Annotated in this window: 442 protein-coding genes, 9 tRNA genes and 9 pseudogenes (2 of these 460 cut by a window edge); 211 read left to right on the top strand and 249 right to left on the bottom strand. The window is 61.1% G+C overall.

Annotation, left to right across the window (positions count from 1 at the left end; all coding sequences use genetic code 11):
- Positions 1 to 780, bottom strand: partial view of a dihydroxy-acid dehydratase gene (ilvD, locus tag N2600_RS08350; RefSeq protein ID WP_260298579.1) — the 5' end (the start) only. 1,059 nt of this gene lie to the left of the window's left edge; the window shows 780 of its 1,839 coding nt (coding positions 1–780); it begins with the start codon at positions 778 to 780; its stop codon lies off the left edge, out of view.
- Between the two features lie 431 nt (positions 781 to 1,211).
- Between ilvD and msrP the strand changes: the two genes are divergently transcribed.
- The 3 genes from msrP to N2600_RS08335 all read left to right on the top strand — a co-directional run bounded on the left by msrP (position 1,212) and on the right by N2600_RS08335 (position 3,971).
- A complete protein-coding gene (gene msrP / locus N2600_RS08345) occupies positions 1,212 to 2,159 on the top strand; it encodes a protein-methionine-sulfoxide reductase catalytic subunit MsrP (RefSeq protein ID WP_260298578.1) in 948 nt (315 codons plus the stop codon).
- The gene (gene msrQ / locus N2600_RS08340; protein ID WP_260298577.1) at positions 2,159 to 2,815 is read left to right on the top strand and encodes a protein-methionine-sulfoxide reductase heme-binding subunit MsrQ; all 657 of its coding nucleotides are present in this window, start codon (positions 2,159 to 2,161) and stop codon (positions 2,813 to 2,815) included. Before msrP ends, msrQ begins: the two co-directional genes overlap by 1 nt.
- Before the next feature lie 209 nt (positions 2,816 to 3,024).
- Positions 3,025 to 3,971, top strand: a protein-coding gene (locus N2600_RS08335; RefSeq protein WP_260298576.1) for an IS630 family transposase whose coding sequence is annotated in 2 segments (ribosomal slippage) — positions 3,025 to 3,363 and positions 3,366 to 3,971 — 945 coding nt in all. Because the reading frame shifts where the segments join, the coding sequence is not laid out codon by codon here.
- A gap of 12 nt (positions 3,972 to 3,983) precedes the next feature.
- On the opposite strand, the gene N2600_RS08330 is transcribed toward N2600_RS08335, so the two are convergent.
- The 32 genes from N2600_RS08330 to rpsL all read right to left on the bottom strand — a co-directional run bounded on the left by N2600_RS08330 (position 3,984) and on the right by rpsL (position 23,665).
- The gene (locus N2600_RS08330; protein WP_260298575.1) at positions 3,984 to 4,382 is read right to left on the bottom strand and encodes a ribosomal maturation YjgA family protein; all 399 of its coding nucleotides are present in this window, start codon (positions 4,380 to 4,382) and stop codon (positions 3,984 to 3,986) included.
- A gap of 84 nt (positions 4,383 to 4,466) precedes the next feature.
- Positions 4,467 to 4,889 carry a 50S ribosomal protein L17 gene (rplQ, locus tag N2600_RS08325; RefSeq protein ID WP_003558556.1) on the bottom strand — a complete coding sequence of 141 codons (423 nt, stop codon included), beginning with the start codon at positions 4,887 to 4,889 and terminating at the stop codon, positions 4,467 to 4,469.
- A gap of 177 nt (positions 4,890 to 5,066) precedes the next feature.
- A complete protein-coding gene (locus N2600_RS08320; protein WP_003547579.1) occupies positions 5,067 to 6,077 on the bottom strand; it encodes a DNA-directed RNA polymerase subunit alpha in 1,011 nt (336 codons plus the stop codon).
- 97 nt (positions 6,078 to 6,174) lie between these two features.
- Positions 6,175 to 6,564, bottom strand: a complete 390-nt coding sequence (rpsK, locus tag N2600_RS08315; RefSeq protein WP_003547577.1) for a 30S ribosomal protein S11 — start codon at positions 6,562 to 6,564, stop codon at positions 6,175 to 6,177.
- A gap of 133 nt (positions 6,565 to 6,697) precedes the next feature.
- The gene (rpsM, locus tag N2600_RS08310; protein ID WP_003573772.1) at positions 6,698 to 7,066 is read right to left on the bottom strand and encodes a 30S ribosomal protein S13; all 369 of its coding nucleotides are present in this window, start codon (positions 7,064 to 7,066) and stop codon (positions 6,698 to 6,700) included.
- 222 nt (positions 7,067 to 7,288) lie between these two features.
- The gene (locus N2600_RS08305) at positions 7,289 to 7,939 is read right to left on the bottom strand and encodes an adenylate kinase (protein ID WP_131589481.1); all 651 of its coding nucleotides are present in this window, start codon (positions 7,937 to 7,939) and stop codon (positions 7,289 to 7,291) included.
- Positions 7,936 to 9,276 carry a preprotein translocase subunit SecY gene (gene secY / locus N2600_RS08300; protein ID WP_018067985.1) on the bottom strand — a complete coding sequence of 447 codons (1,341 nt, stop codon included), beginning with the start codon at positions 9,274 to 9,276 and terminating at the stop codon, positions 7,936 to 7,938. The genes N2600_RS08305 and secY overlap by 4 nt, the downstream gene beginning before the upstream one ends.
- 234 nt (positions 9,277 to 9,510) lie before the next feature.
- Complete coding sequence (gene rplO / locus N2600_RS08295; RefSeq protein WP_260298574.1) at positions 9,511 to 9,987, bottom strand: 50S ribosomal protein L15; 477 nt, start codon at positions 9,985 to 9,987, stop codon at positions 9,511 to 9,513.
- Between the two features lie 16 nt (positions 9,988 to 10,003).
- Complete coding sequence (gene rpmD, locus N2600_RS08290; RefSeq protein ID WP_003547566.1) at positions 10,004 to 10,213, bottom strand: 50S ribosomal protein L30; 210 nt, start codon at positions 10,211 to 10,213, stop codon at positions 10,004 to 10,006.
- A 14-nt stretch (positions 10,214 to 10,227) separates the two neighbouring features.
- A complete protein-coding gene (gene rpsE / locus N2600_RS08285) occupies positions 10,228 to 10,797 on the bottom strand; it encodes a 30S ribosomal protein S5 (RefSeq protein WP_017963908.1) in 570 nt (189 codons plus the stop codon).
- 131 nt (positions 10,798 to 10,928) lie between these two features.
- A complete protein-coding gene (gene rplR / locus N2600_RS08280) occupies positions 10,929 to 11,291 on the bottom strand; it encodes a 50S ribosomal protein L18 (protein ID WP_003547564.1) in 363 nt (120 codons plus the stop codon).
- Positions 11,292 to 11,303: 12 nt separating this feature from the next.
- Positions 11,304 to 11,837 (bottom strand): 50S ribosomal protein L6, encoded by a 534-nt coding sequence (gene rplF / locus N2600_RS08275; RefSeq protein ID WP_017963907.1) that lies wholly within the window; start codon positions 11,835 to 11,837, stop codon positions 11,304 to 11,306.
- Between the two features lie 42 nt (positions 11,838 to 11,879).
- On the bottom strand, positions 11,880 to 12,278 hold the full coding sequence (gene rpsH, locus N2600_RS08270) for a 30S ribosomal protein S8 (RefSeq protein WP_003547562.1): 399 nt from the start codon (positions 12,276 to 12,278) through the stop codon (positions 11,880 to 11,882).
- A gap of 12 nt (positions 12,279 to 12,290) precedes the next feature.
- Positions 12,291 to 12,596 (bottom strand): 30S ribosomal protein S14, encoded by a 306-nt coding sequence (gene rpsN, locus N2600_RS08265; protein ID WP_003547561.1) that lies wholly within the window; start codon positions 12,594 to 12,596, stop codon positions 12,291 to 12,293.
- A gap of 32 nt (positions 12,597 to 12,628) precedes the next feature.
- Positions 12,629 to 13,186 (bottom strand): 50S ribosomal protein L5, encoded by a 558-nt coding sequence (gene rplE, locus N2600_RS08260; protein WP_260298573.1) that lies wholly within the window; start codon positions 13,184 to 13,186, stop codon positions 12,629 to 12,631.
- Positions 13,179 to 13,487: a 50S ribosomal protein L24 gene (rplX, locus tag N2600_RS08255; RefSeq protein ID WP_003547559.1), complete on the bottom strand. Its 309-nt coding sequence runs from the start codon at positions 13,485 to 13,487 to the stop codon at positions 13,179 to 13,181. The genes rplE and rplX overlap by 8 nt, the downstream gene beginning before the upstream one ends.
- Positions 13,488 to 13,498: 11 nt before the next feature.
- Complete coding sequence (rplN, locus tag N2600_RS08250) at positions 13,499 to 13,867, bottom strand: 50S ribosomal protein L14 (protein ID WP_003547558.1); 369 nt, start codon at positions 13,865 to 13,867, stop codon at positions 13,499 to 13,501.
- A 258-nt stretch (positions 13,868 to 14,125) separates the two neighbouring features.
- Positions 14,126 to 14,365 carry a 30S ribosomal protein S17 gene (gene rpsQ, locus N2600_RS08245; protein ID WP_003547557.1) on the bottom strand — a complete coding sequence of 80 codons (240 nt, stop codon included), beginning with the start codon at positions 14,363 to 14,365 and terminating at the stop codon, positions 14,126 to 14,128.
- 12 nt (positions 14,366 to 14,377) lie between these two features.
- Positions 14,378 to 14,578, bottom strand: a complete 201-nt coding sequence (gene rpmC / locus N2600_RS08240) for a 50S ribosomal protein L29 (protein WP_003558545.1) — start codon at positions 14,576 to 14,578, stop codon at positions 14,378 to 14,380.
- 12 nt (positions 14,579 to 14,590) lie between these two features.
- Positions 14,591 to 15,004, bottom strand: a complete 414-nt coding sequence (rplP, locus tag N2600_RS08235) for a 50S ribosomal protein L16 (protein WP_003547555.1) — start codon at positions 15,002 to 15,004, stop codon at positions 14,591 to 14,593.
- A 36-nt stretch (positions 15,005 to 15,040) separates the two neighbouring features.
- Complete coding sequence (gene rpsC / locus N2600_RS08230; RefSeq protein ID WP_003547554.1) at positions 15,041 to 15,772, bottom strand: 30S ribosomal protein S3; 732 nt, start codon at positions 15,770 to 15,772, stop codon at positions 15,041 to 15,043.
- Positions 15,772 to 16,161 carry a 50S ribosomal protein L22 gene (gene rplV / locus N2600_RS08225; RefSeq protein ID WP_003547553.1) on the bottom strand — a complete coding sequence of 130 codons (390 nt, stop codon included), beginning with the start codon at positions 16,159 to 16,161 and terminating at the stop codon, positions 15,772 to 15,774. Before rplV ends, rpsC begins: the two co-directional genes overlap by 1 nt.
- A 2-nt stretch (positions 16,162 to 16,163) precedes the next feature.
- Entirely contained in the window at positions 16,164 to 16,442 is a 279-nt protein-coding gene (gene rpsS, locus N2600_RS08220; RefSeq protein ID WP_003547552.1) for a 30S ribosomal protein S19, read from the bottom strand.
- 15 nt (positions 16,443 to 16,457) lie between these two features.
- Positions 16,458 to 17,294, bottom strand: a complete 837-nt coding sequence (gene rplB, locus N2600_RS08215; RefSeq protein ID WP_003547551.1) for a 50S ribosomal protein L2 — start codon at positions 17,292 to 17,294, stop codon at positions 16,458 to 16,460.
- 11 nt (positions 17,295 to 17,305) lie between these two features.
- Complete coding sequence (locus tag N2600_RS08210) at positions 17,306 to 17,599, bottom strand: 50S ribosomal protein L23 (RefSeq protein WP_003547550.1); 294 nt, start codon at positions 17,597 to 17,599, stop codon at positions 17,306 to 17,308.
- Positions 17,596 to 18,216 carry a 50S ribosomal protein L4 gene (gene rplD / locus N2600_RS08205; RefSeq protein WP_260298572.1) on the bottom strand — a complete coding sequence of 207 codons (621 nt, stop codon included), beginning with the start codon at positions 18,214 to 18,216 and terminating at the stop codon, positions 17,596 to 17,598. Before rplD ends, N2600_RS08210 begins: the two co-directional genes overlap by 4 nt.
- A 13-nt stretch (positions 18,217 to 18,229) precedes the next feature.
- Positions 18,230 to 18,871 (bottom strand): 50S ribosomal protein L3, encoded by a 642-nt coding sequence (rplC, locus tag N2600_RS08200; protein ID WP_003547548.1) that lies wholly within the window; start codon positions 18,869 to 18,871, stop codon positions 18,230 to 18,232.
- Between the two features lie 39 nt (positions 18,872 to 18,910).
- Positions 18,911 to 19,219, bottom strand: coding sequence for a 30S ribosomal protein S10 (gene rpsJ / locus N2600_RS08195; RefSeq protein WP_003547547.1), 309 nt, complete (start codon positions 19,217 to 19,219; stop codon positions 18,911 to 18,913).
- Between the two features lie 154 nt (positions 19,220 to 19,373).
- The gene (tuf, locus tag N2600_RS08190; RefSeq protein WP_017963897.1) at positions 19,374 to 20,549 is read right to left on the bottom strand and encodes an elongation factor Tu; all 1,176 of its coding nucleotides are present in this window, start codon (positions 20,547 to 20,549) and stop codon (positions 19,374 to 19,376) included.
- 67 nt (positions 20,550 to 20,616) lie between these two features.
- Positions 20,617 to 22,716, bottom strand: a complete 2,100-nt coding sequence (gene fusA, locus N2600_RS08185) for an elongation factor G (protein WP_017963905.1) — start codon at positions 22,714 to 22,716, stop codon at positions 20,617 to 20,619.
- 29 nt (positions 22,717 to 22,745) lie between these two features.
- Positions 22,746 to 23,216: a 30S ribosomal protein S7 gene (gene rpsG, locus N2600_RS08180; RefSeq protein WP_003547538.1), complete on the bottom strand. Its 471-nt coding sequence runs from the start codon at positions 23,214 to 23,216 to the stop codon at positions 22,746 to 22,748.
- A gap of 77 nt (positions 23,217 to 23,293) precedes the next feature.
- Positions 23,294 to 23,665: a 30S ribosomal protein S12 gene (rpsL, locus tag N2600_RS08175; protein ID WP_003547537.1), complete on the bottom strand. Its 372-nt coding sequence runs from the start codon at positions 23,663 to 23,665 to the stop codon at positions 23,294 to 23,296.
- 497 nt (positions 23,666 to 24,162) lie between these two features.
- Here rpsL and N2600_RS08170 point away from each other — a divergent pair, with 497 nt between their 5' ends.
- Positions 24,163 to 24,456, top strand: a complete 294-nt coding sequence (locus N2600_RS08170) for a hypothetical protein (RefSeq protein WP_003547528.1) — start codon at positions 24,163 to 24,165, stop codon at positions 24,454 to 24,456.
- Between the two features lie 142 nt (positions 24,457 to 24,598).
- Here N2600_RS08170 and rpoC read toward each other — a convergent pair whose 3' ends face one another.
- From rpoC to N2600_RS08100, 14 genes and pseudogenes are all read right to left on the bottom strand, one after another.
- Complete coding sequence (rpoC, locus tag N2600_RS08165) at positions 24,599 to 28,807, bottom strand: DNA-directed RNA polymerase subunit beta' (protein ID WP_017963904.1); 4,209 nt, start codon at positions 28,805 to 28,807, stop codon at positions 24,599 to 24,601.
- Positions 28,808 to 28,997: 190 nt separating this feature from the next.
- A complete protein-coding gene (rpoB, locus tag N2600_RS08160; RefSeq protein WP_170278542.1) occupies positions 28,998 to 33,137 on the bottom strand; it encodes a DNA-directed RNA polymerase subunit beta in 4,140 nt (1,379 codons plus the stop codon).
- Between the two features lie 263 nt (positions 33,138 to 33,400).
- Complete coding sequence (gene rplL, locus N2600_RS08155) at positions 33,401 to 33,778, bottom strand: 50S ribosomal protein L7/L12 (protein ID WP_017963902.1); 378 nt, start codon at positions 33,776 to 33,778, stop codon at positions 33,401 to 33,403.
- A gap of 58 nt (positions 33,779 to 33,836) precedes the next feature.
- A complete protein-coding gene (rplJ, locus tag N2600_RS08150) occupies positions 33,837 to 34,355 on the bottom strand; it encodes a 50S ribosomal protein L10 (protein WP_003547522.1) in 519 nt (172 codons plus the stop codon).
- Between the two features lie 328 nt (positions 34,356 to 34,683).
- Complete coding sequence (rplA, locus tag N2600_RS08145; RefSeq protein WP_017963901.1) at positions 34,684 to 35,385, bottom strand: 50S ribosomal protein L1; 702 nt, start codon at positions 35,383 to 35,385, stop codon at positions 34,684 to 34,686.
- A gap of 4 nt (positions 35,386 to 35,389) precedes the next feature.
- A complete protein-coding gene (rplK, locus tag N2600_RS08140; protein ID WP_003547518.1) occupies positions 35,390 to 35,821 on the bottom strand; it encodes a 50S ribosomal protein L11 in 432 nt (143 codons plus the stop codon).
- Positions 35,822 to 35,997: 176 nt separating this feature from the next.
- On the bottom strand, positions 35,998 to 36,528 hold the full coding sequence (nusG, locus tag N2600_RS08135) for a transcription termination/antitermination protein NusG (protein ID WP_003547516.1): 531 nt from the start codon (positions 36,526 to 36,528) through the stop codon (positions 35,998 to 36,000).
- Between the two features lie 17 nt (positions 36,529 to 36,545).
- Positions 36,546 to 36,748 (bottom strand): annotated as a pseudogene (gene secE / locus N2600_RS08130) (preprotein translocase subunit SecE).
- Positions 36,749 to 36,943: 195 nt separating this feature from the next.
- Positions 36,944 to 37,019, bottom strand: a tRNA-Trp gene (locus N2600_RS08125).
- A gap of 167 nt (positions 37,020 to 37,186) precedes the next feature.
- Positions 37,187 to 38,080, bottom strand: coding sequence for an NAD-dependent epimerase/dehydratase family protein (locus tag N2600_RS08120; protein WP_170283009.1), 894 nt, complete (start codon positions 38,078 to 38,080; stop codon positions 37,187 to 37,189).
- Positions 38,081 to 38,251: 171 nt separating this feature from the next.
- On the bottom strand, positions 38,252 to 38,386 hold the full coding sequence (locus tag N2600_RS08115; RefSeq protein ID WP_017963898.1) for a hypothetical protein: 135 nt from the start codon (positions 38,384 to 38,386) through the stop codon (positions 38,252 to 38,254).
- 202 nt (positions 38,387 to 38,588) lie between these two features.
- Positions 38,589 to 39,764, bottom strand: a complete 1,176-nt coding sequence (tuf, locus tag N2600_RS08110; RefSeq protein ID WP_017963897.1) for an elongation factor Tu — start codon at positions 39,762 to 39,764, stop codon at positions 38,589 to 38,591.
- Between the two features lie 347 nt (positions 39,765 to 40,111).
- A tRNA-Gly gene (locus N2600_RS08105) sits at positions 40,112 to 40,185 on the bottom strand.
- A gap of 24 nt (positions 40,186 to 40,209) precedes the next feature.
- A tRNA-Tyr gene (locus N2600_RS08100) sits at positions 40,210 to 40,294 on the bottom strand.
- A gap of 201 nt (positions 40,295 to 40,495) precedes the next feature.
- Here N2600_RS08100 and rlmB point away from each other — a divergent pair.
- From rlmB to N2600_RS08085, 3 genes are all read left to right on the top strand, one after another.
- Positions 40,496 to 41,386 (top strand): 23S rRNA (guanosine(2251)-2'-O)-methyltransferase RlmB, encoded by an 891-nt coding sequence (gene rlmB, locus N2600_RS08095; protein WP_017963896.1) that lies wholly within the window; start codon positions 40,496 to 40,498, stop codon positions 41,384 to 41,386.
- 27 nt (positions 41,387 to 41,413) lie between these two features.
- Positions 41,414 to 42,106, top strand: a complete 693-nt coding sequence (locus tag N2600_RS08090) for a protease inhibitor Inh/omp19 family protein (protein WP_260110650.1) — start codon at positions 41,414 to 41,416, stop codon at positions 42,104 to 42,106.
- 128 nt (positions 42,107 to 42,234) lie between these two features.
- A complete protein-coding gene (locus tag N2600_RS08085; protein WP_003558513.1) occupies positions 42,235 to 42,393 on the top strand; it encodes a hypothetical protein in 159 nt (52 codons plus the stop codon).
- Between the two features lie 235 nt (positions 42,394 to 42,628).
- On the opposite strand, the gene N2600_RS08080 is transcribed toward N2600_RS08085, so the two are convergent.
- Positions 42,629 to 43,060 carry a hypothetical protein gene (locus N2600_RS08080; RefSeq protein WP_260298571.1) on the bottom strand — a complete coding sequence of 144 codons (432 nt, stop codon included), beginning with the start codon at positions 43,058 to 43,060 and terminating at the stop codon, positions 42,629 to 42,631.
- Positions 43,061 to 43,172: 112 nt separating this feature from the next.
- Positions 43,173 to 43,248 (bottom strand) — tRNA-Thr (locus tag N2600_RS08075).
- A 158-nt stretch (positions 43,249 to 43,406) separates the two neighbouring features.
- On the opposite strand from N2600_RS08075, the gene N2600_RS08070 reads away from it, so the two are divergent.
- From N2600_RS08070 to N2600_RS08060, 3 genes are read left to right on the top strand one after another with little or no spacing between them, the layout of a single operon-like run.
- Positions 43,407 to 44,180: an NAD kinase gene (locus N2600_RS08070; protein WP_170256828.1), complete on the top strand. Its 774-nt coding sequence runs from the start codon at positions 43,407 to 43,409 to the stop codon at positions 44,178 to 44,180.
- 4 nt (positions 44,181 to 44,184) lie between these two features.
- The gene (locus tag N2600_RS08065; protein WP_260110647.1) at positions 44,185 to 44,700 is read left to right on the top strand and encodes a hypothetical protein; all 516 of its coding nucleotides are present in this window, start codon (positions 44,185 to 44,187) and stop codon (positions 44,698 to 44,700) included.
- A 34-nt stretch (positions 44,701 to 44,734) separates the two neighbouring features.
- Positions 44,735 to 45,754 (top strand): alpha/beta hydrolase family protein, encoded by a 1,020-nt coding sequence (locus tag N2600_RS08060; RefSeq protein ID WP_222384788.1) that lies wholly within the window; start codon positions 44,735 to 44,737, stop codon positions 45,752 to 45,754.
- 57 nt (positions 45,755 to 45,811) lie between these two features.
- Here the strand turns inward: N2600_RS08060 and prfB are convergent.
- The 3 genes from prfB to N2600_RS08045 all read right to left on the bottom strand — a co-directional run bounded on the left by prfB (position 45,812) and on the right by N2600_RS08045 (position 51,135).
- Positions 45,812 to 46,943, bottom strand: a protein-coding gene (gene prfB / locus N2600_RS08055) for a peptide chain release factor 2 (protein WP_112902571.1) whose coding sequence is annotated in 2 segments (ribosomal slippage) — positions 45,812 to 46,873 and positions 46,875 to 46,943 — 1,131 coding nt in all. Because the reading frame shifts where the segments join, the coding sequence is not laid out codon by codon here.
- Between the two features lie 102 nt (positions 46,944 to 47,045).
- The gene (locus N2600_RS08050) at positions 47,046 to 49,505 is read right to left on the bottom strand and encodes a penicillin-binding protein 1A (RefSeq protein WP_170280156.1); all 2,460 of its coding nucleotides are present in this window, start codon (positions 49,503 to 49,505) and stop codon (positions 47,046 to 47,048) included.
- A 373-nt stretch (positions 49,506 to 49,878) separates the two neighbouring features.
- On the bottom strand, positions 49,879 to 51,135 hold the full coding sequence (locus tag N2600_RS08045) for an N-acetylmuramoyl-L-alanine amidase (RefSeq protein ID WP_260110644.1): 1,257 nt from the start codon (positions 51,133 to 51,135) through the stop codon (positions 49,879 to 49,881).
- 624 nt (positions 51,136 to 51,759) lie between these two features.
- Between N2600_RS08045 and N2600_RS08040 the strand changes: the two genes are divergently transcribed.
- Positions 51,760 to 54,642: an Rne/Rng family ribonuclease gene (locus N2600_RS08040; RefSeq protein ID WP_260298570.1), complete on the top strand. Its 2,883-nt coding sequence runs from the start codon at positions 51,760 to 51,762 to the stop codon at positions 54,640 to 54,642.
- Between the two features lie 189 nt (positions 54,643 to 54,831).
- Complete coding sequence (locus tag N2600_RS34610) at positions 54,832 to 54,990, top strand: type II toxin-antitoxin system VapB family antitoxin (protein ID WP_441005670.1); 159 nt, start codon at positions 54,832 to 54,834, stop codon at positions 54,988 to 54,990.
- Positions 54,991 to 55,045: 55 nt separating this feature from the next.
- On the opposite strand, the gene N2600_RS08035 is transcribed toward N2600_RS34610, so the two are convergent.
- Positions 55,046 to 56,704, bottom strand: a complete 1,659-nt coding sequence (locus tag N2600_RS08035) for an acyl-CoA dehydrogenase family protein (RefSeq protein WP_260110642.1) — start codon at positions 56,702 to 56,704, stop codon at positions 55,046 to 55,048.
- A gap of 178 nt (positions 56,705 to 56,882) precedes the next feature.
- On the opposite strand from N2600_RS08035, the gene N2600_RS08030 reads away from it, so the two are divergent.
- The 9 genes from N2600_RS08030 to rpmG all read left to right on the top strand — a co-directional run bounded on the left by N2600_RS08030 (position 56,883) and on the right by rpmG (position 68,405).
- Positions 56,883 to 57,839 (top strand): aspartate carbamoyltransferase catalytic subunit, encoded by a 957-nt coding sequence (locus tag N2600_RS08030; RefSeq protein ID WP_017963884.1) that lies wholly within the window; start codon positions 56,883 to 56,885, stop codon positions 57,837 to 57,839.
- Positions 57,836 to 59,125: a dihydroorotase gene (locus N2600_RS08025; protein ID WP_260110641.1), complete on the top strand. Its 1,290-nt coding sequence runs from the start codon at positions 57,836 to 57,838 to the stop codon at positions 59,123 to 59,125. The genes N2600_RS08030 and N2600_RS08025 overlap by 4 nt, the downstream gene beginning before the upstream one ends.
- 75 nt (positions 59,126 to 59,200) lie before the next feature.
- Positions 59,201 to 59,821, top strand: coding sequence for a glycerol-3-phosphate 1-O-acyltransferase PlsY (gene plsY, locus N2600_RS08020; protein WP_170280151.1), 621 nt, complete (start codon positions 59,201 to 59,203; stop codon positions 59,819 to 59,821).
- Positions 59,821 to 60,963 (top strand): DNA-processing protein DprA, encoded by a 1,143-nt coding sequence (dprA, locus tag N2600_RS08015; protein WP_170280150.1) that lies wholly within the window; start codon positions 59,821 to 59,823, stop codon positions 60,961 to 60,963. The genes plsY and dprA overlap by 1 nt, the downstream gene beginning before the upstream one ends.
- 248 nt (positions 60,964 to 61,211) lie before the next feature.
- Positions 61,212 to 63,866, top strand: a complete 2,655-nt coding sequence (topA, locus tag N2600_RS08010; RefSeq protein WP_222384784.1) for a type I DNA topoisomerase — start codon at positions 61,212 to 61,214, stop codon at positions 63,864 to 63,866.
- A 1-nt stretch (position 63,867) separates the two neighbouring features.
- Positions 63,868 to 66,240 carry a ribonuclease R gene (rnr, locus tag N2600_RS08005; protein WP_170256824.1) on the top strand — a complete coding sequence of 791 codons (2,373 nt, stop codon included), beginning with the start codon at positions 63,868 to 63,870 and terminating at the stop codon, positions 66,238 to 66,240.
- A gap of 19 nt (positions 66,241 to 66,259) precedes the next feature.
- A complete protein-coding gene (locus tag N2600_RS08000) occupies positions 66,260 to 66,712 on the top strand; it encodes a DUF983 domain-containing protein (RefSeq protein WP_260110639.1) in 453 nt (150 codons plus the stop codon).
- Positions 66,713 to 66,961: 249 nt separating this feature from the next.
- The gene (locus N2600_RS07995; RefSeq protein WP_170262789.1) at positions 66,962 to 68,146 is read left to right on the top strand and encodes an MFS transporter; all 1,185 of its coding nucleotides are present in this window, start codon (positions 66,962 to 66,964) and stop codon (positions 68,144 to 68,146) included.
- A gap of 91 nt (positions 68,147 to 68,237) precedes the next feature.
- Entirely contained in the window at positions 68,238 to 68,405 is a 168-nt protein-coding gene (rpmG, locus tag N2600_RS07990) for a 50S ribosomal protein L33 (protein WP_003547442.1), read from the top strand.
- 743 nt (positions 68,406 to 69,148) lie between these two features.
- Here rpmG and N2600_RS07985 read toward each other — a convergent pair.
- Positions 69,149 to 70,522 carry a PleD family two-component system response regulator gene (locus tag N2600_RS07985; RefSeq protein ID WP_260110637.1) on the bottom strand — a complete coding sequence of 458 codons (1,374 nt, stop codon included), beginning with the start codon at positions 70,520 to 70,522 and terminating at the stop codon, positions 69,149 to 69,151.
- An 18-nt stretch (positions 70,523 to 70,540) separates the two neighbouring features.
- A complete protein-coding gene (locus tag N2600_RS07980) occupies positions 70,541 to 70,912 on the bottom strand; it encodes a response regulator (protein WP_003547430.1) in 372 nt (123 codons plus the stop codon).
- A gap of 132 nt (positions 70,913 to 71,044) precedes the next feature.
- On the opposite strand from N2600_RS07980, the gene N2600_RS07975 reads away from it, so the two are divergent.
- Together N2600_RS07975 and N2600_RS07970 are read left to right on the top strand one after the other, a co-directional pair.
- On the top strand, positions 71,045 to 71,353 hold the full coding sequence (locus tag N2600_RS07975) for a DUF3572 domain-containing protein (protein ID WP_260110636.1): 309 nt from the start codon (positions 71,045 to 71,047) through the stop codon (positions 71,351 to 71,353).
- Positions 71,354 to 71,355: 2 nt separating this feature from the next.
- On the top strand, positions 71,356 to 72,030 hold the full coding sequence (locus N2600_RS07970; protein WP_260298569.1) for a hypothetical protein: 675 nt from the start codon (positions 71,356 to 71,358) through the stop codon (positions 72,028 to 72,030).
- Here N2600_RS07970 and N2600_RS07965 read toward each other — a convergent pair.
- Positions 72,005 to 72,592, bottom strand: coding sequence for a GNAT family N-acetyltransferase (locus tag N2600_RS07965; RefSeq protein ID WP_260110635.1), 588 nt, complete (start codon positions 72,590 to 72,592; stop codon positions 72,005 to 72,007). The genes N2600_RS07970 and N2600_RS07965 overlap by 26 nt on opposite strands.
- Before the next feature lie 76 nt (positions 72,593 to 72,668).
- On the opposite strand from N2600_RS07965, the gene N2600_RS07960 reads away from it, so the two are divergent.
- Together N2600_RS07960 and N2600_RS07955 are read left to right on the top strand one after the other, a co-directional pair.
- Positions 72,669 to 73,961, top strand: a complete 1,293-nt coding sequence (locus N2600_RS07960; RefSeq protein ID WP_260298568.1) for a DNA polymerase IV — start codon at positions 72,669 to 72,671, stop codon at positions 73,959 to 73,961.
- 92 nt (positions 73,962 to 74,053) lie between these two features.
- Positions 74,054 to 75,310, top strand: coding sequence for a L,D-transpeptidase family protein (locus N2600_RS07955; RefSeq protein WP_260110633.1), 1,257 nt, complete (start codon positions 74,054 to 74,056; stop codon positions 75,308 to 75,310).
- A 74-nt stretch (positions 75,311 to 75,384) separates the two neighbouring features.
- Here N2600_RS07955 and dnaE read toward each other — a convergent pair whose 3' ends face one another.
- Entirely contained in the window at positions 75,385 to 78,879 is a 3,495-nt protein-coding gene (gene dnaE / locus N2600_RS07950) for a DNA polymerase III subunit alpha (protein WP_260110632.1), read from the bottom strand.
- Positions 78,880 to 79,380: 501 nt separating this feature from the next.
- Here dnaE and N2600_RS07945 point away from each other — a divergent pair.
- Entirely contained in the window at positions 79,381 to 79,845 is a 465-nt protein-coding gene (locus tag N2600_RS07945) for a DUF5680 domain-containing protein (RefSeq protein ID WP_222384775.1), read from the top strand.
- 233 nt (positions 79,846 to 80,078) lie between these two features.
- Here N2600_RS07945 and N2600_RS07940 read toward each other — a convergent pair whose 3' ends face one another.
- From N2600_RS07940 to N2600_RS07815, 26 genes and pseudogenes are all read right to left on the bottom strand, one after another.
- Positions 80,079 to 80,762, bottom strand: coding sequence for an ABC transporter ATP-binding protein (locus N2600_RS07940; protein ID WP_017963867.1), 684 nt, complete (start codon positions 80,760 to 80,762; stop codon positions 80,079 to 80,081).
- Between the two features lie 14 nt (positions 80,763 to 80,776).
- Positions 80,777 to 82,081, bottom strand: coding sequence for a lipoprotein-releasing ABC transporter permease subunit (locus tag N2600_RS07935; protein WP_260110631.1), 1,305 nt, complete (start codon positions 82,079 to 82,081; stop codon positions 80,777 to 80,779).
- 15 nt (positions 82,082 to 82,096) lie between these two features.
- On the bottom strand, positions 82,097 to 83,419 hold the full coding sequence (gene proS, locus N2600_RS07930; protein ID WP_260298567.1) for a proline--tRNA ligase: 1,323 nt from the start codon (positions 83,417 to 83,419) through the stop codon (positions 82,097 to 82,099).
- Positions 83,420 to 84,009: 590 nt separating this feature from the next.
- Positions 84,010 to 84,285 carry a DUF1467 family protein gene (locus N2600_RS07925; RefSeq protein WP_017963864.1) on the bottom strand — a complete coding sequence of 92 codons (276 nt, stop codon included), beginning with the start codon at positions 84,283 to 84,285 and terminating at the stop codon, positions 84,010 to 84,012.
- Between the two features lie 135 nt (positions 84,286 to 84,420).
- A complete protein-coding gene (gene mce, locus N2600_RS07920) occupies positions 84,421 to 84,825 on the bottom strand; it encodes a methylmalonyl-CoA epimerase (protein ID WP_170278529.1) in 405 nt (134 codons plus the stop codon).
- Positions 84,826 to 84,827: 2 nt separating this feature from the next.
- A complete protein-coding gene (locus N2600_RS07915) occupies positions 84,828 to 86,498 on the bottom strand; it encodes a ribonuclease J (RefSeq protein WP_260110629.1) in 1,671 nt (556 codons plus the stop codon).
- A 17-nt stretch (positions 86,499 to 86,515) separates the two neighbouring features.
- Positions 86,516 to 87,280 carry a biotin--[acetyl-CoA-carboxylase] ligase gene (locus N2600_RS07910; RefSeq protein ID WP_260110628.1) on the bottom strand — a complete coding sequence of 255 codons (765 nt, stop codon included), beginning with the start codon at positions 87,278 to 87,280 and terminating at the stop codon, positions 86,516 to 86,518.
- Positions 87,280 to 88,725 carry an NADH-quinone oxidoreductase subunit NuoN gene (gene nuoN / locus N2600_RS07905; RefSeq protein ID WP_260110627.1) on the bottom strand — a complete coding sequence of 482 codons (1,446 nt, stop codon included), beginning with the start codon at positions 88,723 to 88,725 and terminating at the stop codon, positions 87,280 to 87,282. Before nuoN ends, N2600_RS07910 begins: the two co-directional genes overlap by 1 nt.
- 18 nt (positions 88,726 to 88,743) lie before the next feature.
- Positions 88,744 to 90,255, bottom strand: a complete 1,512-nt coding sequence (locus N2600_RS07900) for an NADH-quinone oxidoreductase subunit M (RefSeq protein ID WP_260110626.1) — start codon at positions 90,253 to 90,255, stop codon at positions 88,744 to 88,746.
- Positions 90,255 to 92,255 carry an NADH-quinone oxidoreductase subunit L gene (gene nuoL / locus N2600_RS07895; RefSeq protein ID WP_170280136.1) on the bottom strand — a complete coding sequence of 667 codons (2,001 nt, stop codon included), beginning with the start codon at positions 92,253 to 92,255 and terminating at the stop codon, positions 90,255 to 90,257. Before nuoL ends, N2600_RS07900 begins: the two co-directional genes overlap by 1 nt.
- Before the next feature lie 7 nt (positions 92,256 to 92,262).
- Positions 92,263 to 92,571: an NADH-quinone oxidoreductase subunit NuoK gene (gene nuoK / locus N2600_RS07890; protein ID WP_027685143.1), complete on the bottom strand. Its 309-nt coding sequence runs from the start codon at positions 92,569 to 92,571 to the stop codon at positions 92,263 to 92,265.
- 23 nt (positions 92,572 to 92,594) lie between these two features.
- Positions 92,595 to 93,209: an NADH-quinone oxidoreductase subunit J gene (locus N2600_RS07885; protein WP_017963856.1), complete on the bottom strand. Its 615-nt coding sequence runs from the start codon at positions 93,207 to 93,209 to the stop codon at positions 92,595 to 92,597.
- A gap of 144 nt (positions 93,210 to 93,353) precedes the next feature.
- Positions 93,354 to 93,845: an NADH-quinone oxidoreductase subunit NuoI gene (gene nuoI, locus N2600_RS07880; protein WP_017963855.1), complete on the bottom strand. Its 492-nt coding sequence runs from the start codon at positions 93,843 to 93,845 to the stop codon at positions 93,354 to 93,356.
- Between the two features lie 40 nt (positions 93,846 to 93,885).
- Positions 93,886 to 94,929 carry an NADH-quinone oxidoreductase subunit NuoH gene (gene nuoH, locus N2600_RS07875; protein ID WP_260110624.1) on the bottom strand — a complete coding sequence of 348 codons (1,044 nt, stop codon included), beginning with the start codon at positions 94,927 to 94,929 and terminating at the stop codon, positions 93,886 to 93,888.
- Between the two features lie 12 nt (positions 94,930 to 94,941).
- Positions 94,942 to 97,023, bottom strand: coding sequence for an NADH-quinone oxidoreductase subunit NuoG (gene nuoG / locus N2600_RS07870; RefSeq protein ID WP_260110623.1), 2,082 nt, complete (start codon positions 97,021 to 97,023; stop codon positions 94,942 to 94,944).
- Between the two features lie 218 nt (positions 97,024 to 97,241).
- A complete protein-coding gene (locus tag N2600_RS07865; RefSeq protein ID WP_017963852.1) occupies positions 97,242 to 97,910 on the bottom strand; it encodes a 5' DNA nuclease in 669 nt (222 codons plus the stop codon).
- Between the two features lie 2 nt (positions 97,911 to 97,912).
- Complete coding sequence (gene nuoF, locus N2600_RS07860; RefSeq protein WP_260298566.1) at positions 97,913 to 99,217, bottom strand: NADH-quinone oxidoreductase subunit NuoF; 1,305 nt, start codon at positions 99,215 to 99,217, stop codon at positions 97,913 to 97,915.
- 10 nt (positions 99,218 to 99,227) lie between these two features.
- Positions 99,228 to 100,394: an NADH-quinone oxidoreductase subunit E gene (locus N2600_RS07855; RefSeq protein ID WP_260298565.1), complete on the bottom strand. Its 1,167-nt coding sequence runs from the start codon at positions 100,392 to 100,394 to the stop codon at positions 99,228 to 99,230.
- Between the two features lie 16 nt (positions 100,395 to 100,410).
- On the bottom strand, positions 100,411 to 100,680 hold the full coding sequence (locus tag N2600_RS07850; RefSeq protein ID WP_260298564.1) for a hypothetical protein: 270 nt from the start codon (positions 100,678 to 100,680) through the stop codon (positions 100,411 to 100,413).
- Positions 100,680 to 101,870: an NADH-quinone oxidoreductase subunit D gene (locus N2600_RS07845; RefSeq protein WP_260298563.1), complete on the bottom strand. Its 1,191-nt coding sequence runs from the start codon at positions 101,868 to 101,870 to the stop codon at positions 100,680 to 100,682. Before N2600_RS07845 ends, N2600_RS07850 begins: the two co-directional genes overlap by 1 nt.
- Positions 101,871 to 101,949: 79 nt before the next feature.
- Positions 101,950 to 102,274 (bottom strand): annotated as a pseudogene (locus N2600_RS07840) (four helix bundle protein).
- An 84-nt stretch (positions 102,275 to 102,358) separates the two neighbouring features.
- Positions 102,359 to 102,961: an NADH-quinone oxidoreductase subunit C gene (locus tag N2600_RS07835; protein ID WP_260298562.1), complete on the bottom strand. Its 603-nt coding sequence runs from the start codon at positions 102,959 to 102,961 to the stop codon at positions 102,359 to 102,361.
- Positions 102,962 to 102,979: 18 nt separating this feature from the next.
- Positions 102,980 to 103,564 carry a NuoB/complex I 20 kDa subunit family protein gene (locus N2600_RS07830; RefSeq protein ID WP_003547368.1) on the bottom strand — a complete coding sequence of 195 codons (585 nt, stop codon included), beginning with the start codon at positions 103,562 to 103,564 and terminating at the stop codon, positions 102,980 to 102,982.
- The gene (locus tag N2600_RS07825) at positions 103,555 to 103,920 is read right to left on the bottom strand and encodes an NADH-quinone oxidoreductase subunit A (protein WP_010055493.1); all 366 of its coding nucleotides are present in this window, start codon (positions 103,918 to 103,920) and stop codon (positions 103,555 to 103,557) included. The genes N2600_RS07830 and N2600_RS07825 overlap by 10 nt, the downstream gene beginning before the upstream one ends.
- A 246-nt stretch (positions 103,921 to 104,166) precedes the next feature.
- Positions 104,167 to 104,243: transfer RNA gene (locus N2600_RS07820), tRNA-Asp, on the bottom strand.
- Positions 104,244 to 104,327: 84 nt separating this feature from the next.
- Positions 104,328 to 104,404, bottom strand: a tRNA-Asp gene (locus N2600_RS07815).
- Positions 104,405 to 104,809: 405 nt separating this feature from the next.
- On the opposite strand from N2600_RS07815, the gene N2600_RS07810 reads away from it, so the two are divergent.
- Together N2600_RS07810 and N2600_RS07805 are read left to right on the top strand one after the other, a co-directional pair.
- Positions 104,810 to 104,885, top strand: a tRNA-Val gene (locus N2600_RS07810).
- Between the two features lie 99 nt (positions 104,886 to 104,984).
- The gene (locus N2600_RS07805; RefSeq protein WP_260298561.1) at positions 104,985 to 105,383 is read left to right on the top strand and encodes a hypothetical protein; all 399 of its coding nucleotides are present in this window, start codon (positions 104,985 to 104,987) and stop codon (positions 105,381 to 105,383) included.
- 59 nt (positions 105,384 to 105,442) lie between these two features.
- Here the strand turns inward: N2600_RS07805 and N2600_RS07800 are convergent, their stop codons facing one another.
- Both N2600_RS07800 and N2600_RS07795 read right to left on the bottom strand, forming a co-directional pair.
- Entirely contained in the window at positions 105,443 to 105,991 is a 549-nt protein-coding gene (locus N2600_RS07800) for a glutathione peroxidase (RefSeq protein ID WP_260110618.1), read from the bottom strand.
- A 132-nt stretch (positions 105,992 to 106,123) separates the two neighbouring features.
- Complete coding sequence (locus tag N2600_RS07795; protein ID WP_260110617.1) at positions 106,124 to 106,477, bottom strand: hypothetical protein; 354 nt, start codon at positions 106,475 to 106,477, stop codon at positions 106,124 to 106,126.
- A gap of 164 nt (positions 106,478 to 106,641) precedes the next feature.
- Here N2600_RS07795 and N2600_RS07790 point away from each other — a divergent pair, with 164 nt between their 5' ends.
- Entirely contained in the window at positions 106,642 to 107,247 is a 606-nt protein-coding gene (locus tag N2600_RS07790) for a class I SAM-dependent methyltransferase (protein WP_017963844.1), read from the top strand.
- Here the strand turns inward: N2600_RS07790 and N2600_RS07785 are convergent, their stop codons facing one another.
- The gene (locus tag N2600_RS07785; protein WP_017963843.1) at positions 107,248 to 107,649 is read right to left on the bottom strand and encodes a (R)-mandelonitrile lyase; all 402 of its coding nucleotides are present in this window, start codon (positions 107,647 to 107,649) and stop codon (positions 107,248 to 107,250) included. It lies immediately after the preceding gene.
- A 233-nt stretch (positions 107,650 to 107,882) separates the two neighbouring features.
- Between N2600_RS07785 and N2600_RS07780 the strand changes: the two genes are divergently transcribed.
- Positions 107,883 to 108,869 (top strand): aldo/keto reductase, encoded by a 987-nt coding sequence (locus N2600_RS07780; protein ID WP_260298560.1) that lies wholly within the window; start codon positions 107,883 to 107,885, stop codon positions 108,867 to 108,869.
- Positions 108,870 to 109,087: 218 nt separating this feature from the next.
- Here N2600_RS07780 and N2600_RS07775 read toward each other — a convergent pair whose 3' ends face one another.
- The 5 genes from N2600_RS07775 to clpP form a co-directional block, all read right to left on the bottom strand.
- Positions 109,088 to 111,286: an esterase-like activity of phytase family protein gene (locus N2600_RS07775; protein ID WP_260298559.1), complete on the bottom strand. Its 2,199-nt coding sequence runs from the start codon at positions 111,284 to 111,286 to the stop codon at positions 109,088 to 109,090.
- A gap of 212 nt (positions 111,287 to 111,498) precedes the next feature.
- Entirely contained in the window at positions 111,499 to 111,774 is a 276-nt protein-coding gene (gene hupB / locus N2600_RS07770) for a DNA-binding protein HupB (RefSeq protein ID WP_003558438.1), read from the bottom strand.
- A gap of 206 nt (positions 111,775 to 111,980) precedes the next feature.
- Complete coding sequence (gene lon / locus N2600_RS07765; protein WP_170256797.1) at positions 111,981 to 114,398, bottom strand: endopeptidase La; 2,418 nt, start codon at positions 114,396 to 114,398, stop codon at positions 111,981 to 111,983.
- A gap of 400 nt (positions 114,399 to 114,798) precedes the next feature.
- Positions 114,799 to 116,076, bottom strand: coding sequence for an ATP-dependent Clp protease ATP-binding subunit ClpX (gene clpX / locus N2600_RS07760; RefSeq protein WP_017963839.1), 1,278 nt, complete (start codon positions 116,074 to 116,076; stop codon positions 114,799 to 114,801).
- A gap of 303 nt (positions 116,077 to 116,379) precedes the next feature.
- The gene (gene clpP / locus N2600_RS07755) at positions 116,380 to 117,009 is read right to left on the bottom strand and encodes an ATP-dependent Clp endopeptidase proteolytic subunit ClpP (protein ID WP_017963838.1); all 630 of its coding nucleotides are present in this window, start codon (positions 117,007 to 117,009) and stop codon (positions 116,380 to 116,382) included.
- Positions 117,010 to 117,474: 465 nt separating this feature from the next.
- On the opposite strand from clpP, the gene N2600_RS07750 reads away from it, so the two are divergent.
- Positions 117,475 to 118,728, top strand: a complete 1,254-nt coding sequence (locus N2600_RS07750) for a sensor domain-containing diguanylate cyclase (RefSeq protein ID WP_260298558.1) — start codon at positions 117,475 to 117,477, stop codon at positions 118,726 to 118,728.
- Between the two features lie 59 nt (positions 118,729 to 118,787).
- A complete protein-coding gene (locus tag N2600_RS07745) occupies positions 118,788 to 120,032 on the top strand; it encodes a cytochrome P450 (RefSeq protein ID WP_017963836.1) in 1,245 nt (414 codons plus the stop codon).
- 236 nt (positions 120,033 to 120,268) lie between these two features.
- Here N2600_RS07745 and N2600_RS07740 read toward each other — a convergent pair whose 3' ends face one another.
- The 4 genes from N2600_RS07740 to N2600_RS07725 form a co-directional block, all read right to left on the bottom strand.
- A complete protein-coding gene (locus N2600_RS07740; protein ID WP_260298557.1) occupies positions 120,269 to 122,398 on the bottom strand; it encodes a bifunctional diguanylate cyclase/phosphodiesterase in 2,130 nt (709 codons plus the stop codon).
- 256 nt (positions 122,399 to 122,654) lie between these two features.
- Positions 122,655 to 122,999, bottom strand: coding sequence for a cupin domain-containing protein (locus tag N2600_RS07735; RefSeq protein WP_260298556.1), 345 nt, complete (start codon positions 122,997 to 122,999; stop codon positions 122,655 to 122,657).
- A gap of 22 nt (positions 123,000 to 123,021) precedes the next feature.
- Complete coding sequence (locus N2600_RS07730; protein WP_222384757.1) at positions 123,022 to 124,305, bottom strand: O-acetylhomoserine aminocarboxypropyltransferase; 1,284 nt, start codon at positions 124,303 to 124,305, stop codon at positions 123,022 to 123,024.
- A gap of 117 nt (positions 124,306 to 124,422) precedes the next feature.
- A complete protein-coding gene (locus tag N2600_RS07725; RefSeq protein ID WP_170261164.1) occupies positions 124,423 to 124,851 on the bottom strand; it encodes a CoA-binding protein in 429 nt (142 codons plus the stop codon).
- Positions 124,852 to 124,971: 120 nt separating this feature from the next.
- Between N2600_RS07725 and N2600_RS07720 the strand changes: the two genes are divergently transcribed.
- Both N2600_RS07720 and N2600_RS07715 read left to right on the top strand, forming a co-directional pair.
- The gene (locus tag N2600_RS07720; protein ID WP_260298555.1) at positions 124,972 to 125,295 is read left to right on the top strand and encodes a hypothetical protein; all 324 of its coding nucleotides are present in this window, start codon (positions 124,972 to 124,974) and stop codon (positions 125,293 to 125,295) included.
- 475 nt (positions 125,296 to 125,770) lie between these two features.
- Entirely contained in the window at positions 125,771 to 126,607 is an 837-nt protein-coding gene (locus N2600_RS07715; protein ID WP_260298554.1) for a DMT family transporter, read from the top strand.
- Here N2600_RS07715 and N2600_RS07710 read toward each other — a convergent pair whose 3' ends face one another.
- Together N2600_RS07710 and N2600_RS07705 are read right to left on the bottom strand one after the other, a co-directional pair.
- On the bottom strand, positions 126,608 to 127,438 hold the full coding sequence (locus tag N2600_RS07710; RefSeq protein WP_260298553.1) for an enoyl-CoA hydratase: 831 nt from the start codon (positions 127,436 to 127,438) through the stop codon (positions 126,608 to 126,610).
- 96 nt (positions 127,439 to 127,534) lie between these two features.
- Complete coding sequence (locus N2600_RS07705; RefSeq protein ID WP_170278509.1) at positions 127,535 to 127,765, bottom strand: DUF1127 domain-containing protein; 231 nt, start codon at positions 127,763 to 127,765, stop codon at positions 127,535 to 127,537.
- A gap of 73 nt (positions 127,766 to 127,838) precedes the next feature.
- Between N2600_RS07705 and N2600_RS07700 the strand changes: the two genes are divergently transcribed.
- The 7 genes and pseudogenes from N2600_RS07700 to N2600_RS07665 all read left to right on the top strand — a co-directional run bounded on the left by N2600_RS07700 (position 127,839) and on the right by N2600_RS07665 (position 134,634).
- The gene (locus N2600_RS07700) at positions 127,839 to 128,738 is read left to right on the top strand and encodes a LysR family transcriptional regulator (RefSeq protein ID WP_260110609.1); all 900 of its coding nucleotides are present in this window, start codon (positions 127,839 to 127,841) and stop codon (positions 128,736 to 128,738) included.
- A 316-nt stretch (positions 128,739 to 129,054) separates the two neighbouring features.
- Positions 129,055 to 129,519 (top strand): 50S ribosomal protein L13, encoded by a 465-nt coding sequence (gene rplM / locus N2600_RS07695; RefSeq protein WP_003558420.1) that lies wholly within the window; start codon positions 129,055 to 129,057, stop codon positions 129,517 to 129,519.
- 1 nt (position 129,520) lies between these two features.
- Positions 129,521 to 129,988: a 30S ribosomal protein S9 gene (gene rpsI, locus N2600_RS07690; protein WP_017963826.1), complete on the top strand. Its 468-nt coding sequence runs from the start codon at positions 129,521 to 129,523 to the stop codon at positions 129,986 to 129,988.
- A 307-nt stretch (positions 129,989 to 130,295) separates the two neighbouring features.
- A pseudogene (gene cml, locus N2600_RS07680) lies at positions 130,296 to 131,482 on the top strand (CmlA/FloR family chloramphenicol efflux MFS transporter).
- A 221-nt stretch (positions 131,483 to 131,703) separates the two neighbouring features.
- Positions 131,704 to 132,666 carry an agmatinase gene (gene speB / locus N2600_RS07675; RefSeq protein ID WP_018494132.1) on the top strand — a complete coding sequence of 321 codons (963 nt, stop codon included), beginning with the start codon at positions 131,704 to 131,706 and terminating at the stop codon, positions 132,664 to 132,666.
- Positions 132,667 to 132,726: 60 nt separating this feature from the next.
- Positions 132,727 to 133,659, top strand: coding sequence for an N-acetyl-gamma-glutamyl-phosphate reductase (gene argC / locus N2600_RS07670; RefSeq protein WP_260298550.1), 933 nt, complete (start codon positions 132,727 to 132,729; stop codon positions 133,657 to 133,659).
- A gap of 183 nt (positions 133,660 to 133,842) precedes the next feature.
- Positions 133,843 to 134,634, top strand: a complete 792-nt coding sequence (locus N2600_RS07665) for a sulfite exporter TauE/SafE family protein (protein WP_170256789.1) — start codon at positions 133,843 to 133,845, stop codon at positions 134,632 to 134,634.
- A 25-nt stretch (positions 134,635 to 134,659) separates the two neighbouring features.
- Here N2600_RS07665 and N2600_RS07660 read toward each other — a convergent pair whose 3' ends face one another.
- Entirely contained in the window at positions 134,660 to 135,763 is a 1,104-nt protein-coding gene (locus tag N2600_RS07660; RefSeq protein ID WP_260298549.1) for a COX15/CtaA family protein, read from the bottom strand.
- A 115-nt stretch (positions 135,764 to 135,878) separates the two neighbouring features.
- On the opposite strand from N2600_RS07660, the gene N2600_RS07655 reads away from it, so the two are divergent.
- Both N2600_RS07655 and N2600_RS07650 read left to right on the top strand, forming a co-directional pair.
- Positions 135,879 to 136,088, top strand: coding sequence for a DUF2842 domain-containing protein (locus tag N2600_RS07655; protein ID WP_012756929.1), 210 nt, complete (start codon positions 135,879 to 135,881; stop codon positions 136,086 to 136,088).
- Positions 136,089 to 136,313: 225 nt separating this feature from the next.
- A complete protein-coding gene (locus tag N2600_RS07650) occupies positions 136,314 to 137,552 on the top strand; it encodes a GNAT family N-acetyltransferase (protein ID WP_260298548.1) in 1,239 nt (412 codons plus the stop codon).
- Between the two features lie 4 nt (positions 137,553 to 137,556).
- Here the strand turns inward: N2600_RS07650 and N2600_RS07645 are convergent, their stop codons facing one another.
- Entirely contained in the window at positions 137,557 to 139,749 is a 2,193-nt protein-coding gene (locus tag N2600_RS07645; RefSeq protein ID WP_260298547.1) for a GumC family protein, read from the bottom strand.
- Positions 139,750 to 139,940: 191 nt separating this feature from the next.
- On the opposite strand from N2600_RS07645, the gene N2600_RS07640 reads away from it, so the two are divergent.
- The 4 genes from N2600_RS07640 (at position 139,941) to N2600_RS07625 (ending at position 144,560) form a co-directional block, all read left to right on the top strand.
- Positions 139,941 to 140,516, top strand: coding sequence for a polysaccharide biosynthesis/export family protein (locus tag N2600_RS07640; RefSeq protein WP_017963818.1), 576 nt, complete (start codon positions 139,941 to 139,943; stop codon positions 140,514 to 140,516).
- A 3-nt stretch (positions 140,517 to 140,519) separates the two neighbouring features.
- The gene (locus tag N2600_RS07635; RefSeq protein ID WP_260298546.1) at positions 140,520 to 141,686 is read left to right on the top strand and encodes a glycosyltransferase family 4 protein; all 1,167 of its coding nucleotides are present in this window, start codon (positions 140,520 to 140,522) and stop codon (positions 141,684 to 141,686) included.
- A gap of 73 nt (positions 141,687 to 141,759) precedes the next feature.
- Positions 141,760 to 143,322 (top strand): undecaprenyl-phosphate glucose phosphotransferase, encoded by a 1,563-nt coding sequence (locus N2600_RS07630; RefSeq protein WP_260298545.1) that lies wholly within the window; start codon positions 141,760 to 141,762, stop codon positions 143,320 to 143,322.
- On the top strand, positions 143,319 to 144,560 hold the full coding sequence (locus tag N2600_RS07625; protein ID WP_260298544.1) for an O-antigen ligase family protein: 1,242 nt from the start codon (positions 143,319 to 143,321) through the stop codon (positions 144,558 to 144,560). Before N2600_RS07630 ends, N2600_RS07625 begins: the two co-directional genes overlap by 4 nt.
- A gap of 57 nt (positions 144,561 to 144,617) precedes the next feature.
- On the opposite strand, the gene N2600_RS07620 is transcribed toward N2600_RS07625, so the two are convergent.
- The 3 genes from N2600_RS07620 to N2600_RS07610 all read right to left on the bottom strand — a co-directional run bounded on the left by N2600_RS07620 (position 144,618) and on the right by N2600_RS07610 (position 147,806).
- A complete protein-coding gene (locus N2600_RS07620; protein ID WP_020486073.1) occupies positions 144,618 to 145,451 on the bottom strand; it encodes a carbohydrate ABC transporter permease in 834 nt (277 codons plus the stop codon).
- Positions 145,451 to 146,344 (bottom strand): carbohydrate ABC transporter permease, encoded by an 894-nt coding sequence (locus N2600_RS07615; protein WP_170256836.1) that lies wholly within the window; start codon positions 146,342 to 146,344, stop codon positions 145,451 to 145,453. The genes N2600_RS07620 and N2600_RS07615 overlap by 1 nt, the downstream gene beginning before the upstream one ends.
- Positions 146,345 to 146,468: 124 nt before the next feature.
- Positions 146,469 to 147,806, bottom strand: a complete 1,338-nt coding sequence (locus tag N2600_RS07610; protein WP_260298543.1) for an extracellular solute-binding protein — start codon at positions 147,804 to 147,806, stop codon at positions 146,469 to 146,471.
- A gap of 177 nt (positions 147,807 to 147,983) precedes the next feature.
- Here N2600_RS07610 and N2600_RS07605 point away from each other — a divergent pair, with 177 nt between their 5' ends.
- The 3 genes from N2600_RS07605 (at position 147,984) to N2600_RS07595 (ending at position 150,703) form a co-directional block, all read left to right on the top strand.
- Complete coding sequence (locus N2600_RS07605) at positions 147,984 to 148,598, top strand: GNAT family N-acetyltransferase (protein WP_020486072.1); 615 nt, start codon at positions 147,984 to 147,986, stop codon at positions 148,596 to 148,598.
- Positions 148,599 to 149,142: 544 nt separating this feature from the next.
- Positions 149,143 to 150,324, top strand: coding sequence for an ROK family transcriptional regulator (locus N2600_RS07600; protein ID WP_017963810.1), 1,182 nt, complete (start codon positions 149,143 to 149,145; stop codon positions 150,322 to 150,324).
- A gap of 85 nt (positions 150,325 to 150,409) precedes the next feature.
- Positions 150,410 to 150,703 (top strand): helix-turn-helix domain-containing protein, encoded by a 294-nt coding sequence (locus N2600_RS07595; RefSeq protein WP_017963809.1) that lies wholly within the window; start codon positions 150,410 to 150,412, stop codon positions 150,701 to 150,703.
- A gap of 92 nt (positions 150,704 to 150,795) precedes the next feature.
- Here N2600_RS07595 and N2600_RS07590 read toward each other — a convergent pair whose 3' ends face one another.
- On the bottom strand, positions 150,796 to 151,008 hold the full coding sequence (locus N2600_RS07590) for a hypothetical protein (protein WP_032985048.1): 213 nt from the start codon (positions 151,006 to 151,008) through the stop codon (positions 150,796 to 150,798).
- 196 nt (positions 151,009 to 151,204) lie between these two features.
- Between N2600_RS07590 and N2600_RS07585 the strand changes: the two genes are divergently transcribed.
- Positions 151,205 to 151,438 (top strand): DUF982 domain-containing protein, encoded by a 234-nt coding sequence (locus N2600_RS07585; RefSeq protein ID WP_026154105.1) that lies wholly within the window; start codon positions 151,205 to 151,207, stop codon positions 151,436 to 151,438.
- A 6-nt stretch (positions 151,439 to 151,444) separates the two neighbouring features.
- Here N2600_RS07585 and N2600_RS07580 read toward each other — a convergent pair whose 3' ends face one another.
- Entirely contained in the window at positions 151,445 to 151,663 is a 219-nt protein-coding gene (locus tag N2600_RS07580) for a hypothetical protein (protein ID WP_017963806.1), read from the bottom strand.
- 536 nt (positions 151,664 to 152,199) lie between these two features.
- Here N2600_RS07580 and N2600_RS07575 point away from each other — a divergent pair.
- Positions 152,200 to 152,832 (top strand): class I SAM-dependent methyltransferase, encoded by a 633-nt coding sequence (locus N2600_RS07575; RefSeq protein ID WP_017963805.1) that lies wholly within the window; start codon positions 152,200 to 152,202, stop codon positions 152,830 to 152,832.
- A gap of 185 nt (positions 152,833 to 153,017) precedes the next feature.
- Here the strand turns inward: N2600_RS07575 and N2600_RS07570 are convergent.
- From N2600_RS07570 to bcsN, 7 genes are all read right to left on the bottom strand, one after another.
- A tRNA-Pro gene (locus N2600_RS07570) sits at positions 153,018 to 153,094 on the bottom strand.
- Positions 153,095 to 153,192: 98 nt separating this feature from the next.
- Complete coding sequence (locus N2600_RS07565) at positions 153,193 to 153,861, bottom strand: HAD family hydrolase (RefSeq protein WP_222384741.1); 669 nt, start codon at positions 153,859 to 153,861, stop codon at positions 153,193 to 153,195.
- A gap of 75 nt (positions 153,862 to 153,936) precedes the next feature.
- Positions 153,937 to 156,291, bottom strand: coding sequence for a cellulose synthase (locus N2600_RS07560; protein ID WP_260298542.1), 2,355 nt, complete (start codon positions 156,289 to 156,291; stop codon positions 153,937 to 153,939).
- Positions 156,288 to 157,334, bottom strand: coding sequence for a glycosyl hydrolase family 8 (locus N2600_RS07555; RefSeq protein WP_222281010.1), 1,047 nt, complete (start codon positions 157,332 to 157,334; stop codon positions 156,288 to 156,290). Before N2600_RS07555 ends, N2600_RS07560 begins: the two co-directional genes overlap by 4 nt.
- Complete coding sequence (locus tag N2600_RS07550) at positions 157,331 to 159,820, bottom strand: cellulose biosynthesis cyclic di-GMP-binding regulatory protein BcsB (protein WP_017963801.1); 2,490 nt, start codon at positions 159,818 to 159,820, stop codon at positions 157,331 to 157,333. Before N2600_RS07550 ends, N2600_RS07555 begins: the two co-directional genes overlap by 4 nt.
- Entirely contained in the window at positions 159,817 to 162,009 is a 2,193-nt protein-coding gene (bcsA, locus tag N2600_RS07545) for a UDP-forming cellulose synthase catalytic subunit (RefSeq protein ID WP_032985274.1), read from the bottom strand. Before bcsA ends, N2600_RS07550 begins: the two co-directional genes overlap by 4 nt.
- A gap of 58 nt (positions 162,010 to 162,067) precedes the next feature.
- On the bottom strand, positions 162,068 to 163,048 hold the full coding sequence (gene bcsN, locus N2600_RS07540) for a cellulose biosynthesis protein BcsN (RefSeq protein WP_020486071.1): 981 nt from the start codon (positions 163,046 to 163,048) through the stop codon (positions 162,068 to 162,070).
- A gap of 326 nt (positions 163,049 to 163,374) precedes the next feature.
- Here bcsN and N2600_RS07535 point away from each other — a divergent pair, with 326 nt between their 5' ends.
- Positions 163,375 to 163,689, top strand: coding sequence for a DUF1236 domain-containing protein (locus N2600_RS07535; RefSeq protein WP_260110596.1), 315 nt, complete (start codon positions 163,375 to 163,377; stop codon positions 163,687 to 163,689).
- A 39-nt stretch (positions 163,690 to 163,728) separates the two neighbouring features.
- On the opposite strand, the gene N2600_RS07530 is transcribed toward N2600_RS07535, so the two are convergent.
- Complete coding sequence (locus N2600_RS07530) at positions 163,729 to 165,375, bottom strand: ATP-binding protein (RefSeq protein WP_260110595.1); 1,647 nt, start codon at positions 165,373 to 165,375, stop codon at positions 163,729 to 163,731.
- 379 nt (positions 165,376 to 165,754) lie between these two features.
- Here N2600_RS07530 and N2600_RS07525 point away from each other — a divergent pair, with 379 nt between their 5' ends.
- On the top strand, positions 165,755 to 166,102 hold the full coding sequence (locus tag N2600_RS07525; protein ID WP_170256774.1) for a response regulator: 348 nt from the start codon (positions 165,755 to 165,757) through the stop codon (positions 166,100 to 166,102).
- A gap of 8 nt (positions 166,103 to 166,110) precedes the next feature.
- Here the strand turns inward: N2600_RS07525 and N2600_RS07520 are convergent, their stop codons facing one another.
- The 6 genes from N2600_RS07520 to N2600_RS07495 all read right to left on the bottom strand — a co-directional run bounded on the left by N2600_RS07520 (position 166,111) and on the right by N2600_RS07495 (position 170,603).
- Positions 166,111 to 166,650: a MerR family transcriptional regulator gene (locus N2600_RS07520; protein WP_017963795.1), complete on the bottom strand. Its 540-nt coding sequence runs from the start codon at positions 166,648 to 166,650 to the stop codon at positions 166,111 to 166,113.
- Between the two features lie 149 nt (positions 166,651 to 166,799).
- On the bottom strand, positions 166,800 to 167,138 hold the full coding sequence (locus N2600_RS07515) for an integration host factor subunit alpha (protein WP_017963794.1): 339 nt from the start codon (positions 167,136 to 167,138) through the stop codon (positions 166,800 to 166,802).
- A gap of 105 nt (positions 167,139 to 167,243) precedes the next feature.
- Positions 167,244 to 168,215: a beta-ketoacyl-ACP synthase III gene (locus N2600_RS07510; protein ID WP_260298890.1), complete on the bottom strand. Its 972-nt coding sequence runs from the start codon at positions 168,213 to 168,215 to the stop codon at positions 167,244 to 167,246.
- A 20-nt stretch (positions 168,216 to 168,235) separates the two neighbouring features.
- Positions 168,236 to 169,282 carry a phosphate acyltransferase PlsX gene (plsX, locus tag N2600_RS07505; protein WP_026154101.1) on the bottom strand — a complete coding sequence of 349 codons (1,047 nt, stop codon included), beginning with the start codon at positions 169,280 to 169,282 and terminating at the stop codon, positions 168,236 to 168,238.
- Positions 169,283 to 169,380: 98 nt separating this feature from the next.
- Positions 169,381 to 169,935: a YceD family protein gene (locus N2600_RS07500; RefSeq protein ID WP_170261186.1), complete on the bottom strand. Its 555-nt coding sequence runs from the start codon at positions 169,933 to 169,935 to the stop codon at positions 169,381 to 169,383.
- An 11-nt stretch (positions 169,936 to 169,946) separates the two neighbouring features.
- A complete protein-coding gene (locus N2600_RS07495) occupies positions 169,947 to 170,603 on the bottom strand; it encodes a ubiquinol-cytochrome C chaperone family protein (protein WP_260110594.1) in 657 nt (218 codons plus the stop codon).
- A gap of 136 nt (positions 170,604 to 170,739) precedes the next feature.
- Between N2600_RS07495 and N2600_RS07490 the strand changes: the two genes are divergently transcribed.
- Entirely contained in the window at positions 170,740 to 171,273 is a 534-nt protein-coding gene (locus N2600_RS07490; protein ID WP_017963789.1) for an outer membrane protein assembly factor BamE, read from the top strand.
- Between the two features lie 91 nt (positions 171,274 to 171,364).
- On the opposite strand, the gene N2600_RS07485 is transcribed toward N2600_RS07490, so the two are convergent.
- The 3 genes from N2600_RS07485 to ribH form a co-directional block, all read right to left on the bottom strand.
- Entirely contained in the window at positions 171,365 to 173,503 is a 2,139-nt protein-coding gene (locus N2600_RS07485; RefSeq protein WP_260298541.1) for a sodium-translocating pyrophosphatase, read from the bottom strand.
- A gap of 198 nt (positions 173,504 to 173,701) precedes the next feature.
- The gene (nusB, locus tag N2600_RS07480; protein ID WP_017959878.1) at positions 173,702 to 174,184 is read right to left on the bottom strand and encodes a transcription antitermination factor NusB; all 483 of its coding nucleotides are present in this window, start codon (positions 174,182 to 174,184) and stop codon (positions 173,702 to 173,704) included.
- Between the two features lie 3 nt (positions 174,185 to 174,187).
- Complete coding sequence (ribH, locus tag N2600_RS07475) at positions 174,188 to 174,643, bottom strand: 6,7-dimethyl-8-ribityllumazine synthase (protein ID WP_170261188.1); 456 nt, start codon at positions 174,641 to 174,643, stop codon at positions 174,188 to 174,190.
- 345 nt (positions 174,644 to 174,988) lie between these two features.
- On the opposite strand from ribH, the gene N2600_RS07470 reads away from it, so the two are divergent.
- The 3 genes from N2600_RS07470 (at position 174,989) to N2600_RS07460 (ending at position 176,605) form a co-directional block, all read left to right on the top strand.
- Positions 174,989 to 175,348, top strand: a complete 360-nt coding sequence (locus tag N2600_RS07470; RefSeq protein ID WP_162117198.1) for a hypothetical protein — start codon at positions 174,989 to 174,991, stop codon at positions 175,346 to 175,348.
- Positions 175,349 to 175,562: 214 nt separating this feature from the next.
- Positions 175,563 to 176,063: a cupin domain-containing protein gene (locus N2600_RS07465; RefSeq protein ID WP_162117197.1), complete on the top strand. Its 501-nt coding sequence runs from the start codon at positions 175,563 to 175,565 to the stop codon at positions 176,061 to 176,063.
- A 26-nt stretch (positions 176,064 to 176,089) separates the two neighbouring features.
- On the top strand, positions 176,090 to 176,605 hold the full coding sequence (locus N2600_RS07460) for a GNAT family N-acetyltransferase (RefSeq protein ID WP_162117196.1): 516 nt from the start codon (positions 176,090 to 176,092) through the stop codon (positions 176,603 to 176,605).
- 152 nt (positions 176,606 to 176,757) lie between these two features.
- On the opposite strand, the gene N2600_RS07455 is transcribed toward N2600_RS07460, so the two are convergent.
- A protein-coding gene (locus tag N2600_RS07455; RefSeq protein ID WP_222282285.1) for an IS630 family transposase occupies positions 176,758 to 177,704 on the bottom strand; the annotation gives its coding sequence in 2 pieces (ribosomal slippage) (positions 176,758 to 177,363 and positions 177,366 to 177,704; 945 coding nt in all).
- A gap of 268 nt (positions 177,705 to 177,972) precedes the next feature.
- On the opposite strand from N2600_RS07455, the gene N2600_RS07450 reads away from it, so the two are divergent.
- The 6 genes from N2600_RS07450 (at position 177,973) to N2600_RS07425 (ending at position 184,474) form a co-directional block, all read left to right on the top strand.
- Complete coding sequence (locus N2600_RS07450) at positions 177,973 to 179,949, top strand: glycosyltransferase family 1 protein (protein WP_162117195.1); 1,977 nt, start codon at positions 177,973 to 177,975, stop codon at positions 179,947 to 179,949.
- Between the two features lie 24 nt (positions 179,950 to 179,973).
- A complete protein-coding gene (gene rfbC / locus N2600_RS07445) occupies positions 179,974 to 180,540 on the top strand; it encodes a dTDP-4-dehydrorhamnose 3,5-epimerase (RefSeq protein ID WP_162117194.1) in 567 nt (188 codons plus the stop codon).
- Between the two features lie 17 nt (positions 180,541 to 180,557).
- Positions 180,558 to 181,613 (top strand): dTDP-glucose 4,6-dehydratase, encoded by a 1,056-nt coding sequence (rfbB, locus tag N2600_RS07440; RefSeq protein ID WP_170256768.1) that lies wholly within the window; start codon positions 180,558 to 180,560, stop codon positions 181,611 to 181,613.
- 3 nt (positions 181,614 to 181,616) lie between these two features.
- Positions 181,617 to 182,504: a dTDP-4-dehydrorhamnose reductase gene (rfbD, locus tag N2600_RS07435; RefSeq protein ID WP_260298540.1), complete on the top strand. Its 888-nt coding sequence runs from the start codon at positions 181,617 to 181,619 to the stop codon at positions 182,502 to 182,504.
- 10 nt (positions 182,505 to 182,514) lie between these two features.
- Positions 182,515 to 183,384, top strand: a complete 870-nt coding sequence (gene rfbA / locus N2600_RS07430) for a glucose-1-phosphate thymidylyltransferase RfbA (protein WP_026154098.1) — start codon at positions 182,515 to 182,517, stop codon at positions 183,382 to 183,384.
- Between the two features lie 141 nt (positions 183,385 to 183,525).
- Positions 183,526 to 184,474, top strand: a protein-coding gene (locus N2600_RS07425) for an IS630 family transposase (RefSeq protein ID WP_162115351.1) whose coding sequence is annotated in 2 segments (ribosomal slippage) — positions 183,526 to 183,861 and positions 183,863 to 184,474 — 948 coding nt in all. Because the reading frame shifts where the segments join, the coding sequence is not laid out codon by codon here.
- A gap of 39 nt (positions 184,475 to 184,513) precedes the next feature.
- On the opposite strand, the gene N2600_RS07420 is transcribed toward N2600_RS07425, so the two are convergent.
- From N2600_RS07420 to N2600_RS07390, 7 genes are all read right to left on the bottom strand, one after another.
- Positions 184,514 to 185,125, bottom strand: coding sequence for a riboflavin synthase (locus N2600_RS07420; protein WP_162117191.1), 612 nt, complete (start codon positions 185,123 to 185,125; stop codon positions 184,514 to 184,516).
- Positions 185,125 to 186,432: a bifunctional diaminohydroxyphosphoribosylaminopyrimidine deaminase/5-amino-6-(5-phosphoribosylamino)uracil reductase RibD gene (ribD, locus tag N2600_RS07415; protein ID WP_260298539.1), complete on the bottom strand. Its 1,308-nt coding sequence runs from the start codon at positions 186,430 to 186,432 to the stop codon at positions 185,125 to 185,127. The genes N2600_RS07420 and ribD overlap by 1 nt, the downstream gene beginning before the upstream one ends.
- A gap of 3 nt (positions 186,433 to 186,435) precedes the next feature.
- On the bottom strand, positions 186,436 to 186,912 hold the full coding sequence (gene nrdR, locus N2600_RS07410) for a transcriptional regulator NrdR (protein WP_260298538.1): 477 nt from the start codon (positions 186,910 to 186,912) through the stop codon (positions 186,436 to 186,438).
- Positions 186,913 to 186,921: 9 nt separating this feature from the next.
- Positions 186,922 to 188,220: a serine hydroxymethyltransferase gene (gene glyA, locus N2600_RS07405; protein ID WP_260110589.1), complete on the bottom strand. Its 1,299-nt coding sequence runs from the start codon at positions 188,218 to 188,220 to the stop codon at positions 186,922 to 186,924.
- A 216-nt stretch (positions 188,221 to 188,436) separates the two neighbouring features.
- Positions 188,437 to 189,738: a L,D-transpeptidase family protein gene (locus tag N2600_RS07400; protein WP_222384729.1), complete on the bottom strand. Its 1,302-nt coding sequence runs from the start codon at positions 189,736 to 189,738 to the stop codon at positions 188,437 to 188,439.
- A gap of 444 nt (positions 189,739 to 190,182) precedes the next feature.
- Positions 190,183 to 190,698: a transcriptional regulator LdtR gene (ldtR, locus tag N2600_RS07395; protein WP_260298537.1), complete on the bottom strand. Its 516-nt coding sequence runs from the start codon at positions 190,696 to 190,698 to the stop codon at positions 190,183 to 190,185.
- Between the two features lie 128 nt (positions 190,699 to 190,826).
- Positions 190,827 to 191,264 (bottom strand): DUF6163 family protein, encoded by a 438-nt coding sequence (locus N2600_RS07390; RefSeq protein WP_026154097.1) that lies wholly within the window; start codon positions 191,262 to 191,264, stop codon positions 190,827 to 190,829.
- Between the two features lie 274 nt (positions 191,265 to 191,538).
- Here N2600_RS07390 and hemB point away from each other — a divergent pair, with 274 nt between their 5' ends.
- The 6 genes from hemB to N2600_RS07360 all read left to right on the top strand — a co-directional run bounded on the left by hemB (position 191,539) and on the right by N2600_RS07360 (position 195,615).
- Entirely contained in the window at positions 191,539 to 192,552 is a 1,014-nt protein-coding gene (gene hemB / locus N2600_RS07385; protein ID WP_260298536.1) for a porphobilinogen synthase, read from the top strand.
- Between the two features lie 73 nt (positions 192,553 to 192,625).
- On the top strand, positions 192,626 to 193,084 hold the full coding sequence (locus N2600_RS07380; RefSeq protein ID WP_017963772.1) for an RDD family protein: 459 nt from the start codon (positions 192,626 to 192,628) through the stop codon (positions 193,082 to 193,084).
- Between the two features lie 192 nt (positions 193,085 to 193,276).
- Positions 193,277 to 194,053 (top strand): arginyltransferase, encoded by a 777-nt coding sequence (locus tag N2600_RS07375; RefSeq protein WP_260110588.1) that lies wholly within the window; start codon positions 193,277 to 193,279, stop codon positions 194,051 to 194,053.
- Positions 194,054 to 194,941 carry a DMT family transporter gene (locus N2600_RS07370; RefSeq protein WP_260298535.1) on the top strand — a complete coding sequence of 296 codons (888 nt, stop codon included), beginning with the start codon at positions 194,054 to 194,056 and terminating at the stop codon, positions 194,939 to 194,941. It begins immediately after the preceding gene.
- 57 nt (positions 194,942 to 194,998) lie between these two features.
- The gene (locus N2600_RS07365) at positions 194,999 to 195,220 is read left to right on the top strand and encodes an AbrB/MazE/SpoVT family DNA-binding domain-containing protein (protein WP_003547144.1); all 222 of its coding nucleotides are present in this window, start codon (positions 194,999 to 195,001) and stop codon (positions 195,218 to 195,220) included.
- Positions 195,220 to 195,615 (top strand): type II toxin-antitoxin system death-on-curing family toxin, encoded by a 396-nt coding sequence (locus N2600_RS07360; RefSeq protein WP_222384727.1) that lies wholly within the window; start codon positions 195,220 to 195,222, stop codon positions 195,613 to 195,615. Before N2600_RS07365 ends, N2600_RS07360 begins: the two co-directional genes overlap by 1 nt.
- On the opposite strand, the gene N2600_RS07355 is transcribed toward N2600_RS07360, so the two are convergent.
- Positions 195,599 to 196,057, bottom strand: coding sequence for an SRPBCC family protein (locus N2600_RS07355; protein ID WP_017963768.1), 459 nt, complete (start codon positions 196,055 to 196,057; stop codon positions 195,599 to 195,601). The genes N2600_RS07360 and N2600_RS07355 overlap by 17 nt on opposite strands.
- Positions 196,058 to 196,213: 156 nt before the next feature.
- Positions 196,214 to 198,469: a DNA topoisomerase IV subunit A gene (gene parC / locus N2600_RS07350; protein ID WP_260110587.1), complete on the bottom strand. Its 2,256-nt coding sequence runs from the start codon at positions 198,467 to 198,469 to the stop codon at positions 196,214 to 196,216.
- A 235-nt stretch (positions 198,470 to 198,704) separates the two neighbouring features.
- Between parC and N2600_RS07345 the strand changes: the two genes are divergently transcribed.
- Positions 198,705 to 199,892, top strand: a complete 1,188-nt coding sequence (locus N2600_RS07345; protein WP_017963766.1) for a membrane protein — start codon at positions 198,705 to 198,707, stop codon at positions 199,890 to 199,892.
- A gap of 56 nt (positions 199,893 to 199,948) precedes the next feature.
- On the opposite strand, the pseudogene N2600_RS07340 reads toward N2600_RS07345, so the two are convergent.
- Both N2600_RS07340 and aspS read right to left on the bottom strand, forming a co-directional pair.
- Positions 199,949 to 200,061 (bottom strand): annotated as a pseudogene (locus N2600_RS07340) (TetR/AcrR family transcriptional regulator); the annotation flags it as partial.
- 65 nt (positions 200,062 to 200,126) lie between these two features.
- A complete protein-coding gene (gene aspS / locus N2600_RS07335; RefSeq protein WP_260298534.1) occupies positions 200,127 to 201,917 on the bottom strand; it encodes an aspartate--tRNA ligase in 1,791 nt (596 codons plus the stop codon).
- Positions 201,918 to 202,170: 253 nt separating this feature from the next.
- On the opposite strand from aspS, the gene N2600_RS07330 reads away from it, so the two are divergent.
- On the top strand, positions 202,171 to 203,562 hold the full coding sequence (locus tag N2600_RS07330; protein WP_222281025.1) for a multicopper oxidase family protein: 1,392 nt from the start codon (positions 202,171 to 202,173) through the stop codon (positions 203,560 to 203,562).
- Positions 203,563 to 203,723: 161 nt separating this feature from the next.
- Complete coding sequence (gene rnd, locus N2600_RS07325) at positions 203,724 to 204,869, top strand: ribonuclease D (protein ID WP_162117182.1); 1,146 nt, start codon at positions 203,724 to 203,726, stop codon at positions 204,867 to 204,869.
- A gap of 72 nt (positions 204,870 to 204,941) precedes the next feature.
- Here the strand turns inward: rnd and N2600_RS07320 are convergent, their stop codons facing one another.
- A complete protein-coding gene (locus tag N2600_RS07320) occupies positions 204,942 to 205,199 on the bottom strand; it encodes a hypothetical protein (protein ID WP_260298533.1) in 258 nt (85 codons plus the stop codon).
- A complete protein-coding gene (locus N2600_RS07315; protein WP_260298532.1) occupies positions 205,196 to 205,624 on the bottom strand; it encodes a hypothetical protein in 429 nt (142 codons plus the stop codon). Before N2600_RS07315 ends, N2600_RS07320 begins: the two co-directional genes overlap by 4 nt.
- Before the next feature lie 228 nt (positions 205,625 to 205,852).
- Here N2600_RS07315 and N2600_RS07310 point away from each other — a divergent pair, with 228 nt between their 5' ends.
- Positions 205,853 to 206,914 (top strand): adenylate/guanylate cyclase domain-containing protein, encoded by a 1,062-nt coding sequence (locus N2600_RS07310; protein WP_170256752.1) that lies wholly within the window; start codon positions 205,853 to 205,855, stop codon positions 206,912 to 206,914.
- 152 nt (positions 206,915 to 207,066) lie between these two features.
- On the top strand, positions 207,067 to 208,425 hold the full coding sequence (locus tag N2600_RS07305) for an esterase-like activity of phytase family protein (protein WP_260298531.1): 1,359 nt from the start codon (positions 207,067 to 207,069) through the stop codon (positions 208,423 to 208,425).
- A gap of 121 nt (positions 208,426 to 208,546) precedes the next feature.
- Here the strand turns inward: N2600_RS07305 and N2600_RS07300 are convergent, their stop codons facing one another.
- The 5 genes from N2600_RS07300 to N2600_RS07280 all read right to left on the bottom strand — a co-directional run bounded on the left by N2600_RS07300 (position 208,547) and on the right by N2600_RS07280 (position 215,842).
- The gene (locus N2600_RS07300; protein ID WP_017963437.1) at positions 208,547 to 209,854 is read right to left on the bottom strand and encodes an IS4 family transposase; all 1,308 of its coding nucleotides are present in this window, start codon (positions 209,852 to 209,854) and stop codon (positions 208,547 to 208,549) included.
- A 353-nt stretch (positions 209,855 to 210,207) separates the two neighbouring features.
- On the bottom strand, positions 210,208 to 211,728 hold the full coding sequence (gene ppx, locus N2600_RS07295; protein WP_260298530.1) for an exopolyphosphatase: 1,521 nt from the start codon (positions 211,726 to 211,728) through the stop codon (positions 210,208 to 210,210).
- 12 nt (positions 211,729 to 211,740) lie between these two features.
- Positions 211,741 to 213,903: an RNA degradosome polyphosphate kinase gene (locus N2600_RS07290; RefSeq protein WP_445944944.1), complete on the bottom strand. Its 2,163-nt coding sequence runs from the start codon at positions 213,901 to 213,903 to the stop codon at positions 211,741 to 211,743.
- 108 nt (positions 213,904 to 214,011) lie between these two features.
- Positions 214,012 to 214,725 (bottom strand): DnaA regulatory inactivator HdaA, encoded by a 714-nt coding sequence (gene hdaA, locus N2600_RS07285; protein WP_260110582.1) that lies wholly within the window; start codon positions 214,723 to 214,725, stop codon positions 214,012 to 214,014.
- Positions 214,718 to 215,842, bottom strand: a complete 1,125-nt coding sequence (locus N2600_RS07280; RefSeq protein ID WP_026154094.1) for an AI-2E family transporter — start codon at positions 215,840 to 215,842, stop codon at positions 214,718 to 214,720. The genes hdaA and N2600_RS07280 overlap by 8 nt, the downstream gene beginning before the upstream one ends.
- 246 nt (positions 215,843 to 216,088) lie before the next feature.
- Here N2600_RS07280 and purM point away from each other — a divergent pair, with 246 nt between their 5' ends.
- A complete protein-coding gene (gene purM, locus N2600_RS07275; protein ID WP_170256748.1) occupies positions 216,089 to 217,162 on the top strand; it encodes a phosphoribosylformylglycinamidine cyclo-ligase in 1,074 nt (357 codons plus the stop codon).
- Positions 217,159 to 217,830 (top strand): phosphoribosylglycinamide formyltransferase, encoded by a 672-nt coding sequence (purN, locus tag N2600_RS07270; protein ID WP_170256747.1) that lies wholly within the window; start codon positions 217,159 to 217,161, stop codon positions 217,828 to 217,830. Before purM ends, purN begins: the two co-directional genes overlap by 4 nt.
- Positions 217,831 to 218,053: 223 nt before the next feature.
- Here the strand turns inward: purN and N2600_RS07265 are convergent, their stop codons facing one another.
- The gene (locus N2600_RS07265) at positions 218,054 to 219,202 is read right to left on the bottom strand and encodes an ISAs1 family transposase (protein WP_260298529.1); all 1,149 of its coding nucleotides are present in this window, start codon (positions 219,200 to 219,202) and stop codon (positions 218,054 to 218,056) included.
- A 159-nt stretch (positions 219,203 to 219,361) separates the two neighbouring features.
- Positions 219,362 to 220,531, bottom strand: coding sequence for an alpha-D-ribose 1-methylphosphonate 5-triphosphate diphosphatase (locus N2600_RS07260; protein ID WP_170256746.1), 1,170 nt, complete (start codon positions 220,529 to 220,531; stop codon positions 219,362 to 219,364).
- 179 nt (positions 220,532 to 220,710) lie between these two features.
- On the opposite strand from N2600_RS07260, the gene N2600_RS07255 reads away from it, so the two are divergent.
- Both N2600_RS07255 and N2600_RS07250 read left to right on the top strand, forming a co-directional pair.
- Positions 220,711 to 220,950, top strand: coding sequence for a type II toxin-antitoxin system Phd/YefM family antitoxin (locus tag N2600_RS07255; RefSeq protein WP_017963751.1), 240 nt, complete (start codon positions 220,711 to 220,713; stop codon positions 220,948 to 220,950).
- Entirely contained in the window at positions 220,950 to 221,354 is a 405-nt protein-coding gene (locus N2600_RS07250; protein ID WP_260298528.1) for a type II toxin-antitoxin system VapC family toxin, read from the top strand. The genes N2600_RS07255 and N2600_RS07250 overlap by 1 nt, the downstream gene beginning before the upstream one ends.
- Here N2600_RS07250 and N2600_RS07245 read toward each other — a convergent pair.
- Both N2600_RS07245 and N2600_RS07240 read right to left on the bottom strand, forming a co-directional pair.
- A complete protein-coding gene (locus N2600_RS07245) occupies positions 221,351 to 221,941 on the bottom strand; it encodes an NUDIX domain-containing protein (RefSeq protein WP_260110575.1) in 591 nt (196 codons plus the stop codon). The two genes, N2600_RS07250 and N2600_RS07245, sit on opposite strands and share 4 nt — an antisense overlap.
- Positions 221,938 to 224,142: a molybdopterin-containing oxidoreductase family protein gene (locus N2600_RS07240; RefSeq protein WP_260298527.1), complete on the bottom strand. Its 2,205-nt coding sequence runs from the start codon at positions 224,140 to 224,142 to the stop codon at positions 221,938 to 221,940. Before N2600_RS07240 ends, N2600_RS07245 begins: the two co-directional genes overlap by 4 nt.
- Positions 224,143 to 224,158: 16 nt before the next feature.
- Between N2600_RS07240 and N2600_RS07235 the strand changes: the two genes are divergently transcribed.
- Both N2600_RS07235 and N2600_RS07230 read left to right on the top strand, forming a co-directional pair.
- A complete protein-coding gene (locus N2600_RS07235; RefSeq protein ID WP_260110573.1) occupies positions 224,159 to 225,028 on the top strand; it encodes a 23S rRNA (adenine(2030)-N(6))-methyltransferase RlmJ in 870 nt (289 codons plus the stop codon).
- 59 nt (positions 225,029 to 225,087) lie between these two features.
- Positions 225,088 to 225,684 (top strand): glutathione S-transferase, encoded by a 597-nt coding sequence (locus N2600_RS07230; protein ID WP_170261213.1) that lies wholly within the window; start codon positions 225,088 to 225,090, stop codon positions 225,682 to 225,684.
- 84 nt (positions 225,685 to 225,768) lie between these two features.
- Here N2600_RS07230 and N2600_RS07225 read toward each other — a convergent pair whose 3' ends face one another.
- Positions 225,769 to 226,404: an outer membrane protein gene (locus N2600_RS07225; protein WP_017963745.1), complete on the bottom strand. Its 636-nt coding sequence runs from the start codon at positions 226,402 to 226,404 to the stop codon at positions 225,769 to 225,771.
- A gap of 365 nt (positions 226,405 to 226,769) precedes the next feature.
- On the opposite strand from N2600_RS07225, the gene N2600_RS07220 reads away from it, so the two are divergent.
- The 5 genes from N2600_RS07220 to N2600_RS07200 all read left to right on the top strand — a co-directional run bounded on the left by N2600_RS07220 (position 226,770) and on the right by N2600_RS07200 (position 231,271).
- Positions 226,770 to 227,537, top strand: coding sequence for an SDR family oxidoreductase (locus N2600_RS07220; protein ID WP_017963744.1), 768 nt, complete (start codon positions 226,770 to 226,772; stop codon positions 227,535 to 227,537).
- Complete coding sequence (gene uvrC, locus N2600_RS07215) at positions 227,534 to 229,579, top strand: excinuclease ABC subunit UvrC (RefSeq protein ID WP_017963743.1); 2,046 nt, start codon at positions 227,534 to 227,536, stop codon at positions 229,577 to 229,579. Before N2600_RS07220 ends, uvrC begins: the two co-directional genes overlap by 4 nt.
- 192 nt (positions 229,580 to 229,771) lie before the next feature.
- On the top strand, positions 229,772 to 230,362 hold the full coding sequence (gene pgsA / locus N2600_RS07210) for a CDP-diacylglycerol--glycerol-3-phosphate 3-phosphatidyltransferase (protein ID WP_260298526.1): 591 nt from the start codon (positions 229,772 to 229,774) through the stop codon (positions 230,360 to 230,362).
- Positions 230,359 to 230,613: a molybdopterin converting factor subunit 1 gene (gene moaD, locus N2600_RS07205; protein WP_017963741.1), complete on the top strand. Its 255-nt coding sequence runs from the start codon at positions 230,359 to 230,361 to the stop codon at positions 230,611 to 230,613. The genes pgsA and moaD overlap by 4 nt, the downstream gene beginning before the upstream one ends.
- A gap of 196 nt (positions 230,614 to 230,809) precedes the next feature.
- Positions 230,810 to 231,271 carry a molybdenum cofactor biosynthesis protein MoaE gene (locus N2600_RS07200; RefSeq protein WP_260298525.1) on the top strand — a complete coding sequence of 154 codons (462 nt, stop codon included), beginning with the start codon at positions 230,810 to 230,812 and terminating at the stop codon, positions 231,269 to 231,271.
- A 9-nt stretch (positions 231,272 to 231,280) separates the two neighbouring features.
- Here the strand turns inward: N2600_RS07200 and N2600_RS07195 are convergent, their stop codons facing one another.
- The gene (locus N2600_RS07195; RefSeq protein ID WP_260298524.1) at positions 231,281 to 232,177 is read right to left on the bottom strand and encodes a branched-chain amino acid ABC transporter permease; all 897 of its coding nucleotides are present in this window, start codon (positions 232,175 to 232,177) and stop codon (positions 231,281 to 231,283) included.
- Positions 232,178 to 232,241: 64 nt separating this feature from the next.
- On the opposite strand from N2600_RS07195, the gene N2600_RS07190 reads away from it, so the two are divergent.
- A complete protein-coding gene (locus tag N2600_RS07190; protein ID WP_260298523.1) occupies positions 232,242 to 232,787 on the top strand; it encodes a CGNR zinc finger domain-containing protein in 546 nt (181 codons plus the stop codon).
- Positions 232,784 to 233,287, top strand: a complete 504-nt coding sequence (locus tag N2600_RS07185) for a hypothetical protein (RefSeq protein ID WP_260298522.1) — start codon at positions 232,784 to 232,786, stop codon at positions 233,285 to 233,287. The genes N2600_RS07190 and N2600_RS07185 overlap by 4 nt, the downstream gene beginning before the upstream one ends.
- Before the next feature lie 84 nt (positions 233,288 to 233,371).
- On the opposite strand, the gene ndk is transcribed toward N2600_RS07185, so the two are convergent.
- Together ndk and N2600_RS07175 are read right to left on the bottom strand one after the other, a co-directional pair.
- Positions 233,372 to 233,794: a nucleoside-diphosphate kinase gene (gene ndk, locus N2600_RS07180; protein WP_260298521.1), complete on the bottom strand. Its 423-nt coding sequence runs from the start codon at positions 233,792 to 233,794 to the stop codon at positions 233,372 to 233,374.
- An 81-nt stretch (positions 233,795 to 233,875) separates the two neighbouring features.
- Positions 233,876 to 234,565 (bottom strand): glutathione S-transferase family protein, encoded by a 690-nt coding sequence (locus tag N2600_RS07175; protein WP_260298520.1) that lies wholly within the window; start codon positions 234,563 to 234,565, stop codon positions 233,876 to 233,878.
- 138 nt (positions 234,566 to 234,703) lie between these two features.
- Between N2600_RS07175 and N2600_RS07170 the strand changes: the two genes are divergently transcribed.
- The 7 genes from N2600_RS07170 to N2600_RS07140 all read left to right on the top strand — a co-directional run bounded on the left by N2600_RS07170 (position 234,704) and on the right by N2600_RS07140 (position 243,213).
- The gene (locus tag N2600_RS07170; RefSeq protein ID WP_260298519.1) at positions 234,704 to 235,213 is read left to right on the top strand and encodes a DinB family protein; all 510 of its coding nucleotides are present in this window, start codon (positions 234,704 to 234,706) and stop codon (positions 235,211 to 235,213) included.
- A gap of 184 nt (positions 235,214 to 235,397) precedes the next feature.
- On the top strand, positions 235,398 to 236,447 hold the full coding sequence (locus N2600_RS07165) for a GGDEF domain-containing protein (protein ID WP_260298518.1): 1,050 nt from the start codon (positions 235,398 to 235,400) through the stop codon (positions 236,445 to 236,447).
- A 114-nt stretch (positions 236,448 to 236,561) separates the two neighbouring features.
- On the top strand, positions 236,562 to 238,445 hold the full coding sequence (locus N2600_RS07160) for an ABC-F family ATP-binding cassette domain-containing protein (RefSeq protein ID WP_020486068.1): 1,884 nt from the start codon (positions 236,562 to 236,564) through the stop codon (positions 238,443 to 238,445).
- Between the two features lie 128 nt (positions 238,446 to 238,573).
- The gene (locus N2600_RS07155; protein ID WP_260298517.1) at positions 238,574 to 239,419 is read left to right on the top strand and encodes a polysaccharide deacetylase family protein; all 846 of its coding nucleotides are present in this window, start codon (positions 238,574 to 238,576) and stop codon (positions 239,417 to 239,419) included.
- 165 nt (positions 239,420 to 239,584) lie between these two features.
- Positions 239,585 to 241,627: a prolyl oligopeptidase family serine peptidase gene (locus tag N2600_RS07150; RefSeq protein ID WP_260298516.1), complete on the top strand. Its 2,043-nt coding sequence runs from the start codon at positions 239,585 to 239,587 to the stop codon at positions 241,625 to 241,627.
- Positions 241,628 to 241,716: 89 nt separating this feature from the next.
- Complete coding sequence (locus N2600_RS07145) at positions 241,717 to 242,643, top strand: Gfo/Idh/MocA family protein (protein ID WP_170278208.1); 927 nt, start codon at positions 241,717 to 241,719, stop codon at positions 242,641 to 242,643.
- Between the two features lie 72 nt (positions 242,644 to 242,715).
- Complete coding sequence (locus tag N2600_RS07140) at positions 242,716 to 243,213, top strand: hypothetical protein (protein ID WP_222384809.1); 498 nt, start codon at positions 242,716 to 242,718, stop codon at positions 243,211 to 243,213.
- 122 nt (positions 243,214 to 243,335) lie between these two features.
- Here the strand turns inward: N2600_RS07140 and N2600_RS07135 are convergent, their stop codons facing one another.
- Together N2600_RS07135 and N2600_RS07130 are read right to left on the bottom strand one after the other, a co-directional pair.
- Positions 243,336 to 243,785: a DNA polymerase III subunit chi gene (locus N2600_RS07135; RefSeq protein ID WP_017963728.1), complete on the bottom strand. Its 450-nt coding sequence runs from the start codon at positions 243,783 to 243,785 to the stop codon at positions 243,336 to 243,338.
- Complete coding sequence (locus tag N2600_RS07130) at positions 243,785 to 245,275, bottom strand: leucyl aminopeptidase (protein WP_222384704.1); 1,491 nt, start codon at positions 245,273 to 245,275, stop codon at positions 243,785 to 243,787. The genes N2600_RS07135 and N2600_RS07130 overlap by 1 nt, the downstream gene beginning before the upstream one ends.
- 144 nt (positions 245,276 to 245,419) lie before the next feature.
- Between N2600_RS07130 and N2600_RS07125 the strand changes: the two genes are divergently transcribed.
- The 7 genes from N2600_RS07125 (at position 245,420) to rsmA (ending at position 253,878) form a co-directional block, all read left to right on the top strand.
- On the top strand, positions 245,420 to 246,193 hold the full coding sequence (locus tag N2600_RS07125) for a phosphatase PAP2 family protein (RefSeq protein ID WP_260298515.1): 774 nt from the start codon (positions 245,420 to 245,422) through the stop codon (positions 246,191 to 246,193).
- 100 nt (positions 246,194 to 246,293) lie between these two features.
- Positions 246,294 to 247,475, top strand: a complete 1,182-nt coding sequence (lptF, locus tag N2600_RS07120) for an LPS export ABC transporter permease LptF (protein WP_017963725.1) — start codon at positions 246,294 to 246,296, stop codon at positions 247,473 to 247,475.
- The gene (lptG, locus tag N2600_RS07115; protein ID WP_017963724.1) at positions 247,472 to 248,560 is read left to right on the top strand and encodes an LPS export ABC transporter permease LptG; all 1,089 of its coding nucleotides are present in this window, start codon (positions 247,472 to 247,474) and stop codon (positions 248,558 to 248,560) included. The genes lptF and lptG overlap by 4 nt, the downstream gene beginning before the upstream one ends.
- On the top strand, positions 248,560 to 250,887 hold the full coding sequence (locus N2600_RS07110; protein ID WP_222384702.1) for an LPS-assembly protein LptD: 2,328 nt from the start codon (positions 248,560 to 248,562) through the stop codon (positions 250,885 to 250,887). The genes lptG and N2600_RS07110 overlap by 1 nt, the downstream gene beginning before the upstream one ends.
- 184 nt (positions 250,888 to 251,071) lie before the next feature.
- Entirely contained in the window at positions 251,072 to 252,016 is a 945-nt protein-coding gene (locus N2600_RS07105) for a peptidylprolyl isomerase (RefSeq protein WP_017963722.1), read from the top strand.
- A 6-nt stretch (positions 252,017 to 252,022) separates the two neighbouring features.
- On the top strand, positions 252,023 to 253,051 hold the full coding sequence (pdxA, locus tag N2600_RS07100; RefSeq protein WP_170280063.1) for a 4-hydroxythreonine-4-phosphate dehydrogenase PdxA: 1,029 nt from the start codon (positions 252,023 to 252,025) through the stop codon (positions 253,049 to 253,051).
- The gene (gene rsmA, locus N2600_RS07095) at positions 253,051 to 253,878 is read left to right on the top strand and encodes a 16S rRNA (adenine(1518)-N(6)/adenine(1519)-N(6))-dimethyltransferase RsmA (protein ID WP_222384701.1); all 828 of its coding nucleotides are present in this window, start codon (positions 253,051 to 253,053) and stop codon (positions 253,876 to 253,878) included. The genes pdxA and rsmA overlap by 1 nt, the downstream gene beginning before the upstream one ends.
- A gap of 63 nt (positions 253,879 to 253,941) precedes the next feature.
- Here the strand turns inward: rsmA and gmk are convergent, their stop codons facing one another.
- From gmk to fabD, 7 genes are all read right to left on the bottom strand, one after another.
- Positions 253,942 to 254,604, bottom strand: a complete 663-nt coding sequence (gmk, locus tag N2600_RS07090) for a guanylate kinase (RefSeq protein ID WP_017963719.1) — start codon at positions 254,602 to 254,604, stop codon at positions 253,942 to 253,944.
- A gap of 3 nt (positions 254,605 to 254,607) precedes the next feature.
- Positions 254,608 to 255,495 carry a YicC/YloC family endoribonuclease gene (locus tag N2600_RS07085; protein ID WP_260298514.1) on the bottom strand — a complete coding sequence of 296 codons (888 nt, stop codon included), beginning with the start codon at positions 255,493 to 255,495 and terminating at the stop codon, positions 254,608 to 254,610.
- An 18-nt stretch (positions 255,496 to 255,513) separates the two neighbouring features.
- Positions 255,514 to 256,731 (bottom strand): endolytic transglycosylase MltG, encoded by a 1,218-nt coding sequence (mltG, locus tag N2600_RS07080; protein WP_020486067.1) that lies wholly within the window; start codon positions 256,729 to 256,731, stop codon positions 255,514 to 255,516.
- Positions 256,732 to 256,912: 181 nt separating this feature from the next.
- Positions 256,913 to 258,175 (bottom strand): beta-ketoacyl-ACP synthase II, encoded by a 1,263-nt coding sequence (gene fabF, locus N2600_RS07075; protein ID WP_222384698.1) that lies wholly within the window; start codon positions 258,173 to 258,175, stop codon positions 256,913 to 256,915.
- 93 nt (positions 258,176 to 258,268) lie between these two features.
- Positions 258,269 to 258,505 (bottom strand): acyl carrier protein, encoded by a 237-nt coding sequence (locus N2600_RS07070; RefSeq protein ID WP_003547058.1) that lies wholly within the window; start codon positions 258,503 to 258,505, stop codon positions 258,269 to 258,271.
- Positions 258,506 to 258,791: 286 nt separating this feature from the next.
- Positions 258,792 to 259,529: a 3-oxoacyl-[acyl-carrier-protein] reductase gene (gene fabG / locus N2600_RS07065; RefSeq protein WP_017963715.1), complete on the bottom strand. Its 738-nt coding sequence runs from the start codon at positions 259,527 to 259,529 to the stop codon at positions 258,792 to 258,794.
- A 73-nt stretch (positions 259,530 to 259,602) separates the two neighbouring features.
- On the bottom strand, positions 259,603 to 260,547 hold the full coding sequence (gene fabD / locus N2600_RS07060; RefSeq protein ID WP_260298513.1) for an ACP S-malonyltransferase: 945 nt from the start codon (positions 260,545 to 260,547) through the stop codon (positions 259,603 to 259,605).
- A 214-nt stretch (positions 260,548 to 260,761) separates the two neighbouring features.
- On the opposite strand from fabD, the gene N2600_RS07055 reads away from it, so the two are divergent.
- The 7 genes from N2600_RS07055 (at position 260,762) to alr (ending at position 267,723) form a co-directional block, all read left to right on the top strand.
- Positions 260,762 to 261,805, top strand: coding sequence for an aldo/keto reductase (locus N2600_RS07055; RefSeq protein WP_260298512.1), 1,044 nt, complete (start codon positions 260,762 to 260,764; stop codon positions 261,803 to 261,805).
- Between the two features lie 314 nt (positions 261,806 to 262,119).
- The gene (rpsF, locus tag N2600_RS07050; RefSeq protein WP_003547040.1) at positions 262,120 to 262,587 is read left to right on the top strand and encodes a 30S ribosomal protein S6; all 468 of its coding nucleotides are present in this window, start codon (positions 262,120 to 262,122) and stop codon (positions 262,585 to 262,587) included.
- 14 nt (positions 262,588 to 262,601) lie between these two features.
- Positions 262,602 to 262,850, top strand: a complete 249-nt coding sequence (gene rpsR / locus N2600_RS07045; RefSeq protein ID WP_003547038.1) for a 30S ribosomal protein S18 — start codon at positions 262,602 to 262,604, stop codon at positions 262,848 to 262,850.
- A gap of 156 nt (positions 262,851 to 263,006) precedes the next feature.
- Positions 263,007 to 263,993, top strand: coding sequence for a DUF2232 domain-containing protein (locus tag N2600_RS07040; protein WP_017963712.1), 987 nt, complete (start codon positions 263,007 to 263,009; stop codon positions 263,991 to 263,993).
- Between the two features lie 22 nt (positions 263,994 to 264,015).
- Positions 264,016 to 264,594, top strand: a complete 579-nt coding sequence (rplI, locus tag N2600_RS07035) for a 50S ribosomal protein L9 (protein ID WP_168309791.1) — start codon at positions 264,016 to 264,018, stop codon at positions 264,592 to 264,594.
- 373 nt (positions 264,595 to 264,967) lie between these two features.
- Positions 264,968 to 266,464 (top strand): replicative DNA helicase, encoded by a 1,497-nt coding sequence (locus N2600_RS07030; protein ID WP_026154092.1) that lies wholly within the window; start codon positions 264,968 to 264,970, stop codon positions 266,462 to 266,464.
- A gap of 89 nt (positions 266,465 to 266,553) precedes the next feature.
- The gene (gene alr / locus N2600_RS07025; protein ID WP_260298889.1) at positions 266,554 to 267,723 is read left to right on the top strand and encodes an alanine racemase; all 1,170 of its coding nucleotides are present in this window, start codon (positions 266,554 to 266,556) and stop codon (positions 267,721 to 267,723) included.
- Between the two features lie 12 nt (positions 267,724 to 267,735).
- Here alr and N2600_RS07020 read toward each other — a convergent pair whose 3' ends face one another.
- Positions 267,736 to 268,371, bottom strand: a complete 636-nt coding sequence (locus tag N2600_RS07020) for a LysE family translocator (protein ID WP_222384693.1) — start codon at positions 268,369 to 268,371, stop codon at positions 267,736 to 267,738.
- 164 nt (positions 268,372 to 268,535) lie between these two features.
- Here N2600_RS07020 and radA point away from each other — a divergent pair, with 164 nt between their 5' ends.
- The 4 genes from radA to N2600_RS07000 all read left to right on the top strand — a co-directional run bounded on the left by radA (position 268,536) and on the right by N2600_RS07000 (position 273,112).
- Positions 268,536 to 269,936, top strand: a complete 1,401-nt coding sequence (gene radA / locus N2600_RS07015; RefSeq protein WP_026238923.1) for a DNA repair protein RadA — start codon at positions 268,536 to 268,538, stop codon at positions 269,934 to 269,936.
- Between the two features lie 89 nt (positions 269,937 to 270,025).
- Positions 270,026 to 270,652, top strand: coding sequence for a CvpA family protein (locus tag N2600_RS07010; RefSeq protein ID WP_260298511.1), 627 nt, complete (start codon positions 270,026 to 270,028; stop codon positions 270,650 to 270,652).
- Positions 270,653 to 270,800: 148 nt separating this feature from the next.
- Positions 270,801 to 272,291: an amidophosphoribosyltransferase gene (purF, locus tag N2600_RS07005; protein WP_260298510.1), complete on the top strand. Its 1,491-nt coding sequence runs from the start codon at positions 270,801 to 270,803 to the stop codon at positions 272,289 to 272,291.
- Between the two features lie 80 nt (positions 272,292 to 272,371).
- The gene (locus N2600_RS07000) at positions 272,372 to 273,112 is read left to right on the top strand and encodes an SDR family NAD(P)-dependent oxidoreductase (protein ID WP_222384691.1); all 741 of its coding nucleotides are present in this window, start codon (positions 272,372 to 272,374) and stop codon (positions 273,110 to 273,112) included.
- A gap of 9 nt (positions 273,113 to 273,121) precedes the next feature.
- Here N2600_RS07000 and N2600_RS06995 read toward each other — a convergent pair whose 3' ends face one another.
- Positions 273,122 to 273,871, bottom strand: a complete 750-nt coding sequence (locus N2600_RS06995; RefSeq protein ID WP_260110556.1) for a glycoside hydrolase family 25 protein — start codon at positions 273,869 to 273,871, stop codon at positions 273,122 to 273,124.
- Positions 273,872 to 274,224: 353 nt separating this feature from the next.
- On the opposite strand from N2600_RS06995, the gene cysS reads away from it, so the two are divergent.
- The 7 genes from cysS (at position 274,225) to rarD (ending at position 281,136) form a co-directional block, all read left to right on the top strand.
- Positions 274,225 to 275,616: a cysteine--tRNA ligase gene (gene cysS, locus N2600_RS06990; protein ID WP_170261230.1), complete on the top strand. Its 1,392-nt coding sequence runs from the start codon at positions 274,225 to 274,227 to the stop codon at positions 275,614 to 275,616.
- A gap of 208 nt (positions 275,617 to 275,824) precedes the next feature.
- The gene (locus tag N2600_RS06985; RefSeq protein ID WP_260298509.1) at positions 275,825 to 276,301 is read left to right on the top strand and encodes a GFA family protein; all 477 of its coding nucleotides are present in this window, start codon (positions 275,825 to 275,827) and stop codon (positions 276,299 to 276,301) included.
- A complete protein-coding gene (locus N2600_RS06980) occupies positions 276,298 to 276,786 on the top strand; it encodes a GFA family protein (RefSeq protein WP_162118503.1) in 489 nt (162 codons plus the stop codon). The genes N2600_RS06985 and N2600_RS06980 overlap by 4 nt, the downstream gene beginning before the upstream one ends.
- Positions 276,783 to 277,259, top strand: a complete 477-nt coding sequence (locus tag N2600_RS06975) for a GFA family protein (protein ID WP_170256720.1) — start codon at positions 276,783 to 276,785, stop codon at positions 277,257 to 277,259. Before N2600_RS06980 ends, N2600_RS06975 begins: the two co-directional genes overlap by 4 nt.
- The gene (gene pip / locus N2600_RS06970; RefSeq protein WP_260298508.1) at positions 277,256 to 278,218 is read left to right on the top strand and encodes a prolyl aminopeptidase; all 963 of its coding nucleotides are present in this window, start codon (positions 277,256 to 277,258) and stop codon (positions 278,216 to 278,218) included. The genes N2600_RS06975 and pip overlap by 4 nt, the downstream gene beginning before the upstream one ends.
- 187 nt (positions 278,219 to 278,405) lie before the next feature.
- Positions 278,406 to 280,022, top strand: a complete 1,617-nt coding sequence (gene cimA / locus N2600_RS06965; RefSeq protein WP_260298507.1) for a citramalate synthase — start codon at positions 278,406 to 278,408, stop codon at positions 280,020 to 280,022.
- Positions 280,023 to 280,224: 202 nt separating this feature from the next.
- Positions 280,225 to 281,136: an EamA family transporter RarD gene (gene rarD / locus N2600_RS06960; RefSeq protein ID WP_026154088.1), complete on the top strand. Its 912-nt coding sequence runs from the start codon at positions 280,225 to 280,227 to the stop codon at positions 281,134 to 281,136.
- Between the two features lie 78 nt (positions 281,137 to 281,214).
- Here rarD and N2600_RS06955 read toward each other — a convergent pair whose 3' ends face one another.
- From N2600_RS06955 to N2600_RS06945, 3 genes are all read right to left on the bottom strand, one after another.
- Positions 281,215 to 282,147, bottom strand: coding sequence for a hypothetical protein (locus tag N2600_RS06955; RefSeq protein WP_260298506.1), 933 nt, complete (start codon positions 282,145 to 282,147; stop codon positions 281,215 to 281,217).
- A 94-nt stretch (positions 282,148 to 282,241) separates the two neighbouring features.
- Positions 282,242 to 283,249, bottom strand: a complete 1,008-nt coding sequence (locus N2600_RS06950; RefSeq protein WP_260298505.1) for an alpha/beta hydrolase — start codon at positions 283,247 to 283,249, stop codon at positions 282,242 to 282,244.
- Complete coding sequence (locus N2600_RS06945; RefSeq protein ID WP_260298504.1) at positions 283,242 to 284,135, bottom strand: MBL fold metallo-hydrolase; 894 nt, start codon at positions 284,133 to 284,135, stop codon at positions 283,242 to 283,244. Before N2600_RS06945 ends, N2600_RS06950 begins: the two co-directional genes overlap by 8 nt.
- An 89-nt stretch (positions 284,136 to 284,224) precedes the next feature.
- On the opposite strand from N2600_RS06945, the gene N2600_RS06940 reads away from it, so the two are divergent.
- A complete protein-coding gene (locus tag N2600_RS06940; RefSeq protein WP_017963688.1) occupies positions 284,225 to 285,160 on the top strand; it encodes a LysR family transcriptional regulator in 936 nt (311 codons plus the stop codon).
- A 45-nt stretch (positions 285,161 to 285,205) separates the two neighbouring features.
- Here N2600_RS06940 and N2600_RS06935 read toward each other — a convergent pair whose 3' ends face one another.
- On the bottom strand, positions 285,206 to 285,829 hold the full coding sequence (locus tag N2600_RS06935; protein WP_003558142.1) for an LOG family protein: 624 nt from the start codon (positions 285,827 to 285,829) through the stop codon (positions 285,206 to 285,208).
- 155 nt (positions 285,830 to 285,984) lie between these two features.
- Between N2600_RS06935 and N2600_RS06930 the strand changes: the two genes are divergently transcribed.
- The 5 genes from N2600_RS06930 to N2600_RS06910 all read left to right on the top strand — a co-directional run bounded on the left by N2600_RS06930 (position 285,985) and on the right by N2600_RS06910 (position 292,330).
- Positions 285,985 to 288,009, top strand: coding sequence for a LysM peptidoglycan-binding domain-containing protein (locus N2600_RS06930; RefSeq protein ID WP_260298503.1), 2,025 nt, complete (start codon positions 285,985 to 285,987; stop codon positions 288,007 to 288,009).
- Between the two features lie 212 nt (positions 288,010 to 288,221).
- Entirely contained in the window at positions 288,222 to 290,099 is a 1,878-nt protein-coding gene (locus N2600_RS06925) for an ABCB family ABC transporter ATP-binding protein/permease (protein WP_017963686.1), read from the top strand.
- 131 nt (positions 290,100 to 290,230) lie between these two features.
- Positions 290,231 to 290,929 carry a phosphatidylserine decarboxylase gene (locus N2600_RS06920; protein ID WP_222384683.1) on the top strand — a complete coding sequence of 233 codons (699 nt, stop codon included), beginning with the start codon at positions 290,231 to 290,233 and terminating at the stop codon, positions 290,927 to 290,929.
- Between the two features lie 79 nt (positions 290,930 to 291,008).
- Positions 291,009 to 291,854 carry a CDP-diacylglycerol--serine O-phosphatidyltransferase gene (gene pssA, locus N2600_RS06915; RefSeq protein WP_026154087.1) on the top strand — a complete coding sequence of 282 codons (846 nt, stop codon included), beginning with the start codon at positions 291,009 to 291,011 and terminating at the stop codon, positions 291,852 to 291,854.
- 329 nt (positions 291,855 to 292,183) lie between these two features.
- On the top strand, positions 292,184 to 292,330 hold the full coding sequence (locus N2600_RS06910) for a hypothetical protein (protein ID WP_170280042.1): 147 nt from the start codon (positions 292,184 to 292,186) through the stop codon (positions 292,328 to 292,330).
- A gap of 224 nt (positions 292,331 to 292,554) precedes the next feature.
- Here the strand turns inward: N2600_RS06910 and N2600_RS06905 are convergent, their stop codons facing one another.
- Together N2600_RS06905 and N2600_RS06900 are read right to left on the bottom strand one after the other, a co-directional pair.
- Positions 292,555 to 293,319 carry an SOS response-associated peptidase gene (locus N2600_RS06905; protein ID WP_260298502.1) on the bottom strand — a complete coding sequence of 255 codons (765 nt, stop codon included), beginning with the start codon at positions 293,317 to 293,319 and terminating at the stop codon, positions 292,555 to 292,557.
- A 41-nt stretch (positions 293,320 to 293,360) separates the two neighbouring features.
- Entirely contained in the window at positions 293,361 to 293,681 is a 321-nt protein-coding gene (locus N2600_RS06900; protein ID WP_260298501.1) for a YnfA family protein, read from the bottom strand.
- A gap of 72 nt (positions 293,682 to 293,753) precedes the next feature.
- Here N2600_RS06900 and N2600_RS06895 point away from each other — a divergent pair, with 72 nt between their 5' ends.
- From N2600_RS06895 to N2600_RS06860, 8 genes are all read left to right on the top strand, one after another.
- Positions 293,754 to 294,170, top strand: a complete 417-nt coding sequence (locus N2600_RS06895) for an NUDIX hydrolase (RefSeq protein ID WP_260298500.1) — start codon at positions 293,754 to 293,756, stop codon at positions 294,168 to 294,170.
- A gap of 34 nt (positions 294,171 to 294,204) precedes the next feature.
- Positions 294,205 to 294,648 carry a TIGR02301 family protein gene (locus N2600_RS06890; RefSeq protein ID WP_260298499.1) on the top strand — a complete coding sequence of 148 codons (444 nt, stop codon included), beginning with the start codon at positions 294,205 to 294,207 and terminating at the stop codon, positions 294,646 to 294,648.
- 103 nt (positions 294,649 to 294,751) lie between these two features.
- Positions 294,752 to 295,009: a hypothetical protein gene (locus tag N2600_RS06885; protein ID WP_003546972.1), complete on the top strand. Its 258-nt coding sequence runs from the start codon at positions 294,752 to 294,754 to the stop codon at positions 295,007 to 295,009.
- 18 nt (positions 295,010 to 295,027) lie between these two features.
- Positions 295,028 to 295,786: a hypothetical protein gene (locus N2600_RS06880; RefSeq protein WP_260298498.1), complete on the top strand. Its 759-nt coding sequence runs from the start codon at positions 295,028 to 295,030 to the stop codon at positions 295,784 to 295,786.
- A gap of 98 nt (positions 295,787 to 295,884) precedes the next feature.
- A complete protein-coding gene (ygfZ, locus tag N2600_RS06875; RefSeq protein WP_260298497.1) occupies positions 295,885 to 296,739 on the top strand; it encodes a CAF17-like 4Fe-4S cluster assembly/insertion protein YgfZ in 855 nt (284 codons plus the stop codon).
- On the top strand, positions 296,736 to 297,344 hold the full coding sequence (locus N2600_RS06870) for a YfbR-like 5'-deoxynucleotidase (RefSeq protein ID WP_018070590.1): 609 nt from the start codon (positions 296,736 to 296,738) through the stop codon (positions 297,342 to 297,344). Before ygfZ ends, N2600_RS06870 begins: the two co-directional genes overlap by 4 nt.
- Complete coding sequence (locus tag N2600_RS06865) at positions 297,341 to 297,871, top strand: tyrosine phosphatase family protein (RefSeq protein ID WP_260298496.1); 531 nt, start codon at positions 297,341 to 297,343, stop codon at positions 297,869 to 297,871. The genes N2600_RS06870 and N2600_RS06865 overlap by 4 nt, the downstream gene beginning before the upstream one ends.
- A 58-nt stretch (positions 297,872 to 297,929) precedes the next feature.
- The gene (locus N2600_RS06860; protein ID WP_260298495.1) at positions 297,930 to 298,820 is read left to right on the top strand and encodes a mechanosensitive ion channel family protein; all 891 of its coding nucleotides are present in this window, start codon (positions 297,930 to 297,932) and stop codon (positions 298,818 to 298,820) included.
- Between the two features lie 8 nt (positions 298,821 to 298,828).
- Here N2600_RS06860 and N2600_RS06855 read toward each other — a convergent pair whose 3' ends face one another.
- A complete protein-coding gene (locus N2600_RS06855; protein ID WP_170256707.1) occupies positions 298,829 to 299,344 on the bottom strand; it encodes a superoxide dismutase family protein in 516 nt (171 codons plus the stop codon).
- Between the two features lie 128 nt (positions 299,345 to 299,472).
- On the bottom strand, positions 299,473 to 299,826 hold the full coding sequence (locus tag N2600_RS06850; RefSeq protein WP_170257615.1) for a hypothetical protein: 354 nt from the start codon (positions 299,824 to 299,826) through the stop codon (positions 299,473 to 299,475).
- A 439-nt stretch (positions 299,827 to 300,265) separates the two neighbouring features.
- Between N2600_RS06850 and N2600_RS06845 the strand changes: the two are divergent.
- From N2600_RS06845 to N2600_RS06835, 3 genes and pseudogenes are all read left to right on the top strand, one after another.
- Positions 300,266 to 302,169, top strand: a pseudogene (locus N2600_RS06845) (putative bifunctional diguanylate cyclase/phosphodiesterase).
- A 134-nt stretch (positions 302,170 to 302,303) separates the two neighbouring features.
- On the top strand, positions 302,304 to 302,963 hold the full coding sequence (locus N2600_RS06840; protein ID WP_260298494.1) for an HD domain-containing protein: 660 nt from the start codon (positions 302,304 to 302,306) through the stop codon (positions 302,961 to 302,963).
- Positions 302,964 to 302,972: 9 nt separating this feature from the next.
- On the top strand, positions 302,973 to 303,830 hold the full coding sequence (locus N2600_RS06835; protein ID WP_260298492.1) for an MOSC domain-containing protein: 858 nt from the start codon (positions 302,973 to 302,975) through the stop codon (positions 303,828 to 303,830).
- 68 nt (positions 303,831 to 303,898) lie between these two features.
- Here the strand turns inward: N2600_RS06835 and N2600_RS06830 are convergent, their stop codons facing one another.
- From N2600_RS06830 to rpoZ, 12 genes are all read right to left on the bottom strand, one after another.
- Entirely contained in the window at positions 303,899 to 304,894 is a 996-nt protein-coding gene (locus N2600_RS06830; RefSeq protein ID WP_260298491.1) for an aldo/keto reductase, read from the bottom strand.
- Positions 304,895 to 304,995: 101 nt separating this feature from the next.
- Positions 304,996 to 305,766: a DNA repair protein RecO gene (gene recO, locus N2600_RS06825; protein WP_260298490.1), complete on the bottom strand. Its 771-nt coding sequence runs from the start codon at positions 305,764 to 305,766 to the stop codon at positions 304,996 to 304,998.
- 96 nt (positions 305,767 to 305,862) lie between these two features.
- Positions 305,863 to 306,348, bottom strand: coding sequence for a hypothetical protein (locus tag N2600_RS06820; protein ID WP_260298488.1), 486 nt, complete (start codon positions 306,346 to 306,348; stop codon positions 305,863 to 305,865).
- A gap of 206 nt (positions 306,349 to 306,554) precedes the next feature.
- Complete coding sequence (locus N2600_RS06815) at positions 306,555 to 307,307, bottom strand: Crp/Fnr family transcriptional regulator (RefSeq protein WP_260298487.1); 753 nt, start codon at positions 307,305 to 307,307, stop codon at positions 306,555 to 306,557.
- 72 nt (positions 307,308 to 307,379) lie between these two features.
- Positions 307,380 to 308,321 (bottom strand): GTPase Era, encoded by a 942-nt coding sequence (era, locus tag N2600_RS06810; protein WP_260298486.1) that lies wholly within the window; start codon positions 308,319 to 308,321, stop codon positions 307,380 to 307,382.
- A 7-nt stretch (positions 308,322 to 308,328) separates the two neighbouring features.
- Positions 308,329 to 309,048: a ribonuclease III gene (rnc, locus tag N2600_RS06805; protein ID WP_017963665.1), complete on the bottom strand. Its 720-nt coding sequence runs from the start codon at positions 309,046 to 309,048 to the stop codon at positions 308,329 to 308,331.
- Positions 309,045 to 309,788, bottom strand: a complete 744-nt coding sequence (gene lepB, locus N2600_RS06800) for a signal peptidase I (RefSeq protein WP_131702305.1) — start codon at positions 309,786 to 309,788, stop codon at positions 309,045 to 309,047. Before lepB ends, rnc begins: the two co-directional genes overlap by 4 nt.
- A 248-nt stretch (positions 309,789 to 310,036) precedes the next feature.
- Positions 310,037 to 310,441, bottom strand: coding sequence for a holo-ACP synthase (gene acpS / locus N2600_RS06795; RefSeq protein WP_222384665.1), 405 nt, complete (start codon positions 310,439 to 310,441; stop codon positions 310,037 to 310,039).
- A gap of 38 nt (positions 310,442 to 310,479) precedes the next feature.
- Positions 310,480 to 311,070 carry a DUF2062 domain-containing protein gene (locus tag N2600_RS06790; RefSeq protein ID WP_260298485.1) on the bottom strand — a complete coding sequence of 197 codons (591 nt, stop codon included), beginning with the start codon at positions 311,068 to 311,070 and terminating at the stop codon, positions 310,480 to 310,482.
- A gap of 161 nt (positions 311,071 to 311,231) precedes the next feature.
- Positions 311,232 to 311,381, bottom strand: a complete 150-nt coding sequence (locus N2600_RS06785) for a DUF3563 family protein (RefSeq protein ID WP_003558084.1) — start codon at positions 311,379 to 311,381, stop codon at positions 311,232 to 311,234.
- A 184-nt stretch (positions 311,382 to 311,565) separates the two neighbouring features.
- Complete coding sequence (locus tag N2600_RS06780) at positions 311,566 to 313,800, bottom strand: RelA/SpoT family protein (RefSeq protein ID WP_017963662.1); 2,235 nt, start codon at positions 313,798 to 313,800, stop codon at positions 311,566 to 311,568.
- Positions 313,801 to 313,981: 181 nt separating this feature from the next.
- A complete protein-coding gene (gene rpoZ, locus N2600_RS06775; RefSeq protein ID WP_017959757.1) occupies positions 313,982 to 314,386 on the bottom strand; it encodes a DNA-directed RNA polymerase subunit omega in 405 nt (134 codons plus the stop codon).
- Between the two features lie 297 nt (positions 314,387 to 314,683).
- Here rpoZ and N2600_RS06770 point away from each other — a divergent pair, with 297 nt between their 5' ends.
- Positions 314,684 to 315,265 carry a LabA-like NYN domain-containing protein gene (locus tag N2600_RS06770; RefSeq protein ID WP_003546927.1) on the top strand — a complete coding sequence of 194 codons (582 nt, stop codon included), beginning with the start codon at positions 314,684 to 314,686 and terminating at the stop codon, positions 315,263 to 315,265.
- 118 nt (positions 315,266 to 315,383) lie between these two features.
- Here the strand turns inward: N2600_RS06770 and smpB are convergent, their stop codons facing one another.
- Both smpB and dapA read right to left on the bottom strand, forming a co-directional pair.
- Complete coding sequence (gene smpB / locus N2600_RS06765; RefSeq protein ID WP_026154084.1) at positions 315,384 to 315,863, bottom strand: SsrA-binding protein SmpB; 480 nt, start codon at positions 315,861 to 315,863, stop codon at positions 315,384 to 315,386.
- Positions 315,864 to 316,072: 209 nt separating this feature from the next.
- Positions 316,073 to 316,957, bottom strand: a complete 885-nt coding sequence (dapA, locus tag N2600_RS06760; protein ID WP_260298484.1) for a 4-hydroxy-tetrahydrodipicolinate synthase — start codon at positions 316,955 to 316,957, stop codon at positions 316,073 to 316,075.
- Positions 316,958 to 317,171: 214 nt separating this feature from the next.
- Here dapA and N2600_RS06755 point away from each other — a divergent pair, with 214 nt between their 5' ends.
- Together N2600_RS06755 and N2600_RS06750 are read left to right on the top strand one after the other, a co-directional pair.
- A complete protein-coding gene (locus N2600_RS06755) occupies positions 317,172 to 319,247 on the top strand; it encodes a lytic transglycosylase domain-containing protein (protein WP_260298482.1) in 2,076 nt (691 codons plus the stop codon).
- 64 nt (positions 319,248 to 319,311) lie between these two features.
- The gene (locus N2600_RS06750; protein WP_260110535.1) at positions 319,312 to 320,208 is read left to right on the top strand and encodes an alpha/beta fold hydrolase; all 897 of its coding nucleotides are present in this window, start codon (positions 319,312 to 319,314) and stop codon (positions 320,206 to 320,208) included.
- Positions 320,209 to 320,821: 613 nt separating this feature from the next.
- Here the strand turns inward: N2600_RS06750 and N2600_RS06745 are convergent.
- The 4 genes from N2600_RS06745 to N2600_RS06730 all read right to left on the bottom strand — a co-directional run bounded on the left by N2600_RS06745 (position 320,822) and on the right by N2600_RS06730 (position 325,234).
- Complete coding sequence (locus N2600_RS06745; protein ID WP_260110534.1) at positions 320,822 to 321,889, bottom strand: porin; 1,068 nt, start codon at positions 321,887 to 321,889, stop codon at positions 320,822 to 320,824.
- A 566-nt stretch (positions 321,890 to 322,455) separates the two neighbouring features.
- Positions 322,456 to 322,546, bottom strand: a tRNA-Ser gene (locus N2600_RS06740).
- A gap of 169 nt (positions 322,547 to 322,715) precedes the next feature.
- Complete coding sequence (locus N2600_RS06735) at positions 322,716 to 323,933, bottom strand: NAD(P)/FAD-dependent oxidoreductase (RefSeq protein WP_260110533.1); 1,218 nt, start codon at positions 323,931 to 323,933, stop codon at positions 322,716 to 322,718.
- Between the two features lie 185 nt (positions 323,934 to 324,118).
- On the bottom strand, positions 324,119 to 325,234 hold the full coding sequence (locus N2600_RS06730; protein WP_017963655.1) for a Gfo/Idh/MocA family protein: 1,116 nt from the start codon (positions 325,232 to 325,234) through the stop codon (positions 324,119 to 324,121).
- A 206-nt stretch (positions 325,235 to 325,440) separates the two neighbouring features.
- Between N2600_RS06730 and N2600_RS06725 the strand changes: the two genes are divergently transcribed.
- From N2600_RS06725 to N2600_RS06690, 8 genes and pseudogenes are all read left to right on the top strand, one after another.
- A complete protein-coding gene (locus N2600_RS06725) occupies positions 325,441 to 326,316 on the top strand; it encodes a MurR/RpiR family transcriptional regulator (RefSeq protein ID WP_222387266.1) in 876 nt (291 codons plus the stop codon).
- Between the two features lie 92 nt (positions 326,317 to 326,408).
- Positions 326,409 to 328,343: a bifunctional 5-dehydro-2-deoxygluconokinase/5-dehydro-2-deoxyphosphogluconate aldolase gene (locus tag N2600_RS06720; RefSeq protein WP_260110532.1), complete on the top strand. Its 1,935-nt coding sequence runs from the start codon at positions 326,409 to 326,411 to the stop codon at positions 328,341 to 328,343.
- A gap of 192 nt (positions 328,344 to 328,535) precedes the next feature.
- Positions 328,536 to 330,386, top strand: a complete 1,851-nt coding sequence (gene iolD, locus N2600_RS06715) for a 3D-(3,5/4)-trihydroxycyclohexane-1,2-dione acylhydrolase (decyclizing) (RefSeq protein ID WP_260110531.1) — start codon at positions 328,536 to 328,538, stop codon at positions 330,384 to 330,386.
- A gap of 167 nt (positions 330,387 to 330,553) precedes the next feature.
- Positions 330,554 to 331,471: a myo-inosose-2 dehydratase gene (iolE, locus tag N2600_RS06710; protein WP_260298480.1), complete on the top strand. Its 918-nt coding sequence runs from the start codon at positions 330,554 to 330,556 to the stop codon at positions 331,469 to 331,471.
- Between the two features lie 190 nt (positions 331,472 to 331,661).
- Entirely contained in the window at positions 331,662 to 332,459 is a 798-nt protein-coding gene (iolB, locus tag N2600_RS06705) for a 5-deoxy-glucuronate isomerase (RefSeq protein WP_260298479.1), read from the top strand.
- Positions 332,460 to 332,548: 89 nt separating this feature from the next.
- On the top strand, positions 332,549 to 332,776 hold the full coding sequence (locus N2600_RS06700; RefSeq protein WP_162119002.1) for a DUF1127 domain-containing protein: 228 nt from the start codon (positions 332,549 to 332,551) through the stop codon (positions 332,774 to 332,776).
- 164 nt (positions 332,777 to 332,940) lie between these two features.
- Positions 332,941 to 333,776: pseudogene (locus N2600_RS06695) on the top strand (helix-turn-helix transcriptional regulator).
- A 163-nt stretch (positions 333,777 to 333,939) separates the two neighbouring features.
- Positions 333,940 to 334,101 (top strand): hypothetical protein, encoded by a 162-nt coding sequence (locus N2600_RS06690; RefSeq protein WP_222387270.1) that lies wholly within the window; start codon positions 333,940 to 333,942, stop codon positions 334,099 to 334,101.
- Between the two features lie 44 nt (positions 334,102 to 334,145).
- On the opposite strand, the pseudogene N2600_RS06685 reads toward N2600_RS06690, so the two are convergent.
- Positions 334,146 to 335,512: pseudogene (locus N2600_RS06685) on the bottom strand (MATE family efflux transporter).
- An 85-nt stretch (positions 335,513 to 335,597) separates the two neighbouring features.
- Positions 335,598 to 336,038, bottom strand: coding sequence for a glyoxalase superfamily protein (locus tag N2600_RS06680; RefSeq protein ID WP_017963646.1), 441 nt, complete (start codon positions 336,036 to 336,038; stop codon positions 335,598 to 335,600).
- A gap of 354 nt (positions 336,039 to 336,392) precedes the next feature.
- Here N2600_RS06680 and N2600_RS06675 point away from each other — a divergent pair, with 354 nt between their 5' ends.
- Positions 336,393 to 336,725, top strand: coding sequence for a hypothetical protein (locus N2600_RS06675; protein ID WP_162118999.1), 333 nt, complete (start codon positions 336,393 to 336,395; stop codon positions 336,723 to 336,725).
- Here N2600_RS06675 and N2600_RS06670 read toward each other — a convergent pair.
- Entirely contained in the window at positions 336,676 to 336,927 is a 252-nt protein-coding gene (locus N2600_RS06670; protein WP_026154081.1) for a hypothetical protein, read from the bottom strand. The two genes, N2600_RS06675 and N2600_RS06670, sit on opposite strands and share 50 nt — an antisense overlap.
- Before the next feature lie 90 nt (positions 336,928 to 337,017).
- Between N2600_RS06670 and N2600_RS06665 the strand changes: the two genes are divergently transcribed.
- Complete coding sequence (locus N2600_RS06665) at positions 337,018 to 337,884, top strand: LysR family transcriptional regulator (RefSeq protein ID WP_260298477.1); 867 nt, start codon at positions 337,018 to 337,020, stop codon at positions 337,882 to 337,884.
- Positions 337,885 to 338,017: 133 nt separating this feature from the next.
- On the opposite strand, the gene N2600_RS06660 is transcribed toward N2600_RS06665, so the two are convergent.
- Positions 338,018 to 338,464, bottom strand: coding sequence for a baeRF12 domain-containing protein (locus tag N2600_RS06660; protein WP_170261289.1), 447 nt, complete (start codon positions 338,462 to 338,464; stop codon positions 338,018 to 338,020).
- Here N2600_RS06660 and N2600_RS06655 point away from each other — a divergent pair.
- The 3 genes from N2600_RS06655 (at position 338,451) to N2600_RS06645 (ending at position 340,544) form a co-directional block, all read left to right on the top strand.
- Complete coding sequence (locus N2600_RS06655) at positions 338,451 to 338,603, top strand: hypothetical protein (protein WP_020486063.1); 153 nt, start codon at positions 338,451 to 338,453, stop codon at positions 338,601 to 338,603. The two genes, N2600_RS06660 and N2600_RS06655, sit on opposite strands and share 14 nt — an antisense overlap.
- A gap of 319 nt (positions 338,604 to 338,922) precedes the next feature.
- Positions 338,923 to 339,324 (top strand): PilZ domain-containing protein, encoded by a 402-nt coding sequence (locus tag N2600_RS06650; RefSeq protein ID WP_170257633.1) that lies wholly within the window; start codon positions 338,923 to 338,925, stop codon positions 339,322 to 339,324.
- A gap of 104 nt (positions 339,325 to 339,428) precedes the next feature.
- On the top strand, positions 339,429 to 340,544 hold the full coding sequence (locus N2600_RS06645) for a pyridoxal phosphate-dependent aminotransferase (RefSeq protein ID WP_170257634.1): 1,116 nt from the start codon (positions 339,429 to 339,431) through the stop codon (positions 340,542 to 340,544).
- A 252-nt stretch (positions 340,545 to 340,796) separates the two neighbouring features.
- Here N2600_RS06645 and N2600_RS06640 read toward each other — a convergent pair whose 3' ends face one another.
- Positions 340,797 to 341,063: an SEL1-like repeat protein gene (locus N2600_RS06640; protein ID WP_018071017.1), complete on the bottom strand. Its 267-nt coding sequence runs from the start codon at positions 341,061 to 341,063 to the stop codon at positions 340,797 to 340,799.
- Between the two features lie 441 nt (positions 341,064 to 341,504).
- On the opposite strand from N2600_RS06640, the gene N2600_RS06635 reads away from it, so the two are divergent.
- From N2600_RS06635 to amn, 4 genes are all read left to right on the top strand, one after another.
- On the top strand, positions 341,505 to 341,843 hold the full coding sequence (locus N2600_RS06635) for a DUF2147 domain-containing protein (protein WP_170280458.1): 339 nt from the start codon (positions 341,505 to 341,507) through the stop codon (positions 341,841 to 341,843).
- A gap of 70 nt (positions 341,844 to 341,913) precedes the next feature.
- On the top strand, positions 341,914 to 342,183 hold the full coding sequence (locus tag N2600_RS06630; RefSeq protein WP_170280457.1) for a CopG family ribbon-helix-helix protein: 270 nt from the start codon (positions 341,914 to 341,916) through the stop codon (positions 342,181 to 342,183).
- 488 nt (positions 342,184 to 342,671) lie between these two features.
- Entirely contained in the window at positions 342,672 to 342,851 is a 180-nt protein-coding gene (locus tag N2600_RS06620; RefSeq protein WP_017963636.1) for a hypothetical protein, read from the top strand.
- Positions 342,852 to 343,024: 173 nt separating this feature from the next.
- On the top strand, positions 343,025 to 344,527 hold the full coding sequence (amn, locus tag N2600_RS06615) for an AMP nucleosidase (protein WP_222387274.1): 1,503 nt from the start codon (positions 343,025 to 343,027) through the stop codon (positions 344,525 to 344,527).
- A 46-nt stretch (positions 344,528 to 344,573) separates the two neighbouring features.
- Here the strand turns inward: amn and N2600_RS06610 are convergent, their stop codons facing one another.
- The gene (locus tag N2600_RS06610) at positions 344,574 to 344,741 is read right to left on the bottom strand and encodes a hypothetical protein (protein ID WP_170280456.1); all 168 of its coding nucleotides are present in this window, start codon (positions 344,739 to 344,741) and stop codon (positions 344,574 to 344,576) included.
- A gap of 155 nt (positions 344,742 to 344,896) precedes the next feature.
- Here N2600_RS06610 and N2600_RS06605 point away from each other — a divergent pair, with 155 nt between their 5' ends.
- The 4 genes from N2600_RS06605 to N2600_RS06590 are packed head-to-tail and all read left to right on the top strand — an operon-like array spanning position 344,897 to position 347,236.
- Positions 344,897 to 345,247 carry a YciI family protein gene (locus N2600_RS06605; RefSeq protein ID WP_170278253.1) on the top strand — a complete coding sequence of 117 codons (351 nt, stop codon included), beginning with the start codon at positions 344,897 to 344,899 and terminating at the stop codon, positions 345,245 to 345,247.
- Positions 345,248 to 345,259: 12 nt separating this feature from the next.
- Positions 345,260 to 345,619 (top strand): YciI family protein, encoded by a 360-nt coding sequence (locus tag N2600_RS06600; RefSeq protein WP_170278254.1) that lies wholly within the window; start codon positions 345,260 to 345,262, stop codon positions 345,617 to 345,619.
- Positions 345,620 to 345,621: 2 nt separating this feature from the next.
- A complete protein-coding gene (locus N2600_RS06595; protein ID WP_017963631.1) occupies positions 345,622 to 345,981 on the top strand; it encodes a YciI family protein in 360 nt (119 codons plus the stop codon).
- Positions 345,982 to 346,000: 19 nt separating this feature from the next.
- Positions 346,001 to 347,236, top strand: coding sequence for an RNA polymerase sigma factor (locus N2600_RS06590; protein WP_260298887.1), 1,236 nt, complete (start codon positions 346,001 to 346,003; stop codon positions 347,234 to 347,236).
- Here the strand turns inward: N2600_RS06590 and N2600_RS06585 are convergent.
- On the bottom strand, positions 347,226 to 348,194 hold the full coding sequence (locus tag N2600_RS06585; protein WP_260110519.1) for a flippase-like domain-containing protein: 969 nt from the start codon (positions 348,192 to 348,194) through the stop codon (positions 347,226 to 347,228). The two genes, N2600_RS06590 and N2600_RS06585, sit on opposite strands and share 11 nt — an antisense overlap.
- A 171-nt stretch (positions 348,195 to 348,365) precedes the next feature.
- On the opposite strand from N2600_RS06585, the gene N2600_RS06580 reads away from it, so the two are divergent.
- The 4 genes from N2600_RS06580 to N2600_RS06565 all read left to right on the top strand — a co-directional run bounded on the left by N2600_RS06580 (position 348,366) and on the right by N2600_RS06565 (position 354,012).
- Complete coding sequence (locus N2600_RS06580; RefSeq protein WP_260298476.1) at positions 348,366 to 349,859, top strand: ArnT family glycosyltransferase; 1,494 nt, start codon at positions 348,366 to 348,368, stop codon at positions 349,857 to 349,859.
- Positions 349,860 to 349,994: 135 nt separating this feature from the next.
- Complete coding sequence (locus tag N2600_RS06575) at positions 349,995 to 351,011, top strand: glycosyltransferase family 2 protein (RefSeq protein WP_222387275.1); 1,017 nt, start codon at positions 349,995 to 349,997, stop codon at positions 351,009 to 351,011.
- A 12-nt stretch (positions 351,012 to 351,023) separates the two neighbouring features.
- A complete protein-coding gene (locus tag N2600_RS06570) occupies positions 351,024 to 352,523 on the top strand; it encodes a glycosyltransferase family 39 protein (RefSeq protein ID WP_260298475.1) in 1,500 nt (499 codons plus the stop codon).
- 1 nt (position 352,524) lies between these two features.
- Positions 352,525 to 354,012 (top strand): ArnT family glycosyltransferase, encoded by a 1,488-nt coding sequence (locus tag N2600_RS06565; protein ID WP_222387277.1) that lies wholly within the window; start codon positions 352,525 to 352,527, stop codon positions 354,010 to 354,012.
- 6 nt (positions 354,013 to 354,018) lie between these two features.
- Here the strand turns inward: N2600_RS06565 and N2600_RS06560 are convergent, their stop codons facing one another.
- Entirely contained in the window at positions 354,019 to 355,386 is a 1,368-nt protein-coding gene (locus N2600_RS06560; protein WP_222387278.1) for an aspartate aminotransferase family protein, read from the bottom strand.
- Positions 355,387 to 355,467: 81 nt separating this feature from the next.
- Between N2600_RS06560 and N2600_RS06555 the strand changes: the two genes are divergently transcribed.
- Positions 355,468 to 356,820: a glutamine synthetase family protein gene (locus N2600_RS06555; RefSeq protein ID WP_260111114.1), complete on the top strand. Its 1,353-nt coding sequence runs from the start codon at positions 355,468 to 355,470 to the stop codon at positions 356,818 to 356,820.
- 17 nt (positions 356,821 to 356,837) lie between these two features.
- Here the strand turns inward: N2600_RS06555 and N2600_RS06550 are convergent, their stop codons facing one another.
- Positions 356,838 to 357,782 carry a diacylglycerol/lipid kinase family protein gene (locus N2600_RS06550; RefSeq protein ID WP_017963622.1) on the bottom strand — a complete coding sequence of 315 codons (945 nt, stop codon included), beginning with the start codon at positions 357,780 to 357,782 and terminating at the stop codon, positions 356,838 to 356,840.
- A 300-nt stretch (positions 357,783 to 358,082) separates the two neighbouring features.
- Between N2600_RS06550 and N2600_RS06545 the strand changes: the two genes are divergently transcribed.
- Positions 358,083 to 359,309, top strand: a complete 1,227-nt coding sequence (locus N2600_RS06545; RefSeq protein WP_260298474.1) for an MFS transporter — start codon at positions 358,083 to 358,085, stop codon at positions 359,307 to 359,309.
- Here the strand turns inward: N2600_RS06545 and N2600_RS06540 are convergent.
- Positions 359,268 to 359,672 (bottom strand): winged helix-turn-helix transcriptional regulator, encoded by a 405-nt coding sequence (locus tag N2600_RS06540; RefSeq protein WP_222293147.1) that lies wholly within the window; start codon positions 359,670 to 359,672, stop codon positions 359,268 to 359,270. The genes N2600_RS06545 and N2600_RS06540 overlap by 42 nt on opposite strands.
- A gap of 103 nt (positions 359,673 to 359,775) precedes the next feature.
- Here N2600_RS06540 and N2600_RS06535 point away from each other — a divergent pair, with 103 nt between their 5' ends.
- Entirely contained in the window at positions 359,776 to 360,789 is a 1,014-nt protein-coding gene (locus tag N2600_RS06535; RefSeq protein WP_260298473.1) for a zinc-binding alcohol dehydrogenase family protein, read from the top strand.
- Positions 360,790 to 361,095: 306 nt separating this feature from the next.
- Positions 361,096 to 362,469, top strand: coding sequence for a magnesium transporter (gene mgtE, locus N2600_RS06530; RefSeq protein WP_260298472.1), 1,374 nt, complete (start codon positions 361,096 to 361,098; stop codon positions 362,467 to 362,469).
- 24 nt (positions 362,470 to 362,493) lie between these two features.
- On the opposite strand, the gene N2600_RS06525 is transcribed toward mgtE, so the two are convergent.
- Positions 362,494 to 363,015, bottom strand: a complete 522-nt coding sequence (locus tag N2600_RS06525; RefSeq protein ID WP_222293140.1) for an Lrp/AsnC family transcriptional regulator — start codon at positions 363,013 to 363,015, stop codon at positions 362,494 to 362,496.
- Positions 363,016 to 363,112: 97 nt separating this feature from the next.
- Between N2600_RS06525 and N2600_RS06520 the strand changes: the two genes are divergently transcribed.
- The gene (locus tag N2600_RS06520) at positions 363,113 to 364,018 is read left to right on the top strand and encodes a DMT family transporter (RefSeq protein WP_260298471.1); all 906 of its coding nucleotides are present in this window, start codon (positions 363,113 to 363,115) and stop codon (positions 364,016 to 364,018) included.
- Positions 364,019 to 364,217: 199 nt separating this feature from the next.
- Here N2600_RS06520 and N2600_RS06515 read toward each other — a convergent pair whose 3' ends face one another.
- Positions 364,218 to 364,832: a L,D-transpeptidase gene (locus N2600_RS06515; protein ID WP_260298470.1), complete on the bottom strand. Its 615-nt coding sequence runs from the start codon at positions 364,830 to 364,832 to the stop codon at positions 364,218 to 364,220.
- A 136-nt stretch (positions 364,833 to 364,968) separates the two neighbouring features.
- A complete protein-coding gene (locus N2600_RS06510) occupies positions 364,969 to 366,633 on the bottom strand; it encodes an electron transfer flavoprotein-ubiquinone oxidoreductase (RefSeq protein ID WP_222293135.1) in 1,665 nt (554 codons plus the stop codon).
- 251 nt (positions 366,634 to 366,884) lie between these two features.
- Between N2600_RS06510 and N2600_RS06505 the strand changes: the two genes are divergently transcribed.
- Positions 366,885 to 367,673 carry an SDR family oxidoreductase gene (locus tag N2600_RS06505; RefSeq protein WP_017963613.1) on the top strand — a complete coding sequence of 263 codons (789 nt, stop codon included), beginning with the start codon at positions 366,885 to 366,887 and terminating at the stop codon, positions 367,671 to 367,673.
- A gap of 10 nt (positions 367,674 to 367,683) precedes the next feature.
- Here N2600_RS06505 and N2600_RS06500 read toward each other — a convergent pair whose 3' ends face one another.
- Positions 367,684 to 368,562, bottom strand: a complete 879-nt coding sequence (locus tag N2600_RS06500; protein ID WP_222293132.1) for a phosphotransferase family protein — start codon at positions 368,560 to 368,562, stop codon at positions 367,684 to 367,686.
- A 305-nt stretch (positions 368,563 to 368,867) separates the two neighbouring features.
- Between N2600_RS06500 and N2600_RS06495 the strand changes: the two genes are divergently transcribed.
- The 6 genes from N2600_RS06495 (at position 368,868) to N2600_RS06470 (ending at position 376,358) form a co-directional block, all read left to right on the top strand.
- Positions 368,868 to 370,178, top strand: coding sequence for an efflux RND transporter periplasmic adaptor subunit (locus N2600_RS06495; RefSeq protein WP_222293129.1), 1,311 nt, complete (start codon positions 368,868 to 368,870; stop codon positions 370,176 to 370,178).
- Positions 370,175 to 373,291, top strand: coding sequence for an efflux RND transporter permease subunit (locus tag N2600_RS06490; protein ID WP_170261273.1), 3,117 nt, complete (start codon positions 370,175 to 370,177; stop codon positions 373,289 to 373,291). Before N2600_RS06495 ends, N2600_RS06490 begins: the two co-directional genes overlap by 4 nt.
- Before the next feature lie 228 nt (positions 373,292 to 373,519).
- Positions 373,520 to 374,812 (top strand): Hsp70 family protein, encoded by a 1,293-nt coding sequence (locus tag N2600_RS06485; RefSeq protein ID WP_170261272.1) that lies wholly within the window; start codon positions 373,520 to 373,522, stop codon positions 374,810 to 374,812.
- 68 nt (positions 374,813 to 374,880) lie between these two features.
- On the top strand, positions 374,881 to 375,777 hold the full coding sequence (locus tag N2600_RS06480; RefSeq protein WP_222293119.1) for a uracil-DNA glycosylase: 897 nt from the start codon (positions 374,881 to 374,883) through the stop codon (positions 375,775 to 375,777).
- Positions 375,778 to 375,908: 131 nt separating this feature from the next.
- The gene (locus tag N2600_RS06475) at positions 375,909 to 376,100 is read left to right on the top strand and encodes a hypothetical protein (protein WP_017963605.1); all 192 of its coding nucleotides are present in this window, start codon (positions 375,909 to 375,911) and stop codon (positions 376,098 to 376,100) included.
- Between the two features lie 99 nt (positions 376,101 to 376,199).
- Positions 376,200 to 376,358, top strand: a complete 159-nt coding sequence (locus tag N2600_RS06470; RefSeq protein WP_164902133.1) for a hypothetical protein — start codon at positions 376,200 to 376,202, stop codon at positions 376,356 to 376,358.
- A gap of 91 nt (positions 376,359 to 376,449) precedes the next feature.
- Here the strand turns inward: N2600_RS06470 and N2600_RS06465 are convergent, their stop codons facing one another.
- Together N2600_RS06465 and N2600_RS06460 are read right to left on the bottom strand one after the other, a co-directional pair.
- Entirely contained in the window at positions 376,450 to 377,322 is an 873-nt protein-coding gene (locus N2600_RS06465; RefSeq protein WP_162118970.1) for a hypothetical protein, read from the bottom strand.
- A 244-nt stretch (positions 377,323 to 377,566) separates the two neighbouring features.
- Positions 377,567 to 378,505, bottom strand: coding sequence for a DMT family transporter (locus tag N2600_RS06460; RefSeq protein ID WP_162118969.1), 939 nt, complete (start codon positions 378,503 to 378,505; stop codon positions 377,567 to 377,569).
- Here N2600_RS06460 and N2600_RS06455 point away from each other — a divergent pair.
- The 4 genes from N2600_RS06455 (at position 378,504) to N2600_RS06440 (ending at position 385,295) form a co-directional block, all read left to right on the top strand.
- Entirely contained in the window at positions 378,504 to 378,761 is a 258-nt protein-coding gene (locus N2600_RS06455; protein ID WP_222293116.1) for a hypothetical protein, read from the top strand. The two genes, N2600_RS06460 and N2600_RS06455, sit on opposite strands and share 2 nt — an antisense overlap.
- A 90-nt stretch (positions 378,762 to 378,851) precedes the next feature.
- Entirely contained in the window at positions 378,852 to 379,958 is a 1,107-nt protein-coding gene (locus N2600_RS34440; protein WP_222293113.1) for a methyl-accepting chemotaxis protein, read from the top strand.
- A gap of 187 nt (positions 379,959 to 380,145) precedes the next feature.
- Positions 380,146 to 382,794 carry an aminopeptidase N gene (gene pepN, locus N2600_RS06445; RefSeq protein WP_260298468.1) on the top strand — a complete coding sequence of 883 codons (2,649 nt, stop codon included), beginning with the start codon at positions 380,146 to 380,148 and terminating at the stop codon, positions 382,792 to 382,794.
- A 191-nt stretch (positions 382,795 to 382,985) separates the two neighbouring features.
- Positions 382,986 to 385,295: a PAS domain-containing sensor histidine kinase gene (locus tag N2600_RS06440; protein ID WP_260057882.1), complete on the top strand. Its 2,310-nt coding sequence runs from the start codon at positions 382,986 to 382,988 to the stop codon at positions 385,293 to 385,295.
- Between the two features lie 12 nt (positions 385,296 to 385,307).
- Here N2600_RS06440 and N2600_RS06435 read toward each other — a convergent pair whose 3' ends face one another.
- The 13 genes and pseudogenes from N2600_RS06435 to N2600_RS06375 all read right to left on the bottom strand — a co-directional run bounded on the left by N2600_RS06435 (position 385,308) and on the right by N2600_RS06375 (position 400,581).
- A complete protein-coding gene (locus N2600_RS06435) occupies positions 385,308 to 385,958 on the bottom strand; it encodes a glutathione S-transferase family protein (protein ID WP_222387292.1) in 651 nt (216 codons plus the stop codon).
- A gap of 103 nt (positions 385,959 to 386,061) precedes the next feature.
- On the bottom strand, positions 386,062 to 389,019 hold the full coding sequence (locus N2600_RS06430; RefSeq protein WP_260298465.1) for a bifunctional [glutamine synthetase] adenylyltransferase/[glutamine synthetase]-adenylyl-L-tyrosine phosphorylase: 2,958 nt from the start codon (positions 389,017 to 389,019) through the stop codon (positions 386,062 to 386,064).
- Between the two features lie 134 nt (positions 389,020 to 389,153).
- Complete coding sequence (locus N2600_RS06425) at positions 389,154 to 390,563, bottom strand: sensor histidine kinase (protein ID WP_017963596.1); 1,410 nt, start codon at positions 390,561 to 390,563, stop codon at positions 389,154 to 389,156.
- The gene (locus N2600_RS06420) at positions 390,560 to 391,306 is read right to left on the bottom strand and encodes a response regulator transcription factor (RefSeq protein ID WP_017963595.1); all 747 of its coding nucleotides are present in this window, start codon (positions 391,304 to 391,306) and stop codon (positions 390,560 to 390,562) included. Before N2600_RS06420 ends, N2600_RS06425 begins: the two co-directional genes overlap by 4 nt.
- A gap of 76 nt (positions 391,307 to 391,382) precedes the next feature.
- Complete coding sequence (locus tag N2600_RS06415) at positions 391,383 to 392,975, bottom strand: Do family serine endopeptidase (RefSeq protein WP_222281076.1); 1,593 nt, start codon at positions 392,973 to 392,975, stop codon at positions 391,383 to 391,385.
- Between the two features lie 246 nt (positions 392,976 to 393,221).
- Positions 393,222 to 393,683: a cytochrome c-type biogenesis protein gene (locus N2600_RS06410; RefSeq protein WP_260110507.1), complete on the bottom strand. Its 462-nt coding sequence runs from the start codon at positions 393,681 to 393,683 to the stop codon at positions 393,222 to 393,224.
- Between the two features lie 179 nt (positions 393,684 to 393,862).
- Positions 393,863 to 395,853 (bottom strand): annotated as a pseudogene (locus N2600_RS06405) (heme lyase CcmF/NrfE family subunit).
- Positions 395,850 to 396,362: a cytochrome c maturation protein CcmE gene (ccmE, locus tag N2600_RS06400; protein ID WP_260298464.1), complete on the bottom strand. Its 513-nt coding sequence runs from the start codon at positions 396,360 to 396,362 to the stop codon at positions 395,850 to 395,852. Before ccmE ends, N2600_RS06405 begins: the two are co-directional and overlap by 4 nt.
- Positions 396,359 to 397,534, bottom strand: a complete 1,176-nt coding sequence (ccmI, locus tag N2600_RS06395) for a c-type cytochrome biogenesis protein CcmI (protein ID WP_441005717.1) — start codon at positions 397,532 to 397,534, stop codon at positions 396,359 to 396,361. The genes ccmE and ccmI overlap by 4 nt, the downstream gene beginning before the upstream one ends.
- Before the next feature lie 137 nt (positions 397,535 to 397,671).
- The gene (locus N2600_RS06390) at positions 397,672 to 398,094 is read right to left on the bottom strand and encodes a hypothetical protein (RefSeq protein WP_260298463.1); all 423 of its coding nucleotides are present in this window, start codon (positions 398,092 to 398,094) and stop codon (positions 397,672 to 397,674) included.
- A 118-nt stretch (positions 398,095 to 398,212) separates the two neighbouring features.
- On the bottom strand, positions 398,213 to 399,616 hold the full coding sequence (locus tag N2600_RS06385) for a sensor histidine kinase (RefSeq protein WP_017963588.1): 1,404 nt from the start codon (positions 399,614 to 399,616) through the stop codon (positions 398,213 to 398,215).
- Positions 399,606 to 400,277, bottom strand: a complete 672-nt coding sequence (locus N2600_RS06380; RefSeq protein WP_003546765.1) for a response regulator transcription factor — start codon at positions 400,275 to 400,277, stop codon at positions 399,606 to 399,608. The genes N2600_RS06385 and N2600_RS06380 overlap by 11 nt, the downstream gene beginning before the upstream one ends.
- Before the next feature lie 55 nt (positions 400,278 to 400,332).
- On the bottom strand, positions 400,333 to 400,581 hold the full coding sequence (locus N2600_RS06375; RefSeq protein WP_260298462.1) for a hypothetical protein: 249 nt from the start codon (positions 400,579 to 400,581) through the stop codon (positions 400,333 to 400,335).
- 354 nt (positions 400,582 to 400,935) lie between these two features.
- On the opposite strand from N2600_RS06375, the gene N2600_RS06370 reads away from it, so the two are divergent.
- Positions 400,936 to 402,162, top strand: a complete 1,227-nt coding sequence (locus tag N2600_RS06370) for an MFS transporter (RefSeq protein ID WP_260298461.1) — start codon at positions 400,936 to 400,938, stop codon at positions 402,160 to 402,162.
- On the top strand, positions 402,152 to 402,361 hold the full coding sequence (locus N2600_RS06365; protein ID WP_245268343.1) for a hypothetical protein: 210 nt from the start codon (positions 402,152 to 402,154) through the stop codon (positions 402,359 to 402,361). Before N2600_RS06370 ends, N2600_RS06365 begins: the two co-directional genes overlap by 11 nt.
- A gap of 43 nt (positions 402,362 to 402,404) precedes the next feature.
- Here the strand turns inward: N2600_RS06365 and N2600_RS06360 are convergent, their stop codons facing one another.
- Both N2600_RS06360 and N2600_RS06355 read right to left on the bottom strand, forming a co-directional pair.
- Complete coding sequence (locus N2600_RS06360; protein WP_007626707.1) at positions 402,405 to 402,710, bottom strand: Dabb family protein; 306 nt, start codon at positions 402,708 to 402,710, stop codon at positions 402,405 to 402,407.
- Positions 402,711 to 402,761: 51 nt separating this feature from the next.
- Complete coding sequence (locus N2600_RS06355) at positions 402,762 to 403,466, bottom strand: hypothetical protein (RefSeq protein ID WP_260298459.1); 705 nt, start codon at positions 403,464 to 403,466, stop codon at positions 402,762 to 402,764.
- Between the two features lie 157 nt (positions 403,467 to 403,623).
- Between N2600_RS06355 and N2600_RS06350 the strand changes: the two genes are divergently transcribed.
- The gene (locus N2600_RS06350) at positions 403,624 to 403,755 is read left to right on the top strand and encodes a hypothetical protein (RefSeq protein ID WP_003546730.1); all 132 of its coding nucleotides are present in this window, start codon (positions 403,624 to 403,626) and stop codon (positions 403,753 to 403,755) included.
- Between the two features lie 142 nt (positions 403,756 to 403,897).
- Here the strand turns inward: N2600_RS06350 and N2600_RS06345 are convergent, their stop codons facing one another.
- From N2600_RS06345 to N2600_RS06330, 4 genes are all read right to left on the bottom strand, one after another.
- Positions 403,898 to 404,458 carry a TetR/AcrR family transcriptional regulator gene (locus N2600_RS06345; protein WP_260298458.1) on the bottom strand — a complete coding sequence of 187 codons (561 nt, stop codon included), beginning with the start codon at positions 404,456 to 404,458 and terminating at the stop codon, positions 403,898 to 403,900.
- 20 nt (positions 404,459 to 404,478) lie between these two features.
- On the bottom strand, positions 404,479 to 404,940 hold the full coding sequence (locus N2600_RS06340; protein ID WP_260298457.1) for a nuclear transport factor 2 family protein: 462 nt from the start codon (positions 404,938 to 404,940) through the stop codon (positions 404,479 to 404,481).
- Between the two features lie 85 nt (positions 404,941 to 405,025).
- Positions 405,026 to 405,958, bottom strand: coding sequence for a pyridoxamine 5'-phosphate oxidase family protein (locus N2600_RS06335; RefSeq protein WP_260298455.1), 933 nt, complete (start codon positions 405,956 to 405,958; stop codon positions 405,026 to 405,028).
- Positions 405,959 to 406,017: 59 nt separating this feature from the next.
- Positions 406,018 to 406,629 carry a glutathione S-transferase family protein gene (locus tag N2600_RS06330; protein ID WP_222281962.1) on the bottom strand — a complete coding sequence of 204 codons (612 nt, stop codon included), beginning with the start codon at positions 406,627 to 406,629 and terminating at the stop codon, positions 406,018 to 406,020.
- A gap of 142 nt (positions 406,630 to 406,771) precedes the next feature.
- On the opposite strand from N2600_RS06330, the gene N2600_RS06325 reads away from it, so the two are divergent.
- On the top strand, positions 406,772 to 407,671 hold the full coding sequence (locus N2600_RS06325) for a LysR family transcriptional regulator (RefSeq protein ID WP_222386228.1): 900 nt from the start codon (positions 406,772 to 406,774) through the stop codon (positions 407,669 to 407,671).
- A gap of 98 nt (positions 407,672 to 407,769) precedes the next feature.
- Here the strand turns inward: N2600_RS06325 and N2600_RS06320 are convergent, their stop codons facing one another.
- From N2600_RS06320 to N2600_RS06310, 3 genes are all read right to left on the bottom strand, one after another.
- Positions 407,770 to 408,138 (bottom strand): DUF983 domain-containing protein, encoded by a 369-nt coding sequence (locus tag N2600_RS06320; protein WP_017963579.1) that lies wholly within the window; start codon positions 408,136 to 408,138, stop codon positions 407,770 to 407,772.
- Positions 408,139 to 408,457: 319 nt separating this feature from the next.
- A complete protein-coding gene (locus N2600_RS06315; protein ID WP_222281960.1) occupies positions 408,458 to 409,861 on the bottom strand; it encodes an aminotransferase-like domain-containing protein in 1,404 nt (467 codons plus the stop codon).
- A gap of 349 nt (positions 409,862 to 410,210) precedes the next feature.
- Positions 410,211 to 411,170 (bottom strand): SDR family NAD(P)-dependent oxidoreductase, encoded by a 960-nt coding sequence (locus tag N2600_RS06310; RefSeq protein ID WP_222281959.1) that lies wholly within the window; start codon positions 411,168 to 411,170, stop codon positions 410,211 to 410,213.
- A gap of 124 nt (positions 411,171 to 411,294) precedes the next feature.
- On the opposite strand from N2600_RS06310, the gene N2600_RS06305 reads away from it, so the two are divergent.
- The gene (locus N2600_RS06305; RefSeq protein WP_260298454.1) at positions 411,295 to 412,239 is read left to right on the top strand and encodes an AraC family transcriptional regulator; all 945 of its coding nucleotides are present in this window, start codon (positions 411,295 to 411,297) and stop codon (positions 412,237 to 412,239) included.
- Positions 412,240 to 412,394: 155 nt separating this feature from the next.
- Positions 412,395 to 413,300 carry a S1C family serine protease gene (locus N2600_RS06300; RefSeq protein ID WP_026154076.1) on the top strand — a complete coding sequence of 302 codons (906 nt, stop codon included), beginning with the start codon at positions 412,395 to 412,397 and terminating at the stop codon, positions 413,298 to 413,300.
- Between the two features lie 67 nt (positions 413,301 to 413,367).
- Here N2600_RS06300 and N2600_RS06295 read toward each other — a convergent pair whose 3' ends face one another.
- On the bottom strand, positions 413,368 to 414,369 hold the full coding sequence (locus N2600_RS06295) for a LacI family DNA-binding transcriptional regulator (protein ID WP_260298453.1): 1,002 nt from the start codon (positions 414,367 to 414,369) through the stop codon (positions 413,368 to 413,370).
- A gap of 206 nt (positions 414,370 to 414,575) precedes the next feature.
- Here N2600_RS06295 and N2600_RS06290 point away from each other — a divergent pair, with 206 nt between their 5' ends.
- The 3 genes from N2600_RS06290 to N2600_RS06280 are packed head-to-tail and all read left to right on the top strand — an operon-like array spanning position 414,576 to position 417,630.
- Positions 414,576 to 415,490, top strand: a complete 915-nt coding sequence (locus N2600_RS06290; RefSeq protein ID WP_260298451.1) for a sugar phosphate isomerase/epimerase family protein — start codon at positions 414,576 to 414,578, stop codon at positions 415,488 to 415,490.
- A 42-nt stretch (positions 415,491 to 415,532) separates the two neighbouring features.
- Positions 415,533 to 416,456, top strand: coding sequence for a sugar phosphate isomerase/epimerase (locus N2600_RS06285; RefSeq protein WP_260298450.1), 924 nt, complete (start codon positions 415,533 to 415,535; stop codon positions 416,454 to 416,456).
- A gap of 7 nt (positions 416,457 to 416,463) precedes the next feature.
- Positions 416,464 to 417,630 carry a Gfo/Idh/MocA family protein gene (locus N2600_RS06280; protein ID WP_260298449.1) on the top strand — a complete coding sequence of 389 codons (1,167 nt, stop codon included), beginning with the start codon at positions 416,464 to 416,466 and terminating at the stop codon, positions 417,628 to 417,630.
- Positions 417,631 to 417,725: 95 nt separating this feature from the next.
- Here N2600_RS06280 and N2600_RS06275 read toward each other — a convergent pair whose 3' ends face one another.
- The 4 genes from N2600_RS06275 to N2600_RS06260 form a co-directional block, all read right to left on the bottom strand.
- The gene (locus tag N2600_RS06275; RefSeq protein WP_260298448.1) at positions 417,726 to 417,893 is read right to left on the bottom strand and encodes a hypothetical protein; all 168 of its coding nucleotides are present in this window, start codon (positions 417,891 to 417,893) and stop codon (positions 417,726 to 417,728) included.
- A 65-nt stretch (positions 417,894 to 417,958) separates the two neighbouring features.
- Positions 417,959 to 418,351, bottom strand: a complete 393-nt coding sequence (locus N2600_RS06270; protein ID WP_260298446.1) for a hypothetical protein — start codon at positions 418,349 to 418,351, stop codon at positions 417,959 to 417,961.
- Positions 418,352 to 418,417: 66 nt separating this feature from the next.
- Complete coding sequence (groL, locus tag N2600_RS06265) at positions 418,418 to 420,052, bottom strand: chaperonin GroEL (protein WP_260298445.1); 1,635 nt, start codon at positions 420,050 to 420,052, stop codon at positions 418,418 to 418,420.
- A 49-nt stretch (positions 420,053 to 420,101) separates the two neighbouring features.
- Positions 420,102 to 420,341 (bottom strand): co-chaperone GroES, encoded by a 240-nt coding sequence (locus N2600_RS06260; RefSeq protein WP_017963568.1) that lies wholly within the window; start codon positions 420,339 to 420,341, stop codon positions 420,102 to 420,104.
- 511 nt (positions 420,342 to 420,852) lie between these two features.
- Between N2600_RS06260 and N2600_RS06255 the strand changes: the two genes are divergently transcribed.
- The 6 genes from N2600_RS06255 to N2600_RS06230 all read left to right on the top strand — a co-directional run bounded on the left by N2600_RS06255 (position 420,853) and on the right by N2600_RS06230 (position 423,626).
- Positions 420,853 to 421,116: a hypothetical protein gene (locus tag N2600_RS06255; RefSeq protein WP_170278297.1), complete on the top strand. Its 264-nt coding sequence runs from the start codon at positions 420,853 to 420,855 to the stop codon at positions 421,114 to 421,116.
- A complete protein-coding gene (locus N2600_RS06250) occupies positions 421,113 to 421,448 on the top strand; it encodes a hypothetical protein (protein WP_170278298.1) in 336 nt (111 codons plus the stop codon). Before N2600_RS06255 ends, N2600_RS06250 begins: the two co-directional genes overlap by 4 nt.
- Complete coding sequence (locus tag N2600_RS06245) at positions 421,445 to 421,774, top strand: hypothetical protein (RefSeq protein ID WP_222386218.1); 330 nt, start codon at positions 421,445 to 421,447, stop codon at positions 421,772 to 421,774. The genes N2600_RS06250 and N2600_RS06245 overlap by 4 nt, the downstream gene beginning before the upstream one ends.
- Positions 421,765 to 422,013, top strand: coding sequence for a DUF1488 domain-containing protein (locus N2600_RS06240; RefSeq protein ID WP_260298443.1), 249 nt, complete (start codon positions 421,765 to 421,767; stop codon positions 422,011 to 422,013). The genes N2600_RS06245 and N2600_RS06240 overlap by 10 nt, the downstream gene beginning before the upstream one ends.
- Before the next feature lie 54 nt (positions 422,014 to 422,067).
- Positions 422,068 to 422,910, top strand: coding sequence for a transglutaminase-like domain-containing protein (locus N2600_RS06235; protein WP_260110491.1), 843 nt, complete (start codon positions 422,068 to 422,070; stop codon positions 422,908 to 422,910).
- Positions 422,911 to 423,245: 335 nt separating this feature from the next.
- Positions 423,246 to 423,626 (top strand): VOC family protein, encoded by a 381-nt coding sequence (locus N2600_RS06230; protein WP_222386215.1) that lies wholly within the window; start codon positions 423,246 to 423,248, stop codon positions 423,624 to 423,626.
- Between the two features lie 4 nt (positions 423,627 to 423,630).
- Here N2600_RS06230 and N2600_RS06225 read toward each other — a convergent pair whose 3' ends face one another.
- Positions 423,631 to 424,593, bottom strand: coding sequence for a LysR family transcriptional regulator (locus N2600_RS06225; protein ID WP_260110490.1), 963 nt, complete (start codon positions 424,591 to 424,593; stop codon positions 423,631 to 423,633).
- 123 nt (positions 424,594 to 424,716) lie between these two features.
- Here N2600_RS06225 and N2600_RS06220 point away from each other — a divergent pair, with 123 nt between their 5' ends.
- From N2600_RS06220 to N2600_RS06205, 5 genes are all read left to right on the top strand, one after another.
- Positions 424,717 to 426,117 carry an MFS transporter gene (locus N2600_RS06220; RefSeq protein WP_260110489.1) on the top strand — a complete coding sequence of 467 codons (1,401 nt, stop codon included), beginning with the start codon at positions 424,717 to 424,719 and terminating at the stop codon, positions 426,115 to 426,117.
- Positions 426,118 to 426,212: 95 nt separating this feature from the next.
- The gene (locus N2600_RS06215) at positions 426,213 to 426,626 is read left to right on the top strand and encodes a hypothetical protein (protein WP_260110488.1); all 414 of its coding nucleotides are present in this window, start codon (positions 426,213 to 426,215) and stop codon (positions 426,624 to 426,626) included.
- A gap of 4 nt (positions 426,627 to 426,630) precedes the next feature.
- Positions 426,631 to 426,894, top strand: coding sequence for a hypothetical protein (locus N2600_RS34435; RefSeq protein WP_311202877.1), 264 nt, complete (start codon positions 426,631 to 426,633; stop codon positions 426,892 to 426,894).
- Between the two features lie 466 nt (positions 426,895 to 427,360).
- Entirely contained in the window at positions 427,361 to 427,504 is a 144-nt protein-coding gene (locus N2600_RS06210) for a hypothetical protein (protein WP_003546677.1), read from the top strand.
- 304 nt (positions 427,505 to 427,808) lie between these two features.
- On the top strand, positions 427,809 to 428,876 hold the full coding sequence (locus N2600_RS06205) for a fatty acid desaturase (protein WP_168724878.1): 1,068 nt from the start codon (positions 427,809 to 427,811) through the stop codon (positions 428,874 to 428,876).
- Between the two features lie 98 nt (positions 428,877 to 428,974).
- Here the strand turns inward: N2600_RS06205 and N2600_RS06200 are convergent, their stop codons facing one another.
- Positions 428,975 to 429,889, bottom strand: a complete 915-nt coding sequence (locus tag N2600_RS06200) for an SDR family oxidoreductase (RefSeq protein ID WP_260110487.1) — start codon at positions 429,887 to 429,889, stop codon at positions 428,975 to 428,977.
- 119 nt (positions 429,890 to 430,008) lie between these two features.
- Between N2600_RS06200 and N2600_RS06195 the strand changes: the two genes are divergently transcribed.
- Positions 430,009 to 430,569, top strand: coding sequence for a TetR family transcriptional regulator (locus N2600_RS06195; protein WP_260110486.1), 561 nt, complete (start codon positions 430,009 to 430,011; stop codon positions 430,567 to 430,569).
- A 6-nt stretch (positions 430,570 to 430,575) separates the two neighbouring features.
- On the opposite strand, the gene N2600_RS06190 is transcribed toward N2600_RS06195, so the two are convergent.
- Positions 430,576 to 431,049 carry a YcgN family cysteine cluster protein gene (locus N2600_RS06190; protein ID WP_222386210.1) on the bottom strand — a complete coding sequence of 158 codons (474 nt, stop codon included), beginning with the start codon at positions 431,047 to 431,049 and terminating at the stop codon, positions 430,576 to 430,578.
- 204 nt (positions 431,050 to 431,253) lie between these two features.
- Here N2600_RS06190 and N2600_RS06185 point away from each other — a divergent pair, with 204 nt between their 5' ends.
- The 3 genes from N2600_RS06185 to N2600_RS06175 all read left to right on the top strand — a co-directional run bounded on the left by N2600_RS06185 (position 431,254) and on the right by N2600_RS06175 (position 434,883).
- Positions 431,254 to 433,452, top strand: a complete 2,199-nt coding sequence (locus N2600_RS06185; RefSeq protein ID WP_222386209.1) for a transglycosylase domain-containing protein — start codon at positions 431,254 to 431,256, stop codon at positions 433,450 to 433,452.
- 302 nt (positions 433,453 to 433,754) lie between these two features.
- Positions 433,755 to 434,342, top strand: a complete 588-nt coding sequence (locus N2600_RS06180) for a DUF1214 domain-containing protein (RefSeq protein WP_260298441.1) — start codon at positions 433,755 to 433,757, stop codon at positions 434,340 to 434,342.
- Entirely contained in the window at positions 434,335 to 434,883 is a 549-nt protein-coding gene (locus N2600_RS06175) for a DUF1254 domain-containing protein (RefSeq protein WP_162118071.1), read from the top strand. The genes N2600_RS06180 and N2600_RS06175 overlap by 8 nt, the downstream gene beginning before the upstream one ends.
- A 13-nt stretch (positions 434,884 to 434,896) precedes the next feature.
- On the opposite strand, the gene N2600_RS06170 is transcribed toward N2600_RS06175, so the two are convergent.
- Complete coding sequence (locus N2600_RS06170) at positions 434,897 to 435,064, bottom strand: hypothetical protein (protein ID WP_222386207.1); 168 nt, start codon at positions 435,062 to 435,064, stop codon at positions 434,897 to 434,899.
- A gap of 539 nt (positions 435,065 to 435,603) precedes the next feature.
- On the opposite strand from N2600_RS06170, the gene N2600_RS06165 reads away from it, so the two are divergent.
- Entirely contained in the window at positions 435,604 to 435,810 is a 207-nt protein-coding gene (locus N2600_RS06165; protein WP_260298438.1) for a hypothetical protein, read from the top strand.
- 248 nt (positions 435,811 to 436,058) lie between these two features.
- Positions 436,059 to 437,108: a DUF2336 domain-containing protein gene (locus N2600_RS06160; RefSeq protein WP_260298436.1), complete on the top strand. Its 1,050-nt coding sequence runs from the start codon at positions 436,059 to 436,061 to the stop codon at positions 437,106 to 437,108.
- 70 nt (positions 437,109 to 437,178) lie between these two features.
- On the opposite strand, the gene N2600_RS06155 is transcribed toward N2600_RS06160, so the two are convergent.
- The 4 genes and pseudogenes from N2600_RS06155 to N2600_RS06140 all read right to left on the bottom strand — a co-directional run bounded on the left by N2600_RS06155 (position 437,179) and on the right by N2600_RS06140 (position 440,815).
- Complete coding sequence (locus N2600_RS06155; protein WP_017963546.1) at positions 437,179 to 437,523, bottom strand: DUF1491 family protein; 345 nt, start codon at positions 437,521 to 437,523, stop codon at positions 437,179 to 437,181.
- Between the two features lie 62 nt (positions 437,524 to 437,585).
- Positions 437,586 to 438,158: pseudogene (locus N2600_RS06150) on the bottom strand (methyl-accepting chemotaxis protein); the annotation flags it as partial.
- Between the two features lie 151 nt (positions 438,159 to 438,309).
- The gene (locus N2600_RS06145; protein WP_170262814.1) at positions 438,310 to 439,263 is read right to left on the bottom strand and encodes a peptidoglycan-binding domain-containing protein; all 954 of its coding nucleotides are present in this window, start codon (positions 439,261 to 439,263) and stop codon (positions 438,310 to 438,312) included.
- On the bottom strand, positions 439,235 to 440,815 hold the full coding sequence (locus N2600_RS06140; RefSeq protein ID WP_260298434.1) for a sensor histidine kinase: 1,581 nt from the start codon (positions 440,813 to 440,815) through the stop codon (positions 439,235 to 439,237). The genes N2600_RS06145 and N2600_RS06140 overlap by 29 nt, the downstream gene beginning before the upstream one ends.
- A 413-nt stretch (positions 440,816 to 441,228) precedes the next feature.
- Between N2600_RS06140 and N2600_RS06135 the strand changes: the two genes are divergently transcribed.
- Together N2600_RS06135 and N2600_RS06130 are read left to right on the top strand one after the other, a co-directional pair.
- Positions 441,229 to 441,723 (top strand): DUF5330 domain-containing protein, encoded by a 495-nt coding sequence (locus tag N2600_RS06135; RefSeq protein WP_017963542.1) that lies wholly within the window; start codon positions 441,229 to 441,231, stop codon positions 441,721 to 441,723.
- Between the two features lie 279 nt (positions 441,724 to 442,002).
- Positions 442,003 to 442,425, top strand: a complete 423-nt coding sequence (locus N2600_RS06130) for a SufE family protein (protein WP_017963541.1) — start codon at positions 442,003 to 442,005, stop codon at positions 442,423 to 442,425.
- Positions 442,426 to 442,822: 397 nt separating this feature from the next.
- On the opposite strand, the gene N2600_RS06125 is transcribed toward N2600_RS06130, so the two are convergent.
- The 9 genes from N2600_RS06125 to N2600_RS06085 all read right to left on the bottom strand — a co-directional run bounded on the left by N2600_RS06125 (position 442,823) and on the right by N2600_RS06085 (position 450,031).
- Positions 442,823 to 443,254 carry a MucR family transcriptional regulator gene (locus tag N2600_RS06125; RefSeq protein WP_003557810.1) on the bottom strand — a complete coding sequence of 144 codons (432 nt, stop codon included), beginning with the start codon at positions 443,252 to 443,254 and terminating at the stop codon, positions 442,823 to 442,825.
- Between the two features lie 440 nt (positions 443,255 to 443,694).
- Positions 443,695 to 444,027 (bottom strand): monovalent cation/H(+) antiporter subunit G, encoded by a 333-nt coding sequence (gene mnhG / locus N2600_RS06120; RefSeq protein WP_017963540.1) that lies wholly within the window; start codon positions 444,025 to 444,027, stop codon positions 443,695 to 443,697.
- Positions 444,024 to 444,368 carry a cation:proton antiporter gene (locus N2600_RS06115; RefSeq protein WP_017963539.1) on the bottom strand — a complete coding sequence of 115 codons (345 nt, stop codon included), beginning with the start codon at positions 444,366 to 444,368 and terminating at the stop codon, positions 444,024 to 444,026. Before N2600_RS06115 ends, mnhG begins: the two co-directional genes overlap by 4 nt.
- Positions 444,365 to 444,838 carry a Na+/H+ antiporter subunit E gene (locus N2600_RS06110; RefSeq protein ID WP_170280396.1) on the bottom strand — a complete coding sequence of 158 codons (474 nt, stop codon included), beginning with the start codon at positions 444,836 to 444,838 and terminating at the stop codon, positions 444,365 to 444,367. The genes N2600_RS06115 and N2600_RS06110 overlap by 4 nt, the downstream gene beginning before the upstream one ends.
- Positions 444,835 to 446,403, bottom strand: coding sequence for a Na+/H+ antiporter subunit D (locus N2600_RS06105; protein WP_260298431.1), 1,569 nt, complete (start codon positions 446,401 to 446,403; stop codon positions 444,835 to 444,837). Before N2600_RS06105 ends, N2600_RS06110 begins: the two co-directional genes overlap by 4 nt.
- A gap of 64 nt (positions 446,404 to 446,467) precedes the next feature.
- Positions 446,468 to 446,845 carry a Na+/H+ antiporter subunit C gene (locus N2600_RS06100; protein ID WP_032985038.1) on the bottom strand — a complete coding sequence of 126 codons (378 nt, stop codon included), beginning with the start codon at positions 446,843 to 446,845 and terminating at the stop codon, positions 446,468 to 446,470.
- A complete protein-coding gene (locus tag N2600_RS06095) occupies positions 446,845 to 447,264 on the bottom strand; it encodes a Na(+)/H(+) antiporter subunit B (protein ID WP_017963535.1) in 420 nt (139 codons plus the stop codon). Before N2600_RS06095 ends, N2600_RS06100 begins: the two co-directional genes overlap by 1 nt.
- A gap of 4 nt (positions 447,265 to 447,268) precedes the next feature.
- A complete protein-coding gene (locus N2600_RS06090) occupies positions 447,269 to 449,626 on the bottom strand; it encodes a putative monovalent cation/H+ antiporter subunit A (protein ID WP_260298430.1) in 2,358 nt (785 codons plus the stop codon).
- 189 nt (positions 449,627 to 449,815) lie between these two features.
- Complete coding sequence (locus N2600_RS06085) at positions 449,816 to 450,031, bottom strand: hypothetical protein (RefSeq protein ID WP_017963533.1); 216 nt, start codon at positions 450,029 to 450,031, stop codon at positions 449,816 to 449,818.
- Between the two features lie 187 nt (positions 450,032 to 450,218).
- Here N2600_RS06085 and msrB point away from each other — a divergent pair, with 187 nt between their 5' ends.
- A complete protein-coding gene (gene msrB / locus N2600_RS06080) occupies positions 450,219 to 450,632 on the top strand; it encodes a peptide-methionine (R)-S-oxide reductase MsrB (RefSeq protein ID WP_017963532.1) in 414 nt (137 codons plus the stop codon).
- A 133-nt stretch (positions 450,633 to 450,765) separates the two neighbouring features.
- On the opposite strand, the gene N2600_RS06075 is transcribed toward msrB, so the two are convergent.
- Complete coding sequence (locus N2600_RS06075) at positions 450,766 to 451,275, bottom strand: Hsp20/alpha crystallin family protein (protein WP_260298428.1); 510 nt, start codon at positions 451,273 to 451,275, stop codon at positions 450,766 to 450,768.
- A 41-nt stretch (positions 451,276 to 451,316) separates the two neighbouring features.
- A complete protein-coding gene (locus tag N2600_RS06070; RefSeq protein WP_260298886.1) occupies positions 451,317 to 451,793 on the bottom strand; it encodes an Hsp20 family protein in 477 nt (158 codons plus the stop codon).
- 210 nt (positions 451,794 to 452,003) lie between these two features.
- On the opposite strand from N2600_RS06070, the gene N2600_RS06065 reads away from it, so the two are divergent.
- The gene (locus N2600_RS06065; protein ID WP_162118085.1) at positions 452,004 to 452,225 is read left to right on the top strand and encodes a hypothetical protein; all 222 of its coding nucleotides are present in this window, start codon (positions 452,004 to 452,006) and stop codon (positions 452,223 to 452,225) included.
- 34 nt (positions 452,226 to 452,259) lie between these two features.
- On the opposite strand, the gene N2600_RS06060 is transcribed toward N2600_RS06065, so the two are convergent.
- Entirely contained in the window at positions 452,260 to 454,470 is a 2,211-nt protein-coding gene (locus N2600_RS06060) for an amylo-alpha-1,6-glucosidase (RefSeq protein WP_260298426.1), read from the bottom strand.
- A 15-nt stretch (positions 454,471 to 454,485) separates the two neighbouring features.
- Positions 454,486 to 454,759, bottom strand: the 3' end of a protein-coding gene (locus N2600_RS06055) for a glycosyltransferase family 4 protein (RefSeq protein ID WP_260298424.1). It continues 821 nt past the right edge of the window; only the last 274 of its 1,095 coding nucleotides appear in the window; its start codon lies off the right edge, out of view — the gene reads right to left on this strand; it ends in the stop codon at positions 454,486 to 454,488.

Here is a 454,759-nt window from a genome sequence, read left to right as displayed (position 1 = left end):
GGCGATGGTGCGCGGCAGCGCCTTGACGTCATCCTGCTCGTAATAACGACGGGCGAGATCGACGATCAGATGACCGGCCTCGACGAAGAGGCGCTTGCGGTCGAGATGGGTGGCAAGCGTCGAGCCGTTGCCGGGGAGCGACAGGCCGAGCGCTTCCGTCAGGCAGTTCATCGAATTGGCGGTGAACATGCCGGAGCAGGAGCCGCAAGTCGGACAGGCCGAGCGTTCGATGGTCTGGACGTCCTCGTCGCTGATTTTGTCATCGGCTGCGGCGACCATGGCATCGACGAGGTCGAGCGCATGCGTCTTGCCATGCAGCACGACCTTGCCGGCTTCCATCGGACCGCCCGAAACGAACACCGTCGGGATATTGAGGCGCAGCGACGCCATCAGCATGCCGGGGGTGATCTTGTCGCAGTTGGAGATGCAGACCATGGCGTCGGCGCAATGGGCATTGACCATGTATTCGACGCTGTCGGCGATGAGCTCACGCGAAGGCAGCGAATAAAGCATGCCGTCATGGCCCATGGCGATGCCGTCATCGACGGCGATCGTGTTGAATTCCTTGGCGACACCGCCGGCCGCCTCGATCTCGCGGGCAACGAGCTGACCGAGGTCCTTCAGGTGCACGTGGCCGGGCACGAACTGGGTGAAGGAATTCACCACCGCGATGATCGGCTTGCCGAAATCCGAATCCTTCATGCCCGTGGCGCGCCAAAGCCCGCGGGCGCCCGCCATGTTGCGGCCATGGGTCGTGGTTCTGGAACGGTAAGCTGGCATCGGTGTCTTCCTCAACGTGTCGGAATTATCAGGCGAAGCCGGGCGGCATGACGCCTGCGGGCCTGGCAAACGCTGCTTTTTGGAATTGTCCTAATCCAATCGACGGGGGCTGTCACTACCGGGAAGCCCAAATCCGGTACGCCGGCGAGAAGCGCCAGAAGACCCATCGATCACATACGCTTCGACACGGCGTTTTGTTACAGCCTATTCCATCACGACCGAACACAAAAAATTGGCTTCCCGTCAGCCATATTCAAGGCTTAGACACTACAGCGTCGCGCGTCGTTTCAGATGCGCGCAGGACGCAGTAGCACTTTGAATTGCTGCATAATTCCTAAATCGATTCTGATTAGGAATTATGCAGCAATATAGACCTGCCGGTGGTTCGTTTAAGGGCTATATTTCAGGATATCCGCCGAGGAGGTTTCGACATGCCAAGCTATCGCCCACCGAAGATCGCGTCGTCGGAGATCACGCCGCACCAGATCTATGTGCGCCGTCGTGAATTCCTGGGCGCGGCAGCGCTTGGCGCCATGGCGCTCTACGGCGCTGGCAAGGCAAGCGCTGCGGCCCTCTCCGCCGTTGAGAGCAAGTACAAGGTCGACGAGAAGGCGACGCCGATCAAGGACGTCACAACCTACAATAATTTCTACGAGTTCGGCCTCGATAAGGGCGATCCCGCAGCTCTTTCGGGCGATTTCAAGCCGCTGCCCTGGACGATCAAGGTCGACGGCATGGTCAACAAGCCAGGCACCTTCGACCTCGAGGCGCTGATGAAGGAATTCCCGATCGAGGACCGTACCTACCGGATGCGCTGCGTCGAGGCCTGGTCGATGGTTATCCCCTGGGACGGCTTTCCGCTGGCGTCGCTGCTCGACAAGGTCGAGCCGCTCGGCAGCGCCAAATACGTCGCCTTCGAAACCGTGGTGCGGCCGGAGGAGATGCCTGGGCAGAAGGGTTTCTTCCAGTCGCTTGACTGGCCTTATGTCGAAGGTCTGCGCCTAGATGAGGCGCGCCATCCGCTGACGCTGCTGGCCGTCGGGCTCTATGGCGAAACGCTGCCGAACCAGAACGGTGCGCCGATCCGGCTCGTCGTGCCGTGGAAATACGGCTTCAAGGGCATCAAGTCGATCGTCAGGATCACACTCACCGACCAGCAGCCGAAGAATACCTGGCAGGTCACCAACGCACAGGAGTATGGCTTCTACGCCAACGTCAACCCTGAGGTCGACCATCCGCGCTGGAGCCAGGCTAGCGAACGGCGCATCGGCGAGAGCGGCTTCTTCGGCGCGAGCCGCCATCCCACACTGCCCTTCAACGGCTATGCCGACGAAGTGGCAAGCCTTTATGCCGGCATGGACCTGAAGGCGAATTTCTGATGGCGGAACTGTCGCTCGCCATCCCGAAGCGCTGGCAACCCGCCTCCGTCTGGCTGCTTTATGTCGTTGGGCTCTTGCCTGCGGCCTGGACGTTCTATCTCGGCGCAACCGATCAGCTCGGCGCCGATCCGGTCAAGACCTTCGAGCGTTTCCTTGGGCTCTGGACGATCCGTTTCCTGATCGCAACACTTGCCGTATCCCCTGCCCGTGAGCTCTTCGGCTGGAACTATCTGCGCTACCGCCGCGCGCTCGGCCTGCTGACCTTCTATTACGCGCTGATGCATTTCACCGTCTACATGGTCCTCGACCAGGCGATGGATATTTCCGCCGTCATCAACGACGTGCTGAAGCGCCCCTTCATCATGTTCGGTATGGCCGGGCTTGCGATGCTCATCCCGCTGGCGGTGACATCTAACAATCTCTCGATCCGCCGCCTCGGCAAGAACTGGATCTGGCTGCACCGCCTCGTCTACATCATCGCCGCCTTCGGGGCGCTGCACTTCGCTCTCTCGACCAAGATCCTCAACCTCGAGCAATATATCTATGTCGGGCTGATCATCGCACTGATCCTCTACCGCTGCTACCGGCCGATCGCACGCAACAGGCAGAAGGGCAAAGGGCGGACGCGCAATCGCGCAGTGGCGTCGGTTTCGTGAGACGGCAGGTTTAGCGCATAACCGCGAAAATCGGAATCGATTTTCGGAAAGGATTATGCGCAGATTCATAGTGATAGAGCGTCCTTAGCGCGTCTGAAAAGACGCGCGGCGCTCTAGAGCGGGATTGTTTTAGTCGGAATCGGAATAGGGATTCCCTTTGAGGTGCAAATCAGATTCACCATTCTGGCCGGTGCAGGAGGCCGGCCTGGATGGCGAGACCTTTTTCGGATGATCTTCGTGAGCGCGTTGTTGGCGCAGTAACGCGCGAGGGCCTGTCGTGCCGAGCGGCGGCCAAGCGCTTTGGCATTGGCATCAGCACTGCGATCGACTGGGTCCGGCGCTTGCGCGAGACGGGCAGCGCGGCTCCCGGCCAGATGGGCGGGCACAAGCCACGGGCGATCTCAGATGAGCATCGGGTCTGGTTGATCGATCGCTGCCGCGCGCAGGCGTTCACCTTGCGCGGGTTGGTGGCGGAACTCGGAGAGCGCGGCCTGAAAGTGGATTATAGCGCCGTCCGGACCTTCGTGCATGAGGAAGGGCTGAGTTATAAAAAAAGACGTTGGTCGCCAGCGAGCGCGAGCGGCCCGATGTTGCCGCCCGGCGGGCGCGCTGGCTGAAGCATCGCCATCGCATCGATCCATCTCGCCTCGTCTTTATCGACGAAACCTGGACGAAGACGAATATGACGCCGCTCAGGGGCTGGGCGCCGCGCGGCGAACGGCTGTTGGGCCATGCGCCCTTCGGCCACTGGAATACCATGACTTTTGTCGCTGCCTTGCGAGCCGACCGCGTCAGCGCACCGTGGATCATCGACGGCCCGATCAATGGCGAACGTTTCCTGATCTATGTCGAGAAGGTGCTGGTACCGGAGCTCAAACCCGGCGACATCGTCGTCATGGACAATCTCGGCTCGCACAAGGCCGGCGCTATCCGTGCCGCCATCCGCAAGGCCGGCGCCCGATTGTTCTTCCTGCCGCAGTATTCCCCCGATCTCAATCCGATCGAAAAACTCTTCGCCAAGATCAAGCACGAGCTGCGCAAGGCGCAGGCCCGAACCCGACAGGCCATCGACGACGCGCTAGCAGCCACCCTTCAAACCGTCTCGCCGAAAGAGTGCCAAAACTACTTCAAGGAAGCCGGATATGAACGGACGTAAAACAATCCCGCTCTAACGAGGACGCAACGCGGTCCGGCGTGCCGGATCGAAGGCGCAGGCCGCAGCTATGCCGACTGCATAAGCCAGCATGTTCCAAAGCGAAAACACGCTCCCAAGCAGCAGGGCGCCTGCATCGAGCCAGGGCGTGTGATAGAGCCGGAACAATTCCACTGAGATCGCTATGAACAGCGCTGTGATCGCAATTGCTGTCGGCCGTGACCTTGCGACATAGAGCGCCACGAGCAGATAGACCATCGCTCCCCAGAGTGCCGATCCACCATATTTGACGACGGTGAAGGGCAGATCGGCTGCATAGCCAAACCGGCGGAGCACCAGCCCGAGAACGATGACAAGAAACAGGGCGGCAAGACGAAGGAACTGCGGTGAGCGAGCCTGAATGATTTTGCGCAATGGAGCCGGTCCCGTCACCATATCGGAAACAAAAACAGCCGGGCTTTGCAGCCCGGCTGTTTTGTTTCCGCCGAAGCGGAAGACTTAAGCGGCGACGGCCTGCTCTTCGGCAGCGACGCGGGCCTTGTCGGCTGCGCCCTTGGCATAGGCATCGCGGTCAACGAATTCGATCACAGCCATGGCGGCATTGTCGCCCTGGCGGAAGCCGGCCTTCATGATGCGCAGATAGCCGCCGTTGCGGGTGGCGTAGCGCGTTGCGATCGTGTCGAACAGCTTCGAAACGACGGCAGCATCGCGGATCTGCGAGATCGCCTGACGGCGAGCATGCAGGTCGCCGCGCTTGCCGAGCGTGACGAGCTTCTCGACGATCGGACGGATTTCCTTGGCCTTCGGCAGGGTCGTGACGATCTGCTCGTGGGTAATCAGCGAAGCCGCCATGTTGGCGAACATCGCCTTGCGGTGGCTTGCAGTTCTATTCAGCTTGCGGCCGGCTTTACCATGGCGCATTGCTATTCTCCTTTAATGCAGGTGCCCTTACGCTAAGTGGGCCTGCCGTTTCCTGGCACATGCAGGCGATCGGCCTGCTGTTTGACGGGGAAAGGCAGCCGAAAGAGCCTGCCTTTTGTTATATTCTTGCGATCGGCGTGCGGGCGGAAAACCGCTTTACACTTTTCCTCACGCCGCTCAGTATTGATCTTCGTAACGCTTGGCGAGATCTTCGATGTTCTCGGGCGGCCATGCCGGCACTTCCATGCCGAGGTGCAGGCCCATGGAAGCGAGAACTTCCTTGATTTCGTTCAGCGACTTGCGACCAAAATTCGGCGTGCGGAGCATTTCTGCTTCGGTCTTCTGAATGAGGTCGCCGATGTAGACGATGTTGTCGTTCTTCAGGCAGTTTGCCGAACGGACCGACAGTTCGAGTTCGTCCACCTTCTTCAGGAGAGCCGGGTTGAAAGCGAGTTCGGTGACTGCTTCCTCTTCGGTTTCCTTCTGCGGCTCGTCGAAGTTGACGAAGACGCCAAGCTGATCCTGGAGGATGCGCGCCGCAAAAGCGACGGCGTCTTCGCCGGTGATCGAGCCATCGGTTTCGATGGTCATGTTCAGCTTGTCGTAGTCGAGAACTTGTCCTTCGCGGGTATTTTCAACCTTGTAGGACACCTTCTTGACCGGCGAATAGAGGCTGTCGACCGGGATGAGACCGATCGGAGCATCTTCCGCACGATTGCGTTCGGCCGGAACGTAGCCCTTGCCGTTGTTGACGGTGAATTCCATGCGGATCTCGGCGCCCTCGTCGAGCGTGCAGATGACATGCTCGGGGTTGAGGATTTCGATATCGCCAACCGTCTGAATGTCGCCAGCCGTGACAACGCCCGGGCCCTGCTTCCGCACGACCATGCGCTTTGCGTCGTCGCCATCCATCTTGATGGCGATTTCCTTGATGTTGAGCACGATGTCCGTCACGTCTTCGCGGACGCCCGGAATCGAGGAGAATTCATGCAGCACGCCATCGATCTGCACCGCCGTGACGGCAGCACCGCGCAGCGAGGAGAGCAGAACGCGGCGAAGCGCGTTGCCGAGGGTGAGGCCGAAGCCGCGCTCCAGCGGTTCGGCAACAAGCGTCGCCCTGGTGCGCGAGCTCGAGGAGAACTCCACCTTGTTCGGCTTGATCAGTTCCTGCCAGTTCTTCTGAATCATGAGTTTGCCTTCCGTTCGTTGCCACCATCCAATCGTGGCAACCGAGCTTGAAAACCACCGGGAACGCGCAAGCGCTCACCGGTGACGAGAGCGATGATCAGACGCGGCGCTTCTTGCGCGGACGGCAGCCATTGTGCGGGATCGGGGTCACGTCGCGGATGGACGTGATCATGAAACCTGCAGCCTGGAGCGCGCGCAGAGCCGATTCACGACCCGAACCCGGACCGCAGACTTCGACTTCCAGCGACTTCATACCGTGCTCCTGGGCCTTCTTGGCGCAGTCTTCGGCAGCGATCTGGGCAGCGAACGGGGTCGACTTGCGCGAGCCCTTAAAGCCCTTGGCGCCAGCCGACGACCAGGCGATCGCATTGCCCTGCGCATCGGTGATAGTGATCATCGTGTTGTTGAAGGTCGAGTTGACGTGAGCGACACCCGACGAGATATTCTTGCGCTCGCGACGGCGAACGCGGACGGCTTCCTTAGCCATGGTATTCCTTTCGTTGATCTCTTCACCGCCGTAATGCCAGCGGCTACACCGGAACGGCGCCTATATGGTCCCGCACCAAACTCAAAAGAGGCCGGCGCATACCACCAGCCTCCTTACCCCGGTTTCCCGGAAATTACTTCTTCTTGCCAGCGATTGCCTTTGCCGGGCCCTTGCGGGTGCGGGCATTGGTGTGCGTGCGCTGACCGCGGACCGGAAGGCCGCGGCGATGACGCAGGCCGCGGTAGCAGCCGAGGTCCATCAGGCGCTTGATGTTCATCGCGGTATCGCGACGAAGATCGCCTTCGACCTGATAGTCGCGGTCGATGGCTTCGCGGATCTGAAGGACTTCTGCGTCCGTCAGCTGATGCACACGACGTTCGGCCGGGATACCGACCTTTTCGACGATTTCCTGTGCGAATTTCGGACCGATCCCGTGAATGTAGGTCAGCGCGATAACAACGCGCTTCGCAGTCGGGATGTTGACGCCAGCGATACGTGCCACGCCTGTTCTCCTTGCATTCCAGTTGCCATCCGGCAAGTGGGCTTCGTTATGCGGCTCTTGAGAACCGCCCGTTCAGATTTACGTCCGTAACATGTCAAAACGACCGCACCCGGACTTCCTTGGGAAATCCGCGCCGATCGCATGGAATGTCGCGAGTTGGCGCGGTGTTTAGCGGAATCACTGCTGAAAAGCAACCGTTCCGCCAAGTTTATTTTCAAAGCCTTAAAGCTTGGAAAGAATGCTTTCGACCTCGGCCGTCACCTGATCGATCTCGGCCATGCCGTCCACGGACTTCAGTTTGCCCTTGGCATGGTAATAGCCGATCAGCGGCGAGGTTTCCTTGTAGTAGACCTGCAGCCGGGCCGTCATGGTCTCCGGAGTGTCATCAGGACGGCGCTTGAAGTGCGTCGAACCGCACTTGTCGCACACGCCCTCAGCAGCCGGAACCTTATCGGTATCGTGATAGACGCTGCCACACTGTGCACAGGAGTAGCGACCGGCAACACGTCGAATCAACTCATCATCATCGACACGGAATTCAATGACGACGGAGAGGCCGAGACCCTTTGCCTTCAGCATCGCCTCGGTAGCATCAGCCTGGACGAGCGTCCTGGGGAAGCCGTCGAGAATGAAGCCGTTCACGCAATCGGGTTGATCGATACGCTCGGAAACGATGGCAATGACGATCTCATCCGAGACGAGCTTGCCGGCGTCCATGACCGCCTTCGCGCGCTTGCCGACATCCGTGCCGGCGTTGACCGCTGCACGCAGCATGTCCCCCGTGGAAAGCTGCGGAATGCCGTGCTTTTCCACGATCCGCTGGGCCTGGGTTCCCTTACCCGCGCCCGGCGGCCCCAAAAGGATAAGTCTCATCGCCCCCTCTTTCCTCCACGCAACTTCGATTTCTTGATCAGGCCTTCGTATTGCTGCGCGATCAGGTGACCCTGGATCTGTGCAACCGTATCAAGAGTTACGCTAACCACGATCAAAAGCGAAGTCCCACCAAGGGATAATGGGATGCCGGTTTGCGACACCAAGATCTCCGGAAGGATGCAGACGAAGACGAGATAGATTGCGCCGATCACCGTGATCCGGGTCAGCACGTAGTCGATATATTCGGCGGTGCGCTCGCCCGGACGGATGCCGGGAATGAAGCCGCCATGCTTCTTCAGATTGTCGGCCGTGTCCTTCGGATTGAAGACAATGGCCGTATAGAAGAAGGCGAAGAAGGCGATCAGCGCGCCGTACAGCACCATGTAGAGCGGCTGACCGTGGCCAAGGGCCGCGACGATCGAAGTCACCCAGGAGGGCATTGCCGAAGTGTTGGCGAAACCCGCGACCGTTGCCGGCAGCAGCAGCAGCGACGATGCGAAGATCGCCGGAATGACACCTGATGTGTTGAGCTTGAGCGGCAGGTGCGAAGTATCGCCCTGGAACATCCGATTACCAACCTGACGCTTCGGATACTGAATCAGCAGCCGGCGCTGGGCGCGCTCGACGAAGACGATGATGCCGATGACGGCGATCGCGACGATGATGACCAGCAGGATGAGGAAGGTCGACAGCGCACCGGTGCGGCCGAGTTCGAGCGTGCCGGCAAGAGCTGTGGGAAGGCCGGCGGCGATGCCGGCGAAAATGATCAGCGAGATGCCGTTGCCGATGCCACGCGAGGTGATCTGCTCGCCGAGCCACATCAGGAACATCGTACCGCCGAGCAGCGTCAGAACGGTGGAAACACGGAAGAACCAGCCCGGCTCGACGACGAGGCCCTGGCCACTCTCAAGGCCGGCGGCAATGCCATAGGCCTGGAGCGCGCCAAGGATGACGGTACCATAGCGGGTATACTGGTTGATGATCTTACGGCCCTGCTCGCCTTCCTTCTTGAGGTTTTCGAGCGCCGGCACGACCGAGGTCATGAGCTGCACGATGATCGAAGCGGAGATATAGGGCATTATGCCGAGCGCGAAGATCGCCATGCGCTGAACAGCGCCGCCCGAGAACATGTTGAAAAGGCCGAGAATGCCACCTGCCTGGCCGCGGAAAGCCTGGGCATAGGCTTCGGGATTGAGACCCGGAAGCGGAATATGCGTGCCAAGTCGGTAGACGAGGAGAGCGGCCAGTGTGAACCACAAGCGCTTCTTCAAATCCTCGGCTTTGGCGAAGGTCGAAAAATTGAGGTTGGATGCCAATTGTTCCGCTGCAGAAGCCATGCGTTTCTCCGCGCTACCAATTCCGGCGTCTCTGGGGGACAGACCGGACCCGGAATCAGTATGAAATTATTCAAAACCGGGCTCAGGACGGATTGCGGCGCAACCCCATGCCTCACCCTTGTTTTCGAGTCTTACCGGCATGACGCGGGCGCGCCAGCCAAGTTTTTGTGAGGCCCACATATGGGAGCAAAATCGCCCGGTGTGAAGCACCCCGGGCGATATATCATCAGTTTATTATTCGGCTGCAGCCGGAGCCGAAAGCAGCGTCACGGTGCCGCCGGCCTTTTCGATCTTCTCGAGGGCAGGCTTGGAAGCGCCTGCAACGACGATGGTGATCTTGGCCTTGATCTCGCCGTCGGCGAGAACGCGAACGCCATCCTTGACGCGACGGATGACACCAGCAGCCTTGAGCGCAGCTGCGTCAACGGTCGTCTTGGCATCGAGCTTGCCGGCGTCGATCGCCGTCTGAATACGGGCCAGCGACACGACAACAAAATCGGAAGCGAAAATGTTGTTGAAACCGCGCTTCGGCAGGCGACGATAGATCGGCATCTGGCCGCCTTCGAAGCCATTGATGGCGACGCCCGAACGGGACTTCTGACCCTTCACGCCGCGACCACCAGTCTTGCCCGAGCCCGAGCCGATACCGCGGCCGAGGCGCTTGCGGCTGTGTGTCGAGCCTTCATTGTCCTTGATTTCATTGAGTTTCATGAGCGTTTCCTCCGTCTCACTTCTCGTCGACGACGCGAACGAGATGCTGGACAGCACGGATCATGCCACGAACGGAAGGGGTATCCTCCAGCGTGCGGCGACGGTGCATCTTGTTCAGTCCGAGACCGATCAGCGTGCGCTGCTGGACATCCGGACGGCGGATCGGGCTGCCGATCTGTTCGATCGTGACAGTCTTCGCTTCAGCCTTCTTGGTAGCCTTGGCCATCTGTCAAACTCCTCTTATTCTTCAGAGGCGTTGCCGGAGGCGCCACGACGAGCCTGCAGCGTTGCATACTTGATGCCGCGCTGAGCTGCGATGTCCTTCGGGTGAACCTGGTGCTTCAGAGCGTCGAAGGTGGCGCGAACCATGTTATAGGGGTTCGACGAACCGGTCGACTTGGCGACGACGTCATGCATGCCGAGCGTCTCGAATACGGCGCGCATCGGACCACCGGCGATGATGCCGGTACCAACCTTGGCCGAGCGCAGCAGAACCTTGCCGGCGCCATGGCGGCCATGGACGTCGTGATGCAGCGTACGACCGTCACGCAGCGGTACGAAGATCAGTTCGCGCTTGGCGGCTTCGGTTGCCTTGCGGATGGCTTCCGGCACTTCACGTGCCTTGCCATGGCCGAAGCCGACGCGGCCCTTCTGGTCGCCAACGACGACGAGTGCTGCGAAACCAAAACGACGGCCGCCCTTGACGACCTTGGCGACGCGGTTGATCGCGACAAGCTTGTCGACGAATTCGCTATCGCGCTCTTCGCGGCTCTGGCGGTCGTCCCGCTGCGGCCTTCTTTCCTGTGCCATTGTCCTCTTCCTTTTTCTTTTCCGGGTGCAATCGGCAAACAAATGTGGACCGCATCAGCCTCCCCTTTCGGAGAGCGCCTGCGGTCCGGCGAAAATCCGGCCGGCGCCTGAGGCTTCCGGCCGGAAACTGATCAGAAGGTGAGACCGCCTTCGCGGGCCGCTTCGGCGAGAGCCTTGATGCGGCCGTGATAGATGAAGGCGCCACGGTCGAACACGACTTCCGTAACACCGGCCTTGGAGGCGCGCTCTGCGAGGAGCTTGCCCACAACAGTAGCGGCGGCGGTATCGGCACCGGTCTTCAGAGAACCGCGCAGATCCTTCTCGAGGGTGGAGGCAGACGCAAGCGTCTTGCCGGCCACGTCATCGATGACCTGGGCGTAGATGTTCTTCGAGGAGCGATGAACCGACAGGCGCGGACGGCCGTTGGCCACCGACTTGAGATGACGGCGCACGCGGTTGGCACGACGTGCAAGTGCTTCTTTCCTGCTAGCCATTTCGCGTGATCCTTACTTCTTCTTGCCTTCTTTGCGGACGATCCGCTCGTCAGCGTATTTGACGCCCTTGCCCTTGTAGGGCTCAGGACCGCGATATTCGCGGATTTCGGCGGCAACCTGACCGACCTGCTGCTTATTGATGCCGCTGACGACGATTTCCGTCGGCTTCGGAACAACGATCGAGATACCGACCGGCGGCTCGTAGATCACGTCATGGCTGAAACCGAGGGCCAGCTGCAGGTTCTTGCCCTGCATGGCGGCGCGGTAACCAACGCCGTTGATTTCAAGCTTGCGCTCGAAACCGTCCTTGACGCCCTTGAAGATGCCTTCGATCATCGTGCGGGACATGCCCCACTTTGCGCGCGCATCCTTGGTCTGGTTCACCGGCGTCACGACGACGGCGTTATTTTCAAGCTTGAGGCTGATTTCGTCGTTAGCAACGAAAAACAGCTCGCCCTTCGGGCCCTTTGCAGTCACCTTCTGGCCATCGACCGTAGCCGTGATCCCAGCAGGCACCTGAACGGGCTTTTTACCGATACGAGACATGTTTCAATCCTGTCTGTTCGCTATGGAGATCCCTGCTCGATCTTAGAAGACCGAGCAAAGAACCTCGCCACCAACGTTCTGTTCGCGAGCCTGGTGATCGGCCATCACACCCTTCGGAGTCGAAAGGATAGTGATGCCGAGACCGTTCGCGACCTGCGGAATGGACTTGACCGAGACATAAACCCGGCGGCCCGGCTTGGACACACGGCCGATCTCACGGATCACCGATGCGCCTTCATAATATTTCAGCTCGATGCTGAGTTCCGACTTGCCATTGCCGAAATCGACAACGGAGTAGCCACGGATGTAGCCTTCGGACTGCAGAACATCGAGAACACGTGCACGGAGCTTCGAAGCAGGCGTCGAGACCGACGACTTGCGGCGGGAAGCGCCGTTACGGATGCGAGTGAGCATATCGCCCAACGGATCAGTCATTGTCATGTAACCTGCTCCTTACCAGCTCGACTTGACGATACCCGGCACCTTGCCGAGATTGCCGAGTTCACGCAGCGCAATACGCGACATGCGCAGTTTGCGGTAATATGCGCGCGGACGCCCCGAAACTTCGCAACGGTTGCGAATACGGGTCTTCGATCCATCACGCGGCAGGGATGCCAGCTTGATCGAGGCCTTGAACCGCTCTTCGATCGGAAGAGCCTGGTTCATGATGATCGCCTTCAACCCAGCCCGCTTAGCGGCCTGGTTAGCGACCGTAGTACGGCGGCGCTTGTTCTTTTCAACTGCGCTTGTCTTCGCCATGTCAGGTTCCTTTTCTACGCTCGTCGTTACGGTTATTGACGGAACGGGAAGCTGAACTCTTTCAGAAGAGCCCGTGCTTCGTCGTCGGTCGTCGCCGTCGTGCAAACGATGATGTCCATGCCCCACATCTGATCAACCTTGTCGTAGTTGATCTCAGGGAACACAATGTGCTCCTTGATGCCCATGGCGAAGTTGCCACGGCCGTCAAAGCTTTTCGGGTTCAGGCCGCGGAAGTCGCGAACGCGCGGGAGCGCGATGTTCACGAGACGGTCCATGAACTCGTACATGCGGGCGCCGCGCAGGGTAACCTTCGCGCCGATCGGCATCTGTTCGCGGACCTTGAAGCCTGCGATAGAGTTGCGTGCGCGGGTGATGACCGGCTTCTGGCCGGCGATCGCTGCGAGGTCGGCAGCAGCTACCGTCGGCTTCTTCGAGTCAGCGGTCGCTTCGCCGACACCCATGTTGATCACGATCTTGTCGAGCTTCGGAATCATCATCTCGTTGGTGTAGGAGAACTGCTCCTGCAACGCCTTGCGGATGCGCTCGACATATTCCTTCTTGAGCCGCGGCTCATATTTTGCCTCAGCCATCGATCACTTCTCCAGAACGCTTGGCCACACGGACCTTCTTGCCGTCAACAACCTTGAAACCGACGCGGGTCGGCTTGCCGTCCTTGTCGATGATTGCAACGTTGGACAGGTGAACCGGGGCTTCCTTGTTGATGATGCCGGCTTCCTGGGTCTGCGTCTGGCGCTGGTGGCGCTTGACGACGTTGACGCCACGAACAACGGCACGATCTTCCTTCGGCATGACCTGAACAACTTCGCCGGTACGGCCCTTGTCCTTGCCAGCGAGCATGACGACCTTGTCGCCCTTACGAATCTTCTGCATCGCTTCGCTCCTTACAGTACTTCGGGAGCCAGCGAGATGATCTTCATGTGGTTCTTGGCGCGAAGTTCGCGCGGAACCGGTCCGAAGATACGGGTGCCGATCGGCTCTTTCTTGTTGTCGATGAGGACTGCTGCATTGGTGTCGAAGCGGATGACGGAGCCATCTGCACGACGGATGTCCTTGGCGGTGCGAACAACAACCGCCTTCATCACGTCACCCTTCTTCACACGGCCGCGCGGGATCGCTTCCTTGATCGAAACGACGATGACGTCGCCGATCGAGGCATACTTGCGCTTCGAGCCGCCCAGCACCTTGATGCACATGACACGACGCGCGCCGGAATTATCCGCGACGTCGAGGTTTGTTTGCATCTGAATCATATCAGGTCGCCTTCTTGGTTTACCGGAATGGTTGGGCTAGCCCCCTACTCCGGCTTATGAAAATTTTCGCCGGCCGAGCTGCCGTGAGGCAGCACAGACGCGGCAATAGCTGAATAGCGCGGGGTCGATCGTGCCAGGGTGGTTTCCCGAACGGGACCTTCCGTGCGCTCAAAGCAAAAGAACGCCCGGCATTCGAGCGTTCTGACGCTGCTTCATACAGATATTTCGGCGAGACGCAAGGCCTCGCGCAAAATTCTGTTACTTGCCCTGGGCGGAAATCACCGTCCAGCGCTTGTCCTTGGAGATCGGCGCGCATTCCTCGATGGATACGGTATCGCCGATCTTGTATTGGTTATTCTCGTCGTGGGCCTTGTACTTCTTGGATCGACGAACGGTCTTCTGGAGCAGCGGGTGAGCGAAACGACGCTCGACGCGAACCACTACCGTCTTCTCGTTCTTGTCGCCAACGACGACGCCCTGCAGGATGCGCTTCGGCATATTTTTCTTCCTTTAGGCCTTAACTTCTGCCGCCTTCTGGCGGGCAATGGTTTTCACGCGGGCGATGTCCTTGCGGACTTCGTTGATGCGCGAGGACTTTTCGAGCTGGCCGGTCGCCTTCTGAAAGCGCAGGTTGAACTGCTCCTTCTTCAGCTTGGCAAGCTCGTCCTTGAGTTGGTCGGCGGTGAACGCGCGAACATCTGAGGCTTTCATGAGCTCAATTCCTTACTCTGCAATGCGCTGAACGAAGCGCGTCTTGACCGAGAGCTTGGCAGAGCCGAGGCGAAGCGCCTCACGGGCGATTTCTTCGCTGACACCGTCGATCTCGAACATCATACGGCCGGGCTTGACCTTGCATGCCCAGTATTCAACGGAGCCCTTACCCTTACCCATACGGACTTCGGTCGGCTTTTTGGTTACCGGAACGTCCGGGAACACGCGGATCCATACACGGCCGGCGCGCTTCATATAACGCGTAATCGCGCGGCGGGCCGCTTCGATCTCGCGCGCATTGACGCGGTTGGGTTCCTGTGCCTTCAGGCCGAATTCGCCGAATGCCAGGTCAGAACCGCCCTTGGCGACGCCCTTGATGCGGCCCTTGAACTGCTTGCGGTACTTGGTACGCTTTGGCTGCAACATTTTCTTATTCTCCGAACTTCTCTGCCACGCGCGCTATCAAGCGTTGTCGCGGCGACGGTCTCTGTCGCGGTCACGATCACGGCTTGCAGGACCCTGGGCGTCACCTTCCATCGCGCGGCGCTCGGAAGCCATCGGATCATGCTCAAGGATTTCGCCCTTGAAGATCCAGACCTTGATGCCGCAGATGCCGAATGCGGTTTCTGCTTCAGCCGTGCCGTAGTCGATGTCGGCGCGCAGCGTGTGCAACGGCACACGACCTTCGCGGTACCATTCCGTACGGGCGATTTCAGCGCCGCCGAGACGGCCGGCGCAGGTGATCTTGATGCCTTCGGCGCCAAGACGCATCGCCGACTGGACGGCGCGCTTCATGGCGCGGCGGAAAGCCACGCGACGCTCGAGCTGCTGGGCGATCGACTGAGCGACCAGCGTCGCATCGACTTCGGGCTTGCGCACTTCGACGATATTGAGGTGCGTTTCCGAATTCGTCATCTCCGACAGCTTCTTGCGGAGCTTGTCGATGTCTGCGCCCTTGCGGCCGATGATCAGGCCCGGACGTGCCGAGTGGATCGTGACGCGGCACTTCTTGTGCGGACGCTCGATGACCACCTTGGAGATCCCGGCCTGCTTCAGTTCGCTCATGACGAACTTGCGCATCTTCAGGTCTTCGTGCAGCAGCTGGCCGTACTCGGCATTGTCCGCAAACCAGCGGCTATCCCAGGTACGGTTGATTCCGAGACGGAAACCGATTGGATTGATTTTCTGACCCATTATGCGGCCTCCTCTGCTGCCTGCACTTCACGAACGACGATCGTCAGGTGCGCGAAGGGCTTTTCGATGCGCGACGCGCGACCGCGGCCACGAGCGTGGAAACGCTTCATGACGATCGACTTGCCGACATAGGCCTCGGCGACAACCAGCGAGTCGACGTCGAGATCGTGGTTGTTCTCGGCGTTGGCGATCGCAGATTCAAGCGTCTTCTTGACGGCGCCCGCGATGCGCTTGCGGGAGAACTCCAGCTCAGCGAGTGCGCGCTCAACCTTCTTGCCGCGGATAGCCGCAGCAACCAGGTTGAGCTTCTGGGGGCTGACTCGGAGCGTGCGGGCGACTGCTTGCGCCTCGTTGTCCTTCAGCCGGCGTTCGGCTTTTGCCTTGCCCATTGTTACTTCCTCTTCGCCTTCTTGTCCGCGCCGTGACCGTAGTAGGTGCGGGTCGGAGAGAATTCACCGAATTTGTGACCGACCATGTCTTCATTGACGCTGACCGGGATATGCTTGCTGCCGTTGTAGACGCCGAAGGTGAGACCGACGAACTGCGGCAGGATCGTGGAGCGACGGCTCCAGATCTTGATCACTTCACTGCGACCGCCTTCACGAACCTTCTCAGCCTTCTTGAGAAGATAGCCGTCAACGAACGGACCTTTCCATACTGAACGAGCCATTGGAGACTTCCTCTCTTACTTCTTACGCTGATGACGCGAGCGCATGATCATCTTGTCGGTCGACTTGTTCGACCGGGTGCGCTTGCCCTTGGTCGGCTTGCCCCACGGTGTCACCGGATGGCGACCACCGGAGGTGCGGCCTTCGCCACCGCCGTGCGGATGGTCGACCGGGTTCATGACGACACCGCGGTTATGCGGACGCTTGCCGCGCCAAACGGTACGACCGGCCTTGCCGTCGTTGATGTTGGCGTGATCAGGGTTGGAGACGGCGCCGATCGAAGCAAGGCAGGAGCCATGAACGAGACGCTGTTCACCGGAGTTCAGGCGAAGGATCGCCATGCCCTGGTCGCGGCCGACGAGCTGTGCGTAGCCACCGGCGGAGCGAGCGATCTGACCACCCTTGCCCGGCTTCATTTCCACGTTGTGGATGATGGAGCCGACCGGGATGAACTGCAGCGGCATGGTGTTGCCGGGCTTGACGTCGACAGCCTTCTCGGAAGCGATAACCTTGTCACCGGCAGCGAGACGCTGGGGAGCGAGGATATAAGCCTTCTCGCCGTCAGCATAGTTCACCAGCGCGATGAAAGCCGTGCGGTTCGGATCGTATTCGATACGCTCGACCGTGCCTTCGACGTCGAACTTGCGACGCTTGAAGTCAATCAGACGGTAGGTGCGCTTGTGACCACCGCCGATGAAGCGGGCGGTGATGCGGCCGAGGTTGTTACGACCGCCGCTCTTGGTCAGACCTTCCGTCAGCGCCTTGACCGGCTTGCCCTTGTAGAGGGCCGAGCGGTCGACGATGACCAGCTGGCGCTGGCTCGGGGTGATCGGATTGAAAGTTTTCAATGCCATTTTCTTATACCTCAGAGACCGGTGGAGACGTCGATCGTCTGGCCTTCAGCCAGCGTCACAACAGCCTTCTTCACGTCCTTCTGCTTGCCGACGAAACCGCGGAACCGCTTGGTCTTGCCCTTGCGCAGCAGAGTGTTGACAGCCGTGACCTTGACGCCGAACAGCGCCTCGACCGCAGCCTTGATTTCCGGCTTCGTCGCCTGCTTGGCGACATTGAAAACAACCTGGTTGTTTTCGGATACCAGCGTGGACTTTTCGGTGATCGCCGGAGAGACGATCACATCGTAGTGGCGAAGATCGGTCACTTGAATCGCTCCTCTAGCGCTTCAACCGCGGCCTTGGAAAGCACGAGCTTGCCGCGGCGCACGATGTCGTAAACGTTGATGCCCTGGATCGGCAGAACATCGATGTTTGGGATGTTCTGAGCTGCGAGCTTGAAGTTGCCGTCAAGCTCTGCGCCGCCGATGAAGAGGGCGTTGGTCAGGCCGAGCGTCTCGAAAACGGACGCGAGAGCCTTGGTCTTGGCTTCGGTGGCAATCAGGTTGTCGATGACGATGACCTCATCGGCCTTGATCTTGGCCGAAAGGGCGTGGCGAAGGCCGAGTGCACGAACCTTCTTCGGAAGATCGTGCTCGTGGCTGCGGACGACCGGGCCATGAGCCTTGCCGCCGCCGCGGAACTGCGGAGCGCGAGCCGAATGGTGGCGGGCGCGGCCCGTACCCTTCTGCTTGTACATCTTGGCGCCGGTGCGCGAAACTTCCGCGCGGCCCTTAGCCTTGTGCGTGCCCTGCTGCTTCTTGGCAAGCTGCCAGCGGATGACGCGGGCGAGAATGTCTTCGCGGGGCTCGAGGCCGAAAATCGCGTCCGAAAGGGAAACCTTCCCGGCGTCTTTTCCCTCGAGGGTCTTGACGTTGAATTCCATTGATCTGGCTCCCTTACTTCGCGGCCGACTTGACGGCGTCGCGCACGATGATCCAAGCACCCTTGGAACCAGGAACAGCACCCTTGATCAGGATCAGACCACGATCTTCGTCGGTCGAAACCACTTCCAGGTTCTGCGTCGTGACGCGCGTCTGGCCCATGTGACCAGCCATCTTCTTGTTCTTGAAAACCTTGCCCGGATCCTGGCGCGAGCCGGTCGAACCGTGCGAACGGTGAGACACCGACACACCGTGCGTGGCACGCAGACCGCCGAAACCGTGGCGCTTCATGGCGCCGGCAAAACCCTTACCGATCGTCGTGCCCGTCACGTCGACGAGCTGACCGGCTGCAAAGTGACCCGCCTTGATCTCAGTGCCGACCTCGAGCAGCTGATCTTCCGACACGCGGAATTCCGTCAGCTTGGCCTTCGGCTCGACGTTGGCGATGGCAAAGTTGCCGCGCATCGCCTTCGACGTGTTCTTCACCTTCGCCTGGCCGGCACCGAGCTGAACTGCGGTATAGCCATTCTTTTCGACAGTGCGCGTGGCTACGACCTGGCAGCCTTCCATACGCAGTACCGTTACCGGGACATGCTCGCCGGCGTCGTTATAGACGCGGGTCATTCCCACCTTCTGTGCAATCACACCTGAACGCATCGGTTCAATCCTTCTCACTCAGCCCGAAGACCCGAGGTCTCAGAGCTTGATCTCAACATCGACACCGGCGGCGAGATCGAGCTTCATCAGCGCGTCTACCGTCTGCGGGGTCGGGTCAACGATATCGAGAAGGCGCTTATGCGTGCGCATCTCGAACTGTTCGCGGCTCTTCTTGTCGATGTGCGGGGACCGGTTGACCGTAAACTTCTCGATGCGGGTCGGAAGCGGAACGGGGCCCCGGACGCTTGCACCGGTGCGCTTAGCCGTCGATACGATCTCGCGCGTGGAGGCATCGAGAATCCGGTGATCGAACGCCTTCAGGCGGATGCGGATATTCTGGCCGTTCATTCGACTTTATCCTTGTGTCTGTTATCCGCGTGTCACCACTTAGGGACACGACTTACCTTCAGTTACGTTAGCGGGCCACCGGTTTCAAAGATCGAGAGGGACACCGAGATCGGCGTCCCTATCCTTTCCTTGGGCCAGGTGGCCCAGCCGCTAATTACTCGACGATCGAGGCGACGATACCGGCGCCGACGGTGCGGCCGCCTTCGCGGATGGCGAAGCGCAGCTTTTCTTCCATCGCGATCGGAACGATCAGCTCGACCGATACCGTGACGTTGTCGCCCGGCATCACCATCTCGGTGCCTTCCGGCAGCGTCACGATGCCGGTCACATCGGTCGTGCGGAAGTAGAACTGCGGACGGTAGTTGGTGAAGAACGGCGTGTGACGGCCACCCTCTTCCTTCGTCAGGATGTAGGCTTCAGCCATGAACTTCTTGTGCGGCTTGACCGAACCCGGCTTGCACAGAATCTGGCCACGCTCAACGCCGTCACGGGTGACGCCGCGGATCAGCGCACCGATGTTGTCGCCAGCCTGGCCCTGGTCGAGCAGCTTGCGGAACATTTCAACGCCGGTCACCGTCGTCTTCGTCGTCGGGCGGATGCCGACGATCTCGACTTCTTCGCCAACCTTGACGATGCCACGCTCGACGCGGCCGGTCACAACCGTGCCGCGGCCAGAGATCGAGAACACGTCTTCGATCGGCAGCAGGAACGGCAGGTTGATCGGACGCTCAGGCGTCGGGATATAGGCGTCAACCGCAGCCATCAGCTCGCGGATCGCGTCTTCGCCGATCTTCTTGTCCGAATCTTCGAGAGCAGCCAGCGCCGAACCCTTGACGATCGGGATTTCGTCGCCCGGGAAGTCGTAGGACGACAGCAATTCGCGCACTTCGAGCTCGACCAGTTCGAGGAGCTCGGCGTCGTCAACCTGGTCGACCTTGTTCAGGAACACCACGATTGCCGGAACGCCGACCTGGCGGGCCAGCAGAATGTGTTCGCGCGTCTGCGGCATCGGGCCGTCAGCGGCCGAGCACACCAGGATCGCGCCGTCCATCTGGGCAGCACCGGTGATCATGTTCTTGACGTAGTCGGCGTGGCCGGGGCAGTCGACGTGCGCATAGTGGCGCGCCGGCGTCTCATACTCGACGTGCGCCGTCGAGATCGTGATGCCGCGGGCCTTTTCTTCCGGAGCCGCGTCGATCTGGTCGTACGCCTTGTACTCACCGAAGTACTTCGTGATCGCTGCCGTCAGAGACGTCTTGCCGTGGTCAACGTGGCCAATCGTGCCAATGTTGACGTGCGGCTTGTTGCGCTCAAACTTACTCTTTCCCATTTTCGGGTCTCCGTTTTGCTAGTCCCCGAAGGGATCTAATTCTTGTTATCGGTCAATTGGTATTCCGTCACTTCTGACCGGAATACTTTGCCTGGATTTCAGTTGCGACGTTCGACGGGACTGGCGAATAGTGATCGAAGGTCATCGTGTACTGGGCGCGGCCCTGGGACATGGAGCGCAGGTTGTCGACGTACTTGAACATGTTCGCGAGAGGAACGTTCGCATTGATGACAACGGCGATACCGCGGCTTTCCTGGCCCTGGATCTGACCGCGACGGGAGTTCAGGTCGCCGATAACGTCGCCGACATAATCTTCCGGGGTGACGACTTCGACCCTCATCATCGGCTCGAGCAGCTGAGCGCCGGCCTTTTTGGCTGCTTCACGGAAGCAGGCACGCGATGCGATTTCGAAGGCGAGAACCGAAGAGTCGACGTCGTGGAAGGCGCCATCGATGAGGGTTGCCTTGACGCCGAGCATCGGGAAGCCTGCGAGCGGACCCGAAGACAGAACGCTTTCGATGCCCTTCTGAACGCCGGGGATGTATTCCTTCGGAACGGAACCGCCGACGATCTTCGATTCGAACTTGAATTCGTCGCCTTCCGGGTTCGGTTCGAAGACGATCTTGACGCGCGCGAACTGGCCGGTACCACCGGACTGCTTCTTGTGGGTGTAGTCTTCTTCATGCCTCCGGGTGATGGTTTCACGGTAGGCAACCTGCGGCGCGCCGACGGTTGCTTCGACCTTGAATTCACGACGCATGCGGTCGACGATGATGTCGAGATGCAGTTCGCCCATGCCGGCGATGATGGTCTGGCCTGATTCCTGGTCGGTCTTGACACGGAAGGACGGATCTTCAGCAGCCAGGCGGTTGAGCGCAAGGCCCATCTTTTCCTGGTCGCCCTTGGTCTTCGGCTCGATGGCGATCTGGATGACCGGCTCCGGGAATTCCATGCGCTCGAGGATAACCGGCTTCAGCGGATCGCAGAGCGTGTCGCCCGTCGTGGTTTCCTTGAGGCCGGCGAGAGCCACGATGTCGCCTGCGAAGGCTTCTTCGATGTCTTCACGCGAGTTGGAGTGCATCTGCAGCATGCGGCCGACGCGCTCGCGCTTGTCCTTGACCGTGTTGATGACCGACGCGCCCTTTTCGAGCTTGCCGGAGTAGATGCGGGCGAAGGTCAGCGAACCGACGAAGGGGTCGTTCATGATCTTGAAGGCGAGCATGGAAAGCGGCTCGCTGTCGTCGGCATGACGCTCGATTTCGGCTTCCGTCTTGAAGTCGATGCCCTTGATCGCCGGGATGTCCATCGGCGACGGCAGGTAGTCGACGACGGCGTCGAGCAGCGGCTGCACGCCCTTGTTCTTGAAGGCGGTGCCGCAGAACATCGGGTGGAACTTGACGTCGATCGTGCCGCGGCGAACCAGCGCACGGATCTGATCGTTGTCCGGCAGAATGCCTTCGAGGTAAGCTTCGGTGGCGGCTTCGTCGATGTCGACGACCGTCTCGATCAGCTTTTCGCGATATTCCTCAGCCTTGGCCTTCATGTCCTCGGGGATCTCGACGACATCCCACTGGGCGCCGAGCGACTCGTCGCGCCAGATGAGTGCGTTCATCTCGACCAGGTCGATGACGCCCTTGAATTCGGTCTCCGCACCGATCGGCAGCTGCATAACGACAGCCGTTGCACCGAGACGGGTCTTGATCATCTCGACGGAGCGGTAGAAGTCCGCACCGGTCTTGTCCATCTTGTTGCAGAAGATCATCCGCGGGACATTGTACTTCTCGGCCTGACGCCAGACGGTTTCCGTCTGCGGCTCAACACCGGCGTTAGCGTCGAGCAGCGCGATGGCGCCGTCGAGAACGCGCAGCGAACGCTCGACTTCAATGGTGAAGTCGACGTGGCCGGGAGTGTCGATGATGTTGAAGCGGCGCATTTTGCCGTCACGGCCCTTCCAGTAGGTCGTGGTGGCAGCAGAGGTGATCGTGATGCCACGCTCCTGCTCCTGCTCCATCCAGTCCATGGTGGCTGCGCCGTCGTGGACTTCGCCGATCTTGTGCGACTTGCCGGTGTAATAAAGAATACGCTCGGTGGTCGTGGTCTTGCCGGCGTCGATATGCGCCATGATACCGAAATTGCGGTAGTCTTCGATTTTATATTCGCGAGCCATTGTGGACTGCCTTTCGATACCGTTCGGAATTACCAGCGATAGTGCGAGAACGCGCGGTTGGCGTCAGCCATCTTGTGCGTGTCTTCGCGCTTCTTGACGGCGGAGCCGCGGTTGTTGGACGCATCGAGCAGCTCGCCGGAAAGGCGGTCAACCATAGTCGTTTCATTGCGCTTGCGGGCAGCAGCGATCAGCCAGCGAATAGCAAGAGCCTGGCGGCGCTCCGGACGAACATCGACGGGGACCTGATAGGTCGCACCACCGACACGACGCGAGCGAACTTCAACGTGCGGGGCAATGTTCTCAAGTGCAGAATGGAATACCGTGAGCGGCTCCTGCTTGGACTTGCCGTGGACGACGTCGAACGCACCGTAGACGATGTTTTCAGCAACGGACTTCTTGCCGTCGAGCATGATGGCATTCATGAACTTGGTGACGACGAGATCGCCGAACTTCGGGTCCGGATTGATCTCGCGCTTTTCTGCTTTATGACGTCTGGACATACTTTTGTCTCTTCAACCGTTAAGGCGCTTCATGACGCGGAGGACCTCGCGCAGCGCCGGATTATTCAAAACCCGAATTACTTCGGACGCTTCGCGCCGTACTTGGAGCGGCGCTGCTTGCGGTTCTTGACACCCTGGGTATCGAGAACGCCGCGGATGATGTGATAACGGACACCCGGAAGGTCCTTGACGCGGCCGCCACGGATCATGACGACAGAGTGTTCCTGAAGGTTGTGACCTTCGCCGGGGATGTAACCAATGACTTCGAAGCCGTTGGTCAGGCGGATCTTTGCGACCTTACGCAGAGCCGAGTTCGGCTTCTTCGGCGTCGTCGTGTAGACGCGCGTGCAAACGCCGCGCTTCTGCGGGTTCTCCTGGAGTGCGGGAACCTTGTTACGCTTTACGTTCGCCTGGCGAGGCTTGCGGATCAGCTGGTTTACGGTAGGCATTCAACCATCCCTTACGTTTTATCTCAGTACCCTTGCGGGCTTGAACTCGCGCCGTCTCCGGCAGTGACGTACGCTTTCCGTCAATGCGCAAAATATGGCCCGATCCGCTTCCGCAGATGGACCACAAGGAGCAGAGGACGCATAGAACATGCGTCGTGCGTGCAGCATCATGACTTCAACGTGCGTTTAGAACCTTGTTTGAGGTGAACTTCAGGGCGAGTCGCCCCGAACAGCCAAGCCTCACATGGGATCTGATGGCCGGGGTACTACTGGTTTCCACCCGTCTCGTCAAGGCCGGTTAAGAAATAAACTCGCCGTATCGCCTTGATATGCCGGCCGAACGCCCTGTTTCATCCTTCTAGACGAAATCACGGCCGTGCTCGAACATAAAAACTTGGGCATTGCAGCAAAAGCAGTTAAGGAATCAGCAATTGCGACGTTCGGCCCTCACCGCGGGATTCGAGCGACCGAATCGTCAAAGAGCCGAAGGACAGGCGATGATCACGACACCTGATAACGACAATAATTTCGACGGCCCGATGATCTTCATCATCATCGGCAAGGGCTACGAGTCCGACGCCAGCGAAGGTATCGACCTGCACATCATGCTGAAGGCGCCTGACGACGACACTGCCGTACGCGAGGCCTTGAACGCCCTTGCCGAGGAAGGCTTCATCGAGGCCGATCTCGACCAGATCGGCATGCTGACCGAGGTCCCGGCCGAAGAGCCGCACGCCTCTGCCTACCAGGGAGCCGTCGAAGGCGAAGTCGCGATCATCCGGTTCAACTGAAGGGAGCCGCCGCTTACGCAGTCAAGGCAGCATGAGCGAAAGCAGCTTCCCTCCCCGCCCGCCCAATCAGCGCAAACTAAAAATAAAGAAACCGCCCGGATCGCTCCGGGCGGTTTTTCAATTCGTCGACTTCAGCCGCGGATTATTCCGCAGCCGGAGCCTTTTCGGCCATGTCCTGCAGCATCGGCGTGGCGACGGCAGCACCCGTGCCCTTGCGGCGCTCTTCGAGGATCATCTCGTCGCGCGACGTGGCGATGCGGCGGATCTGGGTCATGGTGCCGCCGGTACCGGCCGGGATGAGGCGACCAACGATGACGTTTTCCTTCAGACCCTGCAGGCCGTCGGTCTTGCCGGCGATCGCAGCTTCCGTCAGCACCTTCGTCGTTTCCTGGAAGGACGCGGCCGAGATGAAGGACGGGGTCTGCAGCGACGCCTTGGTGATGCCGAGAAGAACCGGATCGCCATAGGCTGGCTTCTTGCCCTGCTCGATCAGGTGATCGTTGACGTCTTCGAGCTCGATGCGGTCGACATTGTCGCCGACGATATAGGTCGAGTCGCCTGCATCGGTGATTTCCACCTTCTGCAGCATCTGACGGACAATCACCTCGATGTGCTTGTCGTTGATGACGACGCCCTGCAGGCGGTAGACTTCCTGGATCTCGTTGACGAGGTAGGAGGCCAGAGCCTCCACACCCTTGATCGCCAGGATGTCGTGCGGAGCCGGGTTACCGTCGAGGATGTAGTCACCCTTTTCGATATAGTCGCCTTCCTGAAGGTGGAAGGGCTTGCCCTTCGGGATCAGGTATTCGACAGGCTCGACACCGTCTTCCGCCGGCTCGATGATGACGCGACGCTTGTTCTTGTAGTCGCGGCCGAGGCGGATCGTACCATCGATCTCTGCGATGATGGCGTGGTCCTTCGGACGGCGGGCTTCGAACAGCTCGGCAACACGCGGCAGACCGCCGGTGATGTCCTTGGTCTTGGCGCTTTCGAGCGGCGAACGGGCGAGAACGTCACCCTGGGAGACCTTCGTGCCCGGCTCGACCGACAGAATCGCATCGACCGAGAGGAAGAAGCGGGCGTCACCACCACGGGACAGCTTCGCGATATTGCCGCTAGCATCCTTGATGACGATCGCCGGCTTGAGGTCCGAGCCGCGCGGGGTCGAACGCCAATCGATAACCTGACGCTTGGTGATGCCGGTCGATTCGTCGGTCGCTTCCAGAACGGAGAGACCGTCGACCAGATCTTCAAACTGAACGGTACCGGCCACTTCCGTCATCATCGGACGGGTGTAGGGGTCCCACTCTGCCAGGCGCTGGCCGCGCTTGACCTTGTCGCCTTCGTCGACATGCAGTTTCGAACCGTAGGCCACACGCTGCGACGACCGCTCGACACCACGTTCGTCCAGGATCTGGACGGTCATGTTGCGGCCCATGGCAACGAGGTTGCCATCGGAGTTGCGGAGGATGTTGCGGTTCTTAATCTGCACCGTACCTTCGTACGAGGCTTCGAGGAACGACTGGTCGACCACGGTTGCCGTACCGCCAAGGTGGAAGGTACGCATGGTGAGCTGGGTACCCGGCTCGCCGATCGACTGAGCAGCGATGACGCCGACGGCTTCGCCCATATTCACCGGCGTACCGCGCGCGAGGTCGCGACCGTAGCACACCGAGCAGACGCCCGTCTGGATTTCGCAGGTCAGCGCCGAGCGGATGCGGATCGACTGGATGCCGGCCTTCTCGATTTCGACGACGTCGGGCTCGAGAATCATCCTGCCCGCATCGACGATCCGCTCACCCGTGACCGGATGATCGATGTCGTCGAGCGCCGTGCGGCCGAGGATGCGGGCGCCGATCGAGGCAACCACCTGGCCGGCATCGACGATGGCGGTCATGGTGAGGCCCGTCTGCGTTCCGCAATCGACGTGCGTGACGATGCAATCCTGCGCGACGTCGACGAGACGGCGGGTCAGGTAGCCGGAGTTGGCGGTCTTCAGGGCGGTGTCTGCCAGACCCTTGCGGGCGCCGTGGGTCGAGTTGAAATACTCGTTGACGGTCAGGCCTTCCTTGAAGTTCGAGATGATCGGGGTCTCGATGATTTCGCCCGACGGCTTGGCCATGAGGCCACGCATGCCGCCCAGCTGGCGCATCTGGTTCGGAGAACCGCGGGCACCGGAGTGGCTCATCATGTAGATCGAGTTCATCGGCTTCTGGCGACCGGTCTTCTCGTCGAATTCGACCGCCTTAATGCGGGCCATCATCTCTTCGGCGACCTTTTCGGTCGCCTTGCCCCAGGCGTCGACAACCTTGTTGTACTTCTCGCCCTGGGTGATGAGGCCGTCATTGTACTGCTGCTCGTATTCCTTCACCAGGTTTTCGGTGTCGGCAACGATCTTGGCCTTGGCGTCCGGAATGACCATATCGTCCTTGCCGAACGAGATGCCGGCGCGGCAGGCATGGGAAAAGCCGAGCTGCATGATGCGGTCGCAGAAGATGACCGTATCCTTCTGGCCGCAGTGGCGGTAGACCGTGTCGATCATCTTCGAGATGTTCTTCTTGGTCATTTCCTGGTTGCAGATATCGAAGGGCACCTTGCCGTTCTTCGGCAGCAGTTCGCCGATGAGCAGACGGCCAGGCGTCGTCTCGTAGATCTTCGAGTAAGGCTTGCCATCCTCGTCGACCGACTTGAAGCGGCCACGGATCTTGGTGTGCAGCGTCACGACCTTGCTTTCGAGGGCGTGATGCAGCTCGCCGAGATCGGAGAAGGCCATGCCTTCGCCCGGCTCGTTCTGATTGAGGATCGACAGATAGTAGAGGCCGAGAACCATGTCCTGCGAGGGAACGATGATCGGCGCGCCGTTGGCCGGGTGCAGGATGTTGTTGGTCGACATCATCAGCACGCGGGCTTCGAGCTGGGCTTCGAGCGACAGCGGCACGTGAACGGCCATCTGGTCACCGTCGAAGTCGGCGTTGAAGGCCGTGCAGACGAGCGGATGGAGCTGGATCGCCTTGCCTTCGACCAGGATAGGTTCGAAGGCCTGGATGCCCAGGCGGTGCAGCGTCGGTGCGCGGTTCAAGAGAACCGGATGCTCGCGGATGACCTCGTCGAGGATATCCCAGACCTCCGGCTTTTCCTTCTCGACCAGCTTCTTGGCCTGCTTGACGGTCGAGGAGTAACCCTTGGCGTCGAGGCGGGCATAGATGAACGGCTTGAAGAGCTCGAGCGCCATCTTCTTCGGCAGGCCGCACTGGTGCAGCTTCAGTTCCGGACCGGTGACGATGACCGAACGGCCGGAATAATCGACGCGCTTGCCGAGCAGGTTTTGACGGAAGCGGCCCTGCTTGCCCTTCAGCATGTCGGAGAGCGACTTCAGCGGACGCTTGTTGGCGCCGGTGATGACACGGCCGCGACGGCCGTTGTCGAACAGCGCGTCAACGGATTCCTGCAGCATGCGCTTTTCGTTGCGGATGATGATGCCAGGCGCACGAAGCTCGATCAGGCGCTTCAGACGGTTGTTACGGTTGATGACGCGGCGGTAGAGATCGTTCAGATCCGACGTCGCGAAACGGCCGCCGTCGAGCGGAACCAGCGGGCGCAGATCCGGCGGGATGACCGGAACGACCTTCATGATCATCCATTCCGGACGGTTGCCCGACTCCATGAAGTTCTCGACGATCTTCAGGCGCTTCATCAGCTTCTTCTGCTTGAGATCCGACGTGGTGTCGGCAAGCTCTGCGCGCAGGTCGCCAGCGATCTTTTCGAGATTCATCGAGGCCAGCATCTCGTAGATCGCCTCAGCGCCGATCATCGCGGTGAACTGGTCTTCGCCGTATTCGTCGACAGCGAGCATGTACTCTTCTTCCGAGAGGAGCTGGTGCTCCTTCAAGGCGGTCAGGCCCGGCTCGGTGACGATGTAGTTTTCGAAGTAGAGGACGCGCTCGACATCCTTCAGCGTCATGTCGAGCAGCGTCGAAATGCGTGATGGCAGCGACTTCAGGAACCAGATGTGGGCAACGGGAGCTGCGAGCTCGATATGGCCCATGCGCTCACGGCGAACGCGCGACAGCGTGACTTCGACGCCGCACTTTTCGCAGATGATGCCCTTGTACTTCATACGCTTGTACTTGCCGCACAAGCATTCGTAGTCCTTGATCGGCCCGAAGATGCGCGCGCAGAACAGACCGTCGCGTTCCGGCTTGAACGTACGGTAGTTGATGGTTTCCGGCTTCTTGATCTCACCGTAAGACCAGGAGAGGATCTTCTCCGGAGACGCGATCGAAATCCGAATGGAATCGAAATTCTGTGCAGGCACCTGCGGATTGAAAAGATTCATGACCTCTTGGTTCATGCCTGTCTCCTTCATGGGCTAAAGCGCCCTCAAAATGCGATGGTCGGCGGCAAATTCCCGGGAGCCGCCTCCCTCGCTTAAACGAGAATAACCGCTGGATGCGGCGAAACTTCCCTTCCGGGCCGACACGGATACGGCGCCCGGTGGGACCGGCGTGCGCCGCATTGGCAGCGCACGCCCTATCAAGTGCCTACTCGGCCGCGTCGGGCAGCTGAGCTGCCTGCGCCTCGTCAAGCTTGGTGTTCTCGAGCTCGACGCTGAGGCCCAGCGAGCGCATTTCCTTGACGAGAACGTTGAAGCTTTCCGGAATACCGGCTTCGAACGTGTCGTCTCCGCGGACGATGGCTTCGTAGACCTTGGTGCGGCCGGCGACGTCATCCGACTTCACCGTCAGCATTTCCTGCAGCGTGTAGGCCGCGCCGTATGCTTCGAGCGCCCAGACTTCCATTTCGCCGAAGCGCTGGCCGCCGAACTGCGCCTTGCCGCCCAGCGGCTGCTGGGTCACGAGCGAGTAAGGACCGATCGAACGAGCATGGATCTTGTCGTCGACCAGATGGTTGAGCTTCAGCATGTAGATGTAGCCCACCGTCACCTGGCGGTCGAACTGCTCGCCGGTACGGCCGTCATAGAGCGTCGACTGACCGCTATCCTTAAGACCTGCCAAACGCAGCATGTCGTTGACGTCGGCTTCGTTCGCACCGTCGAAAACAGGCGTCGCAATCGAAACGCCGCGCTTCCACTGGTCGGCGAGACGCAGAACCGAGTCGTCGTCGAACTCGTGGACCTGTTCGGCCTTGGGGCCGTCTCCGACAACATCGCCGATGGTCTTGCGCAGCGGCTCGATGTTCCCATTGGCCTTGTATGCGTCGATCAGTTCGCCGATCTGGCGACCCATGCCGGCGCAAGCCCAACCCAGATGGGTTTCCAGGATCTGGCCGACGTTCATACGCGAAGGCACGCCGAGCGGGTTCAGAACGACGTCGACATGCGTGCCGTCTTCGAGGAACGGCATGTCCTCCACCGGCACAATGCGCGAGACGACGCCCTTGTTCCCGTGACGGCCGGCCATCTTGTCGCCAGGCTGGATCTTGCGCTTTACGGCGACGAAGACCTTGACCATCTTCATGACGCCAGGGGGCATTTCATCGCCGCGCTGGACCTTTTCGACCTTGTCCATGAAGCGCTGTTCAAGGCGCGACTTGGATTCGTCGTACTGACCGCGAAGCGCTTCGAGCTCGCTCTGGACCTTTTCGTCTTCGACCGCGAACATCCACCACTGCGAGCGGGGATATTCGGAGACGACGGCGTTCGAAAGCTCGCTGCCCTTCTTGAAGCCCTTCGGGCCAGCAATAGAGGCCTGGCCGCGCAGCATTTCGATCAGACGGCCGTAGACGTTACGGTCGAGGATCGCCTGCTCGTCGTCACGGTCCTTTGCCAGACGCTCGATCTCTTCGCGCTCGATCGCCATCGCGCGCTCGTCCTTTTCAACGCCGTGGCGATTGAAGACGCGAACTTCGACGATGGTGCCGTAGGTGCCGGGCGGCATGCGCATGGAGGTGTCGCGCACGTCGGAGGCCTTTTCGCCGAAGATGGCGCGCAGAAGCTTTTCTTCCGGCGTCATCGGGCTTTCGCCCTTCGGCGTGATCTTGCCAACGAGGATATCGCCCGGCTGAACTTCGGCGCCGATATAGACGATGCCGGCTTCGTCGAGGTTTTTCAGCGCTTCTTCCGAAACGTTCGGAATATCGCGGGTGATTTCCTCAGGACCAAGCTTGGTGTCGCGTGCCATCACTTCGAATTCCTCGATGTGAATGGAGGTGAACACGTCGTCGGCAACGATACGCTCGGAGAGCAGGATCGAGTCTTCGTAATTGTAGCCGTTCCAGGGCATGAACGCGACGAGCGCGTTGCGGCCGAGCGCCAGGTCGCCGAGATCGGTCGATGGGCCGTCGGCGAGGATGTCGCCGCGGTTGACCTCGTCACCGACGGTGACCAGCGGGCGCTGGTTGACGCAGGTGTTCTGGTTCGAACGCTGGAACTTCTGCAGACGGTAGATATCGACGCCGGACTTGCCGGCTTCGAGGTCTTCCGTGGCCCGGATAACGATACGCGTCGCGTCGACCTGGTCGACCACGCCGCCACGGCGGGCGCCGATGGCAGCACCCGAGTCACGGGCGACGACCGGCTCCATGCCGGTCCCGACGAACGGAGCTTCGGCACGCAGCAGCGGCACTGCCTGACGCTGCATGTTCGAGCCCATCAGCGCGCGGTTGGCGTCGTCGTTTTCCAGGAACGGGATGAGCGCGGCTGCGACCGAAACAACCTGCTTCGGCGAGACGTCCATCAGGTTCATGCTGTCGCGCGGAGCGAGCATAACTTCACCGGCATGACGGCAGACGACGAATTCATCGACGAAGGACCCGTCAGCGTTCATCTCGGCGTTGGCCTGGGCGACGTAGTACTTCGCCTCTTCCATGGCGGAGAGGTAGAGCACGTCGCTCGTCACCTTGCCGTCGACGATTCGGCGGTACGGGCTTTCGATGAAGCCGTACTTGTTGACGCGGGCAAAGGTCGCAAGCGAGTTGATCAGACCGATGTTCGGGCCTTCCGGCGTTTCGATCGGGCAAATGCGGCCATAGTGGGTCGGATGCACGTCGCGGACTTCGAAGCCGGCGCGCTCACGGGTCAGACCTCCCGGGCCAAGAGCCGAAAGACGGCGCTTGTGGGTGATTTCCGAGAGCGGGTTGACCTGGTCCATGAACTGCGAGAGCTGCGAGGAACCGAAGAATTCGCGCACGGCGGCGGCTGCCGGCTTGGCGTTGATCAGATCCTGCGGCATGACCGTGTCGATCTCGATCGAGGACATACGTTCCTTGATCGCGCGCTCCATACGCAGCAGGCCGAGACGGTACTGGTTTTCCATCAGCTCGCCGACCGAACGGACGCGGCGGTTGCCGAGGTTGTCGATGTCGTCGATCTCACCCTTGCCATCGCGCAGTTCGACCAGCATCCTGACCACGGCCAGGATGTCGTCCTTGCGCAGGATGCGGACGGTGTCTTCGACGGTCAGGTCGAGGCGCATGTTCATCTTGACGCGGCCGACGGCGGAGAGGTCGTAACGCTCCGCATCGAAGAACAGCGAGTTGAACATGGCTTCCGCCGATTCCATGGTCGGCGGCTCACCCGGACGCATGACGCGGTAGATGTCGAACAGAGCGTCCTGACGGTTCTCGTTCTTGTCGGCTGTCAGTGTGTTGCGGATATAGGCGCCGACATTGATGTGGTCGATGCCGAGAACCGGGATCTCGTCGAAGCCGTTCGCCAGGATGATGCCAAGCGTCTTCTCGTCGATTTCGTCGCCAGCCTCGAGGTAGATTTCACCCGTCGAGTAGTTGACGATGTCACCGGCAAGGTAGTTGCCGTAAAGATCGTCGTCGGCGGCCTTGAGTGCCTTCAGGCCCTTGTCGGAAAGCTGGCGCAGCAGGCGCGGGGTCAGCTTCTTGCCGGCTTCCACGACGACTTCGCCGGTATCGGCGTCGACCATCTCGGTGATCGCCTTGGCACCCTTCAGCGTTTCCGGCTTGAAGGGAATACGCCAGCCTTCGCCGTCGCGCTTGTAGAGCGACTTCGTGTAGAAAGTGTCGAGGATTTCCTCGCCGTCCATGCCGAGCGCCATCAGCAGCGACGTCACAGGGATCTTGCGGCGGCGGTCGATACGGGCGTAGACGATGTCCTTGGCGTCGAATTCGATATCGAGCCAGGAACCGCGATAAGGGATGACGCGCGCAGCAAAGAGCAGCTTGCCGGACGAATGGCTCTTGCCCTTGTCGTGGTCGAAGAAGACACCCGGCGAACGGTGCATCTGAGAGACGATGACGCGCTCGGTACCGTTGACGATGAACGTGCCGTTGTTGGTCATGAGCGGCATGTCGCCCATGTAGACGGACTGTTCCTTGATGTCCTTGATCGACTTCGCGCCGGTATCCTCGTCGATATCGAACACGATGAGGCGCAGCGTCACCTTCAGCGGCGCCGCATAGGTCAGGTCGCGCTGACGGCATTCGTCAACGTCGAACTTCGGCGGTTCGAATTCGTAGGACACGAATTCCAGCATCGATGCGCCGGAGAAATCGGTGATCGGGAAAACCGACTTGAAGACGGCCTGAAGACCCTCATCGGGCCGGCCGCCCTTCGGCTCTTCAACCATCAGAAACTGGTCGTAGGACGCCTTCTGAACCTCGATGAGGTTCGGCATTTCTGCGACTTCGGGGATCTTACCAAAAAACTTGCGTACGCGCCTGCGACCGTTGAACGAAAGGGTCTGAGCCATCGTCGCTCCTTCAAAATCTTGCACCCGGGCCTGCAACGGACGGGAACCGATGGCCAGTCGATCCCGTCAATCAATGAGTAGTTCAATCTCGTCCGACCCCGGAAAACGCTCAGCTCGGATTGCTGTGCTGCCCTCGGTGGAAGACCATCCTTTTGAAGAACCCATTACCCAAAAGCCGTTTCGACGCGGCTTTTGGGTAATTCGTTCAGAAAAACGGCAAATGGGAGGCAGTAGAAATACTGCCTCCCAAAAGCAGTTCAAGATTACTTGACGTCGGCCTTGGCGCCAGCGTCTTCAAGCTTCTTCTTGATGTCAGCGGCTTCAGCCTTGTTGACGCCTTCCTTGACAGCCTTCGGAGCGGCTTCAACGAGATCCTTGGCTTCCTTGAGGCCGAGACCGGTGATGGCGCGGACTTCCTTGATGACGTTGATCTTGTTGGCGCCGACATCCGTGAGGATGACGTCGAATTCGGTCTTTTCTTCTTCAACGACAGCAGCAGCAGCACCGCCACCAACGGCAGCAACAGCTACCGGAGCAGCGGCGGAAACGCCCCACTTTTCTTCGAGAAGCTTCGACAGTTCTGCAGCTTCCAGAACGGTCAGCGAGGAGAGGTCGTCAACGATCTTTGCGAGATCAGCCATTTTACTAGTTCCTTTTGTTCGGTTCGAACCGGTTGATTATAAACAGCGAAAAACCGCCTTACGCGGCTTCGTCCTTCTTGGCGTAGGCCGCAAACACGCGAGCAAGCTGGCTTGCCGGTGCTGCAACAACCCCAGCGATGCGGGTAGCCGGTGTCTGGATCATGCCCAGCAGCTTCGCACGCAACTCATCGAGCGAAGGCAGGGTCGCAAGCGACTTGACTGCATCGGCGTTGAGCGTGGTTGTTCCCATGGCGCCGCCCAGAACAATGATCTTGTCATTGGTCTTGGCGAAATCCATGACGACCTTCGGAGCGGTGATCGGATCGGTGCTGTATGCAATCAGCGTCTGACCCTTGAAGAGATTGGACATCCCTTCCGCTTCCGTACCCTGAAGGGCAATCTTGGCCAGGCGGTTCTTCGCGACTTTGACGGTGCCGCCAGCTGCGCGCATCTTCGAACGAAAATCGTTCATCTGCGCGACTGTGGCACCAGCATAGTGGGCCACGACAACTGAGCCCGAAGCCTTGAAGACTTCGTTCAGTTCCGTGACGAATTCGCGTTTTTCCGCTCTTTCCACTGCCTATCTCCAGTTGGCGGGACCGAAAATGGGCCCGCCGGTTGCCTTTTGCCTCCTGGGATCATGAGGGATCCCAAGCGACGCTTGAGGATCCTGTCCCCCCGCGCTCTCGCGCCAATCAAGGCTAAAGAGGCACAAGGCATCCAAGGCTCGAACCGAGTTCCTAGAAGCGAACTTCTTGCAATTCGGGTCTTACCCGTCTCATGCAGGCACAGTGATTAAGGGAAAACCACCTGCAATCTCGGACAGGATTCCGGATTTCTCCGGAATATTCCGGCCCCTTGCGAGGCCGGAAATTCAGTCGCCGGACTTGAAGCCCGGCATAAACTTATGCGGTCGGCGCTCCGGTGACGGAGCCGGGCTCGATCTTGACGCCCGGGCCCATGGTCGACGAAATCGCCACGCGCTTGACGTAGTTGCCCTTGGCGCCAGCCGGCTTCGCCTTGATGACAGCGTCAGCAAAGGCGCGGATGTTTTCTTCCAGAGCCTTGGCTTCGAACGAGGCCTTGCCGATACCGGCGTGGACGATGCCAGCCTTCTCGACGCGGAACTCGACAGCGCCGCCCTTAGAAGCCTTGACGGCACCAGCGACATCCATCGTAACGGTGCCGACCTTCGGGTTCGGCATCATGCCGCGGGGGCCAAGAACCTTACCAAGACGGCCGACGAGCGGCATCATATCGGGGGTGGCAATGCAGCGATCGAATTCGATCTTGCCGCCCTGGACGATTTCGACGAGGTCTTCGGCACCAACGATATCGGCACCAGCGGCCTTGGCTTCGTCAGCCTTGGCGCCACGAGCGAAGACGGCAACGCGAACCGTACGGCCCGTGCCATTCGGCAGGTTGACGACGCCGCGAACCATCTGGTCCGCATGGCGCGGGTCGACGCCGAGGTTCATCGAGACTTCGATGGTTTCGTCGAACTTGGCGACAGCCCGTTCCTTGACCATACCAATGGCCAGGGTGAGAGCGTAGAGCTTGGTGGGATCAACACCTTCGTTGATCTTCTGCGTGCGCTTACCAGCCATGATCTTAACCCACCACTTCCAGGCCCATGGCGCGGGCGGAGCCCTCGATCATCGCCATTGCACCTTCGATATCCGCTGCGTTCAGATCCTTCATCTTGGCTTCTGCGATCGACTTGATCTGAGCCTTGGTGAGGGAGCCGGCCTTGGCGCCCTTGCCGGGCGTCTTGGAACCGGATGTGATCTTCGCTTCCTTCTTCAGCCAGTAGCTGACCGGCGGCTGCTTCATCGCGAAGGTGAAGGACTTGTCCTGGTAATAGGTGATGACGACCGGGATCGGCATGCCCTTTTCCATTTCCTGCGTGGCGGCATTGAACGCCTTGCAGAATTCCATGATGTTAATGCCACGCTGACCAAGCGCCGGACCAATCGGCGGGGACGGGTTTGCCGATCCTGCCTTGACCTGAAGCTTGAGCTGGCCTGCAACTTTCTTAGCCATATCTCTCTGCCTTTCATGAACGGCCGGTCACCCGGCCCGTGATGCCGGATCTCTCCGGCGGCTGCGGTTGCGTGGTGCGGATCATTAGGGTCCGGCTAAGACCCCTCACCTTCCACGCGGGTGCGGACAACGTCCGCAGGAAACAGGCCGCAAGAGCCAGCCTCCAATTTCTGCAATCAGACCTTCTCGACCTGAGCGTATTCCAGCTCGACTGGCGTCGCTCGGCCGAAGATCGACACTTCCACCTTCAGGCGCGAACGCTCTTCGTCCACATCCTGAACCGTGCCGTTGAACGAAGCGAACGGGCCGTCGGAAACGCGGACCTGCTCGCCGATCTCGAAGGTAATGGAGGCCTTCGGCCGCTCGACACCTTCCTGGACCTGGCCGAGAATGCGCTCGGCTTCATAATCCGGAATCGGAACGGGCTTATTGTCGGAGCCGAGGAAACCTGTGACCTTCGGCGTATTCTTGATCAGATGGTAGGCTTCGTCCGTCAGATTGGCACGAACCATGACATAGCCCGGGAAAAACTTGCGCTCGGAATCGACCTTGCGGCCGCGACGCACTTCCACCACCTTTTCGGTCGGCACGAGGATCTTCTCGAACAGGTGCTCAAGCCCTTTCTGGCGAGCCTTGTTCTCGATGTCTTCAGCCACCTTCTTTTCAAAATTGGAATATGCGTGGACGATGTACCAACGTGCCGCCATTTTCATCTCCACCCGTATCAGTTGCCGGTATTCAGCACGAAGCTCAGAGCCCAGCCGATCAGCTGGTCAGCGGCAAAGAAAAACAGCGCGGCGAAAACCACCATCACCAGCACCATGACCGTCGAGATCATGGTCTCGCGGCGCGACGGCCGGCCATAACTTTCGACGTCTCGGAGCGAACCTGCTGCAGAAACGCAAACGGATTGGATTTGGATGCCATCGACTGCCCACGCAATTACGGCGCGTAAAGCTGAAACTATCAGCCCCACGCACCGCGTGTCTGTTGAACCCTAAATAAACACCGATTTCCGAATACACAAGAGGGAAACCGAAGTTTAACGAAATTACCTACCACCAATCGATCCCCGACCGGAAATGCCGCGAGCATGTGCGCGCTGTCCCGCATCCAGGAAAATGGCAGGGGCAGTAGGGCTCGAACCTACGACCTGCGGTTTTGGAGACCGCCGCTCTACCAACTGAGCTATACCCCTTCATACCGATCATTCAGCGCCTGAGCCAAGGCCCGCAAATCGCTGCTGAAAAGCATGGCGCTCCCTTTAAGACGGCGACAAGGGATTGGCAAGCACGATTTTCGATTTTCAAAGCCATTCTCCTGATATGGGAACGATCGGCTTTTCAATCGGCGACCAAGGTCGGTTCAGACCTTCACATATTTCCGCCAATCGTGCTCTTCCTTAAAGCCCAGCACCTCGCGGATCTTGCGGTTGGAGAGCAGGCCCTCATATTCGCCGATCTCGCGGGTGAAGGGCACGTTCGGGAAGAATCGCTTTGCGAGCTCCTTCGATGGCGTATTGGCCGAGACGGTGTCGTTGGCGGCATTGAACACCTGGTAGCCGAGACCGTCCTTCTCGACGCAAAGATGGCAGATCTGCCCGAGGTCGCGGGCGTCGATATAGCTCCAGGCGATACGCTTGCGCATCTCGGGATGGGCGAAATAGGTCGGGAACTTCTCGTATTCGTCAGGCTCGATGACGTTGCCGATGCGCAGCGCATAGATGTCGAAGCCCGAGCGTTCGGCAAAGGCGCGCGCCGTCTTTTCATTGACCACCTTCGAAAGGCCGTAGGAATCCATCGGATTGACGTCGTAGTCCTCCTCCAGCGGGAACTGGTGGAAATCGCGATGGCCTTCGGCAAAGCAGACTCCATAAGTCGTCTCGCTCGATGCCACGATAATCTTCCGGATGCCGAGCTTCACCGCCGCCTCGATGACATTATAGGTGCCCATCGTGTTGATGCGGAAGGTTTCGTTGTCGGGCTTGATCAGGATGCGCGGGATGGCGGCGAAATGCACGACGGCGTCGAAGGGCTGCACGCCCCTGCCCGCGTCGAGATCGGGAAAATCGCGATGCATCGAAAGCGCGTTGAAGACCTGACCGCTATCGGTGATGTCGGCGATGAGATTGGTGACGCCGGGGCTATCCAGCGGCACGAGATCGAGGTTGTGAACCTCGTAACCTGATTTGACGAGCCATGGCACAGCATGGCGACCTGCCTTGCCCGAACCGCCCGTGAACAGAATACGTCTCTTCATGGAATATCCTCCGCGTCATGAAATCGGAGGCATAGATAGACGCTTCCGCGCGAAGAGCAAGCGAGCGTCCGGCAGGGGTTCACCCCCGCGTCGCCAGGAGCATCCTATCCGGGAGCACCTGGCCAATCATTTCCGGTCACCGCAGAACCCTGCGATGGCCTGTAAGGGTCGCTACTTGACGACACTTACCTCGTCGATCTGCACTCCGGCTGACTGAACAACCTCTTGCGGAATTGCAGCGATGAAAAACATCGTAAAAACATACATCGCGAATATCGTCGCAGCGAATGTGGCCTTGGGAATCATCCGGGCTCTCCTCTTTGCAAGGAGGAGTCTGGACTAAAATGGTCCAATCACAAACGGGTTTCTGAACGTGAGATGAACAAAATACTGTGACAGGCATATTTAACGATATTTTTACAACACCTGTTAAACCTACAAGAAGCCATGAAAATCAAAAACCCCGCTGTTTCCAGCGGGGTCTTCATAATTGCGGATAACTCGAAAGTTACTCGACGATGGAGGCGACGATACCGGCGCCGACGGTGCGGCCGCCTTCGCGGATGGCGAAGCGCAGCTTTTCTTCCATCGCGATCGGAACGATCAGCTCGACCGATACCGTGACGTTGTCGCCCGGCATCACCATCTCGGTGCCTTCCGGCAGCGTCACGATGCCGGTCACATCGGTCGTGCGGAAGTAGAACTGCGGACGGTAGTTGGTGAAGAACGGCGTGTGACGGCCACCCTCTTCCTTCGTCAGGATGTAGGCTTCAGCCATGAACTTCTTGTGCGGCTTGACCGAACCCGGCTTGCACAGAATCTGGCCACGCTCAACGCCGTCACGGGTGACGCCGCGGATCAGCGCACCGATGTTGTCGCCAGCCTGGCCCTGGTCGAGCAGCTTGCGGAACATTTCAACGCCGGTCACCGTCGTCTTCGTCGTCGGGCGGATGCCGACGATCTCGACTTCTTCGCCAACCTTGACGATGCCACGCTCGACGCGGCCGGTCACAACCGTGCCGCGGCCAGAGATCGAGAACACGTCTTCGATCGGCAGCAGGAACGGCAGGTTGATCGGACGCTCAGGCGTCGGGATATAGGCGTCAACCGCAGCCATCAGCTCGCGGATCGCGTCTTCGCCGATCTTCTTGTCCGAATCTTCGAGAGCAGCCAGCGCCGAACCCTTGACGATCGGGATTTCGTCGCCCGGGAAGTCGTAGGACGACAGCAATTCGCGCACTTCGAGCTCGACCAGTTCGAGGAGCTCGGCGTCGTCAACCTGGTCGACCTTGTTCAGGAACACCACGATTGCCGGAACGCCGACCTGGCGGGCCAGCAGAATGTGTTCGCGCGTCTGCGGCATCGGGCCGTCAGCGGCCGAGCACACCAGGATCGCGCCGTCCATCTGGGCAGCACCGGTGATCATGTTCTTGACGTAGTCGGCGTGGCCGGGGCAGTCGACGTGCGCATAGTGGCGCGCCGGCGTCTCATACTCGACGTGCGCCGTCGAGATCGTGATGCCGCGGGCCTTTTCTTCCGGAGCCGCGTCGATCTGGTCGTACGCCTTGTACTCACCGAAGTACTTCGTGATCGCTGCCGTCAGAGACGTCTTGCCGTGGTCAACGTGGCCAATCGTGCCAATGTTGACGTGCGGCTTGTTGCGCTCAAACTTACTCTTTCCCATTTGAATGCTTCCTGTGAACGAAAATGGTGGCCCCGGCGAACCGGTTTAGTGCCGCCGTTTAAGGCTTTCGGCGAGATTGCGCAAGACTTAATTGCAGACGCCATTCTTGGCCTGAGAGCGCATATGGGAGACAATTTGCCGCCTGCAAGGCGATTCGCCAAAGCCCCCTTGAAAATCGCTGAAATCTTAAAGAAAATCGCATCGAACACCGGGGACGCGCCATAGACGTTCGGCGTCGAGCGCCCTTCCCTGCCAGCCGATAACCGCAATCATCAGCGTCTCCGCCAGCGCCGGAGACATCTTGAGATGACCGCGGCAGCTGTCGTATGAAGTGGCTTAACGGAAAATGGAGCGGGTAGCGGGAATCGAACCCGCGTATTCAGCTTGGAAGGCTGCTGCTCTACCATTGAGCTATACCCGCGGGGTGGTCCGATCCGATGACGAATGGTGGAGAGAGTTGGATTTGAACCAACGTAGGCTGAGCCAACGGATTTACAGTCCGTCCCCTTTAACCACTCGGGCATCTCTCCAGTTTTCGTCCGGATCGCAAGACCAAGTTCGTCAGACTTCGAAGCGTTGCCGCCCGTCGTCTGCGCCGCGTATATGACCGGAGCATTTCAGTCTGTCAACACGATGACAACGGAAAAAACACGAAAAATTTCATTCGCCACCGAAAGCCGGCATATGAAAGAAAGCCTATGCGGCAGCGAGCGCCATGGCTATAAAGCTGCATGAGCAAAGACAACAAATCCGGCGGCAAGACCGCGACAGACCCATCCGCCAAGGATACGCATTACGCCACTCTGCGGCGCGCCCACCGTGACGCCAAGCGCGAACGCGGCGAGATTCCGACACCCCAGCCGCAAAAGCGCAAGCGCGGCGGCGAAGACTGGAAGCCGCCGGCGCTTGCGCCCGACCAGGTGCATCTCTATGGCCTGCATACCGTGCGCGCGGCCCTCGACAATTCCGAACGCAAGAAGATCAAGCTGTTCGTGACGCAGAATGCGCTCGCGCGCCTCGAAGTCGATGTCGAGGCGCTCGGCATTCCCTTCGAGATCGTCTCGCCGCAGGAGATCGACAAGGTGCTCGGCCCCGAGGCGATTCATCAGGGCGTTATGCTGGAAACACGGCCGCTTCCGGTACGCCGGCTCGAAGCGCTGAAGGACAGCCCTCTCCTGCTCGTCCTCGATCAGGTGACCGATCCGCACAATGTCGGCGCGATCATGCGCTCGGCCGTCGCCTTCAACGCGGGTGCGGTCATTACCACGCAGCGACACAGCCCGACCGAATCGGGCGTGCTCGCCAAGTCTGCCTCGGGCGCGCTGGAGCTGATACCTTATATACAGGTTACCAATCTCGCCGATGCGCTCGGCGAATTGCACAAGCTCGGTTTCTCCACCATCGGCCTCGATTCGGAAGGGCCGGCGCCGCTCGAAGGCACCTTCTCCGGCGAGAAGGTGGCGCTGGTGCTGGGATCCGAAGGCAAGGGGCTTCGGCAGAAGACGCGGGAAACCGTGAACGCACTTGCCCGTCTCGACATGCCGGGCGCGATCAAATCGCTCAATGTCTCGAATGCGGCGGCGATCGCGCTTTATGCGGCGCGGCTCCACTTGAAGGTATAGGCTGGCTGCGGGCAAAGGGTAATTGTCATGGTCCGTTTCCTCCCTAAACTGGTGGCTCCGGCAGCGGCGCTGCTTGTCTGTGGACTTGCATATGGACAGGGTATCGATCCCGATATTCTCAAAGCACAGGCCGGAACCTATCTCGTTGCCCCGGAAGACGGTGCGACCGGATGTCGGTTGACGCTGGAAACCGGCGAAGCGATCGGCGGCCATTCGCTCTCCGGCCAGGACTCTTGCATGATGCCGCTGCCTGCACTTGCCGAAGCCTACTCCTGGAATTTCGACGGCAATGGCGGCGTTATCCTGATCGATGCGACACGCAAGGTGCTCGCCCGTTTCGTCGAGAACGAAGGGCAGCCGATGAAGACTGAGGATGGCGCGCCGCTGTTGCTGATCGCCGCACCTGACGGCGTCGATCGCCTGCCGACTGTCGCCAGTCTTGCCGGGACATGGGCGATGCAAAGACCGGACGGCGAAAGGCTTTGCGGCGCGACGCTCAACGGCCGCGTCGATGCGGAGGGCAACGCGCCGCTGTCCCTTTCGGGAGACTGCGCTGCCAACGTCGCCAGACTGAAGCTCGCCCTCTGGCATATTGAGGGTTTCGGGCTGACGCTGATGAGCCTTGACGGTTCGTCGCTTGGCTTCGACATGCGCGCTGACGGCAATTTCGACAAATCGAAGGAGGAAGGCGGCAAGCCGCTTTCACTCGTTCGCCACTAACCCATAGTCAGTCGGCTCCGATGCCAGAAAAATCCACTTTTGCCTTGGAATGACGCCCCGGAGCACTATGATCGAGCAATGATCGGTTGCCGCAACCGGCCCAGAAGCAAGAAGGAACGATCTCTATCATGGCCATTCGACCACTGATTTTCGGTATCCTCTTCATCGCGGTCTTCGTCGTGATTATCATCAGCATCATCTGGGTGGACACGTCACACCCCATCCACCAGCCCGATCCTCTGTCGCCGACGGCGCCCGGCCCCGCGACGCCGGGACAGGTACAATAATTACTGGCAGGAACGCGGACTGCGATCATGCGTTAATCCCGGAATCGAACGAGGATTGAACGCTTATGCGCATAATGATAGCCGTCGTCTCCCTCATGGCTGCCTCCGTGCCCAGCATCGCGATGATGTCGCCCTCTCGCGCCGGACAGGCCGGCAATGGCGACAAGGATCGAGGCGAGCGTCAACGAACGCATCACTCAATGACTAGAGGCCCGGATGACCCGGGCCGTTATCGTCAGCTGCGGTAGAGCCAGAACGGCATGCCGCGATCGCGCCACTCGCGGCGCTCCTGCCAACGCTCGGCACGCCACCGCCGCCAGTGACGGCGATCATCGCGCCAGTCGGAGCGGCGCCAGTCGCGCTGATCGCGCCAGCCACGGTCGTCACGATAGTCACGATAGTCACGGTCGCGATCATATCGCCAGCCACGATCGTCACCGTCGCGATCACCTTGCCAGCCATCACGAATTTGAACGATATCGCCCTGCGTCGACACCGCCGGCCGCTCGGCCGGCATGGCGGCCGCCGGTGCGACGGACGCGAAAGCCGCACCGACGGAAATGGTTGCGGCGAGAAAGAGATGAGCGAGCTTCATGGCTGTTTCCTCATTGATGATGAGGCGAAGATATGCGGGCGCGCCTGAATTGGCGCTGAAGCAGCCCTTCACGCGCGGTTCATCAAGCGATGCGTGCTATCTGAAAAGATCTGCGGTGCGAGATTGAGCGAAGCAGCGTCGAACCAACGTCATGAGTTGGCAGGCCGTATCGCCCGGAAAAGAATGGTGCCCCCGGCAGGGTTCGAACCCGCGACCCCCTGATTACAAATCAGGTGCTCTACCAACTGAGCTACAAGGGCGATAGTTGCCCCAACTAGCAGATTCTGTGATTCTGTAAAGGGAAATCAGCGGTCGCGCGGACTGGTATGCTGCAGCTCAAAACGCTTCGCGATAGAAAACGTCCTTGTCGCGCAAGGCCTTTATCCTTTAGCTAAGACAGCATCATAAAGGGCATTGCATGGGCCGTTCATTTCAGACGCTTTCCTTTCTCGCTTCACCAACGACGGAGGCGCTTGCCGCGCGCGAGGAGTTGATTGGCATCTATGGTGACGTCCCGGCTGACGAAGCCGACGTCATCGTCGCGCTCGGCGGTGACGGTTTCATGCTGCAGACGCTGCACAACACCATGAACTCGGGCAAGCTGGTCTACGGCATGAACCGCGGCTCGGTCGGCTTCCTGATGAACGACTATCGCAGCGAACGACTTCAGGAGCGCATCTGCGCTGCCGTCGAAAACGTCTTCCGGCCATTGCAAATGACGACGGCCAATGCCGACGGGACCAACTCGACGGCGCTCGCCATCAACGAGGTCTATCTTTTCCGCCAATCCTATCAGGCGGCGAATCTGAGGGTCACGGTAGACGGGCGTGTTCGCCTGGAGGAACTCATCTGCGATGGGTTGATGGTGGCGACCCCTGCCGGATCGACGGCCTATAATCTTTCCGCCCATGGCCCGATCCTGCCGCTCGAAGCGCCACTGCTCGCCATGACGCCGGTGAGCGCTTTCAGGCCACGGCGCTGGAGGGGCGCACTGCTTCCAAATAAGGTGACCGTCGATATCGACGTCCTCGAGCCGGTGAAGCGGCCGGTGAACGCAGTGGCCGACAATACCGAGGTCAAATCGGTGCTGCATGTCCGCATCGCCCAGTCGGAGCATATGACGGCACGCATCCTTTCTGATCCCGACCGCTCCTGGTCCGACCGTATCCTCGCCGAGCAGTTCAAGGATTGAGACGATGGCAATGCGACGGGTATTAATGACGAGCCTCCTGCTTGCGGGATGGAGCATTGCAGCTGAGGCCGCGTCCCTCCAGGATGCCATCCTGCCGGCATCGGTGATTTTCGCGACCAGCACCGGCTACTGGGAGGATGACGGCAACGCACCGGCGATTGAGCGCGCGCCGACGGGCACCGAGAGCGTTGCCGACCCCGAAGGAAAGGCCGCGCAGCGCCACGGCTATTACAAACTTTTTGCCGTGCGCCAGCCGGACAGGACTTCGAAGGTTTACCTGCAGCAGATTGCCCAGACCGAGACCGGCCCGGTGATCGCCTCGACCATCGAGTTGCAGGAGTTCAGCGAACTGAAGCCTTACGTGACCGATATCCGCCCTGAGAATTCGAACGGCATCATCAAGGAACCAGGGCTCTTCGCCACGGTCTATCTGAAGACCGACCCTGCGGCGGAGCCGGATGGCTGGACCGTGCTGATCGACGAATTCGGCGACATCACCGTGGAGAAAGCGACGAATTGAAGGGCTTGGAAGTGTTCAGCGAGGCATCCAAGAGATGAAACTGGGCTTTCGTGACGGCGTCCTCTCCGACGAGAAAAGGTCGAACTGGGACGCAGCCGGCCCCAGACCCATTAGTTGGTCCCTCTGGTATCCCGCCGCCGATGACGCGCGAGAAAGCGAAATGCCGGAAAGAAGCTGGTTCCAGAAAGCGGCCGTCGCCCGCGATGCCCCGATCCGACCGGAGGCCGTGCCCTATCCCCTTGTTCTTCTGTCGCATGGCACCGGCGGATCCGCGGCCGGACTGGAGTGGCTGGCTCGACGCCTGGTCGATCGCGGATTTGCAGCGCTCGGCGTCAGCCATCACGGCAATACCGGCATCGAGCCCTATCGCGCTGAAGGCTTCGCCTGCCTTTGGGAGCGGGCGCCGGATCTAAGCTACATGCTCGACCATCGCGACGACTGGCTCAGCGATCTCTCAGGCCATATCGATACGAACAGTGTCTTCGCAGCCGGATTTTCGGCCGGAGCCTATAGCGTGATGCTGCTGCTTGGGGCTGTCGCCCAGTTCTCGCAGTTCGAACCGTCGAGGCTGAAGCCGGGTGGCGCGCGCGGACCACGGGAGTTTCCCGACCTTGCCAATCATATCCCGGCATTGCTGCGCACCAGCGATGTATTTCGCGATTCGTGGTCCCGGATGTCGAAGTACTACCGAGATGACAGAATCAAGGCCGCACTCATCTGCGCGCCGGGCCGGTCCGTTCTCGGGTTCAGCGAGAAAAGCCTGAAAGCTGTCGATGCGCCTGCCCTTATCCTGGTCGGTGATGCCGACAGGGCCGCTCCGGCCGAAGAATGTTCGTCGTGGCTGCATGCGCGGCTCCGGCGCAGCGCCCTTAAAATCTTCGGCGGCGGCCTCGGACACTATGTCTTCGTGCCAGAGGGCACAGCGCTCGGCCTCGCCTTTGCGGCAGAACTCTTTACCGATCCGCCGGGCATCGAACGCGCAGCCGTTCATGAAGAGATTGCCGATCTTTCGGCAGCGCTGTTTCAAAACGTCGATAAAGCCGCGATGGCTTGAACAAAACAAAAACCCGGTCTCCGGAGCTTTTGTTGTCTCAATCCATCGTCAATCCGATCAGTCGACATCCTCGACAACCGCGTCGGCGGCGCCGCTGATGCGGTGAGCGAGTGCTGCTTCCATGAACTCGTTCAGGTCGCCGTCGAGCACGTCATCCGGCGCGCTGCTGGCGACGCCGGTGCGCAGGTCCTTGACCAACTGATAGGGCTGCAACACATAGGAGCGAATCTGGTGGCCCCAGCCGATCTCGGTCTTGGAAGCGGCTTCGGCGCTGGCGGCATCCTCACGCTTCTTCAGTTCCGCTTCGTACATGCGGGCGCGCAGCATGTCCCACGCCTTGGCGCGGTTCTTGTGCTGCGAGCGCTCCTGCTGGCACTGCACGACGATGCCCGTCGGAATATGCGTGATGCGCACGGCCGAGTCGGTGGTGTTGACGTGCTGGCCGCCGGCACCCGAGGAACGGTAGGTGTCGATGCGGCAGTCGCTTTCGTTGATCTCGATCTGGATCGAGTCGTCGACAACCGGGTAGACCCAGATCGACGAAAAGGAGGTATGGCGGCGCGCATTGCTGTCGTAGGGCGAGATGCGCACCAGGCGGTGCACGCCCGATTCCGTCTTCAGCCAGCCATAGGCATTGTGGCCCTTGACGAGCAAGGTCGCGGACTTGATGCCGGCTTCTTCGCCGTCATGGACTTCGAGAAGCTCGACCTTGAAACGCTGGCGCTCGGCCCAGCGGGTGTACATGCGCAGCAGCATGTTCGCCCAGTCCTGGCTTTCGGTGCCACCGGCGCCGGAATGGACTTCGAGATAGGTATCGTTGCCATCGGCTTCGCCGGAGAGCATGGCTTCCACCTGGCGGCGCGCGGCCTCGGCCTTCAAGGCCTTCAGGGTATCCTCGGCTTCCTTGACGACGCTCTGGTCGCCCTCTTCCTCGCCAAGCTCGATCAGCTCGATATTGTCGTTCAGCTGCTGTTCGAGCTGCTTGACGCCATTGATGCCGTCATCGAGCTGCTGGCGCTCGCGCATCAGCTTCTGCGCTTCGGAAGCGTCGTTCCAGAGGTTCGGATCCTCAGCCTTGTTGTTCAACCAATCCAGCCGTCTTATTGCCTGGTCCCAGTCAAAGATGCCTCCTCAGCAGGGTGATAGCCTGCTTGGTTTCATCGACCACGTTTTCGATTTCCGCTCGCATTATCCTGCTTCTCTATCTCGGTCTTCTCAAGTGCTGGTGACATAGAGACGCCCGCCGCGGATGTAAAGGGCCGCGGCGGGCGTTCAAAAATTCGGGCCTCGATCAGAACAGGCCGGGCGTGCCGGTCTGGACGGCCTGGTTGGCCTGCGGCGAGGTCTTCAGGATTTCTTCAGGCGCCATGGTGCTGTCCATGCCGATGACAGAGAAGCTGTCGGCCGGGCCGGTGCCGGGCTTGAAGGCCTCGATGATGGTGTTCGGATCGCCGTCGACGGCCGCCATGCCGGTCTTGCGGTCGATCGGGATCAGATTCATGCCTGATGGAATGACGAATTTCGATTCTGGCATGTCCTTGACGGCCGCCTGCATGAATTCGTTGAAGATCGGGGCAGAGAGAACACCCCCGGTGCCGCCGCGGCCGAGCGGGGCCGGCGTATCGAAGCCCATATAGAGGCCGGCGACCAGATCCGGCGTGAAGCCGACGAACCAGGCATCTTTCTCGTCGTTGGTGGTGCCGGTCTTTCCGGCGACATCGCGACCGCCGAGATCGACCTTGCCGGCGGCGGTGCCGCGCTGGATGACGCCCTGCATCATCGAGGTGATCTGGTAGGCGGTCATCGGGTCGAGCACGGTTTCGCGGTTGTCGACGATATTCGGCTCTTCCTGGTTCTGCCAGTCGCCGGCATTGCAGCCCTCGCAGAGACGCTCCTCATGCCTGAAGATGGTCTTGCCGTAGCGGTCCTGGATGCGGTCGATCAATGTCGGCTTGATCTGCTTGCCGCCATTGGCAATAACCGAATAGGCCGAGACCATCCGCAGCACGGTCGTGTCGCCGGCGCCGAGCGACATGGAGAGAACCGGCAGCATGTGATCGTAAATGCCAAAGCGCTCGGCATATTCGGCGACGATGTTCATGCCGAGATCGTTGGCGAGGCGCACCGTCATCAGGTTGCGCGAATGCTCGATGCCCGAGCGCAGCGTCGACGGGCCGCTTACTTCGCCGCCGTAGTTTTCCGGCCTCCAGACCTGGCCGCCCGAGACGATTTCGATCGGAGCGTCCATGATGACCGAGGCCGGCGTATAGCCATTGTCCATCGCCGCCGCATAGACGAAGGGCTTGAAGGAGGAGCCCGGCTGGCGCATCGCCTGAGTGGCGCGGTTGAATTCGGACTGGCCGTAGGAGAAGCCGCCGACCATGGCGAGCACGCGGCCCGTCTTCGGGTCCATCGCGACGAGACCACCCTGCACCTTCGGGGGTTGACGCAGGCGATAGGAGGTCGAGGTGTTATCGCCGAGCTTCTCGACATAGACGACGTCACCGGCAGCTACGGCGCCGACCGGCGACTTCGTGGACTTGCGGGCGCCGTCTGCCGAACGGAAGGCCCATTGCATATTCTTGGCGTCGATCGTGCCGCGTTGACGGTCGGCCGCAACCTTGCCGCTTCCATCCTTGGCCGGCTGCAGGCCGATGTCGACGGTCGAGTCGGAAACTGCGAGTACGACGGCAAGCCGCCATTCCGGTACGTCGGACAGTGCGGGGATATCGGCAAGCGCCTTACCCCAATCGCCGCTTGCATCGATCTGCTTGATCGGGCCGTGGAAACCGCGGCGCTCGTCATAGGTAACCAGACCGTCCTGCAGCGCCTTGCGAGCAGCGAGCTGCATCTGCGGATCGAGCGACGTCCGTACCGAAAGGCCGCCCTCATAGAGGACTTTTTCCCCGTACTGGTCGATCAACTGGCGGCGCACGGCTTCGGCGAAATAATCCGAAGCAAAGAGCGAGGGGCCGGTGGTGCGGGCGGTGACGCCAAGCGGCTGTTTCTTGGCTTCCTCGCCGTCAGGCTGGCTGACATAGCCGTTCTCGACCATCCGGTCGATCACCCAGTTGCGGCGCTCGAGCGCAGCTTCCGGATGGCGGAAAGGATGATAATTGGCAGGTCCCTTCGGCAGCGATGCCAGATAGGCGGCTTCGGCGACGGTCAGTTCGGTGACGGATTTGTTGAAATAGGTGAGTGCCGCGCCAGCGATGCCGTAGGAATTCAGACCGAAGAAAATCTCGTTCAGGTAGAGTTCGAGGATCTTGTCCTTGCTGTAGGCCTGCTCGATGCGAAAGGAGAGGATTGCTTCCTTGATCTTGCGGTCGATCGTCTGGTCCGAACTCAAAAGGAAGTTTTTGGCCACCTGCTGGGTGATCGTCGAGGCACCGACCGGGCGGCGGCCGGAACCGAAATTCTGCAGGTTGACGAGGATTGCACGGCCAAGGCCGGTGAGATCAACGCCCGGATGATTGTAGAAATTCTTGTCTTCGGCCGACAGGAAAGCGGCCTTCACGCGGTCGGGAATGGCCTGGATCGGCAGGAAGAGACGCTTTTCCTTGGCGTATTCGGCCATAAGCGCGCCGTTGCCGGCATGGACGCGGGTCGTCACCGGCGGCGCGTAGCTGTTCAGAACGGCATAATCCGGGAGATCCTTCGCGACATTGGCGAGATAGATGGCAACACCCGCCGCCGCGACCAGAAACAGGACGCAGGCCATTCCGAAGAAATATCCAAAAAGTCTAACCATATTTCAGCTACCGGTCTCTTCGATCTTCAATCGGCGCAGCCGCAACGATTGCACAGATCAAGGCAATTTGCACGTTGCGCGGCTTACTCTATGAGCGCAACCGCCACAAGCCGATTTCGCGCCTCAGGCTGCGAAACATAAGCCGGAGTAACGGCGCGAATGTGAGCAAAATAGGGCTGTCTGCGCCGCATTCACCGCTGCGGCCGCGTTTCATTAGGACTGTCACATCCAAGCAACGCCGTCCCAACTGCCGATCTGGGTATCCTGCTCAGAATTTGATTCATGCGGCGGACTTAAATCTTTGTTTTTATGAATCTTTGTTTTTATGCGGGCCGCCGTGCCGCAACCGCTACAGATTTTTGGGCGGCGGCTGTCAGCCGCCATTCGCCATGACGGCGGCTCGGTATCGCTTCACTGCGTCGGTCAAGAGACCGGCGATCTTGCCGCGCCAGGCCTCGTCGAGCAGCAGTTTCTCGTCTTCGGCATTCGAGAGGAACCCGATCTCGAGAAGGATCGACGGCACGTCGGGGGCCTGCAGCACGCGGAAGCCGGCATGACGGTGCGGATTGTTGATGGTGCCGACCTGATCCTTGAAGGAATTCAGCACACTCTCGGCCAGCGATATCGAGAACGCCTGCGTCTCGCGCCGTGTCAGATCGAGCAGGATGTCGGCGACCTCGGGCGGCTCGGCAACCGTCTCCTTGCCGGCGATCTGATCCGAGAGGTTTTCACGTTCGGCGAGATCGGCGGCGAGCTTGTCGGATGCCTTGTCGGAGATCGTGTAGACGGTGGCGCCGCGGATATCCTTCTGCTTCAGCGTGTCGGCATGCAGCGAAATGAATAGGCCGGCATGGTTCTGGCGGGCGATCAGCACGCGCTGCGAAAGCGACAGGAACTCGTCATCCTCGCGCGTCAGGAAAGCCTTGATGCCCGGCTCCTTGTTCAGCCGGTCGGTCAAAGCCTTGGCGAAAGCAAGCGTCACCTGCTTTTCCTCGGTCTTGGTGTCGACGCCGATGGCGCCGGTATCGATGCCGCCATGGCCGGCGTCGACGGCGATGACAAAATCGCCGGGGGCAGCTTTTTCCGGTGCCGGAATGGCGCTCGTCGTCTGCTCCGCCTCAGTCCGATCGCTCCAGGATTGCGTCTTTACCAGTTCGGCAAAGGCCTTCTTGTCGATCATCTCCGCATCGAGCACGAGGCGATGGCCGTTGCCCGTCTCATCGGCCTGCACCTTGGCAAGCGCCAGCTTCACCGGCCCTGCCGTCGTCAGCACGATGCGGGCGCTCTCCTCGTCCATCTTGCCGTAGCGGATATCCTTGAACAGGCCGCGGGCGGCAAGATCCTTCGCCGGAAAACCGAAGGCGGTCGCCGGCAGGTCGACGACGATGCGTTCCGGATTGGCGATATAGTGGACCGAAAAACGCGGCTCGCGATCGAAATCGATGACGATGCGGGTCCTTGCGTCGTCGCCGACGATGCGCGCGCCATAGGCAAGCAGCGGATCCCTGGCCTCGACGGAGCTGACAGCGACCGGCAGGAGACTGGCGGCCAAAAGCGCCGCCAGAACCCGCCTTGCGATTATCGATCGCCGCGCTGCGGATTTCGTCGCGATCCGAGCCCTCTTAAACAATAAACCGCCACACCCTATTTGTAATGCGATGGACCCGACGCCGCAGCAGTGAACGTCGGTGTGACGAAACACCCGCTGCAGCCTGCCGAATCGCGATCACTTTATCCCCAGCTTCTATGCGTTGCGAAATCCATCAATATTATGGCACATTTGGCTTTTCCCTTGCTATTGTGACACAGAAAACATACAACGAATTTCAGGGTAAAGTGTTGACGGGATAGAGTCGCCGCAAAGGCTGCCAGCCAGATCAGGACCTGGCGCCACACCGGTCATCGTCCGCCGTCTCATGCGCTTAATCCCTAAAACTGGATCCTGATTTTCCGGCTTATTGTCGGAATTCATTGGTGGATCAGCCACCACGCTCTCAGGGAGCAAACTCATCGGACCCGAACGGGTCTTCACATTTGTCGATCACGCTTGGTTGTTGATGGTTTCGCAGCAGGTTTTATCTGAAGTGTACAGGCCCCGGACCGAAATGGTTCCGGCTGCGGTCTGGCTGCTGCCCTCCCCCTCGCATCAGGCGCGACTTTCATTATCCGGCGCGGCCACTGCGGACCGCATTCTTTCTGTCTCAACAGCAGTCGGGAATGCGCTCTCGCGGCCACGCCGAGGAGCACAGCTTACATGGCAGACAAAATGCTTATCGATGCGTCTCACGAGGAAGAGACGCGCGTCGTTGTCGTTCGCGGGAACCGCATAGAAGAATTTGACTTCGAGTCCCAGCACAAGAAGCAGATCCGCGGCAACATCTATCTTGCAAAGGTAACGAGGGTCGAGCCCTCGCTGCAAGCCGCCTTCGTCGATTACGGCGGCAACCGGCACGGCTTCCTGGCCTTCGCCGAAATCCATCCCGATTATTATCAGATACCGCTTGCCGACCGTCAGGCGCTGCTTCGGGCCGAAGCCGAAGAGCATCGCCGCGACGAAGACGTCGAGCATGTCGAAACCGCGCCGATGGTCGATCTTTCCAAGCAGGATCAGCCGGATGTCGGCATCGTTCCGGCAGAGGCGCCAGAAACCGATGCCGCAACGGAAGAGACGGCAGCGGTAGAGACCGCGGCGTCGCCCGCGGCCGCCGAGGAAGCGCCTGCGAAGAAAGCAAGGCCGCGCCGCAGCCGCAAGAAGGTCGTAGAACCGGCCGCCGAAACGACCGAGACCGAAGACGCTGTTCCCACAGACGTTGAAGCCGAAGGCGCTTCAACCGTCGACAATGAGGATGACGGCTCGACCGGCGGCGCAATGGCCGCGATGGTAGAAACCGACTCGATCTCCGAAGACGTCGATACCAGCAAGCGTCGCAACGACGATGACGACGATGATGACGATCACGGCGAAGAGGAAATCATCGAATCCGTCGGCGCCGAAGACGCGATGGAAGAGGTGCCGGACCGCGTGCAGCGCAAGCCACGCAAGCAGTACCGCATCCAGGAAGTCATCAAGCGCCGCCAGATCCTGCTCGTGCAGGTCGCCAAGGAAGAGCGCGGCAATAAGGGCGCAGCCCTTACCACCTATCTCTCGCTCGCCGGCCGCTATTCCGTCCTAATGCCGAACACGGCGCGCGGCGGCGGCATTTCCCGCAAGATCACCAATCCTGCCGACCGCAAGCGCCTGAAGGAAATCGCGCGCCTGCTCGAGGTGCCGCAGGGCATGGGCGTCATCCTTCGCACCGCCGGTGCCAACCGCACCAAGGTCGAGGTCAAGCGTGACTTCGAATATCTGATGCGCCTGTGGGAGAACGTGCGCACCCTGACGCTGGCGTCTACCGCTCCCTGCCTCGTCTATGAGGAAGGCTCGCTGATCAAGCGCTCGATCCGCGACCTCTACAACAAGGATATCAGCGAAGTCATCGTTTCAGGTGAAGAAGGCTATCGTGAAGCGAAAGACTTCATGAAGATGCTGATGCCGAGCCATGCCAAGGTGGTTCAGCCGTACCGCGACATCCATCCGATCTTTTCGCGTTCCGGCATCGAGGCTCAGCTCGACCGCATGCTGCAGCCGCAGGTGACGCTGAAGTCCGGCGGCTACCTGATCATGAACCAGACCGAAGCGCTGGTTTCGATCGACGTCAACTCCGGCCGCTCGACCCGCGAACATTCGATCGAAGACACCGCGCTGCAGACGAATCTCGAGGCTGCAGACGAAGTCGCCCGCCAGCTTCGCCTTCGCGACCTTGCCGGCCTGATCGTCATCGACTTCATCGACATGGAAGAGAAGCGCAACAACCGCGCCGTCGAGAAGAAGCTGAAGGAATGCCTGAAGAACGACCGCGCCCGCATCCAAGTCGGCCGGATCTCGCATTTCGGCCTGCTCGAAATGTCGCGACAGCGTATCCGCGCGTCGGTTCTCGAATCGACCACGCAGGTCTGCTCGCATTGCGGCGGCACCGGCCATGTGCGCTCGCAGTCCTCCGTCGCCCTGCATGTCCTGCGCGGTATCGAGGAATATCTGCTGAAAAACACCACGCACAACATCACCGTGCGCACCACGCCTGACATCGCGCTCTACCTGCTCAACCACAAGCGCCAGACGATCATCGATTACGAAAGCCGTTTCGGCGTCGCTATCGTCATCGATGCAGACGGTTCGGTCGGCGCACAGCATTTCGCGATCGATCGCGGCGATCCGGTGGAAAACCCGGTCAAGATCGAAACGCTCTTCAACTTCGCAGCCATTCCCGAGGATGACGACGACGATATCGTCATCGAAGTGGATGAGGAGGAAGACGAGGAACTCGAGGAAAAGCCGGCCGTTGCCGAACGGCCCGTCGCAGCACGCTCGGAAGGCGAAGCTGACGGCAACCGCAAGCGCAAGCGCCGCAGGCGCCGCCGTGGCCGCAACGGCACTGCCGAGCAGCCGGCATCGGCAGCAGGCGAAGCCGGCGACGAGGATGAGGACGGTGACGACGAGGGCAGCGAAGGTGATGAAAACGCCGAAGCTACGCCTGAGACACGCGCTGAAAGCGAGGAATCGCAGCGCCGCAAGCGGCGCCGTCGCGGCAAGCGTGGCGGCCGTCGCAATCGCGCCGAAGATGGTTCCGAACTGACGGCCGGCGAAGCCGGTGAAGCCGGTGAAGACAATGGCGGCGACGAGGACGAAGGCGACGACGTTTCGAACGGCGGCGCTCCGAGCGAAGCCGTGGCGGTCGAGGCGATTGCCGAACAGGCCGACGAGGGCCAGCCCGCAATGGCAGCTGTCGAGAGCGCACCTGTCATAACCGAAGAGGTGAAGCCCGCCCGCAGTCGCGGCCGCCGCAAACCGGCCGCATCGCCGGTCGAGGAACCGATTGCAGAGACGGTACCTGCGGTCGAGGCCGAACCGGAATTGGTGGAAGCCTCCGCCGATCTCGCACCGCCAGTCCAGGAAGAGGCAAAGCCGCTTCGCGCCAACCGTGAATCCAACATCTCCTCCTCCGAGCCGACGGTGAAATCCACCCGCGTCGAGAATGGCGAAGGCGATGACGGCAAGCCGAAGAAAGCCGGCTGGTGGCAGCGCCGTGGCTTCTTCTGAACGCTGATTTTCGGACGTATACACTGAAATCCGGCCGTGGCGACGCGGCCGGATTTTTGTTTATGCCGATGGAGATCGTTGCCAAACTTGAACCGTCGTGAGGTGGATGTGTATCTCTGATGATGATCACAAATTGGGCGCGATCATGCGGACGATATCGATATCGATGACGCCTTGCTCGACGCGGCAATGACCACCGCGCGATTGGCGACGAAAAAAGACACTGTTCGAGCAGGCTTTGCGAAATCTTGTCGAGAAATACCGGCGGAAAAATGCGATCGCGCGCGGATAGGCTGGGAAGGCGACCTCAACGAGAGGCGTCACGACCGGTCTGAAGATACAAAGTGATCGTCGTCGACAGTTCAGCGTCTCGGTGCTCGGGATCGCCTGACCCCGCTTATGATCAGGCGGCCGGGGGATAGAGCAGGTCGACGATGTAGCTGGCGTCGAAGCGGGAATCGAGCATGCCGTAGGTGGAGCGCCAGCCGCCGGCAAGACGCGTCTCGATGAAGGCATCGGCAATGCGCCCTGCCCCCAGCCGGTACAGTTCGGCGGCACCGGCGGCGAGCGCCAGTTGCTCGACGAGCAGGCGCGCGGCGCCCTCATCCTGTTCGCACAGCGCGATTGCGGCGCGCAGCACGTCGATGGTCTTCTTGCCGGCAGGGCCGAGATCGCGGGCAAGGCCGGCAAAGACCGTCTCGAACAGATCCTTGCCGCGGTTGAGCACACGCAGCACGTCGAGCGCCATGACGTTGCCGGAGCCTTCCCAGATGGCGTTGACCGGAGCCTCGCGGTAATGGCGGGCGATCGGGCGCTCTTCGATGTAGCCGTTGCCGCCGATACATTCCATCGCCTCATAGATCAACGCTGGCGCGATCTTGCAGCACCAGTATTTGGCGACCGGCGTCATGACGCGGGCATAGGCCGCTTGCTCGGCATTGCCGCGCGCCTTGTCGAAGGCGTCGGCCAGACGGAAGGACAGCGCCGTCGCGGCGGCGACGTCGAGCGCCATGTCGGCGAGCACGCGCGTCATGATCGGCTGGTTGACGAGCATCTTGCCGAAGACGCTGCGGCCGCGGGTGTGGTGCACGGCTTCGGCGAGCGAGCCGCGCATCATGCCTGAGGAGGCCAGCGCGCAGTCGAGCCGGGTCAGCGTCACCATGTCGAGGATCGTGCGGATGCCGGCATCCGGACCACCGAGCAGGAAACCAAACGTATCGGTGAACTCGACCTCGGCCGAGGCGTTGGAGCGGTTGCCGACCTTGTCCTTCAGCCGCTGGAACTGCAGCCCGTTGGCGGAACCATCCTCCAGAAGGCGCGGCACGAGAAAGCAGCCCATCCCCTCTTTCGTCTGCGCCAGCATGATGAAGGCATCGCTCATCGGCGCGGACATGAACCACTTATGCCCGGACAGCCGGTAGATGCCCTCGCTGACCTTTTCGGCAGCGCTCCTGTTGGCGCGCACATCCGTGCCGCCCTGCTTTTCCGTCATGCCCATGCCGATGGTCACGGCCGATTTCTGCATGGCCGGCTTGTTCGACGAATCATATTTGCGCGAGAGAATTTTCGGCGCCCAGTCCTTCTGGACCGCGGGCGAGGCCGAGAGCGCCGCGACGGAGGCGCTCGTCATCGTCAACGGGCAGAGATGGCCGGACTCCAACTGCGACGTCAGGTAAAACCGCGCGGCGCGAACTCTATGGGCCTCGTCCTTGGCCTCGGTATCGGCCTGGGGGTCCCAGACGGAGGAATGCAGGCCGACCGACATGGAGCGGCGCATCAATGCATGCCAGGCGGGGTGAAACTCGACGACGTCGAGGCGCTCACCGCGTGGACCATGAGTGCGCAGCTGCGGCACGCCCTGGTTTGCCATGCGCGCCATCTCCTGCGCCTCCGGCGAGGTGACGTAGCGGCCCATATTTTCCAGGTCTTCGCGGATGCCGCGCGGCAGAGCCGCCGTCAGATCGACGATCAGCGGATCGGATCGATAGGCGTTGATGCCGGACCACAGGCTCGGCTGGTTGAGTTCTGCGAGTTTGTCGTCAATCCGGTTGGCGGAGGTCATAATTCGCTTCTAGTGTAAGAACCCGGCAAAGGGAAACCGGAAGTTATGATTCGGTTCATTCTGCTCTATCGGAATTCGGGCAAAAATGCATGGGGACATAAGCCTTTGCCCACAGCGCATGCTTGCCCCGGCGGGCCGCACTCTTTATAGACCGCCAGAGACAGCAAGAGGCAGGGTCATGGTCTTTTTCCCCCACCGCCACCTCATCGGCATCAAGGGCCTCACCGAGCAGGATATCACCTATCTTCTCGACAAGGCGGACGAGGCCGTCAAGATCAGCCGCCAGAGAGAAAAGAAGACGTCGACGCTGCGCGGATTGACGCAGATCAACCTCTTCTTCGAGGCATCGACCCGCACGCAGGCCTCCTTCGAGCTTGCCGGCAAGCGGCTCGGCGCCGACGTCATGAACATGTCGGTCGGCAATTCCTCGGTGAAGAAAGGCGAAACGCTGATCGACACGGCGATGACGCTGAATGCGATGCGCCCCGACGTGCTGGTAATCCGCCATTCGAGCGCCGGTGCGGCCGCCCTTCTCGCCCAGAAGGTCTCCTGCTCTGTCGTCAATGCCGGTGATGGGCAGCATGAACATCCGACCCAGGCGCTGCTCGACGCGCTGACGATCCGCCGTGCCAAGGGCAAGCTTTCGCGCATCATCGTGGCGATCTGCGGCGACGTGCTGCATTCGCGGGTGGCGCGCTCCAATATCCTGCTGCTCAATGCGATGGGCGCCCGCGTGCGCGTCGTCGCACCGGCGACCCTCCTGCCCGCCGGCATCGCCGAGATGGGCGTCGAGGTCTTCCATTCGATGCAGGAAGGGCTGAAGGACGCCGACGTCGTGATGATGCTGCGGCTGCAGCGCGAGCGCATGTCCGGCGCCTTTGTGCCTTCGGTGCGCGAATACTTTCACTTCTACGGTCTTGACGCCGAAACGCTGAAAGCGGCGAAGGACGATGCCCTGGTCATGCATCCCGGCCCAATGAACCGCGGCGTCGAGATTGCCTCGGAAGTGGCGGACGGGCCGCAGAGCGTGATCGCCGAACAGGTGGAAATGGGAGTCGCGGTGCGCATGGCTGTGATGGAGACGCTGCTCGTCTCGCAGAACCAGGGTCCCCGAAGCGATGGAATGATGGCATGAGCAACCCGATCGTCCTCAAGAACGTCCGCATCATCGACCCGTCGCGCAATCTCGACGAGGTGGGGACGATCATCGCCGAAAACGGCGTGATTCTCGCCGCCGGCCACAAGGCGCAGAACCAGGGCGCGCCTGATGGCGCCGTCATCCGCGACTGCACGGGCCTTGTCGCGACGCCCGGGCTCGTCGATGCGCGCGTCCATGTCGGCGAACCCGGCGGCGAACACCGTGAGACGATCGCCTCGGCGAGCCGGGCGGCAGCGGCTGGCGGCGTCACCTCGATCATCATGATGCCGGACACCGATCCCATCATCGACGACATCGCGCTCGTCGAATTCGTCAAAAAGACGGCGCGGGATACGGCCGCCGTCAACGTCTATCCGGCAGCCGCCATCACCAAGGGCCTTGCCGGCGAGGAGATGACGGAGATCGGCCTGTTGATGCAGGCAGGCGCCGTCGCGTTTACCGATGCCCATTCCAGCGTCCACGACACGCAGGTGCTGCGCCGGATCATGACCTATGCGCGTGAATTCGGCGCCGTCGTCTGCTGCGAAACGCGCGACAAATATCTCGGCGCCAACGGCGTCATGCATGAGGGGCTTTTCGCCAGCTGGCTCGGGCTTTCCGGCATTCCAAAGGAAGCCGAGCTCATCCCGCTCGAACGCGATCTCAGGATCGCGCAGCTGACCCGCGGCCGTTATCACGCCGCGACGATCTCGGTGCCGGAATCGGTCGAGGCGATCGAGCGCGCCCGCAGCCGCGGCGCCAAGGTCACCTGCGGCATCTCGATCAACAATCTGGCGCTCAACGAAAACGACATCGGCGAATACCGCACCTTTTTCAAGCTCTATCCGCCACTGCGCCCGGAAGATGACAGGGTGGCCATGGCCGACGCCCTTGCCAGCGGCGCGATCGATATCATCGTTTCCTCACACGACCCGCAGGATGTCGATACGAAGCGCCTGCCGTTCGGCGAGGCGGAGGATGGCGCGATTGGCCTTGAAACCATGCTGGCGGCAGCGCTCAGGCTTCACCATGGCGGCCAGGTGAGCCTGATGCGCCTGATCGACGCCATGTCCACCCGCCCCGCGCAAATCTTCGGCCTCGCGGCCGGCACGTTGAAGCCGGGCGCTGCGGCCGATATCGCACTGATCGATCTCGATGAGCCTTGGCTTGTCGCCAAAGACATGCTTCTCTCCCGCTCGAAGAATACGCCGTTCGAGGATGCGCGCTTCAGCGGGCGGGCGGTCGCGACATACGTCTCGGGAAAGGTTGTCCACGCAATTTAGGATCGACCTCACCGTCCATCCCGCAGCGGGAGAAGGCTGACTCGAGGATAGGCCACGGAGGGGCTGAGGGGACATATGTTATCCAATCTCATGTCATGGCAGATCACGCTGCCGATCGCGCTTGCTGCCGCCGTTATCGGTTATCTCTTCGGCTCGATCCCGTTCGGCCTGATCCTGACGCGTGCCGCCGGCCTCGGCGACGTGCGCAGCATCGGCTCCGGCAATATCGGCGCGACCAATGTACTCAGAACAGGAAACCGATCGCTCGCCGCGGCGACGCTGCTGCTCGATGCGCTGAAGGCGTCGGCGGCGGCCTGGATCGTCGGTTATTTCCTTGGTGAGGAGGCCGCGATCATCGCCGGCTTCTTCGCCTTCATCGGCCATCTCTTCCCGGCCTGGATCGGCTTCAAGGGTGGCAAGGGTGTCGCCACCTACATCGGCACCCTGCTCGGCGTCGCGCCGATCATGGTCGTGCTCTTCGCCGCCGTCTGGCTGGCGGTCGCCTTCACCACCCGCTACTCCTCGCTATCGGCGCTTGTCGCCATGCTTGTCATTCCGGTTGCGCTGTGGATACTGGGTAACGAAAAGGTTGCGGCTGTCATGGCGATCATGACCCTCATCTCCTACTGGAAGCACAAGGCGAATATTTCCCGCCTGATGAGCGGGACGGAAAGCAAGATCGGGGCAAAGGGATAATGGATGCGCTGAGCGCCGGACCAAAAGGCGTGGTGCTGACCGAACGGCAAAGAATTGCCTGGCTGCGCCTTATCCGTTCCGACAATATCGGCCCTGCCACCTTTCGCGACCTCATCAATCATTTCGGCTCGGCCGAGGCAGCGCTTGCCGCACTGCCGGAGCTTTCGGCGCGTGGCGGCGCCACGCGGGCAATCCGCATCGCCAGCGAGGCCGAGGCGCATCGGGAACTGGAGGCGGCGCATCGCTTCGGCGCCCGCTTCGTCGGCATCGGCGAGCCGGACTACCCGCAAGCGCTGAAGCAGATTGACGGCGCGCCGCCGCTTCTCGCCGTCAAGGGTGCGCTTGCCGCTGCCAAACGCCCGGCCGTCGGCATCGTCGGCTCGCGCAACGCCTCGATCGCGGGCGCGAAATTCGCGGCGATGGTGGCGCGCGACTGCGGCCGGGCTGGATATACCGTGGTCTCCGGCCTGGCGCGCGGCATAGACACTGCCGCCCACCGGGCAAGCCTCGGCACAGGAACGATCGCGGCGCTCGCCGGCGGCCTCGACCAACCTTACCCGCCGGAGAATATCGACCTGCTCGAAGAGATAACCGGCGGCAACGGCTTGGCGGTGAGCGAGATGCCCTTCGGCTGGGAGCCCCGCGCCCGCGACTTCCCGCGCCGGAACCGGCTGATCGCCGGCATCGGCCTCGGCCTCGTCGTCATCGAAGCGGCGGCGCGTTCGGGCTCGCTGATCACCGCACGGCTGGCTGGCGACTTCGGCCGCCTGGTGTTTGCCGTGCCCGGCTCACCGCTCGATCCGCGCTGCCATGGCACCAACGGCCTGCTGAAGGACGGAGCTTCGATCGTCACCGCACCCGCCGATGTCGTCGAGGCCCTGGCGCCGCTTGCGCAATTCGACCTGTTCCCGTCATCGATGGCGGAGGAGCCGGCGCCTGGCGGTAAAGCAATGTCGGTGCCACCAGGCGATTCCGATCGATACCGCATCATCGATGCGCTCGGGCCGACGCCGGTCGAGATCGACGACGTCATCCGCCATACCGGCCTGTCGGCATCCGCGGTCTATCTCATCCTTCTGGAACTCGATATATCAGGCAGGCTGCACCGGCATCAGGGCGGCCTCGTCTCGCTCTCCGATTGAACCTGGGTACGACATCGGATGGCGGCTTTTCGCATTGTCGAACGCTGCGTCGAAAATCTTAGGACATATACTATAATCGTATTTTGCTGGTTTCCGCCCTTTGGTTGCAATAGACACAAGAGGTAAAATTGTAGCAAACCCCTTGACCGCGGCGATTTCCCTGTCCATGTCGGGTGGCCGATATCCATGTTGCGGTGTGTGTCGCGCTGGCTTCAACGCTGGCGTCGTTTCCCTTTTAGAGAATCATCATGAATGTTGTAGTGGTGGAATCGCCTGCCAAGGCCAAGACGATCAATAAGTATCTCGGTCCGGGATACAAAGTGCTCGCCTCCTTCGGCCATGTGCGCGATCTGCCTGCCAAGGATGGCTCAGTTCTTCCTGATCAGGATTTCGAAATGCTTTGGGAGGTCGATAGCGCCTCCGCCAAGCGGATGAAGGACATTGCCGACGCGGTGAAGTCCGCCGATGGCCTGTTTCTCGCGACCGACCCGGATCGCGAAGGCGAAGCGATTTCCTGGCATGTTCTCGACATGCTGAACAAGAAGCGCGTGCTGAACGGTAAACCGGTCAAGCGCGTCGTCTTCAATGCGATCACCAAGAAAGCCGTGCTCGACGCGATGGCCGATCCGCGCGACATCGACGTGCCGCTGGTTGACGCTTATCTCGCCCGCCGCGCGCTCGATTATCTCGTTGGCTTCAATCTTTCGCCGGTGCTGTGGCGCAAGCTGCCCGGCGCGCGTTCGGCCGGCCGCGTTCAGTCAGTGGCGCTTCGCCTGGTCTGCGACCGCGAATCCGAGATCGAGCGCTTCATTTCGGAAGAGTACTGGAACATCTCGGCGCTGCTGAAGACGCCGCGCGGCGACGAGTTCGAGGCAAGACTGGTTTCGGCGAGCGGCAAACGGCTGCAGCCGCGCGCAATCGGCAACGGCGAAGATGCCGGCCGGCTGAAGGCATTGCTCGAAGGCGCGAGCTATGTCGTCGACACGGTCGAGGCGAAACCGGTCAAGCGCAACCCGGGACCGCCGTTTACGACCTCGACGCTGCAGCAGGCGGCCTCCTCCAATCTCGGCTTCTCCGCTTCGCGCACCATGCAAATCGCGCAAAGACTCTATGAGGGCGTCGATATCGGCGGCGAGACGGTTGGTCTCATCACCTATATGCGAACCGACGGCGTGCAGATGGCGCCCGAGGCGATCGATGCTGCGCGTAGCGCCATCGTCGACCAGTTCGGCGAGCGCTACATGCCGGAAAAGCCGCGCCTCTACTCGACCAAGGCGAAGAACGCCCAGGAGGCGCACGAGGCGATCCGGCCGACCGATTTCTATCGTTCGCCCGACCGCGTACGCAAATTCCTCGATGCCGACCAGATCCGACTCTACGAGCTGATCTGGAAGCGCGGCATCGCCAGCCAGATGGCATCGGCCGAGATCGAGCGCACGACGGCTGAAATCACCGCTGACAACAAAGGCGAGAAGGCCGGTCTGCGTGCCGTCGGTTCGGTCATACGCTTCGATGGTTTCATCGCCGCCTATACCGACCAGAAGGAAGATGGCGAGCAAAGCGACGACGGCGACGAGGATGGCCGCCTGCCGGAGATCAATGCGCGCGAGGCGCTCGCCAAGCAGAAGATCAATTCGACGCAGCATTTCACCGAACCGCCGCCGCGTTATTCGGAAGCCTCGCTGATCAAGAAGATGGAAGAGCTCGGCATCGGCCGCCCCTCCACCTATGCCGCGACGCTCGCGACGCTGCGCGACCGCGACTATGTAACGATCGACAAACGCAAGCTGATCCCGCAGGCCAAGGGCCGGCTGGTGACGGCATTCCTCGAGAGCTTCTTCACCAAATATGTCGAATACGACTTCACCGCCGATCTCGAAGAGAAACTTGACCGGATTTCCGCCGGCGAGTTGAACTGGAAGCAGGTGCTGCGCGATTTCTGGAAGGATTTCTTCGCCCAGATCGAGGACACCAAGGAACTTCGCGTCACCAACGTGCTGGATTCGCTGAACGAGGCGCTGGCACCGCTCGTCTTCCCGAAACGAGAGGACGGTAGCGATCCGCGCATCTGTCAGGTCTGCGGCACCGGCAACCTGTCGCTGAAGCTCGGCAAATACGGCGCCTTCGTCGGCTGCTCGAACTATCCGGACTGCAACTACACCCGCCAACTCTCCTCCGAAAACGGCGGAGAAGCGGACGGTGCCGCCCTCAACGAGCCGAAGAACCTCGGCACCGATCCGACGACCGGCGAGGAGCTGACGCTGCGTTCCGGCCGCTTCGGCCCCTATATCCAGCGCGGCGACGGCAAGGAAGCCAAACGCGCTTCGCTGCCGAAGGGCTGGAAGCCTGAGGACATCGATTATGAAAAAGCGATGGCGCTGATCTCGCTACCGCGCGATATCGGCAAACATCCAGAAACCGGCAAGATGATCTCGTCGGGCATCGGCCGCTACGGGCCGTTCCTCCTGCATGACGGTTCCTATGCCAATCTGGAAACCGTCGAAGACGTGTTTTCGGTCGGTCTCAACCGTGCCGTGACTGTTATCGCCGAAAAGGCGAACCAGGCCCCGGGCCGAGGTTCGCGCGGGACACCGGCAGCGCTGAAGACGCTCGGCGATCATCCTGGTGGCGGCGCCATCACCGTTCGCGACGGTAAGTACGGCCCCTATGTCAACTGGGGCAAGGTCAACGCCACGCTGCCGAAGGGCAAGGATCCGCAGGCGATCACCGTCGAAGAGGCGCTTGCGCTGATCGCCGAGAAGGCCGGCAAGACCCCTGCGGGCAAGGCGGCCAAGGCGAAAGCCAAGCCAAAGGCCGCAGCCGCCGAAGCCAAGAGCACCAAGACGGCCGCCAAACCGAAGATAACGAAGGCGAAAGCGCCCGCGAAATCGAAAAAGGGCTGACGTGAGCAGAATACCGCGCGAGAGAACGAACCCTGCGGGCAAGCGCCCGGGCAAGACCGGCCGCGCCGGCAAGGATGCTCCCGCCGTCGAGCCGCTGAACATCGTCCACGGCGCGCTGCCTTCCCGCGAGGTGATCCTGCGCTTCATCGCCGATCATCCGCAGAAAGCGTCCAAGCGTGAACTCGCCAAGGCGTTCGGCCTGAAAGGCGATAGCCGCGTCGAGCTCAAGCAGATGCTGCAGGAGCTCGAGCAGGAAGGCATGCTGCAGAAGAACCGCAAGTCGCTGATCCGGCCCGGTGCGCTGCCGCCCGTCACCGTTCTCGACATCACGACGCGCGACAAGGACGGCGATCTGATCGGCCGGCCGGCAGAGTGGCCGGAGGACCAGGGCGTGGCACCCGCCGTCGCCATCCGCCAGCAATCGCCGGCAGGCCGCCAGGGCAAGGGTAAGGCGCCGGTCGCAGGCCTCGGCGATCGCATCCTGGCGAAGATCTTCCCGGCTGTCGATCGCGGTGGGCCGGCCTATACGGCACGGATCATCAAGGTGATCGACAGGCGCCGCGGCGCCTCGATGGGCGTTTTCCGCACTGCGCCGGGCGGCGGCGGGCGGCTGCTGCCGATCGAACGGCGCGGCGAGGAGATGGTGATCGATCCCGATTTCACCGGCGGCGCCACGGACGGCGATCTGGTCGAAGTCGAAATCGCCCGTCTCGGTCGTTTCGGCCTGCCGCGTGCCAAGGTGCTTTCCATCGTCGGTTCCGTCGGTTCGGAAAAGGCGATCTCGATGATCGCCATCCATGCGCACGGCATCCCGCATGTCTTCCCGCCTGCCGTCATCGCCGAGGCGGAGGCCGCAAAGCCCGCCACCATGTCGCATCGCGAGGACTGGCGCGACGTGCCGCTGATCACCATCGACCCGGCCGATGCCAAGGACCATGACGACGCGGTTTATGCCGAGCTCGATCCCTCGCCCGACAATCCCGGCGGCGTCATCGTCACCGTCGCGATTGCCGACGTCTCCTGGTATGTCCGCCCGAATTCGCCGCTCGACCGCGAGGCGCTGAAGCGCGGCAACTCTGTCTATTTCCCCGATCGTGTCGTGCCGATGCTGCCCGAGCGCATCTCCAACGATCTCTGCTCGCTGAAAGAGGGCGTCGACCGCCCGGCGCTCGCCGTGCGCATGAGCTTTTCCGGCGAAGGCCGCAAGATCGGCCACATCTTTCATCGCATCATGATGAAGAGCGCGGCCAAGCTGTCCTACCAGCAGGCGCAGGCGGCGATCGACGGCAAACCGGACGATCAGACCGGACCGATGCTCGAGCCGATCCTGAAGCCGCTCTGGCACGCCTATGAGGTGATGAAGCGCGGACGCGACCGGCGCCAGCCGCTGGAACTCGACATGCCGGAGCGCAAGATCCTGCTGAAGCCCGACGGCACGGTCGACCGGGTCGTCGTGCCGCCACGGCTCGACGCGCATAAGCTGATCGAGGAGATGATGATCCAGGCGAACGTCTGCGCTGCCGAGACCCTGGAAAAGAAACGTCAGCCGCTGATCTACCGCATTCATGACGGCCCGACGCTTGCCAAGCAGGAGATCCTGCGCGAGTTTCTGGCCACGCTGGGGATCTCGCTTGCCAAGGGCGGCAACATGCGCGCCAACAACTTCAACGGCATCCTGGCGAAGGCGGATGGCACGCCGCATCAGACCATGGTGAGCGAGATGGTGCTGCGTTCGCAGAGCCAGGCGATCTACGGTCCGGAGAATATTGGCCATTTCGGCCTCAACCTGATGAAATACGCCCACTTCACCTCGCCGATCCGCCGTTATGCCGACCTCATCGTGCATCGCGCCCTCGTCGGCTCGCTAGGCTTCGGCGAAGGCGGCATCACGCCCGACGAAGAGGCGGCGCTCGACGATATCGCCGCCGAAATCTCGACCTTCGAGCGCCGAGCCATGGCAGCCGAGCGCGAGACGGTCGACCGGCTCATCGCCCATCACCTCAGCGGCCGGGTCGGCGAGGAATTTGCCGGACGGGTCTCGGGCGTGACAAAATCGGGGCTTTTTGTCGCCCTGCCGGACTATGGTGCCGACGGTTTCGTCCCCATATCTACGCTCGGCACCGATTACTTCATTTACGACGAGGCACATCAAGCGCTCTCGGGTGAACGAACGGGGCTCGGCTATCGCTTGGGCGACAGCGTCACTGTGAAACTTGCCGAAGCGATCCCGCTTGCCGGCGCGCTGCGTTTCGAAATGGTCAGCGAGGGCCGCGAGATGCCGGCGGCAGTGCGCTCCTTCCACAAGGCAGGTCGCCGCGACAGGGGCCAGGTCCGCAAGAAGCCTGGGACAAGGCCGCCACGCGGACGCCACTAGATCCGAAGAGGAACATGCGATGAGCACACCGACCGATCCGGCCCTCCGCTACGGGGACACGCCCGAGGTCGAGCGCCCAGTTGGGCGCTCCATCATGCGCGGGCTGATGAATCGTTGCCCGGCCTGCGGCAGCGGCAAACTCTTTCGCGCCTTCCTGAAGTCGGTTGATCATTGCGCGGCCTGCGGCGAGGCGATGCATCACCAGCGCGCGGACGACCTGCCGCCCTATATCGTCATCCTCGTCCTCGGACACGTCGTGGTCGGCGGCTATATGCTGACCGACATGACCTTCGTGCTGCCGGTCTGGGCCCATTTTGCCATCTGGGCGCCGATCACCGTCATGACAGCGCTCGCCTCGATCCAGCCGATCAAGGGCGGGGTCATCGGCCTGCAATGGGCGCTGCGCATGCACGGCTTCGGTGGCGAGAGTGATGGCCCGGACGATTATGACATTCCCCAACGGCCTGATTGAGCGCCTTCACCTTCCAGACATATTTAACGTGTAGTGCCAGCCCTCCACCGACCCGCCGGGGTAGCCGGCGATCCTCAACGACTTGACAAGGTAAGCTTTTCTTGTCTGAACAAGCTTTACATTCCGCAGGTGGTCACTCACATCGGAAATACTGCGAAACGCTGCCCGTCACCTGGAATTGGCACGCCTGTGTCTTTCTATGCGAGGCGATCGGCCGATTCGCTCGCACAGCTTTCTAAGGATGCATAAATGTCTCAGCCGAGAAACGGCACACCGGGCGATGTCGAAGAAATCCATTGGCCTTCTCTGGTGGCAGCCATCTCGTCCATATCAGCCGTTGGCATAGCAATCGGCCTCGGTCTGCCCCTCCTCAGCATCATCCTCGAAAAACGCGGCATCTCGTCCACCCTGATCGGGCTCAACACGGCGATGGCTGGCGTCGCGGCGATGGCCGCCGCACCGATCACCACCAAGCTTGCCCATAAATACGGCGTGGCGCCGACAATGCTCTGGGCCGTGCTGATTTCGGCGCTGAGCGCGCTCGGTTTCTATTACGCCCAAGATTTCTGGATGTGGTTTCCGCTGCGTTTCGCCTTTCATGGCGCGACGACGACGCTCTTCATCCTCTCCGAATTCTGGATCAACGCCGCTTCGCCGCCGTCCAAGCGCGGTTTCGTGCTCGGCATCTATGCGACGGTGCTTTCCCTCGGCTTCGCCGCCGGACCACTGCTCTTTTCAATCCTCGGCAGCGACGGCATCTTCCCCTTCCTGATCGGCGCCGCCGCCATCCTGCTTGCGGCCATTCCGATCTTCATCGCCCGCGACGAGAGCCCGGTGCTCGAGGAAAAACCGGAACTGCATTTCATGCGCTATGTTTTCCTGGTGCCGACGGCGACGGCGGCGGTCTTCATCTTCGGCGCGGTCGAAGCGGGCGGACTGTCGCTCTTTCCGATCTTTGCCGTGCGCGCCCATTTCACCGAATCGCAGGCCGCACTGCTGCTCACCATGATGGGCGTCGGCAACGTCATTTTTCAGATCCCGCTCGGCCTGCTTTCCGACCGCATCGCCGATAAGCGGCCGCTTCTGGCCGGCATGGCGCTGATGGGCTTCATCGGCTCTATGATGTTGCCGCTACTGCTCGACAATTGGCTGCTGATGGCCGGGCTCCTGCTTTTCTGGGGCGGCTGCGTCTCAGGCCTCTATACGGTCGGCCTCAGCCATCTCGGCTCGCGGTTGACGGGTTCCGATCTTGCGGCGGCCAATGCTGCCTTCGTCTTCTGTTATGCGATGGGAACCGTAGCCGGGCCGCAGGCGATCGGCGCGGCGATCGATGTCGCTGGAAATAACGGTTTTGCCTGGGCGATTGCCGCTTTCTTCGGTCTCTACGCCCTACTTTCCGGCATCAGACTGATGTTCATTCGAAAACGGACTTGACTTTTCGGGCGGGATTCGTAGTTTCGCGCCAGAATTTGCCGTGGAGCCCTCCGGCTTCCACGGCTTTCATTTTCTTAAAGGCAGGACGACCATGGCCAAGGCTACAACAATCAAGATCAAGCTGCTGTCGACAGCCGACACCGGTTTCTTCTACGTCACGACGAAAAACAGCCGTACGATGACGGACAAGATGACGAAGACGAAGTACGACCCGGTTGCAAAGAAGCATGTCGAGTTCAAGGAAACCAAGATCAAGTAATCACTTGGCCTGACGGATTTCAAAAAGCGCGCGCCTTCGGTGCGCGTTTTTTATTGCCAGTTTGTGGTCTTTGAAAAATGATAGCGCAAACAGACAAAACGCCGCCCTTCCATCTTCGGGAAGTGGCGGCGTTTTCTTGAAAGGGGGTCGGCCAGCATGCAAAACGGCACGAGGAACCGCTATAACTTGCCTACTAGCCGACCGACCCCACGACCCAGGAGATGCGGCGGACCTGAGCATCATGGGGTATCGACAACTCCTCAACGGGAGCGCTTCTCTTATGAGCCGATAATTTGCGCAAAAATGAAAGAAAATCAACAAATTCTTAATGATGAATTTTCTTATCTTGATTCTATGGTTAAAAGTCCAGATTTGGGACATACAAAGATTGATCGGCTCTGCTTGAGCTTGAAGCGTAGCGCCTCGCCCTTCGAAGAAATTCGACAATATAGCTTAACAACTTACGCCTGCCCTACCCTTACGTGAGGTGACGTCGCCGCAATCTATTTGACACTGTCGGCGGCAGGCATTTTTTATAGTCTCCATTTCACTCTGAGCTACGGCCTGATGCTCGCAAGACTATCGCGTCGCACATCTCCGCAGCAACGCGGCGAGTCCATTTTTGGGCTATTGAGTTGCGAAATTTTCGCCCCGCATTGCCCAGGCGAAGATTAAAAATCGGTAACAATTCGCTTACCGCAGTGGAAAACTCGCAAATGGCACATATGGCGGCAGGTGATTCGTCACGCGGCCGCGGCGACCACACGGTTGCGGCCGGTATTCTTGGCCTCGTAAAGGGCCAGATCCGCCTGTTTCATCAGCTGGCCGGGGGTCAGCACCGACGCAATACGCGAGGCGATGCCGAAGGAAGCAGTGACATTCAGCGCTTCCCCGGAGTGTTTCAGCATGAAGGGAGCGCTTTCGATCGCCGCGCGCAGGCGCTCGGCGACGGCGGCGGCAATTTCCGGCGAGGTGTCGGGCATCACGACGACGAATTCCTCTCCACCGTAGCGGCAGGCGAGATCGGCACCGCGGATGGTCGAACGGACGCGATTTGAAAATTCCCGCAACACCTCGTCGCCGCCGTCATGGCCGTAGGTGTCGTTCACATGCTTGAAGCGGTCGATATCGGTGATCAGCACCGAAAGCGGCCGGCCACGCGCCATCGAACGGTTGAAGAGCACGTTCAGGTGATTGTCGAGATAGCGCCGGTTATAAAGGCCGGTCAGCGGATCGGTCACGGCAAGCTCGATCGTCTGCTTGACGCTGGCGCGCAGCCGGTCGTTGTAGCGCTTGCGGCGGATTTGCGTCAGGCTGCGGGCGACCAGTTCATTGGCATCGACCGGGCGGATGAGGTAGTCATTGACGCCGAGATCGAGTGCGCGCACGACCATGTCGTCAGCGCCCTGCTCGGTGATGATCAGGATCGGCAGGAAGCGCGTGCGCTCCAGAGAGCGCAGCTGTGAGCAGAGGCGAAGCGGATCGTAATCGTCGAAATTGGCGTTGACGATGACGAGATCGAACGCGCTTTCGGCCGCCTCGAAGAGGGCGGCCTGCGGATCTGAGAGGGCAAGCACGTCGGCGACGGGCTTCAACGCCTTGATGATGCGCTCCTGCGAATTGGCGCGGCCGTCGACGAGCAGGACCTGAGCGGTCTCGTCGGCGCGGCCCTCGCCTGCCCGCGTCAGGTCGTCGATACCCATCGTATGGGCGGTTTCGGCGCGAATGCGCAGCTCATCGCTCAACGTCTTCAGCCGCAGCAGACTCTTCACCCGGGAGATCAGTTGCAGATCGTTGACCGGCTTGGTGAGAAAATCGTCGGCGCCGGCCTTCAGGCCTCGTACGCGATCGGTCGGCTGATCGAGCGCGGTGACCATGACGACTGGAATATGGGCGGTCTTCTGGTTGGCCTTCAGCCGTTCGCAGACCTCGAAACCGTCTATGCCGGGCATCATGATGTCGAGCAGGATGAGATCGACCTGGTTGCGCTCGCAGATCGCCAGTGCCGTGTAGCCGTCCGCTGCGGTCATCACGTCGAAGTACTCCGCAAGCAGCCGCGCCTCGAGCAGCTTCACGTTGGCCGGAATATCGTCAACCACCAGTATTCGCGCAGTCATAAGCGTCTTTCCGATGCGTCAGGCATCGCCCAGATAGGTCTTGATCGTCTCGATGAATTTCGGAACCGAGATCGGCTTGGAAACATAGGCCTCGCAGCCGCCCTGGCGGATCCGCTCCTCGTCGCCCTTCATCGCGAAAGCCGTAACGGCGATGACGGGAATCACGTGCAACTCGTCATCTTCCTTCAGCCATTTCGTAACTTCGAGGCCAGAGACCTCGGGAAGCTGAATATCCATAAGGATGAGGTCGGGGCGATGCTTGCGCGCCAGGTCGAGCGCCTCCATGCCGTTTCTGGTCTGGATTGTCGTATAGCCGGACGCCTCGATGAGGTCGCGAAAGAGCTTCATGTTGAGCTCGTTATCTTCTACAATCATCACCTGTTTGGGCATGACATGCTGTCCCTACGTCCGTTCGCGCAGCGGTTCGTCCCATGAGAAAGGCACATGCGGACAAAAGCTGCGTGAAACCGATAGCGCACGCTACCGGTATTTGGTTGAAGAAAAGGTAACTTACCCCGCGAAATGCAAAGCAACTTCAAGACTTCGAAACAACAGGCTGCCGACCCGCACGAGACGGCGATCGCCGTGCTTGGCTGGCTTGCCGGTGATTCCGACATGTTCGGCCGCTTTCTCGCCCTGACGGGTGTGGCGCCCGGCCAGGTGCGCAACGCCGTCAACGATCCGGGATTCCTCGCCGGCATGATGGATTTCCTGATGAACCATGAACCAACGGCGATGGCCTTCTGCGCGGCGAGCGGTATCAGCCCGGAGACGGTGACGGCGGCCTGGCAGCATTTCTCTTCGCCGGGTCTCGATTCCGGAGAGGACTGACCGTGACCTCCGGGGAATTCGACATCTCGCATATCCGCCTCGGCGAGCGGCCGTTGATCGTCTGCGACGTCGACGACGTCGTGCTGCAGTTCATCGGTCCCTTCCAGCTTTTCCTTCAGAGCCAGGGCCACGCGTTTCTGCCGCGATCGTTCCGGCTTCACGGCAACATCGTCTCGCAAGCCGACGGCGTGGAGATCGAGGATCAAGAGGTCAGCCGGCTGATCGAGGAATTCTTCGAGGCCCAAGAACTGTGGCAGACGCCGCTCGATCGCGTCGTCGAAACGCTCGGCCGGTTTTCGGAAGAGGCCGATGTGCTTTTCCTGACAGCCATGCCGCCGCGGTTCCAAGACCAGCGCCGTCGCCTGCTCGACAGGATGGGCCTGCTTTTTCCGCTGCTTGCCACCGAACAACCCAAGGGGCCGATCGTTCACGCATTGCATGCCAGCCGCTCCCTTCCCGTCGTCTTCATCGATGATATGGCGCGCAATCTGCATTCCGTCAGGGATCACGTCGCCGATTGCCTGCTGATTCACCTGATGCCGAACTCGCCCGCCCATCGTTTCGCACCGGCCGCCGCTGACGACATCACGCGCGCCAGCGACTGGACGCATGCGGCCGCTCTCATCGAGGCGCATTTTGTCTCCGGCACTGTCAGGTGCGCAGTTCCAGCCGCATGAGCGGACGGCCGTCCTTGCGCCGTGCCACAGTCTCGAAACCGGCGGCTTCGAAAACTGCGGTCGAGCCGACGCAGAGCGTCACTGATTTCGACTGCTTGACATGATCGATCGGACAGGCTTCGAGCATCCGTGCTCCCTGGCGCCGGGCATGATCGATCGCGCCGGCGAGCAGACGATGGCTCATTCCCTTGCCGCGTAGCTTGGGCAGCAGGAAGAAGCAACTGACGGCCCAAATGGATGGATCATGCGCATCGCCCTCCTCCAGCGGTCGCGAGACGGTGCGCGGCGAATTGAACTGCGGCACGTCATGGCGCGGCCCGACCTGCACCCAGGCGACCGGCGCGCCGTCGGCATAACCGAGGATACCAGGCGGCGGACCCACGTTGATCCTCCCCCGCATATGCGCCTTGCGCTCGTCGGCCGCCATCTTCGTCCTGACTGCATGCGGCAGGCGCAGCGCGACGCACCAGCAATTATAGAAGGCACCCTGCGGCCCGAACACGATTTCGAAATCGTCCCAGCGTTCTGCCGTCACCGGCTCGAAACGAAGATCGTTATCCAAAGGCAAAGCTCCCGCCCTCTCTTGAGACTCGGAAGCATAAGGCGTAACCTCGCGACGTTCAATCTTTGTTCTCATCATGACACCCGCGCCTGACAAGACACCCGGCTTCTGTCGCGACTGCCTTGCCGAGCAGAAAGGCGAGGCGCGCCGTTGCGTTTCCTGCGGCAGCCCTCGCCTCGTGCGCCATCGCGAACTCTACGCATTGACGCTTGCGCATATCGATTGCGACGCCTTCTACGCCGCGGTGGAGAAACGCGACAATCCGAAGCTTGCCAACAAGCCTGTCATCATCGGCGGCGGCAAACGCGGTGTGGTTTCCACCGCCTGCTATATCGCCCGTATCCACGGCGTGCGTTCGGCCATGCCGATGTTCAAGGCGCTGGAGGCCTGCCCTGAGGCGATTGTCATCCCTCCCGATATGGAAAAATATGTCCGGGTCGGGCGGCAGGTGCGCGCAATGATGCAGGATCTGACGCCGCTGGTGCAGCCGCTGTCGATCGACGAGGCCTTCCTGGAGCTCGGCGGCACCGAGAGGCTGCATCACGATCCGCCAGCGCGCACGCTGGCCAAATTTGCCCGTCGCATCGAAAGGGAGATCGGCATCACCGTTTCGGTCGGGCTTTCCTATTGCAAATTTCTCGCCAAGGTCGCCTCCGATCTGCAGAAGCCGCGCGGCTTTTCCGTCGTCGGCCGCGAGGAAGCGGTCGAGTTCCTGGCACCGCGTCCCGTCACTACGATCTGGGGCGTCGGCAAGGCCTTTGCGGCAACGCTGGAGGCGGACGGCATCCGCACCATCAGCCAATTGCAGCAGATGGAGGAAAACGATCTGATGCGCCGCTATGGCAGCATCGGCCAACGGCTCGCGCGGCTGTCGCGCGGCATCGACGACCGCGAAGTGCATCTCAATGATGCCGCCAAGAGCGTGTCGTCCGAGACCACCTTCTTCGATGACATCTCGCGTTATGACGATCTGGTGCCGATCCTGCGCAACCTCTCCGAAAAGGTCTCCTGGCGGCTGAAGAAAAACGGCATTGCCGGCCAGACCGTGGTTCTGAAGATGAAGAGCGCCGATTTCAAATCGCGCACCCGCAACCGCAAGCTCGAAGACCCGACCCAGCTTGCCGACAAGATCTTCCGCACCGGGCTCGAGCTTCTCGAAAAAGAGACTGACGGTACGAAGTTCCGCCTGATCGGCATCGGCGTCACCGATCTCGGCGATGTCGCCCGCGCCGATCCGCCCGATCTCATCGACCAGCAATCGGGCCGGCGAGCGGCGGCCGAAGCGGCGATGGACAAGCTGCGCGACAAGTTCGGCACGAAAACGGTCGAGACGGGCTATACCTTCGGCAGCGGCAAGCGCGATCACTAACGCGTGAGGGCAGCCGGCGATCCGGCCTATAAAATCTTCCTTAAACTTCGTCTCATAATGTGCCGGGCAAGTATTGCGTATGGTTGGGTTTCATGTTCTCGCGTCTCGTCTTCGGCCTCGGCTTGCTGTCGGCCACCGCACTCGTGCACCCCGCTCTTGCCGCGGATGCGCGCACGCTGCAGATCATCGTTTCCAAGGATAAGCAGTCGCTTGTGGTCTATGACGGCACCGAGGTCGTCGCGGCCTCGAAGGTCTCGACCGGCAAGGACGGCCACACGACGCCAAGCGGCATCTTCTCGGTGCTGGAAAAGCAGAAATATCACGAATCCAATCTCTATTCGGCGGCGCCGATGCCGTTCATGCAAAGGCTGACCTGGTCCGGCATCGCGCTGCACGAATCCAATTCGGTGCCGCGTTATCCGGCCTCGCATGGCTGCGTGCGCATGCCCAGCGCCTTCGCAAAAATGCTCTATGGGATGACCGATCCCGGTGTCCCCGTCATTATCAGCGACGGTGAACTGGTGCCGCAACCGATCGATCATCCGACTCTTTTCCATCCGGATGCACCGGCGGCGATGCCGCTACTTTCGGATGTGGAACTGCGGCCCTCCATGCCCGACAGCCCTGAGAAGCCGGTGCAGGTGGCGATGAACGATACCGCTGCGATGCCGATGCCGGCAGTGCAGCCGATTGCAGCGCCCGAACCCAAGCCGCCGTCCGAGCCGATCAGCATGCTGATTACGCGCCGGACGTTGCGCGAGACGGTGATTGACATCCAGAGCCTGCTCAACCAGCTCGGTTTTTCCGCTGGCAATCCGGACGGCTTGCTCGGTTCGTCGACCATGCAGGCGATCAAGGCTTTCAAGACGCTACGGCCGGCGGAATTTGCCGGCGACAGGAGCCTGGTCTCCGACACGCTCCTCAGAGAAGTCTATGCCGCGGCTGGCAAGGGCGAGCCGCCGAACGGCGTCATCATGGTGCGGCAGGCCTTCAAGCCGATCTTCGAAGCGCCGGTGACGATCGCCGATCCGAGACTGGCGCTCGGCACACATTTCTTCACGCTGCATGCGGTCGATGAAAAGGCCGGCACCGCCGACTGGCTCGGTATCACGCTCGAGAACAATCTCTCGCGGGAGACTATGAAACGGCTCGGCATCACCAATCAGGAAAGCTCGATCGTCACAGGCGAGCCGATCGCTCGATCGCTCAGCCGAATTACCATCCCCGACGAGACCCGCCGCCAGATCGACGCCCTCGTCGCGCCCGGCTCGACGCTGACGATCTCCGATACCGGCCTCGGCCGAGAGACCGGCGAAGGCACGGATTTCATCACGATCACCCGCGGATGATGGCCATCACGCTCTTTGTTTTATGCATGTCGTTATCCCGGAACCGCTGCACACTTCCGAGGCACATACATTAATCAGACAAGCTCGACGTCGACGACGCCGGGGGCGGCGCGAAGGGCGGCGGCGATCTCCGGCGTGATGCGGTATTTCTCCGGCAGCGCCACCTCCACCTCGCGTTTGCCCTCTTCCTTGATGACGATGAAGGAAACGAGGCCATCGCCCTTGGCGTTCAAATGGCCGGCAACCATTCCCAGCGGTCCGGAATCGCGGACATAAACGCGTAGCGCCTTCTGCATCTGCAGCGACTTTTCCTCCAGCGACTGGATCGTCTGGATGCGCAGGCCAATGCCCTCCGGCCGCTCCTCGCCGGTCGCAGTCAGCACGAAGGATTTTCCAGACTCAAGCACGTCGCGATACTGGTTCAGCATTTCCGAAAACAGCACCGCTTCGAACTGGCCCGAAGAATCGGAGAAGACGATGATGCCCATCTTGTTGCCGGTGCGGGTCTTGCGCTCCTGCTTCGAGATGACGGTACCGGCAAGGCGCGCATTGGCCGCGCCCTGTTTGATGGCGGCGGAAAATTCGGCAAAGGTCTGCACCCGCATCTTCTGCAGGATATTGTTGTAGGAATCGAGCGGGTGGGCTGTGAGATAGAAGCCCAGCACCTGGAACTCCTTGAGCAGCCGCTCGGAGGGGAGCCAGGGCGAGAACGGCGGCAGTGAGATTTTCTCAGGCCCCGACGTCAACGTACTGCCGAAGATGTCCGACTGGCCGCTCAGCTTGTTCTCCTGGGCGCGTTGGGCATAACCGAGAATGCGATCAAGGCCGGCTGCTAGCTGGGCGCGGTCCATGTCGAAACAATCGAAGGCGCCGGCATAGATCAGGCTTTCGAGCACGCGACGATTGACCTGACGCGGATCGATGCGCAGGCAGAAGTCCTCGATGCTCGCAAAGGGCTTGTCGCCACGCACCTCGACAATATGGTCGACGGCGGATTCGCCGACGCCCTTGAGGGCGGCGAGCGCGTAGTAGATGCGGTTGTCGCCGGTCTCGAAATGACGGAAGGAGCTCTGCACCGAGGGTGCGATCACCTCGATGCCGAGGCGCTTAGCATCCTGACGGAAATCATTGACCTTTTCCGTGTTGGACATGTCGAGCGTCATCGAAGCGGCCAGGAATTCGACCGGGTAGTGCGCCTTCATGTAGGCCGTCTGGTAAGAGACAATGGCATAAGCGGCGGCATGCGATTTGTTGAAGCCGTAATTGGCGAACTTCGCCAGCAGTTCGAAGATATTGTCGGCCTGCGGCTTCGATACGCCGTTCCTGACGGCGCCAACGACGAAGCGCTCGCGTTGCTGGTCCATCTCGGCCTTGATCTTCTTACCCATGGCGCGGCGCAGAAGGTCGGCCTCCCCCAGCGAATAGCCTGATAGAACCTGGGCGATCTGCATCACCTGTTCCTGATAGACGATGACCCCTTGCGTTTCCTTGAGCAGGTGGTCGATCATCGGATGGATCGATTCCAGCTCTTCGTCGCCGTGCTTGCGAGCATTGTAGGTCGGGATGTTCTCCATCGGGCCTGGACGATAGAGCGCCACCAGCGCGATGATGTCCTCGATGCAGTCCGGCTTCATGCCGATCAACGCCTTGCGCATGCCGGCACTTTCCACCTGGAACACACCGACCGTCTCGCCGCGCGACAGCATCTCGTAAGTCTTCTTATCGTCGAGAGGAATGGCCGCGAGATCGACCTTGACGCCGAGCTTGGCGACGAAATCGACCGCGACCTTCAGCACCGTCAGGGTCTTCAGGCCGAGGAAGTCGAATTTGACCAAGCCTGCCTGCTCGACCCATTTCATGTTGAACTGAGTAACCGGCATATCGGAGCGCGGATCGCGATACATCGGCACCAGCTTGGAAAGCGGCCGGTCGCCGATGACGATGCCGGCGGCATGGGTCGAGGCGTGGCGGTATAGCCCCTCGATCTTCTGGGCGATGTCGAGCAGGCGCGCGACAACAGGTTCCTTCGCCGCCTCCTCCTGCAGCTTCGGCTCCTCCTCGATCGCTTTGGACAGCGGCGTCGGATTGGCGGGGTTGTTCGGCACGAGTTTGCAGATCTTGTCGACCTGGCCGTAGGGCATCTCAAGCACGCGGCCGACGTCGCGAAGGGCGGCACGTGCCTGCAGCGAACCGAAGGTGATGATCTGCGCCACCTGCTCACGGCCATATTTGGCCTGGACGTAGCGGATCACCTCTTCGCGGCGGTCCTGGCAGAAGTCGATGTCGAAGTCCGGCATCGAGACGCGTTCCGGATTGAGGAAGCGCTCGAAGAGCAGCGAAAAACGCAAGGGATCGACGTCGGTGATCGTCAAGGCATAGGCGACCAGCGAACCGGCGCCCGAACCACGGCCGGGGCCGACCGGAATGTCATGCTGCTTGGCCCATTTGATGAAGTCGGCAACGATCAGGAAGTAGCCGGGAAAACGCATGCGCTCGATGACGCTGAGTTCGAAATCCAGCCGTTCGCGATAATCCTTTTCCTCGTAACCCGGCGACATGCCGAGCGTCGCAAGCCGCATGTCCAGCCCTTCGACCGCTTGGCGGCGCAGCTCGCTCGCCTCGGCGCGTTCGGCCTCCTCGGCATCGTTGGTCGCACCGGTGAAGCGCGGCAGGATCGGCTTTCGCGTCTTCAGCACGAAGGAGCAGCGCCTGGCGATCTCGATGGTATTTTCAAGCGCTTCCGGCAGGTCGGCGAAGAGCTTGGCCATTTCGGCCCGGCTCTTCAGATAGTGATCCGGCGTCAGGCGAAAGCGGCTGTCGTCGGAGACGATGGCGTTGTGCGCGACCGCCATCAGCGCATCATGGGCGTCGTAATCGTCGCGCGTCGGGAAGAACGCCTCGTTGGTCGCAACCAGCGGCAGGTCGTGAGCATAGGCGAGCCCGATAATCTTCTGCTCGTGCCGCTTGTCGTAAGTGCCGTGCCGCTGCAGTTCGACATAGAGCCGGTCGCCGAAGAGACGCTTCAGCGTGAGCAGCCGGGCTTCCGCCTGAGCGGGATGGCCCTCCTTGATCGCCACGTCGACTGGCCCGGTCAGGGCGCCGCTCAATGCGATCAGCCCTTCCGTGCCTGCCTCCTCCAGCCAGGAGGTGCTGATATGAACAGCCTGGTTGCTCTCGCCGCCGAGATAGGCCCGGCTGACGAGATCGACCAGCCGTTCGTAACCGGCATCCGTCGCAGCGAGAAGAACGATCGCCGGCAGCTTGACCAGAGCCTGCTGACCGCCGCGCTTTTCGGTTTCCAGCCCGTCTTCCATGTCGATCGAGACCTGGCAGCCGATGATCGGCTGCAGGCCGTCCTCCATCGCCTTCTGGGAGAATTCGAGGGCGACGAACAGATTGTTGGTGTCGGTAATCGCAATCGCCGGCTGGCTGTCGCCGGTCGCCTTGTAGAGGATCTTCTTCAGCGGCAGAGCGCCCTCGAGAAGCGAATAGGCGGAATGGACCCTCAGGTGGATGAAGCCCGGCGTGCCGGCCGCCTCACCCGTTGAACCCTTTGCCGTATCCGCCATGACATGCCTTCCCAATCACCCGAATGAATCGGACGCATTGTCGGGCATAAAGGGCGATGATGTCCAGAAGAAGTCCCGCGTCCGGACCGCATGATTGCCATGCGATCCCCTGAAAACTTTAGAACGCCATGACGATGAGCGAGAAGCTGGCAACGAACATTGCGATGGAGGTGAATGCTGCGATATCACGGATCATGTCAGTCACCGGGCTCTCCTTTACTCGTTATGTTTTCAGTTTGTTCTATGTATGTTCTGTTGTCAACAGGAATCTTTTCCTTCTTTCTTGTGTTGGAAAAATGCCGGGATGTGCACCTGTGAATCGCTGCGAGCCAGCGCCCAATGTGACGGCTAGCAGGTTTCCCCTTCTCGGCCCGTCCCGGATCCTCACGGCGCCTAGACGGCCAGCCTCCTCGGCCGTCCGTCTAATTCCGGCCATCGTTCCCTTTTTGTTCTTTACACTTCGCAGCGTATTTGCCAGCATCTAGCGGAGAGGAGAATGGCATGTTGGATATTGCGATGCTGAACGCATTCGTGGTGGAGGCGAAGGCTGCAACCTATGTCGGCGGCGGCGTGGCGCGCCCGCCCTGCCGGCCAAGCTCCCACGACATCGGTTACGAACGCGGCAACTGGCGCTATCTCGACAGCTATTTCGGCGGCACCGATTTCGCCGGACAGGAAGTGGTATGGTTTGCCGACGAGCCCGTCTGGGCGATGAATTATTTCGGCTGCGTCATTGCGCCTGATCTCATCAACGGCGCAGCAGCCGGAACGGTGATCAAGGCGGCCCTTTCGGCGATGTATCGAGAGGGCCGGTTTCTCGGCGGAATGGAATTCGACCATCCGTTCGGCCGCTATATCGATCGCAGCGAAGGCGACTGCGCGCGGTTCGCCGGGCACGAATGCATCATGGTCTACGGCCAGAAGCCCTATATGCTCGACTATCGCGGCGGACTGATCATCCCTTGATCGCTGCCCACTGCTGTTCTGTCAAAAGTGCATATTGTCCGGCCAGGAGGTCGACGAGATCAGCCCCTCATCCGGCTGCCGCCACCTTCTCCCCGCTCGCGGGGCGAAGGGACATGCCGCAACGGCTTTCCCTACCCTCGACGCTGCGTTTGGCACGTCCCCTCGCCCCGTTTTTTACGGGGAGAGGGTGAGGGGCAGCCATCGGCGCAAACCGGACACCGTGAGCCGCAGTCTCAGAAATCGACGATCTTGCCGTCGGAGATCGTCACGCGCCGATCCATGCGGCGGGCGAGCTCGTGATTATGGGTGGCGATAAGAGCCGCAAGGCCGGACTGGCGCACCAGCGCTTCCAGCGCGTCGAAGACATAGCTTGCCGTCTCAGGGTCGAGATTGCCGGTCGGCTCGTCGGCAAGAAGCAGGGTCGGCGCATTGGCGACGGCGCGGGCAATCGCAACCCGCTGCTGCTCGCCGCCGGAAAGCTCGCCCGGGCGATGCGAGCCGCGATGGCCGATGCGCATATAATCGAGAAGCTGGCCGGCCCGCTCTCCGGCCTCCTTCCAAGACAGCCCGGCGATCAGCTGCGGCATCATGATATTTTCGAGCGCCGAGAATTCCGGCAGCAAGTGGTGGAACTGGTAGACGAAGCCGATTTCGCTGCGGCGGATTGCGGTGCGTTTCTCATCGCTCAAGCCGTCACAGGCATGGCCGTTGATGTTGACTTCACCGCCGTCCGGATGCTCCAACAGGCCGGCGACATGCAGCAGTGTCGACTTGCCGGTACCGGAAGGGGCGACGAGAGCGACAATCTCCCCCTTCGATATCGAAAAGTCCGCGCCCTTGAGGATCGAGAGCAGCGTACCGCCCTGCCCATAATGGCGCTCGACGCCGGTAAGCTTGAGAACGACGTTGCGTTTCATGAAGGCGGCATTCCTTATTCGTAGCGCAGGGCCTGCACCGGATCGAGCCTGGAGGCTCGCCAGGCCGGGAAGATGGTCGCGATGAAGGAGAGCGTCAGCGCCATGACGACGATCGAGATCGTTTCGCTGAGATCCATCTCGGCCGGCAGTTGGCTGAGGAAATAGACCTGCGGACTGAAGAGCACGGTGCCCGAAATCCAGGAGAAGAACTGGCGGACGGATTCGATGTTGACGCAGACGAGAACACCGAGCAGCACACCGGCAATGGTGCCGACGATGCCGATGGCCGCTCCGGTCATGAAGAAGATGCGCATGATCGCGCCGGCGCTGGCACCCATGGTGCGCAGGATGGCAATATCGCTGCCCTTGTCCTTCACCAGCATGATGAGACCGGAGATGATATTCAGCGCCGCGACAAGCACGATCAGTGTCAGGATCATGAACATGACGTTGCGCTCGACCTGCAGCGCCGAGAAAAAGGTCTGGTTGCGCTGGCGCCAGTCGGTGATGGCAATCTGGCGGCCGGCCGCCTCCTCCACCTTGGGCTTCAGATTGTCGATATCGTCGGGGTGGTCGACGAAGAGCTCGATCGACTGCACCAGTCCCTCGGCATTGAAATAGAGCTGCGCTTCCTCGAGCGGCATGAAGATGATCGAGGAATCATATTCCGACATGCCGATCTCGAAAAGGCCGGAAATCTTGTAGGACTTGATGCGCGGGCTGACGCCCATCGGCGTAATGTCACCATCTGGCGACGTCAGCGTAATGAGGTCGCCGACGCGCAGACCGAGTTGGTCGGCCATGCGGGTGCCGATCAGGACGCCGTCGCCGGAGGCATACCCCACCATGTCGCCGGATTTGATGTTGTCGGAGATCGTCTTGAGCTTGGTCAGGTCCTCGGCGCGGGCGCCGCGCACCAGAGCGCCGGTGCTGCCGCCGGCCTGGGAGGAGGCGAGCACCTGGCCTTCCACCAGGGGCAGCGCCATCTTGACGCCGGGCACGGCGGCGAGCTTGCCGCTGAGAGCGGGATAATCGGTGAAGGGGCCGTCGACCGGCTGGACGATCATGTGGCCATTAATGCCGAGGATGCGCGATACGAGCTCGGTTCGGAAGCCGTTCATGACGGCCATGACGATGATCAGTGTCGCAACGCCCAGCATGATGCCGACGAAGGAGAAGCCGGCGATCACCGAGATGAAGGCCTCCTTGCGGCGGGCGCGCAGATAACGCCACGCCACGAGTCGTTCGAAGGTGGAAAATGGCTTGCCAGCCGGACCCAAGCCGGATTTTGAACTCCGGTCCACTGCTGCCTCTGCCATTTCGCCTCCGTTTCCTTAAGCCACGAACCGATTGATCGCCGCTTCGATGGTCATCGTTTCGCGGGCGCCGGTCTTGCGGTCCTTCACTTCCACTTCGCCGTTTGCGACCGCGCGCGGGCCGGCGATGATCTGGACGGGTATACCGATCAGGTCGGCGGTCGCGAATTTCGTGCCGGCCCGATCGTCGGTATCGTCATAGAGCACATCCTTGCCGGCCTTGCTCAGCGCGGCATAGATCAGCTCGCAGGTATCGTCACAGGCCTGATCGCCCGCCTTCATGTTGATCACAACGATATCGAAGGGCGCGACGGATGCCGGCCAGATGATTCCGTTATCATCATGCGATGCTTCGATGATGGCGGGAACAAGGCGTGTCGGGCCGATACCGTAGGAACCCATATGAACGAAGTGTTCCTTGCCGTCAGGTCCCTGCACTTTCGCGCCCATCGGCTCGGAATATTTCGTGCCGAAATAGAAGATGTGGCCGACCTCGATGCCGCGTGCCGACAGGCGGTCGCCTTCGGGAACGGCGTTGAAGGCCGCCTCGTCGTGCATTTCCGAGGTCGCGGCATAGAGCGAGGTCCATTTGTCGAAGATCGCCTGCAGGCCCTCGACGCTATCGAAATCGGTGTGTGCACCGGGAATATCGAAATCGACGAAATCCTTGTGGCAGAAGACTTCGGATTCGCCGGTGTCGGCGAGGATGATGAATTCATGGCTGAGCTTGCCGCCGATCGGGCCGGTATCGGCGCGCATCGGGATAGCGCGCAGGCCGAGCCGGTCGAAGGTTCTGAGATAGGCGGCGAACATCTTGTTATAGGAATGCTCCGCCGCTTCGCGCGTCAGATCGAAGGAATAGGCATCCTTCATCATGAATTCACGCGATCGCATGGTACCGAAGCGCGGACGGATCTCGTCACGGAACTTCAGCTGAATATGATAGAGATTAAGCGGCAGGTCCTTGTAGGACTTGACGGAGGAGCGGAAAATATCCGTCACCATCTCTTCGTTGGTTGGGCCGTAGAGCATCGGCCGATCCTGACGGTCCTTGATGCGCAGCATCTCCTTGCCGTAGGCGTCGTAGCGGCCGCTTTCCTGCCAGAGTTCGGCCGATTGCAGTGTCGGCATCGACAGCTCAATGGCGCCGGCGCGGTTCTGCTCGTCGCGGATAATGGCGTTGACCTTGTCGAGCACGCGCTTGCCCAGCGGCAGCCAGGAATAAATGCCCTGCGATTGCTGGCGGATCATGCCGGCACGCAGCATCAGCCGGTGGGAGACGATTTCCGCCTCCTTGGGGTTTTCCTTAAGGATGGGCATGAAATAACGGGACAGACGCATGGCGGATTCCGGAGCAGTTGAGATCCCGCAGCAGGCGGAATCGAAAGACCATTGTTAATGTCGGGAGCGTTCATAGCCGCTTCGCGGCAGGAAGGAAACCCGCAACGGATGGCGGCAACCTCCCGGAAGCGCATGTTCGCACCCGCAAAATAAAAGGGCATGAAAAAGCGCGTGTTTATAAGGACTTGAACGAAAATCTTGTCAACAGAAAAATTTTACTAGAGTGTAGCAAAAATGCAAAAAAAGCTGATGACAAAGCCCAATGTTTGAGCTAGTTTTAGCTCACAAAACAGGCAGGAAGTTAAATTCTTGTCGAATTCGCGGTCAAGTCTTGGGAGGATCAGATCTTAGGCGCGCTCGTCGCAGCCCCGGCAACGGTTACAGATCACGCGATACTTAAAACAAGGCTTTTAGCCTTGTTTTTTTTTGGCTTTTCGTAATCCATCCCATCCAAAAACCCGACCGACTTCCGTAAGGGAATAGCCGTCATTCCGTTAGGCGAGCTCTTTGCCGCGACAGCGTGACGCTGGTATGACGAAACTCGCCTTCAATAGGTTGCATCTGCTCAAAGTTTGAGCAAAAGCTACGATTCAATAGAAGCTAGGACCGAGCTGCGGCAGGGCGTCGAAGCCCCAGCCGAAATAGGTGTCGCAGACGTACCAGAGGCCATAGACCAAGGCCGAAATCAGCGTCGTCAGCGAAAACACGAAAGCGGCGCGAAACCGGGTGGGCGCGCTCGGGACGGTGCCGAGCACGACATTATCATCTTCCGCCTGGGTGCGCAGGCCGATTGGCAGGACGGCAAAAAGCGTCATCCACCAGATGACGAAGTAGACGGCAAATCCCTGAAGAAAGATCTGGAGCATTATGGTTCCCGTTGATGCCGCGCTGATATCGCGTCGTTATACGGCGGAATCGCGACCAACTCAAAGCGAACGAAAGGTTTAGCCGTCTTCGGGTCACTCTGCCGCAGCAGGGCTATCATTCTGCCGTTGCAGGGCTCAGGCCTGTTCGAGTTCGATCAGCGTGCCGAAGAAATCCTTGGGGTGCAGAAAGAGCACCGGCTTGCCGTGCGCGCCGGTCTTCGGCCGGCCGTCGCCGAGCACCCTTGCGCCCGCATCGACCAGTCGGTCACGGGCGAGAAGGATATCGTCCACCTCGTAGCAGATGTGGTGCATGCCGCCGGACGGGTTCTTTTCGAGGAAGGCGGCGATCGGCGAGGTAGCCCCGAGCGGCTGCAGCAACTCGACCTTGGTGTTCGGCAATTCGACGAAGACGACGGTGACGCCATGCTCCGGCAGAGCCTGCGGCTGCGATACGGCAGCACCCAGCGTATCGCGATAGGCCGCCGTCGCCGCGGCCAGATCGGGCACGGCGATGGCGATATGGTTGACCCGGCCGAGCATGGTCAGACCTTGGTGACGAAGGCGGTGACAAGGGGTTTCTTGCCCCAGGTGTTGTTCGCGGCCGAGCGGATGGCGCGGCGCACGGCCTCCTGCAGCATGTCGATATCCTTGCGGCGGGCGCGCGGAATGCTCTCGATGGCGCTGACCGCCGCGTCGAAGAGCATATCCTCCATATCCTCTCCCTCATCATCGTAGGTCGGCAGGCCGATCGAAATGAGGTCGGGTTCGCCGACGATGTCATAGCGGGCGTCGAGCACGACGTTAACAGCGACATGGCCGACATAGGAGAGCTTCTTGCGCTCGCCGATCCCCATCTCGTCGAAATCACCGATCAGCGTGCCGTCCTTGTAGATGCGACCATGCGGCGCCTCGCCGATCACCTCGACCGGACCGGGCGCCAGCCGCAGGATGTCGCCGTTGCGCACCCGCGGCACCAGCGCGATGCCGGATTGCTCGGCAAGCTCCTTGTGGGCCGTCAGATGTATCGCCTCGCCATGCACCGGCACGACGATCTTCGGCCGCGTCCATTCATACATCCGCTGCAGCTCGTTGCGCCGCGGATGGCCGGAAACGTGGACCAGCGCCTCGGTATCCGTGATGATGTGCACGCCTTGCTCGACGAGGCCGTTCTTGATGTCCTGGATCGCCTTCTCGTTGCCGGGAATGGCGCGCGAGGAAAAGACGACGATATCGCCCGCCGCAAAGGCCACATTACGCATCTCGTCGCGGGAGAGCTTGGCAAGAGCTGCCCGCGCCTCGCCCTGGCTGCCGGTGAGAATGACGACGACCTTGTCACGCGGGATATAGCCGTATTCCTCCTCGGAGATGAAGGGCTTCACCCCTTCCATCAGGCCGACATCCTGGGCGACGTCGACGACGCGCTTCAGCGAACTGCCGAGCAGCAGCACTTCGCGGCCTGCCGCCTCGGCAGCCTCGGCTACGGTGCGGATACGCCCGACATTCGACGAGAAGGTGGTGATCGCCACCCTGCCCTCGGCATCCTCGATGATCTTGCGCAGGCTTTCGGACACATCCTTTTCGGAGGGCGAGACGCCGTCGCGCAGCGCATTGGTGGAATCGCACATCAGCGCCAGAACGCCCTCGTCGCCGAGCTGGCGGAAACGTGTCTCGTCGGTCAGGGGTCCAAGCGAAGGCTCGTGGTCGATCTTCCAGTCACCGGTATGGATGACATTGCCGACCGGCGTGCGGATCATCAGCGACATCGGCTCGGGGATCGAATGGTTGACGGCGACGCCTTCGATGCTGAAGGGGCCGACATTGATCGTATCGCCGGCTTTGAACGGCGTCACCGGCACTTCGCCGATCTTGGCCTTCTCGAAATTGCGCTTGGCTTCGAGCAGACCTGATGTAAAACCAGAGGCATAGACCGGCACGTTGAGGCCGGGCCAAAGGTCGGCGAGCGCACCATAATGGTCTTCATGCGCATGGGTGATGATGATCGCCTTGAGGTTCTTTCGCTCGCTGGCGAGGAAGCGAATATCGGGCAATACGAGGTCGACGCCCGGCAGGTCCGGCCCCGGAAAAGTGACGCCGCAATCGACCATGATCCACTGGCGATGCTCGGGCGGGCCGTAGCCATAGAGAGCGAGATTCATGCCAATCTCACCGACACCGCCCAGAGGCAGGAATACCAGTTCGTCCTGTTTCGCCATAATTTTTGTTTTTTCCGCTATCCAAAAAACACATCACCGGCAGCAATGGGCATTATCCTGCCAGTGCCGGTATCGAGCATCAACAAGCCATTATCATCAATTCCGGCGAATTGTCCGGAAATCGATCGGTCCGGCAAATTCACCGTAATCTTTTCGCCGATGCCGCAGGCGATCGCGCGCCAGAGCGCCGTGATCTCGCCGATGCCGCGGCCCTGGTCCCATATTTCAAGCACTTCCGCCGTGGCGGCGAAGAGATGCGCGAAGAGCTCCTCCGGCGAAGCCGCACTTCCCTGCTGGCGCAGGCAGGTGGCGGGGTAGAGCGGATTGTCCGGCATCACAGAGATATTGATGCCGATGCCGACGATCAGCGCGTAACGTCCGTCCGGCAGCCCCTCGCCTTCGACGAGAATGCCGCAGGTCTTCTTTCGGCCGATGAGAATATCGTTCGGCCATTTGACCTCGAGCGGTTCGGCACCGAGCGGCAGCACCCTGCGGATCGCCTGGTGCACGGCAACGGCGATCGCCAACGGCAGGGAGCCAAGGCGCTCCATCGGGGCGGGGTCGATCAGAAGAAGGGAAGCGTAGAGATTGCCGCGCTCGGAAACCCAGAGCCTGCCGCGGCGGCCGCGGCCGCCCGTCTGCCTCTCAGCGGTCACCCAGAGATTGCCGCCATCGCCCGCCCGAGCCCGGGCGAGGCATTCGCTGTTGGTAGACGATGTTTCCGACAGAGCCTCGTGCCTGAAATCGCCGAGCGATATCCGGCGCCGTCCGTCGGCAGCCATCAAAAGAGCGTCGCGGCGGCAAGCTCTGCCGCGCCGCCGATCGGGCCGCCGATGAGGACATAGGCGGTGACGAAGAGACCGGAGAGGCCGAAGACCAAACGCAGCGCTCCGGAGACACGGGCGAATTCGCCGGTGGCCTCATCGAACCACATCAGCTTGATGACACGCAGATAATAGTAAGCGCCAACGACCGAGGCGAGAACGCCAATGATGGCGAGCGCATAGAGCTTGGCTTCAATGGCGGCGACGAAGACGAAGTACTTCGCGAAGAAGCCGGCGAGCGGCGGGATGCCGGCAAGCGAGAACATCAGCGCCGTCAGCACCACGGCCATAAACGGGTTCGTTGTGGAGAGGCCGGCGAGATCATCGACATTTTCGACGATGGTGCCGTCCTTGCGGCGCATCGACATGATGATCGCAAAGCTGCCGAGCGTCATGACCATATAGATGACCATATAAAGCATCACGCCGGTGACGCCGGTCTGGTTGCCGGCGGCGAGGCCGACCAGGGCATAACCCATGTGGCCGATCGAGGAATAGGCCATCAGTCGCTTGATGTTCTTCTGGCCGATCGCGGCAAACGAGCCGAGCAGCATTGAGGCGATCGAGATGAAGACGACGACCTGCTGCCAGTCCGCCAGAACCGGCTGGAAGGCGGTGATGACGATGCGGGTCATCATCGCCATGGCGGCGACCTTGGGTGCGGCGGCCAGGAAGGCGGTGACCGGTGTCGGCGCGCCTTCATAAACATCCGGCGTCCACATATGGAAGGGAACGGCGGAGATCTTGAAGGCGATGCCGGCGAGGATGAAGACCAGGCCGAAGATCAGGCCGAGCGAACGCGCGCCCTCGACGGACAGCGCCTGGGCGATCTCGGAGAAGTGGGTATGGCCGGTGAAGCCGTAGACCAGCGACATGCCGTAGAGCAGCATGCCGGAGGAAAGCGCGCCGAGGACGAAATATTTCAGGCCGGCTTCGGTCGACTTCAGGCTGTCACGGTTGATCGCTGCGACGACATAGAGCGCCAGCGACTGCAGTTCCAGCGCGAGATAGAGCGAGATCAGGTCGTTGGCCGAGATCATCAGCAGGATGCCAAGGGTCGCAAGCACCAGGAGAACCGGGAACTCGAACTTGTCGAGCTGATTTTCACGGGCGTGGCCGATCGACATGAATATGGCGACCAGCGAACCGATCAACGCCACCAGCTTCATGAAGCGCGAGAAGCCGTCGGCCATGTAGACGCCGCCATAGGCAAGGCCTTCTGCCGGCACGAAGAGCAGCCACAGGCCGGATGCCAGGAGCAGGACGATCGCCAAGCCGGTGACGACAAGGCCCGACCGCTCGCCGGAGAAGACGCCGACCATCAACAGGACAAGGGCGCCGACCGCGAGGATGAGCTCCGGCGCGGAAAGATGCAGACTGAGGAGAATTGTTTCAGCGGTCATGTCCAATAAGTCCCGTCATCATTTCATAGACAGCGCAACATTCTGCGCTGCGTGCACGGCGGCCGTGTAATTGTTGACCAGCAGATCCACCGAGGCGGCCGTCGCATCGAAGACCGGAGCCGGATAAACGCCGAAGAAGATGGTCAGCGCGACCAGTGGGTAGAGGATCAGCTGTTCGCGCCTGGAAAGGTCGAGCAGCGCCTTCAGCTTTTCCTTCTCCAGCGCGCCGAAGATCACCCGGCGATAAAGCCAGAGCGCGTAGGCGGCTGAGAGGATGACGCCGGTGGCGGCAAAGAGCGCTACCCAGGTGTTGACGCGGAAGACGCCGATCAGCGTCAGGAATTCGCCGATGAACCCCGACGTGCCGGGAAGCCCGACATTGGCCATGGTGAAGACCATCATCGCCACGGCATATTTCGGCATATTGTTGACGAGGCCGCCATAGGCGTTGATCTCGCGGGTGTGGGTACGGTCGTAGACCACGCCGACGCAGAGGAAGAGCGCGCCGGAGACGATGCCGTGCGACAGCATCTGGAAGATCGACCCCTGAACACCCTGCATGTTGGCGGCAAAGATGCCCATGGTGACGTAGCCCATGTGGGCCACGGAGGAATAGGCGATCAGCTTTTTGATATCGTCCTGCATCATCGCCACCAGGGAGGTGTAGATGATGGCGATGACGGACATGGCGAAGACGAGCGGCGCGAAATAATCGGACGCGACCGGGAACATGCCGAGCGAGAAGCGGATGAGACCGTAGCCGCCGAGCTTCAGCAGCACGCCGGCCAGGATCACCGAGCCTGCCGTCGGCGCCTGAACGTGGGCATCAGGAAGCCAGGTATGGACCGGCCACATCGGCATCTTCACCGCAAAGGAGGCGAAGAAGGCAAGCCATAACCAGGTCTGCAGCGCCGGTGGGAACTTGTGGTCGAGCAGCGCGGCGATATCGGTCGTGCCAGCCTGCCAGTACATCGCCATGATGGCGAGCAGCATCAGCACCGAGCCGAGCAGCGTATAGAGAAAGAACTTGTAGCTCGCATAGACGCGGTCCTTGCCGCCCCAGACGCCGATGATCAGGAACATCGGAATGAGGCCCGCCTCGAAGAAGACGTAGAACAGCACGATATCGAGCGAGACGAAGACGCCGACCATCATCGTTTCGAGGATGAGGAAGGCGATCATGTATTCCTTCAGGCGCTTCTCGATCGAGAGCCAGCTCGCCAGCACGCAGAAGGGCATGAGGAAGGTCGAGAGGATGACGAACAGCATCGAGATGCCGTCGACGCCGAGGTGGTAGCCGATGCCGGTGCCGAGCCAGTCATGCTTCTCGAGCATCTGGAAGCCTGGATTGGCATTGTCGAACCTGGTCCAGACGAAGAGCGAAACGACGAAGGTGAAGACGGTGGTGATCAGCGAGATCCACAGCACGTTCTTGCGACCGCTTTCGCTCTCGCCGTTCATCAATAGCAGGAGCACCACGCCGACCAGCGGCAGGAAGGTGACCGTTGAAAGAATAGGCCAATCGGTCATCAGAAGGAACTCCCGAGCATCATCCAGGTAACGAGCGCCGCAATGCCGATCAGCATGGCGAAGGCGTAGTGATAGAGGTAACCGGTCTGCAGGCGAACCACGCGATCGGTGACGGCGACAACGCGAGCGGCGACGCCGTTCGGGCCGTAGGTGTCGATGACGCCGACATCCCCCTTCTTCCACAGGAAGCGACCGAGCGCCTTGGCGGAGCGGACGAAGAGGAAATCATAGAGTTCGTCGAAATACCACTTGTTCAACAGGAACTGGTAGAGCACGCGGTGCTGCTGCGCGAGGATGCGCGGCGTCTGCGGCGAGCGGATATACATGTACCAGGCGGTGACGAAGCCGAGAACCATGGCGATGAAGGGGCTCAAGCCGACGAGCGCCGGAACATGGTGGAACTCTTCGACGAGTTCGTTCTCTGCGCCTGTGAAGAGCGCCCCCTTCCAGAACTCGGCATATTCCTCGCCGTAGAACCGGCCTTCGAAGATCACGCCGGCAACTACCGCGCCGATCGCCAGAAGATAGAGCGGCACCAGCATGACCTGCGGCGACTCGTGGACGTGGTGCATCACCTCGTGCGAGGCGCGCGGCTTGCCGAAGAAGGTCATGAAAATCAGGCGCCAGGAATAGAAGCTCGTAAAGAGAGCCGCGATGACCAGCAACGCGAAGGCGAAGCCCGCGACCGGCGAATGCGATGCATAGGTCGCCTCGATGATCACGTCCTTGGAGAAGAATCCGGCAAAACCGATCGGCGTGAAGGGAATGCCAAAACCGGTGATTGCCAGCGTGCCGATGATCATCAGCACGGCGGTAACTTTAATATGCGGCCACAGGCCGCCCATGTAGCGCATGTCTTGCTCGCCATCGACGGCATGGATAACCGAACCGGCGCAGAGGAAGAGTAGCGCCTTGAAGAAGGCGTGCGTGAAGAGATGGAAGATCGCTGCGCCATAGGCTCCGGCTCCCAGTGCCACGAACATATAGCCGAGCTGCGAGCAGGTGGAATAGGCGATGACACGCTTGATGTCGTTCTGCACGAGAGCGACGGTTGCCGCAAAGAAGGCGGTGATGGCGCCGATGACGGTGACGACAACCAGCGCATCCGGCGACAGTTCGAAAAGCGGCGACATGCGGGCGACGAGAAAGACGCCGGCGGTGACCATGGTGGCGGCATGGATAAGGGCCGAGACCGGAGTCGGGCCTTCCATGGCGTCCGGCAGCCACGTGTGCAGCAGGAACTGCGCCGACTTGCCCATCGCGCCCATGAAGAGCAGCAGGCAGATACCGGTCAGTGCATGCGCCTTGTCGAGTTGCATGCCGAAGAGATTGAGGATCACCTCGCCCGCTTCGCCGCCGCCCTCATGCGGGGCGAAGTTCGAGGCATTGGCAAAGATCGTGTCGAGGTTGATCGAGCCGAACAGCGCGAAGACGCCGGCAATGCCGAGCACGAAGCCGAAGTCGCCGACGCGGTTGACGATGAAGGCCTTCATCGCCGCAGCCGTCGCCGACGGCTTCTTGAACCAGAAGCCGATCAGCAGATAGGAGGCGAGACCGACGCCTTCCCAGCCGAAGAACATCTGGGCAAGGTTATCAGCAGTCACCAGCATCAGCATGGCGAAGGTGAAGAGCGAGAGATAGGCGAAGAAGCGCGGGCGATGCGGATCGGTATGCATGTAGCCGATCGAATAGACATGCACCAAAGTCGAGACCGTGTTGACGACGATCAACATCACCGACGTCAGCGTATCAACACGCAGCGACCAGGAAACGTCGATGCCGCCGGACTGGATCCAGCGCAGCACCTCGACCTTGATCGGGCCGCCTTCGGCATGACCCATGCCGACGGTGAAGAAGACGACCCAGGACAAGATGGCGGCGATGATCATAAGGCCGCTGGTGACATATTCCGAAGCCTTGGCGCCGATCGCGCGGCCGAACAGGCCGGCGACGATCGCACCGATCAAGGGAAGAAAGACGATAGCCTTATAGAGGAACATGAGCCACTCAGCCCTTCATCATATTGACGTCTTCGACCGCGATCGAGCCGCGGTTGCGGTAGAAGACAACGAGAATTGCAAGACCGATCGCCGCTTCGGCAGCCGCCACTGTCAGGATGAACAGCGCGAAGACCTGGCCGACGATGTCGTTCAGGAAGTGGGAGAAGGCGACCATGTTGATGTTGACGGCAAGCAGGATCAGTTCGATCGACATCAGGATGACGATAACGTTCTTCCGGTTCAGGAAGATGCCGAAGACGCCGAGCGTGAAGAGGATGGCGCTGACCGTCAGGTAGTGGGAAAGTCCGATGACCATGTTCTTTGTTCCTTGACCTGCCTTTAGACGCCCTGCCCGGGCTTGACCGAAACCACCTCGACGGCGGTGGCGGGCGTGCGGGCAACTTGCCTCGGAATATTCTGCCGCTTGATGTTGGTGCGGTGTCTCAACGTCAGCACGATCGCGCCGATCATCGCGACCAGGAGCACCAGACCGGCGATCTGGAAGAAATAGATGTAGTTGGTGTAGAGCACGTCACCGAGGGCGGCGGTATTGGTGCGCTCGCTCAACGCCGGAATCGGCATGGCGACTGATTTGGCGATTTCAGGCGAGATGACGCTGCCGCCGATGACGACGATCAGTTCGGCCGCCAGGATCACCCCAATCAGCCCGCCGATCGGCGCATATTCGAGAACGCCGGCCCTCAGTTCGGTGAAGTCGATATCCAGCATCATCACCACGAAGAGGAAGAGAACGGCGACGGCGCCGACATAGACGACGAGCAGGATCATCGCCAGGAATTCGGCACCGGCCAGCAGGAAGAGGCCGGCCGCGTTGAAGAACACCAGGATCAGGAAGAGAACCGAGTGAACCGGGTTCTTCGCCCAGATGACCATGAACGCCGACGCCACCGCGACAAAGGCGAAAAGATAGAAAAATAGAGCCTGCAGACCCATGTTGGTGCCTTTTTCATCTTCCCCCGGGCAGCCGGGAGTTTCCCTGCCCGATGGAGCTTTCGCTGGTGCTAACCGGCAAAGCTCCTGTGCATGTTGACCACGACAGGAGCACTTAAGCTCCATCGCGGCATTTCAAAATCTCAATCAGCGATACGGCGAGTCGATCGCGATGTTGCGGGCGATTTCGCGCTCCCACCGGTCTCCGTTGTCCAGAAGCCGCGCCTTGTCGAAATAGAGCTCTTCGCGGGTTTCCGTCGCAAATTCGAAATTCGGGCCTTCGACAATCGCATCGACCGGGCAGGCTTCCTGGCAGAAGCCGCAATAGATGCACTTCACCATGTCGATGTCATAACGGACCGTGCGGCGCGTACCGTCATTGCGGCGCGGCCCCGCCTCGATGGTGATTGCCTGGGCAGGACAGATCGCCTCGCAAAGCTTGCAGGCGATGCAGCGTTCCTCGCCGTTCGGATAACGGCGCAGCGCATGCTCGCCGCGGAAACGCGGGGAAACTGGACCCTTTTCGAAGGGATAGTTGATCGTCGCCTTCTGGCGGAAGAAATAGCGCATCGACAGAAAGAACGCGCCGACGAATTCCTTGAGAAACAGCGAGCTGATGGAGCCGGACATGCTTGCCATCTTCAACCTCCAATTTTGCCGGAAACGAGAGCGGGCACCATCATGCCCAACCCATCAGTTTCAGCACGAATGCAACGATGACGACCATGCCGAGCGACAGCGGCAGGAAGACCTTCCAGCCGAGGCGCATGAGCTGGTCGTAGCGGTAGCGTGGAACGAAGGCCTTGACCATCGCGAACATGAAGAACACCAGGCAAGCCTTCAGCGTGAACCAGATGATGCCTGGGACCCAGTTGAGGATCCAGATATCAACCGGGGGCAGCCAGCCGCCGAGGAAGAGGATCGTCGTCAGCGCACACATCAGGCAGACGGCCGCATATTCGCCGAGCATGAACATCATGTATGGCGACGAGCCGTATTCGACCATGAAGCCGGCGACGAGTTCCGATTCGGCTTCCGGAAGGTCGAAGGGCGGGCGGTTTGTCTCGGCAAGTGCCGAGATGAAGAAGATGATGAACATCGGGAAGAGCGACAGCCAGTGCCAGTCGAGGAACGACGCCGGCAGGCCGAGCATGGTGCCGAGGCCGGTATGCTGCGCATTGACGATATCGGTCAGGTTCAGCGAGCCGACGCAGAGAAGCACGGTGACGATGACGAAGCCGATCGAGACTTCATAGGACACCATCTGTGCCGCCGAGCGCAGCGCGCCGAGGAACGGATACTTCGAGTTCGAAGCCCAGCCGCCCATGATGATGCCGTAAACCTCAAGCGAAGAGATCGCGAAAATATAGAGGATGCCGACATTGATGTTGGCGATTACCCATCCATCGGCCAGCGGCACCACCGCCCAGGTGGACAGTGCCAGAAGCACCGTCACCAGCGGAGCAAGCAGGAAGACCGCCTTGTTGGCGCCGGCCGGAATGATCGGCTCCTTGAAGACGAACTTCAAAAGGTCGGCGAAGGACTGGAACAGGCCGAAGGGACCGACGACGTTCGGGCCGCGGCGCAGCTGAACGGCCGCCCAGATCTTGCGGTCGGCGAGGAGCACATAGGCGATGAAGACGAGCAGGCAGACGAGAAGCAGCAGCGACTGGCCGACCATGATGATCGTCGGCAAGACATAGCTTGAAAAGAAAGAATCCATAGTCCCCTGCCCTTACTCTGCCGCGACTTTGAAGTTGTTGCGGGCCAATGCCGAGCACTCCGCCATGACAGCCGAGGCACGCGCTATCGGGTTCGTCAAATAGAAGTCTTTCACCGGCGACGCAAACCCGGATTTGTTCATCTTGCCGGCTTTTTTCGCAACTGCGGCAATTTGGGCGCTATTGGTTTCGGCGATCTCGTCGATGGCGGCGAAATGCGGGAAAGCGGTATAGAGCCGGACACGCAATTCGCTGAGCGAATCGAAGGGAAGCTTCTTGCCGAGCACATCGGAAAGGGCACGGATGATCGCCCAGTCCTCGCGGGCGTCACCCGGCGCAAAACCTGCGCGGTTGCCCATCTGGACGCGGCCTTCGGTATTGACCCAGGTGCCGGACTTTTCGGTATAGGCTGCCGCCGGCAGGATGACGTCGGCATGATGCGCGCCATTATCACCATGCGAGCCGATATAGATGGTGAGCTTGGCCTTCTTGGCGGTGAAGTCGAGCTCGTCGGCGCCGAGCAGGAAGAGCACGTCCATCGCCGTCAGCATCTCGGCGGCATCGACACCCTTGGCGCCCGGCACGAAGCCGAGATCGAGGCCGCCGACACGCGCGGCAGCAGTATGGAGGACGGCAAAGCCGTTCCAGCCTTCGACGACCGCGCCGACCGAGCCGGCGAGCTTGGCAGCACTGGCGAGAACGCCGGGGCCATCGGTGCGCGACAGCGCGCCCTGGCCGATGATGATCATCGGCTTGGCGGCGTTCTTCAGCACGTCCGCGAAGGCGTGGGTGCCGTCGACCAGATCCTTCAGCGTGTCGGGACCGCCGCCGAGGTAATCATAGCTGTAGCGCAGTTCAGCACGCTCGCCGATCACGCCGATCGGGAACTTGCCGCGGCGCCAGCGCTTGCGGATGCGGGCGTTGAGGATGGCCGCCTCGAAGCGCGGATTGGCGCCGATGATCAATAGCGCATCGGCCTGGTCGATGCCGGATATGGTCGGGTTGAAGAGATAGCTTGCACGGCCGAGCGAAGGATCGAGTGCCGCCCCATCCTGGCGACAGTCGAGATTGGCCGACCCCAGCGACTTCACCAGTTCGGAGAGCGCATACATTTCCTCGACGGAAGCGAGGTCGCCTGATATCGCGCCGATCTTGTCGCCCGAGGTTGCGCCGACGGCGGCCTTGATAGCGCCGAAGGCTTCGGCCCAAGTGGCGGGCTGCAGGCGGCCGTCGCGGCGAACATAGGGCCGGTCGAGGCGCTGGGTCTTCAGGCCGTCCCAGATGAAGCGGCTCTTGTCGGAAATCCACTCCTCATTGATCGCCTCATTGACGCGCGGCAGGATGCGCATGACTTCGCGGCCGCGGGTGTCGACGCGGATCGCCGAACCGACGGCATCCATGACGTCGATCGATTCGGTCTTGTTCAGCTCCCACGGGCGCGCGGTGAAGGCGAAAGGCTTCGAGGTAAGCGCACCGACCGGGCAAAGGTCGACGACATTGCCCTGCAGCTCGGAGGTCATCGCCTGTTCGAGATAGGTGGTGATCTCGGCATCCTCGCCGCGGCCGATCAGGCCGAGCTCGGAAATGCCGGCGACCTCGGTGGTGAAGCGGACGCAGCGCGTGCAGTGGATGCAGCGGTTCATTACCGTCTTGACGAGCGGGCCGATATACTTGTCCTCGACGGCGCGCTTGTCTTCCTGATAGCGCGAGGTGTCGATGCCGAAGGCCATCGCCTGGTCTTGCAGGTCGCATTCGCCGCCCTGGTCGCAGATCGGGCAATCCAGTGGATGGTTGATCAGCAGGAATTCCATCACACCTTCGCGGGCCTTCTTGACCATCGGGGTGTTTGTGAAAACCTCGGGCAGTTCGCCGTTCGGGCCGCCGCGGATATCGCGCACGCTCATGGCGCAGGAAGCCTGCGGCTTCGGCGGGCCGCCCTTCACCTCGACAAGGCACATGCGGCAGTTGCCGGCAACCGACAGGCGCTCATGGAAGCAGAAGCGCGGAACCTCGGCACCAGCATCCTCGCACGCCTGCAATAGCGTGTAATGATCCGGAACTTCGATCTCGTTGCCGTCAATCTTCAGTTTTGCCATCGTCGCTCAGTCCTGTTTCCCGTTTGCCTGATGACGGCAAACAAACCTATTTTTGCAGCACTCTCATTGCCAAGCCGGATCTTTCGTCCTGCCGGCAGCTGATGTCGCTCAAATTCTCTGTCGCGCGTTCCAGATCCGGAACCCGCACCGGCATCTTGAGGCCCCCGCCCGTCCGCCGACCTGCCCATCTTTCCGGCCGATCGACACGGCCGGACAGTTCATTTCTTCCTGCGGCCCCGCCCTGCCAGAACTTTTGCTTGACCGGTCCAGTCGTCACGGCCGATGCGGCCGTTGAAGCCGAGTTCGACGTCGAGCCGGGCGATTTCCTCGTCGGTCCAGGCGGCAATCTCGGCGAAGCTACGAATGCCCTTGGCGTTCAGCACCTGCTCCAGCTTCGGGCCGATTCCGGCGATCAGCTTGAGATCGTCTGCCTTTCCTGCCCGCGCAACCGGTTTTGCCTTCACTGCCGGCTTTGGCTGGCTGACGGATATCGGCGCGCTGATCGACCTGACAACAGTCAGTGTCGGCTTTGCCTTCTTCTCGGCCGGCGGCTTGGTGAAAGCCTTGACCTGCGAGCGAATATTCTCCGGCCGGATATCGACATCGGGCATCGGCTCGTCTGGCGGCGTGTCATCGAGTGCGGCCGCGACCTTGCCGGTGGTTTCCAGGGCGCTGTGCCAGGCACCGAAGAAAGCGCCGGCCATCTGGGTCGAGATACCGAATCCGATCGCCGTTGCGGCGGCAAAGGCTGCCGCGGGCTGCGCCATCAGCGGATGCACCGGCATCGCCCGTGCATTTTCCAGCATCTCGGCGGCTAGACGGCCGAAACCGGCCGCGAAATCGGCGACTTCTTCCTTCTTCCCATCCTTGGATGCGTTGTCCGCCATGATTATTCAGCCGCCTCCAGAACCGCACCGTGATCAAGCGCGCTTGCCGTATACTGGTCGATACGCTTTTCGATCTCGGGACGGAAGTTACGGATCAGACCCTGCACCGGCCATGCGGCGGCATCGCCCAGCGCACAGATAGTGTGGCCTTCAATCTGCTTCGTCACCTGGAACAGCATGTCGATTTCGCGCTTCTGGGCATTGCCCTTGGCCATGCGCTCCATCACGCGCCACATCCAGCCGGTGCCTTCGCGGCAGGGCGTGCACTGGCCGCAGCTCTCATGCTTGAAGAAGGCGGAGATACGGGCGATCGCCTTGAGGACGTCGGTGGACTTATCCATGACGATCGCGGCGGCCGTACCGAAGGAAGAGCCGACGCCGCGCAGGCCGTCGAAATCCATCGGGCAGTCGATGATGTCCTTGGCCGGAACGATCGGGCAGGATGCGCCGCCCGGAATGACGGCGAGCAGGTTGTCCCAGCCGCCGCGGATGCCGCCGGCATGGCGGTCGACCAGTTCGCGGAAGGTGATGCCCATTTCCTCTTCGACCGTGCACGGCTTGTTGACGTGGCCGGAGAGCATGAACAGCTTGGTGCCGACATTGTTCGGACGGCCGATGGCCGAGAACCAGCCGGCGCCGCGGCGCAGGATCGTCGGCGCGACAGCGATCGATTCGACATTGTTGACCGTCGTCGGGCAGCCGTAGAGGCCCATATTGGCCGGGAACGGCGGCTTCAGGCGCGGCTGGCCCTTCTTGCCTTCGAGGCTTTCGAGCAGCGCGGTTTCTTCGCCGCAGATATAGGCGCCGGCGCCGTGATGGACGAAGATATCCATGTCCCAGCCGAGCTTGTTGTTCTTGCCGAGCAGGCCATAATCATAGCATTCGTCGATCGCCGCCTGCAGCGCTTCACGCTCGCGGATATATTCGCCACGCACATAGATATAGGCCGCATTGGCGCCCATCGCGAAGCTCGCAACGACGCAGCCTTCGATCAGCGTATGCGGATCGTGGCGCATGATGTCGCGGTCTTTGCAGGTGCCGGGCTCGGACTCGTCGGCGTTGACCACGAGGTAGTGCGGGCGGCCGTCGCTTTCTTTCGGCATGAAGGACCATTTGAGGCCTGTGGGGAAACCGGCGCCGCCACGACCGCGAAGGCCTGACGCCTTCATCTCGTTGATGATCCAGTCGCGACCCTTTTCGAGGATCTGCTTGGTGCCGTCCCAATGGCCGCGGCTCATCGCGCCCTTCAGGGATTTGTCCTTGAGGCCGTAGATGTTGGTAAAGATGCGGTCTTTATCTTGTAACATGCTTCACCTCTTACCGCGGCTTCTTGCCGAAGACCTTGATATATTCCGCTTCCCCGCCCTTGGCGAGCGCCTTGGCCTGCTTGACCCAGTCGTCGCGCTCGATGCGGCCGCGGAAATTCAGATAGCCGTCGACCCATTCGCGTTCGGCCTTCTTCCAGCCTGCGACCTGCGCGAAGGTGAAGATGCCGATTTCGTTCAACGTCGCCTCGATCTTCGGGCCGACACCCGAGATCATCTTCAAATCATCCGGTGCGGCGGGCTTTTCGATGCCGGCCGGCCGATTCTTGTCGGTCAGAGCGGGCTTTGCCGCGGGGGCAGCTTCCGCTTTGACGGCAGCTTTCGGCGCCGGTTCGGCAGCCCCAGTGCCCGATATCGGCTGCTGCTCGGCTGCCTTTGAGTTTTTCGCAGCCGCGTTCGGCGCCGTTGCCGGCGTCTTCAGGGCGGCATTGGTTTCGGCATCGGTGCTTTTCGCGCGGCCGGCCTCGGAGGGCGGAACGGGAGCGCGGTCGACCGGAGCCGACACGGTTTCGACGTCGGCCTTCTTGGCGCGCGTCCTTGCCTTCGGCTCTTCGGTCGTCAGCGAGGTCAGGCCGCCTTCGGGCGCCGAAAACACCCGATCGATCTGGGTGCCGGGCTTGATGCTGGCGCCATTGCCGGCGGCAAAGATGTCGATGATCTCTTCGAGACGCTCGGGCGTCAGGTCTTCATAGGTGTCCTTGCCGATCATCACCATCGGCGCGTTGACGCAGGCCCCGAGACATTCGACCTCTTCCCAGGACAGCGTGCCTTCGGCATTGCGCTCGAAGGCATGGGCATGGATCTTGCTCTTGCAGACCGACATCAGCGCTTCGGAGCCGCGCAGCATGCAGGGCGTCGTGCCGCACACCTGGACATGGGCGCGCGTGCCGACCGGATGCAGCTGGAACTGCGTATAGAAGGTCGCGACCTCGAGCACTCTTATATAGGCCATGTCGAGCATGTCGGCGATCTTTTCGATCGCCGCGCGCGTGACCCAGCCGTCCTGCTCCTGCGCCCGCATCAACAGCGGAATGACCGCCGATTGCTGGCGGCCGGCGGGGTATTTCTGGATCGTCTTGTCCGCCCAGACCGCATTCTCATCGCTGAATGCGAATGCGGCAGGCTGGAATTGATCTTCGGCTAATCGACGAACGGACATTCTTCCTCACGCCTTGTCAGTTTAGGGTTCCACACCGCGAAGCGGTCAAAGACTGCATTTCGCAGGCATAGGCCGACTGGTCTTTTTGCAAAAACACTACGAATTTGCTGCCGTTCGGAATGGCAGCCTTGATCTGATAGCCCTTGGACAAAAGCTCGCCCATGGACGATTGCTGCGCCGGCAGCGTCTCTTCCTTACGGCCCAGCGGCGTGCCGAGACTATCGGAGTCCTGAGCCGAAACCCCGGATGCCGAAAGAAGAATTGCGATGGCCAGCAGAAGCTGCATCAGCGGTCCACCTCGCCGAAGACGATGTCGAGCGAGCCGAGCACGGCCGCGACGTCGGCAAGCTGGTGACCGCGGCACATGAAGTCCATCGCCTGCAGATGGGCGTAACCCGGCGCGCGGATCTTGCAGCGATAGGGCTTGTTGGTGCCGTCGGAGACGAGATAGACGCCGAACTCACCTTTCGGCGCCTCGACGGCGGCATAAACCTCGCCGGCCGGCACATGGTAGCCTTCGGTATAGAGTTTGAAGTGGTGGATTAGCGCTTCCATCGAGCGCTTCATCTCGCCGCGCTTCGGCGGTACGACCTTGCCGTCGATCGACGAGAAGGGACCGGTCTTCGCATCCGAGAGCAGGCGGTTGACGCATTGCTTCATGATGCGGACCGATTCGCGCATCTCGATCATGCGGATCAGATATCGGTCGTAGTTGTCGCCATTCTTGCCGATCGGGATGTCGAATTCGAGATCGGAATAACATTCATAGGGCTGGGCGCGACGCAGATCCCAGGCCGCACCCGAACCACGCACCATGACGCCGGAGAAGCCCCAGGCCCAGCATTCCTGCAGCGAGACGACGCCGATATCGACGTTGCGCTGCTTGAAGATGCGGTTGCCGGTCAATAGGTTGTCGATGTCGTCGAGCGCCTTCAGGAACGGGTCGCACCAGTTACCGATATCCTGCACAAGCTGTTCGGGCAGATCCTGGTGGACGCCGCCTGGACGGAAATAGGCGGCGTGCATGCGTGAGCCGCTGGCGCGCTCGTAGAACACCATCAGCTTTTCACGCTCTTCGAAGCCCCAGAGCGGCGGCGTCAGCGCGCCAACGTCCATGGCCTGCGTCGTGACGTTCAGAAGGTGCGAGAGGATGCGGCCGATTTCCGAATAGAGAACGCGGATCAGCTGGCCGCGAATCGGGATCTGGATGCCGAGCAGCTTTTCGACAGCCATCGCATAGGCATGTTCCTGGTTCATCGGCGCGACGTAATCGAGCCGATCGAAATAGGGCACGGCCTGAAGATAAGTCTTGGTCTCGATCAGCTTCTCGGTGCCGCGATGCAAAAGGCCGATATGCGGATCGACACGCTCCACAATTTCGCCGTCAAGCTCCAGGACAAGACGAAGAACGCCGTGCGCCGCCGGATGCTGCGGTCCGAAGTTGATGTTGAAGTTGCGGACGTTATGTTCGGTCATGCTGCGTGCTCCATGCCAAACGCGTTGCCAATCAAGCGAATAGCGAATGGCGAATAGCGAATAGTTTCGTTCGGTCTCATTACTTCTCCTGGAGACTCCGTATCAGCGCCCCGAATCATTCGTCCGATCTCGTCGCACTTTCCGGTCATCTACCTAAACTCACTCTCGTCGATCAGGCCGATGCGATGAGAAATGAGCATATGCGTTTCCAATTCCTTCAACGAACCCTGAGAGATACGCAGAAACTGAATGAAACTTCCCGTGACCTCACGTCCGTGTCCTTCAGCAATATTGGCTGCGATCGAACTCGCCGCCCTGCGTATCTGAGCTGTCAGACCGTAAACCTCCTCCCTGGGAAATTTTCTGGTCAGTTGATAACAATCCACCGCGAGATCGATCGCAATCTGCCAGACCTTAAGATCCTTGTAGGAGTTTATCGTCTGCCCGCCCCTTCCAACTATTCGCTATTCGCTACTCACTATTCGCCGCTACGGCTTCGCCTTCTCATCGCCCGGCAGCACATATTCCGTTCCTTCCCAGGGAGACATGAAGTCGAAATTGCGGAATTCCTGTTTCAGTTCGACCGGCTCGTAAACGACGCGCTTTGCCGCATCGTCATAGCGAACCTCGACGAAACCGGTCGTCGGGAAGTCCTTGCGCAGCGGGTGGCCTTCGAATCCGTAGTCGGTCAGGATGCGGCGCAGGTCCGGATGGCCGGTGAAGAGCACGCCATACATGTCCCAGGTCTCGCGTTCGAACCAGTCGGCGCCCGGATAGACCGGGCAGGCCGACGGAACCGGCGTATCCTCGTCGGTCGCGACCTTGACGCGGATGCGCAGGTTCTTCTTCGGCGACAGCAGGTGATAGACGACGTCGAAACGCAGCTCGCGCTGCGGCCAGTCGACCCCGCAAATATCGATCAGGTTGACGAAACCGCATTTGGCGTCGTCGCGCAGGAAGGTCAGCAGCGCGATCAGGTTCTCACCCGTCGTCGTCACCGTCAGTTCGCCATACTTCATCTGCGATGCGGCAATCAGATTAACGCGCGCTTCGCCAAGGTAGGACGCAAGCTCAGTCAGGGCTTCACTCATATGCCTTGTCCTTAACCCTTAGCGTTCGATCGTGCCGGTACGCCGGATCTTCTTCTGCAGCAGAAGCACGCCATAAAGCAGCGCCTCTGCCGTGGGGGGACAGCCCGGCACGTAGATGTCGATCGGCACGATGCGGTCGCAGCCGCGCACCACCGAATAGGAATAGTGATAATAGCCGCCGCCATTGGCGCAGGAGCCCATCGAGATGACATAGCGCGGCTCAGGCATCTGGTCGTAGACCTTGCGCAGCGCCGGCGCCATCTTGTTGGTCAGCGTGCCGGCGACGATCATCACGTCGGACTGGCGCGGCGAGGCGCGCGGCGCAAAACCGAAGCGCTCGACGTCATAACGCGGCATCGACAGCTGCATCATCTCGACGGCGCAACAGGCAAGGCCGAAGGTCATCCACATCAGCGAGCCGGTGCGGGCCCAGTTGATCAGTTCGTCGGTCGAGGTGACGAGAAACCCCTTGTCAGCAAGCTCGTTGTTGATCTCGCCAAAAAACGGGTCGTTGCTGCCGATCGGCTTGCCGGTCGAGGGATCAATGATCCCCTTCGGCTGCTGTGCCACAAGCGGCTGATTGCTCACAGGGGCTACTCCCATTCCAGGGCTCCCTTCTTCCATTCATAGATAAAGCCGATGGTCAGCACGAGAAGGAAGACCATCATGGACCAGAAGCCGAACCAGCCGATGGCGCCGAAAGACACGGCCCAGGGAAAGAGGAAGGCGACTTCGAGGTCGAAGATGATGAAGAGGATCGACACGAGGTAGAAACGGATGTCGAACTTCATGCGGGCGTCGTCGAAAGCGTTGAAGCCGCACTCGTAAGCCGAGAGCTTTTCCGAATCGGGCGCTTTGAACGCCACGGCGAACGGCGCAATGAGCAGCGCCAGGCCGATAACGAGCGCAATAGCAATGAAGATAGCGATCGGAATATAAGAACTGAGCAGTTCAGTCATCATGTTCATCCCTGCTTGCCGGTGACGCCAGGCGGCGCATTTGGGCAAATGCCCGGCAAGCGAATGTGCGTTGCAACAAGCCGTGGTTAGCGCAGCCGAGGCCTCGGCGCAAGACTTTTACGGAGGCAATTCGACGCGTGTCGCGCGGACATTATCAAGCAGGTGCAACGATGTCGCGACAAATCCGTGCAAGCCGCTTCAGCGCGCATGGCTGACCACTGGAAACTGCATGGCTTTCGGAAGAAATGGCGCGAGTGACGGGGCTCGAACCCGCGACCTCCGGCGTGACAGGCCGGCACTCTAACCGACTGAGCTACACCCGCGCATTGATCGGCCATTTTACGGCCGCGAGGATTAGGAAATCCGGACAAACGACAAATCGCATTTGCGTTTTACAAGACTTGAAATGGCGCGAGTGACGGGGCTCGAACCCGCGACCTCCGGCGTGACAGGCCGGCACTCTAACCAACTGAGCTACACCCGCAATTCATTTCAAGCAGTCCGGATGCCTTGGCACCCTCTCCAAAACGGCTGCCCGTTTCGATGAGCGGCTAACTACGGGGTTCGCCTTTTAGTGTCAAGCAGGTTTGGAGACAAAACAATGACAGTCGGTGAATTGTTTCGGCGGGTTGGGCGCCAGACGAACAAAAGCCGGCACTTCCGTCTTCCGCAGCGATGCTCAGCCGCAGACGCAACGCCTTCGAAACGGGAATGCTCGCCGCCCCTCCCCTCACTTTTCAACAGCCGAGCCCAGCCTAAGGGTCATTGCAAGACACGGGACCACCACCAAAAAAATCAAAAAATCTTCACAAACACTCTTGCGGTTTTGCCTCGATCCGCATAGATCACGGCCACCAACGCGGCAGGCCGATCCGGCTTCGTTTGCGATGGGCGATTAGCTCAGTTGGTAGAGCGCCTCGTTTACACCGAGGATGTCGGCGGTTCGAGTCCGTCATCGCCCACCATTTCTAAAGTTCCCGCTGCTTGTCCATCAGAGTGGGATTCCGAATTAGTTCGCTAATCCGGTCACGATCTGCGCAAGGTGTTTCGTCAGGAGACACTTCATGAAAATCGCTATCAAAATCTCTGCGCTGCTTCTCGCCGGCGTGGCTGCGCCCCCGTGCATTGCCAAAGAGCCGGCCCAAGAGGTTTTCCTGTCTGCCGGGGACCAGACGATCAAGACCTCGGGAGAAACCCCGGCCCGTGAAGCCAGGACCTATCTCCTGAGAATGCCGTCGGATCTGCCGATTAATTTTTCGGTCGATGCCGACAATTCAGCCTGCAGCCTGGAAATCAGCAAAGCCAGCCAGCGCGGCGTCTTAAGCACAATCAGCCGATTCCCCGCGTCTTTCAGAGACAGCGGTCAAAGTGGCGATGAATATACATTTTCGTTTTTCCAAAACCGGGTTTCATTTATGAGCGGCGCGCGATGCGCCTTCTCATTTTCTCTGACGCAGATGTGACCATGTTTTTGGGGTGATGGGCATGCCTCGCCGTCCACAGGCACTCATCGCCCACCATTTCATCTCTTCGCCAGTTCTTTCTCCACCGCCGAAACCAGCCGCGAATCATCCGCCGTCACGTCAGGCGCGAAGCGGGCGGCGACTTTGCCGTCGCGGCCGATCAGGAATTTTTCGAAGTTCCAGAGGATGTCGTCCTCATCTCCGCCTGTCAGCCCATGGGATTTCAGGCGTTCTCGCATCGGGCCGTCGCCCGTCGTCGCGACACCCGACTTGGTCAGTTGCCGGTAAAGCGGATGCTGGGCTTCGCCCTTGACCGAGATCTTCGAGAAGATCGGGAAGGTGACGTCGTAGGTGCTGGTGCAGAAATCGAGGATCTCGGCGTCGGTGCCGGGCTCCTGACCCTTGAAGTCGTTAGCGGGAAAGGCGGCGATGACGAAGCCGCGCTCGCGCTTTTCCCCATAGAGCTTTTCCAGCCCCTCATATTGTGGCGTGAGACCGCATTTCGAGGCGACATTGACCACCAAGAGCACCCTGCCCTTGTATTCGTTGAGCGTGGTCTCGCGACCATCCGCAGTTTTGACCGGGATATCCAGCGCATTGCCCGTCACGGGAACCTCCAATTTCGTAAGGATATGTTTCGCCAAGCTTGGCGATATCGCCGCTGTTGTCATCAGCGTCGGGATCAACTTGGCTTCCACAGGACGCCGGTGCGGCTTCCGGCCGCACCGGGCCTCAGCACCTCAGGCGGGAGACGTTTCCTTCACGTCGTCGAGCAGGAAGTGCACGACGAGATAATCCGTCTTGTAATGGCGGCCACTTTCCGACACGGAATCGACGCTGCCGCCGTCCTTCGGGTGCCAGGGATGATAGTGGGGGTTGGTGGTAATCAGCGTGATGGCCTTGCCATCTCTTTCGCCAAGCCGGAAGCGCATCTCGGCGAGCGGCCAGATCCGCTCGTAATCCTGCATGGTGATTCGCGCCTTCAGCGCCTTGCGCTGCAGCGGCGCTTCGCCGGCCTCGGCTGGTGTTTCCAACATCACCTCCTCAGCTCCGCTGATGATGGCGTTGAATTCTTCAGGCCACATGCGTCTCATGAAATCGCTCCTCCCGAGGCTTTTTCGTCAGTTCACAGATGGAACTTAGCGGTTTGTTCGAAAGAAGCAAATTCCTGTCATGCGGTTGTCATCGGTGCCGGCTGCTCCTACCTTCCCGTCAAACCGCATCAGGGCCGTCAGTCGCCCGCAATCCCGGGATCAAGATGAAGACACGTGAAGAAAGGCAGGCGCTCCGGGCGAGCATGCCGCGCACCCCGCTCAGCGCCTACCACATGGAAAACGCCCGGCTGCTGCCGGATCGCGGCGAACTGCTCTATCGGATTCCGAACGGCGGTATCGGCGTCGAGGTAGGAGCAGCCTTCGGCGAATATACGGCGGAGATCCTGGAAAAGAATCGCCCGGCAGAGCTCTATCTCATCGATCCCTGGTCGATGGATCGCTACAGCTCCGGGCTCGACGCTATCCACACGAATTTCGCGGCCGAGATCGAGGCCGGCCGGCTGCATCTGATGCAGGGCACATCGCTTGAGAAGCTTGCCGAATTCGCGGACGATTTCCTCGACTGGGCCTATATCGATACCGATCATTCCTTCGAGCTGACCTGGCAGGAATTGCTGCTCTGCGAAAAGAAGGTGAAGCGCACGGGGCGTATTGCCGGGCATGATTTCTGCACCGGCAATACGGTTAAGCCGATCGTCTATGGCGTCGTCGAGGCGGTCACCAAATTCTGCAAGGATTACGGCTGGCAATTCGAGTTCCTGACGGTCGAATCGCACGCGCATTTTTCCTATTGCCTGAAGCGGCTCTAATCAGGCCTTGCCGGAATATTGCTCGTCGCTGACCTTTTCCATCCAGTCGACGTGATTGCCGTCCAGCGCCTCATGAATGGCGATGTGCGTCATCGCCGTGTCCGGGGCAGCACCATGCCAATGTTTTTCGCCCGGCGCGAACCAGACGGTATCGCCGGCGCGGATCTCGCGGATCTCCCCACCCCAGCTCTGGGCGAGGCCCTTGCCTGATGTCACGATCAGCGTCTGGCCGAGCGGATGTGTATGCCAGGCCGTGCGGGCGCTGGGTTCGAAGGTGACGGAGACCGCCCTCGCCCGTGCAGGCGCCGGCGTCTCCATCAGCGGATCCTGACGAACGGCGCCGGTGAAATAGTCGGCCGGTGGCTTCGTCGAGGGGCGAGAGCCGGCGGGTTTGATCTCCATGATCTGTCCTTTTCCATCCATGCGGTTGAAGCCTTGTAGCAGAACGATATTTCATCGGGGCGACCAATCAAAGCCTGATCGGCAATTGCCGCGGAGTCGCCCGGCTGATAGTGCCAGTGTCTTTCATCAGCGCGTTGCATCCTGCTTGAATCATGCGACGCGCTTTGGCTCTTTGTTTTATGCATGTCGTTGTCCCCGCACTTCCGGCGACATGCAGTAGGGAGGATTTTTTCATGAAACACCATGCTTTTGGCCGCATGTCCTTCACCGTCACCAACGTCGGCTTCGGCGCCTGGCAGATCGGCGGCTCCTGGGGCGACATCAGCGAGGCCGACGGACGCGCGGCGCTGAATGCCGCGCTCGATGCCGGCATGACATTCATCGACACGGCGGATGTCTATGGCGACGGCCGCTCGGAAAAAATCATTGCCGACGTGTTGAAGACGCGCGGCGGCGAACGGCCGATGGTTGCCACCAAGGCGGGCCGTCGCCTCAACCCGCATGTCTCGGAAGGCTACACCAAGGCTAATCTCGAAGGCTTCATCGACCGCAGCCTGACGAATCTTGCCGTCGACAGCCTCGACCTCGTGCAGCTCCACTGCCCGCCGCGCGAGGTGCTTTACCAACCAGAGGTCTTCGAGGGCCTGAACGCACTGCAGAAGGCCGGCAAGATCAAGGGTTACGGCGTCAGCGTCGAAAAGGTCGAAGACGGGCTGAAGGCGATCGAATATCCCGGCGTCGTCAGCATCCAGATCATCTACAACATCTTCCGCCAGCGCCCCGACCATTTGTTCTTCCAGGAAGCGCGCCGCAGGAATGTGGCAATCATCGCCCGCGTCCCGCTCGCAAGCGGTCTTCTCTCCGGCAAGATCACCCGGGACACGCACTTTGCCAGCGACGACCACCGCAATTTCAACCGCAATGGCGAAGCCTTCGATGTCGGCGAGACCTTTGCCGGCGTGCCGTTCGAGGTCGGCCTGCAGGCGGTGGAAGAGGTGCGCAAGCTGGTACCCGCGGGCGCGACCATGGCCGCCTTCGCGCTCCGCTGGATCCTGATGAGTGATGCGGTCACCGTCGTCATCCCCGGTGCCCGCAATGGCGAGCAAGCCAGGGCCAACGCGGCGGCCGCTGACCTTGCGCCGCTGTCGGCCGATGTCATGGCAGCAACGCGCGAGATCTACGAGCGGCTGATCGCGCCGCATGTGCATCAGCGCTGGTAGGGATGGAACGCTGGTTCTTTGCTGGGGAGGCCAGATGGCCCCTCATCCGGCTGCCGCCACTGACCGGGGTCGAGCCACAGGTCTCGACCCGTCCTTCGGACCCCCGCTCGCGGGGCGAAGGGACTGAGCCGCGACCTCTCCGTCCCACGCCGAGCTTTCGCATGGCACGTCCCCTCTCCCCGTTTTTACGGGGAGAGGGCTAGGGTGAGGGGCGGCTTTCAGTTTGTCGCGGTCAGATCGACCGGGAAGAACAGGGTCTCGCCGGAGGAGTCGCTGACGCCGTCATTGTCGGTGACCGCGTAGGGCTTGCCCGACGCGTCGAAAGTGAAGCCTTCAAGCTTGTCCAGCACATAGCCGTTGGTGGCAGACTTCAGCTCGCCGAGGAAGTCGTGCGCTTCGGTCTTCTTGACGACCGGCAACTCACCGCCGAGCTTGGCGGGCTTCAGGTCCGATATCGCGATCTTGTAGAGCTTCTTCAGCCTGGCGGCATCGCCGACGAGGTTGTCGCGCTCGATGATGTAGACGCTGTCGCCTTGAGCCGAGATTTCCGACAGGCCGACCCAGCCGCTTTCCGTCTTGTCGAGCGGATAGCGAACGGCACCCCATTCCTTCTTCTTCGGATTGTAGGAGATGAGCTTGACGAAGCCCTTCTCATCGTCGCTCCACTCGCGCTGGACCGCCATCCAGAGCGTGGTGTCGTCGCCGGTGCCGATAATGGTCACGCCTTCGAAGCCGTAGCGGATTTCGTTGGCGACGAGCTCCTTCGGCAGGGCGATCTCGGCCTTGATGTCACCCTTGGCATTGACGTTATAGAACGCGTGCGGAACGAGACGCTCGCTGTAGCCTTCCGAGGCGAGCCAGAAGGAGCCATCGGCGGCAGCCGCGATGCCTTCGATGTCGAGCTTCTGGGCTGGGGCACCGTCACGCTTGACGACGAGGGCGTCGGTGATGACGGCCGGCTTCTCGCTGGCGTCGATCGTGTAGATCGTCGGCTGCGAGCCCAGAACGCTGTCGCTTACCGCGTAGAGCATGCCCGGCTTGCCCGGAACGGCGGCGAGACCCGAAAGGGCTGCGAAGCCGATCGGATTGCCGTCCTTTTCGGCAGAGACGATCTGCGGATAGGCCTTCTCGCCTTCCGAGCGCTCGTAGATCATCACATGCGAACGCGCGCCGCCGTCCTTGCCGAGGTCGAGTTCGTTGGCGGTCGCAAGAAGATTACGCGCGGGAATGGCGATCGCACCTTCCGGCGAAATGCCGGACGGCAGGAGCTGGACGAGTTCGGGATCAGCGCCGGTATCTTTGTAGACGCCGACGACCGAGGCACGCTCGGCGAGCAGAAAGAAATACTGCTCATCGCCGAACTTGGCGGCTTCAAGGCCTTCGGGCTCGACGCCCTTCGATCCCGAACGGCTTTCCGGATAGTGGCCGATATGGGCAACGGCGCGTTCGAAAGATGCGCCTGATTCGTAGAGAAGCTTGCCCGTCTTGTCGAAGATGGTGAAACCGCGCGAGCCGCCCTGGTAGTCGCCTTCATTGGCGACGACGAGGCGGTTGTCGTCCAGCCACTTCACGGCGTCGGGCTCGCGCAGCACGCCCTTGGCTTCGCCCGAGAATTTCAGGGCGCCGTCACGCTTGGTGTCGATACCGGAGAGATCGACGCTGCCGGCGGAAAAATGCGTCTTCACGTCAGCCGTGTTGGCGTCGATGATGACGATCTCATTGTTCTCCTGCAGCGTGAGGGCAATTTCGTTCAGGCCGTTGAAGGCGACGAATTCCGGCTCCGGATCTTCAGGGGCGACGCCAGTAAGCCCGGTCAGCGCCACGTGCTTGATGGTGCCGCAGTCGACGGTGCCGTTCTTGACCTGGAAGACGACGAGGTCGCCGGCCGGCATTTGCGGGATCTTGCCGTCATTGACGTCTTCGTCGCGCTCGTTTTCGATTGCGATGGCGCCGAGCGTCTTGTCCTTGTTGAGGGCGATCGAATCCGGCTGGCCGCCGAGATCGCAGGTGCTCTCGATCTTCTTGGTCGCCACGTCGACGATCGCGAGACGGCCCGAGGGCTTCGCCTTGCTTTCGGAGGTGTTGACAGCAACGAGCGCCTTGCCGGCGCTGGAGGTGACCGATGTCGGCTCGCCGTCCATCATCACCGCGCCGCCGGCCTTCGGTGCCTTGGCGTCGGTAATGTCGATGAAGCCGATCGCGCCGAGCGGGCTGTCGCTATAGATCAGCGTGTTGCCGTCGCCGGTCGCGGTGATGATTTCTGCGGAGCTCGCCGACAGCTTGTCCTTGTCGGCCGGCAGGTTCGCCGCAACCGGAAAGGAGGCGATGCGGTTGAAAACCGGTTCGGCCGCGGCCGGAAAAGCAACGGATGCGAGAAGCACGGCAGCAAGCGCTGCCTTGCGCGATGAAATTGTCATGAAATCCCCCATGTATCGAACATTCGAAACATAGGTCTTCTGGGGGAGCGGCATGACACAGGCATGACAGATGCGGCATTTTGCACCTGATCACGTCAGGCGATTGTCCGCTCGCTTCGCACCGACCGCCAAGCAAAAGGGGTCCGGCAAAGCCGAACCCCTCTCAAATCCTGCACAGCCGGTCTCGTTTCCGACTGGTGGATAATCTCAGATCAGCCGTTGACGGCGTCCTTCAGGCCCTTGCCGGGCGTGAATTTCGGCACGTTGCGAGCCGGAATGTCGACTTCAGCGCCCGTTGACGGATTACGGCCCTTCGTTGCGGCACGATGAGAAACGGTGAAGCTGCCGAAACCCGCGAGGCGGATGTCGCCCTTGTTCTTGAGCTCAGCCTGGACAACGTCGAAAACCGCGTCAACAGCGGAAGCCGCGTCAGACTTCGTCAGTCCTGCCTTTTCGGCTACTGCGGACACGAGTTCATTCTTGTTCATGTTTCCACCCCTTTCTAAATGGTATGAAACGACTCAAAAGTAAGCTAGGCGCAGAATAGGTTTCATCAGGCCCGCCGAAAACCCAAAAGCCCTGCAAATCAAGGAAAAGCAAGCGTCTACATGACGTTTTCACAAAAAAGGCTGGCGTTTCCGCCAGCCTTTTTCCGTGTTTTGTCCCAATGGGGCATAAATGTGGCAAAGGCCACTCAATGCGCTATGGTTGCGCCTGTCTCATCGAGGCCTTCGACCGTTGCGATGACCGGCGTTTCCACCGTACCATCCCATTCGATCGGCTCCGGCCGCCGGATCAGCGCATGCTTGATCACCTCGCCCATGCGGGATACCGGGATGATCTCCATGTTGTTCTTCACGTTATCAGGAATCTCCGCCAGGTCCTTGGCGTTTTCCTCCGGAATCAGCACCTTCTTGATGCCGCCGCGAAGCGCTGCGAGCAGCTTTTCCTTGAGACCACCGATCGGCAGCACACGGCCACGAAGGGTGATTTCACCAGTCATGGCCACATGCCTGTCCACCGGAATGCCGGTCATGATCGAGACGATCGCGGTTGCCATGGCGACGCCGGCCGAGGGGCCATCCTTCGGCGTCGCGCCTTCCGGCACGTGCACGTGGATGTCGCTCTTGTCGAAGCGCGGCGGCTCGATGCCGAAATCGACAGCGCGCGAGCGGACATAGGAGGCCGCTGCTGAGATCGATTCCTTCATGACTTCCTTCAGATTGCCGGTGACCGTCATGCGGCCCTTGCCCGGCATCATCACGCCTTCGATGGTCAGCAGTTCGCCACCGACTTCCGTCCAGGCAAGACCGGTCACGACGCCGACCTGATCCTCGCCCTCGGCTTCGCCATGGCGGAAGCGCGGGACGCCCAGATAGTCGGAGATGTTGGCAGCCGTCACATGAACGGACTTCGTCTTGCCCTTGATGATCTCGGTGACCGCCTTGCGGGCGAGTTTCATCAGTTCGCGTTCGAAGTTGCGGACGCCGGCTTCGCGGGTGTACTGCTGGCTGATCGCCATCAGGGCGTCGTCGCTGACCGAGAATTCTTCCGGCTGCAACGCATGTTCCTTGATGGCCTTCGGCAGCAGATGCCGCTTGGCGATTTCGCGCTTTTCATCCTCGGTGTAGCCGGCGATACGGATGATCTCCATGCGGTCCATCAGGGGCGCTGGAATATTCAGCGTATTCGCCGTCGTGATGAACATCACATCCGACAGGTCGTATTCGACTTCCAGATAGTGGTCCATGAAGGTCATGTTCTGTGCCGGATCGAGCACTTCGAGCAGGGCCGAGGACGGATCGCCGCGATAGTCCTGGCCGAGCTTGTCGATCTCGTCGAGCAGGAAGAGCGGGTTGGACTTCTTCGCCTTCTTCATCGACTGGATGACCTTGCCAGGCATCGAGCCGATATAGGTGCGGCGGTGACCGCGGATTTCGGCTTCGTCACGAACGCCGCCAAGTGCCATGCGGACATACTCACGGCCGGTCGCCTTGGCAATCGACTGGGCGAGGGAGGTCTTGCCGACACCCGGAGGACCGACGAGGCAGAGGATCGGGCCTTTGATCTTGGTGGCACGGGCCTGCACGGCCAGATATTCGACGATGCGCTCCTTGACCTTATCGAGACCGAAGTGATCGGCTTCGAGGATCTTCTCGGCATTGTTGAGATCGGCCTTGATCTTCGACTTCTTGCCCCAGGGAATGCCGAGCAGCCAGTCCAGATAATTGCGCACGACGGTGGCTTCCGCCGACATCGGGCTCATCTGGCGCAGCTTCTTCAGCTCCGCATCGGCCTTTTCACGGGCTTCCTTGGACAGCTTGGTCTTGGAGATGCGCTCTTCCAGTTCGCTCATCTCGTCGCGGCCTTCCTCGCCGTCGCCGAGTTCCTTCTGGATCGCCTTCATCTGTTCATTGAGGTAGTATTCGCGCTGGGTCTTCTCCATCTGGCGCTTGACGCGCGAGCGGATCCGCTTTTCGACCTGCAGGACCGAGATCTCGCCTTCCATGAAGCCGAGGGCTTTTTCGAGGCGCTGCTTGACGCTGGTGGTCTCCAGCATCTCCTGCTTCTCGGTGATCTTGATCGACAGATGCGAAGCGACCGTATCGGCGAGCTTGGAATAGTCGTCGATCTGGCTGGCGGCGCCGACCACTTCAGGTGAAATCTTCTTGTTGAGCTTCACGTAGCTCTCGAATTCGGAGACGACCGAACGCGACAGGGCTTCCAACTCGACCGGATCGTCATGCGGCTCCTCGAGCACATGGCCGAGCGCCTCATAGAAATCCTCGCGGCTGGTATAGGTGTCGATCTCGGCGCGGGCGCGGCCCTCCACCAGAACCTTCACGGTGCCGTCGGGCAGCTTCAAGAGCTGCAACACGTTCGCCACGGTGCCAACATTGTGGATCGCGGAAGGATCCGGATCGTCGTCGCTGGCGTTGATCTGTGTCACCAGCATGATCTGCTTGTCGGAACCCATGACCTCTTCGAGCGCACGGATCGACTTTTCCCGTCCCACGAATAGCGGCACGATCATATGCGGGAAAACCACGATGTCGCGCAGGGGCAGAACAGGGTAGGCAGTGCTGGTCGCTACAGACGTTTTCTTCGTCATTTTATGTCCTTTCCATCGTCCCGTTGCCGGGCTCTGTGCACGGCCGCTTGGGACCGGCCGGCAATCTCACTTGTTCCTACAAGTGGAGGTTCTGACTACGCTTTTCAAGCACGCCAACGCCCGCGTCCCTCGGATGTGACAGCTTTATTACAACGGAACGCCAACACTATGACGCGTGTGGCTGGACCGGCGCTTACCACTTCCGACCCGGCTAAATGCAAACGCCAGCAAGAGACTTACGGATCATTGCATCATTGCCAGGCACGAACCTTGCGCAACATCGGCAAAAGCAACTTCGGTTCCCACCGGCAAATACTAACAGCGCCTCGCATGGTTTTTCAAATAGAAAGGGGCCTGCCTATGGCAAGCCCCCAAAATAATCACACGAAAGCCATCAAGCTCACGCCGAAGCGTTTGCCTTTTCTTCCTGGCGATCGGCATAGATATAAAGCGGACGGGCCGAACCGCGCACCACTTCCTCTGATATGACGACCTCGCGCACGCCTTCCAGCGTCGGCAGTTCGAACATCGTGTCGAGCAGGATCTTCTCCATGATCGAGCGAAGGCCGCGGGCGCCGGTCTTGCGCACGATCGCCTTACGGGCGATTTCACGCAGAGCGTCCTCATGGAAGTTCAGTTCCACATCCTCCATCTCGAACAGCCGCTGATACTGCTTGATCAGCGCGTTCTTCGGCTCGGACAGGATCTGGATCAGTGCGTCCTCGTCGAGGTCCTCGAGCGTCGCCAGAACCGGCAGACGGCCGATGAATTCCGGGATGAGGCCGAACTTGACCAGATCTTCCGGCTCCAGTTCGCGCAGGACCTCGCCGACGCGACGGTCGTCCTGGGACTTGACGGTGGCGCCAAAGCCGATCGAGGTCTTCTCGCCGCGAGCCGAAATGATCTTGTCGAGGCCAGCGAAGGCGCCGCCACAGATGAACAGAATGTTCGTTGTGTCGACCTGCAGGAATTCCTGCTGCGGGTGCTTGCGGCCGCCCTGCGGCGGAACGGAAGCAACCGTGCCTTCCATTATCTTCAGCAGCGCCTGCTGCACGCCCTCGCCCGAGACGTCGCGGGTGATCGACGGGTTGTCAGACTTGCGCGAAATCTTGTCGACTTCGTCGATGTAGACGATGCCGCGCTGCGCACGCTCGACATTGTAGTCGGCCGACTGAAGGAGCTTCAGGATGATGTTTTCGACATCCTCGCCAACATAACCGGCCTCGGTCAGCGTCGTCGCATCGGCCATCGTGAAGGGAACGTCGATGATACGGGCGAGCGTCTGGGCAAGATAGGTCTTGCCGCAGCCGGTCGGACCGACGAGCATGATGTTCGACTTCGCCAATTCGACTTCGCCGTTCTTGGAGGCGTGCGCCAGGCGCTTGTAGTGGTTGTGAACGGCAACCGACAAGATCTTCTTCGCCTGCCGCTGGCCGATGACGTATTCGTCGAGGACCTTGATGATGTCCTGGGGCGTCGGAACGCCGTCGCGGGACTTGACCATCGAGGATTTGTTCTCCTCGCGGATGATGTCCATGCACAATTCGACGCATTCATCGCAGATGAAGACGGTCGGTCCGGCAATCAGTTTCCGGACTTCGTGCTGGCTCTTTCCGCAGAACGAACAATAGAGAGTGTTCTTGGAGTCGCCGCCGTTGCTGCCGCTGACCTTGCTCATATCATTTTCCTTCCAGCACGCCGCATTTCAAGGCGAAATCGCGGTCCACTCTATCAGCTCCTGGCGGCACTCCGTTTCCGGAGCCTTTGCCGAGAAGGGCTTCAGGGGGTACGAACCGGCCCCAACCAATCATGTCCGGGTTCCGGCGGCAACGAATTCCCCTTCGAATACCGAATGCTATGTCATAAAAATTCAACATAGCATTAATAGTTACTATTAGCGTCTTCGTCGCCGGATGAAAGCCCTTGTTCAATCACAAATGGGATAGAACTGTGGCGAGGAAAACACCATCCCTATTAATTACTAGGCCTGTTCGCCTTCCATTTCGAGGCGCGACGTCAGAACCTTGTCGATCACGCCCCAGCTCTGCGCTTCGTCCGCATCCATGAAATGGTCACGATCGAGCGTCTTTTCAACTTCCTCGTAGGTCCGGCCGGTGTGCTTGACGTAGACCTCGTTCAGGCGGCGCTTCATTTTGAGGATGTCGCGGGCGTGCCGCTCGATGTCCGAGGCCTGCCCCTGGAAGCCGCCCGAGGGCTGGTGCACCATGATGCGGGAATTCGGCGTCGCAAAGCGCATGTCCTGGTGGCCGGCCGCCAGCAGCAGCGAGCCCATGGATGCGGCCTGGCCGATGCAGAGCGTCGAAACCGCGGGCTTGATGAACTGCATCGTATCGTAGATCGCCATGCCGGCGGTGACGACGCCACCGGGCGAATTGATGTAGAGGGCGATTTCCTTCTTCGGGTTTTCGGCCTCGAGGAAGAGCAGCTGGGCGCAGACGAGCGTTGCCATATGGTCTTCGACGGCACCCGTCAGGAAGATGATGCGTTCCTTCAACAGACGGGAATAGATGTCGTAGGAGCGTTCACCGCGGTTGGTCTGTTCCACGACCATCGGCACGAGGGCCATTGCGGTATCGACTGGGTTTCTCATGTGCGTCCTTTGTCAGCGTCTCGCCGGCCGGCGCCGGGAATCAAAGAAAAATATCTCACCCCTACATAGAGTGTCCCGGCCCTCCTCTTCAAGACACGCATGAGGATAACGTTAAGAAGGCGGGGCCAAGCGGCTTTAGCGCCTTCTTCATGCATGTCGCTATCCCGGAACCGCTGCACACTTCCGACCGACATGCATTAAGTTTCGGCTCCTGGTAGCCTCTTTCCCCCAAACGCCTGTTAACGGCGAGCCCTCGGCCTGATCTCCCCCATCTTTTCTCCATGGCAGGATGAAGGAAGGCTTACTCTATTCGATAATACTCATGCACGTTTACCCAACGGAAAGCCTACCGGCAGATATCGGCCCAAAACAATGCCGCAGCGCAGCGACATTAAGGAAGTGGCGAGCTTCCTCGGCAAGGATGCAAGCCAACAGAAAAGAGCGGACAGACAAGGGGTTGCTGCCGTGTTCAATATTGCTACAGGTCTCGCCATCTGGTGTTCAGAGGCCATGACGCTCGCTTTGGTGCTGTTCGTCGCCTGGCGCCACGACGTCAGGAACGAGGCCTATCTCTATTGGGGCTTGGGCTTCCTCCTGACCGGCATTGGCTTTGCGATGGTCGCGCTGCGCGGCGAAATCCCCAGCGTGCTTTCCGTAGAGGCGGGCAACGCCATCGCCTTGCTCGGCCAGAGCGCCTGGGTGGCGGGTTTTCTGGCGCTCGACCGCAAGCGGATCGAATGGTGGGCGCTGCTGCCGCCGGCAATCTGGCTCGCCGGGGTCTTCCTGCCCTGGGTCAACAGCGATTATTCAAACCGGGTGGTGCTCTATAACCTTGCTTCGGCGACGGGTGCGACGGCACTTGCAATGGCGGTCGCCGCCGGCGACATGCGCCGCGAGCGTACCCGCCGTAAGCTGATGGGCGTGTTCGTCCTCCAGGGCTGCCTGTGCTTCGGCTCGGCGCTGATGATGGCGCTGACGATGCCAAGCGATATCGAAGCGACGAATCTCGGCGGCGTTTCCGCCATGGCCAGCGCCTTCCTGCTCACCATCGCGTTCGCGTTCACCTGCCGGCTGATCATGGAGCGTTCCGAACGGCACCTGCGTGCGCTCACCCTGACCGATTCGCTGACCGGCGTGCTCAACCGCCGCGGCCTGCTCGGCTATTTCGACGCCACCCAGGAAAAGGCCCATGACGACCGGCGCCAGGTCGCGGTCATGCTTTTCGATCTCGACCATTTCAAGCGGGTCAACGACCGTTTCGGCCACCAGTCCGGCGACGCGGTGCTGACCGCATTCGCGCGGATGGCCCGCCAGTATATTCCAAACAACATCTTCGGCCGCATGGGCGGCGAGGAATTCGCCGCCTTCGCCGCGGTCACGGACCAGACGGAAGCCGAGGCGATCGCCGAAGCGATCCGCACCGAATTCTGCAGTCTTCCCGTCAGCACCGGCGAAGCTATCGTTCCGGTCACGGTCAGCATCGGCATCGCGCTCGCCTCCTCGATCGAAGCCAATATCGACAAGCTGATCTCGGCTGCCGACCGGGCGCTCTATGCGGCGAAGGCCGCCGGCCGCAACTGCACGGTCACCTTCGGCGAAGCGGAGGCCGCGGCCCCTGCCCCGGCTGCGCCGCCAAGCACCGCCGGCGAACTCGTACCGACGGTCGACGACCAGGTCGAGGCGCTGCGACGCATGGGCACACTGTCGCGGGCCGGGTAGTCCGGGATCCCTCTCCCCACATCTTTCCGAGGCTTACCAAATCCGCTAAGCCTCGGGGCATGATGATCCCATCCTTTCTCTCGATCGACCGCGCCAACCGTCATGTCTCTCTGGACGGCCGCAACCCGGCCTTCTACAGTAACCCGAATGCCGTCTATGCGGCCCTTCACGCCCATTGCCCGACCTTCTACTGGCTTGAGCAGAAGCAGTGGTTCTTCACGGGTTACGACCATGTGAACGGTCTGCTGCGCGACCGCCGCTTTGGCCGGCAGATCCTGCATATCGCCAGCCGCGAGGAGCTCGGCCTTGCCGAGCCGATGCCGCATCTTGCCAGTTTCGATCTCTCGGAACGTTATTCCCTGCTCGAACTCGAACCGCCGGAGCACACGCGGCTGCGTACGCTCGTCAACCGCGCCTTCGTTTCCCGCCATGTCGAGAAGATGAAACCGGAGCTTGCCGAACTCGCCAATCGGCTGATCGACGGTTTCGCGGAGAAGCGTGAGGTCGAGCTGCTCTCGGCCTTTGCCGACATCATCCCGGTGACGATGATTGCCCGGATGATCGGTATTCCCGAAGAGATGGGACCGCAACTTCTCGCCTGGTCGCACGCCTATGTCCGCATGTACATGTTCGGCCGTACGCGCGAGCAGGAGGACGAGGCCGAACGGGCGGCGAAGGAATTTTCCGACTACGTCAAAACGGTCATCACAGAACGCCGCACCGAACCGCGCGACGACCTGCTGACCCACATGATCCATACCGAGCACAAGGGTCAGTATCTGACCGAAGAGGAGCTCGTCTCGACAACGATCGTGCTGCTCAATGCCGGGCATGAGGCGACCGTGCACCAGATCGGCAATTCCGTACGCACCATCCTCGACAGCGGCTGCGATCCGGCGGAACTCTTCCGTGACGAGGCGACGACGGAGCGCACCGTAGAGGAAACCTTGCGCATCTGCGCGCCGGTCCACATCTTCCAGCGCTGGGCGCTGGAGCCAGCCGAAATCGACGGGGTCTCCTTCAAGCGCGGCGACAAGGTGAGCCTCATCCTCGCCGCCGCCAATCTCGACCCGACGAAATTCACCGATCCGCTGACCTTCCTGCCTGGTCGTAACGAAGCGGCGAACCTCTCCTTCGGCGCCGGCATCCATTTCTGCATCGGCGCGCCGTTGGCACGGCTGGAGCTCAACGTCGTGCTGCCGATCCTGTTCGAACGGCTGGCCGGACTCAAGCTGGCAAAGACACCCGTGGTCAAGGACGTCTACCATTTCCACGGGCTAGACCGGCTGGATCTGCAATGGTGATCGATTCCTCCTTCGGGCATCGCTGAAGCGATCCCGGGATTGCGGATCAGCCGTAACGGCCGGTATAGTCTTCCGTGCGCTTGACCTTCAGCGACTGGCAGCAGGACAAATGTTACCGGTTAACGGTGAAGACGTCCGGCAGCGAGTGAAAGGGAGTCACGTTCAGCGGTCACCGCTCTGCTGGAACGCCGGTAACGAGCCATCAACACCGAGTCTATGCCACGACCTTGGCGGCATCATGCGGCTGACTCTTCTAACAGCCTGCTGGATATGTCATATGCCGACATAGGCTTTCCCATCAGATATCCTTGAAGCTGATCGCAGCCGGCATCGCGCAAGATCGCCGCCTGGCGAGCAGTCTCGATCCCTTCCGCGGTCACGGGAACCCGCAGCGCGGTCGCGAGCGAGATGGTTGCCCGCAGAACATCGGCGCCATTTGAGTCTTCGTCGAGAGCAGACACGAGCGAGCGGTCGATCTTCATGCGATCGAACCCGAACTGCCGCAATGCGCCAATGCTTGCGTAGCCGCAGCCAAAGTCATCAAGCGCGAACTTGATGCCGACATGCTTGAGCTGGTCTATCGACCGCCGGGCCTGATCCGGATTTGTCATCAGAACGCCTTCGGTGATTTCCAATGTCAGGCGGTTGGGATTAAAATCGAGCTCCTGCAGGACCGAGATCACTTCAGCGGCAAATTCCGGATTGCAGAGCTGGATTGGCGAAACGTTCACCGACAATGCCAGATCGGGCCAGCTCTTGGCGTGCTCGATCGATGTTCTCAGCATATGAACGCCGAGCGCATCGATGAGGCCGCACCTCTCGGCAAGAGGGATGAAAATCTCCGGGCTGATATTTCCGGTTGCAGTTCGCCAGCGCGCCAGTGCTTCAAGACCGGTCACAGCGCCGGTCGAAGCAGAGACGAGAGGTTGGAAAACGGCTTCGATTGCGCCACTGCTGATGGCGCTCTTCAACAGGCCTTCCAGTTCGGCGACCCGTTGGCGTTCCCGGTCCAGTTCGGGGTCGTATTCGATCGCCTGGCCCCGACCATTTGCCTTGGCACGATAGAGGGCCATGTCCGCTCTGCGGAGCAGCTCCAAGGGCGGGACGTCGCCGCTGCGGGCAGCAGCGCCGATGCTTGCGCCAACCTCGATCGTTCGTCCGTCGATTTTGAAGGGCTCGGCAAACAGCGCCAGAATGGTCTTTTCCATCTCTCCGCGCGTGGCAGAACCGACGTGCACCAGCGCAAATTCATCGCCCCCGAGCCGCGCCGTGGCAATGATCTCGGGGTGGCAGGCGGCTAGCGCCTTCGAGACCAGCCGGATCAAATCGTCCCCCACCGCATGGCCCCAGGCATCGTTGACGGCCTTGAAGCCATCAAGGTCGACCAGATAGAGCCGATGTGGCGAAGAGGCCGAATTTTCCAGCCCTTCCAACAGGTTGAGAAGCCCGTGTCTGTTCAACAGACCGCTCAGGCTATCGTGGTCGGCTTCGAAAATCGCTGTTTGCGCCAATTGGCGCAGGCGCCGCGCCTCGGAGGCGCCAACCAGCAGAACGCCGATCAGGAACAGCGCGAGGATGACGATAGCGGCTGCAACATAGGGGTACACCTGATGAAACACGGCGCTTCCCGGCGCTTTGCTGGGCCAGACGAGATAGCCGATGACGGCCCCCTTCATGTCGGTGATCGGCGTGTTCAGGAACTCAGGCTTCGGCGTCGTCTCAAGTCGCAAGCCTTCAAGTTCATGTTCATTCGAAAGCGTGTCGATAACTTCCGATGTAAATTCCTTGTAGAAACTCAGCGTGCTAAGCTTCGGAAGCTCCGCGGTCGCTTGGAAAGGCTGGATTGCCTGCGATGCGATCAGAGCGATACCGTTTTCGGTCTTGATGAAATTGATCACTGGCGCCCGCTCCGGATCGGCAGCCACATTGATCTGCTGATAAAAACCTTGCCCGAAAAACGCGCTCGGCTGGAAGGGCTTGCCTTTGGCATAGGCCGAGACGATCGAAGACCGATCAGGGCCAATCACGATCGCGCCATCATAGAGCGCGTAATCCTCGCTGGTTTTCCCCCAATTCTCATAGGCCCAATCCGCGGCAGCCGAAGATGAGACAGCGCTATAGGCATCATCCCATACGGCATTATCCGTCGTTGTCGCGCTCAGGCGACTGACAAACGCACCGATTGCCGCGCGGGCGGCGCGACTGGCCCTGGCATCATCGATTTCGTTCGCAGACCGGGTCATCGTAAGGACGACATGTGCCACCAGGCCGGTCAGTACGAGGGCGACGACAAGGAAGAAGACCGTTGTTGCGATGATGGAAGACGTCTGGGTGCGAACGTACCTACCTGCAAGATTCGACGACATGCAAATTCCGGAAAGATTAATTGCAAGGCCATGTCTGTGGGACGGCAGGAGACATCATGTCCGCAATGCGCTGCAGATAAGGTTTAGCATTTGTCGATGTAGGCGCGATTAATGGGATTGGTTAAAAGCATTTCAATCCGGGACAACGCGTCACGAACACCGTCGTTGCCCGCTTGCCGTTGCGGAGCACCGCCGTGAAAGTGACGACAAAGGCGAAGCCGAAAACGGGACAGGCTCGGCTTCGTTCGCCCCCCGCTCAAACCTTGATCACATAATCCTTGCGAGTCGTTTCAACGACTTCCCACGTTCCCTTGAAGCCGGGCTTGAGGATCATCCGCTCGCCCGTCTTCAGATGAACCGGTTCACCGCCATCCTCCGTCACGATCGAATGGCCGGACAGCAGACTGAAATATTCCCATTCCTCGTAGGTGATCCGCCACTTGCCCGGCGTCGCCTCCCAAACGCCGGAATAGAGGCCGCCTTCGGCTTCCTCCAGATACCATGTGCGGAAATGCGGATCGCCGGAAATGATCCGGCCGGGCTCCGGGGCGCCGAAATCGGGTTCGACGCCGTCGATATCGAAGGTGATGAAATTTGTCATGGTCGCCGTAGATCCCTCTGACTCAGATCTTGGACAATGCCTGTTCGAGATCGGCTATGATGTCCTTGACGTCCTCGATGCCGACGGAGAGGCGCACGACGTCTGGCCCGGCGCCGGCAGCAATCCTCTGCTCGTCGGTTAACTGCCGGTGCGTCGTCGAGGCCGGATGAATGACGAGCGAACGGGTATCGCCGATATTGGCAAGATGGGAGAAGAGCTCCAGCCCCTCGACCAGTGTCTTGCCCGCCTCATAGCCGCCCTTGACGCCGAAGGTGAAGACGGAGCCGGCGCCCTTCGGCGAGTAGCGCTGCTGCAGGGCGTGGTTCGGGTCGTCGTCGAGGCCGGCATAATTCACCCAGGCGATCTTGCTGTGCGCCTTCAGCCATTTGGCGACGGCGATCGCATTGTCGCTGTGGCGCTGCATTCTGAGCGGCAGCGTCTCGATGCCGGTCAGGATCAGGAAGGCATTGAAGGGCGAGATCGCCGGCCCGAGGTCGCGCAGGCCAAGCACGCGTGCAGCGATCGCGAAGGCGAAATTGCCGAAGGTCGCGTGTAGCACCATGCCGTTATATTCCGGCCGCGGGCTCGACAGCATCGGGTAATTGCCGGATTTCGACCAGTCGAAGGTGCCGCCGTCGACGATGAGGCCGCCCATGGAATTGCCGTGGCCGCCGAGAAACTTGGTCAGTGAATGCACGACGATGTCGGCACCGTGCTCGATCGGGCGGATGAGATAGGGTGTCGCCATCGTATTGTCGACGATCAGCGGCAGGCCGTGGCGATGTGCGACGTCGGCAATCGCCGCGATATCAACGAAGGTGCCGCCGGGATTGGCCAGGCTTTCGATGAAGATGCCGCGTGTCTTGTCGTCGATCTGGCTTTCGAAGCTTGTCGGATCGGCGGCATCGGCCCAACGCACCTGCCAGCCAAAATTCTCGAAGGCATGGCCGAACTGATTGACCGAGCCGCCATAGAGCTGGCGGGCAGCTATGAAATTCTCGCCGGGGCGCATGATGTTGTGGAAGACGATCACCTGCGCCGCGTGGCCGGAAGCAACGGCAAGGGCTGCCGTGCCACCCTCGAGCGCTGCGACGCGCTCCTCAAGCACGGCTTGCGTCGGGTTCATGATGCGGGTGTAGATGTTGCCGAAGGCCTGCAGCCCGAAGAGGGCGGCGGCATGATCGGAATCATTGAAGACGAAAGCGGTCGTCTGGTAGATCGGCGTTACCCGCGCCCCGGTCGTCGGGTCGGGCTGTGCGCCGGCATGAATCGCCAACGTATTGAATCCCGGATCATTCTTGGCCATGTCGTCCTCCCGTTGTTGCTGACGGGCGGGATCATAGCCTGTCGCTTACGAAAGTTAACCGCGATCCGTTTCAACCCATGGGCCTTCGGTGGAAAATCCATCTCAGCAGACCGCAACTCAGGCAATAAGACGAGGATACTCGATCGCAGGGCAGCGGTTCATCACGACCTGGATGCCGGCAGCCTCCGCCTTTGCCGCAGCCGCATCGTCGCGGACGCCAAGCTGGGCCCAGATGATCTTCGGCAGCGGCTTCAGCACCAGCGCCTCCTCGACGACACCATCCAGATATTCGGAGGCGCGAAATACGTCGACCATGTCGATCGGCACGGGAATGTCGGCGAGTCGGGCATAGACGGTACGGCCTTGGATCTGTTTGCCCGCCTGCCCTGGATTGACAGGAATGACCTCGTAGCCACGCGACAGCAGATAGCCCATGACGCCGTTGCTCGGCCGGGCCGGATTGGGCGAAGCGCCGGTCAGCGCGATGGTTTTTGCCGAATGCAGAATTCCGGCGAGGTATTCATCCGTGTAGGCGTCGTGATTCATGTCCGCTTCTCCATTCCCGAAAGCCCTTCGGCACAGCCGACATGTTTTTTTGCGTTTTCATGAAACCGGCGGTGTGTCTCTTTCGTATATATGAATTGGCTGCTCTCTGAGGATGATTCGATGAAAAAAATCGCTCTTGCCCTCATGCTCGTGCTCGCCGCATCGCCGGCGCTGGCGATCTCGCGTTACAATCCGCTCGCCATGATCTGTGCCAGCGTGCGCGCTGCCATCCACAATCAAGGCGCCGTCATCTTCCGCTACCAGTCTCCGCGTGGCTTGCCGCTCTATGATCGCTATGTCCGCAACAGCAATTATTGCGACGCGACCGATTATGCCGAATGGACGCATATCCCTTCGAAAGACAATCCCCGCTGCCAGGTATTGAACTGCCAGAGCATAGACAACCTTGACGGGATGCTCTTCGTTCCGCATCATCAGCTTTGATTTTTTCGCCGTCGTGACAGCCGCCTAAACTGTACGTCTTTCGCGTTTGCGAAAGGCCTGAGCTCAATTCCGCGCTGCGATTTCTTGAAGATTGCACAACCAAAGGCTTTAATTTTCCCCTATGTCAAAGCTATAGAATAATATCTATATTTCAGTAGCATAGAATAACCGCCTCCCGAATTCTCGCAGATATTTTCTCCTTCTGTTCGCGATAATTCCGCCATTTGTTCCCTCGTCCATTAGAAACATCTCATAGTTGAAAGCCTCGCGTGGATTGAACGTATATCGCGCGCACGCAAAAATTGCCGCAATGCCCACCATTGTTCACATCCTGAAAGGATGCTATTCGACATATGAACGCATAAGCGACCGCAGCCGCACGTTTTCGTGCAAATCCCAGTTGTCTTTTCAGAAATTTCAGACGCCGAAGGCGAGGCGTATTCCGCTTCCTCTCATCTTCTCCGGACTTACTCCCTTGCCTCTCGACGTTATCCTGCTCGTTCTCTTCGGCGCACTGCTGCACGCGACATGGAACGCCATCGTCAAGGCAGGGAGCGATAAATCCCTGGATGCGGCGCTGATCTCTGCCGGCGGCGCCGTTTCGGCACTGCCGTTCCTGGCGTTCCTGCCGCTGCCACACGCCTCCGCATGGCCGTTCATTGGCGCCTCGGCCATCCTGCAATTCGCTTATTTCCAGCTGGTCGCCGCCGCCTATCGGGCAGGCGACATCGGCCTCGTCTATCCGCTGATGCGTGGCTGTGCTCCTCTCCTGATCGCCGCGACAAGCGGTTTCATCCTCAAGGAAAATCTTTCCGGCGGCGCTCTTGCCGGCACAATGACAATCTGCGCCGGCGTGCTGACGCTCGCCTTGGAGGCGCGACGCGGCAGCCGCAGCGCAGTCGTCCTCTCGCTTGCCAATGCCTGCGTCATCGCCAGCTACACCTATGTCGACGGCGTCGGCGCGCGCATCTCCGGCAATGCGGTTTCCTACACCTTGTGGATGTCGCTGCTGCCGCCGGTACTGCTGTTTTCCTGGGCGGTGTCGCAGCGCGGCGCTTTCGCAGTCGTGCGTCACGTTCGCCGCAACTGGTGGCGCGGTCTTATCGGCGGCGCCGGCTCGATCGCTTCCTACGGGCTGGCACTCTGGGCAATGACGAAAGCCCCGGTCGCGACCGTTGCAGCCCTGCGCGAAACCGCGATCCTCTTTGCGTTGGTGATCTCGATCACCGTCTTCAAGGAAAAAGCCAGCATCTGGCGCTACGTCGCCGGCGTCGTCATCGCGATCGGCGGGCTGGTTCTGAAACTGGCGTGATTACTCGCAGTTCCATTCAGGTTTACGCTTGCCGAGGAAGGCGCTGATCCCTTCCTGCGCATCCTGCGTCAGCATGTTCTCGACCATCACCCTGGCGGTATAATCATATGCCGCTTCCACCGGCAGTTCGAGCTGCCGGTGGAAGGCTTCCTTGCCGATCTTCAGCGTCAGCGGCGATTTGCTGGCGATCACAGCCGCATATTTGGAAACCACCTGCGCCAGATACTGCTTCGGCACGATACGGTTGACGAGGCCGAAATCCTTGGCGGTCGAGGCGTCGATCGTCTCGCCGGTCAGCAGCATCTCCATTGCCTGCTTTCGGTGCGCTGCACGCGAAACGGCCACCATCGGCGTCGAACAGAAGAGGCCGATGTTGACGCCCGGCGTGCAGAATGTCGAACTATCCGTGCAGATCGCCAGATCGCAGGAGGCAACGAGCTGGCAGCCTGCAGCCGTCGCCAGCCCATCGATCTCGGCAATGACGGGCTTCGGCAGATGGGCGATCTTCAGCATCAGATCGGCGCAGAGCCGGAAGGTCTTTTCGAAGAAACCGGCACCCTGATCTTCATCGGCGCGATGGGCCGTCAGCTCTTTCAGATCATGTCCCGCGGAAAAGACGTTGCCGGTCGAGGCGATGACGACGACACGCACATCCGGCTCCGCTCCGGCCGCATCGAGCTCTTCCATCAGGGCTTCGAGAAGCGCGATCGAAAGCACATTGGCCGGCGGGTTATCGAGCACGAGCCGCAGCACGCCGTCGCGCAGAGAGCGGGTCAGCAGTCCGCCCCCCTCCGCTCTGGCTGCGTCCGGGAAGGATACGATTTCGGCCATGATGCTGCTCCCTGCGCTCGATTCCAGTCAGACGTTTTGCCACAAGGCGCCGGCAATTTCGAGCAGGATCCGCACTCCCCGCGTAGCTGCGGGAAGTCAGGACCAGAACCACGACTTCGATGTCTCGGCCCGCGCCTGCGCACGGGTCAGACCGACATCAGAAAGCTCGTCGTCAGTGAGTTCCGAAAGCGTGCGGCGGCTGCGGCGCTTTTCGAGGTGATGTTCGATCGTCATCAGCAGCCGCAGGCTCCAGCGCGCCATGCCGCGAAGTCTCGACCGAGCGATATCGCGAGGTGTGTCAAGGATCCCGCTCAATTCCAGGGCCATCTCTTCTTCCTTTCTTCAACGGATGAAAGATGCGCTGGAAGATGCCGCGAAAGAAGCTTATGGATATTATGATATGCATAAGGATTTCTTTTGTATGCCTCTCCACCTCGATCAGCTTGCCGCCTTCGTCAACGTCGCCGATCTCGGAAGCTTTACGGCTGCGGCCGACAAGGAAGGCCTGACGCAACCGGCCGTCAGCCTGCAGGTCAAGGGGCTCGAACAGCGGCTCGGCGTCCGGCTGATCGAGCGTGTCGGGCGGCGGGCGCAGCCGACCGCGGCAGGCCTCGACCTGCTCGTGCACGCAAGGCGGCTGCTCCAGGAATCGGCCGCCGCGGAAGAAGCGATGATGCCGTACAGAGATGGAGCCAGCGGCCGCGTGCGCATCGGTAGCGGCGGCACGGCGTCGATCCATCTGCTTCCTCGCACCATCGCCGTCGCCAGAAAATCCATGCCCGGCCTCGAAATCACCGTGCGCATCGGCGATGCCGACGACATTCTGCGCGATCTGGAGGCCAACAGCCTCGATATCGCCGTCGTCGCCCTGCCGGCATCGGGACGGAACTTCGAGATCGAACCGTTCTACGAGGAGGAATTGCTGGCCGTTGCCCCCGCGGGCAGTCTCATGCCCGACGGCGGACCGGACGCCGCGTTCATGCGCGACAGGACACTGCTGCTTTATGAGGGAGGCAATACCAGGCGGGCAATCGACACGTGGCTGGCTGCACCGGATACCAGGATCCGACCTGCGATGGAGTTCGGCAGCATCGAGGCGATCAAGGAGCTGGTGGCCGTGGGGCTCGGCTGGTCGATCCTGCCGGGGCTGGCGCTGAAGCGCGACCGCGCCGGCCTCGTCACGACTTCATCGCTGAACCCGCAGCTCACGCGCCGCCTCGGCATGGTTCTACGGCGAGACAAACATCTGACCCGCGGTCTTCGCGAAATGATCAAATGCCTGCGCGAGTTCGAGGATTAAAACGGCTTTCGGCCGTGGAGCGTTGGTTCAAACCCGGTGAAAGCGACGCGGAAAAGGCCAAACACGGCAGATCTGCGGCCGACAAATGTGAGGTATTATAATACCATATACATAACTCGTTGTTTTCACTTATTCTTTTTTCCGATCCCTCAGAAAGGTCGATATTGACCGAATATCACATTCCCTTTATACACCGCGCCAGAACGCAGCCTATCCGGGCTGCTTTCTTTTTGGCATGCCTCAAGCCTGCCAATCCAAGCAACAAGAAACGCCCTTCAAGCCTTCGGGCCAAGGGTCCCAAAAGAGAGTATTCACTATGGCAACCTTCTCCCAGAAGCCTGCAGAGGTGGAGAAGAAGTGGGTGATCATCGACGCCGAAGGGCTGGTCGTTGGCCGTCTCGCTTCCATCATCGCTATGCGCCTGCGCGGCAAGCACAAGGCAACCTTCACGCCTCACGTTGACGACGGCGACAACGTCATCGTCATCAATGCCGAAAAGGTCGTTTTCACCGGCAAGAAGTATTCCGACAAGGTCTACTACTGGCACACCGGTTATGCCGGCGGCATCAAGGAACGCAGCGCACGCCAGATCATCGAAGGCCGCTTCCCGGAGCGCGTCCTCGAAAAGGCCGTCGAACGTATGGTTCCGCGTGGCCCGCTCGGCCGTCGCCAGATGAAGAACCTGCGCGTTTACGCCGGCTCCAACCATCCCCATGAAGCCCAGCAGCCGGTCGCCCTCGACGTTGCCGCGCTCAACAAAAAGAACGTAAGGAGCGCCTGATATGGCTGACCTCTCCTCCCTGAAGGATCTCGGCACGGCTTCCGAAGCTGCTGCTCCGGCCCACGTCCGCAAGGTCGATTCGCTCGGCCGCTCCTACGCGACCGGCAAGCGCAAGAACGCCGTCGCCCGCGTCTGGGTCAAGCCGGGCTCCGGCAAGATCACCGTCAACGGCAAGGAATTCGCGGAATATTTCGCACGTCCGGTGCTGCAGATGATCCTGCGCCAGCCGATCGTTGCGGCTGCCCGTGACGGCCAGTTCGACATCGTCGCAACCGTTGCCGGCGGCGGCCTCTCCGGCCAGGCCGGTGCCGTTCGCCATGGCGTGTCCAAGGCGCTCACCTACTTCGAACCGGGCCTGCGCGCGGTGCTGAAGAAGGGCGGCTTCCTGACCCGCGACAGCCGCGTCGTCGAACGCAAGAAGTACGGCAAGGCAAAGGCCCGCCGCTCGTTCCAGTTCTCCAAGCGTTAATCGCTTCGGACAGACGGAATTTACGAAGGCCGGGGCAACCCGGCCTTTTTGTTTTGCGCTGCTTAAATCAATCGGAAGCGTGTTGGCATGCCATTGTCGCATACCAGTTCTGCTGGTAGAAACTTGGCAAAGCGCTTCGGGAATGAGCGGAGCCGCAGTCAGGGGCGCATGATGGGAACAACCAAGTCCGCAGACAAATAGGCCGCAACAACTTTGTCCTGTTGTTGCGGCGTCTGTCCGGTGAATCCCGATACCGATGAAGAGACAGATCGCCGCCGAATGAAATCATTTGAGCGGGTTCTTTCCCATGTCTTATCCCAAAATCCAGCACTGGACTTATTCCCTGCCGACAGCCTTGCTGCTGATGGCACCGTTCGACATCCTGGCCTCGCTCGCCATGGATATCTATTTGCCGATCGTGCCGATGATGCCGGAGGCACTCGGCACTTCGCCGGCCATCATCCAACTGACCCTCAGCCTCTACATGATCGTGCTCGGTGTCGGCCAGATCGTCTTCGGCCCAATTTCCGATATTATCGGACGACGGCCTGTCCTGCTTGGAGGTGCTGCACTCTTTGCCGCTGCATCCTTTCTGCTTGCTGGCTCCTCGTCGGCGCCGCTCTTCGTGGTCTTGAGATTGCTGCAGGCAGTCGGCGCGTCGGCGACCCTCGTCCAACTTTCGCAACTGTGCGTGACGTCTACGGCGGGCGTCCCGAAAGCAGCACGATCTATAGCCTTCTCGGCTCCATTCTCTCGTTCGTGCCCGCATTGGGTCCGATCGCTGGAGCTCTGATATCGGATCGCTTCGGCTGGCGCGCCATCTTCCTCGTCATCGGTCTCCTTTCCATCGCCGCGCTTTTCAACGCCAGCATGCGGTGGCACGAAACCCGCCCTGCCGTTACCGCGAAGATCGATGTCCGCCCGATCCTTACAAGCCTTCCCTTCTGGGTCTATACGGGTGGCTTCAGCACGGCGATGGGCGCCTTCTTCGTCTTCTTCTCGACGGCACCTCGTATCTTGATCGACGAAGCCGGCTTCTCCGGCATCGGCTTCAGCTTCGTCTTTGCTACGGTGGCGCTGGTGATGATCGTGACGGCGCGTTTCGCCAAAGGCTTCGTGATGCGCTGGGGCATTGCAGGCAGCCTTGCCAGAGGCATGGCAGTGCTGCTTCTCGGCGCCGCGCTGCTTGTCTTCGGAGAGTTGTTTCTGCAGCCTTCCCTGGTCAGCTTCGTCATGCCGATGTGGATCATCGCAATCGGCATCGTCCTTGCAACGGCGGTCACGGCCAACGGCGCGCTCGCCGCCTTTGGCGACACGGCGGGAACGGCGGTCGCGTTCTATTTCTGCGTCCAGAGCATCATCGTCGGCTTTGCCGGAACCTTCTTTGTGATTCTGCTCGGCGGCGACAATGCCTGGCCGCTCGCGGGCTATATCTCAGCGACCGCGCTGACGACGCTGGCTGGATTGTGGTGCCTGTGGGAGCCGGCCCGATAGGCAGCGGGCGAATGACGGTCGCTCGACGATCACGAGCGGCCGTCGTCCGAACGATTGCTTGAAATCCGTCCGCACCTCGCCTACCCCTTTCTGCGCGCGAGGGATCGGCCAATTCCTTCGCGAGAGACCCGCCGCCGACACCTCGCGTCGAACGGCAATCCTGCAATGCAGAGTCCGCATCGAACGCGACTATGGTTTTGCGGCCGAAAAAGGAGCATGACTTGGCGAACAGATCGATTGACCACGCCTTCACGGCGACCAGCCTCACCTCCGCTGCCAGCGACCCGACCTTTGCCGGCGCGCTGTCCTTCATGCGCCGCCGCTTCACCAAGGAGCTCGCCGGCGTCGACGTCGCCGTCTGGGGCATTCCCTTCGATGCCGCGACATCGAACAGGCCGGGCACACGTTTCGGGCCGCAGGCGATCCGGCGCGCCTCGGCGATCTTCGACAATGATGCGCAATATCCCTTCAACCGCGACCTCTTCGCCGAAATGGCCGTGATCGACTATGGCGACTGCCTGCTCGATTATGGCAATCATCAAGACACGCCGGCCGCTATCGAACGCCAGGCAAATGTCATCCTCGACAGCGGCGCCTTCCTGCTGACGCTCGGCGGCGATCATTACGTCACCTGGCCGCTGCTGAAAGCCCATGTAGCAAAACATGGGCCGCTGGCGCTCGTGCAGTTCGACGCGCATCAGGACACCTGGTTCGACGAGGAACGGCGCATCGACCATGGCTCTTTCGTGGCGCGGGCCGCCCGCGAAGGCATCATCGATCCCGACCGCTCCATTCAGATCGGCATCCGCACCCACGCGCCGGAGGATTGCGGCGTCAATATTCTCTACGGTCATCAGGTCGAGGAGATGAGCGCCAGCGATATCGCCTCGGCGATCATCTCCCATACGCGGGGGGCGCCGGCCTATCTCACCTTCGATATCGATTGCCTCGATCCTGCCTTTGCGCCGGGCACCGGCACGCCGGTTTCAGGCGGGCCGTCGAGCGCCAAGATCCTCTCGGTGCTGCAGCGTCTGCACCAGCTCGATATCCGCGGCGCCGATGTCGTCGAGGTGTCGCCGCCCTATGATCATGCCGATATTACCGCCATTGCGGGGGCAACGGTGGCGATGTATATGCTGGGGCTTCATGCCGAGCGACGCGCCATCGCCGTGTCACAAGGCTGACTTATCATCCTCAAACTGAATCCGGAAACCTTCAGAACCCATTGAAAGCGCAGGTTTAACATGGCACCGAAAATCTTCATCGACGGCGAACACGGCACGACGGGTCTGCAGATCCGCACCCGTATGGCCGGCCGCCGCGATGTCGAGCTTCTGTCAATTCCCGAAGCAGAGCGGCGCAACGCCGCGATGCGCGAGGACATGCTGAACAGCGCCGATATCGCCATCCTCTGCCTGCCCGACGACGCGTCGAAGGAAGCCGTGCAGATGGTTTCGGCCAACAACAATGTGCGCGTCATCGACACCTCGACCGCCTTTCGCGTCAATCCCGGCTGGGCCTATGGCTTTGCCGAAATGGACGGTGCACAGGCCGACAGAATCAGAGCCGCCCGTTTCGTCGCCAATCCCGGCTGTTATCCCACCGGAGCGATCGGCCTCATTCGGCCGCTGCGCGCCGCCGGCATTCTGCCGGACGGCTATCCGGTTACGGTCAACGCGGTTTCCGGCTATACCGGCGGCGGCAAGCAGATGATCGCGCAGATGGAAAACCCGGATCACCCGGATGCGATCACCGCGCCGCATTTCCTCTACGGCCTGCCGCTCACCCATAAACACGTGCCCGAGATGACCGTGCACGGCTTGCTCGATCGCGCACCGATCTTCTCGCCGTCGGTCGGCAAGTTCGCCCAGGGCATGATCGTGCAGGTGCCGCTGCATCTCGACGATCTCGCCGAGGGCACGACGATGGAAAGCATTCATACCGCACTCGTCGCCCATTATGCCGGCCAGGATATTGTCAGTGTCGTGCCGCTGCCCGAAAGCAAGGCCCTGCCCCGGGTCAACGCCGTCGAACTCGAAGGCAAGGATACGATGAAGCTCTTCGTCTTCGGCGCGCCAGGTGCTTCGCAGGTGAACCTCGTGGCGCTGCTCGACAATCTCGGCAAGGGTGCCTCGGGCGCTGCTGTGCAGAACATGGACCTGATGCTCGCCTCGTAAAGCGCGAACGGCGGCGACATGGATGCCGCTCGAGCTTTGTGTCGATCTCTTCATCATGATCTTTCCTGCGGCCGCTCGCCTCGGCGGTCGCAGCATCGCTTTCGCGCTCGATCGCCGATGACGATTGGGTTATGAAAACGGACCCTTCCTCGCTACCAATCCTGAATCACGGAGCCTGACGTCATGACGCTCGATGCGCTTATCGCTGGCGTAGGCGCATGGTTTGCCACCGCCCTGCCCGATCATGGCATCTATGCGCTGATGGCGTTTGCCTTCATCGCCGGGCTTGCCCGCGGCTTTTCCGGCTTCGGCGCCGCATTGATCTTCATTCCGCTCGGTGGCGCGATCGTTGGGCCGAAGCTGATCTCGCCGATCCTGCTCGTCATCGACGGCATTGCGGCGCTTGGGATGATCCCTTCCGCCTGGCGCGGCGCCAACCGACCCGAGGTCTTCGTCATGGCGGCGGGGGCCGCCCTCGGCGTGCCGGCCGGCACGGCGATACTGGCGTTGCTCGACCCGCTGCTCTTGCGCTGGAGTATCACGATCATCGCCATCTGCCTGCTTGCGCTACTGGTATCGGGATGGCGCTATCACGGGGAGCCATCCGCGCCGCTGACCTGCGGCATCGGCTTGATCGCCGGGCTTTTCAGCGGCACCGCGCAGCTCGGCGGACCGCCGGTCGTCGCCTACTGGCTCGGCGGCAAAAGCGACTTTACCCGCGTCAGGGCGAATGTCGTGCTCTACTTCTCGATCTCGTCCGTTTTCAGCGCCATCAGCTATTATGTCGGCGGACTGTTCGTGCCTGCCGTCTTTGCGCTCACCGCCGTCATCCTGCCGAGTTATGCGGTCGGGCTTTACGGCGGCTCGAAACTGTTCGGGCTTGCCGAAGAGCGGACCTTCCGCATCGCCTGCTACATCCTGATCGCCGCCGCCGCGATCATCGGCATGCCGCTGCTCGACGGCGTGCTGCGATAGATCCGCCCCGAGAGGGCCGCTCGCCTCAGTCGCGTTCGGCGATCATCGTCCCGTGCGGATATTCGCCGTAAAAGCCGCGCCAGTTGGCGACGGCGAAGCCGAAAACCACAAGCGCGCCGGCCTGATGCAGCAGGCCCCAGTGAAGCGGCACCTGCATCAGCAGCGTCGCGATGCCGATCGCTGCCTGCAGCGTCACCAGCACGAAAAGCAGGACGGCGCGGCGTGCATGGGTCGTCCATGGCGCTGCACGAAGGGCGATCACCATGTTGATCAGCGTCAATGCGAAGAGAGTATAGGCGCCGATGCGGTGAATGAACTGCACCGTCTTCGGGTTCTCGAAGGCATTGATCCAGAAGGGCTGCTGGATCAGCAGATCGGAGGGAATGACGGCGCCATCCATCAGCGGCCAGGTATTGTAGGAAAAACCGGCGTCGAGGCCCGCCACCAGCGCGCCGAGATAGATCTGGAACAGCGCAAAAATGGCGATCGCGGCGGCAAAACCGCGCGAGCTTCGTGCCGGCGCCGGATCGTCGGAATGTCTGGAGAGACCACGCATGATCCACATGCAGCCGGCAAAGATCAGGCAGGCCATGACGAGATGCGTCGCCAGCCTGTACTGGCTGACGTCGGTGCGGACGGACAGGCCCGAGGACACCATCCACCAACCGATAAAACCCTGCAGGCCGCCGAGCGCCAGGATGCCGACGAGCGGCCAGCGCAGACGTTTTTCGATCCGCCCCGTCAGCCAGAAATAGATGAGCGGCAGCGCGAAGATCACGCCGATACCGCGGGCGATCAGCCGGTGCGCCCATTCCCACCAGAAGATGCCTTTGAACTCATCGACAGTCATGGAGTTGTTCAGCTGCTGAAATTCAGGAATGCGCTGGTAGAGACGGAATTCCTCCTCCCATTCGGCAGCCGACAGCGGCGGGATGACGCCGTGGATCGGCTTCCATTCCGTGATCGACAGGCCGGAATTGGTCAGCCGCGTGGCACCGCCGACGAGCACGAGACAGAACAGCGCCAAAATCACGAAACCGAGCCAGAGGCGCAAGGCGCGGCGGTCGCGGTTCTGCTTGCGCACTTCGCTCAGGATCGCCTGTTCCGTGGTCAGGTTTGCGACGGCCATGATGTCTCCTTCTATCCGGCAGTTGATTTGCCCCACCGGCTCATGCAAAACAAGCCCCGAACCTTTGCGGCATGCCGTCGCGCCGGTTCGACCCGTCCATGCCGAGAGATAACCGATGCCCGTCCGCCTCCGCAAATTCATTGGCACGATCCTCATCATCGTGCTCGTGCTCGTCTATGCGCTGGTGGCGAATACGATCGCAGTGGCAACGCTCGGCAACGCGCCGTGGTGGGGACATCTCCTCTACTTCCTGCTCACCGGCCTGCTATGGGTGTTGCCGGCGATGGTGATCATCAAATGGATGGCCGGCCCCCCGCTGCGCTAAAGCGCGTCGCGATCTTTCAGATTCGCTTGTTGCGCTTCAGGTCTTTGCTTTTACCCATGTCGTTGTCGCAAAAACCGCTGCACGCTTTTGCGCGACATGCTTTAGGGCCATTAACGGCCGAATAACCGTGATCCGCGGAAAACCTCGCCCATCGCGTGCGGTTAAACCAAAATATACGTCTGCCATACTTACCTTCCCGTTCAGCATTCTTGACCGGAGAAAACCGTGCAGACGCAAAAGCTCGACGTCCATGAACAGCCATCCGATAAGGCGCTGGCCGATACGGCCATTTCGCGCCTGCGCCAGCTGAGCATGAAACTCGCCATGGCTGGAATCGACATCGAAGTCTTCGACACGATGCAGCCGCTTGAGGATGACTGGCGGGCGCTGGAGCGCGACAATCTCCAGTCTCTGCATCAGAGCTACGACTGGTGCGCCGCCTGGGTGAATGCCTTTCGGCGGCCGCTTGCGATCCTCAAAGCCACTCATGGGGGTCAGACCGCCTTCATTTTGCCGGTCGAGATCGTCAACTCCCGCGGGCTCAAGACAGCGAAATTCATCGCCGCCGATCACAGCAATATCAATACCGGCCTGTTCGCAGAAAGCTTTGCCGAAGCCGGCAGAACCATCGACTCCCATGAGTTCGCTGGCCAGCTCCAGCATGCACTGAAGGGCCGCGCCGATCTCCTGCTGCTGCAGAACATTCCGGTGGAATGGCGCGGGCGCGAGAGCCCGCTCGCGGGGCTGCCGATGGTGCACAACCAGAATCACGCCTATCAGCTGCCGTTCCTTCCCGCTTTCGAGGACACGCTGAAGCAACTCAATGCCAAGAACCGGCGCAAGAAATTCCGCGTTCAGTCGAAGCGCTTCGAGGCGGCCGGCGGCTTCGAATACGTCATTCCCGAGACACCAGAAGAACAGCATAGCCTGCTCGATATCTTCTTCCGGCTGAAGAGCGCCCGCTTCGCCAGCCTCGGCCTGCCCGACGTCTTTGCCGACAGGGAAACGCAGGCCTTCCTGCACGGTCTCATCGACAAGCGGGATGACACCAGGCAGTACTTCGGGCTGCAGATGCATATGCTCCGGCTCAAGGGCGAGCTTGAGGGTAAGATCGCCGCGATTTCAGGCATTTCGCGCAAGGGTGACCACATCATCTGCCAGTTCGGGGCGATCGATGAAGAGCTCGTGCCGGATACGAGCCCCGGCGAATTCCTCTATTGGCAGACTATCTCGGGATTGCATGGCAAGGGTGTGGCGCTGTTCGATTTCGGCCTCGGCGACCAGACCTACAAGCGTTCCTGGGCGCCGGTCGAGACCGCACACTACGACGTGGTGCTGCCGGTTTCGCCGTTCGGTGTGATCGCCGGCGCCGCACACCGGATCGTCACCCGCGGCAAGGCACACATCAAGGCGCGCCCGAAACTCTATAAATTCGCCCAAGGCATTCGGGCACGGATCGGCTAACCGTTCAAGCAGCCCGGCCGAGCGTCTGCTCGGCCCCTTCGCCGCCGGACATCAGCACGACGCGCTTATAGCCTGCAGCCTGGAATTCCGTCATCAGAGCCACAAAGACGGTTTCCTCGACCTCAGGCAGCGAGAGGATGATCTCGACGTCCCGGCTGCGCGTCAGCCGCGAGACGCCGGCGACATCGGCCGAACCGCATTCGACCACCACGAGGTCATAGGCGGCGGCGAGTGCATCGAGCAGCAACGACAGCCGGTCGACGCCGCGCATGGCGCGGCGCACATCGCTCTGGCCTTGAGGGATGAGATGGGCATCGGAAAGGCGGTCGCCGTGGATCGTATCGCCGAAGGCGGCCTCGCCGCAAAGCAGATCGGTGACACCGAGAGCGGCCCGGTCCTCGGCCATCAGTTCTGTGGGGTAGCCGGAACCGGTCATGTCGATCAGGATGACGCGACGGCCGGCGTCGGCGAGCATGCGGGTCAGCGAAACCGTCGCCGCCGAGCCATTGTCACCGGTCGGAGATATCGCGATAGAAAGTGGTGCGCGGCTGCCAGTGAGATAGTCTGCAACTGAGGCGACGGAGAATTCATTCTCGTCCTCTGGCTCGTCCTCCGGCTCGTCCTCTGGCGCCTCCTCGGCGGCCTTAACGTGCTCGATCACATCCTCTTCGTCCGCGACCACGGCAAGCATGCTCGGCTGGACGGGCTTTTTGGCGGCAGCGACGGTCGCAACGGCCTGCGGCACATGCTTCTCCTCGACGAACGCTTCTGCCTCGATTGTCTCCGGAGCCGCATCTGTCGGGCGGAGTGCCCGGCCGCTGAAGAGTTCGGACAGCATGATGGCGATGGCGCTGATGATCAGCGTCGCGACGGCAGCAACGACGACGATCGGCACCACTTTCGGGAAATAGGGATCGACCGGCTCAATGGCCTTGGAAACGATACGGGCATCCGCCGGGCTCGAATTGCTGTCGGCGCGGGAGGCGGCCTCACGGTAGCGCACCAGATAGGTTTCGAGCAACTGGCGCTGGGCGTTCGCCTCGCGCTCCAGCGCATTCAGGCCGACCTCGTCCTCGCCGGCACGGGCGCTGTTGGCTTGCGCAGTGTCGGACTGGCGCTCCAGTTCGTTCGCCCTCAGATCCGCAACCTTGGATTCATTCTCGATGCTCGCCAGTATCTTCTGCGTCTCCTGGCGGATCTGGGTGCGGATATCGGAGAGCTGAGCGCGCAGGCTTTTCAGCCGCGGATGGTTGTTGAGAAGGCTGGTCTGCAGATCGGAGATCTGCGACTGCAGGCCGGATTCCGTCCCCTTCAGCCGCTGGATCGCCTGTGAGGACATGATGTCCGGCAGCGTATCGAAGGCCTCGCCCGAGGACAGTGCATTTCGAACCGCCTGCGCCCGCGCCTCGGCATTGGCCTTATCGCCCCGCACGCGGGTCAGCTCGGCGGAGATATCGTTCAATTGCTGGGCCGGAAAAGTGGTCGTGCCGTTCGTCTGCAACAGCCCGTGCGACGTGCGATATTCGGCGACCTTCTTCTCGGCTTCGCTGACCTTCTGGCGCAAGCCCTCGATCTCCGGCTCCAGCCAGCGGGTCGCCTCGGAGTTGGAATCGAGCTTGGCGCCGCTTTGGGTCGAGAGATAGACATTCGCCATGGCGTTCGGGATGGCGGCCGCGAGCTTCGGGTCCTTGGAGGTGAAATTGATGCCGATGACGCGCGAACCCGGCACCTGATAGGCCTGCAGGCGTTCGACGAACGCGTCGATGACGCGCTCTTCCGGCGGGTTCTCCAGCGGGTTCTTCTTCAGATGCAGCTTCACCAGGATACTGCCCATCGCCGAGCCGCTGGCGGCATCGTCGAATTCCGGCAGGTTATAAAGCTTCAGGTCGTTGATGACCTTCTTGAGGAGATCGGCCGATTGCAGAAGCTGCACCTGGCTGGCGATGTTCAGTTCGTCCATCAGCGGACCGGCGCTGGCGTCATTGATCTGCTGGGTGCTGGCGAAGGCCGGCGCACGGGGTTCGATGAGGATGCGTGTTTCGCTGCGATATTGCGGCGACATGATCTTGGCGCCGGCAAAGGCGACGCCCGCCCCCACGAGGGTGATTGTCAGAATCCGCAGACGGCGCGCCCAGACCGCACGGACCAACTGGCCAAGGTCTATGTCCACATCCTGATCACGAGCTACGCCGGACATGCTCTTACTCCACAACAAAGGTGCCGCAAGCGTAAACGACCATGGTAACTCAACGGTTAATGACAAGCTCGCCAAGAGAATGGCCGATGATCGATGAAGGAAACCGGGAAATTGCAAGCGCCCTTTACCGGGCATTAACCCTAACGGATCGATAACGACTGCACCGAGTTCATTTTTGTGAGCACAAGCGGATGTCTGTCGTCCAGCCCAAGATCCTTTTGGCCCTGAGCCTTGCAGCCATGACCGCAGCATTGGGCGGCTGCACGACGTACAAGCCTGCGCCGAAGGCCTTCAACGAGGCGACCATTCAGCCTTATACGCTGGACAGCGGCGATCGACTGCGCATCACCGTCTTCGACCAGCAGAGCCTGACCAACACCTATACGGTAGATCAGGCCGGCTATGTCGCCTTCCCGCTCATCGGCCAGGTCCCTGCCCGCGGACGAACCCTGCAGCAACTCTCGGGGCAGATCGCCCAAAAACTGCAGCAGGGCTATCTTCGCGATCCCGACGTCACGATCGATGTCGATCGCTACCGTTCGGTCTTCATCATGGGTGAAGTGGGCCAGCCCGGCCAGTATGCCTATGTTCCCGGCATGACAGTGCAGAATGCCATCGCGGTTGCCGGCGGCTTCACCAGCCGCGCCAACCAGCGCGTGGTCGATGTCACCCGCAAGATCAATGGACAGGTGCTGACCGGCCGCATCAACATATCGGGGCCGATCATCGCAGGTGACACGATCTACGTTCGCGAACGGCTTTTCTGAGCGATGGCACAGCAGCCGCTCCGCATCCTCCATTGCTTCAGGTCGCCGGTCGGCGGAATTTTCCGCCATGTCCGCGATCTCGTCGAGGAGCACAGCAAGGCCGGCCACGACATCGGCATCCTCTGCGACAGCTCGACCGGCGGCGAGTACGAGGACAGCCTGTTCGACGATATCCGTCCGTATCTCTCGCTCGGCCTGACACGCGTGCCGATCCGGCGCTCGATCAGTCCGTCCGATATTGCGACGATGTGGGATACATACAAGAAAATCAAAAGTTTGCGGCCGGATGTGCTGCACGGACACGGCGCCAAGGGCGGCGTGCTCGCGCGACTTGCCGGCTCAGCGTTGCGGGTGAACAGGTATCGCGTAGCCCGCCTCTATACCGCGCATGGTGGAAGCCTGCATTATTCGCGCTCCTCGCTCAGCGGACAGTTCGTCCTCAGGATGGAGCGCCTGCAGGAATATTTCACCGATGCGCTGGTCTTCATCTGCGAATATGAGCGCGATACCTATGCGCGCAAGGTCGGTCGACCGCGGACGAAGACGAGGCTGATCTACAACGGTATCAGCGAGCGCGATTTCGAGGCGATCCCGACCCGCTCGGATGCCGTGCATTTCATCTATGTGGGAATGCTGCGGGACCTCAAGGGTCCCGATCTGTTTGTCGATGCCTTCGCCAAGACCGAGCGGCTGCTCGGCAGGCCACTATCGGCGCTGATGATCGGCGACGGGCCGGATCGCGACCGCTACCGCGAGATGATGGTCGAACGCGGCCTTGGCAAACGCATCGGCATGCTGCCGGCAATGCGGGTCCACGAAGCCTTCTCCATGGCGCAGAACCTCGTCGTTCCCTCGCGCGCCGAAGCCATGCCCTATATCGTGCTCGAGGGGCTCGGCGCCGGCAAGACGATCATCGCAAGCCGTGTCGGCGGCATTCCCGAGGTGCTCGGCGCCGACAGCGCGGCGCTGGTGGAGCCTGGCAATTCCGACGATCTCGCCCGCGTCATGGCGGAAACGCTGAGCACACCCGATTGGCACGCCAGGACGATGCCGAAACCCGAGGCGGTGAAGGCGGTGTTTTCGTCCGCCGTCATGGCGCGTGATGTCCTGAAATTGTACCATGAGCTCGTCAACCCGGCTGCCGGCCAAGCTATGCCCGCCGCCTCGTAAATATTTCTTAGGGGCTTTCTGGTATTTCGCAGGGTGACAACGAGCGACAATGCCCCATGAACAAACTGGCCCCATGAACAAGCTGGAAAAAGGCGATCAATTCGACGTGGAAGCACTGCGCAAGCAGGTCTCCGACATCGAGGTTCGCGGCGACGCGGTTCAGGAGAATTCCTCCGACCCGACCGAAATTAATCCCTATGCCCGCCAGATCGCCGAACAGTTCCGCGACGGAACTCATTCGCCTGCGATCGTCATCGGGCAATTGCGGCTGCTGGAATTCCTGGCACTCTTTGCGATTGCGCTGACGGTTCACTATTTCTGGCCCGACGAGGGCAACGATTCCACGCTGGTGCTGGCGGGCATGGCGGTGATCGCTTCGGTCTTGACCGTTGTCGGCCTGCAGCTTGCCGACACCTACACCATTCCCGCACTTCGGGCGAAGCTGCGGCTGATGCCGCGCATCGTCGCCGCTTGGACGATCGCGCTTCTCCTGACCGTCGGCCTGTTCGGGCTCATTCGCGGCACCACGTGGGCGATGGTCGACGCCTACATCCCTTGGTTCGTTGCAGGCGCGCTCTTCCTTGCAGCCGAACGCTTTGTTGTCGCCTACGCCATCCGCAACTGGGCGCGCAACGGCATCATGGAACGCCGCGCCGTCATCGTCGGTGGCGGCGAGCCGGCCAAGGACCTGATCCGCGTCCTCGAACAGCAGGCCGACAACGACATCCGCGTCTGCGGCATCTTCGACGACCGCGGCGAGAAGCGCTCGCCGATCATGGTCGCCGGTTATCCGAAACTCGGCACTGTCGCCGAACTCGTCGAATTCGTACGGCTGACACGCATCGACATGCTGATCATTGCCCTACCGCTGTCGGCCGAGGTCCGTATCTACGACCTTTTGAAAAAGCTCTGGGTTCTGCCGGTCGATATCCGCCTTGCCGCGCATGCCAACCGGCTGCGCTTCCGGCCGCGCGCCTATTCGCATGTCGGCTCGGTGCCGATGCTCGACATTTTCAAGAAGCCGATCCGCGACTGGGATTCCGTTGCCAAGCGCGGCTTCGACATCTTCTTCACGATCGTCGCACTGGCGCTGCTCTGGCCGATCATGGTCGCAACCGCGATCGCCATCAAGGCGACCTCCGCGGGACCGGTCTTCTTCATGCAGAAGCGCCACGGCTTCAACAACGAAATCATCAATGTCTTCAAGTTTCGGTCGATGTACACCAACATGGCCGACCCCACGGGCAAGGCCGCGGTGACCAAGGGCGATCCGCGCGTCACTCGCGTCGGCCGCTTCATCCGCAAGACCTCGATCGATGAACTACCGCAGCTTTTCAACGTACTGAGGGGCGATCTCTCGCTCGTCGGCCCACGTCCGCATGCCGTTCTCGCCCAGGCGCGCGACCGCGCCTTCGGCGATGTCGTCGAGGGTTATTTCGCCCGCCACCGCGTCAAGCCCGGCGTCACCGGCTGGGCCCAGATCAACGGCTGGCGCGGCGAAGTGGACAATGACGAGAAGATCAAGTTCCGCACGGCCTACGACCTCTATTACATCGAGAACTGGTCGCTCTGGTTCGATCTCAAGATCCTGTTCCTGACGCCGATCCGGCTGCTCAACACGGAAAACGCCTATTGAGCGCGATCGAGGCGACATATCCCCGTGTCGCCCAACCGCAGCGTATGACGCTGCGCCTGATCGGCTCGGCCTTCGTCGCCTTCGGCGTCTTCCTCTCCGGTTTCGTGATCGACGAGCCGGCGCCCTATGAACTCTGGATGGCCGGGCTGATCGGCCTCTGGTTCATCCTGGGCCTCCGGATTTCGCGCGGCGTAGCACCACTGCTCGCCCTGCTGCTGACCTTCAATATCGGCGGCATGCTGTCGCTGACGCAGATGAAGGACCTGGCAACGGCGCCGATGTATATCGCAGTGTCGACCTTTCTGGCGCTGACGGCGGTCTTCTACGCGGCAATCATCGAGGACAGCCATAAGCGGCTGCCGCTGATCTTCAACGCCTGGACCTTTGCCGCTGTCGCCACCTCCGCGCTCGGCATACTCGGCTATTTCCATGCCTTTCCGGGCGCGGAAATTTTCACGCTCTACGACCGCGCCAAGGGCGCCTTCCAGGATCCCAACGTCTTCGGGCCCTTCCTGGTGCCGCCATCGCTCTATCTCGTCCACGGTATCCTGGCCGGCGATTTGAAGAAATCGCCGTTGAAGGCCGCCGCCCTGCTCGTGCTTGCGCTCGGCATCTTCCTCTCTTTCTCCCGCGCCGCCTGGGGGCTCTTCGCGCTTGGCGTGGTGCTGCTGATCTTCATCATGCTGCTGAAAGAGCGCAGTGGCGCTTTTCGCCTGCGAGTCCTGGTCCTGTCGCTGGCGGCGATCATCATGTTGGTCGCCTCGCTGCTGGTAGCACTGCAGATCCCCAAGGTCGCCGAACTGTTTTCGGCGCGCGCCCAGCTGGTGCAGCAATATGATGGCGAACATCTCGGCCGCTTCGAGCGCCACCGGATCGGCTTCACCATGATGATGGAGCGCCCGCTCGGTATCGGGCCGCTGGTGTTCGGCACGATGTTTCCCGAGGACGAGCATAATATCTGGCTGAAATCGCTCACTTCTTATGGCTGGCTCGGCTTCGTCAGCTATGTCGGCATGCTTCTCTGGACGCTGGCTCTCGGCTTCCGAAACCTGCTGCTCGACCGGCCATGGCAGCCCTTCCTGATGATCGCCTGGATCTCGGTTCTCGGCCATGCGACAATCGGCAACGTCATCGATATCGACCACTGGCGCCATGTCTATCTGCTGCTTGGAACCGTCTGGGGCTGCGCGGCGCTGGAAGTGCGCCACAAGCGCGATCAAAGACGAAGGGCAGCGTGACCTCTTGCTGTCCAAGTAAGCGTGTGGCTCCGAAACGACACCTTCGCATATGGCTTTTTATTTTGTCGCTCCTGCCGTCAGGCCGGCAATGAACCGTCGCTGGAAAACCAGATAAGTCAGGATGAGCGGGAAAATCACGATCACCGCACCGGCGGTCAGAACCGGTGTGTTGACGGTATAACGCCCCTGGAAAAACAGCATGCCGAGGGGCAGCGTCCGATAAGCGTCGTCGTTGACCAGAATGAACGGAATGAGAAACTCATTCCAGGTCCATATGAACAGAAACAGCGCCAGCGTCGACATTGCCGGCACCATGAGCGGGATAACGATCTTGCGCAGGATATAGAAGCGTCCGGCGCCATCGAGAACCGCCGCTTCGAGAACTTCTTCCGGCAGTTGCTGCATCGCGCTGGCGAGGAAGATCGTCGAGAATGGTATCGACATCGCGATCTGCGGCACAATGAGAGCCGCATAGGTATTGATCAGTCCGAGATACCGCATTTCATAATAAAGCGGGATGATGAAGGCTTCCGCCGGCACCATCATGCCGAGCGTCAGGATAGCGAACAGCGTACGCCGCAGCGGAAATGACAGGTATGCGAAGGCAAAGCCGGTCAGCAGGCCTAAAATGACGCTTGCAGCAACGACGGGTATGACAACGATGATCGAATTCCAGAAGTAAATGTTGAAATGTCCGGCATTCCAAGCATCGACATAATTTTCGAAATGTGGATATGCCGGCAACGCGAATGCACCCTGCAGAACGTCGGCCTTGCTCTTTATTGAGGTTAGAAGCAGGAGCAGGAAGGGGATGATCGTGACGAAAGCAAGAAGCCAGAGGACAATGCGGAGGAATAGCGGACCGGAGGAAATGTTAAATGAACGGCTCATCAAGCCAATCCCTTATGCTGCGATCCCACAAATCGGTGAATTGCATAGTTGATGACGAATGTGAGTATCGCGCCGACAATGGCGATGGCCGCCGCGGCGCCGAACCGATTGAGCTCGAAGCCGAGCTGATACATGTATATGTTCGGCACGAGCGTAGCGTTGGCGGGTCCGCCCCGGGTCATTGTAAAAATCAGGTCGAAGCTTTTGATCGACGCTATGACCGTCAAAAGCAAAACCACCCTTATTTCAGGCAATAGAAGCGGCAGCGTTATCCAGAAAAAAGTTTTTCGCGCCGAAGCACCATCGACCTTGGCAGCGTCGAAAAGCGACGGGTCGATGCGTTGGATTCCGGTCAGGAAAATGACCATGCAAAAACCAAAGAAATACCAAGTGGCAACGATCCCGACCGCGGGAAGAACAAAATTGAAATCTCCCAGCCACGGGAGTGCGAAGGCGCCTAACCCTACTGCTCTGAGAAACTGATTGAACGGGCCGAATGCAGGATTGTAGAGCCACGCCCAGATGATGCCCAACACGGCAGTCGGCATGATATAAGGCAGGAACAAGAATGTGCGTAGGGCGAGTTGTTCGCGTTGCTTCAGATTCCAGACGCAAGCAGCAAGAGCGATACCGAGCACGAGCGGCAGGACACAGTAGAAGATCATAAGCTCGGCATTGTTACGCAAGGCAGTATAAAAACGACTGTCAGAAAAGAGATCGGCGTAATTGCCCAAACCAACCCATTTGGGCATGGCCAAGCCGTCCCAGCTGGTCAGGCTCAAACCCAAAGCCGCGAGGATCGGTCCAAAGACAAAAGCCGCGTAGAAGAGCAATCCAGGCAATAAATAGATAAAATTGGTATGTTGCGAGCCATCAAGTGCGGAGCGTTTCATCCAGTACTCCATAAAGCCAAAGCTGTGGTCATCGCGCAGCAAGCCGAACGCGATGTTCATTTATCTCGATCGACGAGACTGAGGTCACGACCGCAGGGGACGGCCGTGACCTGCGTCGCAATCTTTATTTCTTATCCTTCAGGTAGGCCTGATAATCCTTGTCCATAGCATCGACAAAGGCTTCGGGCGTGATATTGCCGGACAGGAGAAGCGGCGTGTTGTCGTCTATTGTCTTCAGCATCGTTGGGCTCGACCAATCGGGGTAATGGCCGAGAGCGTCATTTGCGTTGAGTGTCTTCCACATTTCGATGCCGGAGCTGAGGAGCGGCGTGAGCTTTGGCTTTGCGTCAGCCGCGAGCGAAGTTGCCGGGAGATAGCCAGCATTGGCCCAGGTTTCAGCAGCCTTTTCTGAGACCATATAGTCGATATATGCGCCGGCTAGGTCCTGTGTCGGCTTAGTTTTGGCAAGGCTCGTTATCGCCCAGGCAAGATCCACGCCCCCGACACTCATGGGCTTGGAAATGCCTTTCGGGGCGGGAATGGCCATAAAGCCGATCTCCGGATTGTGCTGCATGTCACCGAAATACCAGGTCCCGGAGATCAGGAACGCGCCCTGCCCGGAAATGAAAAGCTGGACGGCGTCGTCACCTGAGATGCCTTCGAAACCGGGGAAAAAATAACCGCCCTGTGCCCACTGCTGCACGAGTTTGGCGGATTCGATGTTTCCCTTGGTGTTCCAGGAGCCGCCACGGCCGTAAATCAGGTCGTCAAGCTCGGCGCGATTGCTCGCGTCGATATGCGCTTGGTCGATGGCGCCGATCATGTGCAAGGCCAGATGCTGCTTTGCCGAGCCCATCATGAAGGGCGCAATGCCCTTTTCCTTCAGCTTGTCGAGATCGGCTAGAAGCTCCTCGAAGGTTTGCGGCAGCGCTACTCCCGCATCGCCGAGGATCTTTTTATTGTAGTAGAGGCCAACGATCTCGCCGAGGCCCGATATGCCGTAGGTCTTACCGACTCCAAATTTTCCATCTCCCCAGCGGTCTCGAGCAAGCACGGAATCCGACTGGAGCTTATCCCAGCCATATTGTTTGATGTAGTCGTCGACCGGCAGGAGCAATCCCTCCTTGACCATCGCCCCCATGTCACCGGCGCCCTGGTTGACCTTCGTGATGACCGGGCCATCACCTGCCGAAACCGCAAGCTTCAACGTCAACTTCATGTCGTCAAAGGTGCGGGCGGTGCGTTTGATCGTGACGCCGGGGTGGGCAGCTTCGAACTCCTTGTTAAGTTGCTCTATGACCGCACTCTGGCCTTCATAGGTTTGGTCGTCCCACACAGCCAGGTCGTCAGCACGCGCGGCTGCCGAAAGGCCAAAACTCAAAAGCGCCGCGCCAGCAAGCGCGACAGCTGCTTTCAATCGGTATGCCGGCAGTATGCTGATCGATTTCACGGTTCTGTTCATCTGCTCCACCTCATCTGGTTTATTCTCCACTCTCCGCCCAGGCCTTGTGCTAGGCACCGGCCGAACGTTTTCTTCCCCCAGAGCTTTGCCTGGCTGGCGAATCTGAGGTAATCGTCAATGCATCGGCTCCTCTCGCGACCTAAAATGACCAAGCGCCACGCAGGAGGTGGCAAAGTGATGGACACCAGCTGCTTCATCCGCCCCGCGATTGAAGCGGATATCGACGCTCTTTTCGACATCTGCCTGAAAACCGCGAATGGCGGTCAGGATGCCAGCGCGCTTTATAGCGACCCGCATCTGCCCGGCTACATCTGGTCGGTACCCTACCTGAAATTCGCCAAAGACTTTGCCTTTGTTCTCGTTCAGGACGGTCGGCCGGTCGGCTACGTTGTAGGGGTGCCGGACACAGGTGGGTTCGACAGAGACTTGCAAACAAACTGGTGGCCGTTCGTCCGCCAGCAGATTGCGGGACTGGCACCCACCCGTCCGCGCGACGCCGACGTGATGGAACGAATTCAAAATCCGCGCAGCGGAACGGCGTGGCTTCAAGACCAGTACCCGGCGCATCTTCACATCAACATTCTTCCCGGACTTCAGGCAAGCGGTTGGGGGCGCAGGATGATCGACACGGAGCTTCAAGCGCTTCGGAATCACGGGGTCGGAGCCGTGCATCTCGGGGTCGACCCAAACAACGAACGCGCCAAGGGTTTTTACCGTCACCTTGGCTTTTCCGAATTCGAGCGGGACGGCTCCGTCGCCTTTGCTATGCGGATTGATCAGGGATTGGGTTGAAGCATTTCCTGGTTTCTCCGAGGCATGGAAAGGCCCTATCTCGTAGGTACGAGAACCCTTGATTGGCGAAAATCTCACACGCCCAAAGCTGCTTGCCCCGCACAAGGCGAGATCAGCGGACCCGTCTGGATGAACGTCCGCCGGAAGGCGTGGCGCCGTTATCGGCAGTAAAACAGGTTTCTCGGCTCTATCAATCGAGGGCTTCATCATGAGCAAATCCTCGGCAGCTAGGTTCAAGGAGTCGGCGGAACGCAAATAAGGAAATAGCCAGGTAGGCCTAGGCCAGTTCCTCTTCGAGCTATCTTGACGGGCGCACGGCTAACCAGACGATACGTATGGCGCATACTTCTACTCGACCCTCTTTATTTCATCGCGCATTTTCATCGCACGTTAATCCAAAGCCTACAGCTGGCCTCCCATTTGTCAAGGACATAGACAAATTGCCTGCTTCGATGTATTGAAATCCGGTTGGCCGCGATAGTTGTGAACTCGATATCGCCCCCAATAAGTATGTGCTCCGAACTAATTGGACTGAGCTAGCCGGATGGCAATGACATCTTCTGTCGCACAGACTCCGATCGCACGAAAAATTTCAACCAATGCCGTCATCCGAACCGTGTTCGCGAACGGGTCGATCTCTCGCGCCGATATTGCCAAGCTAACCGGCTTATCAAAGCAGACGATTTCCGATGTCGTTCGCGACCTTGAGGATGACGGCTGGCTGAAACCAGTCGGGCAGACTGATGGCCGCCCGGGCCGGAATGCGATCACCTATGAAATCAATGCCAGGGCGGGACTGGCCGTCTCTATAGATCTCGGGAGCACCAAGATTGCTGCGGCTATTTGCGATCTGTTGGGGAATGTGGTTGCTGAAACCAAAGTATCCACCGACCCGCGCGGCGGAATGCATCTCGTCAATCAGTTCAGCGATCTTATCGTGGAACTCGCGTCTGCGGCCGGGACGAGTGCCGACAAACTGCGCCTCATCGTTCTAGGCAGTCCCGGTGTGCTCGATCCGGCCACCGGACATATCAACGTAGCGCCAAGCATCCCAGGCATCGACGCAATCAATCTGCGGCAAGTCTTCAGCGACCGAATGGGTATACCCGTGATCGTTGAAAATGATGTCAACCTGGCCGCGCAAGGGGAGAGATGGCGGGGACACGGTATCGAAACCAGCAATTTTGCATTCGTTGCTCTCGGCACGGGCGTCGGCATGGGCATCATCGCCAACGGAACTCTGTTGCGCGGCGCGCGTGGGGCGGCCGGCGAAATCGCCTATCTTCCGATCGGCGGAGACGTTTTTGATCCTGGCGGATTTACGCTTGGAACCTTTGAGAGTGCGGTCGGCAGCGCCGCGATGTTGCGCCGCTACGTCGGTTTCGGCGGGCGCAACGCATCCACCGTGGCCGATCTCTTCGCCGCGTTTAGTGCAGGAGAGACAAGCGCCGCGGCTGCAATCGAAGAGACGGCAAGGCTGGTCGCGGTCGCCATTGCGGCAATCGGAGCGGCTCTCGATCCTGAACTGGTGATCACCGGTGGCAGCATCGGAGCAAGACCGGAACTCGTAAACGCCATCCGTGGTTTCCTGCCGCGCTGTACGCCTTATCCGCCGCGCATCGAGATCAGTCGCTTTGGGAACCGGGCCGCCCTGATGGGAGGAATGGGGATCGCGGTCGAACGCATGCATGACGATCTTTTTGGTGTAAAATTGAGGGAAGTTTGAAGAGCGAGTGCCTTCGGCACCGAAACCGCCCAACGTGAGAGCGCGGCCACTTGAGAAGTGCTGGAAATGCGCTAGATTTTCCATCATGATAACAGCAACGCAGATACGCGGCGCGCGCGCCATGATCGGAATGAGCATCGAAGAGCTCGCGGCCGCCAGCGGCCTGCCGGTCGAGACTGTGAGAGCGCTGGAAAACGGCGAATTCGCCGGCGAGCCACATGCGCTGTTCGATGTGCGCAGCACGCTCGAGGCGAACGGCATCATCTTCCTGTCGAGCGGTAATCAGGATGAAGGCGGACCCGGCATCCGCTTACGCGCCCGCACCTTCAGCGATGACGGCATCCGGCCCGAAAACCTCAACGCCGCCAACGACGATTGACGGAGCTAATCGGGCGCCCGGGCGTTTCGCTGTCCCATAATTTATCGGGGGTCATCGGCAAGAACGGTGTCTCGATCGAGCAGAACTAATCGTCAAAGATAAGTTTTTGCAAGATCCGCGAGTTTGCCGCCATCCTTCACGCCCTGCCTGTAGAGCTGAATGATGACCGCACCGATCCGCTCGGCCTCCGGCGTCGTTTTGACGAGGCCGCGTTCGTAGCAGACCTTGTCGAGCACCTGCGAAAGCAGATCGAGATCTTCCGAAAATAGCGGTAAATCATGCGGATGAATTGATGATCGTAACATCACGCCGCATATCCTCCGAGGGCAAACGCATCCACGCTTGCATCGCCGGCCGCCCTCCGCAACCGTCATAAAGCCATTATGCGCGAGGGCCTGAACTTTAGCAACCGCGCAAATTTCAGCAGGACAAAATTATGGAACAAAATTTTGTCCTGCGCGTCGTGAGCGCGTTTTGTGGCAGGAATCGGTGAGTGCAGACGTGAGTGAAAAACGCTTTCCCTCCCCCGTCCGGGTCCTTTCTCCAAACAGCAGCCTGATCGTTTCGACTGTCTGGGAGGCCGTCGAATATCTGAAAAGGTGGCCGAGCAAGCGTGGGCGCGACTATCGCATTGCGCGCCAGCACTGCCTGGATGCGCTCGACGGACTGCGCAGCCCGCGCGCAGCGCAGGCTTCCTTCGTCACGGCAGCGAAAACCGCAGGATTGCTGGTTTAAGATCGGTTAGCCGTTACGACCGCCGGCGGCGATGCGCTGGGGATGGATGAAACCTTCCATGATCACCTTGGCGGTCACTTCGATCACCCGCTCCTCGGCGAGTTCGGCGAGCGCGAGGGCGACATCGCCCTCCGACCAGCCGGCTTTGACGGCCTCGTCCGACAGAGCCTGGAACGCGTAGGCGAGACTCTGTCTGCAAGTTAGATTGTGCTTCATATCCGCCATGCGCTCGCACTAGGCTATCTGTGACAGGGATAATGTTAATCTACACAAGTTCGCGAGAATGCGAAGAGGTTTCGGATTTGCTTCAATTCAAAATTAGTTTATTCACTTCTAATCTTTGTATAACCTTAACAAAAATCGACAAATACCGTCTATCCCAACTAAGGGAGCACCAAAAAGAACTAAAGGATTTATTTGCGACGCACCTTCAAATGGTATTTCATCGCCTTATTTAGTTTAAATGGTCGAAGCGCCCGGAGCCGATGCAGCGGCCCATTGACTGACGAGAATACGGTAGACCCGGACGCGGCCCGTTTTCAGCATCTTCTTGGCACCCTGTCAATCAGCTTCGGGATCTTCTCTAGGGCGAGCGTTGGGCACACTGGAGGATGTCGCGCATGGTCGATACAGCCAGTCGGCGGCTGGCCTCCCGCGAATACCTTCGGCCTTAATCACCTTAATACCACAACGGCACCACACTCCGGTCAAAGTCCGCCGTACCATTGGCAGCTCACTTCTTCAGCTTTTCAGGAGGTAAAATGTCTATCGAACTAGACGCTACTACCTATGTACACGCCAAGCCGGCGACCGCCCATTCCTATATTTTGCCGGCCGTTGTCGATGTTCTCGAGAACAGTTTCCAGGAGGCAAATGAAACGGCTGTCTTCGACCTCGGTTGCGGCACCGGCGGTGCTGCAGCTGTGCTTGCAGAAAAAGGCTATGACGTCGTCGGTGTCGATCCGTCGAAGGACGGCATCGCGAAAGCGAGAACGGCCCACCCCGATCTTCCGCTGGAAATCGGTTCCGGCTACGAGGATCTTTCCAGCCGGTATGGGACCTTCGACGCGGTGATCAGTCTTGAAGTGGTGGAACATGTCTATGATCCCAAGGCCTTCTCGACGACCATTTACGATCTGGTGAAGCCTGGCGGCATCGCGGTCGTATCGACGCCTTTCCACGGCTACTGGAAAAATCTGGCTCTGGCCGTGAGCGGAAAGATGGACGACCATTTTATGCCTCTGAAGGACCATGGCCATATCAAATTCTGGTCTCCCGGAACGCTCAGTACGCTCCTGGTTGAAACAGGCTTCGAAGACGTCGACTTCGAATATGTCGGGAGAATTCCACTGCTGGCGAAATCGATGATCGCGATCGCTCAGAAACCGCACTGAAGGCGGTCGGGGGGCCACCACTCTTTGCAAGGACGATGCTACAGCTGACTTGCAACATGAACAATGACATTTTCGTTCGGGACTCTCAGTTCCCGTTTCAACATTTCCGCCGATGTCTCGTTCCGTTTTCCGCTGCCAGCGGGACGAAGAAAGTGACATTCTGACTGGGACTTCAAGGGGATAAATGGTCGGGGCGACTGGACTCGAACCAGCGACCCCTTGACCCCCAGTCAAGTGCGCTACCGGGCTGCGCTACGCCCCGACCTGCCGAAACGGCTTGCTTCGTTTAGTTTTTCAGCGCGTGCAATGCAAGCGGAAAAATCTTGCCTCCAACAAAAAGGCAGCGGTTTGCCCGAATGGTCAGATCGCAGCCAGCGCCAACTGGCCTTCGGCGGTCTGGCGGGGCTGCCATGCCTGGTAGTTGACGATCGAAAAATGCGGTGTTTCGAACGGCGTGGCGTGGGTTTCGGTGATCACAGTGACATCGGCGCCGGCGGCCTCGCCGGCAAGGATGCCGGCGACGGCATCTTCGAAGACCAGGCATTTTTTCGGATCGACGCCGAGGCGGCTTGCGCCGAGCAGATAACCTTCGGGGCTGGGCTTGCCTGATTTGACCTCCTGGCCGCTGACGATGACCTTCGGCATCGGGATGCCGGCGGCGGCCATGCGGCGCCTGGCGAGCTCGATCGGCGCCGAAGTGACGATTGCCCATCTGCCCTCAGCGATGGCGGAGAGGAAGCGGACTGCGCCGGGGATCTCGACGATGCCGGAGACATCCTCCATTTCCTCGACGAGCAGCAGATCCGCCTCATGGGCCGGATCGACACTGGGCAGGCCGAGCCCGCGTATAACGTCGGAGGCGCGGATGCCATGGATCGTCTTCAGGAATACCTCGGGCTCGAAGCCGTGGCGTCTTGCCCATTCGCTCCAGACGCGTTCGACGACGGCGATAGAATTCAGCAACGTTCCGTCCATGTCGAAAAGGAAAGCGTCGTAGGACCTATCGAGGATGTCATGGAGAGCGGGCACGGGTGTTTCCTTCCAGCATGAGGCCGGGGCAGCCCCTGCGCAGGCGAGTAGCGGAGAGCGGCGGTGGCGTCAACGTCAGTCGTTGACGTCGGGGTGTGTAACGTTTCTGACGTCGGCAAGACCGCGGGCAGCATCGCGGCTGCCGGTCGCGGCAGCGGCCTCGAAAATGCGAGTCGCATCGCCGTACAGTTTGAGATTGAGGTAGCAGTAGCCGCGCAGAACCATCAGGTCGATGCGTTCCTGCTGCAGCTGGGCGCGCTGATCGAGATAGATGAGGGTTTCGCGGTAACGCCCGGCGTCGAAGGCTGAAAGCGCACGGTCGGCGAGGATCGCCACCTGGAGTTCGGCGGCGCGCTGCCGGTTCTGCGGCGCCTTGGTGGCCGCGACGGCCGCATTGGTGGAAAGGCCGGCGCGCAAATAGGCAAGGCTCTGGCCGTAGGCTGCGTCTTCGCGGACCTTGCGCGCAGGGCTGTGCAATGCCGCCTCGAACGCCGAGATTGCCTCCATCGGCCGGTTGATATCCATCAGGCACCAGCCGCGCGACAGCGCATCGGCCGGCTCAAGCTGCGCCGCATCGATTGTCGTCGAGCAGCCGCGCGTCTGGCGCGGACCGCGCGGGACGGTCACCGTCTCCATCGCCGGCCTCGCCGCGCGAACGACCACTTCCGACCCCGGCTGCAGGGTGATGCGGCGATCGGCCGGAAGCGGCTCGGTCGGGGGACGCTGCGTCGGCTGCGCCGGTTGCTGTGCGGCAAGCCCGCCCTTCTCCGGCGGCGGCGTGACGGCATTCGGCATTAGGGAGGATGTGTCTTCGAGATTGGTGATCCGGCTCGACCGGCCGGCCCAGGCGCGCTGAAGGTCGAGCACGCCCTTGCGATCGCTCAGTTGCTCGCGGGTGACGACAAGGCCATAGGCGGACGGTTCGTCATCAGGTTTCCAGGCAAGCGCCGTCTCGAACCAGCGCGCGGCGGTCTGGAACTGGTTGAGGGAGCGGGCATACCAGCCGAACTGCTGCGCCGTCGGCACATATTTCCGGGCGATGACCTCGGTGGCGATGCGGTGCAGCACGTCTTCGGCCAGATCGGCCGGCGGCTGTAACGCCATCAGGTTGGCGGTGGCGGCGAGATAGGTTGATGTCGCATCCTCGGAATCGGCGCGCCAGCGGAACATCACGTCCTCGGCTTCCTCAGGCGCCTTGCGGGCAATCAGCGCCAGCGCCAGCCCCTGCGAAGCGGCCGCCGAATCTTGCTTGGCTCGGGCAGCGCGGAACCACTTCTCGGCATCGGCATCGTTGTTGCGGCGAAGCTGATACCAGCCGAGCAGCAGCGCGTCGGAGGCGAGCCCCTCGGTCTCGGCGAGTTTTTCGAGACGGGCGATGTAGTCGGGTGCGATAACAAGCTTCAGATCGTCATTGCCCTCGGCCACGAAGCGTCGGGTGAGATTGCCGCGGATCGCATCCAATTCCTTGCTGCCGTCGGCAGCAGGCCTCTCCAGCGTGAGCAATGCCTGCATCGGCTGGTAGCCAAGCAGCGTCGAGGCTTTTTCGACCGTCGCCTGCCGCTCGGCGGGATTGGTGCAGTTCTTCAGGATATAAGCGTAGGCATCCTGGCCGCGCTGCACCCTCTCCGTCCGGATGAAGGCTTCGGCGACACGCCAGAGGACATCGATCTCGCTACAGGTGAGCAGGCTCGGTGTTGCAGCAGCGATATCGACGACCGTCGCATGTTGCTTGAGGTCCGAGGCATTGACGAGACGGGCACGGGCCTCGGCGACGTCGAGCCGGTCGAGCAGATCGGCCGGCGGCTGCCATCCGGCATCGGCTGCCTGGCGGTCGGCGACGGCCTTGCGCAACTCCGCATAGCGGCCGTCGGAATAGAGCTGCCACATGGCCTCAAGCCTTTTGTCGCCATTCTGCGGCACGGCGAGCGGATCGGCCGGCGGAACCCAGTTTGGGTAGAGCGCCTGAAGGCGGGAGATTTCGGCCTGCAGGCGCACCTTGTCGCCGCGGCTGGCGAAATAACGAAGCGCACTTTCATCGACGGCAGGCTGCGCAGGCGCGGCCGCCTGTTGCGGTGCTGGCGGCGCGGAAACGATGGGCGGCGTGACCGGCGCCGGCTGGGCGACCGTCTGAGGTGTCGCGGGCGGTGCCGCCGGTTGCGGTGCTGCGGCATCCGGCTCGCGCACGCCCGGTGCTGGCGGCGACGGAGATGTGATCGCCTCGATCTTGTCGGCCACCAGCTGCGCATTGAATTCAGGATCGCCGGCGGAAGCATCAGTCGGCTTGATGCGGCCCATCATCATCAGCTCCGGTGCCGGCTTGCCGGCAGACTCAAGGCCGAACTTTTCCTGCAGAGCGACACGATCTTTCAATCCGGTGACGAGGGTTGCCACCACGACTGCCGCTGAAACCGCCACGAGAGAAGACTTCACAGACACTCCGGATGCTTCTCCCCAATATAGGCCAGCCCCAGCAGTTGAAGCGTGGACGGATAATAGAGTGCGGGCGCAAATTGCAGGGCCGAGACCGGCAACTTGGTCCCATCGACCACACAGGCCACAACATCATTAACAATTCGATAACCTGGGTCCGGCAACACGGTCTTCGTCCGGCCGGTGGTCAGATCGATGGTGGCGGGAACGCCGTCTTGCGACATCCCCTGCTGCAGACGGGTCAACAGCGCCTTGTCGGTGACGCCGCCACGAACAAGATAGAGCGGGATGCGGATGGCGTTATAGGCAAATTCGGCGTCGAAACCCTGCGCCGGCTGCGGCTGACCGCTGAGACTCACCCATTCGGCGGGAAGTTTGCGCGGGCCGAACTGCATCGTCTTCAACAGCGTTAGGCCACCATCCGACAGTTTTTGCCAGGCGTCCGACGGAGCGAGCACCGCCATCACCGGGATCGCCTCGTAAATCCAGTAGGACGGGTTGACGACGGGGCCATCCTCACGGTCGGTAGCGGCAAAACCCTGGCTCCCCGGCAACAGGAGTGTGTGGCCGGCCGAGCGCACGACGGTTTCGGCAAGCAGCGCCTGCGCCATTCGGGAGGCGGCGAGGATATAGTCGTTGCGTTTCCACGCCGTGCCGGCAAGCGCCAGCGCATAGGCGATCAGCATGTCGCCGTCCGTGGCGTTGTTAGCGTCGGTGACGTGCGGCTTGCCGTTCGGATCCCATTTCCACACGGCCAGGCCATCGTCGCGCAGCAGCAGCTCCGTGCGGGTAAAATACCAGATCTGTTCGAAATCGGCGGGGCTGGCTGAGAGATAGGCGAGCAGCATGCCATAGCCCTGCCCTTCGCTGTGGCTGATATTGCCGTTGCCGTTATCGATGATGCGGCCGGTCGCATCGAGAAACTTCGCCTTGTAGGCCGACCATGCGCCGGCATTGATCATCGCTTGCTGCGCAACAGCGGGCGGGCCTGCCGGGGCAAGCGCGACCGTTGCCGCCATCAGGAGCGCGCGCCACTGCCTCATTTGGACCGGCCCAGTTTTCTGAGCATGCTCGAGGTGGTGATCCCGATAAGCAGCACGAAGACGACCAGCAGGAAGGAGTAGGAGAGGATATTCGTCGATAGCCAGTTGGCGGCGATCAGACGGTAATTGGCGATCGACCAGGGGGTGGACGGCACGAAATCGAAACGGGTAACGGGCAGGGTTTCGATCTTGCCTGTCTTGCTCGAATAGGTGGTGATGTGGCCCGATATCTGCGGCCAGTTCAGTTGCGCGGTCAAAACCTCGAGCCCTTCGCGCAGGTCCTTTGCCGACGGCGCCGCCACCACGGTCCAGGCGCCGGACCCTGCGGGGCTGGAGCCCTGGGCAACCAGCAGCGTGTCGGCGTTGGCCGGCGTGAAAATCTGCTCGGCGCCCGGGATGAATTGCAGCGAACTGCGGGAGATATCGAAATTGCGCGACAGCCACTCGCGGATAGCCGTGATCCGGCTGCGCAAGACACCGCCGCTGACCTTGGAATTCCATTCCTCGAAGGCCGTACCGGTATCGACGACGCCCACCTGCGTATCCACCACCGAACGCCACGAGGCTTGGCTCGCCGTGGAGATGTTGGTCTGTGACAGCGCCGTTGTCGGCATCTGCGAGATGGAGCCGATGAAGATTGCGTCACGATCGCCGATCGCATTCGGCGAGGCGACGGTTTCGACGACGATCGGATGGCCGGCGGTGATCGCCATCTGGCCGAGCAGCGTGGCGGCGGCCGAAAGCGTATCGGCATCGACGCGGTCGATGAAGAGCGGCGTCGGTTCCGTGACCCGACCATAGGGATAGGCAGTGCCGGCCATTGCCGCCAGATTCGGACGCTGACCGACGCGGGCGAAATCCGGAATCTGCAGCTCGGAGGTATCGAACAGGGCAAAACGCGGGGTGGTGCCGGTAGCCGCGCCCGGCGCGCAGACGGCATCGTCCTTGGTCATCAGGATCGCTTCGATCGCCACCGAATTGAGACCTGGCTTGAAGTGCCGCATCGTCACGCGGATCGGCAGATGACGCAGAATGCCGCCTGATGTCGTGGTGATCGGGACGGTGGAGGCGATGTTGTCGTTGACGTAGATATCGATGTGGCTGCCGGGCATCACGTTATCGGTATAGGCGGCGTCGAGCAGCACCTTCGCCTCGCCATAGGCATTGGCATAAAAATCGGCCGGCACAGCGATATTGAAACTCGTCCGCAACCGCCGGCCGGAGAATTCGGTGGTCTTCACACCGAGCTGAGACAAGGCGATGTTTGTATCGGAAAAGACCAGAGGCGCGTTCGGCGCGCTCCAGCGCTCGGTGGTCAGCACGTCGCGGCGAACATCCGAGGACCGGTCTGTCGATGAAACGATGGTGTCGATCGCCGAGGAGACCGCCTGCCAGGAGGGGCCGCTGATCAGAAGGATCGGCGAGCCGCTGCGCGGGTCGGTGACGAAAGCGGCGAGTGCCGCACTTTCGGCGCCGGGTGGCAGGTCGGGAAAGAGCGGCCGCAGTTCTGCCGCGGTGCCGACGAGCACGCTGAGCTTACCAGGCCCGGCGGCCGGAAGCGACGCGGTGCTGAAGGCAAAAATCTGGTTCGGCATACTGCTCAGCACCGACAGGCCCTGCGCCAGCCGTAGCAGCGGCTTGGTGGTTCCCGGCTGCTCCAGTGCCGGGACAACGAAGTCGAACTCCGTCTTGCCAGCGCCGTTGACGCCGATGGCGCGGATTGCATCGGCGCTCGATAGCTGGGCGGCGTCCCTGCCGGCAAAGCTCAGATAGGTTCCGGCCGGATCGATATTCGACCACAGTTCATAAGTGGATTGGATGCTGCAATCGGTGCGATGCCGCTGATCGGCTTCGAACGTGACGAGGTTGGCGCCCGGCTGCAGCAAACCGGGCGGAACCTCGAAGGTGACGGCCGAAGAGCCATCCGGCGAGCCGACGCGCTGCTGGCCGATCGGGCGATTGTTGAGATAGACGGTCAGCGCGGAGGCCTCGGGCGCAACGACGATCGAATTCTGGTAGGCGAAGGTGAAGCTTGCCTTGGCCCTCGCCTGCTCCGGTGTCAGATAAACAGTCCATGACCGGCGATCGTATTCGCCGCCAAGGCCGAGTTTCGAAAAGGGCACGACAAAGCGACGGACATCGCCTGTATGCAGCGGCGCAACGCTGTTTGCGGCTGCGGCAGGCCGGGGCGCAGGCATCGCCGGCTGCGCCTGAGTGGCAACCGGCGAAGCAACAGGAGGGGGAGCAGCCGGGGTTGCAGGAGGGGGAGCACCCGGGGTTGCAGGCGCGGGTACGACGGGAACTGGAGGCGTGAGGGGAACGGGCGCAATGACCGCAGGCGGCGCGGCCTGTGTGGGCGGCATCAACCTCGGGGTAACGGACGCACCAGGCGGCCGCTCGCCGGACATGTCGAAGGGCGCCGTCTGCGCCTGGGCGAAGGCGGAGGCATTCAGCAGGAAAAGCGAGGCGACGACGATCCTTCTCATCCGGCGTTGACCTTTGCCGCCTGCTGCTGGGCTTCCCGCTCCGGCCGCATGCTGCGGAAGAAGTAAACGAGGCCTCGGCTCGTCTGGTAGAACGCCATGCCGAGAAACCAGATGGTGCCGCGGATCAGGCCCGGATTGCGGCGGCGCGAGGCCTGAAACTGGGTCCACTGGTCGGAATTGGCAAACATCAGATCGGCGATCAGGCGATGGTCGAGCGCGCTTTTCGGCACGTATTGGCAGCCGACATTGCTGATGTCGCCCGACGGCTCGATGTTGCGGACGATGAGCGGCAGGGTTTCCAGATCCGCGCCGCTATAGGGCCGGAAGCGGATTTCGCCGACGGCGCCGACCAGCATCTCGTCGAGATGCTTGTTGAAGATGTGCAGCCTCGCGCCATGCACGGAGACGTCCTCGATCGAGGCCGTGTACCACTTGCCGTTGGCGCCGAATTCGCAGCGCCGGTTGACGCGGACGCGACGGGACGAGGCGCGCTCGCCGCGCTCCGATACGACTCCAAGCGCGCAGCCGGCCATGATCAGGTTGATGACATTCCATCCGCCGACGACGAGCGTGACGTCGGCCTTATAGGGCTCGGCATAGATCTTGTAGATGGTGATGACGAGCGCGACGATCTGCACCGCAAAGATGACGAAGAACGGGCGGCTGATCTCCGACAGACGGCTGACGGCGATCGATTCGTCCTTGGCGGTGACCTTGAAGGTCGGCTTCCTCGGATTGAGCATGACGGAGACGACAGCCGGCAGCAGATGTACGGTCTGGACATATTCGTAGAGCTCGGAAATCCAGGGCCAGCGGAATGACCCATAGAGGTAGTTCTGCATCATCAGATTCACGAGCATATAGGCAAGCGTATAGGCGAGGAACTCGCCGCCCGAGGCGGTGAAGATTTCCAGATCGAAGAACAGATAGAAGAGCGGCGCAAACAGAAAGATCGTGCGCGGGAACGGGAAGAGCCAGAACAGCGTGGAGGACATGTAGCAGAAGCGCTGCGGGATCGTCAGGCCGCGCTTCAGAAGCGGAAAGCGGAAGCGCAGGATCTGCATCATGCCCTGCGCCCAGCGACTGCGCTGGCCGATGAAGCTTGCGAAGGTGGCTGGCTGCAGGCCGGCGATCAGCGGCTTGTCGACATAGATGCTGTTCCAGCCGCTGCCATGGAGCGCCAGCGCCGTCTCGCAATCCTCGGTGATGCTGATTCCGGAAAACCCATTCTGGGATTCGAGCGCCTTACGGCTCAAAACCGCAGCCGAGCCGCAAAAGAAGGCCGCGTTCCATTTATCGAGGCCGCGCTGGATGATGCCGTAGAACATCTCATTCTCGCTCGGCATCTTGTCGAAGGTGCGAAGGTTGCGCTCCAGCGGATCGGGATTGATGAAGAAGTGCGGGGTCTGGACGAGGAAGAGCTTCGGATCGTCTTCGAAGTAACCGACGGTCTCGAGCAGGAAATCGCGGGCCGGCGCGTGGTCGGCATCGAAGACGGCGATAAGTTCACCGGTCGAATGTTTCATGCCGTTGTTGAGATTGCCCGCCTTGGCGTGCTCGTTACGGTCGCGCGTGAGGTAGTGGACATCGAGATCGTCGCAGAGCTGCTTCAGCTCGATATGTCGGGCAGCCGCCGCCTGGGCTTCGAGCAGCTTGCCGGAATTGCGCTTCTGCAGGGTGCCGCCGTCGTCGAGCAGCCAGACATGCAGTTTCTCGGCCGGATAGTCCATGGCCTTGGCGGCGGCCAGCGTGTTTCCGAGAAGACCGGCATCCTCATTGTAGGATGGCACGAAGACGTCGACATGAGGAAGGCGCCCGGGATTGGCGGCACGCGAGGGGCGCGACGGCAGCGGGGTGGCGACGATGAACAGGCTGAGCGCCAGCATCGCGACGCTATACATTTCGGCCAGATAGAGCAGCAGGCCGGGAATGAAGTTTTCCAACTGATTCAGAGGCGGCAGCGTATTGGTGGTGCGCCAGTAGACATAGCGCAGCACGATCGACGTGCCGAAGGCGAGCGCCACCAGGCGCCACGTCCCCTCACCCTTCAAAACTTTGATCAGCGCCATGACGGTCACGACCGTGATGCTGGTGATGAGCTGGGTCTGCAGGTTGACCGGCAGCGTGATCAGCACGATCATGCAGAGCGAAACCACGGCCCATATGATGACACTGCGGGCTTTGCGCATCGACGTTCCTTCGAAATTGCTCAACCGGGGCACCAACGGGCGCCCGCGGGCATGCTCACTATCTCCGGCAGGCGGCCGTCATGGCCGCGTCGCCTATGCAGTCCGGCGAAGGCACGGTGACGCCGATTGCCCTTTCCGATTGTTCGATTGGCGCAGCGGCCGCATTCGGCCGTGCGCTCGTCTGCGGCGCCTCGCCCGGCAGCGGCACGCGCGGGCCGATGGGTGCAGGCACCGATGCGGCGCCTTGAGCCGGTTGCGAGGTCGCAGCGCTGCCAACGGCAGCGGCCCGCGGCCGGCTGACGAAGGCAGGCGCCGGCTCGTAACCGATCGGCATCGGGCTGGCGCGGTAACCACCCTCGTCCGGATAGATCGGCTCTCCGGTGCGCCCGAGTGCTGCGTCGGCGGGCGGCGGATTGCCGTAAGCGTTCCAGACCTCGCCCTCGAAGGTGCCGGTGACGGTGTAGCCATAGACGATGCCGAGCAACTGGCGCTCGCTCGCTCTGGCATCGCAAAGGCGCAGGCGCAGCTGGATCATGCCGAAATTGCGCGCCTGGGTATTGGCAGCGGTGCTGGAGCGGATCTGCTGCCAGGCATAGACGCAGGTGTCGCCGGCACGGCTGCGGCCGGAGGCATAACCGAAGGGGCCATAGGCGTTCTGCAAGAAGGTCGCCGACGTCGCCATCCGCACGCCGGGGGCCGAACGGGCCACCTCGCGGCTAATACCGCTCTCGTTGATCGTGCTGAAGCCGGCATTGCCGGTACCGGGATTGGCTCCGGAAGCGCCTAAGAACTGGACCTTCAGGAAATTCTGGCCGGGCACGGAGGATGAGGTAAACAGCGAGATCGTCTGCTCGACGCCGTTGCCGCGCTTGCGCTCGACGACGCTGACGATCGACGGGCCGCCCGGCGGCGGCAGGACCAGCGCCTTTTCAGGCGCCACCGTCTCTGGCCCGGAAAGCTGACGTACGCCGCCTGTCGATGTGCAGCCGGCCATCACGCCCGCCACGGCCAACAGCAATATGGTCTTCCGCAAGCGCATGTCTCGAGCCGCCGCAATCGTCTCTCTAGAGATCCATTCGCAAGCCGAAACGCGACGGATCGTCGAATCAACGACCGGTTGGTCGTCCGTTCAGAATAAACGTCCAACATGGTTAGCGAAAAGTAAACAAGCGGGCTCTAACATCATCGGCTGGAGTCTTTTCGAACTTTGTTCAGACAGCTCAACCGTACGACGCATAAATCAATTTAGTAACAACTTAATTACTCTCATTGCGCCTGTGTTCCGCTACGGCGAAAAGCTCGCGGGGAACCATGCCGCATGGCCGGCGTTGCCTTGAGGTCTGGGGTAGAAAAGGAGACCATCCCATGCGCAAGACCATGCTGGCTGCGGCCGCCATACTGACCATCAGCTCCGCCGCCTTCGCGCAGAGCACCGTCATTGTCACTGATCCCGCACCGACCGGCTCAGTCGTATTGCCCGGCGAGGTGCGCACTTATGTGATGGAGCAAAACACTCCGTCCATCGCCTATGACGGCGACATCACGGTTGGAACGACCCTTCCCGATACCGTCGAAGTGCACACCGTGCCAAAGAACGACGGCTACGGCTATGCCGTCGTCAATGAGCGGCGGGTGATTGTCGAGCCGAAGACGCACCGCATTATCCAGGTCCTGGAATAACGCGATCGGGAATTGTGGACGTGCGGCCGTATTCCGGCTTCACGTCCGCTCGTCTCCCACCCTCGCCGGTACATTCAGAAGTTCGCGAATCTTATGGGCGAGTTGCTCCAGACTGAAGGGCTTGGCGAGCAGGGAAACGCCGTGATCGAGCACACCATTGTGGACGATGGCATTACGGGTGTAACCCGTCGTGTAAAGGATCCGGATCGTCGGCCATTTCTCCTGGACGACATCGGCAAGCTGACGTCCGCTCATCTGCGGCATGACGATATCGGTGAAGATCAGGTCGACTGCCGGATTTTCTTCGAGCAGCAGAAGCGCCTCTATGCCGCTTGCCGCCTGCAACACGGCGTAACCGAGTTCATGCAGGCTTTCGGCGGTCATGGTGCGGACGTTCTCATCGTCCTCCACCACCAGGATCGTATCATTGACACTGCCGTGAGGAATCGGCTGGGCGCCGGCCGCGCCCGACCGGGAGTCCGTCATGGCGACACGACGGGGAAGATAGATCTTCACGGTCGTGCCCCTGTCGATCTCCGAATAGATCTTGATGTGGCCGCCGCTCTGCTTGATGTAGCCATAGACTTGGCTGAGGCCGAGGCCAGTGCCCTTGCCGGGTCCCTTGGTCGTATAGAACGGGTCGAAGGCGCGCTCGATCACCTCCGGCGACATGCCGGTGCCAGTGTCGGTAATGCTGATCATTACATATTGGCCTGCCTCGACCTCCGAATGCATGCGCGAATATCGCTCGTCGAGTTCGGTATTGGCTGTCTCGATCGTCAGATTTCCGCCGCCCGGCATAGCATCGCGGGCGTTGACGGCAAGGTTCAAGATGGCATTTTCGAGCTGGCTCAAATCGGCAAAGCTCGGCCAGAGACCCCCGGCAAGCACGGTCTCGATCCGGATCTGCTCGCCGAGCGTGCGCCGCAAGAGCTCAGACATGCCGCCGACCAGCTTGTTGAGGTCGATCACCTCCGGGGCGAGCGGCTGCTGGCGCGAGAAAGCAAGAAGACGCGCGGTCAGTACCGCCGCCCTCTGCGCACCGTCTTTGGCATTCTGGATGGAGTATGGCAGGCGGGGATCCTCGCTGCCGCTCAGGCGCCGCTGCGCGAGATCGAGGTTGCCGATGATGATCGCCAGCATGTTGTTAAAATCATGGGCGACGCCGCCGGTCAGCTGGCCGATCGTCTCCATCTTCTGCAACTGGCGGACCTGCGCCTGAGCGGCAGCATTCTCTTCCATCTCATGCCTGAGCTCAGCAGTGCGCTGAACCACTGTCTCTTCGAGGCGCGTGTTGAAGCTGTTGAGTTCGCTGCGAAGGCGGCTCTGTCGCTCATGTGCGATAATGATCATCTCCATCAGGCCGACGATGATCGCGGCATTGATGAAATAAGTGGAAAGGCCGACCCATTGGCTGGCGCTGACCGGCCAGAAGACATTGTGCGGCTCGACGAAAAACTGCTGGACTACGAAACCGGCAACCAAGGCCGCGACAAGGCCCGGCCCCACGCCACCTATGAAACTGGCGAGCAATATCGCCGGAAGAAAGCTTAGGAAGGGAAAGCCGGAGAGAGTGTCGCTGGCGGCAAGCCTTAGAAGAAACGTCAGGCCAACGAAGGCAATGGCCAGCGGATATGTATAATCCGGCCTGTGACGCAGCCAATCCGTGGCACTCAGCAAATCCATTCGACACCCCTTCTTACAGCGCCGCCATGTCTTTTCAGACGCGCAAAGGGCGCTGCAACGCTTTGAATTGCTGCATAATTTTATTCCTCGAATCGATGCCGGTTTAGGAATTATGCAGGAGCCGCTGCGGAAAACGGCATCCCAGCTTTTGCACATCGAATTTCAACCGGCAATATGCTGTTTCTCGTACTGGCGGGCACAACGTCTTGACGAGCCGTGCAGGCAGTCCACATAAATCTCCGTGCCTAAAGCGCGTCGCGATCTTTCAGATTCGCTCCTCGCGCTTTAGGTCTTTGTTTTTACGCATGTCGTTAGCGCAAAACCGCAGCACACTTTTGCGCGACATGCTTTAGCAAGGGGGCAATGGGTGGACGGGATCATGAAAGACATATTCATCGTCGAAGACGACACGCTGATTGCCATGCTGCTTGAGGACATGCTCGCCGATTTGGGTTACCGGGTCTGCGCAAGCGCGCCCGATCTGGAACGGGCGCTTGCAACCGCCAGGGATACGGAGTTCGACGCTGCCATCCTCGACGTCTCGCTTGCCGGGCAGAGCTCGCTGCCAGTCGCAAAGCTGCTCGACGAACGCGGAAAACCCTATCTCTATGCAACGGGATATGGCGCGCCGCCTGATGGCAGCGGCCCAAGCATGCTGCCCGTTCTGCAAAAACCCTTCCAGCTCAGCGAACTCGAACAAGCGATGAAGCGGCTTACTGAAACCTAAGTTCCTGTTCAACGCACCTGATCAAGCAGACGCTTGCATTCCAGAAGGTCGTAGAGCGCCTCCTGCAGCAGCGCTCGGTCTTCCTTGCCAACGCTCGATTTGCCGATCGAGACTTCCTGCTCGTCGTCTCCAGCGACGAAGTTGAAGAACCTGCGGGTGATCGGCGGTTTGGCGCGACCGACAATCTGGTCTTCATCAGCCATGCCGACGCGCGGTTCCCCGGCACCCACCTCCTGCACGCCCGACGCAAGCGCCTCGACGCTGGCGAGATCGCCGTGGCCGACCGATATGACAAACTTGTTGCCGTTGGTCTTCAGAAGCTTCTGCACACCCTTGATCGTATAGCCGTGATCATAGAGCAGATGCCGGATGCCCTTGAGGAGATCCACATCTTCCGGCCGGTAGTAGCGACGGCCGCCGCCGCGCTTCATCGGCTTTATCTGGGGAAAACGCGTCTCCCAGAAGCGCAGCACATGCTGCGGCAGATCAAGATCGTCTGCGACTTCGCTGATGGTGCGAAAGGCATCGGGGCTCTTGTCCAACGTCATACTGCTACGCGACCTCGCGGCTCGATCCTACGGCGACTCATCATATTTCAACGGTTTGGCGCCGACAATTCAAGTCATGTCTCGACGTTGCGCACAAGGATGGTCAGTGCGAGAGAGAAAAAAGCCGTTTCGAAACGGGAAGCCGATTGTCAAGGAGACGGATTCAGCGGCTTCAGCTTGATCTTGCGAGCGACATGCGCCTTGAGGATCCGCGTCTTCAGCACGTTCGACGCTTTGAAGGTCATGACCCGGCGGGGGGAAATCGGAACCTCCTCGCCAGTCTTTGGGTTGCGGCCGATTCGTTCGTTCTTGTCGCGCACCTGGAAGGTGGCGAAGGAGGAAAGCTTGACGGTTTCACCACGCACGATGGCGTTGCAGATCTCGTCGATGACAGTTTCGACCAGTTCGGCAGATTCGGTCCGGGACAGCCCAACCTTTCGGAAAACGGATTCCGCCAGGTCTGCTCGCGTCACTGTTTTTCCGGTCATGGTTTCCCCGCCCATACAAAATATTTTGTGAAATCGCACGAAGAGTATTTGTCTTGCGCCTTACGGTCAAGCTCTTGTTCGCCGCCAGTTTTTTAGGATTCGTGCCTACCAGCGCAGCAGAACCGCACCCCAGGTAAAACCGCCGCCCATCGCTTCGAGCATCACCAGGTCGCCCTTCTTGATGCGGCCGTCGCCGGCAGCGGTGGCAAGTGCCAGCGGGATCGAGGCGGCCGACGTATTGCCGTGCAGGTCGACGGTGATGACGACCTTCGCCGCATCGATGTTCAGCTTTTTCGCCGAACCGTCGATGATGCGGCGATTGGCCTGATGCGGTACCAACCAGTCGAGATCATCGGCGGTGGTCCCGGTCGCATCGAAAGCCGCCTGAATGACATCGGTGATCATGCCCACGGCGTATTTGAAGACCTCGCGGCCTTCCATGCGCAGCTTTCCGACAGTGCCCGTCGTCGACGGCCCGCCATCGACATAGAGCTTTTCCTTGTGCGAGCCGTCGGAGCGCAGATGCGCGGTCAGCACACCGCGATCGGCAACTGTGCCCTCGCCTTCGGTCGCTTCGAGTATGATCGCGCCGGCGCCGTCGCCGAAAAGCACGCAGGTGGTGCGGTCGTTCCAGTCGAGAATGCGCGAAAAAGTTTCGGCGCCGATGACGAGAACGCGCTTGGCAAGCCCGCCACGGATATAGGCATCGGCGGTCGTCACCGCGTAGACGAAACCGGTGCAGACGGCCTGGACGTCGAAGGCGAAGCCGTGGGTCATGCCGAGGCGGTTCTGGATGTTGACCGACGTTGCCGGAAAGGTGTTATCCGGCGTCGAGGTGGCACAGATGACAAGATCGATATCGGCAGGCGTCAGGCCGCCATTGGCAAGGGCTGCGCGCGCGGCGGCCTCGCCCAGCGACGCCGTCGTTTCGTCATCGCCGGCGACATAACGCTGGCGGATGCCGGTGCGCTGGACGATCCATTCGTCTGATGTGTCGACGATGGCCTCCATGTCACGATTGGTCATCACGCGCTTCGGAAGTGCGGCTCCGAACCCGCGAACCACTGAACGGATCATCTTTGATTGAACCCTATCGCTCATGCCGCTTCCGGGCCCATCGGGGGCAGCCGCTTGGCATGGTATTTCTTAAGATCGTTTTCTATTTTCTGATTGAGGCCGTTCTTGGCCATGTCGTAGCCGACTTCGATGGCGGCTGCGATGCCTTCGGCATTCGCCCCGCCATGGCTCTTGATGACGATGCCGTTCAGGCCGAGAAACACGCCGCCATTGACCTTGCTCGGATCGAGCTTCTCGCGAAGCATATCAAAGGCGCTTTTGGCAAAGAGATAACCGATGCGGGCCAGCAGCGTGCGCGACATGGCGGCACGCAGATATTCGCCGATCTGCTTGGCGGTGCCTTCGGCCGTCTTGAGAGCGATATTGCCGGAAAACCCTTCGGTGACGACGACGTCGACCGTGCCCTTGCCAAGGTCGTTGCCCTCGACGAAGCCGGAATATTCGAGCGAATCGATGTTCGCCTCGCGCAACAGCCGGCCGGCCTCCTTGACTTCCTCCTGGCCTTTCATCTCCTCGACGCCGACGTTCAGAAGGCCGACCGTCGGACGTTCGACCTCGAAAAGCGCGCGCGCCATGGCGCCGCCCATCAGGGCAAAATCCATCAGCTGCTGTGCATCGGCGCCGATCGTTGCACCGACATCGAGCACGATGCTCTCACCCTTCAGCGTCGGCCAGATCGCAGCAATCGCCGGACGCTCGATATTGGCCATGGTGCGCAGACAGAACTTCGCCATTGCCATCAGCGCCCCGGTATTGCCTGCCGAGACGGCGACATCGGCGTCACCCGTCTTCACCGCCTCGATCGAACGCCACATGGTGGAGATATAACGGCCACGGCGCAGCGCCTGGCTCGGCTTCTCATCCATGGCGACGGCAAGCTCGCAGTCGTGAAAGAGCGACTTTTCCTTGAGCTTCGGAAACTTGGCGAGAACCGGATCGCACTGTTCCTTGAGACCATAGAGAACGAAGGACATATCAGGATGCCGATCCAGCGCCTTGGCGGCCCCGGGGATGACAACCTGGGGACCAAAGTCGCCACCCATGAGGTCGAGAGATATTCTGATCACGCGTCCCTGATCCTTCTTTTCGCCGAGGGCGAAATTTCGGCCAAAATACCGGTTTTGGCGTCGCTTACAACTGAATTGTGTCAAATGCCAGCGGGGCTTCAGTCCTTTTTCCAGTCCTTGAGGGCTGCGAAAGCGGAGGGCTTTTTGTCGTCCTCGCCGCTGTCCTCGACATGGCCGGCGAATTCGATGCCCTGCTTGCGCGGATAGGGATCGATTGCGAGAGCGGCGAATTCGGCAACCACCTCGCCGGCGTCGATCGTATCGCCGACGAAGGTCTCGGGCAGATCGGGACCATCCGGATCAAGCAGCATCTCGCCGGCGTCGTTACCCGCCTGGCGGGCAAGCTTGGAGCCCTCCGGCACGAAGATCTGCTCGAAGCTCTCGTCGATGGCTGATTCGACCGGTTCCAGCGTCACGACGCAGGACTGGACGATCTTCGCCTGCACGCGGCCCTTGATGCGCACGCCGTCGCGCTTCCAGCGGGCAATCTGCAGATCGGCGCGCAAATCATCCACGGAGACGACGTTCCAGGTCTCGGCAAGCGCCTTCAGTTCGCTGGTGTCGGCCTCGACATGAACCTCGACGGGGTTGGCCGAGATGTGGCCGACCTTGACGTGATAGGAGAAGGGAACACCGTCCCGATCGTTCTTCATCGTTTCCTCCTTCAGGTGACCGGTGGGTGGGCGACCGGCGGGAGCGTCGCCGAACCGGTAGCGATCACCTCTTCGGGGACGGCAGACAGATGCGATTCTGCGGCCATCATCCATCCGGCGAGGCCGGACATATCTGCAGGCGCCGAGGTTTCGGGGTAGATATTGCGCTGAAGAGCGAGAGCGAGCGCTTCGGCATCGCCTGTGTCCATCGCCTTCGAATAGGCTTCAAGCCGGCCGTAAAACATACCGGCGAGCTTCTTCATGCGCTTCGGCACGCTGTTGTCGCCGATGCCGAGTTCGCGGATCGAATAGTCGATATCCTGGAAGAAAGCATCGACGATCTCCTGGGCGATCTCCTGGCCGCTGGTGGTCGAAGCACGTGTGCGGCGAAAAAACAGAATCATGGCTATCGACAGCATCTCGAAACGGCCCATGACCGTATCCGGCACATTGAGCCGCTCGTAGAGTTCCGGCATGCGCGCAGCCGCCGCTAACGCCGCATATTGCCGATCGACGATCGCCTGATTGTTGTTTTTCTTGCGGAAGAGCCCGAAGATCATTGTTTTTTCCGGAAATGCCTCATTCTTCATGCCGGCTGGCGCCTGGCCTTGTTGCATGATTTCGAAAGCTGGTTTACCGAAGCAGGCGCGAATTGCAATGCCGCTCATGGCCAGTTTCGGGACGACGCCTTCGATGCGTCAGCGAAGCGAATTCGGGACATTCGACCCGGAATGGCCACAATGGTTTTGCAGGAGGAAAGCGTGCAAGGCCCCAAATGGCTGCTATCGACACTCAAGGGAGTAGATGTCGTTGAATAAACGGTATTTCAAGTCTGACGTGAAATTCTTCAGCAGTGCGGCCATTGCCTTCATAATCGCCTCCACATCAGCTCTTTCCGGTTGCCAGACCAGCACCGTGCTCAATGGCGGCTACGTCGCCGACCAGCAGTCGCTGAACCTCGTTCCGGAAGGCTCCAGCCGCGAGCAGGTGCTGCTTTCGCTCGGCACCCCGTCGACGACGGCGACATTCGATGGCGAAGTCTTCTATTACATCTCGCAGCGGCGTACGCGTGCCGTCGCCTTCCAGAAACTGAAGGTCGTCGATCAGAGCGTTCTGGCCATCTACTTCGACAAAGACGGCGTCGTCAGCCGCCGCGCCAACTATACGCTGCAGGACGGCAAGGTGTTCGACACGATCGGGCGCGTCACGCCGACCGGCGGCAAGGAACTCACCTTCCTGCAGCAGATGCTTTCCGGCGGCAGCGCCGCGAGTGCTGCCCGCAGCCTGTTCGGCGGTGGCGCCGGCGGCACGCCGCAGAACCCAAGCAGCCTGCGCTGATCGGATGCGCCTTATACGAAAACCCCGCCGGATCGCTCCGGCGGGGCTTTTAATGGTCGCTATTCCGGTTTGCCGCGCTGAGCGGCATGCCTCATCCAGCAAGAATGGCGAGCAGCAGCAGCGCGACGATGTTGGTGATCTTGATTGCCGGGTTGACGGCCGGGCCGGCAGTATCCTTGTAGGGATCGCCGACTGTATCGCCCGTGACGGAAGCCTTGTGCGCATCCGAACCCTTCATGTGGCGCAAGCCGTCCTTGTCGACGAAACCGTCCTCGAAGCTCTTCTTGGCGTTGTCCCAGGCACCGCCGCCCGAGGTCATCGAGATGGCGACGAAGAGGCCGTTGATGATGACGCCGAGCAGCGATGCGCCGAGGGCGGCAAAGGCGGAGGCCTTGGAGCCGGAGATGAGCAGCACGCCGAAATAGACGACGATAGGCGCCAGCACCGGCAACAGCGACGGCACGATCATCTCGCGGATGGCGGCCTTGGTCAGAAGGTCGACCGCCCTGCCGTAATCCGGCTTTTCCGTGCCCTGCATGATGCCGGGTTTTTCCTTGAACTGACGACGTACTTCCTCGACGATCGCGCCGGCCGCCCGGCCGACGGCGGTCATGGCGATGCCGCCGAAGAGGTAGGGAATGAGACCTCCGAAAATCAATCCAGCCACCACGTAAGGGTTGGAAAGATCGAAGGAAATTTCGCCGATGCCGGCAAAATAAGGGAACTTGTCGCCATTCGCCGCAAAATATTTGAGGTCGTAGGAGTAGGCTGCAAAGAGAACCAGTGCGCCGAGACCGGCGGAACCGATGGCATAGCCCTTGGTGACGGCCTTGGTCGTGTTGCCGACGGCATCGAGCGCATCGGTGGATTTGCGCACCTCCGGCGGCAGGTGCGACATTTCAGCGATACCGCCGGCATTGTCCGTCACGGGTCCGAACGCGTCGAGCGCGACGATCATTCCGGCGATGCCGAGCATCGCCGTGACCGCAATGCCGGTGCCGAATAGGCCGCCGAGCTGGTAGGTGGCGAGAATGCCACCAACGATGACAATCGCCGGCAGTGCCGTCGATTCCAGTGAGACGGCGAGACCCTGGATGACATTGGTGCCATGACCGGTGACCGATGCCTGGGCGATCGAGACGACCGGGCGCTTGCCCGTGCCGGTATAATATTCAGTGGTCACCACGATCAGCGCGGTGACGACGAGGCCGATGATGCCGCAGAAGAAGAGGTGCGCGCCTGATATGTCGGCGCCTCCGACGGCGCCGATCGATCCCCAGCCGATGGTGAGGGAGGTAGCAGCACCAAGGCCGACGATCGACAGCAGTCCGGTGACGATGAGGCCTTTGTAGAGAGCGCCCATGATCGAGCCGTTCGCGCCAAGCTTGACGAAGAAGGTGCCGATGATCGAGGTGATGATGCAGGCACCGCAGATCGCCAGCGGATAGACCATCGCAGACTGGAGGATCGGCGCGCCGGCGAAAAAGATCGCGGCGAGAACCATGGTGGCGACGACCGAAACCGCATAGGTCTCGAAAAGGTCGGCGGCCATGCCGGCACAGTCGCCGACGTTGTCGCCGACGTTATCGGCGATGGTTGCGGGGTTGCGCGGATCGTCTTCGGGAATGCCGGCTTCCACCTTGCCGACGAGATCGCCGCCGACATCGGCGCCCTTGGTGAAGATGCCGCCACCGAGACGGGCGAAGATCGAAATCAGCGAAGCGCCGAAGCCGAGCGCCACCAGCGCATCGATGACTTCGCGCGAGCCGCTCTCATGGCCGAGCCCGACGGTCAATACCGTATAGTAGATGGAGACGCCGAGCAGCGCCAGGCCGGCCACCAGCATGCCGGTGATCGCACCCGACTTGAAGGCGATGTCGAGGCCGGCGGAAAGGCTGACGGAAGCCGCCTGGGCGGTGCGCACATTGGCGCGGACGGAGACGTGCATGCCGATGAAACCGGCAGCACCGGAAAGCAGGGCACCGATCAGGAAGCCGATCGCGGCCTCGGCGGAAAGAAGCAGCCAGGCTAAGATGAAAACGACAACGCCGACAATGGCAATGGTTCTGTACTGGCGCGTCAGATAGGCTTGAGCGCCTTCGCGGATATAGCCCGCGATCTCCTGCATGCGGCTATTGCCCTGATCGGCAGCAAGCACCGACCGGGTTGCCCAGGCGGCATAAACCACCGAGAGCAGACCGCATGCGATTACGCATAAAAGAATCGTCATTTCGCTCTTTCCTCCCAAAGGCCGGAGCTCACTCCTTCTCCGGCAGATACGCCGCCGAATCGCCTTCCTCTCCACAGAAATGCCACAGCTAAGCGCTGCGGAGATTGCGTGGTCGATCACGTGGCGTCAAGACCGCAACGGGCGAAAACTATTGCGGTGCGAAGAAAGACGCAGGCGGATTGTTTGGCGACTAAAGACTTATTTCTTCGCCTCGCCGCGGACCTGCTTTGCGATGCGGTCGAGCACGGCGTTGACGAGCTTCGGCTCATCGTCATCGAAAAAGGCCTGGGCGATCTCGACATATTCGGTGACGATGACCGCCACCGGAACGTCCTTGCGATCGGTGATCTCGAAGACGCCGGCGCGCAGGATGGCGCGCACGGTGCTGTCGAGGCGCGACAAGGCCCAATCATCCTGCAGGGCTGCGGCAATCAGCGGATCGAGGCGAACCTGATCGCGCACGACACCGGAGACGATGGAACGGAACCAGGCGGCATCGGCCTTCAGATAGGTCGCGCCATCGATTTCCTGACCAAGACGGTGCGCCTCGTATTCAGCCACGATTTCCAGAACGCCCGTGCCGCCGACATCCATCTGATACAGGGCCTGAACAGCAGCAAGACGGGCAGCGCCCCGCTGGTTCGCAGTCTTGACCGGCCGTTCCGTCTTGTCGTCGTTCATTCGTTATGCACCCAGTTTCTGCTTCAGCTCGATCATGGTCAGAGCTGCACGAGCGGCAAATCCGCCCTTGTCCTTTTCCAAGCGGCGCACGCGCGCCCAAGCCTGTTCGTCGTTTTCGACGGTGAGGATACCATTGCCGATGGCAAGGGACTCGCTGACCGCGAGATCCATCAAGGCGCGCGAGGATTCATTCGACACGATATCGAAGTGATAGGTCTCGCCGCGAATGACCATGCCGAGGGCGACATAGCCGTCATAATGCGTTCCGCCATTGTCGTCTCCATCGAGCGACATGGCAATCGCCGCCGGAATTTCCAGTGCGCCGGGAACGGTGACGACCTCGAATGTAGCGCCGGCCTCTGTCAATGCGAAGGTCGCGCCTTCGAGCAGGGCGTCGGCCATGTCGTCGTAGAAGCGGGCCTCAACGATCAAAATATGGGGAGCGGTCTCTCTCGGCATGGTTCACCTTCGGTTTGCGGGACATTTACCCACTCGGCAGCCCGCGGTCAAAACATGCCTTCGTCCGAATGGCAAGCAATTTCGCCCGATGCCGCAATAGGAAAGAGGAAATATCTGCAAGGGGATAGCGGGACCACAGATGCACAGCTGGGCAAGCCTCTGAAATCAGCTTTCTCCGACGCCTGGAAAGCGACAATTCGAAGGCGGCTTTCATGAACAATTCTTAATGTGTTTTCAGTGGCTTAACCCATTGAATCGCGAAACGGAGAGAGCCAATTCCATGTCGTGACGCAGACGATCCCTGCAACGACAGCCGACCGTCTAAGCAGATGAAAGGATACCATCATGAACCGCGTTGTCACCATTACTATCGCTGCAGCCCTCTCCTCTCTCGCATTTGCCGGCGTCAGCCGGGCCGAAAGCCTTGGGATGAACACGGCCCAGGGCATCGAGCGGACACTCAGGACCTTCCAGGGCAATGACTTCAATGTCGAGCAGGTCCATAACTGGCGCAATCTCGATGACGAGACGACCGGTCCGCGCTCGGCACCGGAACGTTCCAGCCAGGCCGTCCACGGCATCCAGGCCTCGATCGACGCCAACAGGTCGCTTGCCCACAGGCTTAACAACGAAGGCGTCGACGTCCGCAACATCGTCAACGCCGAGCAGGCAGCCGACGGAAGCTTGACCTTCTACGTCCGCTGACGCGCCAGCGCATACCACCCGAGGCCGGAATCGATCGTCGGGGGTATGCGTGGGTTGAGTGATCGAGCGTCCCTCGCGTTTCCATTCGACGCACGGCTCTCAAAGCATGGGCGCGGTCTCCTCTCCGCCCATGCTGGGGATATCGGAGATAGGCCCAGATAATCATTGAATTCTCCTGGGATGACGGCTTCTCTTGCTGAAACAGGAGGACGTCATGACGGAATCGAAGGCGGTGATCAATACCGCCGATCTCAAGCTCGACCACTGGAAACAGGGCGAGCTCTATGAAAGCACCGACACCTCTTTCAGCACGCTTATCGGCCTTGTCGGCCTCGGCGTCAGCTACAACGAGGTGCCGCCGGGCAAATCGGGCTGCCCCTTCCACAACCACCACGTCGAAGACGAGCTCTTCTATGTGATCGCGGGTACCGGCGAATACCGCTTCGGCGATGCGCGCCATGCGATCAAGGCGGGCGACGTACTCGGCGCGCCGGCCGGCGGGCCTGAAACGGCGCACCAGATCATCAATACCGGCATGGTCACACTCGTCTATCTCGGCATTTCGACGATGGCGAAGACCGAGATCGTCGAATATCCCGATTCCGGAAAATTCCTTGCCAAGACGAATAGGGACGGTGCAGAAAACAAGCGCTTTCGTCATATCGGACGGCCGGAAGGCGATCTCGACTATTGGGACAGCGAGCCCGGCGCCTGAGGACGTGTTTTTTTATAAGGACCGATGTGACCGACATTCCAATCCTCGAAACGGAGCGGCTGACGCTTCGCCCTCACCGCCTCGACGATTTCGACGCACATGCGGCACTATGGGCGGACGAGGATGTCGTGCGCTTCATCACCGGCGTGCCGTCGACGCGCGAGCAGAGCTGGAGCCGCATGCTGCGCGTCGCCGGCATGTGGCATCACATGGGCTTCGGCTTTTTCGCGATCGTCGAAAAGGAGAGCGGCCGGTTCATCGGTGAAGCGGGCTTCCAGGAATCCCGGCGCGAGCTGGAACCGTCGATCGAGGGGACGATGGAGGTCGGCTGGGCGCTGATGCCCTCGGCGCACGGCCGCGGTTATGCCACTGAGGCGCTGAAAGTCCTGATCAGCTGGGCGGAAACGCATTTTCCCGAAAAACAAATGAGCTGCATCATCAGTCCCGAGAACCAGGCGTCGCTACGGGTCGCAACCAAGCTCGGATTCCGCGAGACGGCGCGCACGCAGTACAACGGCGAGATCATCCAGTTTTCGCGGTAGGGAATGAGAATTGGCTACCGTGTCGAATGATGGGGTCTACAAAAGCGGCGTATAATCCGAGGCGGCCCAATTCCAAATGTGCCATCGCAGCTCTTTGCGATACTGGCAGCAGAAGCGGCTGAGCCAATAAAGCTGGCTAGAGCGGGATTGTTTTATGTCCGTTCATATCCGGCTTCCTTGAAGTAGTTTTGGCACTCTTTCGGCGAGACGGTTTGAAGGGTGGCTGCCAGCGCGTCGTCGATGGCCTGTCGGGTTCGAGCCTGCGCCTTGCGCAGCTCGTGCTTGATCTTGGCGAAGAGTTTTTCGATCGGATTGAGATCGGGGGAATACTGCGGCAGGAAGAACAATCTGGCGCCGGCCTTGCGGATGGCGGCACGGATAGCGCCGGCCTTGTGCGAGCCGAGATTATCCATGACGACGATGTCGCCGGGTTTGAGCTCCGGTACCAGCACCCTCTCGACATAGATGCGAAAGCGTTCGCCATTGATCGGGCCGTCGATGATCCACGGTGCGCTGACGCGGTCGGCCCTGAGGGCTGCGACAAAAGTCATGGTATTCCAGTGGCCGAAGGGCGCATGGCCCAACAGCCGTTCGCCGCGCGGCGCCCAGCCCCTGAGCGGCGTCATATTCGTCTTCGTCCAGGTTTCGTCGATAAAGACAAGGCGAGATGGATCGATGCGATGGCGATGCTTCAGCCAGCGCGCCCGCCGGGCGGCAACATCGGGCCGCTCGCGCTCGCTGGCGACCAACGTCTTTTTTTATAACTCAGCCCTTCCTCATGCACGAAGGTCCGGACGGCGCTGTAATCCACTTTCAGGCCGCGCTCTCCGAGTTCCGCCACCAACCCGCGCAAGGTGAACGCCTGCATGTGGCAGCGATCGATCAACCAGACCCGATGTTTACCTGAGATCGCCCGTGGCTTGTGCCCGCCCATCTGGCCGGGAGCCGCGCTGCCCGTCTCACGCAAGCGCCGGACCCAGTCGATCGCGGTGCTGATGCCAATGCCGAAGCGCTTTGCCGCCGCTCGACACGACAGGCCCTCGCGCGTTACTGCGCCAACAACGCGTTCCCGAAGATCATCCGAAAAAGGTTTCGCCATCCAGACCGGCCTCCTGCACCGGCCAGAATGGTGAATCTGATTTGCACCAGAAAGGGAATCCCTGTTCCGATTCCGACTAAAACAATCCCGCTCTCTAGAGAAAACTGAGCAAGGAAGTCGAGCGCCCACACCCGCTCCATGCTGACCAGCGAAAGTTCTGCGAACAGTGTGGCGCAAGCTTCATCTCAAATAGTAGGCATCAAACAGGCTCGAATTGCCGTTCTGCGGATTCCCCATGCAGACGGCAGCTCTTCGCAAAGGACATACCTTGACGATCAATCAGCCCATTTCTTCTTTGCCGGCCGGCCTTCCCGACCTAGCGCTTCTCACGGAGAAGGCTGCCGGCACGGGATCCGTCATTGTCTATCAGCCTTATCTCGATCTTTCGCAGCGCAGCCAGCTCGATGCGGCTGCCATGCCGCTCGACATCTCGTTCAATACGCAGGCTACGACCCGCGAATATGAACTCTTCCTCACCCTGCATCAGCATCACGAGGCGATCGGCCTCGGTGAAGACGTGTTTTGGGGGCTGCTCTCCAGCAAATTCGAGATGAAGTCGGTGACGAGCTTTCCATCTTTTGTCACGGAGGCGGAAAAGGCCAGGGCAGAAGGTGCTGACGCCTATCTTTACAACCCGCTGATCGGCCACGCGGCGATCTACAGCAACGTCTGGGAGCATTCACTGCTTGGCGGTCACCCCGGCATGGAGCCGATCTTTCTGCATATCCAGGAGCTCGGCTATCCGATCGCGCCGCCGCAGGACAAGACTGCCTTCATGTTCTGCAACTATTTCTGCGGCAACCGCAAATTCTGGTCGGGGTATTTCGCCTTTTGCGAACGCATTCTCGAATCGCTGGAAAACCAAGCCCGCACCGGCACGGCAGCGGGCGCCGCCTATGCCGGTTCGGCTCACTATTCCCGCGATGCCAGCGCGCAGATGCGCCCCTTCGTGATCGAGCGTCTGCTCGGACTTTATGTCCAGCAGGCTATCGCCTCCGGACTGAAGATCGCCGCCTTCGTACCGACCGTTGCCGATTTCGAATGGAAGTTCGGTGTCCGCCTCGGCCGAATGCTGCATGGCCTCTTCGCCGCCAAGGAAGCTTTTCTGCAGAGCCGTGACGAGGCTCTCCTGACCTCGTGGCAGCAAGGCCGCCAGCCCCTCATCAAGCAGCCGCACCTGATCTGGGGGGCTGATGATCCGCCCGGCTGGATGCCGCGCGGCCAATTTATCGGCGGCCGCGAATTGATGCGCACCTATGCCCAGCAGGCCTCAGACGCTTCCCCGGTATCGCAGCAGCCGGTGCGGACGGAAAGGCCCGCGATACCAGCCGCGCCGAAGATCGAGCAGCCGCTCCGCAACCTTTTGCAGCCCTTTGCCGGCGGATGGCAGGCACACAGGGACCGTCATTGCATCTGGATCGTGACGCCCGACAACTACAATCACAGCCACGCCTTCGACGAAGTCGCGCTTGGCCTACAGGGCGCCTTCGAGGAACTCGGCGGCACGGCACCGATCACCCGGGACATGAACGCATTCGCCGGTCGTGCGCCGATCATCTATGGCGGCAATCTTCTCCCGGCCGAAATCGTCAGCCATCTGCCGAAGGACAGTGTCGTCATCAATCTCGAGCAGGTGTCCGAAGAAAGCATCTGGATCAATTCGCGCTACACCTCGATCCTGAAGTCGTTTCCGGTTCTCGACTACAGCCCGCGCAACCGGGAAAATCTCGCCGCCAAGGGCATTGATCACGCCGGCGTGCTCGAAATCGGCTATAGCCGCTGCCTCAGCCAAATACAGCACGCCGCTGTCAAAGATATCGACGTGCTCTTCTACGGCTCGATGAACGAACGCCGCCACCATATCCTGAAGACGCTGAAGGACGGCGGGCTCGAGGTCGCGCATCTCTTCAACATCTATGGCACGGAACGCGATGCGGCGATTGCGCGCGCCAAGATCGTGATCAACATCCATCATTATGCGAGCGGCGTCTTCGAGATCGTGCGCATTTCCTATCTGCTCGCCAATCGCGTTTGCGTGCTGACGGAAGGCAACATCCGCGATCCGGACCTTCAGCCCTTCATCGGCGGCTTGGCAATTGAGCCCTATGGCGACATGATCGAGCGCTGCTACAAGCTGGTCGCAGATGCCGACGAGCGCCATGCCATTGCCGCGAAGGGCCTTGCGGCTATGCAGAGCCGCTCGCAGGCGGACATGCTGATGAGCGTCATGAGGGCGGACGCTTGATGAAGGCCGCAGAAAAGGTAAATCATGCGTATTGAGACCACGGTCATCGAGGGCATCATTGCGATCACGCCGCCACGCTTCGGCGATCACCGCGGCTACTTCTCCGAGGTATTCAAGGATGCTTGGTTCCGGGAAAATGTGGCAGACGTCACATTCATCCAGGACAATGAATCGCTTTCGGCGCAGGCGGGCACCGTTCGGGGGCTGCATTTCCAGATACCGCCCTTCGCACAGGGCAAGCTGGTACGCTGCCTTGCCGGCCGGATCATGGATGTCGTCGTCGATATTCGCGAGGGATCGCCGAGCTTCGGCAAATGGCTCTCTCAGGAGCTCTCGCCGGAAAACGGCATGCAGCTCTGGATACCGGCCGGTTTCGCTCACGGATTTGCAACCATCGAGCCGAACAGCGTCATCAGCTACAAGGTAACCGCACCCTACAGCCCGCAGCATGATCGGGGCATCGCGTGGAACGATCCGGCGATCGGCATCCGCTGGCCCTTCGATGAGGGAGACATTGTGTTGTCCGACAAGGACAAGACGCTGCCGTGGCTCGCCGATCTGCCAAGCCATTTTTCCAATTCAGCACAGTAACCAGGGATTGATTCACTATGCGCATACTGGTCACGGGCGGAGCGGGCTTCATCGGATCGGCATTGGTGCGCCATCTCGTCAGCGGGATCGGCGCCGAGGTGCTGAATGTCGACGCGCTGACCTATGCCGGCAACCTGGCATCGCTGAAATCCGTCGAATCGGCGCCGAACTATCAATTCCTGCACGCCGACATATGCGACCGCGCCAGGATGCAGGAAGCATTCGCGTCCTTCCGCCCTGATACCGTCATGCATCTCGCGGCAGAGAGCCATGTCGACCGCTCGATCTCGGGCGCGGACGATTTCATTCAGACCAACATCGTCGGCACATTCAGTCTGCTGGATGCCGCACGGCACTATTGGGATGGGCTTGAGGCTCGCCGCAAGAGTGCCTTCCGCTTTCTGCAGGTGTCGACCGATGAGGTCTACGGCTCGCTCGGCGACGAGGGCCTCTTCGAGGAAACGACGCCTTACGATCCCTCCTCGCCCTATTCCGCCTCCAAGGCCGCGAGCGACCATCTGGCGATCGCTTGGCACCGAACCTACGGCATGCCCGTCGTCGTCTCCAATTGCTCCAACAACTACGGCCCGTTCCATTTCCCCGAAAAGCTCATTCCGCTGATGATCCTGAACGCACTGGAGAGCAAGCCTCTTCCGGTTTACGGCAATGGCGCGAACGTCCGCGACTGGCTCTATGTCGAAGACCACGCCCGCGCGCTCTTCACGATCGCATCCAGAGGGCGCCCCGGCGAAAAATACAATGTGGGCGGTCGCAATGAGCGCAGGAACATCGATGTCGTTCATCGCATCTGCGCTATTCTCGACGACGTCTACAGTGACAAGAGACCGCATAAACGTCTGATCAACAACGTCACCGATCGTCCCGGACACGACGCACGCTATGCGATCGATGCCTCCAAACTCGAAAGCGAACTCGGCTGGAAGGCGCAAGAGACCTTCGAAACTGGCATCGAGAAGACCGTGCACTGGTACTTGGAAAACGAATGGTGGTGGAGGCCGCTGCGCGAAAACGTCTACTCCGGCGAACGCCTCGGCGTTTTCAAGGGACGATAAGCGATGCGCATTGCCGTCACCGGCAAACAGGGCCAGGTCGTTCAGTCGCTGCTCAGACGTGGCGCCGAAATGGGCGTCGAAATCAGCGCGGTCGGGCGCCCGGAAATGGACCTCGCGGATCCTGCAAGCATCGCAGCCGCCTTCTCGGCTCTGCGGCCGGATGTGATCGTCTCCGCCGCCGCCTATACGGCGGTCGACAAGGCCGAGAGCGAACCCGAGCTTGCTTTTTCCGTCAACGCAGCAGGCGCCGGGGCGGTTGCCGAGGCTGCCGCGCGGATCGGGGCCCCGGTCATCCACATTTCGACCGACTACGTCTTCAGCGGCGACAAGGCCTCAGCCTATTCCGAAGAGGATGCGACGGCGCCGATCTCCGTCTATGGGCGTTCGAAGCTCGCAGGCGAGAAGGCCGTCGCGGCGGCGAACCCGAACCACGTCATCTTGCGCACCGCCTGGGTCTATTCGCCCTTTGGCACTAATTTCCTGAAAACAATGCTGCGGCTTTCCGAGACGCGCGATCATCTTCGCGTTGTCGCCGATCAGACAGGATGCCCGACCTCGGCACTCGACATCGCCGATGCGATTGTTGCGATCGCAACCCGAGTTGTAGCGGACCCTGAGCCATCGCTCCGCGGCACTTTTCACCTGACCGGCAGCGGCGAAGCAAGCTGGGCTGATTTCGCCGAAGAGATATTCACGGAGCTTTCCCAATCCGGCGGCAGAAACGTCGGCGTCGAGCGCATCCCGACCGCGGACTATCCGACACCGGCCAAGCGTCCCGCCAATTCACGTCTCAACGGTGACAAGCTCGCCAGAACATATGGTATCCGGCTGCCGGAGTGGAAGCAGTCTATGAAGATTGTCATGCAAGACCTCTTGAATAAAGGTCTTTAGGGAGATGGGCATGAAGGGGATTATTCTCGCCGGCGGCACGGGCACGCGTCTGCATCCGATCACGCAGGCCGTCTCGAAACAGTTGATGCCGGTCTACGACAAGCCGATGATCTACTATCCGCTGACGACGCTGATGCTCGCCGGCATCAGGGAGTTGCTGATCATCACTACGCCTCACGACATCGAAGCCTTCAAGCGCCTTCTCGGCGACGGCTCGCAATGGGGAATTTCGCTGACCTATGCCGTACAGCCGAGCCCGGACGGCCTCGCCCAGGCCTTCATCATCGGCGCCGACTTCTTGCACGGCGACAGCTCGGCACTCGTTCTCGGCGACAACATCTTCTACGGGCACGGACTGCCGGAAATCATGAAATCCGGCACGAGCCGGCGGGAAGGCGCGACGGTATTCGCCTATCACGTCACCGATCCGGAACGCTATGGCGTTGTCGGCTTTGACGAAAAAATGAATGCGCTGTCGATCGAGGAGAAACCGAAGGAGCCAAAATCGAACTGGGCGGTGACCGGCCTCTATTTCTACGACCAGCAGGTGGTCGATATCGCCGCCAACCTGAAGCCATCACCGCGCGGCGAATTGGAAATCACCGACGTCAACCGCACCTATCTCGAGCGCGGCCAGCTTTTTGTGGAGCTGATGGGCCGGGGCTATGCCTGGCTCGATACCGGCACGCCGGACAGCCTGCTCGATGCCGCAGGCTTCGTCAGCACGCTGGAGAAACGCCAGGGCTTCAAGATCGCCTGTCCTGAAGAAGTCGCCTGGCGCATGGGCTACATCTCGCAGGACGACCTCGCCAAGCTCGCCGAGAAGCTCGGCAAGAGCGCCTACGGCCAGTATCTGACGAAGCTGTCCCCGGATTGGTGAGCTATCCGGCCGGCGCAGTACAACGGCGAGATCATTCGATTTACGTGTTAGAGCGTATCCGGATTTAGTTGAATCGGAAGGGATTCCGTTTTTGTGTGTTTTGTGATTCAAGATGCTGGCTGGAGTGGAGGCCAGCATCGAATGACGCGACCTCTTTCCAATGATCTTCGTGAGCGTGTTGTTGCTGCAATCGAAGCCGGTGAGAGCTGCCGGTCGGTTGCGGCGCGGTTCGGTATTGCCGTGTCTTCAGCGGTAAAGTGGTCGCAGCGTTATCGTTCGAGCGGATCTGTCGCGCCTGGGAAGATGGGCGGCCACCGCAAGCGGGTTCTGGAGCCGCATCGGGCGTTTATCGTGGAGCGGATCAACCAGACGCCGCATGTGTCACTGCACAGGTTGAAGGAAGAGCTGGCCGCGCGAGGGGTGAAGGTATCCCACGATACGGTATGGCAGTTCCTGCGACGTGAGGGATTGCGGTTCAAAAAAAACACTGTTCGCCCTTGAGCAGGCGCGCGCTGACGTCGCGCGACGGCGACAGCGCTGGCGATCCTGGCAGGCTGGCCTCGATCCAAGACGGCTGGTCTTCATCGATGAAACCTGGATCAAGACCAACATGGCGCCGCTTCGAGGGTGGGGGCCGAAGGGCAAACGCCTGCGCAGCTTCGCGCCGCACGGACATTGGCGCACCCTGACTTTCCTCGGCGCGTTGCGCTGCGATCGGCTTACCGCACCCTGTGTCTTCGATGGACCGATCAACGGTGAGTGCTTTCGCGCCTATGTCGAGCAGCAACTCGTACCGGTGCTCAAACCCGGCGACATCGTCGTGATGGATAATCTCGGCTCCCACAAGTCGGTCGCCATCCGTCAGATGATCCGCAACGCTGGTGCTCGGCTCTGGTACTTGCCGCCATACTCCCCCGACCTCAATCCGATCGAACAGGCTTTCGCCAAAATCAAGCACTGGATGCGCCTGGCTCAGAAGCGAACCATCGATGACACCTGGCGCCACATCGGACACCTCGTCACAACCATCGAGCCCAGCGAATGCAGCAACTACTTCGACAATGCCGGATACGCTTCCGTCAAAACCTGAAACGCTCTAGAGCGCCGCGTCCAATTCCGGTTGGCGGCGTTATCCAGCAGGGAATTCCGCCAGCCGGGCGGCGTAGCGCGCCATGGTGTCGACTTCGAAATTGACGAAATCGCCGGCCTTGCGCTCGCCCCAGGTGGTGACTTCGAGCGTGTGGCGGATGAGCAGCACGTCGAAATCCGTGCCGTCGACCGCATTGACCGTCAACGAAGTACCGTCGAGTGCGATCGAACCCTTGGGGGCGACGAATTTCGCCAGATGTTCGGGCGCGCGCAGGCGGTAGCGGGTGGCGTCGCCCTCTGCTGTCACCGAGAGGATTTCCGCCTTGCCGTCGACATGGCCGGAAACGATGTGGCCACCGAGTTCATCACCGATCTTCAGCGACCGTTCGAGATTGATGCGGCTGCCTTCCTGCCAGGTGGCGATCGTCGTCAGCCGCAGCGCCTCTTCCCAGGCCTCAACCTCGAACCAGCGGCCATTGCTGCCTTGCTGCGGCAGGCCGGTGACGGTGAGGCAGATGCCGGCATGGGAGATCGAGGCACCCATGTCGATGGTTGAGGGATCATAGGCGGTCGCGACCCGCAGGCGGATGCCTTCCTTCAGGGGAGAAACGGATTCAACCGTGCCGACATCGGTGACTATTCCAGTGAACATCAAAGCCCTCTTTCGTATTCGTCCAGGCGATCGCCGCCGAACATCAGCGTGCCCGTATGGGCAAAACCCGATGGTATGTCGGATCTCGTCAGCGGCGATTCAATACCGCGCTCGCCGATGACGACAGGCGCCTGATAAAGCTGGATGCGGTCAACGAGGCCAGCCTCGAGGAAAAGCCGCGCCGTCTTTGCGCCGCCCTCGACCAGAAGCGAGGAAATACCGCGCGTCGCGAGTGCCGGCAGCAAGACTTCCGGATGATAGGGATTGCAATGGACGACCTCAACGCCGGCGGCCTCGAGGGCTGCACGGCGGGAGTCCAAGTCGGTGGGTGCGGCACCCCCCTCTGCCCTGCCGGGCATCTCCCCGACAAGGGGGGAGATCGGATCGGGGTTAGCCCCTTGCCCCACGTCTTGCCTCAAGGCGAAACCATCACCATCGGAAACAGGGGAATTCGGATCGCGCCTCTTGCCGATCTCCCCCCTTGTGGGGGAGATGCCCGGCAGGGCAGAGGGGGGTAATCCCTCCGCATCCGATGACAACGGCCACACTTCCTCCCTCGCCACCACGATAACAGGCACTTCCCGCGCTGTCTCCACAAGCTTGCTGGTCAACGGCAATACCAGCGAGGGATCGAGCACGATGCGGATCGGCGATTGCGATTGAAGACCTGGCAAACGCACAGTCAGCAGCGGATCATCCGCAATCGCGGTACCGATGCCGACCAGGATGGCATCGGTTTCGGCGCGCAGCGCCTGCACCTGGGCGCGGGCCTCCGGGCCTGTTATCGCCACCTGCCCCTCCCCCTCGCGGCCGATCATGCCATCGGCGGAAACGGCAAGTTTGAGAGTCACATAGGGCCGGTTCTTCGTCTGGCGGGTGAGATAGGCGGCAAGCGACTGCCGGCCCTCCGCCTCCAGCACGCCGGCATCCACCTCTATGCCGGCTTCGCGCAGCATGGCGATACCGCGGCCTGAAACCCGCGGATCGGGATCGGTGACGCTGATGACGACGCGGGCAACGCCATAGTCGATCAGCGCCTCGGAACACGGCGGCGTCCTGCCGTGATGCGAGCAGGGTTCGAGCGTCACATAGGCGGTGGCGCCGCGGGCAAGCGCGCCGGCTTCAGCGAGTGCCTGCGTCTCGGCATGCGGGCGGCCACTGAGCGCCGTCACCGCACGGCCGACGATGACGCCATCCCTGACGATCAGGCAGCCGACGGAAGGATTGGTGGCGGTGCGGCCGAGATGCCAGCGCGACAGGCGGATCGCCGCCGCCATGAAACGTTCGTCATGCGGCGTGATGCTCATGGCTCACCTGTCCAGCGGGTCGCGGGCAATCTTGGCGTTGATCTCGGAAATGACCTTCTCGAAATCCTCGGCAAGCGAGAAATCCCGGTAGACCGAGGCGTAGCGCACGAAGCCGACATCATCGAGGCTCTTCATGGCTTCCAGCACCTGCAGGCCGATCTGCTCGGAGGAGATCTCGGTCTCGCCGGAGCTTTCAAGCCGGCGGACGATGCCTGAGACGGCGCGCTCTATGCGGTCCCGCTCGACGGGGCGCTTGCGCAACGCCACTTCGAAGGAGCGCACCAGCTTGTTGCGGTCGAAGGGCACTTTGCGGCCGGTCTTCTTGATGACCATCAGCTCGCGCAACTGCACGCGCTCGAACGTCGTGAAGCGGCCGCCGCAATCCGGACAGATGCGCCGCCGGCGGATGGACGTGTTGTCCTCCGCCGGGCGCGAATCCTTGACCTGAGTATCTTCCGAACCGCAATAGGGGCAGCGCATCCCTACTCCTTATCCCAAGTAATCATACATGGGGAAGCGGTCGGTGAGGTTGACCACCTTGCCGCGCACCGCGGCTTCGACGGCAGCGTTGCCTTCATCGGAATTGGCGACCTTCAGGCCGTCGAGAACCTCGACGATCAGATTGCCGATCTCGCGGAATTCGGCTTCCTTGAAGCCGCGGGTCGTGCCGGCCGGTGCGCCCAAGCGCACGCCGGAGGTGACGAAGGGCTTTTCCGGATCGAAGGGAATGCCGTTCTTGTTGCAGGTGACGTAGGCGCGGCCGAGAGCTGCCTCGGCGCGCTTGCCGGTGGCGTTCTTCTTGCGCAGGTCGACCAGCATCAGGTGGTTGTCGGTGCCGCCGGAGACGACGTCGAGGCCGCCCTCCATTAACGTTTCAGCAAGCGCCTTGGCGTTCTTGACGACCTGGGCGGCGTAGTCTTTAAATTCCGGCTGCAGCGCCTCGCCGAAGGCCACAGCCTTGGCAGCGATGATATGCATCAGCGGGCCGCCCTGAAGACCCGGGAAAACGGCCGAATTGAACTTCTTCGCCAGATCCTCGTCATTGGTGAGGATGACGCCGCCGCGCGGACCGCGCAATGACTTGTGGGTCGTCGTCGTCGCGACATGGCAATGCGGGAACGGGGACGGATGAACGCCACCGGCGACAAGGCCGGCGATGTGGGCCATGTCGACCATCAGATAGGCGCCGACGCTGTCGGCGATCTCGCGGAAGCGCTTCCAGTCCCAGATACGGGAATAGGCAGTGCCGCCGGCGATGATGAGCTTCGGCTTGGTTTCTTCGGCCTTGCGGGCAACTTCATCCATGTCGAGCAAGTTGTCGCCTTCGCGCACGCCGTAGGAGACGACGTTGAACCACTTGCCGGACATGTTGACCGGCGAACCATGCGTGAGGTGGCCGCCCGAATTCAGGTCGAGACCCATGAAGGTGTCGCCGGGCTGTAGCAGCGCCAGGAACACGGCCTGGTTCATCTGCGAACCGGAATTCGGCTGGACGTTGGCGAAATTGACGCCGAACAGCTTCTTGGCGCGCTCGATTGCCAGTTCTTCGGCGATATCGACGAACTGGCAGCCGCCGTAATAACGCTTGCCGGGATAACCCTCGGCATATTTGTTGGTCATGATGGAGCCCTGGGCTTCCAGCACGGCGCGGGAGACGATGTTCTCAGAAGCGATCAGTTCGATCTCGTGCCGTTGGCGACCGAGTTCCTTTCCGATCGCGCCGAAAATGTCCGGATCGACGTCCGCAAGCGAGCGATTGAAGAAGGATTCGGTGGAAGCATTGGTCATGGGCGGGCTCCTCAACTGGAATGCGCTGAGGTATTAGCCTTCCGCCGGGGCGAGGGCAATACGAAGAACGACATTTGCTGAGCAAAGCGCGCGCTCACGCTCTTTTGCGGTCGCGCCGCGCTGATCCTTGGCGACCACATCGAGGAGTGTCTCCTCGGACTTAAAAAAACCGCGCCCGAAGGCGCGGTTCTCAAATCACGATGCAGGGGCGGCCGCTTACTGGACCGGCTGTTCCATACCGGCCGTGGTGTCGAGCGCCAGCTCGGCATTGCCGTCCATCTGATAGATGTCGTCGCGGAACTGGACGATGCCGTCGGGCATGCCCCAGGCAGAGATATAGACGAAATAAACCGGAACTTCCGTGGCGAGCTTGACCGGTGTGTTGACGCCGGTTGCGATCACCTGCTCCATCTGCTGGCGGCTCCAGCCGGGGGTCTCGCGCAACAGCCAGTTCGACAAGTCGCGGACGTTCTGGACGCGGACGCAGCCCGACGATTCAAAGCGCATCAGCTTGTTAAACAGGCCCTGCTGCGGCGTGTCGTGCATATACTCGCCATTCTTGTTGTAGAAGTTGATCTTCGTCGAGGCCATGGCGTTGGTCTTGCCGGGGTCCTGACGGAACATCAGGTTCGGCGCCTCGCCGTTCCAGTCGATGGTCTCGGGGGCGACTTCGTTGCCCTTGCCGTCGATCAGGCGGATGGCGTTCTTTTCGAGATAGGTCGGATCCTTGCGCATCAGCGGCATGATGTCCTTCTCGACGATCGAGCGCGGCGCAGTCCAGTAAGGATTGAGGATGACCTCGTAAATCTTCGAATTGACGAGATGCGTCGGGCGGCTGAGACGGCCGACAACCGCCGTGTGGCGCGTCGCGACACTGCCATCTTCAACAGCCTCCACATAGGCGGCCGGGATGTTGACCATCAGGTGACGGCGGCCCATGTCTTCGGGGAAGGTCTGCAGGCGAATCAGATTGGTGTTCAGCTGCTGCAGGCGGACATCGGCAGGAATGTTCATCGCCTTCAGCGTGAATTCGCCGAGAACGCCATCGGCCGGCAGGCCGTGACGCGCCTGGAAGCGCTTGACCGCACCATCGACATAGGAATCAAAGGCGTTGGACAGGCCGGCCTCGCGCGGCAGGTCGCCGGTGATCGCAAGGCGCTGGCGCAGCGCCTGGACGGTGGGAGAGCTGACGCCGAGCTGCAGGCGCTGGTCACCGGGATTGACCTCAGGCCAGCCACCGGCTGCGGCAATCTGCTGATACTGCATAATCGCCTGCTGCGCGCTTGCGACCGATTGGGGTCCGAGAATCGGCGTGTTGGAAACCATGGCGGTCGCCGTGCGCGACGCCGCCTTGGCGTCGAACTGGTCGTCCCAGTTGCCGCGGCGCGGCGCATTGATCAGCGTATCGAGCGCCGATTGCGCGAATGCCGGCGCGGCAAGCGCGCCGGCGCCAATCGTTGCCGCGGACGCCAGGAAAGCGCGGCGCGAGAGAGCTTCAATTCCGTTTTTCTTCGACATAGTCCCAACCACTGAATGCCGCTATTAAAGAGAATCTGCGGCTCTTTGCGATATCACTGCGCTTCAACGCAGATCCCAGTCCATTAGTTGTCCCGGCGCACCGAAAAATTCCGCTTGCCCCATCACAAGATTGCGATGCGGCAGCCTGAACATTCCTGATCGGTCTATTGAAAGCGCCGGTTGTTAAGCCTTCCGCTGCCACACCAATATGGCCAATTCGTGTTGCCGGTTGGGTAGAAGGACTGCCGGCTACCGGAAACACGACGCAACGAACCATATGACGGGTAAAGCGTGCCGGTTAATAACGGCTAAAAAACGGCTTGAATACAGGCCTTTGCGCTTGCCTGCCATGCGTTGCAAAGATGCCACGCAGATATAAACGGCAAATCGGACGTGCAGGGAACACGTCCGATTTTCTGCAACCCTGGAAGGAGGTCAGGGGTCTTAGAGACGGTACAAGATCTGGTCGTTCCAGAAACGGTCCAGACGCTGGAGCAGCTTGTTCATCTGGGTGAACTCGTCCGTGCCGATCCCGCCGACCTTGTCGATCGAGGCGATGTGGCGTTCGTAGAGCTTGGCCACTGTTTCGGCGATGTCCTGGCCGGTTTCGGTCAGGCTGATGCGGACCGAGCGACGGTCGATGCGCGAGCGCTGATGGTTGATGAAGCCGAGATCGACCAGCTTCTTGACGTTGTAGGAAACGTTGGAGCCGAGATAGTAGCCACGCGAGCGCAGCTCGCCCGCGGTCAGCTCGGAATTGCCGATGTTGAAAAGGAGCAGCGCCTGGATGGCGTTGAAGTCGCTGCGACCCTGACGGTCGAATTCGTCCTTGATGACGTCGAGAAGACGACGGTGCAGACGTTCAACGAGATGAAGGGATTCCATGTAAAGATCACGGATGTCGTGGTCCTGCTGGTCACGGAAGGTCGATACCGCCTGCGGCTTGATTTTCGTGTTCATATTGACTGCCTCACTGTTTGTTTGGCGGTGTGTTCTCTTCCCGCCTTGAGTGAGACCCTATCGAATACATATAAAATTCGACTTAAACCGCAGGCTTAACGGAGCCTTACCGGTAACCCCACGTTGTCTCAGGGTAAATCAACACTTACCTGGCGGCGGTGCCGGCGTTTTTCCAGCCACAGCAGCAGGCGGAAAATCAAGTAGACGACGGCGACCATGACATGCAGCAGGATGATCAGCTGGTTGGGGCCGAAAATATCCGGCAGCAGGCCATACATGAGGATTTGTCCGCCGGCGGCCAGCACCCAGATGACCGGTCCCCAGGAGACGGTGAGCCAAAGGCCGAGGGAGGCGACGGGGAAGAGCACGGCGAGGCTGGTGCTCGCCACCTTCCATGGCAGGCTCAAAAGATCGAAGCGGCCGGCGCCGACCAGCGAATAACCGACGAGCATCGCCCAATATTGCAGGCCGAACCAGAAGCAGGATACGGCAACCAGTCTCAAGAAGAGAATGAAGAGAATATCCGCCAGTGTGTGTTTCGGTATCGTCGGAGAGTCGGTTTCCATAGCGCAGACATCGGTTCGGGGTTGCATCTTCGCAAAAGCGCCGCGCGTCGGACAAGACGCACCAAGGACGCTCTATAACATTGCGTTGGCGCATAACGCTGAAAATCCGCTCCGATTTTTGGGATTATGCAATAAAAGCACCTTGTTTTTATGCATGTCGTTATCCTGGGCGACATGAATGGGTTTTCAGCCGCGGCCAATCGTCCGGTTTGGATTTTCCAGGCGCCATGATAATGAGCGCTCCGATAAATGGAATGGGCCGAGGACAGATATCATGCAGGACAGGACGCATCTCGTCGACGACATCACTGGTCATCGCCGTATGCGGCGCAACCGCAAGGCGGATTGGACACGTCGGCTGGTGCAGGAGAACCGGCTGACCGTCGATGACCTGATCTGGCCGATCTTCATCGTGCCGGGTTCCGGCATCGTCGATCCGATCGCGGCCATGCCCGGCGTCAACCGCATGAGCATCGACAAGGCTGTCGAAGCCGCGCGGGAAGCGGCCGGCCTCGGCATTCCGGCCCTCGCCACCTTTCCGAATATCGAGATGGAACTGCGTGACGAGACCGGCTCGAACAGCCTCGAAGCCAACAACCTGATCAATCGGGCGACGGCGGCGATCAAGAAGGCGGTACCTAATATCGGCATCATCACCGACGTCGCGCTCGATCCCTTCACCAGCCACGGCCATGACGGCATCCTCAGAGGCGGCGAGATCGTCAATGACGAGACGGTCGACCAGGTGGCACGCGCCGCCGTGATGCAGGCGGATGCGGGCGCCGACATCATCGCGCCGTCAGAGATGATGGACGGACGCATCGGCGCGATCCGCATGGCGCTCGATGCAGCCGGTCACCAGAGCGTCGGCATCATGAGCTATGCGACGAAATTCGCCTCCGGCTTCTACGGTCCCTATCGCGAGGCGATCTCGACCGGCGGGCTGCTGAAAGGCGACAAGAAGACCTACTATATCGACCCCGCCAACGGCACCGAGGCGATCCGCGACGCTGCCCTCGACGTCGAGGAAGGCGCCGACATGCTGATGGTCAAGCCCGGCCTGCCCTATCTCGATATCTGCTGGCGGATGAAGGAGGCCTTTGGCCTGCCGACCTTCGCCTACCAGGTGTCAGGCGAGTATACGCAGATCAAGGCGGCGGCGATGAATGGCTGGATCGACGGCGAGCGGGCGATGCTCGAAACGCTGCTGTCGTTCAAGCGGGCGGGATGCGACGGTGTCCTCACCTATTTCGCGGTCGAAGTGGCGAAAATTCTCGCAAAGCGGTGATTTTGGGGCAGATTATTGCATTTGGCCCTGCCGATACCATATCAGCGGCATCGCTTTTCCTGAGGAGATTGAGATGAGCTACAACCCCAATCCGCTTTATGCCGCACCGGAGGACTGGCGCGCCTATAGCGGCGTGTTGAGCCGCCGGGTCTTCGCCTTCATCCTCGACTACGTCATCGTGGCGCTGCTCTGCATTCCCGCGGCGATCGTGCTGTTCTTCGTGTCGATCGTCACGCTGGGGCTCGGCTTCTTTCTCTACCCTGCTCTCTTCGTCATCGTCGCCGGCATTTACTTCGGCCTGACGGTGGGCGGGCCGAGCCAGGCCTCGCTCGGCATGCGGGCCATGGGAATTGCGATCGTGCGCGTCGACGGACGGCCGATGGATTTCATGACAGCGATCGTGCATCTCGCACTGTTCTGGATCCTCAACTCGGTGCTGACGCCGCTCATCCTGCTTGCCGGCCTGTTCATTGAACGCAGCCGTCTCGTTCACGACCTGCTTGTGGGCACCGCGACGGTGCGCACGGCCTGAGACCCTAACTGTGACCCCGGGCGGAGACCAGATAAAGTCTCCGCCTCCCTTTGCCGATGGGTGCAGGCGCTCCATATCTGAAATTAGAAGACTGATATGAAGGGCGAAACGCGCCCCGCTGTTGACGTTTTTTATTCTTAGGTCATGCTGTCAGGAAACGGCACGGTCTCGACAGGGAAATTTCCGCGACAAATGAATACGCAGACGACGCCATCCCCGCAGTTTTATCTGACGGCTCCGGCTGCGTGTCCGTACCTGCCGCATGAGATGGAACGCAAGGTGTTCACCCATCTGGTCGGCCCGCGCGCCGCCGAGATGAACGACATCCTGACACAGGGCGGTTTCCGCCGCTCGCAGAACATCGCTTATCGCCCGGCCTGCGAATCCTGTCGCGCGTGCGTTTCCGTGCGAATTCTCGCCCAGGAATTCGAACCGACCAAATCGATGAAACGGGTGCTTGCCGCCAATTCCGACGTCATCGCCACCGAATTCGCGGCCCAGCCTTCCAGCGAGCAATATTCGCTCTTCCGGCGCTATCTCGATTTTCGCCACCAGCAGGGCGGCATGTCCGACATGACCGTGCTCGACTATGCAATCATGGTGGAAGACACGCATGTGAATACGAGAATCATCGAATATCGCCTGCGTGAGGAAGGCTCAGGACTGGAGCAGCGCCCGAAGGGCGAGCTGCTTGGCGCTGCGCTGACCGACACGATGAGCGACGGGCTGTCGATGGTCTATTCCTATTTCAATCCGGCACTCGAGCGCCGTTCGCTCGGCACCTTCATGATTCTCGATCATGTCAGGCGCACGAAAGCGCTGGGACTGCCGCATGTCTACCTCGGCTACTGGGTTCAAGGGTCGCGGAAAATGGATTACAAGACGCGCTTTCAGCCGCAGGAGCACCTGACCCCGCGCGGCTGGGAACGCTTCGATCCCTCGTCCATGCCCGAGAGCACCCACGGCTGAATGTTCCCCACCGCTCTTTCCGACCACCGGAAGGGCCTGCTGCTGACGACAATCGGCGGGCTGGCGCTTTCCGTGGATATCCCGCTGATGAGGCTCGCCGACGGCGAGCTGTGGTCGATCCTTGCCGTAAGAAGCATAGCGACCCTTGGCGTGACGCTTCTGGTCGCAACCGCGCTCAGGATTGCCAAGGGGCGATGGCCAATGCTGGTGCCGGGCTGGCCGGGCCTCTTTACCGGTCTGCTCTACGGGCTGACGACGGTGATCTTCATTCTCGCCGTTTTCAACACGTCGACGGCCAATGTCGTTTTCATCGTCGCCTTCAATCCGATGTTCGCCGCGCTGCTTTCCTGGATTTTCCTCAAGGAGCGGCCGGCGCCAGCAACGCTGATCGCCATGGCGGCGATGATTTTCGGCGTCGGCCTGATCGTGCGGGACGGGCTTTCGGGCGGCCATGTCTTCGGCGATATCATGGCGCTGCTTACCGCGTTCATCATCGCCGCCGCCATCACCGTCAGCCGCGCCTCACGCCGGGAGATGGGCTTCGTCTCGCTGCTTTCGACGGTTCTGCCGGCGGCGGCCGGCCTGATCTCGGTCATGCCGGCAGGCGGTCTTTCGATCGAGCATCCTGTCTGGATCCTCTTCAACGGCGCGGTGATGATGCCGCTTGCCTTCTGGTGCCTGGCGACCGGGCCGCGTTACCTCTCCGCGCCTGAGGTCGGCATGTTCTACCTGCTCGAAACCGTACTCGCACCGATCTGGGTGTGGCTGATCTTTGCGGAAACGCCGACGCCGATGACGCTGGTCGGCGGCGGTATCCTGGTGACGGCGATCGCGGCGCACTCGGTCTGGATGGTGCGGAGGAAAAGCATCAGGCAAATGGCAGGATAGGACGTTGTTGCCCGCTCGGCCTCATGTTATAACTCCGTTACCACAGAGGACAAAGCGATGAACGTCACAATCCGCAAGATCGGCAATTCAGAGGGTATTATCATCCCTAAGGAAACCCTCGACCGTCTTGGGTTGAAGACCGGCGATTCATTGGAATTGCAGATGGAAAACGGCGGCATCACTTTGAAGCCGGCCGATGAGGATTTGTCTCGTCAACTCGAGGCGGCGCGATATTTCATGGACAAATATAAGGTCGCCTTGAAAAAGCTGGCCGAATAATGGCCTTCAAATTCCTGACGAGACCATTGGTGGCGAGCCTGCAGAAAATGCAGATCGAGCGCTTCGGCGGTCTCGCAGGACTGCGTAACGAAGGCGCGCTGGATTCGGCGCTCGGCCGGCCGATCCACAAGGCAAACTATGGCTGCGACGACGTCATTGAGCTCGCCGCCGCCTATCTTTTCGGCCTCGCCCGCAACCACGCATTCGCTGACGGCAACAAGCGAATCGCAATCGTAACCGCCGGTGTGTTCCTTCTCGAAAACGGCTACGAGATCGAAACGACCGATGCCAATCTCTACGCTTTCGTTCTTGCCGTCGCCGCCCGCGAGATCGACGAAGAAGGTGCGACCCGCTTCCTGCGGGATTTCTGCATACCGCTCAACCCGTCGCCTTGAACTGCTGCTGCTCCAGTTCCCTGCCAAGCCCCTCGACCACATGCGCCCAGCCCTTCCGGGTCTTTTCCTCGTGTTCAGCCCATTCGGCGCACATTTCATGGGTCAGCGTCAGACGGCTGCCGCTGCCGAGAGGTTCGATGTCGATCTCGACGCGGTCGCAATTGTGATCGTGCTCCTCGACGGAAAGGCTGAAGACCATGCGTCGCGGGCGCTTCAGCTCCAGGAAGACGCCCTGGTGAAAGGCGTCGCCGGTCGGGCGGCGATCGACGACGAAGAAACGGCCGCCGACATGGGGATCGATATCGGCGCGGATGACATGACCCTCGTCAGTAGCAAACAGGAAGCGGCGGGCTATTTCGGGGTTGAGCCAGGCGTCATAGACAACGGCAGGCGGCGCTTTATAGGTGTGCGTGACATGCAATTTGATGGTGCTGGCGGGCATCGATTTTCCTCCGTTAAGGCGCGCGCACTTCCCCAAGCGCACGGGCCGCGGCCATTCCGTCCGCCCTCGGAGCCGGCCTGTTTGTATTTTTGGTAACAGGAGAGAAATAGAGGCATTGCCGCGCCCGCCAAGAGTCGGGCGCGGAATTTTTAAGCCTCAGCCGGCGAATTTGCCGCTGCGCGGGAAGCCCTTCGGCACGGTGCGGCCGGCGGTGGCGCGGTCGGCCAGCCATTCGGCGAGCTCGTCCTTGTTCTTCGTGAACGTGCGGCCGGCGCTGTCTTCCCAGACGAGACCGTCCGATATCGCAAAGCAGCGGACGTCGGAAATGCCGCCATCCTTGTAACGCTGCAGACGCACGCCCTTGCCGCGCGACATTTCCGGCACCTGCACCAGCGGGAAGACCAGCAGCTTGCGGTTTTCGCCGACGACGGCGACATGGTCGCCGCTGACGGGCACGAGCAGCTGCGTTTCCTCGGGCAGCGCGACGTTCATGATCTGCTTGCCCTTGCGCGTATTGGCGACCAGCTCGGCCTCCGGTACGACGAAGCCGTTGCCGGCGGTCGAGACGATCAGCTGCTTGCGCGAGGGCTCATGGACGAAAGCGGTCAGCACCGCCTGGTCGTTGTCCATATCGACGATGATGCGCAGCGGCTCGCCGTGACCGCGACCGCCCGGCAGCTTGTCGCCGCCGAGCGTGAAGGCCTTGCCACCGGTGGTGACGATCAGGATCTTGTCCGTCGTCTGCGCCGGGAAGGCGATCTTCAAGCCGTCACCTTCCTTGAAGGTCAGCGTCGCCGTATCGGCGATATGGCCCTTGAGCGCACGGATCCAGCCCTTCTCGGAAATGACGACGGTGATCGGTTCCTTCTCGATCATCGCCTGCTGGATTGCTTCCTCGTCGGTCTCGGGCGCGTCGGCAAACTGGGTGCGGCGGCGGCCGACCTCGGTCGCCTTGGCGAATTTCTTCTTCACTTCGCCAATTTCCCAGGCGACCGTCTGCCACTGCTTGTCGTCGGAGGAAAGCAACGCTTCGATCTCGCCCTTCTCCTTGGTGAGTTCGTCGAATTCCTTGCGGATCTCGAACTCTTCGAGCTTGCGCAAGGCGCGCAACCGCATATTGAGGATCGCCTCGACCTGATTGTCGGTGAGATCCCAGCGCGCCATCATGACCGGCTTCGGCTCGTCCTCCTCGCGGATGATGCGGATGACCTCATCGATGTTGAGGTAGGCGACCAGCAGGCCGCTGAGGATTTCGAGGCGCCTATCGATCGCCGCCAGACGGAAGCGCGAACGGCGCTGCAGAACTTCGCGGCGGTGGTCCAGCCACTCCTTCAACACCTCGTTCAGCGCCATGACCCGCGGGATGCGGCCCATGGAGAGCACGTTCATGTTGAGCGGGAAGCGGCTTTCGAGTTCCGTCAGCTTGAACATCGATTCCATCAGGATCGTCGGATCGACGCTGCGGGTCTTCGGCACCAGCACGACACGAATATCTTCGGCCGATTCGTCGCGGATATCTTCCAGCAGCGGCAGCTTGCGGGCGATCAGCAGCTCGGCGATCTTCTCGATCAGCCGCGATTTCTGCACCTGGAAGGGAATTTCGGTGATGACGATCTGATAGCCGCCGCGGCCGAGATCTTCCGTCTGCCATTTCGCCCGCACGCGGAAACCGCCGCGCCCCGTGCGGTAGCTCTCGATGATGCTGTCGCGGCTGTCGATAATGATGCCGCCGGTGGGGAAATCCGGGCCGGGAATGAATTCGACGAGCTTTTCGACGGTCGCATCGGGATGCTTGATCAGATGCAGGGCGGCATCGCAAAGCTCGTGGGCATTGTGCGACGGGATCGAGGTCGCCATGCCGACGGCAATGCCGGAGGAGCCGTTGGCGAGCAGGTTCGGGAAGGCGCCGGGAAGGACAACCGGCTCGGAATTCGATTCGTCGTAAGTGTCGCGGAAATCGACGGCATCCTGGTCGATGCCTTCGAGCAGCAGTTCGGAGACCGCCGTCATCTTCGATTCGGTGTAACGCATGGCGGCCGGGCTATCGCCGTCGATATTGCCGAAATTGCCCTGGCCGTTGACCAGCGTGTAGCGCTGCGAGAAGTCCTGGGCGAGACGGGCAAGCGCATCGTAGATCGACTGGTCGCCGTGCGGATGGTAATTACCCATCACTTCGCCGACGATCTTGGCGCATTTTCTGAAGGCCGAGTTCGGCCTCAGCCCCATCTCGTTCATCGCATAGACGATGCGGCGATGGACAGGCTTCAGCCCGTCGCGCACATCAGGCAGGGCGCGGTGCATGATGGTCGACAGCGCATAAGCAAGGTAACGCTGCTCGAGCGCCGCCTTGAGGTCGACCGGTTGGATGTGATCATCGTCTCCGCCTGAAGGCGGCAAAATCTCTTGTCCCATAGGTTCTGACTAGCTCAGAAGCGGCCGGTGGGCAAGGAAACCGGGCCGTTGCAGCTGTGGATGAAGTCTTGGGACTGACATCAAAGGATGAGACAAACGCTCCGCCGCAATTTGGACTTCGTTTGCCGTTCCTCTCAATAGAAATTTAGAGATCCGCAAATATAAAGTGGGCCCAATCCGTAGTAGCGTCACTGCAGATTTCCAACCGCCACCACGCCACCAGAGGAATCACCCCATGAATTTTTACCGGACAACGCGGCTGATGCTGTCGGGCGCCGCCTTTTTCTCACTTGCCGGCTCGGCTTTCGCTCTCGACAGCGCCGACCTGCTGAAAAAGATCAACGCTGCCTATGCCGCGCAGGGCGGAACGATTTCGGCCGACGGCGTCGATATCGATGGCACGACCGTGACATTGAAGAATGTCAGCGTCAAACCGGCCAACGGCGAAAGCCTGCCCATCGGCGAGGTCACCCTATCGGGCGTCGAAGAAGACGAGGATGGCGGCTATTACATCGAAGAAGCCGCCTTCCCCGACATCAACAAGACGGAAGACGGCGTCACGGTGACGGCGGAAGGACTGACGCTTGGCGGCATCTCGGTCCCGGCAACGGCGGGCGGCGATACGCTCGATACCATGATGCTTTACGAGACCGCCCATACCGGCCCGCTGAAGGTGGTCAAGGACGGCGAGGAAATGTTCTCGCTGCTCGAAAGCGACGTCAATCTGACACTGCGTGAAGACGAATCCGGCTTCGATTTTGACGGCGCCTTCAAAAGCATGAAGGCCGATCTCAGCAAAGCCGAAGATCCGCAGAGCAAGGACGCGATCGAGAAGCTCGCCCTGCAGCACATCCAGGGCGACATCACCATGAAGGGCGCCTGGGAACTCGCCCCCGGCACGATCGACATTTCTGAGTTGGCGTTCGACTTCACCAACATCGGCAAGCTGAACCTCGGCTTCAAATTCTCCGGCTACACGATGGCCTTCATGAAATCGATGCAGGATGCGATGAAGCAATCCGAAGCCGGTGCGAACAAGGAACAGTCGCAGCAGGCGCTTGGCCTTGCCATGCTCGGCCTGATGCAGCAGCTGTCCTTCGAGGCGGCGCAGGTGCGCTTCGAAGATGCCTCGATCACCAAGCGCGCGCTCGATTATGCCGGTTCGCAGCAGAACATATCGGGCAAGCAGATGGCGGATTCGCTGAAGGCGATGACGCCGATCATGCTGGCGCAGCTCAATATCCCGGAACTGCAGAACGCCGTTTCGGCTGCCGTCAACACCTTCCTCGACGACCCGAAGAGCCTGACCGTCAAGGCCGCTCCTGAAAAGCCGGTGCCGTTCCCGACGATCGTGGGCGCCGCCATGGGCGCTCCGAATACGCTGCCGCAGGTGCTTGGCGTCAAGGTGACCGCCAACGACTGATCGCTTCGATCTTGCGATGAAAGGCCCGGCAGTCCTTCTGCCGGGCCTTTTCGTATTCAGGCGCGGTGCCGGGCGACTTCAGAAATGGCAAGGGCTGCGATATCAAGCAATTGCCCGCGGGATGCTCCGTCCCTCGCCTGCACCGACACATTCCCTGAATGATGGCGCCTGAGCGACCGAACCAAAAGAAAAGCCCGGCGATTGTCGGGCGTTTGCACTCGGGATCAGGCGATCTCAGTCCTTCTTGACCGGCGGGATCGGCCGGATCGAGAGCTCGCGCAGCTGCGTCGGCGTTGCCGGGCTCGGCGCGCCCATCAGAAGGTCCTGGGCCTGCTGGTTCATCGGGAACAGCGAGATTTCGCGCAGGTTCTTCGCGCCGACGAGCAGCATGATGATACGGTCGATACCGAAGGCAGCACCGCCATGCGGGGGCGCGCCATACTGGAAGGCACGGTAGAGGCCGCCGAAACGATCCTCGACATCCTGCTGGCTGAGGCCGACCTTCTCGAAGGCGGCGACCATGGTTTCCGGCGATTGGTTACGGATCGACCCCGAGGCGATTTCGAAGCCGTTGCAGACGGCGTCATACTGGAACGCCTTGATGGTCAGCGGATCCTGGTTCTGAAGCGCATCGAGGCCGCCCTGCGGCATCGAGAACGGATTGTGGGCGAAATCGACCTTCTTTTCTTCCTCGCTCCATTCGAAGAACGGGAAGTCGACGATCCAGCAGAGTTCGAAACGGTCGCGGTCGACAAGGTTCAGCTCTTCGCCGGCCTTGGTGCGGGCTTCACCGGCAAACTTGTAGAACTTGGCCGGATCGCCGGCAACGAAGAAGCAGGCGTCACCGTCATCGAGGCCGAGCTGGGTACGGATCGCGTCGGTGCGCTCCTCACCGATGTTCTTTGCAAGCGGGCCGGCGCCCTCGAGCTTGTCACCTTCCTTGCGCCAGAAGATGTAACCGAGACCAGGCTGACCAGTCGACTGCGCCCAGGCATTCATACGATCGCAGAACGCTCTGGAACCGCCGGTCTTTGCCGGGATCGCCCAGATCTCGGCCTTCGGGTTCGAGGCGATCATGCCGGCGAAGACCTTGAAGCCGGAGCCGGCGAAATGTTCGGTCACAGCTTCCATGACGATGGGATTGCGCAGGTCCGGCTTGTCCGAACCATATTTACGGATCGCCTCGTCATAGGGGATGCGCGGCCATTCCTTGGTGACCGGCTTGCCGTCGGCGAACTCTTCGAAAATGTTGGTCATCAACGGACCGATCGTGTTCCAGACGTCTTCCTGGGTGACGAAGCTCATTTCAAGGTCGAGCTGGTAGAATTCGCCCGGCAGGCGGTCGGCGCGCGGGTCTTCATCGCGGAAGCACGGCGCAATCTGGAAGTAGCGGTCGAAACCCGCCACCATCAGCAGCTGCTTATACTGCTGCGGCGCCTGCGGCAGCGCGTAGAAGGTGCCGGGATGGATGCGGCTCGGCACCAGGAAGTCGCGCGCGCCTTCCGGCGAGGAAGCCGTCAGGATCGGCGTCGTATATTCGGTGAAGCCGACATTGCTCATTTCGCGGCGCATGGCCGAGATGACCTGGGTGCGCTTGACGATGTTCCGATGCAGCGTTTCGCGGCGAAGGTCGAGGAAGCGATATTTGAGGCGGACGTCTTCGGGATAGTCCGGCTCGCCGAAGACCGGCAGCGGCAATTCCTTGGCGGCGGAGAGGATTTCGATCTCCTGCGCGTAGAGCTCGATCTCGCCTGTTGCCATGGTCTTGTTGACGGTATCTTCGGTGCGGGCCTTGACGAGGCCGTCGATACGGATGACCCATTCGCCACGCACAGTTTCCGCCATCTTGAAGGCCGGGCTGTCGGGATCGGCAACGACCTGGGTGATGCCGTAATGGTCGCGAAGGTCGATGAAGAGAACGCCGCCATGGTCGCGAACGCGGTGGACCCAGCCGGAAATACGGACGGTCGAGCCGACATCCGACTTGCGGAGGGCGGCACATGTGTGGCTGCGATAGCGATGCATGATCTCAAATCCTGGGCTATGCTGAGACGGCAGCAAGGGTTCCAAGAACCCTCAAGCGCCGACAAGAAAATCGGGCGGAAAAGCGCATGGACGCTCCGATTTGTCAAGGCTTGGCGCACGCGGCCGGACGTTTGGCAGGCGTTTATGGCGAGGCTGCGGCGGAGAGCACTGCGGCAGTTTGGCTGCGCTTCGCGTATTGCTGAAGGCCCCAGTCAACTTTAAAAGGGTCGGCATCGTCACCGCGGAGCATCCCATGCCTCTCCTCACCCGCCGCAATCTCCTGAAGGCGTCCGCCGTCGCCGGCGCTTATGGAGTGGGCATCGGCATCGCCGGCAGATTCGGGCTTGCGGAGGCGGCACCCGAGCCGCAGCTGCTGAAAGCCTTGAAAACCGAGGCCATGCTGACGGAAGCGGGCCCGACCAAAGATATCATGAGCTGGGGCAATGACGGCATGCCGCCGGTTCTCAGAATGACCAAGGGCCGGCCCTATGCCGCGCGGCTGACCAACGGGCTCGACGAGCCGACAACGATCCATTGGCACGGGCTTCGCATCGACAACCGAATGGACGGCGTGCCCTTCATGACGCAGCCCTACGTCTATACCGGCGACAGCTTCGATTATGCCTTCACGCCGCCCGACGCCGGCACCTTCTGGTATCATCCGCATTGCAACACGCTGACGCAGATGGGACACGGCATGACCGGCGTCATCGTCGTCGAGAACCCGGCCGATCCGGAGTTCGATGCGGAGGTGGTGCTGAACCTGCGCGACTGGCGGCTCGGCGGCGAGGGCCAATTCATCGCCCCCTTCCGCCCGCGCGATGCGGCCAAGACCGGCACCTACGGCACGGTGCGCACCGCCAACTGGCATCAGGAACCGCGATACGACGCGCCAGCCGGCGGGCTGGTTCGGCTGCGCATCGCGGTCACCGACGTGACGCGGATCTTCTCCTTGAAGATGGAAGGCGCCGACGCCACCGTGATTGCGATCGACGGCAATCCGGTGCCGAAGCGTTTTTCCCTCGACCTGCTGCAGATCGGACCGGGCCAGCGGCTCGATCTTGCCGTGCGCATGCCCGACGGCGAAGGCGCGATCGCGACGCTGGAAGATATCCGCGGCACGACGCCGAAGACGATCGCCAGCCTGCGCGCGGTCGGATCATCATTGAAGCGCGCCATCGGCGATCTCGGGCCGCTTGTCGACAACCCCGTCCAGAAGGCCGATCTAACCGCCGCCGAGCAGATCCCGCTGATACTGAGCGCCACTGCCGAGAATGCTAGCGTCGAAAGCATCTGCGGCACGCTCGGCTACAGTTTCTGGGCAATCAACAAGGTGCCGTGGCCAGGCGACACGCCCGATCCGACAGCGCCGCTTGCGGAATTGAAGCTCGGCAAGAGCTATGTCTTCAATCTCGAAAATACCACGCCGCATGCGCATCCGATCCATCTGCACGGGATGAGCTTCACGGTGATCTCCTCCTCGACGCGGCAGGTAATGCCGCTGGTGTCAGATACCTATCTCATCCAGCCGGACGAGAAGGTGCAGCTTGCCTTCGTCGCCGACAATCCCGGCGACTGGCTGCTGCATTGCCATATCATCGAGCATCAGAAGACGGGGATGACGAGCTATCTCAGGGTAAGCTGAGGCAGTGCGCTTTCACCGCGGTTGGGCTGTGCTTGGCGCCTTGCCTCAGTTTGGACGTGATTCTTAGCCAGCAATGCTCGAAGCGTATGCTGTTGTATTGACATATCGAACCGAAAGGAGAAGGAAGGTTTAACCGACCTTTTCCTTGCGAATGAAATGATATGATCGAAACCACCGCCGATTTGGCGGCCGCCTGCAAAGAGCTGGCCAAGTCCGACTTCATTACCATCGACACCGAATTCCTGCGCGAAACGACCTTCTGGCCGGAGCTCTGCCTGATTCAGATGGCAAGCCCGACGACGGAAGTTCTCGTCGATCCGCTGGCCAAGGGCATCGATCTCGCCCCCTTCTTCGAGCTGATGGCCGATACGAAGGTGCTGAAGGTCTTTCATGCGGCCCGCCAAGACATCGAAATCATCTTCAATCGCGGCAATCTCATACCGCATCCGATCTTCGACACGCAGGTCGCCGCCATGGTCTGCGGCTTCGGCGACAGCGTCTCCTATGACCAGTTGGTCAGCCGTATCAAGAACGTGCATATCGACAAGTCGTCGCGCTTCACCGACTGGAGCCGCCGACCGCTGTCGGACAAACAGCTGGATTATGCGCTGGCCGACGTCACCCACCTGCGCGACGTATACCTGTCGCTGAAGGCGGAACTTGATCGCGAAGGCCGCACCTCCTGGCTCTCCGAGGAAATGGACATTCTCGAGTCGCGCGAAACCTACGACATGCATCCCGACGATGCATGGCAGCGGCTGAAGATGCGCCTGCGCAAGCCGCAGGAGCTGGCGATCCTCAAATACGTCGCTGCCTGGCGCGAACGCGAGGCGCGGGCCCGCAACGTGCCGCGTTCGCGGGTGCTGAAGGACGATGCGATCTACGAAATCGCCCAGCAGCAGCCCAAGGATACCGAGGCGCTCGGCCGGCTGCGCACCATTCCGAAGGGCTGGGAGCGCTCGGTCTCCGGCGCTGCGGTCATTGAGGCCGTCAACACCGCTCTTGATCTTCCGAAGGCCGATATGCCGCATGTGCCACGCCAGGCGCAGGCGCCCGAAGGGGCCGCTGCTGCCGTCGAATTGTTGAAGGTGCTGCTGAAGCTGATTTCGGAAAAACACGGCGTGGCGCCGAAGGTGATCGCCAACAGCGAGGATCTCGACAAGATCGCCGCCGAGGGCGAGAAGGCGGAAGTCGCTGCCCTGCACGGCTGGCGGCGCGATCTTTTCGGCGAGCCGGCACTGCAGCTGATCCAGGGCGCGATCGCCCTGCGCTTCGTCGGGCGGAAGGTCGAAACCGTCAGCCTCTGAGACGGCTGCATATCAAAGCTTAGCCATTCACGGCTAAGCCATTGCCTTGTTTAGGCTACTACCTTTATCTCTCTAGTATTGGGGCTTGATAAATCCCCAGGCAGCAGGCTCGAGGTAATCACGAGGCGGTTGCATTTCATCCATGCTCACAGGCCGGCGCGTTAACGCCACTATTTTGAATATCTCGCCATCACCCCAGCCGGACCAGTGTTCATCAATCAGCGGTATACCGTCCGAAGTCAGACATTGCATCAGACCTGCATCAGCGGAATCCGGTGTCCGGTTATACCATGCGCAGTCTTCGCCGAGCAGCCGATCCTGTTTTCTCATGTCGACCATCCCGGACACCATGTTTTCCGAACAATCTCCCGCCAACGACACTGCTCACCGCCGATGGCCTCGACATCATCGGTTTCCTTGACCTCCGTGATGCCGTTATAGTCGTGAGACGGTTCGACCTGTCTGACCTCGATTGACGAGATCTCACCATTCTTCCTGGTTGCCGTCAGAACAACGTTCTTGAAGAAGTGTCCGTAATAAATGTTCGTTTCTTCGCGTCTGTCCTCTTCAACATGCGTCCAGCCGTTGTGATGTTGGACGACCCGTTGGCGGCCCCCTTCGTCATTATAGGTATCACGCACGATCATCTTTGCGGAATAATCGGGCACATCAGGACTGGTGAAAAACGGAACCCCGCTCGCATGTGCGGAGCCAGCCGCGATCGTGATCACTGAGAAAACTATCAATCTGTACATGATACTCCTGTGCAGGAAGGCGCCCACAACTATTGATAGCAATACGGCGGCGACTTGAGATTGACAAGATGTTGCAGAGGCAATCACGTGGCCCAAAAAATCGGCGAATTGGCTTCGGAACAAGCGCCGCCGCCTCTAAAAGACGCGCGGCGCTGTAATTTCGAATTCGCTTGACGGTTTTTTCCGGCCTGAAACAATGGCCGGGAAAACTCACGGCGCAGAGGCGGCATGCAGGAAATATCTCCGACACAGAATTGGATCCTCATCGCGATCGTCCTCGCGGCCAGCGGCGTCGTCTATGATCTGATGTTCTACTCCAATCAGACGCCGGTTATCGGGGCGATCTTCGCGCTGTTCATCGGCATGCCGATTCTCGCCTTCGAGCGCAAGGTGCTATTTCGGGCGCTCTATAGACGCATCCAGAAGCTGCCGACCTTCGCCTTCATCATCACCGAACTGGTGATTTATGAGATCCTGATGAGTATCGGCTTTGCCTGCGCCGGCCTGTTGCTCTGGTCGCTCGGCATGCTGAAGCCGGCGTCGCTTCTCGACCTCGTCATCATGCCGTTCGAGGTGTTCCTGTATGCGCTTGCGGTCTGCACGATGCTGATCTTCGTCTTGCGCGTGCGAGAACTGCTTGGTCGTGAAGTCTTCCTCAGCATGCTCATCAGCCGCTACCGCAATCCGGTCAAGGAAGAGCGCGTCTTCCTGTTCATCGACCTCGTCGATTCGACGGCTTTTGCCGAGAAGCATGGCGACCTCAGGGCGCAACAGCTGCTGAACTCGCTGTTTGCGACCTTCGCCGAACCCGTCAGGCGCCACAAGGGCATGATCAACGACTATGTTGGCGATGCGGCGATCATCACCTGGCCGCTTGCCCGCGGCGTCAAGGATGCGCGTTGTGTGCGCTGCATTTTCGATATCCTTGCCGACATCGAAGCCAATGCCGCCGGCTGGCGGAAAAATTACGGGCAGGTGCCAAAGCTCCGTGCCGCCCTTCACGGCGGCGAGATCATCACCGCCGAAATCGGCGTCGACCATCACAAGATCAGCTATTTCGGCGATACGGTGAACACCACCGCCCGGCTGGAGACACTCTGCCGCAGTCTGAACCGATCGGTTCTGATCTCCAGCGAGCTTGCCCGGCGCATGAATTTTCCCGACGACATCACCTGCGAGGATCTCGGCACCCATGCTGTGAAGGGACGCGGCCAGGCGCTCGGCGTCATGGCGCTTACCTCGCGCGCGGTCACCGTGCTGAACACGCCGGCGGTCGTTCTGCACGGCTGATGCGTAAATTCAAAGTGTTACAGCGTCCTTTGCGCGTCTGAGAAAGACGCGCGGCGCTGAGTACGTCACCAAAGCTTCACCCAACCGTCAATTCGCTGACACGGAAGCCCTGCTAAGCGGAAGGCCTTTGCAATCCGTTCCACGGGGATATTATGAAGAACGTCCTTTTTGCTTCCGTATCGCTTTTCATCTTGGTCGCAGGCTCCGCATCGGCCGACCAGCAGCAGTTCCCGGCCAAGCTCGCCGGCCAGGCGATCCTGCCTGCCAACACCATGGTTCCGGCACCGGCCGATGCCCCCGAATTCCTCAAGCATTCCGGCAAGTTTACGACGCCGGACCGCAAGCGCACCGAAGCGCTCGGCACGGTTCCCGGCAAAGACGGCGCCCGCATCACCGATCTGAAGCTTCCCTTCGACGGCCAGCCGATCCAGGGTTTTTCGGGCGTTAAGACGATGGCCGACGGCACCTTCTGGACACTCTCCGACAACGGCTTCGGCTCGAAGTCCAACTCGTCGGATTCCATGCTCTCCCTGCACCAGATGAAGTTCGACTGGTCCGGCAACAAGGCTGAAGTCGTCAAGAACCTCTTCCTTTCCGACCCCAATAAGATCGCCCCGTTCCCGATCGTGCTTGAAGGCAGCGACACGCGTTATCTCACCGGCGCCGACTTCGACATCGAATCGATCCAGCCGGTTGCCGACGGCTTCTGGCTCGGAGACGAATTCGGTCCCTACATCCTGAAGTTCGACACATTAGGCCGCCTGACCGACGTCATTGCGACGACGCTCGACGGCAAGCCGGTGCTTTCGCCCGACAATCCGCTTCTCTCGGTTCCATCAAACCCGGCCGCCAAGATGCCGGTCTTCAATCTGAAGCGCTCCGGCGGCTTCGAAGGCCTCGCCATGTCGAAGGACGGCGCCAAGCTCTACGGCCTGCTCGAAGGCGCCATCTACAAGGATGACGGCACGGTGGAAACCAACGATGGGCACACTGCCGTCCGCGTCATCGAGTTCGATGTCGCCTCCAAGAAGTGGACCGGCCGCAGCTGGCTCTATCCGTTCGAAGACAAGGGTGTCTCGATCGGCGACTTCAACATGCTCGACGAGGCGACCGCTCTCGTCATCGAGCGCGATAACGGTGCTGGCACAACGGACAAGGCCTGCGCCGATCCGAAGCAACCGAAGCCGGACTGCTTCGAAGCTCCGGCCGTGCTGAAGCGGGTCTACAAGATCGAGTTCAACGACGCCAATGTCGGCAAGGCCGTCCGCAAAATCGGCTATATCGACCTGCTGAACATCCAGGACCCCGACAATAAGAAGAAGGCCGGCGGCAAGGACGCCGTCTACGACATGCCGTTCGTGACGATCGAAAACGTCGACCGCGTCGACGCCACGCACATCATCATCGGCAACGACAACAACCTGCCCTTCTCGGCCGGCCGCGCCGTCGACAAGGCTGACAATAACGAGTTCAGCCTGCTTGAGGTTGGCGAGTTTTTGAACGCGAAGTAATTCGAGCGTGATCTGAGATAGGGGGCGGTGCGTGAGCGCCGCCTTTTTGTTGACGCTGTGCCGTGTGTGCCCCCCTCTCGAGCCACGCGTCTCGACCCGTCCTTCGGACCCCCCACAGGTGCTAGGGCATATACATATCTCGCAAAGCCCATCCATCGGCGACGGCTCGAAAGTATTTGAGGCCGTTGAAGAAGGTGATTGGGCCCGGCGGCTTGGCCGAGGCGTAGCCGTTCCAGCCGCCGAGCTTGGCGATGATCCAGGCGGCCCAAGCCAGCGAGGCCTTAGAGTGGGGATTGGACTGCAGCTTGGTTGTGCCCTTGAAACGGCTTTCGAGGGCGGCGAGGGTATCGATCTCGGCTGCCGTGAAGGTCAGGCTTGCCGGCTGGTGATCGCCGCCGCTGCGGGCTTGGACGAGCTGGAGGACGATTGCTGCGGCCTTGGCGGCGATGGCGACGAGCTTTTCCAGCCGTGCCGCCAGATGCAACTGGCTGTCCTCGATCTTGAAGCCTTGGTTCTTCATCACCCGAAAGAACTGCTCGATCATCCAGCGCTGCTTGTACCAGGCGACGATCTGCCAGGCATCGGCCGGGCTGCTGAGCCAATGGGTGGTCAGGAGCAGCCAGTGCAAGGGCTCGACACCGTCGGGGGCGGCCGGTTCAACGATCTCGACCCAGCTCAGCCTGACGCCATCGGGCAGGCCGGCCTCGCGCAGGTTTTGCGGCCGCCGGATCGTCGCTTCGCCGAAGCGCAGGCACACCGTCGCCTGCCGCGCCGGACGGTCGGCGCGCTCGCGCAGATCAATCGTCTGAGTATCGCAAAACGCCACCGTTTCGACCGCGCGGCGCAGTTTGGAACCGTCGATGAGCGCATGGTCATGCATGACGCGCGACAAAAGATCGAAGCGCCGATCGGGCAGGCGCGCCCACATGATGAAGAAGTCACCCTCCCGGTCGGCGATCGCCGTGACCCGGGCCGCACGCGAAAGCACCAGTTTGGCCGCCTCTGCCGTCTCCACCCAGCGCCGCGATTCCTTTTCGTTCAACGGCCGCTCGGCATGCGGCGTAAGCTCTTCGCTACCCCGCGTCCAGACCCGGCCGCCCACCAGGCCAAGGCAGCTGCCGGTGTCGGCATCGAGCGCCAGCATCGGATGCAGCAAAAGGCCAAAGCAATTGCCTTTTTTGATCTTGCCCAATTCCCGCCGGCTGTCCGGCGTCGTCGCAAACTTGATCTCGCTGGTGTCCTGCAGCGCCAGCACGTGGCGACCCTCAACCGCAGACCGGGTCTCCTGGCTCCAGCCGGCAATGATCTCTTCCACGCTCACCGCACTGTTGTTGAGAAAACGCCCGAACCGGATCTCCTGCGAATGGTTGCCCTCGGCCAACTGGCGAAGGCAAACCGTCTCGCGCAGCACAATGCGACGGAGCAGCACCGCCCCCCTTTATCGAGACGACGATCTCCAAACCGGCCCAACGAAAAATCATGCCCTACATCCATCGGCGACGCTCCCAAATCAAAACGTCGCCAAAACAATCATACGGCCCGCAGTAAAGGAATCCGACCCCCGCAAACCGAGTCAATCCGTCGCACCGACTTATGTATATGCCCTAGCCCACAGGTGGGGAGATCACAAGCGGCATGACCTTCCCGCATCTTGAACGTCAAGCCGAGTTGAATTGCTGATTGTTTGGGGAGGCCGTTGCGCCCAGCCAATCTCCCCACCTGTGGGGGAGATGCCCGGCAGGGCAGAGGCGGCTGGTCCGGCACAACGGTCGCAAATCAAACCTATTCGAACCGAAATGCCAACCGCTTGTTCGTCAGCCTCGACAACTGCTGCAGGCGGCCGTCCAGGCGTTCGCCGGCGAAGTCGCGATACTCGGGAGGCACGAGGAATTCGAGGTCGAGGTCCGGGCTCGGCGATTTGCGGAAAGTCAGGTTCTTGACGATACCGGGCATCGAAGCCGAGAACAGGTAGACGACGCGCAGCATGCCGCCGAGCAGCTTGGCGCGCTCGATAAGCTGCGGCGTCGCGATCTGCGCCAGCGGACCGGTGGCGCCGTCGTCATGCAGGCCTTCGAAACGGTAATAGTTGGAAAGCGCGATGAAGGCGCGGCCGGGATGACTGATGCCAACGAAGGAAGAGTGGGCGATGACGTTCAGCGCCTGCAGGCCACGATAATCAGGATGGGCGCGCCAGCTGATGTCGGCAAGCAGACAGGCGGCTTGGCGGTAGCGGCTTTCCTCTTCGGTTTCCTGGATGCCGAAGAGGGGCATCATGCGGCCGGTCCATTCCGCCAGCTCGCGGGCATGCTCCGGCGAACGGGCACGCAGGATCGCCAGTTCGCCAGCGGCGGCAAGCAGCGGATCCAGGCGGCGCTCGGCCTCCGACAGCAGCGAATAAAGATATCCCTCGCGCACACCCTGCGCCGAGAAGGAAATCACCGACGGCTTCATCGCGCTCAGCACTTCCTTCATGGCGACGGCGCCGAAGGGCAGCAGCGACCGGCGGTGCTTGGAAACGGCCTGCAGCGCCGGCTCCCTGGAGTCGCGCGCGGTCACCACCTGATCGAGGAACTGCATCATTCCTTCGAACGACACCTCATAACCCTGCATCATGTGCAGTGGATAATGGGTGATTTCCATGTGCAGCTTGGCGATGTTTCGCCAGGTGCCGCCGACGGCGTAGAAGGTGCGCCCCTCGCCTTTCGACAACAGTTTTGCCGTCTTCAGCTGCTTGCGGGCAAAGATCTGGGCCTTGGAAAGCGAGCCGCCGGCATATTCCGACAGGCGCAGGCCGCCGAGCGGCAGCGTGATGCCCTTGCCGACCTCTTTGCCCTTGATATCGATCAACTCCAGCGAGCCGCCGCCGAGATCGCCGGCAATGCCATCAGGATTATAGAAACCGCTGATGATGCCGAGCGAGGCGAATTTTGCCTCCTCCTCGCCCGAGAGCACGCGGACCTTGCGGTTAAGGATGGTTTCCGCCTGATGGATGAAATCAGGACCGTTGCTCGCCTCGCGCGCGGCCGCCGTCGCCAGCACATACATGGTGGCGGCGCGCGCCTGATCTGACAGAGCCTTGAAACGGTGCAGCGCCGCCAGAGCCCGGCCGACACTGTCTTCGTCCATCTTGCCGGTAAGGGCGACGCCTTTGCCCAGGCCGCAGAGGACCTTTTCGTTGAAGAGGACGGTTGGCGAACGGGACATGCCTTCGTAGACGACAAGACGAATGGAGTTCGATCCAATATCGACGACGGAGACCGGGGCGATCCCCGGAAGGCGCCCCTGGGCTTCAGATTCAACCATTTAGGTCCAGTTTTACTTGTTGTTGCGGCCTTCGAGCAGGCCGGCGATCAGCTTCGGCGCACTGGACTTCAGAGCTTCACCACGGCCTGACAGGCTCGGATTGGTCATGAAATATTGCTGCGCATTGAACGGTTCTTCGCCCCTGCGCACTTCCATGCGTCGCGACGTACCGTCGGGCAATATCTCGTAGCTTTGTTGATTGTCAATCACGTTGCCGAGCATAATCTGTGACAAGACCTGCTCGTGAACGGTCGGATTCGTCAATGGAACCATGGTTTCGACGCGGCGATCGAGGTTTCTCGGCATCATGTCGGCCGAGCCGATGTAAACCAGCGCCTTGTCGGACGGCAGGCCGTGGCCATTTCCGAAGCAGAAGATGCGGCTGTGTTCGAGGAAGCGGCCGACAATTGACTTAACGCGGATCTTTTCCGAAAGGCCGGGCACCTGCGGACGCAGGCAGCAGATGCCGCGCACGACGAGATCGATCTCGACGCCGGCATGGCTGGCGCGATAGAGCGCATCGATGATGTCAGGATCGACAAGCGAATTCATCTTCATCCAGATCGCTGCCGGCGCGCCGTTCCTGGCATGCTGGACCTCTTCCTCGATGTGACGCAGGATGCGCGAGCGCATCGTATAGGGCGAGATCGCGAGCTGCATACCCTGTTCCGGCTCACCGTAGCCGGTGATGAAGTTGAAGATGTTCGCCATATCGTGGGCGATGACGGGATTGCAGGTGAAGTAGGATAGATCGGTATAGATCTTCGCGGTGATCGGGTGATAGTTGCCGGTGCCAAGATGGCAATAGGTGCGCAGTTTGCCATCCTCGCGACGGACGACCAGCGACATCTTGGCGTGGGTCTTGAGCTCGATGAAACCGAAGACGACCTGGACGCCGGCACGTTCGAGGTCGCGCGCCCAACGGATGTTCGCCTCTTCGTCGAAGCGGGCCTTGAGCTCGACCAGCGCCGTCACCGACTTGCCGGCTTCGGCGGCATCGATCAGCGCGCGAACGATCGGGCTGTCGTTGGAGGTGCGGTAAAGCGTCTGCTTTATCGCCAGGACGTCAGGATCGCGCGCAGCCTGGAGAAGAAACTGGACCACCACGTCGAAAGATTCGTAGGGGTGATGGACAACCATGTCCTTTTCCCGGATGGCTGCGAAGCAGTCGCCGGCGTGCTCGCGGACGCGCTCGGGAAATCGCGCATTGTAGGGGGCAAACCTGAGATCATCGCGCGGCGCTTTGGTAATCTCCGACAGCGTGTTCAGCGCCAGAAGACCCGGCAGAACGGCGACGCGGTTGTCGGGGATACTCAGCGCCTGGACGACGAACTGGCGCAGCGAGGCCGGCATTTCCGAGTCGGTCTCGATGCGGATGACCTTGCCGCGACGGCGGCGCTTCAGCGCCGTTTCGAAGAAGCGGACGAGATCCTCGGCCTCTTCCTCGACTTCGATATCGCTGTCGCGGATGACGCGGAACGTACCGGAGCCCTGCACCTCGTAACCCGGGTAGAGCCGGTGGATGAAGATGTTGGCGACATCTTCCAGCGTGATGTAGCGGATCGTGTTTCCATCATCCGGTAGGCGGACGAAGCGGTCGAGCGCCACCGGCAGGCGCAGCAGTGCGGTCATCGGTTCGCGGCCATTCTTGCTGACGAGCTGCAGACCGATCGAGAAGCCGAGATTCGGGATGAAGGGGAACGGATGGGCCGGATCGATCGATAGCGGCGTCAAAACAGGAAAGATCGCCTGTTCGAATTCGGCGGCCAGCCACTGGCGGTCGCCATCGCTCAAGGCGCCGGGGCGCACGATCAAGATGTCTTCCTTGGCGAGATATTGTTGCAGCACCGCGAGCGAGGCCTGCTGCTCCATCTGCAGATGGTCGATCTCCTGCAGGATCGAATCGAGCTGCTCGGCCGGCGTCTTGCCGTCGGGGCTGCGGATGGCGATATTCTGGCGTACCTGGCCCTCGAGGCCGGCGACACGCACCATGAAGAATTCATCGAGGTTGGCGGCCGAAATCGACAGGAAACGGACGCGCTCGAGCAGCGGATGCTCGGTATTCAACGTTTCTTCCAGGACACGGCGATTGAACTGCAGCCAGGAGAATTCTCGATTGATGAAGCGCTCGGGGCTCTTGAGCAGCTCTTCCAGCGGGGGGGTGTTGTCGTTGATTTCCGGAGTGAGTTCCTGATGTTCTGCGACTGCGCTGTCCATGGTCCGCTTACCCCGTTTTCCATCGCCAAAGGCAATTATATCAGTTTGACGACGGAACTGTGACAGTCAATCGGCTGGTTCCGAATTTCCCAATTCATTCAATACTTCGGCAGCAAGAGACCGGGTGATTTTCGTGCCCCGCGACAGGGCCAGCCGGTCAAGCCTTTCGACGATCGTCTGGGCGGCGTTCAGCGACCGCTCCATCCGGTTGACGATATAGAGCACGAGTTTGTCATCTATATAAAGCTGCCGGTCGGCGAAGAGCTTGACGATCACCTGCGACAACAGCGCCTCATCGGGTTCGCCGATCTCGACGACGGTCGCTGCTTTCAGGCGCGAGCGCAGATCGGGCAGCAAAACTGGCCACGACATCGGCCAGAGACGGCTGGTGATCAACAGGCTGGTGCCATTTTCGCGGACGCTGTTAATGACGTGAAAGAGCGCGTTGTCGTCGAAACCAAGACGGTCGGCGTCCTCGAACAGCACCGGCCCGGCGGCGGCGGCAACCGCGGCATCCGAGCCAAGCTCGGGATGGATGCTCACCGCCTCGCTCAATTCCCGCCAGATGCGGGCGAGATGCGATTTTCCCGAGCCGACGGGGCCGGCGAGCACGACGACCGGCGATGGCCATGCCGGCCAGGCGTCGACGATCGAAACGGCGGCGGCGAGACGCTCCGAGATCAGGAGGTCGTCACGCCCGCTTGCGGCATCGTGCGAAAAGACCAGCGGCAGTTGCTCTCCGGCCTTGCGCTTCGGATCAGCGTTCTTCACGTCATTCATTAGGAACTGATTTCGTCTTCCGGGCGCGGTTACTGGGCGACCCGCCAAAGTAAAGATCGCTCTGAAGGTAGCGTGAAAGTGCGAAGCGGACAAGGACGCCGACGGCAGCGGCAGCCGGCACGGCGACCAGAAGCCCGACGAAACCGAAGAGCGCGCCAAAGGCAAAGAGCGCAAACATCAGCCAGACCGGATGCAGGCCGACGCTGGAGCCGACGAGCTTCGGCTGCAGAATGTTGCCTTCGAGGAACTGGCCACTGAAGAAGACGACGAGCACCAGGCCGATCCACGGATAATCCGGCCAGAACTGCACAAGCGCGACGCCGACGGCCAGCACGAGCCCAACCATCGAGCCGACATAGGGAATGAAGCTGATCATGCCGGCGAAGAGACCGATCAGCAGGCCGAAATTCAGCCCGACGAGGGAGAGGCCGGCGGCATAATAGATGCCGAGGATGAGGCAGAGCGAGCCCTGGCCGCGGATGAAACCGGCAATCGCCTGGTCGATCTCCTTGGCGATCTGGCGGACATCGCGGACGTAATCGCGCGGGACCCATTGGTCGACCTTGGCAACCATGCGGTCCCAGTCGAGCAGGATGTAGAAGGCGACGACGGGGGTGACCACGAGCAGCGATATGACGTCGACTATCGCCTTGCCGGAATTCCAGATCTGCGCAAAGAGCCCGGTGAGGAAGCCCATGCCCTCCGACAGGATGCCCGAGAGATTGTCCTTGATCGTGCCCATCTGGTTCTCGACCCAGTCCGGCAGCAGCGAATTTTGCGCCTGCGCGATGAACTGCTGTAATTGGCTGATATAACCCGGCAGACGCTGAGCGAAATCGTTGAACTGGCTGATCAGCACCGGAATGAGGATCATCAGCGCCAGCGCGAAGACGATGACGAAGGCGACGAGAATGCCGATGGTCGCCATCATGCGGCTCAGACCCAGGCGCTCCAGCCGGTCGGCCACCGGATCGAGGAAATAGGCAATCGCCATGCCTGCAATGAAAGGCAGCAGGATGGAGCTGAAGACATAGAGAAAGACGATGAAAAAGACGAGCACCGCCAGCCAGAAGAATATCTGACGCTTGAGAATGTTTCCACTGACTTGCTGTGGCATTGCCTTCCCCGTTGGTCGCTCGCCGCCGCCTGGCGCCGCATCCGATCCGAAGCGGCCATTCAGCACATAGGATGCAGGCGCAAAGATGGTCAACCCTGCTGCGGCGAATCCCGCAAAGGCTCAGGAAAGACGCGGGAAATTGGGGGCTTTTGCCATGCAACGCTTGCATAAACGCCCCTGTCATGCAATTGCGACCGGCAGATGACGCGGCACGTTTGCCGCCTGAAATAGCCATCGGAGACCAGCATGAGCCAGTCTGGGAAAAACGGCCTGACATATAGCGATGCGGGCGTCGACATCGATGCCGGCAACCTCCTCGTCGAGAAGATCAAGCCGGCGGTGCGCTCGACCCGCCGTCCCGGCGCCGACGGCGAGATCGGCGGCTTCGGCGGGCTTTTCGATCTCAAGGCGGCAGGCTTTACTGATCCGGTTCTCGTCGCCGCCAATGATGGTGTCGGCACCAAGCTGAAGATTGCGATCGACGCCAACTATCACGACACGGTCGGCATCGACCTCGTCGCCATGTGCGTCAACGATCTCGTGGTGCAGGGCGCCGAGCCGCTGTTCTTCCTCGATTATTTCGCGACCGGCAAGCTCGACCCCGACCAGGGCGCTGCCATCGTCGGTGGCATTGCCGCCGGCTGCCGCGAGGCCGGCTGCGCGCTGATCGGCGGCGAGACGGCCGAAATGCCCGGCATGTATTCCTCCGGCGACTACGACCTCGCCGGCTTTGCCGTCGGTGCTGCCGAACGCGGCAAGCTCCTGCCATCAGGCGATATTGCCGAGGGTGACGTAATCCTCGGCCTTGCCTCCTCCGGCGTCCATTCCAACGGTTTCTCGCTGGTGCGCAAGATCGTCGAATTGTCCGGTCTCGATTGGGATGCACCGGCGCCGTTCGCTGAAGGCAAGAAGCTCGGCGAAGCGCTGCTCGAGCCGACCCGCATCTATGTGAAGCCGCTTCTGAAGGCGATCCGCGAGACCGGTGCCATCAAGGCGCTGGCGCACATCACCGGCGGCGGCTTCCCGGAAAATATTCCGCGCGTGCTGCCGAAGCACCTGGCGGCCGAGATCGATCTTGCCGCCGTCCAGGTGCCGCCGGTGTTTTCATGGCTCGCCAAGACGGGCGGCGTCGAATCCAAGGAAATGCTGCGCACCTTCAACTGCGGCGTCGGCATGATCGCCGTTGTCGCCACCGAGAATGTTGCGGCGGCTTCCGCCGCACTCGAAGCCGAGGGCGAGACGGTTATCACGCTCGGCCGCATGATCGCCCGCGACGAGGGCGCTGCCGGCACGGTCTACAAGGGCGCGCTTGCCATATGAGTTCGCCGCGTAAACGCGCCGTCGTCTTCATATCCGGCAGCGGCTCCAACATGATGGCGCTGGTTGCGGCTGCAAAGGCAGCCGACTACCCGGCCGAGATCGTCGGCGTCATCTCCGACAAGGCGGATGCCGGCGGGCTTGCCAAGGCCGCCGCCGAAGGTATTGCCACCTTTGCCTTCCCCCGCAAGGACTATGCCAGCAAGGACGCGCATGAGGCGGCGATATTTTCGGCGCTCGACGAGCTTTCGCCCGACATTCTCTGCCTGGCAGGCTATATGCGGCTGCTGACGCCGACCTTCATCCAGCGTTACGAAGGCCGGATGCTCAACATCCACCCTTCCCTGCTGCCGCTATTTCCCGGCCTGCACACCCATCAGCGGGCAATCGACGCCGGCATGCGGATCGCCGGCTGCACGGTGCATTTCGTCACCGAGGGCATGGATGAGGGGCCGGTGATCGGCCAGGCGGCCGTACCTGTTCTTTCCGGCGACACGGCCGAAAGCCTTGCTGCACGTGTGCTGACCGTGGAGCACCAGATCTACCCGCAAGCTTTGCGGCTGTTTGCCGAAGGTCGAGTGGCGATGGAAGGCGGCAGGGCCGTCGGCGCTGAGGCCTCGACCGCAGCAGCCGAGGCTCAACTGATCTCGCTGATCGGCGACCGCGCCTAAGCGCATCGCCACACGACGCGCTTCAGACTGGTGACAAAGTCGGCCAGCTTGCCGCCTGGTTCGAATGGCCGCCCCTCATCCGGCTGCCGCCACCTTCTCCCCGTAAACGGGGCGAAGGCACCATGTCGCAACCTCTCCGTTCCTCGCAACCTGTCGTATGGCACGTGCCCTCGCCCCGTTTACGGGGAGAGGGCTAGGGTGAGGGGCAGCCAGGGGAATCGCTTCAGGTTAATTTCTGGGTCTGAACGATGATGCTTTCGAGGTAATCATTGTTGAGATTTGCCTTTTTGCGCCTGACCTTGAGGCTGTGCCTGTCGTTTGCGGATCTGACGAGGTTGATGGCCATGTGTTTGACGACCGCCATGTTTTGCGGTCCAAAGCCGGTCCTGAGACGAGCGAGATCGTCGTGGAAGATGACATCGAGGACCCAGTGCAGGCGATTTTCGATGCCCCAATGGGCGCGGACGGCGGCGGCGAATGTGCCGGGGTCGAGCTTTGCTGAAGAGAGATAGTAGCGCCATTCGGTCTCGATTTTCCCGGCCCTTTCGGTGCAGCTCTCGACCATGGCGATCATGGCCAGATGCGGGAAGTGCGGTTCCCCCGTATATCGGCGATCAGACCAGAGCCAATCGACCTCGTGGCAAACCGTGTGGCGGCGCTGTTCCAGCCGGCCATGATCGCTTTCGACGATGGTCTTGCCGCGTTCGATCATGTCGGCGGGCGGATCGGCGAAGAAGCGGGCGACCTCCTCATGCAGGGCGGGCCGATTGGCCTTGAGGGCAAGAAGATAGTCGCCGCCGCGCCGCACGATGGTCTCGGCAATTGCCGTCTGGGTGCCCATGGCATCGATGGTGACGATCGCGCCGGTGAGTTCGAGCCGTTCCAGCAGCAGCGGAATGGCGGTGATCTCGTTGGACTTGGCGTCGGTCGCCTCCTGCCCGAGCACCAACCGCTGCCGGCTCGCCCAGGCCGAGACGATATGCAGCGGTTCGCGGCCCTTGCCGCGGGCATGGCTGCGGCGCGAGGTCTTGCCATCGATGGCGATGACCTCGGGATCGTTGTCCCTGAGCGCCTCCACCCACGCGGTGAAACAGGCTTTGAACAGGTCCGCGTCGAGCGCATTGATCACGTCATTGAGAGTGTCATGGGACGGGAGACCGCGCTCAAAGGCTAAGAAACGCCGCAGGAAATCCATCCGCTCTTCGCCCCAGAGCCGGATCTCGACAAAATCCTCCATCCCACAAAGCGTCGCGCAGAGTACCAAAAGCAGGATTTCCGGCAACGGATAGACCACCCGCCAGCTTTGCCGAGGATCGCTAAGCGCTGAAAAATGATCAAGAATGGCGCGGGATGCTTGCGGCGCAGTAGACATGAGAGGCTCCGACGAATCAAAGCCCTCCATGAATCACAGGAACACCGTCAAGCGCTACCGCTCTCCGAAAAAGCTGAAGCGATTGCCCTGGAGGGGCAGCCATCTTTCATTGCTTTATGCATGTCGTCGTCCCAAAACTGCGGTTTTGGGCGACATGCATTAAGCCGCCAGCGCCCGCAGCGGATGCAGCGTGCCGTCGCTATAGACGAAGCGGCCGGCGCGGAAGGTGGCGCGGATGCGGTTGATCTCGCCCCGCTCGACGACGACCAGATCGGCGCGCTGACCGATGGCGATTTCGCCGCGGTCCAGGAGGCCGGCGGAGCGGGCGGCATTGCCGGTCGCCATGGCAACGGCGCCTGGCAGGCCGCCCTCCACCATGTCGGCAAGCTTGAAGATGCCGGGTACGAAGGCAGCCGGATGATAATCGGCGGCGATGACGCTCAGCAGACCGGCCCTCGCAGCATCGAGCGCGCTGAGATTGCCCGACATCGACTGGCCACGCAGCGCGTTCGGCGCGCCCATCAACGTCCAGAGACCGCGACGGCGCGCCTCTTCGGCCGCAGGTGCGGTGACTGGAAACTCGCTGATGGTGACGCCGAGATCGTGCATCTCGGCGACCTTTTCGACGCTGTCATCGTCATGCGAGGCAAGCGACAGCTTGTGCTTCAGCGACAGCGCGACGATCTCCTTCAGCTTGGCCTCGATGTCAGGATTGCTGCGCATGGCGATGCGCTTGGCAACGATCTCCGCCGCCATTTCCTCGGAGATGGCGCGGCGCTCGGAGATGCTGAGGATATAGCTTTGGAGGTTGTTGTACTGGCCCTGGCCCGGCGTGTGGTCGGTCAGGGAGACCATGTCGATCTGGTCAGCATTCAGCAGGCGTTCGAGTGCCGCGGCTGCGCCGACGTTGGTGATTTCGTAGCGGGCGTGGACGCGATGGTCGATCAGGAGATCGTCACGCAGGCGGTTGATGCCCTCGATCACCGCTGATGTCGTCTCCAGCGAACGGACGTGGCCGTAGACGCTTTCGGTCGCAAAGGAGACGGCGGCGAACGCCGTCGTCACACCGGCAGCGGCAAGCTTCTTGTCAAGTTCGTGGATGCCGAAATCGATCGGCATCGTTGCGTTCGGCCGCGGGGCGATTTCGCGCTCGATCATGTCGCCGTGCAGATCGACGAATCCGGGCATCAGCAGCCGTCCGCCGCCATCGATGGCGGCACCGGCGACCGGCTCCGGCCTGATCTCGGCGATGGCGCCGTCCTCAACACGCACGGAACCTTCACTCACCACCTCGTTTGGGAGAACGAGGGTGAAATTGCTGAGCCACATGGGCTTTCTCCTGACCGCATCCGATGATTGACAAACCGCAGCGCATAGAACTGCTTCGTGACAACTGCATGAAGAACTTCCAAACTTCTTACTCTTTCCGTTCTTGCTTCGCCATACTTGACCAATCAGTTGACCAAGTTTTGACGTGACATTACATTAAACACAAATGGACGGTGGCTATGACGATCAAAGTGAAAGTGGCAGAGGCAAAAACGCATCTCTCGGAGCTTCTGACAAAGGTAGAAGCAGGCGAAGATGTGGTGATATCACGCGGCAACAACGCGGTCGCCCGAATGATCAAGATCGATGACCATCGCCAGAGGCTCGACGCCATCCGTGCACTCCGCAGCGAACGGGCAGAACGCGCCGGAGCAACCGCGGCCGAAATTCAAGCCTGGCGGCGCGAAGGCCAACGCTGATGCCGTTCGTGGTTGATGCTTCGGTTGCGGCGGCTTGGTTGCTTGTCGATGAGGAAAGCCGGACTGCCGAAGAAGCCTTGTCGTTTCTCGAAACGGAAGATGCCTTGGTGCCCGATCTCTTCTGGCATGAGATACGCAACATCCTGTTGACCGCGGAACGGCGGAAACGCATCTCCAACGAGGATGTGCTCGCTTGTCTCATGCGACTCACCAGCCTGCCGCTGCGCACTGTCTCAAGCGAAGACCATCTTCCGATCTTGCGACTTGCCGGAAAATATAAACTATCGGCCTATGACGCCGCTTATCTGGCGCTTGCGGTCGCAGAGAACGTATCGCTTGCGACGCTGGACGCCAGACTGGAACGTGCCGCGTCAGCGGAAAGTCTCACCTTCGGGCCGGGTTAGAAAAGCGTTCCCCTGTTCAACAGCGCCCATTGCAGAAGCACGATCGTTTTGACGTCGAAGATCTCGCCGGTTTCGATCATCGCCGCCGCTTCGTCGAGCGGGATTTCGAGGACCTCGATGTCCTCGTGCTCCTCATCCAGGCCGCCGCCTTCCGCCACGCGGTCGGCGATGTCGATGAGGGCTGCGAAGAAATGCACGACTTCGGTGACGGCGCCCGGCGAGGGATAGGATTTGAACAGGAAGCGCGCATCGCGTAGACGATAGCCGGTCTCCTCCATCGCCTCGCGACGGATCGCCGCCTCGGGATGGTCGTCGTCGAGAAGGCCGGCAGGCACCTCGATGATCCAGCTGGGATCGCCGTTGAGATGAACGGCGAGGCGGAATTGGCGGACGAGAACGACGAGGTCGCGCTTGGGATCGTAAAGCAGGATGCAGGCGGCCGGCGTGCGGTGATAGACTTCCCGCTTCAACCGCTGGGTCGCGCCCTTGCGGTCGATATAGTCGAGTAGGTAGCTGCTCAGCCGCGTCCACCCATTCGACAGGATTTCTTCGCTGACGATCTTCACGCGTGATTTCGGCTGCATCATGCTGCGTCCCTGCGAAGCCAGACCTTGTTGTCGTGTACGGCCGCCCCGCCATAGGGCGCAACGGGGTCGGCACCGGTCAAGACGTTGATGCCCTCGCCGTCGACATGCGCCTTGTTCGGCCAGAGCCCCTCGGCGATCAGCACGCCGGATTTGACTTCGGTGGTGATGCGGGCATGGAGGCGCAGATCGCCGCGGCTGTTGCCGATGCGCACAAGATCGCCATGGGCTATGCCATTGGCTTCGGCGTCGGCCGGATTGATCATCACTTCAGGGCGACCTTCCTTCTGGCGAGAGGTCTTGGTCTCGGAGAAGCTCGAATTCAGGAAGTTGCGCGCCGGCGACGTGGCGAGCCGGAAGGGATGCTCGGGATCGGCGACTTCGATGACATCGACCTGATCGGGGAAGGCCGGAAGCTCGGAATGCGGACCTAGCGCGCCGATAGAAGCCGGGGGCTTGTTCGGCGCCGGCTGATCGATCCAGTCCGGGCGGAAATGGAACTTGCCATCCGGATGGGCAAAGCCGTTCAGATAATGCGCCTCCTCGAAAGCGGGCTGACGATCGAACCATTTGTGTTCGAGGAAATGGTCGTAATCCGGCAGGCCGCTCGATTCCAGAATGCGGTCGACCATCTCGCGGGCGGTGAAGCCGAAGCCGGGGCGATCGGCGACGCCGAGGCGTTTTGCCAGTTCCTCGATGACGAAGAGATTGGTGCGCACCGTTGGCGGCGGCTCGACCAGCTTCGGCCCCAGCAGGATATGGTTCTGGCCGCCGGCGCGGTAGATGTCGTCGTGCTCGACGAACATCGTCGCGGGAATGACGATATCGGCGATCTCAGCCGTTTCGGTCATGAACTGTTCATGGACCGCGACGAAGAGATCGTCGCGGGCGAAGCCGCGTCTGACGAGGCGCTGCTCGGGCGCGATGTTGGCGGGATTGGTGTTCTGGATCAGCATCGCCGTCACCGGGCCGCGATGACGCAGCGCCACCGGATCGCCGGTCAGCACCCGGCCGATCTGGGATTGATCGAGCGTGCGGATATCGGCATCCTTCATCGACCGGCCGGTCAGTTCCGCATTGTTCATGCGGAAGATGTCGCTGTTCGAATGGAAGGCGCCGCCGCCCTCATATTTCCAGGAGCCGAGAACGGTGGCGATCGAGGCGGCCGCATGCATGGCGACCGCGCCGTTGCGCTGGCGGGTGAAGCCATAGCCCAGGCGGAAAAAGGTCTTCTTCGTCGTGCCGACGAGGCTGGCGAAGGCTTCGATCTCCTCGACCGAAAGACCGGTGATGGCAGCCGCCCATTGCGGCGTCTTGGTTTTCAGATGCGCCTCGAGACCGGCGGGATCATCGGCATATCTCGCCATATAGTCACGGTCGGCGTAACCGTCGCGGAAGGCGATGTGCATGACGGCGCAGGCGAGTGCGGCGTCGGTGCCCGGCTTAACGATCAGCGCCATGTCGGCCTGCTTCATCGTCGGATTGTCGTAAATGTCGATGACGACGATCTTCGCGCCGCGCTCCTTGCGCGACTTGATGGCGTGGGTCATCACGTTGACCTGGGTGGAGACCGCGTTGGTGCCCCAGATGACGACGCAATCCGTGAGGCCCATCTCGCGCGGATCGGGGCCGCGCAACGTGCCGGTCGCCATGGTGAAGCCGGTCCAGGCGGGGTTGGTGCAGATCGAGGAGAAGAAGCCGGAGTAACGCTTGGCATGACGAAGGCGATCGATGGAATCGCGCTGCACCCAGCCCATGGTACCGGCGTAGAAATAGGGCCAGATCGCTTCGCTGCCGTCTCTTGCCTCGGACTTGACAAAGGCTTCGGCGATCTCATCCAGCGCATCGTCCCAGGAAATCTGCTGCCACTGCCCTGCCCCCTTGGCGCCGGCGCGGCGTAGCGGATGCATCAGGCGGTCGGAATGGTAGAGCCGCTCGGCATAACGGGCGACCTTGCCGCAGATGACACCCGACGTGTAGGAATGGTCATTGGCGCCGCGGACACGGCCGATGCGGCCATCCTCCGATATCTCGACCTCCAGCGCACAGGTGGAGGGACAGTCATGCGGGCAGGCCGTGTGGCCCACCCTGTTTTCCGGCTTGGATGATTTGGCGTGGATGGGGGTCGCAATGTTCATGGCATTTGTATATTCCAAGGCTTGCACGGCCAAAAGCCACAAAAATTCCCCATGACGCGAATTCATACGGACATCAGCAAAAATGAACTACCGCCACATCTATCACGCGGGCAACTTTGCCGATGTGCTGAAACATGTCGTGCTGACGCGGCTGATCCGCTACATGCAGAAGAAGGATGGCGGCTTCCGCGTGCTCGACACGCATGCCGGCATCGGGCTCTACGACCTCTCCTCCGAAGAAGCGCAGAAAACCGGCGAATGGCTCGATGGCATCGGCAAGCTGATGGAGGCAGAGCTCGGCCCTCAGGTCTCTGAACTGCTGGAGCCCTACCTCTCGGCAATCCGCGAACTCAATCCTGAAGGCGGCATCCGCTTCTATCCCGGCTCGCCGAAACTTGCGCGCATGCTGTTTCGGCCGCAGGACCGCCTGTCGGCGATGGAACTGCATCCCGAGGACTATGTCAGGCTGCACCGGCTGTTCGAGGGCGATCACCACGCCCGCATCACCGAGCTCGACGGCTGGCTGGCGCTCGGCGCACATCTGCCGCCGAAGGAGAAGCGCGGCATCGTGCTCGTCGATCCGCCCTTCGAGGAGGAGGACGAATATCGGCGGCTGGCCGAGGGGCTGGAAAAGGCCTACCGGCGCTTTCCCGGCGGCACCTACTGCCTGTGGTATCCGCTGAAGAAGGGCGCGCCGATCAAGGAATTCCACGAGAGGCTACAGGCGCTCGATATCCCGAAAATGCTCTGCGCCGAACTTGCCGTTCGCAGCGACCGCGGCATTACCGGACTGACGGGCTCCGGACTCGTCATCGTCAACCCGCCCTTCACACTGAAGGACGAGTTGCACCAATTGCTGCCCGCATTGAAGGACCATCTGGCGCAAGACCGCTTCGCCTCGCACCGCGCCTTCTGGCTGCGCGGCGAAAACAAGGCCGTCAAGGACGATTGACCAGCCAATCGCCTTAAGGGATAGTCCGTGCCGCAGTCTACAACCTCATCCGGTGTCCCATGAAGCTCCTTTGTTCGCCCGCTTCACCCTATTCCAACAAGGTGCGGATGGCCGCGCATTTTCTGGGCCTGGAGTTGAACGCCATCCGGGTCGACACCAATACCGGACCGGCGATCCTGGTGGACAACAATCCGCTCGGCAAGATCCCGACGCTTCTGAACGATGACGGGATTTCGATATACGACAGCGTGGCGATCATGCATTATTTCGACCGGCTGACGAAGGGTGGGCTCTACCCTTCGAAGAACGGCAAGCGCACGGATGCGGAAATCCTCGAGGCGCTGTGCGACGGCATCTGCGACTGCCTGCTGGCGATCGTCTACGAGCGGCGCTTCCGCGACGAGGAAAAAATTCACCAGCCGTGGATCGACCGGCAATGGAAGAAGGCGACGAGCGGGCTCGCTCATCTCAGCGCCAATCCACCGAAAACAGGCAAGAAGCTCAATGGCGGACATTTCGCGCTGGCCGCGACGCTCGATTATCTCGAGCTGCGCTTCAAGGACCAATGGGAAGCCGATCATGCGCCTCTGATCGACTGGCAGCGGCAGTTCGACAAGAAATTCCCTGCCCACAGCGAGCTCAAGTCTGAGGGCTGAGCGGGCTCAGCGTCTGAGCAACGAGCACACAGCAAAAAGCCGGGCGACGTGCCCGGCTTTTCCATGTTCGAATATTCAACTCGCTTAGAACTTGACGCCGATGCCGAGCTTGACGCTGTTCTCGTCGTAACCGCGCGAGAAGCTGCCGGAGTCGAGGTCGTAATCCTTGCTCTGGTAGTCGGTGTAGCGATATTCCAAGCGCGTCGTGATGTTGTTGGTCACGAAGGCTTCGACACCAGCGCCGACCGTATAGCCGTAATTCGTCTTGCTTTCGTCCGAGGTACCGTCGGAAACCTTGACGTCGCCGATGGCAAGACCAGCTGTGCCGTAGAGCAGGAAGGGGTTCATGTCGTAACCGACGCGGCCACGGACGGAGCCGTTCCAGCCATACTTGTTCTTGACGCCGCCTGAGGAGACATCGTCGCCGCTGTAGCCGAGATCGGATTCAACGCCGTAAACGATCTGGCCCTGCTGCCAGTTGTAGCCGGTGAAGACCTGGCCGCCGAAACCGTAGGTGTGGCGGTCGGAACCGAAGTCACCCATGTTGTAGGTGCCGGCGCCGCCGAGGTAGAAGCCTTCCCAGTTGCCAGCCGGCTTGACCGGAGCTTCCTGGGCGACCGGTGCTTCCGGAACCTGGTCGACGGCATCGGCCGCCTGAGCTGCCGAGACGCCCGCAATTGCAAAAACGGAGGCCATGAGGCCAGCAATGAGTACACGCATACTTAGTCTCCTTTCAGTCCCGCGCCGCTTACCATCTGTCTATCAGTGAAGCATTGGCGGGATATTGCCAGATGTCCCTTCCGGATCGAGATTGAAATTGGAACTGAAATGCGGATTTGAAAGAGCCAAATTGTGATATCATTGTGGCTGCCGCATGGCTGAAATTCGATGTTGCTTTGGCGCAACATACACTTTGTTAACCCTACCGAAGAGTTAAACTTAAAATACCTATTTTAGGAAATCGCATTCTTAAATAATACATAGAATATCCGGCTCTCCGACGCAACCGCAACGGCCTATTTATATAATCTCCGCCCGCCCCTATATAGTCTGCTGACAGACCCGCGGGATCAGAAGGCAAGATTTTGAACCACAAAAGACTTCGTTCGGCCCTTATAACAGGGGCTGCAAAAAGAATAGGCCGGGCAATCGCCGAAGACCTTGCCGCAAATGGCTTTTCCGTTGCGATCCACGCGAACGGCTCCATCGGTGAGGCCGAAGAGCTGGTGGCGGAATTGCGGCAAAAGGGACAAAGGGCGATCGCGCTGCAGGCCGACCTTAGCGATCTCGGCGAGACGGGCGCATTGGTCGCGAAGGCGTCGGAAGCGCTCGGACCGCTCGATCTGCTCGTCAATAATGCGTCGGTCTTCCAGCATGATTCCGCGCGTAGTTTCAATGCCGCCACATGGGCATTGCACTTCGACCTGCATGTCCGTGCGCCCTCTATCCTTGCGGCGGCCTTCGCGCAGCAGATGCCCGCTGAGGCAGCAGGGCTGATCGTCAATATCATCGACCAGCGGGTCTGGGCGCTGAGGCCCAGCTTCTATTCCTATACCCTCTCCAAATCCGCGCTGTGGACGGCGACGCAGACGCTTGCACAGGCGTTGGCGCCACGCATCCGCGTCAATGCCATCGGCCCCGGCCCCTCGATGCCGAGCGAGCGGCAGGCGATGGAGGACTTCCAAGCGCAGGTCTCAGCCCTTATCTTGCAGCGAGGGCCGGCGCTGGAGGAATTCGGACAAACGATTCGCTTCCTTTACGACACGCCCTCGATCACCGGCCAGATGATTGCCCTCGACGGCGGCCAGCACCTCGCCTGGCAGACGCCCGATGTGGCGGAGATTACGGAATGAATGGACGAAAGCTGCCGGACGGCGGCGTTCTCTACGACGAGACGGATGAGAGCGAAGACGATATCGAAGTGGAAGGCGACGTTTCCGCCGTCGCCCCGCTTGCGGCTGCGGTCGACTGGAACGCGGGCAGCCTCAACGAGACCGGGCTTATCGGCGCGGAACTGATCGCCGAATTCGTCAAGCGGCTCCCCAACAGCCCCGGCGTCTACCGCATGTTCAACGCCGAGGGTGACGTGCTCTATGTCGGCAAGGCGCGCAGTCTGAAGAAGCGCGTCAACAATTACGCCGTCGGCCGCGTGCATTCCAACCGCATCGCCCAGATGGTGCGCCAGACGGCCAACATGGAATTCGTGACGACGCGCACGGAAACCGAAGCGCTGCTGCTGGAAGCGAATCTGATCAAGCGCTTGCGGCCGCGCTTTAACGTGCTTTTGCGCGACGACAAGTCGTTTCCCTATATTCTCATTACCGGCGACCACCGGGCGCCGGCGATCTTCAAGCATCGCGGCGCCAGAGCGCGAAAGGGCGACTATTTCGGACCTTTCGCTTCGGCCGGCGCGGTCGGGCGGACGATCAACTCGCTGCAGCGCGCCTTCCTGATCCGCACCTGCACCGACAGCGTCTTCGAAACGCGCACGCGGCCCTGCCTGCTCTACCAGATCAAGCGCTGTTCCGGTCCGTGCACGCATGAGGTCAGCGACGAGGGTTACGGCGAACTGGTGCAGGAGGCGAAGGACTTCCTGTCCGGCAAGAGCCAGAAGGTGAAGTCGCATATGGCCGAGGCGATGAACCAGGCGGCCGAGGACCTCGATTTCGAACGAGCGGCGATCTATCGCGATCGCCTGGCGGCACTGTCGCATGTGCAGAGCCATCAGGGCATCAATCCGGCCGGCGTCGAGGAGGCTGACGTTTTCGCCATCCATCATGAGGGCGGCATCTCCTGCATCCAGGTGTTCTTCTTCCGCACCGGCCAGAACTGGGGCAACCGCGCCTATTTCCCGAAGGCCGATCCGCAGCTTTCGAGCGCCGAAGTGCTGAATTCCTTCCTCGCACAATTCTACGACGATAAGCCGGTGCCGAAGCAGATCATGCTGTCGCAGACGGTCGAGGAGCTGGAACTGCTCGCCGCAGCACTCAGCGAAAAGGCCGGCCACAAGGTTTCCATCCTCGTGCCGCAGCGCGGCGAGAAGCGCGATCTCGTCGACCATGTCGTCGGCAATGCGCGCGAGGCGCATGGGCGAAAGCTCGCCGAGACGGCGTCGCAGTCGCGGCTGCTCGAAGGTTTCAAGGAAACGTTCAAGCTTGCCTATACACCGCAGCGCATCGAGATCTACGACAATTCGCATATCATGGGCACCAATGCCGTCGGCGGCATGGTGGTCGCGGGGCCGGAAGGTTTCGTCAAGAACCAGTACCGCAAGTTCAACATCAAATCGACCGACATCACGCCCGGCGACGACTTCGGCATGATGAAGGAGGTGATGACGCGGCGTTTCTCGCGGCTGATCAAGGAGGAAGGTATTCCTGACCGGACGGCGCAGGCGGCGACCACACCCGACGCTGCCGACATGCCCTTCCCCACCTGGCCCGATGTGATCCTCATCGATGGCGGCCAGGGGCAGATGACGGCGGTGCGGGCCATCCTTGCGGAACTCGGCATCACCGAGAGCGTGACGGCGATCGGCATCGCCAAGGGCATCGACCGCGATGCCGGGCGCGAACGCTTCTTCCCGCCGGGACGAGAAAGCTTCACGCTGCCGCCGCGCGATCCGGTGCTCTATTTCATTCAGCGCATGCGCGACGAGGCGCATCGTTTCGCGATCGGCTCCCACCGGGCTCGGCGCAAGAAGGAAATGATCAAAAACCCGCTCGACGAGATCGGCGGCATCGGCCCATCGCGCAAACGCGCGCTGCTCCAGCATTTCGGCACGGCAAAGGCGGTTTCGCGCGCCGCCCTGTCCGACCTGATGGCGGTGGAAGGCATATCGGAAGCCGTCGCCAGGCAGGTCTATAACCATTTCCACGACGACGCCGCGAAATAACCGGCGTCCGTCGCAAATTCCACGCAAAGGCGGTGAAAAGACAGAAAGAATGTTGACGGTCCGCGGCCAAAGCCGTCATCTACCGCAACGACCCGAGCACGATGCGGAGGTCCTAAAGTGTTACAGCGTCCTTGGCGCGTCTGAAAAAAGGCGCGGCGCTGTAGCAGCGCATCAATTCAGAGAAACGATCCCATGGCATCGCGTGCGTACAGCATTCCCAATCTTCTGACCTACGGTCGTATCCTCGCCGTGCCGCTGATCGTTCTCTGCTTCTTCATCGAGGGCAGGCTGTCGATCAGCAACACGGCGCGCTGGGTGGCGCTGTGGATCTTCGTCATCGCCTCGCTCACCGATTTCCTCGACGGCTATCTCGCGCGCGTCTGGAACCAGACGTCGAATATCGGCCGCATGCTCGACCCGATCGCCGACAAGCTGCTGGTCGCCTCGATTCTTCTGCTGGTCGCGGCCGACCAGACGATCGCCGGCTGGTCGATCTGGGCGGCGATCACCATTCTCTGCCGCGAGATCCTGGTTTCGGGCTTGCGCGAATATCTGGCGGCGCTGAAGGTCAGCGTACCCGTGACGCGGATCGCCAAGTGGAAGACGACGCTGCAGCTTGTCGCCATCGCCTTCCTGCTCGCCGGCCCGGCCGGCGACGAGATTTTCCCCTATACGACGCAGATGGGCATCGCGCTGCTGTGGATCGCGGCGCTGCTGACGATCTACACCGGCTATGATTATTTCCGCGCCGGACTGAAACATATCGTGGATGACGAGGAATGACGCGGCTTATCTATTTCGCTTGGGTGCGCGAGCGCATCGGCAAGGGCGAGGAGGAGATCGACCTCCCCTCCTCCGTCGTCACCGTTGCCGATCTCCTCACTCATTTGAAGACGCTGGGCGAAGAATATGAGACCGCACTTCAATATCCCGACGTGATCCGCGTGGCGCTCGACATGGAGCATGTCGAGCATGACGAGCCGATATCAGGGGCGAAAGAGATCGGGATATTTCCGCCGATGACGGGGGGATGACTGGTATGAGATCCGGTGCGGCATATTCCCTTCCCTTCTCCCCTCGGGGAGAAGGTGCCCGAAGGGCGGATGAGGGGGCCGCCCCGGCAGGTACTGCCCTTCGCTTGCGCTCAGTGCGTTCGCGGCTTGCGCCACTCACCCCCCTCATCTGTCCTTCGGACAGCTTCTCCCCGCTGGGGAGAAGAGGGAGGCTGTATTGACCATCATCCCCGCCATCCGCGTTCAGCATGAGGACTTCGACCTGCGGGCCGAGGTCGATCGCCTCTCCAAGGGCAAACCCGGCATCGGCGCCGTCGTCACCTTTTCCGGCCTCTGCCGCGATGAAGGCGGGACGCTGGCAGCCCTCGAACTCGAGCATTATCCTGGCATGGCTGAAGCGGAGATGCGGCGCATCGGCGATCTGGCCATCGCGCGGTTCGGACTTCTCGGCCTCACCGCCATCCACCGCTACGGGAAGATCGCCGCCGGCGAGAATATCGTGCTCGTCGTCGCGGCCGCACCGCACCGGCAGGCGGCGTTCGACGGCGCCAATTTCGTCATGGATTTCCTGAAGACTGCTGCCCCCTTCTGGAAGAAAGAGCACGCCAGGGATGGTGCCACCGGCGACTGGGTCGCGGCGAAGGACGCCGACGACGCAGCGCGCGACAAGTGGAAGTAAATTAGTAAATTAGAGCACCACACGCTCCCTGCGGCTCATGACCAGTAGCAGGACGAGTAGCGAGAAGATGACCAGATCCCGCCAGACGAAGGGGCCATAGGCGCCCCACATGGTTTCGACGACGGCAAGCGCGGCCGCGCCGCCGGCCGAGCGCAGCGGATCGGAGTAGCCGCCGACGGCTGCGATCAACAGCACCTTCAGTCCGAACATCAGGCCGGAGCCGAAATCCATCGAGCCGTAATAGAAGGTGGCGAGGATGCCGCAGATCGTGGCGACGAGAGCGGCTGCCGCATAGGCGACGAGAAAGACGCGGTCGGCGCTGGTGCCGCAGAGTTCGGCTGCCAGCGGGTCATCGGTGACGGCGCGCCAGATGCGGCCCCAGACCGTGCGCCTGAGGATCAGCGTACCGATCGCGACGATGGCGCACATCAGCGCCGTGTCGATCAGTTGGATATGGGTGAGCGTCACCTTGAAGGGGCCGTCGCTCCAGAAGACGACCGTGTCGTTCAGGAATGGCGGCAGCCAGATGGCGCGGGTACTGGCGGCAAGCCGGGCAGTCTCCATCAGCACGATCATCATGCCGAGGGCGGCGACGATGACCGTATTCGGCGATTTGCTGACCAGCGGCAGCATGATCGAGCGGCCGATCCATAGGCCCGCCCCCAGTGAATAGACGATGGAAGCGCAGGCGCCGACGGCAAGGGCGGCCGGCAGCACCAACCAGAAGCGGTTGAAAGCAAGTTCGGTGAAGAGCAGCAGGATCTGGCCCGCGAAGGCAAAGATCGCCCCATAAGTGATGTCGGCCCGCTTCGTCACGCCAAAGGCGACGGCATAACCGAAGGCAAGCGCGGCATAGAGGGCAGCAAGCGGAACCGCATTCGCCAGCTGCTGCAGAAGATAGGCCATTCGAGACACTCCGCGTCACTAAAATTATAACTGGTAAAACCTATTTCGCTAGTTATAATTCATCATGAGCTTTTCCTGGACCCCTCACCGCTTTGCCGGCGGCGCACTGGCGCTCGATGTCGTCAACAGCGTCGTTCTGCGCCACGATGCAACGCGGCGGATCGACCGCTTCGCGGTCAGGGATCAAATGCGGAGCTTTCCGCGCGCCGCCGCCGAATTCTGCGCCGAGCGCGCCCTCTTCGGCGACATCGCACCGGTGGCAGCGGAAAACGAAGCGGATTTCATCGCGCTGCGGGAAGCGATCGACGTCTATTTCCGCGAGCGTATACTGAATGGCGGCGACGACCAATTGCTGGCCGGGCTGCTGGAAGCGCTGGCGAAGGCATTGCGCGACGCGGGCCCCAACAGCCTAGCCGCGGCGACCGCCCATTCGGCACTGCGGCTGATCGCCATGCCCGATCTGGAGCGCATGAAGATCTGCGGCAATTGCGGCTGGCTGTTCATAGACCACAGCAAGAACAGGAGCCGGGCCTGGTGCGACATGGCGGTCTGCGGCAACCGCGCCAAGGCGAACCGTCACTATCGCCGCAAGAAGGAGGAGACGCCATGAAGAAATATATGATCGTAGTGGTCGCAGCAGCGGCCCTTCTGCTTTCCGCCTGCCAGCGACAGGCGGAAAACCTGGTCGAGGTCACCGGCCATCTCTTCGTCTTCAACTATCGGGTGGCGAGCGCCACCTATCTGCTGACGCTGAAGAAGACAGGCCCCATCCCCGACGGCTCGGTCATCATCGCCGAATTCGAAAATCCGCAAGGAGGCGATCCGTTGGTGCTGAACCAGAAGATCTACCCGATCGACGACAAGATCGCTCTGCAGAGCGAAAAACTGCACTGCGTGCGCAAGGACCGCCCCTATTCCGTCAGTGTCCGGCTGGTCGACAAGGACGGCAAGGTGCTGCAGGAATTGAAGACGCAGTTCCGGTCCGACCTCGACCAGACCGTCCTGCCGAGCAAGTCGCTCGTCGTCGGCGCGCTTTATGACAAGAACCCGGAGGTCTTCAAGCCTGATGGCAGTGTCGATTTCTCGAATACCGACAAATGCCCGGCATAGAGAAATGTATAGAAAAAGCCGGAGCAAGGCCCCGGCTTTCGAGAGTCAATTCAAGGCATTGCCGGCGAATGCCGAAGCGTGGCCTCAGCCGACGATTTCGGTATCGGAGAACCAGTACTTGATTTCCTGGGCAGCTGTTTCAGGAGCATCCGAGCCGTGAACGGAATTCTCGCCGATCGACAGAGCGTGAATCTTGCGGATCGTGCCTTCGTCAGCGTTTGCCGGGTTGGTCGCGCCCATGATCTCGCGGTTCTTGAGGATTGCGCCTTCGCCTTCCAGCACCTGGACGACGGTCGGGCCGGAGGTCATGCCTTCGACCAGCTCACCGAAGAAGGGACGGTCCTTGTGAACGGCGTAGAAGCCTTCGGCTTCGCGACGGCTCATCCAGACGCGCTTGGAAGCGACGACACGCAGACCGGCATCTTCGAGCATCTTGGTGATAGCGCCTGTCAGGTTGCGCTTCGTTGCATCAGGCTTGATCATCGAGAAGGTGCGTTCAATCGCCATAGTCAAATCCTCTGTTTTCTCGGGAAAAGTGGGCGGTCTTTACCCGCCCCAACGCCCGAAAACAAGAGGTAGGCGGCAATTTCACGCCGCTGTCACAGTCCTGCCGCGGTTTTGGTGAAGATCGAGGCAGCGTTCGAACCAGGCCATGACGGGATCGTCGGCAGCCAGCATGGCGAGACCGGCGGAGACACGCAGCCATTGCAGCGCGCCGAAGACGATATAGTCGGCAAAGAGCGGTGTCTGCCCGCCGATGAAGGGTTGGAATTTAAGCATGTGCCGGAGCGGCTCCAGCTTGGCGCCGAAGGCGGCCTTCTCCACCTCGCTATCGGCGGCAACCATTTCCAACGGCTTGCCGAGCCGAGCCTCCCGGCTTTCGCGGAAATAAGCCTTGTCTCCCTCGTCGAGGTTCGCATGGATGTCGAGAAGGGCGATGCGCATGATCGCCGGATGGATGATCATCTGCGAATAGCCTTCCACCATCCGCGACAACGCCTTGCCGCCTTCGCCGTTGAACAGTGACGGCCGCTCGGGATAGGCCTCCTCCAGATAGAGCGCAATGTCGAAGCTGTCGGAGACCAGCCGGCCATTGTCGTCGAGAACCGGCACGATCGACGAGACGCCGCCGCCGATCGCGCTGATGCGGGCATAGGTGGTCGGAATCTCCTCGAAATCGAGCCCCTTGTGCGCGAGCGCCATGACAGCCTTCCAGCAATGGGGCGAAAAGAAGCGCCGCTCGTCGGCGCCGCAGAGGGAATAGAGGGCTCTGGTCATGACAGTCCTTTCGAGATCGCAGCTCTATCCATTCCACGACAGAAAGCGCCTGCGATCAAATCAGGAAATTTCATGGCGTCATCACTCGGCTTTCTGGGGAAACCGGCTAGACTGCCGATACGACACGGGAGGGGCAGGATGCTCAGACATTACAAGATGTTCGCCGCCTATAATCGCTGGGCCAACCGCCAAGTCTATGCGGTCGCGGCCGAACTCAGCGATGCAGAATTCCGCAGCGACCGCGGCGCCTTCTTCGGCTCGCTGCATCGCACGCTCAATCATCTGCTCGTCGCAGACCGGATATGGATGAAGCGCTTCACCGGTACCGGCGAGGCACCGACGACGCTGAATGCCGTGCTCTTCGAAGATCTGGATGCGCTTGCCGCCGTACGCAAAATCGAGGACGAGCGTATCATTGCCTGGATGGACACGCTGGACGAGGCAGCTCTTGCCGCCGACTTCACCTATGTGCCGGTGACGCAGCCGGGCGAATTCACCCAGCCGCTGGCTCCAGCGCTTGCGCATCTCTTCAACCACCAGACCCATCATCGCGGCCAGTGCCACATGACGCTGACCGCGCTCGCCAAGCCGAGCCTTACGCTTGATCTCATCTACTTCCTGCGCAGCGAGGGTTGCGAGTGGATGTGAGGCACGATCTAAATTAAGAAGCCTCCCACTTTTCGGAGTCATGGTCTGGCCATCAAGACTGAATTAACCGCCATTGCCGGTTCTGCCGCCAATCCTGGGCTATCCCGGCGAAAGTTCAGCCTCTCTTAAAAGCTTACGGGCATAACGTGATGTGAGAGATGAGGCTGGGTCGCGAGGGATCGTCATGCAGAATGCAAGCGCAAACGCATTGTTGCCGCGCGAGGTTGTGCGCCCGGCGCCGAAGGGGGATATTCAGAAGATCGCCCAGCACATGGCGCGCCTCAACGTCGCCGCGCTGCCGCGCAATTACGAGCTCTTTCACGAGGTGATCGTCGGGCTGAATGCCGGCCTTGCGCAGGATATCGCAGCACTCGGACCGCAGCCGCAACAGCCCATGCTCGACGAGCTCGGCCTGAGATACCGCCTCGTCGGCCATTGCGGGCTGGCAGGCGAGACCTCACGGAATGAGGCGAGCCGAATGCTGCGCGATGTGGCGGAAAGGCTTGCCGAAGGGCTGAAGCACAAGAATACCTTTGCGCGCGCCTGCAGCGCTATCCTGAAATCCGTTTCCGGCCAGAGCGACCAGAGCCTTGCCGCTTTCCTCAGCGAGGTCGATTATCTCACTGCGTCGCTTTCGACCGTTCTTGCGGCCGAGATGGAAATCGGCGCGAAGCTGCAGGACGATATCAAGACGCTGGAAACGCTGGAGCGCGGCATTTCGGCAATGCAATCGGCCGCCATCGCCGACAGGATCACCGGACTTCCGAACCGCATTGCGCTGAACCGGACGATCGCCGATCTCTACGAGCGGGAAGAAGGTGCCGCCGGCAGCGCACTGATCATGATCGATATCGACAAATTCACCGATCTCAACGACAAATACGGCACGCAGGCAGGCAACAAGCTCCTGAAGAAGCTCGCCGGCCTCCTCCAGAAGTCGATCAAGAAAAACGATTTCATTGCCCGCACCCAGGGTGATGAATTCGCCCTGTTGTTTTCCAATGTCGGCATGCAGGATGCGATGGCGATTGCCGAGCGCCTGCGCGCCTCCGTCGAAGACAATCTGGTCTTCGCGACATCCGACAAGACCGATCGCGGCAGGCTCACCATCTCGATCGGCGTGGCGCTCAGCACCGATGCGGCAACGCCAGGGCAGTTGCAGGCCAATGCTCGCGTGGCGCTTCTCGCCGCGCAATCGAACCCCCGACTGCCGGTGCAGGCTTTCGGCCGCTGAGGCGGCGGACACGTGTTCTGGCCGCGGGACAAGCAAACTTGCGGCGCACAAGCAAGCTTGGCGCGGGGATAAGCGCTCTTGCCTTGGCGAGCGCTTTCAGCCAAAACGCCGGCCATGATCACGCTCACCGATATTTCCGCCCGCATTGCCGGGCGCCTGCTTCTCGACAATGCCAGCGTTTCGCTGCCTTCAGGCACGAAGGCTGGGCTCGTCGGGCGCAACGGCGCCGGCAAGTCCACGCTTTTTCGCGTCATCACCGGCGATCTCGGCTCGGAGAGCGGAACGGTGTCGATCCCGAAGGCCGCACGCATCGGCCAGGTGGCGCAGGAAGCGCCGGCGACCGAAGACGCGCTGATCGAGATCGTGCTTGCCGCGGACAAGGAACGTACCGCCCTCGTTGCCGAGGCGGAAACGGCAACCGATCCGCACCGCATCGCCGAAATCCAGATGCGCCTCGTCGATATCGACGCGCATTCGGCCGAAGCGCGTGCGGCGAGCATTCTTGCCGGCCTCGGCTTCGACAAAGAGGCGCAGGCTCGCCCCGCCTCCTCCTTCTCCGGCGGCTGGCGCATGCGCGTCGCCCTTGCCGCCGTGCTGTTTTCCGAGCCGGATCTACTTCTGCTCGACGAGCCGACCAACTATCTCGACCTCGAAGGCACGCTGTGGCTGGAAGACTATGTCAGGCGCTACCCGCATACCGTCATCATCATCAGCCACGATCGCGACCTGTTGAACAACGCGGTCAATGCGATCGTCCATCTCGACCAGAAGAAGCTCACCTTCTATCGCGGCGGTTACGATCAGTTCGAGCGGCAGAAGGCGGAAGCCGACGAGCTGCAGACGAAAGCCAAAGCCAAGAACGACGCGGCGCGCAAACATCTGCAGGGCTTCATCGATCGCTTCAAGGCCAAGGCTTCGAAGGCCCGGCAGGCGCAATCGCGCGTCAAGGCGCTGGAGCGCATGGGAACGGTCGCCGCTGTCATCGAGGACCATGTGCAGCCGATCACGTTTCCCGAGCCGGAAAAGCAGCCGGCTTCGCCGATCGTCGCGATCCAGAGCGGCGCCGTCGGCTACGAGCCCGGCAATCCGATCCTGAAGAACCTCAATCTGCGCATCGACAATGACGACCGCATCGCCCTGCTCGGCTCGAACGGCAACGGCAAATCGACCTTCGCCAAATTCATCTCCGGCCGGCTGGCGCCGGAGAGCGGCGAAGTGAAGATCGCGCCGAGCCTGAAGATCGGCTTCTTCGCGCAGCACCAGCTCGACGACCTCATCCCCGAGCAATCGTCGGTGGAGCATGTGCGCCGCCTGATGCCCGGCGCGCCGGAAGCCAAGGTGCGCGCCCGCGTCGCCCAGATGGGGCTTGCGACCGAGAAGATGGCGACGGCCGCCAAGGATCTTTCCGGCGGCGAAAAAGCCCGCTTGCTGATGGGGCTTGCCGCCTTCAACGCGCCCAACCTGCTGATCCTCGACGAGCCGACCAACCACCTCGACATCGACAGCCGCCGCGCGCTGATCGAGGCGCTGAACGACTACGAAGGCGCCGTCATCCTGATCTCGCACGATCGCCATCTGATCGAGGCGACGGTCGATCGACTGTGGCTGGTCAATGGCGGTACGGTGACGACTTTCGAAGGCGATATGGACGAGTACCGCGACCTCATCGTCACTTCCGGTAAAAAAAAAGAAGAAAAGCCGCAGCTAACTGAAGACGCGACGTCGAAGGCCGACCAGCGCAAGCTCAATGCCGAACGTCGCGCCTCGCTGACGCCGCTCAGGAAAAAGATCAATGAGATTGAATCCTTGACGGCGAAGCTGGAGAAACAGATTCAGGCGCTTGACGCGGAACTTGCGGACCCGGCCCTTTACGAAAAGACGCCCACTAAAGCCGCCGAGAAGGCAAAGCAGCGTGGCGAAGCTGCGGCAAAACTGGCGGCTGCCGAGGAAGACTGGCTGATGCTATCGGCCGAATACGAAGAAGCGATGGCGGGATAGTCACAAGTCTTAAGGAAAGCGTGGCGAAGTGCCGCGCTACACCGCAATTTTTGCCGATCTCAACCGATCGTTAACCATAATCCGAAAGGTTGTCTCAACATTCGTTACCGATTTGTTGAGCCCTTTCCATGTATCGTTTTTTCGTTCTGTCCTGCATGGCCCTCACGGCCGCCCTCTCCGCCTGCAGCACCGCCAGACAAGCCGCTCCCGATACCACGATCAAGACCTCGTCGGTGATCGCGCCCGAAGAGCGGAAACTTGCCTATGCCGGCGACGATGCGACCCCGCGCCTTGCCGGCCCGCATCATCTGGCCGGACGGATACTGGAGGTCTCCTCGCTCGCAGATCTCAAGCTGCAGGACAAGGAAGTGATCCTCAGCTTCGACGACGGCCCGATCCCTGGCCGGACCGACAAGGTGCTGGCAATCCTCGACCAGTTCGGCGTCAAGGGTGCCTTCATGATGGTCGGCGAAATGGCCGAGATGCATCCGGCACTCGCCCGCAAGGTCGCCCAGGACGGCAACACGATCGGCAGCCACACCTATGACCATGCCAACCTGAGTTCACTGACTTTCGACGCGGCGATGGCCGAGGTGATCAAGGGCGAATTGGCGGTGACCAAGGCGACGGGAACCGACGTCTCCTTCTTCCGCTTCCCTTATCTTGCCGAGAGCCATAGGCTGCGCGCCGCGATCGCCATGCGCGACATGGTGGTCATGGATGTCGATATCGACAGCAAGGACTACTTCACCACGACGCCGGTCTCCATAACCCAGCGGACGATGAACCTCTTGCACAAGCGCGGCCGCGGCATCATCCTGATGCATGACATCCACAAACGCACGGCGACGATGCTGCCAACCCTGCTCTCGAAACTCGAAGCCGAAGGCTACAAGGTGGTGACGCTGAAATTCAAGAAGACCGAGGTGCCGAACACCGTCGTCGCCTCGGCCGATTTCGTGACAACCCGCTAGCGCATGAGCCCGAAAATCGAAATCGATCTTCGGGCCTATGCTAAGATTCAAAGTGTTACAGCGTCCTTCTCGTCTGAAGAGACGCGCGGTGCTGTAAGGCGGGTTGCCAAGTCGGGACCGGCTGCCTAGATCTGTCCGACATCAACGGAAGCTGGCAGGCCGGACATGAACCTTCATCTCGAAACGGACGACGATCCCCGCACCCGCCAGTTCATCGACGAGCACAACCGGGTTTCCGACGCGGCACTGAGAACACCTGAATTCGAGAGGGATCGCGACGCGATCAAGGCGCTGATCGAGCGGCAGGACAGGCTGATCGTTCCGATGCGCCGAGGCGAGTGGCTGTTCGATTTCCGCCAGAGCAAGGACAATCCTCTCGGCATCTGGCTCCGCCTGCCGGCGGACCAGGAGCCGCTGCCGGACGCCGCCTGGGAGCCGGCCTTCGATCTCGACGCCTTCTGCGTGAGGGAAGGCAAGCGCTGGAACTGGCGCGGTGCCGTCACCTGCCCGTGGGAACCCACGCGGGTGCTGCTCACACTTTCGGACGGCGGCTCCGACCTTCTCCGGCTGCTCGAATTCGATGCCGAGCGGAGACAGATCGTCGAGGGCGGCTTCGACACCCCGGCCGCACGATCGCATGCCACTTGGCTGAGCCGCGACGAAATCTGCTATTTCGGTTCCATCGACCGGTTTTCGGCGACCCGTTCCGGGTGGCCGCGGGTCGGGCGGCGATTGAAGCGCGGGCAGCGGCCGGAAGATGCCGCCGTCATGTTCGAAGCAGCAGATGAGGACGTCTACGGCTTCAATCTCGTCATCGACCCTGCCCTGTCAGGCGCTTCGGCGGGTCACGAATTGATCGACATTTTCGTCGCCGCCCACGAGATCGGCGTCGCCAGCGCTTTCCTGATCGCCAGCGACGGGACGCGGCGGCGCATCGATCTGCCCGCCGAGGCCGATTTCCAGTTCAATCGCGATCATTGCCTTTGGCGGGCAAAGACCGATGAGCGCGTTGCAACCGGCAGCCTCGTGCTGCAACGCTTCGATCCCGGCTCTGAGACGGCCCTGCTCGGGCCGGAACGGATCCTGTTTCAGCCTGCCGAGGGCCAGTCCATTTCTCAAATGATGCTGATGCGCGAATGGTGCGTCTTCCTCATCTCCGATCGGCTGCGTCCGCGTCTCATGGTGCTCGACCTGACGAGGCCCGATGCCGAACAGCGCGAGATCGCGCTACCGGCGGACATGCAGACGGCTCACTTCAGGCCGCTCCATGCGGATCTGCATCTTGGCGACGATACGCTCCACATCGTCGGCCAGGGCTTCCTGCAGCCTCCCGCCTGTTATCGCCTCGAGCTGTCGGATCGCAGCAAGCAGGCCGAACTGATTTTCGTCGCCGCGGCGCCAAGCTATTTCGATGCGACCGACATGTCATCCGAACTGCTGGAGGCTGTTTCCGAGGATGGAACGAGGGTTGCCTACCGGCTGGTCCTGCCGAAGCAGTGGACCAAGGGCGCGCTGCCGGTCCTGTTGTACGGCTATGGCGGATTCGATGTTTCGCTGTCGCCGAGCTATTCAGGCGTGACAGGACGCTGGCTGGAGCAAGGCGGTGCCTATGTGCAGGCCTATATCCGCGGCGGCGGCGAATTCGGGCCGGACTGGTATCGCAGCGCCAAGCGGCAGGGGCGAGACCGGGCGTTTGCCGATTTCGTCGCCATCGCTCGCGATCTCGTCGCCCGCGGCTACACCGTACCGTCGCGGATTGCCTGCCAGGGCGGCAGCAACGGCGGCCTGCTGACCGGCGTGATGCTGACGCGTTATCCCGACGATTTCGGTGCCGTCTGGTGCCAGGTGCCGGTTCTCGACATGACACGCTTCCACCTGTTCAGCGCAGGGCAAGCCTGGATGGACGAGTACGGCGACCCGGAGACGCCCGTGGACCGGGATTTCATGCTCGGCTATTCGCCGCTTCACAATGTCAAGCCGGCGACCGAGGTCAGCTATACGCCGATCTACGTCGAAAGCTCGGCCAATGACGACCGCGTGCATCCCTCGCATGCGCGCCGCTTTGCCGCGCTGCTGGAGGAGAAAGGACACCGGCCGCTCTTCCATGAATTCGGTTCGGGCGGGCATGGCGGCGACGGCAATTCCGAAGAGCGCGCCGCCCGCGCAGCAATGGGTTACAGCTTCCTTCGCCAAACCATCATGCGATAGAATGGAGCAGGAGAGCTTGTCGGCGCTCCTCTTTCTGATACAAACCAAGTCAATAATCATACTTTTCATACAGGCTCGAGCGAAACACCATGTCTCCAATCAACCTCGCCATCGTCGGCGTCGGCAAGATCGTCCGCGACCAGCACCTTCCCTCCATCGCCAAGAACCCGGATTTCGAACTCGTCGCCACGGCAAGCCGCCACGGCACGGTCGAAGGCGTCAAGAGTTATACGACGATCGAGGCGATGCTCGACGCCGAGCCCTCGATCGATGCCGTTTCGCTCTGCATGCCGCCGCAATATCGCTACGAGGCCGCCTATAAGGCGCTCGTCGCCGGCAAGCACGTCTTCCTGGAAAAGCCGCCTGGCGCGACGCTGAGCGAAGTGGCCGATCTCGAAGCACTGGCGAGCAAGCAGGGTGCGTCGCTCTTTGCCAGCTGGCATTCGCGATATGCGCCGGCCGTCGAGGCCGCCAAGGCATTTCTTGCTTCGACGACGATCAAAAGCGCGCATGTGATCTGGAAGGAGGATGTCCGCCACTGGCATCCGAACCAGGATTGGATCTGGCAGGCTGGCGGCCTCGGTGTTTTCGATCCCGGTATCAACGCGCTGTCGATCGTCACCCATATCCTGCCGCGGCCGATCTTCATCACCGAGGCCGTGCTCGAATTTCCTGAGAATCGCGATGCGCCGATCGCGGCCGACATTCGCTTCCGCAATGCCGACGGCCTGCCGGTTCACGCCGAATTCGACTGGCGCCAGACCGGCAAGCAAAGCTGGGATATCGTCGCGGAGACGGCAGCCGGCCAGATGGTGCTCGCCGAGGGCGGCGCCAAGCTTCTGATCGACGGCGCGCTGACATTCGCCGAGCCGGAGCAGGAATATCCGTCGCTCTACCGTCGATTCGCCGAAATCATCAAGGCCGGCAAATCGGATGTCGACCTCGCACCGCTGCGCCACGTCGCCGATGCCTTCATGCTCGGCAAGCGGAAATTCGTCGACGCGTTCCACGACTGAGCGTCGCAATAACGTCATAGAAACCGGCAAGATTTGCCGGCCTATGGCAATTATGTTCGGGGGCAGCCGCTCATGAGCAACAAAATCCGCCGCAAGGGCCGATTTTTCCGCGTGTTGAAGATTGGCATCCTTGTGGTGCCGCTTCTCGGCCTTGCAGTATGTTCGAGCGAACTTGACGTCATGCCTCCTGATGCACCGGGCGTTTCCCGATCCGAGGAATATTCCTTCGGATCGGCGACCCAGGCTCAGGATTGGCAGGCCACCCGAAAAGTGCTGGGCCAACTGGAAGGGCGGTTCGGAGAGAAGTCCGTGCGGATACTGGCCCGCAATCTCGCCAGCACCACCGACCCGCAGACCATCAAGGCCTATTATGCCGACCGCCTTGTCCATCAAGCCGGCTGGGCGGAAATGCCGGTCAGCACCTTTGCCGACAAGGCGTGGTCCTTCGCTTTTGTCAGTCCGAATGGAAAGCGGGTTTTGGCAGTGGAAGCGCTTAATCCGTCGGAAGGTGCGGGAGGGATCGTCCCCCTCAACATCCTGACGAACCTCGACGAGGACAAAGGGTCGTAGGGATAACGGCTTCCGCCGGCGCGCGAGAACGAAGCTGGAAGGTTTCAAGCGGCATTCGAAGCGTTACGGCGTCCTGGCGCGTCTGAAAAGACGCGCCATGCTGTAGTATCGTGGCAAAACGGTCAGGCTTTCTTCTCCCACCGCCCTTCTGACGTCTGCTGCCAATAGGTAAGGTTATGCCCCTCGCCTTTCAGCTTCTTCCACTGCGCACGGGCGGCTTCCAGTTGCTCCTGATCGTGACCGTCGAACATGAAGACGATGCGCTCATAGGCGTCGGCCGGCGGCGGCTCGGCGCCGTCGACGATGAAACGCACGGTCGCTGCATTGGCATTGTCTGGCGTCACCGTCAAAAGCACCGGCTGGCTTTCGGCAAAATCGGCCTCGTCGGTACCATGCGGCAGGAAACTCTCCTCGCGGAAAGTCCAGAGATGCTGGTCGAGAGCATCGCGCCGCGTCGGCTCGCGCGTCTGGACGACAACGCGCCAGCCGCGCTCGACGCTTTTGTCGATGAGCGGCGGAAGCGCGTCCTCCAGCCTGGTTTCGGTCAGATGATAGAAGAGAACGTCCGTCATCAGGATTCATAATGGGCGCGAACGAGTTCGTCGAGCAGGCGCACGCCGAAACCGGAACCCCAGGACTGGTTGATCTCGTCCTGCGGCGAGCCCATCGCCGTGCCGGCAATATCGAGATGCGCCCACGGCGTCTCCTGCACGAAGCGCTTGAGGAAATGCGCGGCCGTAATCGAGCCGGCCTGTCGGCCGCCGGTGTTCTTCATATCGGCGAATTTGCTGTCGATCAACTTGTCGTAGTCCCTGCCGAGCGGCATCCGCCAGAGCTTCTCATTGCTCGAAAGGCCGGCGGCCGTCAGTTGGGCGGAAAGCTGGTCGTCATTGGAGAACAGGCCGGCATGGACATTGCCGAGCGCGACGACGATTGCCCCGGTCAGCGTGGCGAGATTGATCATGAACTGCGGCTTGAAGCGGTCGTTGCAATACCAGAGCGCATCGCAAAGCACGAGGCGGCCCTCGGCATCGGTGTTGATCACCTCGATCGTCTGGCCCGACATTGACGTGACGATGTCGCCCGGACGCTGGGCGTTACCGTCGGGCATGTTCTCGACCAGGCCGATGATGCCGACCGCGTTAACGGCGGCCTTGCGGGAGGCGAGCACATGCATGAGGCCGGTGACGGCTGCCGCACCGCCCATATCGCCCTTCATGTCCTCCATGCCGGCGGCCGGCTTGATCGAAATGCCGCCTGTATCGAAGACGACGCCCTTGCCGATGAAAGCCACGGGACGATCCTTGCCCTTGCCGCCCTTCCACTGCATGACCGCCAGGCGCGGCGGGCGCACGGAGCCCTGGGCGACGCCGAGAAGGGCGCCCATCCCAAGGCGCCGCATCTCCCGCTCCGTCAGGATTTCCACTTCGACGCCGAGCTTTTCCAGCTCCTTCGCCTTGGCGGCGAACTCGACGGGGCCGAGCACGTTCGGCGGTTCGTTGACGAGGTCGCGGGCAAGATTGACGCCGCCGGCAATCGCTTCGGAATCGGAAAACGCCTTCTTGGCACCAGCCGGATCGGCGGTGACGATCGTCACCTTGACGGATTTCGCCGGCTTCTCCTCCTCGTCGCCCTTCTTCGTCTTGTAGGTATCGAAGCTATAGGCGCGCAGCAGCATGCCGAGCGCGAAATCGGCGGCTGCCCGCGCGTTCGTCTCAAGCCCAGGCACGTCGATGAAGGCAGCAGCCTTGTCGGTGTTCTTGATTCTCGATGCCACAGCACCACCGGCCTTCAGCCAGTCATGGGCAGTGAGTTCGGCGGCCTTGCCAAGTCCGACGACCACGATGCGCTCGACGGGCGCGCCTTCGGGGGCAACGATATCGAGCGCGGCCATGGATTTCGCGGAGAACCGGGCGATCCTGGCAGCCTTGGCGATCACGCCTGCCGGATCGACCGCTTCGGCGCCGGCAGCGCCGTCGGCCTCCGCAGTCTTCAACAGGATCGCCAGGCCGCCATTGAGCTTTGCCGACTTCGAGAATGAAATTTCCAACTTTACTGACATGTCTTCTCCGCTGGGATTCTTTGAAATCCGTCCCTCGCGGATAATTTCGCGTTTGGCGGGTCTGTCAATGGCTTGCGACAATTGTTATGGTCGCCCGCGGCCATCATGGCCCTCATGTTTTCGTCAGTTTCGTAGATATTCGCGTTGACAGTTTTTTCGAAAAATCGATGGCCGGACGTGGCAATCCGCCTGCCGAAAACGACTTTCGGTGCCTTCATGCTGCTGTTTTGGACGTGGTGGGCGCTGCTTGTGGTGTTCCGCGCCTTCCCCGGAATAGACATCTATTTTTCCCAGCTTTTTTTCGTGGGTGCAGATTGCGACGCGACGGCCGCCACTGGGAGCATCTGCGGCGGCTTTCCCTATCGCGACGTCGCGACCTTCGACCTGCTGCGTACCGTCTTCTTCCGACTGCCCTATGTGGTGGCAATCGTGATGCTGTGGAAACTCGTCGAATGCTATCAGCAGCACGGTGCGACCTTCAACGCCGAGCGGGCGCAAAAGCTCAAAGTCGCGCTCGGAACGCTGCTGATCGGGCCGGTGCTGCTGGTCAATGTCATCCTGAAGGAACATTGGGGCCGGCCGCGGCCGATACAGACGGACATATTCGGCGGTGCGCTGCATTTCGTCGAGGCCGGTTCGCTTGCCGGCAAATGCGTTTCGAACTGTTCGTTTATCTCGGGCGAGGCAGCAAGCGCCGGCTGGCTCATCTGCCTTCTGCTCTTCGTTCCCAAACGGCTGCGTTATGTGCTGGCGGCGCCTGTGGCGGCGATCTCGATCCTCACCCCGGCGATGCGGCTATCCTTCGGCGCGCACTACCTTTCCGACGTTGTCCTTGGATGGCTTTCGTCGCTTGTCGTCTTCGCCGCGTTGCTGGCGTTAACTGAGTCGCAACAGCATCAAAAAAATTCTGAAATTTGAATGAATTTTTGACACCAGCTTGTCGCAAAAGCGCGACAAAGAGCGTAGAGGGATTCTCCTGCAAAGCCGTTTGGGCGTGTAGGTGCTTTCAAGGGCAGGCATGAAACTACTCGAGACATACATATTGCGGCGCGTCGGCCAGATGTTTCTCGTGGCGCTCCTGCCCGTTCTGGCGATCATTTGGACGACACAGGTTTTGCAGCGCATCAATCTGGTCACCGACAGCGGCCAGTCGATCGGCTCGTTCGCCAAGCTGGCAACGATGATCCTGCCGTCGATCATTCCCGTCGTGCTGCCCTTCGCCCTCGTTATCGCGATCACCCAGACACTGACGACGATGAACAACGATTCCGAGCTCACCGTCATCGACGCGGCCGGGGCGCGGCGAAGCGTGCTGATCCGACCGATCCTGCTGCTTGCCGCCGTCATCAGTGCCCTTTCCTTCTTCGTCGACAACGTCGTCGAGCCGCGTGCAAAGACCGTCGTGCGGCAGATGATCGCCGAGACCTATGCTGACCTTCTCTCTTCGGTGATCGAGGAAAAGACCTTCCGCAAGCTTGATGAAGGCCTTTACGTGCAGATCTCGAAGCGGATGGCCGGCCGCATGCTGAAAGGCCTTTTCGTCGCCGACGAGCGCGATCCGGCCTACGAACTGATCTATTATGCAAAGGAAGGCGCCGTCGACGATACCGGCACGACGCTGATCATGCATGAGGGCGAAGTGCACCGCAAAACGCCCGATGGCAACGTCTCGGTCATCAACTTCGATTCCTATTCCTTCGACCTTTCGGACATGACGGAGAATCGCGGTCAGGCGACGCTGCGCGCCAGCGACCGTGACCTGTGGTTCCTGTTCAATCCAGATCCGGCCGACAAGGACTATACGATCCGGCCGCAGAGCTACCGCGCCGAACTGCACCGCCGGCTGACGGACTGGATCCTGCCCGTCGTCTTTGCGCTGTTTTCACTGGCGATCGCCGGCGATGCGCGCTCACACCGCGAAGCGCGGCTGCATCCGATGGTGAGCGCGCTTGCCTATGCCTTCGCGATGCGGTGGGCGGCCTTCTACGCGGCCAATCAGATCGACACCGACCCTGAATATATCGCCGTCCTCTACGCCATTCCGATCGTCAGCAGCGTCGTCTCGATCGCCTTCCTCGGCCTGCATAAGCGACTGGTCATGCCTTCGTTCATTCGGGACCGGATTTCGTCCTTCTGGAGAGGGATGCAGGAAAGGCTGCTTGCCGTGACCGGCAGGACCGGCGGGGGCGCTGCCCAATGATGTTCGGGACATTGTCGCGTTATTTCTTTCGCCGCTACCTGGTGACGACGGGCTGGTTCCTGATCGGCGTCTCGGCGATTTCCTTCCTCCTCGATTTCAGCGAGACGGCGGGCCGCATGTCCGGCCTTCCCGGCTACACGATCGGCGGCGGCGTCCTGATGACTGCGGTGCGCCTGCCGCTCATCCTGCAACAAACAGTGCCGTTCATCGCTCTCTTCGTCGGCATGACGGTGCTGATCGGGCTCAACCGCAAATATGAACTCGTCGTCACGCGCGCAGCCGGCATTTCGGTCTGGCAGTTCATGTTCCCCTTCATCGCCGGCTCGCTGGCGCTCGGCCTGTTGACGATGGCGGCGTTGAACCCGCTTGCCGCCTGGGGACAGCGCCAGGCGCTGCTGGTCGAATCCGACTGGCGCGGCGAGAACGCGGTTTTGCGCAAGGCGCCGCAGATTCCGTGGCTGCGCCAGATCAGCGGCCGCGACGATGTCATCATCGGCGCGCATACGGTCCAGGAGAACGGAACCAAGCTGATCGACGCCGTGCTGATCCATTTCGATTCAAGTGGTCAGGTCATTCTGAGACAGGACGCCGCGACGGCAAAATTGGAAGATGGTTACTGGCAACTTAACAATGTTGTCGAGCGCAAGCCTGGCGAAATCCCCGTGCGCAAAGCTTCGGTTCAACTTCGCACCAATCTGAAACAAGACTTCGTCCAGGAGCGGCTGACAGCGCCGGAAACAATTGGTTTCTTTGACCTTTCCAATCGGATCGCGGCGGCCAAATCCTTCGGCATCTCGACCAAGGCATTGGAGACTCAATTCAACTCCTTGTTGTCCCAGCCATTGCTGCTGGTAGCCATGACTTTTATTGCTGCAACAGTGTCCCTAAAATTTAGCCGGTTCAACCAATCCCGCTCCGTGATTCTGGGTGGCATCCTTTCGGGCTTCATGCTTTATGTCATCACCGTGCTTGTAAAGGCATTCGGAAGCAGTGGAGTCGTGCCCCCCTTCGTGGCGACGTGGATACCGGTGGTCGTCGCGCTGGCCTTGGGTGCGACTATTCTGCTTCATCAGGAGGACGGCTAGTGGCGGCAGGCGACCGCAAGTATTTTAGTAAACAGTTGGTTGCCCTGCTTGTCGGCGCGGCTTTATGTTCCTATTTCGGCAGCGCCCCGGCCTCTTTCGGCCAGGCCAGCGCGCCCGAACAAAATATAGAGAAGAAGATTCCCGAAGGGGCCAAGCTTCTGCTTTCGGCCAATGAACTGGTCTATAACCGTGACGCCGATCTGGTGTCGGCGGTCGGTGGCGTGCAGATCAATTATGCCGGCTACAAGATGGTCGCGCAGAAGGTCGAGTACAATCAGAAGACCGGCCGGATGATGGCGATCGGCAATATCGAGCTGGTCAGTCCCGACGGCAACCGTATCTATGCCGACAACCTTGACGTGACGGACAATTTCGCCGACGGGTTCATAAACTCGCTGCGGATCGAAACCGCCGACAATACGCGTATTGCCGCCGAAACCGGCGAGCGCGTCGGCGGCACCAAGATGATTCTCAACAAGGGCGTCTACACGGCCTGCCTTCCCTGCGCCGAAGATCCGAAGCGCGCCCCTTTCTGGCAGGTCAAGGCCCAGCGGGTGATCCAGAATGGAGAGACGCATACGATCCGTCTGGAGAGAGCGCGCTTCGAGTTGCTCGGCCATCCGATCGCCTTCCTGCCGTTCATCGAAGTTCCCGACAATACGGTGAAACGCAAGTCCGGCTTTCTGTTTCCGACGATGAGCCTGTCGCAGAATCTCGGCTTCGGTCTTTCCGTTCCTTATTACTATGTGATCTCGCCGAGCATGGATGCGACGGTCACCGCCACGGGCTACACCGCCCAGGGCTTCCTCATCGAAGGCGAATTTCGCCAACGCTTCGAAAATGGCACGCATATTCTGCGCGTCGCCGGCATCGACCAGGCAAAGCCGGGCAACTTCAGCTCCGGCACCAGCGATGCCGAAGCCGGCCAGCGTGGCATGGTGGCATCGAAGGCCGAATTCCGCATCAATCCGCGCTGGACGTTCGGCTGGGATGTCATGATGCAGAGCGACAACAATTTCTCGAAAACGTATAAGCTGCGGGGCCTGGCCAGTACGGATCGGACCAATCAGATCTATTTGACGGGACTTGGGAAACGTAATTATTTCGACATGCGGGCGTTCTATTTCGACGTCCAGGATGCCGACCGGACGAACACAGCCGAAAAACAGCAGGCGATCGTCTATCCGTCGCTTGACTATCATTACGTGGCGCCGCAACCGCTTGCAGGCGGCGAGCTTTCGGCTGATGTCAACCTGACGAATATTTCGCGCACCCATGACGACTTCTATACCGTCGACGGCTTCGACCGCTTCCGCGGCCTGAAGGGACAAACCTCGCGGCTGACTGCCGAGCTGCAGTGGAAGCGCACTTATGTCACGCCGACCGGCCTGGTGATCACGCCACTGCTGGCCGCGCGCGGCGATGCCTTCGCGCTGAACATGGACGACCCCACAGGTTACGCCGGCAACTACGACGACGGCAATTCTGCCACCCGCTCGATGTTCACCGCCGGGCTGGAGATGCGTTATCCGATCCTGATGACGACTGACAATAGCACCCATATCCTCGAGCCGATCGCACAGATCTATGCCCGCCCCGACGAGCAGTTGGCAGGCCGCCTGCCGAATGAGGATGCGCAGAGCTTCGTCTTCGACGCCACCTCGCTGTTCGACCGCGACAAGTTCTCGGGCTACGACCGCGTCGAAGGCGGGACCCGCGCCAATCTCGGCATCCAGTACACCGGTTCATTCGACAGCGGCTACAAGCTGCATGGCATCTTCGGCCAATCCTATCAGATCGCCGGCCAGAACTCGTTTGCGACCGATGACCTCGTCAATGTCGGTGCGGATTCAGGCCTTGAAACCGACCGCTCCGATTATGTCGGCCTTGGCGGCGTCGAGACACCGTACGGCGTTTCCGTCGCAGCCTCCTACCGGCTCGACGAAAAAGATTTCGAATTCCGCCGCGGCGATCTGACGACGGCCTACCAGAACGACACCTTCGCGACGCAGTTGACCTACACCCATCTCAGCGCCCAGCCGGCATATGGCTTTGCCGAGGACAATGACGAGATCCAGACCAACAGCAGCGTCAAATTCAAGGATTACTGGTCGATCTTCGGCGGCATTGCCTGGGATCTGAACAATGATGTGATCAGCCGGCGGACGATCGGCCTCTCTTATGACGACGAATGCACGATCTTCACGATCGCCTATACGGACAGCAGAGATTCCGAAGACGAGTCGGGAAGCGACTGGACGATCGGCGCACGGCTGACCTTCCGCACGCTCGGCGACATCAAGATCGGTTCCGACACCCTCGAATGACGGGCGATCGGCGCAAACAGGGCCTGAAGCCATTCTTTCGCCGTAAGCCTGTGCAGGACATTGCCGCCAGTCGGTATCTGAGGCATAGGGGTTTCGCGTCGTGAGGGAAGCGATTTCTGCGTGTCTCGTACTGTGGTAAGAACGCCGCGAACAACGGCTCGCGACGCTATCGGGAGGTCAACAGATGATTGACGCGAAAAAAGCCATAACCAAGTTCCTCGCCGGGGCAGCGCTTGCGTTGCTGACAGGCCTTGCCGGACCAGCGCTCGCGGTCAGTGAAGTCAAGGCCGTGGTCAACGGCACCGCCATCACCAGCGGCGATGTCGCCAAGCGCCAAGCCTTCCTGCGCCTGCAGCATACGAAGGCCGACGCCAAGACCGCCGAGGAGCAATTGATCGACGAGGCGCTCAAGCGGCAGGAAGTCTCCCGCGTCCATATGTCGGTGTCGCAGCAGGACGTCGATGCGTCTTTCGCGCGCTTTTCGAGCGGCAATAAGCTTTCCCCCGAGCAGATGTCGCAGATCCTCGATCGCGCCGGCGTCGGCGTCGACCATTTCAAGGGTTTCATCGCCGTGCAGATGAGCTGGCCGCGTGTCGTCAACGCCCGCTACGGCTCGACCTCGCGGCTGTCGAACTATGATCTCGTCTCGCGCATGATGCAAAACAACAAGCAGAAGCCGGTGACGACGGAATATATGCTGCAGCAGATCATCTTCGTCATTCCGCAAGCCAAGCGCGGGGCCATCACCGGCAAGCGCAAGGGCGAGGCCGAGGCGTCGCGCTCCAAATTTCCGGGCTGCGATCAGGCAAAGGTGTTTGCTGCGACGATGCGCGACGTTTCGGTGCGCGATCTCGGCCGCATGCTCGCCCCCGAAATCCCGCCGGATTGGAAGCCGCTGGTCGAGCAGACCAAGGGCAACACGACAGGGACCCGCGTTACCGACAAGGGTGTCGAATATCTGGCAATCTGCAGCCAGCGGCAGGTCTCCGACGACCAGGCAGCCGAAATGGTCTTCCGCCAGGAAGATCTCGATAAGTCCAAGGGCGGCAAGGACGCCAGCCCGGAAAACGAAAACAGCAAGAAATACCTGGATGAACTGCGCAAAAAGGCGCAGATCGCCTATCGCTGACCGACAATGGCGATACCGTTTTCTCGACCGCTTGCGCTAAGCCAGGGCGACCCCGCCGGCATCGGGCCGGACATTACTCTGATGGCCTGGCTCCGGCGGCGTGAACTCGGGCTGCCGCCTTTCTTCCTGATCGGCGATCCCGATGTCTTGGCGCTGAGAGCCCGGGAGCTTAATCTGGCGGTGTCGATCCGCGAGACCGATAGCGCCAGCGAGGCTGCCGGTATGTTTGCTGACGCACTGCCGGTCATGACTATACCGGCCGGCATCGAGGTCGTGGCTGGCGAGCCGCATGCGGCAACGGCGAAAGGTACGATCACGGCGATCGAAAAAGCCGTGTCGCTTGTCATCAACGGCGAGGCGCTCGCGGTCGTTACCAACCCGATCGCCAAGGCCGTACTCTACGAGGCGGGTTTCCGGTTTCCCGGCCATACCGAATTTCTCGCCGATCTCGCCGCCAGGGCGACCGGCCGGCCGGTGACACCTGTCATGATGCTGTCCGGACCGAAACTCAGGGCCATTCCCGTCACCATCCACATTCCGGTCCGGGATGTGCCGCAGGCGCTGACGGGCGAACTGATCATGGAAACCTGCCGGATCGCTCATGAAGACCTGAGGCATCGCTTCGGCATCGAGGCGCCGCGGCTTGCAGTTGCCGGTCTCAACCCGCATGCGGGTGAAGGCGGCGCGATCGGCAAGGAGGACGAAGACGTCATCCGTCCGGCGATCGAGCGCCTGCGCGACGAGGGCGTCGATGCGATCGGTCCCCTGCCCGCCGACACGATGTTTCATGACGAGGCGCGGGCGCGATACGACGTTGCCGTCTGCATGTATCATGATCAGGCATTGATCCCAGCCAAGGCACTCGGTTTCGACGACAGCGTCAACGTGACGCTTGGGCTTCCCTTCGTACGCACCTCGCCGGATCACGGCACCGCTTTCGGCATCGCCGGCAAGGGACTGGCGCGCGAACAGAGCCTCGTTGCGGCGCTGAAGCTCGCCGCCCAGCTCGGGCGCAGTGCGGAAAGCCGCCGCTGATGGCAGCACTCGATGGCCTGCCGCCGCTTCGTGACGTCATCCAGCGTCACGGCCTTGATGCGCGCAAGGCGCTCGGGCAGAATTTCCTGCTCGACCTCAACCTCACCCAGAAAATCGCCCGCACAGCGGGGGCACTCGATGACGCGACCGTTTTCGAGGTCGGCCCCGGCCCCGGCGGACTGACGCGCGCGATCCTGGCGCTCGGCGCCAGGAAGGTTATTGCCATCGAGCGGGATACACGCTGCCTGCCGGCGCTGGCCGAGATCGCCGATCATTATCCCGGCAGGTTGGAAGTGATCGAAGGCGATGCGTTGAAGACGGATTTCGAGACATTGGCGCCGGAAGGCCCGATCAAGATCATTGCCAACCTCCCCTACAATGTCGGCACGCAGCTCTTGGTCAACTGGTTGCTGCCGAAAGCCTGGCCGCCGTTCTGGCAGTCGCTGACGCTGATGTTTCAGAAGGAGGTCGGCGAACGCATCGTCGCCAACGAAGACGACGACAATTACGGCCGTCTCGGCGTGCTCTGCGGTTGGCGAACGGAGGCACGCATGGCGTTCGACGTGCCGCCACAAGCCTTCACACCGCCGCCGAAAGTGACGTCGACGGTCGTGCATCTGGTCCCCCGCGAAAACCCCATCCCCTGCGCTGTCGCCAATCTGGAAAAAGTGACGCAGGCCGCTTTCGGCCAGCGTCGCAAGATGCTGCGCCAAAGCCTGAAACCGCTCGGCGGCGAGAGCCTGCTCGTCAAGGCCGGGATTGACCCGGCGCGACGGGCTGAGACCCTTTCCGTCGAGGAATTCTGCCTGTTGGCGAACAGCCTTTAGAGCCTTTCCGGGTTAGATCCAGGATGACGTCATCCGAAACCGCACACGTTCCGGTATCGCGTTTTAAAGCGACGGCGTCTCTTCCAAGAGTTCGCGGACAAAGTCGAACATGCCATGGCGGCGATCGCGGCGCAGGCGTTCGGCCTTGACGATCGACTGGACAGCGTCGAAGGCAGCGTTGAGGTCATCATTGATGATGACGTAGTCGTATTCGCGCCAGTGGGCGATCTCGGCACGGCTGTTGGCGAGGCGCGTCTGGATGACCTCTTCGGAATCCTCTGCGCGGCGGTGCAGCCGCGACTGCAGCTCGGTCATGGTCGGCGGCAGCACGAAGATCGACACGACGTCGGCCGACATCTTCTCCTGCAATTGCTGGGCACCCTGCCAGTCGATATCGAAGAGCATATCGCGACCTTCCGCCATGGCCTGCTCGACTGGCTCACGCGGCGTGCCGTAGAAATTGCCGTGCACCTCGGCCCATTCGAGCAACGCGTCGCTATCGCGCAGCCGCTCGAACTCGCGTACACTCTTGAAGTGGTAATGCACAGCCTCGACCTCGCTTGGGCGGCGCTGGCGCGTGGTGACGCTGACGGAAAGGCCGATTTGCCTGTCTGTCTCCAGAAGCGTGCGCGCGATGGTGGATTTGCCGGCGCCCGACGGCGACGATATCACAAGCATCAGACCGCGGCGGGCGATCTGCACGGGCGAGGATTTCGCCGGTTTCATGTCTTACTCCAAATTCTGGACCTGCTCGCGGAACTGGTCGATCACGACTTTCAACTCGATGCCCGCAGCGGTAACTGCCGAAGCATTCGACTTCGAGCAAATGGTATTCGATTCGCGGTTAAATTCCTGTGCAAGGAAGTCCAGGCGGCGCCCGGCAGGGCCACCTTTCACCAGAAGATCGCGCGCTGCAGCGATATGAGCCTTCAGACGATCGATTTCCTCGCGCAAATCCGCCTTGGTTGCCAACAGTGCGGCTTCGGCATGCAGCCTGTCGCGGTCAAGTGCGGCCATGCCGTCCATCAACAAGGCGACCTGCGCGGCAAGCCGCGCAGCAATCTCCTGCGGCGAGCGCGAGGGATCAAGCTCGATCGTCCGTGTCAGGCCTTCGATCATCGTGACATGGTCATGAAGAATACGGGCGAGCGCTGCCCCTTCCTGTTCGCGCATTACTCTCAGATCGGCAAGCGCGGCCAGCAGGCCGGCAGCAATATCTGCGTCGCGGGCGGCAAGCGCCTCCTCGCCATCCTCACTTTCGCGGAATTCGACGATGCCGCGCACCAGAAGCAGCGTATCGAGCTTCAGCGGCGACGGATCGATGACGCCGTCCAGTTGCTCGCGCATGGCCAGCACGGCCGCGAGCGCTTGCTTGTTCAGCACCGCCTCGAAGCGGTTCTGGTCGGCCGTCACAGACAGCGATGCCTGCAGGTTGCCGCGGCTGAAGCTTTCGCCGGCGAGGCGGCGGACGTCCGCCTCCATGCGTTCAAGCCCGGGCGGCAGACGCAGGCGCAGGTCGAGGCCCTTGCCGTTGACCGAGCGCAGTTCCCATGCCCAGCGCCAGCGGCCGCTCGTTCCCTCGCGCCGCGCAAAACCAGTCATGGACTGCAAAGCCATGCGAGTCTCCCGAAAGTCTCAGTTGATCTTCTTTTTCTTCTGCGGCGCGACGGTCGCGCCATTATCCGCCGGCTGCTCTTCCGGCTGGCCGTCGACTGCGATGTTCGGATCCGAGCCCTTGTCGGCTTCGAGCTTGCGCCAGCGCTTGACGTTGGCATTGTGCTCCTCGAGCGTGGCGGCGAAAACATGGCCACCGGAGCCGTCGGCGACGAAATAGAGGTCCTGCGTCTTCCAGGGATTGGCGACGGCTTCCAGCGCATCCTTGCCGGGATTGGCGATCGGCGTCGGCGGCAGACCCTTGATGACATAGGTGTTGTAAGGTGTGTCCCGCTTCAGATCCGACTGGTAGATCGGCCGGTCGGCCGGTTTGCCTTCGCCGCCGAAGAGGCCGTAAATGATCGTCGGATCAGACTGCAGGCGCATGCCCTTGCCGAGCCGGTTCAAAAAAACGGAGGCGACATGCGCACGCTCGTCGGGAACGCCAGTTTCCTTTTCGACGATCGAGGCGAGTGTCACGAATTCCTCCTTGGATCGCAGCGGCAGCGAGGAATCGCGCTTGTCCCAGATCTGATCGACGAGTTTCTGCTGCGCAGCCGCCATCTGGTCGATGACTTCCGAGCGTTTGGTGCCGCGCGAGAATTTGTAGGTATCCGGACGCAGGCTGCCCTCGGTCGGCAATGCGGCCGGCAAGTCGCCTTCCAGCACGGTATCCTGCAGCATGCGGTCGAACATCTGGCGGACCGTCAGACCCTCGGGGAAGGAAACGGAATAGAGAATGGACTTGCCCGATTTCAGAAGCTCCATGATATCGCTCATGGAGGCCCTCGCCTTGATCTCGTATTCACCCGCCTTCAGGCTTTCACCGGCAGACAGATGCGTTGCCGTGAGATAGCGGAAGATGCGGGCATCGCTGATGATCGCGTTGCGCTCGAGGTTCGAGGCGATTTCGGCCAGCCCAGCGCCGTTGCGGACGATGAAATTGGTGTTGGTCTGCAGCGGACCGGGGTTCCGATAGGTCGATGTGGCGTAGTAGAAGCCGATGACCGCAACGACGCAGACCAGAACCGCCATCGTCATGATGAAATTCAGGAAAAGAACGATCTGGCCGCGGGCTTTCTTGGACCGCTTCGGCGGCTCCGGAACGCGCTCAGGACGTAGGGCTTCGCTCGGCGACTTCGGGATGATCGGTCCCTTCTGCGCCTGGGTATCGTTGCTCTGGTTCGTCGTATCGCTCACCGGCAATCCTCTAAAACTTGACCCTCACTTCGCTATTTCGCGAAGCAATGCGGCAAAAGCAGGTTCTGCCGCCGTTCAACGACGCCGTTGCCGGTCGTTATGCTTTCGCACGCCCTCCTACGCAAGGTAGGGCACGGCCGGTTTGCGATGTAAGGGAGACCCGCTACACCGCACAGGGCTTTTATTGCGCGTAACGGCGCAGCACGAGAGACGCGTTCGTGCCGCCGAATCCGAACGAGTTGGACAGCGCCACATTGATGTCTCGCTCACGAGCCTTGTGCGGAACAAGATCGATCGCCGTCTCACGTTCGGGATTGTCAAGGTTGAGCGTCGGCGGCGCGATATTGTCGCGGATGGCGAGCGTGGTGAAGATTGCCTCGATGGCGCCGGCAGCACCGAGAAGATGTCCTGTCGCCGACTTGGTCGAGGACATGGAGATCTTCGACGCCGCATTGCCGACCAGCCGCTCGACGGCGCCGAGTTCGATCGTATCGGCCATGGTCGAGGTACCATGGGCGTTGATATAATCGATATCGGCCGGCGTCAGCCCGGCGCGCTTCAGCGCCATCGCCATGCAGCGGCCAGCACCCTCGCCGTCTTCGGAGGGTGCGGTGATGTGATAAGCATCGCCCGACAGGCCGTAGCCGACGACTTCGGCATAGATCCTGGCGCCCCGCGCCTTGGCGTGCTCCAGTTCTTCGATCACGACAATGCCGGCGCCCTCGCCCATGACGAAGCCGTCGCGGTCGCGGTCATAAGGACGCGACGCTTTTTTCGGGTCGTCATTGTGCTGGGTCGACAGCGCCTTGCAGGCGGCAAAACCTGCCAGCGAAATGCGGCTGACCGGGGATTCCGTGCCGCCGGCGACCATGACGTCGGCGTCGCCGAGCGCGATCATCCGCGCGGCATCGCCGATCGCATGCGCACCCGTCGAGCAGGCGGTGACGACCGAATGATTGGGTCCGCGCAGCTTGTGGCGGATCGAGACCTGGCCGGAGACGAGGTTGATCAGGCGGCCAGGAATGAAGAAGGGTGATATGCGGCGCGGGCCTTTGTCGCGCAGGGTATAACCCGCCTCGACAATGCCTTCGATGCCGCCGATGCCGGAGCCGATCAGCACACCGGTGGCGATCTGGTCCTCATCGGTTTCGGGATGCCAGCCGGCATCGGCGAGCGCCATGTCGGCGGCGGCCATGCCGTAGATGATGAAGGGATCGACCTTGCGTTGCTCCTTCGGCTCCATCCACTGATCGACATTGAAGGTGCCGTCAGTGCCGTCACCGACAGGGATACGGCAGGCGATCTTGGCGGGAAGGTCATCGACCTCGAATTCGGTGACGAGGCGGGCGCCGTTCTGGCCGGCAAGCAGCCGCGACCACGTCACCTCTGTTCCGCATCCCAAGGGTGATACCATGCCGGTACCGGTGATGACGACACGTCTCATCGCGTGCTTTCCCCCGTCTCTTATGTTCTATGGAGAAATATGCCGAAAAGAAAAGGGCGGACTCCAGGCCCGCCCTTTCTCAATTTCACAGGATCAGGCCTGGGCCTTCTCAATGAACTTCACGGCATCGCCAACCGTCAGGATCGAGTCGGCAGCGTCGTCAGGAATTTCAACGCCGAATTCTTCTTCGAAAGCCATGACAAGTTCGACCGTGTCGAGCGAGTCGGCGCCCAGATCGTCGATAAAGCTGGCGCTCTCGACGACCTTGTCGGCATCGACGCCAAGATGATCAATAACAATTTTCTTTACGCGTTCTGCGATATCGCTCATGTCGGTTTCCTCGACCTTATGTCCTGATCGGAATGCCGTTGCGGCACCCCTACCCTGTTTCAGCCTGCGATGTTTTCAGACATCCTCGGCAAACTCGTTTACCCGGCTTCAGAGATGTTCCAGGCTTGCAAAAAGCCCGCCGGTCCGTCTGCTTTCTCGGGACGACTGTTCACAGTCATGGCCCGCTTAACATGCTTTAAGTCTGCCGCAAAGCCAGAAAATCAACGGTTCGTGATTGCTCAACATGCTATTGGCGGAAATATTCCCATGCCAGCGGTTTGTCGTTTCAGATCATCGCCATGCCGCCGTTTACGTGCAGTGTCTGGCCGGTCATATAGGCAGCCTCGGAGGACGCGAGGTAAGCAACCGCCGAAGCGACCTCGCCGCCCGTGCCCATGCGCTTCATCGGGATCGCTCCCATGATCGCTTCCTTCTGCTTGTCGTTCAGCTTGCCGGTCATGGCGCTCTCGATGAAGCCCGGCGCGACGCAGTTGACCGTCACGTTGCGGGTGGCAATTTCCTGCGCCAGGGACTTGGTGAAGCCGATCATACCGGCCTTGGAGGCGCAGTAATTGGCCTGGCCCGGATTGCCGGTGACGCCGACGATGGAGGTGATGTTGATGATGCGGCCATAGCGGCGGCGCATCATCGGATGCGTCAATTCGCGCGTCAGGCGGAAGGTCGCCGTCAGGTTCACTTCGAGGACGCTGTCCCAGTCCTCGTCGCTCATGCGCACGAACAGGCCGTCGCGGGTGATGCCGGCATTGTTGACGAGGATGTCGACGCCTTCAAGGTCGGCCTCGGCCTTCTGGCCGAGCGCCTTGACCTCATCGCGGTCGGAGAGGTTGGCCGGGAAGATCTTGACACGCTCGCCGAGCTCGGCCGCCAGCGCTTCCAGCTTCTCGACACGGGTGCCGTGCAGGCCGACGATGGCGCCCTGCTTATGAAGAAGGCGGGCGATTTCCTCGCCAATACCGCCCGATGCGCCTGTGACGAGAGCCTTGCGGCCGGAGAGATCGAGCATGGAAACGTTCCTTATATCAGGGACACCAAACCCGGTGTCCGGGGATACCAAACCCGGTGTCCGGGGATACCAATCAGGCCATGAGGGCGGCGACGGCCGCATCGATATCCGCCGGACCGTTGACGGAGATGCCGTTGATCGTCTTGTCGATGCGGCGGGCAAGGCCGGTCAGCACCTTGCCGGAACCGAGTTCATAAAGCGTCGTGACGCCATTTCCAGCGAACCACTCCACCGTCTCGCGCCAGCGGACTTGACCGGTCACCTGCTCGACCAGGAGGCTGGCGATCTCGTCGGCGGCTGTCACGGGGGCGGCACGGACATTTGCAATGAGGGGCACGATGGGATCGGATTTTGAAACCGTTGCCAGTGCTTCGCGCATGGCGTCGGCGGCCGGCGCCATCAGTGTCGAATGGAACGGAGCGGAGACCGGCAGCAGAATGGCACGCTTGGCGCCCTTATCGGTCGCAAGCCCCGCGGCCTTTTCGACGGCTGCCTTCTCGCCCGAGATGACGATCTGGCCGCCGCCATTATCGTTGGCGATCTGGCAGGCGCCGACAGCGGTGGCTGCCTCGCAGACGGCAACGACGTCGGCATGTTCGAGGCCGATGATCGCGGCCATGGCGCCGACGCCGACGGGAACAGCCGCCTGCATGGCGTTGCCGCGGATGCGCAGCAGCCGCGCGGTGTCGGCGAGCGAAAAGGTCCCGGCAGTGCAAAGTGCCGAATATTCGCCGAGCGAGTGGCCCGCGACGTAAGCGACCTTCGACTTCAGATCCAGCCCTTTGGCTTCCAGAACGCGGACAACGGCGATCGAGACGGCCATCAGCGCCGGCTGGGCGTTCGCCGTCAAGGTCAACGTATCCTCGGGACCGTTGAACATGACGTCCGAAAGCTTTTCACCGAGCGCCTCATCGACCTCTTCAAAGACGGCTCGGGCTTCGGCAAAATTCTCGGCGAGATCCTTGCCCATGCCGACGGCCTGACTGCCCTGGCCGGGAAAAGTGAAAGCAATGGTCATTCTCGTGTCCCTGGCTCCTGCCCCTGATTGCGCCCGTTAAGGCTGTTTTGCCTCCAATTGACATTCTTTCCGATAGAGTCAAGTGGCGGCCCATTCTCCGCGAAGCCTTTCGCGCGCGCGCAAAAGCCCGGTTTTTGCTCTTGCGCTCCGCCAAATCCAGCCTAGATTTGCGCGGATCCTCCCAAGGCTTTCACCTCTCTTCCAAGGTTTTTCCATGAAGTACAATTCACTAGGCCGCACCGAGATTTCCGTTTCAGAGATCTGCCTTGGCACCATGACCTGGGGTTCGCAGAACAGCGAAGCTGATGCGCATGCGCAGATGGACTACGCCATCGAAAAGGGCGTCAATTTCTTCGATACGGCCGAGCTTTATCCAACCACCCCGATTTCGGCAGCGACACAGGGCTGGACCGAAGACTATATCGGCAGCTGGTTCAAGAAGACCGGCAAGCGTGGGGATATCGTGCTCGCCACCAAGGTCGCAGGCCGCGGCCGCGACTATATACGCGGCGGCGAAGGTGCCGATGCGAAGAATATCCGCCTAGCGCTCGAAGCCAGCCTGACCCGGCTGAAGACCGATTACGTCGACCTCTACCAGATCCACTGGCCGAACCGCGGCCATTTCCATTTCCGCCAGAACTGGAGCTACAATCCCTTCAACCAGGATCGCGACAAGGCCGTCGCCAATATGCTCGACATCCTGGAAACGTTCGGCGCGCTGGTGAAGGAGGGCAAGATCCGCGCGATCGGCCTTTCCAACGAAACCACCTGGGGCATACAGAAATATCTGACGCTTTCCGAACAGAAGAGCCTGCCACGCGTTGCCAGCGTCCAGAACGAATATAATCTGCTCTACCGCCATTTCGACCTCGACCTCGCCGAGCTCTCGCATCACGAGGATGTCGGACTGCTCGCCTATTCGCCGCTCGCCGGCGGCATCCTCTCCGGCAAATATATCGACGGCGGCAGGCCGAAGGGTTCGCGCGGTTCGATCAACCACGATATCGGCGGCCGCCTGCAGCCGCTGCAGGAGCCGGCGACCAAAGCCTATCTGGAGATCGCGGCAACCTTCGGTCTCGACCCGGCAGCCATGGCGCTCGCCTTCTGTCTGTCACGTCCCTTCATGGCCTCGGTCATCATCGGTGCGACGTCGATGGAGCAGTTGAAAATCGATATCGGCGCGGCCGACATTACGCTTTCGAACGAGATCCTGGCGGAAATCGCCAAGGTGCACCGGCAGTATCCGCTGACGCTTTGATCCTATTTGTTTTGCGCCGGCCCGATGCCGACCATGGCCGGCAACGGGTTCGGGTGTTCGATTGCGCTTGCCTTTGCCCAAAAAATCCGTATAAGCCGCCCTGTTCGTTAACCCGGTCTTCTGGCTGGTGGCTGAACGGAGGGCCGGTTTCCTCATGGAAATCGTTCGGAACGGAAGCGTTCCAGCCTCCCGTGTCTCCGCTCTCGACCGTCTCGGAAACGCTTTCTTGCCTGGGTCCGCCCAATCAGGAGCAGTCGTTGAGGCTTAGCCGCCGAATATCGGGTTGAACCAAACGCAAGAAAGGCAAAGCTGTCATGGCTCTTTATGAACATGTATTCCTTGCCCGGCAGGATATTTCCGCTCAGCAGGTCGATGCCCTCGTAGAACAGTACAAGGGTGTGATCGAAGCGAATGGCGGCAAAGTCGGGCGTATCGAGAACTGGGGCCTCAAGTCCCTCACCTACCGCATCAAGAAGAACCGCAAGGCGCACTACGCCCTGATGGACATCGATGCACCGGCTGCTGCCGTCCAGGAAATGGAACGTCAGATGCGCATCAGCGAAGACGTTCTTCGCTACATGACGATCGCCGTCGAGAAGCATGAAGAAGGTCCGTCTGCCATGATGCAGAAGCGCGACCGTGACGACCGTCCGCGTGAAGGCGGCCGTGGCCCGCGTGAAGGCGGCTTCGGTGATCGCGACCGCGGCCCGCGCCCGCCGCGTGAAGGTGGCTTCGGCGACCGTGACGACCGTCCGCGCCGTCCGCGCGAAGACCGTGTATAAGGGAGATCTGAGATATGTCTGAAACTTCCTCCGCTCCGGTCCGCCGCCCATTCCATCGCCGGCGCAAGACCTGCCCGTTCTCCGGCGCCAACGCGCCGCGGATCGACTATAAGGACGTCCGCCTGCTGCAGCGCTACATTTCCGAGCGCGGCAAGATCGTCCCGTCCCGCATCACGGCCGTTTCCCAGAAGAAGCAGCGCGAACTCGCCCAGGCGATCAAGCGTGCCCGTTTCCTCGGCCTGCTGCCCTACGTCGTCGCCTAATCGGTCGACGCCCACACCTTTGAGGGAAGGCATTCGTGCCTTCCCTTCTCCCTTCCGCGATGGGCGCGGATCGGAACTCTTAAAACCCATGTTGAGACGTTTCTGAATTTGATTCAGCAACATCCTCTAACTGCTTGATGAAGCAGGACAGCGACCTTGAAACGACCGAACATTAGAACGCTGCTGATCGGCGCACTCGCCGGACTGACCGCCGCCCTGCTGGTGCTGGGCGCGAGCATGCAGCCGTCGTTTTTCAGCGCGCTCCTCTATACGGCATCGGCGCTGCCGATCCTGATCGTCGGGCTCGGCTGGGGCAATGCCGCCGCGGTCTCGGCCGTCGTCACCGCTGCAGCACTCGGCGCGATCTTGATCTCGCCGTCCTTCGCGCTGATTATGACGCTGGTGACGCTTCTGCCGGCCGGTTGGCTCAGCCATCTCGCCAATCTGGCGCGTCCGGCCTCCGAACTCGGCGGCCCCGACCATCTGCTTGCCTGGTATCCGCTCTCCGATATCCTGCTGCATCTCTGCGGGCTGGTGACGCTCGCCGTCATCGTCATCGGTGTGATCATCGGCTACGGGCCTGAGATCACCGATCCGATCGTCGACTTGCTGATCACCTCGGTCAAGCAGCAGCAGCCGGAATTCATGCCCGATCCGGCAGCGACCGCACAGACCAAGTCGCTAATCCTGCTGATGCTGCCGGCTCTGCAGGGCGGCATGTGGGTCAGCATGCTGTTTGCCGCCTATTATTTCGCCGTGCGCATCGTTGCCGCGTCCGGCCGCGGCCTTCGTCCGCGCGAGGACATTCCCTCGTCGCTGCGGATGAACCGCAACTCGATCTTCATCTTCCTGGCCGGGCTTGCCGCCTGCTTTTTCGGCGGCGTTCCGGCGCTGGTCGGTGCGACCTTGATCGGCACCTTCGGTGCCGGCTTCATGCTCTCCGGTTTCGCCTCGCTGCATTTCCGCACGCGCGGCAAGGACTGGCGCATACCGGCTCTCATCCTCAGCTACCTGGCCTCGATGCTCATGCTGCTGCCAGCTCTCCTCATCCTCGTCCTCGGTCTCAGCGATACGCGCAAGGCGATCGCGCTGACCCCGACGAAAGATGCTGATGCCCCCAACCAATCCGATACGAAAATCTGAGACACAAGAAAGGAAAAGGAAAATGGAAGTCATCCTTCTCGAACGCATCTCCAAGCTCGGCCAGATGGGCGAAACCGTAAAGGTTCGCGACGGCTTTGCCCGCAACTACCTGCTGCCGCTCGGCAAGGCGCTGCGCGCCAACGCCGCCAACAAGACCCGCTTCGAAGCCGAGCGCGCGACGCTCGAAGCCCGCAACCTCGAGCGCAAATCGGAAGCACAGAAGGTCGCCGACGTTCTCGACGGCAAGTCCTTCATCGTCGTGCGTTCCGCCGGCGAAACCGGCCAGCTCTACGGTTCGGTTGCTGCCCGTGACGTCGTCGAGATTCTCGGCGCCGAAGGCTTCAACATCGGCCGCAACCAGGTTCATCTCAACACGCCGATCAAGTCGATCGGCTTGCACAAGGTCGAGCTGCAGCTGCATGCCGAAGTCGAAATCCACGTCGAGCTGAACGTTGCCCGTTCTGCCGAAGAGGCAGAGCGCCAGTCCAAGGGCGAAGAACTCACCTCGGTCGACGCGATCTACGGCGTCGACGAAGACGCGCTGCGTCCGGAAGACTTCTTCGATCCGGAAGCTGACGGCGTCGACGAAGACGAAGCTTAATTGCGTCGGAGCGATCCGCGACAGGGAAGCCCGGCCATCGCGCCGGGCTTTTTCGTTTCCACCCCTTCGATGTGAGCCGCCGATCGGTTCGCTTTTTTTAAGGGGATTTTCCGGATGTTTTTACTGCGTGCCTAATCGCATCACGCTAAAATAATATTTTCCGAAACGGATGGGCTGAGTCGCCGCCACACCGTGTCGTGCGGGTGACACTGCCAGTATTTCTCCTTTGTGCCGCCCGAGACTGTGGAGAAGTCGAACAACGTGCACAGCGTTCAGGATTTAGGCGAAGCGAGCCCCCGCTCCTTTCGTAGCCTCTTGATTTTCGCGTCCGGAATTGCAACTCCGGAGCTGGAAAAAGACAGAACGGATGATGATGAACGACGCCGCTCGAAAGATTGCAGCCGTTGCTCCGGCGGAGCAGCATTATCGCGAAGCACCCAACAATATCGAAGCCGAGCAGGCGCTTCTGGGTGCGATCCTGATGAACAACGACGCCTATTACCGGGTGTCGGACTTCCTGAAGCCGATTCATCTTTACGAACCGCTGCATCGGAAGATCTTCGAGGTTGCCGGCGATATCATTCGCATGGGCAAAATCGCCAATCCGGTGACGATCAAGACGTTCCTGAAGGCTGACGAGAAGGTCGGCGACATGACGGTTTCGCAATATCTGGCGAGCCTGGTCAGCAATGCCGTCACCGTCATCAATGCCGAGGATTACGGCCGGGCGATCTACGATCTGGCGCTGCGCCGGGCGCTAATCACTATTGGCGAGGACGTCGTCAACATTGCTTATGATGCGCCGCTCGACATGCCGCCGCAGTCGCAGATCGAGGATACCGAACGCCGCCTCTTCGAATTGGCGGAAAACGGCCGCTACGACGGCGGCTTCCAGGCCTTCAACGATGCGGTCGCGCTGGCGATCGACATGGCGGCCGTCGCCAAGGAACGCGACGGCGGACTTTCCGGCATTTCCACCGGCATCCATTCGCTGGATTCCAAGATGGGCGGCCTGCAGCGGTCGGACTTGATCGTGCTTGCCGGACGCCCCGGCATGGGCAAGACCTCGCTTGCCACCAACATCGCCTACAATATCGCCGCCGCCTACGAAGGCGAGGTCCAGTCGGACGGCAGCATGAAGGCAAAGAACGGCGGCGTCGTCGGCTTCTATTCACTCGAAATGTCATCCGAACAGCTCGCCACCCGTATCATCTCCGAGCAGACGGAAGTCTCCTCCTCGAAGATTCGCCGCGGCGATATCAACGACGCCGATTTCGAAAAGCTCGTCGCCTGCTCTATGATGATGCAGAAGGTGCCGCTCTATATCGACCAGACCGGCGGTATCTCGATCGCCCAGCTTTCGGCCCGCGCGCGCCGCCTCAAGCGCCAGCGCGGCCTCGACGTGCTTGTGGTCGACTACATTCAGCTGATGACCGGCTCGGGCAAATCCAGCGACAATCGCGTGCAGGAAATCACCCAGATCACCACCGGCCTCAAGGCGCTCGGCAAGGAGCTCAACGTTCCGATCATCGCGCTGTCGCAGCTCTCGCGTCAGGTCGAAAGCCGCGACGACAAACGGCCGCAGCTGTCTGACCTTCGCGAATCCGGCTCGATCGAGCAGGACGCCGACGTCGTGCTCTTCGTGTTCCGCGAGGAATATTACGTCAAGAATTCGGAGCCGCGCGATATCCACGATCCGAAATATCCGGAGTGGGAAGCGCTGTTCGACAAGGTGAAGGGCACGGCCGACGTCATCATCGCCAAGCAGCGCCACGGGCCGACGGGCACGGTGAAGCTCGCCTTCCAGGCGGAATTCACGCGCTTTGCCGATCTCGCCGATCCTTCCTTCACCCAATATGAAGAGCACTGATCGCGGGGATGCTGCGTGCCGCGCCGGGCTTTCCCTTGACATAGTTGACCTTTAAACTGGCCGGAGAATCCTTCTCCGGCCTCTTTTCGATGCGGATCATGAGCGAATTTTTCGACGCCCCCGAAGACGACAATTTTGCCTCGGCAGGCCTGCGGCTGACCGTCGACCTGACCGCCCTGACGGAGAACTGGCGCGACATGGCGCGCCGCTCCGGCGCGGCACGCGCCTCGGCGGTCGTCAAGGCGGATGCTTACGGCATGGGCATCGAGGATGCCGGCGAAGCGCTGTATATGGCCGGCGCTCGCGACTTCTTCGTCGCGACTGTCGACGAGGGCGTAACACTTCGGCTCTATGCGCCCGAGGCGCGCATCTTCGTGCTTTCCGGCATCTGGCCGGGCACCGAGCGGCGCTTCTTCGAAAACGATCTGGTGCCGGTGATTTCCTCCGACGAACAGCTCGCCTTCTGGATGGCGGTGCTTGCCGATTACGGCGACTACCCCTGCGCACTGCATGTGGATACCGGCTTCAACCGGCTCGGACTGCATATCGACGATGCGATCGCACTCGCCGACGACGGCTCGCGGCCGGCGAGCTTCGCGCCCGTGCTTGTCATGAGCCATCTCGCCTGCGCCGACGATCCCGGCCACGCGATGAACCGGCAGCAGCTCGAATCATTCCACAGGGTTAGCGCCGCTTATGAAGGCATCGATTCAAGCCTTGCGGCCTCGGCCGGCATCTTTCTCGGTGAGGATTATCACTTCGACCTGACCCGCCCCGGCATCGCACTCTATGGCGGCGAAGCGGTCAGCGGCATGACGAACCCGATGCGGCCGGTCGCGACGGCGGAAGCGCGCATCATCCAGGTGCGCAGCGTCGAAGCCGGCGAGACCGTCAGCTATGGGCGGGCGCTGCAGCTTCGGCGCGAAAGCCGGCTGGCGATCGCCTCGGCCGGCTATGCCGACGGCTACATGCGCAGCCAGTCGAGCGGCGGCGTGCCGATTCGCCAGGTGGTGCCGCAAGGCGGGCAAGGTTTCATCGCCGGACAGAAGGTGCCGGTTGCCGGGCGGATCACCATGGACCTGACGATCTTCGATATTACCGACCTGCCTGACAATGCCGTGCGCGCCGGGGATTATGTCGAACTGTTCGGAAAGAACATGCCGGTGGACGATGTGGCGCGGGCATGCGGCACGATCGGATACGAAATCCTGACCAGCATGGGGCTGCGCCACGAGCGGCGCTACGTGACCGAGGAGTAACGGCCGTCATGTTCAGCGGCTGCTGAGGGCGAGACGTACGCCGAGCGCGAGGAAAAGCGCACCGAGGCCGCGATCGAGCCAGAGTCCGATTTTTTGATTATGCCTGATCGCATCGGCAAGGCGCCCTCCGAGAAGGACGAGTGGCGGTTCGATGAAGGCGGCAACGACGATGATGAGCCCACCGTGCAGCAGGAGCTGGGCCCATGCCGGCCCTGCCCCTTCGACGACGAATTGCGGCAGGAAGGCCAGGAAGAATATCGCCACTTTCGGATTGAGCAGCGACACCAGGATTCCCTGCCGGTAGATTCTTGCGACCGGCAAACTTTCACCGGAGGCCTTTATCAGGCCGTTGCTGCCGCCGGAGCGCAAAGCCTGAATGCCGAGCCAGACGAGATAGGCGGCGCCGATCCATTTGACAGTGGAGAAGGCAACGGCGGAAGCGGCAAGTATGGCGGAGAGGCCGAGTGCAGCCATCAGCACATGCAGACAGGCGCCGGACCAGACGCCGAACAGCGCCGAAAAACCGGCACGTTTTCCGCTTCTCATCGTGTGGCCGAGGATGAAAGCGATATCGGGACCGGGCGAAAGGTTGAGCAAAACCGCCGCCGACAGAAATGCAAGCCAGTGTGCGAGCGAATAATCGAACATTTTCCACCGTTCTGGATGACTAGGAGCAAAGGATAGGCACGGGCGCGCTGATGGGGAAATCATTAGTTTTGATCCGTCGCGACAGCCATTATCTCAAGCACGATATTGATTCGATGAGGCGGCGCGTCTGCTTCACTTGGAAACCCGGACTGAAAGAGTAATTGATGGCGAAGGCCAGAACACAATTCATCTGCCAGAGTTGCGGCACGGTTCATAACCGCTGGGCCGGCAAATGCGAGAACTGCGGCGAGTGGAACACCATCGTCGAGGAAGACCCGATGGGCGGGATCGGCTCCGGTCCCGGCAAGACGCCGAAGAAGGGCCGCCCGGTGGCGCTGACGGCGCTCTCCGGCGAAATCGAAGAGGCACCGCGCATCCATACCGCCATGTCGGAGCTCGACCGGGCGCTCGGCGGCGGCTTCGTGCGCGGGTCGGCAGTGCTGATCGGCGGTGATCCCGGCATCGGCAAATCGACGCTGCTGATGCAGGCAGCCGCCGCCCTTGCGCGGCGCGGCCACAAGATCATCTACGTCTCCGGTGAAGAAGCCGTGGCGCAGGTCCGGCTGCGGGCGCAACGCCTTGCGGCGGCCGATACCGACGTGATGCTGGCAGCAGAAACCAATGTCGAGGATATTCTGGCGACGCTCGCCGAGGGCAAGCGGCCGGACCTCGTCATCATCGATTCCATCCAGACGCTGTGGAGCGAACTTGCCGAATCCGCGCCGGGAACGGTGACGCAGGTGCGCACCGGCGTCCAGGCAATGATCCGTTTCGCCAAGCAGACGGGGGCAGCCATGGTGCTCGTCGGCCACGTGACCAAGGACGGGCAGATCGCCGGGCCACGCGTCGTCGAGCACATGGTCGATGCCGTGCTCTATTTCGAAGGCGATCGCGGCCATCACTACCGCATCCTGCGCACGGTCAAGAACCGCTTCGGTCCGACCGACGAGATCGGCGTCTTCGAAATGTCAGACAAAGGCTTGCGCGAAGTCGCCAACCCCTCGGAACTCTTCCTTGGCGAACGCAACGAGAAATCGCCGGGCGCTGCCGTCTTCGCCGGTATGGAGGGCACGCGTCCCATTCTCGTCGAGGTGCAGGCGCTGGTAGCGCCGACCTCACTCGGCACGCCGCGGCGCGCCGTGGTCGGTTGGGACTCGGCACGGCTGTCAATGATCCTGGCGGTGTTGGAAGCCCATTGCGGCGTCAGGCTCGGCCAGCACGACGTCTACCTCAACGTCGCCGGCGGTTACCGCATCTCCGAACCGGCGGCCGATCTTGCCGTCGCCTCGGCGCTCGTTTCCTCGCTTGCCGGTATTGCCCTTCCCGCCGATTGCGTCTATTTCGGCGAAGTCAGCCTGTCGGGTGCCATCCGGCCGGTTGCGCACACCGCCCAGCGCCTCAAGGAAGCCGAGAAGCTGGGTTTTTCTGCAGCACTGCTTCCATCCGCCTCCGCCGAACTGCCGAAAGGCTCCGGCGGGCGCTGGAGCGAAGTCGGAAGCCTGCCGGATCTGGTCGCGCGCATCGCCGGATCGAAGGGAGCGCTGCGTGTGGAAGACGAGGTTTGATCCTTTCATTGCCGTGAACGGTGATGATATAGGAGCACACGATAAGGCACGACACGGCCGCCAAGCGGCAGTCCTGGAGTTGAATTTACATGCCCATTACGATTTTCGACGGTATTGTCATCGGCGTCGTGCTCTTCTCCGCCGTGCTGGCGATGGTCCGCGGCTTTTCGCGCGAGATTCTTTCGATCGCAAGCTGGGGCGGTTCGGCCGCGGCTGCCTATTGCCTTTATCCGTACCTGCTGCCTTATGCGAAGAAATATACGGATGACGACCGTATCGCGATCGTCGGTTCGGCAGCGGTCGTCTTCCTGATCGCGCTGATCGTCATCTCCTTCATCACGATGAAGATCGCCGATTTCATCATCGACAGCCGTGTCGGCGCGCTCGACCGCACGCTCGGCTTCCTGTTCGGGGCGGCGCGTGGCGTGCTGCTCCTGGTCGTTGCCGTCGCCTTCTGGAATTGGCTCGTCGATGTCGACCACCGTCCGGCCTGGGTCAATGAGGCGAAGTCAAAGCCCTTCCTGGATTCGATGGTCGTGAAGCTGAAAGCGGTTCTGCCGGAGCAATTTGCCCAGATGATACCGGAAAGCATCCGTGATAAGCTGCAGCCACCGGCACAGGGCGCTGGAGGCACCACTCCGCCGACGGGCGACCAGGCTCCGGCGGAAGACGCACCGACCGCGCCGGCAGGCGGCGCACAGCAGCCGGCGAATTGACACAGTGTTCAAGAGCTTGACCCGCCTTCCGGCAGTTGCCATTTGAGCGGAACATGAAATGAGGGTCCGGCCGGGCATTCCAGCTCCGCCGGGCTCAGCTGTTTCTGGAAATGCCGATCCATTCTTGTGAGAGCAGAGGCCCGCAGAAATGAACCAGTCCCATTCCTTCCCGACCGACGATCCGCTCGACGGAGATACGCTGCATGAAGAATGCGGGGTTTTCGGAATTCTGGGACATCCCGATGCCGCCGCGCTGACAGCTCTCGGCCTGCATGCCTTGCAGCACCGTGGACAGGAAGCGGCCGGCATCGTCTCCTTCGACGGCAAGCGCTTTTATCAAGAGCGCCACATGGGCCTCGTCGGTGACCACTATACCAATCCGATGACGCTTGCCCGCCTGCCCGGCAGCATTACGATCGGTCATACCCGCTACTCGACAACCGGCGAAGTGGCCATGCGCAACGTCCAGCCGCTCTTTGCCGAATTGGAAGAAGGCGGCATCGCCATCGCCCATAACGGCAATTTCACCAACGGCCTGACGCTGCGCCGCCAGATCATCGCGACCGGCGCCATCTGTCAGTCGACCTCCGACACCGAGGTCGTCCTTCACCTCATCGCCCGCTCCCGTCACGCTTCGACATCCGACCGCTTCATCGACGCCATTCGCCAGATGGAAGGCGGCTATTCGATGCTCGCCATGACGCGCACCAAGCTGATTGCCGCGCGCGACCCGACCGGCATCCGCCCACTCGTCATGGGGGAATTCGACGGCAAGCCGATCTTCTGCTCGGAGACCTGCGCACTCGACATCATCGGCGCCAAGTTCATCCGTGACGTTGAGAACGGCGAGGTCATCATCTGTGAAATCCAGCCGGACGGCTCGATCAGCATCGATGCGCGCAAACCCAGCAAGCCGCAGCCGGAACGCCTCTGCCTGTTCGAATATGTCTATTTCGCTCGCCCGGACTCGGTGGTCGGCGGCCGCAACGTCTATACGACGCGCAAGAGCATGGGCATGAACCTCGCCAAGGAATCGCCCGTCGATGGCGACGTGATCGTGCCGGTGCCGGATGGTGGGACGCCGGCAGCGCTCGGCTATGCCCAACAGAGCGGCATTCCGTTCGAATACGGCATCATCCGCAACCATTATGTCGGGCGCACCTTCATCGAGCCGACGCAGCAGATCCGCGCCTTCGGCGTAAAGCTGAAGCATTCGGCCAACCGGGCGATGATCGAAGGCAAGCGCGTGGTGCTGGTTGACGATTCCATCGTGCGCGGCACGACGTCTCTCAAGATCGTCCAGATGATCCGGGAAGCCGGCGCGCGCGAAGTCCATGTCCGCGTCGCAAGCCCGATGATCTTCTTCCCGGATTTCTACGGCATCGACACGCCTGACGCAGATAAGCTGCTGGCAAACCAATATGCCGATGTCAAAGCCATGGCCAAATACATCGGCGCCGATTCGCTCGCCTTCCTGTCGATCGACGGCCTCTATCGCGCCGTTGGCAGCGAGGACCGCAACCCGGCCCGGCCGCAGTTCACCGACCATTATTTTACCGGCGACTATCCGACCCGCCTGCTCGACAAGAACGGCGAGTCCATGGGCAACAAGATTTCGATGCTTGCCAGCAACGGCTGACACGGCGCGCCGGCTTTTCCATTGTCCCATCCCGAGGGGTTCAATCGAACCCCTCTCCCTTCGTGAGGGAACACGGCATCATGAATATCAATCTTGAAGGCAAGATCGCACTCGTCACCGGTGCGTCGCGCGGCATCGGCTATTTCACGGCGCTGGAACTTGCCAAAGCCGGCGCCCATGTGATTGCCTGCGCCCGCACGGTCGGCGGGCTCGAGGACCTCGACGATGCGATCAAGGCTGTCGGGGGCACGGCAACACTCGTGCCCTTCGACCTTGCCGACATGAATGCGATCGATGCGCTCGGCGGCTCGATCTTCGAGCGCTGGGGCAAGCTCGACATCCTCGTTGCCAATGCCGGCGTGCTCGGCGTCATTTCGCCGATCGGCCATATCGAAGCGAAAGTGTTCGAGAAGGTGATGACCATCAACGTCACCGCGACATGGCGGCTGATCCGCTCGGTCGACCCGTTGTTGGCCCGCTCGGATGCCGGCCGCGCGGTGATCATCTCGTCGGGTGCTGCCCACAAGTGCCGCCCCTTCTGGGGCGCCTATTCCGCTTCCAAGGCTGCGGTCGAAGCGCTGGCACGCACATGGGCCGGCGAGAGCCAAAGCACACCGCTGCGGGTCACCAGCGTCGATCCGGGGGCGACACGCACGGCGATGCGGGCGCAGGCAGTGCCGGGCGAAGATCCGCATACGCTGCCGCATCCCTCCGAGGTCGCAAAGGCAATCCTGCCGTTGCTCGGGCCTGGTGTGACGGAGACGGGCAAGCTGTTCATCATCCGGGAGAACAAGCTCGTCGATTATCGCCTACCGGAATAAGCTTGACGTTCAGTTCGCTGCAACGGCTGGGAACAGCTGCGCCAGGCCCGTTTCCGACGGGCATAGCGCATTCAGGTCAACCGGTCCCTGGATGCCGTCCAAGGTGCCGTTATCGGCAAATTGCCAGATCGACCAACGACTGCACTCTTCCTGCCTCGGCTCTCTGAACACGCTGCGCAGCCACAGATAGTGGTCGGGGAAGCGTGATTCATTGCCTTTCAGATATTGATCGAAGAACTCCTGCGTGACGTAGAAAATAGGCTTTTCCGGAAAAGTGCCGTTCAGCTCGGTGAAAAAGGCGTTCACCTCGGCAACCATTTCCTCGAGCGTCGGGATCTTGTTGCAATTGCCGACAAACTCCAGATCGACGGCGATCGGCAGAGTTCCCTGCTCCTTCGGCACGGTCGCCAGGACATTCTGCGCCTGATCCTTGCCCGGGCGGCAGAAGGTGAAGAAATGATAGGCGCCCCTGACCACTCCAGCATCTCCAGCGCGCTGCCAGTTGTCGGCGAACTTGGAATCCCAATGGTCTCCGCCTTCGGTCGCCTTCATGAAGGCGAAACGGACATTCGGCTGCGCGGCAACAACCTTCCAATCGATATCGCCCTGGTGATGGCTGACATCGATGCCTTGGATTGGATAGTTGCTAAGAGAGGGGTTGTTGAAGCGAAGCATCCCGAAATCGTATGCGAAATATGCAGCGAATGCGACCACCAGAACCGCAGTCGCTCCGATCGTCGATCGCGCAAGTCTCCGCATCCCTTCCCCCTATTTTCAACAGCTTCTCAACTGGCTATGCGAGATTTGTGCACCGAAAATGGCGGACGAATTTCAAGGAGCGCGCTGATCGGTTTCAAAGACGTTGGTTGCTGCAATCGATTCACCGGATAGATGGATCCCGTTGCCGCTGGATCGCTCTTCGCCCCTTGACCGGAAGCACGAAGCGGGCCATAAAACGCGCCATGAAAACGGTTATCTGCATTATCTGCCGGAAGATTATTCGCTAGCGCGAGCGCTGGCCCGGCCGTTTTCGTCTCCCAAATAGTCAAGATGCGAAACGCCCCGGTCCGCCGGTCGCACTATTTTTCTGATCGTGCATTTGGGAGAGTGAAATGGACGCGACGCCGGAACTGAAGCTGTACAACACGCTGACACGGGAAAAATCGGTCTTTTCGCCGATCGATCCCAACAATGTCCGCATGTATGTCTGCGGCCCGACCGTCTATGACTTCGCTCATATCGGCAATGCCCGGCCAGCCATCGTCTTCGATATGCTGTTCCGGCTGCTGCGCCATGTCTATGGCGAAGACCACGTCACTTATGTCCGCAACATCACCGACGTCGACGACAAGATCAATGCACGGGCGCTTCGAGACCATCCGGGCCTGCCGCTCAATGAAGCGATCCGCGCGGTCACCGAAAAGACGGAGACGCAATATCACGCCGATGTCGCCGAACTCGGCTGCCTGGAGCCGAGCTTCGAGCCGCGCGCCACCGACAATATCGTCGAGATGACCGAGATCATCGAGAAGCTGATCGGCAACGGCCATGCCTATGTCGCATCAGGGGAAGTGCTGTTCGACACCAAATCCATGGCGGATTACGGTCAGCTTTCGAAACGTCCGCTCGACGAGCAGCAGGCCGGCGCCCGCGTCGCCGTCGACGCGCACAAGAGGAACCCAGGTGATTTCGTGCTCTGGAAGCTGTCGAGCCACAGCGAACCCGGCTGGGAGAGCCCATGGGGCCGCGGCCGGCCCGGTTGGCACATCGAATGCTCGGCGATGAGCAAGCGTTATCTCGGCGATATCTTCGACATTCATGGCGGCGGGCTGGACCTGATCTTCCCGCATCATGAAAACGAGATCGCCCAGTCGCGCTGCGCGCACGGCACCGAGGTGATGGCGAATGTCTGGATGCATAACGGCTTCCTGCAGGTCGAAGGCCGCAAGATGTCGAAATCCGAAGGCAATTTCATCACCATCAACGAGTTGCTTCAGACGGAAATCTTCGGCGGCCGCAGATGGCCGGGTCAGGTGCTGCGCCTTGCCATACTGATGACGCATTACCGCGAGCCGATCGATTTTTCGATCAAGCGACTGGAAGAAGCCGAACGTCTGCTCGCCAAATGGCCGGCGGCAGAAGCCGGCGATGCGCCGCCCGATGAAACCGTGCTGAACGCGCTTTCCGACGACCTCAACACGGTCGCGGCGGTGCAGGCATTGCATGCGCTGGCGCAGGCTGCCCATGCGGATTCCGCAGCCCGCGCCGTCTTTGCCGCAACGGCCGACCTTCTGGGCCTGCTGCCGAAAAAGATGGAGATCGACGAAGCCGTCGCATCGGCGGTCGATGCGCTGGTCGCGATGCGGCTCGAAATGCTGAAGGCGAAGAACTTCCCCGAGGCTGACAAGATCCGCGACGAACTGACGGCGAAGGGCATCCAGTTGAAGGATGGCAAGGATCCGGTGACCGGCGAGCGGGTGACGACCTGGGAAGTCAAGCGGTGAGAGTGGCGTGTTGGGATAAGACCCCTCCCCAACCCCTCCCCACAAGGGGGAGGGGCTACGGTGCCGCGCTGCTCCGATGCGAGATCACCACGACCGCAAACATTCGAGGCGGAAGCGAAGGCGGTGCCACGAGAGAGCCCTCCCCCTTGTGGGGAGGGTTGGGAGGGGTCTTGGCGCCTAGGCTGAAATCCCAAGGGAGACATACTCGATGACGACCTATACAGGCGGCTGCCAATGCGGAGCGATCCGTTTTCGCGTCAGCGGCGACATCAAGGATTCGTCGATCTGTCATTGCCGCATGTGCCAGAAGGCGTTCGGGGCTTATTATGCACCGCTGGTCTCGGTGCGCGGCGCCGATTTCGAATGGATACGTGGAGAGCGGAAAAAATTCCGCTCTTCCAACTTTGTCGAGCGCGGCTTTTGCGGCGATTGCGGCACGCCACTCACCTATGAGGCGCCGGATGGAATAGCGATTGCCGCGGGCGCCTTCGACGATCCCTCGGCATTTCCGCCGGTGGTCCAATTCGGGATCGAAGGCAAGATCGGTTTCGTCGATCATCTGCACGAATTGCCGGGGCACCGAACGGAGGAGGATGCGCAGGCTGCTCCCTTCCTGCTTGAGCTCGTCTCCCAACAGCATCCCGATCACGAGACGCAGGCATGGCCACCCAAGGAGCTCGGATGACGGCGGAATCAGACAGAAGCGGCGGGTGCCAGTGCGGCGCGGTGCGCTACCGCGCCAAAGGCGAACTCGGCTATCCCCATCTTTGCCATTGCCGCATGTGCCAGAAGGCGGCCGGTAATTATTTCATGCCGCTTGCCGCCGCGATGCGGAGCGATTTTACCCTGACGCGCGGCGCACCGAAATGGTTTCAGTCCTCGGATCTGGTGCGGCGCGGCTTCTGCGGCGATTGCGGCACGCCGCTGTTTTATGACATTCCGGAAGCGGAATTCATCAATATCACGCTCGGCTCACTGGATGATCCCGATGCGATCAAGCCGGTGATGCAATCGAACACCGGCCGCAAGATGTCCTGGTTTCATACGCTCGACGGCCTGCCGCTGGAACCAGAGGCTGAAACGCGCGATCGCGAGAACGCGATCGCGGCAAGCAACCATCAGCACCCCGACCACGACACGAAAAGCTGGCCCCTCGGAGAAACCTCATGACGGACACGATAAAAACAGGCGGATGCCAGTGCGGTGCCGTGCGCTTCCGCATCTCGGGCAGACTGGGGCGACCCTCGATCTGCCATTGCCGCATGTGCCAGAAACAGTTCGGCGGCTTCTTTTCGGCGCTCGTCACCGCGCCTGAGGAAGGGATGGAGTGGACACGTGGCGAGCCGAGCTACTTCCAGTCCTCGGTCAATATCGACCGCGGCTTCTGCAGCAATTGCGGCACGCCGATGACCTATCGTCATCCGGGCGGGCTGGAGCTTGCGATCGGCACTTTCGACGACCGCAGCGACCTCGCACCGCTGATCCAGGTCAATTACGAGGCCCGCCTTCCCTGGGTCGAGGAAATCTTCGAGGCGCCGGTGCTGAAGGATCAGGATTTCTACTCACGACAGGAGGCGATCATCTCCTTCCAGCATCCCGATCACGACACCGAAGTCTGGCCCACGAAAGGCGTGAAGATATGACCGAGATACTGCGCACGCTCTATCCCGAAATCGAACCTTATGCTTCCGGCCATCTCGATGTCGGCGACGGCCATGTGATCTATTGGGAGCGCTCGGGAACGCCTGGCGCCAAGCCCGCCGTCTTCCTGCATGGCGGCCCGGGCGGCGGCATCTCGCCCGCCCATCGCCGGCTTTTCGATCCCGCTCTCTACGACGTCATGCTGTTCGACCAGCGCGGTTGCGGCAGGTCGACGCCGCATGCGGAACTCCGTGCCAATACGACCTGGCACCTCGTCGCCGATATCGAGCGGCTGCGCGAGATGATAGGCGTCGACAGCTGGCAAGTGTTCGGCGGCTCCTGGGGCTCGACGCTGGCGCTCGCCTATGCCGAGACGCATCCGGAGCATGTCTCCGAACTCATCCTGCGTGGCATCTATACGCTGACCAAGGCCGAGCTCGACTGGTACTACCAATTCGGCGTTTCGGAAATGTTCCCTGACAAGTGGGAGCGGTTCATCGCTCTCATTCCTAGGGAAGAGCGGCATGAGATGATGCATGCCTATCAGCGTCGCCTGACGCATGAGGACAAGAATGTGCGCCTCGCGGCCGCGCAGGCCTGGAGCATCTGGGAAGGCGAAACGATCACGCTGCTGCCGGAACCTTCGACGAGCTTCAAATTCGAGGAGCCGGAATTCGCCTATGCATTTGCTCGCATCGAGAACCATTTCTTCGTCCATGCCGGCTGGATGGACGAGGGACAGCTGATCCGCGATGCTGGCAGGCTCAGGGACATTCCCGGCGTGATCGTGCATGGCCGCTACGACATGCCCTGCCCGGCCAAATATGCCTGGCTGCTGCACAAGGCCTGGCCGACGGCGGAGTTCCACCTGATCGAGGGCGCGGGCCATGCCTATTCGGAGCCTGGGATTCTCGATCGGCTGATCCGGGCGACGGATAGGTTTGCCGGGAAGAAAGACTGATGTCGCACGCTGTGGCTACCCCCCTCTGCCCTACCGGGCATCTCCCCCACACGGAGGGAGATCGGCTGGGCGCAAGCTCCTTGCCAGAGCCTCGATGGTCTGCACCACAGCTCAGCGGATTTCCGATCTCCCCCCTTGTGGGGGGTAAGTCCCGAATAAAAGCAGTCAATGCCTGGGAGGCATCGTGGTGACTAAGGAAAAAATCTACCTCTTCGACACGACGCTCCGGGACGGGCAGCAGACGCCCGGTATCGATTTTTCCGTCGAGGACAAGATTGCGATCGCCGCCATGCTGGACGAGTTCGGCCTCGACTACGTCGAGGGCGGATATCCCGGCGCCAATCCGACGGATACCGCCTTCTTCAGCGAGAAGCGCACCAGCCAGGCCAGTTTCGTCGCCTTCGGCATGACGAAACGGGCGGGCGTTTCGGTCTCCAACGATCCCGGCATTGCCGGGCTGCTGCAGGCGAAATCCGACGCCATCTGTTTCGTCGCCAAGAGCTGGGATTATCATGTCGCGGTAGCGCTTGGCTGCACCAATGAGGAAAACCTCGAATGCATCGCCGAAAGCGTCAAGGCAGCGGTTGGCGCGGCCAAGGAGGCGATCGTCGATTGCGAGCATTTCTTCGACGGCTTCAAGGCCAATCCGGCCTATGCGCTCGCCTGCGCCAAGGCGGCCTATGAGAGCGGCGCCCGCTGGGTCGTGCTCTGCGACACCAATGGCGGCACGCAGCCGCCGGAGGTGCGCGCCATCGTCGAGGCGGTGATCGCCTCAGGCGTTCCCGGCCACTGTCTTGGCATCCATGCGCATAACGACACCGGCCAGGCGGTCGCCAATTCGCTTGCCGCCGTCGAAGCCGGGGTCAGGCAGATCCAGGGCACGCTGAACGGCATCGGCGAGCGCTGCGGCAATGCCAATCTGGTGACGCTGATCCCGACGCTGGCGCTGAAGAGCGCCTACAACACACGTTTCGAAACGGCGATCGATGAGGAGCGGCTGCTCAACCTCACCCGGCTCTCGCATGCCTTCGACGAGCTGCTCAACCGCTCGCCCGACCACCAGATGCCCTATGTCGGCGCCTCCGCCTTCGCCACCAAGGCCGGCATCCATGCATCGGCGCTGATCAAGGACCCACGGACCTACGAACATGTGCCGCCGGAAACCGTCGGCAACTTCCGCAAGGTCATGGTCTCCGACCAGGGCGGCAAGGCGAACTTCATCAATGCGCTGAAACGGCGCGGTATCGCGGTCGCCAAGGACGATCCGAAGCTCGACCTGCTGATCTCCATCGTCAAGGAACGTGAATCCATCGGCTATGCCTATGAGGGCGCGGATGCGAGCTTCGAACTGCTGGCCCGCCGCACGCTCGGCACGATCCCGGAATTCTTCACCATCGAAGGCTTCCGCGTGATGATCGAGCGCCGCTTCGACAGTCTCGGCCGCGTGAAGATCGTCTCGGAGGCGGTGGTCAAGATCACCATCGACGGCCAGACGCTGATGTCGGTTGCCGATGCCGAAGGCCCGGTCAACGCGCTCGACCTCGCGCTACGCAAGGATTTCGGCAAGTACCAGCACGAGATCGACGATCTGGTGCTCGCCGATTTCAAGGTGCGTATCCTCAATGGCGGCACCGAGGCGATCACCCGCGTGCTGATCGAATCCACCGACAGCGACGGCGTGCGCTGGTGGACGGTTGGCGTCTCCGAGAACATCATCGACGCTTCGTTCCAGGCTTTGATGGATTCGGTCATTTACAAGCTGATGAAGAACCGGCAGCTGGCGGGCAAGATCGCGGCGGAATAAATCTATTCCGCCGGCCCTGCGTAAAAACCCCAGCCCGAATACCATTCGCTTCCTTCGGACGCCGCCCTCCACCGCAGGGCGCCGGATCATCGCGTCGTCTCCCGCTTCAAATCCTCTCACCCTTCATTCAACGAAATGAATTGGCCTATTCACGGCGCTTAAGCTAGGCCGGATCAGAAGAAGAACAAAGATGGAAACACCGATGTCGACCGATGCATCCGTTCCTTTGGCCAAGAACGAAGACAGTCCGCGCGGGTTCGCCTTCGCGCTGACGGCCTACCTGCTCTGGGGCTTCCTGCCAATCTACATGAAGGCGGTGGCGCATATCTCGCCGGCCGAGGTGATCGCCCATCGCATCGTCTGGTCGCTGCCGCTGGCGGGCATTGTGCTGATCGTGCTCGGTCGCACGCAAGACATCCGAACGGCACTCGGCTCGCCGCGCATGCTGGCGATGGCGGCGCTGACGGCGTCGCTGATCACCGTCAACTGGGGCACCTATGTCTGGGCGATCGGCGCCGGCCATTCGCTCGATGCAGCACTCGGCTATTTCATCAATCCGCTGTTCAGCATCTTCCTCGGCGCTATGTTCCTCAAGGAAAAGCTGCAGCCGCTGCAGATCGCGGCGATCGCGCTTGCGGCGCTTGCCGTCGCCATTCTCGCGCTGGACAGCGGCGGCATCCCGTGGGTGGCGCTGACGCTGGCGATCAGCTGGGGGTTCTACGCCCTGTTGCGCAAGACGCTGCCGCTCGGGCCGAACCAGGGCTTCTTCCTCGAAGTGCTGATCCTCAGCGGACCGGCCCTCCTCTACATTCTCTATCTCGAATTCGGCGGCCAGGGCCACCTCTACCGCACCGGTCTTGCCGACACGACCCTGCTGCTCGGCTGCGGCGTCATCACCGCCGTGCCGCTGATGATCTATGCGAACGGCGCCAAGCTGTTGAAACTCTCGACGATCGGCATCATGCAGTATATCGCGCCGACGATGATCTTCCTGATCGCGGTCTTCGTCTTCCACGAGCCATTCGGCACGGCGCGCATGATCGCCTTCCCGCTGATCTGGGCGGGGTTGTTCCTCTATAGCTGGTCGATGCTGAAGGGAAGCCGCGGGCGTTAGCTGCGGGCTTTTCCTGGCCACACCCAAAGCATGTAGTCGGTGCTCCGTAACGATCCATCAAAGCAGGAGCGTGTTGGCTCAAAGCCAGGACAGCAGCGCCGTGCGGACAAGGATTCCCGCCAATGCGCTCACGATGGCAACGCCTGCCACCGACCGGAGCGCTGGCACCGAAGCGATAAGGATGGAAAGACCAGGAAGGTCGAGAGCGTTTACCAGAAATGCGGATCCGCGAATTATTTTCTCAGGCTGAAGACGTAGCTCCTTGTGGATGTCGAGTAACAGGGTGACCGCTGCACTTGATCCTGCCAGGCACTTTGTGAGGAAGAACAGGACATCCTGCTGCGAAGCGCCGAGCAACTGAAGCAATGGCAGCGCGACGGACGTGAAGGCCGAAAGTGCGCCTGTGGTTTGGATAAGCCTGACCATTAGAAGTGAGATCACCAGCACCGGCAGGATTGCAGAAATGACCCGAACGGCGTCTGCGCCACCGCGGTTGATCGCCGTCAGCAGATCGAGCCTTGCGGCGACGGGCTCATCCGCCTTGTAACAGGAACAGATCTGTCCAGACTGGAAACGGAGCCCAACCAGCCAGCAGGCAAGAGTGGAGGCCACAAGCGCTCCGCAAATACCGTTCACGATGATCAAGCCGGGATCGACACCGAGACTTGCGAGCGGAAAACTGGCATTTGCCGGCGCGGCCGCAAGCACCGCGGCAAAGGCAGCGGCCCGACATCTCTCCGACGTCCCCTTGTGCGCCATGAGCGACAGGGCCGAGACCGGGGCAGCCGAACTGACGAGGCTGAGCTGGATAATCGCCAAGGCTCCGAAACCGTCCAGACCAAACAATCCGAAGAGCGGATTGGCCTTGCCGGCGATCCATCGCAATGCGCTAATGCCTTCGAGATAGCGCATCAGCGAGAAGGTCACGATCATCAACGGCAGAAAGGTGAATATTGCTATGTCGACGGCACTTCGCCCGGCATCCAGAATGGCGGTGATCAGAATTGTCATGGAACGAGTGGCTTGGTGGCGGCGCCGGACTTGCAGCGGACTAACGGAGGAAGCGGGCTCCGAAATCCGATCCCGGAGCCCGTTCGTTCAAATTCTATTCCGGTTGGAAGGATTCATCGAAAAAGCGGGCAACCTCGGAATAGGCCTGCATGCGGTTGGTTTCCATGAGAGCGAGGTGCGTCGCCTCCCCGATTCCCACCCATCGCCTGTAGGAGGCGCCGGTCAGTTGCTCGAAATAGGTCCGCGCCAGATCAAGCGGAACGTCGATGTCCCATTCGCCGTGCAACAGCAGCACCGGAGAGCGGATTTCGCTCGGCCGATAGTAGGGATTTCCAGATCGCCAGTAGGTGCGGATGTCCTGGATCGGCCCATTCGTGGCCCGAAGTTTGCCTTGCTCCCTGTCAGCCTGCGACGTCTCTTCCGAAAGGGTCAGTTTGGCCCAGAGGTCGAACCAGCCCTCCGGCACAAGTCGCTCACGCGCGTATTCGGGTGCGGTGCTCAGCCAACGCGCCAAGGCCGCATGGACTGGGACAAGCCGATATGAACCGAGGACACCACCCTGGTCGATCGGGATGGGAACGTCGCTCAGCCATTGCGGCGCGAGCAGTGCAAGCTTGACGATCTTGTCGCCGTTGCTCGCAGCATATGCGCCGGCCACGGTGCCGCCCCAGGACATTGCGAAGACGTTGACGGCGTTGAGACCGCGAAGTCGAAGGACGAAATCGACAGCCATTGCGAAGTCCATGACGCCAGTGTCGGTGCCGACAAGCGGCGGGTTGAGATCGGGCTCCGTCTGCATTTCCGGCGGGCGGGTCGACTTTCCATAGCCCCGGACATCAACCGCAAAGACATCGAAGCCTTGATGGGCGAGGAAGTCTATGAAAGACATCCCGTTGAAGGGAACATCGTAAAGACTTCCGGACGAGAAGGTCGCCCCGTGCACCATTACGATTGTTTTCTCCGCGAGAAAGGCTTTGTGATCTCTCCTTCGCTTATTGCGGAGATAGAGCTTGATGCCATCGGTTCCGCTATCGACGTAATGCTCGTCGAATACGATCTCGCCTGCGTCAAAAGCTGAAGATGCAAGCTTGTTCTCAGACATAGGACCACCTGAATTTTTCGCCGTCGCGGGTCACATAACCAGCAGACGAGCCGGGGAAATGCGTGGAGAAGTAAATGGCACGATTATCGGCTGCGAACTCGAGGACACGCCGTCTGGACTGGGCAGCCTGATCCAGGAATTCGCAGAACACCGTGTTGAGGTCGGGACGCTCCACCTGGATCGGATGGTGCAAAACATCGCCGCCAAAAAACGCCGCTTCCTTGTTCGATTCCAGAATAACGGACATATGGCCGATGCTGTGGCCAGGTGTCGGCAAGAAGGTGAATCGATCCAGGAAAGGACCGCCTGCGCTGTCGATGAAATCAGCAAGCCCCGCCTCGATCACGGGCCGCACGCTGTCTTCATAGACGCCGGAACTGGGAATGTTGACGTCGTTGTGGCTTGCCGTTGACGAGTAATATTCCTGCTCGGCGCGGGGGAAGATGTAGCGCGCATTTTTGAAGGTGGGAATCCATCTTCCGTCCTCAAGCACGGTATTCCAGCCGGAATGATCGACGTGGAGATGGGTATTGATGACGAAGTCGACGTCTTCCGGCCCGACACCCGCCTGGCGCAGCCTGTCGAGAAACGGGATGGTCTGATGGTGGAAGCTGGGATTACGCGGTCTTTCCTTGTCGTTGCCCGAGCCGGTATCGATGAGGATGATGTGGTCGGGCGTCCTTACAAGCCAAGTATGTATACTCACCACAAGGGCATCGCGGCCCTCTTCCATATCGACAGCGGAAAGCCGCGGCTCGACCGCCCTAAGTTCCTCAGAAGCGGCAGCCGGATAGAGAAACGAGGGCGGGACGTTGTGCAGATACTGCTCTTGCACCTTCCTCACCGTCACGCCGGCAATACGATATTCCTTTCCAAGATCGCTCATGGAATTTCCTTTCGAGTTGAACTGGAACCGGGGACAGCGCTGTCTGATGCCTATGGACAATAGGGAGATTTCGTGCAACGATCAAATCGATGAATGAAATTGTCTCCATCGATCATTTCAATTTGTGGTCCTTTGACCTGAACCTGCTCGTCGCATTCGATGCGCTCATGAAGGAGCGGAGCGTGACGAAAGCTGCTGTTCGTCTGAAAATCCAGCAGCCTGCCATGAGCCACAATCTCGGAACTCTTCGCACACTGCTTCAGGATGAGCTGTTCGTGCGTGTCGGCCAGGTCATGCAGCCGACCCATCGCGCGCTGCGTTTCGCCGAGGCAGTGGAGCAGATACTCAGCCGTACGCAGCAGGCGATCGTAACGCCTAATGCCTTTGAGCCCGGCAAGGCCGAGCAGATATTCCGTATCGGCTTTTCCAGCGAGCTTGAGGTGCTGCTCGTGCCGCGTCTCGCCGCTATGTTGAACGAGACGGCGCCCGGCATTAGAGTGCTCGCCCGTGCGGTCAATCCCGAGATGGTCCACAAGCTTCTGGACGACAACGTCATCGATCTCGGCGTCGGCTGCTACGATGACGGCAACAATAGACATCGGCGCAGCCTGCTGTTCGAACAATCACTGATGTGCTGCTACAATCCGAAGCTTCTCGATCTTCCCCAAGCATTGGACCGCGACAGCTATGTCGGGCTGAAGCATGCACTGGTTTCACAGAAGGATGCCATCGAAGGCTGCATTGATGATGCGTTGAAGCGGATCAACGTGCGGCTCGACGTGTCGGTGGCAGCGCCGGAATTCCTGACTGTGCTGACGGCTGTCCTGGAAGCGCCCTTGATCGCGACGCTGCCGACCAGAATTGTGAAGCGGTATGCCGGCCTATTTGGCTTGGCAGTCGCCGACGTTCCCCTCGATTTAACGGTAAGCCCGATATCGATGGTCTGGTCGGCAGCAAGCGACAATGATCCCGCCAATAGATGGATACGATCTCAGGTGACGCAGCTTGTTTCGGCTTATAGCTGAATTTGCTTGCAAAATAGCTTGACCGCGCGAGGGCCGCCTGCCCGCCTACATCTTCGAAATCACCTCGTCCTCGCCGTCACGATCGGCGGCGAGCTGGGCTGCCTGGGCCATGATCGCCGGAATGATGCCGGAGATCTCGTCGACGACGAGCGGTTGCACCCGATGGGCGGTATGCAGGAAACCTTCTTCGGTCATATGGCGCATCAGTTCCATCATCGGATCCCAGAAACCGTTGACGTTGGCAAAGACCATCGGCTTCTCGTGGCGGCCGAGCTGCGCCCACGTCATGATCTCGACGATCTCCTCCAGCGTACCGATGCCGCCGGGCAGCGCCACGAAGGCATCGGAGCGCTCGAACATGGTGTGTTTGCGCGCATGCATGTCAGGGGTTACAATGAGTTCGTTCAGCTGACCGAGCGAGTGGCGAGTCGCTTCCATATCGATCAGGAATTCGGGAATGATGCCCGTGACCTGACCGCCGCCTGAAAGCACGCCGCTGGCAACCGCGCCCATGATGCCTTTGGTACCCCCACCATAGACGAGGCGCAGGCCGTATTCGGCGATCTCTCTTCCGAGAGCACGCCCGGCCGCCATGTGGGAAGGATCGCGTCCCGGCCTTGAGCCGCAGTAAACGCAGATGGATCGAATCGATACAGATTGTTCGGTCATGAGGGCAAAACAACTATTCCATTTCAATGCAGTCAAGAAAATTGACTGAAAAGCAGCATGCCTAGCTTGCCTAATTGCTTTGAATGCTTGTGGAAAGCAACGGGAATAGCTAGCAATTTTGGGTATTACGGCAAATTGCCGCTCTGGGAGACATAATGATGAAGAACCGTGCCGGCTTGCTGGCTCTTGCAGTCCTCGCAATCGCAATCATACTGATGGTGTTTTTCGTCATGCCGCGCATCGGCGGCGATGCAGCCAAGGTCGGCGACGCCATCAACCAAGCGAGCACGGAGCTCAAGAACACGGTTAACGAGGCGGCAAAGACATCGCGCTCCGATGTGGGCGACGCGGCTGCGGTCGCCGACCAGGTGGGCCGCCTATCGGCCGATGCCGGCGTATCGCTCAGCGAACTCAAGGCGCTGTTTGCCGACGGCAAGGGCCCTGCCATCGATGTCTTCACCGCCGCCAAGACCAAGGCCGTCAGCGCGCTGACCGCGCTTGCTGATTTTACAATCCCCGAGGGCCTCGATCCCGCGACCCAGACCCTTGCCGCAAAGGCCAAGGACGGCGGCGCGAAGGCGCTCGCCATCGTCCAGGCGCTGCCTGAGAACATTGCCGATGCGCTTGCCGCGATCGCCAAGGCAGAGGCTGCTCTGACCGGTGCGCCGGAGACCGCCCCTGCGGCGAACACGGCAGTGGAGAATACCGGCCCGAAACTTCCGGCCTTCGACGTATTGCGCGTCGAGCCCGACGGATCGACGGTGATTGCCGGTTCCGCCGAACCGAACGGCAAGCTCGAGGTGCTCGACGGCGAGAAGGTGGTGACGACGGCCAATGTCGATGCGAGCGGCGATTTTGCTGCCGTTCTCGACGATCCGCTTCCGGCCGGCGACCACCAACTCGTGCTCAAGTTCACGGGAAAGGACGGCAAGAGCACGCTTTCCGAAGAAGTCGCGACCATTTCCGTGCCGAAGGACGGCAATGGCGCCAATCTGCTCGCCATGGTCTCCAAACCCGGCGCGGCGAGCCGTATCATTACTGCGCCGAAGGCCGGAACCGAAGTTGCCGATGCCTCCAATCCGATGGCTCCGCCTGCGAACAAGCCGGCAACGGACGAAAGCTCGGCTGCGCCTGCCGCAACAGCTGCACCAACCGGCGAGCTGGCGCTGCAGGCGCCGAACCTCACCGACACCTCCTCCGGCGGCGCAGCTACGCCATCGGATAAGACGAATGTGCCCGATGTGATGGTCAATGCCGTCGAAATCGAGGGCAGCAAGATCTTTATTGCCGGCACGACGCGCCCTAACGCCAAGGTTATCGGTTATGCCGACGACAGCCTCGTCGGCCAGGATACCGCCGGCTCCGACGGCCACTTCGTCATCGATGGCGTGGTGGCGCTCTCGGTCGGCGACCACAAGATCCGCGTCGATGTCGTTGATCCCACAGGCAAGGTGATCGTGCGCGCGGCGGTCAACTTCAATCGGCCTGCCGGCGACCAGGTGAGGGTCGCCGCGCAATCGGTACCCGCCGACACGAACAGCGCTCCCTCGATGGTGCCGCTCGATGAAGGCGAGCTCGACAAACTCAAAGCCGAAGTCGGCAAGGCCTTCGGCCTGCTGAAGCGGCTGTTTGCCGATGGCAAGCTTCCAGGCCCCGAGCAGCTCGCCGCGGCGCGCTCGGGAACGGAATTCGCTCTGCGCTCCGTCGCCGATTTCCGGCCTGCGGCCGATGCGCCGGACGCCTTCAAGCACACGTCAGGCACCGCCTCTCAGATCGCCGGCAACGCGCTGAAACTGCTGCAGGGCCTGCCGAAGGATGCGAAATCCGTGGGCAGCGCACTCGACAGGCTCGGCGCGATGATCGCCGAACTCTCCGTGGCACCCGCGCCGGCAGCGCCGTCCGCAAACGATGTCGGAAGCGGCCAGCCGAAGACGATCGAACAGGCGCCGCTGACGGCAAACAACGCGGCAGTCATCATTCGCCGCGGCGACACGCTGTGGCAGATCTCGCGCCGCACCTATGGCCTCGGTGTTCGTTACACGACGATCTACATCGCCAACGAGGACAAGATCGTCGATCCCGATCGCATCCGCCCCGGTCAGATCTTCGGTCTGCCGAAGGATGTGTTGCCGAATGCCGAAGAGCTGCACCGCAAGCGGATGTCCGGCCAGCATCTCTAAGCTGCAAAACGACACGACGAGGCCGGGTGGGATAAACGCCCGGCCTCGTCGTTTCCTTACCCCTGCATTTGTTGTATTCGTCCGCCTGGCACCCTATCTGGCGGTGGCGGCTGCGGGTTGTGGGAAGCGCTTTCAGGCACGTCCCGGTTCCCTGCTTTTGCCGGCATCGAAGCGCCGCAATCGCGGCAAGCCCATCCGGGCTGGAGACAAGCATGGCAAACGGCAAGACAGTCTCGGAATCCAACCTGCTGCAGACGCTTCTCAACCTCTGGCCCTATATGTGGCCGGCCGGCCGGCCCGACCTCAGGATGCGCGTCGTCTGGGCCTCGGTCTTTCTGCTGATCTCCAAGTTCGTATTGCTGCTCGTTCCTTATTTCTTCAAATGGTCGACCGATGCGCTGAACGGCAGGATGGATCTTGCAGGCTCCGTGCCGCCGCTGCTGGCCGGCGCTATCGCGCTGGTGATTGCTTATAACATCACCCGGCTGATCCAGCTTGGCCTCAACCAGTTGCGCGACGCGCTCTTTGCCAGCGTCGGACAACATGCGGTGCGCCAGCTTGCCTACAGAACCTTCGTGCACATGCACGAGCTGTCGCTGCGCTTCCATCTGGAGCGCAAGACCGGCGGGCTCTCGCGCATTATCGAGCGCGGCACCAAGGGCATCGAGACGATCGTGCGCTTCACGATCCTCAATTCGGTCCCGACCGTCATCGAATTCCTGCTGACGGCAGTGATCTTCTGGTGGGGCTACGGCTTCTCCTATCTCGCCGTTACCGCTTTTACCGTCTGGGCCTATATCTGGTTCACGATCCGCGCCTCCGACTGGCGCATCGCCATCCGCCGCTCGATGAACGACAGCGATACCGACGCCAACACCAAGGCGATCGACTCCCTCCTCAATTTCGAGACAGTCAAATATTTCGGCAATGAGGAGATGGAGGCAAAGCGCTTCGACAAATCGATGGAACGTTATGAGAAGGCGGCGACCGACGTCTGGACTTCGCTCGGCTGGCTGAACTTCGGCCAGGGCGTCATCTTCGGCATCGGCACGACGATCATGCTGGTACTGTCGGCGCTGGCCGTGCAGCGCGGGGAGCAGACGGTCGGCGATTTCGTTTTCGTCAATTCGATGCTGCTGCAGCTTTCCGCACCGCTGAACTTCATCGGCTTCGTCTACCGCGAAATCCGCCAGGGGCTGACCGATATCGAGCAGATGTTCGACCTGCTTGAAGTGAAGGCCGAGGTCAACGATGCGCCCGATGCGACAGAACTTCGGATCGGCCAAGGCGCGATCTCCTTCAAGGACGTGCACTTCGCCTACGATCCGGCCCGCCCGATCCTGAAGGGCATTTCCTTTGAGGTGCCGGCAGGCAAGACGGTCGCCGTCGTCGGTCCATCGGGTGCGGGCAAATCGACGCTGTCGCGCCTGCTCTATCGTTTCTACGATATCCAGAGCGGCGCGATCACCGTCGACGGTCAGGATATCCGCACGGTGACGCAGAAGAGCCTGCGCTCTCTCATCGGCATGGTGCCGCAGGATACCGTGCTCTTCAACGATACCGTCGCCTACAACATTCGCTACGGCCGCACATCGGCCAGCGAGGGCGAGGTCTTTGCGGCGGCTGAGGTGGCGCAGATTGCGCATTTCATCGAAATGCTGCCCGAGGGGTTCGAAACCAAGGTCGGCGAGCGCGGGTTGAAGCTTTCGGGCGGCGAGAAGCAGCGGGTGGCGATCGCCCGCACCATCCTTAAAGCGCCGCCGATCCTGATCCTCGACGAGGCGACGTCTGCGCTCGACACGACGACGGAGCGGGAAATCCAGGAGGCACTCGACCTGGTTTCGAAGAACCGCACGACGCTGGTCATCGCCCACCGGCTTTCGACTGTCATCAACGCCGATGAAATCATCGTACTCAAAAGCGGCGAGATTGCCGAGCGCGGAACACATGCCGCCCTCCTCGAAAGAAACGGCCTTTATGCCTCGATGTGGAACCGCCAGCGCGAGGCGACGCAGGCCGAAGAACATCTGAAGCAGGTGCGCGAAAGCGACGAGCTGGGGGTCATAAGTCGGCTTGCTCCGGCAAGCTGAGGGGAAACCGACGCCGGCCGGCTTTTGTTGTTCAGAACCCCGGCGTGGAAACCAGGGCCGAGGCCGCAGCATTGCCCCGGAGACCGTTTTTCGCTAACAGCAAAAATGAAAACGCAAGGAGACCGGCAGCCATGAGCCTGTTCAACACGGTTCGCAACACGATCGTCCCCGTGCACAAGGAGGGTTATCCCTTCGTTGCCGCCTTCTTCGTCGCGTCGCTTGTCTTGGGCTGGATCTTCAAGCCGCTCTTCTGGATCGGCATGATCTTCACGCTCTGGTGCGCCTATTTCTTCCGCGATCCCGAGCGCGTGACCCCGCAGGACGACGATCTGGTGATCTCTCCCGCCGATGGCAAGGTCTCGGCGATCCAGATGGTGACCCCTCCGGCAGAGCTCAATCTGGGCTCCGAGCCGATGCTGCGCATCTCGGTCTTCATGAACGTCTTCAATTGCCATGTGAACCGGGCGCCGATGCGCGGGCGCATCGTCAGCATCAACTACCGCTCCGGCAGCTTCGTCAACGCCGAGCTCGACAAGGCGAGCGAGGACAATGAGCGCAATGGACTGGTGATCGAAACCCGCCACGGCCAGATCGGCGTCGTGCAGATCGCCGGCCTCGTGGCGCGGCGTATCCTCTGCTGGGCAAACCCCAACGAGCCTGTGGATGCCGGCGAGCGCTTCGGGCTGATCCGTTTCGGCTCGCGGCTCGACGTATTCCTGCCCGCCGGTGCCGCGCCACGTGTCTCGCTCGGCCAGACGGCGGTTGCGGGAGAAACCGTCATCGCCGAATTCGCCTCCGTCAAGGGTCCCGTCATCAGCCGCCGCAGCTAGAGCGGTTCAGCTTTTCACGGAAGTGCAGAAGCGCTACGCACTGTTGCTGGAATTGCCTTAGGAACGATTGGAACGCGATATGGAAACGCCTTTTCCGCCTTTCGAGCCCAATGGGCCGGATGATTCCGCCCGCGGCCCACGTCTGCGCGAAATCCCGCTCCGGCTCGTCTTTCCGAACCTCATCACCATTCTGGCGATCTGCGCCGGGCTGACCGGCATCCGGCTGGCTTTCGAGAATCGTTACGAGCTCGCCGTCTCCATGGTGCTGCTCGCCGCCTTCCTCGACGGTATCGACGGGCGCGTGGCGCGGCTGATGAAGGCGACTTCCAAATTCGGCGCGCAGATGGATTCGCTTGCCGACATCGTCAATTTCGGCGTCGCACCCGCCCTCGTCGTTTATGTGTTCGCGCTCGACCAGGCGCGCTCGCTCGGCTGGATCGCCGCCCTGATCTATGCGATCGCCGCCGGGCTTCGCCTTGCCCGTTTCAACGTCATGGCCGAACGCGAAAACAAGGCGAGCTGGCAATCCGAATATTTCGTCGGCGTGCCGGCGCCGGCTGGCGCCATGCTGGTGCTGCTGCCGGTCTATCTCGGCTTCCTCGGGCTGGCGACGGACCGCACCTTCGCCTATCTCTCGTCGATCTATACCGTGCTTATCGCCTTCCTGCTGATCAGCCGGCTGCCGGTCTGGTCGGGCAAATCGGAAGGCAACCGCTTGCGGCGCGATCTCGTGCTGCCGATGATGCTCGGCGTCGTGCTCTATGTGGCTCTGCTGATGAGCTACACCTGGGAGGTGATGGTCTTCACCGTTGCCGCCTACCTCGTATCGCTTCCCTTCGGCGCGCGGAAATGGCAGCGGAAATATGGGACGCTGACGATCGAGGAACCCGGCGTCGGCGACGACGATATCGGCCGGCACATCTGATCTGCCAGCATTTCCGGATTTCTCCAAATGACGGAAATGCTTCTTTCCCTTCGTTCTGACGGACCCCGGGAAAAGCATGCGTTTCCCCGGAGAAACCGTGCGCTTATCCGGGTGAAAACTGTTCCGCGCTTTTCCCCAGAAACCGCTTTCGCACTTTTATTGGAACCACTCTCTTCAGTAAGTTTTAACCAACGTAGGCTTCAGTTAAGCCTCGCGAATTATGGTGCGCGTTTACAAATCCTGATCACCTGCGCCCCCATTTTGTCGCTATTCGTGACGAAACATCAAACCATAAAATACCCAGGGAAGAACCACGTAAGGAGAGTATCGTGACTTCGAAGAAGAGCAGTACCGGCGAACAGCAGGCGGCCAAGCCAGATCTCGCCGCCAACTATCGCCCCGTCGGCCTGAAGGCTGTTGCCGCAGCATCGCTGATGGCGAAGCATAAGCCGGCCAGCGTCAAGAAATCCGCTTGAGGCGGAAGGCTTCACATTGGAATCATGCGTGCTTTCGGGTTACATGCGTTAGGCACCGCTGACGAAGTGAATGACGAGGCAATTGCCGGAAATCTCCTGACAACGCTCTGGCGACATCAGCACAACCCGAAAACCTGATGGACGAAGCGGCGCATCGCCACCGCTTATGTGAGACGTCGGCGCCGATAGGTCGCCGACGGGCCTGCTGGTGCGGCGGATGGTGTTCAGAAGAAGCTGAGCTGGCCGTCGTCAGGCTTTTGCTTTTCGGGCGCCTTCAGCGGCTTTTCGACGACGACCCGCTCCTGCAGGTCGGGACCCATATTGGCGACCTTGTTGACCTTGTCGGAGACCGGGACGGCCTCGAAGAAATCGTCCTGAACGGGCTGCATCAGGTCGACTACGTCGCGCGGCTCCTGTGTCTTGCAATCGAGCCAGCGCGAAAAATCCTCAGGTCTGACGACGACAGGCATGCGATCGTGGATCGCCGATATGGCTGAATTGGCGGATGTCGTCAGGATCGCGCCGGTATCGACCTCGGAGCCGTCGGCCGAGGACCATGTCTCCATCAGCCCTGCAAAGGCGATGACCCCACCCTGGCGCGGCCTGATCCAGTGGGCCTGCGGCCGCTCGCCGCTTTCCTTCGACGGGCGATGCCATTCATAGAAACCGGAGGCAGGAATGAGCACGCGGCGATGACGCATGGCGGCGCGGAAAGAGGCCTTGCCAATCGCAGTTTCAGAGCGCGCGTTGATCAGCAGCGGGAAATCTCTCGGATCCTTGACCCAGCCCGGCGTGAGGCCCCAGCGCACGAGCACGGCGCGCCGGTCGGCCAAGTTGCTGCCCTGCTCCCTGCCCTCGCCGGATATGACGACTAGGATCGGTTGCGTCGGCGCGATGTTGTAGCGCGCCGGAAAATTGTCGAGATCGAGACCGGAGAAGAAGTCGCTCAGGTCGGCGCTGGAGCTTGTCAGGGCGAAACGTCCACACATCGGCCTGTCTTTGCACTCGGCTCGTATCCGGTCAAGACGCCTCAGCCTCTCGGTGCGAAGAGGATGAGGCTGGCGCCGGCAAGGCAGATCAGCGCGCCGCCGATATCGTAACGATCGGGCACGCGGCTCTCGACCAGCCGCAACCAGAGCAGCGAGGCGAGGATATAAATGCCGCCATAGGCTGCGAAGGTACGACCGGCAGCCTCGCTCGGCACCAGCGTCAGAGCCCAGGCGAAAAGCGCCAGAGAGACCATGCCCGGTGCCAGCCACCAGACGGGCTTTTCGAGCTTCAACCACGCCCAGAAGGCAAAGCAGCCGGCGATCTCGAAGAGAGCGGCAAACGCAAATATGATGTAGGTCATGGAAGCACCTTTCGAATCTCCATCGCACTCTTCATCCGATAAGACGGGCGATCACAGCAAGAGCAGGCCCCGATGACCCCCACCGCCAGAGCCGCCTCCTCCGCCATTCTCGAACGCAACGGGCGATTCCTGCTCGTGTTGCGGCGCAATCCGCCTTCCGCCGACATGTACGCCTTTCCCGGCGGGCGGGCCGAGCCCGGCGAAGCGCCGGAGCAAACGGCATTGCGCGAATTTCATGAAGAGACCGGCATTTCGGCACGCAATCCGCGGCTGTTTTCGACCTACGAGCTGAAGACGCATGCGGCCGACGGCAGCGTCAACAGCCATTTCCTGCTGTCGGTTTTTCGGGTCGATGCCGATGAAGACGCGGTGGCGGAAGCCGCCGACGACGCGGTCGCCCTCGGCTGGTTTACGGTGGAGGAAATCCGGCAACTGCCCGTGCCGCAGAGCGTGCTCGAATGCGCAGAGCGGCTGGCGGGCGGCGAATAGACGTGGAAACTTTGAAGCACGCCTTGTTGCTGTCATGCTGAGCGTATCAACTGGGAGCATGATTCCCGTTCGACGCGTTTTCCTGTCCCTGCTCGTGCTCGCCGGCCCTACGATGGCGCAGGGCAAGAATACGCCGCCTCCACAGGAGGAGGAGATTGCGCCGCCGATCGTGAGCGTGCCCTACGACGACAAGCTGGCGCGGTTCGCCGAGGTGCTGGGTTCGGTGCATTATCTGAGAACGCTCTGCAAGGCGCCCGGCGGCGACGAGTGGCGAAACGGCATGCAGCAGCTGCTCGACTCGGAGACCGGCAACGAGCAGCAGCGCAAGGAAAGGCTCACGGCGGCCTTCAATCGCGGCTATCGCGCCTTCGCCTCGGTCTATACGGATTGCACCCCGGCGGCCATCGTGGCAGAAGAGCGCTACCGTAACGAAGGTGCAACACTTGCCACAGAAATTACCTCGCGCTTTGGAAATTGACGTTTAATTAACCTGTTTTCGCATGCGGACGTGTCGTTTTGGGAAAAGGCTGTTAGTGTTGTTAACGGTGCAGTAAGACATGAGAAGTTCTGAGGAAAAGACAATGGAAGCAAGCCTCAACGACATCGACGACATGATCGTCCACGAAAAGATGCAGGCGGCTCTGGAGTACCAGAACGAGGCTTGGGCCGATGGCATGGCCGACGGTATCGAGCCTGAAATCATCGCTGATGCCGCCATTGCGCATGCGTTGCGCGAGACGATCAGGTTGCATGGGGAAAAGAGCGCGGAAGCCCTGCTCGATTCGCTGCGTGAGCGCATGCTTGCCGGCGAATTCTCCGCAAACCGCACCCTGCAATAATTGTTATCAGAGAGCTTGATGCACACCGGTAAAGAGAATGTTTCGCGAATTCCGCTCGCGCCGGTGCTGCTTGCGTTCAGCCTCGCCGCCGGCAATATTTTCCTTGCGCCGGCAGCCTATGCGCTTTCCGAACTGCACAAGATCCCCGGCCAGGCGGCCAACGACACGCCGCCCGCGCAGGGAAGCGCTCAGGGACAGAACCAGCCGCAGGGCGGGACCACTCCCGGCGTTCCCATGGCCGATCCGCTGGTCAACAGCCAGAACAATCAGGGTGCCGACAAGACGCCGGGCGCTCAGGACAGCTCCAAGGCCGTCGAGGTGATCTACGACATCAGCAAGGTGCCGGAGCCGGTTCGAAAAATGCGCGAGCAGATCGTCGAGGCGGCCGCCTCCGGCGATCTCGAGCGGCTGCGGCCGCTGATGGGCACCGGCGCCGACCAGACGCAGGTGAGTGTGGGCGAGCCGACCGACGATCCTATCGGCACGCTGAAAGACCTTTCGGGCGATCCCGACGGAGACGAGATCCTTGCCATCATGCTCGACATCGTCTCGACCGGCTTCGTGCATGTCAGCCAGGGCACAGCAGACGACATGTATGTCTGGCCTTATTTTGCCGAGAAAGACCTGAAGTCGCTGACACCGCCGGAGCGCGTCGAGCTGCTGCGCATCGTCACGGCCGGCGATCTCTCCGACATGCAGGAATTCGGCGGATATAATTTCTATCGCCTCGGCATTACGCCTGAGGGCAAATGGAAATTCTTCACGGCGGGCGACTGACACTCATCTTGGCTGCGCCTTTCACGTCTCGCATGGCGCTTGCGATCCAGCTCATGAAGACATACCTCTGAGCGATGATCAACGCGACAGGTTCTGCCATGCCAGCCGTATTCCTGAAAGACCGCTCATTGCTCTTCGTCAGCGGCGCGGACGCCCAATCCTTCCTGCAAAACCTGATCACCACCGATATCAGCTCGCTTGGGCCCGACGAGGCGCGGCCCGGGGCACTCTTGACGCCGCAGGGCAAGATCCTGTTCGATTTCATGATCTGGCAGGACGGCGACGGTTACATGATCGAAACCGATGCCGGCCAGCGCGACGGGCTGCTAAAGCGGCTGACGATGTACAAGCTGCGCGCCGTTGTCACACTTGCGCCAAGCACCAAAGAGGGCGTCACCGTTTGCTGGGGCGAGGATGCCGAGGGCGTCCGGGATAGCCAGGGCGCCCGAGACAGCCGTTTCGCCAAGGCGGGCGTCACGCTGATCCGCCGGCCCGGCAAACATGGTGATGGCAAAGAAGCACTCTACGACGCGCTGCGCATCAGCCGCGGCATCGTCACATCAGGATCGGACTTTGCCCTGCAGGACGCCTTCCCGCATGACGTGCTGATGGATTTCAACGGTGGGCTCTCCTTCAGGAAAGGCTGCTATGTCGGCCAGGAGGTCGTCTCGCGCATGCAGCACCGCGGCACCGCGCGCCGGCGCGTCGTCACGGTGTCCGCCGCAACGGACCTGCCGGGGACCGGGACGGAGATCACCGCCGCCGGCAAGCCGGTGGGAACGCTCGGTTCGGTCGAGGGCTGCAGTGGACTTGCGATCGCGCGCATCGACCGCGCCGGCGCGGCGATGGCCGCAGGCACGCCTCTGCTGGCCGGAGAAACGCCCGTTTCTCTCACCCTGCCGGCATGGTCCGGCCTTGTCTTTCCCGCCAGCGCCGACGAGGCCAGCGCGTGACAACGACGAAAGCGCCGCGTGCTTGGCAACGCATGCTGTCCGGGCGCAGGCTCGACCTGCTCGACCCCTCGCCGCTCGATGTCGAACTCGCCGACATCGCTCATGGGCTTGCGCGCGTCGCCCGCTGGAACGGCCAGACCTCCGGAGATCATGCTTTTTCGGTGGCTCAACACAGTCTCGTCGTCGAGGATATTTTTCGCCGCTTCAACGACGCGCGGCCGCAGGAGTGCCTGATGGCGCTGCTGCACGATGCACCCGAATATGTGATCGGCGACATGATCTCGCCGTTCAAATCAGTGGTCGGCGGCGGCTATAAAACGGTGGAAAAGCGGTTGGAAGCTGCCGTGCACCTGCGCTTCGGCCTGCCGCCGCATCCCTCGCGCGATCTCAAGGACCGGATCAAGAAGGCCGACACGATCGCCGCCTATTTCGAGGCGACGGTGCTTGCCGGCTTCACCCCAGCCGAGGCGCAGAAATTCTTCGGCCAGCCGCGCGGCATCAGCAAGGACATGTTGATGATCGAGCCCCTGCCGGCGATCGAGGCGCAGCGATTGTTCTGCGAGCGTTTCGCGGCGATCGAGGCCGAGCGGGAGATGGTGTCGTGACCTTTATCGTCGTCTCGCCGCTGTCGCGCATTGCCGAAATGGCAGTGCGCCATAAGGCGCGCGATATGATCAGCCTGATCGCCAAGGAGCAGGCCTTTCACCGGCCGGGCGTGATCGCGGCCGAACGTCATCTGACACTTGGCATGAACGACATCGTCTTCAAGGGCACCGGCGATCTCGTGGCGCCTGACGAGACGCATGTGCGAGCAATTATCGACTTTGCTGCCTCGTGGCGACAGGAGACGCCGCTGCTCATCCATTGCTGGATGGGCGTGTCGCGATCGCCGGCGGCAGCCCTCATCGCCGCGCTGTCGCTGGCACCCGATCAGAGCGAGGAAGCGCTTGCCCGCCGGCTCCGGGCCGCCTCACCGTTCGCGACGCCGAATGCCCGGCTGATCGAGCTCGGTGACGCGCTGCTCGGCCGCGGCGGCCGGCTGGTCGCGGCGGTGCGGGCAATCGGACGCGGTGCGGATGCCGACGGCAACGCGCCCTTCGTGCTTGCGATCCGGGACGCCGCCTGCGGTTGACGCTGCCGCCAATCGCTCCATCTAGGCCCCGACCACGTACCATCGACAGGGCCAGATCATGGAACAACAGGCAGCCGATGTCCTCCTCGCCACGCAAACGGCACTCAGCCAGGCAAGTGCGCTTGCGGTGCAGTATTCCTTCTCCGTCCTCGGGGCGGTGATCCTGCTCGTCCTTGGTTGGGCGCTCGCCGGTTTTGCCAGCCGCTGGGCCTATGAAGGCCTGTCGCGCGTACATGGCATCGACGAGACGCTGGCGCGATTCTTCACCAATGTGCTGCGCTACGCGCTGCTCATCCTGGTGTTCATCACCGTGCTCGGTCAATTCGGCGTCCAGACCGCTTCGATCATCGCAGCCCTCGGCGCAGCAGGCCTGGCGATCGGACTGGCGCTGCAAGGGACACTACAGAATATCGCCGCCGGCATCATGCTGCTGATCCTCAGGCCTTTCCGCGTCGGCGAATATATCGAGACCAGCAGCGTGGCCGGCACGGTCCGCGAAATCGGATTGTTTGCAACCGAGCTCAGAACCGGCGACGGGCTCTATCGGTTGGCGCCGAATTCGACGCTCTGGAACACACCGATTACCAATTTCAGCCGCGAGCCCACGCGGCGGGACGAGCTGAAAATCAGCGTCGCCCATGAGGATGACGTCGATCTGGCGATGGAGAGGCTGATGGGCCTTGCCAAAGCCGATTCCAGAGTGCTGATGTCACCGGCACCCAGCGTCTTCATCGACAGCCTCGGTGACGGCGCGATCTCCGTAACGCTGCGCTACTGGGCAAAGACCGGCGATTGGTGGCTGGTCAGTCGTGACATGGTGAAGCGCGTGAAACTCGCCTTCGATGAGAAGGACAATCCCGCCGCTGTGCCGGATGCATCAGACGCAACTCCAGAAAAAAAGCACAACGGCAGGGCGGCGGCCGAAAAACCGACATCGGCGCGGCAGTGAGACGGCAGCTATTGAACAACGCCGCAGGCAAGCCGTTCACCAGCATCTCCTGACGGCTGGCTGCGATAATCATCCGAATTGGCATGCACCATCAATGCGCGGCCGCGAATGCCGTCGGTCTTGCCGTCGAGTGTCACCATGGTATTGAAGATCTGTGCCCGCAGCACGCCGTCCTGCCCGACATATTGATTGGGCATATCGCCTGCGTGCGGACCGTTGGCGGCAAGGAGGCCATGCTCCGCCTTCCCGGGATTGAAATGACCGCCCGCCGATTCGAGGTGGGTCGCGGCGTCGCAGCGGCCGGTCTCATGAACATGGAAGGCCACCCATTTGTTCGCCGGCAGTCCCGATATCTCGACTTCGATCAGGACGCCGCCATTGGCAGCAGCCGTCAGCTGCGCGCGGCCATCTTCCTTGCCGTCCTTGTCGACGAAATTGGCGACCGCCGTCTGCTTGTCCTGAGCGCCTGCCGGCAATGCAACCGCAAGCAGGCTCAAGGCGGCGATGGTGCACATGGCTTTCATGGAGATCTCCTTCCGTCCGATTGTCTTTCTGAACGTGTCAGCTTGGAAGGTGTTCCTGATTAGAGACCATGGAACAAGAAAAGCCGACCAAACGGCCGGCTTGCAGATCACCCGAATTGAATCGCAGCTCAGGCGACGGCGTCGAAATCGAACTGGCCGTAAGTGTTGCGGTAGAGATCGTCGGACCGATTGCCTGATGTCGGCGCGATCTGTTGCAACGGATAGGAAACGGCGATGCTGTTTGCCGTGCCGCTATCGTGCGTGTCCATCATCAGAGCAATCAGGCTGCCGGAAAATTTCGGCTGCGTGTCGCTGCTGGTGTCGTCTTCCAAGATTTCTTTGATGATGCCGGGCTTCTCATCGGCGGCACGTTCGCCGCGGCTGAGGACGCCATCGCCGTTGGCGTCGAGCCGCGAAAGCGTCGCCAGATATGCATATGACGTCTCTGAAACGGATGTGGTGCTGGTCATACAAACCTCCATTCACCGCCTTTTGCCGGTGGTGTTTGTACGCAATACGAACGTGGAAAATCAGTGCTGACTCGGTGGTTAAACTGATTTGCGCAGTGCGTCAATAAGCTGTTAACTTCTCATTAACGATGATTGACAAAAGTTAACGCGGCGCCGTGAGAGCGACCTTCCGCCTGCGCCAGCCGGCCGATTTCCCACATATTTCAGCGATTTTTCACATACAAACCAATTGTCTGACGAAGTGAAGTCGCTGCTGCACTGCAACCCAATATTAATTCGGCCCATAGAAAATGGGCGTCACACAACTGCCACCAGACGCTCCCGGCTTATAAAAAAGCAATTTCTGTGTTCCTTTAGAAAGGTCTTTCATGTCCGGCGCAGTGAGGCACGTGCATCAACTAAAGACGCTTTTGGTCATTGCGGTCGCGATTGCTGCGCAAGATGCGTGCACATGAAAGCTGAGGCGCTTTTCTGGCAGCAATGCACCCAGGCCGTCACCGACGATGGATCGATCGATGCGCAGCGCCTGATGGATTTTGTGATCGCGACCTATCGCGTCCATGAAAGCGACTATGACGAAATCGAGAGAAGCGCGGAAACGCTGCTGCGAGAAAACCATGTGCTGAGAGGCAATATATCACCCTCAGTCAGGCATTCGACGGACAGAAAAAACTCTTCGAAATCATTCTCAACAACCTGCCGCTCGGTCTCAGCGTCTTCGACGCCGAACAACGGCTGACGCTTTCCAACATCCGTTTCCGTCAGCTCTTCGACCTGACAGACGAAGATGTCACTGCCGGCGCGACAATCGCCGATCTCACGGCCAAAATGCGCGGCACTGAGAGCGCCAGCGCCAAGCTCCGCCGACGGACAGGGCGACATTCCTCCGCAACCGCAAGAAGCAGTCGTCTCCGTCGGCGCGAATGGTTGATGGACGATGGCCGCATCATCCAGAGCATGGTGACCATCCTTTCCGACGGCAGCAACATTTCCATTCATGCCGACATTACCGAGGATCGAAGGGCGGCCGAGCGTATCACCTATCTCGCCCACCACGACCCGCTGACCGGCCTTCCGAACCGCATCCATTTCCGCGAGCAGGTCGATGCGACGCTCACAGAGCGCAGGCCAGATCAGCAGATCGCCCTTGTTCACCTCAATCTCGACCGGTTCAAATCGATCAACAACACGATGGGCGTGTCGGTCGGCGACAAGATCCTGCAGCAGGTCACCGAGCGCATCCGCGCCTCCGCCGGTTCGGAAAACACCCTGGCGCGCCTCGGCTCGGACGAATTCGCCATCTTGCAGGCGGGCAAGCAGCAGGCGTGGAACGTGACGGCGCTTGTCGAACGGATCCGCCGTGAGCTTTCCGAACCATTCCTCCACGGCGAAAAACGGGTGGAGCTCAGCGTTTCCATGGGCATCGCAATCGCCCCTGATGATGGCGAGGAAACCGATATCCTGCTGAAGAATGCCGGCGTGGCGCTGTCACATGCCAAGGCCGACGGGCGCAAACAAGAGCGTTTCTTCGCCAGCGAGATGGAAGCGCAGATGCAACTGCGCCACGCGCTGGAGGCGGACCTCAGAGCAGCCGTAGGGAACGAGGAATTCGAGCTGCATTACCAGCCGCTTTATGACCTCTCGCAGCGGCGCATTTGCGGCTTCGAAGCTTTGATCCGCTGGGACCACCCGGTTCGAGGCCGCGTTCTGCCGATGGATTTCATTCCGCTTGCCGAAGAAGTCGGCCTCATCGTCGATATCGACCGTTGGGTTTTGCGCCGGGCCTGCAACGATGCAGCGCAATGGCCGCAGGACATCAAGGTCGCCGTCAACGTTTCGGCAATCCAATTCAGCAGCAGCGACCTGACGCGAGATGTCGGCGAGGCGCTTGCCGCCTCCGCGCTGTCGCCGTCGCGGCTTGAACTCGAAATCACCGAGAGCGTGTTGATGGAAAATCTGAGCGAAGTGCTGCCGATCCTGCATGCGCTGAAGGAGCGCGGCATCCGCATCTCGATGGACGATTTCGGAACCGGCTATTCCTCATGGAGTTACCTCTCGAGCTTCCCCTTCGACAAGATCAAGATCGATAAATCCTTCGTCAACGACATCGTCGACAATAGGGAAGCGCATGCGATCATGCACGCGATCATCCTGCTTGGCGATGCGCTCGGCATGCGCGTCACCGTCGAGGGCGTCGAGACGGCCGCGCAGCTGGCGCTGCTCAAATGCGAGGAATGCGACGAGATCCAGGGCTATCACATCAGTCCGCCGAGACCGGCGCATGACGTGCCTCATCTTCTCTCCCTGTCGCCGAAGAACGGCGGCATGATGCGTCTAACTGAAGCCAAGCACTGAGATCCCCCTCGATTGCGACTCGCACGGCAAGCCGTTACAAAATCGTCTGCGATTCCGAGATCTGGTTATCGCATCCTTTACCGCACGCATTCCATTCCGCGCCGATGCCCTATCGGCGGAAAATGATCTTCCGCATGACAGGTGGCGCTATGTTCGCGGCTGAAGCCTTCTCCCCACACGAAACGCTTGCCGCGGCGTTGATTGCGCATGCGGCCGACGGCGACGACGGCTCGCACGACCTTGCCCATATCCTGCGCGTCTTCAGGAATGCCATGCGCATCCATGAGGGAGAAGGCGGCGACGGGCGGGTGCTTGCCGCTTCCGTGCTGCTGCACGACTGCGTCGCCGTCGAGAAGAATTCGCCGCTGCGGGCAAAAGCATCGGCTTTGGCGGCGCAGAAGGCTTCGGCGATCCTGGCGAAACTCGGCTGGAGCGCCACGGATATCGAAGCCGTGGCACACGCAATCACCGCGCACAGTTTCTCGGCCGGGGTGGCGCCGCAGACGCTGGAGGCGAAGATCCTGCAGGATGCCGACCGGCTGGATGCGATCGGCATGATCGGCGTCGCCCGCTGCTTCTATATTGCCGGCCGACTGGGATCTGGGCTCTACGATCCGATCGATCCCGCGGCGGCAGACCGCCCGCTCGATGACAAGCGTTATACCATTGACCATTTCCAGACGAAGCTGTTCAAACTGGCGGAAGGATTCCAGACCGAGACCGGCCGCAGGCTGGCGGCTGCGCGTGACAAAAGCTTGCGCGACTTCCTCTCGGCCTTCATGGATGAGATCTAGGAGCATAACATGCGTGTCAGCGACCTCTTCATCTACCCGCTCAAGAGCGCCCGCGGCATTGCGCTGCCGGCCGCCGACATCGACGCCTATGGGCTTCCCGGCGACCGGCGGGCGATGATCACCGATGCGCAGGGTCACTTCATCACCCAACGCGAACTGCCAGATCTCGCACGCATCGAGGTGCGACCGGAGGCAAGCGCCTTTCGGCTGCTGATGCAGGGGAAAGCGGACATATCGGTAGCAGCGCCTCAGCCTGAAACCCGCATGGATGTGATCGTGTGGAAATCCGCCGTCAGCGCCGCCGCCGCCGATCCAGAGAGCAACCGGCAGCTTTCCGAATGGCTTGGTCGCGAGGTGCGCCTAGTCTTTTTCGACGGCCAGGCGCGGCGGACGGCGAATGCCGAATGGGCCGGCAAAGGCACGCCCGTCACCTTTACCGACGGCTATCAGATCCTGGTGACGACGACGGGGTCGCTCACGGCATTGAATGCCGACCTCGCCGCCCATGGCGAAGGCAGTGTCGGCATGGAACGCTTCCGTCCGAACATCGTCATCGATACCGACGAAGCCTGGCCAGAGGACCGCTGGGCGGCGATCGAGATCGCCGGTATCCGCTTCGATCTCGTCAAACCCTGCTCCCGCTGCATCATGACGACGCAGGACCAGATGACCGGTTCACGCGAGGGACCAAACCCGATGCCGGCCATGGGCCGCATCCGCATGTCGGCCGACCGGCGCGTGCCCGGCCCGCTCTTCGGCTGGAATGTCACGCCACGCGGCGGTGGCAGGATCACGATCGGTGACACCGTCAGCATCATTGAAGAGAGGCCGGAAGGCTGGGCGCTCAAGCGTCGCGTCGCGGCATAAAAACAATTCCAGGAAAAGTGCGAAGCGGTTTTCCGTCCGGAATTGCGTAAAAACAAAGAGTTAGAGCGTCACACGCGCCCGAGTGCGGTGTCGATGCCTGCCATGACATCGGCCGGCAGGGGTCCCTTCTCCAGCGCGCCGGCATTTTCCTCCACCTGGGCGACGGTGCGGAAACCCGGGATGGGAAGGGTGCGCGGCGAGCGTGCCCAGAGCCAGGCAAGCGCGCCCTGCGTCAGCGTGCGGCCGCCTGATGTCAGGAGATCGCGGACGGCATCGAGCCTTGCCGCGAATTCCGGGGCCATGCGTCCATCCTTGAAATAGACCATCCAGTCGAGCGCAGCACCGCGGACATCCTTGGCGCCCACTGCCTTGTCAGCGGTGAACTTGCCGGTCAGCAGACCCATGGCCAGCGGACCGCGATTGATAGAGATAAGCCCCTTCCCCTCGATCACCGCGATCATCTCCGGCACCGGTTCGAAGACGTTCATCGTATGCTGGACCGAGACGTAGCCTGGGCGGCCGGTATGACGGGCGGCGCGATCGGGAAAATCGGTGCTCCAGCCGAACGCGTCGATCTTGCCTTCGGCGCGCAGCGCCTCCAGCGTATCGAAGACGGCATCCGATTGATCCAGCCGAAAATCATTGAGATGGAACTGCAGGAGATCGAGACGATCGCGCTTGAGGCGGCGCAACGAGGTCTCGACCGAACGGCGGATGAAGGCCTCATCGGCGAAGGCGCCGGTTGCCTGCTTGGTTTCCGGATCGGTGGCGAAGCCGAACTTGGTGGCGACGACGATATCGTCGCGATTGCCGATCGCCCGGCCGAGCACTTCCTCCGAGTGGCCGGCGCCGTAGTTCGAGGCCGTATCGAAGAAGCGGATGCCGCGTTCGATGGCACGGTTGATCGCTTCCACGGATTCATCGTCGTCGACATCGCCCCAGCCGAGCGGGGTGTCGCCGGCGAAGAAGGGACCGCCGATCGCCCAGCATCCCATGCCGAGGCGCGGAATTTTGCGGCCGTTCCAGAGCGTGATCGTCGTCGGTGATGCGGTCTTGGTCAGCATGAGGTCCTCCTTGATTGGCAATCCTGTGAAGACATAGGAAGCGCGCATGGGCAGGTAAACCGCCAAATCTGGAGGATGTTTTGCACCCGCAAAAAACGAGGTCAGGCTGAAATACCTTTCGGGCCGGAAAGCGTCCGCAAGGCTGGATTAAGCGCCTTGAGCGCCGCCTGAACGAAGCCGTCGCGGGCCGCTGCGGCCTCGATGCCGCGCGGCTCGTAGACATGGCGATGCAGAAAGAACCCTGTCAGACGGAATGCGGCTGAAAGACTATCGAAGTCGGCCGCATGATTGCCTTCGACGCTGAGGAACGGCGGCAGGAGCAGCATTTTGTCCGCCCAGGGCGCACCCGCCGCGCGGCTGACGGCGCGGCCGGATTTCGGCGAGACATAGACGAGATCGGAACGGACACCGGTCGCGGCGCATTCGGCAAGATCGAGGCCGAAGCCGAGATCATTCAGCACCGCAAGCTCGAAACGCACGAAGAGTTCGCCGGCATCGGCCGGGTTGTGCAAGTGATCGAGGATGACCTCCAGCGCATCGAAGAGGTGCGGATGCGGGTCACGCTCCGGCAGCAGCCGCAGCAGCGCGCCCATCGCCTGGACACCGTAGACGGCGGTCGCGGTTTCCATCAGGCGGGCGGCGCGCAGCGTCACCGGCTCGACGCGGAATTCGCCGAGATGCTCATCAAGCCGGGCACGCCAGATGACCTCGACGGCATTCCCCGCCTGCAGCACCGGCTGCATGGCGCGCGAGCGGCCGGAACGCACCAGGCCGAGATGGCGGCCGCGATCACGCGTCATCACCTCGGCAATGACACTCGTCTCGCCGTGGCGCTTGACGCCCAGAATGATCGCCTGATCCTGCCATTGCATCGAAAGAAGTCCCTGCGGCTGACGAATCCATCTTAATCCAAGGCCCGGTTTCTGTCATGGACCACTTCTGTCATGGACCACCTGTCATGGATGGGGTCAGGCTACAGTCGGGAAAAGCCTCTGCAGGAATTCACGCATCGCCGTTTCGTCGAAAGGTTTCACCAGAAGCGGTATGTGCTGCAGGTCGGACGGGAAATCGCCAGTATCGGAATAGCCGCTGACGAAGCCGAAGGGGATGCCGAGATCGACAAGATGGCGGGCAAATCCGAAGCTCATGCCCTCGCCGAGATTGACGTCGAGGAGGGCGAAATCATATTTCTCCGCAGCGATGGCAGCCCTCGCCTGGTCCAAACTGCCGACGATATCGATGCTCTCGACGCCTGCCAGGCGCAAAATATCTTCCGCCTCCATCGCGATGATCAGACTGTCTTCAAGAACCAGAACACGGATTGCGCTCATGATTCGATGCCCCTCGTCGGGCACCTGTCGCAGCGCCCCGGCCATTTCGCCAACATCATTGCCCTCCGGTGCCCCGCATGGCACGCTATCGGTGAATTCCGCCACCTTTTCTGAATAAACCATTTTTTTGCCCGGTCGATAAGAATCAAAATCGGAGGAAAGATGTCGACTGACCTTATTTTCCCTGCTGCTAATCTGCATTTAAAAAAGACATAACCAGACCGCTTGGCTAAAGCATGTCGGGCAAAACTGTGCAGCGGTCTTGCGACAACATGCGTAAAACAAAGACCTGAAGCGCCAGGAGCGAATCTGAAAGATCGCGACGCGCTTTAGATGAACGGGCGTTTGCCCTCTCCAAGCCCTTCCCAGCTGGCGATGACCATCAATTCCTCGCCGTTCAGCACCTCGCAGCCGCGCTCTTGCCAGCGGATCAACCCACGTTCGCTGAGCTTTTTCAAGGTTTTGTTGGTGTGAACGATGGAGAGACCGAGCGTGTCGGCAATGTGCTGCTGGGTGATGGGGATAAATTTGCGGCCGTTGAAAATATTGAGCTTCCGGCCGCGCTCAAACAGGAAAGCGATCAGGTAGGCTGCTCTTTCCAGCGCCGTGCGGCGGCCGATGCTCAAGAGATGCTCATCCAGGATGCGCTCCTCGCGCGCGGCGATCCAGGTAATGTCGAAGGCGAGCGAGGCGTGCTTGTTGTAGAGCGTCATCAGCCTGTCTCGTTCGAAGACACAGAGCGAAACGGGTGAAAGCGCTTCGACGGAATGCTGCATCTCGCCGCCGATGGTTCCCTGCAGCCCGATCAGATCGCCCGGCATGATATAGTTCAGAATCTGGCGACGCCCGTCCTCCAGCATCTTGTAGCGGAAGCCCCAGCCAGAGAGCACCGTGAAGAGATGAGCGCTATGGGCTCCCTCGACGAGAATGGTGGAGCCGGCATCGACGGCAAGCTCACCCCTTTTGAAGCTCGAGACGAATTCCAGCTCGTCGCGGCTGAACTCCCTGAAATGCGGCAGCGGCCGCAAAGGACATAGCTCGCATGGGGTTTTGAACGAATTGATGGGTCTCGACGTCGCCATACGTGCCCTTGCCGTCGCAAAACCGGCGCGCCAGCAGGGGCCAGCGTCTACCCGATGACATCCTTGCCATGCTTATTTCGGGAAATCGAGACCCATTTCGCGGAACCGCTCGGGATCATCACCCCAATTCTCGCGAACCTTGACGAACAGAAAGAGATGGACAGGCTGTTCGAGGATCTCCGACAATTCCTTGCGGGAAGCAGTCGAGATCGCCTTGATGGTTTCACCACCCTTGCCGAGCGCGATCTTCTTCTGGCTGTCGCGCTCAAGATAGATCACCTGCTCGATCCGCACCGAGCCGTCCTTGCGCTCTTCCCACTTCTCCGTTTCGACATGCGAGGCGTAGGGAAGCTCCTGATGCAGGCGCAGAAACAGCTTCTCGCGGGTGATCTCGGCGGCGAGCTGGCGCATCGGCAGATCGGAGATCTGGTCTTCCGGATAATACCACGGCCCCTCCGGGAGCGTTTTCGCCAGATAGTCCATGACGTCGTCGCAGCCGGAGCCGTTTTCGGCGGAGACCATGAAAGTGCGCTCGAAAGCGATCTTCTCGTTGGCGGCGGCGGCCAGTGCCAGCAGATCCTCACGGTTGACGCGGTCGATCTTGTTGAGCAGCAGGATCTTCGGCTGCCGGACTTCCTTGAGGCCTTCGAGGATGGCTTCGGCATCGCCGCGCAGGCCGCGCTCGCTGTCGATCAGCAGCACGATCAGATCGGCATCTCTCGCACCTCCCCAGGCCGAGGTCACCATGGCACGGTCAAGCCGGCGGCGCGGCTTGAAGATACCAGGCGTATCCATGAAGACGATCTGGGCATTGTCGTGGATCGCGATGCCGCGAACGATGGCCCGCGTCGTCTGCACCTTATGGCTGACGATCGAGACCTTGGTGCCGACGAGGCGGTTCACCAGAGTCGACTTGCCGGCATTGGTCGCCCCGATCAGCGCGACGAAGCCCGAATGCGTCGGACCATTGGTTTCTGCGGCAGCTTCGGCCGCGATATCTTCTTCTTGTGTCATTGTCCCGTCAGTTTCCGGCAGGCGATTGCTGCCAAATGCCTTCGCGCTCAAGCATCTTCGTTGCCGCGACCTGTTCGGCGGCACGCTTCGACCGCTCTACGCCGGTTTCGGGCTTAATGCCAGCAACTTCCACCGTCACCTTGAAGCGCGGATCATGATCCGGTCCGCTGCGTTCATCAACCCGGTAGATTGGCGTGACGCCGAATTTCGCGTGCGACCATTCCTGCAGCTCAGTCTTGGCGTCGCGCTTGGCGCCGTCGGCCCGCACCGCCCTGCCCTGCCAGTAACGCAGAATGAACCGGCGGGCAACTTCGAGGCCGCCGTCGAGATAGATCGCGGCGATCAGGCTTTCGACGACGTCGGCGCGCACGTTCATCATGCGCTTGCCGGTCAATTTCTTCACATCGGCGCCGGTGCGGATATAGAGGTGAAGATTGAGCTCGTCGGCGACCGCCGCACAGGTTTCAGCACTGACGAGCTGGTTGAGGCGAACCGAGAGCTCGCCTTCTCCCGCCGTGCCGAAAGTGCGGAACAGAAGCTCGGCGATGCAGAGCCCGAGGACCCTGTCGCCGAGGAATTCCAGCCGTTCGTAATTGCTGCCCTTTTCCGTGCGGGCGCTGGCATGGGTCAGCGCGCGATCCAGGCGTTCCTTATCAGCGAAGTCATGACCGATCAGGCCTTCAAGCTTTGCGCGTTCCGCCGCAGAAAGCGTCTGCGCCTTACTCATTCAACAACCTTGAAGAGGCGGTCCCAACGCATGTTCGTCGGCCACTTCCAGATTTCGCGGAAGGAGGTATCGTTGCCGAGCGAGAAGAAGATGACGCTGGCGCGGCCGACAAGATTTTCCGCAGGCACGAAGCCGACGTCAAAGCGGCTGTCGAGCGAGTTGTCGCGGTTATCGCCCATCATGAAATAGTGGCCTTCCGGCACGATGAACTCGCGGGTATTGTCGCCGCGCGATACCGGAGACTGATCAAGCGTGTCATAGGTCTTGCCGTTGTCGAGCGTTTCGCGGAACACCGGCACATCTGCACCCGGATCAAGCTTGTAATCCGAGGTGAAGCTGCCGTCCGCCACCTTCGGAACCGGCTTGCCGTTAACGTAGAGCACGCCGTCGGTAACCTGGATATGGTCACCCGGCAGGCCGATGCAGCGCTTGATGTAATCGATCTCAGGGTTTGGCGGGAAGCGGAAGACGACGATGTCGCCACGCTTCGGATCGGCGCCGAACAGGCGGCCGCTGAAGACGTCAGGCGAGAAGGGCAGCGAATATTTCGAATAGCCGTAAGCGAACTTGTTGACGAAGATGTAGTCGCCGACGAGCAGCGTCGGCATCATCGAACCGGAGGGAATGGTAAAGGGCTGGAACAGCACCGTACGGATCACCATCGCCAAAATCAGCGCCTGGATGATGACTTTGATATTTTCCCAGAGGGCATTCGGCTTGGCTTCGACTTTTTCGGACACGCAGTCTTATTCCTTCAAGACGCCGCGGCGGCGCAGTTCTTTCTGTCGTTCTCTCTAGAGCATGATGCCGAAAAGTGTGAGCGGTTTTCGGACGACATCATGCTCTAATTCTTTAATCTAGAACAGGATTCAGATTTTAGGCCGATTGGCCTGAAATCATCCTGTTCTAGCGGCTTCGGTCGGTTGCGGCAATGGCGACAACACCAAAAGCGACGAGAGGTCGCGATCAACAGCTCCCGAGGTCGCGATCACAGGCTCTCGGGCAACGCCTCGATAATGACGAAGGCCTGCGCCAAGGGATAATCATCCGTTATTGTCAAATGAATGGCGGGCCTGTGGCCCGCGGGCAGCAGCGATTCGAGGATCAGGGCGGCGGCACCTGATAATACCATGGTCGGCTTGCCGCTCGGCAGGTTGACGACGCCCATGTCCTTCCAGAAGACGCCCTGCGCTATGCCGGTGCCGAGCGCCTTGGAACAGGCCTCCTTGGCGGCGAAACGCTTGGCATAAGATTCGGCACGGTTTGCCCGGCGGTCGGAACGCGCGCGCTCGATCTCGGTAAAGCAGCGATGGGTGAAGCGCTCGCCAAAGCGCTCGATGGATTTCTCGACACGGCGAATGTCGATCAAATCGCTGCCAATGCCGATGATCATGCCGGAACCTTCCGTCCCTTAAGAATTCTTGATCAGGTTCATACGCTCGGCATATCGCCGGCCGGACTGGCAAGACGCAGGCGCGCCCGCTCCATCAGCCGTATGTGGCGGCGCGTCTGAAAACCCTTCACGGTGTAGAACGTCAGCGCATAGAGCGCAACGGAGGTGACGGCCGCCGGCGGAATGGCGCCAACCAGCATCGGCTCCAGCACGGGCTTCCACAGCTCAGCGAAGTTCAGCTTGTGAAAAAGGGCAGCGAGATCCACCGTCTGACCGGCCAGATGATCCTCGCGGTTCAACAGCAAATGCCCGATTTCCCAGGTGATGCCCCAGATGAAGGGATAGGTCAGCGGATTGCCGAAAGCGGCGCAACCGAGGGCGGCGGCCACCATGCTGCCGGAGAGGAAATAGGTGATGACGAAAGCCATGACAAAATGCACGCCGATGAAAGGCGTCCACGAGACGAAGACACCCGCAGCGACGCCGGCGGCAACCGCATGCGGCGAAGCGCTCAGGCGCAGGATGCGCATTGTCAGGTAACGGATCGGGCGAAGGAAACCTTTGCGAGGCCATAAAAGCTCCCGCATCTTTTCCTTGAATCCCGCAGGCTTGCGACGGCGAAACAACATGGCCGGTATTTAGTGCAGCGCACACCACCATGACAAGAGCGGCAAATGATACCGCTCAAAAAACCACCCCTCATTTCTCTCTGCGAAGAGGAGCTTCTTCATGCCGAGGGGCGCCCGTTATGCATAACGTCCCTCACTCGTCTCAAGTATAAAGTTCGGTATCAGCGATTGCGGAACAGACCGCGGTCGACCTGGCGCTGACGAAACTCGAGATCAATACGATCGAGCGAGCCGTTCAAATAAGCCATCTCACGTTCCTGTGTGGTCGGAGCGCGGAAGGCACGTGCGAATTTCTTGATAGGGTCAAACATTATCTTGTCTCATCTTCTGTTTACGTTTCGATGACCGGAAGATAGGCCCGAAAGAGGTTAATTACCACCGCCGCAACATGGACGCAGCCATGCACTCAACGCATCTCTTGCCCCGTTGATGCGCCGCTCCGATTATAAAATGTGCAATTTTTCGGCCAACCCTCTGGGGCGGCTTAACAAAAGCTTACTCGTAGAGGCGCCGGACCGTGGCGATACAATCCAGTTCCTTCATCTGGGCGAGCAACTGGTTGAGCTGACGCAGGTCCCAGACCTCGACCTCGATCATCATTTCGGTGAAATCGGCGGCTACCCGCACCGTATTCAGCAAGCGGATATTGACGTCGAGGCCTGCAACCGTCTGGGCGACCTTGGCAAGCGTACCGGGTTCATTCAACCCATTCACCATGATGCGCGCCATGAAACGCGACTTGTTGGCTTCGTCGAGGTCCCAGCGCACGTCAATCCAGCGGTCGGGCTGATCGTCGAAGCGCTGCAGGCTCGGCGACTGGATCGGATAGATGGTGATACCCTTGCCCTGATCCATGATGCCGACGATGCGATCGCCAGGCACGGCGCCGGTCGGCGCGAACTTGACGTCGACATTGCCGGACAGGCCGCGGATCGGGCCGATATCGGCGTCGGCGTCGATTTCCGAATGGCCGCCGTCGTGCCCTGTCTTGGTCTTGCCGGGGATCTTGAAGATCATGCCGGCGGCGCTGCGGACGTTGAACCAGCCGTCATCGCCCGACGGCTTCACGGTGACGCGCTCATCTTGATGATCGGGATAGACGGCGCGCAACACGTCGAGCGAGGACATCTCGCCGCGGCCGACGGCAGCGATCGCATCCTCGACATCCTTCTGGCCGAGACGGGGCAGCGCCGGCTTCATCGCCTCGCGCGAGAAGATCTTGCCGGCCCTGTTGAAGGTGCGCTCGAGAATGCGGTGGCCGAGGCCGGCATATTGCTTGCGGATCGCCATGCGGGTGGCGCGGCGGATGGCGGCGCGCGCCTTGCCGGTCACGACGATCTCCTCCCAAGCAGCGGGCGGAACCTGCACGCCGGAGCGGATGATCTCGACCTCGTCGCCATTTGCAAGCCGCGTCACCAACGGCATGATACGGCCGTTGATCTTGGCGCCCACCGTGGTGTCGCCGATATTGGTGTGCACTGCATAAGCGAAATCGATCGGGGTGGCACCGCGCGGCAGGGCAATCAACTTGCCCTTCGGCGTGAAGCAGAAAACCTGGTCCTGGAAGAGCTCGAGCTTGGTGTGTTCGAGGAACTCTTCCGGGCTGTCGCCCTCGGCCAGGGCCTCGATCGTATGACGCAGCCAAGAATAGGCATTGGATTCGCGGGACAGGATGTCGCCATCGGCATTGGTGGCGCCGTCTTTATAGAGCGTGTGGGCGGCGATGCCGAATTCGGCGATTTCGTGCATGCGCTTGGTGCGGATCTGCAGTTCGATACGCTGGCTGGAGGGGCCGACGATGGTGGTGTGCAGCGAACGGTAATCGTTCTGCTTCGGCGTCGAGATATAGTCCTTGAAGCGGCCGGGCACGACGCGCCAGCGCGTGTGGACGATGCCGAGCGCCCGGTAACAGGACGGGATGTCCTCGACGATCAGGCGGAAGCCGTAGACATCGGAAAGCTGCTCGAAGGAAAGCGACTTCGACTGCATCTTGCGGAAGACCGAATAGGGCTTCTTTTGCCGGCCCGTGACATAGGCGCTCGTCAGGCCGCTTGCGACCAGAAGGTCGCGCAGTTCGGCCTCGATCTTCTTGACGATGCCTTCGTTGCGCTTCGAAAGCTCTTCCAGCCTTTTGGTGACGGTCTCGTAGGCTTCCGGGTTCATATGGCGGAAGGAGAGTTCCTCGAGTTCCTCGCGCATGTCCTGCATGCCCATGCGGCCGGCGAGCGGCGCATAGATTTCCATCGTCTCCTCGGAGATGCGGGCACGCTTGTCGGCCGACATGTGATCGAGGGTACGCATATTGTGCAGGCGATCGGCAAGCTTGACGAGCAGCACGCGCACATCGTCTGATATGGCGAGCAGCAGCTTGCGCAGGTTTTCCGCCTGCTTGGCCTTTTTGGTGACGAGATCGAGCTTCTTGATCTTCGTCAGACCCTCGACCAGCCGGCCGATATCCTCGCCGAACAGCTCGTCGATCTCGGCGCGCGTCGCCGTCGTATCCTCGATCGTATCGTGCAGAAGGGCGACCGCGATCGTCGATTCATCGAGATGCATGTCGGTGAGAATCGCAGCGACCTCGAGCGGATGGGAAATATAGGGATCGCCGCTCGCGCGCTTTTGCTGGCCATGCTTCTGCATGGCATAGACATAGGCTTTGTTCAGCAGTGCTTCATTGGCATCGGGCTTGTATTGCTGAACCCGCTCCACGAGCTCGTACTGCCGCATCATTCCGAAGCCACTCCGATAAAAATAAAAGCGCGCCAATCAACGATTGGCGCACACATGGGCAATAATATGCCTAAGCAATAAAGGTGCAAGATTGACGATTGGTAATCGTCGCTCTTTTGCGCCGCATGCCGCTTTTTCAGGTCGCATCTGACCGATGCGACCGGAGGTCCCGCCTGCGCGCTTAGTAGTCGTCGCTCTTTTCCGGCGGCACGAGGCCTTCGATGCCGGCAAGCAGCTCTTCTTCCGACATCTGGTCGAAAGTGATCGTCTCCGGCACGTCGTCCTGCTCTTCGCTGTCGGCCGCAGTGGCACCGCCGGCGGCGATCATGCTTGCCGGATCGGGCTCGGGCTCGTCGACTTCGACATGCTTCTGCAGCGAATGGATCAGATCTTCCTTGAGGTCGTCGGGCGAAAGCGTCTCGTCGGCGATTTCGCGCAGGGCCACCACAGGATTCTTGTCGTTGTCGCGATCGATGGTGATCGAGGCACCCTGGGAAATCAGCCGGGCGCGGTGGCTGGCGAGCAGAACCAGCTCGAAGCGGTTCTCCACCTTGTCGATGCAATCTTCAACTGTGACACGGGCCATTGCCTGTCCTTTACGGTCGTCATTTCGGGATTAACACGCCCGATACAATTAAAACCGGGCAAATACAAGTTTTTCATTCCGCCTCCCCTCGCCTTTATTCGTGGCTGAGCTAAATTTCCATGGAGAATGTCATAATTCCACCGAAGGTTGCTTGGAATATGTCGAATCGTGCCCTAAATCTTTCATATATGAATAATTCATAAAGTAAGGATCAGGTCGAAATTGAAACACAACATATTGTTTTTATTGAGGTTTGTTGCCTTCTGATTTCGATTGCTCTCATTGGATTGGTAAGCGATGTTTGACCCACGCGAGAAAATTGCACTCTTCATTGACGGCGCCAACCTCTACGCTGCATCCAAGAGCCTCGGCTTTGACATAGATTACCGCAAGCTCCTGAAAGCATTCCAGAAGCGCGGATATCTGCTGCGTGCCTATTATTATACCGCGCTGATCGAGGATCAGGAATATTCATCGATCCGGCCGCTGATCGACTGGCTCGACTATAACGGCTACAAAGTCGTCACCAAGCCTGCCAAGGAATTCACGGATTCCATGGGTCGCCGAAAGATCAAGGGCAACATGGACATCGAGCTTGCGATCGACGCCATGGAACAGTCCGAAACGGTCGATCACCTCGTCATCTTCTCGGGCGACGGCGACTTCACGAACCTGGTCGAGGCATTGCAGCGCAGAGGCCGCAAGGTCTCGGTGATCTCAACCATGGCGACGCAGCCGCCGATGATCGCCGACGACTTGCGCCGTCAGGCCGATCATTTTATCGACCTCTTGTCTCTGAAGGCTGAAATCGGTCGCGATCCCTCGGAGCGGGCGCCACGCCCGGCCGAAGTCGCCCCGGCCAGCGATTTCGAGGACTAAGCGGGTTTTACACTTCGAAGCCGATCGGCTCGTTAAAGCGCGGCCGGCTTCTGGCGCCGTTCGAAACAAGTGATGAAAACCTGGCGGATGGCGACCATTGCCAGCCATCGTCATACTGTCAGCCTCTATCCTTCAGCAGGCGGCTCTTCTGCCGATTCCAATCGCGTTCCTTCTCCGACTCGCGCTTGTCGTGCAATTTCTTACCCTTGGCGAGCGCCAGTTCCATCTTCGCCCGACCACGGTCGTTGAAATAGATCTTCAGCGGGATCAGCGTCATGCCTTCGCGGTTGATGGCGGAGCGCAGGCGATGGATTTCACGGCCCGACAACAGCAGCTTGCGGCGCCGGCGCGGTTCGTGATTGAAGCGGTTGGCCTGCAGATATTCCGGCAGGTAGGAATTGATCAGCCAGATCTCACCGCCCTCATCCGAGGCGTAGGATTCGGCGATATTGGCCTTGCCTTCGCGCAGCGACTTGACCTCCGTGCCCATCAGCACGAGGCCGGCCTCGTAGGTATCGATGATCTCGTAGTTGAAGCGGGCCTTGCGGTTTTCCGCCACAACCTTGTTCACTACACGCTGGCTGCCTTTGGGGGCCATGACGATATTCCAATTGCTTCCGAGCATGATGCCGAAAAGTGTGAGCGGTTTTCGGGTGCCATCATGCTCTATTTCTTTGATGTACGTCTGGATGGCTTTAGGCCGGTCCAGCCTAAAATCATTCGGAACTAGGGCGCGAAAAGCCGCGCCCTCATTCCTTGCCCTTTATGTAAGGGAGAGACCCTGTCTTGTGAAGAAGGCCGGTCTCGTCAGTTCAACAGGCCGGCATGGCGCATGGCGGCGTCGATGGCCGATTCCGTTGCCGGTTCCAGCGTCGAAAGCAGCGGCGAGCGGACGTTACGGCTCATCCGGCCAAGCCTGGAGAGCCCGTATTTGGCGCCGCAAAGACCCGGCTCAAGGAAAATCGCCTTGTGCAACGGCATCAGCCGATCCTGATATTCCAAGGCGCGGGCATAATCGCCTGCCAGTGTCGCCGCCTGGAAATCGGCGCAGAGGCGTGGGGCGACATTGGCCGTTACCGAAATACAGCCGACACCGCCATGGGCGTTGAAGCCCAGCGCCGTCGCATCCTCGCCAGACAGTTGCCGGAAATCCGTCCCGCAGGTGATGCGCTGTTCCGAAACGCGCTCGATCTTGCCCGTCGCATCCTTGACGCCAACGATATTCCTGTGCGCCTTGGCGAGCGCACCCATCGTTTCCGGCGTCATATCGACCACCGAGCGGCCGGGGATGTTATAGATATAGATCGGCAGATCGACGGCATCGGCGATGGCCGAAAAATGCGCGATCAAACCCTTCTGCGTCGGCTTGTTGTAATAGGGAGTGACGACCAGAACGGCGTTCGCACCGACCTTTTCGGCATGCTGGGCAAGCTCGATCGCCTCCCGCGTATTGTTCGAGCCGGCGCCAGCCATGATGGGAACGCGTTTTGCGGCAACCTCGATGCAGAGTTCCACGACCCGTTTGTGTTCGGCATGCGACAGCGTCGGGGATTCGCCCGTCGTGCCGACCGGAACGAGACCACCGCTGCCTTCCTTGATCTGCCAGTCGACATGAGCGGCGAAGCTGTCTTCGTCGATCAGTCCGGCATCGGTGAAGGGGGTGACGAGGGCGGGAATGGACCCATTGAACATGCAAAGCTCCTCACGACCAAATCCTTGCTTCGGCCGCATTCCATGAATAAGAGTTGCGCACCATAGAGCGCCGAAATCATCGCGACAAGCGCGTAGAGTTCGGTTTAGGGCAAATTCCGATAGCAGATGTGAACGAATTTTACCTGGTACGGTAAGGTTTCGTTAAGATGCCTCTAGCCTAATGGCAGGGCGTGTTTTCGTTGCGAGATCCCGGATGAAGAAAGCTGTCCTGATTCTGTCCGCCTTCGGCTTCATTGCCGCTGCGTGGGGCAGCGTTGCGTCGCCGCTTCCCGGCGAGAGCCCTTCGATGCCTGAGGTCAAGCCGCTCGGCTTCATTCCCGAGACATCCATACCGGAATCGATCACAACGGGTGCCATTCCGCACAACCCGGCAATCGCGCCTGTCAACGGCGACCTGAAAGCCGGCCTCGATGCGCTTTCCGACAAGGACCCGCAGCTGGCGCTTTCGATCCGCGACGGCATGCGCGACGCTACGCTCGACCGCCATATCCTCACCTGGGCGATTGCCGTTTCCGGATTGAAGGGCGTTCCCTCCTATGAAATCGCCAGTGCCGCGCAGGAGCTCAAGGGCTGGCCGGGCGTTTCGCGGCTGCGCGCCTATTCCGAGCGCGCGCTCTATGACGAAAATCCCGCCCCTCCCGCCATACTTGCCGCCTTCGGAGATACCGCGCCTGAGACGATGCAGGGTGCGGTCGTCCTCGGCCGGGCGCTGGTTGCATCAGGCGGCCAAGCGCAAGCGGCAAAATACATCCGCAAGGTTTGGCGTGGAGAGGCTCTCGACAAGGCGACCGAGGACAAGATCCTCATCGAGTTTTCCGCGCTGTTGACACCCGCCGACCACAAGGCGCGGATGGACTATCTGATGTATCGCGGCCGGGTGGCACAGGCCAAGCGCTTCGGAGACATGGGCCAGGCGCAATCGCTCTACAAGGCCTGGGCTGCGGTCGACGCCAAAGCGGCCAATGCCGGCGCTTTGCTCAACGGAGTCGATGCGAAGTGGCGCACCGATGCCGGCCTGCTGTTTGCGCGGATCGAATATCTACGCAAGCAGGACAAATATGCCGAGGCGGCAGGACTTCTGGAGCAAATGCCGCCGGAGCGCAGCGAACTCGTCAACTCCGGCGAATGGTGGAACGAGCAACGCATCGTCAGCCGTGGTCTCGTCGACCAGGGACAATTCAAGCCTGCCTATCGCATCGTCGCAAACTACGCCGCAACGAGCCCGACGGATATCGTCGAGGCTGAATTCCATGCCGGATGGTACGCGCTTCGCGGCCTGCAGGACCCGGCAACGGCGGAAAGACATTTCCGCAAGATCCTCGAGACATCGAACGGGCCGATCTCGGTTTCACGCGCCTGGTACTGGCTGGGACGGGCAGCCGAAGCCGGCGGCCCCGGAAAATCCAGCGAATTCTATACAAAGGCCGCGGATTTTCCCGGCACCTTCTATGGCCAGCTCGCGGCCGAAAGGCTGGGGCGAAAGACGCTTAATGTCACCTATCCGTCGCCGAGCACTGCCGACCGGCAACGCTTCCAGGCACGCGAAGCCGTGCAGGCAATCACCCGGCTGGAGGCCGCCGGCCATGGGTGGCGGGCCGATATTCTCTATCTCGCGCTTGCCGATCAGTTGCAGAGCCCGGGTGAACTGGCTGTCCTCGCGGCACAGGCAGAGCAATCCGGCGATCATCATCTTTCGCTGCAGATTGGCAAGATCGCTTATGGACGCGGCATCGATGTCGCGGCGCTCGCCTTTCCGGTCGGCGTTATCCCGGCGAGCGCCAATATATCAGGCTCCGGCAAGGCGCTCGCCTATGCCATCGCCCGGCAAGAAAGCGCCTTCAATCCGGCCGCCGTATCGGCGGCCAATGCACGCGGACTGCTGCAGCTTCTGCCGGGAACAGCCCAGGCGGTGGCAAAGCGCCACAACATCGCCTATTCGAAGGACAAGCTGACGGCCGATGCCGGTTATAACGCCACACTCGGTGCGCACTATCTCGGCGAGCAAATCGACGCCTTCGGCGGTTCCTATATCCTCACCTTCATTGCCTACAATGCTGGGCCGAAGCGGGTACCGGAATGGATCGGCCGTTACGGCGATCCGCGCGGTAGGCCGATCGACGAAATCGTCGACTGGATCGAGCGCATCCCCTTCCCCGAAACGCGCAACTATGTGCAGCGGGTGATGGAGAATTACGAGGTCTACAAAGCCCGTCTCGGACAGCCGACCGACATCGAGCGCGACCTTGTCGGCGGACGCAGCGCCTCCTGAAGCCGTTTGGCGCGGCTCGAAAAGCAAGCTACATCTGCGGGATCAACAACTCTCGAGGGATGCGATGCCGGACACGGATGCAAGTGGTTTCCAGGAACGATTTTACGCGTCTTCGGATGGGCTGAAGCTTTATGCCCGCGACTATCGGCCCGGCGAGGTGGCAACCGCGGGACGACTGCCGATCGTCTGCCTGCCCGGCCTGACCCGCAATACGCGGGATTTTCATCCGCTTGCGCTGCTTCTTTCCCGCGACACGACGGCGCCACGCAGGGTGATTGCACTCGATTCGCGCGGGCGGGGAAATTCGGCTTGGGACGAGAACAAGGCGAACTACAATCTCGCCATCGAGGCCGGCGACGTCATTGCCGCTTGCACGACACTCGGCATCGAGCGGGCGATCTTCATCGGCACGTCGCGGGGCGGGCTGATCCTGCATCTGATCGCAGCGACGAGACCGGATCTTCTCGAAGCCGTCATCCTCAACGATATCGGGCCGGTGCTCGAGGCTGAGGGTCTGGCGCGGATCCGCGACTACCTCAACAGCGGCAGGAAGCCGGGGGACTGGAACGAGGCGGCCGTTATACTGAAGGAAAATCATGGCGCGTCATTTACCGCGCTTGCAGAAGAAGATTGGCACGAGATGGCGCTTGCCCTTTGTCGGGATATCGATGGAAGGCCTGTTGCCGATTACGATCCAGCGATTGCGGAGGCGCTGAAATCGATCGATTTCAGCCAGCCGCTGCCTGATCTCTGGGAGCAATTCGAAAGCCTGGGCCGGTTGCCGCTCATGCTGATCCGCGGTGAAAACACTTCGCTGCTTTCACTGGAAAGCGCAGGCGAAATGGCGCGGCGGCATTCGGGGTTGATCCGACATACTGCCGAAGGGCAAGGACATGCCCCGCTCCTGCATCTTGATAACATCCCCACAGCAATACGAGCTTTTCTCGCCGCCTGCCGGTAACCTCATCGAAACCGGTCAGCGGGCACAATGTGCCATTCGTCCAATCGGCATAGGGGGAGCCTCGGCGGATTTGATTTCTCGCTGCCGTGGCCCTTCGGGCTTCACCCTACCTGCCAGATCGGCGAGCTTCGCTGGCGCGACCATCTGAGACCGTTCAAATCGGATAACCAGCGGCTCTCCCTTCCACTCCTTCGGCCCTTCGTTCGCGCGCCAGTGCGCTCCCTACTACGGCCTCTGCTGACTTCTCGCTCCGGCTCGACACCGTCGCCCTTTCAGGCATGAGGCGAGATCTCCCCAGGTAAGAACGCACTCCTTCCCTGCACGACCGCCGGATTTACGCCACCGCCCCTTGGTCACAAGAGCTTTGCGGTTCATTGCCCGCTCGCCCTGGTCGGCACCGCCTCATATCCGGTTCTTGTTCATCGGCCCGCAGTTTCGATTCACGCTTCCTCCCCACGGTCGGTCGCCCTTCCGCAGTTGCGCTTCTCTTCGCTCGCTATGACCAGCTTACGATGAGACTTCCACCCACAAGAGTGCGCCCATGCTGGGCGCACCAATACAAAAAGCCCGGCTCGAGAGCCGGGCTTTCCTGACTGACCGAAGTCAGATCAAATTAGAACGAACGCTGCAGACGGAAGTAGCCCGTCGTGGTGTCGTCGCCGTCTTCCGGATCGAGCCACTGAACCGAAGCCTTGGCGTAGAAGTTGTCGACGATCTGGTAATCAACCGTCAGACCAGCCTTCCAAGCATCGCCGAGACCGTCGAAGTTTTCCGGAACTTCCGTGCCACCGCCGAAGTAGTTGCCGTAGTACTGAACGCCCGGGGTGATTTTGAGCTTGTCGGTTGCCTTGATAGCGTATTCGGCAGCGATAGCCCATTCAGCCGAGGAGTAGTACGAGTTCGGGCCGGAAGAGTATACGCCGGCGAGGCCGAGCGTGCCGGGACCGATGTCAACCGTACCCATTGCACGGATAGCGCCGTCTTCGTTGTCGACGTCCCAGCCGCCAGTGACCTGGTAGCTGAACGCACCAGCCTTGCCGCCAACGCCGAAGGCAACGCCGACATTGTTCGGACCATCGTCCGCAGTAAAGACGGTGGTGCCGGGAATGACGCCGGGAGCAAAGGTACCCTGGTAAACGCCGTCTTCCAGTTCATCGACGCTGAGGCCGGCGTAGAAGGTGCCGCTTTCATACTGATAGCGGATCGAGTTGTGCAGCGTTACGACCGAACCGATGTCGTCGGTTTCGCCAGAGAGACCATCGTCCCACCAGCTGTAGAACAGACCGGCGCGGAAGCCCGCGACGTCGAGGTAAGCGGAGTCGAGGATGGCTTCCTGATCGGTGGCATTGTCAGCATTGAACTGCATGACGATGACGCCGGTCAGCGGACCATATTCGGTGTCGCTCTTGGCCGTGAACTGAACCTGACCGCGGGTGACGGCATCCCAATCCGAATCGCCGCCGACATCTTCGCCAACGTTGACCTGGAAACGGATGTAGCCTTCGATCTTGAGGCAGGTTTCGGTGCCCGGGATGTAGAAGTAGCCGGTGCCGTAAGCGTCGCAGACGCGAACATATTCAACCGGTTCCGGCTCGGCAGCAACGATAGCGTCAGCAGCCTGAGCACCGGAAACTACTGCGAGAGCAGCAGCGGAGCCGAGAAGAAGGCTCTTGATGTTCATAAATGACCTCCAATTCAAAGTTTCGATCGGGTTTGGGATCTTTCGCTGAGCAGCGTTCCCTGCCCCATCCCCGTGTTTCAAGAAGTGGACGATCAGTCGCCCTTGCTTCCGACGCTGAAAATACAAGACGCAGGCCGTCGCGCAATCACCAACTTGCTCGGATGGGGGATTTGAGGGAGCCTTCCCGACATTCTGTTGCTGAAAGGACACAAGTCGGGCAGCCAGCCTCGATTTCCTTTATGTTTTGTTAAGAAACCCTGATTTTGCGGAGGCTTAGGTCCGGTCAACAAAGAATTGGACATGCGCTTTGCGACACATTCGTGACACTTTTTTGACAAAATGCAGCTCTTGCGGGGGATTCGTGATTACAGGAAGCGTAACCGAACGTGGACGGATCCAGCTTTCGCCACTTGCCGGGCGTGAGCGCGGGAACTGATTCCCGCAGACGATTCTCTCACTCGATGCAGAGAGATTTTTCTCGTTCGTCCGGCCAAAGGCATAGTCGACCAAGCGAACATGATTCCCTGCCGGAAATTAAAGATCGACGCATGCTCAGGAAATCAGAATGGCGGAGAAGATGGGATTCGAACCCACGATACGCTTTTGACGTATACTCCCTTAGCAGGGGAGCGCCTTCGACCACTCGGCCACCTCTCCGGTGCGGCCTAACTATGGCGACCGGTCTGGGATTGCAAGGGTTTTTTGAGCTTTCACCAGAAGAAATGCAGCGAGCGGCAATTCGGCTGGTTGCGCAAACAGACCTCGCCACCTGCCGAGATCCGCGGAGTTTGATCGCGCTTCGTTCTCTTCGATGAAGAGGCCGATCTCAGACGAGCAGGCTCTTAAGGTCAGCAGAAGGGTCGGCGAGAATCGATTTGTCGGGGTTAGTCCCGGATTCCAGCAGTTTTTTGCCGGTCACATAGGCTTTCGCGTCGTTGATGGCATCGACGGCGATCAGCATGCCTTCCCTGAAGTACCAAACCGAATGGGCGCCTTCACGGGTGCCGGGACGCAGCAACGTCTCGTCATAACCGAGATTGAAGCCGGCAATCTGCAGCTTGACGTCATACTGGTCGGACCAGAACCACGGCTTCGGCGCATAAGGCTCATTGCCGCCGGCGATGACGGCTGCCGCTGCTTCGGCCTGGTCGACGGCGTTCTGCACCGATTCGAGCCTGATGCGGCCGCCCTGCCAGGGAAGTGCGGCGCAATCGCCGGCCGCAAAGATCGCCGGATCGGAGGTGCGGGCGAATTCATCGACGACAATGCCGTTGGCGACTTCGAGGCCGGCTTCCTTGGCAAGCTGGTCGTTCGGCGCGACGCCGATGCCGACGACGGCGAAATCGAGGTCGATGACCGATCCGTCGGAAAGTGCGGCGCCGGTGACGCGGCCATCCTTGCCGATCAAATGCTTGAGCCCTGTTTTCTCGCGGATCACCACCTCATGTGTCTCGTGGATCGCGCGCATGATGTCGGCCGTCTCCTTCGCCGCGACGCGCTGCAGGATGCGGTCGGCCATCTCGATGACGGTGACTTCCAGGCCGCGATGGCGGGCAACGGCCGCCGCCTCGAGACCGATATAACCGCCGCCGATGATGAGGACGCGGCGACCGGGACGCATCTCGTCGGCAAGCAGGTCGGCATCGCGCTTGTCGCGGGCGACATAGACGCCTTCGAGATCGCCGCCGATCGCGGCCGGCAGCCGGCGCGGCGTCGAACCGGTGGTCAGCGCCAGCGTGCCGTAATCGAGAACAGAGCCGTCCTGCAGCAGGACCTGCTTGCTGTCCGGTTTGATCTGCTCGGCCCAGGTTGAACGGCGAAGATCGACGTCATTGTCTGCATACCAGTGCTCGGCGCGGAACAGCAGGCGGTCGAAGGCCATTTCACCGAGCAGGTATTTCTTTGACAGTGGCGGACGCTGATAGGGAGCTACGTCCTCGGCGCCGAGGAGGGTGATCGGGCGCGCATCCTTCAACGCACGCAGCTTGGCCGCCAATGCGAAACCGGCCTGTCCAGCGCCGATGATCACCAGTCTATCCGTCACGATCTCACTCCTGAAGCTGCGCCCGACACCCACGCCAAGGCCTGTCCTGTAAAGCGCCGCGCATCTTTCAGACACGCAAAGGACGCTGTCGCATTTTGAGTTTCTGCATAATCCCTGAAATCGATCCCGATTTCAGGGATTATGCAGTAGCCCGTGCGCCGTCAACGGAAAGCGGCCTCTTACATTCAGCCGATCTCGATCCAGCGGCGCTCGTGGAAGGACTGTGCCATGGCATGCACCGACTTCTCTATCCTGAGACCGTCTTCGAATGTCACGATCGACGACGGCTCGCCTGATATTGCCCGGATCAGCTCGCGGCATTCGATGATCTTCAGATCGTTGAAGCCGAGGCCGTGGCCTGGTGCCGGAATGAACCGATCATAAGGCCGATGGGCAGGTGCCGCCAGTATCTTGCGGAAGCCCTGTTCGGAGCCGCGGCCGTCGGCCTGATAGAGTTCGAATTCGTTCATGCGCTCCTGGTCGTAGACGATCGAGCCTTTCGAGCCGAAAATCTGCAGGGCGATGCGGCCCTTACGGCCCCAGGCGGCGCGATTCGCCATCAACACGGCGGAAATGCCGCCGCCAAGCCGCATCAGCACGTTGGCGCCATCGTGGTTTTCGACGGCACGGCGGCCACCCTCGCTCAGCGGGCGGTCGGCATAGGGTTTTACCATATCCGTTATGACGGCCTCGACATGGCCGAAGAGATACCAGAGCAGTGACAGCGGGTGGACGGCGAAGTCGTCGAGCGCGCCGTAGCCGGCGGAAAGCTCGCTCTTCCAATAAAAAAAGACATCGGCATCGGCCATGAAATCCTCATCCATCTCGACGCGGATATGATTGACCGTGCCGATGGCGCCTTCGCCAATCAGCGTCCTGATATGCCGCATGACGGGATTCTGAATATAATTATAGCCAAGGGCGGCAACCTTGCCCGATCGCTTCGCCGTTTCCAGCATGCGCTCGGCATCGGCATAGGCCGGCGCCATTGGTTTTTCGCACCAGACATGCTTGCCGGCCTCGATGGCTGCAATCGCCATCTCGGGGTGAAACTGATTGGGCGTGGTGACGGAGACCACGTCGACCTCGGGGTCGGCGATCAGCGCCCGCCAGTCGGCCGTCGCCTTCTCGAAACCGAATTCACCGGCACGAGTCTTAGCAAGCTCGGCATTGGCTTCCGCGAGATGCACAAGACGCGGACGCTCGACATCGCCGAACACCGTCTTTACCGCATTCCACGCCAGCGCATGGCACTTGCCCATATAACCAGTGCCGATCAAACCGATGCCGAGTGGCTTCATTTCCGTCTCCTCCAGAGCTGTGCGCGGATTTTTGGAATATTTGGATCATTTTGACAAGGACCTGCTCGCAGGCATTTCTACGCTCTTCCCGAGCAGATTGTTTAAAAGCCTTCAATTACAGGGGATTAAAAACAATTAGCGGTGTCGTTTGAAATCGTTTATGTTCGATAATATGGAATATTTGTTTCATCTCGTGAGCCGTAAGCATGGATAACGATCCCCAGAGGCACGCGCGTGTGCCGCGCGATTTCGAAAGCCTGCGTAGCGCCATCATCGAGCGCAAGGCGAGCATGCCAAAGCGGCTGGCGCAGGTCGCCGCCTTCGCGCTCGGCAATCCCGACGAAATCGCCTTCGGAACGACGGCAAGCATCGCGGCAGCCTCCGACGTCCAGCCCTCGACGCTGGTGCGCTTGGCGCATCATCTGGGTTATGGAGGCTTTTCCGACCTGCAGAGCATCTTTCGCGAAAGATTGCGGGACCGGACGCTGAGCTACGAAGAGCGCCTCGTCACGCTCGAGCAATCGAACGGCGACGATGAGGACGCCAATCTGCTCTCCGGCTTCATTGCCGCGGCAAACCAGTCGGTCAACCGGCTGGCGGCGACGGTGCAGAGCGATACTTTCACCAAAGCGGTGAATATCCTTGCTAACGCCGAGACGATCTATCTGATCGCCAAACGGCGCTCTTACCCTTTGACGGCGCATATGACCTACGCTTTTTCCAAGCTCAACATCCGTCATCAGATCGTCGCCTCGCCAAACGGCGTCGACCCTGAAATGGTGCAGTTCGCAACACCGAAGGATGCAGCGATCGCGGCGAGCTTCTCGCCCTATGCGGCCGACAGCCTCAGCCAGAGCCAGGATCTTGCCGACCGCGGCGTCCCCGTCATCGCGATCACCGATTCGGCCTTCTCGCCGCTTGCCGCCTGCGCCACGCACTGGTTCGAGGTGGCGGAGGCCGATTTTGCCGGCTTCCGCTCGCTTTCGGCCTCGATGGCGCTCACTATGGCATTGCCGGTTGCAATCGCTGAGCGGCGGCGCAAGGATCAGCAGTCAAAACCTGTAAAAGGCAAAATGGAATAAACATTCCGAATTGACAAAATATCGGAACCGATGTTTCATTATTGAAAATTCGCAGGCACTGGAAGCCGCGCAAAATCTAGCGGGAGGACATCATGGTACAATCGAATCCGGGTTCACAGCCGGAGCCGGCGCTTGATGTGATCACCATCGGCCGTTCCTCGGTCGATCTTTACGGTCAGCAGATCGGTTCGTGGCTGGAGGATATCGGTTCCTTCGCCAAGTCCGTAGGTGGCTGCCCGGCCAATATCGCCATCGGCACGGCGCGGCTCGGCCTCAAATCCGGCCTCATCACCCGCGTCGGTGACGAGCAGATGGGACGTTTCATCCGCGAGCAGTCGGCACGCGAAGGCGTGGCGACAGACGGCATCGTCACCGACAAGGAGCGGCTGACGGCGCTGGTGCTGCTGGCGGTCGAGGCCGAGGGCGTGTCGCCGATGATCTTCTATCGGTCGGACTGCGCCGACATGGCGCTCGATGAAGGTGATATCGACGAAGATTTCATCAGATCGTCGCGCGCCGTTCTCGTTTCCGGCACGCATTTCTCCCGGCCGAATACGGAGGCCGCACAACGCAAAGCTATCCGCATCGCCAAGGCGAACGGCCGCAAGGTGATCTTCGACATCGATTACCGGCCGAACCTCTGGGGCCTTGCCGGCCATGCGGAAGGCTTTGAACGCTACGTAAAATCCGACCGGGTCTCCTCGAAGATGAAGGAGACGCTGCCGGATTGCGACCTCATCGTCGGCACCGAAGAGGAAATCCTGATCGCTTCCGGCGCCGACGACGTGCTCGGCGCACTGAAGGAGATCCGCCGGCTGTCGCCGGCGACGATCGTGCTCAAGCGCGGCGCCATGGGCTGCATCGTCTATGACGGGCCGATCGCCGACGATCTCGAAGCCGGCATCATCGGCCAGGGTTTCCCGATCGAGGTCTTCAACGTGCTGGGCGCCGGCGATGCCTTCATGTCCGGCTTCCTGCGCGGCTTCCTGCGCGACGAGCCGCTGAAGACCTGCGCCACCTGGGCCAATGCCTGCGGCGCCTTCGCCGTCTCTCGTCTGCTCTGCTCGCCGGAATATCCGACCTGGGCGGAACTCGACTTCTTCCTGACGACCGGCAGCAAGCACCGGGCGCTGCGCAAGGACGAGGCGCTCAACCATATTCACTGGGCATCGACCCGGCGCGGCGAAATCCCGCTTTTGATGGCGCTGGCGATCGACCACCGTTCGCAGCTCGTCAGCGTCGCCGATGAGCTCGGCGTCGGCCATGAGAAGATCGTCGCCTTCAAACGGCTGGCGGTGGCGGCAGCGGCGCGGGTTTCGAACGGCCGCGACGGCTACGGCATGCTGATCGACGAACGCTTCGGCCGCGACGCTTTCTTCGATGCGGCGACGAAGAATTTCTCTTGGATCGGCCGGCCGGTGGAATTGCCGGGCTCGAAGCCGCTCCGCTTCGAATTCAGCCAGGATATCGGCTCGCAGCTTGTGGAATGGCCGCTCGGCCATTGCATCAAGTGCCTGTGTTTCTATCATCCCGATGATCCGGCTGAATTGAAGACGGAGCAGCAGGAGAAGCTGCGGACGCTGTTCGAGGCCGCCCGCAAGGTCGGCCGCGAGCTGCTGGTGGAGATCATCGCCGGCAAGAACGGGCCGCTCACCGACGATACGATCGCGACCGCGCTGGAGGAGCTCTATGCGCTCGGCATCAAGCCGGACTGGTGGAAACTGGAGCCGCAAGCATCCCGTGGAGCTTGGAAGAAGATCGATGCAGTGATCGCCAAAAATGATCCATGGTGCCGCGGTATCGTGCTCCTGGGGCTCGAGGCGCCCGCCGACGAGCTGATCTCCTGCTTCGAGGCGACGCTGGCGGCTCCCTCCGTGAAGGGTTTCGCCGTCGGGCGGACGATCTTTGCCGATCCGGCGCGCGCCTGGCTTTCAGGCGAAATGAACGACGAGGAAGCGATCGCCGATATGGCCGGCCGCTTCCGGCACCTGACAGAGGCGTGGTTGAAGACGCGCGACCTCGACTGAGAATTAAGACCCCTCCCCAACCCCTCCCCACAAGGGGGAGGGACTTAACCCGGAGCACCGCCTCACGCCATCAGCAAGCTTCCCTTTGGAGGAGACGTTGCGGCGATTAGAGAGCCCGGCAGGTTAGCCCTCCTCTTGTGGGGAGGGGTTGAGGAGGGGAAAACGCGAAAAGAAAGATTGCGGGAGGACCCGATGGGCAAGACGATACGGTTGACGATGGCGCAGGCCGTCGCGCATTTCCTGAAAGCACAGATGACGATCGTCGACGGCAAGAAAGTGCCGATCTTCGGCGGCGTCTGGGCGATCTTCGGTCACGGCAACGTCGCCGGCATCGGCGAGGCACTCTATCAGGTGCGCGAGGAATTGACCACCTATCGCGCTCACAACGAACAGGGCATGGCGCATGCCGCAATCGCCTATGCCAAGGCGAATTTCCGAACGCGCTTCATGGCCTGCACGAGTTCGATCGGCCCCGGGGCGCTGAACATGGTGACGGCCGCCGGCGTGGCGCACGTCAATCGTATTCCCGTTCTCTTCCTGCCGGGTGACGTCTTCGCCAACCGCGCGCCGGATCCGGTGCTGCAGCAAATCGAGGATTTCAGCGACGGCACGGTTTCGGCCAATGATGCCTTCCGTTCGGTTTCGCGCTATTTCGACCGCATTACCCGGCCCGAGCAGATCATCATAGCGCTGAAGCGCGCCATGCAGGTCCTGACCGATCCCCTCGATTGCGGTCCGGTAACATTGTCGCTCTGCCAGGACGTTCAGGCAGAAGCCTTCGATTATCCGGAAAGCCTGTTCGATGAAAAAGTCTGGACGACCCGCCGGCCGCAGCCGGATGCAGACGAGTTGGCGAATGCCATCGCGCTGATCAAGGCGTCGCAGAAGCCGGTGATCGTTGCCGGCGGCGGCGTGCTCTATTCGCAGGCGACGAAGGAGCTTGCCGCCTTTGCCGAGGCTCACGACCTTCCCGTCGTCGTCACCCAGGCCGGCAAGTCGTCGATCAACGAAACCCATCCGCTGGCGCTCGGCTCGGTCGGCGTCACCGGCACGTCGGCGGCGAATGTGATCGCGGAGGAGACGGACCTGGTCATCGCCGTCGGCACGCGCTGCCAGGATTTCACCACCGGCTCCTGGGCACTGTTCAAGAACGACAGCCTCAGGATGATCGGGCTCAACATCGCCGCCTATGACGCGGTGAAGCACGACAGTTATCCACTGGTGACTGACGCCCGCGAAGGGCTGAAGGCACTGTCGGCAGGGCTTTCGGGCTGGAAGGCGCCGGCAGCCCTCGTCGAGAAGGCGGCTGCGGAGAAGAAGGTCTGGATGGAGGCAGCGGACAGGGCGATGGCGACGACCAATGCCGCCCTGCCCTCCGATGCGCAGGTGATCGGCGCGGTGGCGCGCACGCTCGGCGGCGAAAATACGACGGTGCTTTGTGCTGCAGGCGGCCTTCCCGGCGAATTGCACAAGCTTTGGCCGGCGACGGCGCCGGGCAGCTATCACATGGAATACGGCTTTTCCTGCATGGGCTATGAGATTGCCGGCGGGCTGGGCGCCAAGATGGCACATCCCGAACGGGATGTCGTCGTCATGGTCGGCGACGGTTCTTACATGATGATGAATTCCGAGATTGCCACCTCGGTCATGCTTGGCCTCAAGCTCAATATCGTCTTGCTCGACAATCGCGGTTATGGCTGCATCAACCGGCTGCAAATGGGAACCGGCGGTGCCAACTTCAACAATCTGCTGAAGGACTCCTATCACGAGGTGATGCCGGAGATCGATTTCCGCGCGCATGCCGAAAGCATGGGCGCCATCGCCGTCAAGGTCGCCTCGATCGCCGAACTCGAGCAGGCGATCGCCGACTCGAAGAAAAACGACCGCACCTCGGTCTTCGTCATCGACACCGATCCGCTCATTACCACGGAGGCCGGCGGCCATTGGTGGGATGTCGCGGTGCCTGAGGTCAGCCCGCGCGAACAGGTCAACGAAGCGCGCAAGGGCTACGTCGAAGCACGTGCTGCCCAGCGCATCGGCTAATCTACTGCATAATTCCTTAATCGGGACCGATTTAAGGACAAAATTATGCAGCAATTCGAGGTGCTACAGCGTCCTTTGCGCGTCTGAAAAGGCGCGCGGCACTGTGGTGCTATCATTTCTCGGAAGAGCGTCCCGGCTCTTCCGCAATGCTTTTAAGGAGAATGTTGATGAAGGCCAAACTCGGCATGTCGCCCATCGCCTGGTGGAACGACGATCTTCCTGAGCTCAGCGACGATGTGTCCCTGGAGGAATGCCTGCGGCAATCACGCAGTGCCGGCTTTACCGGCATGGAAAAGGGCCGCCGCTTCCCCGACGATCCCGAGGTGATGCTGCCCATCCTTCGCGCCGCCGACGTCACGCTGTGCGGCGGTTGGTTCTCGGGCACGCTTGTTGACGAGGAGCTTGCCGCCAACAAGGACCGTATCGCGCCGATGATCGAACTGTTCAAGGCCGTCGCCGCACCTTGCATCGTTTATGGCGAAGTCGGCCGCTCCATCCAGGGCGACCGCTCCAAGCCGCTCGCGACCAAGCCCCGTCTTTCCGATGACGAGATGAAGGCCTATGCGCACCGCGTCACCCAGTTTGGAGAATGGTGCGCCGAGCGGGGCATGCCGCTCTCCTACCACCATCACATGGCCGCCGTGGTCGAAACCGAGCCGGAACTCGACGCCTTCATGCGCCATTCGGGCGAAGGCATCCCGCTGCTGCTCGATGCTGGGCATTTGGCCTTTGCCGGCGGCGATGTGCTGCGCGCCATCGAAAACCACCACGCCCGGATCAACCATGTTCACGTCAAGGATATCCGCAAGCCGGTGGTGGATGGGCTGGATCGCAGCCGGCAGTCCTTCCTCGATGCGGTGGCGCTTGGCGCCTTCACGGTGCCGGGCGACGGCTCGCTCGATTTCGCCGCCATCGTCCAGCGGCTGGCCGACCACGGCTATGAAGGCTGGTTCGTTGTCGAGGCCGAACAGGATCCGCGCAAGGCTCCGCCGCAGAAAATGGCCGAGATCGGCCACGCCGAGTTGATGCGCGTCATGACGGCTGCTGGTTATACCGTCGAAACGGAAGGCTTCCCCAAGGGATAGCGAGTACAAGATCCCTCCCCAACCCCTCCCCACAAAGGGGAGGGACTTAACTTGGCACCGCCCACACCAGACAACGGCCACCTTGCGAAAGGAACACCGTAATATGGGCGAGACAGCACGGGAGGTTAGCCCCTCCCCCTTGCGGGGAGGGTTGGGAGGGGAATTTTCCAACTCAAGAGGAAAAACACCAATGCCAAATCTCAAGGTGAAACCGTCCGGCACCCACGGCCGCGTCACGCATGTCACCCCGGAAAATGCCGGTTGGACCTATGTCGGCTTCGATCTGCATCGAATGAAGCCGGGCGAGACCGTTTCGGGGGAGACGGGCGATCGGGAGGTCTGCCTCGTCTGGGTGACAGGCAAGGGCACGGCGTCCGCCGGCACCAAGGATTTCGGCACGCTCGGCGGCCGGATGAACCCGTTCGAAGGCGCTCCGCATGCGCTCTATATCCCTATGGAATCGACATGGTCGGTGACGGCGGAGACCGATCTGGAGCTCGCGGTCTGCTCGGCACCTGGCGGCGGTACCTATCAGGCAAAGGCTATCCCGCCCGGCACGCATCCGCAGGTGACGCGCGGCAAGGGCACGAATGTGCGCTACGTCAACAATATCATGCCGGAGGACGACAGTTCGGCGCATTCGCTGCTGGTCGTCGAGGTGATCACGCCGGGTGGACACACCTCCTCCTACCCGCCGCACAAACATGACCGGGATGACCTGCCGAACGAGAGTTTCCTGGAAGAGACCTATTACCATCGGCTCAACCCGCCGCAGGGCTTCGCTTTCCAGCGCGTCTATACCGACGATCGTTCGCTCGACGAAGCGATGGCGATCGAGGACGGCGATGTGACGCTGGTGCCGAAGGGCTATCACCCCTGCGCCGCCTGCCATGGCTACGATCTCTACTACCTCAACGTCATGGCCGGACCGCAGCGGATCTGGAAATTCCACAATGCCGCCGAGCATGAGTGGCTGCTGAAAGCGTAAGCGTCGCCTCCGATCGCTAAATAATCTGACAGCGCGAAACCGCCGCTGATGGTTCACTGCCTCCATCCAAACACGGATGGAGGATCACCATGCACAGCTCGAATTTTACGATACCGGCCCGAAATACTCGCTCTTCGCGCTCTATACGGCCCGGCCTTTTTCTTGCGATCATCACCGCTGCCCACTGGCTGGCACGCAAGGTGAGCGAACGACGCAACCTGAATGCGTTGATGGAACTTTCCGATGAGCAGCTGAAGGATATCGGCCTTTCCAGGGGGCAAACGGAAAGCGACGTTCACGTCTATAGTCGTTACTGAAACGTCAGGGTGATACCATGCCCTACAGCGTAGCCCGTCTTTTCAGACGCGCAAAGAACGCCGTAGCATTTTGAACCGCTGCATAATTCTTTCAATCAATCCCGATTTAGGGAATTATGCAGTCGGTCGCCTCGTCGGGCGGCCCGTCTGACCCGGAACACGCAATGTCGCAGTTTTCAACAGCGCCGCTCCTGAAAACGAAGACGGTCACCATTCGTGACATCGTCTGCAATGGCGAGTGCCGGCACAAAAGCGACGAGGAATGCGCCCACAGGACGAGCCTCGTCTATCCCTATCGCGGGGTCTTCATGCGGCATGTCGGCCGCAATGATGCGGTGGCCGAAGCCAATCAGGTCTTGTTCTTCAATGCCGGCCAGGGATATCGGATCAGCCATCCCATCGAGGGAGGTGACGCCTGCATCGATCTGGCGATCGACAGTCCATGCTCGAAGAGCTTACGCCGAAGGAGCAAGTGCAGCCCGGCCCGCCTTTTGCCTTCCGCCGCCAGCGCCGACGGATCGATCCGCGCGCGCAGGCCCTGGTCGCTCTCCTGCGTCATGGTCTCAGCCGCAACGTCGCCGAAACGCTGGAAGCGGAAATATTGGCGCTGACGCTCGTGCGCCGTTCGCTGGGCGAGCGCACATCGCATGCCGCGGGCGCCAGCGCCGGCCGGCAGAAACTCGTCGACCGGGCAAAGCTGGTGCTTTCCTCCGAGCTCGCGCGGCGCTGGACGCTCGGGGAAATCGCCTCCGAAGTTGGCGTCTCACCCGTTTATCTCACCCAGGTCTTCCAGCAGGTCGAGGCCACACCGCTCTATCGCTACCAGCTGCGGCTGCGGCTTGCCCGCGCGCTTGATCTGCTCGGCCAGTATGAGGATCTGACGGCGCTCGGGCTTGATCTCGGATTTTCCAGCCACAGCCATTTCAGCGCTTCCTTCAAGCAGTCCTTCGGGCAGACTCCGGCCGAATTCCAGCGAGCGGCGCAACTGCGGCGCAGGTGAAAGCCTACAGCGCCGTCATGTCTTTTCAAGAACCGTAAGGGACACTGCAGCACTTTGAATTATGCAGGAGGTCGATCGCTAAAGATTTCGACAGCGGCAATGCAGTGTTCGATGTCTTATGAGCCTGTCCCGATCGCGGGACGATCAACCGGAGGATCACCAGATGAAGAAGACCACATGCGCCGCCTGCGACTGCGAACTCGGCGCAGAGACCATTACCGTCAAGCTCGGCGGCAAGACTGTCGAAGTCTGCTGCCAGGAATGCGCCGAGGCGCTGAACGAGGCGGAAGCCGCGACTTCGGCCGCTTTGAGCGGCAAGAAATAGACAATGGCAGGAAAAGCCGCGCTGGTGAGTGCGGCTTTTCCATCTCAGGTTGGTAAAAGCCCGTAGCGCCAGCCACGGCGTTTCGCATTCTGCGACAGCACCGGGAAGGCAAGGATGAACATGCCTGCCTCGGCAACGACCGGCACCATCCAAATTCCCTGTTCGCCGAAGACGAAGGGCAGCAGGAAGGTGAGCGGCAGGGTGAGCAGATAGGGCCGCGATAGGCCGAAGATCGCCGCGCGCGGCGCATCACCGATCGACTGGAAATAGGACGACAGGATCAGCATCTGCCCAAAGAGAAAATAGGCGCCGATCGTCCACGGAAGAATTCGCCTGACCTCGGCAATGATCGCCGGATCGGCAACGAAGACGGCGCCGAGGCGGCCAGCCAACACCTCGACGGTGATCTCCACCAGAGTGCAATAGACGAGTGCTGCGAGCATGGCGATCTGCAGACTGCGGCCGACGCGGAGCCCGAGGCCGGCACCGTGATTGTTGCCGGCGATCGTCTGCAGCGCGATGCTGAGGCCGAGCAGCGGCAGGTAGGTGAATGTCATGATCCGGGTGATGATCCCGTAGGCGGCCACCGTCGCGACGTAATCATGCGTGCTCCAGAGCAAGACGTTGATCAGAATCGCGGCCGAGGCCAGCGATATGCCGATGAAGCCGAGGCTCATCGGCGCGCCGAAGGCGACGATGCCGTGCCATTCGGCAAGAGCCACCCCGGGGGAAGGCCTGAGTGCCGCCGGCCGGCGCCAGCGATAGGCGAGCACGGCTGCGAGACAGAGGAATTGCGACGCGATGGAGCCGGCTGCCGAATTGAGCACACCCCATGCATCACCGCCATGAACAGCCAATTGGCGAGGATGTTGAGCAGCGAGGCCGATAGCGTCACCAAGGTCATGAAACCGATCTTGCCTTCGCAGCGCAATCCGTCGAGATGCAGCGACAAGAAGAAGCTGACCGGCGCACAAGCGATCAACGCGCCCATGAACAGCATGGCGCTATGGGCAACAGTGGTATTGCCGGCAGCACCGGCATCGATGACCTGCCGGCCCACCGTCCAGTAGACCAGATTGAGGATGAGGGTGACGGCAAGCGCCAGCGCATGCGCACTGGCAAACACCCGACGCGCTCCATCGCGATTGCCGGCGCCGAGCCGGCGGGCGAGGATGCTCGCCATGCCGTTGGAGACCAGCGATTGCAGGGCGACCAGCAGCATCAGCCCGGGGAAAATCAGGCTGACAGCAGAGAGCGCGTCCGGGCCGACATAGGCGCCGAGGAAACAGGCGTCGACGACGGTGAACAGGCCGTTGACGGTGGTGATCGCGACGATCGGTGCCGCCGTTTTGATGAAGACGCCCGGCAGCCAGCCGGTGAGAAAGGTATTGCCTTCAGAAAGATCGGTCATGGAGAAATCCGTGCGATAGGAGGCAGGGTCCGATCCGGCTTAAAAGTCATGCGGATCCGGAGGGCCTCAAAAGGATAAAAACAATCTAGAGATCGAGCACCAGATGCGGCACGCCGTTCGAGGTCTTCCTCGGCGAGACGCCGTCGGCATCGATCTGCGCGTTCACACGCCGGCGAAAGGCCGAGAAGCTCTCGAAGGTAACGACATCCACCGGCTCGTCGAAATGGATGGTGATCCTGTGCAGATCGCCGCCCGGCAGGGCCGAAAGCGCCAAAACTTCGCCGGTGAACGGCTGATTGAGATAACGGCCGCGAATATGCGCGCCGACGAAGAGCGGCGTCTTCGGGCTAGCATTGGGCTTTGCCGCAAGGGCTGCAAGCGTATTCCAATCGCGCGCGCCATGCTGGCGGGCAATCATTTCCAGGGCCGCACTGTGGGTCAGCGGGGTGCCGCGATCGTTCATCGCCTGGCGCAGGCGCTTGGCCTGAGCCTTCAATTCGTCAATGGCAGGATAGGTCGTCGTCATGGACTGAGCCTTCGGAAGGCATGCTCTTCGACTGCGGATGGGAGCTCGCATTGCCGCCAGTCAGCATGCACAAAGGGCCGTGACCATGATCGCGAGGGCTTCACCATGGATTTTCATCCGCGAGCGGCCGGTGCCTCGAACCGGCCTTTGTATGCGCGAACGCCGCCGACATGTCAAGAATGGCGCATCTGCCTTGGGAATGCGCAACTTTGGGGCAAATCTGCACGAAATCGGTGCGATTTTCCCGCGGCTTTTACATAAGCATCCAATCTTAACGGTGTTCTTTAGCAAATGTCAGCATTCTTCAGCTAATATCCTGTCGTATTACAAGCGGAGGCTAAAAGGGCCTTTCAGATGCACCTCGACACAGAACACCCCAAGCCGGAACGTGCTTACAGGGAATTCAATCTCGACAGGCCCGGCAACATCATCTTCGTCGGCCATCACCTCAGCACCGGAACGCAGCTGCGCTGCCTGATCCGCACGATCACGCTTGCCGGCGCATTGCTCGAAGTCAGCCCGAACCTGGAAATGCCGAGCCATTTCTTCCTCGAAATCCTCGGCATCCATGACGAGATCGGTGCGACCGTGGTCAAGCGCGAGGGCGAATTGGTGACGATCAGCTTCAACATGCTGATCAATCCGGAATTCCTGCACCACGTGTTGCGATTGAACTTCGAAAGCTGAGGCTTTTTCCGATCCGTGAATCATCACGGCGCGTCGCCTTCGTTTCGCCGCCCCGTCTTGCGGCGAGACGCGCGATTGCCGGAACGGCCCAGAGAAATCCGCGCCACTCCGGCCTATCTAGCGGATCGGCCAAGGGATCGCGGCGGATCCGGCGATTGCGGATTTCGATCCCCCTGAAGAGAACAACCCAGTTGAGAAGCATTGCTTCATCCTCCATCTATTGCTGGAGCACTTGAGCTAAGCCTTCGCGCCCTCTCGATGTAGAGGCGCTGGGGAAAGGGGGTTTTCATCCGTGAAAGATGCGAGCTGGGACGACCTGCAACTTTTCTTCCATGTTGCCACCGGCGGCGGGCTTTCTGCGGCAGCAGTGCGTACCGGGCTCAGCGCGCCGACGATCGGCCGGCGCATGCTGGCGCTCGAACGGGTGACGGGCCGATCGCTGTTCAGCCGCGGTCCCACCGGTTATCTGCTGGCGAAGGACGGGCAGGAGCTGCTCGATCGCGTCCGGCTGATGCAGGATGCGGCGCGTGCGATTTCCGACTGGCGCGGCGAGGTGCTGACACTGCCGATCGTCTCGACGGCCGCCGACAGCTGGACCTCGCGCTTCGTCGCCGACCATCTGTCTAGCGTCTGGACGCCGAAGGACAGCTTCCGCATGTGCTACAAGACTTGCGATGCGAGCGTCGATTTCACCTATCGCGAGGCGCATATCGCCATTCGCCACAGCCAGCCGGAGAGCGGCAACGTCGCGATCCGCCGTTCGGTCAAGGTGGTGCATGCGGCTTATCAGGCGGCCAGCTATGACCCGGCCAACTGCAATTGGATCTCGCTCGGCACCGATACCGCCATCACGCCGGCGGACAAATGGACGTTCGAACAGCCGAATTCCTGGATCACCAGCTGGACGAACACGCCGCATATGCTCTTTTATCTGATCCGCGGCGGTGCCGGCCGCGGGGTGCTTCCCTGTTTCATCGGCGATCAGGAGCGCAAGCTTGTCCGCGCCGGCCCTGTCATCGACGAACTGACCTACGAGATGTGGATCGTTGCGCATGACGACGAACGGCAACGGCCGGAGGTCAGGACCGTCATCGACCGCCTGGCGGCGCTCTTTGCCGATCATGAAGAGCTGTTTGCCGGGCAGAGACCATCGGCATGACACCAAAACGCGGGCCTCTCGACAAGCGGTTCCTCAGGGTGCCGCTAGAGCGGGTAACCGCCCTACCCTTCTGTTTCTACGCAATTCCGGACGGAAAATCGCTTCACACATTTCCTGGAATTGCTCTAACGGCTCAGGCGGCGAGATGCCGCTCGATCTCGTCGACCGGCATATTGGTATAGTCCTTTGCCACTTCCGCGGTGATCACCGCCTGCGTATCGGCGCTGAGGGCGGGCCGCAGAGCGCCGAGCGCCTTCGGGGGCGCAACGAGGATGATGCGGTGGGCATCCCGCTCCGTCGCCAGTTCGTCCAGCCTTTCCGCGACCTGTTTCAGAAATTGGGCTTCGGCCTGATCCTGCCAGTTGGTCTCCTCGACAGCACTGCGGCTGAAGCCATCGGCTGCATGGCTGCGGCCGGGCTTGTCGGCGCCGATCTCGCGATCGGGCTCACTCGGCTGCGTTAGAGTTTCCAGCACCTTCAGATCCATCAATTGGGCGTCGCCAGCATTCTGCATGATCAGAGCCTTGGCTCCGTTGCAGACCACGACCCATGATTTCGAAGGGATTTTGACGTCGGTCATCTTCAACTCCTCGCTGTCGTCATTTGAAGCGCGCCGTGCCTCATCGATCAAGGCACAACGCTCGGCCATTGAAAGAGTTCGGGAAAATTGCGCCGAAATCGAACGGCTGGCGATCCGCTCGGCCTTTGCTCTTGTGTGACGGATACTGCTCGGCCTTTCTTGCCCACAGCATCTGTCGCAACCGGCGGGGTGCGCTGATTCACCGTCAGATTTTTGGGCCGAAACGGCAATTCGGCAGGGAAGCCTGCGTCCTGATAATGGACAGGAGGGCGTCCCGCACAAGAACAAAGTTTGAGCTCGTTAAATTTGTAATTTTATATTTGACGAATGCGCAAAAGATTCATGTGACCTTGGTTCGGAGCAAGACCAGCTTGCTCGGGATGAAGACCAGCTTGCTCAATTGACCGCCTGATTGAGATCACAGACCCCAAATGCGTCCTGACTGACGGAGAATGTGAATGACTATGCTCCGCGCTACACACCTTGCCACGGTCAAGTCCGCTGTCTACGACCTGCGCTGGGAAGAATTCATCGTCAAGCGCCCAGCCCGCATCGTCGCCGTGCGGCCGTGCCTGACTGGCGTCTCGATGAGAAGCGCCGAGATCATCGATATCTCCCAGGGCGGCGCCACCTTCGTCGTCTCGACCACGGCCGGTCTGCCGAAGCATTATTATCTCAACATTCTCGGCCTCGCCTATCGCATCGGATGTGCCGAGGTCTATCGCCACAAGGAACGCATTGGGGTGCGGTTCATCAACATCATGGATCCCGAGGTTCTGCGCCGCGTCGTGCGCACCGATTTCCTCGTCGGCAACATGGAAGCAATCGCCGCCCGACGCGCGCCGATCTTCCGCGCGTGAACCGGCCCATAACAAGCTTGTTGCAGAAATAATCTTGCTTGCGTTGGCCGTGCCCGGGCCTATTGTTGCCCCGACTGTCAACATGTCCGGGAAACCGCCTTCGCATGTCCGCCTTTTCGCGCTTCACACCTCTTGCCAGCGCCCTGCCCTCCACAGTTCCCTTCGTCGGTCCCGAGGCCATCGAGCGCCAGCGCGGGCTTGCCGTCCTGGCGCGCATCGGCGCCAATGAGAACGGCTTCGGCCCCGCGCCTTCCGTGTTTGCTGCGATGCGCGAGGAGGCCGGCAATATCTGGAAATACAATGATCCGGAGAATTTCGCGCTCAGGGAAGCGCTTGCCGCCCATCTCGGCGTCTCGGCCGCCAATATCGCTATCGGCAGCGGCATCGACGAATTGCTCGGCCAGATCGTCCGGCTGGTGATCGAACCGGGCGGGCCCGTCGTCACCTCGCTCGGCGCCTATCCGACCTTCAACTTCCATGTCGCCGGTTTCGGCGGCCGGCTGGTGACCGTTGCCTACGCAAACGACCGCGAGGATCTCGATGGTCTGCTCGATGCCGTGAAGCGCGAGAATGCGCCGCTCGTCTATTTCGCCAATCCTGACAATCCGATGGGAAGCTGGTGGGATGCCGACAGCATCGTCGCCTTCGCCCGGGCGCTGCCAGAGACGACACTGATGGTGCTCGACGAGGCCTATAGCGAGACGGGGCCGGCAGGGTCGCTGCCGTCGATCTCCTCGCTCATCGAGATGCCAAACGTCGTTCGCACCCGCACCTTCTCCAAGGCCTACGGACTTGCCGGCTCACGCACCGGCTACGCGATCTCGACGGCAGGCACGGCGCAGGCCTTCGACAAGATCCGCAATCATTTCGGCATGAACCGGCTGGCGACCGCGGCGGCGCTCGCGGCGCTGAGGGACCAGGCCTATCTCGTCGAGGTGGTCGGGAAAATCCATGCGGCGCGGGAGCGGATCGGCGGCATCGCCCGGGCGAACGGCCTCATCCCCCTGCCCTCGGCAACAAATTTCGTGGCAATCGACACAGGGCGCGACGGCTCATATGCGCGGTCGATCGTCGACGGCCTGATAGAGCACGGCGTCTTCATCCGCATGCCCGGTGTGGCGCCCCTCAACCGCTGCATCCGCATCAGCGTCGGGCCGGAGGCGGACATGGCGCTACTCGAACAGGCTCTGCCGCAGGTTCTGAAAAAGATCGGCGGATAAAACAGAAGAACCGCGGCCGTGGAGGAAATCCGGTCACGGTTCTCTTCTCCCGGCGTCGGCCCTGTCCAAAGCGCCCGCCAGCCCCCTCTTTTTGAGGTTGTTATTGCTGCTCTTGTCGAATTCCTGATCGGAGACGGCCTCAGAGCAAGATGCCGAAACGCGTAAGCGGTTTTCGGATGACCTCATGCTCTAACTCTTTAATTTAGAACAGGATTCAAACTTTAGGCCGAAGCGGCCTAAAATCATCCTGTTCTAGTGAACCGTCATCCACTCGCGGGCGGCGCGCAGCGCTGCCACGAGCTGCATCTTGTCCATGGCGGCGGCCACGTCGGCACGAAGCTCGGCGGCGCGATCGTTGCCCTTGATTGCGGCGATGTTCAGCCATTTGTGGGCTGCGACGAGATCGACTTCGCAGCCGCGCCCGGTCGCATACATCAGACCCATTTCACAGAAGACATCGGCGCTGTTGTCGCCACCCATGGTGGCCGTTTCAGCATTGTGCATTTCAAAGCGTGCCATCGGTTTTATCCCTGTTAGCCTGTTTATGACTTACCCTGTTTTACCTCTGGGCCTCGCCGTCTATCGCGGCTTGCGGCCCTTCCGGTTCGGCGGGTTTGCCCCGCTCGTTTGATGGCTTCACTATGCCAAGCGGCCTTCAAGAAACGCCTAAAATGCATGATTAATTCTAGACAAACAAAGTGCAAATGCTTGGTAAATTTGGATTTTTGTTAAACATCAGATTCCTTGCGAATTAAGGATTTTCGTTTGAATTTTACGAAAGATTCAGATTTGAAAATAAACGGATCATTCATCATAAAATCAGCAGACGATATCTTTACAAGCTCGCCGCAGGCTTTTTTCTCCCGATTCACCCGATCCGCGGAACAGCGATCGGCCCTATTTATCTCTACGTTCGCGTCAGTTATTTTCGCGACGATGAAGGACATCATGGAGGAAAAGATGATCCGCAGTTTCGTTCTCTCCAGCATGATTGCAGTGATCGCGGGTGTCGCGCATGCCGAGGAGCCGATCGTCGGCAACTGGAAGACGGCTGCCGGCGATACGGCGGTGATCGCATCCTGCGGCGGCAGTTATTGCGTGACGCTGAAGACCGGCAAATATGCCGGCCGAAAGATCGGCACGCTTGCGGGAACCGGTGGCAGCTATGCCGGTGAGATCATCGACCCCGCCGCCGAGAAGACCTATAGCGGCGCAGGCAAGGTTTCAGGCAATTCGCTGAGGATGCAGGGCTGCGTGACGAAGGTCCTCTGCAAGTCGCAGACATGGACCCGGCTCTGAGAGAACGCGGGGATAACAGGCAAGGCCGACATGTGTTAAATTGTACACAATTCAACACAGGAGTTTCGAAATGGCCGGCAGCACGACCATGATAATTCGGATCCGCCCCGACGTAAAAGAAAAGCTCGACAGGATTGCCGCCGATTCGCAACGCAGCAAATCGTTCCTCGCCGGCGAGGCCGTAGCGGCCTATGTGGAGCGCGAGCTTGAAATCATCGAGGGCATCAAGCGCGGTATGGCCGATGCGGAAGCTGGGCGCGTTGTACGGCACGAGCAGGCTGTCGCCGAAATGCGTGAGGTCGTCGAGGATGCCAAGCGCAGGAAGCCCTCGCCCGGATGAGGCCGGTTCTTTGGTCGAAGGAAGCACACGAGGATAATCTCGAAATTCTGCGTTGCATCGCGAAGGACAGCTCCGATGCGGCCGAAAGGGTGTGGACGCCATCGAGGACTTGGCGAATTTGCAACCGGTCGACCAGGGCGAGTAACCGGCACTTACGAAAAATCCCTCAGCCCGTTCCCCTACATAATTCCTATGAGCTGCAGTTGTCGCGGGACGTGAAAGCGTCGTTATCTTGCGTGTGATCCATACCGCGCGGGATTGACCGGCCGAAGAATGGCCGAACCAACTTATAAGCATATCGTAACGCACATGCGCAGCCATCATCCAAAACACCAAGCATGTCGACGCCGACATGCCTCCAAGCCCTTGGCGGTCGGCCGACCCTGCCCAGCAAGCTGAACGGCTGATGAACCGGCATCTCAGCACTCGTTCAGCCGTCGCATGCCAAAACTCTTCTCACGATAGAGTTGCGTATCGGGGACAAGGGGATGAACATCTATATTCTGGCAAGACGCTTTAGCATCATTACGCTGTTTGCGGCGATCTTCGCGATTACGTTTTCGGCGGTTGTGGTGCATAATGGCGGCGGCGGTACGCAGTCGCATTTCGGGGCAAGCTATACCTGCCTGGAGAGGAACGGTACCTTCTGCGCGCCCACGGTGCGGTAACGAAAGCGCATCGTGCGATGCGCTTTAGGTCTTTGGTTTATGCGTGTCGTTGTCCCGAAACCGCTGCGCACTTTGGGCGACAGGCATTCGCTCCAGACCGGCAAGAGGATAAAAAATCGGAATCCGTCGGCGCGCGTCGTTTGCTTGTCAAAAACAACTCTCTATAATGCGTCATGAACAAACGAATCTCCCCTTTGTCGCCCCTCGACATATCCTCTCCACCACCTTTCCAGCCTGAGAGTTTCGATGATCCTGCCAACGCGGTCGAGACGCTGACGGCGCTTTACGAGCGCAATACGGCGTTCCTGATCGAGAGCTTCACCGAACTTGCACAGGGTGCTCCGATCTCCTCGCGCTACCGCGCTTTTTATCCGCAGGTCAGCATCGAGACGACAAGCTTCGGCCATGTCGATTCCCGCCTTTCCTACGGCCATGTCACGGCACCCGGCATCTATACGACGACCGTCACCCGGCCGAAGCTCTTCAAGCATTATTTGAAGGAGCAGCTGGCGCTTTTGATGAAGAGCCACAATGTTCCTGTCATCGTCTCGGAATCGGCGACGCCGATCCCCTTGCACTTCGCCTTCGGCGAGGGTGCGCATGTGGAAGCATCGACGACAGCATTCGTCGACGTTCCGATGCGCGATATCTTCGACACGCCCGACCTTAACACCACCGACGACGAGATCGCCAACGGCGAATATATCCCGCCGCCGGGAGAGCCCTCGCCGCTTGCGCCGTTCACCGCGCAACGCATCGACTATTCGCTCGCCCGCCTGTCGCATTATACGGCGACGCATGCCGAGCATTTTCAGAATTTCGTGCTGTTTACGAACTACCAGTTCTATATCGACGAATTCTGCAGCTGGGCGCGCAAGCTAATGGCGGAAGGCGGCGACGGCTATACCGCCTTCGTCGAGCCCGGCAATGTCGTCACCCTGCCCGGTTCGAACGCGCCGGAAACGGATGCCACCCTCACCCGGCTGCCGCAAATGCCGGCCTACCATCTCAAGAAGAAGGGCCATGCCGGGATCACCATGATCAATATCGGCGTCGGCCCCTCCAACGCCAAGACGATCACCGACCACGTCGCCGTGCTGCGCCCGCATGCCTGGCTGATGCTCGGCCATTGCGCCGGTCTTCGCAACAGCCAGCGGCTCGGCGATTATGTTCTCGCCCATGCCTATATGCGCGAGGACCATGTTCTCGACGACGACCTGCCGATCTGGGTGCCGATCCCGGCGCTGGCCGAAGTGCAGGTGGCGCTCGAAGCCGCCGTTGCCGAAATCACCGGCTATGAGGGTTTCGAGCTGAAGCGCATCATGCGCACCGGCACCGTCGGCACGATCGACAACCGCAACTGGGAACTGCGCGACCAGCGCGGGCCGGTGAAGCGGCTTTCCCAGGCGCGCGCAATCGCGCTCGACATGGAATCGGCGACAATTGCCGCCAACGGTTTTCGCTTCCGCGTGCCCTATGGCACGCTGCTCTGCGTCTCCGACAAGCCGCTGCACGGCGAATTGAAGCTGCCGGGCATGGCAACGGCCTTCTACCGCACGCAGGTCAACCAGCATCTGCAGATCGGCATCCGCGCCGTCCAGAAGCTTGCCGCCATGCCGAAGGAAGCGCTGCATTCGCGCAAGCTTCGCAGCTTCTTCGAAACAGCGTTTCAATAAGATATCAGGCGCGGCCCGGCCTTATCCGCCCGGCCGCGCACTGTTCTCAAGCGCTTGCGGCAAGCTGCAGCGCTTCGATCAGGCTGGCAAACGCCGCCAGCACGATCACAGTCCTCACCAGCACCTTTATCACCTCGGCATTCTCAACAGGCGGCATCGTGCGTGCGCCACGTGTGACGATCAGATGTGCTATTCCGATTTCAAACATGCTCATTGCTCCATCTCCTCGATGTCGTCAGACGAAGCTTTGTCGAGCGCTGCCTCGGCCTTTCGACATTGCGATCGACGAAAAGATATTTTTCTTCGCTGTCGAAAAGCGCCTAGGCTGTTCGTCCAAGGGCTGTGAAAACACAGCACGGAGGACAAGGAATGAAATATCTTTGCCAGGTCTGGTTCGACGGCACGGTGCTGTCGGCCATGTCGCAGGAAGAGAAGAACAAGCTCGGCCGGGATTCGCTCGCCTATGACCGCGATCTTGCCGACAGCGGTCATATGATCGTTGCCCAGGCGCTGCAATCGCCGCAATCGGCCGTCACGGTTCGTATGCGCGGTGGCGAGATGTCGATCACTGACGGTCCCTTTATCGAGACGAAGGAGGCGCTTGGCGGCTTCATTCTGATCGACGCCAAGGACCTCAATGACGCGATCCGTGTTGCGGCCGGCATTCCGCTGGCAAAGCTTGGCGCGATCGAGGTTCGCCCCATCCATGAATTCGGCTGAGGAGGTGACGCCATGAAGTTTCTGGGCCAGATCTGGTTCGATACCGAAAAGAGCAGCCAAGTTACGCCAGAGGAATGGGAGGCCGTCACCCAAGAATGCATCGTCAGCGACGACAGCTGGCGCGAAAGCGGCCATATGTTGAGCGCGCTGGCGCTCTACGAGCCGGAGCAGGCCGTGACGCTCAGGGTTCGCAATGGCATCGTTGCCGCGACGGACGGTCCTTTCGCCGAAATCAAGGAGCATCTCGGCGGCTTCGTTGTGATCGAGGCCGGGGATATGGAGGAAGCGAAGGCGATCATTTCCACCTTCCCGATCCTCAAATATGCATCGGTCGAAATTCGGCCCGCCTATTCGATCAAGGATGGGAGATAGCCATGCGCTTCGTCTGCCTCATCTATAATTCCGCCGATACGGACGGCACACTCAGCCAGGCCGAGGGCGACGAGCTCGTCAGGGCGCATTTCCAGTATGACGAGGAACTTCAGCGCAAAGGCATCATGATCCATTCCGATGCATTGGAAGGTCCTGACTGTGCCTCTGTGTTGAGGGTGCGAGATGGCACTCTGTCTTCGACCGACGGGCCCTATGTCGAGACCAAGGAACATCTGGCCGGCATCTACATCATCGAGGCGGCCGATCTGGAAGATGCACGCAAGGTCGTTGCGGGCATTCCGAGCGTCCGGGTCGGGTCGATCGAATTGCGCCCGGTGAGACTGCTCACCCTGCCGCAGTGAGGGTCGGCCCTTGAGACAGGTGATTGGGGAACAGGTGATCGAGGATATCTACCGGCAACATTCGCGCCGGGTTCTGGCGACGCTGATCCGCCTGCTCGGCGATTTCGACCCGGCAGAGGAAGCGCTGCACGATGCCTTTGCGGCGGCGGCGCGGGCATGGCCGGTTGACGGCATGCCCAACAATCCCGTTGCCTGGCTGGTTTCGACCGGCCGCTTCAAGGCGATCGATCACCTCAGGCGGCGGGCGCGCTTCAACGCCTCGCTGCAGCATATCGAAGACGGCCTTTATCCTGATGGCACAGAAGCGGAGATCGGCGACATGGAACCGATCGAGGACGACATGCTGCGGCTGATCTTCATCTGCTGCCATCCGGCTCTTGCCGCCGATGCACAGACCGCGATGGCGCTGCGCGAGGTCTGCGGATTAACGACGGAAGAGATTGCCCATGCCTTCCTGGTGCCGGCGCCGACCGTCGCGCAGCGCATCGTGCGCGCCAAGAACCGCATCAGGACGGAGAATATCCCTTATGAAGTGCCCGTCGGAGCGGAGCTTCCGGAGCGTCTCGACCGGGTGCTGCACGTCATCTACCTCGTCTTCAACGAGGGCTATTCGGCATCCTCAGGCAACACGATCGTCCGCGCCGACCTGACAGCCGAGGCGATCCGGCTAGCGCGGCTGCTGGCAACCCTGCTGCCGCATCCGGATGTCGCAGGCCTGCTGTCACTGCTGCTCCTGCAGGAGTCGCGCCGTGCTGCCCGGCAGGATGCCGATGGCGCGCTGGTGCTGCTTGCCGATCAGGATCGCTCGCGCTGGGACAGAAGCAAGATTTCAGAAGGGCTTTCGCTGCTCGCAAGCGCCATGCGCGCGCCTGATATCGGCATCTATACGGTCCAGGCGGCGATCGCGGCGGAACACGCGAAGACCGGCAGCCCCGAGGAGACGGACTGGCGGCGCATCGCCTTCTATTACGACCTGCTGATTGCCGCCCACCCTTCAGCAATTGCCGAGCTCAACCGCGCCGTGGCAATCGCCATGTCCGAGGGGCCGGGAAAAGGACTGGCGCTTGTCGACGTCATTCTCGGCAAGGGGGAACTGACGACCTATCACCTCGCCCATTCGGCGCGGGCGGATTTCCTGCGGCGGCTCGGACGCCGGGGCGAGGCGATTCAAGCTTATGAGACGGCGCTGACATTCTGCCGGCAGGAGCCGGAACAGGTCTTTTTGCGCAAGCGCATCCTGGAGCTTACGACCTAGCCTTGCCGCGGCGGCCGAGGGGAAGCGAGATGGCCGTTCCAGTCAGGGCCGAGACAATGATCAGCAGGTGGGCGTTGACGCTCGCCTGCGCCAGCGCGGCCAAGGCCAGCCGCTCGCTCGAAGCGCCCAAGGCAATGGCGCCGGCAGTGATGCCGGCCGGATAGGTGCCGACGCCGCCCGGCGCATGCATCGGCAGCACGGAGGAGAGCTCGCCGCCGAGCGCGCCGCCGAAGCTTGCCGCCATTGGAAGCACCCCCATCAGGCCGAGTGCCCATGCCAGCACCATCACCTTCACCAGCCAGTTGACGATGGTCATCGCCCAGGCGCGCGCAAAGGCGATAGCATCGAGCGGCAAACCGTTTTCGATCTCGGCGACGAACTTCTGCGCCTTCTCCGGCAGCAGCCTGGCGGCAAGGCGCAGCAATGGCTTACGGGCGGCGAAGGCCGCGACCGGCAGCAGCAGGAAGACCGTCCAAAGCGACCAGGCAACAGCCGCATCGGCTGAAGCGATGGCAAAGCCGATGCCGGCTGCGGCCAGGAGGGCGTGCAGGTCGAGCAGCCGCATGACGAGGAGCGCCGAGGTTCCACGCGTCAGCGGAATGCCGAATTCGGTGCGCATCAACAGCGGAAAGCTGGTCTCGCCGGTGCGGAAGGGCAGCATGATGTTCAGCAGGTTGTGGATCTGCGTGACACGGAAGAGCACCGCGAACCGGCCGGCCGTTTCCTTCGGGAAATAATCATAGATGCGCCAGGTGCGGAGGAAATAGGTGCTGGTCAGGAGCACAAGCGCGCTGACGACGGGACCTGCTCCGACATCGGCCCACTGCCTGATAATGACAGGCCAACCCCAGAACCATTGGATGAAGAGGCCATAGGCTGCGACGATGACGACCGTCAGAACGGTCATGCGATTGCGCATAAACCAGGATTGCCGGCTTTCAACGATCGAACTCTTCATGTAGTAGGCATTCCTCGCTTGGCGTCGCCACAGGCATCGGTTCAGTCGCCAGGCCTTTTAGGAGAAATGAAGGTTGCGCACAACGGCGGAGTTGATGGCGGCGGCGGACACGCTTGCACGTCGACGATCCGATCGGCGGTGATGGCGCCTTGCCGGCTTGACGTGGAGACGATGTTGGAGCGGATTACCAAAAGCATTACGAGCGCAAGCATTTTTCTGGCAGGCTATTTCCTGCTGAACATCGCGCTTCGCATCGCCTTGCCGCATACGCTCGATCTCGACGAGGCGGAGCAATCCTTCTACTCGCAATACCTGCTTGCCGGCTACGGCTCGCAGCCGCCCTTCTACAACTGGATCCAATATGCCATCGTTTCGGTGACCGGCATATCGATGTGGGTGCTCTCGGTGCCCAAAAACATCATTCTCTTCGGCTGCTATCTCTTCTACGGGCTTGCTGCCCGCGAGGTGCTGAAGAGCCGATCGCTCGCAGCCGTCGCCATGCTGAGCCTGATTACCCTGCCGCAGGTCGGTTTGATGGCGCAGCGCGAATTGACGCATACCGTCGCGCTGCTGTTTGCAACGTCGCTCTTCCTCTTCGGCTTTTTCCGCACGCTGCGCCAGCCGACGATCGGGAGCTATCTCATCATCGGCATCGCCACCGGCATCGGGCTCATCTCGAAGTATAATTTTGCCATCCTGCCATTTGCCGCCCTGATCGCCGTGCTGCCGGAGCGGGAGTGGCGCAGCCGTCTCATCGACTGGCGTTTGCTGCCGGCGGCCGTGCTTGCCATTCTGATCGTGCTGCCGCATGCGCTCTGGCTGCCTGACAATCTCGTCAGCGCCTCTGCGCCGACGCTGGAGCGGATGACCGCCGAACACCTGGCCCCGGCCGGCCTCCCCCGCATCGGGCAAGGACTGTTATCTCTCGTCATCGCCGTCCTCGGCTTCGTCGCATTGCCGATCGTTCTCATCGCGGCCGCCTTCCGGCGCGACTTCTTTCGCGCGCTCTCCTCTTCCAGCCCGATGATCCGGGTAATCGAGCGGATGATGGTCATCAGCCTGCTCGCCTTCGTCGGCGTGGTCCTCTTCGCCGGCGCCAGCGATATCCACGAGCGCTGGCTCGACCCATGCCTGCTCGTCCTGCCGATCTACCTGTTCCTGAAATTGAAAACCGCAGGCCTTGATCTTTCCGCCGGTCTTGCGCGCTTCCGGCCCGTGGTGCCGGTCTTCATGGTCGTCATCCTGTCGATCCTTCTCTTCCGGATCGTCGGCATTCAATACATCGGCACGTATACGAGAACGAACGTTCCCTTTTCCGGTTACGTGGCCGAATTGACCGCGACCCGCAAGCCGGTTCTCATCGTGGCGGGAACCAAGTTCGTGGCCGGCAACATGCGGCTGGAGTTTCCCGACATCCCCGTCGTAATCCCATTCTTCCCCGCTCCCGGAGTTCCTGAATATGCGGACGCGAAGGGACCGGTGCTCGTTATCTGGCGCGGCGAGACTGCAGATGACCCGACAATTTCCCCCAGCTTCGCCAACGATCTCGTGAGATCGGGCATTCATCTGCAAGAGTTGAACACGCTGACGCTGCCTTATCTCTTCGGTGACGGCAAACGTAGCTTCTCCATTGGTTACTCCTGGGTGGTGGGCGGCGCCAAATAGCGCCCAGGCAGATCAGCCGATTGCGGGAAACCGCCATTGCCGCTGGCAACGGGCGGACACTTCATGTAGTAGCCTTCCGCAAGTGCGGCGGCAGCAGTAAAGCTTGCTCGGCCGTCCGGCCTTTTGGAGATGAAGTTGCAGACAACGGTAGAGCCCATTCGCGGTACGAATGATCCGGTACAATCGCTCGAGCTGTCGCTGGTCGTACCCATTTTCAACGAAGAGGAAAGCGTCGGCCCGCTTGTCGAGCGTGTCGTGGCTGCGATGGCAGGCTATACCCATCCCTGGGAGCTGATCCTCGTCGATGACGGCAGCACGGATGCGACGCTCGTCAACGCCCGCAAGTACGTCGGAGGCGAGGGGCTGGCGCTCAGGATCGTCGAACTCCAGCGCAACTTTGGCCAGACTGCCGCCATGCAGGCAGGCATCGATACTGCCCGAGGCCGTCTGATCGCGACGATGGACGGCGACCTGCAGAACGACCCGAAGGACATTCCCTCGATGGTCTCCGAGCTGGAACGGCGTGAACTCGACCTCTTGGTCGGCTGGCGCAAGAATCGCAAGGACGCTCTGTTCCTGCGCAAGATCCCCTCCTGGTGCGCCAACTACCTGATCGGCCGCATCACGGGCGTCAAGCTGCATGATTACGGCTGCAGCCTGAAGATCTACCGTGCCTCGATCATCAGACAGGTAAAGCTGATGGGCGAAATGCACCGCTTCATCCCCGCCTGGGTCGCCGGTGTCGTCCCGAGCTCGCGGATCGGCGAGATGGCCGTCACCCACCATGCCCGCGAGCACGGCGTTTCGAAATACGGCATTTCGCGCACCTTTCGCGTCATCCTCGATCTGCTGTCGGTGATGTTCTTCATGCGTTACAAGGCGCGGCCGGGGCATTTCTTCGGTTCGCTCGGTCTCGGCCTCGGCGCGCTCGCCATGCTGATCCTGCTCTATCTCGGCTTCGACAAGTTCATCTTGGGCAACGATATCGGCACGCGCCCGATGCTGATGGTCGGCGTCGTGCTGCTGCTGTCGTCGGTGCAGATGATCACCACCGGCATTCTGGCAGAAATGATCGCGCGTACCTATTACCGCGACGACGCTTCTCCGAATTATATCGTGCGGCAGATCTTCGACGATCAAAGCCAAGCCTAAGCCGGCAGCACGATGCTGGAGCGCGTGACGAGGACGATCAGAACCGCGGGCCTGCTGCTTGCAGCTTATTTCGTGCTCAACATCGCGCTGCGCATCGCGCTTCCGCATTCGCTGGAGCTCGATGAAGCCGAGCAGTCTTTCTTCTCGCAATATCTGCTGGCAGGCTACGGCCCGCAGCCGCCCTTCTACAACTGGATGCAATATGCCGTCGTTTCGGTGGCGGGCATGTCGATCGGCGCGCTGATCGTTCCGAAGAACATTCTGCTGTTCCTATCCTATCTCTTCTACGGCCTTGCCGGGCGACGCGCGCTGAAGGACGAGGCGCTTGCCGCCGTCGGCATGCTGGCGCTGCTCACCTTGCCCCAAGTCTCCTACATGGCCCAGCAGGATCTGACCCACACGACGGCGCTGCTCTTTGCCAGCTCGCTGTTTCTCTACGGCTTCTTCCGCACGCTCGACCGACCCGATATCGGCAGCTATCTCCTGCTCGGGCTTGCGACCGGCATCGGGCTGATCTCGAAATATAATTTCGCTCTGATGCCTGTCGTCGCCTTGATCGCCATCCTGCCCGATGCCGAATGGCGGCGCAGGGCGCTCGACTGGCGCATGCTGGCAGCAGCCGCCGTCACGCTCGTCATTGTCCTGCCGCACGCGATCTGGCTGCAGGACAATCTCGCATTCGCCTCGTCGGACACTCTGGTCAAGATGGCTGCCGGCAGTGAACCCGTCGGCGCCGTACGGATCGGCAAAGGCCTTCTCGCCTTTCTCGTCGCCATCATCGCCTTTGCGGCGCTGCCGGTCGCAATCTTCGCCGCCACCTTCCGCCGGGATTTTGTCCGGGCGCTTTTTGCGGGCAATCGCTGGACTGGGATGATGGAGCGGATGATGCTCGCAAGCCTCGCCGGCATCGTTCTGATCGTGTTGTTCACCGGCTCCACCACGGTGCGCGAGCGCTGGCTCGACCCGTTCCTGCTGGTGCTGCCGATCTATTTCCTGGCGAAGATGCAGGCGGCCGGGCTCGACCTTTCCGCCGGGTTGCGCCGCTTCCGGCTGGTCGCGCCGGTGCTGATGGCCTGCGTGCTGATCGCGCTCGGCTTTCGTGTCGTCGGCGCCGGGCTGATCGGTGCATACAGCAGGCCGAATGTACCGATGGCGGGTTTTTCGCGCGAGATGACGCGACAGGCGGAACCGGCGCTGGTGATCGCTTCCGACACCTATATTGGCGGAAACATGCGGCTGCAATTTCCCGATGTGCCCGTCGTGATCCCGGATTTTCCGGCACCGGGCATTCCGGCCTATGCCGAGGCCAAGGGGCCGGTGCTGATCGTCTGGCGCGGCAAGAAGACGGCGACCGCTGCGGATGCGGTCATGCCGGAGCGGTTTTCCTCGGCGCTGACGGCGGCCGACATCGCGCTGCAGGAGATCGGCTCGCTCTCGCTTCCCTATTATTTCGGCCGCCAGGGCGATAATTTCGCGCTCGGCTACGCCTGGGTTCGGCCGGAGACCAAATAGGATGACCGAGACCAACCGTCGTGACATCAGTTGGGTTTTCGTCCTGCTGGCGGCCTATTTCGTGCTTCAGGTCGGCGTGCGGCTCGCAACCTCGCATTCGCTCGATCTCGACGAGGCCGAACAGGCCTTCCGCTCGCAATGGCTTGCCGCTGGCTACGGCCCGCAGCCGCCCTTCTACAATTGGCTGCAATACACCGTCTTCCAGTTTGCCGGCGTCTCGCTAACCGCCCTTTCTATCGTGAAGAACCTGCTGCTCTTCATCTCCTATCTGCTGTATGGCCTGACCGCGCGGCTCGTGCTGCGCGACAAGGCGTTGGTGGCGATCGCCACACTCGGGCTGCTGACCATCCCGCAGATGGCTTTCGAGATGCAGCGCGACCTGACGCACACGGTCGCGGTGTTCTTCTCCGCCAGCATCTTCTTCTACGGCTTTATTCGCAGCCTGAAGCAGCCGAGCCTTGGCTCCTATCTCATCGCCGGCATCGGGATCGGTTTCGGCCTGCTTGCCAAATATAATTTTGCGATCCTGCCGGCGGCAGCGCTGATCGCGGCGCTTTCGGATGTGCGCCTGCGGCCGCGGATCTTCGACTGGCGGCTGGGGCTAACGGCGGCAGTGGCGCTCGTCATCACCCTGCCGCATCTCTTCTGGCTGAAGGACAATCTCGATTTCGCCACCGCCCGCACGCTGGAGAAGATGACTGCGAGCGGCCATGCGAGTTACCTCGCGCAGGTCGCCATGGGCGTCAGTTCACTGGCTCTCGCCATCATCAGCTTTGCCGCATTGACCGTGGCGGTGTTCGCGCTCGTCTTCGGCAAGAGCCTTCGTCCGGCACTGGTGGCCAGTTCGGAATGGACGCGGCTGCTCGAGCGGATGATGCTCGTCTTCTTGGCCGGCATTCTGATTCTGATCGTCTTCGGGGGTGCTGCCGGCATCAAGGATCGCTGGCTGGTGCCGATGCTCTTCATCCTGCCGCTCTATTTCTGCCTGAAGATCGAGGCCTCAGGCGTCGCGACAGACAGGCCGTTCCGGCGTTTCATACCCATCGTCGCCGTCATCATGATCGGCGTGCCGGCGGCCCTCTACGGCAGCGTCGCAGCCGCACGCTTCACCGGCCATTACGAGCGGCTGAACAGGCCCTATGCCGGCATGCTGGACATCCTGCGCAAACAGGCCGAACCGGCGGCAATCCTTGCCGGGGACAGCCTGCTTGCCGGTAATCTCAGGCAGGATATTCCCGGCGTGCCGGTCCTTTCGGTGGATTATCCCGGTTTCAACCCGGATCTCTCCGGCCGGCGGCCACTTCTCCTGGTGTGGCTCCTCCCGCAGAAGGGGGGAAGCGAAGCGCTTCCGCCTGACATGGCTCAGTGGCTGCAGGCCAATCTCGGCTCATCCGCACCCGAGGCATCGGTGATCGACGTGCCTTATTTCTATGGGCGCGGCGACGACCGCTATCGTTTCGGCTACGCCTGGATCAACCAGCCGGGCTGAGCGGCATCAGGATTTCAGTTCCTTCCGGACCAAATCCAGCGCCAGCCTGGTAATCCTCGCCATCTCGTCCACCTCGGCGTGGCTGATGACGAGCGGCGGCGAGGCGAGCATGCGGTCGCCGGTGGCGCGCAGCACGAGGCCGTTCGCCAGCGCGTAGTTGCGCACCAGCGCACCGACCTGATCGGGCTTGGCATAACGGGTGCGCGTGCTCTTCTCGGCGGCAAGCTGCAGGCCGCCCATCAGGCCGATGCTGACGGCTTCGCCGACCAGATCATGGTCTACCAGCGCTGCCCAGGCCCTGCCGAAATAGGGACCGATATCGTCGCGCACGCGTTCGACCAGTCTTTCCTCCTCGATGATGCGCAGGTTTTCGAGGGCGGCGGCGGCGCAGACCGGGTGGCCGGAATAGGTGAAGCCGTGATTGAAGTCGCCGACCTCGTTGATCAGCACGTCGGCGATGCGGTCGCTGACGAGGACGCCGCCGATCGGCAGGTAGCCGGAGGAAAGCCCCTTGGCGATCGGCGCCAGATCGGGCTCGACGCCGAAATACTGGTGGCCGAACCAGGCGCCCAGCCGGCCGAAACCGCAGATCACCTCGTCGGTCACCAGCAGGATATTGCGCGCCTTGCAGATGCGGTCGATCTCCGGCCAGTAGGTCTCGGGCGGGATGATGACGCCGGCAGCGCCCTGCACCGGCTCGGCGACGAAGGCAGCAACGTTCTCCTCGCCGAGTTCGTCGATTTTCGCTTCGAGCTCGCGGGCGACCTTGAGGCCGAATTCGGCGGGCGACAGATCGCCGCCCTCTCCGTACCAATAGGGCTGGCCGATATGGACGATGCCCGGGATCGGCAGGTCGCCCTGCTCATGCATGTATTTCATGCCGCCGAGGCTGGCGCCGGCGACGGTCGAACCGTGATAGCCGTTCTTTCTCGATATGACGATCTTCTTCGCCGGCTTGCCGACAGCGCTCCAATAGACGCGCGCCATGCGGAACCAGGTGTCGTTCGCCTCCGAGCCGGAGCCGGTGAAGAAGATGTGATTGAACCGCTCCCCGGCATGGGAAGTGACCTTCTGCGCAAGCAGCGTCGCCGGCGTCGAGGTCGTGCCGAAGAAGGTGTTGTAATAGGGCAGCTCATTCATCTGCCTGGTGGCGGCGTCGGCAATCTCCCGGCGGCCATAGCCAATATTGACGCACCAGAGGCCGGCGAAGCCATCGAGATATTTCCTGCCGTGATTGTCGAAGATGTAGACGCCCTCGCCGCGCTGGATGATACGCGTGCCCTCGGCATTCAGCTTCTTCATGTCGGCGAAAGGGTGCAGGTGGTGCGCGGCGTCGATCGCGGCAAGGTTCGAGGGTGGGTAAGTATCGGGCATGATGGTAAAGACCCTCGCGGATTGAAAGGCTGATATCGATGAGATAGGAGCTTGGCCTTGTCCCGGAGGATTTTCAAGGTCATGGCGAGCGACAGGATGGACGGCAAGGCCGACGGCGGCGATCCGCGTTTCGAGATCTTGATCGTCGGCATGAATGGCGACCTGCGCGGCAAGCAGCTTCCGCCGAGCGCCGAAGACAAGGTCTGGGTCGGCGACATCCGCCTGCCGACCTCGACGCAATCGCTCGACATCTGGGGCGACGACAATGACGACATCACCGGCCTGTCGCTGACGATCGGCGATCCTGACGGCAAGGTCGTCCCCGATCGGCGCAGCCTGGCGCCGATGCCCTGGGCGCCCGAGGGCTCGATGCAGGTGCTCGCCACCATGCACGAATTCGACGGCAGCCCGAGCTTCATGGATCCGCGCGCCATCCTCGCTTCGGTGCTGGAGCGCTATGCGGCGCGCGGGCTGACGCCCGTCGTCGCCACCGAGCTTGAATTCTACGTGATGTCGGGAGACTGGCGCGAGACCGGACGCCCTGCCCCGCCGGAAAGCCTCACCTATCGCGGCGAAGCGAACGGTTTCCAGCTCTACGACATGAGCGCCGTCGACGCGCTCGATGGCTATTTGCAGACGTTGAGGGCCTATGCGAAGGCGCAGGACCTGCCGGCGGATGCGACGACGGCGGAATTCGGTCCAGGCCAGTTCGAGGTCAACCTGCTGCACCGCGCGGATGCGCTGGCTGCCGCCGACGATTGCCTCTATCTCAAGCGCATCGCCGAACAGGCGGCGCGCCGCCACGGGCTGAAATCGACCTGCATGGCCAAGCCCTATTCCGAACATGCCGGCTCCGGTCTGCATGTGCATGCGAGCATCATCGACGGGCAAGGCCGCAACATCCTCGATGCCAGGGGCGGCGAGCCGAAGCTCATCAAATCGGTGATATCAGGCCTGCTCGACACCATGCGCGCGGCGCAGCTGATCTTCGCCCCCTTCGCCAATTCCTACCGGCGCTTCCAGCCCGGCTCGTTCGCGCCTGTCGATCTGACTTGGGGCAGCGGCCATCGCGGCACGGCGATCCGCATCCCCGACAAGGATGGACCGGCCGCACGCATCGAACACCGCGTCGCCGGCGCCGATGCCAATCCCTATCTGCTGCTGGCGGCGATCCTCGGCGGCATGCTCACCGGTCTCGACGGCGATCTCGACCCCGGCGAAGAGACGACGCCCTCGCACACACCGGCGAATACGGCGCGACTGACGCATGATTTCCTGAGCGCCGTCGACACCTTCCGCACCTCGCCCTTCATCGCCGATATCTTCGGCGCGCGTTATCAGGCGCTCTATGGCGACACCAAGCGCAAGGAGGCGCTCGCGCATCTGCGCACCGTTTCGGATTTCGACTACCGCACCTATTTGCCGCGGCTCTGAAATTACGCGGGGCCGACTTACGCGGCGGGCTCGCGGCGTTCGTCCGCATTCACTTGAGCGGCGAGACCCTGCTTGACGAGAACCTTCAATTCGCCCGGATGCAAGCGGATCGAGACGTCCCGTTCGAGCGGCAGCAGCTCGCCGTCCATGACGCAATTGGCCTTGGAGCGCAGTTTGGGGAAATGCAGGTGCACTTCGGCCGGGTGCATCACCATGACATCGGCATTCTCGCGGACCTTGCCGCGCAGCATGTCGATGGCGAGACGGGCGACGCCGAGAGGCTTCAGCGGATTTGCCGTGTAGAAGCCGAGTTCGCCGCTCGTCAAATTATCGGCGTAAAGCAACGCGTTCTCGCCAAAGGGATTGTTGGAGACTGAGATCGCCGACACTCTGCGGCGCTCGCGCATGCCGGCAGCCTCGAACTCGACCTCGAATTCCGGGGGATTGAAGATGACGCCCAAAGCCGCCTTCGTGCTCGCCCGCATCTTGCCTAACCGAGAACGATAGCTGTAGGCGTTGCGGTAGCGCACCATGCGGGCATGCAGGCCGGCGGAAAACTGGTGGATGAAGGGCCGGCCGTTGGCGCTGGCGATATCGACATTGTCGATCTCGCCGGAGGCAAGCACATCGAGCGCCTGCCAGATATCGAGCGGCACACGCAGCGAGCGGGCAAAGAGGTTCATCGTGCCGGCCGGCACGACGCCGAGCGCAATGCCGTTTTTCCAGGCGATCGATGCCGCCGCCGAAATCGTGCCGTCGCCGCCGCCGGCGACGATGCCGTCGATATCATCGCGCTTGGCCGCCCGCTCCATGGCAGGAATGATTTCCTTTCCGGAGAAGACGATCGCGTCGAAATCGTGCCCCGCTTCGCGGAAAGCCGCCTCCGCCCTCTTCTCATAGGCCGGCATGTCGGTGGTCTTGAAGGTCCCGCCGTCGCGATTGAAAAAGCCTACAAGCTTCATAAGAGCTCCCGTCTCGGGCGTGGAAATGCTCCTGCCTCGCCCCTGAGATGGTTGCGATACCGGCTATTTCAAGCGCAGCCATTTTTCCTGGCAAAGGACAGAAATGCAAAAATTGCAATAGACGTATGCAGATAGCAGGACGCTGCACTGCAAAAATTGCACTCGACGGCAGCCGAGACCTCACGGATAGATGGCCTATCGGAGACATCGTCTCCACCTCCCGCCATTCCCACCGATCGGCTCGCGGCTGCGCCTGCGCCAGGGGTCATTGCCAAGCAGAAACCGCCTCGAGGAGCTCTCGTGAGTGAGATTGCCGCCAATATTTCAGTCGATAGCCAGGATGAAGCGCTGCCGTCGGCAATGACCGTGGCGCTGGTTCAGCTGGCGCTCGCCTGCGGCGGCTTCGGCATCGGCACCGGCGAATTCGCGATCATGGGGCTGCTGCCCAACGTTGCAGATACCTTCTCGGTCACCACGCCGCAAGCCGGTTACGTCATCAGCGCCTATGCGCTCGGCGTCGTCGTCGGCGCGCCGGTCATTGCCGTGCTCGCCGCGAAGATGGCGCGCCGCACGCTGCTTTTGATGCTGATGCTGATCTTTGCCGCCGGCAATATATCAAGCGCCATGGCGCCGACCTTCGAAAGCTTCACGCTGCTGCGCTTCGTCAGCGGCCTGCCGCATGGCGCTTATTTTGGCGTCGCGGCCCTTGTCGCCGCCTCGATGGTGCCGGTGCATCGCCGCGCCCGTGCCGTCGGCCGCGTCATGCTCGGCCTGACCGTTGCGACACTTCTCGGCACGCCGTTGACCACGTTCTTCGGCCAGTCGCTCGACTGGCAGGTGGCGTTTTTCTCGGTCGGCGTGCTCGGCCTGCTGACGGTGGCGCTGATCTGGTTCTACGTTCCGAAGGACAGGGTTTCCGAGGAGGCGGGGTTCCTCCGCGAACTCGGCGCCTTCCGCCGGCCGCAGGTGTGGCTGACGCTCGGCATCGCCGCCGTCGGTTACGGCGGTATGTTCGCGATGTTCAGCTATATCGCCTCGACGACGACTGAGGTGGCGTTGCTGCCGGAAACGGCCGTCCCGATCATGCTGGTCCTCTTCGGCGTCGGCATGAATGCGGGCAATTTCATCGGCTCGTGGCTCGCCGACAAATCGCTGCTCGGCACGATCGGCGGGTCGCTCGTCTATAATATCATCGTGCTGACCACCTTCTCGCTGACCGCGGCCAATCCCTATATGCTGGGGCTTTCCGTTTTCCTCGTCGGCTGCGGTTTTGCCGCCGGCCCGGCGCTGCAGACGCGGCTGATGGATGTCGCCGCCGACGCGCAGACGTTAGCTGCCGCTTCCAACCATTCCGCCTTCAACATCGCCAATGCGATCGGCGCCTGGCTCGGCGGCCTCGTCATCGCCGGGGGTTACGGTTTTGCGGCAACCGGTTATGTCGGTGCAGTACTATCCTTCCTCGGCCTCTTCGTCTTTGCAGCCTCGCTACGCCTCGAGCGCCGCGACCGGAGCGCGCAGGCCGTCTGAGGCCAGGCGCAGTTCGCGGCCTTCCGGGCTGCAAAAGACATAATCGTCTCCCCAGACGGCCAACGCCTGGATGACCGGCTTCAGCGTCATGCCGAGCGGCGTCATTGCATATTCGACCCTCGGCGGCACAACCGGATAGACGGTGCGTGATACCAGACCGGATTCTTCCAGTTCCCGCAGCTGCTTGGTCAGCATGCGCTGGGTCACGGCCGGCAGCTTACGCCGCAATTCATTGAAGCGCAGGGTTCCTTCCATCAGATGAAAGAGGATGACGCCCTTCCACTTTCCGTCGAGGTAAGTCAGCGTCGCTTCGACCGGGCAGCCGGGAAAATTCTTGACGAGCTTGGCGCGCGGCAATGACATTTTACAGTATCCTTTTGGGTACTACGTACAGAATTTGTGCATTCTTGCGTTGTCGGACCATAGTGCGCATCTAGCTTCCGTGCAACGAACACAGGAGTTTCCCATGCGCGCCGTCGCCTATAAAACGCCCCAGCCGATTTCCGCCGAGACCTCGCTGATCGATGTCGAGCTGCCGATGCCGGAGGCCAAGGGCCACGATCTGCTCGTCGAAATAAAAGCCGTTTCGGTCAATCCCGTCGATGTGAAGGTGCGCGCCCATTCCGCACCGCCCGCGGGCGAGTTCAAGGTGCTCGGCTGGGATGCCGCCGGCATCGTCAACGCCATCGGCGCCGATGTCACCCTGTTCAGGCCCGGCGACGAGGTGTTCTATTCCGGGGTCATCAGCCGCCTGGGCAGCAATGCCGAATTCCATCTCGTCGACGAGCGCATCGTCGGCGCCAAACCGAAGAGTCTCGATTTCGCTGCTGCGGCCGCCCTGCCGCTGACCTCGATCACGGCCTACGAAGCATTGTTCGACCGGCTGAAGGTACAGGACGCGGTTTCGGGAGCGGGACGCTCCATCCTGATCATCGGCGGCGCCGGCGGCGTCGGCTCGATCGCCATCCAGATCGCCCGGGCATTCACCGACCTGACCGTGATCGCCACGGCCTCGCGGCCGGAAACGCAGGACTGGGTGAAGGAACTCGGCGCGCATCACGTCGTCGATCATTCCAGGCCGATCGCACCGCAGGTGGCGGCGCTTGGCATCGGCACGCCGGGATTCATCTTCTCGACCACCAATACCGACAGCCATATCGGCGACATCGTCGAAGCGATTGCGCCGCAGGGCCGCTTCGCGCTGATCGACGATCCGAAGACGCTCGACATCGTGCCCTTCAAGCGCAAGGCCGTCTCCGTTCATTGGGAGCTGATGTTCACCCGCCCGCTTTACGGTACACCTGACATGATCGAGCAGCACAAGCTGCTGAACAGGATTTCCGAGTTCGTCGACGCCGGAAAGATCCGCAGCACGCTTTCAGAGATCGTCGGGCCGATCAATGCGGTAAACCTCAAGACGGCGCATGCCATGGTCGAAAGCGGCAGGATGAAGGGCAAGGCGGTGCTTGCAGGGTTCTGAGATCGATTCGGGCCAGCAAGGTCTACAAGCCACCCGCCTGGCCATACCCGCCTGGAATGCCGCATCGCGGGTGCGACATTCTGGCGTTAAGCATTTACTCCGCTTGACTTTTTCTGCATTCGGGACCACCTAGCATTCACGTGGATGACACTCGTCAGCCACGGATTTCAACGGAGCCATCATAACGATGCCAAGCGACAGTAGCAGTCGATTGCCTTTGCCGTACGCGGCCCTCGTGCGCTGACCGACTCCTGTCGGCTCGCCCGATCGGACGCTACGGCGGATCGACGGAAAGGCGAGCCTCAAATGAACATCAGTCGCTTCCCTCTTCGGGCAGGCCATGCCGCCCGTGCCTTCATCAACAACAGCCGCGGCGCAACGATCGCCGAGCGCGTCGAATCGTTGAACGCGCTGAGCGTCCAGGACGCCGGGCGGGTGCTGACCGGCATGCCGCTCGACTATGCGGTCAACATTCTCGACCGGCCGGAGCTTCGCAACGCCGCACAGATCCTTGCGCTGATCAGCGCCGAGGACGCCGCGCGGCTGCTGCACGGCATGTCCAACGACCGCGTCGCCGACGTGCTGCTCGAACTCGACGGCGAGACCCGCGCCCGGCTGTTCTCCAGCCTCGACGAACCGGTGCGCATCGCCATCCAGCACCTGATGGGCTATCCGCCGCGCACGGCCGGCGGCATCATGACGACGGAGTTCGTCAGCGTGCCTGACAGCTGGACCGTTGCCCGGACGCTCGATCATGTGCGCCAGGTCGAACGCTCGCGCGAGACCATCTACGCCATTTATGTGCTCGACGACGTAAGCCATGCACTGATGCATGTGGTGACGCTACGCCGCCTCATCACCGGCGAGCCCGACGCCTCCATTCTGTCCGTGGCTCAGAAGGGCGTGCCGGTTTCGGCCGATCCGCTGATGAAGCAGGAGGATGTCGCCCGGCTGATCCGCAAGCACGACCTGCTCGCCCTCCCCGTCACCGACGAACATGGGCAGATGCTCGGCATCGTCACCGTCGACGACGTGATCGACACGATGATCGCAGACACGACGGAAGCGGCCCAGAAGTTCGGCGGCATGGAGGCGCTCGGCCAGCCCTACATGAAAATCAGCTTCGCCGGCATGATCCGCAAGCGCGCCGGCTGGCTCGCCGCCCTGTTTCTCGGCGAAATGCTGACGGCGAGCGCGATGCAGCACTTCGAAGGCGAGCTGGAAAAGGCCGTGGTGCTGACGCTGTTCATCCCGCTGATCATGAGCTCGGGCGGCAACTCGGGTTCACAGGCGACGTCGCTGATCATCCGGGCGCTGGCACTCGGCGAACTGAAGCTTTCGGACTGGTGGAAGGTGCTTTTGCGCGAACTGCCGACCGGCGTCGTCCTCGGCGCGATCCTCGGCCTGGTCGGCTTCATCCGCATCGTATTCTGGCAATCGGCCGGGCTCTACGACTACGGCCCGCACTGGCAAATGGTCGCCGTCACGGTCTTTGCCGCCCTGATCGGGATCGTCACCTTCGGCTCGATCTGCGGCTCGATGCTGCCTTTCGTGCTGCAGAAGCTCCGGCTCGATCCGGCCAGCGCCTCAGCCCCCTTCGTCGCCACGCTGGTCGACGTCACCGGGCTCGTCATCTACTTCTCGGTGGCGCTGCTCATCCTCAGCGGAACGCTGCTCTAAACCCGCACGCAAGCCCGAGGGGAATTATTTTCCCTCGGGCAGCTTCAACGGCCCATGCGTCTTCATGCTGCGGATGGCGAAGTTCGAGCGGATGTCGCTGACATTCGGCAAGGTCAACAGCGTTTCCGTCAGAAGCCGTTCGTAGGCGGCGAGATCCTCCACCACCACTTCGGCGAGGAAATCGGCCGTGCCCGAAATCAGGAAGCAGGAGACGATCTCGGGGATGGCGAGCAGCGCCTTCTGCTGCGCCTCGGAATTTTCGCGGCTGTGCTGGACGACCTTGAATTCGACGAAGACGGTGAGGCCGAGACCGACCTCCTTGCGGTCGATATCCGCCGTGTAGCCGCGGATGATACCGGAGCGTTCGAGATTGCGGATGCGGCGCAGGCAGGGCGACGGTGAAAGGTTCACCGTCTCGGCGATCTCGACATTGGTGGCCCGCGCATCCTCCTGCAGGCACTTCAGGATGGCGATATCGAATTTATCGAGATTTGGCATTTTCGCGATCCCCATTGGCCTCGATTGGCAGAAGATTGCGCATAGCATGATTTTAGAGCTAGAGATAGCAAGGACATGCGTTGGGCTCTGGCGCTAATCTTTTCTTCAACCGGACAGGCTCCGGATGAAGGAAAGGACTAAGACGATGACCACCATTGCATTTTCCAACGACAAGTCGCCGTCGCAGGTACTGGGTTATGCCGGCGGCACCATTACCGTGCTGATCTGGGCGACATGGTTTCTCGTCACCCGCCACAGCGCAGCAACACCGCTCGGCTCGATCGACATCGGGCTGATCCGCTTCGGAATTCCGGCTCTGGTGCTTTCGCCTGTCTGGCTGAAGACGGGGCTGCTGCCGAAGGGCCTGCCGCTTCACCTACTGGCGATCATGGTGTCCGGTTCCGGCGCCGTCTTCTTCCTGCTGACCACGCTGGCAATCCATTCGACGCCGGCCGCCTCCTCGGGGATTCTGCTCGGCGGCTCGATGCCGCTCGCCGCGGCGCTGATCGGAATCGCGCTGTTTCGCGAAAGACCCGACGGCACACGCATTGCTGGGCTCGTTGCGATCGTCGCCGGCGTGCTGATCCTCCTCACGCAGAGCCTTGCGGACGCCTCGCTGCCTTGGACGAGCTTCGTGCTGCTGCCGGCCGGCGCCATTCTCTGGGCGAGCTATACGCATGCCTTCCGCCGCTCCGGCTTGACCTCCGTGCAAGCGAGCGCCCTGATCGCCGTCTGGTCCTTTCTGATTATGGGCACGCTGGCCCTCATCTTCGGCATCTCGCTGCCGCAGGCTCCGCTTCACGAGATCGGCCTGCAGGTGCTGAGCCAGGGCGTTCTTTCCGGTCTCGTCGCCATGGTCGCCTACGGCACCGCCGTCAGAACACTCGGCGGAACACAGGCTGCCGCCTTCACGGCGCTGACGCCCGTGCTTGCAACCCTCGGCGGCGGCTTGCTGCTTGGCGAAGCGATCGGCATGACGGAAATCAGCGCCGCCGTGATCACCGGCATCGGTGTGGCGCTTTCGACGGGTATCGCCGCACCGCGCCGCTGAAATCCAACACCAACAGCAGATGGAAAGCCGGCTGCAGCCATCGCTGCGGCGGCTTTTTCAATGGAGAGGGCGTCCTAGAACTTTTCCGTTTTTCTTCGAATCACGGAAATGCTCTATCTCTTTGTTTTCCCACAATTCCGGACCGAAAACCGCTTCGCACTTTTCCTGGAATTCTCTAACCGAGCTTGGAACGGACACGTCAGGCCTGGATGACGACGACCCTGGCGCCGACTTCGACGCGGCTATAGAGGTCGATCACGTCGTGGTTTATCATGCGGATACAGCCGCTCGACATGGCAAGACCGATCGATTGCGGCTGGTTGGTGCCATGAATGCGAAAATGCGTATCGTTGCCGCCGCGGTAGAGATATATCGCCCGCGCACCGAGCGGGTTGTTCGGGCCGCCCGGCATGCCGCCGGCAAGCTTGCGATAGCGCTCTTCGCGGCGCTGCATGTTTTCGGTCGGCGTCCAGCTCGGCCACTCGGCCTTGCGGCCGATATAGGCGTTACCGGCAAATGCCAGCCCCTCGCGGCCGACACCGACGCCATAACGCATCGCCCTGCCGTCGCCGAGGACGTAATAGGCGCGGCGCGCAGGCGTGTCGACGATCACGGTGCCGGCAGCATGCGTGGTTTCGTAGGCCACTTCCTGGCGGCGAAGTTCCGGCTTGATCTTGTCGATCGGCACCTGCCCCAAGGGGAATTTTTCATCCGGAAGTGCGGCGTAATTCGTCTGGCTGTTCAGGCCGGTCGAAGAGCAGCCGGCCACGAAAAGCGGTAGAGCGATCAGGAAGCCCCGGCGCGAGATCGTCATGAATGTGTCCTTAGTGCGTCAACATGATGTCGCAAGCTAAGGAAATTATGGTTAACGAACGGCTAACAGCCTCCGGCAGGAGGCGATCACGAAGGCGTCAGCACGCAAGAATTGTCGACCGCGAGGACAATCCGCCTCACATATTCGGATAGACCGGCCCCTCGCCGCCCTGTGGCGGCACCCAGTTGATGTTCTGGTTGGGGTCCTTGATGTCGCAGGTCTTGCAGTGCACGCAGTTCTGGGCGTTGATGACGAAGACGTCTTTGCCGTCTTTCTCCACCCATTCATAGACGCCGGCCGGACAGTAACGCGTCGACGGGCCGGCATAGATGTCGTGTTCCGAACTCTTCTGCAGCGCCATGTCCTTGACCTGCAGATGAACCGGCTGGTCTTCCTCGTGATTGGTGTTCGACAGGAACACCGAGGACAGGCGATCGAAGGTCAAGACGCCATCGGGTTTCGGATAGGCGATCGGCTTGTGCTGCGAGGCGGGCTCAAGCGATTGGGCATCGGTCTTGCCGTGCTTCAGCGTGCCGAAGAAGGAGAAACCGAGGAGCTGGTTCGTCCACATGTCGAGCCCGCCGAGCGCTACGCCGAGTGCCGTGCCGAACTTCGACCACAGCGGCTTGACGTTGCGTACACGCTTCAAATCCTTGCCGATGTCGCCCTTGCGCCATTCATTCTCGATCTCGATCACGTCGTCATGGCTGCGGCCTGATACGATCGCCGCGGCGATCTTTTCGGCCGCCAGCATGCCCGACAGCACCGCATTGTGGCTGCCCTTGATGCGCGGCACGTTGACCAGACCGGCCGAACAGCCGATCAGCGCCCCGCCGGGGAAGGAGAGCTTCGGCACCGACTGGTAGCCGCCCTCGGTAATGGCGCGAGCGCCGTAGGACAGCCGCTTGCCGCCCTCGAAGGTGGTGCGGATCGCCGGATGCGTCTTGAAGCGCTGGAATTCCTCGAAGGGATTGAGATAGGGGTTCTTGTAATTGAGGTGGACGACGAAGCCGACGGCCACCAGATTGTCTTCCAGATGATAGAGGAAGGAGCCGCCGCCAGTCTTCATGCCGAGCGGCCAGCCGAAGGAGTGCTGCACCAGGCCCGGCCTGTGGTTTTCCGGCTTGACCTGCCAGAGCTCCTTGATGCCAATGCCGAATTTTTGCGGCTCACGGTCTTTCTGCAGATCGAACTTGGCGATCAACTGCTTTGCGAGCGAGCCGCGCACCCCCTCGCCGATCAGCACATATTTGCCGAGCAGTTCCATGCCGCGGGTATAGTTCGGGCCGGGCTCGCCGTTCTTCTCGATGCCCATATCACCGGTCGCAACACCGATGACGGCGCCCTCGTCGTTGTAGAGCACTTCGGTTGCAGCAAAGCCTGGATAGATCTCGACGCCGAGTTCTTCGGCCTTCACCGCCAGCCAGCGACAGACGAGCCCAAGCGAGACGATGTAGTTGCCGTGGTTGTTCATCAGCGGCGGCATCAGCACATTCGGCAGGCGAACAGAGCCGGCCGGGCCAAGCAGCAGGAAGTGATCGGCGCTGACCTCGGTCTTAAAGGGATGATCGGCCTCGTCGCGCCAGCCGGGCAGCAGCCGATCGATACCGATCGGATCGACGACGGCGCCAGACAGGATATGCGCGCCCACTTCCGCACCCTTCTCCAGCACGACGACGGAGAGCTCCGGATTGACCTGCTTCAACCGGATCGCCGCCGCAAGACCGGCAGGACCTGCGCCGACGATCACCACGTCGAATTCCATGCTCTCGCGTTCTGGCAGCTCAGTCGTCTCGGTCATTCACTCGTCTCCGCTTGGCGGCACGCGGCCGTCATCCCGTCATGGCACTTTCTTGTCAAAACGAGAAAGCATTGTCGAGCCGGGATACGACAGCCAATCTTCCAATTCGCACAATGATGACGCCTCGTGAGGCAGAATTGCATAACGCTTACGTCAACATCAATTATCAAACATCCCCAGTCCGGTCACATCCCCTTTCCTTTTCCGCCGCTTGCGCCTTATACATCGCTCGACACTATCGGAGGACAATCATGGATCTCGGCATCAAAGGCAAACGGGCACTCGTCCTCGCCTCTTCGCGCGGCCTCGGCCTCGGCATCGCCGTGGCGCTGGCGCGGGAGGGCGCAAACGTGCTGCTCTGCGGGCGCAGCGGCGAACAGCTGGAGGCCAATTGCAAGGCGATCAATGATGAAGGCAACGGCCGGGCCAACTGGATCTGGGCCGATCTCGGGGACGAACGCTTCGTCGAGATGACGACGACGGCGGTGAAGGAGAAGTTGGGCGGGCTCGATATCCTCGTCAACAATACCGGCGGGCCGACGCCCGGCACCACGGAGGAGATGACGGGCGAAAAGCTCGAAAGCTATTTCCTCTCCATGGTCGTGCGGGTGATCACGCTCACCAATGCGCTGCTGCCCGGCATGAAGGCGCAGGGCTGGGGCCGCATCCTGACGGTTGCCTCATCCGGCGTGATCGAACCGATCGCCAACCTGGCGCTGTCGAATACGCTGCGCCCGGCCCTTGCCGGCTGGAGCAAGACGCTTGCCTCCGAAGTGGCGGGCTTCGGCGTCACCACCAACCTGCTCTTGCCCGGCAGCATCCTGACGGCGCGGCTCGACGATCTCGACGGAGCGGCGGCAAAGCGGACCGGCAAGAGCCTCGACGAGATCCGTACCGACAAGGAGGCGCGTATTCCGGTCGGCCGCTACGGCAAGGTCGAGGAATTCGCCGCAACGGCTGCCTTCCTGTGCAGCCAACCGGCAAGCTACATCACCGGCTCGCTCATCCGCTGCGACGGCGGCGCGGCACGATCCGTCTGACCATTCCCTCTCAGCCGACGCGGACCGCCGTCGCCCATGTCGCCACACTTCGGATCATCTGTTCGACGTTCGCCGGATCGTCCGCAAGTTCGGCGAGCTCGGACAGACGATGGAAGCCGGTCAGGATCGCAATGCGCCGCCGGTCGAGCCTGCGTCCGGTCAGCATTTCATAGGCCGATATGATGCGCGCGGTCAGATCGGGCGAGATGAAGTTCGAGTAAATGAATTCCTGGTGCAGCGGGCCAAAGCCGGAATCGGCGAAATCGTAAATGCCGTTCAGCCTCCTTTGCGCATGATCGAAGGCCATGTTCCAGCCGTGACCGTCGAAGAAGCCGTAGATGTTGCCGTAGGGATCGGGAGGCAAGGCTTCGAAATCCGAAATAATGGCCTGCGCAAAACTCCTGATGTCAGGCGGCAGCAACGGCAAAGCCTTTATTCGCACCGTCTCGGGCAATTGCCATGGCTGGATTGCCCCGGCACCCGCCGAGCGTATGCGATCGGCATCGAGCACATGCAGCTCGGCGTAAAAACGCGCGAGATCTTCCGCGAGGCGCTGACGATCGCTTGCGCCAAGCGCATCGTAATCTTCGGCAATGAGATGTTCGCCCTCGATCTTGGTATGGCTGGAGAAGATCGGCGGCCCGTCGTGAATGCGCATGTCGGGAACCGCCATCGACAGCGACGGTCGAACAATGTCGAGCAAGGCGGCTTCTTTCACAAGCGCTCTTTCCGCGCCGAGATTGCGGGGAAATTTGAAGATCAGCGTGTCATCGACGTCGACGGCAAGCGAATCCCAGCCCCTGGCCGCCAGCTTAAAGACGGAGGCCGTCAGTTCAGGAAACACGCTTATTATGAGAGAGCGAAATTCGCTGGTGTCCAACTCGGTCATGACGACCTGCCTTCTTGGTTTTTCCCATGTTCTTCCCGTGCGCTGAACGGCAGGCGGATCGACATCGCCTTCTGCCGAACCGCTTGCGTCGCTTCCGCCAAACGGCATTGGGTAACACTGAGGCTATATTAGTACAGTTTGAATATTACGGAATATTCATTACAAAAATTTAAGCCGTTATAACCACTTAGTGATCACACCCCCGGGAATTATGTCTTTTTTGAGCCGCAATATAAGTGGCTTAATCGGGGTATAATATTCGCAACCTTGCTCCCCGCAACCTTGCCCAAACACCGGTCTCGCCCATGAAGAAATTTTGGATCACCGTCAGCGTTATCGCAGTTGCCGCCGTCGGCGTCTGGCAATTCGGGAATCTGGTCCCTTATGCCTCCCGCATTCCCTACCTCTCGCAGTTCATCAAGCAGCCGGAAGCCGGCAATGTCGGCGGGCAGCAGGCGCAGGCCGATCAGGGGCAGGCCAATCAGGCGCAGGACGGTGGGCAACATCAGGGCGGCGGGCGCAGACGCGGCGGCGGGGGCCCGACCGTCGTCAAGACGGTTGCGGCCGTGAAAACGACGCTGCCGATGGATGTGACGGCGACCGGCTGGGCCGATGCCGATGACAACACGACCATCGCCGCGCAGGAGCAGGGTCTGGTCGTCAGCATCGATGCGCCGGATGGGGCGACCGTGAAAGCCGGCGACCTGATCGCCAAGCTCGACGACCGGACGGCCAAGGCGACCGTCGACAAGGACAATGCGATGATCGTGCGCGACGCGGCAACGCTTTCGGAAGCCGAAACCGCATTGACGCGCGCGCAGGATCTCTTCAATCAAAAGGCCGGCACCCAGCAGAGCCTCGACCAGGCGGTTGCCGCCCGCGACACCGCTGCAGCCACTGTTGACGCCGACAAGGCGTCGCTTGCCTCCGATCAGATCTTACTCGAGCACACCGATATCCGCGCGCCCTTCGACGGCCGGCTCGGCGATATCGCTGTCAGCAAGGGTGCATTCCTCAGTGCCGGTGCGGCAATCGTCACCATTGCCAAATACGATCCGATCTATGTGAAATTCCACCTGCAGGAGCGCTATCTGCGGGAGCTGAAGAGTGCTTTGGCAAGCGGTCCGGTCAAGGTCAGCACGGCTCCCAATTCCACCAAGGGCAAAATCCGAAAGGGCGAGATCAGCTTCTACGACAATACGGTCGATACGGCCTCGGGCACGATCCTCGCCAAGGCGAAATTCGAAAATGCCTCCGGCGCGCTCTGGCCCGGCCAGTCGGTCAACATCGTCGTGCATTTCAACAATGACGAACAGCAGGTGGTGGTGCCGACGGTTGCCGTCAGCCCCGGCCCGGAGGGTTTCTTCGCCTTCGTCGCCAAAGACGGCAAATCGCATCTGACGCCCGTCACCATTGCCCGCGCAAATGGCGGCTTCACCGCCATAGAATCAGGTCTTCAGGCAGGCGATCATGTCGTCGTCGAGGGCCAGGGCCAGCTCAGCGACCAGCAGGCGATCAACGAGCAGTTCGACGAAAAGGCGCTGGATGTCGCCTCCGCCGAAGCGCCTCGGCAACAGCAGCCCTCCGAGACGATCGCGGTGGGAGCTCAGCAATGATCCCGAATTTCTGTATCCAGCGCCCCGTCGCAACGACGCTGCTTGCCATCGGCGTCATTCTGGCCGGTCTTGCCGGTTATCAGCTCGTACCTGTCGCGGCGCTGCCGCAGGTCGATTTTCCCACCATCAACGTTTCGGCGCAGTTGAGCGGCGCCTCGCCGCAGACGATGGCGACCTCGGTTTCGACACCGCTGATCAAGCAGTTCGAGACCATTCCCGGGATCACTGAAATCAGCGCCTCCAGTTCGCTCGGCAGCACCAGCATCGTGCTTCAGTTCGACCTCAGTCGTAATATCGATGCGGCCGCAGCCGACGTGCAGGCCGCGATTTCGCATGCCACCCGGCAACTGCCCGACAATCTGACGACGCCGCCGAGCTATCGCAAGACCAACCCCGCCGATGCGCCTGTCATGCTGCTCTCCGTACAGAGCAACACTATGCCGCGCAGCAAGCTTGACGAGATCGCCGAGAACATCATCTCGCCGTCGCTATCGACACTTCCCGGCGTTGCCCAGGTCAGCGTCTACGGTGCGCAGACCTATGCCGTGCGCGTCGAGGTCGATCCCAACAAGCTTTTAACCCGCGGCATCGGCATCGATACCGTCAACAAGGCGCTCGCTGCCGCCAACAGCCAGCAGCCTGTGGGAACGCTGCAGAATAATTCACAGAGCATGACGATCACGGCGAATACCCAGCGCACCAATGCCGAACAATTCCGCTCGCTCGTCATTGCCAATCCGAACGGTGCACCCGTCCACCTTGGCGATATCGCCGATGTGCAGGACAGCGTTCAGAACCAGTATACGGGCAGCTGGTATGACGGCCAACGCGGCATCATCCTCGCCATCCAGCGTCAGCCAGATGCCAACACGGTCGATGTCGTCGATGCGATCAACGCCAAGCTGCCGCAGCTTCACGCCGAAATTCCGCCTTCGGTCAACACCGTCGTCATGAACGATGCCGCAAAACCGATTCGCGATGCCATCTCCGACGTGAAGTTCACGCTGCTGCTGACGATCGGCCTCGTCGTTCTCGTCATCTACCTCTTCACCGGCCATGCCACAGCAACCATCATCCCGGGGCTCGCCGTTCCGCTGTCGCTGATCTCGACCTTCGGCATGATGTATGTGCTGGGCTACAGCATCGACAACATCTCGCTGCTCGGGCTGACGCTCGCGGTGGGGCTCGTGGTGGACGACGCGATCGTCATGCTCGAAAACATCCTGCGCCATGTCGAAGAAGGCATGCCGGTGCGGGAAGCGGCGATCAAGGGTGCGGGCGAAGTCAGCTACACCATCATTTCCATGTCGGTGTCGCTGATTGCGGTGTTCATCCCGATCCTGCTGATGGGCGGCGTCGTCGGCCGCGTGTTCAACGAATTCGGCATGGTGGTTGCCATCGCCATCATCTCCTCGGCCATCGTCTCGCTAACCGTGACGCCGATGCTCGCCTCACGTCTGTCCAACCACCAGAGCCGCCCGCCGCTCCTCATCCGCATCTTCGATGCCGGCTTTGAACGGACGCTGCGCGGCTATGACAGGGCTGTCGGCTGGTGCCTTCAGCATCGCCTGACGATCCTCGGGGTTTTCCTCGGCTCGGTGGCGCTAACGATCTATTTCTTCATGGCGCTGCCGACGAGCTTCTTCCCGCAGGAAGATATCGGCCGCCTGACGATCAGCACACAGGCCCGGCAGGACATTTCCTATTCCGCCATGGAGGCGCTGCAGCAGCAGGCGGCAGCCGCCGTCAAGGCGAACCCGGCGGTCAACCACGTGATGTCGACGATCGGCGGCAATCCCAACAAACCACAGAACAACGGCTCGATGTTCGTCGAACTCAAGGACAAGAAAGAGCGTCCGCCGCTAGATCAGACACTGCGCGAGCTGCGCACGGCGATCAACAAGATCCCAGGCGTCCAGGCCTTCGTGACGCCGAACCAGAGCTTGCGCTTCGGCGGCCGCCAGACCGCGAGCCAGTATCAGCTGGTGGTGCAGGCGCTGAGTGCGGATCAGACCAACCTCTGGGCCGGCAAGATTCAGGCGGCGATGCGCAAGGAGCGGCTGTTCACCGACGTGACATCGGATGCCCAAAACAACGCCCTGCAGGCCAATATCGTCATCGATACCGAGCGGGCAGCCGCCTACGGGATCGACAACGACACGCTACGCACGACGCTGCAGGAATCCTTCAGCGGATATCCTGCCGCGGAAATCCAGTCGACCGGCGACAGCTACGACGTCATCGTCGAATACGATACCAGCAAACCCTGGGACGATCAGAAGCTCTCGGAGATCCGTGTCGCCTCTGCCAATGGCAGCCTGGTGCCGCTTTCGAACTTCGCGCATGTGCAACGCACCACCGGGCCAGTCACCATCAACCAGACGGGCCAGCTGGTTTCGACCACCGTTTCCTTCAACCTGCCGGAAGGCGTCTCGCTCAGCGATGCGACGGCGGCAATCGACCAGATCAAGAAGGACATCAGCGTGCCGGCAGACGTCTTCACGTCCTATGGCGGTACGGCCGAGATCTTCCAGCAGTCGCAGGGCAATACGCCCTATCTGATCCTGGCGGCGGTGCTGACTATCTATGTCGTGCTTGGCGTGCTCTATGAAAGCTTCATCCATCCGCTCACCATCCTTTCCGGCCTGCCGGCCGCAGCATTCGGCGCACTGCTGGCCCTTAAGATCGTGGGCTTCGACCTGTCGATCATCGCCCTCATCGGCCTGCTGATGCTGATCGGCATCGTCAAGAAGAACGCGATCATGATGATCGACGTGGCGGTGGAGACCATGCGCACGAGGGGCGAAAAGGCGACGCCTGCGATCCACGAAGCCTGCGTGCGACGCTTCCGGCCGATCATGATGACGACCTTCTGCGCCCTGCTCGGCGCCCTGCCGATCGCGCTCGGCACCGGCGCAAGCTCGGAACTGCGCCAGCCGCTCGGCATCGCCGTCGTCGGCGGCCTGATCGTCTCGCAGATGCTGACGCTCTTCATCACCCCCGTCATCTTCGTCGAGATGGACCGCTTCGGAAACTTCCTCGGCCGGCTGACTGGCCAGAAGAAGGTCGAGGAGCCGGAGTTGCAAGAGGCAAGGGCGATGGCCGCCGAGTAACGGCGGTCTGCAAGCCTCGGCAGTGCTGACTTGCCTTGCGACGACCCTCTTCGCCCGCCAGGGAGAAGAAAGGAAGGCAGCGTAGCTACGAAACATATAGGCTCTTAAATCCCCTTGAATGTGTCACGCCCCTGTGGCATCACCCGCCCTCCTGAATCCGGGCGTCTCACGCCCTTTTGCGGAGCGATGCTCCGTCTCCAATAACAATCGGCATGAAGAGGTGCGAGCATGGCTCAGGCGCTGGGTTTCGACTTCGGCACGACGAATACGGTTCTCGCCATGGCGGACGGCGGGACGACGCGCTCGATGGCGTTCACGAGCACGGAGGGTACGGCAGACAGCATGCGCACGGCGCTTTCCTTCATGAAGGATGCCCAGCTCGGCGCTTCCGCACTGAAGGTGGAGGCCGGCCATGCGGCGATCCGCCAATTCATCGACAATCCCGGCGAGTGTCGCTTTCTGCAGTCGATCAAGACCTTTGCGGCGAGCGCGCTGTTCCAGGGCACGCTGATCTTTGCCAAGCGGCATAATTTCGAGGATCTGATGGAGGTCTTCGTGCGGCGCCTGCGCAACTATGCCGGCGACAACTGGCCTTCAGACGTCAGCCGCATCGTCACCGGCCGACCGGTGCATTTTGCCGGCGCCAGCCCCGATCCGGCGCTGGCGACCGAACGCTACACTGAGGCGTTGTCGCGCTTCGGTTTTCCCGAGATCCACTATGTCTATGAGCCGGTCGCCGCCGCCTTCTACTTCGCGCAGAACCTAAAGCGGGATGCCACCGTGCTGGTCGCCGATTTCGGCGGCGGCACGACCGACTATTCGCTGATCCGCTTCGAAACCGTCGCCGGCAAGCTGACGGCAACGCCGATCGGCCATTCCGGCGTCGGCGTCGCCGGCGACCATTTCGACTACAGGATGATCGACAACATCGTCGCGCCGATGATCGGCAAGGGCAGCCATTTCAAAAGCTTCGACAAGATCCTCGAAGTGCCGTCCAACTACTATTCCAGCTTCGGCCGCTGGAACCAGCTGTCGATCTTCAAGACGACGCGCGAATTCGAGGATCTGAAGAAGCTGGTGCGCACCAGCCTGGAGCCGGAAAAGCTCGAAATCTTCATCGACCTCATCGACCATGACGAGGGCTACCCGCTTTATCAGGCTGTGTCGGCGACGAAGATGGCGCTGTCGGCCTCGGAGGAAGCGCCTTTCGATTTCGCGCCACTCGGTCGCGGTGGACATCGCAGCATCAAGAGGAGCGATTTCGAAGGCTGGATCGCCGACGATCTCGCCCGCATCGAAGGCGCGCTCGACGACGTGCTCGACAAGACCGAAACGAAGCCTGCGGAGATCGACAAGGTGTTCTTGACCGGCGGCACTTCCTTCGTGCCGGCGGTGCGCCGCATCTTCACCGAACGCTTCGAGCGCGACCGGATCGAAAGCGGCGGCGAACTGTTGTCGATCGCCCATGGTCTGGCGCTGATCGGCGAACGCGACGACATCGCGCAATGGACTGTGCAATAGCGAAGACAAGGGCGGGCAATCTGCCACCCGCCCTTTCAATGCCCCTGTCACTCCGCTAGACTTGCCGCATGATCTCCGCCAACGACCTTTCCCCCGCCGAGCTTGCAGCGCTTCTGCATTTCCATGCGGATGCCGGCGTGGAATGGCTGCTGGAGGAAGAGGCGATCGACCGCTTCGCCGAGTTCGAGGCGATGAAGGCCGCCCGCCGCCCGGCGGCGGCGGCGGCGCAGCAGCAACCTGCCGCTGGGGAACGCCCTGCGGGTCAGGCACCGCCGCGTCCGAATGCAGCGGCCCGCCCAGCGCCTGCCGAACGCGCAGCGCCCGGCCCACAACCTGCGATCCCTGACGGCGAGGCGGTGCAGCAGGCGCGGTTCGTCGCCGAAACCGCGCGATCGCTTGTCGAACTCAAGACCGCGATCGAAGCCTTCAACAGCTGCAACCTCAAGCACAGCGCCCGCTCGACGATCTTTGCCAGCGGCGATGCCGAAAGTGGGATCATGGTGATCGGCTCGGCGCCGAGCGCCGAAGACGATCGCGAGGGCATGCCCTTCTCGGGGAAATCCGGCCAGCTGTTCGACAAGATGCTGGCGGCGATCGGGCTGAAGCGCTCAGCCATATTGCTGACGCAGGTCATCCCCTGGCGCCCGCCTGGCAATCGTGCGCCCTCGGCGGCGGAAATGGACATCTGCCGACCCTTCATCGAGCGGCAGATCGCACTTGCCGAACCGAAGGCGATCCTGCTTCTCGGCAATTTTTCGGCGCGTTTCTTCTTCGGCGAAAACGATACGATTCACGGCCTGCGCGGCCGCTGGAAGGAGATTGCCGTTGCGGACTGTGTCATTCCTGCCATAGCCAGCCTGCATCCGCAGGATCTGTTAACCGCACCTGTAAACAAGCGGCTGGCCTGGAACGACCTGCTGGCCTTTCAGGCGAAGCTTAAGTCCCTCTCTTTGCTTAGAAATTAGCCAAAGTTGAATAATTTATGAATCAAGCTATGCATTGCTCGCATGGCTGCAACCCGTCATGACGCATTGCGGAATTAATGCTGCATTGCAATATGAGCTGTGTCTTGGGAGGAATCACAGGAACCAAGGCCATGAGCAAACGTTTTCGTCCTATCCATAGCGGGTTTGAAACCCTTCGCCTCGCCGGCGACCAGGTTCGTTCCACTCAAGGCTACAGCCGTTTCGGCTTTGCCACGAACGAACAGATGATTGCCCGCGGCACCGGCATCAACAGCCGCACGGCGCGTCCGAACGCCATTTTTTCGGACTTCCAGCAGTATTGAGCAGAGACTCAAAGTGTTGCAGCGTCCTTTGCGCCTCTTAAAAAGACGCGCAGCGCTGTAGGCGCATCGCCTGCCCTTTCGTGTCAAGAGTACCCCGACATGTCGACGATCCTGATATCGCTTCTGCGCAACATCGAAACATTCGAGCATATCCGCGTTGCCGTCTGCGCCGCGCGGGAATATGAGCGCGAACTCTCGGTCAAGCCGGCCGATGCCGGATCCCGCATTGGCGCAGGTACAGCGGCGATCGTTCTCTAGAACATTTCCGAGTCATGGAAATGCTCTATCTCTTTGTTTTCACGCATTCCGGACGTAAAACCGCTGCGCACTTTTGCTGGAAGTGCTCTGGTCAGATCGCCATTTCCTCGATCTGGGCCTTCGCCCATTCGAAGGCTTCGTCGACATAGGCGAACTTGACCGCCTGCCAGGCGCAATATTCCTCGACAAAATCCCGCGATATCCAAAGATGCGTCTTGCGCGGTTCGTCATACCAGCCGACGCAGCCGCGTTGCGCCGCCTTTGCCAATAGCCGTTGCAGATGGGTGCGCGACATCATGAAATCGGCGGCGAGCGCACGGGTTTCGACGCGGCCGACCGACAATCTCCTCGGCTCGCTGCCTTCCATATCCATCCGGGCGATGAAATTATCGACGACGAGGCCGCCGGCTTCCGTCCAGAGGAACAGCGCCACCTGTTCCGGCGGTTCGCGCCAGGCGGCATCTTCGAGGCAATGGCGGGCAATGCGCGGCTGAATGAGCCGCATCACTGATGGATTTGCCTGGAAAAAGGCTGCCCTTTGACCGCCGTCGAGCAGGTCGAGCGCACCGAGATTGGAGAAAAGCCAGGCAAACATCCCCTGATGGCTGACATCGGCCGGTTCGAAATGACGTGGCCGCCGCCGCTCGTCGCCGGGCGTGTGGGTTATGAAGCGGTAGGTATAGAGTTCTTCGATGAAGGCGAGCACCGTGTTGCGGCTCGCGACCTTGTGTGCGGTGATGCGCCCGGTCAGCCGCACGGCGGTGAAACCCGACGTCGGGTCGCGCGGATCATATTCCAGGTGGAGGGCATAGGCAGTCTGGGTCAGAACCCAGCGTTGATGAGAAGCGAGCAATCGCGCCAGCCGCGGACCGGCATCGAACATGCCGCGCATCTGCCCAGCCAAAAAGCGAATGCTCATCAGAAAGGAAGAGTTCCCCACCAATTGCTCCGCTGTGAATGCCATTCTGCTTTTCTCCACCTCCGCTCGCTGGCCAGCGTTCGGAGCAACGATACCGAGAGCTCATCCGGCATCAGCGGCCATTCAGACATGCACAGCTTGGAATAAATGATACTCTCTCATCTTCAACAATCATATTCCACAGGCCGACGGTATCCCAAGAATTCACCACTCTTTTCAGTCGTTGAGAGCAAGTTTCAAGCCACCGCAATCCCCGCGTTAAAACCTTGATAACATGCGCCTGTCGCTCTCAGGCTTGCGGCGTCGTGGCCTTGCGCGCCTCTCTCTGCTCGATGCCCAGCTGATGCTCGCGATAGATGATGAAGATGCCGGCGGCGATAACGATGACGGTGCCGATCAGCATGGTCACGCTCGGCACGTCGCCGAAGACGAAATAGGCGACGATGCCCCCGAGCAGGATCGACGTATATTCGAACGGCGCGATGGTGGAGACATCGGCATGGCGATAACTTTCCGTCAACAGGATCTGCGCGACGCCGCCGCAAAAACCGGCGGCGATCAGATAGAGCGCTGTCGGCCATGGCAGGATGAGCCAGCCGAAGGGAAGAGAAGCCAGCGAGAAGACCGAGGCGGTGATCGAGAAATACAGCACGATCGTCGCCGTTTTCTCCTCTTCGACGAGGCGGCGCACCTGGATCATCGCCATGCCGCCAAGAACGGCCGAGAACAGCACGCAGAGCGCGCCGACGGCCTGTTCGGCTTCCATGCCGCCGTCGCGAAACAGCGTGAGTTTCGGCCAGGAAACGATGGCGACGCCGACGATGCCGACCAAGACGGCGCTCCAGCGATAGATGCGCACGGTCTCGCCGAGGAAAACGGCGGCGAAGATGACGGCGACGAGCGGCAACGCGTAGCCAAGCGCGATCGCCTCCGGCAGCGGCAGATGCAGGAGGCCGTAGAAACCGAAAGCCATCGACAAGATGCCGATCGTGCCGCGCTTGAGGTGACCGATTGGATTGGCCGTGTAGAAGGCGGCGCGCAACTGCCTGTTATAGGCCAGATAGGCCATGATCGGGAAGAGCGCGAAGAAGGACCTGCAGAAGGTGACCTGACCCGGCGGAATGTCCGAGCCCGCCAGCTTGATGAAGGTCTGCATGGCCAGGAAGACCACGACCGACGAGACTTTCAGCGCAATGCCTCTCATCGGGTTTCTGAGAACCGAGTGCATGATCCTGGCTCTTGATACTGACTTAACCGGAACGGGGGACGCGTTCGACTCGGGAACGCAACGGGTGACGGCTTCCATCGTAGCGAAAGAAAAACCCGATTGGCGAAAAAATCGCGAGCAAGGCGGGAGAATCGCAAATCGCCTTTCAGCCTCGGGCTCAATCGTGCCGTATCTGCGCCATAGCTCCGAAATCACCCTCTTTTTAGCCATTCCCCCTAAAATGTTCGCCTCTGACTGCTCAGCGTTAACCAATTGAAAACCATAGGCAAGCATCGTTTTTTATCGCTGATCTCGAAATTTTCTTCACCGCACAAACAATTCCCCGCTCCTTCCAGGATCATGTTTGATGAAGCCGCTTAGCGCCGAAACCATTGCCCAGTCGCAGAATGCGACACCGCGGTCCATGCGCGTCGTCACCGACGGCATCAGCACCGACCTCGAGCGCTTCAGCGCCGACAACACCCATATCGTCAAGCAGATCAAGCTGCTGGCAATCAATGCGCTGATCGAGGCGGCCAGAGCCGGCGAGACTGGAAAGGGTTTTGCCGTCGTTGCCAACGAAGTGCAGCGGCTGGCGCAGATCGCGACCGACATCACCGGCAGGTTCGAGAGCAACGTGCTCGGCCGCATCGGCCTCAGCCGCGCCATGGCCGATTCGCTGGTCGAAGAGATGGAGGGCGTTCGCCTCACCGATCTGGCGCAGACGCTGGTGCAGCTCATCGTCCGCAATCTCTTCGAGCGCACGGCCGATGTGCGCTGGTGGGCGACGGACCCATCACTCTGGCAGGCGCTGCAGAACCAGAGCCGGGAAACCGCCGCCTTTGCAGCGGAGCGTCTCGGCGCCATCAACCGCTTCTACACCGTCTATCTCGATCTCGTCATGACCGATCTCTCGGGCAAAGTGGTCGCATCCGCCAATCCCAAGTTCCAGCGCAAGCTCGCAGGCATGAGCCTTGCCAGCGATCCGTGGTTCCGCGCAGCGTCGGCCTGCTCCTCCGGCGACGCGTACATTGTCGACGACGTCAAAGCGAGCCCGCTGCACGATAACAGGCATGCGCTCGTTTATGCCACAGGCATCCGCGAAGAGGGCAAGCTCGACGGGCGGCTGGTCGGCACGCTCGGCGTCTATTTCGACTGGCAGAACCAGGGCCAGGCGATCGTCGAGAAAGAGGCGAACCTGCCGCCGCAGCTGGCGGAAAGAACGACGGTCATGCTGCTCGACGGCAAGAGCCGGGTCATCGCCACCACCAATCCCGCCTTGTTGTTTTCCCATTTCGCGCTCGCCAATCCGTCCGGCCAGGCGAAAGGCAGCTACTACGACAATAACGACTCGATCGTCGCCTTCGCGCACACTCTTGGCTACGAAGATTACGACGGGCTCGGCTGGTACGGCGTCGTCGTCCAGCAGACCGAAAACGACGCGACGATCAAGGCCGCACTCAATCTGAAGTAGCGGCATTTTCCCGCTGCTGCGTTCATCCGTTGCCAATAAGATATTTTGCCCGCAAACTTGGTGTTCGCGGGCAATTTGCTTTAAGTTTAGTTCAGACTTTAATGTAATCATCCCCGGCAAAATTTAAGGCAGAGTGCGCCCGCCTCTGTATTCCGCGGTTGTCAAATAACGGTCTTCAGGAAACACCATGCGAACAGATACCGGCCAGGTCATTCATCTGGCAGATTACCGTCCCACCGACTTCGTGCTGGAACGCGTGGACCTCACTTTTGAACTCGACCCGACAGAGACCAAGGTCGAGGCGCGCCTGATCTTTCATCGTCGCCCGGGCGCCGATCCGGCGGCGCCGATCGTTCTCGACGGCGACGAACTGACGCTGTCGGGGCTGCTGTTAGACCAGGTGGAGCTGGACCCTTCGCGTTACGATGCAACACCGGAAAGCCTGACGGTGCGCGACCTGCCGGAGAGCGCGCCCTTCGAGTTGACGATCACCACGATTATCAACCCCGAGGCCAATACCGAACTGATGGGCCTTTACCGCACCAGTGGCATCTACTGCACGCAGTGCGAGGCGGAGGGTTTCCGCCGCATCACCTATTTCCCGGACCGGCCCGACGTGCTTGCGCCCTTCACGGTCAACATCATCGCCGACAAAGACGCCAACCCGCTGCTTTTGTCGAACGGCAACTTCCTCGGCGGCGCCGGCTACGGCCCCGGCAAGCATTTCGCCGCCTGGTTCGACCCACATCCGAAGCCGAGCTACCTCTTCGCGCTCGTCGCCGGCGATCTCGGTGTCGTCGAAGACACGTTCACGACCATGTCCGGCCGCGAGGTGGTTCTGAAAATCTATGTCGAGCACGGCAAGGAACCGCGCGCAGCCTATGCCATGGACGCGCTGAAACGCTCGATGAAATGGGACGAAGAGAGGTTCGGACGCGAATACGATCTCGATATTTTCATGATCGTCGCCGTCTCCGACTTCAACATGGGCGCAATGGAGAACAAGGGCCTCAACGTCTTCAATGACAAATACGTCCTAGCCGATCCGGAAATCGCGACGGATGCCGACTATGCCAATATCGAAGCGATCATCGCGCATGAATATTTCCACAACTGGACCGGCAACCGCATCACCTGCCGCGACTGGTTCCAGCTGTGCCTCAAGGAAGGCCTGACGGTCTATCGCGACCACGAATTCTCTTCCGACCAGCGCTCGCGCCCGGTCAAGCGCATCGCCGAAGTGCGCCACCTGAAATCGGAGCAGTTCCCGGAGGACGGCGGCCCGCTCGCCCATCCGGTGCGGCCGACGACATATCGCGAGATCAATAATTTCTACACGACGACGGTCTACGAAAAGGGTAGCGAAATCACGCGCATGATCGCGACGCTGCTCGGCAAGGACGGCTTCAAGAAAGGTATGGACCTCTATTTCGACCGCCATGACGGTCAGGCCGTAACGATCGAGGATTTCGTCAAATGTTTTGAGGATGCAAGCGGACGCGACCTCTCGCAATTTTCGCTCTGGTACCATCAGGCCGGCACGCCGCTCGTCAGCGCATCGGGCAGCTATGATGCGGCGGCCGGCAGCTTCACACTGTCGCTCGAACAGATGATCCCGGCAACGCCCGGCCAGCCGAGCAAGGAGCCGATGCATATTCCGCTCAGCCTCGCGCTGTTTGGCGAAAACGGCGGCAAGATCGAACCGACTTCGGTCGATGGCGCGGAATATGCCGGCGGGGTGCTGCATCTCACGGGCCGCACCCAGACGGCCGTGTTCCATGGCATCGGCTCGCGGCCGGTCGTTTCGATCAACCGCAGCTTCTCGGCGCCGATCAACCTGCATTTCGATCAGAGCCCGGCCGATCTTGCCCATCTCGCCCGCCATGAGACCGATCATTTCGCCCGCTGGCAGGCGCTGACCGATCTGGCGCTGCCGAACCTCTTGAAAGCGGCACGCGACGCCCGCGAGGGCAAGCCTGTCGTCTGCGAGGCGACCTTCATCGAGACGCTGATCACGGCCGCCGACGATGACAACCTTGAGCCTGCCTTCCGTGCCCAGGCGCTGGCTCTGCCGAGCGAATCCGATATCGCCCGCGAACTTGGTAGCAACAACGATCCCGATGCCATCCATGCCGGCCGGCAGGCGATCCTGAAACAGATCGCCGATGCCGGAAAGGACGTCTTTGCCGGCCTCTACGCCGCGATGACGACATCAGGCGATTTCAGCCCGGATGCAAAAAGTGCCGGCCTGCGGGCGCTGCGCAATAGCGCCCTCACCTACCTCTCGTATGCCGAACAGACGCCGGCGCGCGCCAAGGCCGCCTTCGATGTGGCCAACAACATGACCGATCTCAGCCATGCGCTGACGATTCTCGCTCATCGTTTTCCCGACAGCGCGGAGACGAGCGAGGCGCTGGCAAGCTTCCGCGACCGCTTCGCGGAGAACGCGCTCGTCATCGACAAATGGTTCGCGATCCAGGCCGGCATTCCGGGCGCCAAAACCCTGGAACGGATTCGCACCCTGATGGATAATCCGCTCTTCAAGCGAACCAATCCGAACCGAATGCGGGCGCTGGTCGGCACCTTCGCCTTTGCCAACCCGACCGGCTTCGGCCGCGCCGACGGCGAAGGCTATCGCTTCCTCGCCGGTCAAATTCTCGATATCGACGAGCGTAACCCGCAGCTTGCCGCCCGCATTCTCACCTCGATGCGCTCCTGGCGGTCGCTCGAACCAATACGCGCCGATCACGCCCGCTCGGCGCTGATCGAGATCGAGCGAGCCGCCGATCTTTCGACCGACGTGCGCGATATCGTCGAACGCACGCTTAAAGGGTAATTTGATTCGACCGGCCGTCCCGAAAAATTCGACGGCCGGTCGCCCAGCGCCCCGAATCACCTGGAAAAACCCGAAATTATAAATAGTTAACGGATTTTTACCTTTGCCTCTGGACAAGGCGAATCACCCATGATTCTCTAGGTCAGGTTCGAGCGAGCGGCGCGCGAATCACATGAGGACAAGGCGAAGAGATGATGGACGTGCGACGGGCAACCGTGGCCGGAGGACGGCTGCGTGTCGATTTTGGCGGGTTGAAAGCCTGGCGCGACAGCCTTTCCGGCCATGCGACATCGGAACCACTTCTGCGTTATCTGCCGAAGGCCGAGCTGGTCTTGAAGCGGGCCATTCCGGCGCTGATCGTCGCCTTCCTCTCGGTTGTCGCCGCCTCGCATTTCTTCGGCATGATGAGCGAATACGGGCGTCTGGAGGCCTCGGCGCGCCATGCCACTGCACTTTCGGCGGCGACCGCCTCTGCGGTGTTTGCCGATACGACCGATGTTTTCGACAGCGGCGATATCGCCGAGGTGCAGGCCCGTCTCGCCAAATACCTGCCGCAGGACCGGCTGGACAGCGGCGCTTTCGTGCTGCTCGTGCAGGCAAGCGGCAAGGTCTTTGCGGCGACCACCGCCGGGCTTTCGCATGTCGGCAGCAATGTCGGTGATTTCTTCCCCGAGGTCTCGGCGATCCGGCGCTTCGGCGATCGCGCCGGTGTCATCGAAACGACGATCGGCGGCGTGCCGCACTATGCCGAGATCACGCTGATGGGCAATGCCGGCGGTTTTATCGTCGCCGCCACCTCGCTCGACGAGGTCGGCCGGCTCTGGCGCGAGGAACTGGCGCTCAACGTGACGCTGTTTGCCGGCATCTCCTCGATCCTGCTGGTCATCCTCTATGCCTATTACACGCAGGTAAAGCGCGCTCGCGATGCCGACGACATCTTCGTGGAATCGAACCTGCGCGTCGAGACGGCGCTGTCGCGCGGCCGCTGCGGCCTCTGGGACTTCGATTTCGAAACCCGCGAATTCTTCTGGTCGCGGTCGATGTACGACATGCTCGGCCTGCCGGGTTCGGACAAGACGATGGGCTTCGGCGAAGCCGCCCGGCTGATGCATCCCGATGACGGCGGGCTCTACGAGATCGCGCGCGCCATCGGCAAGGGCGCTTCCGGCCAGGTCGATCAGATCTTCCGCATGCGCCATGCCGGCGGCCACTATGTCTGGATGCGGGCGCGTGCCCAGGTGATCCGCAGCAATTCCGGCCGCATGCACTTGATCGGCATCGCCATGGACGTGACCGAACAGCATCGGCTCGCCCAGCGCTACGCAGAAGCCGACCAGCGCCTGGCCGACGCAATCGAATGCACCTCGGAAGCCTTCGTGCTCTGGGACAAGAACGATCGCCTCGTCATGTGCAACACGCATTTCCAGCAGGCTTATGGCCTGCCGGACAGCGTGCTTGTGCCCGGCACCGAGCGCTCGACCGTCAATGCGGCCGCCGCCCGTCCTGTCATCGAGCGGCGGATTTCCGATGCCGACGGCTCCGGCTATTCGCGAACGACGGAGGTGCAGCTTGCCGACGAGCGCTGGCTGCAGATCAATGAGCGGCGCACCCGCGACGGCGGCAAGGTCTCGGTCGGAACAGACATCACGCTGATGAAACGTCATCAGGAGCGGCTGCGCGAATCCGAACGCCGGCTGATGGCGACAATCGGCGATCTTTCCGCCTCGCGCCAGACGCTGGAGATCCAGAAATCCGAGCTTTCGACGGCCAACGCCAATTACCAGGCGGAGAAGGAACGCGCCGAGGCTGCCAACAAGGCGAAATCGGAATTCCTCGCCAACATGTCGCATGAGCTGCGCACGCCGCTCAACGCCATCCTCGGCTTCTCGGAAATTCTGCAGAACCAGATGTTCGGGCCGCTCGGCTCGCTGAAATACGACGAATATGCCCGCGATATCCATGACAGCGGCAAACATCTGCTCAACGTCATCAACGACATTCTCGACATGTCGAAAATCGAGGCCGGCCATGTCAGGTTGCATTGCGAGAGCATCGACCTCGTGCCGCTGATCGAGGAAAGCTTGCGCTTCACCGCCATGCCCGCGGCTGAAAAGAACATCGTCATCGAACAGCGCATCTGCTCCGGCCTGACGCTGATGGCGGACCGCCGGGCGATGAAACAGGTGCTGCTCAACCTGCTCTCCAATGCGGTGAAGTTCACCGACAATGGCGGACGCATCGCGGTGCGCACCCGCCGCGTCGACGGCGCCGTCGTCGTCACCATCGCCGACACCGGCATCGGCATTCCACGCTCGGCGCTGTCGAAGATCGGCCAGCCCTTCGAGCAGGTGCAGAGCCAATATGCGAAGAGCAAGGGCGGCTCCGGCCTCGGGCTCGCCATTTCCCGCTCGCTGACCTTGCTGCATGGCGGCCGCATGAAGATCCGCTCACGCGAAGCGGTCGGCACGGTGATCTCGCTGCGCATTCCCGACGATATCTAGAGCCGACCCTCTTCAGCCTGCTGATGCGGTGGTGAAAACAGCCAATTGAGCGGCGAAAGCACGCTTGTATGCCGGCCGCGACTCGCCGCGGGCGACATAGGCGGCGAGGTTCGGATATTCTTCCAATATGTCAGATCCCTTCAACCTGAGCAGCACCGACACCATCAGCAGGTCACCGGCGCTGAACGCACCATCGAGCCAGTCGGCATCGCCAAGGCGGCGGGAGAGGCCGATCAGCCGTTTGCGGATGCTGTCCTCGAGGGCAGCAAGGCGCTGGTCGTACCAAGGCTTGTCGCGCTCGAGGATCATGAGGAGAGCGCGGTCGAAGATCGGTGTTTCCACCGTGTTGAGCGCGGCAAACATCCATGTGAGCGCGCGCGCCCGGGCATTCGCATCGTCCGGCAGCAGGCCCGCATAGCGCTCGCCGATATGGAAGACGATGGCGCCGGACTCGAACAGTGCGAGATCGCCTTCTTCATAGGTCGGAATCTGCCCGAAAGGCTGCAGCGCCAGATGCGCGGGCTCCTTCATCTCTTTGAATGAGACAAGACGAACCTCGTAAGGCTGGCCCACTTCTTCGAGCGCCCAGCGAACGCGCATGTCGCGCGCCAGACCCCTGCCGCGATCGGGCGACCGTTCAAAAGCGGTAATGGTAATCGTCATTGGTGTTCTCCATCGCTTGCCTATCCTGAAGACGATTGGCTAAGCGAGATTCCGACAGGCGATGCTCGCGATAATCCTCGCGATCGTTCCGCCTGGTGTGAGATCAGGCTTTCACGACATTCAAGAATATTTTCCGAACCGCTTTCGACAGCCGCTTTACCTCCCCTTCCAGCGTTTTGATATCAGGGCAGTCGCCGGCGCGGCAGACGAGTTCGACGAGGCCCGCCGGCGCATCCTTCGGATCGAACAGGCCGTCGATTGAGAGGCGGATCAGTTGCGAAAGGCCGGTATAAAGCGTGAAGGCCTCCAGGCATAAGTCGAGATCGACGGTTGCCATCAGCCGGTCGCCAAGCACCTTCAGGGCCTCGCCGGTGCTCATCCCATTGACGGCACTGCCGACGCCGCTGGTCGGCGCGATCAGCGCCAGGTACTGGGCGATGAATTCGAGATCGATGACGCCTCCGGCGATCAGCTTCAGGTCCCACGGGCCGGATGGCGGCTTTTCCTTGTCGATCAGTTCGCGCATTTCGGCGACGTCACGCGCCACCTTGGCGATATCGCGATCGGCCGACAGCACCTCCCGGACGATCAGTTCCGCCTCGGCGACGAGGCTCTCATTGCCGCAGATCAGCCGGGCGCGGCTGAGCGCCATATGTTCCCAGGTCCATGCCTCTTCGCGCTGATACTTGCCGAATGCATTGATACGGGTGGCGACCGGCCCCTTGTTGCCGGATGGGCGCAGCCGCATATCGACCTCATAGAGCACACCTTCGGCGGTCGGCGCCGACAAAGCGGCCATCAGCCTCTGGGTGATGCGGGTGAAGTAACGCGTCGCGTCGAGCGGCTTCGGCCCATCGGATTCGGAGGCCGCGTTGTCATAATCATAGAGCAGGATCAGATCGATGTCGGAACCGGCCGTCAGCTCGAAACTGCCGAGCTTGCCCATGCCGGCGACCGCGATGCGCCCGCCGGGATAATCGCCGTGTGCTGCCCGCATCTCGCTCACCACGGCATCAAGTGCTGCTGCAATGACAAGGTCGGCGAGATGCGTGAAGGCGCGTGCGGCCATCACGCCGTTGATCGCACCGGTGAGCAGGCGGATGCCGATCAGGAAGCGCTGCTCGGCGGCGAAGATGCGTAGCCGGTCGAGCACCTCTTCATAGTGGCGGGCCTGGGCAAGCGAGCCTTTCAGCCGCTCGCCGAGATAATCACGCGTCGGCAGCTCGGCCATCAGGCCGGGATCGAGCATCCCGTCGAAGACATGCGGCTTGGCGGCGATCACCTCGGCAAGCCGGGGTGCCGAGGACATGATGTTGACGATCAGCGACAGCAGCGCCGGATTGCTGCCGAGCAGCGAGAACAGCTGGATGCCGGAGGGAAGGCCGGAGATGAAGCTGTCGAAGCGCAGCAGCGCTTCGTCGGCGCGCTTGCTTTCGCCGAAGACCCGCAAGAGCTCCGGCGCCAGTTCGGTCAGCCTTTCACGCGCCTCGACCGATTGCGTCGCCCGGTAGCGGCCGTAGTGCCAGGTGCGGATGATGCGGGAAATGTCGGACGGCCTGGTAAAACCGAGCCTCTTCAGCGTCTCCAGCGTATCCGGGTCGTCGCCCTGGCCGGTGAAGACGAGGTTTCCGGTGTCGGTGGAAAGCCTGCTCTCCTGTTCGAAGAGGTGAGCATAACGCCGTTCGACCGTCTTCAGCACGCCGACCAGTCGTTCGGAGAAGCTCGGAGTGTCGGAAAAGCCCATCATGAAGGCGATGCGCTTCAGGTCGGCATCGGTCTCCGGCAACAGGTGGGTCTGCTCGTCGCGTACCATCTGGATGCGATGCTCGACATCGCGCAGGAACCAGTAAGCCTCCGTCAATTCGTCACGGGTCTCCGCGTCGATCCATTTCGCCTTGGTGAGTTCACCGAGCGTCTCCTCCGTCGCCCGTCCGCGCAAGGCCGGCATGCGACCGCCGGCGATCAGCTGCTGGGTCTGGACAAAGAACTCGATCTCGCGGATGCCGCCGCGGCCGAGCTTGACGTTATGACCCTTGACCGCGATGGCACCGTGGCCCTTATGCGCATGGATCTGCCGCTTGATCGAATGGATATCGGCAATCGCCGCGTAATCGAGATATTTGCGGAAGACGAAAGGGGCAAGGCCACGCAAGAAATCGCCGCCCGCCGTGAGGTCGCCGGCAACGGCGCGCGCCTTGATGAAGGCCGCCCGCTCCCAATTCTGGCCCCTGCCCTCGTAATAGATCATCGCCGCATCGACCGGGATCGCCAGCGGCGTCGAACCGGGATCGGGGCGCAATCTGAGATCGGTGCGGAAGACGTAGCCGTCGGCTGTCCGCTCCTGCAGGATGCGGACCAAGCGTCGCATCATTCTCGGGAAGACCTCGATCGCGTCATCCGGGTCGGGCACGATACCGGCCTCCTCGTCGAAGACGACGACGAGGTCGATATCGGAGGAATAGTTGAGTTCAGATGCGCCGAGTTTGCCCATGCCGAGCACGATCAGCCCGGAGCCGTCGCTCGGTGCTGCCAGATCCCGCAGCCGCAGCTTTCCACCCTCATGCGCCGCCAGCAGCAGATGGTCGATGGCGGCGGCAACCGACGCTTCGGCAAGCTCGCTCAGCCAGGCCGTCGTCGCCCGGCCGTCGAAGATGCGCGCGAGATCGGCGAGTGCGACGAGGAAAGCCACCTTGCGCTTGATGATGCGCAGCCTGCTCATCACCACCGATTCCGAAGGCGCCGCCCCCTCGCCGTCCCGTTGCCAGCAGCGCCGCGCCTCGGCGACCAGCGCTTCGATCTGCGGCTCCAGCGGTTGAGTGATGGCGCCGGCGAGGATGCCGGGATCGAGATTGACGATTTCGCGCAAATAAGGGGACAGCGTCAGCACGGCCGCGATGAAATCACGAAGCGGGCCTTCCGTCTTCAGCATCGCCGCCACCGACGGCTCGTGTCTGCCGGCCTCCTGAAGGTCGGCCAGCGCCAGCTTCAACTCCGTCTGGTTCAGCGGACGCAGCAGGCCTTCGGCGACATCCTCCAGGCCATGCGTCGATTTCGTCAGCATGCGCTCTCCCTGCTTTAGCGCCTCAGGAAACGGTCCCGCAGAATCGCGGGAACATCTCCTTCGACCGGCATTAAACTAGGGTCTTGGCGGAAAACCGCCAATATGCGATTCAGCCGATCATCGGCATCGAGTCATCAGGCAGCCTTGGCGGGGAAGATCATGCTGACGGTCAATCCGCGCTGTTCGGGCTTATCAGGATCGGTATCGGAGAGTTCCAACCGGCCATTGTGCAGCTCCATCACCGCTTCCACCAGCGAAAGCCCGAGCCCCGTCCCCGGCTTCGACCGGCTTTCATCGAGGCGGACGAAGCGCTTCACCACGTCGTCTCGCCGGTCGGCGGGAACGCCCGGTCCGTGATCGGCCACGGAAAGGCAGATGCCGTCCGGGCGGCGGGAAAGTTTCAGCGACACTTTGCCCGCGCCTTCGGTATCAGAGGAATATTTGATGGCATTGTCGAGCAGATTGAAGATCGCCTGGCCGATCAGCTCGCGATTGCCCTGCACTTCGACATCCGGCTCGATGCTGGAGCTCAAGCCAAGCCCCGCCTCCTCCGCCGCCGGTTCGTAAAGCTCGGCGCTATCGGAGACGATGGCCGAAAGCTCCACCGGCGTCATCTCGGCGGCGACCGATCCGGCCTCGACGCGGGAGATCATCAACAGCGCGTTGAAGGTGCGGATCAGTTGGTCCGATTCGGAAATAATGCCTTCGAGCGCGGTGCGCCGCGTCTCGCCGTCGGAGATATCGAGCGCATCGGCTGCCTTGTTGCGCAGCCGCGTCAGCGGCGTCTTGAGATCATGGGCGATGTTGTCGGAGACCTGCCGCAGGCCCTCGTCCAGCTTCTCGATGCGCTCCAGCATGGTATTCAAAGACATCGACAAGCGGTCGAATTCATCGCCCGATCCGCCCACCGGCAGGCGTTGCGACAGGTCTCCGGCCATGATCTTCTTGCTGGCATCCGACATGCGGTCGATGCGTTTCAGCGCGTTGCGGCCGATGGCGAACCAGATGATGATGGCGCCAAGTCCCATGATCGCCAAAGCCACCATCAGCGCCTGGCGCACCAGCAGACGGAAACGCTCTGGGTCGCCGAGATCGCGGCCGATCAGGATTCTCAGGCCGTTGTCGAGCACGAAAATATTGGCGATCGCCCTGTGGCGGCGCTCGATGCCGCTGTCGGTATAACGCTGATAGATGAAGGGCGCGGAGGTCCAGCCGACCTCCTCGAAGACACCCGGCTGCACCGAGGCGACGTTGCCGGCGAGAATATCGCCCGAGGGGCCGGCAATGATGTAGAGGTTGGCGCCGGGCTGGCGGGCACGCCGCTCCATGGTGCGCAGCAGGAGGTTCATGCCGCCGGTGTCATAGGCCCGTTGCACCTGCTCCACCTCTTGCCTGACGGCGTCGCGGATCTGGCCCGTCAGCAACCGTTCCGACATGGCCGTCACATAGAAGACGAGCGTCGCGGCGCAGATGGCGAAAAGCAGGATATAGAGTGCCGAAAGGCGGACTGCGGTGGACTTGAAGAGAACCCTGAAACGGCTCATCCCTCATCCTTGATCATATACCCCGCGCCGCGAATGGTCTTCAGGAGCGGCTGGCTGTAGTCCTTTTCGATCTTCGAGCGCAGGCGCGAGACATGAACGTCGATGACGTTGGTCTGCGGGTCGAAGTGATAGTCCCAGACGTTTTCGAGCAGCATGGTGCGGGTCACCACCTGGCCGGCATTCTTCATCAGATATTCGAGCAGGCGGAATTCGCGCGGCTGCAGCGGGATCTCCTTGCCGCCGCGGCGCACCTCGTGGGATAGCCGGTCGAGCTCGAGATCGCCGACGCGATAGACGACATCCTGATCCGGCGTGCCCTTGCGGCGGCCGAGCACCTCGACGCGCGCCAGCAATTCGCTGAAGGCATAAGGCTTCGGCAGGTAGTCGTCGCCGCCGGCACGAAGACCGGTCACGCGGTCATCGACCTGGCCGAGCGCGGAGAGGATGAGGACCGGCGTATGGATGGCCTTGCGGCGCAACTCGCTGATGACGGAAAGCCCGTCGCGGCGCGGCAGCATGCGGTCGATGACGATGACGTCATAGGTATTTTCCGACCCCATGAACAGGCCGCTCTCGCCGTCGCTGGCGTGATCGGCAACGATGCCCGCTTCGCGAAAGGCTTTGGTGAGGTAGACCGCGGCTTCGAGATCATCTTCGATGATGAGAATCTTCATGCGGCCGACATTACCCACCGGCTGCGTTTCGGCAAGGCTCAAAGCATCTTCCTGGGGAGCGGCGGTCATGGGGATCATCCTTCAAAGATCAGAAGAATCGAGCCGCGCGGAGTTTCGTCCGCACGGCTCCAAGCTATCTTAGGGATCAGCCCTGTCCGTTGATCGGAAGCGCGACGAAACGGCTTCCTTCACTGGACTGGATCTGGAAGAGCGCCCGAGTGCGGCCGTCCTTCTTGGCCTGGTTCAGTGCCTTGACGACATCGTCGGGGGTGGAGACTTCCTGGTTGTTGACCGAGGTGATCTTCTCGCCTTCCTTGATGCCCTTGTCGGCCGCCTCGGAATCCGGGTCGATGCCGGTTATCGCCAGGCCCTTGCCGTCGTCGGAAGGACCGACCGTCAGGCCGAGATCGGCAAGCGCCTTCTCGGAAGCCGGTGCCTCAGGCTGCTGTGGCTGGTTGTTGTCATCGGCAGACGCATCCTTCTGGTCGGCCGGCAGCGTGCCGAGTTCGACGGTGAGAGGCTGGGCCTTGCCGGCGCGCCAGACTGAAAGCTCGACCTTGCTGCCCGGCTGCATCGCGCCGATGCGGCGGCTGAGATCGCGGGCATCCTTGATCGTTTCACCGTTCAGCGCGGTGACGACGTCGCCGGCCTTCATGCCGGCCTTCTCACCCGGCGATCCGGCCTGCGGGGCGACGACAAGGGCGCCGCTCGGCTCGGAAAGGCCGATGGATTCGGCGATGTCCTTGGTTACCGGCTGGATCTGGACACCGAGCCAGCCGCGCGAGACCTGGCCGTCCTTCATCAGATCGGCGACGACGTCCTTGGCGGTCGAGGCGGGAATGGCGAAGGCGATGCCGACGCTGCCGCCCGACGGTGAGAAGATCGCGGTGTTGATGCCGACGACTTCGCCGTTGAGGTTGAAGGTCGGGCCGCCAGAGTTGCCGCGGTTCACGGCGGCATCCACCTGCAGGTAATCATCATAGGGACCGGAGCCGATATCGCGGCCGCGGGCCGAGATAATGCCTGCCGTGACCGTGCCGCCGAGGCCGAAGGGGTTGCCGACGGCGACGACCCAGTCGCCGACGCGGACGTTATTGTCGTTGGCCCAATTGACGTAGGTGAACTTCTTGCCCTTGCCGTCAACCTTCAGCACGGCGAGGTCGGTGCGCGGATCCTTGCCGATCAGCTTGGCATCGAGCTCGGTGCCGTCATTCATGACCGCGACGAAGGCTTGGCCATCGGAAACGACGTGGTTATTGGTGACGATGTAACCATCCTCGGAGATGAAGAAGCCGGAGCCCTGGGCGACGGGGCGGAGGCGACCCTTGCCGCCCGGACCATTCGGGCCGCCATTCGGGCCGTTCTGGCCGAAGCGCCGTTGATGACCCTGCTGATCATTCGGATCCTGGCCGAACTGCTTGAAAAACCGCTTCAGCGGATGATCGTCGGGAAGGTCATCGAAGCCGCGACCGTTGAAATCGAAGGAGAAGCCTTCATTGTTGTCAGCGACGGGATTGACGCGGTTTTCGACCCGGACAGAAACGACGGCCGGCGAAACGGCATCGACGACATTGGCGAAGCTCGGAACGGCAGGCGCCTGAACCTTGACAGCTTCGGCATAGGACCGGGTGATTTCGAGCGGAACGCCGGTTGCGAGCACAGCGGCTGCGATACCGGCGACGGTAGAAGCCTTGAGCACGGTGGCGAGGGACGGACGTCCGTTGAAATTCTTGAGCATTGGAGCACCTTCTCTTGTTCTTGGATCTTCAGACCGGCGACGCCGGATCAGTCGATGACTGAAGATATAGAACGCCGCACCTTACTGCGAACTGTCCGGCCAATGAAAAGTTCGTAATGTTTGCAATGTTTGTCTACGGCAAACTCATATGGATTTCACCCGCAACAGCTTCTCGTCAGGGATCCTGCGCTGCGCGCCCGCCTTTTCGCTGCCGCCGGTCATGATGGAGGATTAGCGGCTAACCGTTTACTTTTTCAGAAGCTCGCTCAGCTTCGCCTGCTCGTCTGCCGTCAGCTTGCTGCCGGTCGGTTTGCCGGCCCTGTTGCGGGCAAAGACCAGCAGTGACAGCCCGCCCACAAGCACCAGCAGCAGCGGTGCACCCCAGAGCAGCCCCGTCTTCAGGCTGAGACGCGGTTTCAAAAGCACGAATTCACCGTAGCGCGAGACGATGTAGTTCAGCACCGCCTCGTCGCTGTCGCCATCGCTGATGCGCTCGCGCACCAGCAGCCGCAGGTCCTTGGCCAGATCGGCGTTGGAATCGTCGATCGACTGGTTCTGGCAGACCATGCAGCGCAGCTCGGCCGAGAGAGCGCGAGCGCGGGCTTCCAAAGCTGGATCGGCCAGCACCTCGTCGGGATTGACGGCGAAGGCGGAGACGGGCGTGAAGAGGACGAAAAGGACGATGAGGAGCCGGGAGAGAAGCCGCATTCCCCTTCGCCCCTCGGGGAGAAGGTGCCCGACAGGGCGGATGAGGGGGCCACCCTTCGCAGCACAGGCGACCTTTCGCTTGCGCTCAAGCTCCTCGCAGCTCCGCCGCTCGGCCCCCTCATCTGCCCTTCGGGCATCTTCTCCCCGATGGGGAGAAGGGGAAGAAAGCCGTGAGCGCGTCATTCCGCCGGCTCCATGGCAGGAGCTGCCGGCTTCGCCTTGCGGCGCGGAGCGCCGACACGCAGGCGCCGGTCGCTGAGCGAGACCAGGCCGCCGAAGGCCATGAACACCGCGCCGCCCCAGATGCAGAGAATGAACGGCTTCCACCAGATGCGCACGACGATGCCGCCGTCCTTGGTGGCGTCACCCAAAGAGACGTAGAGCTGGCTGAGGCCGAAGGTCAGAATACCAGCCTCCGTCGTCGGCATCTGCCGGGCGGTATAGAGGCGCTTGGCCGACCAGGTATCGGCAACCGCGACACCGGCGCGGCGGATGGTGAAGTGGCCGCGCTCCTCGGTATAGTTCGGCCCGGTCCCCGGCTGCATGCCGTCGAAATGCAGGCTGTAACCGCCGGCCTTCGTCACCTCGCCGGGCTTCATCTCGATGACATGCTCGCTCTGGAAGGTCGTGACCGCGACGATGCCGAGCACGGTGACGCCGAGCCCGGCATGGGCTAGCGCCGTGCCGAAGGCCGAACGCGGCAGGCCGGAAAGCCGGCGCCAGGCAAGGCTGCCCGCGACCTTGCCGATACCAGCGCGGTACCAGAGATCGGCCACCGCGCCGAGGATGAGGAACAGCCCGGCAGCCAGGCCGAGCACTGAGAGCACCGGCCCGCCATGTTCGATATAGAAGAAGATCAGCGCGGCAAGGAAGGCGAGACCTGCGACGACATAGAGCCGCTGCAGGGCACCCAGCAGATCGCCGCGCTTCCAGGCCAGCATCGGCCCGAAGGGTACGATGACGATCAGCGGTGCCATCAGCAGGCCGAAGGTCAGGTTGAAGAAGGGCGGCCCGACGGAGATCTTGTCGCCGGTCAGCGTTTCTCCAGCAGCAGCGGATAGAGCGTGCCTGTGAGCACCGTGCCGCAGGCGACTGTCAGGATCAGATTGTTGACGACGAGCGCGCCCTCGCGCGAGATCGGCGCAAACAGCCCGCCGGCCGAAAGCTTCGGCGCGCGGAAGGCAAACAGCGACAGCGCCCCGCCGATGAAGATCAGCAGGATGCACAGAATGAAGACGCCGCGGGATGGGTCGCTGGCAAAGGCATGCACCGAGGTCAGCACGCCGGAGCGCACCAGGAAGGTGCCCATCAGCGACAGCGAGAAGGTGAGGATGGCGAGCAGCACCGTCCAGATCTTCAGCGCCTCGCGCTTTTCCATGACAAGCGCCGAATGCAGCAGCGCAGTGCCGGCGAGCCACGGCATGAAGGAGGCGTTTTCCACCGGGTCCCAGAACCACCAGCCGCCCCAGCCGAGCTCGTAATAGGCCCAGTAGGAGCCCATGGCGATGCCGAGCGTCAGGAAGGTCCAGGCCGCCAGCGTCCAGGGCCGCACCCAGCGTGCCCAGGCAGCGTCGATGCGCCCTTCCATGAGGGCAGCAACGGCAAAGGAGAAGCAGACGGAGAAGCCGACATAGCCGAGATAGAGCAGCGGCGGATGGATCGCCAGACCAACATCCTGAAGCACCGGGTTGAGATCGCGGCCCTCGGCCGGCGCCGGATCGAGCCGCAGGAAGGGATTGGAGGTCAGCAGGATGAACAGCGTGAAGGCGACCGAAATCCAGGCCTGCACGGCCAATACATTGGCCTTCAGCGTCTCCGGCAGATTGCGGCCGAAAACGGCGACCAGCGCGCTGAACAGCGTCAGGATCAACAGCCAGAGCATCATCGATCCCTCGTGATTGCCCCAGACGCCGGAGTATTTGTAGATCAGCGGCACCAGCGAATGCGAATTCTCCCAGACGTTTTCGACCGAGAAATCCGAGACGACATGGGCATAGGTCAGCACGGCGAAGGAGAAGGCCACAAGCGCAAACATCGCCAGCGAGCCGACCGTCGCCACATCCATCATCGCCCGGTCGTGACGACGGGCTCCGATCACCGGCACGATGGAAAGGATGAGCGCCGTGGCCAGCGCCAGCACCAGCGCGTAATGGCCGATCTCGATGATCATGGCGTCGCCTTCACTTGCTGTTCCTTCACTTCCTGGCCCTGAGCTTCCTTCCCAGGACCTTCCTGGCCTTGGCCTTCCTTCCACAGCCCCTGGGCTTTCAGCCTGTCGGCCACCCCCTTCGGCATATAGGTCTCATCATGCTTGGCAAGCACGGTATCGGCGACGAAGACGTTCGTTCCGGCAGTGAACATGCCCTCGGTGACGACGCCCTGGCCCTCGCGGAAAAGATCGGGGAGAATGCCGGTATATTTGACCTTCACGGCGTTGGCGCTGCCGTCGGTGACGGCAAATTCCACCGTCGAGCCGGCACCGCGCACGACGCTGCCCTCACCGACCAGGCCGCCGAGGCGGATGCGGGTTTCCGGCGCCACCGGCGTCTTGGCCAGATCGGCCGGCATGTAGAAATAGGCGACCGACTGGCTGAAGGCGAACATCACCAGCAGCACGGCGGCGAGGATGAAGCCCATGCCGCCTGCAATCACCGCCAGGCGCTTCTGCTTGCGCGTCATTGCGTCGCTCCCTCCGGGGCTATGCCGAGTTCCCTGGCCAGCGCCAGCAATTGCCTGCCCTGTTCGCCGGGCGGCGGAAAGGCCGCCAGCCCGCGCTTCAGGGCGCCGGCGGCGCGATCCTTGTCGTTCAATACGGCGTAAGAGCGGACGAGCCGCATCCAGCCCTCGAAATTGTTCGGATCCTCGCTGAGCTTGGCATCGAGGCTTTCGACCATGCCGCGGATCATCTGCTGCCGGTCGCCGGCGTTCATGGTCTCGGCCGCCGTCACATCCTGCTGCGTGGGATTGCCGGGAGCCGGATTGGCGCCCGAGGCAGATGGATTGGCGCCCTGGGCAGCCGAACCAGGGCCTGCCGGCGCGCCGCCGTTCATGGCGATATGCTGGTTGACCAGCGGCAGCCACGGCGCATCGGCCGGCGATTGTTTTGCCAGTGCCTCGAAGGCCTGCCGCGCCTCATCGGGCCGTCCCGCCTGCTCCATGCTGAGGGCGATATAGAAACGGGCGCGCGGATTGTCAGGCTCCAGCGTCAGCGATTGCTCCAGCACTTGCCGCGCCTCCTCCGTCACCACCCCGTCGGAGACAGCGATCAGCGTCTCGGCAAGGCCATCGAGCCGGACCGGGCTCGGGCCGAGAAGCCGGATGGCGTGGCGGTAGGCCACTTGCGCGTCGTTGATGCGCATCGTGCGGAAATAGATCGGCGCCAGCACGTCCCAGCCCTTGCCGTCATCAGGTTTCTCAGCCAGGTGCCGTTCCGCTTTGGTGATCAGCACCGCTACGTCATTGCCAGGGTTTTCCAGCCGCGCTTCCAGCGGCTGCGAGGGCAGGTCCGGCCTGCCCGTCGTCAAATAAAGACAGAGGCCGAGAACCGGCAGGAGCAGGAGGACGAAGGCCTCGGTGAAACGGTGATGCCGCGCGGGTTTCAGTGTCTGCGCCGGCTCGTCGGCAGAGACGGCGATCAGCCGCCGGCCGATTTCCGCCCTGGCATAATCAGCCTCCTCCGGGGTGATCAGCCCGCCATCGAGATCGCGGTCGAGCTCGCGCAACTGGTCGCGATAGACAGCCGTCTCGCCCGCACGGATATTATCCGCCGCCTTCGCTCCGCGCAGAAGGGGGTAGAGCAGGATGACGGCGAGGGCTGCCGTCAAAGCGGCAACGAGAATCCAGAACAGCATGTCGCCCAAATACGTGAAGCGCGCCTTCATTCCAACTGCCAAAGCCGGAATGACGAAGATTTGAGGTTAGCACATAATTCCCATGTGCTGGTTTAAAGCGATAGATCGTCCTTAGCGCGCGCTCTATTGGCCGCAATTCAGAGCGGCGACCAGCTGCCGTCGTCGTTGCGGCAGGCAGCGCCCCGCGCCACCGTGTCCTTGCCGTCGACGGTCAGCGTATGGGTATATTGCCGGCAGTTCTGCGAACCGACCTGATAGGGCGCAGCCGCCACCACCTTACCGGCCACGTCCTTGCCGGTCCAGAGCATCGGCTGGCCGACGGCGGCGCCTTCCAGGGCCCGATATTCCGCCTCTAGCGCCCGCTGCTTGTCGCTGTCGTTCAAGCTCACACCGCTGCGGCCGACAATGCCGCCGTGCAGCGCGGTGATGAAGGCGGCCGATGCCGAGGGCTTGCTCGAAAAAATGCCGCGTGAGGCGGCACCCTTCGTCGTCGTGCAGCCGGACAGCGCGACGGCGACGAGAAGAGCAGAAACGATCATGCCTTGCGAGCGTAAAATCATTGCGTCGAACCACGATCAGGGGTCAATTTCAGCCGATCGAAGTGCAGCGTCCCCGTGTCAGCATTAAGGCAAAGCATGCTATACATTTGCCAGTATCTTTGTGACATCAAGCAGTTGCTCATGCAACATCCTTTGTGACGCCAGGCAGGATAAGCTTCGCCTTCAGCCCGCCCCATTCACCGCGGGAAAGCTCGAGCCGTCCCTGGTACTCATTGGAAATCTCGGTGACGATCGAGAGGCCGAGCCCGGTTCCCGGCTTGCTTTCGTCGAGCCTGCGGCCGCGCTTCAGCGCCTCGCGGATCTGATCCGGCTCCAGGCCCGGCCCGTCATCCTCGACGGCGAGCTCCACCCAGTGGCGGCGCGCGCTCGCCTCACCCCCCTTCACATCCTCGCCGGCCTCGACGGCCGAAAGCCGCACCCGGCTCTTGGCAAAACGCGCTGCATTTTCCAGGAGATTGCCAACGGTCTCCTCGAGATCCTGCTGCTCCATGGCAACGGCCAGATGCGGCGGCGAGACGACGAGATCGAATTCAGTATCGACGTTCAGCCGGCGCATGACGCGCACCAGTCGCTCGAGCGCCGGCTCGGCATCGGTGCGGGCGAGCACGGATTCGCGCTGCGCGGCGATGCGCGCCCGATTGAGATAGGACTGCACCTGCCCCTGCATCGATTCCGCCTGGCTGCGGACCAGCTCCCCATGGGATTTTTCGAGGACGCGCGCCTCGTTGAGCAGCACGGCGATCGGCGTCTTCAGCGAATGCGCGAGATTGCCGACCTGCATGCGGGCCCGCTCGACGATGCGGCGGTTGCTGTCGATCAGCGCGTTCACCTCGTTGGCAAGCGGCAGGATTTCGCGCGGGAAGTCGCCTTTCAGCTGCTCGCTCTCGCCGGCGCGGATGCGCTCCAGTGCGGCGCGGGCCTTGTCGAGCGGCTTCAGGCCATAGAGAATCGCCAGGGCGTTGACGATCAGGCTGCCGACGCCGAAACCGGCAAGCGCCAGATAGAGGCTGTGGGAAAAGGTGCGCACGTCGTCCTCGACGACATCGACATTGCCGGTGACGCGGACGCGCGCCGCGCGCCCGTCGGTATCAAGCACCACTTCGGTCTCGGCCACCTGCACACGGTTCCCGGAGGCATCCGTCACCTGATAGTACCGCTCGTAATTCTTGTCGAAAGGCGCCTCGACGACGGAGGGAACCGGGATGAGCGCCGAGCCGAGCGAAGGCGACACCAGCGGAGCTGTCGTATAGGTGCCGAGCGGTTCCACCACCCAGTACCAGCCGGTCTTCGGCTGGGCAAAGCGCAGGTCGCCGAGCTGCGGGCTGCCGCTGAGTGCGCCCTGATCGCCGATCGTCACCGAATTGATGACATTGTAGAGCTGCGCCCTCAACAGATCCTGGAAACCGCGTTCGGCGCTCTTGCGGTAGAGGGTGGAGATCAAGAGGCCGATCACCACCAGCGCCACCGTCGACCAGACCGTGGTCAGCAGCAACACACGTGCGGTGAGCGACTTAATTCGCATGTTTCGGCGCTTGGATGCGGTAACCGAGACCGCGCACCGTTTCGATCAGGTCGACGCCCATTTTCTTGCGCAGGCGGCCGACGAAGACTTCGATCGTGTTGGAATCACGGTCGAAATCCTGGTCGTACATATGCTCGACCAGTTCCGTGCGCGAGACGACCTCGCCCATGTGATGCATGAGATAGGAAAGCAGCCGATATTCGTGCGAGGTCAACTTCAGCGTCGTGCCGTTGACTGTCGCCTTCGAGGATTTGGTATCGAGGCGTACCGGCCCGCAGATGATCTCGGATGAGGAATGCCCGGCCGCACGCCGGATCAGCGCCCGAATGCGGGCCAGCACTTCCTCGACATGGAAGGGCTTGGTGACGTAGTCGTCGGCACCGGCATCGATGCCGGCGACCTTGTCGCTCCAGCGGTCGCGCGCCGTCAGGATCAGCACCGGCACGCCGCGGCCGGCGCCGCGCCATTTTTCAAGAACGGTGACCCCGTCCATCTCCGGCAGGCCGATATCGAGGATGATGGCGTCATAGGGTTCGGTGTCGCCGAGGAAATGGCCTTCCTCGCCGTCGAACGCCTGGTCGACGACATAGCCCGCCTCCTTCAGCGTGTCGGCCAGCTGCCGGTTCAGATTAACGTCGTCTTCGACTACCAGGATGCGCATCGGTCCACTTTCGTCCGCTTCAAATCGATCAATGTCCTGAATAAGCCGATTCCGCCTACATCGGAACCTTTACCGTGACTTTGCGTGGGCGCTGGCCATTGCCCTGCACAAGAACGGTGATGATGCAGGTATCGCCCACCGGTTGCACGGACAGCAACTGGCCGCCGGTCTGCTCGACGACCTGGGCGGCGGCGGCGCTGCAATCGCCTCCGACACGCACGATAAAAGTGCCCGGCGCGTCCGGTGAGGGCGCCGATACCACCAGTCCGGCGGCCAATGCTGCGACGCTCAGAGGAAAGGCCATGTGTTATGCTTTCAAGGTAATGCCAACTTGCCCCGAATATGTACTCACGCGACCTGAATGGCAAATGAATGCGCTGTAATGCAGGGTGTCCAGAACTGTTCTCGACTGTTCGGGACAGCCTGTTTCAGCACCTGGAAACTGCCGCCATAGCGTCCCCAAACGATGCCCTCCAGCCTTGGAATCCGCGCGTTCTTTATCACCTCCCGTAGGTGGAAGGAGCCGGCGGGACCGACACCATAGTCTTTGTCTGCGAGTCGTCCGCGCTCATCGCATTCCTGCCGACCGCGGCTTTCACCGGCCGGTTGAAACTGTTATGTCCTTGCGGCCCCCGCATCTCAGACCGTTTCAGCACCAATGCCAAAATTCTCCCGCTTCCGCTCGGCGCAGACGGTCACTGTCCTTGCCGTTACCCAGTTGATCGGCTGGGGCACGACTTTCGACATGCTCGGGGTCATGGGCCGCGTCGTAGCGCCGGATCTCGGCTTGGCGAACGAGGTGGCATTTGCCGGCCTGACGATCATGATGGTGGTTAGCGCCATTGTCGGTCCCGCGACCGGCCGATGGCTCGGCCGCTATGGTGCTGCCCGAGTGCTTTCGGCCGCCTCGCTGACCTTTGCGCTTGGCCTGCTTCTGCTTGCCGCCGCAAACGGCATCGTGCTCTATGCCAGCGCCTGGGTCATCATCGGCCTCGGCGGCGCACTTGGCCTCTCGGCACCAGCCTATACCGCCGTCGTCGAGCGCGAGGGCGCGAACGGCAAACGCGTCATCGCCATCCTGATGCTGTTCACCGGCCTATCGAGCGCCATCTTCTGGCCTATCCTCAGCCTGCTCAACGAGACGGTCGGCTGGCGCCTGACCTTTCTCGTGTGCGCGGCGCTGCATTTCTTCGTCTGCCTGCCGCTGCATCTTTTCGCCCTGCCGAAACCGATCGCAACGCATGTCGAAGGCGGCATGGCTGAAATCGCCCCGGTGCCACTATCGAAAGCGGCGCAGCGCAAGGCCTTCTTGCTGATCGCCGCGGCGACGACGACCTCGACCTTCATCACCTTCGGCATCTCCCCATCGCTGCTCGAGATCTTCCGCCAATCCGGCGCCTCGCCGGCCTTTGCGCTGCAGCTCGGCTCGGCGCGCGGCGTCCTCGGCATCTCGGCGCGTTTCCTCGACATGCTGCTCGGCCGGCGCGGCAACCCCATGCTCAGCGCGGCGATGGGTATCAGCCTGATGGCAATGAGTTTCCTGATGATGCTCTTCGCCAGTCCGTCGACACCGCTGCTCGTCACCTTCATCCTGCTCTACGGATTCGGTGCCGGCGTCATGACCGTCGCCCGCGCGCTGCTGCCGCTGGCACTGTTTTCACCGCGCGAATTCGGCCTGCAATCGGCCAGGCTGTCGCTGCCGCAAAATCTCGCCAACGCCATCGCCCCGGTCGTCTTCACCGCCATCCTCGACCGCGCCGGCACCGGCCCGGCGCTCGTCGCCTGCGCCGTTCTCGCGGCATTGTCGCTCATCTTCGTGCTGATGCTGATGGCGCTGGTGCGCGGCGCCCGCGCATCGGAGTCAGCCATTCTTAATGTCTCCTGATTATCACCCACGCATGAACGAGAGCGGCTTTTCGCCCGCGCGCCGCAACCGCTGCGGCAACCAGACCATGAAGCAGCAGCTCCTTTTGACGAATCTTTCGAATCGCTTGCCGCGGCTTTTTCGAAAGTTGAGTTCGGTGGCTCAGAAGCTGAGTCAGCTTGGCGACGATCCGAATCCGGACAATCAGTCATCCATTTGAAATTTCAATGGAATGTAGCTTCCCAGTTAAATGCTTGGGCAATTCAGAGCGGCCGCGTCACCGCCGTGCGGCTGTCGTAATCGGCGGCGATGCGCTTTTCCCGGAGCGGCCGTACGCGCTCGATCGAGAGCTGGTAATCGGGATGCGCCTTGTAGGCGGCAAGGGCCGCCTCATCGTCGAATTCGCCGTATACCACGAGATCGATCTCGGTGCCCAACTGATCGGTCTTCACGTTGGTGCCGATTTCCAGCAGCCGCGCATGCGGAATGCCGGTCAGAATCGAAAGCCCGGCCCTCACCTCCTGCAGATGTTCCTCCTGTACGGTGAAGAAGACGATATGACGGATCACGCGGAAGCTCCTGTCGGATTTGTCAAAATGATGGAGCGACCTTGGCGCATCCTATCGGACGCGCGGCGCTCCAGCTTTCAGCCGGGCGATAACATGTGCGCCCCAGGCCTTCAACCGCGCGAGCATGCCATGGGCCGCATCGGGACGTATCGCCGCATCGAAGACCATGGCATAGGCTGCGAGCTTTTCCGCCCGGTCGGTGCCATTGACGATGCGGCGCGCATTCACCCAGTCGGCGGTCGTCGCGTTCAGGTGATCGGCGAGTTTATGGCCGGTAAAGCTGCCCTGCAGCATGCCGTCGATCAGGATCGTCACCGCCGCATCCATCTCCATCGCCCGGTCGGGTTCGGCAACGAGGTCGATCCCCGTCAGCACGCTCATCGCCTCATAGTTCCGCTTATGGGTGAGCTGCACCAGGCCGCGGCCGAGCCAGCTGCAGCCATCCTCGTCCGGCCGCCAGTAGGGCGTCTTCACCCAGGAGAGCCGGCCTGCGGCAAAGGCCGTCTCCAGGATCTCGACCGCGCGCGCATCGCTTTCCGCCAGCGTCTCACGCACCGGCTGCATCGTATAGGCGGTCTCGTGATAAGCGGTTGCGAGGATATAGGCAAGCCACCGACGGTCGGCATCGGCAAAGCGTTCTTCCCAGGCGTCGAGAATCGCCGTGATGCCCACTACCTGAGGCTGAGTCAGGTTTCCTTTGAAGAGTCGGTGCCGTACCGTATCGAAAAAGAATGCCCGGTCCATGTGGACAACCATTCCGCGCTTCCCTCGAAATATCATGGTTAAATCCGTCTTAATCGATTAAATTCAATTTAATCGTTTAAAGTGTTTAAGCCACTGATTTACACGCCTTTTGTCTTATGCAATGCATCTTCTTGCCCCGAAGCCTTACCACGAACAGAGGAGACTTCCGATGCAGACGCCCGCCAACAGCCAAACCACCATTCCCCAGCATGTCGTCGATCAGATGGAAAACGAATGGCGCCAGGTTCGCCCTGAACGCGAAAATACGCGCCCGGCCCAGCAGCCTCAACAGCAACGCTGAAATAGACGCAAAACGCTACCAATGTAAGCTCGAGCGCCGCGTAACGCCCGATCAATGCCCCGGCCAGTCACTCGTGGCCGGGTGAATTTTTCACCGTTGCAATCAACGTCCAGCGGTTTGCCCCTCATCACATTACCGCCCCTCATCTCATCACAGCATCGAGCCGCTTCGCCAACGTGTCCAACGATCGGGTGAAAACCATCCTATCATCAAGCGCGCGCGACAGCACCAGCGCGCCTTGAATGCCCGCGACGCCCTCCTCGGCGAGCGTTTGCGCCTCGCCCTCGGGGCAGCCTGCCCGCATCAGCGCCGACTGCAAGGCGTCGATCCAGCGGATGAAATAATCGCCGATCGCTGCTGAAAACCGCTCGCGGGTCTTGTCAAGCGCAAAGGCGCCGACGAGGCAGATGCGACGACCGGAGCGGAAATAATCGCTCACATTCGTCCACATCGCGGCGATCGCCTGATCGGCGTCGTCCTTTCTCAGCGGCTGATAGATCGCATGTTCGAACCAGGCATCGACATCGGCGAGCACGGCACCCGCCATCTCCTCCTTGCCGCCGGGAAAGAAGTGGTAAAGGCTGCCCTTGCCGATGCCGGTGCGTTCGGTGATCCGGCTCAGCGACGTGCCCTCATAGCCGAGCTCGCGGAAGATTTCCGCCAGCAGCGGCACGATGTCGGCGCGTTCGTAGACGGTCTTCACCGGCGGCTTCCTTGGCTTGTTCAGAGGCCGAGTTCGGTCAGACCGGGATGGTCGTCCGGCCGCCGGCCGAGCGGCCAATGGTACTTGCGCTCCGATTCCCGGATCGGCAGGTCGTTGATGCAGGCGAAGCGGCGTTGCATCAAGCCGGCGGCGTCGAACTCCCAGTTCTCGTTGCCATAGGAGCGGAACCAATTGCCGCTGTCATCGTGCCATTCATAGGCGAAGCGCACGGCGATGCGATGATCGGTGAAGGCCCAGATTTCCTTGATCAGCCGGTAATCCAGTTCCTTTGCCCATTTGCGGGTGAGGAAGGCGACGATCTCGGCGCGGCCGGTGATGAATTCGGCACGATTCCGCCAGCGGCTGTCCGGCGTATAGACGAGCGAGACGCGCTCGGGATCACGGCTGTTCCAGCCATCCTCGGCAAGACGAACTTTCTGGGTGGCGGTCTCAAGGGTGAAAGGTAGGACGAGGCTGGACATAGGTTCTCCGGGCGCTCCTGTACCGAACGGTTATCATTGTACTGATCGGTACAATGATTGGCAAGCCGATTCGAGGCGGTATTTCTCAAAGGCCCGGAGGCAGGCTCCACCGTAGCGGCAGGGCATCCGGGCGCAGCACGATCGCTTCGGGCGTGAAACGCCACAGCCGTTCCGCCCGTTGAAAACTGGCGATCTCAGGCGAATCCAGCAGCACCTCGACCCTGCCCGTCATCTGCAGCATGTCGCCACTTTCGAAATCGATGAACACCAGACCCGCCTTCGGGTTGACGAGGAAATTACCGAGCGTGTTGAAGAACCGGTTGCCGGGAAAATCGGGAATGGTCAGCACGCCATCGGCGCCGATACGGACGAAGCCGGCATTGCCACCGCGATGGGACACGTCCACCTGCCGCTCGCCGTTGTCGCGGTCGACATAAGAGGCGACGAAAAACGTATCGGCGCCCGCGATTACCCGCCGCGCCCGACCGTCGAGTTGGCCGGAATGAATGGATAGCATCGTCGTGGGTATATCGGGATCGCGGGCGAAGGCGGAAGAGCGAAGCTGGATATATTGCGGGCAATTTCCAAAGCTCTGGCCGACGCGCACTTGGAAAGCTCCAGCATCCGCCCTGCGGATCACGCCGTTCAGCCGGTTGCGCCGCCGGGTCTCGAGTTGGATGCCGAGCATTCCGATCGCGTCGCCATCCTCCATGCCGGCATCGGCAGGATCGGCTGCGTCGCGCGGCAGGCGAACCTCGAGAATCTCCGGCTCCGGCGAGGCCATGAAACCAGGGCGCTCAGCCCTGACCGTCGCCCAGACATCGCCCATGGAATCGACGGCGCCGAGCACGACGAAAGGCAGCATCGGAAAGAAGGCGCGGTGCTGCTCCGGCATGGCCTTGCGGACGAAATTCCGTCCCGGCCCGTCCATGCGTTCGGCGACACCGACACTGCGCTGCATGGCGAGTTCACCCACATGCCAGGGCGATGTGGCGTCCTGTCTTGTCTGCTCCAGCATCACGGCCTCCTTTTGGACAGCATTTAGGGAACCGGGACAGCGGCCTGCCCGGCGGCTTGTCACGCGGCAAGGCCGATCTTGGTCTTGCGAAAACCGACGAAACCCGGCAGCGCCTCAATGCGCGCAAGCCAGGCACGAACGCTGGGATAGGCTGAGATATCGACATTGCCCTCCGGTGCGTTGGCGATGTAGCTGTAGAGCGCCACGTCGGCGACCACAGGATTGTCGCCGATCAGGAAGCTGCGGCCGTGGAGCTCCGCCTCGATCAGCGCGAGAATGCGGTGCGCCCGGGCGATCACCTCGTCAGTGCGGAAATCGGCGCCGAAGACGGTGACCAGCCGCGCGGCACATGGTCCGTAGGCGATCTCGCCTGACGCAACCGAGAGCCATTTCTGTATCCGCGCCGCGGCCACCGCCTCTTCCGGCAGCCAGTCGGTGCGGCCGTATTTGCGCGCGAGATAGACGAGAATGGCAGAGGAATCGGCAATGACCCTGCCATTGTCGTCGAGCACCGGCACCTGGCCAAAGGGATTGAGCTTCAGAAAGTCCGGCGCCTTGTGGGCACCTGCCGCCATGTCGACCTCGACCAGTTCATAGGGCACGCCAAGCAGCGACAGGAACAGGTGAGCCCGGTGCGAATGGCCGGAAAGCGGGTGATGATAGAGTTTCATGATGGTTCCTTTGGTCTTCCGATTGACGGGATGCGGTTGGCGATGGCCGCTTCGAACCATCAGTTGCGTAATTTACTGCCTTCCATCTGGCTGCAGAAGATGCTAATCTGGAAGGCATGCTACCAATTCATGGAAGGATAAAATGGACCGCCTCGACGCCATGACCGTGCTCCTTGCCGTCGTCGAACAGGGCAGCCTGTCGGCCGCCTCACGGCATCTGCGATCCCCGCTCGCAACCGTCAGCCGCAAGGTTTCAGAACTGGAAGCACATCTCAACGCCCAGCTGCTGCAACGGAGCAACCGGAAGATCACGCTGACGGAAGCCGGCCGCTCCTATGTCGAGGCGGCGCGGGAGATTCTCGATCGAGTGGAAGAGGCGGAACGGACGGCAGCCGGTGAATACAGCGCGCCGAAGGGCGAGTTGACGATGACCGCGCCGATCGTCTTCGGGCGGCTGCACGTCTTGCCTGTCGTGGTGGATTTCCTGAAAGCCTATTCCGATATCAATCTGAGGCTGATGCTTGGCGACCGGATATCGAACCTCGTCGAGGATCATATCGACGTAGCGCTCAGGATCGGCAACCTGCCGGACAGCAACCTGATCGCCACAAGGCTCGGCGCGATCCGCCGTACGGTCTATGCCAGCCCGGATTATCTGACACGGCACGCCCTGCCCCGGCATCCAGGCGATCTCGCTGGGCATGCCTGCGTTACCTTCGAGGGTATGGCCTCGATGCTGAGCTGGACATTCACCGAGGGCAAACATGATCTCGCGGTGCCGATCCGCTCGCGGCTGGCCGTCAACACCGCCGAGGCCGCGGTCGATGCGGCTGTCGCCGGCCTCGGCATCACCCGCGTGCTCTCCTACCAGGCCGCACGCGCCGAGATGGCCGGGTTGCTGGTGCCGCTGCTCGAAGATTTCGAACCGCCGCCGGCGCCGGTCCATCTCGTCTATCCCGCGCAAGGCCTAGTGCCCCTGAAACTGCGGGCGCTGCTCGATTTCGCGACGCCGCGTCTGCGCGCGACGCTAAACAAGTCCTAAAGCGCGTGGCGATCTTTCAGATTCGCCCTCGCGCTTTAGGTCTTTGTTTTTACGCATGTCGTTTGCGCAAACCGCAGCACACTTTTGCGCGACATGCTTTAGGCGAGCTTGCCCTCTTCCGCCTTGTAGAAATACTGGCTGGCGACCAGCCAGCCCTTCAGCGGCCGGAGCGGCGGAATGCAGGTGGCGAGCATGAAGGGACCGGTGACCAGAAGCTGCACCCAGATCGGCGCCGAAAAGGCCACCTCCAGCCACACGCCAAGCAGCACGCTCGGGATGCAGGCGAAGCAGATGACGAAGAAGGCCGGACCGTCGGCCGGATCGGCGAAGGAATAATCGAGGCCGCAGGCTTCGCATCCCGGCCGCAGCGTCAGGAAGCCTTTGAACATATGGCCCTGGCCGCATCGCGGGCAGCGCCCCCTGATGCCGGTCTGTATCGGAGGAAGTGGGGGATATTCCGTGTCCATGACGATTTCGCTTTGCTGATACGGTGAACATTGATGCTATCAATGCAATTAATGTATGCATGCAATATAATTACATTGCGTGGATATTGCCAGTCAATTCGCCAGAATGCCGCAGATCTTCCAGCGCAGGCCGGCAGCAAGCTGGCTGCAGATTTCTGAAACAGCATTTGGAGCCGCAGCCAAGGCTGGCAGCCTGGGCGGGGCAGACGTGAACGTGACGGCTATGCTTCGCCCATGCCCGGACGGCTTGGGGCGGCCGCTCTGATCCTCACCGGTTCCGCTTTCGTCCGGCCCCGATCAGCCTCGGCAGAGTTCGGCGTCAGAAGAACGACGCCGCCATCTCAGGCGGGCCTTCCAGCGCGTGGGCCATGAATTCCAGTGCGCCCTGCAGTTTCTCCCGGGTGATCGGTCCGCCAAGGCAGACGCGCACGGCCTCGGGTGCCGTGCCCTCGACCGTGAAGGCATCGCTTGCGACGACGCCGATGCCGGAAGAACGGGTATGGCTGCCGAAGGTAGAGCGGGTCCAGCCGTTGGAGAGCGGCAGCCAGATGTTGAAGCTGATCGGATCGGCGCGGTAACTGCCGGCCGGCAGGATGGCGGCAACCATTTGCTGGCGGGCGGCGGCCTCAGCGCGGATGAAACGCAGGATCGTATCGGCGGTGCCGTCCTCGATCCAGCGGGTGGCGAGCGCAACGGTCAGTGGCGAGGCCATGACATTGTTGGCGCGCATGGCGCTGACGAAGGGCCACACTGCCTTGCTGTCAGGCGCCACGACATAGGCAAGGCGCAGACCCGCGCCGATGCATTTTGCCAGCCCGCCGATATGCCAGGTCAGATCGGGCGCTGTTGTCGCGAGCGGCGCCGGGCCATGCTGGGGAATGAAGCCGTAGGCATCGTCTTCGACGATCGGCACATGATATTTGCGGGCGACGGCTGAGATTTCCTCGCGGCGCCTGGCCGGGATGGTCAGCGTCGTTGGGTTCTGCAGCGTCGGATTGAGATAGAGCGCCTTCGGCTTCAATCTCTCACAGGCGTCTGCAAAGGCATCCGGCAGGATACCGTCCTCGTCCATCGGCAAGCCGGCCAGATTGAGCCGCAGCTGGGCGGCGATCGAGCGCATGCCGGGATAGGTGATGATTTCCGAAAGCACCGTTTCGCCCGGTTTTGCCAGCAGGCCGAAGATCGCCAGCAGGGCCGGATGGGCGCCGGGTGTGACGAAGATGCGCTCCTGCGAGGGCACCAGCCCGCGACGGCTGAGCCAGGAGGCAGCAGCCGCCTTGTCCATGCTGGAGCCGCCGAAACCCTGATAGCGCAAAAGCGGAATGAGGCTCGCCGCTACCGCCGACATGCCCTCGCGCATGCGGGCGATCAACTCGGGATCATCAGGTTCCGGGGGCATGTTCATCGAGAAATCGACGATGGAGGCGCGGCGGGGATCGGGCGCGGCGTCGGGCGCGAATCCCCGGCGCTCCTTGTCCGCGCCACCGGTAACGAAGGTGCCTCGGCCGACATGCGAATCCACAAGCCCGCGCTTCTGCGCCTCGACATACCCTCTGGCTACCGTCGTGAAATCGACATTCAGCCGCTTGGCGAGTTCGCGCTGCGGCGGCAGCCGATCCCCAGCCACCAGATGTCCGCTGCGCAGATCCATTTCAATCACATCGGCGATCGCCATATAGCGGGGGCTGCTGCTGCGGCTGAGATCTGGATGCCAGTCTTTCATGTCGTGATCCGTGTCAGTCTGATTCCTGATGAGATTGACCGTATATTGTTGCACAATGTCGCTGTCACGAAAAATGTCGCGCCTCCGGGTCCGCAGAGCGACGCAGGACGGAATGCCACAGTTTTTGCGTACAGTTTGAATACGTTTTAAAGACGGATTGTCGCCGGATTTGACTGCTATTTGCGCAAATACAATCTGGCACGGCGACCGCGCTGTTGCAGGCCGATTTCGGCAGCGTGCGCGCCAATGACGCCTTCACCCGAGAAGGCCCGGGTGAGGCGCGAGGACGGCAAGACAATCGGCTGTGTCTTCGGCGCGCATTGACGAGGGTTTGCCGCGCGCTATGGGTTCAGGCATGCGCCGCGAAAGCATCGATGCCGGTCAGCCTTGCCGACAAGATCCACAGGCGTGCCGCCTCCTCGGGATCGGCCGCATGGTCGCTGACGCCGCCGGGTTCTCCATCGGTTGCGCGGATGGCGATATCGCAGTCCTCGCAATAGAGGCCTCCCATACCGTCGAGTTGCGGCGAGGTCGCCGCCCAAACCTGCGTGGCGGCACCCTGGGATGGGGTCTTGAATGTCGGGTCAATCGGATTGCCGTCCGCATCGATCCAGCTAGCACTGACCATTTCCTCCTTTGCGAGATGGCGCTGCAAGGGGGTGAGGATCTTGCCCGGGTGCAGCGAGAAGGCGCGGATGCCGGTGTCGCGCCCGAGCCTGTCCAGATGCACGGCGAAAAGTGCGTTGGCGGTCTTCGACTGGCCGTAAGCCTGCCATTTGTCGTAACCGGTCTCGAATTGCACATCCTCCCATCGCATGGCGGAGTTGCGATGGCCACCGGAGGAAACCGAAACGATGCGAGCGCCGCGCGAGAGCGCCGGCCAAAGGCGGTTGACCAAGGCGAAATGGCCGAGATGATTGGTCGCGAACTGTGCCTCCCACCCGTCGCCGACACGCGTTTCCGGGCAGGCCATGATGCCGGCGCTGTTGATCAGGATGTCGATGCTGCGGCCAGACGCGACGAACCGCTCGGCAAAGACGCGAACGCTTTCGAGGTCGGAAAGGTCGAGCCGATCAATCTCTACGCCATCGATACCGGCGACCGCACTGCGCGCCGCCTCGAGGCTCCTTGCGCCGATGGTCACCTTGGCGCCGGCGCCCGCCAGAGCGCGTGTGGTCTCGAGCCCGAGGCCGGAATGGCCGCCGGTGACGATGGCGCGCTTGCCGGAAAGATCGAAACCGGCCAGAACCTCGCCGGCCGTCGTGTGGGCGCCAAATCCGGAGCCGATGGGGACTTGTTTGTCATTCATGATAATTGCCTTTGTTCTGCGACATTGCCGTCGCTTGGATTGACGGTCGCGAGAATAAGGCGTGGTCTCCAGACGATCCATGCGCTAAAGTCCAACATCTCTTCGCCATCGTCCGGAATTTTACATGGACCCGTTATCCGATGTTCTCGCATTGCTCAAACCGCGCAGCTATGTTTCCGCGGGGCTTGACGCTGGCGGCGCCTGGGCGATCGATTTTCCGCCTCCGGATGGCATCAAGTTCAACGCGGTGATTTCAGGCGGCTGCTGGCTGAGCGTCGATGGCGTTGCCGAAGCTGTCCGCCTGGAGGAAAGCGACTGCTTTCTGCTGACGAGCCGCCGAGCTTTTCGTCTCGCCAGCGATCCGGCGCTCGAAGCCATCCCGTCCGATGCGATCTATTCGATCGCCCGCGACGGCATTGCGACGTGCAACGGCGGCGGCGATTTCTTCCTGATCGGCAGCCGTTTTTCCTTTTCGGGAGGAAATTCGGACATCCTTCTCGGAATCCTGCCACCGATCGTCCATGTGAAGAGGGATTCCGATCACGCCGCCGTGCTGCGCTGGTGCCTCGATCGGATGACGCGCGAATTGCGCAACCAGCAGCCGGGTGGCTTTCTGATGGCGGAGCATTTTGCGCATGTCATGCTCATGCAGGTGTTGCGCCTCCATATCGCATCGCCGAATGCGCGCGGCGTCGGCTGGCTTTTCGCGCTTACCGACCGGCGGATCGGCGCGGCTATCGCTGCCCTGCATGCCGATCCAGCCCGCAAGTGGACCTTGCAGTCTCTGGCTGAACGGGCCTCGATGTCCCGGTCCAGTTTTGCTCTCCACTTCAAGGAAAAGGTCGGGCTGGCGCCGATGGATTATCTGACGCGCTGGCGCATGCTTCTCGCAGGTGACCGATTGACAAACTCGGCCGAAGCAATTGCCGGTGTCGCCCTGTCTCTCGGTTATGAATCCGAAAGCGCATTCAGCACCGCTTTCAAGAGAGTGATGGGATGCTCGCCGCGGCAATATGGTCGCGCTCAGCCGCCCGCCGGTGCGATGCGCAATAGTCTCGGCGCTCAGTGAAACCTTGATTGGTGCAGGCAGGGGGAAAGGTCGCGCGTTGGCCTGCCGAAATTCCCTCCGATACGGTCTTGCACCCGCCGTCTATTCTCTTACCTATTCAAGGAAGAATGCGCCGGCTTTCGGCTTTTCGCGCCGGCGCCTATCGGGATGAAAGCATGAATATCGATCCGATTTTGCGGTCAGTCGTGGCCGTCCGTTCCTCCATTCCGGAAGATGCCTTCACGGCGGAGACGCTGGGCACCGTCCGGGAAGGCAGCGGCGTGGTCATTCGCGACAACGGGCTGGTGCTGACCATCGGTTATCTCATCACCGAGGCCGAAGAGGTCTGGCTGACGACCCATGACGGGCGGGTGGTTCCCGCGCATGCGCTTGCCTATGATCAGGAAAGCGGCTTCGGCCTGGTCCAGGCGCTTGGCTCTCTGAATGCGCCGGCGGTGGATCTCGGCGACGCGGCGACGGCCAAGGCCGGCGATCCCGTCGTGCTGGCCGATGGCATCGGAGAATTCGTCGAGGCAAATATCGTCGCCCGGCAGGAATTCGCCGGCTATTGGGAATATCTGCTCGACGAGGCGATTTTCACGGCACCGGCCCATCCCTCATGGGGCGGTGCGGCGCTGATCGGCTCGGACGGCAAGCTTCTCGGCATCGGTTCGCTTCGCCTGCAGATGAGCCAGGGCGACGAGGTCGCCGATATCAATATGGTCGTGCCGATCGACCTTTTGCCGCCGATCCTCGACGATCTCTTGAACCGGGGTCAGGTCAACAGACCGCCGCGGCCCTGGCTCGGCGCCTTCTCCGCCGAGAGCAATGGCGGCGTGGTGGTCATGAGCGTGGCCGAAGGCGGCCCGGCCGCCGAGGCAGGCCTGCGTCAAGGCGATATCATTTCGGAGATCCGCGACGAAGAGGTCGATGGCCTGGCCGATTTCTACCGCAAGCTCTGGAGCAGCGGCCCGGCCGGCGCCGAGATCCCCATGCGGATCCTTAGGAACGGCCGGGAAGCCTGGCTGCGCATCAAGTCCGCCGACCGCAACAGCTTCCTCAAGAAGCCGCAGCTGCAGTAAGGTCGCGCCGGCGTCGTGACAGACACGGGCGCTCGTTCGAGCGGATGTCCGGGCATCCTATCCCGCCTCAGAGATTTTCCGATGTGATCGTCAGGAAGCGCACCGGCTCGGCGCTGACCTCCACCTCGATGAGACCAAGCCTGTTCAGCGCAAGGTCTATCGATCGCCTCGCCTGCACTTCCGGCGCCTGGTCGAGCACGATCGACATGATGCCGCGGCTGAGATAGTCCTGCGTCTCTCCCGTCAATTCGTGGCCGACCCAGAACGGCCGCCCAGCCCTGTTGGCCGCGAGCACGCTCGCAACACCCTTGTTGTCGCCGCCTGCACTATAGACGCCGATGATGCCGGATTCGCGCCGGAGGGCCGCTTGCAGCAGTTCCATGGCATTATGCTCGTCATCAAGGTCGAACATGACTTCGATGAAACGATGCTCGTTTGAACCCTTCTCCGAGAGATAGCTGGAGAAGCCGCGGATCCGCTCCTTATGGTTCTCATAGGCGCCGCTGTGGCAGAGAGCGACGAACGAACCGGCGCGCTGCGCCAGCATGCCCGACATGTAGTGAGCCGCGGTGCGTCCGGCAGCATAATTGTCGATGCCGACATAGGGCAGTTCGGGGGCCGGACGGGTCATGATCTGGACGACGGGAATGCCGAGACCGGCCGCCTTCCGCACGCTGGTAACGACATCGGCATGGTCGGGCGCAACCACGATCAGCGCCGACCGGCGTGCCGTCGGGTTGGCGATGTAGCGGGCGAATTGCGCCGGCTCATTCTCGCGGACGAAGGTGCGGTGAACGACAATGCTGTCGTCAAGCGAGGCGGCGATGCGCTCGAACGCCCGGTTCAGACGCGAATAGAAGCTGGTCTCAGGGCGAACGAGGATCACCTCTATCCGGATCAGGCCGCGATGGGCGACCGGCAGGCTCTGCCGGTATTCAAGCCGTCTTGCCGCCAGAAAGACCTTCTCCACCGTTTCAGGCCGCACGCCGCCGCGGCCGTTGAGGACGCGCTCGACGGTCGCGGTGCCGACGCCGGCTTGCGTCGCAACATCTTTCAAAGTCACCTTCATCAGGCTCACTCACTCCCAAAGCTGACACAGCAGAGCATCGGCCTGCTGTGAGGTCAATGATCAAATTTGATCAAGGAAGCATTGGAGCATGGGGGCGCCGCAGCCGTATCGTGCCAGCAATCCGGGAGGAGCACCGGACATCCGAAACAAACGAGATCAAGGATTATCCGCTGGCCCGATGCGGCCGGGGATGACGGAGGAGCCAGATGAAGATCGCACTCGACCCGCATATGCACCGTCACCTCAACCTGCGCGACCTCTGCCGCAAGGCGGCGGAGCTCGGCTACGCGCATATCGAGCTGTCACCGCGTGACGACTTTCTGCCCTGGTGGGTGCGCCCGCGGGCGCACAAGGAACGCATCGCGGAATTCAAGGCGGCCCTGAAGGATCACGGCGTCCAACTCGCCTCGATCCTGCCGATGTACCGCTGGGCGAGCCCGCATGAGGACGAGCGGCAGGCGGCAGTGCGCTACTGGAAGGAAGCAATCGCGATCGCGGCCGAGATGGGCTGCGATACGATGAACTCGGAATTTGGCCGCGGGCCGTCGCTGGATCGCAGCCACCGCGCCAGCTGCTGCGGCGGCATGCATACCCACGAGCACAGCGAAGCCGCCTGGTGGCGCTCGATCGAAGAGCTCGTTCCGGTGTTCGAGCGCGAGGGCGTCACCCTCAACATGGAACCGCATCCGGAAGACTGGTGCGAGACGCTGCATCCGGCGATCGACATGCTGAAGACCATCGGCTCGAACAATGTCAAATTCCTCTACTGCGCGCCGCATACCTTCTATTTCGGTGACGACATGGCGCGGATGATCCGCGATGCCGGCCCGCTGATCGCCCATGTGCATGTGGCCGATACCTATAATCACAAGGCGTCGTCCGGGCTGCGCTATATCATCAATCCGCCGGGCGCCAAGGTCACCATCCATCAGCACATGGATATGTACCAGGGCGAGATCGATTGGGATGTCTTTTTCTCGTCGCTCGCCGCTGTCGGGTTCGACGGCATCATCACCGCCTGCGTCTTCGGCTGGGAGGAGCGCGCCGACGATTCCGGCCGCTTCATGCGCTCTGAAATCCAGAAATATGTCGACAAATACTGGCCCGGGAAACTTGGCTGATCGTCGGCCTCCGCCCGGCACCCCGCTATCAGGAATAAAACCGTGACCATCACGATAACGACAGCCCCCTGCTGCTGGGGCGTGGATGACGTCAACAATCCAAACCTTCCCGCCTGGGAGCGCGTCTTCGACGAAGCGGCGGCGGCCGGCTATGGCGGTCTCGAACTCGGGCCCTATGGTTACGTGCCGCTCAATGATGCGCCCGTCGCCAAGGCGCTCACTGAGCGCAATCTCTTCATCGTCGCCGGCACGATCTTCGACGATCTGGTCTCTTCTCAAAATCGGGAGACATTGCTGCGGCAGACGGACGAAATCTGCGCCGTCATCACCAGGCTGCCGCAGCCCGAACAGGTGGCGGGCCAGCGGTTCAGGACCCCTTATCTCACGGTCATGGACTGGGGGCACGACGCGCGGGACTATGCCGCCGGCCATTCGGATCGTGCGCCGCGTCTCGACGACAAGGCCTGGGACGGTATGGTCGCCAATATTACGGCGATCGCCGAACTCGCCGAGCGCAAATATGGCGTGCGCGCCGTCATCCACCCGCATGCGGGCGGCTATATCGAATTCGCCGATGAGATCGAGCGGGTGGCCGCTGACATTCCGCAGGAGATCGCCGGCTTCTGCCTCGACACCGGCCATAGCTATTATGCCGGCATGGATCCTGTGGAGATGCTTCGCCGCTATGCCGACAGGCTCGACTACGTCCACTTCAAGGACATCGACCAGACCGTCTTCGACCGTGTGCTCGGCTGGAAGATCCGCTTCTTCGATGCCTGCGGACAGGGTGTGATGTGCCCGATCGGCCGCGGCGTCATCGATTATCCCGCTGTCAGGCGGACGCTCGAGGAGATCGACTATCATGGCTTCATCACCGTCGAGCAGGAGCGCGATCCGCTCAATGTCGCCGGCAGCCTCGAAGATGTGAAGCAAAGCCGCGATTACCTCAGGTCGGTTGGTTTTTAGGGAAAAGATGATGACGAATGACAGGAGAAAGCCGATCCGCTGGGGTATGGTCGGCGGCGGCAGAGGCAGCCAGATTGGCTATATTCATCGCTCGGCAGCGCATCGCGACGACGTCTTTGCCCTTGCGGCGGGCGCCTTCGATATCGATCCGGAACGCGGCCGCGCCTTTGGCATCGATCTCGGGCTCGACGAAGCCAGAAGCTACCGGAACTATGCGACGATGTTTGCGGCCGAGGCCGGGCGGGCCGACGGCATCGAGGCCGTGTCGATCGCAACACCCAACAATACCCATTTCACGATCTGCAAAGCAGCACTCGACCATGATCTGCATGTGATCTGCGAAAAGCCACTCTGCTTTACGATCGCCGAAGCTGAGGAACTGAAGGCGCTATCGGAGGCGCGCAGCCGTATCGTCGGCGTGACCTATGGCTATGCCGGCCACCAAATGATCGAGCAGGCGCGCGCGATGATCAGGAATGGCGATCTTGGTGAGATCCGCATCGTCAACCTGCAATTCGCCCATGGCTTCCATAGTGCTGCGGTGGAGGAGCAGAATCCCGCGACGCGCTGGCGCGTCGATCCGAAATTCGCAGGTCCCAGTTATGTCCTCGGCGATGTCGGGACCCACCCGCTTTATATCGCCAAGGTCATCCTGCCGCATCTGAAGATCAGGCGGCTGCTCTGCACCCGCCAGAGCTTCGTCAAAAGCCGCGCGCCGCTCGAAGACAATGCGGTGACCCTGATGGAATATGACAATGGCGCGATCGCCACCATCTGGTCGAGCGCCGTCAATGCCGGCTCCATGCATGGCCAGAAGATCCGCATCGTCGGCTCGAAGGCCAGCATCGAATGGTGGGACGAGCGGCCGAACCAGCTCTCCTACGAGATCCAGGGCGAACCGGCCCGCATCCTCGAGCGCGGCATGGACTATCTCTGCCCCGAGGCCAGGATCGACGACCGGATCGGCGGCGGTCACCCGGAAGGTCTCTTCGAAGCCTGGGCGAACCTCTATCGCCGCTTCGGCTTTGCCATCAACAATGAGCGCGGCCTCGCCCCTGCGGGCATCGAAGACCTCGTCTTTCCCGATGTCGATGCCGGACTGGAAGGGGTGCGCTGGGTGGAAAATTGCGTGCGGTCCGCCAATGGCGGCGGAGTCTGGCTGGACTATCGCTAGGTCTTCAAGAGCCCCGGGGCCTTTCCTCGATCGCGCCCTACGCCCGCTTCGCACTTGTTGCGCTGGAGGCATGTTCAAGGACATCAGTCCACACTTCAGATAAGCGCGTCGTCATCTTCCGCCGCCTGCGGCGCGCGGCGACGGGTGCTGTCGTTGGCGGCTTTCTTGGGCCCCTCGGCGGCTGCCTCGCGGATTTTCTTAACGCTTTCGCCGGCGTCGTCTGCGGCTGGCTGCGGGTCGCTCTTTTTCACGAAACGGATCATGGTCATTTCCTGCTTCAACAGTGGGAGCGCTCCGCAGATATGTCGGAGCGCTCTGCAAAACGGTGTCAGACGGCAAGCGCAGTGGCGCAGCCTTGAACACTGCGGCTGTCGGGTGAGGTCTGCCCAGGCATGGTCGCCCAACCGCCGGCTTCAACGAACTGACGCTGCTTATAGCCTTCGGTAATCGCCTTGAACTCGACGAGTTTAGCGGCCGCATCCGGCGCGGCCTTGAACCGCTCGACGCAAATGGCCGACGCCAGTTCTCCGCGTGCGGTGTCGCCGGCGGCGGCGGCCGCCTTGCTTGATGTGCCGCCTGTGACCCAGCCTCCCCAGCTGAAGCCGATGATCATCGTGGCGATCGCCGTGACGACGCAGGCCCAGACGAGAAGCGTCTTGGATGGTTGGTAACTGTCGAAACGCTGAGTAATCGACGTCTTGCTGCTGCTCTGCACGGACATTGGAATTCTCCCTGTCAGTTTATAGGGTTGTGCCGTCCGGCGACGCCGGACCGGTTCAGGCTGGCCTCAGTATCCCATAGCGCCCATGCCGCCATTTCCGGCAGCAGGCGCAGTGTCTCTTGCGGGAATGTCGGCGATCATCACCTCGGCGGTGATCAGCAGCGCCGCGATCGAACCGGCGTCCTGCAGAGCGGTGCGCACGACCTTGGCAGGATCGACGATGCCGGCCTCGATCATATCGACATAGGTCTCCGTCTGTGCATCGAAGCCCTGATTGTGATCATTGCTGCCGGCGAGTTTTCCGACGACGATCGAGCCCTCGAACCCGGCATTGTCGACGATCTGCCGGATCGGGGCTTCGAGCGCCCTGAGCACGATCGAGATGCCCGCCGTCACGTCGGCGTTCTCCCCGGTCAGTCCCGTGAGCGCCGACTTCGCGCGCAACAGTGCCACGCCGCCGCCGGGCACGATGCCCTCTTCGACCGCCGCACGGGTGGCGTTCAGCGCGTCGTCGATGCGGTCCTTCTTTTCCTTGACCTCCGTCTCGGTCGCGCCGCCGACGCGGATGACCGCGACGCCGCCTGCGAGTTTCGCCAGGCGTTCCTGCAGCTTTTCCTTGTCGTAGTCGGAGGTGGTGTCTTCGATCTGCGCCTTGATCTGCTGGATGCGCGCCTGGATGGCCGCTTTCTCGCCGGAGCCGTCGATGATCGTGGTGGTCTCCTTGTCGATCAGCACACGCTTGGCGTGGCCGAGCATATCGAGCGTGACGTTCTCGAGCTTGATGCCGAGATCCTCGGAAATCATCTGGCCGGCGGTTAGCACGGCAATGTCTTCCAGCATGGCCTTGCGGCGATCACCAAAGCCCGGCGCCTTGACGGCTGCGACCTTCAGGCCGCCACGCAGCTTATTGACGACAAGCGTCGCCAGCGCCTCGCCTTCGACGTCTTCCGAGATGAGGAGCAGCGGTTTGCCGGTCTGTACGACGGCTTCCAGGATCGGCAGCATCGCCTGCAGGCTGCCGAGTTTCTTCTCGTGAACGAGGATATAGGGCTCCTCCAGTTCCACGCGCATCTTCTCGGCATTGGTGACGAAATAGGGCGAGAGATAGCCGCGATCGAACTGCATGCCCTCGACGACATCGAGTTCGGTTTCGGCGGTTCGCGCCTCTTCGACTGTTATGACGCCCTCATTGCCGACCTTGTCCATCGCCCTGGCGATCATCTCGCCGATGGTGGCGTCGCCATTGGCGGCAATGGTGCCGACCTGCGCGATCTCGCCTGACGATTTGACCTTCATCGCCCTCGCCTGGATTTCCTTGACGACGGCGGTAACGCCGAGATCGATGCCGCGCCTGAGATCCATAGGGTTCATGCCGGCAGCGACAAGCTTTGCGCCTTCGCGGAAGATGGAGGCGGCGAGCACCGTTGCCGTCGTCGTGCCGTCGCCGGCAAGATCATTGGTCTTCGAAGCCACCTCGCGCACCATTTGCGCGCCCATGTTCTCGAACTTGTCTTCGAGTTCGATCTCCTTGGCGACGCTAACGCCGTCCTTGGTAATGCGCGGTGCGCCATAGGCCTTGTCAATGACGACGTTGCGACCCTTCGGGCCAAGCGTCACCTTGACGGCGTTGTTGAGCAATTCGACGCCGCGCAGCAGGCGGTCGCGCGCGTCGGTGGAGAATCTGATTTCCTTGGCAGACATGATATTTCTTCCCAGTTCGGTCTTGAGATGCGGGTCGGAAATTCGACCCTCAGGCGGCTTTGTCGGCAGCCGTTTCGGTCTTTTCGACGATGCCCATGATGTCGCCGACCTCGACATCGCGCGGGACCAGAGTGCCGCCTTTGTCGCGCAAGCCCGGGCCGACTGCGACCACTTCACCTTGCTGCGGCTTCTCCCTGGCGGTGTCTGGAATGATGATCCCACCCTTGGATTTGACATCGCCTTCCGCACGTCGAATGACGACGCGGTCGTGAAGTGAGCGGAATTTCATAGAGGTCTTTCTGCTGCCGGCGCGTATGGCGGCTGCAGTACATAAATAGCATCCGTGGCACTCGATTGTTAGGAGTGCCAAGAAATATTGTTCACCCAGGGAATTTCTTGAAAAATTCAGGAAATCAATTTGAGCGGATATTTTGTATTAATCTGGAAATGAATAGAATTTTTTTCGCCGCAGCGCTCAACTTTATTTAGCATGTCGTCGCGTTAATTTGGCGTTTTTTATAGATAAATCCGAATTATCTTGATTTAAACTCAATCAAGGCGTAATGATGGGCCTCGTCGATTTGGCCGACTTGGCTTCGCGGTGTCAGAGACCTACGACCCGCCATCACCACTGAATTCTCGATAGCGAATGTATGACGTCGTTCCGGCGTTCATTTCGCCTGTTCCGATCCGGAATGAGCTTGGCGCTGACCGCGGATGTACCGGCAGCCTCGAGTTCGTCCGGCTCGGATCTCAACGATACAGGAACGCATCAGTGTATTCCTGCGGAGGCCTCAGCCGTGACAAGTCGCACCACAGAAACCGTCGTCCGTTTTTCATCTCCATTCCGCCTGCCCGGTTTCGACGGGGCGCAGCCAGCCGGAGAATACCGCGTCGACTATGACGAGGAATCGATCGACAGCGTTTCCAGGCTTGCCTGGCGACGGGTCGGCGCCTTCATCCACCTGCCGGCGATCGCCGCGCAGAGTTCGACGCAGCAGATGATGCCTGTCCACCTTTCAGATCTCCAAACCGCGCTCGAAAAGGACCACAAACCATCATGACCGCTACGCGCATCCCGCAACGCAATGGACGCTCGATCCGACGCGAGGCGGCAACACATATCTTCAAGGTGGGGCAAACCGTCCGGGTGAAGGACGGGTTCCTGGTCGTTCCCTCCAAGCTCCCCGAGACATATCGCATTACCGCCACACTGCCTCTGAGAGGAAATGTGCTGCAATACCGCATCCGCAGTGACGATGAACGTCATGAGCGGGTCGCGACGGAAGACAGTCTGGAACTGGTAAACCTTTCGCCCGCCGGCAGCGGCGCAACACTGATCGAGAGGACGTTTGGCCTTGGCCACGGCCCGAATGACGAAAGGTTGACATCGTGAACAGCCATGAAGACGAAGCCGAACGAAGACGGAATGCCTTTGCCGTCGGCACATGGGAAAACAAATGTGGCGCGTCCGGCCGCTACTCCATGGAGATCGAACACGACCGCCGGATCGAATCCGCCCGTTCGTGGACCGTCTATCGTGTATCCGCAGGCGTTCCAGTGCACGCCGACCATGCCCTGACCGGCAAGAGCCGTTCGGACGCCGGAAAAGACGTGATGTCCTTCAATCTTCTCAACATAGGATACCGGAAGGAATGGCTCAGGCTGTCGGACGCCGCTCGGAGTGCTCGTGAGACCCCGCCGGCTCAACCGTGGCGCTAGCCTTCCTGAACCAAAGCCGTAGCTTCGATGCGGCGCGAAATGCTGTGCGCTTCGTCGGCCATGACGGCCTGTTCCAGGTGTTGTTCTTCATCGAGGTTGGCGCTCTGGCGAAATCCGACACCGCATTGCAAAGAACCGAGCCTTCGGAAACGAATTGGCTTTCGTTATTCGACGTCCTGCGCAACTCCATTCAGGACGTGGCACGCAAAGCCTACTCCTACCGCCGCCGCGCCTTCTAAACTCTAACTGCGGCGGATTTCCGCTAGGCGGATCCGGACGCGAGAGAACGCTCTATGTTGATCCGTTACGGCTATGAAATGACACTGACCTGCCCGCAGCCGACCGCATTGGTATGCCTGTTGTCGGTTCATGATGATCGTGCGGCCGACATCAGAATTCCGGAAACGGTCTTCACCACGCCGGATGTTCGCACTTCGACTTACCGTGATCTCTTCGGCAACCGCTGTCTCCGGCTGGTTGCCCCAGCGGGCGACCTGACCATATGGGGCGATGCGACGATCGAAGACGACGGCAAACCGGACAGGTCGCTGCCGGGCGCCAGGGAACTCCCGGTTTCGGAATTGCCGGATGATTGCCTCGTCTACCTGATGGGCAGCCGCTATTGCGAGACGGATCGTCTCAGTCAAATTGCGTGGGATATGTTCGGCACAGTCTCACCGGGTTGGGGCCGCGTTCAGGCGATCTGCGACTTCGTCCACCGCCACGTCCAATTCGACTACATGCAGGCGCGATCGACGCGGACAGCCTTCGAGGCGTTTCACGAACGTGTCGGCGTCTGTCGCGACTTTGCGCATCTCGCAGTGGCGTTGTGCCGTTGCCTCAACATTCCTGCCCGATATATCAATGGCCATCTCGGCGACATCGGTATTCCGGTCGTCGATCCGATGGACTTCAGCGCCTGGATCGAGGTCTTCCTGGACGGTGCATGGCACACATTTGATCCACGCAACAACACGCGGCGGATCGGTCGTATCATCGTCGCACGCGGGCGCGACGCCGCCGACATACCGCTCATCAATTCCTTCGGGCCGCACATGCTGAAGGCGTTTCGCGTCTGGACCTATGAGGTGACGAACCTGCAGCCGATGCAAAGCGTCGCCGGGGGCGCTGTTTAGAACGAGACCTGGGCGGATGCGCGGCAATGTCCAGCCTCAGGCATTGCCGCAGGCAGCTGCAGTCGGAGGACTGCGTTTTTCGCCAAGGCGCTGGACAGGATCGCCGGCCATGAATGATCCACACCCACGATACAGGCCCCTTCGTTGATTTAAAGCGCATCGCAATCTTTCAGATTCACTCCTCGCGCTTTAAGTCTTTGTTTTACGCATGTCGTTGTCGCAAATCCGCTGTAGACTTTTGCGTGACATGCTTTGGTTGAAAGTTGTTGGCGTCGAGCCATCTTGGGTGTGAGCAGTCCTTCGGGGATTAGCGGAAGATAGGGAGTTCGCAGTTGATGTTCGATCATATCTCCATCGGCGTAAAAGACCTCGAAAGAGCCCGGCGTTTCTACGATGCGGCGCTGGCGCCGCTCGGATATGAGCGCCTGTCCAATTCCGACACCATGATTGGCTACGGCCCTGAAAGGGTCGGGCTCTGGGTGATGCAGGTCGAACAGCCCGTGGTTGCCGACATGCGATCCGGGCTGCATTTCTGCTTCGTCGCGCCTAATGAGGCCGCGGTCGATGCCTTTCACTCGGCGGCCGTCGCATCCGGCGGCACGGATAATGGTGAACCGGGTGTGCGGCCGGATTACGGGCAATTCTATTATGCCGCCTTCATCATCGACCCGGACGGCTACCGCCTCGAAGCGTATTTTCACAAAGGCGAACTTTAAGGGGTCAGGCGGCAACTCTCGAGATCGATACGCGGCAGCCGGAGGCTTCGAGCGCCTGGCTGGCGACCTCGAGGAACAGGCGACGGAACCAGCGCGCCCGGCCGTCGGCCTGGTCGATACGGCGATAGAGCATCGTCACCGGATCGGCGGGGAGAGGAAGCGGCGGCTGACAGATCGTCAACCCATGCAATTGCGCCATGCAGCGGCCGATCGATTCCGGCACGGTGGCGATGGCGGGCATGGCCCGCAGCGCAGTCGGCAGGGCGGAAAAGCGCGGCACTGTCGCCACCACCTGTCTGACGTGCCCGGTGCGGCTCAGCGCGATGTCGATGCTGGTCGCGGCATTGCCTTCGAACGAGACCGTGACATGGGCGACATTGGCAAAGTCCTTGAGGCTCAGCGGCGCCTTTAGCCGGAGTTGAGCTTCGTCGTAAATACAGATTGAGGCCTGGTCGAACAAGGGCGCGCGAATGTGCCAAGAGGCCGGTTCGTCGTGCACGGAGACGCTGAAGTCGAAGACGCCCTCGTCCAACCGGCGCGCGGCATCGCGTTTCTCGGAGGCGACGCCGATCAGCCGGGCGCCGGGTGAAAGCTGGAGAAGACGGGCGGCAAGCGGGCCGAAGAAGGCCGATTCGAGATTGTCGCACATGCCGATGCGGAACTCGCCCTGCCAGCTTGCCGGATCGAATTCGGCCTGCGGGCGGATGGCGCGCTCGATGCCCGACAGTGCATCCTCGATCGCCGGGGCGATGGAAAGGGCGCGCGGCGTCGGCTGCAGGCCGCGGCCGACACGTACGAACAATTCGTCGTCCAGGGCCTCGCGCAGGCGCCGCAAAGCGGCCGACAGGCCGGGTTGGCCAAGCAGCAGCCGTTCGGCGGCACGACTGACGTTGCGCTCCTGCATCAGCACTGAAAAGGCCAGCAGGAGATTGAGGTCGATCTTGCGAAGAGTGGCATCATTCATCATCGTCAGCAATACCTGGCATGGCTACTATCAATTTGCAATAGGAAAGGAAGCTGTACATTTTCTCGTTCCCTGCCGTCCGGCAACCTCCCCCGATGAGGCGGCAGCGAAGAAGGAACGATTTCGATGACTCTTTCCAAATCGCCAAGCGGGGCGGGGCTGGCATTGCTGCTGCTCTGCGCCGCCAATTTTCTCGACGCCATGGACGTCTCCACCATCGGCGTTGCGCTTCCCGCCATCCAGGCCGAACTCGGCATGGAGGCGACATCGCTGCAATGGGCCGTCAGCGCCTATGTGCTCGGCTATGGCGGCTTCCTGCTGCTCGGCGGCCGGGTCGCCGACGTCTTTGGCCATCGCCGCGTCTTCCTCTGGTCGCTGGCGATCTTTGCCGCCGCCAGCATCGCCGGCGGCTTCGTCGATAGCGGGCCGACGCTGATCGCCGCCCGATTGATCAAAGGCATTGCCGCCGCCTTCACGGCGCCTGCAGCCCTAGCGCTGCTTCTCTCCGTCTTCGGCGAGGGAACCGCACGGGCAAAGGCGCTCGGTGTCTTCTCCTCCACCGGCGCCGCCGGCTTCGTGCTCGGCATGGTGCTCGGCGGTGCCGCGACGATCTTCAGCTGGCGGGCGACGCTCGTCATGGGCGCGCCCGTCGCCATCCTGACGCTCGTTCTGGCGCCGCTGGTGCTGCCCGCCGACCCGAAAAGGGCGGGACCGAGACCTGCCTTCGACTGGGCCGGCGCGCTGACGATCACGCCCGGGCTGCTGCTCTTCGTTTTCGGCATCACCAACGCCGCGGCCGCCGGCTGGCAGGCGTTCCCGACCTGGGGTTCGCTCGCTGCGTCGCTGGTGCTGATCCTGCTCTTCCTCCTGGTCGAAGCGCGCCATGCCGATCCGATGGTGCCGCTCGGCATGTTCCGCCGCGCCAAACTCCGGCATGCCAATGCGATCGCCGCCCTCTTCCAGGGTGCCTATGTCGGCTTCCAGTTTCTGGCGACGCTCTACTATCAGAACGTCATCGGCTGGTCGGCCTTCACGACGGGCTTCTGCTTCGCGCTTGGCGGTGTCTTCGTGATGTTCCTGGCGCCACGTTTTGCGACGGTCGCGCAAAATCGCGGCGCTACCCGGCTGATGGCAGTGGGTGTCGGCCTGCAGGCCTTCAGCTACGTCTTCTGGGTTACCGCACTCGGACATGTCGATCCGATCCTGCTGGTCGTGTTCTCGCAGATCCCGCTCGGCCTGGGTTACGCCCTGACCTACCCCTCGGTGCAGGTTGCGGCCCTTTCCGATGTGGAGGATGACAAGGCGGGGCTCGCCTCCGGGCTGCTCTTCGCCTCCTTCCAGATCGGCGGCGGCATCGTGCTTGCGGCCGCCTCGGCGGTCTTCGGCGCCGCACCGCATTTCGGCTGGAACCCCTACGTCGCCGGCATCGCCTTCGTGGCAACGCTTGCGGTGGCGATCACCCTGCTTGCCGCCGCCGGTCCGCGGACATCGGCCGCCCGGAGGCCTGCCTATCAAGCGGCGGAATGATCCTCACAGCCCGCACTCTGACCGGTGCGGGCTGCTCATGAACCGGAGCTAGATCTGCGGCAAGAATCCCGTTGCGTTGCCTCGGCGAAAGGCGCATGGTCGCAACTTCGGCAGCCATTGAACGGGCGCTGCCGACTGAGGATCTTCGTATCCTCGCCCCGATGAAAGGAGGACCGATGTCTTCCACTTCCGAAAAATCGCATCTGACCTCATCCGATCTCGACATGCTTCAAGGCGTGCTCGACGACGCCGGTTACGACGCCAGAATCCTGATCGACGACGAAAGGGTCTTCAACGTCGCGGCCGTGCTGCTGATCAGGCTGTTCGAGGAGGGCGTCACCTCGCCGGCCATGCTCTCGCTGGCGCTCGAACATCATTTCGGCAAGCTGAAGACGCCGCCGAAACCGGTAACCCCCATCTTTAACCGATATGCGATACAGGGATTGCCCCGCCACGACGCGCCGGCAAGGGCGCCGCGCGTCTTTTCAGACGCACTAAGGACGCTCTAACACTTTGAGTTTGCGCGTAATCCTTTCGGAAAATCGATTCCGATTTCGGGGTTATGCGCTAGCGGCAAGCGAGCCGCTCGGCCCGAAGAATTATTGTGCGAAAACCCTCTTGCTTTGTACGCAAGTGGATTTGCTTTTGTCGATGCTGGTACCGCTCGATATCGGACGGGACATAGAACTCTGTTTGGCCCGCGGTATCATGTCGGCATCGGGCCGAGCGGAGATGGAAAGAACGAAGCTGATCCGCCTGTTTCCCGTAAATGACTGAGCGCGTCGCAAGATTCACCCTCGCGCTTCGGGTCCTGTTTTTACGCATGTCGTTATCGCAAAGCTGCATCATAGTTTTGCGCGGCATGTTTAATCCCTGTGGAAATATGGCTTTCCTGCGGCAGCGGCCTTAATGGCACCTCAATTTTATTCTATAAGGAGGGCTCGCTGATTTGGCCGATGCGGCATTTGCGGTGGCCGGGTTTCCGGCCCCGCCATTTTCCCGATCGCGAAAGCATGGTGACGTCCCGTCTCAACGTCGGGTTTGGCTTTCGGTGACCTCTCCGGTCATCCGCCTCCAGACTGCGATGCGGTTTCAGCAGGCATCATTTTCATTCCATCCCTGCGGCCCGGTGTTGTCGGGTTGCCCCTCATGACGATCCCGCGATCTCTGATCGCGACCGACAAGCGGGGCGAATACCACGCAGGCTGCGGCTTTCAATTTCGATCTAAGGGAGATTTTATCGATGGCAAAAGGACAAGTAAGAAGCAATCGTGAGGTCCGGAAGCCGAAGAAGGACAAGCAGGCAGCGAAGGTGGAAAGCACATTCGCCAATCAGATGAAGACGGCGACCAAGACCGCCCCGCAGGGCAGTGCTCCAAAGAAATAGAACTTCTTATCGAGCCCCCCGCTCCGCCCCCATGCGCATAACAGCGCAAGTGCTAGCGCGTCCTTGTCGAACGCGCTGCGCTCCGGCGTGACACCATCGCCCATTGACATGTTCTCAGAAAAACAGGAATTGCTGTAACTATGACCACTCTTCATACCATGTACCACTTCGATTATCCGCTCTTCCTCATTCGCTCGGCCGTGGTGATTGCACTCGGCTTTTCGGCGATCGCCGCCTTTCACGGCGTCACTCTGTGATCGAATCTGCGCGCCGCAGCGAGTGCGAGGAAATCCAAGTGGCCCCTTTGGGCGAGCCCGACGACAACTCGGAGCGATCCGAAAACCCGGATCGATCCGCCGAGCAAGCCGCGCTTTTCGCTGAAAAGCGCTGGCTGAAGATCCTTGCCGGATATCGCCAGCCGCGGGCCGGACGCAGCGCCTTCGAGCTTGCCGTTACCGTCGTCCCCTTCGCGCTGTTCTGGGCTGCCGCATGGGCAGCGGTTCATTACAGCTTCTGGCCCGGCCTGATCCTCGTCTTTCCCGCCGCCGCTTTCCTGCTCCGACTGTTCATGATCCAGCATGATTGCGGCCACGGCTCGTTTTTCGCCCGTCGCCGCGTCGACGACTGGGTCGGTCGCACGATCGGCATCCTGACGCTGACGCCCTACGACTATTGGCGCCGGGCGCATGCGGAACACCATGCTTCGGCCGGGAACCTGGACGAACGCGGCGTTGGCGATATCGAAACGCTGACGATTGCCGAATATAACGCGCTGTCACGCTGGGGCCGGCTCGGCTATCGGCTCTACCGGAACCCGATCGTGATGTTCGGGATCGGACCGGCATGGCTGTTCCTCTTCAAGCAGCGCCTGCCTTTCGGCATGATGCGCTCCGGCGCCCTGCCCTGGGTCTCGACCATGGCGACCAACCTTGCCGTCGCAGTGGCCGCCGCGCTGTTGATCTGGGCGATCGGGATCATTCCCTTTCTTTTGGTGCATTTGCCGATCGTGCTTCTGGCAGGTGCTGCCGGCGTCTGGTTGTTCTACGTCCAGCATCAGTTCGAGGAAACGCACTGGTCGAAGAAGCCGGACTGGCAGTTCCAGCATGCGGCCCTGCACGGTGCCTCGCATTACGACCTGCCGCCGGTGCTGCGCTGGATCACCGGCAATATCGGCATCCACCATGTGCATCACCTGTCGAGCCGGGTGCCCTACTACCGGCTGCCGGAGGTGCTGCGGGACCATCCTGAGCTTGCCGATATCGGCCGCATCACGCTCATGGAAAGCCTGCGTTGCGTCAAGCTGGTGCTATGGGACGAACAGACGAAGCGGCTGGTCTCGTTTCGCGAGGCGGCGCGGCTTGCCGCAGCATGATAGCGAGCGTTAGAGCGGTTTAGTTTTCACGGGAGCGCAGAGCCGACCTAACCTTTGCCTGCATCCAATTCCAGGGAAAGCCGTTTCCCTGGAATTGTTTAGCGATAACCCGTCACGTCAGCCGGTCTGCCCGGCTCCTGCACCTCCACCATGTAGCGCCAGCAATCCGGCCGCGAACCGTCGATATCGTCGAAGCCGTAGGTCTTGGCCACTCCGCCGCTCGACAGCGACTGGCCGTTCCAGCGGGCGCGGTCGGGATCGGCGGCGATGGCGGCAACGGCGCGGCCGACAAAGCGGGGGGTTTCGGAAATGGCGAAATGCGGCTGCACATTGGTCGCCTCGCGCCAGTTCTCCTCACGGACACCGTAAGCATCCAGCATCATTTCGGAGCGCAGCCAGCCAGGCGTGATCGAAACAGCGGTGGCGCCGTGTTTTTCCAAATCTTGCGCATGCGCCCAGGCCATGCGGGTGACACCCGTTTTGACGAGGTCGTAAAAGGGCGAAAGCCGGTAATGCGTGGCATTGTAATCAGCCGTGCCGTCCGTCATCTCCACCAGCAGCCCGCCGGGCCGCTCGATCATCAGCGGCAGGGCGTAATGGGCGGTGATCAGATGTGTCTCGATGCCGAGCTGCAGCATGCGCAGGCCCTTGTCCAGCGAATGCTCCCAGACGGCCTTGTCCCATTCGAACAGTTTCTCGCAGCCCCAGATGTCGTTGACGAGAATATCGAGCCGGCCGGCCTCAACGCGGATGCGGGCGACCAGCGCCTCGACCTGTTGCTCGACGAGATGATCCACCTGCACGGCGATACCCTTGCCGCCTGCGGCGGTTACAAGTTCAGCCGTCTCTTCGATCGTCTCCGGCCTGGAATATTCGGATTGCTGAGCGCGCGTCGTGCGTCCCGTTACATAGACGGTGGCGCCGGCAGCACCGAGTTCCACCGCGATGCCTCGGCCGGCGCCGCGCGTAGCACCCGCCACCAATGCCACTTTCTCCCGCAAGTTCGCTGTCACTTCTCCATCCTCCACGCTAAAGCGCCTCATGCTGCAATGGTTGCACCAGGAATTACCCGGCGCTCCTTGTTTATAAACGAATGATCGTTTACATATGACGTGAATGCAAGAGGAATTTCATGCCGCGACGCCGCACACTGTCCGACGAACAGCTTCTCGCCATGGTGCTGGCGCTGATCCAGGCCGAGGGCCCGGACGCGGCGACCTTTGCGGCGGTGGCGAAAGCAAGCGGACTTTCCGGTTCGACGCTGGTGCAGCGTTTCGCCACGAAAGCGGCGATGCTGCGCACCGCGCTGCTTTATGCCTGGGACAGGCTGGATGCGGAAACGGCGCGGCTTGCCGAGACCGTCCCGAAAACGCCGAAAGGCGCCATCACGCTGCTCGTCGGCCTGTCGCAGGACTACGGCGACAATGCCGCTGCCTATGGTGAGGGACTGCTGGTGCTTCGCGAGGATTTCCGCGATCCGGTGCTGCGCGCCCGAGGGGCCGCGTGGGGAACGGCCCTGACGGCGGCGATCGCGCGATGTTTCGGATCGGCGACTGCGCCGGAGACGATCGCCCGGCTGTTGCTTTCGCAATGGCAGGGTTCGCTCATCTGGTGGGGTTTTGGCGCGGAGGGGCCGGTGGCCGCCTATGTGGAGACGGAGCTGCGGTGCTTCCTCGCGGCAATAAAGCCCTGAGCCCGCTTATGCTTCCTCATCGTCCTTCTCGCCCACGGTCAGCGGCCAGTCGACGACGTAATCTTCGAGATCGTCGATATCGATTTCACTTTCGTTGATCGTGCGGCCTCGCGCAGAAATACCGGCGGCATGGACGGTCTCCGGGTCGCCGGAGACGAGCGGGTGCCACCAGTAGAGGTCGTGGCCTTCATTGACCAGCCGATAGCCGCAGGTCGGCGGCAGCCAGGCGATATCGGGCACGTTCTCCTTCGTCAGCTGAACACAGTCCGGCACGAAATCCCAGCGGTTCTCATAGCTTGAGCAGCGACAGCTTTCGCCGTCGAGCAGCTTGCAGCTGACCGAGGTGAAATAGATATCGCCGCTATCCCATTCCTCAATCTTGTTGAGACAACAGAGGCCGCAGCCGTCGCAGAGGCTTTCCCACTCGGCGACGGTCATTTCGGCAAGCGTCTTGCTCTTCCAGAAGGGCAGATCGTTCATCGTTCGTTTCTTGCAACAGCGGCCCGCAAATTCGCGTGACCCTCATGCATCTCTCTTGTTATCGGCCGCAAAATCAATCAATCCTTCAGTATACTCCTGGTACTCGGAGAATTCTCTCCTGATATCGGAGAGATTTGCGGCCATATGCGGGCCTCGCGCTTTCGTCGGATATGATCGAAGCGCGATCAGGCGGGAATACAGGACGTGCAGGATCCGGACAACCCAGGAAATGGGCCAGAAAACGGGCCAGAAAACAGGCCCGGAAAAGCGGCGAACGAGGCGGCGGAAAAGCGGCCGGCGAAGAGCCGTCACATTCTGCTGCGCATCGATTCCTGGATCGATTCGACCGTCTGGAACGCCGGCTTCCGCGCCGCCGAGATCTGGGAAGACATCACCATCTTCTTCCGCCGCTTTCGCGTGCGCGGCTGGAAGCGCATGGTCTTCGAACTTGCCGGCGAAGGGCTGACGCTCGGGGCGGCCGGCTCCGTGCTGATTTTGCTGCTTGCCCAGCCCGCCTTCGAGGCGACCAAGGAGGACTGGCGCAATCGCGGCGATTTCGCCGTCACCTTCACCGACCGCTACGGCAACGTTATCGGCCATCGCGGCGTGATCCACCAGAATTCCGTGCCGATCGATGAGCTGCCGGATTCGCTGATCAAATCGGTGATCGCCACCGAGGACCGGCGGTTCTTCGACCATTTCGGTATCGATTTCATCGGTCTCTTCCGCGCCATGAGCGAGAATGCGCGCGCCGGCGAAGTCGTGCAGGGCGGCTCGACGCTGACGCAGCAGCTCGCCAAGAACCTGTTCCTGTCCAATGAACGTTCGATCGACCGCAAGGTCACCGAGGCGTTCCTGGCATTGTGGCTCGAGGCGAACCTTTCCAAGAAGGAAATCCTCTCCACCTATCTCGACCGCGCCTATATGGGCGGCGGCACTTTTGGCGCAGCCGCAGCGGCGCAGTTCTATTTCGGCAAGAATATCACCGATGTGAACCTTGCCGAATCCGCCATGCTCGCCGGCCTGTTCAAGGCGCCGGCCAAATATGCGCCGCATGTCAACTTGCCGGCGGCGCGTGCACGCGCCAACGAGGTGCTGACCAATCTCGTCCAAAGCGGGCTGATGACCGAGGGTCAGGTGATCGCCGCCAGGCGCAACCCCGCCACCGTCGTCGATCGCAACGAGGTGGAATCGCCCGATTTCTTCCTCGACTGGGCCTTCGACGAGGTGCAGCGGCTTTCACCGCGTTTCCACCAGCATTCGCTGATCGTGCGCACGACGATCGACATGGGCATCCAGCAGGCGGCCGAGGATTCGGTCGAGACGTCGCTGCGCGAATATGGCGAAGCCTATCACGCCAAGCAGGGCGCGATGGTGATGATCGAAAACGGCGGCGCCGTGCGCGCCATGGTCGGCGGCCGAGATTACGGCGAAAGCCAGTTCAACCGCGCCACCAGAGCGCTGCGCCAGCCGGGGTCCTCCTTCAAGGTGTACACCTATTCGGTGGCGATGGAGAGCGGGATGACACCGAAGACGACTATCGTCGACGCCCCGATCTCCTGGGGCAATTGGAGCCCGCATAATTATGCCAATCACTATGCCGGCCGCATAACGCTTGAGACCGCGATCGCCCAGTCGATCAACACCGTGCCGGTGCGGCTTGCCAAGGAAAAACTCGGAATTCAGCCGATCCGAGCGATGGCGAAGAATCTCGGCGTCGAAACGCCGATCCGCGACGACGTCACCATCCCGATCGGCACGTCCGAGGTAACGGTGCTCGACCAAGCAACGGCCTATGCCACCTTCCCGGCCGGCGGCTACCAGTCGCGCCGCCACGGCATCACTCAGATCCTCGATTACGACGGCGACGTGCTTTACGATTTCGACCATGACGAACCGGCGCCGAAACGCGTGCTGTCCGAACAGGCCGACGCCTATATGAACCAGATGTTGTCGCGCGTTCCCTATGTCGGCACGGCGCGCAAGGCCGCACTCGACAACGGCATCCTGACGGCCGGCAAGACCGGCACGACCCAGGCCTATCGCGACGCCTGGTTCGTCGGGTTCACCGGCAATTACACCTGCGCCGTCTGGTTCGGCAATGACGACTACACCTCGACCAACAACATGACCGGCGGCTCGCTGCCGGCGATGACCTTCAAGCGTGCCATGGACTACGCCCATCAGGGCGTCACGCTGCGCGCCATCCCCGGCGTCGAAAACCCCCTGCCCTCGGAAAAGGACCTCGCCAAGACGTCTGCCGCCAAGCCGCAGGACGGATTGCCGCAGCTTGTCCGGCCGCGCATGCTCTCGGTTCAATCGACTGACATCCTCAAGACACTCGGCGAAAAGCTGAAGGATGCCGCCCCGCTCGCGCCGGCGAAGGTGGCGAGCGCGGAGTAGTTGGCCCAGGAGATTGCCGGACTGCCCCTCATCCGGCTGCCGCCACCTTCTCCCCGTAAACGGGGCGAAGGGACCATGTCGCCACCTCTCCGTTCCCCGCACACCTCTCGTAGGCCACGTCCCCTCGCCCCGTTTACGGGGAGAGGGTTAGGGTGAGGGGCAGCCATTCGCGCAAACCGGACAGCCCTGTTGCCGCACTTTGCATAACGTGGATCAATCGGCCTCTATGGCACGGCTTGGCATTCCACCCTGCCAGAATCAGTGGTAACCCTTTCATCCGATATGGTTTCCAAGGTCATGACGTGTTTCGATTTCCCCTTTTTATCGCGATCACGCTGATCGTCGCCTTTGGCGGCGGGATCATGATTTCGCTTTATGCGCTGGATGCGACGCAGGGTTTTGGGGCGATCAACCTCGGCGCCTGGGAGGCCTTTCCGGCGTTGCAGACGGTCGAGGCCGATCCCTATGCCAAGTCGCACCGCGCGCGCGCCGGCAAGCTGCTCTACGGCAGCGCCGAGGGCCTGACCTTCACGGCGAGCGTCGACGACGAGGGCGCGCGGCTGAATGCCGGCTGCCGCTACCGCATCAGCGGGCAGACGCCGCCTGCCCGGCTCTGGACCCTCTTTACTGCCGACAATGGCGGCAATCCAGCGGCGGTGACGACTGGGCATCCCTCTGCGCTCAATTCTTGGACGGTGCTGCGCCAGCAAGACAGCAGTTTCTCGATCGAGATCTCCGCCGTCGCCCAACCGGGCAATTGGCTGGCCTTACCACAGGCCGGTTCCTTCCGGCTGGTACTGACGCTGTTCGACACCCCGACCGCCGGCAGTTCCGGCGTGATCGACCTCGCCATGCCGAAACTCACCAAGACCGGATGCGGCAATGCTTAGGATATTCTTCGCCGTCCTGACCGGCCTTTTCGGCGCAGCCCTGCTGCATCTCGTCATCATCCTGTCGCTGCCGCATTTCACCGGCAGGGATGCGGCAACCCGCGTGGAGGCGGAGGGCGATCTCAACAATTTCTACCTGCTCGGCGACCAGTATGACGAGGCCGGCCTTGCCAATGGCGACCCCTTCCTGCGCACCGCCGTCTGCTCCTTCGATGTCGAGGATGCTCCGGTGCATTTCACCGCCAAGGGCAATGTGCCCTTCTGGTCGATCGCGATCTACGACAGCGCCTCCAACGAGGTCTTCAGCATGAACGACAGGACATCGGTCGGCGGTGCGCTCGATGTGCTGGCCGGCAGTCCGATCCAGCTGACCGACCTGCGCAAAAATCTGCCGCAGGAGCTGCAGCAGGCGATCCTGGTGGAAATGGCACGGCCGGACGGTTATGCCGTGCTGCGGACGCTGGCGCCGCAGGCGAGCTTCAATGAGGCTGCGCGCAACTTCCTGACGGAAGCCGGCTGCGAGCAATTCGCCGCTCGCTAAGGTTGAAGAGCGGTTACTTCTTGTTGACGCGCGGCGCGGGCGCCGGACTAGGTCTAGGGCTCTCGGCCAACCGCTCGTAGCGGACGCCGGTGAACCAGAGGATCTTGGCTTCGCGGGGCTCTTTGTCCGGGCGATGCGGCGCCCGCGGCTGCCGATCCGCCAATGCGACTACTATTGCCATTCTCGTCTCCATGCACTGCCCGAGACGGATGAACTTGCGATGGATTTCACCCTGCCCGCCAATGTGCGGGCCGGCGCGTCCTGCGGTGCCGGAATGACCGGACCGAGGGCATTCGCGCCTTTCCCACGGCACCTGATTGAAATACCGTGATGCGGAGTTTCGACGATCCAACTACTCAAATCGCGTCGTTCCTATCCGAATTGAGACACATGACAGTTAACAGTTTACTAATGTTCGGCGATGCCAAACACCGTTCGACTCGCCTTCCCTTTAACGCTCGAAGAGTCGATTTGGTTTCACGCCGCCTGCGCAAGGGGCCTGGCTTGGCATCGCCGCTAAAATTAGAAATAATTCATATAGTTGGCATTGGCGCGGCAATCTCTCTACCTCGAAAAAGGCAGTGTTGCAAAAATGCGTCATGAAAATATTTAATTGCGAGGCGCTCAGATGCGCGTATGTTTCGTTCGGTCGATCACAGTTCCCGGGCACCGATCGATCGGGGATTTTCTACGCTCTTGCCGGAATGCGGAGGGTAAGCGGTGTCTTTGCTGGTCAATTCATCCTTCTCGCCTGACGATCTCGACGTGCTGCGCAGTGCGCTTGATGCCTGGTGCTCGGAACGGCGCATCGACATCAAAAGCGTCGACGCGCAGTTCGCGGCATCCGCGGCCCTCAACCTTTATCAGGCCGGTTATGACAGCCGCGAAAAGCTGCTGCACGCGCTGCGCGATCACAGGATTGCCTGAACTTTTCAACCATCACTTCGGCGGTGAGGAATCCTCATAGCGCCGTTCCAAACCGCGCATTTTTATATCGCCGGCTAACTATGCAACAACACGCTGAGCGTGTATATTTCTGTTGCTTTTTAATAAAATCTTCAGCATGCATTAACCCTACCGGTCTAGGATTTGTTCATCACCGTATGGCCTGACATGCGTTCCGCCAGCGCATATCGGCCCATGGTCCCGTTGTTCTGCGTTTTCGGGGTGTTTTTGTGCGTGACCGGTTTCGAGACCTAGAAGGCCCCTTGGCCGTCAGGAAAAAGGACGTGGTGTTGATGGCGACTGTCAGCAGTTTCGAGAACCTGTCTCATCCGACACGGTCCGAACTGCGCCAATTCGCCGAACTTTTCATGCCGCTGTTCCAAGCCTCGTCCGACGAGGCCAAGCGGCAGGCGGTCGCAGCGCTGTCCCAATGCGAGAACATGCCGGCCGCAGTGGCACTGTTTATCGGCAACCAGCCGATCGAGATCGCGGCCCCTTTTCTTGCCGCCTCCAAGGCGATCGCCGACGATACGCTGATTACCATCGCGCGCATGCAGGGTGCAGCGCATGTCAAGGCGATCGTCAGCCGCGATTCACTCTCGCCGAAGGTCATCGATGCGCTAGTGGCGCTGCGCCAGAGCCAGCCTCGGGCCGTGGGCGCCTCGGCGCCGATCATGGAATCACCGGCGGTCCCGCTTTCGCCGGTGCCGGCCGAGACCAACGAGGCCGATGCGTTGGAGGAACAGCGGGTTGCCAATGAAGAGGCGTTGCGCGAGCGTATCCTCGGGCTTGCCGGTCATCTCGGCCGTGCCGACGAAGACAGGCTCGGTCTGCGCACGCTCAGCGACATTCAAGAGGCGCTGCTGGTGTGCTTCGCGCGCTCACGCGAGGCGACGCATTTCGCAACAGCACTTGCCGATGCGCTTTCCGCCAGCCGCTGGCTTGCCGAGCGCATCATGCTCGATCTTTCCGGCCAGCAGCTCGCCACGACACTGACGAGCCTCGGCATGGGCTTTCTTGATGCCGTTTTCGTGCTCGAAAGGCTCTATCCGCACCTGGCCGAACAGCAGCACAACGTCACTCGCGGCTGGATGGTGCTCGATGCACTCGACCCGGAAGAATGCCACGAACGCGTCGAAGCCTGGCGGCGTGCCGATCGCTACACCTATAGGCACGACGTGCCCAATGTGCCCGCACCTCAGGAAACGCCCAACCACCGCTTCATCCGCCAGGCGCCGCCGCAGCGCGACATGCGCATCATGGGACGGCGGTCTCGCTGAACCGCGGTTTAGCGGCCTTGCCACATATGAACTGCCCGAAATGGCGCTGAACTGACGAGCGCCTCGGCTCTCAGCCGCCCTTCGCAAGTGGGATCATATCTCCGAGTTCATCCGCCTCCAGTTCGACGATCCAGAGATCGGGATCGAATTTGCGTTCGCGCTCCAGCATCGCGCGCACCGCTTCCGGTTCGCTGCGCAACAGGCGGATCTCGAACAGGCGGTCGCCGGCCTGGCCTTCGTCGAAAGCGGTCTGCGGCGCCGGCGCATAGAGAGTTTCCAGGCCGTCGCGGCAGTGCTGACGGATGAAGATCGCACCCGCCTCCTCCGCACCCTTCTTCTCGACGGCGGCGAAATCGCCGCTGGCGAAGACGCGGCGCAGGAGGGCGGAAACGAAGATGTCGGCGCGTAATCTCATCGGCGCGGTATAGACCGGCGCGCCGGTGGCGGCAATGCACGGTCTGAGTTTGACTCCAGCGGTCAGACCTTGACTGCCAGCCGCAATCCTCCCCAATGCCGTCCCCGGACGGTGATCGGGGCGGAGATATCCTTCATCATCACGAAATTGCCGCCGCCCATGTCGCGCCTGTAGGTCTGGACGAGGAAGGGCGCGGTGCCGCGGCCAGCTGCAAGGCCGACGCGATCGGCGAAGATGCGGCGATTGCGGCAATTGGCGGTGTCCCAGACGGTGTCGCCAGGCCGCTGGGCTTGCGAGAATTTCCGGTTGTGGGTCGGCAGATAGCCGTTCTCGTCGATCGCCGCGCAGAAGGCGATGCGCTCGTCCAAGGCTGTGACGGGTTCCTGGATCGGCGGCAGCAGGCGGTCGGCGAGTTCGGTGAAGGCTGCCGTCACCTGTGCCGGATCGGTGCCCGGTATCAGCCGATAGCGTCGGTCGAAGAGAGTATCGAGCCCGATCTGCCCTTCAGCGACGGCGCGCTCGAAGGCGCCGGAAATCTGCCTTGCCGCCGACTGCGCTTCCTCGATCCAACGGCTGTCGGCGGTCTTGACGCCGGCGCTCGCCGTCAGCTGGATCAGGGTTTCCGAGAGGCTCCGGCAAGAAACAAATTTCATTGCGGGTCCGCTTTGCGGGCGGCTTCGGCGGCAAAGCCCCGCAGGTCTGGCCCGGATCGTTTCAAACGGCACCGATGCGCCGGTTTCAAGATACCGCTGCCACCGCCCTTCTCACACTTTTCGGCATTATGTTCTATATCGCGCCGATTTCCTTGAGTTTCTTCAGCACCGCCTGGTTCGGCTCACCGTCCTCGGGCAGGTTGTAGTGCTTTTGAAAATGGCGGATAGCCGCGCGGGTCTGCTCGCCGGCGACGCCGTCGACGCCGACATTGGCATAGGCCATGTTGGAAAGACCCTTCTGGATCTTCAGCACCAGGTCGACATTGGTGATTTCGCTTGATGGAACCTGCTTTGCAGCTGACGAAGCCGTTTTGACCGTCTTTTCAGCGCTCCGGATCGCGGCCGCCACCGGATCTTCCGCCGCCGCCTTCGAGCTCACATCCTCGGGCGGCTTTTCGGCGGGCACGGTCGAGGGGCCGGCGGCATCGGTCTTCAGCGCCGCCAGTACCTCCGGCGTCGGATCGCCGGTCTGGGTCATGCCGACGGTCTCCTCGAAGAAGAGGATGGCCGCACTGGTGCGCGGGCCGATGATGCCGTCGGGTATGCCGTTATAGAGGCCGCGGCGCACCAGCTGCTGCTGGATGTCCATGACGAGTTGGCTCGGCTGCTGGCCAGGCGCGGCAGGCGCCGGCGTCGCATTGGTGGTGGCTGTATCCTGCGGCCGTTCGATCCGGAATGTGGTGACCTCGCCCTGCTGCTCCTCAGCCGGGCGGCGGGCACCGAGCACGGTCGGAGACTGCGGATCGCGGGTGCGGAAAATCGGATGCGGATGCAGGCCCGGCTGATACCAGAGCGCATTGGCGGCGACGAAGGAGAAGATGACGACGAAGGTGATCGTGCCGCCGGCGACCGACGGATTGCGGCCGATGACGCCGCCGAGCACGGATGCGCCCTGCAGGCCGAGCCCGCCGAGCACGGAGGCGCCTTGCAGGCCGAGCCCGCCGAGGGCGGCAGCGCCTGACATCAGAAGGCCCGGCTGCTGCCGTCCTCTTTTTCCCTTAGGCGATTTTCGCTTGCGCGCGGCCATCGAAACGCCCCTCTTCCAATTCTGCACCACTATTGACCGCGCCCTTCAGCCGCGGCGGAAACTCGACAGTCGCGCCATGACCGGCGTCTTCGGCGTGCTGGGCGCCCGAGCCGTCCACCGCGATCTCGATGGTGATGATCGTGCCCTCGCCCGGCTGGCTGGCGATGGCGAAATACCCGCCATGCAGCGCCACCAGCCCCTTGACCAAGGAGAGGCCGAGGCCGGAGCCTTCGAAGCGGCGGGTATAGTCGTTCTGGATCTGGACGAAGGGCTGGCCGAGCAGCGCCAGCTTGTCGGCCGGGATGCCGATGCCGGTATCGCTGACCGTCAGCTTGAGGATGCCGTCGCGCGCTGCCGCATCGACCGAGACAACGCCGCCAGCCTCGGTGAATTTTATGGCATTGCCGACGAGGTTGATGAGGATCTGCTGGATGGCCCGCTGATCGGCGACGACCTCGCCGAGATCGCGCTGGATACGGCTCGTCAGGGTGAGGCCCTTGGTCTTGGCCTGCAATGCCAGCATCGATTCGCAGGATTTGACGGAGCTTGATATATCGAAGGCTTCGAGGATCAGCTCGTAGCGGCCCGCTTCGATCTTGCTCATGTCGAGCATGGTGTTGACGACGGAGAGCAGATGCGCGCCGGATTCGCGGACCAGGCCGACATATTCGCGCTGGCGGTCGTTTTCGAACTTGCCGAAATATTCACCGATCAGGATATCGGAAAAACCGAGAATGGCGTTCAGCGGCGTGCGCAGTTCATGGCTGACGGCGGCGAGGAAGCGCGACTTGGCGTCGTTTGCGGATTCGGCATCGGCCGCGCGGTTCTGGGCCTCGTCACGCAGCTGCTGCTCGACGGAGACATCGCGCAGCTGGGCAATGATGGCGGCAAGCTCGCCATCGGCATCGCGCCGGGCGGTCATGTCCATTCTGAGATAGGCGAACTGGCGTTGATCGCGCGAGACCGAGGGCCGGTCGAGGCGCAGATCGACGCTCTGAGCATCCTCGCCCCGGCGCAGGTCATCAAGCGCCTGCAGGAAAAGGATGCGGTCGGAGACATGCACCTGCTCGAGGAAGCCCCTGCCCTTGGGATCGCGCATCCAGGCAAGGAAATCGCGCCGGTCGCGGCCGCCGACCGTCGCCACACTGCCGTGCGGGTCCAGGAAGAAGACGAGGCCGGGGGTGGCTGCAAGGAAGAAATCCTCGGCCGACTGCGTGGCGATACCGGAAGACGAACCCTGACGGGCGAGCGCGATGCTGCCGACGGCGGAAAAGAGAAAGGCGGCGCAGACCATGGCAACACCCGCCGGCAGCGCGACGGCCGGACTTGTGACTGCCGAAAGGCCGATAGGAGCGGCAACGAGAGCGGCCGACGAGAACAGCACGAGGCGGCGCAGGATCGCGAGCTCGCGTTGGCGTACGGCTTCGCCGCCGCCCGTCCGGGAGAGCCAGCTTGTCGCTGCCCGGTCTACGAGGGCCGTCATCCAGCCGCCAATGTTACTCAATACACGCACGCAATACCCGCCCGAAAGGCTGTCGATCGATCCGGACAATAGGCCTTGGCGACTTAAAGAAAGGATAAGGCAAAAGCGCTGTTCACAGGCTGAAACGGCCGAAATTCCCGTTTTGAAGCATCTGGAAGGCTCTTTGCCTTTTGTGGTTAATAGCAGGTAAGCGACGGATTTTCCTCATATTTCAGCATTGCGTTAACTCTTATGGCAAGGCGAGCTAGCAAAAGCCCTGCAATTGCAAGCAGGTGTTGCCCTGATGCTTAACGGCGATCGCTCGCATTCGACTAAAATGCGGCTCAAATACCGTTCGCTAAAATTTGAACTAAATTTGCCGCAAATGCGCGTGAGTTTCGAAAAGCGGCATTCGCAACTTGGCGGTAGGGTGAAAACACACCGGACAACCGGCCTGATTCGGCGACAAGAACCGGACGGGGAAAACAGGATGGGCGACGACAATGTGGTTTCTGATCAAAGGATCCTTCTGGTTTGGCCTCGTGCTCGTGCTTCTTTCCGTCTTCAGCACGGAGAGTTCCGACAAGTTGGCCAACGGCCCGCAATTGCAGCTTTCCGACGCGTTCACGGCGGCAAGCGGCGCCTATGACTATCTCACAGGCATGTGCTCGGAAAAGCCCGAGGTTTGTGCCAAGGGCGCCGAAACCTTCACCGCGCTCGGCTACCGGGCCCGCGAGGGCGCCCGCGTCGCCTACGAACTTCTCGACAGCCAGTTCAAGGACGAGGCGCCGGCGACCGCAAAGCTTGCCGAACCGCAGATGCCGGTGGCGCTCAACATGCCTTCGCTGGCAGCACCTGCTATCCAGGAAAAGGTGCGCGAGGCCAAGGCTGCGCTCAACCAGCCGATGCCTTACCGTCCGCCGGTCGAGGATGATGCCGCCCCTGAGACGGTGGTGACCGGCGCGATCCCGCTGCCGACGCCGAAGCCGGCGACCTGACGAAATTTCGCGGGCATTCGTCCGCAATGCCTTTCGGTTTTATAGCTTGCATCGGCCGTCCGCATGACGCGGAGAGGCCCCATGCCTGACGTGCCTGCCCTGTTTAATTCAGCATGTTGCTGCGCCGTGAGGATGCTCATCCCTCACGGCGTTTCTTTTTAGCGGTTCAAATCCGCCGGTCTTTCACCTATATGCAGTGTTAGAGCACTTCCTGACGCATTCCGGACGCAAAACCGCTGCGCACTTTTGCTGGAACTGCTTTAATAGTGAAAGGCTACCATGGCATCCCTCGACCAGATCATCGACGACTTCGCTTTCCTGGACGATTGGGAAGACCGCTACCGCTATGTCATCGAACTCGGCAAGGCGCTGCCCGACTTAGCCGAGGAGAAGCGCACCTCGGAGAACAAGGTGATGGGCTGCGCCAGCCAGGTCTGGCTGGTGACGCATACGACAGGCGATCCCGACAACCCGGTCATGAGCTTCGAGGGTGATTCCGACGCCCATATCGTGCGCGGCCTCGTCGCCATCGTGCTTGCCACCTATTCCGGCAAGACCGCATCCGACATCGCCGGGCTCGATGCCTTCGAGATATTCTCGAAGATCGGCCTGGTGGAGAATCTGTCATCGCAGCGCTCGAACGGACTGCGCTCGATGGTGAACAGGATTCGCGAAGAGGCAAGAGTCCGCGCCGCGGCTTGACTGGGATGATTGCTGATCGGAAGGGCCACAGCCGATCGAGCTGGACAGCGCCTGCCTTGGCACATCGAATACATTAACACTTGCTGATAGTATAGGAATACATTCTAAGCCTGTCGGCGAAGCATAAGACGGGGTCGCTCAGACTATCTTGGCGCCCGTCCGAATCATCTGCGAAAGGTTGGATCACCGGCGCGATTCAGCTTTTGATAGAAGCGCAGAACCGCTCCAACCTTTCGTTTACCCAACTCCCGGCAAAACCGCTTCGCGCTTTGCCGGGAAAACCATTTCGCACTTTCCTGGAATAGCCCCATCGAGATTATTTTCCATGCCTTGAAAAGGCACACAAAAAAGCCGGGCACAAGACCCGGCTTTTTGTCGTCGATGCTTTCGAAAAAGCTCAGCCGCGGCCGCGCTTGCGGCGTTGCCCGAGGCCCATCTCCTTTGCCAAGCGCGAACGCGCTTCGGCATAAGCGGGCGCTACCATCGGGTAATCGGTCGGCAGGTCCCACTTCTCGCGGTATTCTTCCGGCGAGAGGCTGTGATGCGTCATCAGGTGACGCTTGAGGGACTTGAAGTTGCCGCCGCATTCCAAACACGTGATCTGCTCGTCCTGTACGGACTTGCGGACAGAAACTGCAGGCTTCTGCTTTTCGACGATCGCCGCAGCAGGCTGCGGTACGGACGTGTTGCTCAGTGCCGAATGCACGTCGGAAATCAGATTGGCCAGGTCGCTGACCGGTACAACATGGTTGCTGACATAGGCCGCAACGATGTCGGCCGTCAGTTCCACAAGCAGCTCCGGCGCATTGCCGGTCGCTATATCCGTCATATTTTTTCTCCTGTTAGCATGCACAAACGGTCTTTGACCGACACGTCAAAGACCCGCCTCGTAGAAGCGAACAGCAAAAGCACCGGAAGCGATCTTCTGTTTCGAAAAACGCGAAATCCACCCCTAGATTCCGAAGAGCGAGACCTGTCCTTATACTGCCTGATTGGAAACCACTACGTCATGCTCCGGGCTATGGCCTCAGTTTAGACATTGAAAATCAAAACTGAGGGACTTGGAAGCAGTACGATTGCAATTCACAATCAGAACTCTACTTGCATTTTCAAATACCATCGTTTGACCAAAAGGCCAATTATTATTTGTCGTTTTTCTTGAGAAAATGTGACAGATGAAGAATTGAAGGGCTTTCCGCCAAGCTTTACTCACAGCTTCCTGTGCATAAGTTTTGCATAAATCTGGTAATGTCGGCGAACAGCATAGGCTCAAAGATCTCTGATATCGTCACGGACCGAGAGTTCACCGAGATCATATCCTGAACGGTGGGCAGTTCTGGCAAGGAGATGGGCAGACACCGGCGCCGTCAGCAGGAAAAAGATAAAGCCGGCGATGGCGCGGGCGAGAATCGCCAGATCTTGCGAATAGAGGCCGGCGGCGAGGAGCAATAGGCCGGAGCCGACTGTCCCCGCCTTCGAGGCCGAGTGCATGCGCGTGTAGAGATCGGGCAGCCTGACAAGGCCGATTGCCGCTGCAAGAGCAAAGAGCGCTCCGACGATCAGCAGCAGGGCGGTGATGGCAGCCACGATATAATCGATCATCGCTTCTTGCCCCCTGCCCGCTTTTGCGTGTTGCCATTTGCCGCAGATGGCTTCGATTTGATGTTGCCGCGCGACAGCACAAAGCGGGCGAAGGCGACAGTCGCCAGGAAACCGACAAGGCCGAGCGAGATGGCGATATCGATATAGAGCGAAAAGCTGGTTTTGACCGCGATGACCGCAATGAAACCGATGGCGATACCGGTCAGCATGTCGAGGGCAAGAATACGATCCGGCAATGTCGGGCCGGCAACGACGCGCCAGACGGTGAGGATCAACGCCAGGCCGAGGATGACGAGTGCGGTCGAAGATGCGACCGCGATAATGGCGGCAGGCGTGATCACCGGAAAGCCTCCATGATCTTGCGTTCGAAACCGTTGGCGATATCACGCTTGGTGGCCTCAGGATCGGAACAATCGAGCGCATGGACATAGAGCATGCGGCGATCTGTCGAGACGTCGACCGAAAGCGTGCCGGGTGTCAGCGTGATCAGGTTTGCGAGCAAAGTGATCTCGAAATCGCTCGTCAGCGTCAGCGGGAAGGCGAAGATGCCGGGCTTCAGCTTCATATCGGGCGAGAGGACGGTGACCGTGACCTTCCAGGCCGACAGCGACAATTCCTTCAGGAACAGAATGGCAAGCGAGAGCACCGGGAGGACGCGGGGGATATGTCCCTTGCCGCCGAAGGATTCGCGGATGATGACCAGCGCCAGGGCGCCAAGCAGCAAGCCGAAGATGAGGTTGTGCGGTGAGGCACTGCCGGTGACGGCGATCCAGGCAACGGCCAGCAGCAGGTTGAAGAGAACGAAGATCACGGCGCGCCTCCTTCCGGGAAGACCGAGTGAAGATAGGCCTGGGGATCGGCAAGGCCGGCAGCTGCCGATTGCGACAGCGCCAGCAAGTGTTCCGGCAGGATGCCGAAGCCGACGACCAGCGCTGTCAGCGCGGCGAGCGGCAGACCGGTGCGCCACCTCGATCCGGACGGTGTCAGGACTGTCGGCGTCAGGGCTATCGCCGCCGGGCGCCAATAGGCGAGCAGGAAGAGGCGGCCGAAGGCAATCGTCGTCAGAAAACCGCCAACCAGGATCGAGGCCGCCAGCCACCAGGCGCCGAGATCGAGCGAGGCCTTGACGAGGATGACCTTCGGCCAGAAGCCGGAAAAGGGCGGCAGGCCACAGGCGGCAAGGAAGAGCACGAGGGAGAGCGCGGTGAAGCCACCGCTTTGCCTGTAGAGCCCGCCGAGGGCCGATAGCGAAAAGCCGCCGCCGCGGCGGGCGATCTCGCCGGCGGCAAGATAAAGCGCCGTCATCAGCACCATGGAATGGAGCGCATAGAAGACCGCGCCGCTGATGCCGCCAAGGCCGCCAAGCGCGACGCCCGCAAGCATGTTGCCGATGCCCGATATGACGACATAGCCGAACAGCCTGCGGATATCGTTTTCGGCAAGCGCGCCGAGAGCGCCGACGAGAATGGTCGCGGCGGCGGCGAGTGCGATCACCAGGCTCAATTCCTGCCGCTCCATCGGCAGCAGCATGACCATCACCCGAATCAGCGCGTAGATGCCGACCTTGGTCAGCAGGCCGGCAAACAGCGCCGATACGGTGATGCGCGGCGTATGGTAGGCGGCCGGCAGCCAGAAATTGACCGGAAAGGCCGCCGCTTTCATGCCGAAGGCGAGCAGGAAGAGGCTTGCCAGCGTCATCAGAGGCGCCGTGCCGCGCAAATCCGCGGCTTTTGCAGCTATATCGGCCATGTTGAGGGTGCCGAAGGCGGCATAGAGGATGCCGACGCCTATCAGGAACAACGTCGTGGCGATGAGATTGAGTACCGCATATTTCAGGGCGCCGTCGATCTGTTGGCGCTCGGAGCCAAGGATGATCAGCCCGAAGGAGGAGATCAGCAGCACCTCGAACCAGACATAGAGATTGAAGACATCGCCGGTAAGAAAGGCGCCGGTGACGCCGGCCATCAGCAGCATCAGCAGCGGGAAGAAACCATATCGCCGGCCGCTCTCACCAATATCGGCCAGCGCATAGATGCCGCCGGCGAGCGCGGCAAGGGCTGCGGTGAAGGCCATCAGCGCACCGAAGAGATCGACGGTGAAGGCGATGCCGAAGGGCGGCAGCCAGCGGCCCATGACCATGGTGAGCGGCCCTTCGGCGGCGACCTTGGCGAGCAGTGCCGCATCGATCAGCGCCAGCGCGGCAAGGCCTGGGATGGCGAGCCAGGCCTGCAGGCGGGGATAGGCGCGCAGCATCAGCAGGACGGCACCCAGCGTAATGCAATGGGCGACCGGCAGGATGGCAAGCCAATGACCGATCGGCACCGGGACGGTGATCAGGGCGGCGGAGAGATCGACGGTAGAGGTTGGGGCGGCCATTAGATGGCGCCTCCGCTATCGCACGAGAGGGTTTGCCATGGGGTGAGCATCCGCACCAACATCCTTAATACCCCAATGGCGGCAGCGGCCGGTCGTCGGGCTCGGCGGCGCGCATGTCGCTGGTGTTGTCGGTGCCGAGGTCCTGATAGGCGCGGTAGGTCAGCACCAGCAGGAAGGCAAGGAAGGAGAAGGAGATGACGATCGCCGTCAGGATGAGGGCCTGCGGCAACGGGTTGGCCGTGCCTGCGGGCAAGCTGTCGAGACCCACCGGGATGATCGGCGGCACCTCGCGCGTCAGCCGGCCGCCGGTAAAGAGCAGCAGGTTGACGGCATTGCCGAGGATGGCGATGCCGAGCATGATGCGGATCGAGAATTTCGACAGCATCAGATAGATGGCGGCGGCAAAGAACAGGCCGACGAGGATCGCGAGAAGCGGCTCCATCATTCCACCTCCTTTTCTTCCAATGCCAGCGCGATCGAGGTGATGGCGCCGAGCACGACGAGATAGACGCCGACATCGAAGAGCATGACGCTCGACAGCGGCATCTCGGCGCCGAAAAGCTTCGGATAAATCCAGAGGCCGGTCATGAAGGGAACGGCAAAGAGGATGGAGAGAAGACCCGCCATGGTCGACAGGAGCAGGCCGAAGCCGGCAATCGACAGCGGATGGAAGTACAGCGCGCGGCGAACGGCGCCAACACCGCGGGCAATGCCGTAAATTGCCAGTCCGGAGGCAGCGATCAGCCCGCCGATGAAGCCGCCGCCCGGCTCGTTATGGCCGCGCAGCAGCACGAAGACTGAAAAAAGCAGCATCAGCGCGGTGAGAAACGGGGCGACGGTGCGGAAAATGAGGGTGTTCATGCGATCAGCCCTCCGCCATGGGATCATTGGCGGCAAGCTTGCGCTCGCTGCCGGCGCGGATGCGGATCAACGCCAGAATGGCAAGGCCGGTGACCGCGACAACGGCAATTTCGCCGAGGGTGTCGGTGCCGCGGAAATCGACGATGATGACGTTGACGACGTTGGCGCCGTGGGCGATCGATTTGGAATAGGCGTTGAAGAAAGCCGTCAGCGCATCGTCGAACGGCGCCTCGGTCGCCCGCATCAGCAAAAGCATGAAGCCGAGGCCGCAGACAAGCGCCAGCGCACCATCGAAGAGCTTGCGGCCGAGCGGCCGCCGATCGGCGGGAGAAAGGCGGAGCCTGGTCATGACCAGCGCGAGGATGACCACCGAGAGCGTTTCCACCATGAACTGGGTAAACGAGAGATCCGGCGCGCCGAACAGCAGGAAGATGATAGCGACGGCGAAACCCTGGATGCCGAGCGAGACGATCGCCGTCAACCGGTCGCGGGCGACGAGCACGGCGGCAAGGCCGAAGGCGGCGATCAGAAAGACCGCCCATTCATAGAGCCTGACATCGGCCGGCCAGGCCGGAAGGCGCGGCAGTTCACCATAGACGACCGGGGGGATGATGAGGATGGCGGCAACGCAAAGGAAGCTGCAGGTGACATAGATCTCCAGCCGCCCCGGCTGGAGGACACGCATGAGGCGGCCCGAGAGGCGGACAAGGCCCGATATAGCGACATCAAAGCCATGGTCCGGCCCGGGTCCGGCCGCGCGCAAGAAGATGGCCATCAGGAAACGGGCGCGCGCCAGCTGCCAGTAAACGCCGACACCGAGCAGTATGGTCAGGGCGGAGAGCGCCAATGGCAGGCCGATATGCGGCGTCAGCGAAATGTCGATGTCGACGGATGTCTGGCGGATGGCGGCTGCGAGCGGGGAGGACAGCACTGTATGGGTGAAGGTCGAGAAGATCGCCGCGAGCAGGCCGAGGACGGCGAGAACGGCCGGGCCGAGCCAAAGCAGGACGGGTGCTTCGTGCGGAGGTTTCGGAGTCTCCACCGGCCGTCCGAGAAAGGGTTTCAGCGCCACGGCGAAGGCGACGGCGAACATCAGCGCATTGCCGAAGACGGTTATCGCGATAAATGTGATCGCGCGGACATCGGCACCGACGAGTGCCGTGTAGATCTCCTCCTTGGCGAGGAAACCGAAGAAGGGCGGCAGGCCGGCCATGGAGAAGGCCGCCGCAAGCGCGATCATCCAGGTGAGCGGCATCGCCCGCATCAGGCCACTGAGCCTGGTGATATCGCGCGTGCCGGTCTCATGATCGATGATGCCGGCGACCATGAAGAGCGCGCCCTTGAAGAGAGAATGCGCCACCAGATAAAGCGCCGCCGCCTCGACCGCATGGTCCGAGCCGAAGCCGATCAGCAGGACGAGCAGGCCGAGCGAGGAGACAGTAGTATAGGCAAGCTTGAGCTTCAGGTCGGTCTGGCGGATGGCGAGTGCGGTGCCGACCACCAGCGTCAGTCCGCCGAAAAAGGGCAGAAGGATTTCCCAGGGAGGCGTTGCCCCCATGACGGGATTGAGCCGCATCAGCAGATAGACGCCTGCTTTCACCATGGTGGCCGAATGCAGATAGGCCGAAACCGGCGTCGGCGCCTCCATGGCGTTCGGCAGCCAGAAATGAAAGGGAAATTGCGCCGACTTGGTGAAGGCGCCGCCCAGGACCAGAAGGAGGGCTGCGAGATAGAACGGGCTTTCGCGCACGACATCGCCCGCTCCGACGAGCCGCGACATCTCTGTGACGCCTGAGATATTCCAGAGGATCAGCAGGCCGGCCAACAGGCAGAGCCCTCCCCCGCCGGTCACAACAAGTGCCTGCAGGGCAGCGCGGCGAGCCGCCGCACGCTCGTGATCGAAGCCGATCAGCAGGAAGGACGTGATCGACGTCAGCTCCCAGAAGATGAAGAGCATCAGCAAACTGTCGGAAACGACGACGCCGAGCATCGCGCCCATGAAGAGGAAGATGAAGGAGAAGAAGCGCCCCTGATCCTTGTGTCCCTTGAGATAGCCGCCGGCATAAAGCACGATCAGGGTGCCGATGCCGGTGATCAACAGCGCGAAAGCCAGCGATAGGCCGTCGAGGAACCAGGAAAAGGAGAGATGAAAGCTCGGCACCCAGGAATACCCGCCGGTGACGACCTCGCCGAGCGCGATCTTGGGAACGAAACGCAGAAAATGCAGGAAGGCAAGCAAGGGAGCGATCGCCAGGAGCCAGGCACCGTTTGCGCCGAAAATGCGGATGACGAAGGGAGCGGCAAGAGCGCCGACGAGCGGCAGACACAGGGCCAGAAATGTCAGAGCCGTGACATCGGCCATGTCTCCTCCTCTACTGCATAATTCAAAATATTACAGTCCTTTGCACGTCCGACAAGACACGCGGCGCTGTAAAGGCAACAGACGAAAAAGCCGAAGAAAACCGGCCCGTCTTCTGGCTTAGGCGAAATGGGGGAGCGTCTCAAGCGATTTCGGCCGCAGGCCGCACTGCATGACGATGTTCGAAGCCGATCAGGCCATCGGTCGGGAAAGGCGCGTCAGCAGCCGGGTGATGCAACCATGCAGGATAAAGACCAGAAGCGTCAGCGGCCAGAGCAGGCAGGCGAAGAGCCCGGCGAGACGATGGAGCGTCAAGCCGTCATGGTTGGCCCAGCCTTCCAACAGCGTGACCGCCATGGCGGCCACGGCCACCAGGCCGTAAAGCAGGACGATTGCTGCCTCAAACACCAGTGATTCTCCAATGCACGTAACATTAACCCTAACAGAAAACCCCTAACGGATGTAAAAGCAAGCGTCTTACTCCAATTGCGGTATGCCGCCGATCTCATGGCGCGGCGCTGGAGACTTGATGAAGTGAACGCGGCGCACCACATTTTGCGCAAACGGAAACGCCCCTCGGCGAAAGGAGCACCTCATGTCCGAAACTGCGACCACCGCCAAGATTCATAAGACCGATGCCGAATGGAAAGAGCAGCTCTCCCCCGAGCAATACCGCATCACGCGCCAGCACGGCACCGAACGCGCCTTCACCGGCCCTTACTGGGATTCGTTCGAGACGGGGCTTTACCGCTGCGTCGGCTGCAACGCGCCGCTTTTCCGCTCCGACACGAAATTCGATGCCGGCTGCGGCTGGCCGAGCTATTTCGAAGCGGTATCGCCCGGTGCGGTGACCGAACATCGCGACACGGCCTTTGGCATGGTGCGCACCGAAATCCGTTGCGGCAGCTGCGAAGCCCATCTCGGCCACGTCTTTCCGGATGGTCCGCCACCGACCGGCCTGCGCTACTGCATCAACGGCCACTCCATGGTGTTCGAGCCCGGGAAATAGGCCTGAACCTGCGATCGGCATCTGCCGATCCAGCGGCCATGTGGAGACTAAGCGCGACGGAAATTTCCGTGCCGCCATGGACGACATGGTAGCGGCGGCCGCCAGGTGGTCGGCCGCCGCGCACTCGTTTCGATCAGCTTCTGATGGCGATGCGCTTGACCTGTGACTGCGCCTTTTCGGTCTTCGGCAAGGTGACAGTCAGGACGCCATTCTTGAAGGTGGCGTCGACCTGATCTTCCTTGACCTCGGTGCCGAGCGGGATGCGTCGCTCGAAGCGGCCATAGTAGCGCTCCGAGAACTGCTTCTCCTTGTCTTCCGTCTCCGAACGCTTTTCACCCTTCAGCGTCAGAACGCCGTCATCGAGGAGGACATCGATGTCCTTTTCCTCAAGGCCGGGGACTTCGGCGGTCACCTTGATATCCTTATCGGTGTCGGAGATCTCGACACTCGGCCAGCCGGCACCGAAACCGCTGGCGCCACGCAGTGACGGCAGGCCAGCGCCGAAGCTGCGGAAAGCATCGTCGAACAGGCGGTTTACCTCGCGATGGAGCGACAGGAAAGGATCATGGTCGTCATCGCGGAGGAGACTCGGAACTTGGTGGCCGTTGCTGCGGCCCCAGGGAATCAAATCATGAACACTCATGGCTTACTCCTTTCTGGTGGTTCTTGGGCATTCCTGACGGTTCAGGCTGCCTGCGTCTCGGCCTCGATCTGCCGAGTCTCGGCCTTCGGCATTGCATTCCCAGTTCCGATCTCGATCTGGCGCGGCTTCATCTCTTCAGGAATTTCACGCTTGAGATCGATGGTCAGCAGACCGTTGATGAGGCGGGCATCCACGACCTTGACGTGGTCAGCCAATTCGAACCGACGCTGGAAGCTTCGACCAGCAATGCCGCGATGCAGGTATTGAACATCTTCGCCGTTGGCCTTCTGCCCTGAGACGACGAGCATGTTCTGCTCGTGGATGATCGCCAGCTCGTCCTGCGAGAAGCCCGCCACCGCCATGGCGATGCGGTATTCGTCCTCGCCGGTTTTGACGATATCGTAAGGCGGCCAGTTATCGATTGTCTCAGCGCGGCTTGCAGCCTCGAGCGCGTTCAACATCCGCTCGAAGCCGACGCTCGACCGGATCAGGGGAGAGAAATCGAGGTTTGTCCTCATAGCCATATCCTCCTTACAAGCAACATGGATACAGGAAACGCCAAGAGCGACAGGCGTCTCCTGGACCTGTCGATCCCTGCTCGGCAATCGACAATACTGATATAATTCAGCAGTTTACTGTCTCAAGAGGACGGAATTTCTCAACGGAAAAATTGCTTTCTTCGAAGGCGCCACCATATCTGGGCGTAGCTTGAGAGAGGAGCAATGGTTATGACAATGACTTCAAAGGACGTCATCGCCGTCCTCGGGCCCGCCGATGAAACGCTCGTGGCCGAGGTTATCGCGACAGGTGCCACCCAGGCTGAACTCGCCGAGGCATTTGCGTGGGCCAGCAACGACGAAGCCTTGATGAGCGAAGGCCGGCCCCTGCCAACAGGTAGGGTTGCTGCGCTTGTTGATCTGCTGAGTTCCGATGAAGAGGAGCCGGAATAGGAGAGGCGGATGACCCGCCTCCCCCACTGATCCGTCATGCTGTCGTGAGCACCTGAACATTGCCGTGGCGATCCATCACATCCACCACGACCTGGCGTCCCGATCGGCGAATGGCGACGTCAGCCGAGCCATTGCCGATCAACAGGCGTCGTAAGATCACTTCGTCCAGGAACGGGGGAAGTTGCGGCACGTTGAAGCTGATGCGCAAGCCATTCGGGTCGAAGTCGAGGCCGAGACAGGATTGCAGCAGCGACAAAGGAGCGGCTGCCGCCCATGCTTGAGGCGAGCAGGCGACCGGATAGAAGGTCGGCCCCCGTGCCCGCTGGCGCGGCAGGCCGCAGAGGAGTTCGGGGAGCCGCCGCAGGTCGATATAGGTCGAGGCGGCAAACAATCCCTCGAATATCCGCGCGGCTTCGGCGCGATAGCCATAGCGGGCAAGGCCGCTGGCGATCAAGGCATTGTCATGTGGCCAGATCGAGCCGTTGTGGTAGCTCATCGGATTGTAACGCGGTTCCGTGGAGGGAATGGTGCGGATGCCCCAGCCACAGAAGGACGAGGCACTCATCAGAGTGCGGGTAATCTGTGCGACCCGTTCAGGATAAGCAATGCCGGCGAACAGAGCATGGCCGGCATTGGAAGATCGAACCCGGCAGGGCCGCTTGTCTCCGTCGAGGGCCAACACATATGTGCCAAGTTCCTCGTCGAAGAAGCTGATGTCAAAGGCACGGCGCAGTCCCTCCGCCCGCGCGAGAAAGCTCGCCGCTCGTTCCGGCCTGCCGGTCTGCCGGAAGATTTCGGCAGCACTTTGCCATGCGGCGTAGACATAAGCCTGGACCTCAACGATTGCGATCGGCCCCTTGGCCAATGTGCCGTCGGCATGGAAGACCGAATCGTGGCTATCTTTCCATGCTTGATTGATCAATCCTTCTTCCGTCAGCCGTCCATATTCAATGAAGCCGTCGCCGTCACGATCGCCATGTTCGTCGACCCATGTCAGTGCCGCTTCCAGATGTGGCAGGAGACGGTCGATCGTCGCAAGATCACCGGTTCGTTTGAGATATTCGCCGGCCAGTATCACAAACAGCGGCGTCGAATCGATGCTGCCGTAATAGCGCCGGAACGGAACCTCGCCAAGTTCGGCCATTTCGCCAAAGCGGATTTCGTGCAGGATCTTGCCTGGCTCGGCGTCAGAGGCAGGATCGATGTCCGTCGCCTGGTTGGCTGCCAGATGGCCGAGAACCCCGCGGGCGATCTCCGGATCGAGCCAAAGTGTCTGAAGCGCCGTGATCAGGGCGTCACGGCCGAAGACGGTGCTGAACCAGGGAATGCCGGCGTAGGGATAAGGACCTTCCGGCTTGTCGGTCATCAGCATGTAGAGGTCGGAGACGCTGCGCCGCGCGGCTTCGTTGAATATCTCGTTGGACGTTGCGATCGACGCCGCGCGCGAGGAAGAGGCTCGCAATGCACGCCGGGCATCCCGCAGGGCCAAGAAGAAGGAGCGGTTGCTCGGTGGATCGGCGGGGGTCTGATCGCAGCCGATCTTGATGAAGAGCGATTTTGTCTGCTGCGGCTCAAGATGGAGATCATAGGTGAGGAGATTGCTGCGGATTTCGGCCGGTTCCGGTACGAAGGAAAACCGCGTCGACCGCTTGCGGCCGTCCAGGCCGATATAGGAAAGCAGGACGCAATCCTGCTCTATGATGGCGGGAAGATGGCGCCCTCTCCTTGCTCTTACGGTTCCACGGACTTCGAAAAGTTCGGCGAAATCGGCTTCGAAGGCGATTTGGATTCGGACATGTTGCCGCCGGTCGTCGTAATTCCTCACGGCCACCCGCTCATAACAGCGAGCATTCCAGAGAAACCGTGACCTGCGCAAATGAATCAGGTCATGAGCCAGAGCCAGCTTTCCATTCTTATCGAATAGATCAGGATTGGTGAGATCGCAGGTCAGCGTGGCGTTGTCATCTCGCAGCGTCGACGACAGGAGCATCGGCCGTTGCCCATTGATCGTCAGGTAGAAATGCGAGAGATAACGGGTATCGCAATGGAAAAGACCTTCCGGGCTGCCGGGACCGGACAGAGCGTCGCCATTGTAATCGAAGACGGCGAAAGTATCGCCGTGCTTCAGGGTACGCGGCCGTCGCTCCTGCAGCGACGCGGCCGCCGGAATGAAAAACTGCGCGACCGGTGCCGCCGGGCCTGGCAATGCTGCGGCGGGGTTGCTGTCCGCAGAAATGTTCGACATGTCTCCTCCTTGACGTCAGGCGACAGCCTGCAGGTCGCGCGCTGGACCATTCGACCGACGGATAGGCGCGGCTTTGGTACGAACGCCGGGCAAGTTGCGATAGATGTCGAGATAGCCGCGCGCCATCCGTTGCGCGGTGAAGCGCTTTTCGAATGTGGCTCGCACCCTGCGCCGATCGAGGCGGAGCGCCCATTCGACGTTCTCGGCCGCTTCGGTGACGCTGTCGACCAGGATGCCGGAGATGCCGTTGTCAATCACCTCCGGGACGGAGCCACAGCCGAAAGCGATC

Source organism: Rhizobium sp. WSM1274 (assembly GCF_025200775.1).
Lineage (GTDB): Bacteria > Pseudomonadota > Alphaproteobacteria > Rhizobiales > Rhizobiaceae > Rhizobium > Rhizobium leguminosarum_I.
The sequence above is the reverse complement of the archived record's forward strand: the minus strand, read 5'-3'. Positions and strand labels throughout refer to the sequence as shown.

Coding starts and splice junctions, on each gene's coding strand:
- N2600_RS07925 (WP_017963864.1), bottom strand. CDS start 84,285: ATGCTCCAGATCTTTCTTCAGGGATTTGCCGTCTACTTCGTCATCTGG.
- N2600_RS06325 (WP_222386228.1), top strand. CDS start 406,772: ATGGACCGCCTCGACGCCATGACCGTGCTCCTTGCCGTCGTCGAACAG.
- N2600_RS06435 (WP_222387292.1), bottom strand. CDS start 385,958: ATGACGATTACCATTACCGCTTTTGAACGGTCGCCCGATCGCGGCAGG.
- lon (WP_170256797.1), bottom strand. CDS start 114,398: ATGACGAAGAAAACGTCTGTAGCGACCAGCACTGCCTACCCTGTTCTG.
- N2600_RS06440 (WP_260057882.1), top strand. CDS start 382,986: ATGATGGACGTGCGACGGGCAACCGTGGCCGGAGGACGGCTGCGTGTC.
- N2600_RS06570 (WP_260298475.1), top strand. CDS start 351,024: ATGCTGGAGCGCGTGACGAGGACGATCAGAACCGCGGGCCTGCTGCTT.
- N2600_RS07975 (WP_260110636.1), top strand. CDS start 71,045: ATGCAAAGCAACTTCAAGACTTCGAAACAACAGGCTGCCGACCCGCAC.
- pip (WP_260298508.1), top strand. CDS start 277,256: ATGACCGAGATACTGCGCACGCTCTATCCCGAAATCGAACCTTATGCT.
- N2600_RS06480 (WP_222293119.1), top strand. CDS start 374,881: ATGATCTCCGCCAACGACCTTTCCCCCGCCGAGCTTGCAGCGCTTCTG.
- smpB (WP_026154084.1), bottom strand. CDS start 315,863: ATGGCCCCCAAAGGCAGCCAGCGTGTAGTGAACAAGGTTGTGGCGGAA.
- N2600_RS08030 (WP_017963884.1), top strand. CDS start 56,883: ATGGTCTTTTTCCCCCACCGCCACCTCATCGGCATCAAGGGCCTCACC.
- rpsK (WP_003547577.1), bottom strand. CDS start 6,564: ATGGCTAAGGAAGCCGTCCGCGTTCGCCGTCGCGAGCGCAAGAATATC.
- N2600_RS07365 (WP_003547144.1), top strand. CDS start 194,999: ATGAACGTCACAATCCGCAAGATCGGCAATTCAGAGGGTATTATCATC.
- N2600_RS07595 (WP_017963809.1), top strand. CDS start 150,410: ATGATAACAGCAACGCAGATACGCGGCGCGCGCGCCATGATCGGAATG.
- N2600_RS06275 (WP_260298448.1), bottom strand. CDS start 417,893: ATGATCCGTTTCGTGAAAAAGAGCGACCCGCAGCCAGCCGCAGACGAC.
- N2600_RS06880 (WP_260298498.1), top strand. CDS start 295,028: ATGCACACCGGTAAAGAGAATGTTTCGCGAATTCCGCTCGCGCCGGTG.
- groL (WP_260298445.1), bottom strand. CDS start 420,052: ATGTCTGCCAAGGAAATCAGATTCTCCACCGACGCGCGCGACCGCCTG.
- N2600_RS06770 (WP_003546927.1), top strand. CDS start 314,684: ATGTTTGACCCACGCGAGAAAATTGCACTCTTCATTGACGGCGCCAAC.
- N2600_RS07555 (WP_222281010.1), bottom strand. CDS start 157,334: ATGAGGCAGTGGCGCGCGCTCCTGATGGCGGCAACGGTCGCGCTTGCC.
- N2600_RS06330 (WP_222281962.1), bottom strand. CDS start 406,629: ATGAAACTCTATCATCACCCGCTTTCCGGCCATTCGCACCGGGCTCAC.
- rfbD (WP_260298540.1), top strand. CDS start 181,617: ATGCGCATTGCCGTCACCGGCAAACAGGGCCAGGTCGTTCAGTCGCTG.
- nusG (WP_003547516.1), bottom strand. CDS start 36,528: ATGGCGGCACGTTGGTACATCGTCCACGCATATTCCAATTTTGAAAAG.
- secY (WP_018067985.1), bottom strand. CDS start 9,276: ATGGCTTCTGCAGCGGAACAATTGGCATCCAACCTCAATTTTTCGACC.
- nuoF (WP_260298566.1), bottom strand. CDS start 99,217: ATGTTACAAGATAAAGACCGCATCTTTACCAACATCTACGGCCTCAAG.
- N2600_RS07745 (WP_017963836.1), top strand. CDS start 118,788: ATGATGATCCCATCCTTTCTCTCGATCGACCGCGCCAACCGTCATGTC.
- N2600_RS06750 (WP_260110535.1), top strand. CDS start 319,312: ATGCCGGACACGGATGCAAGTGGTTTCCAGGAACGATTTTACGCGTCT.
- rpsL (WP_003547537.1), bottom strand. CDS start 23,665: ATGCCTACCGTAAACCAGCTGATCCGCAAGCCTCGCCAGGCGAACGTA.
- lptF (WP_017963725.1), top strand. CDS start 246,294: ATGAAACTACTCGAGACATACATATTGCGGCGCGTCGGCCAGATGTTT.
- N2600_RS06460 (WP_162118969.1), bottom strand. CDS start 378,505: ATGCACTCGGTTCTCAGAAACCCGATGAGAGGCATTGCGCTGAAAGTC.
- N2600_RS06105 (WP_260298431.1), bottom strand. CDS start 446,403: ATGGCCGCCCCAACCTCTACCGTCGATCTCTCCGCCGCCCTGATCACC.
- N2600_RS07530 (WP_260110595.1), bottom strand. CDS start 165,375: ATGGATTTGCTGAGTGCCACGGATTGGCTGCGTCACAGGCCGGATTAT.
- N2600_RS07155 (WP_260298517.1), top strand. CDS start 238,574: ATGTATCGTTTTTTCGTTCTGTCCTGCATGGCCCTCACGGCCGCCCTC.
- nuoL (WP_170280136.1), bottom strand. CDS start 92,255: ATGTTCCTCTATAAGGCTATCGTCTTTCTTCCCTTGATCGGTGCGATC.
- N2600_RS06215 (WP_260110488.1), top strand. CDS start 426,213: ATGGTCGCAACTTCGGCAGCCATTGAACGGGCGCTGCCGACTGAGGAT.
- fabD (WP_260298513.1), bottom strand. CDS start 260,547: ATGACCATTGCTTTCACTTTTCCCGGCCAGGGCAGTCAGGCCGTCGGC.
- N2600_RS07945 (WP_222384775.1), top strand. CDS start 79,381: ATGTTGGATATTGCGATGCTGAACGCATTCGTGGTGGAGGCGAAGGCT.
- fabF (WP_222384698.1), bottom strand. CDS start 258,175: ATGAGACGTGTCGTCATCACCGGTACCGGCATGGTATCACCCTTGGGA.
- ppx (WP_260298530.1), bottom strand. CDS start 211,728: ATGGTTGAATCTGAAGCCCAGGGGCGCCTTCCGGGGATCGCCCCGGTC.
- fusA (WP_017963905.1), bottom strand. CDS start 22,716: ATGGCTCGCGAATATAAAATCGAAGACTACCGCAATTTCGGTATCATG.
- era (WP_260298486.1), bottom strand. CDS start 308,321: ATGACACAAGAAGAAGATATCGCGGCCGAAGCTGCCGCAGAAACCAAT.
- N2600_RS07235 (WP_260110573.1), top strand. CDS start 224,159: ATGAACTACCGCCACATCTATCACGCGGGCAACTTTGCCGATGTGCTG.
- nuoI (WP_017963855.1), bottom strand. CDS start 93,845: ATGGCAAGCATGTCCGGCTCCATCAGCTCGCTGTTTCTCAAGGAATTC.
- N2600_RS06455 (WP_222293116.1), top strand. CDS start 378,504: ATGATCCTGGCTCTTGATACTGACTTAACCGGAACGGGGGACGCGTTC.
- N2600_RS06280 (WP_260298449.1), top strand. CDS start 416,464: ATGATGACGAATGACAGGAGAAAGCCGATCCGCTGGGGTATGGTCGGC.
- N2600_RS06610 (WP_170280456.1), bottom strand. CDS start 344,741: ATGAGCATGTTTGAAATCGGAATAGCACATCTGATCGTCACACGTGGC.
- rfbC (WP_162117194.1), top strand. CDS start 179,974: ATGCGTATTGAGACCACGGTCATCGAGGGCATCATTGCGATCACGCCG.
- proS (WP_260298567.1), bottom strand. CDS start 83,419: ATGCGTCTGTCCCGTTATTTCATGCCCATCCTTAAGGAAAACCCCAAG.
- rfbA (WP_026154098.1), top strand. CDS start 182,515: ATGAAGGGGATTATTCTCGCCGGCGGCACGGGCACGCGTCTGCATCCG.
- N2600_RS07240 (WP_260298527.1), bottom strand. CDS start 224,142: ATGAATTCGCGTCATGGGGAATTTTTGTGGCTTTTGGCCGTGCAAGCC.
- N2600_RS06900 (WP_260298501.1), bottom strand. CDS start 293,681: ATGACCTACATCATATTTGCGTTTGCCGCTCTCTTCGAGATCGCCGGC.
- N2600_RS06175 (WP_162118071.1), top strand. CDS start 434,335: ATGCTTAGGATATTCTTCGCCGTCCTGACCGGCCTTTTCGGCGCAGCC.
- rplA (WP_017963901.1), bottom strand. CDS start 35,385: ATGGCTGGTAAGCGCACGCAGAAGATCAACGAAGGTGTTGATCCCACC.
- N2600_RS06785 (WP_003558084.1), bottom strand. CDS start 311,381: ATGTTTGACCCTATCAAGAAATTCGCACGTGCCTTCCGCGCTCCGACC.
- bcsN (WP_020486071.1), bottom strand. CDS start 163,048: ATGCGCTTGCGGAAGACCATATTGCTGTTGGCCGTGGCGGGCGTGATG.
- N2600_RS06250 (WP_170278298.1), top strand. CDS start 421,113: ATGACCGCTACGCGCATCCCGCAACGCAATGGACGCTCGATCCGACGC.
- N2600_RS07525 (WP_170256774.1), top strand. CDS start 165,755: ATGAAAGACATATTCATCGTCGAAGACGACACGCTGATTGCCATGCTG.
- N2600_RS06130 (WP_017963541.1), top strand. CDS start 442,003: ATGGCATCCCTCGACCAGATCATCGACGACTTCGCTTTCCTGGACGAT.
- N2600_RS07085 (WP_260298514.1), bottom strand. CDS start 255,495: ATGGCTTTGCAGTCCATGACTGGTTTTGCGCGGCGCGAGGGAACGAGC.
- nusB (WP_017959878.1), bottom strand. CDS start 174,184: ATGAACGACGACAAGACGGAACGGCCGGTCAAGACTGCGAACCAGCGG.
- N2600_RS06230 (WP_222386215.1), top strand. CDS start 423,246: ATGTTCGATCATATCTCCATCGGCGTAAAAGACCTCGAAAGAGCCCGG.
- N2600_RS07130 (WP_222384704.1), bottom strand. CDS start 245,275: ATGTCAGTAAAGTTGGAAATTTCATTCTCGAAGTCGGCAAAGCTCAAT.
- N2600_RS06510 (WP_222293135.1), bottom strand. CDS start 366,633: ATGACCGAGACGACTGAGCTGCCAGAACGCGAGAGCATGGAATTCGAC.
- N2600_RS07735 (WP_260298556.1), bottom strand. CDS start 122,999: ATGACAAATTTCATCACCTTCGATATCGACGGCGTCGAACCCGATTTC.
- nuoH (WP_260110624.1), bottom strand. CDS start 94,929: ATGGATTCTTTCTTTTCAAGCTATGTCTTGCCGACGATCATCATGGTC.
- N2600_RS07865 (WP_017963852.1), bottom strand. CDS start 97,910: ATGGCGGACAACGCATCCAAGGATGGGAAGAAGGAAGAAGTCGCCGAT.
- N2600_RS06075 (WP_260298428.1), bottom strand. CDS start 451,275: ATGAGTGTTCATGATTTGATTCCCTGGGGCCGCAGCAACGGCCACCAA.
- N2600_RS07375 (WP_260110588.1), top strand. CDS start 193,277: ATGAATACGCAGACGACGCCATCCCCGCAGTTTTATCTGACGGCTCCG.
- N2600_RS06940 (WP_017963688.1), top strand. CDS start 284,225: ATGAATGAAATTGTCTCCATCGATCATTTCAATTTGTGGTCCTTTGAC.
- N2600_RS07280 (WP_026154094.1), bottom strand. CDS start 215,842: ATGCCACAGCAAGTCAGTGGAAACATTCTCAAGCGTCAGATATTCTTC.
- N2600_RS07135 (WP_017963728.1), bottom strand. CDS start 243,785: ATGACGGACGTTCTCTTCTATCATCTGACCGAAACCAGGCTGGAGGAC.
- N2600_RS07710 (WP_260298553.1), bottom strand. CDS start 127,438: ATGGCCGAAATCGTATCCTTCCCGGACGCAGCCAGAGCGGAGGGGGGC.
- N2600_RS07490 (WP_017963789.1), top strand. CDS start 170,740: ATGTCGTTGAATAAACGGTATTTCAAGTCTGACGTGAAATTCTTCAGC.
- N2600_RS07245 (WP_260110575.1), bottom strand. CDS start 221,941: ATGATGCAGCCGAAATCACGCGTGAAGATCGTCAGCGAAGAAATCCTG.
- N2600_RS07225 (WP_017963745.1), bottom strand. CDS start 226,404: ATGCGTGTACTCATTGCTGGCCTCATGGCCTCCGTTTTTGCAATTGCG.
- N2600_RS34440 (WP_222293113.1), top strand. CDS start 378,852: ATGAAGCCGCTTAGCGCCGAAACCATTGCCCAGTCGCAGAATGCGACA.
- N2600_RS07105 (WP_017963722.1), top strand. CDS start 251,072: ATGATTGACGCGAAAAAAGCCATAACCAAGTTCCTCGCCGGGGCAGCG.
- rpsH (WP_003547562.1), bottom strand. CDS start 12,278: ATGACAATGACTGATCCGTTGGGCGATATGCTCACTCGCATCCGTAAC.
- N2600_RS06500 (WP_222293132.1), bottom strand. CDS start 368,562: ATGACCGAGTTGGACACCAGCGAATTTCGCTCTCTCATAATAAGCGTG.
- N2600_RS06100 (WP_032985038.1), bottom strand. CDS start 446,845: ATGGAGCCGCTTCTCGCGATCCTCGTCGGCCTGTTCTTTGCCGCCGCC.
- rsmA (WP_222384701.1), top strand. CDS start 253,051: ATGGCAGCACTCGATGGCCTGCCGCCGCTTCGTGACGTCATCCAGCGT.
- N2600_RS07855 (WP_260298565.1), bottom strand. CDS start 100,394: ATGTCCGTTCGTCGATTAGCCGAAGATCAATTCCAGCCTGCCGCATTC.
- N2600_RS07915 (WP_260110629.1), bottom strand. CDS start 86,498: ATGGCGAAACAGGACGAACTGGTATTCCTGCCTCTGGGCGGTGTCGGT.
- N2600_RS06090 (WP_260298430.1), bottom strand. CDS start 449,626: ATGGCCGATGTCACGGCTCTGACATTTCTGGCCCTGTGTCTGCCGCTC.
- N2600_RS06375 (WP_260298462.1), bottom strand. CDS start 400,581: ATGGCCTTTCCTCTGAGCGTCGCAGCATTGGCCGCCGGACTGGTGGTA.
- N2600_RS06235 (WP_260110491.1), top strand. CDS start 422,068: ATGTTGATCCGTTACGGCTATGAAATGACACTGACCTGCCCGCAGCCG.
- N2600_RS06585 (WP_260110519.1), bottom strand. CDS start 348,194: ATGAAGAGTTCGATCGTTGAAAGCCGGCAATCCTGGTTTATGCGCAAT.
- N2600_RS07620 (WP_020486073.1), bottom strand. CDS start 145,451: ATGAGCCGTTCATTTAACATTTCCTCCGGTCCGCTATTCCTCCGCATT.
- N2600_RS06385 (WP_017963588.1), bottom strand. CDS start 399,616: ATGCGAATTAAGTCGCTCACCGCACGTGTGTTGCTGCTGACCACGGTC.
- N2600_RS06190 (WP_222386210.1), bottom strand. CDS start 431,049: ATGAACGATCTGCCCTTCTGGAAGAGCAAGACGCTTGCCGAAATGACC.
- N2600_RS06300 (WP_026154076.1), top strand. CDS start 412,395: ATGAATATCGATCCGATTTTGCGGTCAGTCGTGGCCGTCCGTTCCTCC.
- N2600_RS07140 (WP_222384809.1), top strand. CDS start 242,716: ATGAGCAACAAAATCCGCCGCAAGGGCCGATTTTTCCGCGTGTTGAAG.
- N2600_RS07960 (WP_260298568.1), top strand. CDS start 72,669: ATGACACCCGCGCCTGACAAGACACCCGGCTTCTGTCGCGACTGCCTT.
- N2600_RS07265 (WP_260298529.1), bottom strand. CDS start 219,202: ATGTCTACTGCGCCGCAAGCATCCCGCGCCATTCTTGATCATTTTTCA.
- parC (WP_260110587.1), bottom strand. CDS start 198,469: ATGGGACAAGAGATTTTGCCGCCTTCAGGCGGAGACGATGATCACATC.
- N2600_RS06985 (WP_260298509.1), top strand. CDS start 275,825: ATGACGACCTATACAGGCGGCTGCCAATGCGGAGCGATCCGTTTTCGC.
- rplB (WP_003547551.1), bottom strand. CDS start 17,294: ATGGCATTGAAAACTTTCAATCCGATCACCCCGAGCCAGCGCCAGCTG.
- rnc (WP_017963665.1), bottom strand. CDS start 309,048: ATGAGTAAGGCGCAGACGCTTTCTGCGGCGGAACGCGCAAAGCTTGAA.
- N2600_RS07360 (WP_222384727.1), top strand. CDS start 195,220: ATGGCCTTCAAATTCCTGACGAGACCATTGGTGGCGAGCCTGCAGAAA.
- rplM (WP_003558420.1), top strand. CDS start 129,055: ATGGCAACCTTCTCCCAGAAGCCTGCAGAGGTGGAGAAGAAGTGGGTG.
- N2600_RS06505 (WP_017963613.1), top strand. CDS start 366,885: ATGGATCTCGGCATCAAAGGCAAACGGGCACTCGTCCTCGCCTCTTCG.
- N2600_RS06340 (WP_260298457.1), bottom strand. CDS start 404,940: ATGTCCAGCCTCGTCCTACCTTTCACCCTTGAGACCGCCACCCAGAAA.
- N2600_RS06380 (WP_003546765.1), bottom strand. CDS start 400,277: ATGCGCATCCTGGTAGTCGAAGACGACGTTAATCTGAACCGGCAGCTG.
- N2600_RS06860 (WP_260298495.1), top strand. CDS start 297,930: ATGGAACAACAGGCAGCCGATGTCCTCCTCGCCACGCAAACGGCACTC.
- N2600_RS06925 (WP_017963686.1), top strand. CDS start 288,222: ATGGCAAACGGCAAGACAGTCTCGGAATCCAACCTGCTGCAGACGCTT.
- N2600_RS08120 (WP_170283009.1), bottom strand. CDS start 38,080: ATGAAGAGACGTATTCTGTTCACGGGCGGTTCGGGCAAGGCAGGTCGC.
- N2600_RS07535 (WP_260110596.1), top strand. CDS start 163,375: ATGCGCAAGACCATGCTGGCTGCGGCCGCCATACTGACCATCAGCTCC.
- N2600_RS07165 (WP_260298518.1), top strand. CDS start 235,398: ATGCAGAATGCAAGCGCAAACGCATTGTTGCCGCGCGAGGTTGTGCGC.
- rpsI (WP_017963826.1), top strand. CDS start 129,521: ATGGCTGACCTCTCCTCCCTGAAGGATCTCGGCACGGCTTCCGAAGCT.
- nuoN (WP_260110627.1), bottom strand. CDS start 88,725: ATGACCGCTGAAACAATTCTCCTCAGTCTGCATCTTTCCGCGCCGGAG.
- rfbB (WP_170256768.1), top strand. CDS start 180,558: ATGCGCATACTGGTCACGGGCGGAGCGGGCTTCATCGGATCGGCATTG.
- N2600_RS08060 (WP_222384788.1), top strand. CDS start 44,735: ATGAAACTGGGCTTTCGTGACGGCGTCCTCTCCGACGAGAAAAGGTCG.
- rpsF (WP_003547040.1), top strand. CDS start 262,120: ATGGCTCTTTATGAACATGTATTCCTTGCCCGGCAGGATATTTCCGCT.
- N2600_RS06890 (WP_260298499.1), top strand. CDS start 294,205: ATGCTGAGCGTATCAACTGGGAGCATGATTCCCGTTCGACGCGTTTTC.
- N2600_RS07935 (WP_260110631.1), bottom strand. CDS start 82,081: ATGGCAGAGGCAGCAGTGGACCGGAGTTCAAAATCCGGCTTGGGTCCG.
- acpS (WP_222384665.1), bottom strand. CDS start 310,441: ATGATCATCGGCATTGGCAGCGATTTGATCGACATTCGCCGTGTCGAG.
- N2600_RS06725 (WP_222387266.1), top strand. CDS start 325,441: ATGGATAACGATCCCCAGAGGCACGCGCGTGTGCCGCGCGATTTCGAA.
- N2600_RS06815 (WP_260298487.1), bottom strand. CDS start 307,307: ATGGCGACGTCGAGACCCATCAATTCGTTCAAAACCCCATGCGAGCTA.
- lptG (WP_017963724.1), top strand. CDS start 247,472: ATGATGTTCGGGACATTGTCGCGTTATTTCTTTCGCCGCTACCTGGTG.
- N2600_RS06935 (WP_003558142.1), bottom strand. CDS start 285,829: ATGACCGAACAATCTGTATCGATTCGATCCATCTGCGTTTACTGCGGC.
- N2600_RS06470 (WP_164902133.1), top strand. CDS start 376,200: ATGTCGACGATCCTGATATCGCTTCTGCGCAACATCGAAACATTCGAG.
- N2600_RS07160 (WP_020486068.1), top strand. CDS start 236,562: ATGATCACGCTCACCGATATTTCCGCCCGCATTGCCGGGCGCCTGCTT.
- N2600_RS07940 (WP_017963867.1), bottom strand. CDS start 80,762: ATGAAACGCAACGTCGTTCTCAAGCTTACCGGCGTCGAGCGCCATTAT.
- N2600_RS06355 (WP_260298459.1), bottom strand. CDS start 403,466: ATGGTTGTCCACATGGACCGGGCATTCTTTTTCGATACGGTACGGCAC.
- alr (WP_260298889.1), top strand. CDS start 266,554: ATGCGGATCATGAGCGAATTTTTCGACGCCCCCGAAGACGACAATTTT.
- N2600_RS07830 (WP_003547368.1), bottom strand. CDS start 103,564: ATGGGAGTAGCCCCTGTGAGCAATCAGCCGCTTGTGGCACAGCAGCCG.
- N2600_RS06790 (WP_260298485.1), bottom strand. CDS start 311,070: ATGTTGTTTCGCCGTCGCAAGCCTGCGGGATTCAAGGAAAAGATGCGG.
- N2600_RS07955 (WP_260110633.1), top strand. CDS start 74,054: ATGTTCTCGCGTCTCGTCTTCGGCCTCGGCTTGCTGTCGGCCACCGCA.
- N2600_RS08070 (WP_170256828.1), top strand. CDS start 43,407: ATGGGCCGTTCATTTCAGACGCTTTCCTTTCTCGCTTCACCAACGACG.
- N2600_RS06675 (WP_162118999.1), top strand. CDS start 336,393: ATGCACCTCGACACAGAACACCCCAAGCCGGAACGTGCTTACAGGGAA.
- N2600_RS06885 (WP_003546972.1), top strand. CDS start 294,752: ATGGAAGCAAGCCTCAACGACATCGACGACATGATCGTCCACGAAAAG.
- N2600_RS06415 (WP_222281076.1), bottom strand. CDS start 392,975: ATGCTCAAGAATTTCAACGGACGTCCGTCCCTCGCCACCGTGCTCAAG.
- N2600_RS06905 (WP_260298502.1), bottom strand. CDS start 293,319: ATGTGTGGACGTTTCGCCCTGACAAGCTCCAGCGCCGACCTGAGCGAC.
- rplK (WP_003547518.1), bottom strand. CDS start 35,821: ATGGCTAAGAAAGTTGCAGGCCAGCTCAAGCTTCAGGTCAAGGCAGGA.
- N2600_RS07185 (WP_260298522.1), top strand. CDS start 232,784: ATGAAGAAATATATGATCGTAGTGGTCGCAGCAGCGGCCCTTCTGCTT.
- N2600_RS07305 (WP_260298531.1), top strand. CDS start 207,067: ATGAAGAACGTCCTTTTTGCTTCCGTATCGCTTTTCATCTTGGTCGCA.
- rpsQ (WP_003547557.1), bottom strand. CDS start 14,365: ATGCCGAAGCGCATCCTGCAGGGCGTCGTCGTTGGCGACAAGAACGAG.
- recO (WP_260298490.1), bottom strand. CDS start 305,766: ATGCAATGGCAGGATCAGGCGATCATTCTGGGCGTCAAGCGCCACGGC.
- N2600_RS07400 (WP_222384729.1), bottom strand. CDS start 189,738: ATGTCGAAGAAAAACGGAATTGAAGCTCTCTCGCGCCGCGCTTTCCTG.
- N2600_RS07070 (WP_003547058.1), bottom strand. CDS start 258,505: ATGAGCGATATCGCAGAACGCGTAAAGAAAATTGTTATTGATCATCTT.
- ccmE (WP_260298464.1), bottom strand. CDS start 396,362: ATGACGCGCAAGCAGAAGCGCCTGGCGGTGATTGCAGGCGGCATGGGC.
- N2600_RS06955 (WP_260298506.1), bottom strand. CDS start 282,147: ATGACAATTCTGATCACCGCCATTCTGGATGCCGGGCGAAGTGCCGTC.
- rpoB (WP_170278542.1), bottom strand. CDS start 33,137: ATGGCTCAGACCCTTTCGTTCAACGGTCGCAGGCGCGTACGCAAGTTT.
- N2600_RS07985 (WP_260110637.1), bottom strand. CDS start 70,522: ATGACTGCGCGAATACTGGTGGTTGACGATATTCCGGCCAACGTGAAG.
- N2600_RS07190 (WP_260298523.1), top strand. CDS start 232,242: ATGAGCTTTTCCTGGACCCCTCACCGCTTTGCCGGCGGCGCACTGGCG.
- N2600_RS06850 (WP_170257615.1), bottom strand. CDS start 299,826: ATGGAGGTTTGTATGACCAGCACCACATCCGTTTCAGAGACGTCATAT.
- N2600_RS07780 (WP_260298560.1), top strand. CDS start 107,883: ATGAAACACCATGCTTTTGGCCGCATGTCCTTCACCGTCACCAACGTC.
- N2600_RS07910 (WP_260110628.1), bottom strand. CDS start 87,280: ATGGCTGCCGACGGACGGCGCCGGATATCGCTCGGCGATTTCAGGCAC.
- plsY (WP_170280151.1), top strand. CDS start 59,201: ATGTTATCCAATCTCATGTCATGGCAGATCACGCTGCCGATCGCGCTT.
- N2600_RS07610 (WP_260298543.1), bottom strand. CDS start 147,806: ATGAACAGAACCGTGAAATCGATCAGCATACTGCCGGCATACCGATTG.
- purF (WP_260298510.1), top strand. CDS start 270,801: ATGAACCAGTCCCATTCCTTCCCGACCGACGATCCGCTCGACGGAGAT.
- N2600_RS08025 (WP_260110641.1), top strand. CDS start 57,836: ATGAGCAACCCGATCGTCCTCAAGAACGTCCGCATCATCGACCCGTCG.
- N2600_RS06895 (WP_260298500.1), top strand. CDS start 293,754: ATGACCCCCACCGCCAGAGCCGCCTCCTCCGCCATTCTCGAACGCAAC.
- N2600_RS06065 (WP_162118085.1), top strand. CDS start 452,004: ATGACAATGACTTCAAAGGACGTCATCGCCGTCCTCGGGCCCGCCGAT.
- N2600_RS06125 (WP_003557810.1), bottom strand. CDS start 443,254: ATGACGGATATAGCGACCGGCAATGCGCCGGAGCTGCTTGTGGAACTG.
- N2600_RS08085 (WP_003558513.1), top strand. CDS start 42,235: ATGGCCATTCGACCACTGATTTTCGGTATCCTCTTCATCGCGGTCTTC.
- N2600_RS06555 (WP_260111114.1), top strand. CDS start 355,468: ATGGCGAGCGACAGGATGGACGGCAAGGCCGACGGCGGCGATCCGCGT.
- rplV (WP_003547553.1), bottom strand. CDS start 16,161: ATGGGCAAGGCAAAAGCCGAACGCCGGCTGAAGGACAACGAGGCGCAA.
- tuf (WP_017963897.1), bottom strand. CDS start 39,764: ATGGGAAAGAGTAAGTTTGAGCGCAACAAGCCGCACGTCAACATTGGC.
- N2600_RS07730 (WP_222384757.1), bottom strand. CDS start 124,305: ATGGCCAAGAATGATCCGGGATTCAATACGTTGGCGATTCATGCCGGC.
- N2600_RS07010 (WP_260298511.1), top strand. CDS start 270,026: ATGCCCATTACGATTTTCGACGGTATTGTCATCGGCGTCGTGCTCTTC.
- N2600_RS07485 (WP_260298541.1), bottom strand. CDS start 173,503: ATGACGATTCTTTTATGCGTAATCGCATGCGGTCTGCTCTCGGTGGTT.
- N2600_RS06390 (WP_260298463.1), bottom strand. CDS start 398,094: ATGATTTTACGCTCGCAAGGCATGATCGTTTCTGCTCTTCTCGTCGCC.
- N2600_RS06070 (WP_260298886.1), bottom strand. CDS start 451,793: ATGAGGACAAACCTCGATTTCTCTCCCCTGATCCGGTCGAGCGTCGGC.
- N2600_RS07795 (WP_260110617.1), bottom strand. CDS start 106,477: ATGAGACGCATGTGGCCTGAAGAATTCAACGCCATCATCAGCGGAGCT.
- N2600_RS06920 (WP_222384683.1), top strand. CDS start 290,231: ATGAGCCTGTTCAACACGGTTCGCAACACGATCGTCCCCGTGCACAAG.
- N2600_RS07470 (WP_162117198.1), top strand. CDS start 174,989: ATGAACCGCGTTGTCACCATTACTATCGCTGCAGCCCTCTCCTCTCTC.
- N2600_RS06645 (WP_170257634.1), top strand. CDS start 339,429: ATGTCCGCCTTTTCGCGCTTCACACCTCTTGCCAGCGCCCTGCCCTCC.
- N2600_RS07170 (WP_260298519.1), top strand. CDS start 234,704: ATGCTCAGACATTACAAGATGTTCGCCGCCTATAATCGCTGGGCCAAC.
- N2600_RS06820 (WP_260298488.1), bottom strand. CDS start 306,348: ATGGTTTATTCAGAAAAGGTGGCGGAATTCACCGATAGCGTGCCATGC.
- rpsJ (WP_003547547.1), bottom strand. CDS start 19,219: ATGAACGGCCAGAATATCCGCATCCGCCTGAAGGCGTTCGATCACCGG.
- rplN (WP_003547558.1), bottom strand. CDS start 13,867: ATGATTCAGATGCAAACAAACCTCGACGTCGCGGATAATTCCGGCGCG.
- rplF (WP_017963907.1), bottom strand. CDS start 11,837: ATGTCTCGTATCGGTAAAAAGCCCGTTCAGGTGCCTGCTGGGATCACG.
- rpsR (WP_003547038.1), top strand. CDS start 262,602: ATGTCTGAAACTTCCTCCGCTCCGGTCCGCCGCCCATTCCATCGCCGG.
- mnhG (WP_017963540.1), bottom strand. CDS start 444,027: ATGATCGATTATATCGTGGCTGCCATCACCGCCCTGCTGCTGATCGTC.
- N2600_RS07145 (WP_170278208.1), top strand. CDS start 241,717: ATGTCTCCAATCAACCTCGCCATCGTCGGCGTCGGCAAGATCGTCCGC.
- N2600_RS06490 (WP_170261273.1), top strand. CDS start 370,175: ATGATCCCGAATTTCTGTATCCAGCGCCCCGTCGCAACGACGCTGCTT.
- N2600_RS06220 (WP_260110489.1), top strand. CDS start 424,717: ATGACTCTTTCCAAATCGCCAAGCGGGGCGGGGCTGGCATTGCTGCTG.
- N2600_RS06420 (WP_017963595.1), bottom strand. CDS start 391,306: ATGACCGCCGCTCCCCAGGAAGATGCTTTGAGCCTTGCCGAAACGCAG.
- N2600_RS08115 (WP_017963898.1), bottom strand. CDS start 38,386: ATGATTCCCAAGGCCACATTCGCTGCGACGATATTCGCGATGTATGTT.
- N2600_RS07315 (WP_260298532.1), bottom strand. CDS start 205,624: ATGTACAGATTGATAGTTTTCTCAGTGATCACGATCGCGGCTGGCTCC.
- N2600_RS06535 (WP_260298473.1), top strand. CDS start 359,776: ATGCGCGCCGTCGCCTATAAAACGCCCCAGCCGATTTCCGCCGAGACC.
- N2600_RS06350 (WP_003546730.1), top strand. CDS start 403,624: ATGCAGACGCCCGCCAACAGCCAAACCACCATTCCCCAGCATGTCGTC.
- N2600_RS07250 (WP_260298528.1), top strand. CDS start 220,950: ATGCCGTTCGTGGTTGATGCTTCGGTTGCGGCGGCTTGGTTGCTTGTC.
- N2600_RS06335 (WP_260298455.1), bottom strand. CDS start 405,958: ATGCTGGAGCAGACAAGACAGGACGCCACATCGCCCTGGCATGTGGGT.
- N2600_RS07515 (WP_017963794.1), bottom strand. CDS start 167,138: ATGACCGGAAAAACAGTGACGCGAGCAGACCTGGCGGAATCCGTTTTC.
- N2600_RS06945 (WP_260298504.1), bottom strand. CDS start 284,135: ATGAGCGATCTTGGAAAGGAATATCGTATTGCCGGCGTGACGGTGAGG.
- N2600_RS08170 (WP_003547528.1), top strand. CDS start 24,163: ATGATCACGACACCTGATAACGACAATAATTTCGACGGCCCGATGATC.
- N2600_RS07655 (WP_012756929.1), top strand. CDS start 135,879: ATGCCCGTCCGCCTCCGCAAATTCATTGGCACGATCCTCATCATCGTG.
- N2600_RS07850 (WP_260298564.1), bottom strand. CDS start 100,680: ATGCAGCTTCTGCTGGCCATCGCAATTCTTCTTTCGGCATCCGGGGTT.
- rplQ (WP_003558556.1), bottom strand. CDS start 4,889: ATGCGCCATGGTAAAGCCGGCCGCAAGCTGAATAGAACTGCAAGCCAC.
- N2600_RS07600 (WP_017963810.1), top strand. CDS start 149,143: ATGGCAATGACATCTTCTGTCGCACAGACTCCGATCGCACGAAAAATT.
- msrP (WP_260298578.1), top strand. CDS start 1,212: ATGCCAAGCTATCGCCCACCGAAGATCGCGTCGTCGGAGATCACGCCG.
- aspS (WP_260298534.1), bottom strand. CDS start 201,917: ATGCATCGCTATCGCAGCCACACATGTGCCGCCCTCCGCAAGTCGGAT.
- N2600_RS07370 (WP_260298535.1), top strand. CDS start 194,054: ATGTTCCCCACCGCTCTTTCCGACCACCGGAAGGGCCTGCTGCTGACG.
- rpsG (WP_003547538.1), bottom strand. CDS start 23,216: ATGTCCAGACGTCATAAAGCAGAAAAGCGCGAGATCAATCCGGACCCG.
- rpsS (WP_003547552.1), bottom strand. CDS start 16,442: ATGGCTCGTTCAGTATGGAAAGGTCCGTTCGTTGACGGCTATCTTCTC.
- N2600_RS06930 (WP_260298503.1), top strand. CDS start 285,985: ATGATGAAGAACCGTGCCGGCTTGCTGGCTCTTGCAGTCCTCGCAATC.
- N2600_RS07000 (WP_222384691.1), top strand. CDS start 272,372: ATGAATATCAATCTTGAAGGCAAGATCGCACTCGTCACCGGTGCGTCG.
- mce (WP_170278529.1), bottom strand. CDS start 84,825: ATGCTCGGCCGGGTCAACCATATCGCCATCGCCGTGCCCGATCTGGCC.
- rpmD (WP_003547566.1), bottom strand. CDS start 10,213: ATGGCCAAGGCTACCAAGAAGGCTGAAGCGAAGACTGTCACGATCGAA.
- N2600_RS07785 (WP_017963843.1), bottom strand. CDS start 107,649: ATGGAGATCAAACCCGCCGGCTCTCGCCCCTCGACGAAGCCACCGGCC.
- N2600_RS06095 (WP_017963535.1), bottom strand. CDS start 447,264: ATGAACACCCTCATTTTCCGCACCGTCGCCCCGTTTCTCACCGCGCTG.
- N2600_RS07020 (WP_222384693.1), bottom strand. CDS start 268,371: ATGTTCGATTATTCGCTCGCACACTGGCTTGCATTTCTGTCGGCGGCG.
- clpX (WP_017963839.1), bottom strand. CDS start 116,076: ATGAGCAAGGTCAGCGGCAGCAACGGCGGCGACTCCAAGAACACTCTC.
- N2600_RS08090 (WP_260110650.1), top strand. CDS start 41,414: ATGGTCCGTTTCCTCCCTAAACTGGTGGCTCCGGCAGCGGCGCTGCTT.
- hdaA (WP_260110582.1), bottom strand. CDS start 214,725: ATGAATGACGTGAAGAACGCTGATCCGAAGCGCAAGGCCGGAGAGCAA.
- N2600_RS06410 (WP_260110507.1), bottom strand. CDS start 393,683: ATGCGGCTTCTCTCCCGGCTCCTCATCGTCCTTTTCGTCCTCTTCACG.
- ndk (WP_260298521.1), bottom strand. CDS start 233,794: ATGGCGATTGAACGCACCTTCTCGATGATCAAGCCTGATGCAACGAAG.
- N2600_RS06640 (WP_018071017.1), bottom strand. CDS start 341,063: ATGGCACGCTTTGAAATGCACAATGCTGAAACGGCCACCATGGGTGGC.
- N2600_RS06170 (WP_222386207.1), bottom strand. CDS start 435,064: ATGGCAATAGTAGTCGCATTGGCGGATCGGCAGCCGCGGGCGCCGCAT.
- pssA (WP_026154087.1), top strand. CDS start 291,009: ATGGAAACGCCTTTTCCGCCTTTCGAGCCCAATGGGCCGGATGATTCC.
- N2600_RS07900 (WP_260110626.1), bottom strand. CDS start 90,255: ATGACCGATTGGCCTATTCTTTCAACGGTCACCTTCCTGCCGCTGGTC.
- tuf (WP_017963897.1), bottom strand. CDS start 20,549: ATGGGAAAGAGTAAGTTTGAGCGCAACAAGCCGCACGTCAACATTGGC.
- N2600_RS07725 (WP_170261164.1), bottom strand. CDS start 124,851: ATGAATCACGACGCCTACACGGATGAATACCTCGCCGGAATTCTGCAT.
- N2600_RS06210 (WP_003546677.1), top strand. CDS start 427,361: ATGGCAAAAGGACAAGTAAGAAGCAATCGTGAGGTCCGGAAGCCGAAG.
- uvrC (WP_017963743.1), top strand. CDS start 227,534: ATGAATGGACGAAAGCTGCCGGACGGCGGCGTTCTCTACGACGAGACG.
- topA (WP_222384784.1), top strand. CDS start 61,212: ATGAATGTTGTAGTGGTGGAATCGCCTGCCAAGGCCAAGACGATCAAT.
- N2600_RS07055 (WP_260298512.1), top strand. CDS start 260,762: ATGAAGTACAATTCACTAGGCCGCACCGAGATTTCCGTTTCAGAGATC.
- N2600_RS06485 (WP_170261272.1), top strand. CDS start 373,520: ATGGCTCAGGCGCTGGGTTTCGACTTCGGCACGACGAATACGGTTCTC.
- N2600_RS07645 (WP_260298547.1), bottom strand. CDS start 139,749: ATGTCCGGCGTAGCTCGTGATCAGGATGTGGACATAGACCTTGGCCAG.
- N2600_RS07885 (WP_017963856.1), bottom strand. CDS start 93,209: ATGGGTCTGCAGGCTCTATTTTTCTATCTTTTCGCCTTTGTCGCGGTG.
- N2600_RS06495 (WP_222293129.1), top strand. CDS start 368,868: ATGAAGAAATTTTGGATCACCGTCAGCGTTATCGCAGTTGCCGCCGTC.
- rplC (WP_003547548.1), bottom strand. CDS start 18,871: ATGCGTTCAGGTGTGATTGCACAGAAGGTGGGAATGACCCGCGTCTAT.
- N2600_RS06835 (WP_260298492.1), top strand. CDS start 302,973: ATGCGTGTCAGCGACCTCTTCATCTACCCGCTCAAGAGCGCCCGCGGC.
- N2600_RS07380 (WP_017963772.1), top strand. CDS start 192,626: ATGAGCTACAACCCCAATCCGCTTTATGCCGCACCGGAGGACTGGCGC.
- glyA (WP_260110589.1), bottom strand. CDS start 188,220: ATGACCAATGCTTCCACCGAATCCTTCTTCAATCGCTCGCTTGCGGAC.
- N2600_RS06225 (WP_260110490.1), bottom strand. CDS start 424,593: ATGATGAATGATGCCACTCTTCGCAAGATCGACCTCAATCTCCTGCTG.
- N2600_RS06560 (WP_222387278.1), bottom strand. CDS start 355,386: ATGCCCGATACTTACCCACCCTCGAACCTTGCCGCGATCGACGCCGCG.
- N2600_RS07575 (WP_017963805.1), top strand. CDS start 152,200: ATGTCTATCGAACTAGACGCTACTACCTATGTACACGCCAAGCCGGCG.
- rpsN (WP_003547561.1), bottom strand. CDS start 12,596: ATGGCGAAGACAAGCGCAGTTGAAAAGAACAAGCGCCGCCGTACTACG.
- N2600_RS07845 (WP_260298563.1), bottom strand. CDS start 101,870: ATGACCGAACATAACGTCCGCAACTTCAACATCAACTTCGGACCGCAG.
- hupB (WP_003558438.1), bottom strand. CDS start 111,774: ATGAACAAGAATGAACTCGTGTCCGCAGTAGCCGAAAAGGCAGGACTG.
- N2600_RS07805 (WP_260298561.1), top strand. CDS start 104,985: ATGAAAATCGCTATCAAAATCTCTGCGCTGCTTCTCGCCGGCGTGGCT.
- N2600_RS07195 (WP_260298524.1), bottom strand. CDS start 232,177: ATGGCCTATCTTCTGCAGCAGCTGGCGAATGCGGTTCCGCTTGCTGCC.
- clpP (WP_017963838.1), bottom strand. CDS start 117,009: ATGAGAAACCCAGTCGATACCGCAATGGCCCTCGTGCCGATGGTCGTG.
- N2600_RS07390 (WP_026154097.1), bottom strand. CDS start 191,264: ATGGAAACCGACTCTCCGACGATACCGAAACACACACTGGCGGATATT.
- N2600_RS06840 (WP_260298494.1), top strand. CDS start 302,304: ATGACAGGTGGCGCTATGTTCGCGGCTGAAGCCTTCTCCCCACACGAA.
- N2600_RS07635 (WP_260298546.1), top strand. CDS start 140,520: ATGGCACAGCAGCCGCTCCGCATCCTCCATTGCTTCAGGTCGCCGGTC.
- N2600_RS06855 (WP_170256707.1), bottom strand. CDS start 299,344: ATGAAAGCCATGTGCACCATCGCCGCCTTGAGCCTGCTTGCGGTTGCA.
- dapA (WP_260298484.1), bottom strand. CDS start 316,957: ATGTTCAATGGGTCCATTCCCGCCCTCGTCACCCCCTTCACCGATGCC.
- N2600_RS07550 (WP_017963801.1), bottom strand. CDS start 159,820: ATGAGAAGGATCGTCGTCGCCTCGCTTTTCCTGCTGAATGCCTCCGCC.
- N2600_RS06660 (WP_170261289.1), bottom strand. CDS start 338,464: ATGACCGACGTCAAAATCCCTTCGAAATCATGGGTCGTGGTCTGCAAC.
- N2600_RS06430 (WP_260298465.1), bottom strand. CDS start 389,019: ATGCTGACGAAATCGACGCATGGCCTGGAGGATGTCGCCGAAGGCCTG.
- N2600_RS06680 (WP_017963646.1), bottom strand. CDS start 336,038: ATGACGACGACCTATCCTGCCATTGACGAATTGAAGGCTCAGGCCAAG.
- N2600_RS07355 (WP_017963768.1), bottom strand. CDS start 196,057: ATGCCCGCCAGCACCATCAAATTGCATGTCACGCACACCTATAAAGCG.
- N2600_RS07510 (WP_260298890.1), bottom strand. CDS start 168,215: ATGATCCGTTCAGTGGTTCGCGGGTTCGGAGCCGCACTTCCGAAGCGC.
- rplR (WP_003547564.1), bottom strand. CDS start 11,291: ATGGCTAGCAGGAAAGAAGCACTTGCACGTCGTGCCAACCGCGTGCGC.
- cysS (WP_170261230.1), top strand. CDS start 274,225: ATGGACGCGACGCCGGAACTGAAGCTGTACAACACGCTGACACGGGAA.
- N2600_RS06475 (WP_017963605.1), top strand. CDS start 375,909: ATGAGCAAACGTTTTCGTCCTATCCATAGCGGGTTTGAAACCCTTCGC.
- N2600_RS07030 (WP_026154092.1), top strand. CDS start 264,968: ATGAACGACGCCGCTCGAAAGATTGCAGCCGTTGCTCCGGCGGAGCAG.
- rplD (WP_260298572.1), bottom strand. CDS start 18,216: ATGGAATTCAACGTCAAGACCCTCGAGGGAAAAGACGCCGGGAAGGTT.
- rplX (WP_003547559.1), bottom strand. CDS start 13,487: ATGCAGAAGATTCGTAAGGGCGACAAGGTCGTCATGCTCGCTGGCAAG.
- dprA (WP_170280150.1), top strand. CDS start 59,821: ATGGATGCGCTGAGCGCCGGACCAAAAGGCGTGGTGCTGACCGAACGG.
- rlmB (WP_017963896.1), top strand. CDS start 40,496: ATGAGCAAAGACAACAAATCCGGCGGCAAGACCGCGACAGACCCATCC.
- N2600_RS07520 (WP_017963795.1), bottom strand. CDS start 166,650: ATGACGTTGGACAAGAGCCCCGATGCCTTTCGCACCATCAGCGAAGTC.
- N2600_RS06520 (WP_260298471.1), top strand. CDS start 363,113: ATGACCACCATTGCATTTTCCAACGACAAGTCGCCGTCGCAGGTACTG.
- N2600_RS08305 (WP_131589481.1), bottom strand. CDS start 7,939: ATGAGACTTATCCTTTTGGGGCCGCCGGGCGCGGGTAAGGGAACCCAG.
- msrQ (WP_260298577.1), top strand. CDS start 2,159: ATGGCGGAACTGTCGCTCGCCATCCCGAAGCGCTGGCAACCCGCCTCC.
- N2600_RS06370 (WP_260298461.1), top strand. CDS start 400,936: ATGCCAAAATTCTCCCGCTTCCGCTCGGCGCAGACGGTCACTGTCCTT.
- rpmC (WP_003558545.1), bottom strand. CDS start 14,578: ATGAAAGCCTCAGATGTTCGCGCGTTCACCGCCGACCAACTCAAGGAC.
- purN (WP_170256747.1), top strand. CDS start 217,159: ATGAGTTCGCCGCGTAAACGCGCCGTCGTCTTCATATCCGGCAGCGGC.
- N2600_RS06550 (WP_017963622.1), bottom strand. CDS start 357,782: ATGAAGCTTGTAGGCTTTTTCAATCGCGACGGCGGGACCTTCAAGACC.
- N2600_RS06565 (WP_222387277.1), top strand. CDS start 352,525: ATGACCGAGACCAACCGTCGTGACATCAGTTGGGTTTTCGTCCTGCTG.
- N2600_RS07260 (WP_170256746.1), bottom strand. CDS start 220,531: ATGTGGCTCAGCAATTTCACCCTCGTTCTCCCAAACGAGGTGGTGAGT.
- N2600_RS06580 (WP_260298476.1), top strand. CDS start 348,366: ATGTTGGAGCGGATTACCAAAAGCATTACGAGCGCAAGCATTTTTCTG.
- pdxA (WP_170280063.1), top strand. CDS start 252,023: ATGGCGATACCGTTTTCTCGACCGCTTGCGCTAAGCCAGGGCGACCCC.
- rarD (WP_026154088.1), top strand. CDS start 280,225: ATGTCGACCGATGCATCCGTTCCTTTGGCCAAGAACGAAGACAGTCCG.
- N2600_RS06515 (WP_260298470.1), bottom strand. CDS start 364,832: ATGACGATCTCGCGCCGGGGCTTCCTGATCGCTCTACCGCTTTTCGTG.
- N2600_RS06320 (WP_017963579.1), bottom strand. CDS start 408,138: ATGGACACGGAATATCCCCCACTTCCTCCGATACAGACCGGCATCAGG.
- iolD (WP_260110531.1), top strand. CDS start 328,536: ATGGGCAAGACGATACGGTTGACGATGGCGCAGGCCGTCGCGCATTTC.
- moaD (WP_017963741.1), top strand. CDS start 230,359: ATGACGCGGCTTATCTATTTCGCTTGGGTGCGCGAGCGCATCGGCAAG.
- rplP (WP_003547555.1), bottom strand. CDS start 15,004: ATGTTGCAGCCAAAGCGTACCAAGTACCGCAAGCAGTTCAAGGGCCGC.
- N2600_RS07665 (WP_170256789.1), top strand. CDS start 133,843: ATGACGCTCGATGCGCTTATCGCTGGCGTAGGCGCATGGTTTGCCACC.
- mgtE (WP_260298472.1), top strand. CDS start 361,096: ATGAACATCAGTCGCTTCCCTCTTCGGGCAGGCCATGCCGCCCGTGCC.
- bcsA (WP_032985274.1), bottom strand. CDS start 162,009: ATGCGCAAAGCCCGCAGTGTCATCATATGGGCCGTGGTTTCGCTCTGC.
- N2600_RS06600 (WP_170278254.1), top strand. CDS start 345,260: ATGAAGTTTCTGGGCCAGATCTGGTTCGATACCGAAAAGAGCAGCCAA.
- N2600_RS06540 (WP_222293147.1), bottom strand. CDS start 359,672: ATGTCATTGCCGCGCGCCAAGCTCGTCAAGAATTTTCCCGGCTGCCCG.
- N2600_RS06755 (WP_260298482.1), top strand. CDS start 317,172: ATGAAGAAAGCTGTCCTGATTCTGTCCGCCTTCGGCTTCATTGCCGCT.
- N2600_RS06690 (WP_222387270.1), top strand. CDS start 333,940: ATGAAGAAGACCACATGCGCCGCCTGCGACTGCGAACTCGGCGCAGAG.
- gmk (WP_017963719.1), bottom strand. CDS start 254,604: ATGAAACCGGCGAAATCCTCGCCCGTGCAGATCGCCCGCCGCGGTCTG.
- N2600_RS07790 (WP_017963844.1), top strand. CDS start 106,642: ATGAAGACACGTGAAGAAAGGCAGGCGCTCCGGGCGAGCATGCCGCGC.
- N2600_RS08050 (WP_170280156.1), bottom strand. CDS start 49,505: ATGGTTAGACTTTTTGGATATTTCTTCGGAATGGCCTGCGTCCTGTTT.
- N2600_RS06595 (WP_017963631.1), top strand. CDS start 345,622: ATGCGCTTCGTCTGCCTCATCTATAATTCCGCCGATACGGACGGCACA.
- N2600_RS07700 (WP_260110609.1), top strand. CDS start 127,839: ATGCATAAGGATTTCTTTTGTATGCCTCTCCACCTCGATCAGCTTGCC.
- N2600_RS34610 (WP_441005670.1), top strand. CDS start 54,832: ATGACCACCGCGCGATTGGCGACGAAAAAAGACACTGTTCGAGCAGGC.
- N2600_RS06135 (WP_017963542.1), top strand. CDS start 441,229: ATGTGGTTTCTGATCAAAGGATCCTTCTGGTTTGGCCTCGTGCTCGTG.
- N2600_RS06720 (WP_260110532.1), top strand. CDS start 326,409: ATGGTACAATCGAATCCGGGTTCACAGCCGGAGCCGGCGCTTGATGTG.
- N2600_RS07995 (WP_170262789.1), top strand. CDS start 66,962: ATGTCTCAGCCGAGAAACGGCACACCGGGCGATGTCGAAGAAATCCAT.
- N2600_RS07465 (WP_162117197.1), top strand. CDS start 175,563: ATGACGGAATCGAAGGCGGTGATCAATACCGCCGATCTCAAGCTCGAC.
- N2600_RS06745 (WP_260110534.1), bottom strand. CDS start 321,889: ATGAACATCAAGAGCCTTCTTCTCGGCTCCGCTGCTGCTCTCGCAGTA.
- N2600_RS07705 (WP_170278509.1), bottom strand. CDS start 127,765: ATGGCCCTGGAATTGAGCGGGATCCTTGACACACCTCGCGATATCGCT.
- rpsE (WP_017963908.1), bottom strand. CDS start 10,797: ATGGCACAGGAAAGAAGGCCGCAGCGGGACGACCGCCAGAGCCGCGAA.
- N2600_RS07330 (WP_222281025.1), top strand. CDS start 202,171: ATGCCTCTCCTCACCCGCCGCAATCTCCTGAAGGCGTCCGCCGTCGCC.
- ccmI (WP_441005717.1), bottom strand. CDS start 397,534: ATGCTGTTCTGGATTCTCGTTGCCGCTTTGACGGCAGCCCTCGCCGTC.
- nuoK (WP_027685143.1), bottom strand. CDS start 92,571: ATGGTCATCGGACTTTCCCACTACCTGACGGTCAGCGCCATCCTCTTC.
- N2600_RS06365 (WP_245268343.1), top strand. CDS start 402,152: ATGTCTCCTGATTATCACCCACGCATGAACGAGAGCGGCTTTTCGCCC.
- N2600_RS06950 (WP_260298505.1), bottom strand. CDS start 283,249: ATGTCTGAGAACAAGCTTGCATCTTCAGCTTTTGACGCAGGCGAGATC.
- N2600_RS06650 (WP_170257633.1), top strand. CDS start 338,923: ATGACTATGCTCCGCGCTACACACCTTGCCACGGTCAAGTCCGCTGTC.
- fabG (WP_017963715.1), bottom strand. CDS start 259,529: ATGCTCGATCTCTCCGGCCGCAAGGCTCTCGTCACAGGCGCATCGGGC.
- amn (WP_222387274.1), top strand. CDS start 343,025: ATGAACAAACGAATCTCCCCTTTGTCGCCCCTCGACATATCCTCTCCA.
- N2600_RS06730 (WP_017963655.1), bottom strand. CDS start 325,234: ATGAAGCCACTCGGCATCGGTTTGATCGGCACTGGTTATATGGGCAAG.
- N2600_RS06620 (WP_017963636.1), top strand. CDS start 342,672: ATGAACATCTATATTCTGGCAAGACGCTTTAGCATCATTACGCTGTTT.
- N2600_RS06995 (WP_260110556.1), bottom strand. CDS start 273,871: ATGCGGAGACTTGCGCGATCGACGATCGGAGCGACTGCGGTTCTGGTG.
- N2600_RS06780 (WP_017963662.1), bottom strand. CDS start 313,800: ATGATGCGGCAGTACGAGCTCGTGGAGCGGGTTCAGCAATACAAGCCC.
- N2600_RS07580 (WP_017963806.1), bottom strand. CDS start 151,663: ATGGCGGATATGAAGCACAATCTAACTTGCAGACAGAGTCTCGCCTAC.
- N2600_RS07320 (WP_260298533.1), bottom strand. CDS start 205,199: ATGAGAAAACAGGATCGGCTGCTCGGCGAAGACTGCGCATGGTATAAC.
- rpoZ (WP_017959757.1), bottom strand. CDS start 314,386: ATGGCCCGTGTCACAGTTGAAGATTGCATCGACAAGGTGGAGAACCGC.
- N2600_RS08040 (WP_260298570.1), top strand. CDS start 51,760: ATGGCAGACAAAATGCTTATCGATGCGTCTCACGAGGAAGAGACGCGC.
- N2600_RS07835 (WP_260298562.1), bottom strand. CDS start 102,961: ATGAGTGAAGCCCTGACTGAGCTTGCGTCCTACCTTGGCGAAGCGCGC.
- N2600_RS07590 (WP_032985048.1), bottom strand. CDS start 151,008: ATGTTACGATCATCAATTCATCCGCATGATTTACCGCTATTTTCGGAA.
- N2600_RS06425 (WP_017963596.1), bottom strand. CDS start 390,563: ATGAGCCGTTTCAGGGTTCTCTTCAAGTCCACCGCAGTCCGCCTTTCG.
- N2600_RS08320 (WP_003547579.1), bottom strand. CDS start 6,077: ATGATTCAGAAGAACTGGCAGGAACTGATCAAGCCGAACAAGGTGGAG.
- ribD (WP_260298539.1), bottom strand. CDS start 186,432: ATGAGCATCACGCCGCATGACGAACGTTTCATGGCGGCGGCGATCCGC.
- radA (WP_026238923.1), top strand. CDS start 268,536: ATGGCGAAGGCCAGAACACAATTCATCTGCCAGAGTTGCGGCACGGTT.
- N2600_RS06145 (WP_170262814.1), bottom strand. CDS start 439,263: ATGGCCGCGCGCAAGCGAAAATCGCCTAAGGGAAAAAGAGGACGGCAG.
- N2600_RS06830 (WP_260298491.1), bottom strand. CDS start 304,894: ATGCTGACCAAGACCGCATCACCGACGACGATCACGCTCTGGAACGGC.
- rpsC (WP_003547554.1), bottom strand. CDS start 15,772: ATGGGTCAGAAAATCAATCCAATCGGTTTCCGTCTCGGAATCAACCGT.
- N2600_RS07615 (WP_170256836.1), bottom strand. CDS start 146,344: ATGAAACGCTCCGCACTTGATGGCTCGCAACATACCAATTTTATCTAT.
- N2600_RS06295 (WP_260298453.1), bottom strand. CDS start 414,369: ATGAAGGTGACTTTGAAAGATGTTGCGACGCAAGCCGGCGTCGGCACC.
- N2600_RS07420 (WP_162117191.1), bottom strand. CDS start 185,125: ATGTTCACTGGAATAGTCACCGATGTCGGCACGGTTGAATCCGTTTCT.
- ldtR (WP_260298537.1), bottom strand. CDS start 190,698: ATGAACACGAAAATCAAGCCGCAGGCGGTATCGACCTTCCGTGACCAG.
- N2600_RS06975 (WP_170256720.1), top strand. CDS start 276,783: ATGACGGACACGATAAAAACAGGCGGATGCCAGTGCGGTGCCGTGCGC.
- hemB (WP_260298536.1), top strand. CDS start 191,539: ATGCAGGACAGGACGCATCTCGTCGACGACATCACTGGTCATCGCCGT.
- N2600_RS07500 (WP_170261186.1), bottom strand. CDS start 169,935: ATGAAGAACGATCGGGACGGTGTTCCCTTCTCCTATCACGTCAAGGTC.
- N2600_RS06525 (WP_222293140.1), bottom strand. CDS start 363,015: ATGCTATGCGCAATCTTCTGCCAATCGAGGCCAATGGGGATCGCGAAA.
- nuoG (WP_260110623.1), bottom strand. CDS start 97,023: ATGGCAAAACTGAAGATTGACGGCAACGAGATCGAAGTTCCGGATCAT.
- N2600_RS07175 (WP_260298520.1), bottom strand. CDS start 234,565: ATGACCAGAGCCCTCTATTCCCTCTGCGGCGCCGACGAGCGGCGCTTC.
- N2600_RS08035 (WP_260110642.1), bottom strand. CDS start 56,704: ATGACCTCCGCCAACCGGATTGACGACAAACTCGCAGAACTCAACCAG.
- N2600_RS06315 (WP_222281960.1), bottom strand. CDS start 409,861: ATGAAAGACTGGCATCCAGATCTCAGCCGCAGCAGCAGCCCCCGCTAT.
- N2600_RS07775 (WP_260298559.1), bottom strand. CDS start 111,286: ATGACAATTTCATCGCGCAAGGCAGCGCTTGCTGCCGTGCTTCTCGCA.
- rplL (WP_017963902.1), bottom strand. CDS start 33,778: ATGGCTGATCTCGCAAAGATCGTTGACGACCTCTCCTCGCTGACCGTT.
- N2600_RS06630 (WP_170280457.1), top strand. CDS start 341,914: ATGGCCGGCAGCACGACCATGATAATTCGGATCCGCCCCGACGTAAAA.
- N2600_RS07660 (WP_260298549.1), bottom strand. CDS start 135,763: ATGGCCGTCGCAAACCTGACCACGGAACAGGCGATCCTGAGCGAAGTG.
- N2600_RS06260 (WP_017963568.1), bottom strand. CDS start 420,341: ATGAAATTCCGCTCACTTCACGACCGCGTCGTCATTCGACGTGCGGAA.
- ygfZ (WP_260298497.1), top strand. CDS start 295,885: ATGCCAGCCGTATTCCTGAAAGACCGCTCATTGCTCTTCGTCAGCGGC.
- N2600_RS07310 (WP_170256752.1), top strand. CDS start 205,853: ATGCAGGAAATATCTCCGACACAGAATTGGATCCTCATCGCGATCGTC.
- rplO (WP_260298574.1), bottom strand. CDS start 9,987: ATGAAACTCAATGAAATCAAGGACAATGAAGGCTCGACACACAGCCGC.
- N2600_RS06635 (WP_170280458.1), top strand. CDS start 341,505: ATGATCCGCAGTTTCGTTCTCTCCAGCATGATTGCAGTGATCGCGGGT.
- N2600_RS08065 (WP_260110647.1), top strand. CDS start 44,185: ATGGCAATGCGACGGGTATTAATGACGAGCCTCCTGCTTGCGGGATGG.
- N2600_RS06670 (WP_026154081.1), bottom strand. CDS start 336,927: ATGCTTCTCAACTGGGTTGTTCTCTTCAGGGGGATCGAAATCCGCAAT.
- N2600_RS07230 (WP_170261213.1), top strand. CDS start 225,088: ATGAAGCTCCTTTGTTCGCCCGCTTCACCCTATTCCAACAAGGTGCGG.
- rplE (WP_260298573.1), bottom strand. CDS start 13,186: ATGGCTGAGGCAAAATATGAGCCGCGGCTCAAGAAGGAATATGTCGAG.
- N2600_RS06060 (WP_260298426.1), bottom strand. CDS start 454,470: ATGTCGAACATTTCTGCGGACAGCAACCCCGCCGCAGCATTGCCAGGC.
- N2600_RS06310 (WP_222281959.1), bottom strand. CDS start 411,170: ATGAATGACAAACAAGTCCCCATCGGCTCCGGATTTGGCGCCCACACG.
- N2600_RS06980 (WP_162118503.1), top strand. CDS start 276,298: ATGACGGCGGAATCAGACAGAAGCGGCGGGTGCCAGTGCGGCGCGGTG.
- dnaE (WP_260110632.1), bottom strand. CDS start 78,879: ATGGCGGATACGGCAAAGGGTTCAACGGGTGAGGCGGCCGGCACGCCG.
- N2600_RS06270 (WP_260298446.1), bottom strand. CDS start 418,351: ATGTCCGTGCAGAGCAGCAGCAAGACGTCGATTACTCAGCGTTTCGAC.
- N2600_RS06305 (WP_260298454.1), top strand. CDS start 411,295: ATGGACCCGTTATCCGATGTTCTCGCATTGCTCAAACCGCGCAGCTAT.
- N2600_RS07980 (WP_003547430.1), bottom strand. CDS start 70,912: ATGCCCAAACAGGTGATGATTGTAGAAGATAACGAGCTCAACATGAAG.
- N2600_RS07640 (WP_017963818.1), top strand. CDS start 139,941: ATGTCTGTCGTCCAGCCCAAGATCCTTTTGGCCCTGAGCCTTGCAGCC.
- msrB (WP_017963532.1), top strand. CDS start 450,219: ATGTCCGAAACTGCGACCACCGCCAAGATTCATAAGACCGATGCCGAA.
- N2600_RS07740 (WP_260298557.1), bottom strand. CDS start 122,398: ATGTCGTCGAATCTTGCAGGTAGGTACGTTCGCACCCAGACGTCTTCC.
- N2600_RS07720 (WP_260298555.1), top strand. CDS start 124,972: ATGAAAAAAATCGCTCTTGCCCTCATGCTCGTGCTCGCCGCATCGCCG.
- ribH (WP_170261188.1), bottom strand. CDS start 174,643: ATGCCGAGAGAGACCGCTCCCCATATTTTGATCGTTGAGGCCCGCTTC.
- nrdR (WP_260298538.1), bottom strand. CDS start 186,912: ATGCGCTGCCCCTATTGCGGTTCGGAAGATACTCAGGTCAAGGATTCG.
- N2600_RS06700 (WP_162119002.1), top strand. CDS start 332,549: ATGCACAGCTCGAATTTTACGATACCGGCCCGAAATACTCGCTCTTCG.
- purM (WP_170256748.1), top strand. CDS start 216,089: ATGAGCCAGTCTGGGAAAAACGGCCTGACATATAGCGATGCGGGCGTC.
- N2600_RS07345 (WP_017963766.1), top strand. CDS start 198,705: ATGAATTTTTACCGGACAACGCGGCTGATGCTGTCGGGCGCCGCCTTT.
- N2600_RS06465 (WP_162118970.1), bottom strand. CDS start 377,322: ATGGCATTCACAGCGGAGCAATTGGTGGGGAACTCTTCCTTTCTGATG.
- N2600_RS06155 (WP_017963546.1), bottom strand. CDS start 437,523: ATGAGATTACGCGCCGACATCTTCGTTTCCGCCCTCCTGCGCCGCGTC.
- N2600_RS06290 (WP_260298451.1), top strand. CDS start 414,576: ATGAAGATCGCACTCGACCCGCATATGCACCGTCACCTCAACCTGCGC.
- pgsA (WP_260298526.1), top strand. CDS start 229,772: ATGGCATCGCGTGCGTACAGCATTCCCAATCTTCTGACCTACGGTCGT.
- N2600_RS07825 (WP_010055493.1), bottom strand. CDS start 103,920: ATGACTGAACTGCTCAGTTCTTATATTCCGATCGCTATCTTCATTGCT.
- N2600_RS07255 (WP_017963751.1), top strand. CDS start 220,711: ATGACGATCAAAGTGAAAGTGGCAGAGGCAAAAACGCATCTCTCGGAG.
- iolE (WP_260298480.1), top strand. CDS start 330,554: ATGAAGGCCAAACTCGGCATGTCGCCCATCGCCTGGTGGAACGACGAT.
- iolB (WP_260298479.1), top strand. CDS start 331,662: ATGCCAAATCTCAAGGTGAAACCGTCCGGCACCCACGGCCGCGTCACG.
- rplI (WP_168309791.1), top strand. CDS start 264,016: ATGGAAGTCATCCTTCTCGAACGCATCTCCAAGCTCGGCCAGATGGGC.
- N2600_RS07150 (WP_260298516.1), top strand. CDS start 239,585: ATGAACCTTCATCTCGAAACGGACGACGATCCCCGCACCCGCCAGTTC.
- N2600_RS08000 (WP_260110639.1), top strand. CDS start 66,260: ATGAGCACACCGACCGATCCGGCCCTCCGCTACGGGGACACGCCCGAG.
- N2600_RS06605 (WP_170278253.1), top strand. CDS start 344,897: ATGAAATATCTTTGCCAGGTCTGGTTCGACGGCACGGTGCTGTCGGCC.
- pepN (WP_260298468.1), top strand. CDS start 380,146: ATGCGAACAGATACCGGCCAGGTCATTCATCTGGCAGATTACCGTCCC.
- N2600_RS07495 (WP_260110594.1), bottom strand. CDS start 170,603: ATGAGCGGCATTGCAATTCGCGCCTGCTTCGGTAAACCAGCTTTCGAA.
- rnd (WP_162117182.1), top strand. CDS start 203,724: ATGATCGAAACCACCGCCGATTTGGCGGCCGCCTGCAAAGAGCTGGCC.
- N2600_RS07630 (WP_260298545.1), top strand. CDS start 141,760: ATGAACAAGCTGGAAAAAGGCGATCAATTCGACGTGGAAGCACTGCGC.
- rpoC (WP_017963904.1), bottom strand. CDS start 28,807: ATGAACCAAGAGGTCATGAATCTTTTCAATCCGCAGGTGCCTGCACAG.
- argC (WP_260298550.1), top strand. CDS start 132,727: ATGGCACCGAAAATCTTCATCGACGGCGAACACGGCACGACGGGTCTG.
- N2600_RS07605 (WP_020486072.1), top strand. CDS start 147,984: ATGGACACCAGCTGCTTCATCCGCCCCGCGATTGAAGCGGATATCGAC.
- N2600_RS06195 (WP_260110486.1), top strand. CDS start 430,009: ATGCCGCGACGCCGCACACTGTCCGACGAACAGCTTCTCGCCATGGTG.
- rpmG (WP_003547442.1), top strand. CDS start 68,238: ATGGCCAAGGCTACAACAATCAAGATCAAGCTGCTGTCGACAGCCGAC.